Origin of the sequence: Wolbachia endosymbiont (group B) of Melanargia galathea, from assembly GCF_964030625.1 — a bacterium.
Taxonomy (GTDB): Bacteria; Pseudomonadota; Alphaproteobacteria; order Rickettsiales; family Anaplasmataceae; genus Wolbachia.
The window spans coordinates 461,371-922,743 of the sequence record NZ_OZ034910.1 but is presented as its reverse complement, the minus strand read 5'-3'; the positions used below and the strand labels follow the sequence as shown (position 1 = coordinate 922,743).

General features: G+C 34.0%; 382 protein-coding genes, 10 tRNA genes, 1 other RNA gene and 6 pseudogenes (2 of these 399 cut by a window edge). 201 read left to right on the top strand and 198 right to left on the bottom strand.

What is annotated here, in order from left to right; all coding sequences use genetic code 11:
* Both fabF and acpP read right to left on the bottom strand, forming a co-directional pair.
* Positions 1-533, bottom strand: the beginning of a protein-coding gene (gene fabF, locus AAHF52_RS04125) for a beta-ketoacyl-ACP synthase II (protein WP_264376644.1). 739 nt of this gene lie to the left of the window's left edge; only the first 533 of its 1,272 coding nucleotides appear in the window; the start codon lies at positions 531-533; its stop codon lies off the left edge, out of view.
* A gap of 6 nt (positions 534-539) precedes the next feature.
* On the bottom strand, positions 540-800 hold the full coding sequence (acpP, locus tag AAHF52_RS04120; RefSeq protein ID WP_007302173.1) for an acyl carrier protein: 261 nt from the start codon (positions 798-800) through the stop codon (positions 540-542).
* A 127-nt stretch (positions 801-927) separates the two neighbouring features.
* Between acpP and AAHF52_RS04115 the strand changes: the two genes are divergently transcribed.
* On the top strand, positions 928-1,710 hold the full coding sequence (locus AAHF52_RS04115; RefSeq protein ID WP_213863810.1) for a polyprenyl synthetase family protein: 783 nt from the start codon (positions 928-930) through the stop codon (positions 1,708-1,710).
* Positions 1,703-2,572, top strand: coding sequence for an FKBP-type peptidyl-prolyl cis-trans isomerase (locus tag AAHF52_RS04110; protein ID WP_264376643.1), 870 nt, complete (start codon positions 1,703-1,705; stop codon positions 2,570-2,572). Before AAHF52_RS04115 ends, AAHF52_RS04110 begins: the two co-directional genes overlap by 8 nt.
* Before the next feature lie 70 nt (positions 2,573-2,642).
* Here the strand turns inward: AAHF52_RS04110 and hslU are convergent, their stop codons facing one another.
* Positions 2,643-4,094, bottom strand: a complete 1,452-nt coding sequence (hslU, locus tag AAHF52_RS04105) for an ATP-dependent protease ATPase subunit HslU (protein WP_342068378.1) — start codon at positions 4,092-4,094, stop codon at positions 2,643-2,645.
* A gap of 1 nt (position 4,095) precedes the next feature.
* On the bottom strand, positions 4,096-4,650 hold the full coding sequence (hslV, locus tag AAHF52_RS04100) for an ATP-dependent protease subunit HslV (RefSeq protein WP_010406442.1): 555 nt from the start codon (positions 4,648-4,650) through the stop codon (positions 4,096-4,098).
* A gap of 82 nt (positions 4,651-4,732) precedes the next feature.
* Here hslV and gshA point away from each other — a divergent pair, with 82 nt between their 5' ends.
* Positions 4,733-5,887 carry a glutamate--cysteine ligase gene (gene gshA / locus AAHF52_RS04095; protein WP_010406439.1) on the top strand — a complete coding sequence of 385 codons (1,155 nt, stop codon included), beginning with the start codon at positions 4,733-4,735 and terminating at the stop codon, positions 5,885-5,887.
* On the opposite strand, the gene AAHF52_RS04090 is transcribed toward gshA, so the two are convergent.
* The 3 genes from AAHF52_RS04090 to AAHF52_RS04080 all read right to left on the bottom strand — a co-directional run bounded on the left by AAHF52_RS04090 (position 5,884) and on the right by AAHF52_RS04080 (position 8,454).
* On the bottom strand, positions 5,884-6,684 hold the full coding sequence (locus tag AAHF52_RS04090) for a hypothetical protein (RefSeq protein ID WP_019236750.1): 801 nt from the start codon (positions 6,682-6,684) through the stop codon (positions 5,884-5,886). The genes gshA and AAHF52_RS04090 overlap by 4 nt on opposite strands.
* 61 nt (positions 6,685-6,745) lie before the next feature.
* Positions 6,746-7,699, bottom strand: coding sequence for a ferrochelatase (gene hemH, locus AAHF52_RS04085; RefSeq protein ID WP_214303197.1), 954 nt, complete (start codon positions 7,697-7,699; stop codon positions 6,746-6,748).
* Complete coding sequence (locus AAHF52_RS04080; RefSeq protein ID WP_264376642.1) at positions 7,696-8,454, bottom strand: hypothetical protein; 759 nt, start codon at positions 8,452-8,454, stop codon at positions 7,696-7,698. Before AAHF52_RS04080 ends, hemH begins: the two co-directional genes overlap by 4 nt.
* A gap of 106 nt (positions 8,455-8,560) precedes the next feature.
* On the opposite strand from AAHF52_RS04080, the gene ndk reads away from it, so the two are divergent.
* The 6 genes from ndk (at position 8,561) to folD (ending at position 13,337) form a co-directional block, all read left to right on the top strand.
* Entirely contained in the window at positions 8,561-8,980 is a 420-nt protein-coding gene (ndk, locus tag AAHF52_RS04075) for a nucleoside-diphosphate kinase (RefSeq protein WP_264376641.1), read from the top strand.
* A 126-nt stretch (positions 8,981-9,106) separates the two neighbouring features.
* Complete coding sequence (locus AAHF52_RS04070; protein ID WP_264376640.1) at positions 9,107-10,285, top strand: aspartate aminotransferase family protein; 1,179 nt, start codon at positions 9,107-9,109, stop codon at positions 10,283-10,285.
* A gap of 68 nt (positions 10,286-10,353) precedes the next feature.
* The gene (locus AAHF52_RS04065) at positions 10,354-11,631 is read left to right on the top strand and encodes an HlyC/CorC family transporter (protein WP_342068377.1); all 1,278 of its coding nucleotides are present in this window, start codon (positions 10,354-10,356) and stop codon (positions 11,629-11,631) included.
* A 9-nt stretch (positions 11,632-11,640) separates the two neighbouring features.
* Positions 11,641-11,898 carry a DUF2312 domain-containing protein gene (locus AAHF52_RS04060; protein WP_007302162.1) on the top strand — a complete coding sequence of 86 codons (258 nt, stop codon included), beginning with the start codon at positions 11,641-11,643 and terminating at the stop codon, positions 11,896-11,898.
* Positions 11,891-12,466, top strand: coding sequence for a UbiX family flavin prenyltransferase (locus AAHF52_RS04055; RefSeq protein ID WP_007302161.1), 576 nt, complete (start codon positions 11,891-11,893; stop codon positions 12,464-12,466). Before AAHF52_RS04060 ends, AAHF52_RS04055 begins: the two co-directional genes overlap by 8 nt.
* Positions 12,450-13,337: a bifunctional methylenetetrahydrofolate dehydrogenase/methenyltetrahydrofolate cyclohydrolase FolD gene (folD, locus tag AAHF52_RS04050; protein WP_007302160.1), complete on the top strand. Its 888-nt coding sequence runs from the start codon at positions 12,450-12,452 to the stop codon at positions 13,335-13,337. The genes AAHF52_RS04055 and folD overlap by 17 nt, the downstream gene beginning before the upstream one ends.
* Before the next feature lie 99 nt (positions 13,338-13,436).
* Here folD and AAHF52_RS04045 read toward each other — a convergent pair whose 3' ends face one another.
* From AAHF52_RS04045 to AAHF52_RS03975, 15 genes are all read right to left on the bottom strand, one after another.
* On the bottom strand, positions 13,437-14,174 hold the full coding sequence (locus AAHF52_RS04045) for a hypothetical protein (protein WP_012481902.1): 738 nt from the start codon (positions 14,172-14,174) through the stop codon (positions 13,437-13,439).
* Between the two features lie 110 nt (positions 14,175-14,284).
* Complete coding sequence (locus AAHF52_RS04040) at positions 14,285-14,863, bottom strand: outer membrane beta-barrel protein (protein WP_026097243.1); 579 nt, start codon at positions 14,861-14,863, stop codon at positions 14,285-14,287.
* Between the two features lie 120 nt (positions 14,864-14,983).
* Complete coding sequence (gene leuS / locus AAHF52_RS04035) at positions 14,984-17,452, bottom strand: leucine--tRNA ligase (RefSeq protein ID WP_264376638.1); 2,469 nt, start codon at positions 17,450-17,452, stop codon at positions 14,984-14,986.
* A gap of 4 nt (positions 17,453-17,456) precedes the next feature.
* Positions 17,457-18,047, bottom strand: coding sequence for a murein hydrolase activator EnvC family protein (locus AAHF52_RS04030; protein WP_064085749.1), 591 nt, complete (start codon positions 18,045-18,047; stop codon positions 17,457-17,459).
* A gap of 52 nt (positions 18,048-18,099) precedes the next feature.
* Positions 18,100-18,426 carry a MerR family transcriptional regulator gene (locus tag AAHF52_RS04025; RefSeq protein ID WP_012481900.1) on the bottom strand — a complete coding sequence of 109 codons (327 nt, stop codon included), beginning with the start codon at positions 18,424-18,426 and terminating at the stop codon, positions 18,100-18,102.
* Positions 18,423-18,722, bottom strand: a complete 300-nt coding sequence (locus AAHF52_RS04020; protein WP_007302154.1) for an integration host factor subunit alpha — start codon at positions 18,720-18,722, stop codon at positions 18,423-18,425. The genes AAHF52_RS04025 and AAHF52_RS04020 overlap by 4 nt, the downstream gene beginning before the upstream one ends.
* A gap of 38 nt (positions 18,723-18,760) precedes the next feature.
* Positions 18,761-19,957, bottom strand: a complete 1,197-nt coding sequence (locus AAHF52_RS04015) for an MFS transporter (RefSeq protein WP_254229426.1) — start codon at positions 19,955-19,957, stop codon at positions 18,761-18,763.
* Between the two features lie 306 nt (positions 19,958-20,263).
* Positions 20,264-22,198, bottom strand: coding sequence for an excinuclease ABC subunit UvrB (gene uvrB, locus AAHF52_RS04010; RefSeq protein WP_264376637.1), 1,935 nt, complete (start codon positions 22,196-22,198; stop codon positions 20,264-20,266).
* Positions 22,199-22,283: 85 nt separating this feature from the next.
* Positions 22,284-23,045 carry a cytochrome c1 gene (locus tag AAHF52_RS04005; protein ID WP_052264708.1) on the bottom strand — a complete coding sequence of 254 codons (762 nt, stop codon included), beginning with the start codon at positions 23,043-23,045 and terminating at the stop codon, positions 22,284-22,286.
* Positions 23,045-24,271 (bottom strand): cytochrome b, encoded by a 1,227-nt coding sequence (locus tag AAHF52_RS04000; protein ID WP_264376635.1) that lies wholly within the window; start codon positions 24,269-24,271, stop codon positions 23,045-23,047. The genes AAHF52_RS04005 and AAHF52_RS04000 overlap by 1 nt, the downstream gene beginning before the upstream one ends.
* Before the next feature lie 122 nt (positions 24,272-24,393).
* A complete protein-coding gene (locus AAHF52_RS03995; RefSeq protein ID WP_264376634.1) occupies positions 24,394-25,575 on the bottom strand; it encodes an ankyrin repeat domain-containing protein in 1,182 nt (393 codons plus the stop codon).
* 257 nt (positions 25,576-25,832) lie between these two features.
* Positions 25,833-27,002, bottom strand: a complete 1,170-nt coding sequence (locus AAHF52_RS03990; protein WP_214303204.1) for an ankyrin repeat domain-containing protein — start codon at positions 27,000-27,002, stop codon at positions 25,833-25,835.
* Positions 27,003-27,259: 257 nt separating this feature from the next.
* Positions 27,260-28,315 (bottom strand): ankyrin repeat domain-containing protein, encoded by a 1,056-nt coding sequence (locus AAHF52_RS03985; protein ID WP_052264827.1) that lies wholly within the window; start codon positions 28,313-28,315, stop codon positions 27,260-27,262.
* A gap of 259 nt (positions 28,316-28,574) precedes the next feature.
* Entirely contained in the window at positions 28,575-29,732 is a 1,158-nt protein-coding gene (locus tag AAHF52_RS03980; protein WP_264376633.1) for an ankyrin repeat domain-containing protein, read from the bottom strand.
* Between the two features lie 90 nt (positions 29,733-29,822).
* A complete protein-coding gene (locus AAHF52_RS03975) occupies positions 29,823-30,074 on the bottom strand; it encodes a J domain-containing protein (RefSeq protein WP_245609393.1) in 252 nt (83 codons plus the stop codon).
* A gap of 169 nt (positions 30,075-30,243) precedes the next feature.
* Here AAHF52_RS03975 and AAHF52_RS03970 point away from each other — a divergent pair, with 169 nt between their 5' ends.
* Positions 30,244-30,816 (top strand): NifU family protein, encoded by a 573-nt coding sequence (locus tag AAHF52_RS03970; protein ID WP_006015115.1) that lies wholly within the window; start codon positions 30,244-30,246, stop codon positions 30,814-30,816.
* The gene (gene hisS / locus AAHF52_RS03965) at positions 30,813-32,036 is read left to right on the top strand and encodes a histidine--tRNA ligase (RefSeq protein WP_264376632.1); all 1,224 of its coding nucleotides are present in this window, start codon (positions 30,813-30,815) and stop codon (positions 32,034-32,036) included. Before AAHF52_RS03970 ends, hisS begins: the two co-directional genes overlap by 4 nt.
* Here hisS and surE read toward each other — a convergent pair.
* Both surE and AAHF52_RS03955 read right to left on the bottom strand, forming a co-directional pair.
* Complete coding sequence (surE, locus tag AAHF52_RS03960) at positions 32,033-32,803, bottom strand: 5'/3'-nucleotidase SurE (RefSeq protein ID WP_213863802.1); 771 nt, start codon at positions 32,801-32,803, stop codon at positions 32,033-32,035. The genes hisS and surE overlap by 4 nt on opposite strands.
* Positions 32,804-33,001: 198 nt before the next feature.
* Positions 33,002-34,441: a hypothetical protein gene (locus AAHF52_RS03955; protein WP_017532208.1), complete on the bottom strand. Its 1,440-nt coding sequence runs from the start codon at positions 34,439-34,441 to the stop codon at positions 33,002-33,004.
* Positions 34,442-34,579: 138 nt separating this feature from the next.
* Between AAHF52_RS03955 and AAHF52_RS03950 the strand changes: the two genes are divergently transcribed.
* Both AAHF52_RS03950 and AAHF52_RS03945 read left to right on the top strand, forming a co-directional pair.
* A complete protein-coding gene (locus AAHF52_RS03950) occupies positions 34,580-35,854 on the top strand; it encodes an APC family permease (protein ID WP_012481896.1) in 1,275 nt (424 codons plus the stop codon).
* A gap of 70 nt (positions 35,855-35,924) precedes the next feature.
* Positions 35,925-37,211, top strand: a complete 1,287-nt coding sequence (locus AAHF52_RS03945; RefSeq protein ID WP_007302140.1) for an APC family permease — start codon at positions 35,925-35,927, stop codon at positions 37,209-37,211.
* 28 nt (positions 37,212-37,239) lie between these two features.
* Here the strand turns inward: AAHF52_RS03945 and AAHF52_RS03940 are convergent, their stop codons facing one another.
* Positions 37,240-37,665 (bottom strand): hypothetical protein, encoded by a 426-nt coding sequence (locus AAHF52_RS03940; protein ID WP_015587974.1) that lies wholly within the window; start codon positions 37,663-37,665, stop codon positions 37,240-37,242.
* A gap of 138 nt (positions 37,666-37,803) precedes the next feature.
* Here AAHF52_RS03940 and AAHF52_RS03935 point away from each other — a divergent pair, with 138 nt between their 5' ends.
* Positions 37,804-38,826, top strand: coding sequence for an aspartate-semialdehyde dehydrogenase (locus AAHF52_RS03935; RefSeq protein ID WP_149168683.1), 1,023 nt, complete (start codon positions 37,804-37,806; stop codon positions 38,824-38,826).
* A 1-nt stretch (position 38,827) separates the two neighbouring features.
* Here AAHF52_RS03935 and AAHF52_RS03930 read toward each other — a convergent pair whose 3' ends face one another.
* Entirely contained in the window at positions 38,828-39,904 is a 1,077-nt protein-coding gene (locus AAHF52_RS03930) for a 5-(carboxyamino)imidazole ribonucleotide synthase (protein WP_342068500.1), read from the bottom strand.
* 106 nt (positions 39,905-40,010) lie between these two features.
* Between AAHF52_RS03930 and apaG the strand changes: the two genes are divergently transcribed.
* A complete protein-coding gene (gene apaG, locus AAHF52_RS03925; protein ID WP_010402892.1) occupies positions 40,011-40,415 on the top strand; it encodes a Co2+/Mg2+ efflux protein ApaG in 405 nt (134 codons plus the stop codon).
* A gap of 202 nt (positions 40,416-40,617) precedes the next feature.
* On the opposite strand, the gene AAHF52_RS03920 is transcribed toward apaG, so the two are convergent.
* Positions 40,618-42,216, bottom strand: coding sequence for an ABC transporter permease (locus AAHF52_RS03920; protein ID WP_264336374.1), 1,599 nt, complete (start codon positions 42,214-42,216; stop codon positions 40,618-40,620).
* A gap of 130 nt (positions 42,217-42,346) precedes the next feature.
* On the opposite strand from AAHF52_RS03920, the gene AAHF52_RS03915 reads away from it, so the two are divergent.
* Positions 42,347-43,192: a rhodanese-related sulfurtransferase gene (locus AAHF52_RS03915; protein WP_264376631.1), complete on the top strand. Its 846-nt coding sequence runs from the start codon at positions 42,347-42,349 to the stop codon at positions 43,190-43,192.
* Here AAHF52_RS03915 and AAHF52_RS03910 read toward each other — a convergent pair.
* Positions 43,189-43,605 carry a hypothetical protein gene (locus AAHF52_RS03910; RefSeq protein ID WP_264376630.1) on the bottom strand — a complete coding sequence of 139 codons (417 nt, stop codon included), beginning with the start codon at positions 43,603-43,605 and terminating at the stop codon, positions 43,189-43,191. The two genes, AAHF52_RS03915 and AAHF52_RS03910, sit on opposite strands and share 4 nt — an antisense overlap.
* A gap of 137 nt (positions 43,606-43,742) precedes the next feature.
* Between AAHF52_RS03910 and AAHF52_RS03905 the strand changes: the two genes are divergently transcribed.
* Positions 43,743-43,901: a type II toxin-antitoxin system RelE family toxin gene (locus tag AAHF52_RS03905; RefSeq protein WP_019236727.1), complete on the top strand. Its 159-nt coding sequence runs from the start codon at positions 43,743-43,745 to the stop codon at positions 43,899-43,901.
* A gap of 88 nt (positions 43,902-43,989) precedes the next feature.
* Here AAHF52_RS03905 and AAHF52_RS03900 read toward each other — a convergent pair whose 3' ends face one another.
* The 5 genes from AAHF52_RS03900 to AAHF52_RS03880 all read right to left on the bottom strand — a co-directional run bounded on the left by AAHF52_RS03900 (position 43,990) and on the right by AAHF52_RS03880 (position 48,116).
* On the bottom strand, positions 43,990-44,226 hold the full coding sequence (locus AAHF52_RS03900; protein ID WP_342068376.1) for a hypothetical protein: 237 nt from the start codon (positions 44,224-44,226) through the stop codon (positions 43,990-43,992).
* Positions 44,189-44,398: a DUF6290 family protein gene (locus AAHF52_RS03895; RefSeq protein ID WP_007302130.1), complete on the bottom strand. Its 210-nt coding sequence runs from the start codon at positions 44,396-44,398 to the stop codon at positions 44,189-44,191. The genes AAHF52_RS03900 and AAHF52_RS03895 overlap by 38 nt, the downstream gene beginning before the upstream one ends.
* A gap of 354 nt (positions 44,399-44,752) precedes the next feature.
* Positions 44,753-44,839 (bottom strand) — tRNA-Ser (locus tag AAHF52_RS03890).
* A 31-nt stretch (positions 44,840-44,870) separates the two neighbouring features.
* The gene (locus AAHF52_RS03885; protein ID WP_264376628.1) at positions 44,871-45,668 is read right to left on the bottom strand and encodes a DUF2163 domain-containing protein; all 798 of its coding nucleotides are present in this window, start codon (positions 45,666-45,668) and stop codon (positions 44,871-44,873) included.
* A 384-nt stretch (positions 45,669-46,052) separates the two neighbouring features.
* The gene (locus AAHF52_RS03880; RefSeq protein ID WP_264376627.1) at positions 46,053-48,116 is read right to left on the bottom strand and encodes a hypothetical protein; all 2,064 of its coding nucleotides are present in this window, start codon (positions 48,114-48,116) and stop codon (positions 46,053-46,055) included.
* Between the two features lie 331 nt (positions 48,117-48,447).
* Between AAHF52_RS03880 and AAHF52_RS03875 the strand changes: the two genes are divergently transcribed.
* The gene (locus AAHF52_RS03875) at positions 48,448-49,761 is read left to right on the top strand and encodes a lipase family protein (protein WP_007302125.1); all 1,314 of its coding nucleotides are present in this window, start codon (positions 48,448-48,450) and stop codon (positions 49,759-49,761) included.
* Positions 49,762-49,803: 42 nt separating this feature from the next.
* Here the strand turns inward: AAHF52_RS03875 and AAHF52_RS03870 are convergent, their stop codons facing one another.
* From AAHF52_RS03870 to AAHF52_RS03855, 4 genes are all read right to left on the bottom strand, one after another.
* Positions 49,804-50,631, bottom strand: coding sequence for a 3'-5' exonuclease (locus tag AAHF52_RS03870; protein WP_019236725.1), 828 nt, complete (start codon positions 50,629-50,631; stop codon positions 49,804-49,806).
* Positions 50,624-51,508, bottom strand: coding sequence for a GTPase Era (gene era / locus AAHF52_RS03865; RefSeq protein WP_213863799.1), 885 nt, complete (start codon positions 51,506-51,508; stop codon positions 50,624-50,626). Before era ends, AAHF52_RS03870 begins: the two co-directional genes overlap by 8 nt.
* A 44-nt stretch (positions 51,509-51,552) precedes the next feature.
* The gene (locus AAHF52_RS03860; RefSeq protein ID WP_264376626.1) at positions 51,553-52,032 is read right to left on the bottom strand and encodes a hypothetical protein; all 480 of its coding nucleotides are present in this window, start codon (positions 52,030-52,032) and stop codon (positions 51,553-51,555) included.
* Between the two features lie 103 nt (positions 52,033-52,135).
* Positions 52,136-52,208 (bottom strand) — tRNA-Gly (locus tag AAHF52_RS03855).
* 150 nt (positions 52,209-52,358) lie between these two features.
* On the opposite strand from AAHF52_RS03855, the gene AAHF52_RS03850 reads away from it, so the two are divergent.
* The 4 genes from AAHF52_RS03850 to AAHF52_RS03835 all read left to right on the top strand — a co-directional run bounded on the left by AAHF52_RS03850 (position 52,359) and on the right by AAHF52_RS03835 (position 54,317).
* A complete protein-coding gene (locus AAHF52_RS03850; RefSeq protein WP_264376625.1) occupies positions 52,359-52,979 on the top strand; it encodes a ribonuclease D in 621 nt (206 codons plus the stop codon).
* A 79-nt stretch (positions 52,980-53,058) separates the two neighbouring features.
* The gene (trxA, locus tag AAHF52_RS03845) at positions 53,059-53,385 is read left to right on the top strand and encodes a thioredoxin (RefSeq protein WP_007302120.1); all 327 of its coding nucleotides are present in this window, start codon (positions 53,059-53,061) and stop codon (positions 53,383-53,385) included.
* 39 nt (positions 53,386-53,424) lie between these two features.
* Positions 53,425-53,501: transfer RNA gene (locus AAHF52_RS03840), tRNA-Ile, on the top strand.
* Positions 53,502-54,062: 561 nt separating this feature from the next.
* Positions 54,063-54,317: a hypothetical protein gene (locus AAHF52_RS03835; protein ID WP_007302118.1), complete on the top strand. Its 255-nt coding sequence runs from the start codon at positions 54,063-54,065 to the stop codon at positions 54,315-54,317.
* 15 nt (positions 54,318-54,332) lie between these two features.
* Here the strand turns inward: AAHF52_RS03835 and AAHF52_RS03830 are convergent, their stop codons facing one another.
* On the bottom strand, positions 54,333-55,466 hold the full coding sequence (locus tag AAHF52_RS03830; RefSeq protein ID WP_264376624.1) for an alpha/beta hydrolase family protein: 1,134 nt from the start codon (positions 55,464-55,466) through the stop codon (positions 54,333-54,335).
* Positions 55,467-55,647: 181 nt separating this feature from the next.
* Between AAHF52_RS03830 and AAHF52_RS03825 the strand changes: the two genes are divergently transcribed.
* Genes AAHF52_RS03825 through AAHF52_RS03810 form a run of 4 tightly spaced genes read left to right on the top strand, consistent with a single transcriptional unit; the run spans position 55,648 to position 58,433 of the window.
* Positions 55,648-56,307: a CADD family putative folate metabolism protein gene (locus tag AAHF52_RS03825; RefSeq protein ID WP_149168679.1), complete on the top strand. Its 660-nt coding sequence runs from the start codon at positions 55,648-55,650 to the stop codon at positions 56,305-56,307.
* Between the two features lie 22 nt (positions 56,308-56,329).
* A complete protein-coding gene (locus AAHF52_RS03820) occupies positions 56,330-56,707 on the top strand; it encodes a dihydroneopterin aldolase (RefSeq protein WP_007302114.1) in 378 nt (125 codons plus the stop codon).
* Positions 56,704-57,957: a dihydropteroate synthase gene (folP, locus tag AAHF52_RS03815; RefSeq protein ID WP_019236720.1), complete on the top strand. Its 1,254-nt coding sequence runs from the start codon at positions 56,704-56,706 to the stop codon at positions 57,955-57,957. Before AAHF52_RS03820 ends, folP begins: the two co-directional genes overlap by 4 nt.
* On the top strand, positions 57,954-58,433 hold the full coding sequence (locus tag AAHF52_RS03810; protein ID WP_342068375.1) for a dihydrofolate reductase: 480 nt from the start codon (positions 57,954-57,956) through the stop codon (positions 58,431-58,433). The genes folP and AAHF52_RS03810 overlap by 4 nt, the downstream gene beginning before the upstream one ends.
* Before the next feature lie 279 nt (positions 58,434-58,712).
* Here the strand turns inward: AAHF52_RS03810 and AAHF52_RS03805 are convergent, their stop codons facing one another.
* The 3 genes from AAHF52_RS03805 to AAHF52_RS03795 form a co-directional block, all read right to left on the bottom strand.
* A complete protein-coding gene (locus AAHF52_RS03805) occupies positions 58,713-59,039 on the bottom strand; it encodes a hypothetical protein (protein WP_342068374.1) in 327 nt (108 codons plus the stop codon).
* A complete protein-coding gene (locus AAHF52_RS03800) occupies positions 59,036-59,614 on the bottom strand; it encodes a hypothetical protein (protein ID WP_342068373.1) in 579 nt (192 codons plus the stop codon). Before AAHF52_RS03800 ends, AAHF52_RS03805 begins: the two co-directional genes overlap by 4 nt.
* Before the next feature lie 525 nt (positions 59,615-60,139).
* Positions 60,140-61,396, bottom strand: coding sequence for an iron-containing alcohol dehydrogenase (locus AAHF52_RS03795; protein ID WP_264376623.1), 1,257 nt, complete (start codon positions 61,394-61,396; stop codon positions 60,140-60,142).
* Positions 61,397-61,438: 42 nt separating this feature from the next.
* Here AAHF52_RS03795 and dapE point away from each other — a divergent pair, with 42 nt between their 5' ends.
* The 3 genes from dapE (at position 61,439) to AAHF52_RS03780 (ending at position 64,462) form a co-directional block, all read left to right on the top strand.
* Complete coding sequence (gene dapE, locus AAHF52_RS03790) at positions 61,439-62,635, top strand: succinyl-diaminopimelate desuccinylase (RefSeq protein ID WP_019236715.1); 1,197 nt, start codon at positions 61,439-61,441, stop codon at positions 62,633-62,635.
* Positions 62,636-62,990: 355 nt separating this feature from the next.
* Positions 62,991-63,947, top strand: a complete 957-nt coding sequence (locus AAHF52_RS03785; protein WP_213863789.1) for an IS5 family transposase — start codon at positions 62,991-62,993, stop codon at positions 63,945-63,947.
* A 224-nt stretch (positions 63,948-64,171) separates the two neighbouring features.
* A complete protein-coding gene (locus tag AAHF52_RS03780) occupies positions 64,172-64,462 on the top strand; it encodes a hypothetical protein (RefSeq protein WP_264376622.1) in 291 nt (96 codons plus the stop codon).
* Here AAHF52_RS03780 and AAHF52_RS03775 read toward each other — a convergent pair.
* The 9 genes from AAHF52_RS03775 to dnaE form a co-directional block, all read right to left on the bottom strand.
* On the bottom strand, positions 64,459-64,887 hold the full coding sequence (locus AAHF52_RS03775; protein WP_264686189.1) for a hypothetical protein: 429 nt from the start codon (positions 64,885-64,887) through the stop codon (positions 64,459-64,461). The two genes, AAHF52_RS03780 and AAHF52_RS03775, sit on opposite strands and share 4 nt — an antisense overlap.
* A 138-nt stretch (positions 64,888-65,025) precedes the next feature.
* Positions 65,026-65,097 (bottom strand) — tRNA-Gln (locus tag AAHF52_RS03770).
* On the bottom strand, positions 65,088-65,423 hold the full coding sequence (cutA, locus tag AAHF52_RS03765) for a divalent-cation tolerance protein CutA (RefSeq protein WP_063630722.1): 336 nt from the start codon (positions 65,421-65,423) through the stop codon (positions 65,088-65,090). The genes AAHF52_RS03770 and cutA overlap by 10 nt, the downstream gene beginning before the upstream one ends.
* A gap of 634 nt (positions 65,424-66,057) precedes the next feature.
* Positions 66,058-66,129, bottom strand: a tRNA-Met gene (locus tag AAHF52_RS03760).
* Positions 66,120-67,421, bottom strand: a complete 1,302-nt coding sequence (gene purB, locus AAHF52_RS03755) for an adenylosuccinate lyase (RefSeq protein ID WP_007302075.1) — start codon at positions 67,419-67,421, stop codon at positions 66,120-66,122. The genes AAHF52_RS03760 and purB overlap by 10 nt, the downstream gene beginning before the upstream one ends.
* A gap of 130 nt (positions 67,422-67,551) precedes the next feature.
* Positions 67,552-68,106, bottom strand: a complete 555-nt coding sequence (gene rplI, locus AAHF52_RS03750; RefSeq protein WP_019236699.1) for a 50S ribosomal protein L9 — start codon at positions 68,104-68,106, stop codon at positions 67,552-67,554.
* Between the two features lie 3 nt (positions 68,107-68,109).
* Positions 68,110-68,388 carry a 30S ribosomal protein S18 gene (rpsR, locus tag AAHF52_RS03745; protein ID WP_015587948.1) on the bottom strand — a complete coding sequence of 93 codons (279 nt, stop codon included), beginning with the start codon at positions 68,386-68,388 and terminating at the stop codon, positions 68,110-68,112.
* Entirely contained in the window at positions 68,388-69,161 is a 774-nt protein-coding gene (rpsF, locus tag AAHF52_RS03740; protein ID WP_052264806.1) for a 30S ribosomal protein S6, read from the bottom strand. Before rpsF ends, rpsR begins: the two co-directional genes overlap by 1 nt.
* 49 nt (positions 69,162-69,210) lie before the next feature.
* Positions 69,211-72,531, bottom strand: a complete 3,321-nt coding sequence (dnaE, locus tag AAHF52_RS03735; protein ID WP_264376620.1) for a DNA polymerase III subunit alpha — start codon at positions 72,529-72,531, stop codon at positions 69,211-69,213.
* Positions 72,532-73,045: 514 nt separating this feature from the next.
* Here dnaE and AAHF52_RS03730 point away from each other — a divergent pair.
* Positions 73,046-74,002, top strand: coding sequence for an IS5 family transposase (locus AAHF52_RS03730; RefSeq protein ID WP_213863789.1), 957 nt, complete (start codon positions 73,046-73,048; stop codon positions 74,000-74,002).
* A gap of 234 nt (positions 74,003-74,236) precedes the next feature.
* On the opposite strand, the gene AAHF52_RS03725 is transcribed toward AAHF52_RS03730, so the two are convergent.
* Entirely contained in the window at positions 74,237-75,193 is a 957-nt protein-coding gene (locus AAHF52_RS03725) for an IS5 family transposase (protein WP_213863789.1), read from the bottom strand.
* A 303-nt stretch (positions 75,194-75,496) separates the two neighbouring features.
* Here AAHF52_RS03725 and AAHF52_RS03720 point away from each other — a divergent pair, with 303 nt between their 5' ends.
* On the top strand, positions 75,497-76,927 hold the full coding sequence (locus tag AAHF52_RS03720; protein ID WP_264376619.1) for an ankyrin repeat domain-containing protein: 1,431 nt from the start codon (positions 75,497-75,499) through the stop codon (positions 76,925-76,927).
* Positions 76,928-77,115: 188 nt separating this feature from the next.
* On the opposite strand, the gene AAHF52_RS03715 is transcribed toward AAHF52_RS03720, so the two are convergent.
* Together AAHF52_RS03715 and lipB are read right to left on the bottom strand one after the other, a co-directional pair.
* A complete protein-coding gene (locus tag AAHF52_RS03715; protein WP_052264793.1) occupies positions 77,116-78,075 on the bottom strand; it encodes an LD-carboxypeptidase in 960 nt (319 codons plus the stop codon).
* Positions 78,075-78,692: a lipoyl(octanoyl) transferase LipB gene (gene lipB / locus AAHF52_RS03710; RefSeq protein WP_052264792.1), complete on the bottom strand. Its 618-nt coding sequence runs from the start codon at positions 78,690-78,692 to the stop codon at positions 78,075-78,077. The genes AAHF52_RS03715 and lipB overlap by 1 nt, the downstream gene beginning before the upstream one ends.
* A gap of 311 nt (positions 78,693-79,003) precedes the next feature.
* Between lipB and AAHF52_RS03705 the strand changes: the two genes are divergently transcribed.
* Both AAHF52_RS03705 and AAHF52_RS03700 read left to right on the top strand, forming a co-directional pair.
* On the top strand, positions 79,004-80,179 hold the full coding sequence (locus AAHF52_RS03705; protein WP_007302071.1) for a phage portal protein: 1,176 nt from the start codon (positions 79,004-79,006) through the stop codon (positions 80,177-80,179).
* A gap of 53 nt (positions 80,180-80,232) precedes the next feature.
* Positions 80,233-80,778 carry an ankyrin repeat domain-containing protein gene (locus AAHF52_RS03700; protein ID WP_007302070.1) on the top strand — a complete coding sequence of 182 codons (546 nt, stop codon included), beginning with the start codon at positions 80,233-80,235 and terminating at the stop codon, positions 80,776-80,778.
* Positions 80,779-80,922: 144 nt separating this feature from the next.
* Here the strand turns inward: AAHF52_RS03700 and AAHF52_RS03695 are convergent, their stop codons facing one another.
* The 3 genes from AAHF52_RS03695 to murJ all read right to left on the bottom strand — a co-directional run bounded on the left by AAHF52_RS03695 (position 80,923) and on the right by murJ (position 86,473).
* Positions 80,923-81,879, bottom strand: a complete 957-nt coding sequence (locus AAHF52_RS03695) for an IS5 family transposase (protein WP_213863789.1) — start codon at positions 81,877-81,879, stop codon at positions 80,923-80,925.
* A 232-nt stretch (positions 81,880-82,111) separates the two neighbouring features.
* Positions 82,112-84,601, bottom strand: coding sequence for an AsmA-like C-terminal region-containing protein (locus tag AAHF52_RS03690; RefSeq protein WP_342068372.1), 2,490 nt, complete (start codon positions 84,599-84,601; stop codon positions 82,112-82,114).
* Between the two features lie 375 nt (positions 84,602-84,976).
* Positions 84,977-86,473, bottom strand: a complete 1,497-nt coding sequence (murJ, locus tag AAHF52_RS03685; protein WP_026097235.1) for a murein biosynthesis integral membrane protein MurJ — start codon at positions 86,471-86,473, stop codon at positions 84,977-84,979.
* A 131-nt stretch (positions 86,474-86,604) separates the two neighbouring features.
* Here murJ and AAHF52_RS03680 point away from each other — a divergent pair.
* The 8 genes from AAHF52_RS03680 (at position 86,605) to AAHF52_RS03645 (ending at position 94,446) form a co-directional block, all read left to right on the top strand.
* Positions 86,605-86,680, top strand: a tRNA-His gene (locus AAHF52_RS03680).
* A 147-nt stretch (positions 86,681-86,827) separates the two neighbouring features.
* Positions 86,828-87,358, top strand: coding sequence for a hypothetical protein (locus AAHF52_RS03675; RefSeq protein WP_007302066.1), 531 nt, complete (start codon positions 86,828-86,830; stop codon positions 87,356-87,358).
* Positions 87,359-87,447: 89 nt separating this feature from the next.
* Positions 87,448-89,496 carry a tRNA uridine-5-carboxymethylaminomethyl(34) synthesis enzyme MnmG gene (mnmG, locus tag AAHF52_RS03670; RefSeq protein ID WP_007302065.1) on the top strand — a complete coding sequence of 683 codons (2,049 nt, stop codon included), beginning with the start codon at positions 87,448-87,450 and terminating at the stop codon, positions 89,494-89,496.
* A 1-nt stretch (position 89,497) separates the two neighbouring features.
* Positions 89,498-91,294: an aminopeptidase P family protein gene (locus AAHF52_RS03665; RefSeq protein WP_264376616.1), complete on the top strand. Its 1,797-nt coding sequence runs from the start codon at positions 89,498-89,500 to the stop codon at positions 91,292-91,294.
* Between the two features lie 94 nt (positions 91,295-91,388).
* On the top strand, positions 91,389-91,754 hold the full coding sequence (locus tag AAHF52_RS03660) for a hypothetical protein (RefSeq protein ID WP_006014880.1): 366 nt from the start codon (positions 91,389-91,391) through the stop codon (positions 91,752-91,754).
* Positions 91,755-91,851: 97 nt separating this feature from the next.
* Complete coding sequence (locus AAHF52_RS03655; protein ID WP_052264810.1) at positions 91,852-92,496, top strand: alpha/beta hydrolase; 645 nt, start codon at positions 91,852-91,854, stop codon at positions 92,494-92,496.
* Positions 92,497-92,501: 5 nt separating this feature from the next.
* Positions 92,502-93,281, top strand: coding sequence for an SDR family oxidoreductase (locus AAHF52_RS03650; protein WP_007302062.1), 780 nt, complete (start codon positions 92,502-92,504; stop codon positions 93,279-93,281).
* A 91-nt stretch (positions 93,282-93,372) separates the two neighbouring features.
* Positions 93,373-94,446 (top strand): ankyrin repeat domain-containing protein, encoded by a 1,074-nt coding sequence (locus AAHF52_RS03645; RefSeq protein ID WP_214303222.1) that lies wholly within the window; start codon positions 93,373-93,375, stop codon positions 94,444-94,446.
* A 102-nt stretch (positions 94,447-94,548) separates the two neighbouring features.
* Here the strand turns inward: AAHF52_RS03645 and AAHF52_RS03640 are convergent, their stop codons facing one another.
* The 7 genes from AAHF52_RS03640 to AAHF52_RS03610 all read right to left on the bottom strand — a co-directional run bounded on the left by AAHF52_RS03640 (position 94,549) and on the right by AAHF52_RS03610 (position 104,532).
* Positions 94,549-95,505 carry an IS5 family transposase gene (locus AAHF52_RS03640; RefSeq protein ID WP_213863789.1) on the bottom strand — a complete coding sequence of 319 codons (957 nt, stop codon included), beginning with the start codon at positions 95,503-95,505 and terminating at the stop codon, positions 94,549-94,551.
* Positions 95,506-95,788: 283 nt separating this feature from the next.
* Positions 95,789-98,653, bottom strand: a complete 2,865-nt coding sequence (locus tag AAHF52_RS03635) for a hypothetical protein (RefSeq protein WP_264376614.1) — start codon at positions 98,651-98,653, stop codon at positions 95,789-95,791.
* On the bottom strand, positions 98,634-100,988 hold the full coding sequence (locus tag AAHF52_RS03630) for a type VI secretion protein (RefSeq protein WP_342068371.1): 2,355 nt from the start codon (positions 100,986-100,988) through the stop codon (positions 98,634-98,636). Before AAHF52_RS03630 ends, AAHF52_RS03635 begins: the two co-directional genes overlap by 20 nt.
* Positions 100,989-101,039: 51 nt before the next feature.
* Positions 101,040-101,405, bottom strand: coding sequence for a hypothetical protein (locus AAHF52_RS03625; RefSeq protein ID WP_007302058.1), 366 nt, complete (start codon positions 101,403-101,405; stop codon positions 101,040-101,042).
* Between the two features lie 104 nt (positions 101,406-101,509).
* Positions 101,510-102,877 (bottom strand): DUF350 domain-containing protein, encoded by a 1,368-nt coding sequence (locus AAHF52_RS03620; RefSeq protein WP_264376612.1) that lies wholly within the window; start codon positions 102,875-102,877, stop codon positions 101,510-101,512.
* Positions 102,878-103,000: 123 nt separating this feature from the next.
* Positions 103,001-104,005, bottom strand: a complete 1,005-nt coding sequence (locus AAHF52_RS03615; protein ID WP_264376611.1) for an NAD(P)H-dependent flavin oxidoreductase — start codon at positions 104,003-104,005, stop codon at positions 103,001-103,003.
* A 5-nt stretch (positions 104,006-104,010) separates the two neighbouring features.
* Positions 104,011-104,532 (bottom strand): cytochrome b, encoded by a 522-nt coding sequence (locus AAHF52_RS03610; RefSeq protein WP_007302055.1) that lies wholly within the window; start codon positions 104,530-104,532, stop codon positions 104,011-104,013.
* A 265-nt stretch (positions 104,533-104,797) separates the two neighbouring features.
* Between AAHF52_RS03610 and AAHF52_RS03605 the strand changes: the two genes are divergently transcribed.
* Entirely contained in the window at positions 104,798-105,970 is a 1,173-nt protein-coding gene (locus tag AAHF52_RS03605) for an NADH-quinone oxidoreductase subunit D (RefSeq protein ID WP_007302054.1), read from the top strand.
* Positions 105,971-105,988: 18 nt separating this feature from the next.
* Here AAHF52_RS03605 and recJ read toward each other — a convergent pair whose 3' ends face one another.
* A complete protein-coding gene (recJ, locus tag AAHF52_RS03600) occupies positions 105,989-107,728 on the bottom strand; it encodes a single-stranded-DNA-specific exonuclease RecJ (RefSeq protein WP_052264813.1) in 1,740 nt (579 codons plus the stop codon).
* A 665-nt stretch (positions 107,729-108,393) separates the two neighbouring features.
* On the opposite strand from recJ, the gene miaB reads away from it, so the two are divergent.
* Positions 108,394-109,716: a tRNA (N6-isopentenyl adenosine(37)-C2)-methylthiotransferase MiaB gene (gene miaB, locus AAHF52_RS03595; RefSeq protein ID WP_264376610.1), complete on the top strand. Its 1,323-nt coding sequence runs from the start codon at positions 108,394-108,396 to the stop codon at positions 109,714-109,716.
* 64 nt (positions 109,717-109,780) lie between these two features.
* Here the strand turns inward: miaB and AAHF52_RS03590 are convergent, their stop codons facing one another.
* A complete protein-coding gene (locus AAHF52_RS03590) occupies positions 109,781-110,014 on the bottom strand; it encodes a hypothetical protein (RefSeq protein WP_246485242.1) in 234 nt (77 codons plus the stop codon).
* Between the two features lie 138 nt (positions 110,015-110,152).
* Between AAHF52_RS03590 and ileS the strand changes: the two genes are divergently transcribed.
* Complete coding sequence (ileS, locus tag AAHF52_RS03585; protein WP_264376609.1) at positions 110,153-113,323, top strand: isoleucine--tRNA ligase; 3,171 nt, start codon at positions 110,153-110,155, stop codon at positions 113,321-113,323.
* Positions 113,324-113,367: 44 nt separating this feature from the next.
* The gene (locus AAHF52_RS03580; protein WP_264376608.1) at positions 113,368-116,166 is read left to right on the top strand and encodes a hypothetical protein; all 2,799 of its coding nucleotides are present in this window, start codon (positions 113,368-113,370) and stop codon (positions 116,164-116,166) included.
* Here AAHF52_RS03580 and pheT read toward each other — a convergent pair.
* Both pheT and AAHF52_RS03570 read right to left on the bottom strand, forming a co-directional pair.
* Positions 116,163-118,502 carry a phenylalanine--tRNA ligase subunit beta gene (gene pheT / locus AAHF52_RS03575; protein WP_264376607.1) on the bottom strand — a complete coding sequence of 780 codons (2,340 nt, stop codon included), beginning with the start codon at positions 118,500-118,502 and terminating at the stop codon, positions 116,163-116,165. The genes AAHF52_RS03580 and pheT overlap by 4 nt on opposite strands.
* Positions 118,503-118,668: 166 nt before the next feature.
* The gene (locus tag AAHF52_RS03570; protein WP_264376606.1) at positions 118,669-118,884 is read right to left on the bottom strand and encodes a hypothetical protein; all 216 of its coding nucleotides are present in this window, start codon (positions 118,882-118,884) and stop codon (positions 118,669-118,671) included.
* Between the two features lie 208 nt (positions 118,885-119,092).
* On the opposite strand from AAHF52_RS03570, the gene AAHF52_RS03565 reads away from it, so the two are divergent.
* From AAHF52_RS03565 to AAHF52_RS03540, 6 genes are read left to right on the top strand one after another with little or no spacing between them, the layout of a single operon-like run.
* Entirely contained in the window at positions 119,093-119,818 is a 726-nt protein-coding gene (locus tag AAHF52_RS03565; protein ID WP_007302047.1) for a F0F1 ATP synthase subunit A, read from the top strand.
* 59 nt (positions 119,819-119,877) lie between these two features.
* Positions 119,878-120,105, top strand: a complete 228-nt coding sequence (locus tag AAHF52_RS03560; RefSeq protein ID WP_006014985.1) for a F0F1 ATP synthase subunit C — start codon at positions 119,878-119,880, stop codon at positions 120,103-120,105.
* Between the two features lie 3 nt (positions 120,106-120,108).
* Complete coding sequence (locus AAHF52_RS03555) at positions 120,109-120,588, top strand: ATP synthase F0 subunit B (protein ID WP_007302046.1); 480 nt, start codon at positions 120,109-120,111, stop codon at positions 120,586-120,588.
* A gap of 7 nt (positions 120,589-120,595) precedes the next feature.
* The gene (locus AAHF52_RS03550; protein WP_052264897.1) at positions 120,596-121,072 is read left to right on the top strand and encodes an ATP synthase F0F1 subunit B; all 477 of its coding nucleotides are present in this window, start codon (positions 120,596-120,598) and stop codon (positions 121,070-121,072) included.
* Positions 121,073-121,077: 5 nt separating this feature from the next.
* On the top strand, positions 121,078-122,667 hold the full coding sequence (locus AAHF52_RS03545) for a glycosyltransferase family 2 protein (RefSeq protein ID WP_052264898.1): 1,590 nt from the start codon (positions 121,078-121,080) through the stop codon (positions 122,665-122,667).
* On the top strand, positions 122,649-123,638 hold the full coding sequence (locus tag AAHF52_RS03540) for a COX15/CtaA family protein (RefSeq protein ID WP_052264899.1): 990 nt from the start codon (positions 122,649-122,651) through the stop codon (positions 123,636-123,638). The genes AAHF52_RS03545 and AAHF52_RS03540 overlap by 19 nt, the downstream gene beginning before the upstream one ends.
* Here the strand turns inward: AAHF52_RS03540 and AAHF52_RS03535 are convergent.
* Entirely contained in the window at positions 123,621-125,591 is a 1,971-nt protein-coding gene (locus AAHF52_RS03535) for an acetyl-CoA carboxylase biotin carboxylase subunit (protein ID WP_096097194.1), read from the bottom strand. The two genes, AAHF52_RS03540 and AAHF52_RS03535, sit on opposite strands and share 18 nt — an antisense overlap.
* Positions 125,592-125,652: 61 nt before the next feature.
* Positions 125,653-126,330 (bottom strand): ankyrin repeat domain-containing protein, encoded by a 678-nt coding sequence (locus tag AAHF52_RS03530; RefSeq protein ID WP_264376605.1) that lies wholly within the window; start codon positions 126,328-126,330, stop codon positions 125,653-125,655.
* Positions 126,331-126,481: 151 nt separating this feature from the next.
* On the opposite strand from AAHF52_RS03530, the gene gltX reads away from it, so the two are divergent.
* The gene (gene gltX / locus AAHF52_RS03525) at positions 126,482-127,834 is read left to right on the top strand and encodes a glutamate--tRNA ligase (RefSeq protein ID WP_342068370.1); all 1,353 of its coding nucleotides are present in this window, start codon (positions 126,482-126,484) and stop codon (positions 127,832-127,834) included.
* Positions 127,835-128,705: 871 nt separating this feature from the next.
* Here gltX and AAHF52_RS03520 read toward each other — a convergent pair.
* Positions 128,706-129,161, bottom strand: coding sequence for an Hsp20/alpha crystallin family protein (locus AAHF52_RS03520; RefSeq protein ID WP_007302039.1), 456 nt, complete (start codon positions 129,159-129,161; stop codon positions 128,706-128,708).
* A 372-nt stretch (positions 129,162-129,533) separates the two neighbouring features.
* Here AAHF52_RS03520 and AAHF52_RS03515 point away from each other — a divergent pair, with 372 nt between their 5' ends.
* Positions 129,534-130,241 (top strand): pyridoxine 5'-phosphate synthase, encoded by a 708-nt coding sequence (locus AAHF52_RS03515; protein WP_019236674.1) that lies wholly within the window; start codon positions 129,534-129,536, stop codon positions 130,239-130,241.
* A 1-nt stretch (position 130,242) separates the two neighbouring features.
* Here the strand turns inward: AAHF52_RS03515 and AAHF52_RS03510 are convergent, their stop codons facing one another.
* The 3 genes from AAHF52_RS03510 to rplM all read right to left on the bottom strand — a co-directional run bounded on the left by AAHF52_RS03510 (position 130,243) and on the right by rplM (position 131,598).
* Entirely contained in the window at positions 130,243-130,545 is a 303-nt protein-coding gene (locus AAHF52_RS03510; protein WP_019236673.1) for an HU family DNA-binding protein, read from the bottom strand.
* Positions 130,546-130,690: 145 nt separating this feature from the next.
* Positions 130,691-131,092 carry a 30S ribosomal protein S9 gene (gene rpsI / locus AAHF52_RS03505; protein WP_052264863.1) on the bottom strand — a complete coding sequence of 134 codons (402 nt, stop codon included), beginning with the start codon at positions 131,090-131,092 and terminating at the stop codon, positions 130,691-130,693.
* A 47-nt stretch (positions 131,093-131,139) separates the two neighbouring features.
* The gene (gene rplM, locus AAHF52_RS03500) at positions 131,140-131,598 is read right to left on the bottom strand and encodes a 50S ribosomal protein L13 (RefSeq protein ID WP_006014941.1); all 459 of its coding nucleotides are present in this window, start codon (positions 131,596-131,598) and stop codon (positions 131,140-131,142) included.
* Positions 131,599-131,702: 104 nt separating this feature from the next.
* Here rplM and AAHF52_RS03495 point away from each other — a divergent pair, with 104 nt between their 5' ends.
* From AAHF52_RS03495 to AAHF52_RS03480, 4 genes are all read left to right on the top strand, one after another.
* The gene (locus tag AAHF52_RS03495; RefSeq protein WP_019236672.1) at positions 131,703-132,953 is read left to right on the top strand and encodes a TolC family protein; all 1,251 of its coding nucleotides are present in this window, start codon (positions 131,703-131,705) and stop codon (positions 132,951-132,953) included.
* A gap of 10 nt (positions 132,954-132,963) precedes the next feature.
* Positions 132,964-133,479: a PopZ family protein gene (locus AAHF52_RS03490; protein WP_007302034.1), complete on the top strand. Its 516-nt coding sequence runs from the start codon at positions 132,964-132,966 to the stop codon at positions 133,477-133,479.
* A gap of 75 nt (positions 133,480-133,554) precedes the next feature.
* Positions 133,555-134,133: an RlmE family RNA methyltransferase gene (locus AAHF52_RS03485; RefSeq protein ID WP_007302033.1), complete on the top strand. Its 579-nt coding sequence runs from the start codon at positions 133,555-133,557 to the stop codon at positions 134,131-134,133.
* 176 nt (positions 134,134-134,309) lie between these two features.
* Entirely contained in the window at positions 134,310-135,035 is a 726-nt protein-coding gene (locus AAHF52_RS03480; RefSeq protein ID WP_264376603.1) for an ankyrin repeat domain-containing protein, read from the top strand.
* Positions 135,036-135,623: 588 nt separating this feature from the next.
* On the opposite strand, the gene AAHF52_RS03475 is transcribed toward AAHF52_RS03480, so the two are convergent.
* A complete protein-coding gene (locus AAHF52_RS03475; protein WP_214303236.1) occupies positions 135,624-137,201 on the bottom strand; it encodes a lysine--tRNA ligase in 1,578 nt (525 codons plus the stop codon).
* Positions 137,202-137,265: 64 nt separating this feature from the next.
* Between AAHF52_RS03475 and AAHF52_RS03470 the strand changes: the two genes are divergently transcribed.
* The 9 genes from AAHF52_RS03470 to AAHF52_RS03430 all read left to right on the top strand — a co-directional run bounded on the left by AAHF52_RS03470 (position 137,266) and on the right by AAHF52_RS03430 (position 152,669).
* Positions 137,266-137,562: a type IV secretion system protein VirB3 gene (locus AAHF52_RS03470; RefSeq protein ID WP_006015054.1), complete on the top strand. Its 297-nt coding sequence runs from the start codon at positions 137,266-137,268 to the stop codon at positions 137,560-137,562.
* Between the two features lie 9 nt (positions 137,563-137,571).
* Positions 137,572-139,977, top strand: coding sequence for a VirB4 family type IV secretion/conjugal transfer ATPase (locus tag AAHF52_RS03465; RefSeq protein ID WP_007302030.1), 2,406 nt, complete (start codon positions 137,572-137,574; stop codon positions 139,975-139,977).
* Entirely contained in the window at positions 139,970-142,546 is a 2,577-nt protein-coding gene (locus tag AAHF52_RS03460; protein WP_007302029.1) for a type IV secretion system protein, read from the top strand. Before AAHF52_RS03465 ends, AAHF52_RS03460 begins: the two co-directional genes overlap by 8 nt.
* Positions 142,547-142,563: 17 nt before the next feature.
* Positions 142,564-144,936 (top strand): type IV secretion system protein, encoded by a 2,373-nt coding sequence (locus AAHF52_RS03455; RefSeq protein WP_342068369.1) that lies wholly within the window; start codon positions 142,564-142,566, stop codon positions 144,934-144,936.
* Positions 144,933-147,833, top strand: a complete 2,901-nt coding sequence (locus AAHF52_RS03450) for a type IV secretion system protein (protein ID WP_052264800.1) — start codon at positions 144,933-144,935, stop codon at positions 147,831-147,833. Before AAHF52_RS03455 ends, AAHF52_RS03450 begins: the two co-directional genes overlap by 4 nt.
* Positions 147,834-147,914: 81 nt before the next feature.
* Positions 147,915-151,169, top strand: coding sequence for a type IV secretion system protein (locus tag AAHF52_RS03445; RefSeq protein ID WP_214303239.1), 3,255 nt, complete (start codon positions 147,915-147,917; stop codon positions 151,167-151,169).
* A complete protein-coding gene (locus AAHF52_RS03440; RefSeq protein ID WP_012481862.1) occupies positions 151,153-151,782 on the top strand; it encodes a hypothetical protein in 630 nt (209 codons plus the stop codon). Before AAHF52_RS03445 ends, AAHF52_RS03440 begins: the two co-directional genes overlap by 17 nt.
* 104 nt (positions 151,783-151,886) lie before the next feature.
* Positions 151,887-152,435 (top strand): 16S rRNA (guanine(966)-N(2))-methyltransferase RsmD, encoded by a 549-nt coding sequence (rsmD, locus tag AAHF52_RS03435; protein WP_007302024.1) that lies wholly within the window; start codon positions 151,887-151,889, stop codon positions 152,433-152,435.
* 87 nt (positions 152,436-152,522) lie between these two features.
* Complete coding sequence (locus AAHF52_RS03430; protein WP_164819305.1) at positions 152,523-152,669, top strand: hypothetical protein; 147 nt, start codon at positions 152,523-152,525, stop codon at positions 152,667-152,669.
* A 484-nt stretch (positions 152,670-153,153) separates the two neighbouring features.
* Here the strand turns inward: AAHF52_RS03430 and AAHF52_RS03425 are convergent, their stop codons facing one another.
* Complete coding sequence (locus AAHF52_RS03425) at positions 153,154-153,684, bottom strand: hypothetical protein (protein WP_214303240.1); 531 nt, start codon at positions 153,682-153,684, stop codon at positions 153,154-153,156.
* A 134-nt stretch (positions 153,685-153,818) separates the two neighbouring features.
* Between AAHF52_RS03425 and AAHF52_RS03420 the strand changes: the two genes are divergently transcribed.
* Both AAHF52_RS03420 and AAHF52_RS03415 read left to right on the top strand, forming a co-directional pair.
* Positions 153,819-154,427 carry a superoxide dismutase gene (locus AAHF52_RS03420; protein ID WP_213863989.1) on the top strand — a complete coding sequence of 203 codons (609 nt, stop codon included), beginning with the start codon at positions 153,819-153,821 and terminating at the stop codon, positions 154,425-154,427.
* Position 154,428: 1 nt separating this feature from the next.
* Positions 154,429-155,703, top strand: coding sequence for a M16 family metallopeptidase (locus AAHF52_RS03415; RefSeq protein ID WP_264376600.1), 1,275 nt, complete (start codon positions 154,429-154,431; stop codon positions 155,701-155,703).
* Positions 155,704-155,864: 161 nt separating this feature from the next.
* On the opposite strand, the gene tgt is transcribed toward AAHF52_RS03415, so the two are convergent.
* Both tgt and nuoE read right to left on the bottom strand, forming a co-directional pair.
* Positions 155,865-157,076, bottom strand: coding sequence for a tRNA guanosine(34) transglycosylase Tgt (gene tgt / locus AAHF52_RS03410; protein WP_264376599.1), 1,212 nt, complete (start codon positions 157,074-157,076; stop codon positions 155,865-155,867).
* Complete coding sequence (nuoE, locus tag AAHF52_RS03405; RefSeq protein ID WP_007302017.1) at positions 157,077-157,577, bottom strand: NADH-quinone oxidoreductase subunit NuoE; 501 nt, start codon at positions 157,575-157,577, stop codon at positions 157,077-157,079. It abuts the gene before it with no gap.
* A gap of 255 nt (positions 157,578-157,832) precedes the next feature.
* Between nuoE and AAHF52_RS03400 the strand changes: the two genes are divergently transcribed.
* Positions 157,833-159,533 (top strand): hypothetical protein, encoded by a 1,701-nt coding sequence (locus AAHF52_RS03400; RefSeq protein WP_264376598.1) that lies wholly within the window; start codon positions 157,833-157,835, stop codon positions 159,531-159,533.
* Between the two features lie 497 nt (positions 159,534-160,030).
* Here the strand turns inward: AAHF52_RS03400 and AAHF52_RS03395 are convergent, their stop codons facing one another.
* The gene (locus AAHF52_RS03395) at positions 160,031-161,050 is read right to left on the bottom strand and encodes an IS110 family transposase (RefSeq protein ID WP_214303242.1); all 1,020 of its coding nucleotides are present in this window, start codon (positions 161,048-161,050) and stop codon (positions 160,031-160,033) included.
* Positions 161,051-161,134: 84 nt separating this feature from the next.
* Between AAHF52_RS03395 and AAHF52_RS03390 the strand changes: the two genes are divergently transcribed.
* Positions 161,135-161,713 (top strand): hypothetical protein, encoded by a 579-nt coding sequence (locus tag AAHF52_RS03390; RefSeq protein WP_262986303.1) that lies wholly within the window; start codon positions 161,135-161,137, stop codon positions 161,711-161,713.
* A gap of 157 nt (positions 161,714-161,870) precedes the next feature.
* Positions 161,871-162,219, top strand: an RNA gene (gene rnpB / locus AAHF52_RS03385) — RNase P RNA component class A.
* Between the two features lie 355 nt (positions 162,220-162,574).
* On the opposite strand, the gene AAHF52_RS03380 is transcribed toward rnpB, so the two are convergent.
* Positions 162,575-163,345, bottom strand: a complete 771-nt coding sequence (locus tag AAHF52_RS03380) for a response regulator transcription factor (protein ID WP_007302014.1) — start codon at positions 163,343-163,345, stop codon at positions 162,575-162,577.
* Positions 163,346-163,668: 323 nt separating this feature from the next.
* On the opposite strand from AAHF52_RS03380, the gene AAHF52_RS03375 reads away from it, so the two are divergent.
* Genes AAHF52_RS03375 through AAHF52_RS03360 form a run of 4 tightly spaced genes read left to right on the top strand, consistent with a single transcriptional unit; the run spans position 163,669 to position 167,101 of the window.
* Complete coding sequence (locus AAHF52_RS03375; RefSeq protein ID WP_007302013.1) at positions 163,669-164,646, top strand: NAD(P)H-dependent glycerol-3-phosphate dehydrogenase; 978 nt, start codon at positions 163,669-163,671, stop codon at positions 164,644-164,646.
* Between the two features lie 19 nt (positions 164,647-164,665).
* On the top strand, positions 164,666-165,148 hold the full coding sequence (locus tag AAHF52_RS03370) for a phosphatidylglycerophosphatase A (RefSeq protein ID WP_029237689.1): 483 nt from the start codon (positions 164,666-164,668) through the stop codon (positions 165,146-165,148).
* The gene (locus AAHF52_RS03365) at positions 165,138-165,929 is read left to right on the top strand and encodes a GNAT family N-acetyltransferase (RefSeq protein ID WP_064085647.1); all 792 of its coding nucleotides are present in this window, start codon (positions 165,138-165,140) and stop codon (positions 165,927-165,929) included. The genes AAHF52_RS03370 and AAHF52_RS03365 overlap by 11 nt, the downstream gene beginning before the upstream one ends.
* A 35-nt stretch (positions 165,930-165,964) precedes the next feature.
* A complete protein-coding gene (locus AAHF52_RS03360) occupies positions 165,965-167,101 on the top strand; it encodes a hypothetical protein (RefSeq protein WP_052264787.1) in 1,137 nt (378 codons plus the stop codon).
* A 3-nt stretch (positions 167,102-167,104) separates the two neighbouring features.
* Here AAHF52_RS03360 and AAHF52_RS03355 read toward each other — a convergent pair whose 3' ends face one another.
* The 7 genes from AAHF52_RS03355 to AAHF52_RS03325 form a co-directional block, all read right to left on the bottom strand.
* On the bottom strand, positions 167,105-167,893 hold the full coding sequence (locus tag AAHF52_RS03355) for a succinate dehydrogenase iron-sulfur subunit (RefSeq protein ID WP_019236657.1): 789 nt from the start codon (positions 167,891-167,893) through the stop codon (positions 167,105-167,107).
* Between the two features lie 54 nt (positions 167,894-167,947).
* Positions 167,948-168,406, bottom strand: coding sequence for an rRNA maturation RNase YbeY (gene ybeY / locus AAHF52_RS03350; RefSeq protein WP_007302008.1), 459 nt, complete (start codon positions 168,404-168,406; stop codon positions 167,948-167,950).
* On the bottom strand, positions 168,400-168,798 hold the full coding sequence (locus tag AAHF52_RS03345) for an EVE domain-containing protein (RefSeq protein ID WP_019236656.1): 399 nt from the start codon (positions 168,796-168,798) through the stop codon (positions 168,400-168,402). The genes ybeY and AAHF52_RS03345 overlap by 7 nt, the downstream gene beginning before the upstream one ends.
* On the bottom strand, positions 168,798-169,982 hold the full coding sequence (gene ftsZ / locus AAHF52_RS03340) for a cell division protein FtsZ (protein WP_019236655.1): 1,185 nt from the start codon (positions 169,980-169,982) through the stop codon (positions 168,798-168,800). Before ftsZ ends, AAHF52_RS03345 begins: the two co-directional genes overlap by 1 nt.
* Before the next feature lie 245 nt (positions 169,983-170,227).
* Positions 170,228-170,746: a hypothetical protein gene (locus tag AAHF52_RS03335; protein ID WP_264376912.1), complete on the bottom strand. Its 519-nt coding sequence runs from the start codon at positions 170,744-170,746 to the stop codon at positions 170,228-170,230.
* A 76-nt stretch (positions 170,747-170,822) separates the two neighbouring features.
* Positions 170,823-172,289, bottom strand: a complete 1,467-nt coding sequence (locus AAHF52_RS03330; RefSeq protein WP_342068499.1) for a YifB family Mg chelatase-like AAA ATPase — start codon at positions 172,287-172,289, stop codon at positions 170,823-170,825.
* Complete coding sequence (locus tag AAHF52_RS03325) at positions 172,219-173,850, bottom strand: recombinase family protein (protein WP_342068498.1); 1,632 nt, start codon at positions 173,848-173,850, stop codon at positions 172,219-172,221. The genes AAHF52_RS03330 and AAHF52_RS03325 overlap by 71 nt, the downstream gene beginning before the upstream one ends.
* Before the next feature lie 341 nt (positions 173,851-174,191).
* On the opposite strand from AAHF52_RS03325, the gene AAHF52_RS03320 reads away from it, so the two are divergent.
* Complete coding sequence (locus AAHF52_RS03320; RefSeq protein ID WP_264377181.1) at positions 174,192-175,388, top strand: hypothetical protein; 1,197 nt, start codon at positions 174,192-174,194, stop codon at positions 175,386-175,388.
* Positions 175,354-176,463 carry a hypothetical protein gene (locus tag AAHF52_RS03315; RefSeq protein WP_264377180.1) on the top strand — a complete coding sequence of 370 codons (1,110 nt, stop codon included), beginning with the start codon at positions 175,354-175,356 and terminating at the stop codon, positions 176,461-176,463. Before AAHF52_RS03320 ends, AAHF52_RS03315 begins: the two co-directional genes overlap by 35 nt.
* Before the next feature lie 12 nt (positions 176,464-176,475).
* Here AAHF52_RS03315 and AAHF52_RS03310 read toward each other — a convergent pair.
* Positions 176,476-176,844 (bottom strand): annotated as a pseudogene (locus tag AAHF52_RS03310) (hypothetical protein); the annotation flags it as partial.
* A 509-nt stretch (positions 176,845-177,353) separates the two neighbouring features.
* Positions 177,354-178,373: an IS110 family transposase gene (locus AAHF52_RS03305; RefSeq protein WP_214303242.1), complete on the bottom strand. Its 1,020-nt coding sequence runs from the start codon at positions 178,371-178,373 to the stop codon at positions 177,354-177,356.
* Between the two features lie 273 nt (positions 178,374-178,646).
* Between AAHF52_RS03305 and AAHF52_RS03300 the strand changes: the two genes are divergently transcribed.
* The gene (locus AAHF52_RS03300; protein WP_342068486.1) at positions 178,647-179,627 is read left to right on the top strand and encodes an IS481 family transposase; all 981 of its coding nucleotides are present in this window, start codon (positions 178,647-178,649) and stop codon (positions 179,625-179,627) included.
* Positions 179,628-179,716: 89 nt separating this feature from the next.
* Here the strand turns inward: AAHF52_RS03300 and AAHF52_RS03295 are convergent, their stop codons facing one another.
* The gene (locus AAHF52_RS03295) at positions 179,717-180,676 is read right to left on the bottom strand and encodes an IS110 family transposase (protein ID WP_264688607.1); all 960 of its coding nucleotides are present in this window, start codon (positions 180,674-180,676) and stop codon (positions 179,717-179,719) included.
* Positions 180,677-180,912: 236 nt separating this feature from the next.
* Here AAHF52_RS03295 and AAHF52_RS03290 point away from each other — a divergent pair, with 236 nt between their 5' ends.
* The 20 genes and pseudogenes from AAHF52_RS03290 (at position 180,913) to AAHF52_RS03195 (ending at position 197,555) form a co-directional block, all read left to right on the top strand.
* Positions 180,913-181,122 carry a PAAR domain-containing protein gene (locus AAHF52_RS03290; protein WP_264377170.1) on the top strand — a complete coding sequence of 70 codons (210 nt, stop codon included), beginning with the start codon at positions 180,913-180,915 and terminating at the stop codon, positions 181,120-181,122.
* A gap of 5 nt (positions 181,123-181,127) precedes the next feature.
* Positions 181,128-181,463 carry a GPW/gp25 family protein gene (locus AAHF52_RS03285; RefSeq protein ID WP_264377169.1) on the top strand — a complete coding sequence of 112 codons (336 nt, stop codon included), beginning with the start codon at positions 181,128-181,130 and terminating at the stop codon, positions 181,461-181,463.
* A 9-nt stretch (positions 181,464-181,472) separates the two neighbouring features.
* On the top strand, positions 181,473-182,270 hold the full coding sequence (locus AAHF52_RS03280) for a baseplate J/gp47 family protein (RefSeq protein WP_264377168.1): 798 nt from the start codon (positions 181,473-181,475) through the stop codon (positions 182,268-182,270).
* Positions 182,271-182,276: 6 nt separating this feature from the next.
* The gene (locus AAHF52_RS03275) at positions 182,277-183,494 is read left to right on the top strand and encodes a phage tail protein (RefSeq protein ID WP_264685156.1); all 1,218 of its coding nucleotides are present in this window, start codon (positions 182,277-182,279) and stop codon (positions 183,492-183,494) included.
* Positions 183,495-183,514: 20 nt separating this feature from the next.
* Positions 183,515-184,201, top strand: coding sequence for a hypothetical protein (locus AAHF52_RS03270; RefSeq protein ID WP_342068497.1), 687 nt, complete (start codon positions 183,515-183,517; stop codon positions 184,199-184,201).
* 6 nt (positions 184,202-184,207) lie between these two features.
* Positions 184,208-186,139, top strand: a complete 1,932-nt coding sequence (locus AAHF52_RS03265; RefSeq protein ID WP_264685154.1) for a DUF4815 domain-containing protein — start codon at positions 184,208-184,210, stop codon at positions 186,137-186,139.
* 14 nt (positions 186,140-186,153) lie between these two features.
* Complete coding sequence (locus tag AAHF52_RS03260; protein WP_264685153.1) at positions 186,154-187,341, top strand: hypothetical protein; 1,188 nt, start codon at positions 186,154-186,156, stop codon at positions 187,339-187,341.
* A 4-nt stretch (positions 187,342-187,345) separates the two neighbouring features.
* Positions 187,346-187,540 carry a hypothetical protein gene (locus AAHF52_RS03255; protein ID WP_264685152.1) on the top strand — a complete coding sequence of 65 codons (195 nt, stop codon included), beginning with the start codon at positions 187,346-187,348 and terminating at the stop codon, positions 187,538-187,540.
* A complete protein-coding gene (locus AAHF52_RS03250) occupies positions 187,537-188,958 on the top strand; it encodes a hypothetical protein (protein WP_264706857.1) in 1,422 nt (473 codons plus the stop codon). Before AAHF52_RS03255 ends, AAHF52_RS03250 begins: the two co-directional genes overlap by 4 nt.
* 15 nt (positions 188,959-188,973) lie before the next feature.
* Entirely contained in the window at positions 188,974-189,546 is a 573-nt protein-coding gene (locus AAHF52_RS03245) for a hypothetical protein (protein ID WP_264377166.1), read from the top strand.
* Positions 189,509-190,684: pseudogene (locus AAHF52_RS03240) on the top strand (phage tail sheath subtilisin-like domain-containing protein). Before AAHF52_RS03245 ends, AAHF52_RS03240 begins: the two are co-directional and overlap by 38 nt.
* 11 nt (positions 190,685-190,695) lie before the next feature.
* On the top strand, positions 190,696-191,202 hold the full coding sequence (locus AAHF52_RS03235) for a phage major tail tube protein (protein ID WP_264377165.1): 507 nt from the start codon (positions 190,696-190,698) through the stop codon (positions 191,200-191,202).
* Between the two features lie 87 nt (positions 191,203-191,289).
* Entirely contained in the window at positions 191,290-192,285 is a 996-nt protein-coding gene (locus AAHF52_RS03230) for an Rpn family recombination-promoting nuclease/putative transposase (protein ID WP_264377164.1), read from the top strand.
* 118 nt (positions 192,286-192,403) lie between these two features.
* Positions 192,404-192,655, top strand: a complete 252-nt coding sequence (locus AAHF52_RS03225) for a phage tail assembly protein (RefSeq protein WP_262986631.1) — start codon at positions 192,404-192,406, stop codon at positions 192,653-192,655.
* 112 nt (positions 192,656-192,767) lie between these two features.
* Positions 192,768-193,460, top strand: coding sequence for a phage tail tape measure protein (locus AAHF52_RS03220; RefSeq protein WP_342068496.1), 693 nt, complete (start codon positions 192,768-192,770; stop codon positions 193,458-193,460).
* 118 nt (positions 193,461-193,578) lie between these two features.
* Positions 193,579-194,559 carry an IS481 family transposase gene (locus tag AAHF52_RS03215; RefSeq protein WP_019078870.1) on the top strand — a complete coding sequence of 327 codons (981 nt, stop codon included), beginning with the start codon at positions 193,579-193,581 and terminating at the stop codon, positions 194,557-194,559.
* A 48-nt stretch (positions 194,560-194,607) separates the two neighbouring features.
* Positions 194,608-195,954, top strand: a complete 1,347-nt coding sequence (locus tag AAHF52_RS03210; RefSeq protein WP_342068495.1) for a phage tail tape measure protein — start codon at positions 194,608-194,610, stop codon at positions 195,952-195,954.
* Positions 195,955-195,957: 3 nt separating this feature from the next.
* Positions 195,958-196,374 (top strand): phage tail protein, encoded by a 417-nt coding sequence (locus tag AAHF52_RS03205; RefSeq protein WP_264377161.1) that lies wholly within the window; start codon positions 195,958-195,960, stop codon positions 196,372-196,374.
* Positions 196,352-196,558, top strand: a complete 207-nt coding sequence (locus tag AAHF52_RS03200) for a tail protein X (protein WP_405197547.1) — start codon at positions 196,352-196,354, stop codon at positions 196,556-196,558. Before AAHF52_RS03205 ends, AAHF52_RS03200 begins: the two co-directional genes overlap by 23 nt.
* Before the next feature lies 1 nt (position 196,559).
* On the top strand, positions 196,560-197,555 hold the full coding sequence (locus AAHF52_RS03195; protein ID WP_264377159.1) for a phage late control D family protein: 996 nt from the start codon (positions 196,560-196,562) through the stop codon (positions 197,553-197,555).
* Here AAHF52_RS03195 and AAHF52_RS03190 read toward each other — a convergent pair.
* Positions 197,492-197,974 (bottom strand): ankyrin repeat domain-containing protein, encoded by a 483-nt coding sequence (locus AAHF52_RS03190; RefSeq protein ID WP_341816210.1) that lies wholly within the window; start codon positions 197,972-197,974, stop codon positions 197,492-197,494. The genes AAHF52_RS03195 and AAHF52_RS03190 overlap by 64 nt on opposite strands.
* A gap of 194 nt (positions 197,975-198,168) precedes the next feature.
* Here AAHF52_RS03190 and AAHF52_RS03185 point away from each other — a divergent pair, with 194 nt between their 5' ends.
* From AAHF52_RS03185 to AAHF52_RS03150, 8 genes and pseudogenes are all read left to right on the top strand, one after another.
* Positions 198,169-198,393, top strand: coding sequence for a hypothetical protein (locus AAHF52_RS03185; RefSeq protein WP_264377157.1), 225 nt, complete (start codon positions 198,169-198,171; stop codon positions 198,391-198,393).
* Positions 198,390-199,295 carry a patatin-like phospholipase family protein gene (locus AAHF52_RS03180; protein WP_264377156.1) on the top strand — a complete coding sequence of 302 codons (906 nt, stop codon included), beginning with the start codon at positions 198,390-198,392 and terminating at the stop codon, positions 199,293-199,295. The genes AAHF52_RS03185 and AAHF52_RS03180 overlap by 4 nt, the downstream gene beginning before the upstream one ends.
* A gap of 256 nt (positions 199,296-199,551) precedes the next feature.
* Positions 199,552-200,451 (top strand): endonuclease/exonuclease/phosphatase family protein, encoded by a 900-nt coding sequence (locus tag AAHF52_RS03175; protein WP_342068494.1) that lies wholly within the window; start codon positions 199,552-199,554, stop codon positions 200,449-200,451.
* Positions 200,452-200,540: 89 nt separating this feature from the next.
* A complete protein-coding gene (locus AAHF52_RS03170) occupies positions 200,541-201,194 on the top strand; it encodes a hypothetical protein (RefSeq protein WP_264377154.1) in 654 nt (217 codons plus the stop codon).
* A 324-nt stretch (positions 201,195-201,518) separates the two neighbouring features.
* Positions 201,519-201,740: pseudogene (locus AAHF52_RS03165) on the top strand (patatin); the annotation flags it as partial.
* 155 nt (positions 201,741-201,895) lie between these two features.
* Entirely contained in the window at positions 201,896-209,134 is a 7,239-nt protein-coding gene (locus AAHF52_RS03160) for a SpvB/TcaC N-terminal domain-containing protein (RefSeq protein ID WP_342068493.1), read from the top strand.
* Positions 209,135-209,438: 304 nt separating this feature from the next.
* The gene (locus AAHF52_RS03155) at positions 209,439-209,795 is read left to right on the top strand and encodes a hypothetical protein (protein ID WP_341816208.1); all 357 of its coding nucleotides are present in this window, start codon (positions 209,439-209,441) and stop codon (positions 209,793-209,795) included.
* Between the two features lie 10 nt (positions 209,796-209,805).
* Positions 209,806-216,000, top strand: a complete 6,195-nt coding sequence (locus AAHF52_RS03150; protein WP_342068415.1) for a neuraminidase-like domain-containing protein — start codon at positions 209,806-209,808, stop codon at positions 215,998-216,000.
* Positions 216,001-216,086: 86 nt separating this feature from the next.
* Here the strand turns inward: AAHF52_RS03150 and AAHF52_RS03145 are convergent, their stop codons facing one another.
* The 4 genes from AAHF52_RS03145 to AAHF52_RS03130 form a co-directional block, all read right to left on the bottom strand.
* The gene (locus tag AAHF52_RS03145) at positions 216,087-220,010 is read right to left on the bottom strand and encodes an ankyrin repeat domain-containing protein (RefSeq protein ID WP_342068414.1); all 3,924 of its coding nucleotides are present in this window, start codon (positions 220,008-220,010) and stop codon (positions 216,087-216,089) included.
* 592 nt (positions 220,011-220,602) lie between these two features.
* Positions 220,603-220,974, bottom strand: a complete 372-nt coding sequence (locus AAHF52_RS03140; RefSeq protein WP_214303407.1) for a helix-turn-helix domain-containing protein — start codon at positions 220,972-220,974, stop codon at positions 220,603-220,605.
* A 34-nt stretch (positions 220,975-221,008) separates the two neighbouring features.
* The gene (locus tag AAHF52_RS03135; RefSeq protein WP_214303408.1) at positions 221,009-221,341 is read right to left on the bottom strand and encodes a helix-turn-helix domain-containing protein; all 333 of its coding nucleotides are present in this window, start codon (positions 221,339-221,341) and stop codon (positions 221,009-221,011) included.
* Between the two features lie 51 nt (positions 221,342-221,392).
* On the bottom strand, positions 221,393-222,316 hold the full coding sequence (locus AAHF52_RS03130) for a hypothetical protein (protein ID WP_214303463.1): 924 nt from the start codon (positions 222,314-222,316) through the stop codon (positions 221,393-221,395).
* A 191-nt stretch (positions 222,317-222,507) separates the two neighbouring features.
* On the opposite strand from AAHF52_RS03130, the gene AAHF52_RS03125 reads away from it, so the two are divergent.
* On the top strand, positions 222,508-223,581 hold the full coding sequence (locus AAHF52_RS03125; protein WP_342068413.1) for a hypothetical protein: 1,074 nt from the start codon (positions 222,508-222,510) through the stop codon (positions 223,579-223,581).
* 180 nt (positions 223,582-223,761) lie between these two features.
* On the opposite strand, the gene AAHF52_RS03120 is transcribed toward AAHF52_RS03125, so the two are convergent.
* The 4 genes from AAHF52_RS03120 to AAHF52_RS03105 all read right to left on the bottom strand — a co-directional run bounded on the left by AAHF52_RS03120 (position 223,762) and on the right by AAHF52_RS03105 (position 225,445).
* The gene (locus AAHF52_RS03120; protein ID WP_264685161.1) at positions 223,762-224,124 is read right to left on the bottom strand and encodes a helix-turn-helix domain-containing protein; all 363 of its coding nucleotides are present in this window, start codon (positions 224,122-224,124) and stop codon (positions 223,762-223,764) included.
* Positions 224,125-224,146: 22 nt separating this feature from the next.
* On the bottom strand, positions 224,147-224,476 hold the full coding sequence (locus AAHF52_RS03115; RefSeq protein WP_006012370.1) for a helix-turn-helix domain-containing protein: 330 nt from the start codon (positions 224,474-224,476) through the stop codon (positions 224,147-224,149).
* Between the two features lie 102 nt (positions 224,477-224,578).
* A complete protein-coding gene (locus AAHF52_RS03110; protein WP_262986367.1) occupies positions 224,579-225,238 on the bottom strand; it encodes a RadC family protein in 660 nt (219 codons plus the stop codon).
* A gap of 84 nt (positions 225,239-225,322) precedes the next feature.
* A complete protein-coding gene (locus AAHF52_RS03105; RefSeq protein WP_264337643.1) occupies positions 225,323-225,445 on the bottom strand; it encodes a hypothetical protein in 123 nt (40 codons plus the stop codon).
* 120 nt (positions 225,446-225,565) lie between these two features.
* On the opposite strand from AAHF52_RS03105, the gene AAHF52_RS03100 reads away from it, so the two are divergent.
* Both AAHF52_RS03100 and AAHF52_RS03095 read left to right on the top strand, forming a co-directional pair.
* Entirely contained in the window at positions 225,566-226,336 is a 771-nt protein-coding gene (locus tag AAHF52_RS03100) for a polysaccharide deacetylase family protein (RefSeq protein WP_264376914.1), read from the top strand.
* A gap of 20 nt (positions 226,337-226,356) precedes the next feature.
* The gene (locus AAHF52_RS03095) at positions 226,357-227,913 is read left to right on the top strand and encodes a penicillin-binding transpeptidase domain-containing protein (protein ID WP_264376915.1); all 1,557 of its coding nucleotides are present in this window, start codon (positions 226,357-226,359) and stop codon (positions 227,911-227,913) included.
* Between the two features lie 99 nt (positions 227,914-228,012).
* On the opposite strand, the gene lon is transcribed toward AAHF52_RS03095, so the two are convergent.
* The 6 genes from lon to AAHF52_RS03065 form a co-directional block, all read right to left on the bottom strand.
* Positions 228,013-230,469, bottom strand: a complete 2,457-nt coding sequence (lon, locus tag AAHF52_RS03090) for an endopeptidase La (RefSeq protein ID WP_264376916.1) — start codon at positions 230,467-230,469, stop codon at positions 228,013-228,015.
* A 15-nt stretch (positions 230,470-230,484) separates the two neighbouring features.
* The gene (clpX, locus tag AAHF52_RS03085; protein ID WP_007302000.1) at positions 230,485-231,762 is read right to left on the bottom strand and encodes an ATP-dependent Clp protease ATP-binding subunit ClpX; all 1,278 of its coding nucleotides are present in this window, start codon (positions 231,760-231,762) and stop codon (positions 230,485-230,487) included.
* A complete protein-coding gene (clpP, locus tag AAHF52_RS03080; RefSeq protein ID WP_007301999.1) occupies positions 231,762-232,388 on the bottom strand; it encodes an ATP-dependent Clp endopeptidase proteolytic subunit ClpP in 627 nt (208 codons plus the stop codon). Before clpP ends, clpX begins: the two co-directional genes overlap by 1 nt.
* An 11-nt stretch (positions 232,389-232,399) precedes the next feature.
* Complete coding sequence (tig, locus tag AAHF52_RS03075) at positions 232,400-233,743, bottom strand: trigger factor (protein ID WP_007301998.1); 1,344 nt, start codon at positions 233,741-233,743, stop codon at positions 232,400-232,402.
* A gap of 155 nt (positions 233,744-233,898) precedes the next feature.
* A tRNA-Leu gene (locus tag AAHF52_RS03070) sits at positions 233,899-233,980 on the bottom strand.
* 683 nt (positions 233,981-234,663) lie between these two features.
* The gene (locus AAHF52_RS03065; RefSeq protein WP_214303242.1) at positions 234,664-235,683 is read right to left on the bottom strand and encodes an IS110 family transposase; all 1,020 of its coding nucleotides are present in this window, start codon (positions 235,681-235,683) and stop codon (positions 234,664-234,666) included.
* Between the two features lie 224 nt (positions 235,684-235,907).
* Between AAHF52_RS03065 and AAHF52_RS03060 the strand changes: the two genes are divergently transcribed.
* Entirely contained in the window at positions 235,908-236,507 is a 600-nt protein-coding gene (locus AAHF52_RS03060; RefSeq protein WP_010406846.1) for a BON domain-containing protein, read from the top strand.
* 167 nt (positions 236,508-236,674) lie between these two features.
* Here AAHF52_RS03060 and AAHF52_RS03055 read toward each other — a convergent pair whose 3' ends face one another.
* The 3 genes from AAHF52_RS03055 to prmC all read right to left on the bottom strand — a co-directional run bounded on the left by AAHF52_RS03055 (position 236,675) and on the right by prmC (position 238,071).
* On the bottom strand, positions 236,675-236,860 hold the full coding sequence (locus AAHF52_RS03055; protein ID WP_342068492.1) for a transposase: 186 nt from the start codon (positions 236,858-236,860) through the stop codon (positions 236,675-236,677).
* A gap of 1 nt (position 236,861) precedes the next feature.
* The gene (locus tag AAHF52_RS03050) at positions 236,862-237,068 is read right to left on the bottom strand and encodes a hypothetical protein (protein WP_342068491.1); all 207 of its coding nucleotides are present in this window, start codon (positions 237,066-237,068) and stop codon (positions 236,862-236,864) included.
* Positions 237,069-237,219: 151 nt separating this feature from the next.
* Positions 237,220-238,071 carry a peptide chain release factor N(5)-glutamine methyltransferase gene (gene prmC / locus AAHF52_RS03045; RefSeq protein WP_264376917.1) on the bottom strand — a complete coding sequence of 284 codons (852 nt, stop codon included), beginning with the start codon at positions 238,069-238,071 and terminating at the stop codon, positions 237,220-237,222.
* Positions 238,072-238,504: 433 nt separating this feature from the next.
* On the opposite strand from prmC, the gene rpsL reads away from it, so the two are divergent.
* The 12 genes from rpsL to AAHF52_RS02985 all read left to right on the top strand — a co-directional run bounded on the left by rpsL (position 238,505) and on the right by AAHF52_RS02985 (position 254,412).
* Entirely contained in the window at positions 238,505-238,879 is a 375-nt protein-coding gene (gene rpsL, locus AAHF52_RS03040; RefSeq protein WP_010406837.1) for a 30S ribosomal protein S12, read from the top strand.
* A 5-nt stretch (positions 238,880-238,884) separates the two neighbouring features.
* Positions 238,885-239,361, top strand: coding sequence for a 30S ribosomal protein S7 (rpsG, locus tag AAHF52_RS03035; RefSeq protein WP_264376918.1), 477 nt, complete (start codon positions 238,885-238,887; stop codon positions 239,359-239,361).
* A 21-nt stretch (positions 239,362-239,382) separates the two neighbouring features.
* A complete protein-coding gene (gene fusA, locus AAHF52_RS03030) occupies positions 239,383-241,458 on the top strand; it encodes an elongation factor G (RefSeq protein ID WP_006014698.1) in 2,076 nt (691 codons plus the stop codon).
* Positions 241,459-241,470: 12 nt separating this feature from the next.
* Positions 241,471-242,643, top strand: coding sequence for an elongation factor Tu (gene tuf / locus AAHF52_RS03025; RefSeq protein WP_007301992.1), 1,173 nt, complete (start codon positions 241,471-241,473; stop codon positions 242,641-242,643).
* A gap of 12 nt (positions 242,644-242,655) precedes the next feature.
* Positions 242,656-242,728: transfer RNA gene (locus AAHF52_RS03020), tRNA-Trp, on the top strand.
* Positions 242,729-242,738: 10 nt separating this feature from the next.
* The gene (secE, locus tag AAHF52_RS03015) at positions 242,739-242,948 is read left to right on the top strand and encodes a preprotein translocase subunit SecE (protein WP_012481857.1); all 210 of its coding nucleotides are present in this window, start codon (positions 242,739-242,741) and stop codon (positions 242,946-242,948) included.
* Positions 242,938-243,774 carry a transcription termination/antitermination protein NusG gene (nusG, locus tag AAHF52_RS03010; RefSeq protein WP_010406831.1) on the top strand — a complete coding sequence of 279 codons (837 nt, stop codon included), beginning with the start codon at positions 242,938-242,940 and terminating at the stop codon, positions 243,772-243,774. The genes secE and nusG overlap by 11 nt, the downstream gene beginning before the upstream one ends.
* A 2-nt stretch (positions 243,775-243,776) precedes the next feature.
* A complete protein-coding gene (locus tag AAHF52_RS03005) occupies positions 243,777-244,217 on the top strand; it encodes a 50S ribosomal protein L11 (RefSeq protein WP_007301989.1) in 441 nt (146 codons plus the stop codon).
* A 4-nt stretch (positions 244,218-244,221) separates the two neighbouring features.
* A complete protein-coding gene (gene rplA / locus AAHF52_RS03000; RefSeq protein ID WP_007301988.1) occupies positions 244,222-244,875 on the top strand; it encodes a 50S ribosomal protein L1 in 654 nt (217 codons plus the stop codon).
* A gap of 12 nt (positions 244,876-244,887) precedes the next feature.
* Entirely contained in the window at positions 244,888-245,406 is a 519-nt protein-coding gene (rplJ, locus tag AAHF52_RS02995; RefSeq protein WP_007301987.1) for a 50S ribosomal protein L10, read from the top strand.
* 26 nt (positions 245,407-245,432) lie between these two features.
* Complete coding sequence (gene rplL / locus AAHF52_RS02990) at positions 245,433-245,834, top strand: 50S ribosomal protein L7/L12 (protein ID WP_007301986.1); 402 nt, start codon at positions 245,433-245,435, stop codon at positions 245,832-245,834.
* 58 nt (positions 245,835-245,892) lie between these two features.
* Positions 245,893-254,412 carry a DNA-directed RNA polymerase subunit beta/beta' gene (locus AAHF52_RS02985; protein WP_264376919.1) on the top strand — a complete coding sequence of 2,840 codons (8,520 nt, stop codon included), beginning with the start codon at positions 245,893-245,895 and terminating at the stop codon, positions 254,410-254,412.
* Between the two features lie 34 nt (positions 254,413-254,446).
* On the opposite strand, the gene dusB is transcribed toward AAHF52_RS02985, so the two are convergent.
* Positions 254,447-255,397, bottom strand: coding sequence for a tRNA dihydrouridine synthase DusB (gene dusB / locus AAHF52_RS02980; protein ID WP_010402373.1), 951 nt, complete (start codon positions 255,395-255,397; stop codon positions 254,447-254,449).
* A 7-nt stretch (positions 255,398-255,404) separates the two neighbouring features.
* On the bottom strand, positions 255,405-256,739 hold the full coding sequence (locus tag AAHF52_RS02975; protein ID WP_342068490.1) for a hypothetical protein: 1,335 nt from the start codon (positions 256,737-256,739) through the stop codon (positions 255,405-255,407).
* Between the two features lie 127 nt (positions 256,740-256,866).
* On the opposite strand from AAHF52_RS02975, the gene serS reads away from it, so the two are divergent.
* Positions 256,867-258,147: a serine--tRNA ligase gene (gene serS, locus AAHF52_RS02970; protein WP_264376964.1), complete on the top strand. Its 1,281-nt coding sequence runs from the start codon at positions 256,867-256,869 to the stop codon at positions 258,145-258,147.
* 31 nt (positions 258,148-258,178) lie between these two features.
* Positions 258,179-259,450 carry a phosphoribosylamine--glycine ligase gene (purD, locus tag AAHF52_RS02965; RefSeq protein ID WP_052264927.1) on the top strand — a complete coding sequence of 424 codons (1,272 nt, stop codon included), beginning with the start codon at positions 258,179-258,181 and terminating at the stop codon, positions 259,448-259,450.
* 253 nt (positions 259,451-259,703) lie between these two features.
* Here purD and AAHF52_RS02960 read toward each other — a convergent pair whose 3' ends face one another.
* Together AAHF52_RS02960 and AAHF52_RS02955 are read right to left on the bottom strand one after the other, a co-directional pair.
* Complete coding sequence (locus AAHF52_RS02960) at positions 259,704-260,660, bottom strand: IS5 family transposase (RefSeq protein ID WP_213863789.1); 957 nt, start codon at positions 260,658-260,660, stop codon at positions 259,704-259,706.
* Positions 260,661-260,871: 211 nt separating this feature from the next.
* Positions 260,872-261,363, bottom strand: coding sequence for an RDD family protein (locus tag AAHF52_RS02955; protein ID WP_026097229.1), 492 nt, complete (start codon positions 261,361-261,363; stop codon positions 260,872-260,874).
* 137 nt (positions 261,364-261,500) lie between these two features.
* Between AAHF52_RS02955 and icd the strand changes: the two genes are divergently transcribed.
* The 3 genes from icd (at position 261,501) to nth (ending at position 264,963) form a co-directional block, all read left to right on the top strand.
* Positions 261,501-262,919, top strand: a complete 1,419-nt coding sequence (icd, locus tag AAHF52_RS02950) for an isocitrate dehydrogenase (RefSeq protein WP_342068489.1) — start codon at positions 261,501-261,503, stop codon at positions 262,917-262,919.
* A gap of 82 nt (positions 262,920-263,001) precedes the next feature.
* Positions 263,002-264,303: a molecular chaperone DnaJ gene (locus AAHF52_RS02945; RefSeq protein ID WP_213864012.1), complete on the top strand. Its 1,302-nt coding sequence runs from the start codon at positions 263,002-263,004 to the stop codon at positions 264,301-264,303.
* Positions 264,304-264,324: 21 nt separating this feature from the next.
* On the top strand, positions 264,325-264,963 hold the full coding sequence (nth, locus tag AAHF52_RS02940) for an endonuclease III (protein WP_007301977.1): 639 nt from the start codon (positions 264,325-264,327) through the stop codon (positions 264,961-264,963).
* A gap of 141 nt (positions 264,964-265,104) precedes the next feature.
* Here the strand turns inward: nth and AAHF52_RS02935 are convergent, their stop codons facing one another.
* The 4 genes from AAHF52_RS02935 to purH form a co-directional block, all read right to left on the bottom strand.
* Positions 265,105-265,335 carry a hypothetical protein gene (locus AAHF52_RS02935; protein ID WP_019078687.1) on the bottom strand — a complete coding sequence of 77 codons (231 nt, stop codon included), beginning with the start codon at positions 265,333-265,335 and terminating at the stop codon, positions 265,105-265,107.
* A 75-nt stretch (positions 265,336-265,410) separates the two neighbouring features.
* Positions 265,411-265,551: a hypothetical protein gene (locus AAHF52_RS02930; RefSeq protein ID WP_019078688.1), complete on the bottom strand. Its 141-nt coding sequence runs from the start codon at positions 265,549-265,551 to the stop codon at positions 265,411-265,413.
* A gap of 181 nt (positions 265,552-265,732) precedes the next feature.
* Positions 265,733-265,990 (bottom strand): transposase, encoded by a 258-nt coding sequence (locus AAHF52_RS02925; protein ID WP_012481854.1) that lies wholly within the window; start codon positions 265,988-265,990, stop codon positions 265,733-265,735.
* A gap of 476 nt (positions 265,991-266,466) precedes the next feature.
* Positions 266,467-267,987, bottom strand: a complete 1,521-nt coding sequence (gene purH / locus AAHF52_RS02920; protein WP_007301976.1) for a bifunctional phosphoribosylaminoimidazolecarboxamide formyltransferase/IMP cyclohydrolase — start codon at positions 267,985-267,987, stop codon at positions 266,467-266,469.
* A 314-nt stretch (positions 267,988-268,301) separates the two neighbouring features.
* Between purH and AAHF52_RS02915 the strand changes: the two genes are divergently transcribed.
* The gene (locus AAHF52_RS02915; protein ID WP_213863789.1) at positions 268,302-269,258 is read left to right on the top strand and encodes an IS5 family transposase; all 957 of its coding nucleotides are present in this window, start codon (positions 268,302-268,304) and stop codon (positions 269,256-269,258) included.
* Positions 269,259-269,465: 207 nt separating this feature from the next.
* Here the strand turns inward: AAHF52_RS02915 and fmt are convergent, their stop codons facing one another.
* The 6 genes from fmt to AAHF52_RS02885 all read right to left on the bottom strand — a co-directional run bounded on the left by fmt (position 269,466) and on the right by AAHF52_RS02885 (position 273,727).
* Positions 269,466-270,365, bottom strand: a complete 900-nt coding sequence (fmt, locus tag AAHF52_RS02910) for a methionyl-tRNA formyltransferase (RefSeq protein ID WP_096097199.1) — start codon at positions 270,363-270,365, stop codon at positions 269,466-269,468.
* A gap of 19 nt (positions 270,366-270,384) precedes the next feature.
* Entirely contained in the window at positions 270,385-270,750 is a 366-nt protein-coding gene (rplT, locus tag AAHF52_RS02905; RefSeq protein WP_007302081.1) for a 50S ribosomal protein L20, read from the bottom strand.
* 21 nt (positions 270,751-270,771) lie between these two features.
* A complete protein-coding gene (gene rpmI, locus AAHF52_RS02900) occupies positions 270,772-270,978 on the bottom strand; it encodes a 50S ribosomal protein L35 (protein ID WP_006013548.1) in 207 nt (68 codons plus the stop codon).
* A 98-nt stretch (positions 270,979-271,076) separates the two neighbouring features.
* Positions 271,077-271,520: a PAS domain-containing protein gene (locus AAHF52_RS02895; protein WP_019236701.1), complete on the bottom strand. Its 444-nt coding sequence runs from the start codon at positions 271,518-271,520 to the stop codon at positions 271,077-271,079.
* 211 nt (positions 271,521-271,731) lie between these two features.
* Positions 271,732-272,481 carry a hypothetical protein gene (locus AAHF52_RS02890; RefSeq protein ID WP_007302083.1) on the bottom strand — a complete coding sequence of 250 codons (750 nt, stop codon included), beginning with the start codon at positions 272,479-272,481 and terminating at the stop codon, positions 271,732-271,734.
* A gap of 289 nt (positions 272,482-272,770) precedes the next feature.
* Positions 272,771-273,727, bottom strand: coding sequence for a hypothetical protein (locus AAHF52_RS02885; protein WP_264376922.1), 957 nt, complete (start codon positions 273,725-273,727; stop codon positions 272,771-272,773).
* A gap of 218 nt (positions 273,728-273,945) precedes the next feature.
* Between AAHF52_RS02885 and alaS the strand changes: the two genes are divergently transcribed.
* Both alaS and AAHF52_RS02875 read left to right on the top strand, forming a co-directional pair.
* Positions 273,946-276,585, top strand: a complete 2,640-nt coding sequence (gene alaS, locus AAHF52_RS02880) for an alanine--tRNA ligase (protein ID WP_264376923.1) — start codon at positions 273,946-273,948, stop codon at positions 276,583-276,585.
* Positions 276,586-276,788: 203 nt separating this feature from the next.
* Positions 276,789-276,860, top strand: a tRNA-Asn gene (locus AAHF52_RS02875).
* An 87-nt stretch (positions 276,861-276,947) separates the two neighbouring features.
* On the opposite strand, the gene AAHF52_RS02870 is transcribed toward AAHF52_RS02875, so the two are convergent.
* Positions 276,948-277,685 carry a hypothetical protein gene (locus tag AAHF52_RS02870; protein WP_213864013.1) on the bottom strand — a complete coding sequence of 246 codons (738 nt, stop codon included), beginning with the start codon at positions 277,683-277,685 and terminating at the stop codon, positions 276,948-276,950.
* Positions 277,686-277,880: 195 nt separating this feature from the next.
* On the opposite strand from AAHF52_RS02870, the gene gpmI reads away from it, so the two are divergent.
* The 4 genes from gpmI to AAHF52_RS02850 all read left to right on the top strand — a co-directional run bounded on the left by gpmI (position 277,881) and on the right by AAHF52_RS02850 (position 284,204).
* Entirely contained in the window at positions 277,881-279,377 is a 1,497-nt protein-coding gene (gene gpmI, locus AAHF52_RS02865; protein WP_264376924.1) for a 2,3-bisphosphoglycerate-independent phosphoglycerate mutase, read from the top strand.
* A 229-nt stretch (positions 279,378-279,606) separates the two neighbouring features.
* A complete protein-coding gene (locus tag AAHF52_RS02860) occupies positions 279,607-280,563 on the top strand; it encodes an IS5 family transposase (RefSeq protein ID WP_213863789.1) in 957 nt (318 codons plus the stop codon).
* A gap of 267 nt (positions 280,564-280,830) precedes the next feature.
* Entirely contained in the window at positions 280,831-282,621 is a 1,791-nt protein-coding gene (locus AAHF52_RS02855) for an AAA family ATPase (protein WP_214303213.1), read from the top strand.
* A gap of 242 nt (positions 282,622-282,863) precedes the next feature.
* A complete protein-coding gene (locus AAHF52_RS02850; protein WP_010406927.1) occupies positions 282,864-284,204 on the top strand; it encodes an ankyrin repeat domain-containing protein in 1,341 nt (446 codons plus the stop codon).
* Positions 284,205-285,118: 914 nt separating this feature from the next.
* Here AAHF52_RS02850 and AAHF52_RS02845 read toward each other — a convergent pair.
* On the bottom strand, positions 285,119-286,147 hold the full coding sequence (locus tag AAHF52_RS02845; protein WP_026097238.1) for a class I SAM-dependent methyltransferase: 1,029 nt from the start codon (positions 286,145-286,147) through the stop codon (positions 285,119-285,121).
* A gap of 82 nt (positions 286,148-286,229) precedes the next feature.
* On the opposite strand from AAHF52_RS02845, the gene AAHF52_RS02840 reads away from it, so the two are divergent.
* Positions 286,230-286,622, top strand: a complete 393-nt coding sequence (locus AAHF52_RS02840; RefSeq protein WP_007302103.1) for a hypothetical protein — start codon at positions 286,230-286,232, stop codon at positions 286,620-286,622.
* Positions 286,623-286,904 (top strand): DUF2610 domain-containing protein, encoded by a 282-nt coding sequence (locus AAHF52_RS02835; RefSeq protein WP_007302102.1) that lies wholly within the window; start codon positions 286,623-286,625, stop codon positions 286,902-286,904.
* Here AAHF52_RS02835 and dapD read toward each other — a convergent pair whose 3' ends face one another.
* Positions 286,905-287,747, bottom strand: a complete 843-nt coding sequence (gene dapD, locus AAHF52_RS02830; protein WP_007302101.1) for a 2,3,4,5-tetrahydropyridine-2,6-dicarboxylate N-succinyltransferase — start codon at positions 287,745-287,747, stop codon at positions 286,905-286,907.
* Positions 287,748-287,785: 38 nt separating this feature from the next.
* On the opposite strand from dapD, the gene AAHF52_RS02825 reads away from it, so the two are divergent.
* On the top strand, positions 287,786-288,196 hold the full coding sequence (locus AAHF52_RS02825; RefSeq protein ID WP_007302100.1) for a zinc-ribbon domain-containing protein: 411 nt from the start codon (positions 287,786-287,788) through the stop codon (positions 288,194-288,196).
* A 208-nt stretch (positions 288,197-288,404) separates the two neighbouring features.
* Entirely contained in the window at positions 288,405-290,204 is a 1,800-nt protein-coding gene (gene sdhA / locus AAHF52_RS02820) for a succinate dehydrogenase flavoprotein subunit (protein WP_019236712.1), read from the top strand.
* Here sdhA and AAHF52_RS02815 read toward each other — a convergent pair.
* From AAHF52_RS02815 to rpmE, 9 genes are all read right to left on the bottom strand, one after another.
* Positions 290,176-292,224, bottom strand: coding sequence for an ankyrin repeat domain-containing protein (locus AAHF52_RS02815; protein WP_007302098.1), 2,049 nt, complete (start codon positions 292,222-292,224; stop codon positions 290,176-290,178). The genes sdhA and AAHF52_RS02815 overlap by 29 nt on opposite strands.
* 244 nt (positions 292,225-292,468) lie before the next feature.
* Positions 292,469-293,077 carry a guanylate kinase gene (gene gmk, locus AAHF52_RS02810; RefSeq protein ID WP_007302097.1) on the bottom strand — a complete coding sequence of 203 codons (609 nt, stop codon included), beginning with the start codon at positions 293,075-293,077 and terminating at the stop codon, positions 292,469-292,471.
* Positions 293,078-293,112: 35 nt separating this feature from the next.
* The gene (locus AAHF52_RS02805) at positions 293,113-294,879 is read right to left on the bottom strand and encodes a pentapeptide repeat-containing protein (protein ID WP_213864018.1); all 1,767 of its coding nucleotides are present in this window, start codon (positions 294,877-294,879) and stop codon (positions 293,113-293,115) included.
* Positions 294,863-295,837, bottom strand: coding sequence for an ankyrin repeat domain-containing protein (locus tag AAHF52_RS02800; RefSeq protein ID WP_149168672.1), 975 nt, complete (start codon positions 295,835-295,837; stop codon positions 294,863-294,865). The genes AAHF52_RS02805 and AAHF52_RS02800 overlap by 17 nt, the downstream gene beginning before the upstream one ends.
* A 643-nt stretch (positions 295,838-296,480) precedes the next feature.
* A complete protein-coding gene (locus AAHF52_RS02795) occupies positions 296,481-297,368 on the bottom strand; it encodes an aspartate carbamoyltransferase catalytic subunit (protein WP_149168670.1) in 888 nt (295 codons plus the stop codon).
* 80 nt (positions 297,369-297,448) lie between these two features.
* A complete protein-coding gene (locus tag AAHF52_RS02790) occupies positions 297,449-298,465 on the bottom strand; it encodes an extracellular solute-binding protein (protein WP_264376925.1) in 1,017 nt (338 codons plus the stop codon).
* A 123-nt stretch (positions 298,466-298,588) separates the two neighbouring features.
* On the bottom strand, positions 298,589-299,740 hold the full coding sequence (locus AAHF52_RS02785) for a hypothetical protein (RefSeq protein WP_063630573.1): 1,152 nt from the start codon (positions 299,738-299,740) through the stop codon (positions 298,589-298,591).
* A gap of 83 nt (positions 299,741-299,823) precedes the next feature.
* The gene (locus tag AAHF52_RS02780; protein ID WP_017531835.1) at positions 299,824-300,609 is read right to left on the bottom strand and encodes an NAD kinase; all 786 of its coding nucleotides are present in this window, start codon (positions 300,607-300,609) and stop codon (positions 299,824-299,826) included.
* Positions 300,610-300,630: 21 nt separating this feature from the next.
* The gene (rpmE, locus tag AAHF52_RS02775; RefSeq protein ID WP_006013575.1) at positions 300,631-300,843 is read right to left on the bottom strand and encodes a 50S ribosomal protein L31; all 213 of its coding nucleotides are present in this window, start codon (positions 300,841-300,843) and stop codon (positions 300,631-300,633) included.
* A 125-nt stretch (positions 300,844-300,968) separates the two neighbouring features.
* On the opposite strand from rpmE, the gene fabD reads away from it, so the two are divergent.
* On the top strand, positions 300,969-301,934 hold the full coding sequence (fabD, locus tag AAHF52_RS02770) for an ACP S-malonyltransferase (protein ID WP_264376965.1): 966 nt from the start codon (positions 300,969-300,971) through the stop codon (positions 301,932-301,934).
* A gap of 374 nt (positions 301,935-302,308) precedes the next feature.
* Here the strand turns inward: fabD and AAHF52_RS02765 are convergent, their stop codons facing one another.
* Positions 302,309-303,265: an IS5 family transposase gene (locus tag AAHF52_RS02765; RefSeq protein WP_213863789.1), complete on the bottom strand. Its 957-nt coding sequence runs from the start codon at positions 303,263-303,265 to the stop codon at positions 302,309-302,311.
* Between the two features lie 204 nt (positions 303,266-303,469).
* On the opposite strand from AAHF52_RS02765, the gene AAHF52_RS02760 reads away from it, so the two are divergent.
* Complete coding sequence (locus tag AAHF52_RS02760) at positions 303,470-303,670, top strand: ankyrin repeat domain-containing protein (protein WP_230609266.1); 201 nt, start codon at positions 303,470-303,472, stop codon at positions 303,668-303,670.
* A gap of 349 nt (positions 303,671-304,019) precedes the next feature.
* Here AAHF52_RS02760 and AAHF52_RS02755 read toward each other — a convergent pair whose 3' ends face one another.
* From AAHF52_RS02755 to AAHF52_RS02740, 4 genes are all read right to left on the bottom strand, one after another.
* Positions 304,020-304,610, bottom strand: coding sequence for a COQ9 family protein (locus AAHF52_RS02755; protein WP_052264643.1), 591 nt, complete (start codon positions 304,608-304,610; stop codon positions 304,020-304,022).
* Positions 304,611-304,628: 18 nt separating this feature from the next.
* On the bottom strand, positions 304,629-306,161 hold the full coding sequence (locus AAHF52_RS02750) for a Mur ligase family protein (RefSeq protein WP_052264644.1): 1,533 nt from the start codon (positions 306,159-306,161) through the stop codon (positions 304,629-304,631).
* A 150-nt stretch (positions 306,162-306,311) separates the two neighbouring features.
* Positions 306,312-307,022 carry a triosephosphate isomerase gene (locus AAHF52_RS02745; protein WP_064085403.1) on the bottom strand — a complete coding sequence of 237 codons (711 nt, stop codon included), beginning with the start codon at positions 307,020-307,022 and terminating at the stop codon, positions 306,312-306,314.
* Positions 307,023-307,046: 24 nt separating this feature from the next.
* Positions 307,047-307,119: transfer RNA gene (locus AAHF52_RS02740), tRNA-Thr, on the bottom strand.
* 77 nt (positions 307,120-307,196) lie between these two features.
* On the opposite strand from AAHF52_RS02740, the gene rsmA reads away from it, so the two are divergent.
* Complete coding sequence (rsmA, locus tag AAHF52_RS02735) at positions 307,197-307,991, top strand: 16S rRNA (adenine(1518)-N(6)/adenine(1519)-N(6))-dimethyltransferase RsmA (protein ID WP_019236635.1); 795 nt, start codon at positions 307,197-307,199, stop codon at positions 307,989-307,991.
* Between the two features lie 123 nt (positions 307,992-308,114).
* On the top strand, positions 308,115-309,602 hold the full coding sequence (gene guaB, locus AAHF52_RS02730; protein WP_213863782.1) for an IMP dehydrogenase: 1,488 nt from the start codon (positions 308,115-308,117) through the stop codon (positions 309,600-309,602).
* A 259-nt stretch (positions 309,603-309,861) separates the two neighbouring features.
* Here the strand turns inward: guaB and rho are convergent, their stop codons facing one another.
* From rho to AAHF52_RS02715, 3 genes and pseudogenes are all read right to left on the bottom strand, one after another.
* Positions 309,862-311,268, bottom strand: coding sequence for a transcription termination factor Rho (rho, locus tag AAHF52_RS02725; RefSeq protein ID WP_214303270.1), 1,407 nt, complete (start codon positions 311,266-311,268; stop codon positions 309,862-309,864).
* A 194-nt stretch (positions 311,269-311,462) separates the two neighbouring features.
* Positions 311,463-312,068 (bottom strand): cell cycle transcriptional regulator TrcR, encoded by a 606-nt coding sequence (locus AAHF52_RS02720; protein ID WP_007301964.1) that lies wholly within the window; start codon positions 312,066-312,068, stop codon positions 311,463-311,465.
* Between the two features lie 103 nt (positions 312,069-312,171).
* A pseudogene (locus AAHF52_RS02715) lies at positions 312,172-312,953 on the bottom strand (IS5 family transposase).
* A 189-nt stretch (positions 312,954-313,142) separates the two neighbouring features.
* On the opposite strand from AAHF52_RS02715, the gene AAHF52_RS02710 reads away from it, so the two are divergent.
* From AAHF52_RS02710 to trpS, 5 genes are all read left to right on the top strand, one after another.
* Positions 313,143-314,942, top strand: a complete 1,800-nt coding sequence (locus tag AAHF52_RS02710; RefSeq protein ID WP_264376908.1) for a peptidylprolyl isomerase — start codon at positions 313,143-313,145, stop codon at positions 314,940-314,942.
* Between the two features lie 134 nt (positions 314,943-315,076).
* A complete protein-coding gene (gene rpsP, locus AAHF52_RS02705; RefSeq protein ID WP_213863779.1) occupies positions 315,077-315,391 on the top strand; it encodes a 30S ribosomal protein S16 in 315 nt (104 codons plus the stop codon).
* A 10-nt stretch (positions 315,392-315,401) separates the two neighbouring features.
* Positions 315,402-316,388 carry a polyprenyl synthetase family protein gene (locus tag AAHF52_RS02700; RefSeq protein WP_052264648.1) on the top strand — a complete coding sequence of 329 codons (987 nt, stop codon included), beginning with the start codon at positions 315,402-315,404 and terminating at the stop codon, positions 316,386-316,388.
* A 62-nt stretch (positions 316,389-316,450) separates the two neighbouring features.
* The gene (locus AAHF52_RS02695) at positions 316,451-317,011 is read left to right on the top strand and encodes a nucleotide exchange factor GrpE (RefSeq protein ID WP_007301960.1); all 561 of its coding nucleotides are present in this window, start codon (positions 316,451-316,453) and stop codon (positions 317,009-317,011) included.
* Between the two features lie 15 nt (positions 317,012-317,026).
* A complete protein-coding gene (gene trpS, locus AAHF52_RS02690; protein WP_007301959.1) occupies positions 317,027-318,025 on the top strand; it encodes a tryptophan--tRNA ligase in 999 nt (332 codons plus the stop codon).
* 7 nt (positions 318,026-318,032) lie between these two features.
* On the opposite strand, the gene AAHF52_RS02685 is transcribed toward trpS, so the two are convergent.
* Positions 318,033-319,400 (bottom strand): hypothetical protein, encoded by a 1,368-nt coding sequence (locus AAHF52_RS02685; RefSeq protein ID WP_007301958.1) that lies wholly within the window; start codon positions 319,398-319,400, stop codon positions 318,033-318,035.
* Positions 319,401-319,792: 392 nt separating this feature from the next.
* Between AAHF52_RS02685 and AAHF52_RS02680 the strand changes: the two genes are divergently transcribed.
* Both AAHF52_RS02680 and AAHF52_RS02675 read left to right on the top strand, forming a co-directional pair.
* Positions 319,793-322,462, top strand: coding sequence for a 2-oxoglutarate dehydrogenase E1 component (locus tag AAHF52_RS02680; RefSeq protein ID WP_264376907.1), 2,670 nt, complete (start codon positions 319,793-319,795; stop codon positions 322,460-322,462).
* A 194-nt stretch (positions 322,463-322,656) separates the two neighbouring features.
* Positions 322,657-323,430 (top strand): hypothetical protein, encoded by a 774-nt coding sequence (locus AAHF52_RS02675; protein ID WP_264376906.1) that lies wholly within the window; start codon positions 322,657-322,659, stop codon positions 323,428-323,430.
* Positions 323,431-323,503: 73 nt separating this feature from the next.
* On the opposite strand, the gene AAHF52_RS02670 is transcribed toward AAHF52_RS02675, so the two are convergent.
* The 4 genes from AAHF52_RS02670 to AAHF52_RS02655 form a co-directional block, all read right to left on the bottom strand.
* Positions 323,504-324,097, bottom strand: a complete 594-nt coding sequence (locus tag AAHF52_RS02670) for a TIGR02217 family protein (RefSeq protein WP_019236629.1) — start codon at positions 324,095-324,097, stop codon at positions 323,504-323,506.
* A 53-nt stretch (positions 324,098-324,150) separates the two neighbouring features.
* The gene (locus tag AAHF52_RS02665) at positions 324,151-324,720 is read right to left on the bottom strand and encodes a hypothetical protein (RefSeq protein WP_264376905.1); all 570 of its coding nucleotides are present in this window, start codon (positions 324,718-324,720) and stop codon (positions 324,151-324,153) included.
* Between the two features lie 26 nt (positions 324,721-324,746).
* Positions 324,747-325,376, bottom strand: coding sequence for a hypothetical protein (locus tag AAHF52_RS02660; protein WP_264376904.1), 630 nt, complete (start codon positions 325,374-325,376; stop codon positions 324,747-324,749).
* Between the two features lie 191 nt (positions 325,377-325,567).
* Complete coding sequence (locus AAHF52_RS02655; protein ID WP_214303272.1) at positions 325,568-326,308, bottom strand: DsbA family protein; 741 nt, start codon at positions 326,306-326,308, stop codon at positions 325,568-325,570.
* Positions 326,309-326,647: 339 nt separating this feature from the next.
* On the opposite strand from AAHF52_RS02655, the gene AAHF52_RS02650 reads away from it, so the two are divergent.
* From AAHF52_RS02650 to AAHF52_RS02635, 4 genes are all read left to right on the top strand, one after another.
* The gene (locus tag AAHF52_RS02650) at positions 326,648-328,531 is read left to right on the top strand and encodes a DUF3857 domain-containing protein (RefSeq protein ID WP_007301951.1); all 1,884 of its coding nucleotides are present in this window, start codon (positions 326,648-326,650) and stop codon (positions 328,529-328,531) included.
* A 47-nt stretch (positions 328,532-328,578) separates the two neighbouring features.
* Positions 328,579-330,066 (top strand): UbiD family decarboxylase, encoded by a 1,488-nt coding sequence (locus AAHF52_RS02645; protein ID WP_052264652.1) that lies wholly within the window; start codon positions 328,579-328,581, stop codon positions 330,064-330,066.
* Between the two features lie 40 nt (positions 330,067-330,106).
* The gene (locus tag AAHF52_RS02640) at positions 330,107-330,634 is read left to right on the top strand and encodes a phospholipase D family protein (RefSeq protein ID WP_007301949.1); all 528 of its coding nucleotides are present in this window, start codon (positions 330,107-330,109) and stop codon (positions 330,632-330,634) included.
* Positions 330,635-330,718: 84 nt separating this feature from the next.
* Entirely contained in the window at positions 330,719-331,261 is a 543-nt protein-coding gene (locus AAHF52_RS02635; RefSeq protein ID WP_007301948.1) for a hypothetical protein, read from the top strand.
* A 214-nt stretch (positions 331,262-331,475) separates the two neighbouring features.
* On the opposite strand, the gene lgt is transcribed toward AAHF52_RS02635, so the two are convergent.
* The 3 genes from lgt to AAHF52_RS02620 form a co-directional block, all read right to left on the bottom strand.
* The gene (gene lgt / locus AAHF52_RS02630) at positions 331,476-332,267 is read right to left on the bottom strand and encodes a prolipoprotein diacylglyceryl transferase (RefSeq protein WP_007301947.1); all 792 of its coding nucleotides are present in this window, start codon (positions 332,265-332,267) and stop codon (positions 331,476-331,478) included.
* A 6-nt stretch (positions 332,268-332,273) separates the two neighbouring features.
* Positions 332,274-332,723 carry an SsrA-binding protein SmpB gene (smpB, locus tag AAHF52_RS02625; protein WP_007301946.1) on the bottom strand — a complete coding sequence of 150 codons (450 nt, stop codon included), beginning with the start codon at positions 332,721-332,723 and terminating at the stop codon, positions 332,274-332,276.
* An 88-nt stretch (positions 332,724-332,811) separates the two neighbouring features.
* The gene (locus AAHF52_RS02620) at positions 332,812-333,723 is read right to left on the bottom strand and encodes an ankyrin repeat domain-containing protein (RefSeq protein WP_007301945.1); all 912 of its coding nucleotides are present in this window, start codon (positions 333,721-333,723) and stop codon (positions 332,812-332,814) included.
* A 103-nt stretch (positions 333,724-333,826) separates the two neighbouring features.
* Here AAHF52_RS02620 and AAHF52_RS02615 point away from each other — a divergent pair, with 103 nt between their 5' ends.
* The gene (locus tag AAHF52_RS02615; protein WP_006015458.1) at positions 333,827-334,348 is read left to right on the top strand and encodes a Na+/H+ antiporter subunit E; all 522 of its coding nucleotides are present in this window, start codon (positions 333,827-333,829) and stop codon (positions 334,346-334,348) included.
* Here AAHF52_RS02615 and AAHF52_RS02610 read toward each other — a convergent pair.
* Positions 334,341-334,757, bottom strand: coding sequence for a hypothetical protein (locus AAHF52_RS02610; RefSeq protein WP_007301944.1), 417 nt, complete (start codon positions 334,755-334,757; stop codon positions 334,341-334,343). The two genes, AAHF52_RS02615 and AAHF52_RS02610, sit on opposite strands and share 8 nt — an antisense overlap.
* 266 nt (positions 334,758-335,023) lie before the next feature.
* Here AAHF52_RS02610 and purN point away from each other — a divergent pair, with 266 nt between their 5' ends.
* Positions 335,024-335,590, top strand: coding sequence for a phosphoribosylglycinamide formyltransferase (gene purN, locus AAHF52_RS02605; protein WP_007301943.1), 567 nt, complete (start codon positions 335,024-335,026; stop codon positions 335,588-335,590).
* Here purN and AAHF52_RS02600 read toward each other — a convergent pair.
* The 4 genes from AAHF52_RS02600 to ribF are packed head-to-tail and all read right to left on the bottom strand — an operon-like array spanning position 335,584 to position 339,631.
* Positions 335,584-336,906, bottom strand: a complete 1,323-nt coding sequence (locus tag AAHF52_RS02600) for a M16 family metallopeptidase (protein ID WP_264376903.1) — start codon at positions 336,904-336,906, stop codon at positions 335,584-335,586. The genes purN and AAHF52_RS02600 overlap by 7 nt on opposite strands.
* A complete protein-coding gene (locus AAHF52_RS02595; RefSeq protein ID WP_012481845.1) occupies positions 336,893-338,221 on the bottom strand; it encodes a M16 family metallopeptidase in 1,329 nt (442 codons plus the stop codon). The genes AAHF52_RS02600 and AAHF52_RS02595 overlap by 14 nt, the downstream gene beginning before the upstream one ends.
* A gap of 4 nt (positions 338,222-338,225) precedes the next feature.
* Entirely contained in the window at positions 338,226-338,702 is a 477-nt protein-coding gene (gene lspA / locus AAHF52_RS02590) for a signal peptidase II (protein WP_007301940.1), read from the bottom strand.
* Entirely contained in the window at positions 338,699-339,631 is a 933-nt protein-coding gene (gene ribF, locus AAHF52_RS02585; protein ID WP_019236620.1) for a riboflavin biosynthesis protein RibF, read from the bottom strand. Before ribF ends, lspA begins: the two co-directional genes overlap by 4 nt.
* A 68-nt stretch (positions 339,632-339,699) precedes the next feature.
* On the opposite strand from ribF, the gene AAHF52_RS02580 reads away from it, so the two are divergent.
* Together AAHF52_RS02580 and AAHF52_RS02575 are read left to right on the top strand one after the other, a co-directional pair.
* Positions 339,700-340,071: a glutaredoxin gene (locus AAHF52_RS02580; protein WP_006015443.1), complete on the top strand. Its 372-nt coding sequence runs from the start codon at positions 339,700-339,702 to the stop codon at positions 340,069-340,071.
* A gap of 95 nt (positions 340,072-340,166) precedes the next feature.
* The gene (locus AAHF52_RS02575; RefSeq protein ID WP_007301937.1) at positions 340,167-341,039 is read left to right on the top strand and encodes a hypothetical protein; all 873 of its coding nucleotides are present in this window, start codon (positions 340,167-340,169) and stop codon (positions 341,037-341,039) included.
* Positions 341,040-341,278: 239 nt separating this feature from the next.
* Here the strand turns inward: AAHF52_RS02575 and lepA are convergent, their stop codons facing one another.
* The 3 genes from lepA to AAHF52_RS02560 form a co-directional block, all read right to left on the bottom strand.
* Positions 341,279-343,075 (bottom strand): translation elongation factor 4, encoded by a 1,797-nt coding sequence (gene lepA / locus AAHF52_RS02570; RefSeq protein ID WP_264376902.1) that lies wholly within the window; start codon positions 343,073-343,075, stop codon positions 341,279-341,281.
* A gap of 81 nt (positions 343,076-343,156) precedes the next feature.
* Complete coding sequence (locus tag AAHF52_RS02565) at positions 343,157-344,179, bottom strand: hypothetical protein (RefSeq protein ID WP_019236619.1); 1,023 nt, start codon at positions 344,177-344,179, stop codon at positions 343,157-343,159.
* Between the two features lie 85 nt (positions 344,180-344,264).
* The gene (locus AAHF52_RS02560; protein WP_019236618.1) at positions 344,265-345,641 is read right to left on the bottom strand and encodes a malonyl-CoA decarboxylase; all 1,377 of its coding nucleotides are present in this window, start codon (positions 345,639-345,641) and stop codon (positions 344,265-344,267) included.
* Positions 345,642-345,923: 282 nt separating this feature from the next.
* Here AAHF52_RS02560 and AAHF52_RS02555 point away from each other — a divergent pair, with 282 nt between their 5' ends.
* Positions 345,924-346,616, top strand: a complete 693-nt coding sequence (locus AAHF52_RS02555) for a TerC family protein (protein WP_026097226.1) — start codon at positions 345,924-345,926, stop codon at positions 346,614-346,616.
* Between the two features lie 164 nt (positions 346,617-346,780).
* Here the strand turns inward: AAHF52_RS02555 and AAHF52_RS02550 are convergent, their stop codons facing one another.
* From AAHF52_RS02550 to ccmC, 5 genes are all read right to left on the bottom strand, one after another.
* On the bottom strand, positions 346,781-347,737 hold the full coding sequence (locus AAHF52_RS02550) for an IS5 family transposase (RefSeq protein ID WP_213863789.1): 957 nt from the start codon (positions 347,735-347,737) through the stop codon (positions 346,781-346,783).
* Between the two features lie 197 nt (positions 347,738-347,934).
* On the bottom strand, positions 347,935-349,497 hold the full coding sequence (guaA, locus tag AAHF52_RS02545) for a glutamine-hydrolyzing GMP synthase (RefSeq protein WP_342068488.1): 1,563 nt from the start codon (positions 349,495-349,497) through the stop codon (positions 347,935-347,937).
* Between the two features lie 227 nt (positions 349,498-349,724).
* Positions 349,725-351,176 carry a type II secretion system protein GspD gene (locus tag AAHF52_RS02540; protein WP_019236615.1) on the bottom strand — a complete coding sequence of 484 codons (1,452 nt, stop codon included), beginning with the start codon at positions 351,174-351,176 and terminating at the stop codon, positions 349,725-349,727.
* A 579-nt stretch (positions 351,177-351,755) separates the two neighbouring features.
* Positions 351,756-352,796, bottom strand: a complete 1,041-nt coding sequence (locus AAHF52_RS02535) for a hypothetical protein (RefSeq protein ID WP_007301930.1) — start codon at positions 352,794-352,796, stop codon at positions 351,756-351,758.
* Between the two features lie 384 nt (positions 352,797-353,180).
* Positions 353,181-353,891, bottom strand: coding sequence for a heme ABC transporter permease CcmC (gene ccmC, locus AAHF52_RS02530; RefSeq protein ID WP_007301928.1), 711 nt, complete (start codon positions 353,889-353,891; stop codon positions 353,181-353,183).
* Positions 353,892-354,033: 142 nt separating this feature from the next.
* Between ccmC and AAHF52_RS02525 the strand changes: the two genes are divergently transcribed.
* Both AAHF52_RS02525 and ykgO read left to right on the top strand, forming a co-directional pair.
* Entirely contained in the window at positions 354,034-354,852 is an 819-nt protein-coding gene (locus AAHF52_RS02525) for a pyruvate, water dikinase regulatory protein (protein ID WP_264376900.1), read from the top strand.
* A gap of 69 nt (positions 354,853-354,921) precedes the next feature.
* The gene (ykgO, locus tag AAHF52_RS02520; protein WP_006015378.1) at positions 354,922-355,050 is read left to right on the top strand and encodes a type B 50S ribosomal protein L36; all 129 of its coding nucleotides are present in this window, start codon (positions 354,922-354,924) and stop codon (positions 355,048-355,050) included.
* A gap of 212 nt (positions 355,051-355,262) precedes the next feature.
* On the opposite strand, the gene AAHF52_RS02515 is transcribed toward ykgO, so the two are convergent.
* Complete coding sequence (locus tag AAHF52_RS02515) at positions 355,263-355,451, bottom strand: hypothetical protein (RefSeq protein ID WP_007301926.1); 189 nt, start codon at positions 355,449-355,451, stop codon at positions 355,263-355,265.
* A gap of 329 nt (positions 355,452-355,780) precedes the next feature.
* Positions 355,781-357,820 carry an ATP-dependent DNA helicase RecG gene (recG, locus tag AAHF52_RS02510; RefSeq protein WP_149168943.1) on the bottom strand — a complete coding sequence of 680 codons (2,040 nt, stop codon included), beginning with the start codon at positions 357,818-357,820 and terminating at the stop codon, positions 355,781-355,783.
* Between the two features lie 144 nt (positions 357,821-357,964).
* On the opposite strand from recG, the gene AAHF52_RS02505 reads away from it, so the two are divergent.
* Complete coding sequence (locus AAHF52_RS02505) at positions 357,965-358,981, top strand: hypothetical protein (RefSeq protein ID WP_245970139.1); 1,017 nt, start codon at positions 357,965-357,967, stop codon at positions 358,979-358,981.
* A gap of 326 nt (positions 358,982-359,307) precedes the next feature.
* On the opposite strand, the gene AAHF52_RS02500 is transcribed toward AAHF52_RS02505, so the two are convergent.
* Positions 359,308-359,556 carry a hypothetical protein gene (locus AAHF52_RS02500; RefSeq protein WP_007301923.1) on the bottom strand — a complete coding sequence of 83 codons (249 nt, stop codon included), beginning with the start codon at positions 359,554-359,556 and terminating at the stop codon, positions 359,308-359,310.
* Between the two features lie 363 nt (positions 359,557-359,919).
* Between AAHF52_RS02500 and AAHF52_RS02495 the strand changes: the two genes are divergently transcribed.
* From AAHF52_RS02495 to AAHF52_RS02485, 3 genes are all read left to right on the top strand, one after another.
* Positions 359,920-360,474 (top strand): hypothetical protein, encoded by a 555-nt coding sequence (locus AAHF52_RS02495; RefSeq protein WP_007301922.1) that lies wholly within the window; start codon positions 359,920-359,922, stop codon positions 360,472-360,474.
* A 219-nt stretch (positions 360,475-360,693) separates the two neighbouring features.
* Positions 360,694-361,920, top strand: coding sequence for a tRNA (N(6)-L-threonylcarbamoyladenosine(37)-C(2))-methylthiotransferase MtaB (mtaB, locus tag AAHF52_RS02490; protein ID WP_010402133.1), 1,227 nt, complete (start codon positions 360,694-360,696; stop codon positions 361,918-361,920).
* A gap of 59 nt (positions 361,921-361,979) precedes the next feature.
* A complete protein-coding gene (locus tag AAHF52_RS02485) occupies positions 361,980-362,921 on the top strand; it encodes a P44/Msp2 family outer membrane protein (protein WP_213863769.1) in 942 nt (313 codons plus the stop codon).
* Between the two features lie 279 nt (positions 362,922-363,200).
* On the opposite strand, the gene secD is transcribed toward AAHF52_RS02485, so the two are convergent.
* Together secD and AAHF52_RS02475 are read right to left on the bottom strand one after the other, a co-directional pair.
* Positions 363,201-364,715 carry a protein translocase subunit SecD gene (gene secD / locus AAHF52_RS02480; protein ID WP_012481842.1) on the bottom strand — a complete coding sequence of 505 codons (1,515 nt, stop codon included), beginning with the start codon at positions 364,713-364,715 and terminating at the stop codon, positions 363,201-363,203.
* Positions 364,716-364,787: 72 nt separating this feature from the next.
* Positions 364,788-365,162: a hypothetical protein gene (locus tag AAHF52_RS02475; RefSeq protein WP_007301917.1), complete on the bottom strand. Its 375-nt coding sequence runs from the start codon at positions 365,160-365,162 to the stop codon at positions 364,788-364,790.
* Positions 365,163-365,281: 119 nt separating this feature from the next.
* Here AAHF52_RS02475 and hemC point away from each other — a divergent pair, with 119 nt between their 5' ends.
* A complete protein-coding gene (hemC, locus tag AAHF52_RS02470; RefSeq protein ID WP_007301916.1) occupies positions 365,282-366,160 on the top strand; it encodes a hydroxymethylbilane synthase in 879 nt (292 codons plus the stop codon).
* Positions 366,151-367,035: a UDP-N-acetylmuramate dehydrogenase gene (murB, locus tag AAHF52_RS02465; protein WP_264376899.1), complete on the top strand. Its 885-nt coding sequence runs from the start codon at positions 366,151-366,153 to the stop codon at positions 367,033-367,035. The genes hemC and murB overlap by 10 nt, the downstream gene beginning before the upstream one ends.
* 82 nt (positions 367,036-367,117) lie before the next feature.
* Here murB and AAHF52_RS02460 read toward each other — a convergent pair whose 3' ends face one another.
* Positions 367,118-367,591, bottom strand: coding sequence for a hypothetical protein (locus AAHF52_RS02460; protein ID WP_264376898.1), 474 nt, complete (start codon positions 367,589-367,591; stop codon positions 367,118-367,120).
* 118 nt (positions 367,592-367,709) lie between these two features.
* Between AAHF52_RS02460 and AAHF52_RS02455 the strand changes: the two genes are divergently transcribed.
* Together AAHF52_RS02455 and pyrE are read left to right on the top strand one after the other, a co-directional pair.
* Positions 367,710-368,888, top strand: a complete 1,179-nt coding sequence (locus AAHF52_RS02455) for a dicarboxylate/amino acid:cation symporter (RefSeq protein ID WP_264376897.1) — start codon at positions 367,710-367,712, stop codon at positions 368,886-368,888.
* Between the two features lies 1 nt (position 368,889).
* Complete coding sequence (gene pyrE / locus AAHF52_RS02450) at positions 368,890-369,480, top strand: orotate phosphoribosyltransferase (RefSeq protein ID WP_213863764.1); 591 nt, start codon at positions 368,890-368,892, stop codon at positions 369,478-369,480.
* 202 nt (positions 369,481-369,682) lie between these two features.
* Here pyrE and AAHF52_RS02445 read toward each other — a convergent pair whose 3' ends face one another.
* From AAHF52_RS02445 to AAHF52_RS02415, 7 genes are all read right to left on the bottom strand, one after another.
* Entirely contained in the window at positions 369,683-370,663 is a 981-nt protein-coding gene (locus AAHF52_RS02445) for an IS481 family transposase (protein WP_342068487.1), read from the bottom strand.
* Between the two features lie 62 nt (positions 370,664-370,725).
* On the bottom strand, positions 370,726-371,724 hold the full coding sequence (locus AAHF52_RS02440; protein WP_230609259.1) for a phage tail protein: 999 nt from the start codon (positions 371,722-371,724) through the stop codon (positions 370,726-370,728).
* Between the two features lie 104 nt (positions 371,725-371,828).
* Positions 371,829-372,578 carry a hypothetical protein gene (locus AAHF52_RS02435; RefSeq protein WP_019236525.1) on the bottom strand — a complete coding sequence of 250 codons (750 nt, stop codon included), beginning with the start codon at positions 372,576-372,578 and terminating at the stop codon, positions 371,829-371,831.
* Between the two features lie 162 nt (positions 372,579-372,740).
* The gene (locus AAHF52_RS02430; RefSeq protein ID WP_264376896.1) at positions 372,741-373,532 is read right to left on the bottom strand and encodes a baseplate J/gp47 family protein; all 792 of its coding nucleotides are present in this window, start codon (positions 373,530-373,532) and stop codon (positions 372,741-372,743) included.
* Between the two features lie 2 nt (positions 373,533-373,534).
* On the bottom strand, positions 373,535-373,870 hold the full coding sequence (locus tag AAHF52_RS02425; RefSeq protein ID WP_096097272.1) for a GPW/gp25 family protein: 336 nt from the start codon (positions 373,868-373,870) through the stop codon (positions 373,535-373,537).
* Positions 373,871-373,877: 7 nt separating this feature from the next.
* The gene (locus AAHF52_RS02420) at positions 373,878-374,909 is read right to left on the bottom strand and encodes a YhcG family protein (protein ID WP_264376895.1); all 1,032 of its coding nucleotides are present in this window, start codon (positions 374,907-374,909) and stop codon (positions 373,878-373,880) included.
* 35 nt (positions 374,910-374,944) lie between these two features.
* Positions 374,945-375,199, bottom strand: a complete 255-nt coding sequence (locus AAHF52_RS02415; protein WP_264376894.1) for a PAAR domain-containing protein — start codon at positions 375,197-375,199, stop codon at positions 374,945-374,947.
* A gap of 134 nt (positions 375,200-375,333) precedes the next feature.
* On the opposite strand from AAHF52_RS02415, the gene AAHF52_RS02410 reads away from it, so the two are divergent.
* Positions 375,334-376,314 carry an IS481 family transposase gene (locus tag AAHF52_RS02410; protein ID WP_342068486.1) on the top strand — a complete coding sequence of 327 codons (981 nt, stop codon included), beginning with the start codon at positions 375,334-375,336 and terminating at the stop codon, positions 376,312-376,314.
* A 67-nt stretch (positions 376,315-376,381) separates the two neighbouring features.
* Here the strand turns inward: AAHF52_RS02410 and AAHF52_RS02405 are convergent, their stop codons facing one another.
* Complete coding sequence (locus tag AAHF52_RS02405; protein WP_214303354.1) at positions 376,382-381,982, bottom strand: ankyrin repeat domain-containing protein; 5,601 nt, start codon at positions 381,980-381,982, stop codon at positions 376,382-376,384.
* Positions 381,983-382,601: 619 nt separating this feature from the next.
* Positions 382,602-387,401 (bottom strand): ankyrin repeat domain-containing protein, encoded by a 4,800-nt coding sequence (locus AAHF52_RS02400; protein WP_264336167.1) that lies wholly within the window; start codon positions 387,399-387,401, stop codon positions 382,602-382,604.
* A gap of 626 nt (positions 387,402-388,027) precedes the next feature.
* Between AAHF52_RS02400 and AAHF52_RS02395 the strand changes: the two genes are divergently transcribed.
* The gene (locus AAHF52_RS02395) at positions 388,028-390,262 is read left to right on the top strand and encodes a hypothetical protein (protein ID WP_264376892.1); all 2,235 of its coding nucleotides are present in this window, start codon (positions 388,028-388,030) and stop codon (positions 390,260-390,262) included.
* Between the two features lie 192 nt (positions 390,263-390,454).
* On the opposite strand, the pseudogene AAHF52_RS02390 reads toward AAHF52_RS02395, so the two are convergent.
* Positions 390,455-391,313: pseudogene (locus tag AAHF52_RS02390) on the bottom strand (IS256 family transposase); the annotation flags it as partial.
* A gap of 80 nt (positions 391,314-391,393) precedes the next feature.
* Between AAHF52_RS02390 and AAHF52_RS02385 the strand changes: the two are divergent.
* Positions 391,394-392,518, top strand: a pseudogene (locus AAHF52_RS02385) (IS4 family transposase); the annotation flags it as partial.
* A 54-nt stretch (positions 392,519-392,572) separates the two neighbouring features.
* Here the strand turns inward: AAHF52_RS02385 and AAHF52_RS02380 are convergent.
* From AAHF52_RS02380 to AAHF52_RS02370, 3 genes are all read right to left on the bottom strand, one after another.
* On the bottom strand, positions 392,573-393,553 hold the full coding sequence (locus AAHF52_RS02380; protein WP_019078870.1) for an IS481 family transposase: 981 nt from the start codon (positions 393,551-393,553) through the stop codon (positions 392,573-392,575).
* A 536-nt stretch (positions 393,554-394,089) separates the two neighbouring features.
* Positions 394,090-396,051: an ankyrin repeat domain-containing protein gene (locus AAHF52_RS02375; RefSeq protein WP_353281038.1), complete on the bottom strand. Its 1,962-nt coding sequence runs from the start codon at positions 396,049-396,051 to the stop codon at positions 394,090-394,092.
* Positions 396,042-396,527 (bottom strand): ankyrin repeat domain-containing protein, encoded by a 486-nt coding sequence (locus AAHF52_RS02370; RefSeq protein WP_265034281.1) that lies wholly within the window; start codon positions 396,525-396,527, stop codon positions 396,042-396,044. The genes AAHF52_RS02375 and AAHF52_RS02370 overlap by 10 nt, the downstream gene beginning before the upstream one ends.
* 557 nt (positions 396,528-397,084) lie before the next feature.
* On the opposite strand from AAHF52_RS02370, the gene AAHF52_RS02365 reads away from it, so the two are divergent.
* A complete protein-coding gene (locus tag AAHF52_RS02365; RefSeq protein WP_214303242.1) occupies positions 397,085-398,104 on the top strand; it encodes an IS110 family transposase in 1,020 nt (339 codons plus the stop codon).
* Between the two features lie 593 nt (positions 398,105-398,697).
* On the opposite strand, the gene AAHF52_RS02360 is transcribed toward AAHF52_RS02365, so the two are convergent.
* Positions 398,698-399,717, bottom strand: a complete 1,020-nt coding sequence (locus tag AAHF52_RS02360) for an IS110 family transposase (RefSeq protein WP_214303242.1) — start codon at positions 399,715-399,717, stop codon at positions 398,698-398,700.
* Positions 399,718-399,819: 102 nt separating this feature from the next.
* Between AAHF52_RS02360 and AAHF52_RS02355 the strand changes: the two genes are divergently transcribed.
* From AAHF52_RS02355 to AAHF52_RS02250, 22 genes are all read left to right on the top strand, one after another.
* Positions 399,820-400,374: a phage terminase large subunit family protein gene (locus tag AAHF52_RS02355; protein ID WP_264376890.1), complete on the top strand. Its 555-nt coding sequence runs from the start codon at positions 399,820-399,822 to the stop codon at positions 400,372-400,374.
* Positions 400,367-400,591 (top strand): gpW family protein, encoded by a 225-nt coding sequence (locus tag AAHF52_RS02350; protein ID WP_230609214.1) that lies wholly within the window; start codon positions 400,367-400,369, stop codon positions 400,589-400,591. The genes AAHF52_RS02355 and AAHF52_RS02350 overlap by 8 nt, the downstream gene beginning before the upstream one ends.
* Positions 400,588-400,749 (top strand): hypothetical protein, encoded by a 162-nt coding sequence (locus AAHF52_RS02345; protein ID WP_265024364.1) that lies wholly within the window; start codon positions 400,588-400,590, stop codon positions 400,747-400,749. Before AAHF52_RS02350 ends, AAHF52_RS02345 begins: the two co-directional genes overlap by 4 nt.
* Positions 400,750-400,793: 44 nt before the next feature.
* Complete coding sequence (locus tag AAHF52_RS02340) at positions 400,794-401,750, top strand: IS5 family transposase (protein WP_213863789.1); 957 nt, start codon at positions 400,794-400,796, stop codon at positions 401,748-401,750.
* A gap of 4 nt (positions 401,751-401,754) precedes the next feature.
* Entirely contained in the window at positions 401,755-402,384 is a 630-nt protein-coding gene (locus tag AAHF52_RS02335) for a glycoside hydrolase family 25 protein (RefSeq protein WP_410541896.1), read from the top strand.
* Complete coding sequence (locus tag AAHF52_RS02330; protein WP_230609218.1) at positions 402,378-403,787, top strand: phage portal protein; 1,410 nt, start codon at positions 402,378-402,380, stop codon at positions 403,785-403,787. Before AAHF52_RS02335 ends, AAHF52_RS02330 begins: the two co-directional genes overlap by 7 nt.
* A gap of 14 nt (positions 403,788-403,801) precedes the next feature.
* Positions 403,802-404,878, top strand: a complete 1,077-nt coding sequence (locus AAHF52_RS02325) for a S49 family peptidase (RefSeq protein WP_342068485.1) — start codon at positions 403,802-403,804, stop codon at positions 404,876-404,878.
* Positions 404,879-404,923: 45 nt separating this feature from the next.
* The gene (locus AAHF52_RS02320; RefSeq protein ID WP_230609220.1) at positions 404,924-405,295 is read left to right on the top strand and encodes a head decoration protein; all 372 of its coding nucleotides are present in this window, start codon (positions 404,924-404,926) and stop codon (positions 405,293-405,295) included.
* A gap of 31 nt (positions 405,296-405,326) precedes the next feature.
* On the top strand, positions 405,327-406,331 hold the full coding sequence (locus AAHF52_RS02315; RefSeq protein ID WP_264376214.1) for a major capsid protein: 1,005 nt from the start codon (positions 405,327-405,329) through the stop codon (positions 406,329-406,331).
* Positions 406,332-406,455: 124 nt separating this feature from the next.
* Complete coding sequence (locus tag AAHF52_RS02310; RefSeq protein ID WP_230609224.1) at positions 406,456-406,761, top strand: hypothetical protein; 306 nt, start codon at positions 406,456-406,458, stop codon at positions 406,759-406,761.
* Positions 406,762-407,259: a phage tail protein gene (locus tag AAHF52_RS02305; protein WP_230609226.1), complete on the top strand. Its 498-nt coding sequence runs from the start codon at positions 406,762-406,764 to the stop codon at positions 407,257-407,259.
* On the top strand, positions 407,256-407,729 hold the full coding sequence (locus AAHF52_RS02300) for a hypothetical protein (RefSeq protein WP_264374883.1): 474 nt from the start codon (positions 407,256-407,258) through the stop codon (positions 407,727-407,729). The genes AAHF52_RS02305 and AAHF52_RS02300 overlap by 4 nt, the downstream gene beginning before the upstream one ends.
* A complete protein-coding gene (locus AAHF52_RS02295) occupies positions 407,716-408,180 on the top strand; it encodes a phage baseplate assembly protein V (RefSeq protein ID WP_230609229.1) in 465 nt (154 codons plus the stop codon). Before AAHF52_RS02300 ends, AAHF52_RS02295 begins: the two co-directional genes overlap by 14 nt.
* Positions 408,177-408,437, top strand: coding sequence for a PAAR domain-containing protein (locus AAHF52_RS02290; protein WP_172758482.1), 261 nt, complete (start codon positions 408,177-408,179; stop codon positions 408,435-408,437). The genes AAHF52_RS02295 and AAHF52_RS02290 overlap by 4 nt, the downstream gene beginning before the upstream one ends.
* A complete protein-coding gene (locus AAHF52_RS02285; RefSeq protein WP_019078516.1) occupies positions 408,434-408,769 on the top strand; it encodes a GPW/gp25 family protein in 336 nt (111 codons plus the stop codon). Before AAHF52_RS02290 ends, AAHF52_RS02285 begins: the two co-directional genes overlap by 4 nt.
* A gap of 2 nt (positions 408,770-408,771) precedes the next feature.
* Complete coding sequence (locus tag AAHF52_RS02280) at positions 408,772-409,572, top strand: baseplate J/gp47 family protein (RefSeq protein ID WP_342068484.1); 801 nt, start codon at positions 408,772-408,774, stop codon at positions 409,570-409,572.
* The gene (locus tag AAHF52_RS02275) at positions 409,572-410,732 is read left to right on the top strand and encodes a phage tail protein (RefSeq protein ID WP_230609232.1); all 1,161 of its coding nucleotides are present in this window, start codon (positions 409,572-409,574) and stop codon (positions 410,730-410,732) included. Before AAHF52_RS02280 ends, AAHF52_RS02275 begins: the two co-directional genes overlap by 1 nt.
* A gap of 168 nt (positions 410,733-410,900) precedes the next feature.
* Complete coding sequence (locus tag AAHF52_RS02270) at positions 410,901-411,602, top strand: ankyrin repeat domain-containing protein (RefSeq protein ID WP_230609234.1); 702 nt, start codon at positions 410,901-410,903, stop codon at positions 411,600-411,602.
* 31 nt (positions 411,603-411,633) lie between these two features.
* Positions 411,634-412,098 carry an ankyrin repeat domain-containing protein gene (locus AAHF52_RS02265; protein ID WP_264375263.1) on the top strand — a complete coding sequence of 155 codons (465 nt, stop codon included), beginning with the start codon at positions 411,634-411,636 and terminating at the stop codon, positions 412,096-412,098.
* Positions 412,099-412,102: 4 nt separating this feature from the next.
* Positions 412,103-412,537: a DUF2924 domain-containing protein gene (locus AAHF52_RS02260; RefSeq protein WP_230609237.1), complete on the top strand. Its 435-nt coding sequence runs from the start codon at positions 412,103-412,105 to the stop codon at positions 412,535-412,537.
* Positions 412,531-414,018, top strand: a complete 1,488-nt coding sequence (locus AAHF52_RS02255; RefSeq protein WP_264376867.1) for a recombinase family protein — start codon at positions 412,531-412,533, stop codon at positions 414,016-414,018. Before AAHF52_RS02260 ends, AAHF52_RS02255 begins: the two co-directional genes overlap by 7 nt.
* A 133-nt stretch (positions 414,019-414,151) precedes the next feature.
* Positions 414,152-414,277 (top strand): hypothetical protein, encoded by a 126-nt coding sequence (locus AAHF52_RS02250; protein ID WP_255521123.1) that lies wholly within the window; start codon positions 414,152-414,154, stop codon positions 414,275-414,277.
* A gap of 162 nt (positions 414,278-414,439) precedes the next feature.
* Here AAHF52_RS02250 and AAHF52_RS02245 read toward each other — a convergent pair whose 3' ends face one another.
* Positions 414,440-416,866, bottom strand: a complete 2,427-nt coding sequence (locus AAHF52_RS02245) for an ankyrin repeat domain-containing protein (protein WP_264376868.1) — start codon at positions 416,864-416,866, stop codon at positions 414,440-414,442.
* Positions 416,867-416,944: 78 nt separating this feature from the next.
* Entirely contained in the window at positions 416,945-418,480 is a 1,536-nt protein-coding gene (locus AAHF52_RS02240) for an ankyrin repeat domain-containing protein (protein ID WP_211908113.1), read from the bottom strand.
* Positions 418,481-419,160: 680 nt separating this feature from the next.
* On the opposite strand from AAHF52_RS02240, the gene AAHF52_RS02235 reads away from it, so the two are divergent.
* Together AAHF52_RS02235 and AAHF52_RS02230 are read left to right on the top strand one after the other, a co-directional pair.
* Positions 419,161-420,417 carry a hypothetical protein gene (locus AAHF52_RS02235; protein WP_264376371.1) on the top strand — a complete coding sequence of 419 codons (1,257 nt, stop codon included), beginning with the start codon at positions 419,161-419,163 and terminating at the stop codon, positions 420,415-420,417.
* A 188-nt stretch (positions 420,418-420,605) separates the two neighbouring features.
* Complete coding sequence (locus AAHF52_RS02230) at positions 420,606-429,638, top strand: ankyrin repeat domain-containing protein (protein ID WP_342068483.1); 9,033 nt, start codon at positions 420,606-420,608, stop codon at positions 429,636-429,638.
* 346 nt (positions 429,639-429,984) lie between these two features.
* Here AAHF52_RS02230 and AAHF52_RS02225 read toward each other — a convergent pair whose 3' ends face one another.
* On the bottom strand, positions 429,985-430,914 hold the full coding sequence (locus tag AAHF52_RS02225; RefSeq protein WP_262986565.1) for an Rpn family recombination-promoting nuclease/putative transposase: 930 nt from the start codon (positions 430,912-430,914) through the stop codon (positions 429,985-429,987).
* A gap of 129 nt (positions 430,915-431,043) precedes the next feature.
* On the opposite strand from AAHF52_RS02225, the gene AAHF52_RS02220 reads away from it, so the two are divergent.
* A complete protein-coding gene (locus AAHF52_RS02220) occupies positions 431,044-431,955 on the top strand; it encodes a helix-turn-helix domain-containing protein (RefSeq protein WP_264376373.1) in 912 nt (303 codons plus the stop codon).
* Positions 431,956-432,053: 98 nt separating this feature from the next.
* Here AAHF52_RS02220 and AAHF52_RS02215 read toward each other — a convergent pair whose 3' ends face one another.
* Positions 432,054-432,617 (bottom strand): IS110 family transposase, encoded by a 564-nt coding sequence (locus AAHF52_RS02215; RefSeq protein ID WP_342068482.1) that lies wholly within the window; start codon positions 432,615-432,617, stop codon positions 432,054-432,056.
* A 523-nt stretch (positions 432,618-433,140) separates the two neighbouring features.
* Between AAHF52_RS02215 and AAHF52_RS02210 the strand changes: the two genes are divergently transcribed.
* On the top strand, positions 433,141-434,040 hold the full coding sequence (locus AAHF52_RS02210) for a DMT family transporter (RefSeq protein ID WP_214303431.1): 900 nt from the start codon (positions 433,141-433,143) through the stop codon (positions 434,038-434,040).
* A 47-nt stretch (positions 434,041-434,087) separates the two neighbouring features.
* Positions 434,088-435,395: a UDP-glucose dehydrogenase family protein gene (locus AAHF52_RS02205; RefSeq protein ID WP_264376253.1), complete on the top strand. Its 1,308-nt coding sequence runs from the start codon at positions 434,088-434,090 to the stop codon at positions 435,393-435,395.
* Positions 435,396-435,412: 17 nt separating this feature from the next.
* On the opposite strand, the gene AAHF52_RS02200 is transcribed toward AAHF52_RS02205, so the two are convergent.
* From AAHF52_RS02200 to AAHF52_RS02145, 12 genes are all read right to left on the bottom strand, one after another.
* A complete protein-coding gene (locus AAHF52_RS02200) occupies positions 435,413-436,558 on the bottom strand; it encodes an MFS transporter (protein WP_342068481.1) in 1,146 nt (381 codons plus the stop codon).
* A gap of 140 nt (positions 436,559-436,698) precedes the next feature.
* A complete protein-coding gene (locus tag AAHF52_RS02195) occupies positions 436,699-437,742 on the bottom strand; it encodes a threonine aldolase family protein (RefSeq protein ID WP_264376874.1) in 1,044 nt (347 codons plus the stop codon).
* Positions 437,739-438,788, bottom strand: a complete 1,050-nt coding sequence (locus AAHF52_RS02190; protein ID WP_211908672.1) for a threonine aldolase family protein — start codon at positions 438,786-438,788, stop codon at positions 437,739-437,741. The genes AAHF52_RS02195 and AAHF52_RS02190 overlap by 4 nt, the downstream gene beginning before the upstream one ends.
* Before the next feature lies 1 nt (position 438,789).
* Positions 438,790-440,565, bottom strand: coding sequence for an ABC transporter ATP-binding protein (locus AAHF52_RS02185; protein ID WP_211908065.1), 1,776 nt, complete (start codon positions 440,563-440,565; stop codon positions 438,790-438,792).
* Positions 440,566-441,555 carry a phytanoyl-CoA dioxygenase family protein gene (locus AAHF52_RS02180; RefSeq protein ID WP_342068480.1) on the bottom strand — a complete coding sequence of 330 codons (990 nt, stop codon included), beginning with the start codon at positions 441,553-441,555 and terminating at the stop codon, positions 440,566-440,568.
* Positions 441,556-441,559: 4 nt separating this feature from the next.
* Entirely contained in the window at positions 441,560-443,236 is a 1,677-nt protein-coding gene (locus AAHF52_RS02175) for a WG repeat-containing protein (RefSeq protein WP_264376595.1), read from the bottom strand.
* Complete coding sequence (locus AAHF52_RS02170; protein ID WP_342068479.1) at positions 443,197-445,524, bottom strand: glycosyltransferase; 2,328 nt, start codon at positions 445,522-445,524, stop codon at positions 443,197-443,199. The genes AAHF52_RS02175 and AAHF52_RS02170 overlap by 40 nt, the downstream gene beginning before the upstream one ends.
* The gene (locus tag AAHF52_RS02165; RefSeq protein ID WP_264376250.1) at positions 445,481-446,434 is read right to left on the bottom strand and encodes an NAD-dependent epimerase/dehydratase family protein; all 954 of its coding nucleotides are present in this window, start codon (positions 446,432-446,434) and stop codon (positions 445,481-445,483) included. The genes AAHF52_RS02170 and AAHF52_RS02165 overlap by 44 nt, the downstream gene beginning before the upstream one ends.
* 125 nt (positions 446,435-446,559) lie before the next feature.
* Positions 446,560-447,297, bottom strand: a complete 738-nt coding sequence (locus AAHF52_RS02160) for an NTP transferase domain-containing protein (protein WP_342068478.1) — start codon at positions 447,295-447,297, stop codon at positions 446,560-446,562.
* Positions 447,298-447,430: 133 nt separating this feature from the next.
* On the bottom strand, positions 447,431-454,855 hold the full coding sequence (locus AAHF52_RS02155; RefSeq protein ID WP_264376941.1) for an ankyrin repeat domain-containing protein: 7,425 nt from the start codon (positions 454,853-454,855) through the stop codon (positions 447,431-447,433).
* Between the two features lie 372 nt (positions 454,856-455,227).
* Complete coding sequence (locus AAHF52_RS02150; protein ID WP_174516910.1) at positions 455,228-456,307, bottom strand: ankyrin repeat domain-containing protein; 1,080 nt, start codon at positions 456,305-456,307, stop codon at positions 455,228-455,230.
* 95 nt (positions 456,308-456,402) lie between these two features.
* Positions 456,403-459,003 carry an ankyrin repeat domain-containing protein gene (locus tag AAHF52_RS02145; RefSeq protein ID WP_253309691.1) on the bottom strand — a complete coding sequence of 867 codons (2,601 nt, stop codon included), beginning with the start codon at positions 459,001-459,003 and terminating at the stop codon, positions 456,403-456,405.
* Between the two features lie 429 nt (positions 459,004-459,432).
* Between AAHF52_RS02145 and mutL the strand changes: the two genes are divergently transcribed.
* Both mutL and AAHF52_RS02135 read left to right on the top strand, forming a co-directional pair.
* Positions 459,433-461,223 (top strand): DNA mismatch repair endonuclease MutL, encoded by a 1,791-nt coding sequence (gene mutL, locus AAHF52_RS02140; protein WP_264376940.1) that lies wholly within the window; start codon positions 459,433-459,435, stop codon positions 461,221-461,223.
* 68 nt (positions 461,224-461,291) lie between these two features.
* On the top strand, positions 461,292-461,373 hold the 5' portion of the coding sequence (locus tag AAHF52_RS02135; RefSeq protein ID WP_213863740.1) for a helix-turn-helix domain-containing protein. Its footprint extends 857 nt past the window's final position; 82 of the gene's 939 nt are visible here — the first part of the coding sequence; it begins with the start codon at positions 461,292-461,294; its stop codon lies off the right edge, out of view.

The window sequence follows — 461,373 nt, the reverse complement described above, 5'->3', positions numbered from 1 at the left end:
GCACCTGTTGCACATGCAGTTACCGCTGAGTCATTTGGACCTATAAATTCGTATTTAATAGAAATATGACCAGATATCAAATTTATTAGACTTGCAGGAACAAAAAATGGGCTAACACGTCTAGGCCCCTTCTCCTGCATGGTAATTACATTTTCCTGAATTGACGGAAGACCACCTATACCAGAACCAATAGCTACACCTATTCGCTCTTTATTAATATTTTTATTTTCCAAAATTAGTGAATCTTCTACTGCCTGAACAGCTGCTGCAATTCCGTAGTGAATAAAACGATCTGTTCTTTTTAGGTCTTTTTCAGAAATATAATCTGGTGGATTAAAATAATGCTCAATGTTATCGGATTGCATAGGCACCTGCCCTGCAACCTGACAAGCAAGATCAGAAGAGTCGAACCTATCTGTATTGATTGCTTTGATGCCAGATTTACCTTCTTTCAGCTTTGACCAGGTGTTATTAACATCTGCTGCTAGTGGAGTAATTAAGCCAACACCGGTAACTACTACTCTTCTGCTCATTCAACATCAATTGTTTGCTTTGTTTACTACATATTCAACTATCTGTTCCATAGTTTCCATTTTTTGCGCATCTTCATCAGGAATCTCTATACCAAATTCTTCTTCAGCTGCCATGATTATTTCAACTGCATCTAAACTATCTGTGCCATGGTCTGAAAGCTTTGAAGAACTACTAAATCCCTCTACATCCTTACTGATGTGCTCTAGTATAATCTTCTTTACTTTTTCTTCTATATCTTCTCTAGTGCTTTTTGCCAATTCGTTCATTTCTTACTAAAAAATAACCTATTCTCTGATGTTATAAGAAATTTTGATGTTTGCAATAGCTTTTATGATTATATAAACTATTAAAAACTTCCTATCTCTTAGCACTCGATAGTTAATAAATTTAAAAATGCTAGACGAAACAACAAAAAATTTGCTTGTTGTAGAAGTGAATAAGCTCTTACCTGAAAATAGCGAGAATAAACTTATATCAGCTATGCGTTATGTGCTTCTTGCTCCTGCAAAACATATACGTTCTTTTTTAGTTATAGCATCTTCGTCGATATTCAACATAAAGGTTGAAAAAGCAATAACAGCAGCAGCAGCAATTGAATTTATTCATGCTTACTCCCTAATTCACGATGATCTGCCATGTATGGATAACAGTGACACTCGAAGAGGCCAGCCAAGCTGCCACAAAAAATTTGGTGAAGCAACAGCAGTACTGGCCGGAGATGCATTACTTACCCTGGCTTTTGAGGTATTATCTTTGTTAAATTGTGAGATCATAAAAGTGCTCTCTCAAGCAATAGGAATGAAGGGAATGGTGGGAGGGCAGATTTTAGATATAGGTGCAGATTTTGACAAAATAAAAGAAATTCATTTGATGAAAACTGCAAAACTATTTGCAGCTTCATGTGAAATAGGGGCTATAATAGGAGGCGCTACAGACAAGGAGCGGGAAGCATTATATAACTATGGAATAAATCTAGGGCTTATTTTTCAATCCAAGGATGATATCGAAGACTATGAGCAAGATAAAACAAACAATTTAATGTCCGTGCTTGGCAAAAATGAAATGGAAAACTATATAGATAGTCTCTTTAAACAGGCCTCAGATAATTTAAGTACGCTTTCAGGGAATACTAATGACTTATATGATTTATTGAATCAAGTAAAAAAAGATGGTTAAAAAAATTATATTACAAATATTTATCTTTCTAGTAATGGTTCTCACTTTAGCTTCTGTTTTTATAATCACTATTGTTTATATAAATAAAGATAAACCGGAAAAAGAGGACAAGCTTTACGAGATAAATGCCACACATGATGGTTTAACACAGACGATAGCACGTTATCTAGTAAAGCCCATACTTGAATCAGCACTTGATCGCTATATTGAAAAGCATGGGCTAGCAGAATATTTAGAAGAAATAACACAGCAAAAGGAGGAAGAGACGATAAAATTTTATGAAATTACTGAAGGCAGCGGCAGTAAGGCTTTCTGTGGCCAAGAAGTCCTGCTACAAATGTACAAAATATCCAACAATCTGGCAGCATTACCAAGTCAAGTCTCTGATATTACTCTGAGAATAGGTGAAAAAGAAGTGAGTTTAGGGGTAATAGGTATGAAAGAAGGTGGAGAGCGTGTAGTTACTATTGCCGCTGATGACAACAAAATGAGTTTTAACTCTTATTACATCAAACTGATTGAAGTAAAAGATAAATATCCTGATTCAGTAAATAACCTAATGATTTTTAATGACTTAATTAACAAAACTGGAAAACGAGTAAAATGTGGCGATGAGATATCAGTTCAATATAGCATAAAGAGACATAATGGTGAGTATATAATCAAAGATCAAATAGTGCAGTTTAAGGTTGGTGACAAAAAAATACCACTTGCTATAGAACTTGGAGTTGTGGGAATGAGAGCTGGTAATAAAAGAACAGTTCTTTCTTCACCTGATCTTTTAACTGATGTGTTAACAAAAGGCATAGATTGTGATATTGCAATAATTGATTTAAGCTTGAATTCTACTATTGGAAAATAGCTTGAAGAATTACGAAGTAAGAAAAAATAAAACCTCTTGAATGCTCTATATTACTTAAAGTAGGCTTCCTCTAAAGTATAAATTTAGATAAATCAAGCTGCTTTGAAATTGACTCTAGTTTATCTCTTACATATTTGCTATCTATAACAAATTTTTCACTATTTTTTTCAGAAGCGATAAAACTTATTTCATCCAAAAGCTTCTCCATGACAGTATGAAGTCTTCTTGCACCTATATTTTCCACTTCTCTATTAACTGTAAATGCTATTTCAGCTATAGTCTCTATACCATCATCAGTAAACTCAAGTGTTACATTTTCCGTTTTCATTAACGCTATATACTGTTTTAACAAACTAGATTCTGGTTCCTTTAATATTTTTATTAGATCCTCTTGAGTAAGCGCCTTAAGTTCCACTCTAATTGGCAATCTACCCTGTAATTCTGGTAAAAGATCAGATGGCTTAGATAAATGAAAAGCACCAGATGCAATAAATAATATATAGTCTGTTTTTACGGGGCCATACTTAGTTGAAACAGTTGTTCCCTCAAGTAATGGTAACAGATCGCGCTGCACTCCTTCTCTGTTGACTTCACCTTTTATTTCTGTACGTGCTGCAATTTTATCTATTTCATCTAAAAACACTATGCCTTCATTGCTAACAAGATCAATCGCTTCTTTGATTATCTTGTCTTCATCCATTAACCTTTCGCTTTCTTCATTAATCAATATTTCACGTGCTTCTTTCACTTTAACTGTAATAGTTTTTGTTTTTTTGCTCCCATTAAACATCTTGCCCACGATTTCTGTTACGTTCATCACACCAATTTGCCCACCTGGCATGCCAGGTATATCAAAAGTGGGTAACATACCCTTGCTCTTCCTGACGTTAATAGAAACTTCTCCATCTTCAAATTCCTTATTTCTCAGTCTTTCTCTGAAAACTTTTTTGCTTTCCTCGGTTGCATCTTCACCAACCATGGAGTTGACTATTATCTTTTCAGCCAAACCTAAAGCTTTTTTAGTTAAGGCTTTACGTGCTTTTTCCTTAACTAAAACTATTGCTGCGTCAACTAAATCACGTATTATCGAGTCAACATCACGTCCAACATATCCTATTTCAGTAAATTTCGTTGCTTCAACTTTTATAAAAGGTGCACCAGCAAGCTTTGCTAAACGGCGAGCTATTTCAGTTTTACCAACTCCCGTATGGCCTATCATGAGTATATTCTTAGGTATAATCTCTTCACGTAGTGGAAGTGGGACTTTATTTCGACGCCAACGATTTCTGAGTGCAATAGCAACAGCGCGCTTTGCATCATTCTGCCCGATTATAAATCTGTCTAATTCTTTAACTATCTTCTGTGGTGGTAGATCATCTAATAAAGCTTGTGAGCTTTGAATGCTGCTACTTCCTGTACCTTCATTTTCATAGAGGCTATTTTTCTCATTATAGTCATCATTATTATCAAATTGACCCACTACAGATTGACTAGAAAAATTGGCACACAAAGTTCTTGACATATTACTCCTCTATTTTTTCGATAATTAGATTATGGTTTGTATAAACACATATATCAGCAGCTATCTTCATAGCCTTTTTTGCAATCTCCTCTATTGATATTCCTTCAACGTCAATCAAAGCTTTTGCTGCAGATAAAGCAAAATTTCCTCCAGAGCCAATGGCTGCAATGCCATCTTCAGGTTCAAGAACATCACCCGTTCCTGTAATGACCAATGAAATGGACTTGTCTGCCACGATCATCATAGCTTCTAATTTTCTTAGATATTTATCCATTCTCCAGTCTTTTGCAAGTTCAACACATGCCCTCATTAACTGTCCTGGGTGCTTATCAAGTTTAGATTCTAGCCTTTCGAAGAGAGTAAATGCATCAGCTGTTGCTCCAGCAAAACCGGCAATTACGGAATCACCAGAAAGACGCCTAACTTTTTTTGCTCCAGATTTTATAACGGTATGGCCTAGCGAGACTTGCCCATCACCTATTACTACTACATTTTTGTCTCTTCTAATTGACAGTATAGTAGTACCATACATTTTACTGCTGTCATGATGAATCATTTTTTTGTTATTTTAATTCGTTATATTATATTAAGATTATAACTTATAATATAGTACTTTTCTTATAACATTTAAAGTGTAGATGCAAAACATAATTCATCCAAATCTGGAAAAAGATATAAATAATTGGTTCAAAACAAAATTTAATGGTTTTACATTACCATTTTATAGCTCCATAGATCTTAGGAATTCAGGCTACAAAATTGCTCCAGTAGACGCCAATTTATTTCCTGCAGGGTTTAATAACCTAAGTGAAGTATCAAAAGCGATAGCAGCAAAATTGATAAAAAGCTACTTCGAAACAAAACAATATAAAAAGGCCCTTATAATACCGGAGAATTACACACGAAATAAAATGTATATAGAAAATGTATTTGCTATAGAAAAGGTACTGCAACTCGCAGGTTTTGAAACTAGAATTGGCCTCTTTCATAATGAAACGTACAATTTAATAGAACAGTATGAAACTGTTGTGAAAGAAAACTCTTTGCTGAAGACAACTTCAGGATTTGTGCCTGATATTATTATACTGAACCGTGATATGACGAGCCACATTCCAGACACGCTAGAAAACGTAAAACAAGAGATAGTGCCAAGTCCATTATATGGCTGGCACAGTAGGCAGAAATTTCAATATTTTGAAATCTATCAAAAATTAGTGTCCGAATTTTGTGGCGAATTTAAAATGGACCCATGGCTTATTTCTGTGCTTACAGAAAGCTGTAATGGAGTTGACTTTAATGATGATTCATCACTAGGAGCAGTAGCGACTAAAGTTGACCAAATATTATCTCTAGTGCAAAAAAAATATGAGGAATATGAAATAAAAACACAACCTTACGTTTTTATCAAAGCAAGCAATGGCACATATGGAATGGGCATTATAACAGCAACAAGTGGAAAGGAAATATTAAATCTCAATAAAAAAAAGCGTCATAAAATGAAAAAGATAAAAGAAGGAATAGCAATCAATAGTGTTATTATACAAGAAGGTGTACCAACTATTGACATATTTAAAAGTAGTTCTGCAGAACCGCTAATATACTATATAGGAGATACTCCAACATGTTACTTATACCGATGTAATAGCAGGAAAGATGTATATTCTAGCTTGAATTCCACTGACTGTGAATTTTATGACATCAGCCAAGAAAATAAAACTTTGCCACTTTGGAATATTGTTAGCAAATTAGCAGTGCTAGCATTGGCAGTAGAAATTAAGTCTTTTCATCTCTAATAATTAATTTCTACAATGCTGCCATTATGCTGAATATGGTGAGCGTCATCAAGTCCAGTAGAAGGATCAGTACCATTATTAGGTTGATTGACAAACTTATCGATGTTTGATACTAGATATGCTATACTTAGTATCAAACTAACCGTAACAGTTAAGTTGAAATTATAGATTATGCCACCACCCAAGTCTATTGGTATGGTTGGAAGTTCCATTCTTTTTAATATGAAGCTTAACAAGCCCAATGACAAAGTGAATGTGCTAAAAATAACTTCTTTGCCATATTTAGCAGACTTTTCAGAATCCTTATTATCTAGATACTTCTTCCATGTATAATAACAGTTTATGCATTCTGAAAATAGAAATAGAACTGCTGATGTTAAGCTAATATAACTTATTACATCCTTGTTGTTTCTAGCTAAGAAATGAATGATTTTTGTCTGCATCAATATTCCTATGACACAGTTTGCCAAGAAGGCTAAGCTACCCACAACCTGTATTGGTTTTTCAGGTTCATTTCCCCCTTTACCATTCTGAAGTTTTTTAGATTTATATCCAGCTAAATTGAGACCAAAATGAAGAGCAAATATTATTGATGTTGGTAGTTTTATGAACTTAGAAATATCTAATACAGTGCAAATATTGGATCTGTTGTTATCAATAAACTCGCAACAGAATTGCAATGAAATTTTACACAATATGCCTGTTAAACCTACTGCAATACAATACATCTTTCTAATATCATGATTGTGAGCATCATGTATATTTTCTATAAATGTATTTGGCTTACCTTTTGGCATAAGTAGATAATAAAATAATAACTTTTTAATATTATACTATAAAAATCTAAAAAGAAAAGTGCTATAAATCAGTACTTTGAGAGTGATCTAAACATAAATCGGCCAAGCACTTGATAAATAAGAGATCAGTACTGAGAGTTGGTACGCGAAAGTAATATCCGTCTTTGATAATTGCTTTATACTCTATATCAAGTTCAACCAGTGTTTCAGAATGCTCAGAAACAAAAGATATAGGTGATAAAACTACAGGTATATTATCGTCTTTTGCGCGTGATAGCTCACTTTCAGTGCTAGGCTCCAACCATTTTACAGGGCCAACCTTACTCTGATAACATATTCCCCAATCAAGATCTTCAATATTCAATTTTTTTACTATTAATTTTACTGTTTTTTCTATCTGTGAAGCGTAAGGGTCGCCTTTTTTAATGATACTAAGAGGTAAGCTATGAGCCGAGAATAGGACTCTTGGCTTACCGATTTTGCTAGCTAATTTATAATATTTAGACGTCAGATTAACATGAGCTTCAATAAAGTCTTCATTGTCATAATAATGGTGAATTGTTTTTGTGTTACATTCCAGTTTGGCATTTTTTTGCCAATTCTCGATGGATGATAGAGTTGTGGTGGTTGAATATTGCGGATATAGTGGTAACAGAATGATTTCGTCAGGGTCGAATTGCTTTACGCTTTTAACAACTTCATCAGCAAATGGATGCCAATAACGCATGCAGATGAATATCTTATATACATGGTTTCCATTTTCATTTAATTTTAGTTCTAAAGCATCAGCTTGTGCTTTCGTATTCTCCAAGATTGGCGATTTACCTCCAATGTGCTCGTATATTTCTTGTGCAGTGCTTTCTCGCCTTTTGGAGATAAACTTTGCTAAAAGAAAGCGGAAAGGATTGAGTAGATTGACTATTCTTCTATCATAAAATAGATTAAACAAGAAAGGACGTACTGCACTTAGTGAATCAGGTCCACCAAGGTTAAATAAGATTACTGCCTTCTTCACTGACAGCACCTTTCTTCAGGTTTGCCTATAAAATCAGCTACACACTCATCAAGTTTAGTTACAGGCACTAAATTTCTCACACTAGCATACAATAGATGACCAGATCTCTTCACGTTACTCTGTGTAGATACAAAGTTTCTATCAAAAACCACATCAACACAAAAACTTGGCACTGTTTCAAAAAGTTCAACAGCAGCCAAAGATATCATTATACAGCTTTGTAGAGCCTTCAGAAAAATCGTAAGGGGAAAAAGTAAAACCCTAACAAAGAGAGAGGGAGGACTTTTCATTAGTTGTCTTTGATTAGGAGAATTATACTCAATATGCTGTCTGTTTTTATCAAAGATAGGAAATTTTATAATGTCTTTCTTAAATTCCTGCTCTATTTGTTTCTTGGTATAATTTTCATTATTAGTCATTTTTTTCAATAACTTTTCACGTAAGTGAAAGGTTCTTACAACAAAACATGTTGCAACCATCAGTGCAGCACATGTAAGTGCACATTCGATAAGGCTTATACTGCCTATCATAGACGGTAATACAAGACAAACAAACAGCGGTATGGCAATCATTTCGCCAAATGGAACAACGTTCTTTTTCATCGCAAAAGCGGCACCTTCTTTTAATTTTGTATTATTGTGTAAGCTATACTCTAAATAACTTAAAAATGCCAAATTAAAGGTTAAAAAACCTTTTGTTCCGCAGAAAATTGATGATTTAAGATTATTCACTAGTTTCTTACGACAGTAAACCATAAACTACCCCCTTGATGTTTTATTCTTGACTATAAATAAAAAATCTCTTTGATGGAACAAAAATTCGCAATAAAGTAAATATACGATCTTAATATAAGGAAATAGTATGGCAATTGAAAGAACACTTTCGATATTAAAACCTGATGCAGTAAAAAATAATATTACAGGTAATGTAAATTCTTACATTGAAAAATCTGGACTAAAAATTATAGCACAAATAATGATGCTGCTAACAAAAAAACAAGCAGAGCTGTTTTATGAAATTCATAAGGATAGGCCTTTTTTTGAGGAGTTAGTGGGATTTATGACTTCTGGGTCTGTGATAGTTCAAGTTTTAATCGGTGAAAATGCAGTCAGTAAATACAGACAAATCATGGGTGCTACAGATCCAAAACAGGCAGACAAAGGTACAATTAGGGGTGATTTTGCTCATGATATTAGCGAAAATAGAGTTCATGGTTCTGATAGTCTAGAGAATGCTCGTAGGGAAATAGCTTTCTTTTTTGCTGAATGTGAATTGGTATAGCTTTACTTTTCTATACAGAATTAGACCTTCTAGGCTTTATGTTGAACTACGGAATATTAACTAAACTTTTAGTTATGAAGAAAAAGCTTTATGTCAATTTCATGAATAGCATAGATAATATTTAAAATGGATCATGTTGTTAATGCTTATAATAGATCTGAAGCTTCTATAGTTAGAGGAGAAGGAGTATATCTCTTTGACAAGGATGGTAAAAAATATTTAGACTTTGCTGCGGGAATTTCTACAACCTCCCTAGGCCATTGTCATCCATACATTACAGACAAACTGAAAGAGCAATTAAGCTCATTGTGGCACTGCTCTAATATTTTCACTATCCCTGAGCAGGAAAGGCTTGCTCAGCGTTTAACAGAACTTACCTTTGCCGATAAAGTTTTTTTCTGCTCAAGTGGACTTGAAGCAACAGAAGCTGCAATTAAATTTATTCGCCGCTATTTCTACTTAAATGGACAAGAAAAGCGCAGTCACATCATTACAATTGAAGGAGGTTTTCATGGCCGCAGTATTGCTGCAATTTCAGCTGGGGGAAATGAAAAATCACGCGAAGGTTTTGCTCCACTCCTTTCTGGTTTTGATAAAGTTCCAAGAAATAACATTGAAGCATTAGAAAAGAAAATCAATAGCGAAACAGCTGCCATATTTTTAGAGCCCATACAAAGTGAAGGCGGAGTACATCCATTGGACGTAGAGTATCTTAAAAAAGTAAGAGAGATAACAAAAGCTCAAGGAATAATTTTATGCTTTGATGAAGTGCAATGCGGATATGGACGAATTGGCTCTCTATTTTACTATCAAAATATAGGAGTTGAACCTGATATGCTCACTTGTGCGAAGGCTATGGGTAATGGATTTCCTCTGGCTGCATGTTTAGTAAAAGATTATATAGCAGAAGCAATCACTCCAGGAACTCATGGGTCAACTTATGGAGGTAATCCACTTGCTATGACTGTTGGTAATGCAGTACTCGATGTAATGCTAAAGGAAGGCTTTTTTGACCATGTTAAGAAGGTCAGTAAATATTTAAAAGAAAAGTTGTTGCCTTTGACTGAAGAATTTCCGAAGATCATTTCAGAAGTTCGTGGGGAGGGTTTATTGATAGGGATAGAGCTTAGAGTACCTTTGGCTGATAAAATTGTTAAACAATCTCTTGACAAAGGCTTAATAATGACTAATATTTTAAATAATAAGGTAATAAGAATAACTCCTCCACTTGTTGTTGAGAGTATGCATGTGAATGCAGTGTGTGATATATTTCATGATTTATTTTTTTATATTAAAGATATATAGACTTGCAAATGCTTCTTACAACATATAAAATCAACTCTGTTTCTATATCGCAATAACATCATACTTTAATGGATTGGTTATTGATTTCAGTATTGTCAGCAATTTTCTTCTTGTTGATCTTATCGTTTTTGTTTTCAGGAGCAGAAATAGGGTTAACCTCAATTAGCCGCTCCCGAGTTAATAAACTAAAGCTAGATGGCAATAAAAGAGCTAAGATAATAGAACGCTTGTTGAATACAAAAGAATTAACAATAGGAACAATATTACTGTGCAATACAATTATTAACATTACTTGTTCCGCTTTATTTACAGCAATATTTATACATTTCTTTGAAAGTGAAGGCATCTTTCTTTCAACATTCATGATGACGTTTTGTATTTTGCTATTTTGTGAAGTTTTACCAAAAACTTACGCCATGCAAAATCCTGAAAAATTTACATTGCTTTCTTCTTATTTTATGCTGTTTTTTGTCAAGATTCTTTCTCCATTGACATTAGGCATTCAGTTTATTGTCAATCTCATTCTGAAGTTATGTGGGCTTCATAAGAATAGGGAGGTAATATCTGCAGCAGATGCAATGCGTAACATGATTACTCTTCATCGCAGTGAAGGAACTATGTTACAACAGGATTTAGATATGCTAAGTAGTATACTTGATTTGGCTGAGACAGAAATATCACAGATTATGACTCACAGGAGAAGCTTATTTTCTCTTGATATAGATCGAAACAAAGAGGATTTAATAAGAGAGATTTTAACCAGTAGCCATAGCAGAGTACCTTTATGGCAAAAAGAACCAGATAATATTGTTGGAGTGGTTCACGTGAAAAATCTAATAAATGCCTTGCGTGAAAAGGATAATAAAATAGAGATTGCCAAAGTTATGTCAAAGCCTTGGTTTATACCAGAAAGTACGCCACTCAGTGTACAACTTCACAACTTCCGTAAAAACAGGAAACACCTTGCATTTGTTATTGATGAGTATGGAACACTACAGGGAATCGTAACTCTTGAGGATATACTGGAAGAAATAGTTGGAGAAATTTCAGATGAACATGATTTGATCACAGAGAATTTTATAAAAAAGATATCCGATAATATGTATCACATAGAAGGAAAATCTACTATTAGGGATATTAATAGACAGTTACATTGGGATCTTCCTGATGAAGAAGCTACAACTCTAGCAGGTATGATTGTAAACGAGATAGAGCGCATTCCTGAAGAAAATGAAGAGTTTTCCATGTACGGTTTTTACTTTAAGATTTTAAAAAAAGATAAAAATATTATTACTATGATTGGAGTACAAGTAAAAACTGATAATACTGTAGTAGCAATTAATTAGTTGGGTTCTATGGAAGATACATTAAAAATAACGGCTGAAGATTTGAAGAACTATATAGAGAGAATAGAAAAACTTGAACAAGAAAAGAGGGATGTGCAAGATCACATTCGTGATGTATATGCAAAAGCTGCAGATGAAGGTTGGGATATAAAAGTGATGAAACAGATTATTAGGCTAAGAAAGATGGATGATGATGACAGGGAGGAACAGGAAATATTACTTGATACCTACAAACGTGCATTGGGAATGAATTACGAAGGTGAATAGTAGGATTGTAATTGGAATAAGTGGAGCATCTGGTTCTATTTACGGTGTACGGATTCTAGAGGCACTAAAAAATACCAATCATGAAACTCATTTAGTGATCAGCAGTGCTGGAAAAATAACTATAGCTCATGAGATTAAAGAAAAACTTGAAGATATTATGTCGCTTGCAGATTTTTACTATTCTGAAGAAAAAATAGGAGAAAAAATAGCAAGCGGCTCATTTAAAACCTCAGGTATGGTTATTGCTCCATGTTCTATGAAAACAATGTCTGAAATAGCATCGGGGGTGACTTCCAATCTATTAACAAGGGCTGCAGATGTAACTCTAAAAGAAAGAAGAAAATTAGTTCTTATGGTGCGAGAATCTCCACTACATCTTGGACATCTACGAAATATCTTAAAACTAACGGAGATGGGAGCAATTATTGCTCCGCCGATGCCTGCTTTTTATATTAAACCAAAATCTTTGGATGATATTGTAAATCATTCTGTTGGTAAAGTATTGAATTTATTTGATATCGCATTACCTGACTTCGAGGAGTGGCAAGGAAATGTCAATTATTATTAACGGTAAAAAAACAGCAAATGATCTCTGTGAGGAGCTATCAAAAAAAATTGATATTTTAAAGAAAGAGTATAATGTTTTTCCTTGTCTTAAAGTAATTCTCGTGGGTAGCAATCCAGCAAGTCAGGTCTACGTTCGTAATAAACAAAGAAAAGCAGAATCAATAGGCATAAGTTCTGAAACTATTGTTTTGCCTGATAGTATCTCAGAAGATGAATTGATTGAAAAAGTTAATACATTAAATGAAGATTCATCTGTGCATGGAATTTTAGTTCAGTTACCTTTACCAAAGCACATCAGTGCAAGCAGAATAATTAATACAGTAAGTGTTGAAAAAGATGTAGATGGCTTTCATGATGAGAATGTTGGCAGGTTAGTTAAAGGTGAAAAAAATTGTCTGATACCTTGTACTCCCAAAGGTTCTTTGCATTTAATTAAGTCAGTTGAAAATAATCTGTCCGGTAAAAATGCGGTAATCATTGGCAGATCAAATATTGTGGGTAAGCCAATGTTTCACCTATTGTTGCAAGAAAATTGCACTGTTACCATCTTGCATTCACAAAGTAGGGATTTAGCTGATTATTGCTCTAAGGCGGATATAGTAGTTGCAGCAGTTGGAAAGCCAAATTTTGTTCAACCAGATTGGATAAAAAAAGGTGCAATAGTGATTGATGTTGGCATAAATAGCATTAACATAGGAAATCAAAGTAAGCTTGTGGGTGATGTTGACTTTGAGGGAGTAAAAGAAAAAGTCAAAGCTATTACTCCAGTGCCTGGTGGAGTTGGCCCGATGACAATAGCATTTCTTATGATCAACACTTTAGTTGCTGCTTGCTTACAGAAGGGAGTTGATCCTTCTGATTTTATTGCTTAAGGTTTAGCTTAATGTTAGCATAAACAGAATACCTTTGCAAATAGCACATATATAGCACCAAGCATACAACTGTGTATAGGGATTCAAAGTGTTCATAGCTTAAAAATTATAACGTATACCTACTTCTATGATTGCATCTGGTTTTTTCATCGGTGGTTTAAAGCCACTTAATTGACCGCTTGCAGCAATAGCAACTGTGCCAACTATCTGCGGAATAATTTCACAATCAACACCTAACTTTACTTTATAGGAAATAGCACCCAGTATTTTATCTAGTGTTTCATTTTGACCTGCGGCTGCAGCTACAGTTGCAGCCGAATTTGGAGTGTTAACTGCATTTGTATCCTCACCAAGACCAAAAGATGGCAATATTCGAATATATCCACCCAGTCCTATACTAGCATATAATTTAATAGGATCAATTTCAAGATCAGGATAGTAAAGGTAATTTGCCAACAAACTAGCTCCTACTTTCCTTTTTTGTTTATCAGTTATATCACTTATGTTAGCAAGAACCTCAAGTTCAAACTTAGAATTTTTGTTATGATGATAACCAAAGACAACGTTAGGGTTCAATTTAAAGCTTTCACCCCATCGAGTCCCAAAGTTTAAACCTACATAACCTACATAGTAATGATCTTCGTACTGGTCTTCATATCGATCTTCGTATTGATCTTCACAATGATCTTTGTGTTGATCTTCATACTGATCTTTGTACTGGTCTTCATACCGATCTTTGTACTGATCTTCTAACTCACTTGTACCATTACTAGCTGTACTTGCTAAAGCAATCAACACAGCGAACACTTTCATCGTTCTCATATAATTCATACACATTACTTCCTTAAAACAGACTGGAATAAGTGTTCAAACATGCTAGCAGCAAGTTTTGAGCATTGCTTATGGTTACACCTAACCATTAAACATGTACACAATGCCATCCAGCATTAAAAACTATAACGTACTCCTACTTCCAGCATCGCATCTGGTATTTGTTTTGCTTTTAAACCACTCAGTTGCCCGCCTACGGTTAAAGCAGCTGTACCAACTATCTGTGGAGCAACTTCATAATCAACACCAACCTTCAGTTTGTACGAAATAGCACCCAGTATTTTATCTAGTGTTTCAGTGCCAACAATGTCAAAAGGATATACTTGTAGATGTCCTCCTAAACCTCCACTGACATATAGTTTCACAGGATCAATGTCAACGTCAGGATAATAACGGTAATGTGCTAATAAACTAGCTCCCATTTTCTTGTTTTTGTCCTTTCCTTCTGCATCCTTACCTCCAAACATATCACTTACGTCAGTGAGAATCTCAAGTTCAAACTTAGAGCTTTTATCATAATTATAACCAAAAACTAAGCCAGGTTTTATTTTTAATCCAGTGCCCCATCCACCACCAAAGTTTAAACCTGCGTAGTACTGCTCTTTTGCACTATTACTAGCTGCTTTATTACTAGCTGCACCTGCTAGAGATGAAGTGAGCAAAACAGCTAAAACACACAATCCTTTTATTTTCATATAACTACCCATACAAAAAAATATATAATGCACAAGTATATATCCTTTATATTAAAAAAGATATAACCTCATATCAAAAAAAGTATACCTACGAAATTAGGGACATGCTACTCAAAATTTTTATATAACTATGTTTACTACCTTATTTGGTACAGCATATATAGTGCGAATTTTGCTTTGATCGATTTTGTTAGATACAGAACCTGTTGCTATTTTCTTCAATTCTTCTTGAGGTAAATCAGTTTCTACTTTGATAGTCGCACGCAACTTTCCATTAATCTGTACTGCCACAGTTACCATATTATCAATTAGTAGTGATTCATCAGCTTTTGGCCAAGGTTGCATATATAGCATGCCTTCGCCTCCTATTTTTTGCCATAAATTTTCAGCCAGGTGTGGCATGAATGGCTCAATTACTCTGATTAGTATGCATATACCTTCATCAATAAGAGATTTTCCAGTTTTTACGTCTATTTCAGCTATTAAATTTGTCATTTCACGAAACTTTGCTACCACACAGTTTAATCTGCAGTTTTCCAAGTCATCTGTAAGCACTTGCAATAGTTTATGGATTTTTTTTCTGTACTCTAGGAGTTTACCTACAATGTTTTCATTATCATAGTGTATGTTTACGGGCCTAAGTTGCACTACCATACGCCACAATTTATTTATGTAGCGAAAACAACCTTCCACGCCATCATCAGACCATTCCATATCTTTTTCTGGGGGGGTATCGGATAATACAAACAAACGAGCAGTATCAGCACCGTATTTTTCTATGATAAAGTTTGGGTCAACTGTATTCTTCTTTGACTTACTCATCTTTTCGACTTTTCCAACTTGGATCTTAGCACCCTTCGCAATCAACTCTTTTGCTTCTTCGGGAAAGAGCCATTTGCCATTCTCATCTTTATAAGTTATATGGCAGACCATTCCTTGAGTGATTAAAGTAGAGAAAGGCTCTTTAACATCAAAATAGCCACATTTAGTTAAAGCACGGCAGAAAAACCTTGAGTAAAGCAAATGTAGAATTGCATGTTCTATTCCACCTATGTAATAATCAACAGGCATAAAACGATTACAAGTATCTTTATTAATCGATTTATTTTCACTGCAAAATGCAGCAAAATACCAAGAAGATTCAAAAAAAGTGTCAAATGTATCAGTTTCACGTTCTGCTTGCTTTCCGCACTTTGGACAATCAACAAATTTCCAGGTTGGGTGCTTATACAGGGGATTACCACCACTTGTAAATTCTACATCCGTTGGTAGAACAACAGGGAGGTCTTTTTCTGGAACTGGAACAATTCCACAATCTTTACAATGTATAATAGGTATAGGACATCCCCAATAACGTTGCCTTGAAATTCCCCAATCATGCAAACGGTAGTTTACTGTTTTTTTGCTTATTCCTTTTTCTTCAAGTTTTTTTATGATTACTTTTTTTGCCTCATTAATCATTAGTCCGTTTAAGAATTCAGAATTGAACATCACTCCATCACCGAAGTACGGTTCTTTTAAGATCTCTGTGCTCTCTGTGCTCTCTTCACAAACTACAGGAATAATCGGTAAACCATACTTCTGTGCAAATTCAAAATCACGCTGATCATGTGCAGGGCAACCAAAAATCGCACCTTCTCCATACTCCATCAACACAAAATTCGCTATATAAATTGGTAATTCCTTGTCGAGAAATGGGTGCCTGACGTTCAGTCCAGTGTAAATTCCAATTTTTTCATCATTCTCCCCCTTTGCCTTCATATTACCAATAAAGTCTCTTATTTCTTTGTCCTTAAGGTCTTGTACAATAGGGTGCTCTGCTCCTACTGCAAGAAAAGAAGCTCCAAATAAAGTATGAGGAGAAGTTGTAAAAATCTTTAACTTCTTATTCAAGCCAACTATTTCAAAATCTATAGTTACACCTTCAGATTTTCCTATCCATCGTTCTTGCATAGTTTTGACTTTTTCTGGCCAATTTTTTAAACTTTGCAGACAATGAAGCAAATCTTCAGCAAAATCAGTAATCTTTAAAAACCATTGGAATAACTTACGTTTTTCAATAACTGTACCTGATCGCCATCCTTTTCCATCAACCACTTGCTCATTTGCAAGCACTGTTTGGTCCACTGGATCCCAATTAACCCACGACTCTTTTCGATAGGCAAGACCATGCTTTAAAAAATCCAGAAAAAATTTCTGTTCGTGTTTGTAATAATCAGGCTCACATGTGGAGAGCTCACGATCCCAATTGTATGAAAGACCTATAGATTTTAGCTGCGTGCGCATATTATCTATATTATCTTGTGTCCATGCTGCAGGGTTAATGTTATTGTCCCTTGCTGCATTTTCAGCTGGTAATCCAAACGCATCCCAGCCAATTGGGTGCAAAACCTCAAATCCACGAGCTCTCTTGTAACGTGCTATAACATCTCCTATTGCATAGTTACGCAGGTGCCCCATATGAATCTTACCAGATGGATATGGAAACATTTCCAACACGTAACATTTCTTCTTTTTACTATCTTTGCTTACAGAAAAATCCCACTTATTTTGGTAGAATTTTTCAACGTTTTTAAAATCATATTTCATAAATTCAATCACAGTTTATATGTACTAAAGGATCGACTGCTTGACCATTATGTCTTATTGTGAAACACATCTGCGGATCTTTATCTTGTGTGCTTGATTTACCTGCAGATCCAATTACTTGACCTTGTTTTACTTTATCACCAATTTCAACTTGTATGTTTTTTAAATAGGAGTACATAGTCATGTAATTATCTTTATGTTCCACTATAATTAAATTTCCGTACCACCTCAGGCCTTTGCCTACGTATATTACTTTGCCAGGTGCAGAAGCAATAACCTTTGTTCCACTTTGAGCAGTAATTTTTATGCCATCTTGACATATTTTATCAGAAGAGGTAACTGCACCTTTAACCGGTATTACAAATTTACACATGCTTTGTGCATTATTGTTATATACCTTATCTACAAAGGCTTTTCTACTTTCTTTTCGCAGCGAAGAATCAACATTTTCTTTAATCAAATGATACTCCCTTGTGTACTCTAGGTCTCTTTTCCCATAAAATTCTTCGCCTTTAAGTAGTACAGGTGCAGGTTTTTGCAGGCCACAGCTTATCATTATTGCTGATAATATAAAGAACAAGGCTATACGACACATACACTTATCTCTAGATATATCAACTTTCACAAAACTTTATAGTGTTTTTCGTCTATTTATTACTTTCTTCATTTATTTTATCAGTCAAATAGTCTCTTAAATCGGTAAGTTCTTTCAACAAATTTCTTGAATAATGATCAATTCTTACATCGTTACCAAATTCCTTTTGTACTCCTTTTATTGTATATCCTTTGTCATATAGCATATATTTTATTTTCTTTATTGCCTCTATACACTTATGATCATATAGTCTTCTTCCCTTCCGTTTTATGGGTTTAATTTGATGGAATTGACTTTCCCAGAATCTTAAAACATGCTGCTCCAAATGTAGTTCTTCAGCTACTTCTCCAATTGTGTAAAATAATTTTTCCTTATTCATCGGTTGTTTATTAATTTCTTCATCATTTTTGAAGGTCTAAAAGAAATTGATTTTCTCGCTTTAATTACTACCCTTTCCGATGTCTTTGGTATATTTCCTGGTCTTTCTTTCTTGTTTTTAACCAAAAATGTTCCAAATGAAGATATTTTTACTATTCCATCCTTTGCTAAGCTCGTTTTTATCTCATCCAATATGTCATCTATTATTGCAATAGAGTCTTCTTTCGATAATCCAATTTCCTGGTTTATACATTCAGCTATTGTTGCCTTAGTTACTGTTGTGTCTTTTGTTGTCATAATTTATTACAGTATGTTAATATAATATAACAATCGACTCAAGATTCAGCTACTTTATTTTTATAGTATGTTTCTTTTGTAGCATAATTAAAAATACTAGCAAATGTTAACATTGCAAATATTGTGAAAAGCGCCATTTGATGATCTGAAAAAAGTGCTAAAATTGACACTAAAATTCCACTCATAACAAACATAAATCCATTGATAATGGATGATGATGTGCTAATATACTTCTGCTCAACAATCTCACTACCAACAGTAAAATTAAGCATATGTCCTCCTGCAAAAAAACCAAACATTAACATACAAAAGTATATAATATGAACTGTTAAATTACCGCATAGTAAAATAATAGCTGAAATACTTTGCAATGTGGCAAAAGCAGAGATTACGTGCCTTCTATTTTTAAATAGATTTGAGATTAGATCTGCAATTGGAGCACCAACTGCAAGACCAAGCCACAATATTGCAGTTGCCACACCTAACTCCATTGTATTGAGTTCTAAGTTGCTTAGTAACCTTGGTGCCCACAGCATATTAAGCGCTAAAAATGTTCCAAAAGTAATAGCACCCACTATTGAGGTTATCCAGATATCTCTTAATTTTAGCACTGTTAGTACAGAACATATTACTGTTTTTATAGAGCTCTTTATTGTGTATTCCCCCAAATTTTTTTTTGAAAGTCCTTTCGGATAAAAAAACATAAGTACGAATATCGATACGCCAAATAATATTACGCATACAATAAGATTTTTCCAATCTGCACCTTCGGCAAGCAAGCTAGAGAAGCACATTTGAATCATCAAAGCAGAAAGACTTGAAATTGTCTGCACTAGTGAGAACATCAGTCCAAATTGAGTAAGGGGAAAATATGTGCTACTTACATGAGCAGCGCCAACAAAACCAAACGATGCTCCAATTGCGATCAAAAATTGAGATAAAATTAAATGGGCAAAATTGTCACTCTTGATAAGGACAAAAAAACCAAAGAGCATGATTGACAATGAGAAAAAATAAATTTTTTTGCTGGAAAAAACATTAAACATTGCCCCACTAAAAAATTGTGAGATAGCAAAAGTCCAAGTATATGCTGAATTAGCTAGTGCAACTTGCGCAATCGTGAGCCCAAGTTCTTTTTCAAGATTCACGCTTATAAAGGTGTAGATTATCTGCATATTGCTGAATACAACAATCAAGTTACTGATTAGCCAAATGAACCAAGCTTTATTTTCCATAAGATTTTTTATAAATAGTCCATTGATAATAAACCTCTTTTAGGCTCTGATTATTGTTAAAACAGTTGCAATTATAGTATGATATAAAAGCTATGAAACAACAAATTTGTTGTGAGATTTAATTTGTTAGAGTCTGTACATAATCTCAAGAAAGAAATAAGTTCAACAATCATTACCTATAAGATAAAAGGTGAAAATTTGAAATTATCATGAACTGGCTCATTTTTCTGCCACTTAGATGATGTTTTTTCAAATTGTTGATAAATCAAAGTCAGTTTAGCTATTAATTATTCATCTTTTTTCTAATTATGCAGTGGATCTATTATTAAACCTTTCAATAATACTTTTTATTTTTGCTGCCTCTTCAAACTCTAAATTTTCAGCATGCTTCAACATTTGCTTTTTCAAACTATTTAGATCATCCTTGCTAAAATTCTCAATCACCACTTTTTCCTGTAAAGTATTTGATATAGGCTTTATTATAGTTTTTGGTACAATATTATGCAGTGTATTATGCTCTGTCTGTTTCTTTCTTCTCCTTTCAGTTTCTTTCAGTGCACGATCCATAGAATTAGTAATTTTGTCTGCATATAAAATTACTCTGCCTTCAACATTTCGTGCAGCACGACCTATCGTTTGAATGAGCGAAGTCTCTGATCGTAAAAACCCTTCTTTGTCAGCATCTAAAATTGCAACCAATCCACACTCGGGAATATCAAGACCTTCCCGCAACAAGTTAACGCCAACAAGAACATCTATTTCTTTAGATCTTAATTTGCATATAATTTCAATTCTTTCCAGTGCACCAATATCTGAATGTAGGTAAGTTACTTTCATACTGAGCTCACTCATATGCTCAGCTAGCTTTTCAGCCATTTTTTTTGTCAATGTGGTAATTAGAATACAAAATCCTTTTTTTATTGTTACTTGCGCCTCGTGAATCACATCATCAACCTGACTCTCTGTTGGTTTTATGGTGCAGATGGGATCTGTCAGTCCTGTTGGGCGGATAACTTGCTCTATAAATGCGTGATTAGTCTTTTCTAATTCATATTTTCCTGGAGTAGCCGAAACGTAAATAGTCTGTGGCCGTATTGCCTCCCACTCTTCCAATTTTAATGGACGGTTATCAAAAGCAGAAGGTAGCCTAAAACCATAATCTATCAATTTCTTTTTACGTGCTTCATTACCGCTATACATTGCACCTATCTGGGGAACGGTTACATGGCTTTCATCAACAAATAAAATTACATCTTTAGGTAAATACTCAAACAATGTAGGCGGTGGATCTCCGGCTTTCATTCCGTAAAGATAACGCGAATAATTTTCAATACCTTTACACACTCCCGTTGCCATCATCATTTCAATATCAAAATTAGTACGCTGCTCAAGGCGTTTTGCTTCAACAATTTTGTTCTGTGAATAGTAATAATCCAAGCGTTCATGTAGTTCTTTTTTAATCAACTGAACTGCTTGCAAAAGAGTCTCACGTGATGTAGTGTAATAGCTGTTTGGAAAAATGGTGACTTTATCTATACGTCTGATAATATTGCCGTTCATGGCATCAATCTCAGAAATTTCCTCTATTTCATCACCAAACAATGATAAACGCCAAGCTTTATTTTCATAATAGGCAGGAAATATATCAATAATGTCGCCGCGCACTCTGAAATATCCTCGCTCAAATCTGACATCAGAACGTTTATATTGGAGATTAACTAAATTATTCAGAAAGTCATTAACATGAATCTTATCTCCGGCACTTAAAGTCAAGGTCATGCTGAGATAGCTCTCAGGCGAACCAAGACCATATATACAAGAAACACTCGCAACTACAATCGTGTCCCTACGCTCCAAAAGAGAGCATATAGCAGAATAGCGTAGCATATCAATTCTTTCATTTATTAAAGAGTCTTTTTCAATATAAGTGTCTGTTTGTGGTGAATAAGCCTCAGGCTGATAATAATCATAATAAGAAATGAAGTATCCAACAGCATTGTGAGGAAAAAATCCTCTCATCTCCTCGTAAAGCTGCGCCGCTAAAGTTTTATTATGTGCCATAATTAACGCAGGCCTGTTTGTTCTTGCAATAACATTTGCCATAGTAAAAGTTTTTCCAGAGCCAGTTACTCCAAGTAAAACCTGATCTCTTTTATTACTATTTAACCCTGCAACTAAGTTGTCTATTGCCTGTGGTTGATCTCCAGCTGGCTGAAAATGTGTAACTATTTGAAATTCCATACCTTTATATTTTCATAATGTATTTATTACTATACAATACATTTGCTAGTGTAAATAAGGTATGAAAGAATGAACATAAAAAACTCTATTTTTTCTTTTTATAGAGCCTGCTCCAAATCCTGTTGTTGGTTAATACAAAAAACACCGTCAAAATTATAAAATATGTCACTATTTTTAGCCCAAGTTTATGTCGGCGCTCCAGTTCTGGCTCTGCTGCCCATTGTAAGAAATTTACCACATCATATGCCATATTTTCAACTGTGGCTTGCCTTGTACCATCATATTCTACCATTCCTTCAGAGAGTGGTGGTGCCATAGCTAACCTGCCTGTTGAAAAATATGGATTAAAATATAAACCGTTCTCATCATGTTCACCGTTTTGATAACCAATTAGTAGTGAATAGACATAATTTGCACCATCATGTCTTGCTTTGACAATTAATGATAAGTCCGGTGGAATTGCTCCATTGTTGCTTGCTGCAGCTGCTTCTTTTGTATCAAAAGGTGCAATAAAATAATCCGAAGACACTCCCGGCCTATCAAACATTTCACCCAAATCATTCGGACCATCTTTAACTTGGTAAGAGGCTGCAATTTGTTTTACATCCTCTTCAGAAAAACCAACATCTTGCAAATTACGAAACGCTATTCTATTCATTGAATGGCAAGCAGCACAGACTTCCTTGTATACTTTATAGCCACGCTGAATTGACTCTCTATCGAAAGATCCAGTAATTCCATCAAAACTCCAGTCGATTTTCTTATTTGGTAAAGGTTTAAACTCCTCTGCAGACAAAGAATTAGCGAAAAATAATACACAAAACACAGCAACTTTAACCAATAGCATCACTTCATCTCCGGCACGGAATCGCTTATTGTTTTTGGTAATTTTTTTGGTTTCTCATACTTACTAAGTAAAGGTAAAATTATCACAAAATATGAAAAATAATAAAGAGTTGAGAGCCTACTTAAAGTAATGTAAGGCTCCTTAACTTCTTGTCCCCCAAGCCAGGCAAGAAATGCAAAATTTATTGCAAAAACCCAAAAAAATTTCTTAAATAATGGACGGTAGGAACCACTTTTAACCTTTGATTTATCAAGCCAAGGCAAAAGAAACCATACTAAAATAGATCCAAACATGGTAAGTACACCAATAAGTTTATTTGGAATTGAACGCAGCATCGCATAAAAAGGTAAGAAATACCACTCTGGCACTATATGTACTGGAGTTACCATAGGATCAGCCTCTATATAATTATCAGGATGCCCAAGATAATTAGGGGCATAAAAAACAAATGCAAATAAAATTATAAAAAATAAACCAAAAGTTATGCAGTCCTTTGCTATATAGTAAGGATAAAAAGGAATGGTATCCTTATCTGACCTGACTTCTATTCCACTTGGATTATTAGAGCCAAACCTATGCAGAGCAACAACATGCAACATAGCTAAAGCGATAATAATGAAAGGCATAAGATAATGCAGCGCAAAAAAACGATTGAGCGTTGGATTATCAACAGAGAAACTTCCCCATAGCCATATAACTATTTTATCACCAATTAAAGGTATAGCCGAGAATAAATTAGTTATAACTGTTGCACCCCAAAAACTCATTTGTCCCCATGGAAGAACATATCCCATAAAGGCAGTTGCCATCATTGCAAAAAATATAAATATGCCAATAAACCATACCATTTCTCGCGGTCTCTTATAAGATCCGTAATATAATCCACGCATGATATGAACATAGACCACCATAAAGAAGAGCGACGCCCCAACAGCATGAGTATAACGTATCAGCCATCCATAACTTACGTCACGCATTATACGCTCCACACTATTAAATGCATGATCAACATGCGGAGTGTAGTGCATGGCAAGAAATATACCTGTTATTATTTGTAAAATCAGCGCTATACCAGCTAAAGAACCAAAATTCCAAGCATAATTTAAATTTTTTGGTACTTGATAAGAAGCAGTATGTTTTAGAAAAGAAAATATAGGCAGTCTATACTCTATCCAACCTAATATACCTTTTTCTTCTATTATTTCTTTTTTGCTATCATCTTCCATAACTTAAAGCTTTGTCATCTTAACTCATTGTATTGTAACAATTTAACGCTAATAAACAATAAAAAGTTTAAGTTTAAAGAGTAGATTTCACAAAAACAAGCACTCAAATTTGAGTGCTTGTTTTAAAGGGATTTTTGATGACATACACCTTTAGATATTGTTGAATTGCTTAATAAACTTCGAGGACATTGATCAAGTTTTTCAAACTCACTAATTACCATCTTGATATCCCTTTCTATAGCACTAACCTTTCTTTCTCTAATTTGCTCCAATGTCAAAAGTGAATCATCCAATGGTCTTGAATATTTCCTCCCGATAAACTTTCTGATTACCACGTCAGCTAGCAGAGCTGTTCCATTAAAATCAACTTGCGAAAAATCAATTGGGCTTCCAGTCAAATGTGCAACAGATTGCTGTGCGGGAGGTAAAGCAGGGGCACTCTGAAATAAGCTACTGAGTGCAGCAGTTGTTGAAGTTCCCATCCAACTAAATATACTATTAATAAAAGAAGAAGGTCTTACTGCACTACTTGGTGCAAGAGTAGTATCACCTGGGTTTACATTGGCACTCTCTGCTTCTGCAACAATCTCTTTTATCGTTTTACCGGGATAAAATAACTTAACATAATCTGATGGTGTCTCGTTCCTTATATCCTTAACATTATCAATATCAGCACCACTATCGTATAACAGCTTCATTATTTTTGGACGTTTTAAACTAATAGCCAAATATATAGGTGTGTGCCCCCGTCTGTTTTGAACATTGACGTCAGCATGATATTCAATAAGAAGCTCTACTATTTTTTGGTAATCTTTCTGAATGGCAATATGTAGACACGAATCTTGTGAAGAATCATTAAAATCAAATTTGCCATCTGGACTAGCACCATGTTTAAGTAGGACCTCTACTTTTTCCGAACTATTTTTATCTATAGCCCAGCCTATAAGAGTACGTTTTTCACCAGCATATGAAAAATAACCACTAATGCTAGCCTTTTTATCGATTAGAAGCTCTATCATTTTTTTGGTGCCCTTTGTAACAGCATAGTATATAGGAGGCACACGAAAAAAGTCCTCAATATTAACATCTGCACCATTCTCAATTAAAAACCTCATCATTTCTAAATCTTGTTTACTAACAGCAATCGATAAAGGTGAGTTACCATTTCTATCTTTAGAGTTAATAACATTAGTAGTATGTGTCTTTCCTTCTCTAATATACTCCTCAGCTTTTTGAAAATCACGTTCCTTTACTGCAGAACGTAACCCATCTCTCCATTTTTCAACTTCTGTTTTTGTAACCATAACCCTCCTAAAGGATAAAATTTTTGCCCTTATACCACATAATTTGGGCATATGCTAGTGAAATTTATATGTAAAATTAAAAAAAATTTACAACGTAAGAGATTGTTATTTGATCACGTGCTACATTTAGTTTTTGTACAAAACACCATAAGCCTCCTTAGTTTGCTTAAATTGCTTAGCAGCTTATTCTCAACATATAAGAGCTTTAACTTAAAGAGGATTATACGAAAATAAGCACTCAAGCTTGAGTGCTTATTTTAACTGATTAAAAGGGACTTTTGATGTATACCTTTAGATATCGTTAAATTGCTTAATGAACTTTCAGGACATTGATAAAGTTTTTTAAACTTACTAAGTGCTGTCTCGAAGTTTTTTTCTATAGTGTTAAGCTTTCTTTCTCTAATTTCTTCTATTGTGAGAAGTGAATTGTCCAGTGTCCTTGAATATTTTTTTCCTGTGAACTTACTCATTGCTGCAGCAGTTAGTAGAATTATTCCATTACAATCAACTTGTGAAGAACTAATTGGGCTACGATCTAAGTGGTCAACAGATTGCTGTGCAGGAAGTAAAGTAGGAGCACTGCTGAATAAGCCATTGAGTGTGGCAGTGGTTACCCAACTAAATATACTATTAATAGAAGAAGAAGGTTTTACTGCACCGCTTGTGATGCTGCTAGCTTCTTTAAAATCTGCTCTGGTAGGAGTGGAGGAAGAGTTCACTGTGCTACTTGCCAAGTTTTTGGTATTACTAACTTCCAATTCTATCTTAATTGCTTTGGTAGGGGATAATTGAAGACTCGCTGCACTACTTACAAAATCTGTGCTGTCGTTAGCGTCTTTAATACCTGCTTTTATAGAAGTTAATTTTGCTTCACAGTCAGCTTCAGTAGAACTGCTCAATACAGATTCTATTTTTTGAATTTCACTACTACTACATTCATCTTTTCTAGCATTTCCAACAACATCTAATGCTGTTTTGCCATACTGACTTTGAATACTAGCATCAGCACCCTTGCAGAGTAGGAGTTTTACCATATTTAAATGACAGTGGTCAGATGCTAAGTACAGAGGTGTAAAGCCTTTATAATTTGTAGCATTGATGTTAGCATCACGATCAAGTAAAAACTTTGCTATTTCTAGTTTATCATGTCTAGCAGCAATGTGCAAGGGAGTACTCAAATATCGATTACTAATAGTAGTATTAACATCAGCACCGCTGTTACATAAAAACTCTAATATCTTTAAATTACCCAAGAGAGTAGCATGATGTATAGGTTTCATATAGTATCTTTCATAATTCAAAACTTCATTTTTTATTTGTTCATACTCTATCTCTTTAATACATTCTTTAACTTTCTGAAAATCACCTCTGCTTATAGCAGAAACTAATTTTCTTCCTAAAATCTCAATTATTTTTTGTTTTTCCATCAAATACCTCCTAAAAGAGAATCTCCCGGGTTTATATCATGCAACTTAATATGTGCAAGCAAAATTTACAGAGAAAAATTTCAATAGTTAAAAATTAGGTCTTCAGCAACCTACCACGTTAACTTTTGTACAAAATATGCTGAGCTTCATTATTCAAATTTTTTTGCTCTTAATAAGAAGCAATCTGCTTTAGAAAAGGAAATAAGGGATAAGTTTTGTAAATAAGCACTCGAATTAGAGTGCTTAGTTTAACTGATTTAGAGGTGCTTTTGATGATGCACGCCTTTAGATATTGTGAAGTTGCTCAGTGAGCTTTCAGGATACTGATGAAGCTTGTCACACTTGCTAAGTGCCATCTTGACATCTCTTTCTAGAGAATTAAGTTTTCTTTCTTTAACCTGTCTTATCGTTAAAAGTGAATCATCCAGTGGCATTGAATATCTTTTCCCTGTGAACTTACTTATTGCTACAGCAGTTAGCAGAATTATTCCATTACAATCAACTTGTGAAGAACCAATTGAGCTTCCAGTTGAATGTGCAATAGATTGCTGTGCAGGAGGTAAAGCAGGGGTACTTTGAAATAGGCTACTGAGTACAGCAGTAATTGAAGTTCTCACATAACTAAACATACTATTAATAAAAGAAGAAGGTTTTACTGCGCTGCTTAACGCATTTGTACTATTATCATGATAGCTAAAGTAATTCCTAGCTTCTATTACCTTAGGATTTGCTCTAGAAGCTAATGTCTGACAATTAACTTCTTTATCAGCACATTTTAATGTAGATATTATTTTTTGCCTTGTATTACTAGTACATATAGATTTTGGATCATCTCCAACAACATCTAGTGGTATTCTACCACCCGCATCTCTTATATAAATATTAGCATCATGCTTGATAAGAAGTTCCACCATTGCCACTTGGCAATGGAAAGACGCTAAGTGCAAAGGCACCTTACCCGTTATATCTTGCAAATTGATCTTAGCATAACGACTAAGTAGAAGCTGTCCTGCATCTTCTCTGCCATATTCAGCAGCAACGTGCAATGCAACTCTCAAGCTTTCACTACTAGCAGCATTAACATTGGCGCCGTTATTAACCAAAAACCTCAATATCTTTAAGCTATTTTCTTTCACAGCAAAACTTATAGGTTTCATACCGTATTTTTCACCAATAAAAATCTGCTTTCTTAGGTTCATGTACACTGCACTTCTGATACATATGTTAGCTTTTAGAAGACTATGCTCTTTTATGGCAATAAATAACTCATTTACAAAGTTCTCAGTTTTTATCCGTTTTTGCATCCCTTGCATCAAATATCTCCTAAAAGACAACGTTCCCGATTTTGTATCACACAATTTGATATATACAAGCAAAATTTACAGAGAAAAATTTCAATAGTTAAAAATTAGGTCTTCATCAATCTATCACTTTAACTTTCGTACAAGACATGCTGAGCTTCCTTATTCAAATTTTTTTGCTCTTAATAAGAAGCAATATGCTTTAGAAAAGGAAATAAGGGATAAGTTTTGTAAAATAAGCACTCGAATTAGAGTGCTTATTTTAACTGATTTAGAGGGACTTTTGATGCATACCTTTAGATATCGTTAAATTGCTTAATGAACTTTCAGGACATTGATAAAGTTTTTCACACTTACTAAGTGCTGTCTCGAAGTTTTTTTCTATAGTGTTAAGCTTTCTTTCTCTAATTTCTTGTATTGTGAGAAGTGAATCGTCCAGTGGCCTTGAGTATTTTTTCTCTGTGAACTTTCTGATCATTACATCAGTTAGTAGAGCTATTCCATTAAAATCAACTTGTGAAGAACCAATTGGGTTACCATCTAAGTGGTCAACAGATTGCTGTGCAGGAGGTAAAGCAGTAGCACTGCTGAATAAGCCACTGATGGTGGTAGTTATCCCACTAAATATACTGTTAGTAAAAGAGAAAGGTTTTACCGCATTGCTTGCAGTGCTGCTAACTTCTTCAAAGTTTTCTCTGATAAGAGTGAAAGAAGAGTTCACTGTGCTACTTGCCAAGTCTTTGGTATTATTAACTTCCAATTCCGTCTTAATTGCTTTGGTAGGGGATAATGAAAAACCCGCTGTACTACTTGCTGCATCTGGAGTATCACCAGCTTCTAATTCTAACTTAGAATTTGTTCTAGCAGAAAGTAATAGTTCTGTACAATTATTTTTATGAAATCTTAACACAGCTAAGAATATTTTTTTTATGTCACAGCCATCACTGCAAAGACTTTCATAACCTGGGATAACCTCAAATGCTATTTTGCCATTTGCACTTCTAATATTAAGATCAATAGCTTTATTATTGAGCAGAAAACTAGCGATATCTAATCGACAATAAAAAAAGGCTAAGTGTAAAGCTGTAAAACCTTGCATTACTTGGGAAGTGGTACTACTAGTACAATGATATATCATTTCTTTTATTTCTGTTTTGCTACTCATGTTAGTAACGTACGAGTAAGGAACAAGACATCCATCACTAACAGCATTAATATTAGCATTATTTTTAAGCAAAAACCGCACTATCTCTAAGCTACCTTTATAAACAGCAAGATGTATAGGTGCCATACCATCTTTTTTACCATTAATAATCTCTTTTTCTTTATTTATATATCTTGCCTTTTTAACATATCTTTTAACTTTCTTAATATTAAGCTCATCTATAGCCGCAAATAAATTCTTTCTCAATCTCTCAAGTTTTTTCATCAAATACCTCCTAAAGAATAATGTTTCCGGCTTTATATCATGCAACTTAATATGTACAAGCAAAATTTACAGAGAAAACAATGGTTAAAATTAGGTCTTCATCAACCTATCACGTGCTGCGTTTAACTTTTGTGCAAAATATTCCGATCCTCCCTTGTCTGGATGGACCAGTTTCATTAAATTTTGGTATGCCTTATTGATTTCATTTTGGCTTGCCTCGGAATTCAGCCCCAGTATTTTTAATGCTTCATCTTTAGACATATTATCACCAGTGTAATTTTTGGTGTAACTTTTACTGCTGTTAAATTCGTTCAAAAACTTACTTAATATAGAGTTCATCATAAAACTTATGTTATTTCTCTTTGTCAAAAAGAGAAAAAATACAACAACGCTAGGTAAAACAAACGTGATTATTGTGAATATCAAAAAAAGGAAGAAGATGAATGACATGTATATTTTTTTATCATTTTATGATTAAATAGTAACAATTATAATTGTCATGGTAAATAACATGTTTATCCAGATTGAAGAAACACCAAATCCAAACACGCTGAAATTTCTTCCTGGTTTTGAAATTCTGAGCGAAGGAGAAACAGCTGATTTTTCAAATGCAGATGAAATAAAGAACTCCAAACTAGCAGTAAATCTTTTTCAAATAGAACATGTTGTAAGAGTATTTTTTGGTCATGATTTTATTTCGGTAACAAAATCAGATAGAATGAATTGGGATATAGTAAAGGTGGAAATTTTAACTACAATTATGGATCACTTTACTTCTGGTGGAAAAGCATTTGATAAAGAAGGAGTAAGTGATAATAAAATGCTAGAGGAAGAATTCTTTAATGAAAATGATATAGAAATTGTAAATAGAATAAAAGAATTGATGGAAAGTTATATTAAACCTGCAGTTGCTCAAGATGGTGGTGATATCAAGTTCCGTGGCTATAAAGACGGAATAGTTTATGTTGAGTTACAAGGAGCTTGCTCCGGATGCCCAAGTGCTGCAATTACTTTAAAGCAAGGAGTGCAGAATATGCTAAGCTATCACATACCAGAAGTTTCAGGTATAGAGACTATGCTATGACTAATCAAACAGTTAGAGGAACAAAAGATCTCCTGTTTGATGAATGGTACAAGTTTAAACACATAGAGCAAACAGCAAGCAGAATCTCAAGTTTATACGGCTTTTTACCTGTTCAAACTCCGATATTTGAATACACAGAAGTCTTTACAAAGACTTTAGGTGATAGCTCAGATATTATCACTAAAGAGATGTATACTTTTATTGATAAAGGGGGAAAGAGCATAACTCTGCGTCCTGAGTTCACTGCAGCTATTGTTAGGTTACTCATTGAAAAAAAACTGCAAACGCCGATAAAATTATTTTCAATAGGGCCTGCATTTCGCTATGAAAGACCGCAAAAGGGAAGACAAAGGCAATTTCATCAGATAAATTTTGAGGTTTTTGGCATAGAAGATCCAAAAGCTGATATTGAATTGATATCACTCGCTCAGCACTTACTAACTGAATTTGGCATCAATAAAAATGTAAAGCTGGAAATCAACTCTCTGGGTGATAGTGAAACAACAAGTAAGTATAGAGAAGCTTTGATATCGTATTTAAAAAAGTTTCAAAATGACCTATCAGAAGATAGTCAAAATAGATTGATTAAAAACCCACTCAGAATATTAGACTCTAAGGATAAGACAGATAAAGAAATAATCTCTGACGCACCAAAAATCAGTGATTATTATACAAAAGAATCTTCATATTTCTTTGACCAGGTGTTAAATGGACTGCAAGCTCTTGGCATACCTTACACTGTAAATAGCAAATTAGTTCGAGGTCTAGACTATTATTGTCACACAGTATTTGAATTTGTCACAGAAGATTTAGGTGCACAAGGAGCAGTTTTTGCCGGTGGAAGATACGATAATCTAGTATCTTCAGTAGGTGGAAAACACACTCCAGCAATAGGATTTGCAGGGGGGATTGAGCGTATAATGGAATTAATCAACTATGCTGAAAAAAAAGAGAGGCCTATTTATATAATTCCAATCGGTGGAGAAGCTGAAGAACATGCTCTAACACTTGCAAGTGAATTACGCAGAAATGGTTTATATGTGATTTACGAATATAGTGGAACTCTAAAAACCCGAATGAAAAAAGCAAATCAAGCAAATGCAAAAGTTGTATTAATCTTTGGTGATGAAGAGCTAAGCAGTAAAACTTTAAAAATTAAAAATATGGACACGGGTGAAGAAAAAATGATTGCTCGCGATAAAACCGTAGAAAATATCTAATCAGAAGCAATAGGAGTGTTAGCTATAGAAGAAAATTCCTCTGCACAAGAATTTTTCATAGCATTTAATATATCATAATCTGTAAAATCTAATTTTATCGGTGTAATAGTAATAAAACCTCCTTTTATTTTATCTACACTACCACTGCCTGAGTGTTCCCGAGACCAATTTAAGCTCAAAGAACCATTTAAGTTTTCAGTAAAAGTTAAATCACCATCAATGTTATATTCACCTTGTTCAGCAAATTCGACCCCTTTCACTTTTTCTGTAGCAGGAAAATTTATACTCATCACTATATCTTTAGGCCAACCAACTTTCATTAGCTTGGCAATAACCTTTGGTGCAAAAATCTTTGTATTGTTCCAGTCTATTTTATCATGATAAACTTGGCTCAGCGCAATAGAAGGTATAGATCTTGCAGCACCTTCCATTGCAGCACCGATTGTGCCTGAATAACAAATATCATCGCCGACATTTGATCCAATATTTACTCCAGATAATATTAAGTCTGGTTTTTTATTCATAATTTTATTTAACGCGATAATGACACAATCTGCGGGAGTACCAGACACACTAAACTCCCTTTCACTATGTTGACTTATTTTAATAAATTGCTTTACTGGATAGTCAAGAGACCTTGCAGCTCCACTCCTATCAGTATCTGGTGCCACTATCCATACTTCCGATGCAAAATTGTGTGCAATTTCTTTAAGTAATCTTATTCCTTCACTCTCAAAACCATCATCATTTGTTATCAATATTATCATATATAATACTCACCTATCAAAGTATACTGATGAGGTTTCTTTTCATAACCATAGCAAAGAACCTGCTACGAATCAATAAGGAAAAATTAGAGGGTGACTAGGTTGCCATCGTTTAGTTTGCTGTGAGTTAATCGTAAATACCAATTTTTAGCTTCACACCTAACTCACAATCAAAGTTTAGTAAACTCTAGAGGCGTGCTAAGCAGCAGAAAACCTTGCTATATTTCCCAAAAATGCTTTCACTCTTTCAAGGCAAGTGGATGGTTCTGCAGGTATTGCTACTTCATCTATCTTACCATATATTGCTGCATCTACGACTTCACCTGTTATTAATTCCCTTAGCTTTTGTTTTATCTGTCCTCTACGAATATGTTCTCCATAGTCATTATAAAACTTCACATATAACTCTTTAAATACAAATTCTTTTATAGCACTTCTCATATGAGAAATTCCATCCTTTACTTCATCATTTGCATTGCTCAAATCCACTTCAGAACCTAGCGAATATAAGTCATCAAAATTTTCTTTTAAAATTTTTATTTTAAAGTAGTGCTTATCTACAGATCTCTCAAGAAATCTTTTAGTAGCATTACCGGCCAATTCTCCTATTATCTGAGGCTCTAGTTGAGCTGCAAAATTATTTTCTGCTTCAAGGCCACTTAATGCATAAATGATACGATTAAGCATTCCAGGACCACATTGGCGATTACTTTCCTCAAAACGAACCAGCAATATGGATTTCAACAGCTCTACATCTGCATTTTGCTTTGTTGCTGCAATTAAAACTAGATTTATGGCCTGTGTTAATGTCAGTCCGGTTTTGGAATCTACCCACCTTACCCATTCTCCTTCTCTATAATTATCTACCTTCAAATAAGGCGCTATCAGTTCTTTCTGCTGATTTGTCAAACCGCCTATATAGTTTTTAAACTCTTCATCCAGCTCATTTGACGGAGTCCCATATTCTTCCTTTAATTTTTTGGCACACTCAATAACACTTTGCTCAAAACTTCTAGTATGAACATTCTGATTACCAGTACCTACATCACTTACATTAAACAAAAAGCTCATTTGCTTTACACTTAAACCCAGAGGCGAGAAGAGCTTTATTAATGGATACTTTATTAACTCAAGAAGCGCTACAGGGATCAATAATATAGTATTGATAAGCACTAAACATATTCTAAGACCGAGCGCTCTACTCTCTGATAACATTCTACTAAGTTCTGATATCTTTGATGCACAATACAAAAATGGTAATTGAATGTAGTATATTGAGTATATAGAAAAAAATAAAATCTTATCTTTTAACCCTACTGTTGGATCATTATATACTTCAGAAAAAATGTTATCATCACTATTTTCATTTTTGAAAGACTGATAGCTGCTTGTAATTTTTTCTGTAAAAATAGAACAGAGCTTATGCAGTCCGTAGCATGAAACGCCAACAGCTAAAAAAATTGCAAGTGTTCCAAAAAATGCTAATACTTCACTTGAAGTTTTGGCAAGAAGGAATGCATAAAGCGCATTAATAAAGATATCAAATAAATATTCAAATAAAAAAATTGCTCCAATAGCGGAAACAAACAATAAAATACCCCCACAAATAATCAAAAAATCTTTTAACCTTGGATTCATACCCCGCCTCTTAATAATCTATTAATATACTTTTTATTATATGCTTAAATTAAAAAAATGCAAATTTTGTAAAGACCAATTGAAATTTCTGAGCTTCAACTATATTGTTAATTATTCAGATAAAAATTAAACATTGTCGTGTCAAATAAAATAGGCTTTTTTGCTATTTTTGCCTTGGTGATTAGTAGCCAAATTGGCTCTGGAATTTTTATGCTCCCAATCAGCCTTGCACCATACGGCGCTTATAGCCTCATAAGCTGGGTTATATCAGGATTTGGTGCTATATCTCTTGCTTTAGTTTTTGCTTCACTCTGCGCAAAATTTCCAGAAACGGGTGGTCCTCATATTTATGTGAAACATGCCTTTGGCTCTACAGCAGCTTTTTTTGTTGGCTGGACATATTGGGTAAGCTCGTGGGTAAGCTCAACAGCTGTGACAATTGCAAGTATCGGTTATTTAGCCCCGCTTTTTCATAATGATATACAAGATATACGTTTGCTTTTAGAAATAACATTAATTTTAGCTATCATGCTAATAAACTTAAGAGGGGTAACTACTGCTGGGCATGTTGAGCTTCTTCTGACCATTGTTAAAATTATCGCACTTCTTGCAATACCCATAGCAGGATTATTTTTCTTTGATAGAAATAATTTTGTTGTAAGTGAGGAAGTATCAAACTTTACGATGTCTCAAGTCCTTGCGCGCTCTACACTCCTTACTCTATGGTGTTTTATTGGACTTGAATCAGCAACGGCACCTGCAGGATCTGTCAATAATCCCTCTAAAACAATACCAAGGGCTATAGTGCTTGGAACAGTCTGTGTTGCTGTGATATATTTCATCAATAGTCTTTCAATTATGGGATTGATAAGTGGTAATGAACTAGCTAGTTCAAAAGCACCATATGTTGATGCGATAAAAATTATGCTTCCAGGTAATTGGCATTTAATTGTTTCTGTTGTTGCCTTTATCGTTTCTGTAAGTAATTTAAATGCTTGGTTTTTAGCTGATGGACAGGTCACCTTAGGCCTTGCAAAAGACAAGTTAATGCCGCAATTTTTTGGCAAAAAAAATAAGCATGATGCTCCATTATGGGGAATAATACTCAGTACTTTGGGGGTGTTAGTTTTACTTATCCTAACGTCAAACAAAAGTTTTGCTGAGCAAGTAACTTCAATAATTGATATCTCTGTGGTGTCATTTTTGTTTATCTACTTAGCATGTAGCCTTGCTTTTCTCAAAGTTAATATACAAGACAAAAGCTACTGCAAATTTTTAATTGGAGGTGTGGCTGTATCTTTTTGCTGTTGGGTAATATACGAGACTTCTATAAAAACATTGTTAATATCAAGTCTATTCCCTTTAAGCGGAACACTTATTTATCTACTTTGGTATCATAAACTAAAAACTTAACTTAAATTTTTTATTTGCTAAAATTCTTAAGCTATACTACTGGCTTACATTAATAGAATTAAGAGGTATTGTGTCAAATAAAATAGGTTTTTGGGCTGTTTTTGCTTTAGTCATTAGTAGTCAGATCGGCTCTGGGGTTTTTATGCTTCCAATTAGCCTTGCTCCATATGGCGCTTATAGCCTTATAAGTTGGATGATATCAGGAGCTGGTGCTGTGTCTCTTGCGCTAGTTTTTGCTACGCTATGTGCAAAGTTTCCAGAAACAGGAGGTCCTCACGTTTATGTGAAACATACTTTTGGTTCTACCGCAGCGTTCTTTGTTGGTTGGACATATTGGGTAATCTCATGGGTTAGTACAACAGCTTTAATAGTTGTGGGTGTTGGCTATCTTACACCATTTTTCCATGAAGATATCAAAAGTATGCGTTTATTTTTAGAGCTGTTGTTATTTACAATCATTACATTAATAAATTTAAGGGGAATAGCTACTGCAGGGCACGTTGAGTTTCTGCTCACGGTTGTGAAGGTTGCTGTATTGCTTGCAATACCTGTAGCAGCGTTGTTTTTTTTCGATAGAAATAATTTTATCATAAGTGAAGAAATATTAAGTCTTACAACATCGCAAATTCTTGCCCGCTCTACACTCCTTACTTTATGGTGTTTTATTGGACTTGAATTGGCAACAGCACCTGCAGGGTCAGTTGATAATCCAGCTAAAACTATACCAAAAGCTGTGGTGCTTGGCACAGTTTGTGTTGCTGTTATATATTTTATCAACAATTTTGCAATTATGGGATTGATCAATGGCAACAATTTAGCAAGTTCAAGAGCACCATATGTTGATGCGATAAAAATTATGTTTTCTGGTAATTGGCATTTAATTGTTTCTATAGTTGCATTCATTTTTTGTGTTGGCAGTCTAAACGCTTGGGTTTTATCTAGTGGACAAGTTGCTTTTGGTCTTGCAGAAGATAGACTAATGCCAAAATTCTTTGCTAAAAGGAACAAGCATGGCTCTCCTTTTTGGGGAATAACAGTTAGTTCAATTGGAACTGCAATTTTACTAATTCTCACTTCAAACAACAATTTTGCCCAGCAGATTACGTCGATTATTGACTTTTCTGTAATTTCATTTTTGTTCGTTTATCTTGCGTGCTGTTTTGCCTTTCTAAAGGTTATTATACAGGAGAGGAGTTGTTATAAGCTTTTAATTGGTAGCATAGCAACAACCTTTTGTTGTTGGGTGATATTAGAAACCCCTGTAGGTACTCTGCTGATTTCGAGCCTGTTCACTGCAAGTGGCATACCCATTTATTTATTTTGGTACTGCAAAACTTCTGTGCAACAAATTCAGTAGTGAGAGATACACTTTAAATGGTTAATATTTATGGGCCAAGATTTTTTTTCTCTTTATCTACTTGTTCAATATTACCATTCTCAAGTTTGCTACCTACTTCTTCTGTGCGTTTATTATCTATGTAGATCTCATTTTTTGCTTTATTAGAAAGACCTATTTGCGATTGCAGTTTTTTATACTCTTCTTTTTCAGGCGTGAAAATTTTCACTAAAAATCTTCCTATTATTGGTATTGAACTTAAAAAATCTCTTAATCCAAAAGATTCTTGCTTCTTGTTTGAAAGATGCTGGTCTATCTTAGAAATTTTCACACCATACTTTTTATCATCAAAATTTATCGCTGGCTTGCTTTTTTTCGAAAGAACATTTTGAATCTCTAATCTATTGACTTTTTCAGGCTTTTGAAATTCAGATACTGCAGGTTTGACCTTAGTGTCATCATGTTTTTTACTCATTTCATTCTACCATGCAATATTACTAGTGTCTTATAATTATAACTAAATTATGGTTAATTGCAAGGTAAAAATATTAAAGTAATTGTAAATTTTATCAGTAAAAATATAATATAGCTTTAAAATCAGAGGTTTATTTATATGGGATGTAAGATTGCAGTTATTGGAGCAACAGGAAGAGTAGGGCGTGAGGTATTAAGCGCGCTTGCCGAGTTTCAAGACGAAGGAAAAATTTCAATAGATTCTGTTGTTGCTTTTGCATCAAAAAAATCAGAGGGAAAAAAGGTAAGTTTCGGCGATGAAGAATTAACTGTCTTAGACCTTGAGAACTACGATTTTGCTGGAATTAATATAGCAATTTTCTGTGCTGGGTCTCATGTTTCCGAGAGATACGTACCGATTGCAACTGAAGCTGGATGTATTGTCGTAGATAATACCTCTCATTTTAGGATGAAAGAAGGCGTGCCACTAGTTATTCCAGAGATCAACAAAGATAAAATTACGGAGTATAAAAACCATAACATAATATCTAATCCAAATTGTACTACAATACAAATGTTGCTGGCATTACATTTATTACACCAAAAAGCAAAAATAAAGAGAATCGTTGCTTCAACTTATCAATCAACTTCTGGTGTAGGTAAAGCAGCAATGGATGAGCTTTACAATCAGACAAAAAAAATCTTTATGAATGAAGCTAAAAAACCTGAAATATTTCCTAAGCAAATAGCATTTAATTGCATTCCTCATATAGGAGAGTTCATGGAAGATGGTTCTACAAAAGAGGAGTGGAAAATGCAAGAGGAGGCAAAAAAAATTTTAGAAGAGGATATAAAAGTAACTGCAACTTGTGTCCGAGTACCTGTTCTTGTTGGTCATGCTATAGCAGTAAATGTAGAATTTGATCAGCATATAACTGAAGAAGAAGCTCGTGAAATGCTCAGTGAAGACGATGGAGTTTTAGTGCAAGATAAGCGCGAAGATGGTGGATATATGACTCAGATTGATGTTGTGCAAGAGAATGCCGTATACATATCGCGTATTAGACAAGACGATACCGTTAAACACGGATTAAATATGTGGATAGTAGCTGATAATCTACGCAAAGGTGCAGCACTAAATATAGTGCAGATCTTGGAGATCTTGATCAAAGAGCATTTATAGCTCAATAGCTTAAATCTATATTGACATGTCCCATTTTACGCTTGTCCCTAACCTCTTTTTTCCCATATATGGTTAAACTAGCTTTTTCGTTGCTCAAATATTTGTGAGAATTATATATATCATTACCTATTATATTTTTTGTCATGCAAGGAAAGCGTAATACTACTTCCTGCATAGATAGCCCGCATATTATCCTAACTAGCTGCTCGAATTGACTAACGTTGCATGTATCCAAGCTCCAGTGGCAAGAATTGTGGGGTCTTGGGGCCAGTTCATTAACTAGTAATTCATGATTTTGAGTGATGAAAAATTCAATAGCTAGAATTCCTACTACATCAAGTGCAGTTGCTATTTTCTCTGCAGTTTTTTGTACCTCTTGGGCTAATTTATTATCTATTTTAGCTGGTGCTATTGAAGTATTAAGTATTCCGTCAACGTGGTGATTCTCTGCTATAGGAAAAAAAGCTACTTTACCGTTTTTATCTCTTGCAACGACTATTGAAACCTCTTTCAGTAAATCAACACTTGCTTCAAGAATGTACTCTTTATTCCAATCGAAGGAAGCAAATTGCTTCAGTTCAGAATCATTTTCAATCATATATTGTCCTTTTCCATCATAACCCATTTCTGTTGTTTTTAGCCTCACTGGATAGCTAAAAGTTTCACTACTTTCTAGTAGCTGATTATAATTTTGTATACTTTTGTAATCAGCAGTTTTTATGCTTAAATCTCTAATAAAATCTTTCTCTCTCAGCCTATTTTGCGAAATGTGTAACGCCTTTTTACCTGGATAAAAATCTGTATGCTGCGACACAATATCAATTGCACTACATGGAATATTTTCAGACTCAATAGTGACTAAATCCACACTCTGTGCAAAAGATTCAAGTGCCCTCTTATCACAGAAGTCTGCTATTGTTAAATCATCAGCAACAGAACAAGCTGGATCGTTTTTAGCACTGGCAAAAATATGCGTTTTGTGCCCAAGTTTTATTGCAGCGATAGCAGTCATTTTACCTAATTGCCCACTTCCTATTATTCCTATCACTTTTTTATCCAGTGGATCTGTTTTGTTCATCATGTAGATTAATATTTCCTAGTTAGAGTACGATAATATGCTTGGAAAATCTATGAAAAAAGTGTATAATTGAAGTGTGTTAAATTTTTATCATGAACACTTTACGATGACCATGAAATACACACTTATTACTAATTCTGTTGAAGTTACAGTTTTGCCAATTTACATTGAAGAGCAATCCATTCCTTATGAAAATTGTTACGTATGGATGTATAATGTTAAGATAAAAAATAAAAGCTCATCAACCATTCAATTATTAAGTCGCTATTGGCGAATAATAGATCATAAGGGCAAAATAAATGAAATTGCTGGAGTTGGTGTTATTGGAGAACAACCTGTAATAAAATCTGGAGAGGTATTCAAATATACAAGTGGAACATACTTAAATACACCATCAGGAATAATGCAGGGTAAATATGAATTTCTGAACGAAGAGAGCATAAAAACCTTTGATGTTATGGTACCACCCTTTTCCTTAGATAGTCCATACGTTAACACTAGACCTCATTGATCATCAAGATAGTGTATTTGTTTAAGTGCATCTGAAACCAGTGCTTCTTGTTTTGTCATTTGAGCTTCCATAATGTCATCCGAGTAGCTGATACTGAGATCCAACTAAGTTGATAAACACGAAAGCACTGACCATTTGCTTCTATAGTTGTCTTTTTTCGTCTATCTTATTTTGTTACTCTGCTGAACAGATGCAAAATAGTTTATTTTTGATTCTTATCATCAAGTGTGAATAAGATTATTGTAGAGGTTAAACCTATAATAACTATCATTAACGAAAATGGGGCAGCTTCTCTGTAACGCTCATCGCTGACAAGTTCATATACTCTAGTTGATATAGTTTCAAAATTAAATGGTCTGATAATTAGTGTTGCCGTGAGTTCTTTTACCGTATCCATAAACACGAGCAGAAATCCCGATAGTATGCTTTTCTTGATAAGGGGAATATGAATATTCAGGCACGTGGAAATAGGCCCATGACCCATAGTATATGCAGTCCATTCAATTTCATTTGGTGTTTTTTTGAGTCCCGACTCTATCGCCTTGAAAGATATAGCAAAAAAACGAAATAAATATGAGTAAACTAATGCGCCAATAGTTCCTACCAAGCTAATTTCTACAATATATTGAGTAATGAAAGAAGATATTCTGCTTAAAAACATTATTATGCTAATTGCAATAATTGCATTTGGAATTGCATATCCAAGAGAAATGAGACGTGCTATATTGCTTATTACCTTATTTTTACGTGCTGTATATCCAATAATTATTGCAATGCTGATCGAGATTAGCGCGGTAATAAATGATAAACCAACACTATTTGCTATTATATTATAGAATCTTGCTTCGTATATGAAAAAGCCTTTCTCTATGCTCCAATATATAAGTGGAATCATTGGTAAAATAAAGCCTATTAATATCGGCAATAAACACATAAGATAAGAAAAGATCAACGATATAGAACCGTTTATACTACGTTTATTGTGATAATCTGCATTAGTATTGATTGAAGAGTAAGATATTTCTCTTTTTTGTAGTTTTTTCTCGATAACTATTAGTGTTGCAACGAAAATCAGTTCTGCAACTGCCAAAACAGTAGTTGAATATTTGTCATGCAATAAAAACCAAGTACGGTATATTCCTGTCGTGAAAGTATCGATAGCAAGAAACTGTGGTGTGCCGAAATCTGTAATTACTTCCATTAGTACCAAGGATAACCCAGCTATAATTGATGGACGTATGGAGGGTATGATGACAGAAAACAGACTCTGTAATGAGGAGAACCCAAGTGTTGATGCAATAGTGACTGAGTTACTAACGCTCTTTAGACTTGAGCGGACCAACATATAAACGTATGGATATAGACTAAATCCCATTACTAATATTCCACCACCTAGGGATTTGATCTCGGGAAACCAATAGTCACCTTTGCCCAATTGAAAAGTATCTCTTAACAAGCTCTGAATCGGACCTGAAAACTCTAGCGTATTTACATAAACAAACGATACTATATATCCAGGAATTGATATCGGAAAGAATAAGGCAATCTCAAAAATTCTACTTCCGGGAAACGAAAAAAATGTAGTAAGCCAAGCTGGAATTACTCCAAATATAAAGGATATTAACCCTACTCCTACCATCAAAATTAACGTATTGAGTATATATTCAGGAAAAAGTCTACTAATTACCCATCCAGAGTTTGCTGATTCTGTAAATAGAATCGATATTAACGATAGTATAGGGCAGACAAATAATACACTTACTAAAAACAAGAATATATTTTTAAATACTCTCAGAAACATTAACTTGAATCTATATTTGATATTAAAATGTTATATGCAAAAACTAAAGATATCCAGTAATTAACAGCCGTCCTATTGAATATCTTCATAATTTTATATATTATGTTTTAAATCGATAAACTAATTAATTATGAGTTTTGTCATTGCAACTTTCTATCATTTTGTAAAACTCTCTAATTATTATGACATGAAAGATGAAATAAAAGTTGCATGCGACAATGTCGAATTAAAGGGTACTATACTCCTTGCAGAAGAGGGAATTAATGCAACCGTATCTGGTGAAAGAAACGCGATTGATAAAATATTCGATTTTCTACGTTCTGATTATAGACTAAGGGACCTTACATGGAAAGAGAGTGCAGCAGAATATCAACCATTTAGTAAGATGAAAGTGAGATTAAAAAGAGAAATTGTGAATCTTGGTGTAAGTAATCTCGATACTTCCGTTAGAGGTCAGTACATTGATCCAGATTATTGGGATGATTTTATCTCTCAACCTGATGTTTTAGTGATAGACACACGAAATGATTACGAAGTAAAACTAGGCAAGTTTAAAAATGCAATCAATCCACATACTCAGCGTTTTCGAGATTTTCCTCAGTGGGCAGAGTCTTTCTCTGAGAGTAAAGATCTGAAAGTGGCTATGTACTGCACTGGTGGAATCAGATGTGAGAAATCTACAGCATATATGAAAAGCCTTGGATTTAAAGATGTTTACCATCTTAAAGGCGGTATTCTTTCCTATCTTGAAAAAACTGGTAATAAAAGTGGTAATTGGGAAGGCGAGTGTTTTGTTTTTGATGATAGAGTTGCTGTTGATCACTCACTCGCCCCAAGTGATAAAATAAAATGCATATTCTGCTCAAGTAAAGTTTCAACTGATGAGCTGAAATCAGTTCCACGTGGCCAGGTAGTTTGCTCTGATTGTAAATCTTTAAGTATTGAAAGAAAGCTAGAATTCAATACGAACCTCTAAGAAAATCTGCTTATTGCACACTTACTAACCTCAATTTTATCAAGACATTTACCTACTACATAGCTCGCTCCAGCTCCAAGTAACGCACCAACTATAGCAAATGCAATCAACACTACACCAGAACCGCCAATAAGAGCTAAAGTTTCTTGCCATAAACAACATGCTGCAACTAGACCAGCAACTAAACCAATTCCTACACCTATGCACCTAAGTTTCATGTTATTACTAATATTGTAACCTCTTCTATGCTTTAGGCTATGACTAGTATTGTTACTTATCCAATCAAAGATTTTGACATTTGGGTTTTTGTCCATAAAATCGATAAGCTCACCTATTGTTTTGTTACGCAAACTATCTAAAAATATAACTTTATCTTCTACATATTGTTCAAATACATTTTTTTTACGTGTCATTTATTTTTCCATACTATTAGAATATGTTTTTACTACACTGCACATCTTAACAATTGGTAAATTCCCATACAAGAATAAGTAGATAATCTTACCACTATAGGTGGGACTAAAGCGCTATAAGATTAAATTCCTGAAAAATGTTGGTAAGAAGAGCTTTTCCAAAAACAATAAAGTTAAGAGTTGAAGAGATAGTAAAAGAGCGACTTACAGTTAATCCAATTGATTTTGGTGAATCGTTTTGTTACAAACTCAAAGGATACAGAAGACTGAGAACTGGCGATTATCGTATCATGTAAATGCTGCAAAGTATGAAGTGTTTCAATAAAACGCAGAAAAGACATTTACGAGTCTGAGGCTCCATACTAATATCCTTCCAGTATTAACTTACTGTAACCTTTCCGGTTGAGCCACTGCGCGTATTCTACGATGTCCTTTGAACTCACCGAGCAAGGGATCTCCTGCCTTCTCAGGAGAAAGTGTAAGACGCTCTTTTACGATTTCTTTTACCCTTGACCATATTGTCTTTGGAAGATTTGGAATGTCTTTGTGAACTACATTTTCCTCATAGCAGATTAAATACTTATCACCAGTTGATGTCTTCATGCCTGATGAATTTTGCATTTCGAGTGTCACGTTGAATAGCAAGTTTGGCTATTGCCATATCTTCTTCATTTTCAATTGCTTCTTGTATAAACTGCTCTGCTAGCTCTTGAGCTGATTGATTCTTTACTTTAGCTAAACGAGTAAGGTTTTTTAAAACTTTTTCACTAATGTTAATACTTGAATCAGCCATAAGTTTTACCGAAATCTACTGCATAATTATACAACATTTTCCTAAAATTTTCAATAAAGAATTGTATTGACGGATTATGGTAGATTGAGTATATACTAGTATTAGATTTTAGGGAGAAATGACACAGACGTATTGCAAGACATCATTAGGAATAAGGAAGGTATGCTGGCTACTGGATGTATTTCTATGATAACAACTACTCTTCATCATCAAAAATCAAGAAGGCTCTGCAACTTGATAACTCTATTCTTTTATTGACGTAGATGACTCTGAAAAATTGCGGAGCTGAAGTGCTATGGTTATTACGGTTTAAGAACAAAACGGAAAATCCTATGTTACACTAGAAATAATGTGCGGAAAAGGGGGGATTCGAACCCCCGACATATTTTCATATGTGCACGCTTTCCAAGCGTGTGCTTTAGACCGCTCAGCCACCTTTCCATACTTATTCATAATATTAAAAATTATGCTGCTAAACAACTGGTATATATGGTTCGCCACGGAAATTCACAGTATTGTTAAACTTGTTTTTGCACGTTAAAAACGCTTTATCACAACCTGCAAGTATCGAATATTTATCTCCGGTAGAAATTTGATATGGAGGAGAAGCAAATAATGTAACTACTTTATTTTTGTATTCTTTAACTACAACTTCAAATGTTGCTGAACTAAAGAATTTTACCACTCCGTGCTTATAATATCCATCACTTTCGATTAAATTAGTGTCTTCAAATCTTCTTTCATCTATCACTTTAGTAATTGTGCTCATTCTACTAAACTTTTTAGCATCAGCTTTACATCTATCATCGCAAAATTGTGCCCTGCATACAGGAGAATATAGCTCTGTTATGCTTCTCTCAAGCTTTGTCGCAAGACCTCTAATTTCAGCGATAAACCTCCCACTATTTAATGTTACTTTACCAAAAGTTCCTGCATGCAAATTCATAATTCCCTGACTCAAATCTTTATAATTCACAAGAAATATTTCAATATTTGCAAAGTCATACCTTCCTGATAAAACATCTTTTTCTTTAATATCAGCACTATTTAATACTCCTTCAATTTCTAAATTATCAGTTCTCAAATCGCTATTTAATATTATACTGCTGGCTATAAAACCGCTTGAAGATTTATAGAATACATTATTGAGATTTAAATCTTCATCATAGTCAGTAAATCCCATTACTTCTCCACTTACAAGTGTTAATTTCCAGCAAGTAGCGATGGTAAGTAATTCTCCAGTTAAATGGTTTTTTAGTTTGGTTTGCATACTGCTTAATTGATTGAATTTGAAAACGTTCGATAGGTAAGGGATTATATCCATTATCTGAGTAGCCATAGGGTGTCATGCCAGCGCCCAGACTATTGGCATCCAGTTAAATTTACGAGTATAAAAGTAATGTTAAAATACAACGTTTCTGATGATGATGGAAAAATGGATCCCAGTGTCAAGCACTGGGATGACACCATTTACTATGCAAATTGCCACAATTTTCGTACAGCTGTGACTGGGATGACATTACTTATTGTGTGAATAAAATAAATACTCGTAGAGTTTATTACGCACTGGCTTATGTTTATTTGATCGATGAGTAAATGCTAACAGATAAGATACACACCACATTCAAGTTGTGGTGTGTATTACTAGAACAAATTAGAAAGAAAACTTCACACCAGTGAGGAGAAGAATTCCTTTGTTGGAAGGTACATCAGCATTATTTTTATCTTTCAGCGCACCTTTTTCATCAGTCATAAAATAATGTAAGGCTGCATAAGGAACAAACTTGCTCTTATTGCAAGAAGATAGATCATACTGAACACCAAGTGCAACATCATGAAGCATATCTTTGTCGCTCATTCTGCTACCAAAGTATGTCAAGCTTGTGTAGATATTATCATATTGATAACCAGCACCTGCAGTCCAATACATAGTGTTTTTACCGTCCCCATCAAACTGAGCTTTCAGCCCTTTTACTCTTTTGTCATCATCAGTAGTACCGTTACCATCAATTTCTGTATAGGTATCACCGACTAATTTTTTAATACCCTTCGGTTGACCAGATTTGCCTAAATATGCAAAAGAAGCAGCGAATTTTACACTTTGATCTTCATCAATCTTATAATCAGCGCTTGCACCCAAATTAATGCCTGCCAGATTATTGTATTCTATGAACTCATTATAAAGGTGCTTATCTTTACTCGGTTGCTTTGAAAACCCATATTCACCAACTACGGAAGTTTTAACTTTTACATTATGTTTACTAAAGTCATATTCATATGATGCACCAGCGCTTATTATATGCTGGTAATCTGGTCCAACATGTCTTAACGTTTCCTCATTCTTTACCCCTGTTACCTTATTACTTGAATCTTTGAGGAAATCTGGAGCTATTTCTTTTACAACGGATAAACCACTATCGTAGCGAGGTGAGTAGCTAATACCAAATCTTGCACCCATATAATTTGGTGAGTAGTAAGCAGCTCTAAACGGCAATGTGGTCATAACCTCTTTGTTGTATTTTCCTGCCATACGGAAGGAGAGTTTTTCGCTCTCGCTCGAGAAGCTTTCAGTGTAAAGACGTGGTGTTACGTAAAATGGGAAGTTTGCAGCACTTCCTTCTAAGTTTACTTTTCTGAACCAGTCACTATCTGCAGCTCCATCAACAGTTGCAATTCTTGTTGCATCAAGTCTCATCAGAGACTCAGGACCAAACTGATAACCAAGTTTCAGATCACCATATTTTGAATTCAAAAACACATGTGCACTTCTACCTCTTGCAGCATTCACGCCTTGTGAAGCTCCTTTACCTTCAGTAACTGGAACATGGAATTGTACATCGGCACCATAACGAAGACCAATATCCTCATTTTTATTTTCAGCTCTTAAGTGCAATATTGCATCTGAAATCATGCCCATGTTTTCACTGTAATCACCAATATTCCCTATCCCTTTAGGAAATATTGGATTTGCTCCTTTTATACTATCTGGAGTATTGTTAAAATAATCTGTAGATTTACCTGGCATAACATTATAATGGTTATAGCCACTTAGCCCATGGTTACCATAACCTTGAGAATCAACAACGCCACCGAAAGTTATTCTTAAACCATCCCCTTGATTGGTATTGATAATATCAACCCCACCAACTGAAACAACAGGACTTGCCTTACCTTTTTCCTCTGTATTGCTGTTAACAACTTTTACATCCTTTTTTATATCTTTAGCTTCAATTTTAGCATTCTTAGTTTTAGAACCCTTAATTTTTGACTTTTCTACATTAGAATTTTTAGTGCTTAGAGCTTTCGCCTTTGAATCCTCTATAAGCTTTGCTTTTTTCTCTTTTGCTAGCCTAATTTCATCTTTTTTCTTTTGTTTTGCTACTAATTTTAACTCTTCTTTTTTCTTCTTTTGTTCAGCTGCTAATTTTAACTCCTCTTTTTTCTTCTGCTCAGCTGCTAATCTTAGTTCTTCTTTTTTCTTAAGCTCCTCGGCTTTTTTTCTTGGATCAGCATTACATATCCTGTCCATTTTTTCTTTTAGTTTCTTATTTGACGTCTTCATCACTTCCATCTTTCCAGAAGTTTTGATTGACTCGTTACTCTCTTGCTTTTTTACTTCCTTCATACTCTCGTCAGAAAAGTCAGCAGCAAAGCCACTGAAAGAACATAAAGTCAATAGAGAAGCTAGAGCAGTTCTAGTATAAATAGATTTTTTCATGAAGTGCCCCCAAAAAATTTTAAAATCATAACATAAATAGTATAAAGGTGTTGAAAATCCAACTTAAAGCAACCTTATAGCGAAAATAAAGGTAAAATGCAATACTTTAAAAGCAACTTTCTTAATACGCTCAACGTGTATATTAACCAAAATTTAGTACAGAGGTTTGCTTGTTAGTGTATTATAACTCTATACTTATTCTATGGAAGTAAAATTTACTCAAAGTAAAAGCATAAAAAGATTAAATTATTAATATAAATTGTTGACAATAATATTAATTTGTATTATAGTTGGTAGATTATTGTTTTATTTTTGATAGATTGGGGTACTTATGGATTTTAGTTTTTTACGCAATTGGTTTAGCACTACAGGTGCTGCTACAGGCTCAGAGCCAGGTAATACTGAACAGCCAGACTCTATTTCAGTAGATGATGGCAAATACGAGATGAAAGAATATGACGATGAATTTGAGATCATTGAAGATTATGAATTTATAAATCGTGCTGATCCAAATGAGCCATGTTCTTTACCTTCTGACTATAAAATAGATGAAAGTATTGTAAAAATTGCAGGATTTGATAGAGAGAAATTATTAGAAATGGGTAATTTCTGCAAGATAAGCTATGGCGATGATGATGGTAAATTAAGTAAAAAAAGATGTAACAACCTAGCTCAAAGAGTATACAAAACTGAATTTGAAATTGTAGAAGATTTTGAAATTGTTCCATCTACTGAAAAAATGTATAAAACTAGAGCTGAACTCATCAGCGAAGGTTATGAAATTATTCCATTTGGTAATAGCTTTGAAAAAGATGCTGGTCACGTTTTTATAAAAGGTAAAGAAATAACAATAGCCTACCATGGTACTCGTCTGAGCCAGAGTTTTAATGATGGAATTACTGATATAAATGTACTTTTTGCTACTTCGGAATTTTTACCTGAAGGTGGAAGAATTCATTGTGGTTTCTATAATTCATTTATGGATTCATGGCCTAATCTGTATGGCATTTTGAAATCTCATGCTGAAAAACAGGGATCAGAAATCAAGGATTTTAAAATTAATCTCACAGGTCACAGTATGGGAGGAGCTATTGCTAAGATAGCTGCTTTATGCCTCAATAAAACAGAAGGAGCTGAAGATGTTCATGTTGCAACTTTTGGTGATCCACGAGTTTTTGATCTTACTGCTAGTGAATTTTATAATGATGTTCTTCAAGAAAAAACCATTAGAGTAACTCAACATAGACAAGACCCAGTACCAGCGGTATCACCTGGTATTTGTGGTTATGCTCATGTAGGTGCACAATTGAGAATATCAGTACCTGAAGGATATTTTGTTCATCAAATAGATGGTTATCATGAAGCCATTAAAATAATGGATGAAAAAGATTTCCGATCGAACAATAACGTTTCTCTCTTTTATTACCCTTCGAGAATATTAAGTCGAATTAACTGTGCAGTTTTAGGTAATGCTCAATATTATGCTGCTAATTTAGGTAATTATATTCTTGGTGGACAAAATTTTTTCGAGAAAGTAAAAAAGGAATACCAAGATAAAAACTTAGAAAATTTTTCTAAGCTTGAACAAGCAGAAGTTAAGCAAAGGGCACATCAAAATGTCTTTTCTACTACAAGGAGTTTATAACTACTATACAGAGCAATCATTAGATTGCTCTGTAGCATCTATTCATTTAAATTCAATATAAAAATTTTCACCAGAAGTTATTTTCCATTCTTCTTTAAATTTCTTTAGGTGTTCTTTTTTTTCGCATTCTAAAAGCAGTTCTTCTATGCTCTTATTATAGCTTTCTGTAGTAATTCTTCCTTGATGATGCATAAACCTCAAATAAATCAAATAAGTGTTAATCACATCTGTTTCACAATAATCGCGAATCTCTTGTATTTTGCCACTATCATATAAGTCCATAACTTGTGAACCATCAACTCCAATCTTACCGGGAAGATTAAATGCTGCGCAAACTTCGTTCATCTTCATTCTTGCAGAAGCTCCAAAATCAGAGAGAGATTCAAGCAAATCACAATGCCAATCACTACTGTACCTCTGATTGTAACTATTCCACTTATCGCCAGCTTTGTGAAAATATTCTGCTTGAATGCCATGAACCATAGCACGGTACTTCAGTACCGGTATATCAAAAGTGCGTCCATTGAACGAAACTAGTCTTGGCTTTTTCTCTGATATGTAGTTAAAAAATCCCTTTACTAGCTCTTTTTCATTGGAGTTTACTGTGCCTCCAGATCTTATTTCTTGTAGTGTGAACATTTCATAACCGCTCTGGCGTGTTATATTACAAAGTAAAAAACTAATGACTACAACAAGGTGGAAGGGCTGACGCAGAAAAGAGTTTTGCCCGTTTGTTATTTCAAGATGATATTTTGTTAATGCGTTCCTCTTTTCTTCTACACTGCTATCATCACTAATATTTAGTAAATTCTTGCAGGAATTTACATCTGGTATAGTTTCAATATCAAATACCAACAAAGAATTAAGCATTACTTATATATTCCTCAGGGCGATCAGTCCAAGGTCGCACTTTTACGAACAAAAAGAGATGAACTTTACACTCAAATAACTTTTCCAATTCTGTACGTGCCTCGATATTAATTTTTTTTATGCTACTGCCGTCTTTTCCTAGCACTATTTTCTTATGATTATCTTTCAATACAAATATGATCTGTTTTATGACTAAACTCTTATCTTTTTTTTCCTCAAATTGTTCAGTTATAACAGCTGTAGAGTATGGCAATTCTTCACGTAGGTTCAAGAATAACTTTTCTCTCGTAATTTCCGCTGATAAAAAATCAGCTGAGGAATCAGTTATTTGATCTTTTTCATAAAACCAAGGGCCTATCGGTGCAATTTCAGACAAGTAACTAGTCAGATCAGAAAGTCCATCATTCTTCAGTGCCGAGATCGTAAAAATTTTTTCAAACTTATAAAGCAAATTTAGGTGCTCATGTGCCATCTTGAGCTCTGATTTCTTTACTAAATCAGTTTTATTGATAACCAAAATGCATCTGCCTTTTGTGCGCTCCAGTCGTGCAAATATCGTTTTTATTCTTTCTATATTTTTTAGGTAATTGTTTACATCAACAAGCAACAAAGTAATGTCACTATCCTTAACTGCTCCCCATGCAGATTTGACTAAAGCTTTTTCAAGATTTGTTTCTGCTGAAAACACTCCTGGAGAGTCAGTAAAAACAATTTGCGCATTGTTGCATATAGCAACACCCCTTACCTGCGTCCTTGTTGTCTGCACTTTAGGGGTGACAATTGCAATTTTCTTGCCTACGATGCTGTTAATTAGCGTTGACTTTCCAGCATTTGGCAAACCAGCTATCGTTACAAATAAGCATTTTTGTTCTTCCACAAAGGAAATTATAAAGAAAACTAAATGCTAACGTCAATTGATTATTATATATATTGCTCTTTCTCTTCCTCTTTTGAAGAAAAACATTTTCCAACTTTTTTAACTATAGGTGATATAATATACTCATTCACTTTCTGAGCTATTGGTGCAATAATACAAGCTGTTGCAATCATCCCTGCGATTACTGATATGGGTGCTATCACCGCACCTGCTAAAGCTGCAGATCCCATTCCAAGCGTTGCACCAGGAAAAATAGCCATTGCAGCTGCAGCAAGACCAACTCCAATTGCAGCACTTGCAACAAAGAAACAAGCATGAGTGCAAGCATGAGCATAAGAGAATTGGAATTGTGGGAGTCCCTCACCTCTACAAATGGCAAAGTGTAAGAGTGCAGGAACCGCAGCAACAATCCCACCCATTACCAATGGTGATAGAGTTGTAAAACTGAGCGCTAAGCCTGTAAGTGCTCCTATTGATGTAGCTATACCTAAGGCAAATAACATTTCTTTAGTATCGTTGTCCATATAACCTCCTTAATTAATTTTCTAAAAAACTTTTCTAGTATAGCTAAATTTCTTAGATAGATCAATTAATTTTTTTATGATTAAATGTGATTAAAACTCAAAGAGCGGGAGAAGGGGTTCGAACCCTCGACCTCAACCTTGGCAAGGTTGCGCTCTACCAACTGAGCCACTCCCGCAATAAAAATTTACTTATTCTTATTATAGGTGCATATCATAATTTGTAAACCCATGCATATGAAAAATATGGGAGCCAATCTTCTATGATCTTTTCGTATACTTAAAACTCATTTTTGATTATTGTATGTGTCATAAAACATATTAAATTTATGAGAATATTTGTATATAAAGACGACCTGCCAGCCAGTGCAATACCGAATGATATAAAATCTATAGCTGTTGATACAGAGGCAATGGGGCTACTGCATAGCAGAGATAGATTATGCCTTGTTCAGCTCTCTTTCAATGATGGCAACGCTCACTTAGTTCAATTCAAAAACGATTATACAGCTCCAAATTTGAGAAAAATATTAGAGGATAAAAATATAACCAAAATATTTCACTTTGCGCGATTTGATGTGAGTATAATACATTACTACCTTCAAACTTGGGCACTGCCTTGCTATTGCACGAAAATAGCCTCACGTTTAGTTCGCACCTACACAGATAATCATAGCTTAAAAGAGTTGTGCTTAGAACTACTTGATATAAAATTAAATAAGCAACAACAATCTTCTGATTGGGGAAATGAAAATTTAACAGACAAGCAAAAAAGTTATGCTGCATCTGATGTTTTATATCTCCATAAAATAAAGGAAAAGCTAGATTTAATGCTAGAACGTGAAAATAGAAAAGAATTAGCCGAAAAGTGCTTTGAATTTCTTCCTACTCGTATTGAGCTAGATTCAATGGGTTGGGGGAGTGTAGATATCTTTAATCATCATATGTAATCACTTCACTTGAATCCAGAAAAATTTAGTTGATCAGCTGTTAATTGATACGCTATATTTATAAAAATTTAGGTATTTTATGAGTGATGATATTAAAGCGGTAAATGATCAAAATTTCGAATCTGAAGTTGCTAACCACAAAGGATTTGTGCTGGTAGATTTTTGGGCAGAATGGTGTGGACCATGCAAAAGTCTGATGCCACGTATCGAGCAATTGGCTGAGGATAGAAAAGGCAAGATCAAGATCTGCAAGTTCGACATAGATGGAGAAACTGAGGTGCCAAGTAAGTATGGAGTTCAATCTATACCTACTTTAATCATATTTCAAGATGGTAAGGAAATTGCACGCAAAATTGGCGCAATAAATGATTTACACAGTTGGGTTGATAGTGAAATAAGCGAGTAGACAAATTTCCTTTTGCGTGTATTATAGGTGTTGATAAAAGGGATTGTAGCTCAGTCGGTTAGAGCAGTTCGCTCATAACGAATTGGTCGTAGGTTCGAGTCCTACCAATCCCACCACTATTGATACAATTGCAAGGCCTACTCTCTTAGATAAGCTTTTTGCCTTATTAAAGTACTTGGTTGTTAGTGTTTGAAAACTCCATGATATTAGATTTCTTGCATAACTGGAATTCAAAAGTTCCAGCGCGGTTTTCTTATTGGATCTCAGCTGGGATGACGCCTGGTTATGAAAGAAATCTATTGTCAAAAAAAATTACTTCCGCGTATTTTGAATCTGATTATAATGACAATTAGAGATATTTTAAGAGCTCAAATTTGTCTGCAGACTTTCAATTAATCTTTCAATAAAAAGCGTGCTCTTCAGCTTATATCTGTCGTGTGTGCGCTGCATTTTTTTCTAATCTTTTTATACAGGAGGATTTTATGTCCAGAATTCCAGATATTTGACCTTTACCTTAGCTAATAACAGGCGCCTGTGGTTTTTATAAAGAAAGTGTAGGAAATAACCAAAAACTTTTTCCAGGCATAAATTTGCCATGTATACCTAAAAAGTAATTATATTAGCATAATGTTCATACTTATATGCTAATATTAATATTATTAAAATTGAAGAATATTATGGAACAACAAGCATCAAACAAAGAGAAAGGGATTGAATTTAGATATAATCAATGTAATCAGAAATGCCATTCCTACAAAACAAAACGGACAGACCAAGAATGCCTAGATAAATGCTATGAGAAGTACGTTTCTAAACTTTATCCACAAATTAGTGAGAAATTATTAGCTAGTGAAAACAATCTCTATGATGAAAGCGAAAAATTATTGCTTATAGCAAATGAAATACACAATCAAGATGCAATGTTTTTTTAATCACAAAAGAAACACTTATTTCAATATTTGAAGAGATGTTAGCTTTTTAGATATATTCTGACTTATTGAATAATTCTTTAAATTGGTAAAATACTGTTTCTTTTCCTCTATTTCTTTTTCACTATTCTTTCCACATATCGCTTCTGTTTTTATCTCTGGTTGTTTCTCTTGATTGAGAGAGCCCTTCTTTTCAAAATAATTATCTGTGAATTCTAAAAAGAGTGAAATCAGCTCAGGAAGATTGTATTTGTGTTCACTTGATGAGCACAATTCTGTAATCGAAGAAAAGTGAATATCATCTGCCTTAATAGGTAGTAACGATAGAAACTTATTCCAGCATTTTCTCATTATTCCAACTTCAGATTCAAGGTTTTTTATTTTAGCTAAATCGGTATGCTCCATGAAAAACTCTTTGTATTGCTCAAAACCTTCAAAAGTTTCTTTTTTTTGGTAGTTTTTTTTCCTATGACTTTTTTCTATGTCAGAAATTTTAGTACCTATATTTGCCTGCTTACTAATAAAGCCATCGTTCTCTAGATTAAAACAAATTGTGTATGGAGTAATATCGTTTACTATTGTATGTGGCTTAAAGTGCCAACCAAAGCATTTGAGTATGAATTTTATTATAGGAGGAAATAGCCATTTAGGTTTTGATATGTGTAGTAATTTCACTACAAGTTTTTTGAATGAGCTAAAGGATTTATTGATAACGCATCTTAAATGAACATTGTCATCTTTTTTAAACTTTTTATAAACCTCTGCAGCTATTGGTCCTCCAGCACAGCTTCCATACAGTACTATATTGTCTGGGTGAATGCCTTGCTTTAGAAGATCTGAAATGACTGCAATTCCTGCATTTACTCGATTTTGACCGTTTAAAGAATGACCTTTGCTTTTTCCAGAACCAGGAAAATTAATAAGGTGAACATCCATACCTGCTTCAGCTGCCCAATTCCATTCACTTTTGTCTTCATCTGGCTCTTTTTCAAAAGTATATGTAAGCCCTGGAAAGTAAACTATATGCTTTTTCTTTCTGCTATCTGCACTGCTCTTCGAGTTTGACATCACTATCTTTTGAATTCGCATTCCATTTTGAACTTCTACGAACTCTTCCCTAATTTTTATTGTATTTTCTTCTGTTACTTTCATTTTGCGTTTTTCACTATATTGATTTAATAATACATGAAATTTTAGAAAAAATCAATTTTTACTAAAAAATTAACTTATAGCGTATCTATCTTTATATTTATTGGAATTAAGGTAGTAATGGGAAATGTCTCTTGACATTTGATAAACCTAAACGTAGCCTAAAACAATTTAGTGTTTATTTATGACATTTGTTCAATCACTTAATAATCAATTAGATAGTTTACACTTATTAAAACACCCATTTTACGAGTCATGGAATGAAGGTAGCTTAAGCCTGCAGGCTCTTCAAACCTATGCTAAGGAATATTATCACCATGTTGCTGCTTTCCCTCGTTATATCAGCGGTATACATTCTTTATGCCCCAATCTAAAGATGCGGCAAGTTTTACTTGGTAATTTAATAGAGGAAGAACAAGGCGATGAGAATCACCCAGAATTATGGCAGCGTTTTGCTGAAGGGCTCGGAGTAGCAAGGGTTGATCTTCTTGAAGATGCACAGGTTAAGGAGACGCAAGAATTAGTTGACGGTTACTTTGACATTGTAAAATCAGATTTTGCAGCAGGTCTTGGAGCTCTGTACGCTTATGAACGTCAAACTCCAGAGGTTTCTAAATCTAAAATTGAAGGTCTAAAAAAACACTATTCAATAAATGATGAGCGTCCTCTCAAATTTTTTACTGTTCATATGGAAGCTGATGAGTGGCATTCTGAAGAATGTGCAAACCTTATTGCAGATTTAAACGAAGAAGAACAAGAGAAAGTTATGCAAGGCGCTGAAAAAGGAGCAAAACTCTTATGGGGTTTTCTTGATGGCATGATGAATGTTGATGTTTGTCATTAATTATAAGTAGATACTAAATTCAGTGGTAGCATGTAATCTTCTTATATCTGATTTACGGCTTTGGGTTCATTTGGGATGTAGTGCAGAAGAGAAGTTTTCTCCCCAATTGGTGAGTATTGACGTTGATTTCACTTTTAAATCTCCTCCTTCAGGGCTTACAACTGATCAACTTAAAGATACTATCTGCTATTTGGAAGTAGTGCAAAATATTCAATCTCTTGTTCAGGGCAAGCAATTTAATTTAATCGAGCATTTAACTCATGATATATACAGGATGATTAACGACCTTTTTATGCAAAAAGAGCATTCTGTCAGGGTGACTACTCACAAAATCGCACCACCAGTTCCTGGTGTGCATGGGGGCGTTTTTTTTACTTACTGTAATGAATTGCAAGAATGATCTATATTTCTATTGGATCAAATATAGGGAATCGCCTTTCCCATTTACAAAGAGCTACTGAGTTACTAAAGAAGCGCTATTTAAAAGACTTAAAGTCTTCGATCATTCTAGAAACTAAGGCTATTTTACCAAATGGTGCTCCACCTGATTGGAACAAGCCATTTCTCAACATGATTGTCTATGGAAGTTGTTCTTCTTCTCCTGAGGAGCTACTAAAAGGCTTAAAACAAATCGAATGTGATATTGGTCGTCCACAAGTCTACGAAAAATGGGCACCTCGTGTTATTGATTTAGATATTTTGTTATGGGATGATCTAACGCTTGATACACCTGATCTTAAAATTCCTCACCCAGAATTGGTAAACAGGCCATTTTTGATCCACTTGATGGCAATGGTTAACAAAACATTTGCTTTCAATGTTCAAGACTGTTTTTCAAAGAGTTTTACGATTTCACCAAAGCTTATGGGTATTGTCAACATTACCCCTGATTCATTTTCAGATGGTGGTCTTTATTATGATGCGAATCGAGCAACCAAGCAGGCATTGCAGCTGGTATCAGATGGTGCAAGCATAGTTGATCTTGGAGCTCAATCAACAAGGCCTGGAGCTTCAATAAAGACGCCAGAGGAAGAGTATGAACGTCTAAAACCAGTACTTGATAATCTTAGCGACTATATGAAAAATGGTGATATTGAAGTCAGCATTGATAGTTTTTGGCCAGACGTTATTTTAAACGTTTTGAAGCACTACAATATTGCCTGGGTAAATGATCAGAAGGGAGATCTGAGTAGTAATACCTTAAAAGAAGTTGCTAGCAGTGGGTGTAGTGTCGTTATTATGCATTCACTTTCGATACCACCACATAAGGACAATATTATTCCACATGATATTGACCCAATTGATATCATAAATAATTGGGCAGAGGAGAGCATTAATAGGTTACTTGCCCTTGGTTTTGATGAAAGTTCAATAATTATTGATCCTGGTATTGGTTTTGGCAAATCTATGTATCAGAATATTCAGATTTTACGCAGTATAGAAACTTTACAAAATTTTGGCTGCAAGGTTTTAGTTGGCCATTCCAGAAAGTCATTTATTTCCTCTTTTTCCATAGAATCTCCCTCTAATAGAGATTTAGAAACAATTGCTATATCTGCTATACTGCAAAATAAGGTTGATTTCCTTAGAGTGCATAATGTACGCGACCACATGAGATTTTTTGTAGCCCAAGCTGTCTTAAAGGGATGAAGATTATTGGAATTATGGCTGTTGACCCTAATGGGGTAATTGGAATAAATAATGATTTGCCCTGGCGTTATCCAAGTGAGTTTAAACATTTTTGTCAAGTAACCGACAAGCAAGATATTGTGATGGGAAGAAAGACATTTGAAACCGTGCCTCAGAGTATACTAAAGAATCGTACACCTATTGTTTTCTCCCGTAACAAGTGTTTTAATAGAGGCCCAAAATGTACTGTTGTCTCTTCCATGAAAGAATTTCTGTCAATTCAAAGTAGTTCTCAAGTCTTTGTGATTGGTGGGGCACAAATAGCACACCTTTTTTTAGAGCATAACCTAATCTCAGAATTTATTATGACTGAAATGCATAAAACTTATAAAGGTGATACGTATTTCAATTTAGCACTCCTTGATCAGTGGAATAAAACTATTCTCACTAAAACTAAAGACTATACTATATGCAATTGTGTCCGTTCAGCAGAGTAGTAAAATAAGGTAGGCGAGAAAAGACAACTATCAGTGCATGACACTGGCTCCTTTATGATGGTCAGTGCCCAGAAACTGGCATCCAGTTAAATTTATGGATCTCAGTGTTAGCTACTTAAATAACAGGGGAGAGCTACTAAATGACATCTTCAATTTCTGTACAGCTACATCGCAAGAAAGGAAGCACTGGCTTTCACATTAGCAAATTCCCTGAATAGATGCATACAATTTAATGCATAATGAAGTGTGACCTTAGCCAAAAAAAAAGCAGCAAAAAAGTTAACGCGTTCTAGACGTAACTTTACTAAGTACCATTTCTCTTAATTCTTCAGTCAGTGTGCCACTATCCAAAACACTGTTATGAGGATCATCTCCATATATACACAGATCATCACGAATCTTGATCGGATTACCATTTAATAATCGATCATCTCTCATTGCATTTGCCAACTGTGCAGGAAGTGGTATTAATTTGTCTCTTGCGTGATTAATAATTACTATTGGCGTTTTTTCATTTTGTGACTTTTGTAAATTATCTACTATATCAAAGTCTAAATCGAAGGCTTTTAGTATTCTTTTTAGTAGGAATGAGGGCAGTATACTCAAAATTTTCGTTGAGGTATTGGAAAATGCTCTATTGCTGTATGAAAAGAACTAAAAGTGCTAGTGAAGACAATTCCTCCAAGTTTAACATCTCTATTCGCAAAATGCCTTGATACTTCTGATGCAACTGCTCCTCCAAAAGAATGACCGAAAAGTATAATATTTTCGGGTTTTACACCTTGATTTATTAGTTGATTAATTTTCTCTATTGAAGACTTGAATAAGTTTTGATTCTTATTTAGAAACGGAATCATGAGTAGCAATATAGATAAAAAAACACAAGCTGAAGCTGATAAGACTGCCAATCCAGCTGTTCTAGCTGTTATTGGATTAGTGAGCAGTATGACAGTAGGTGGCAATATTGATGCTAGTAAGCATACGAAGCTGGTTAAGGCATAAGTTATATAATTTTGAAATGCAGCCGGGTATTTGTGTGCATGAGTGTGAAAATTAGGTATATCATGGTGGTGCATGAGCTCAGATTGCATATCTTTACAGAATGTAGTTGCATTTTTATAATTATCCCCTAACCCATGAAAGAATATAAGATGTATTTCTTTTTCTTTAGTGTTAGGCATTATTTTCACTATTAAATATTTTCAATTATATACTATTCTTATAATTTTGTTGAGCTTTTTCTATGTTAACTAGTGAACCGGCAATCTTAAAATGCTTGCAAGATCTACTTACATCAAGGTGCATGAGTTTTTTTTGTATCCGTTCATCAGAGTAGTAAAATAAGAAAAAGAGAAAAGAAGACTAAATGAATTTCATCCGAGTAGCTGACACTGACATCTATATAAAGACAATCTAATGCACTCATTTAAAGTGAAGTTTTCTGGATCCCAGTGTCTAGGCACTGGGATGACAAGAAAAGAGTTGACTTGAATGACACCGAATAGGTACTGGGACAGAGGCTACTTGAATAATATTTCACCATGTCATTCCAGCACTTGATGCTGGAATCCAGAAGTTTTTTGAGCACAAAAGTCATGCTAAGTTTTTGTTGTTAAGAAAGGCTGGATAGCTACTTGAATGACACCATTTGTTACTGTGTTTTTGTCTATCTTATTTTGCTACCCTACTGAACGAATACACAAAATCTAACTTTTTTCTATACAACCAGCTAGGTCAAGAAAGGTGAATCTATCTCTTGTTGCAAATGTAAGATTGACTACCTTGCAATATTGCTCTTTGTTCCAATTAAGATGCTCCGGTAAGTACGGAATTGATAGATCTTCAAATACTTTCTGCAGGTGTTTTGCAGATAGTAAATTTTGCTTAATTAAACTAGAAATATTACTCCATTCTTTGCAAATAATCTCTTGAATTTTTTGCTGCATCATTTGCTTCTGCTTTAGAATTTTTATAAATTCGGTATTACCAAAGCACTGAGTTATATGTTTTACATCTAAAGTGATCGGTTTGGTAATCGGGTTTTGTATTGACAATATCTCCTCTTGCAAGTTAGCCATAGTAATCGTCGTAACAGCAATTTTTTCGCCATGTAACGAGGAGGAATAATCTTTTGTTACCGTCTCCATTGCATGAGCTATCATATGTTCTCCTTGGCTTGCAGAGTAGCTGCCTTTTGACATCACCATTCCAAGTCCTGAAATCAATAAGGCTTCCATAAGTAATAAAACTACTCTTTTATCTTTTTTAGCAAGTGCCAAGTGTTCTCTGAGCAAAATTTCCTCCAGATTGCGAACAAGTTTAAAGGGGAGTTCATTATATTCTGTGCCAAGTAATAGATGAGATAATAGCCAATCGGCTTGTACTGTTGAACGGCAGATGAAATCTGCAAATCCACTTAATGTGAGGCGTGGTGGTGCGTTGGCAATTATATCGTTATCAATGTATATTGCCTTTGGAAGATGTGCTCCGAACGATTTTTTATATCCATCAACTAATATTGAAGCGTTTGCAGAGCTATACCCATTCATGGAAGCGGCTGTTGGGAACGATATATAATCTTTTTTCTCGAGGTAGCTTGCATATTTGCAGATATCATTAACAGTGCCACTACCAAATGCAACCATTAAGTCACTATCTTTTGCTTTATTTCTAACTAGGTTTACAGTTTGGAGGGAAGCAGCGCTGTTCAGTCTATTTGGTGTCATCCAAGTAGCGTGACACTGCGATCCATCATAGTCACGCGCTGGAATGACAGTTGTGGCTGGAATAATTAAATGAGAAACTTTATTAAGTATGTTTTTGTTTAAAAGTTTTGCTGTATTTTCATCTGCAATCAGAAAAATGTCATTTCCATATTGTCTACATATTTCATAGATATTATCAGCAACTTCCCTAATAAGAACTTGTTCTGTGTGCTGTAATATTTGTTTTAAATATCGCATAGAATGTTTACAATACGGTAATGTTAGTATTTCAAGATTGATATGAAGATTGACCCTGTAGAACTAACTAAGAAATTAATTTCTTTTAAAAGTATAACACCAAAAGACGATGGGGCAATAGAGCATATAGCAGCCATTCTCAAGAAAAGTGGTTTTGAATGTGAGATTTTAGAGTTTGGTGATAAAGTTAAAAATCTTTATGCGAAATATATAAATGGAGTACCAAACTTGTGTTTTGCTGGACATGTTGATGTTGTACCACCAGGTGAGTTAAAAGATTGGATATCTGATCCATTTAAGCCAGAAGTTAGAAATGGAATGCTATACGGAAGAGGAGCAGCTGATATGAAAGGCGGAGTAGCTGCATTTATTGCTGCTATCGTAGATTCAGTTGCAGGTAAGTTTCGATTCAGTGGTTCAATCAGTGCATTGATTACCGGTGCTGAAGAAAGCACGGAAGAACATGGAACAAAGGCCGTTTTGGAATGGATGAAAAGTAAGCAAAAAAAGATAGATTTTTGTATAGTTGGAGAACCAACGAGTAGTGAGAAATTAGGTGATACCATAAAAATAGGTAGAAGAGGTTCTGCAACATTTAAATTGATTTGCCATGGTAAACAAGGGCACGTTGCCTACCCAGATCTAGCAGATAATCCAATATATAAAATGGTATCGATACTAAGTAAGATAAAAGATACCACTTTTGATACTGGTAATAAATACTTTCAGCCTTCACATTGCGAAATTACTACTATCGACGTTGGAAATAATACTAATAATCTAATACCTAGTTCAATAGCAGCAGGTTTTAATGTTCGATATAACAATACACAAACACCGGACGTTTTATATAAGATGATTGATGCAATATGCACCAATGTGACTAACGATTATAAACTGTCTATGCAGAGCAGCAGGGACGTTTTTCTCTCTACTCCTGATAGAAATACTGATATTATGCTTGATGCGATAAATAAAATTACCGGTATTGATGCTGTGCTGAGTACAAATGGTGGCACATCTGATGCTGCGTTTATTAAAGATATTTGTCCAGTAATTGAATTTGGTATGATCAACAAAACCGCACATCAGGTAAATGAATGCGTATCAATAGACGATATACATAAATTAACAGCTATATATAAGGAGTTTATAAAAAATTATTTTTACCCCACTAATAAAATATTAAACCAAATCAATGTAATTGGTAATACGCCTGATGGTCCATTATTAGCTTGAGGTGCAGTTGCATAGAGAAGAAACTTACTAGACACATTTTACCAACCCCTTATTATAATATTAAGGGTATTTTTGACTCAAAACTTGTCTTTGATCTGTGCGAGCTTAATAACAAAAATTCAGTAGAAAGCTTATTGGCGAAAATTATCTGTTCAGCAGAGTGACAAAATAAGATAGACAAAAAGGGTGTAAGAACAAATAGTGTCATGCAACACTGGCTTTTGTACACAAAACGTTGTAAAGCGCTTTTGTCAACCTGGATCCCAGCTGGCTTTGTTGCACCACTCAAGGAAAGAACAGGCAGTTACTGATGGAATTTGTTATAAAATAGATATTTAGCCGACAAAGGAAAAATATGCCAATAAGAATGAAAGTCAGTAACTGCAATGAATATAACAAATTTCTTCAAGAAAGGGGAAATGTTTTTCATTATATCAACGATGCCATTGAAAATTGGTACGAAAATAGTCCAAAAGTAGCAGGTGGCAACAATGTCTACAGCGACAAAGTAGTGATTCTAATTCACATAATAACCTATCTATTCAGGATTGGTCTTAGGCAAACAGTGGGATTTATAGAGAAATATCTTGAGCAAATAGGGAAAATTTTGCAAATTATCAGCTATTCGCAGGCTTCAAGAAGGTTTAAAAAGCTTAATATCAAAATCAACGACTGCAGAGTTGATAAGAACGATATGGAAGATATTGAAATTGCTATAGATAGTACAGGTATCAGCATCTACAATAATATTCCAGGCCATAGTAAGGCAAATGGTACAGATAGAAAGTATCGCCGCTATGAGCAAACAAGAAAGCTACATGTAATGCTAGAGATAGGTAGTAAAAAAGTTATAGCTGCAAAATACAGTAGTGGAGTTTATTCCGACCACTATGGAGCCTGTGATCTTATTGAAAGAGTGGATACCAAGTATAACATAAGCACGATATATGCAGATAGGGCATATAATCGAAAGAAGTTATACAAACTGTGCGATGAGCTTGACATAAAGACAAGGATTCCTCCGCAAAATAATGCAGTAGAGCATCCAAAGTTGGATTATATGAATGAGAGAAATTCTACAATCAAGCTCATAAAGTCATATGATGAAGATGGTATGAAGAGGTGGAAAAAAGAGATAAATTATTGGAAGAGATCTTATATAGAAAGTTTTTTCTCGCGACTGAAGCAAATATTTGGATTTAGTTTTAGGAATAAATCTGAGATTAATCGTGAGAAGGAACTGCTACTCAAGTGTTATTTGCTTAACAAATTTACTGAAATAGGCATGGCTAAGTTTGATATAGCTTCATGAATTTATTATACATTACCCACTATCCGAAGAGCTGTGCAACAAAGCCATCCCAGCTCGGATAACAAGAAAAGAAGCACTGGTTTCACATAGATCTGAACAGATATAATTTCTTAAACATTTATAGCTCACATAAAACCCGGTCTGACTGTCATAAAGGCTACTCATTGCAGCAGACAACTTTCGCACTACTTCAAATTCTAATTTTCAACTTAAAGAGGTACGTAATGTCAAATAACTTCAATTTCAAAGAATTTTTTCACCATCACGAAGCAAATAGCACTTTAGATGATATACAAAGGTACTGCATACTGTGGCAATCAGTGATATCACAGGCAATGATTGATGCAGCAAGTAACTGTAAAAAAACAGAAAGCTTGTTAGAGAAACGTAAAGCAATTTCCTGGCTATCAGACTTCAGTCAAGATTTTGTTGAAACATGTATACTGGCTGATTGCGATCCATTATACGTAAAAAACAAAATACAGCCAATTCTAAAAAAGATAAAGCCCTTTTAATGAGGTTTACCCCTCTCACCAAGAAAAATATCATTTAATCTTTTTTCTATAGCTTCATCTATATCTTGGATTAATAGCTGCTTTATCATATTCACTTTCCGTTCTGCCTCTTGAAGATTATTGTTACCGTAACTGTTCTGATTACTATAACCATAACTACTGCCATTTGGTTTATTACTCATTTTTCTTCTTGTGCTGAGTATCTGAACTATCTTCTCCTTGAAAAAAGACTTCCAGCCTGTGCCAGAAAATAATTTGTAGAGAAAATGCGGAGTAAGAAACGCTACTAATATTCTAATAGAAACTCCATAACCCAAATCATCTCTATTTTCATAATACCATTTTAAATATTGATACAAATGGTAAAATGCATTTTTGAAAGAGCTAAACTCTACAGCATACCAAAAGCCACTGGTGAGAAACATGAGCATAATGCTCGATGTATAAAGATACAGAGTGAAAAGAAATAGCTTGACAACTATATCTTTCAAGCTGCCCAGTATATAATTAAATAACCTTAATTTATAAAAAAGTGATATCATTTCACGCACACTTTAATAAAGCTGGGGTGGAAGGATTCGAACCTTCGCGTGGCGGTATCAAAAACCGCTGCCTTACCACTTGGCTACACCCCAATATTGTTTATATCAATAACATTATTAACCCAATTAGTAAAAGATTTATTCGCTTTTCCTATGGGTATTATCACAACGGCTGGTTGATCATAAGAATGCATTGCCTCGATTTTTTCTACAATCTTATCAGTCTGATCATTCCTGCTCTTCATAATTGCCACTATTTCACAATTACTATTAATTTTACCTTCCCATAAATACAGAGAATTTACTTCGGGAAATATATTTACACATACAATTAACTTCTCGTTTAACAATTCTTCAGAAATAGTCTTAGCCTCTTTCAGGTTTGAAAAAGTTATATAGACTAAAACTAAGTTGCTCATTAATCGCTACATAAATGCATTTTTACTATACTCTACTTAGATTTATTCATCAAGAGAAAATAGGAGAGACCTCTTCAGTGCTTGACACATAGAAATTGAAGATGTCATTTAGTAGCTCTCCCCTTGTCATCCCAGTAGTTCTCCTCTTGTCATGCAAGTAGCTATCCAGCCTTTCTTAACAACAAAAACTTAGCATGACTTTTGTGCTCAAAAAACTTCTGGATTCCAGCATCAAGTGCTGGAATGACATGGTGAAATATTATTCAAGTAGCCTCTGTCCCAGTGCCTATTCGGTGTCATTCAAGTCAACTCTTTTCATCCCAGTGCCTAGACACTGGGATCCAGAAAACTTCACTTTAAATGAGTGCATTAGATTGTCTTTATATAGATGTCAGTGTCAGCTACTCGGATGAAATTCATTTAGTTGTCTTTTCTCATCTACCTTACCACTTTCTTGAACGGATACCATTAGCCATTCCCCTGAATAGATACAACAAATGTTGTATCTTTATCACTTCACATACATTATTCCATATACTATATGAACAACTGAAAAAAGACTTCAGTTAATTGACAATGAATCACGTTATTTTGTCAAATGCGCTGCTATCGCCAAACCATAGCTTAGCTTGAGTGGCTGAGGAGGGATTTGAACCCCCGACCAAGAGATTATGATCCTCCTGCTCTACCACTGAGCTACTCAGCCTCATTAAAAACCTTGCTATATATATGATCTACATGCTTCGTATAATACTTCAAATCAAACAAAGATTCAAGTTTTTTAGAGTTAATAACTTCAAGTAAGGATTTATCTTGTTTCAGTTCGGCCAGAAAATCACTATTGTTTTGTTTCACTTTCATTGCATTGCTCTGAACAATTTTATACGCCTCTTCCCTCGCCAAACCACTATTTACCAACTCGAGTAATACTCGTTGTGAAAAAACCAAGCCTTTTGAAGAATTTAAGTTCTTTTCAATATTTTCCTTATTGATCACCAATTTATCTATCAAATCTGTTAATCGTACTAAAGCAAAATCCATTGCTATACAAGCATCAGGAGCAATGCACCTTTCCACAGACGAGTGCGATATATCTCGTTCGTGCCATAATGCAACATTTTCTAATGCAGGAAAAACGTAGCTGCGTACTAAGCGTGAGAGCCCAGTCAAATTCTCACTTAAAATAGGATTACACTTATGCGGCATAGCAGAACTTCCCTTCTGTCCAGTGGAAAAATATTCAGAGATTTCGCCTACTTCAGTTCTTTGCAAATGACGAATCTCAATTGCAATATTTTCTATTGAGCTTGCAATTACTCCCAAAATTGAAAAGAACATGGCATGTCTATCACGAGGGATGACTTGAGACGATATGGTTTCAGGTATGAGTCCCATTTCTTTCGCTACATACTCTTCAACAAATGGATTAATATTTGTAAAATTACCTACTGCACCTGATATTTTACAAATTGAGATCTCTTTTTGCGCGCTAATTAATCTCTGATAATTGCGTTTAAATTCAGCATAAAATCTAGCAAATTTTAATCCAAGAGTTATTGGTTCTGCATGCATTCCATGACTGCGCCCAACACAAACAATATCTTTATAGTCCTCAGCTTTTTTTTTCAATACTATAAGTAAATTTTTTAGATTCTTGAGTAAAATATCACATGACTCTTTCAACTGCACTGCAAAGCATGTATCTAAAACATCAGAACTTGTCATTCCGTAATGGAGATAACGAACATCAACTCCCGCTTTTTCAGCAATATATGTCAAAAAGGCTATAACATCATGTTTTACAATGGATTCAATTTCGTTAATACGCTCAATATCAAATTCAATAGCACCAGAGAGCTTTTCAGCAACATCATTTGGAATAACTTTTAATTTTGCTTGAGCTTCACATGCTAATTTTTCTATTTTGAGCCATATGTTGAACTTATTTTTTTCTTCCCAAATAGAAGAGATTTCTTTGCGGCTATAGCGTGGAATCATTTTTGATTTATTCCAATAATGGTGTCATTCCAGTGTCATGCACTGGAATGACATGAGGGGAGCACTGGGATGATACCAGCTTAGCAATGGAAGACATTTCTTTACGACTATAACAAGGGATCATCTTTGATCAGCTATCATCAGCATCAGTAGCTTCTTTACTCGCATCTTGCTCTGCCTCTTGTTGCTCAGATTTCTGATTTTGCAACTTTGCTTGCCTTAATTCATGTGCATCTTTCTCAGATCTGACAACGTATATAGTAATTGGCACTATCACTTTACTATGTAATTCTATATTCACTTGATACTCGCCCAAATTTTTGATGCTTATTCCACCCAAAGATAAACTATGATGACTTATATCATATCCTTCTTGTAATAAAGTTTTTGCAATTTCACGTGTGGTTACAGAGCCAAAAATCTTTCCATCCTCTGAAGCTTGCTTTATTAATATAATAAATTTATCATGCAGTGATGATGCAAGCACTTTTGCTGCATTTAATTTTTTGGTATTTTCTTCTTCCAATAATAAACGCTGTTCCTCTAACTTTATTAAATTTTCCTTAGTGGCTTTCATCGCCTTTTTTTGTGGAAAAAGAAAATTACGTGCATAACCTGGCTTAACTTTGACAACTTCACCAAGCTTACCTAAAGTTGTTATATTTTCCTTTAAAATTATTAACATAAATTACCTAACTTTTTTAGTACAGTAAGGAGCAAGAGCTAAAAAGCGTGCTCTTATAATTGCTAAGCGCAACTTTCTTTGTTTTCTTGCGCACACACCTGTTAACCTTCTAGGTAATATTCTACCATAGTCAGAGGTGAATTTGGACAATAAATCTATATTCTTATAGTCTATGTCCTCATCTTTAGATGCAGCAAGAGGACAGACCTTAGGACGCCTAAAGCCAGTTCTGTTATTTACAGACACGTAAGAATTATTAAAACTATTTCGTCTTTTCATCATTATGCACTTTTCTCCTCAATTTGTTTATCCATCATGTAAGATTTACCTTTAAAAAACTCATTAACCCGTACAGACAAGTGGCGAATAATATTCTCATTCAGTTTTACTCTACGCTCAAATTCATCCATAATGCTTGAAGTAAAACTTATACACATCATACAGTAATGACCACTTTTCATCTTATTTATTGGGTATGCAAAATCCAATAGACCCCAATATTCATATTTTATCAATCCTGAAGCTTCAATATTTTTCAAAAGCACTTCCAGCGTTTTATTCAATTGATTTGAGTCTACTATTTTAAAACTTTTTAAAACCTCTTGAAGGGGCTTTATTAGATGTTGTGAAATATTTTCCTTAAAAGCATTTACTACATTATAGATAAATGCACTTTTAGTGTTAGCTCCTGGAAGGTCCATAAAATTTTGTTTTATTCCCGTATCACTTAGTTCATTTTTCAATTCTTTATCGATTCTTGACTTTATTTCTTTTAAATTTGAAAAATCTTCTTCCAATTCAACCCACAAAATTTTTGTCAGAGTTTCCAAAAAATCAGAGTAAACAATCAGACTTTTTTTAATGCTTTCGGTACTTGCCTCTAGCTCTTGTTTTATAACTGTGCTATGTTCTCTTTCTATGAGACCTTTAACCTCCTGAGAAATAACATCTGCTTTAATATTTTTCAACAAAATAGCCAATTCTTGGACCATTTCTTCTACTTCTTGCTGCAATAAGTTCGGTTGTGCTATAAAAGTAAATTCATAGAGATTCACTATATCTTCCTTTAATATCAATTAAACACTTTAATTATATAAAACTTTTTTATATAAGCAAGTTATTTGTATTAATTTCTACGTCTTCAATCCAACTTAAGTGAGATATTTCATAAATAGCTTTGGGGGTGATTGAATATGTACCTGGCAACAAGATGCTGACTTTATGTTTTTCGAGAAGAAACTTTAGCATTATTTTGGTTTTGCCTCCATTTTTCAACACTGCATTCAACTCCTCAGCAACTTTTTGCGAGTCTGAACATACAGCAGTTAAAACTAATCCTTTCATTAGAGAAGTAACCTTTTCTGTAAATTCAGATATGTCCTTTCCTGATAGTCTCGTTGTGTTTTCTGAAATTTCAAGATCAATTATCACAAATGCTCCAGGTGAAAATAGATTCCTTTTTTCTTCTATTATTTCATTATTGTAGAATGCTATTTCAGAAACATTGTGGGGATCAGAAAGTGTTAGTATAACAAATCTTCCACGTTCTGAGGTTCTCATACGCACATTTAATATTACACCAGCAGTTTTTATCGTTTTACTCTCTCCGATAAACCCAATATTTAATTTTTTCAAGAGAGTTCTAAACTTTTCAAGTGGATGATTAGTTAAGTAAAATCCCAATGAAAATAACTCATGCTCTAATTTTTCCTCTTCATTAAAATCTTCCACGTTCTCAAGTTTTGGCTTCAGAATATCAAGATTACCAAATAAAGCAGCTTGATTTGACTGCCTATTTTTATTTGCAAAGTAAATCAATGTGTCTATTGACTCGTATAACTGCTTTCTATTTTTGTGCACACTATCGAATGTTCCAGATTTAATTAAACTTTCTAATGCCCTTTTATTTATTATATGCCCCAAATTTTGAATGAATTCCCATATGTCCTTATAAGAACTTGAGCGTGCATTTACTATTCCTTCTGCTATAGCAAAACCAACATTACGCAAAGCAGCAATTCCGTAGCGTATGTGCTCACCCTCTATTGAAAATTCAGCCTTAGATTTGCTGATATCAGGCGAAAGAACAGCAACTCCACTGAATTTTGCAGCATGATAAAACAAATTCAGTTTGTCTCTATCATCAATGTTGAGATTCATCAAGGCCGTAAAAAATTCTAGCGGGTAGTTAGCCTTAAGGTAAGCTGTTTGGTAAGATATAATCGCATATGCTGCAGCGTGGGATTTATTAAATCCATAACCAGCAAATTTTGCAACAAGATCAAAAATATAACTTGCCCTGTCGTAATCAACACCGTTTTTTGTTGCTTCTTGAACAAAAAGTTCACGTTGTTTATCCATCTCTGCCTTAATTTTCTTACCCATGGCACGTCTGAGTAAATCCGCCTCTGCTAAGCTATATCCAGAGAGAATACGCGCTATTTCCATTACCTGTTCTTGGTAGATTATTACTCCGAATGTTTCTTTTAACACCTCCTCAAGCAATGGATGAATGTAATCTGGCTTTTCAAGTCCATGCTTTCTTGCAACATAAGTTGGAATGTTATCCATAGGCCCTGGGCGATAAAGAGAAATTAAAGCGATGATATCTTCAATGCAGTCTGGCTTTAGTTTTATTAAAGCTTCTCTCATTCCCGAACTTTCAAGCTGAAACACTCCGATTGAATCACCTCTTGAGAGCATTTCATAGGTTCTTTGATCAATCAAAGAAACTGAGGAAATATCAAATTTTTTTTTATCACGATTAATTAAACGACATACATGATCTATTAGTGTTAGCGTACCAAGTCCAAGAAAATCAAATTTTATTAACCCAGCTTTCTCTACATATTTCATGCTGTATTGAGTGATTGGCAGAGCCGAATTTGGATCATAATAGACGGGAACAAAATTTTCTAATTTTTGATCGCATATTACAATTCCAGCAGCATGAGTTGAAACGTGACGATATATTCCTTCGAGCTTTAGAGATATATCAAGAAGTTTGGCAATTACTTCATCACTATCCCTTTCTTTCTGAAGATTTTGATCAAACTCTATCGCTTGCGATAAAGTTACAGGATTTACTGGATTAAATGGAACCATTTTAGATATTTTATCCACTTGAGAGTAAGGCATTTGCAATACTCTACCAACATCACGCAATACTGCCCTTGCTTGCAATTTTCCAAAAGTGATTATTTGAGCAACATAACCGTACTTTTTCTGAACATAATCAATAACCAGGTCCCTTTTCTCTTGGCAGAAATCGATATCAAAGTCAGGCATCGATACACGATCAGGATTTAAAAATCTTTCAAAGATCAGACCAAATTTTATTGGATCAAGATCTGTAATCTGCAAGCTCCAAGCAACAATTGATCCAGCACCAGAACCTCTTCCCGGTCCAACTGGAATGCCATTTGCTTTGCTCCAACGAATGAAATCAGAAACTATCAAAAAGTAGCCAGCGTAGTTCATCGAAGTTATTACGCTTAGTTCGTAATTCAGCCGATCGTAGTATTGTTTAAGGTCTATGTCCGTTTCATTTGCAATGCGGAATTCTAATCCTGCAACTGCCTGCTCCCTCAGTTCTTCATTCTCAGTTTTATTTTCTCGACAAGGAAATTTAGGCAAGATAGGCTGCCTGCTTCTTGGCATGTAAGAGCACCGCTTAGCTATCACTAAAGTGTTATAAATTGCTTCGGGAATGTCGCTGAACAGTTCCTCCATTTCTGCCACAGATTTGAAGTAATGCTCGGTAGTTAACTTCTTTCTGTTATTCTCCAGGGCATAACTGCCCTCCGATATGCACGTTAATATATCATAAGCTTCATAATCAGATCTATTTGAAAAAAACACATCATTCGTTGCCACTAGTGGTATATTGCGCTGATAAGCAAAATCTATTAAAGCTTCTTCAAGCTCTAGCTCTTTATTCAGCCCATGACGCTGCAATTCAACATATAAATGACCATCGAATGCTGAAAGCAGTTTTTCAACCGTTTCTTTGTCTTGCTCCAATAACAGTTGAGCCAAACATCCACCAGTTAAGGCGATTAGACCTGTATTAAAACTTAATAGCTCATCAAAATCAACGTAGGGAATATCGCTGCTATTTTTGCGCTTTTTAAAAGACTCACTCACCAAAGTGACTAAATTAGTGTACCCTTGTTCATTTTTTGCAAGTAGGAGTATTGATAAATTTTGTTCTAAGTGTCGAACGATAATATTGCATCCTACTATTAGCTGTATTCCCTTATTTGCTGCATATTCTGCAAATTCAAGTGAGCCAAATAAGTTGCCTGAATCAGTAACTGCAACTGCCGGCATTTTGTTCTGCAAACAAAGACCAATCAGCTCCTCAATTTTAACCGAACTCTCAAGCAGAGAATAAACGCTATGAACACGTAAGTGTATGAACATAAAAAATTTTAGATTAGCAATAGTTAAGGATAACATTAATTTACTTATAAGGATATGCAATAGAGTCAACTTGACAAACCTCATCAGTCTTCTTATCATGACAATAAGAGTATTTATCCTTGTTTTTAATCTCTGCAGATTTAACAACAAAAATTCAGTAAAAAACTCAGGTATATATTGGCAGATTACATAAAATTATAGCGGCTGCATGTCTTTTTTATTTTTTCTACATTCAGCCAAAACGCGCTTTAAATAAGCGTTAGCACATTATTACAATGCCGATTTACATTATTATAGGGTTAAAACTCACTACTGGGGGATTCTTTTGCCTTTTTTTGCTTGGTAAATTTCTTAATATTTTTGATTGGTTAGGAGTTCTATAGAGATGTCATTTCAGTGCTTCTTATTACCTGTTCTGGATCCCAGTGGGCTTTGTTGCACCACTCAAGGAAAGAACAGGCAGTTACTGATGGAATTTGTTATAAAATAGATATTTAGCCGACAAAGGAAAAATATGCCAATAAGAATGAAAGTCAGTAACTGCAATGAATATAACAAATTTCTTCAAGAAAGGGGAAATGTTTTTCATTATATCAACGATGCCATTGAAAATTGGTACGAAAATAGTCCAAAAGTAGCAGGTGGCAACAATGTCTACAGCGACAAAGTAGTGATTCTAATTCACATAATAACCTATCTATTCAGGATTGGTCTTAGGCAAACAGTGGGATTTATAGAGAAATATCTTGAGCAAATAGGGAAAATTTTGCAAATTATCAGCTATTCGCAGGCTTCAAGAAGGTTTAAAAAGCTTAATATCAAAATCAACGACTGCAGAGTTGATAAGAACGATATGGAAGATATTGAAATTGCTATAGATAGTACAGGTATCAGCATCTACAATAATATTCCAGGCCATAGTAAGGCAAATGGTACAGATAGAAAGTATCGCCGCTATGAGCAAACAAGAAAGCTACATGTAATGCTAGAGATAGGTAGTAAAAAAGTTATAGCTGCAAAATACAGTAGTGGAGTTTATTCCGACCACTATGGAGCCTGTGATCTTATTGAAAGAGTGGATACCAAGTATAACATAAGCACGATATATGCAGATAGGGCATATAATCGAAAGAAGTTATACAAACTGTGCGATGAGCTTGACATAAAGACAAGGATTCCTCCGCAAAATAATGCAGTAGAGCATCCAAAGTTGGATTATATGAATGAGAGAAATTCTACAATCAAGCTCATAAAGTCATATGATGAAGATGGTATGAAGAGGTGGAAAAAAGAGATAAATTATTGGAAGAGATCTTATATAGAAAGTTTTTTCTCGCGACTGAAGCAAATATTTGGATTTAGTTTTAGGAATAAATCTGAGATTAATCGTGAGAAGGAACTGCTACTCAAGTGTTATTTGCTTAACAAATTTACTGAAATAGGCATGGCTAAGTTTGATATAGCTTCATGAATTTATTATACATTACCCACTATCCGAAGAGCTGTGCAACAAAGCCATCCCAGTGTCAAGCTACTCGGATGACACTGAAGGGGTTACTCGAATGACAAGAATAAGGAGTACTGGGATGACAAGAAAGCACTGGTTTCATATGCATCTGATAAAAAAGATGATGTCATGCAAGTAGCTGACACTGGCATGGCTTTGTTGCACAGCTCTTCGGATAGTGGGTAATGTATAATAAATTCATGAAGCTATATCAAACTTAGCCATGCCTATTTCAGTAAATTTGTTAAGCAAATAACACTTGAGTAGCAGTTCCTTCTCACGATTAATCTCAGATTTATTCCTAAAACTAAATCCAAATATTTGCTTCAGTCGCGAGAAAAAACTTTCTATATAAGATCTCTTCCAATAATTTATCTCTTTTTTCCACCTCTTCATACCATCTTCATCATATGACTTTATGAGCTTGATTGTAGAATTTCTCTCATTCATATAATCCAACTTTGGATGCTCTACTGCATTATTTTGCGGAGGAATCCTTGTCTTTATGTCAAGCTCATCGCACAGTTTGTATAACTTCTTTCGATTATATGCCCTATCTGCATATATCGTGCTTATGTTATACTTGGTATCCACTCTTTCAATAAGATCACAGGCTCCATAGTGGTCGGAATAAACTCCACTACTGTATTTTGCAGCTATAACTTTTTTACTACCTATCTCTAGCATTACATGTAGCTTTCTTGTTTGCTCATAGCGGCGATACTTTCTATCTGTACCATTTGCCTTACTATGGCCTGGAATATTATTGTAGATGCTGATACCTGTACTATCTATAGCAATTTCAATATCTTCCATATCGTTCTTATCAACTCTGCAGTCGTTGATTTTGATATTAAGCTTTTTAAACCTTCTTGAAGCCTGCGAATAGCTGATAATTTGCAAAATTTTCCCTATTTGCTCAAGATATTTCTCTATAAATCCCACTGTTTGCCTAAGACCAATCCTGAATAGATAGGTTATTATGTGAATTAGAATCACTACTTTGTCGCTGTAGACATTGTTGCCACCTGCTACTTTTGGACTATTTTCGTACCAATTTTCAATGGCATCGTTGATATAATGAAAAACATTTCCCCTTTCTTGAAGAAATTTGTTATATTCATTGCAGTTACTGACTTTCATTCTTATTGGCATATTTTTCCTTTGTCGGCTAAATATCTATTTTATAACAAATTCCATCAGTAACTGCCTGTTCTTTCCTTGAGTGGTGCAACAAAGCCCACTGGCATCCAGTTTTTTTGTGCAATTCCGTCAAAAAAAGCGCTTTCGTGTTTACCAACTTAGTTAGATTCCAGTGTCAAGCTACTCGGATGACACCAAAGAGGCTATTTGAATCTAATTTACTATTCACAATCCCGGTTATTAGCTTATTTGAGTTGACTTTTCATCATAATTATGTAATAATTAAACATATTGTTTAATATTGAAGGTAGAATTATGACAGGAGGATATGAGTCACTGGAAAAAGTACTAAAGACGATTGAGGCTGAGAAAGATTTAAATCTCAATAATATAATTGAGAAAATAAAAACAGAACTAGAGGAACAGGATCAAGGTCTATATAAAAATTGGGAGGAAGGTAAATTTGATGTAAATTATGTATTTTCTCTCTTCTTCTGTGAGTGTACGTTATTAACGATAGCTGCTGAGAATGGTTACACAAATATAGTAAATGTTTTACTAGAAAAAGGAGCAGATGTTAATCGGAAAAATTGGTATGATATGACTCCTTTGCATTTAGCTGCTGGGAATGGTCACGTAGATATAGTAAACCTTTTACTAGAAAAAGAAGTAGTTGTTGATGAGAGAGATCATTCGGGTAATACTGTTTTGCATTTAGCTGCTAAGAATGGTCACGTAGATGTAGTAAAGGTTTTACTCGAAAAAGGAGCAAATGTTGATGAGAAAGGTTGGCGTGATGCGACTCCTTTGCATTTCGCTGCTGGGAATGGTCACAAAAAGACAGTAGAGGTTTTACTCAAAGCAGAAGCAAATGTTAATGCAGTAGATATTGAAGGGTGGACTCCTTTACATGTCGCTGCTCTTCATGGTCGAGCAAATATAGTAGGGGTTTTACTCGAAAAAGGAGCAAATGTTAATGAGAAAGGTTGGCGTGATGCGACTCCTTTGCATTTCGCTGCTAGGAATGGTCACGCAAGTGTAGTAGAGGTTTTACTAGCAAAAGGAGCAAATGTTGATGAGAAAGGTTGGCGTGATGCGACTCCTTTGCATTTCGCTGCTGGGAATGGTCACAAAAAGACAGTAGAGGTTTTACTCAAAGCAGAAGCAAATGTTAATGCAGTAGATATTGAAGGGTGGACTCCTTTACATGTCGCTGCTCTTCATGGTCGAGCAAATATAGTAGGGGTTTTACTCGAAAAAGGAGCAAATGTTAATGAGAAAGGTTGGCGTGATGCGACTCCTTTGCATTTCGCTGCTAGGAATGGTCACAAAAAGACAGTAGAGGTTTTAATCCAAGAAGGAGCAAATGTTAACGCAGTAGATCGATATGGAAAGACTCCTTTAGATTATGCTGAAGGTTATGCTAAGAATCAAGACGTAGTAAAAGCTCTATTAGACGCAAGAGGAGGTTCTTTTGTGAAAGCACGTAATAAGGCAATGATTGCTGGTGGAGTGAATACATTATTAGGCACTGCTATAGCAGTGGCACTTTTTACAACTGGAACAATTACAGCTCAGTTGATACCTATCGTTATAGCAGTGGTTGCAGTTACAGCAGCAGCACTGGTAGTTGGTTGTGCTACATATGAATTACTAAAGCCTAGTACTAAAGTTGATGGAGCAGAAAAACCAATTGTCAACTCAATAAATGAACAGCAGGGAGTTACTAGCATTTCTTCATATTAGAGCGCGTGACGCAGGTTCCTGGATCCCAGTACTGGGATGACAATGAAGGGGCTGCTTGAATAACAACGAAGGGTTATTTGGATAATAGCCGTACTTGATCTGGATCCCAGTGTCTAGGCACTGGGATGACAAGGGGGGATACTAGGATGACAACGAAGGTGCTGGAATGAAAGGAGTGTGAGATAAAGCTACTTGTATAACTGTTGCACATCCATAAACTCTTTCTCGTCTTGCATGCTGATGATAGTGTGAGTGTTGAGAGGTAAAGGGTCATTTCTATGTCCATGTCCTACCCCTTTTATTGTAAATACTGGAAAGTTAACACTTTTTGCAAACCTTTCTTTTACAATTTCAACAAGATTATCATTATAACAGTTAACAAAGTCACCGAATATTACTGCATCTACTCCATCAAAAATATGAGCTTGTTTTAGGTGATCTAGACTTCGCTCAATTGAATATGGATAAACTTTTATGTCTTCTAAAAATAGAATTTTGTTTTTTGCGTTTATTTGCCAAGCAGTTCCTATGCTATTTTCAACCAAAGTCATATTACCACCGATGATTTTAGACTCTAATTTGCCATTTTTTAGTCTAATGCCATTGTCGATCATTTTTAGGTTATCAAATCTGATAGAGTTGCGTTGCTTAAGAATTAACTCTTTTAATTTTTCAACAGAGGTTTCAGCAACAGAGTTATTTACTATCATTTCCAACATGGTACCGTGAAGAGTTTGCCAGTCATATTTAACTTGCAGATAAATATGTAAAGCAGTGATATCACTATAGCCTATAAGAATTTTTTTGTTTTGAGCAATTCTTTCTTTTTTATCATTGGGTAACTTTTCTAGATAGGGAATTAGCCGAGAAGCCCCTTCTCCTCCTCTGATACACCAAATTATTTTGCTATCATCAGTGAGCGCATTAACCAAATCATTCGCTCTAAACTCATCAGAGTTAGAATAAAATGGGTTGTCATTACTGTATATTTTCTCCGAAATGTGAGGATTAAAACCCAAAGTTTTTACGGATTCTTTTATAGTGGGCAGATCCGATTCTTTTCCCTTCGAAGAAGGAGCAATAATATCAACTTGATTTGCAGGATTAGTGAGTAAAAGGCATAGAAAATAAAGAATAAAGGAATACATTAAAATATCTTATGAAACTCTTGCTTTAATATATCATCTAATTCGCAAAGAGAAACTTTTACTCCTAGTTTTTCCATTGATGTAACGCCGTAATCTTTTAGTCCACAAGGAATAATACCCTCATAGTGGGAAAGGTTTGGAGAGACATTAAGCGCTATGCCGTGATAAGTTACCCATTTTCTCAAGCGAATGCCAAAAGCTGCTATTTTTTCTTCTACTCCGTTGTTGTTCACCCAAATGCCTATTCTATCTTCCTTAAATTCCCCAAGTATATTAAAGTGTTTTAAAACATTTATGATCCAATTACTTAGGTCTCTGATATATAGTTTTATGTCACATTTGTTTCTTTTTTTAAGATTTAGCATTAAATATATAATGCGCTGCCCTGGTCCGTGATATGTATATTTACCACCCCTACCTGTTTTATATATAGGAAATAATTTTTCAATAATGTCATCATCTGTTGCACCGATTCCTGCTGTGTAAAGTGGAGGGTGCTGGAGCAGCCATACTAGCTCATCAGACAAATTATTGTAAATTTGTTGAATTTTTGCTTCCATGAATTTTATAGCATGGTTATAATCAGTAAATTGGTTAGAGATTAGCCATTCTGTCATGTTCTATTTCTTTAGGTCTATCAATGTCATTCCAGCGCTTGACACTGGAATCCAGAAATTTAATTGTAGATAGCACACTGAACTGGTGAGCATAGTTGCTTTACGCTAAAAGGAACGTATTTGACTAAATTGTATAAAAAGATGGATCCTAGTGTCAAGCTACTTGGATGACAAATATGGGCTACTTGAATGGCACTATCGCAAACGAACTAGTGTCAGCTACTCAGATGATATCATTCTTGTAACACCAATTGATATAATTCAACTATAATTTTAATCTTTTAACAAATTTAATTTTTCAGGAGGCACATATGAATTTTAACATTTTTCAAAGAAAGAAAAGCAGTGAATACTCTGCTTTGCAACTAATGATGGAACCAAGTTGGAGTAGGCGTGATTATGTAAGTTTTGCTGAGGAAGGTTACATAAAAAATGTTATTGCCTTTCGAGCAATTAATATGATCGCAAGTGCTGCATCTTCGGTACCTTTTATTCTCTGCCAGCTTACTGACCAGGGAAAATCACAACTAAAAGCACATCCGTTACTGAAGTTACTTTATTCTCCTAATCCAATGACATCAAAATCAGAATTTATTGAGGGGATTGTAACTTATCGGTTAGTTAACGGCAATTCTTATATATTGATGATTGAGCTGCAGAACAAACCAACAGAGCTTTATCTTCTGCGCCCTGATAGAGTTGAAATTGTTCCGGGGAGAAGTAACGTTCCTTATGCCTATCGTTATACCGTAAATAACAACAGTTATGACTTTAAAGTTGATAAATTGACTGGGCGTTCAACAGTACTGCATCTTAAAACCTTTAACCCTTTGAATGATTGGTATGGACTTTCACCAATTGAGGCAGCTGCATATAGTATAGATCAGCATAATCAGGCTGGTGCTTGGAATCAGGCAATGCTGCAAAATGGAGCAAGACCAAGTGGTGCAATAGTTGTGAAATCAGAAAAGGATGGAAGCGTTGGAAACTTAAGTCAAGAGCAGTACCAACGCTTAAAAGCGCAGATAAATGATCATTACTCAGGTCCTGTCAACGCTGGAAGACCGATATTACTTGAAGGAGGTTTAGAGTGGAAGGAAATGAGCTTATCACCGAGGGATATGGATTTTATTGAGTCAAAACATAGCTCAGCTCGTGATATTGCGCTAGCTTTTGGCGTTCCGCCGCAGTTGCTTGGCATACCGGGTGATAACACTTACAGTAATTTAGTTGAAGCACGTCTTTCCCTTTGGGAACAGACGATTTTACCAACGCTAGAAAATATTATCTGTCACCTGAATTCTTGGCTAGTGCCCAAGTTTGGCAAAGATTTATGTTTGTCATATGATAAAGACGCGATAGAAATTCTAATGGAGAAAAGACAAAAGATGTGGAAATACGTGCAAAACGCAAGCTTCATGACGCTCAATGAAAAAAGAGAAGCTTTTGGCTTGCAACCGTTACCCGGTGGTGATAAGTTGAATTGATGTTTATATAGTATAGATATTTATACTAAGCTGTAAGAAATTAGAGGTATTTTATGTATCAAGAACAAGAAAATTCAGTAAGTAATTCTCGATTGACTCTTCCTCATATGGAATTATCGTTGAGAGCCAAACAAGATACTAATCCAACAGATAATGAAGGTCTTGTCCCTTTACATTATGCTGCTTGCGGAAATCGCTTAGAGCAAGTGAAATTATTGCTTAAAAACGGAGCAAATGTTAATGCATTGGATAATTATGGTTTTACTCCTTTACATTATGCTGCTTCCATAAATTGTAAAGAGGAGGTGGAATTATTGCTTAAAAACGGAGCAGATATTGATGTAAGAAATCATTTCGGTGCTACTCCTTTATATTTAGCTGTTCAGGGAGGCCATGAGAATGTGGTAAAATTATTGCTTAAAAACGGAGCAAATATTAATATAGCAGATAATTCTAGCAAGACTGTTTTACATTTATCTGTTCTCAAAGGCCACACAGAGATAACAAAGTTATTGCTTGGAGATATGGAGACTCCAAGTACAAGCTGCATCGATATAAGCATTGAAGAGTTACAAGTAACTAGTAAGTCTTATTATTAGAGGGTAGATGAAGTTTACTATCTCCTAAATCGTATCTGTTCAGATTCATGTGAAATCAGTCCTTTTTTTCTTGTCATGAAAGTAGCTGACACTGGGATGGCTTTGTTGCACAGCTCTTCGGATAGTGGGTAATGTATAATAAATTCATGAAGCTATATCAAACTTAGCCATGCCTATTTCAGTAAATTTGTTAAGCAAATAACACTTGAGTAGCAGTTCCTTCTCACGATTAATCTCAGATTTATTCCTAAAACTAAATCCAAATATTTGCTTCAGTCGCGAGAAAAAACTTTCTATATAAGATCTCTTCCAATAATTTATCTCTTTTTTCCACCTCTTCATACCATCTTCATCATATGACTTTATGAGCTTGATTGTAGAATTTCTCTCATTCATATAATCCAACTTTGGATGCTCTACTGCATTATTTTGCGGAGGAATCCTTGTCTTTATGTCAAGCTCATCGCACAGTTTGTATAACTTCTTTCGATTATATGCCCTATCTGCATATATCGTGCTTATGTTATACTTGGTATCCACTCTTTCAATAAGATCACAGGCTCCATAGTGGTCGGAATAAACTCCACTACTGTATTTTGCAGCTATAACTTTTTTACTACCTATCTCTAGCATTACATGTAGCTTTCTTGTTTGCTCATAGCGGCGATACTTTCTATCTGTACCATTTGCCTTACTATGGCCTGGAATATTATTGTAGATGCTGATACCTGTACTATCTATAGCAATTTCAATATCTTCCATATCGTTCTTATCAACTCTGCAGTCGTTGATTTTGATATTAAGCTTTTTAAACCTTCTTGAAGCCTGCGAATAGCTGATAATTTGCAAAATTTTCCCTATTTGCTCAAGATATTTCTCTATAAATCCCACTGTTTGCCTAAGACCAATCCTGAATAGATAGGTTATTATGTGAATTAGAATCACTACTTTGTCGCTGTAGACATTGTTGCCACCTGCTACTTTTGGACTATTTTCGTACCAATTTTCAATGGCATCGTTGATATAATGAAAAACATTTCCCCTTTCTTGAAGAAATTTGTTATATTCATTGCAGTTACTGACTTTCATTCTTATTGGCATATTTTTCCTTTGTCGGCTAAATATCTATTTTATAACAAATTCCATCAGTAACTGCCTGTTCTTTCCTTGAGTGGTGCAACAAAGCCCACTGGGATCCAGTTTGACGAAAGCGCTCTACAACGTTTTTTGTGAAAAAGCCAGTGTCAGGCACTGACCATTTGTTGCTACGTTTTTGTCTATCTTATTTTGCCACCCTGCTGAACGGATACCCTAAATCATGTAGCTAAATGAGTTAACTATTTTTCTTGCTAACTAAGGTGTTGTAAATTTGGTCTACATCAAAACTCATCTTAGGGCACCAAATAGGGCCATCTAAGTGTGCCTCGATATAAAGAGGACTATTATGATTTGGTAGTATGAAAAAGAGTCTGAATATAGAAGTTAAGGAGAACTTAGATAAGATTAAATTAGAAGAGATAGAACCTGATGCTTGATCGATACTAAACTGTGAACTAGTTGAACATACACCACTGTTAATACTTACTTTTCCATTAATATTTTCAAAAAGCGTACTGCCATTATATATATCAACGTAAGCAAGCTTGGAAATTTCAGGTTTATTCTTACTGCTTAACAACTTAGTGATGAATGAATTAAAATCCACATTTGTAAACTCTATTTTCTGTGCTTGAAAGTTTACATTTCCTGATAAGTTACTAGCCCAATCATCAAAGCTTGTCCCTTGAGTTTTGATTTCACCACTTAAGCTTATCTTGCCATTTATGTTATTAACTCCTATAACTTCCTTGGTGTCCAAATTTGCAATAGAAAATTTTATGTGAATTGAGCCTGCTTTTAGATAACCCTGAAAAAACATTTGTCCATGTTCTAGTATGTAACTTATCTTTTTGATAGTGATAGTGCTGTTTCTTATCACTGTATCCAAGTTAAAATCTTTTAAGACGTTTTGCCCAATTTTAAATTCTGTAGTTTTGATTTGCACGTTTGCATCAAAATCTCCTTTCTCATCTAAAAAATTAAGCTGCTTTGTTGACCATTGAATTTGATTTATTTCATTTCTTGAGTTTCTTTTTACCTCTAATAGTTTTGGTAATTTAAAGATATTTCCATTAAATTTATTACCTGTAAGGTTTATGTCTAATAAAGGCTTAGTGTATTTTTGATCCACTAATATTTTTACACTACCGGTAATGTCGAAATTTTCTCCGAATAACTTTATTTTATCTGCAACTAGCTTGTTCTCTTGTATTTTTAATGAAAAATCCAAATCTTCAATTTTTGTACCATTGAATATAGAATCTTTAACACTAGTTCTTATATTTACATCATATTTAATATTTTTCAGCCATTGCACTTTGCTGAATAATGAATAATCATATTTATCTATATTAATGTTATGTATGCTAAATTTACTATCGATCATATTGTGTTTTTTTGTGTGATTTACCTTAATTGATCCTTGCCAAGATTCTTTGTTATTTAGCAATCTGATATCTGAAAGAGATAATATTCTAGGTGCTAAATATAGTTTAGAACTTGCTGTAAATTGACTTTTCTCTCTTTCTTGCATCTTGATAGAAGGTAAAATATGTGAAATGAACGACTCACCCTTTATCAATATATCACCATTAAATTCAGACAAGTTGCCATTGTTTGAAACTTTTCCTGATAAGCGAGATATATTATTGGTTCCAGGAAACTGAAGAAGAGTATCAACGTTTATTTCGCCATTAGCAAATTTTAGCGTAGCATGAAATTTGTCCAATATCCTGTTTTGATATTGAATATTTGAAGCTTCCATATTAAAATCCAAGCTCAGGTTCTTTGGCACAACCTCTCTAAAAGATTCTAAAAGACCCTTCATATCTGTTGTTTTGTGTGAGCCGTTTTTTAGGTCGACTTTACTAAAACTAATATTGATATTAGTATGATCACTTTTTCTATCATTTTGTATTATACCAGTGCCTTGCATGCTTTTGGACTCAATTTTTAAATCAGTTGCCGTAAACTCGCTTTCATTGAGATTGATATTGGATGATATCTCAATATTTTCGCTGGGAATCACATAAGAAAGGAAGCTAAGATTAATGATTTTTGCCAAGCCGCTCATAGAATCAGAATTATTATTAATCGTCAATACTAAATTGCCCTTGAGCTCTTCTTGATTTCTATTACCTTTAAATAGCAAATTTGCAAAATTTGAATCAACACTAATGTGTACATTATTTTTTGTGACATTAACCTTTCCAGAAAAATCGTAATTGTTGTCACCAATCTGTACTTCACCAAAAAACTGCTTATTTTTTTTTATAGCAACTTCCTTGATATTAATAGTATCGGCGTTAAAACTTATTTGGCTGTCCTTTATTAATATATCAACTATATTATCATTGGCTTTCGTATTTATAATATTAAGTAAATTTTCTTTGTTGCTTTTCATGCCCAAAAATGAGATTGACTTTGGTTGCAATGAAAATGAAAACAACGATGGCCTTATTTCAATTTTTTTTGCACTAATTAAATCTGATAATTTTTGCTCCTTGTTTTTGTTGTATTGTACATATACATTGTGAATAGTAAGTTTTGGAGTAATGAGCGAAACTTCAATTTTTCTTCCAACATGTACTTTAGCATCATACGTCTTCTCTAACTCTTTTACGATATATTCTCTGTAGCCACTCCAATCCTTAAAAGTTGCAGCAACGTGCATGAGAATTAATAGCAACGAGATTGATAATATGGCGTATAAAGAAAGTTTCATAATAGACCTCTCATTCCAGCATCCCTTCTCTTCTTGTCATCCCAGTTTGGGATCCAGGAAATTTGATTAGACATTAAGTTAATTAGCAAAAAAGTAGCTATTCTTATGTTAAAGCACAGCATTTTTACATGAGAAGCTGGTCTGATGAGCACTGGGTTCCCAGTGGAAATTGCTCTCAAACCACAACACTTATACAGTTGTGTGTGTGACACTGTGATCCAGTGTGACTTAAATAAGGTTTTCCAGATTATATAATCAACAAAATTTCTGGATCCCAGTGCTTGACACTGGGATGACAGGAATAGGTTATGGGATGAAAGAAGTGGATATTGGAATAGTAGCTGAAATGACATATAGCAATACAAAGGGTGTAATTTACACATATTTCAAATTATTCAAATTTCCTCTAAAAATCAGGTAAAGAGTGCTAGAATAAATAATAACACTCAAAGCTATTAAAGTTACTAAATAAACAATACGAGCTAGCCCTCTATCGAAAAACAACCCTGCTGATAAGTAATTAGAGAGATAAAGAACTATTGACATAACCAATGTTGCAGTGAGAATTTTTACAATATTTAGTAATAATGCTTGGCTAAGCTTATACATCTTATTTATTGTTAAATAATTAATCAATAAAATAGAATTTATCCAAGTGGAAATGGAAGTAGCAATAGCAATTCCTATATGTTGGTATTTGTTCATTAATAGGAGATTTAGTATTACGTTAATTCCAAGGCACGTTAATGAGAACATAGTTGGTATTTTTAGCTTTCCCCTAGCAAAGAATGTGGGTAGCAATACTTTATTTATAATAAATGCGGGTAAAGAAAGAGAAAATGCTACTAATGTAGGAACAGTTTGCTGCACTGCATAATAATCAAATCGGCCGTAAGAAAAAAGCGTAAGTAAAATCATGTCAGGAATAATGATAAAAGCAGCAGTTATTGGCATAATTAATATTAACCCTATATTAAGGGCCTTGTTCTGTATTTTGACTATATTCTCAGTATCATTTATTCGTTTTGAAATCATAGGAAGAAGTACTGTACCAATTGCAGTGCCAATTACTCCTTGCGGTAGTTGATTTAGTCTATCGGCATAATATATATAAGAAACTGCATTTGGTATAAAACTCGCCATGATTGTGTCAATCCATACACTTATTTGTATTACACAATTGTTGATAATTGCAGGTATTACACGCTTGAAAAACAACTTCACTTCGTTACTTAATTCTAAACTAAAAGAAAAGAAAGCCTTTAATTTGTATGCACTAAATATTATTAAAAGTAGCTGCAAAATCCCTCCAATCAGGACGGCTATAGAAAGGTTATGAGCCGGTGTTTCAATGTAAGGTAAAAACAAACTGATGATTAAACAGAGGTTCAAAATGATTGGTGAAATAGCTGTTGAAGCAAAATGCTGTTTTACTTGCAACATTCCACCAATAAGTGATGCGATTGACACGAAGATTATGTAGGGCATCATAATTTTCGACAAAGTTACAGTAAAGGTAAATTTATTTTGGTCAAATCCAGGAGTGAAGATTTTGATCATGTAAGGGAAGAAGGTTTGTGTGATAAGGCAAAAAATTACTAGAATAATAAACGTAATGGATATTACACTACTTGCGAAATTAAATGCCTTTTTATTATCATATGACTCTGCAGAGTATAATGGTATGAATGAGGTAGTAAATGCCCCCTCTGCAAAAAACGATCGAAATAAATTAGCAAAGCGAAACGAGGAAAAGAATATATCTGCAAGAGAGGTTGCACCAATAACCGTAGCAATCAATACATCTCTTATTAGCCCTGAGATTCTTGAAATAGCTGTAAAAAAACTAAATGTGAAAATACTTTTAAACATATCATGGTGTCAATACGATTGAGTATAATGATAAAAGCATGAATGAAAATATTTAAAACCCTCTGCAAAAGGAGGTAACTTAAATAATTAATTGACTATTTGTGCTCGTATGTTAAAAATTTTATATCTTGGCGGGCGTAGCTCAGTTGGTAGAGCGTCAGTTTGTGGTACTGAATGTCGCCAGTTCAATCCTGGTCGCTCGCCCCACTCAAAATTTTCACTTTACATAAATATAAACATTAGATATTTTTGCACGGCCGTTAGCATTCCTTGTTGCTCTAGTATTTAGATGGTGGAGGGGAAGTTTGCAATTTAGAGTAAAAATGATGCCTATTAATTAGTGAGAGGGATTGTATGTATATTTGTTTGTTAGCTTATAGTATAGTGTCAGCACTAGGAATATTAGCTTGGTGGTTGAGTTTTGACACTTCATCACCTTTAGCCATAGGTGCAATTGCTGGTTCTATGGCTCTAGCATTGATTGCGGTTTTGCACGTAGGATGTTTGCTATATAAGTTTTGCAAAAGAGATCCTATTGAGGAAGATCATGGAAAAATAGCAATTTTTTTGGGTATGGCTATACCTATAAGTACTATGATTGGGGCAGTGCTTAATGCAAGTGTGATTGCTGTTCTTCCTAACCCAGTAGTAACAGTGATTATCTTAGTAAGTGCAATAACAGGGCTAATAGCAACAATTATGGGGGTTTATGTAGCCACATCTTTAGTGCATTGTGCAGATGAAGCAGCAATTACATTTGCAGCAAGTGCAACTTCGATTACAGATTCTACATTTGTTAGAATATCTCAGGAAGAAGAAGTGGATGAGCGTATTACCTCTCCTACAGTTGAAAAAGTTTCTTCTGTAAAAGAGACGATAATTTGAGCTAAGTTAGTTTGTAACACTGGAATCTGTAAAATTTGACATCAATCACTGATAGTTGGAATATTATAGATTAGGAATTACTCAAGAAGATGCATAAGTACGACGTAGTGGTAGTAGGTGGCGGTCATGCCGGGTGTGAAGCAGCTACAGCTGCAGCACGTCTTGGTGCAAGCACGCTACTTATAACTCACAAAATTTCAACTATAGGAGAGATGTCTTGTAATCCAGCAATTGGAGGAGTTGCAAAGGGTGTTGTAGTTAGAGAAGTAGACGCCCTTGATGGAATAATGGGGAGAGCTATCGACCGAGCAAGCATACACTCGGTCGTTTTAAATGGCAGCAGAGGCGCAGCAGTATGGGGCCCACGTGCACAAGCAGACCGAAAATTATACAAAAAAGCAATACAGGAAATTATTCTAAATTATAACAACTTGACAGTAAAAGAAGAGTCAGTTGACGATTTTCTTATCGAAAGTGATAGCAATGGAGAATCTTATATAAAAGCTGTAATAACAGACTCAGGTGAACGTATACTGACAAGCAGAGTTGTTTTGACTACAGGGACTTTTTTACGTGGTGTGATTCATATAGGAGAGCAAACAACTCCTTCTGGAAGAATAGGAGATAAACCTGCAATAGAGCTTGCAAACACGCTAAAGAAGTATGATTTTAAACTGGGCAGGTTACGTACCGGAACTCCACCGAGGCTTGATCGTGGCACTATAAACTGGTCGGTATTACAAGAACAAGTGGGTGACAATCCACCTACACCATTTTCTTATCTTACAGAGAAAATTAACCAGCCTCAGGTTTCATGTTTTATTACTCATACTAATGAACATACACACAGAGTAATTCGAGAGAATCTTCACAGATCAGCTTCTTCATATTTAGATAACGTTATTGCACCAAGATACTGCCCATCAATTGAAACTAAAGTTAAAAAATTTGCAGAAAAAAATAATCACCAAATATTTCTAGAACCAGAAGGGATTGATGATAACACTATATATCCAAATGGAATTTCAAATTCATTGCCCATCGAAGTGCAGTATGAAATGATAAAGAGTATAAAAGGGCTTGAAAATGCAGAAATATTAAGACCTGGATATGCAGTTGAATACGATTATATCGATCCACGAGAGCTATTTCATACTCTCGAAACTAAGAAAGTTAAAGGACTATATTTTGCTGGTCAAATTAATGGTACCACTGGATATGAAGAAGCAGCTGGGCAGGGAATTATTGCCGGAATCAATGCAGCACTCTCTTTATCTCAAAAAAGTTTTGTTCTTCATCGTACAGACTCATATATCGGTGTAATGATAGACGACTTGGTCACTAAGGGAATTACCGAGCCTTACAGATTATTTACCTCGCGTGCAGAATATAGACTGGCAATCAGGTCAGATAATGCAGATAGAAGATTGACACAAAAAGGTTATGACATCTCTCTTGTGTCGCATGAGAGATACTCTGTTTTGCAGGGTAAACTTAAATCCATTAAGCAACTTGAGGAGAAATTAGAGAGCCTAACAATTACTCCTGAGCAGCTCAGGTCCTATGGCATTAAAATATCTTATGATGGAATAAGAAAAACAGCATTAGATTTGCTCGGTTATCCAAATATTGACTGGAATAAATTACGAGAAATATGGCCAGAGTTAAACATGGGTTCCAGTGTCAGCTACTTGCATAACGCCAAAGCACCTCTTCCTGTCATCCAAGTAGCTGACACTGGGATCCAGTACTTGAATGATGATGGAATGGATGCAGTTGACACTGAAAAAAATGTAGATTCCAGCGTCATGTGCTGGAATAACACTATAACTGATAGCATAGCCAAGAATGAAATATATGAAGCAGTTGCAATTGAAGCAAAATACAAGCCTTATTTAGTAAGACAAGAAGCAGATATGAAGTTTCTACAAGAGGAAGTTAATACTCAAATTCCAACTAATTTCAACTACTCACAGATTAAAGGCTTGTCAACTGAAGTGATAGAAAAGTTGCAGTCAATAAAGCCAGCAACAATTGGTATTGCGAAGCAAATACAAGGTATCACTCCAGCAGCGATAGTTAGCATATTAGTGTACCTTAGGAATAAGAAAACGAAAATAGCTGCTAATTCTGCGTAACATGTCAAAAATCGAAGAATTTCGCTCTTTTATGCACGAAATAAATGTTGATACATTTATGTTGAATACTAAAGACGAGTATTTAAATGAATATTCAAAAGAGTTAGCAGAGTTATGTGGCTTCACGGGAACAAATGGGCTACTTATCGTTACAAAGAGTAATAAGTGCCCATTTTTTACAGATGGACGCTATATCACACAAGCTCGCAGTCAGCTCGATCAGGGCAGTTTTCGAGTATATAATATACAAGAAGAGGATCCACACAAATGGGTAAAAGCAAACTTAACATTGACTACCTCACTGGGTTACTATCCGCAATATTTTACTATGAAGGACATAAGAAAATATGAAGGCATTTGTAAACTAGTACCATACTTAATTAAAAAAGATAGTAGTCATAAAGCACAAACAATAGTCTCACATGTATCTGGTGAGAGTGGTAAGGATAAATGTGAAAGAGTAGCTAAAAACATAGAGGCTGAAGCAGTGCTTCTGACTGATCCAAATTCAATTTCGTGGTTATTAAATTTAAGAAATGAAAGTTCTGAATATACTCCTTGTATATTGGGTCGTGCTATATTGTATAAAAATGCCAATGTTGATTTATTTATTCAAGATAAAGAACATTCAACTATAGAAGCAAATTTTGATAACCATATAAATGTTTTTGATATTAGTGAGCTAGAAAATTCACTACATAAGTTAAATTTGGTGGTGATAGATCCAAGCACGACTCCAATGAGCATTATGAATGCAATAGATCCCTTGTATAACCATTATTTAAATGAAAAATCAGCTTCGGTGTCATTCCAGTGCTTGACCAGAAATAAAAAAGCATGGATCCCAGTGTCAAGAACTGGGATGACAATAAGTAATGAAAGAGGTCTAATAGAAAATAAGCAGATAATTGAGAAGGAGGATCCTTGTTTGATTCACAAAGCAGTAAAAAATCAAACTGAAATAACTGGAGCTATAAGTGCGCACATCAAAGATGGAGTAGCAGTTATAAATTTTCTATATTGGCTTGAAAACAATATTGACAGTGAAATTACTGAGCTTGAAGCTGAAGAAAAAGTTTTAGAATACAGAAAAGAGCAGAATTTGTTTAAGCAACCGAGTTTTCCAACAATTTCAGCATTCAACGAGAATGGAGCAATCATTCATTACCGTGCAAGCAATAAGACAAATAAAGTCATTCAAGAAGATGGGCTGTATTTAATTGACTCTGGTGGTCAGTACCTTGATGGCACAACCGATGTTACAAGAACTATAGCAATTGGTAGTCCAACCAATGAGCAACGAGCTCACTACACAATAGTATTAAAAGCTCACATTGCGATAGCAAGTGCGGTCTTTCCTTCTGGCACTACTGGTGGAGAATTGGACATATTAGCGCGTATACATTTATGGAAATTTGGAATGGATTACATGCACGGTACAGGACATGGAGTAGGAAGTTACCTTTCGGTACACGAAGGACCGCAAACAATATCAAGAGGAAATAAAGTGGAACTCATTCCAGGCATGATACTTTCTAACGAGCCTGGTTATTATATTCCAGGAAAGTATGGAATAAGAATTGAGAATCTGATGTATATTGAAAGGCGAGAAAACGTCTTTTTAAGCTTTAAACAATTGACCTCTGTTCCTTATGATAAAAAGCTAATAGATATACAAATGCTTACTGAAGATGAAGTTAAATGGATAAATAGCTATCACCAATTTGTTTATAAAAATATAGAAAATGGCATAAAAGATAAGGAATGGTTAAAGAGAGTATGTGAACCTTTAAAATAGTTAATTTGTCATTTAATCAAGTATTAATATAGTTGTTCTTGTATTGTTTTTAATTAAAAACAATATATAATATTAGTTTCAAATAGGTGTAATTATGACAGATAAAGTGCAAGATGATGAATTTATGAAGCAGTACATGGATACTTGCAAAGAGCAAATAGAAAAATTGGCAAGCGACCCTAATTTGCTTCAACAGACCTTAAAGCCATTCATGCAAATGTCTCAGCAACTTATGGCTGGCGGTATGCTAGAAGGAAATATGCCTAGCATGATACCTGATATGGGTGGTATGGATATCAACAAGATGATTGCTCAGATGAAGGAAATGTATGATTACATAAAGAGTAATCACAAAGAGCTCATGAGAAAAGATGCTTCACAAATTCAAGAGCTTGATGATTCCAGCAGAAGATTGAGAGGCTTGGTCAAGAAATTGATAGAGAAAGTTGAAGCTAAGTAGTATTTATTCATATCAAAGAGCTATAGCAGTAGTGAGGTCTTGTTCCTCAAATTTAGTATTACCATAGAGTTAAATATAAACATAAAGGGATGAAGAGATGATTGAACTTAAAAGCCAAGAAATTTGCCCAAATGGAAATAAGAAAAATTTGATTATTTTTTTTCATGGTTGGGGCTCAAGTGGCGATAATTTCGTGCATCTTGCTAAAGTTATGAGCAAGTTTTTGCCTGATTCATGTTTTGTGGTACCGAATGCTCCGTTTGAGAGGGAAATAGGTGATGGTTATCAGTGGTTTAGTTTAGAGGATCGTAGTGAAGAAGCACTATATAATGGGGTGAAAAATGCTGCATCAATTGTAAATCATTTTATTGATACAAAATTAAAGGAGCTTAATTTAAAAGATACTCAGCTTTCTTTAGTTGGATTTTCTCAAGGGGCAATGCTTGCAATACATGTGGCTCTTACCCGGCTTCAGTCTTGTGCATCGGTTGTTGCATATTCTGGTAGGTTTCTTTCACCTTCAAAAATTGCACCGGAGATCAAATCAAAACCCAGCATATGTGTTATTCATGGTGAAGCTGATGATGTGGTACCTTTTTCTTCCCTTGATTTAGCGGTTAAAGCTCTGAAAGAAAATGGAGTAAACGCTCAAGGATACCCAATTCATGGATTAGGCCATATTATTAATGAAGAAGGAATAAGGTTAGGGGTTGAGTTTATCAAGAAAAATTTTGGAAATTAATTTCCATGCACTTGTTTTGCTTTGGTTACGGATATGTAGCTAAATTTCTATCGAAAAAATTGCTAAATTTAGGCTGGAAAGTTAACGGTACATCAAGAAATAAAGATATACAACTTTTTGATTATGAAAAGGTTGATCAAGATCTGCTTAAAAGCGTAACACATGTTTTAGTTTCTATTCCTCCAGACGGCGATGATGTTATGGAGAGATACGGTCATTGTCTGGAGAATATTAAATGGCTTGGTTATCTGTCTGCAACTAATGTTTATGGTGACCACTGTGGTAATTGGGTGAATGAGGAATCTGAAACAAAGCCTATAGAAATTAGAGGAGAAAAGCGCCTTGAGTCTGAAAAGAAGTGGCTAAGTAGCAAATTGCCTGTACATATTTTTCGTTTGGCTGGGATATATGGTCCTGGTAGAAATGCGCTAATTGACCTGCAGCTTGGCAAAGCAAGAAATGTGAAAAAAATTTTTTCTCGTGTTCATGTTGAAGATATATCGAATATTTTATTTTCTTCCATGCAAAATATAAAGCCTTATGAGATATACAATTGTGCAGATGATTTACCTGCTACGCAATCTGAAGTGGTCACGTATGCAGCCGAGCTTCTCAATATTAGCCCTCCAGAGCCAGTTGAGATTTCTTCCGTACCAAATTACGCACGGGGTTTTTATTTAGGGTCAAAAAAAGTAAGCAATACTAAAATTAAAAAAGACCTTGGTGTCTCTCTAGTTTATCCTGATTACAAGGTGGGTTTAAAGAGTTTGTATATATTAGAATAGAGAAAATAGATTGCCAGATGCAAAAAATTTTTCTTGAATGTTCCTTGTTTTGATGTAGTACCACTAGGCATACTATTATATAGAGGTAAATATGTTCAGCACTCAATCGCTCCCGGTTGAAAATATTCTATTACATCAAGCCGCTTATAATGGTAACATAAATGAAGTTAGGTTATTACTTAATGTAAAAACTGATATCAATATCAAGGATAAAAAAGGATTTACAGCCTTGCATTTTGCTGTTTATTCAGGACATTTAGACGTAGTAAAGTTACTAATCAGTAAAGAAGCTAATATTCATGCAAGAACTACTAAAGGCAGTACAGTTTTACACTTTGCTGTTGTAGCTAAAAGCAAAGCTATAGTAGAGGAGTTAATTAAAGCGGGAGCTGATCCCAATATAAAAGACTGTACTGATGGTAAGACACCTTTACATATTGCTGCTCAAAATGGACTTGTAGAAGTTGTAAAGGTGTTACTTAATACTCAAGAAATTGAGATTGATGCTAAAGACAATGAATTTGGTATAACAGCTCTGTACTTAGCCTCTCAGAACGGACATACTGAAATAGTTGAACTATTAATTAGCACAAAAAATGCTGATGTTAACATAGTAGATAAAAAAAATAATGTCACACCCTTGTATCTAGCTGCTCAGAATGGGCATGCAGCAGTAGTTAAGTTGCTTCTTGATAATGGTGCTAAAGTCAATGGCTGTGATACCAGTATGAATCCTTTGTGTGTAGCTATTGATAATGGCCATGACGAGGTAGCTCAATTATTACTTAGTGTAGAAGGGGTGGATGTCAATATTGGCAATCAGCTTGGCAATACACCTCTACATATAGCAGCTATGAAAGGTAATGAAAAAATGGCAAGATTACTGCTAGAAAAAGGTGCTGATCCTAATATTAAAAACCTTTCAGGAGATACTTCCTTACAAGCTGCTGAATACGTAAGAAAAATTAGCTGGCATGATAATCCTCCAAATGTACAAGGAGGATTCTTCGTGTTAGTTGGCTCGAATGGAATATATTCATTTCAGCAATTTTATGAGCAAAAAAAAATTATGGAGCTTTTGTCACAACATGTGAAGAACAACAAACCTAGCTCATCAGTAGATAAAATTGACGTATCTGTTCAGCAGAGTAGCAAAATAAGATAGATGAGAAAACTAGTTTGTGACATTGGCGTCCAGTTAAATTTACATGGATTCCAGTGGGCTTTGTTGCACAGCTCTTCGGATAGTGGGTAATGTATAATAAATTCATGAAGCTATATCAAACTTAGCCATGCCTATTTCAGTAAATTTGTTAAGCAAATAACACTTGAGTAGCAGTTCCTTCTCACGATTAATCTCAGATTTATTCCTAAAACTAAATCCAAATATTTGCTTCAGTCGCGAGAAAAAACTTTCTATATAAGATCTCTTCCAATAATTTATCTCTTTTTTCCACCTCTTCATACCATCTTCATCATATGACTTTATGAGCTTGATTGTAGAATTTCTCTCATTCATATAATCCAACTTTGGATGCTCTACTGCATTATTTTGCGGAGGAATCCTTGTCTTTATGTCAAGCTCATCGCACAGTTTGTATAACTTCTTTCGATTATATGCCCTATCTGCATATATCGTGCTTATGTTATACTTGGTATCCACTCTTTCAATAAGATCACAGGCTCCATAGTGGTCGGAATAAACTCCACTACTGTATTTTGCAGCTATAACTTTTTTACTACCTATCTCTAGCATTACATGTAGCTTTCTTGTTTGCTCATAGCGGCGATACTTTCTATCTGTACCATTTGCCTTACTATGGCCTGGAATATTATTGTAGATGCTGATACCTGTACTATCTATAGCAATTTCAATATCTTCCATATCGTTCTTATCAACTCTGCAGTCGTTGATTTTGATATTAAGCTTTTTAAACCTTCTTGAAGCCTGCGAATAGCTGATAATTTGCAAAATTTTCCCTATTTGCTCAAGATATTTCTCTATAAATCCCACTGTTTGCCTAAGACCAATCCTGAATAGATAGGTTATTATGTGAATTAGAATCACTACTTTGTCGCTGTAGACATTGTTGCCACCTGCTACTTTTGGACTATTTTCGTACCAATTTTCAATGGCATCGTTGATATAATGAAAAACATTTCCCCTTTCTTGAAGAAATTTGTTATATTCATTGCAGTTACTGACTTTCATTCTTATTGGCATATTTTTCCTTTGTCGGCTAAATATCTATTTTATAACAAATTCCATCAGTAACTGCCTGTTCTTTCCTTGAGTGGTGCAACAAAGCCATTCCAGTGTCAGCTACTCGAATGACATTATGGAAGCTGTGATGACAAGGAAGGAAGCACTAGAAAGAAATGGTGTCACGCACTGGGATGACATTATGGGAACTGAGATACAAGAAAAGAAACACTGGTTTGACATGCATCTGTCTCAGTGATGTAAATTCGACTTTACCCCATTTGCAACCATCAGGGTTCTTTGACTATAGACCTAACAATTCTTTTCTAATTTCTTCTTTAATTGTATCAATAATCTTTTGATCAAGTTTATTTATTAAGGAATCATCAATACCTGTGATGTCATCTGGATTTTGTATCATTTTTTCAATAGCATCATCTATTTTTTTTACTCTTTTTTCATTAATTTCCTCAAATATAGGTTTAATTTTCACATAACCAGGAGCGCCCTTGCTATAACTTTTGCTGCTTTCGTTGATACAACCACCAGCACCATATGTTTTATTCACGTAGTTTTTACTACATTTTGTTACATCTTTATACCCAATCTCACCATTTTCTATATATGCTATTTTATTATCTTTACTAGAGTTTAGCTTGTCCCCTTTCTTAATTTCTTCTTTTAATTTTAAACTTTGTTCATGAATTATTGTATCTTTGTAATTCTTTCCCCCATAGGTTCTGTATGTACCTCCGCCTGCAACAGTAATTAAATCTTTACAAATTGTTTCTGAAGAGTCTCTGCACATTTTTATTAAAGTTGGTCCCCCATCCTTGTTAGATTTATCATTTTCTTGTCCACCACCTCCTTCTGTTACTTTTACTTTAATATATGGATAACTAGGGTTGACTCTCAGTTTAGCTTTAATGTAATCACCTGGCATTCCTAGTCTACTTACAGTAGACTGAGCTTTACCATCTATATGACCAGCTTCACCACCTCCCCATGCTTCTATTTCAACGTAATCATACATTGACAGATCATCTGTAGAGCCATCTCCAAGCTCATAAAGTTTTTGATCCCTGTTTTCAATAATCTGCTTCTTATGTTTCAATTGTGCTATTATTATTTCACGTAATCTCTTTTTTAAACCCTCTAAATCGAACCTACACAATTTATCAGCATAAAAAACTTCTGTTCTATTTGCTTTAATCGGTTGATTTTTTAATTGTGTGCACTTTTGTATTTCACCTTTCTCGTTTTTTACTGTTTTACCATCCTTATCCTTGCAATCCACTTCCTCATATCTTAAGTAAAATAGTTTATCATTCTTATCTACATACTGTGTTGAGCGACTACATACTCCATCAAAGCAGAGGCAACCATCATCACCGTGATTACAGTTTTTTTCTTCATACTTTCCATCTGTTAACTCATATACTATTTTGCATTTGTCACAATTTTGTTTTGTATCTACCTCTTTATCCTCTTTTGCCATGCAGTTATCTCTAGACTTATTTTCAGCAGGAATGGAAATATATCCTTTTTTATTAAATATTATTTCATTCAGTGCATCTTGTGGCTTTGCTAAAACCTCAATTGTTTCGTTACAGGGAAAATAATAAAGCTGATCAGACTCCTTTGAATAAACAGTATTGTATTTATTGTATCTTGCCCCCATTGATTTTAGCGATATTAGCTTACTTTCTTTTTTAAGAACAAACTCCTCTGGTTCTGGTTGCCACCCAGAAAGGCAGAGCATTTTACTTTTAGAATTTTCTTTATATTTTATTTCTACTTTTGGATATCCTGAGCCATCTAGTTTGCACTTACCATTCTGAAGCTCTTTACATTCTGTTTCAATATCGGGAACATATCCATATTTTTCTAGAACTTCAAATTGCGAATTATTTTTTAATATACCTTCTATTACGCTATCGATGTCGCTTTTACTGTTACTGCTATCAGTTGTTTTTGCCACTATTGCTGGCTTTACTACTTTTAAAGGTAGATGGCCAACATATGTAGGAGAATTTTTATTAACATAAAAAGTACAGATGCCATTACTGTGAGTTCCACGTGCGTCATAAGTACAAACGTTCTCACTCATCTTCATTTTTACTTTTAGCGTATTTTCGCCTTTACCCTCATTAGGCTTTGGTATGCTCACTTCTTCAATCTTTGGAGCAGGTGGCGCTGGGAAGCAGCGAGCAGGAAATTGTAATTTTCTTTTGGACTCTTCTCTCTCAGTACCATAATATTCAGTGCAGAGCTGACCTTTTTTTCTATAAGTTTTAAAGTGATGGTGGGTATCTTTATCTGGAATAGAGTATGTAGCACTTTGAATGTTTTTATTACTTGAAATAACGCGTGGAAAAGGTAGCTCTCTTCTTTCCTTCAGCTCACCAATAATGACTCCAACTCTTGGATGGAAATAATCATTTTCTTCATTTGTTATAGGGACAATTCTAACTTGTGGTGGTGACATCGCAAGTTGTTCACAAAATGCAGGTGGGCCAGGTGCAAGTTGCACAGGGGCACACTTTACTTTTGTTTGATAGCATGTATCACAAACTTTTTCCATCTCTCCAGGACGAAAAATATTTTCCCCAGAAAATACTCTAGAGCCCCATGAAGAAATTCCTGACATACAAGCCCCTTTTTGACTACAAGCACATATCTTAGGAGAATTAGCAAATTTTACTTTTTCTTCATCAGTAACACCATCTGCCCATTCCCATCCAAGACCTTGGGCAATTTCTCCTCCAGCTTTTGTTTTATCTCCTTCCCAATCTATAAAAGCTGCTGCAGAAACTCCAGCTCCTGTACTCTGCGTTCCATATATCTGGCGGCAGAATGTTCCACTGGATAATATATAACAGTTGTCGTTCCCTTCGTAATCGCAGACCTTAATCTTTGGATCGAAGTAACCTTCTGGTTCCTGATTATTTACTGCTGTAACTTTAATAAATTGCAATAATTTTTCGTCAAAATCTAAATCGCTCCACTTGCCTTTAAAAAAATTCGCAATACCTTTTCCTGCTTTACTTCCTGTAGCTTCAATTTCAGTATTACTTTTTACAAATGTTGGACAATCAGCATATCCTTGATAAGAAAGACAAAATATCAAGGAGAATATCAATAAAAAATTAAGCTTTACATTTTTCATAGAACGCCGGTAACCACTTACTCACTTTTTCGCCTTTTTCCTTTATTGCTTCATACATATACTTTATAGTCTCTTTATTAGCTGAAAGTACATTTATTTCTTTCATATTCTTCAAATCTAGATTTAAAGTTACTAAACCTTTGTATTGCTTTATCAAAAATAAACCTTCCTGTGTTGGTGTTTGCAAAATGACATTCAGTTCCTCTTTCGACAGAGAAAATGCCTTCATGTATAATCTGTTTGCATTGATGTTCGGCATCAGGATTCTCGTATCGACATGCTTATCTAAATATTGAGTAAACTTGCTAGCAAATGCTAGGTTTAAGTTTTCAGTACTTAGAATTACTACAACATTTAACTTTGTCATTCTTTGCATCCAGTCGTCAAACTCTCCCTCTGTAGGAAAAATATTACTTATCTCCCATGCTTCATCCAAAACAAGTATTGCAGGTGAGCCATCACATTTTGCTTCGAAAGAGTATAAGAAATAGTAAAGTATCACGGACATACATTCTTTTTGCTTAGTGAGATTTGCAGTATTGAGGGATATAGTTTTTGTTCCCCAGTCAATGTCTGACTCATCACCATCTTGGAATAAGTAAGCAAATTCACCTTCACCACACCATTTACTTATTTTGCCTCCAAGAAGTAAAAGCACTTCAGAAATTTGAGAAATAGATCGCGATTCTCTTGGTATAGCAAATATAGAATCTACAATTTTTTTTGTCTTTTCTTCTACGTCTACCAAACTTGCATCTGCAACCATCCTTTTGATCAATTCAACAAGCATATTGCGATTAGAAGCACTATCTTCAATGTTCAGTGGGTTAAATTTTAGACTTTTATCTTTATATTTTGGATCAATTATGTAATATTGGCCGCTTACTGCTTTAGTAAATATTATTGATTTTCCAGTATTATCCAATATAACAATCCTAGGGTTAAATTTTCTTGATTCCGAAAGTAAGAAATTGATCAGTGAGGTTCTACCTGAATTTGGAGCTCCAAGTATTGTGGTATGACCATTATTTTTCTTTCCATGAAAGTTAAAAAAGTAAGGACTGCCTTTTTTTGAAAAAAAAACTGTTACTGCTTCTTTCCATCTTCCTCCTTTTAACGTACCTGATGTAAAATCATGCAACATAGCAAAGCTGCAAGCATATTTTTCTAATATATTTTTTGGTTGTGTAACAAAAGCAAAGTTTCCAGGAAGCTGTGCCCAAAAATGATTTTCCATGTGCAGATCAGTCCTAAACATCATCAACCCGATTAACGACATTACAGAGGATAAATCACTGATATTTTTAGCTAACCTATTCTTATCATCTGCAAAGATTGTAACAATAATTTTCTGTTGACAAAAATCCATAGCAGAAATTTTTTCAAGCTCTATTATTTCATTTATTCCTGAGTTTTGAAGTAAGGTATTGTCCTCACTGATTTGCAGTATATTAATTTGTTTTTTGAATTCTTTTACTGCTTTATTATTACTAGTAAATATTATTATTTCTGTGATGATAAGCTCAGAGTCAAGTTGCAAACACCTATCTATATTTTCTAAGGGGATTTCTCGATATTCCTTTATGCAAAAAATAGAACCAAACTTCTGTTGACCTTCAAACGATGTTTGAAATTTATTGAAACCAAAAGCTACTTTTAAATTTTTAACATGCTGCGATAGATCCCTTTCACATATTGGATAATCTTTGTGCGTTAATGTAATAATGTAATGGAGAAATTCCATCATTTGAGAATATATTTTGCCTTCACTAGACCTAAGGCCCAGTTTTTTAGCTCCAAAAGGTTCTAAATCTTTTTGAATCAGGTCAGTTATTTTTTGTAATTCTTGATGATTTTTTTGTAAAAATAACTTGTGCCTATTCTTTATCCTGCCAAAAAAAAATGCATTATTAATATGTTTGCCAAAATCACTAAGTAACACCACAATGTATAACTCATTTATATACTGTAGTTTACTATCAACTAGTTTATTAAACCACGTTGAGTGTAGCTGATCGGAAAAGTCTGAAGTTTTATTCCACTGTAAGCTCAGTTTATTGCGCTTACGGACAGTGTGAATCCAAACGGTAAAATATAAACTCTTGATATTTTTTGATATACTTTTTCTAATTTCAGTTCTAAGATCACCATAGTTATCAACTGAAGAATAGTCTTCTAATTTGATTATTTTTAATAATTCCCCCTGTTTTGTTAGTATAGTTTCTTCATCGTAGTGGCAAGCATAAGGGATAAAATCTAAATTAATACTTTCTAGTAACGCTAAATTGTTCTTTTTTTCAGAATTAGATCTAGTGGCTGGTACTTTTGGTTGCATACAATATCATGCGTATTCAATAAAAAGATAATAAAGAATCATCTATCTTACTTAATCCTTATCTTCTTTTTTGTTATTGGATTGTAACTGTATGTCCTTTGCAAAGTTGAATTTTTCTTTCAGGTAATCTGTTGCCTTTTCTGTGCTTCCAAACATCATGATCAGTACGCCAAATATTATCATGAAAAAAATTAGGCCTCTGAACACTACTGCAAGTATCACTGTAGCTATACATAACCCTATAATTGTCGAAGGATTCATATTTTCTACAGTATCTTTAACTGAAAATGAAGAAATAAGTTCTTTCAACGTTCCTGGTATATTTTTCAATTCATCACTTGCTTTGCTAGAACATGACATGAAGATAAAACTTAACAGGGCTACAATAGCAAAAACTCTACCCAATTGAATACGCATCAGCTAAATACCTTTAAGATACTCCTCAAATGTAACAATTTTTACATCAATAGGCAAGAACCGAATTCACTTGCTCACCATAAGTAACTCATATTTAACTTTTATCACCGTGTTAGCTCTTTATTATCAACAAGAGGACTCACACTAATGGATGTCAATTTACTTGACAGAAAGTTTGAACACAATTCAGCAGCAGCTGCTGTAGCAAACACCGCAGCCACCACAAACAGTCCTGCTCCTACTAATCCTGATGTCATTGCTCCTGCAACAATGCACCCTATTGCTAAGAGAGCAGAACTTGTTACAAGTGCGACGTGAAGATTTTTGTTTTTACTATTATTTTCATAATTATTGGATTGCATTGTATCTTTTACCTTACTGCCTGTCACTGAGATCACACAATGAGGCCCTTCTTCAGTCTTCTTATAATGTTTAGAAGGGGATATTCTTCCGCTTGGGCCTTTGGGCCTTGTTTTGTTCGGATGTGCTAATTTTGTTTTTCCTTCATCTTCTAGTTGCAAACTATTATCTTTCTCAGCAGGGTTTAATTTTAAGTGTACACTTTCCTCAGATGAAATGCTTGTTACTGAAGTTAAGCTGTTCCTTCTGCTACTTGATGCCAAGCTAGATGAATTTATTCCACTATCTAAGTCACTGCTACTACTGAGTTTAGAAGTATTTGCACCGCTTGGCACTTCTACAGCATTCACAGTTATATTAGGCTTTTCATTTTTTAAATCTTTACTATCAATCGAAAGATCAGATTGACTATTCAATTGTGATTGTGCGATCTCCTTTCTTGCTTGCGATTGTTTTGATGTAGGATGTGCTGAAGCACCATAATAACTTGAATTTCTCAAGATGTTGTATTTGCCAGGAGTTCCTTTTCCACTTACACCCTTAGCTAAAGAATCCTTTTCCAGAGGATTAATACCTGAATTTTTAGGAATTTCAACTTTACCAGAAAGACTTTGTTTGTTAAATGTTTCCGCATTACCTTGTCTATCTTGTTGATTTTGAATAACGCTAGAATGATTTTTGTCACTGCCCTTATTAGTAATTTCTAAAATTATTCGTAATATTTCCCCTCTTATTGTTGGTGATCTTTGTGATGATTTTTCTTCATTGTTAAGTACTGAAGGTTTCATTAATTCCTCTGACTCTATCACTTCTTTTTCCAATGCTGGAAGAAATTTCTTGGTGTAATAATTATAATATTTTTCTTGCTCTCTCAGTAATTTTTCTAATTTAATTAATATGTTCGGATCAGCTCCTTTGTTGAACAACTCTATGCATTTTGCGATAGTTCCATCTCCCTTTTTTAGATTTTCATGATTATGTCTTTTTTTTGTGACCTTTTTGTATATATTGGTGAACAGTTTACGATCTTCTTCATTACTCAAAGATTGAATAAGCTCTTCTATTTGATAAGGTAAATCATTACTTCTAGATTTTTTTAAAGTACCTAGCATAACATTCCTCTCATACAAATAAAATGTATGAATACCTCTTTAGCGTTAATTTTACATTAAAACTGGGCAGTTATGCCTTATTACGGATAATTATAGCAATTTGCTAACTATTTTCTTTGCTGATTACTGATTTTGCATTTCAACATAATTGCTTGCCTGTTGAACTAGCATATCTATTACTTCTTTTACAGGCTTTTCTCTATCAACCATGCCAACACTTTGACCGGCCATTAAAGATCCTGTTTCAACATCTCCATCAATTACTGCCCTTCTTAAAGCTCCAGCCCAGAACTTTTCTATTTCAAGCTGCCCATTTTCTTTTGAGATCTTTCCATTTTGATATTTATCGATAATGTCTCTTTGATGCTTCATAAAATCATCACTTGCTTTGTTAACTATAGCTCTTACTGGAATTACAGGGAAATCAGCACTAATCTGCACAGAAGATACAGCATTACGCGCAGCTGATTTGATGAATACTTCTTTAAAATTTTTGTGAGCGATTGACTCATTCGTGCAGACAAATAATGTACCTATTTGACAGCCACTTGCTCCCATTTCTAGGTAGTTCACTATCATTTCACCTCTTCCTATTCCACCTGCAACAAACACCGGTGTTTTCTCATTTTTAAAATGAGGTAATATCTCCTGTGCGAGAACAGAAGTGCTAACAGGACCGATATGTCCTCCTGCTTCCATACCTTCTATTATTAACGCATCTACTCCCATTTTTACTAACCTTTTCGCGAGGCTTAATGCTGGTGCAAAACACATAACTTCAATGCCCGCACTCTTGATTTTTTCTATATTAGGCTTCGTTGGTAGTCCACCTGCAAGCACTATATGGCTTACTTTCGTTTCAATGCACACATCTATCAACTCACTCAACTTTGGGTGCATAGTAATTAGATTCACACCAAATGGTTTGTTAGTTAATTTCTGTGTCTCTATGATTTCTTTTTTCAGTAAGTCTGGAAACATTGCACCGCAAGCAATCACGCCAAATCCACCAGCATTTGAGATTGCTGAAACTAAATTTCTCTCTGAAACCCAGCTCATAGCGCCACCCATTATGGCAAACTCACTACCGAGAAAATTTGTTCCTTTTTTCCAGAGGCTACTTAACATATAACCTATATCATACGTTTAAAAATGTTTTGTTTATCTATAAATGTGTGTTTTAAAGCACCAATTATATGCAAGGCTATAAAGAGTATCATAAAATATGCAAGTATCGAGTGTAACTGATTAGCTGCACTAGCTAGATCTGCATTATGGTTAATTAATAAAGGGATATGAAAAAAATATTTGATCTCTTTGCTAGAAGCAGAAGACATGACATAACCAGATAGTGGCATTAGCACCATCAAAGCATATAAACCAAAGTGTATCGTTTTGCTCGCATTGATTACAAATCGAGAAAAATTGGCTGGTAATGGCGGAACATAAGTAAAGACGCGAAAAAATATACGTACTATAATTAATCCAAGAACGGTGATACCACAAGCCTTATGAACAGCGTATATGCTGAATTTAATTTCACTGCTAATCGGCAAATTTTTCATGTATAGTCCAGAACAAAGCATGCCAATAATAAAAGCAGACATTAACCAATGAATGATCCTTAAACCTAAACTATATTTATTGTCTTTCATTAATTTTGATTACTCTAAAGTAGAATTTATATAGTAGAAAAACTATTTCTCAATCAAAATTATCTATACATAATTTCGCTGCCTTGATCAACATAAGTGCAATAATTGTATGTGACACATAAACATTGTCTATCAGATCATGAAGAAGTGGTGAAGTTTTTGAGAGTTTTTCTATTGTAACGATGAGTTATAGCTTGTACAAGAAGCCTATTGACTTTAAGCACATTTTACCCTATACAATTCCAATACCTTAAGCTACCAAAGCATGCCTGATCTAAAGACAATGATGCTAAATTTTGGTCCTCAGCACCCAGCTGCACATGGGGTGCTACGACTTGTTTTAGAGATGGATGGTGAAGTGATCGAGAGAGCAGACCCCCATATTGGGCTTTTGCACCGTGGCACTGAAAAATTGATAGAACATAAAACATATCTTCAAGCTCTGCCTTATTTTGACCGCCTTGATTATGTGTCGCCAATGTCACAAGAGCATGCATATTCGTTGTGTGTAGAGAAATTGTTGCAATGTGAAATTCCAATTAGAGCAAAATATTTGCGTGTTTTGTTTTGTGAGCTGACAAGAATACTAAATCATTTACTAAATATCTCTTCTCAAGCACTTGATGTTGGGGCGATGACTCCTCTTTTATGGCTCTTTGAAGAGAGAGAAAAAATACTCGAGTTCTATGAAAGGGCCTCAGGTGCAAGATTTCACGCAGCTTATATAAGGCCAGGTGGACTTGCAGCAGATATCCCAGAAGGTTTGATTGAAGATATTGCAAAATTTATAGAGCAATTTCCAAAGTATATAGATGATGTTGATGAACTTTTAACGGAAAATAGGATATGGAAGCAACGCACTGTAGGAATTAGTGAAATATCAATAAAACAGGCGCTTGATTGGGGCTTTAGTGGACCAATGCTCCGTGCTGCTGGACTTGCTTGGGACTTGCGAAAAAGCCAGCCATATGAGATATATGATCAGTTAGATTTTGATATACCTATCGGCCAAAATGGTGACTGTTATGATCGTTATTTAGTAAGAATGGCAGAGATTAGGCAGTCTGTTAGCTTGGTGAAGCAATGCATAGAGAAAATGCCTGAAGGGCCAATAAAAACTGAAGATAGAAAAATTTCTCCACCGCCAAGAGCAGAAATGAAAGAATCCATGGAGGCTATGATTCATCATTTTAAGCTTTATTCAGAAGGATATCATGTGCCAGAAGGTGAGGCTTATGTGGCTGTTGAAGCGCCAAAAGGCGAGTTTGGAGTATATATAGTTTCAGATGGTACCAATAGACCTTATAGATGTCGAATAAGAGCACCTGGCTTTGCGCATTTACAGGCCTTAGATTTCATGGCAAAAGGACACATGCTTGCTGACATTGCAGCAATTATCGGTTCACTCGACATAGTCTTTGGTGAGATTGATAGGTAATTATTGTAAAATAGTAACTCAACTAATGGTCAATACATCCTCTATTAAAAACTGCACAAATTCATTGCCATTCCAGTAATTCATAGAGATTTTACCCAAAATGGCTTTAACATTACCCTGCATAATAGCAGAGCCAAGCTCAGTATTTGCACAGCGAAACGCAATAGCTTTGACCATAACATTATCGTCAGCAATAAAACATTTTATATGGTCAACTCCTATAACTTCCGGCTTTCTTATCTTTGCTCCTTGAATGATGAATCTCGGTTCAGGATTGCCAGCTCCAAATGGCTCTAAGCGCTGCAGTTGATTCCAAAGGGATAAGTTTATTGCTTTAGCTGTTACTATACCATCAGCTTTTATGATTTTGTCATTTGTAGAGTTTGCAAATCTTTCAGTAAAGAAATCATGTAGATCACTTATTTTATCTTCCTTAATCGAAAATCCTGCTGCCATACTGTGACCACCACCTTCAATGATTAGGTTGGTAAATTTTGCAGAAAGAACCGCAGCACCAATATCTACCCCAGAAATTGATCTGCAGCTTGCTTTTCCTATTCCATTGTTTAAAGATATCACTATCGTTGGTAAGTGAAACTGCTCTTTTAGTCTTGATGCAATGATACCAATTATTCCCTGGTGCCAATTACCACTTACCATTATAAAATTTACACCTAAGTGGGCAAAATTTTCCGCTTGTGTTGTGGCTTCCAAAATAGCCTCATTTTCTAGCATTTTTCTTGCATTATTCAAATCTATTAGTTTTAGCGCGATTGAATGTGCATCATCATCATCATCGGTGGAAAGCAACCTTGCACCGAGCGATGCTTCTCCAATTCTTCCTCCGGCATTTATACATGGCCCAATACTAAACCCTAATCGTGAAACACTTGGTTTTTCAAGGATTCCCAAAGCGTCAAACAAAACACGTAAGCCAACATTTTTTCTTGCTGACATAACTTTTAATCCTTGTAAAACAAAAGCCCTATTTAGGCCTGTAATCTGCATAACATCGCAAACAGTTCCAAGAGCAACCAAATCCAGTAGATCAAATAAATCTGGTTCTTTTTTGTTGGTAAAAAATCCTTGCTCACGTAGGATTCTGTTAAGAGCAACAATTAGCAGAAATGACACTCCAACTGCTGCTAAGTTATTATAAGGAGAGCTCTCATCAAGGCGGTTGGGATTAACAACTGCTACAGCACTTGGTAATTTTTCTGTTCCAAGGTGATGGTCGACAACTATAATATCAAGTCCAAAGACTTTTGCATCTTCTATTGGTTGATATGCAAGCGTACCGCAATCAACAGAAATACATAAATCAATACCATTCTTTTTAAGTTGTAATAAAGCATCTGTGTTCAATCCATAGCCCTCATCAACACGATCTGGAATATAGATTATAGAGTGTGTCCCAATCGCTCTTAGGTACCTATTAATCAATGCTGATGACGTTGCACCATCAACATCGTAATCACCAAATATTGCAATATTCTCATTATTGTTTATTGCTTTTACTATGTGAGAAACAGCTTTATCCATATCAAGGAGGTGAAAGGGATCTGGTAATAGCGATCTGATTAGTGGGTGTAAGAAGTCATGTGCATTTTCTATGTTAACACCACGAGCAACTAATATTCTTGCTAATATTTCTGGCAACTCAAATCTCTGTATAAGAGTAAAAATCTCCCTTTGATCTGCTTCTTGTAACTTCCACAGTGCATTTGTTATGCTGCATTTTTCAATATCAAGTAGCATATTTTTTGTAAATAAAACTACTTTACCAGAACTTTTACGTTTGTTCTATAATTGTGTTAGACTTCTGTATAACCTAAAGAAAGATATAGGAGAGTGTCACTCGAAAGGAATCACATTTATTTTGACAAAGAGCATCTGTAAAATCTGATACTTCTTCTTGCATAACATGCTCTTTAATTAGTATTATATCTATATTAGAATATGAGTGTGAATATTATATTAGTGTAATTACTTTTTGGTATACATAACAAATTTATGCCTGGAAACAGTTTTTGGTTACTCAAACCTTTTCTACCTTTATTTCATATTCTTTAAAGTATTTTTTGCACTTTCTTTATAAAAACCATAGGTACCAATCGGTTTTTAGCTTAAGAATAAAGGTTAAGTATCTGGAATTCTGGACATAAAATCCTCCTGAAAAATTAGAAAGAAAATGCAGCGCATATACAACAGAATTTGAACACGTGCTGAAGAAGATACACTACGTTTTTTTTGAAAAATTGACTGAAAAGTCTGCAGACTGAGATAGATTTTTGAGCTCTTAAAATACCCCTACTGTCAGAGTAAGGAAAGCGAGAAGGTTTGTCAAGCAATCTTTATTGGCTGTTGTACTAGAATTCAGTTTTTCGTATAATTTGCTAGAATTTGTGTGAAGAATTTTAAATATGAAAGGCCTATATATTAAAACTTACGGCTGTCAGATGAACGTTTATGACTCCATTTTAATGGAGAATATAGTTAAGCCTTTAGGGTTCAACGTTGTTAGTGATGCAGAACAAGCTGATTTGGTGATATTAAATACTTGTCATATTAGAGAAAAGGCAGCAGAAAAGCTTTACTCAGAGCTTGGAAGAATCCATTCATCACAAAAAAATAAGGAAATGACCATAGTGGTGGCTGGATGTGTAGCGCAAGCAGAGGGAGAAGAAGTGTTCAGAAGGGCTCCTTTTGTTGATATTGTTGTTGGTCCGCAGAGTATCGCTGTTTTACCGGAGCTGATAGTCAAAGCAAGCAGAAGTAAAGGTCATGTAATAAATACTGATTTTCCAGAAGTTGCGAAGTTTGATAAATTGCCAGATGAATGCTATGGCAATAGCCAGGGGTCTTCTGCGTTTCTTGCCATACAAGAAGGTTGTGATAAATTTTGTACGTTTTGTGTGGTACCATATACACGCGGGGCTGAGTATTCACGACCAGTAAATGAAATATTCCGTGAAACATTGAAGTTAGTTGCAAATGGGGCAAGGGAAATCAATTTGCTCGGTCAAAATGTTAATGCTTATCATGGAGAGTGCGAAGGAGAGGTGTGGGATTTAGGAAAATTAATTAGTCACATTGCTAAAATTGAAAAGCTAGAAAGAATCCGCTACACAACTTCTCATCCAAGAGATATGCACGAATCTCTCTACTTGGTACATGCGGAGGAATCAAAACTCATGCCGTTTGTTCACCTACCTGTGCAGTCAGGTTCGAATAAAATATTGCATGCAATGAATAGAAAACACACGGCAGAGGAATATTTGGGAATAATAGACAGATTGCGCAAATTGAAACCTGAAATCGAATTTTCTTCTGATTTTATTGTTGGTTTTCCTGGAGAAACTGAAAAAGATTTTGAGGAAACTATGAAGTTAGTAGAAAAAGTAAAGTACGCTCAGGCTTATAGTTTTAAATATAGCCCAAGGCCAGGAACGCCAGGGGCGGAAAGAAAAGATCAAGTACCAGAAGAGGTTAAAACAGAGCGTCTTCTTCGTTTACAGGAATTAATTAGCAAGCAACAACTTGAATTTAATCAGAGTATGATAGGAAAAACTATTCCTGTTCTATTCAGTGATAAAAAAGGTAAACACCAAAATCAAATTATTGGTAAAAGCCCATACATCCAATCAGTATGCGTTGATGATCCTGACGACAAATACAAAAATAAAATAGTAAATGTAAGGATATTGGAAGCTAGGCAAAATAGTTTGTTGGGATGCGCTGCCTAATTAGAGAAAAGTGTTCCCATGGTCTCATGTAGAAGCACTTTGTGTGTTTTTATAAGTTTATAAGCTATCTAGATTTAATCCTTAAGGGACTACAACTCTCTGTTACGCAATCATATGAGACTTGATATAATAGATTTGCGGGATTTTTTTTCTTTTCCCACTTATAGTGTACCTTTTTAATCTTTCCAGAATTATTATATTCATAGGAAACTGATTCCCAAACAAAGCTGCTTTTACTATTATTTTTGTTAGCATCATGAAATTTCTGATAAGGCCAACTTCTATTGTCTTTATTCATCTTTAACTTAAGTAAATAAGTCTGATTTATTAATATGCTGTATAATAATGTCAATACCTATCTATGTTTATAGAAACAGAGTTTTTGAATTTGTAATTTTCCAGAAAGCTCTATATTCTTTGATTTTATCCAGTTAAAATGAATATGAAGTATTATCCTGATACAAGCAGCAGTCCTGATTTTTCATTGCTAGAAAAGGAAATCATAAAATTTTGGCAGGAAAATAAAATTTTTGAGCAGTCAGTCGAGAAACGTTCCAAGGATCATTGTTTTGTATTTTATGATGGGCCTCCGTTTGCAAATGGACTTCCGCATTACGGACACTTGCTTACTGGTTTTATAAAAGATGCATTTGCAAGATATCAAACTATGCTGCAAAAAAGGGTTGAACGCAGATTTGGTTGGGATTGCCATGGGCTACCGGCTGAGATGGGCGCGGAAAAGGAACTTAGAATATCTGGTAGAACTGAGATAGAGAAATTTGGCATTGAAAAATTCAATAATCATTGCCGTACTTCTGTGATGAAATTTTCATCAGAATGGGAGAAGTATGTAAATAGACAAGCAAGATGGGTAGATTTTCACAATGACTATAAGACTATGGATAAGTCATTCATGGAGTCGGTCATGTGGGCATTTAAGCAGCTTTATGATAAAGGTCTGGTGTATGAATCAATACGCGTTGTTCCCTATAGCTGGGCGTGCGAAACTCCACTCTCTAATTTTGAAACAAGGCTTGATAATGCATATAGAGAAAAAATTAGCAAAGCTGTAACTGTTGCTTTTGAACTTTTAGAAAATCCAAAGCAATTTAAACAAAAATGTAGATTACTTGCTTGGACTACAACGCCTTGGACGTTGCCGAGCAATCTTGCACTGGCAGTAGGGGAGGATATTGAGTATTGTATGGTGTTAGTAAATGGTGAAGTCTGCATCTTTGCTGAAAGTTATTTAGAGAAATTTGTCAGCCACTGTGAACAAAGCAATATTCAATATGAAAACTGTAATACAAAACTTAAAGCGAGTGATCTTGCAGGTCTTTCCTATAAACCACTGTTTGATTACTTTAAAGATACAAAGAATGCGTTCCGTGTTTTCATTGCTGATTATGTTACAGGAGAAGATGGTACTGGTGTTGTGCACACTGCTCCTGGATTTGGTGAAGAAGATTTTTACCTTTGCCAAAGCCATGATATTCGAGCTGTTTGTCCAGTTGATAACGCTGGAAAATTTACTACTGAAGTTTCAGATTTGGCAGGAGTTCATGTTTTTGATGCCAATGATACAGTAATCAAGAAATTAAAAAGGCAGGGGAGCTGGTTTAAAACTGAGCAATATATTCACAATTATCCACACTGCTGGAGAACTGACACTCCTTTAATCTACCGCACTATGCCTTCTTGGTATGTTGCTGTGACAAAGTTTAAGGGAAGAATGACAGAGCTAAATAAGAGAGTTAATTGGATGCCAAATCATATAAGAGATGGTCAATTTGGAAAATGGCTTGAAGGAGCGCATGACTGGTCTATTTCACGCAATCGATTTTGGGGTACGCCAATTCCTGTGTGGAAATCAGATGATGCAAAATATCCAAGAGTGGATGTATATGGTTCGATAGCAGAACTAGAGCGAGATTTTAATGTTAAAATAGATGACTTGCACAGACCATTTATCGATACTTTGATAAGACCAAATCCTGATGATCCAACAGGAAAATCAGTTATGCGTCGTGTGCCTGATGTGTTTGATTGTTGGTTTGAGTCTGGCTCGATGCCGTTCGCGCAAGTTCACTATCCGTTTGAAAATAAAGAATGGTTCGAGAAAAATTTCCCTGCGGATTTTATCACTGAATATATAGCACAAACAAGAGGATGGTTCTATACGCTTTTTGTGCTTTCCACTGCTTTATTTGATAGTGAGCCATTTAAGAATTGCATATGCCACGGTGTGGTTCTTGACGTGAAAGGTCAGAAATTATCCAAGCGTTTAAATAATTATGCAGATCCAATGGAGGTTTTTGACAAATGTGGTTCTGATGCGCTGCGTTTTCTTATGCTATCTGGTTCCATTGTTTGCGGTGGTAATTTACTACTCGACAAAGAAGGAAAATCGATACGAGATATTCTGAAGGACGTAATAAAACCTATTTGGAATAGTTATCACTTTTTTACCATGTATGCAAATGCAGATGGAATTAGAGCTGAGGTTTGTAAAGATTATCAGAGTACCATTGATCGCTACATGATTTCCAAATGTTTTGAAGCTGTGGAAAGTATACAAGCTTCTATGAACAACTATAATTCCCAAGAGGCTTGTAAAACCCTGATGAATTTCTTTGAAGTGTTAAATAATTGGTATATTCGTCGCAGTCGCGAGCGTTTTTGGAAAAGTGACTTAGATCAAGATAAAACCGACGCTTATAATGTTCTGTACACAGTTTTTTATTACATGCTTCGAGCTGCAGCTCCTTTGTTGCCACTCATAACAGAGACTATATGGCAAGGGCTTCAGTACAAAGAAACATCTGTTCATTTGGCTGATTTTCCACAATCAGATAGATATGACAGTGAACTCATTGCCAAGATGGATTTGGTAAGAGAGATATGTAACTCTGCATTATCCATCAGAAATACGTTTAACATGCGCATCAGGCAGCCACTTGGCAGTATGACCATTTATCATAGGTCTTCCTGCGATTTCCTTGAAAATGAATATCAAGAGATAATAAGAGATGAGGTGAATGTAAAAGAACTAGAAATAGTAAGTGAGTTGAAAGAAGTTGCGTCACTAGAGCTAAAACTAAATTTTCCGCTACTTGGTAAGAAGATTCCAGATAAAATCAAGAAACTAGTTCAATATGTCAAAGAAGAAAAGTGGAAGCAAATTGAGAATGAGCAAATATTTCTGGGGGATGAAACAGAGAACTATACTATAGAAAAAGGTGAATATGAACTATTGTTAAAAGCAAACAGTGAATATTCTTCTGTATTTGATGACAATAAAGGGGTTGTTATTCTGAGCACTGAGCTCAATGACGAACTAATTCTAGAAGGACTCGCAAGAGATGTTGTGAGGCTTATTCAAGAAACTAGAAAGCAGGCTGATTTCCATATATCAGATAGAATCAGAGTAATAATCAAAGCAGAAGATGAGAAAGTTAAAGAGGCAATAAACAGGTGGGATGAGTATATAAAAGAGCAGACCCTTGCCTTATCTTTGGACACTAATAAAGAGATCGAGGCCGATTTCTATTCTAAGGAATACCAAGGTTTGACAGTTGGTATTAAGTTAATAAAGTTGCAAAGTTAGTAATGTTTATGCTATACTTAAATTACCTTAAGTAGGGTGGTGATATGAATCAAGTTGTTGCAGATGGTCATAGAGAAGTTATTGATTTAAATAACAACAGTGATGGTTCAGGTAAAGTAGAATCTATTTCCAATGTTGCTTTGGAAGAGGAAGAAGAGTTTTTTGATGCTATGGAAGATGTTTCTAATGTAGAAGAAGGGAATGATTTAGGTCTTGCTAATTCAGAAGAGGAAGAAGAGTTTTTTGATGCTGTAAGTAAGCAGGATTGGTTAATTAAACAAATAGCTGCTTTTAATGTTCCGCTCAGTATATTCCATTATAAGGATTATGACTCTGACTTTTTTACCTCTTGGTATAATATGTCAAGCGAAATATTGAAAGAGATAAACAGAGCTTGCCCAGAGAAGAAAGTATTAAATTTAGCTCTGTCAGTTTTAATGCTTCCTTATATTGCTTTTACTGCAATGGGGTTAGTCATATATAGTAGATTTAAAGCAGACAGCAAGACACAAGCTGATGTAGGTGAAGATAAGACACAAAAGAGTGAGGCAAGTGTACCAAAAAGACTGGCATATGGCGTTCTTGCTGCAATAGCAATTTTTGTTAATGTGGCTGTGCTAACAGCCTTAGTTATTCCTGCAACAGTTGCTTTGGCTACTTTTTATCTTTTAAATAGAGAGTTAGTCCATTCTTTAGTTACTGTTCTTAAAATAAGTACGGGGCAGTATTCTAATAAGCACCACAATATTGAGGTATCTTTTCATGAAACAGAAGTTCCTGAGCCAAGCATTGAATATGATATGGAAATAAAGTTTCCACCGCAATTTAAACAATTACTTAGAGATTTATGCGATAATGAAAATAATCAGTGGTTTAGTGTAACGCGGGATTCAGAGCGCAATATCGTACTGAAATTGTCAACTAACATCAATTTAAAAAATGGTCTTAAGCCCTTACATAGTGAAATCAAGAATGTGCTTGCAACTTCGATTCAAGAATGCGCAAGAACTATGGAAAAGCTGATGAAGCTAGAAAAGAAAGATATTACACATGATAAACTGAAGGAATTGTTGAACGAATTCAGGCTGAAAGTTGTAGATAGTATAGGCCATCAATTGACAACTCATTTGATAGAAAATGCTTATCAAGTTGCCTTCATACAAGCAATTAAGTTTCAGCAAAATAGACGGGGAGAAGATTTTTCACTGGAGGATGAGCTAAAAAATACTTTAGTGAAACAGAAATTAGAAAGTCAAGGTAAGGAATTACCAAATGAGAAAGAGATGATAATAGGAGATATAAAAAAACTGAAAAATAAAGAGGCACTTGATTTAGCTGATGAAGATGATCGATTAGAAGCATTGGGAAAAGTAGGTGGGATAACAAGAGATATAAGTGATGATGCACTTCCTGTATTTAAAGCAGAGTGGGAACGACTTAAAGAAGAAGGGAAAATAGCTAAGAGTACAATCATTGATGTTTATAAGGATATATATCCTCAAGAAACGAAGAAAGCTCTAGATAACACTAAAAGAGAGATTGAGTGTTTAAAAAAAGAAGGACAGGAAAGATATATTAGGATACATGCAAAAAAGAATAGCTTAGCGGAGGATAATTTAAAAAGAAGATTAGAAGGTCTTTTTAAGTTCGAGTATGATAATCAAGAGGTTAAGCAAAGGCTAGTAAAATCAGTAATGAGAAAAGCCAAAGATAAGTTAAGCCGATTAGGTATATTAAGCCTGATAGAGGAGCAGTTTGTAAATTTAGAAAACAAGATAAAAGCTTCTTTAAGTGAAGAAGCTTTAGATGAAGTGAATGATTTTGTAGAAAAGGTGTATTTAGAAATAACGAAATGTAAAATGCTAAATTTATTTAGAGGTCAAGCAAAGGGTATAGAGAATTCATGTAAGTTATTAGAAAGGGAGGCACCAGATCTAGTAGAAAAGATTAATTCACATCGAGTGAGAATTGAAAAATACTTAAAAAGACCTGAAAAACCTATGCTATTGAGAAAAATAATAGAAGGGAGTAAGGATTTAAATAAGTACTTAAAAGATGAGCAAGAGAGAAGAGGAGAAAAGCATCCAAATACAAAGCTAGTACAGAAGCACTTAGAAAATAACAAAGAAATTCTAAAAACATTAGAACAGTTGAAATTGGAAGAAAAAGGATTATTGATAAATGAAAAAACAATAAATGATTATAGAGAAGAACTAGAATCTCGTGAAAAAATAAAATTTGCAATAATAGAAGATGATTTACTGAAGGCGTTCGAGCATGAAACTTTTAACGAAGAAGCAATTAAGAAGTTACTAGAGAGAGCAGAACTTGAGTACTATTTGGCAGAAAAGTGCATAAAAAGTCCTGTGATTAAGACAAAAGACAATATCAAACATTTTTGTCAAGATTTATTGTCTCCTTTAATAAATAGGTTGGTGGAAAATATAGTAAATAATGTACCAAAAAGTGATAAGAGTTCATGGCTGCAGCCTATAAAAGCTATTAGGACAGGCTTGGGATATATTCAAACAGGTCTTGCCGTTGCAATGCGTGGGGATAAGAGCACAGAAGGAAAAGCGTTGAGTGTGGCACATGATACTCATAAGGAAGTAGAAACATTTCTTCAACATTTTCAATCAAGTTATGAGGAAGTAGGAGTTTTTTTGGGTAATTTATTTTCTGATGATGGAACGACATTTAAAAATGATGTATGGCCTAAAGTAGAAGAGCATTTGCATGGAATGTGGGATAGGTTTTTCAAGGATATTGAATTCAAGATAGGAAATAAATTGGATGAAGTAAACGTGACACAGCAAAATCAGGAAACGGCGATTACGGCTTAATGATGAGCTCTCAAAGTTCCTTCAGTATTTTCACACACTAAGTTGACTATCATATTTGATTCTTTTTGGATTTCCTCTTCAGTTAAAGTGTGAGTTGGAGAGCAGAAAGTAACTGAAAATGCTATAGACATCTTATTCGATTCTATATTGTTTCCATGATATACATCAAATATCAAAACTTCTGTGATGAGCTCTGAGCTTTTTTTCACCATATTGATTATACTGCCTGCTGCTACATCTTTATTTACAATAAATGCAAAGTCGCGTTTTACACTTTGATATTTATAATCGATAAATTTTTTTCTACTTATAGGTAAATTTTCGATATTTTCTAATATCAACTCAAAGCCTACAATTTTTTGTTTGATGTTAAAAAAATCCAATATACTCGGATGCAATTCTCCAAAATAACCAACTATTTTACTTCTAAAAGATAAGGAGCCTGATTTTCCTGGGTGATAATATTCTTTTTCTGCTCTCTCTATTGCTAAATTATCACAATTGACATTAAAAAGTTCCAAAGCTGTTATGAGGTCAGCCTTTGCGTCAAAAATATCTATTTTTCTATCAGTGTTATAGTGGTTTTTCGGCGAATTATTTCCTGATCTAATTCCACTTAAAACGTACTTAGACTGAGCCTCACCATTATAAATTGGTCCAATTTCAAAAATTGCGAGATCAGATATCCCGTGAGCAATATTATCTGCAGTGACTTGCAACAAATTTGGTATGACACTTGGCCTCATTATATTGAAGTTATTATTAAATGGATTATCGATAATGAATAACTTATTCAAGTAACCAAACTTTTCAGCTGTTGATTCACTCATAAAAGACCAAGTTATCACTTCATGAAACCCTCTGCTTGTCATTAAAATGCGCAAATCATCTTGTGTCTCTTCTTCTACTGTAACGTCTTCTGCTAGTTGCTCTTCCTTTATTTTATCATAGCCGTATATTCTTACTACCTCTTCAACTAAGTCAGCAGGTATGGTTACGTCCGGTCTCCAGCTTGGTACTTGTATATTCCAATTACCTTCGGTTTTTTTATCGATACTAAACCCTAGCTTTGTTAAAATATCGAATACCTCATTAGGTGATGCAGATACACTTCCAAGTTTGTTTGCATTCTGATAATCAAAATTTATCTTGGTATAAGCCTTATTCAAATTGCCAGCAGACACTATGCTTGACACTTCTCCGCCACATAAATCCAAAATCATTTTGGCTGCAAGATTGAGTCCATCAAGGGTAAATTCAGGGTCAATTGAACGTGCAAATCTGTAACTTGAGTCTGTGGAGATGCCTAGCTGCCTTGAAGATTTAGTGATGGAGATGGGGTCAAACCAAGCAGACTCTAAAAAGATATCAGTAGTTTCAAGTGTACATTCGCTATACTTGCTGCCCATAATTCCAGCAATTCCATGAACATTTTTATCATCAGAAATAACTCTTATTTCTTTATTTAATGAATATTCTTTACCATTTAAACCAATAAATTTTTCTCCATCATTTGCTTTGCGTACTATGAGCTCACCTTCTATTTTCTTTGCATCATATGCGTGCATTGGGCGGCCAAAAGATATCATGATGTAATTAGTAATATCAACTATTACAGAAATGGAGCGCATTCCTATCGATTCCAATTTATCTTTTAACCATTTTGGGCTTTCTTTATTTTTTACATTGGTGATGTATATTCCACTAATAAAGCTCTCCCCGTCAGTAACTTTGACGTTTACTGGTGAATTTATAGAGCAGGCAAGTTGTGGAATGTTTGAAGCCTTTAACGTTCCAATTCCAGTTGCTGCTAAATCTCGAGCTATTCCATATACGCCTAAGCAATCTCCACGGTTTGGAGTGATGTTTATGTCAATTACAGGATCGCAATTGAAAAATTTATCTCCTGTTTTATAATCATCAGAAAGCTCGATTATTCCTTCACTTTCATCTTGAGTCAGCGAAAGCTCAGAGGCAGAGCAGAGCATCCCTTCACTTAGCACTCCTCGTATTTTTGTAGGCTTAATTGTAAAGTCGCTTTCTGGTAATGTGCTACCAAGAGATGCAAGTACAGTCTTCATGCCTTCTTTAACATTTTTTGCTCCGCAGACTATCTGCAGAACTTTACTTCCATCATTTACTTTACATAATTTTAATTTATCAGCATTTGGATGAGGTGCGACTTCTAATACTTCTGCAACAACAAACCCGGCCAATCTGGAATTGTCGATCACATTCTCTACTTCCAACCCTATGTGAGTTAATTTATCAATAATTTCCTCTAAACTAGCATTGGTTTCTAAGTACTCTAATAACCAAGATAATGTGAACTTCATTTATTTAACAGAAAATAAAAAAGTTATTGTAATGTAAAATATAATGATTTTAAAGCTTGTTGTAGTGAGTAGCTTCTCTAATTGTAAAAAACGAAGGAGAAGCCTACTTTTTCTACAAAGAAAGAATTTTCTTTATATCACCTTTGCAGTCCATTTCCATGCAGAGTTAAATGTTCATATTGTGATCATCTATATGGAAATTATAAATGTAAGCATCACCAGTGAAATTTCCTATAACATCATGGCTTTCATTTAGCATTTCACCTGCCATGTGGAAAAGACCAGTGTCTGAGTTAGAAGAATAATCTGTAAACTTGATGTACCCGTTACCACATTCCTGTTCTAAATTTAAAGGTGGATTAGTAAAATCTATTTCGTTCATAATTGCCTCATATTAAAACTAAATTATAGTTAAAATAAGATGTTAAGTCAAGAATTTAGAATAAGATTGGTAGCTGACTATAATTTGCATTTTAATTGTATATTTTGTTAATATGTTAATAATACAGAGCTCCTTATATTAATTCTTGACTTTATTCTATAAAATTTATACTTTATTTACTGCTGCAGTTTAAGTATACAGGGTCAAAATGGCGTTAAATCCGCTAGAACAATTTAAAGTATATACAATAATAGAACTACCAAAATTATTTGGGTATGACATAAACTTTACCAACTCATCTCTTTTTATGATGATCTCGGTGATATTAATGGTACTGTTTTTGCTCCTTGGAATAAGAAAAGGTGCAGTAATACCAGGATATTTGCAAGCTGCAGTTGAATATGTATATGATTTTGTTGTTTCAATAATAGAAAGTAACACTGGAAGCAAAGGTTTGGAGCACATTCCTTTGATATTTACAGTATTTATTTTCATTTTATCGTGTAATTTAGTTGGTGTTCTTCCTTATAGTTTCACAGTTACAAGTCATGTGATAGTTACCTTCGCTTTATCAATGGTGGTTTTTACTTATATAACGATTGTTGGGTTTAAAGAAAGAGGAGTAGAATTTTTACGCATATTGCTACCAAAAGGAACTCCTTCGTGGCTTGCACCTATAATCATCATTATTAAATTATTTGCTTATTTAGTAAGACCGATTAGTTTATCAATAAGGCTTGCAGCAAATATGATTGCGGGTCATACAATCATCAAAGTGATAGCAGGATTCGTCATAAATATGAACATATTTTTTACACCTGCACCTTTTTTGTTTATAATTGCACTAATAGGATTTGAAGTATTTGTTGCAGTTTTGCAAGCTTATATATTTACTATATTAACATGTGTATATTTGTCAGATGCAGTAAAGTAATTGACTTCCTTGCAGAATATTTTACAATTATATTATAAAGAAATAGTTAAAGGTAATATATGGATTTAGTGGCTTTAAAATTTATAGCAATTGGTTTGGCTGTATTTGGAATGCTCGGTGCTGGTTTAGGTATAGCTAATATCTTCTCTGCTATGTTAAATGGGATTGCGAGAAATCCTGAGTCAGAAGGTAAAATGAAAAGTTACGTTTATATTGGTGCTGCCATGGTTGAAATCATGGGGTTGCTTGCGTTTGTACTTGCAATGTTATTAATATTTGCTGCTTAACAGATGCCACAGCTTGATGTTTCAACTTTCTCTTCTCAAATTTTTTGGTTTTTAATTTTTTTCTCTTCACTTTTTTTTGTAGTGAGTTGTTTGTTTTTACCGAAGTTAGATGAAATAATAAGCACTAGAAGTAAAGAAGTGTTAGATTCATTTAATAGTTCTATTCACCTTTTAAGACTTACAGAAGAGCAAATTGCCAAGTATAATGCAGCTTTAAATCAAGCTAGAGTACGGGCAAAAAAAATCATAGATGATGCATTTGCTCAAGTAGAAGAAATGAGAGCGAATGTTAAGGATATATTGGAAGAGGAAGACAAGAAGATGATTAAACTTGTTGAAGAAAAGGTAGTACAATTTAAATCTAAGTATATTAGTGAATTAAAACAAATGGCTACTAGTATTGCTTTGATTTACTATACTAAGTTAACTAATTCTGAGATTGAAGAGGAATTTGTTGCTGACTTGGTGTCAAAAGAATTTTAGGGTTTTTATGTCTACATTACTAGTTATAAGCCTTGCTTTTTTAGTAGGTTTTATCCTCTCATATAAATTGCTAAGGAAGGTAATAAAAAACGCGCTTAACAATAAACGTAACAAAAGCAAGTTTTCAAGTGAAGAAACTGAAAAATTCAGAAAAGATATGTTGGAGTATTACAAAAAATCTTCTGAAAAATACAAAAAATTAGATGCAGAAGTTAACAAAATGATGAATGAAGCACTTGATAAGGCTAATAGTATTATTAAGCATAATAGACAGCAACTCGATCAAACGTTAGATGAAAATGCCCATTCTAATTTGAAGAAAGTTACTGACCAAGTTGAAAAAGCTCTTGGGGATTTACAAGCTAACACAGCGAGTATAGCTGCTGATGCTGTAAAAAAAATAATGCATGAACGTAAAGATGATAAGCGTAGTAGTGAGGTTATATCTTCGTTTTCACGTGACTTGAGCAAAAAGTTGCATTAAGTTTAATGCCTGTACTTCAAACTGATAATGTAGAAAAAATTAAATTTGATTCTAGTTTATGCAAAGAACAAGAGAAACTTTTCTACTATAGGTTTAATATAATTCCTTGGCAAAAATTAAATGATACTACTTTTTTTATGGTTGAAGACATAAGCCAAGATATCAACCTTTGGGTCGAATCTCATTACGGTATTGAATATGTATTGATAAAAGTAGATAGCAAACAGATTTTAAATCTTCTTAACTCACACTTTGGTATTTCAGAATTCGCAAGTAACTACTTATATTATAAGAATCCTAATTTTTCAGCTAAAAGCATTAGGCTCAGTTCAATCTTTTTTTCCTCTTTCTTTGTTATGATTTCGACTTTAACACTGACAAAAAAATATGCATATTTTGCTTTGGTGTTGATATTTATAATCGGATGTTCTAGTTCTTTATTCAAATTTGTAACTAAAATTTTTGGCTTGCGTAAAATTTCTAACCAAAAAGCAGATTATGATAAGATGAATGAACCTATATATACTATTTTATTGCCTGCTTTTAAAGAGAATGCGGTTATAAAGCAATTGATTAAGAGCATTGAAAGTTTGGATTATCCAAAATCAAAATTAGATGTAAAGCTTGTGATAGAGAGCGATGATCAAGAAATGTTGGCAGCTATAGAAAAATGCACTTTACCACAGTATTTTGAAGTAATAAAAGTGCCTCATTCTCTGCCTAGAACAAAAGCTAAGTCATGCAATTATGCTATGAGCTTTGCTAGAGGAAAGTATGTGGTAATATATGATGCAGATGACAAGCCAGATCCGTTGCAGTTAAAAAAAGCACTAATTGAATTTAATAAGGGCGACGAAAAGTTGGCTTGTGTACAGGCGAAATTAAATTACTATAACTTTGGTTGCAATTTTCTTACAAAATTCTTTTCTCTCGAGTATATGAACTGGTTTCAATATTTTTTGCCTGGATTTCAAAAAATGAACATGCCAATACCTTTGGGTGGTAGCAGTAACCATTTTTCAGTGGAAATTTTAAAGAAAGTGCTTTTTTGGGATGCTTACAATGTCACTGAAGACGCTGACCTTGGTTTGAGACTTGCGCAAATGGGATATAAAACCAGGATTATTGATTCAGAAACATTGGAAGAATCACCAACTACTGTGTTTGCTTGGATCAAACAAAGAGCACGCTGGATTAAAGGTTATATGCAAACTTATATCGTTCATTTAAAAAATATAAAATTACTTTTTAAGCACACTGGGCTTAAGGGAGTTTTGCTATTAAACCTTTTTGTTGGTTCCTCAGCTTTTATATTTTTCACGACTCCTTTTTTGTTACTTTCATTGGTGCTGACTCAAATTTTGAATGAATTATTCTTATATTATTTTATAATAGTATACGGTATTAACTTGATTTTTTTGATAATAGCTATCAGACAACAAAAAATGCCTTTTTATTTTTATATAGTATCAATATTTTTTCCCGTCTATAGTCTACTACATAGCGTTGCAGCTTTTCTCGCTTTGTGGGAATTTGTTATTCACCCTCAGCAATGGAATAAAACTCAGCATGGATTATGGAAGCAAAACCTGTAGCTATTTGGCTTTTTCTCTGCTCTCTCATGGTGATTTGCATGGTGGGAATTGGTGGATTTACCAGACTTTCAAAAGCAGGATTGTCAATCACGGAATGGAAACCAATTACCGGAACATTGCCACCGCTGAGTGAACAAGACTGGCTAAAAGAAAAATCAAAATATGAAGCTACACCTGAATATAAAGCATTTAATTATGGTATGAGTATGGAAGAGTTTCGCACCATATACTTAATAGAATATGTGCACAGGTTAATTGCAAGGCTGACAGGTTTAGTTTTTATTTTACCGTTTATATACTTTACACTAAAAAAAAGAATACCTAAAAATGCAGTAATAAGGTTATCTACAGCACTATTATTTGGAATTTTACAAGCTTTTGCTGGTTGGTATATGGTAAAAAGCGGTTTGGTAGTCAATCCTCATGTTAGTCACTATAAGCTCGCACTTCACTTACTGCTTGCGTTGGTTATCTTTGCATTATTGTCATATCAATTTTTTGATTACCAAATCAAACCAAGGCAAACTAAACTTAAGGTTAGTACATGTTACATATGGATAATTTTAATCCTAGTGACAGTACAAATAATCTTCGGTGCATTTGTTGCAGGGCTAAATGCTGGTTTAATTTACAATACCTTTCCACTGATGGATGGACAAATTGTTCCGGAAGATTTATTTTACTTACAGCCTGCTTGGCTAAATATCTTTGAAAATAGAGTAACAGTGCAATTCATACACCGGGCATTGGCATTGCTGATATTAGTTCTGACAGCAATACTCACAATAAAAAATGCCAGTGTAAAACCAGTATATATTATGCTACTCTCCGTCATCATTCAGGTAATTTTAGGAGTAGTAACTTTGTTGCTGCATATACCAATGGCCATTGCTATAGCCCATCAAATGTTTTCGTTTATCTTATTCGGGTCAAGTTTATACTGCTTATGTTATTTAAGAAACCAGATCTAATACCAAATCACCAGCATGTATATTTTTTCCTTCTTTAACAGGGATATTTTTTATCACCATTTCTGATTCAGCACATATTATATTTTCCATTTTCATTGCCTCTACAACAAATAGAGGTTGTCCTACCTCTACCTGATCTCCAGCATTGACGTGTAATTTAACCAATAAACCGGATATTGGAGATTTTACAGCGTCTACTGAAATCCCTTCTGTTTTGTTGTTTAGCATTAATTTGCTTAGTTCAGCTACATGAGGTTTCAATACACAACATTTAGCTTTCATACCTGCGTGTCTTATAAAGTATTTGCTGCCTTGCCTTTCTATTTTAAGTGCTATATTGGTATCATCATTAATTGTGATATATAGTAATCTGTAACTTGATTTCCACTTACCCACCACGGAGTATTTATTGTGGTTATATACTGTTGTTAATGTGTTATCTTGATACTTTGCATTTACGGAGTACTCATTGTCATCTATTTTCACTATGAATGCTTCGTCTGTTGACTTACTGTAATACTTTCCCTCATTTTCTAAGTGAACATACAGTGCAGTAAAGATAAATATTTTAATATATTCTTCTGTAATAAGATCGCCTTGAAACCCACCAGGATAATGATTTGGAATGAATCTTGTGTGGAGCTTTGCTGCAATAAAATTTGGATTATGGAAGATGGATTCTAGAAATTCTATATTATTTGTTACTCCTTCTATATAACATTTAGACAATGCTTTTTGCATTCTGCTGATTGCTTCTATTCTATCTTTTCCATAGGTTATAATTTTTGCAATCATTGAGTCGTAGAACATGCTGATTTCTGAACCGCTAGCTACTCCATCATCTATTCTTACATCATCTGGTTTGTCGTAATATTTGATTCTTCCGCTGGAAGGAAAAAATCTCTTTGATGGATCTTCAGCGCAAATTCTGCTTTCTATTGCAGAGCCAATAAGTTTAATATCATTCTGACCAAATCTTAATTTTTCTCCGCAAGAAATTCTGATCATCTCTTCCACTATATCTATTCCAGTGACAAATTCTGTTACTGGATGCTCAACTTGTAATCTCGTATTTACCTCAAGAAAATAGAAGTTTTGGTTCTTATCTACAACAAACTCGACAGTACCTGCTGAAAAATAATCAACTTGCTTTGCCAAAGAAACACATTGAGCATACATTTTTTGTCTTACTTCTTCACTAATAAATGGGCTTGGTGTTTCTTCTATTATTTTCTGGTTATTCCTCTGTACCGAGCACTCTCTCTCCCCAAGACACACTATATTGCCGTATTTATCTGCTATGATTTGTATTTCAATGTGTCTTGGCAGCTCTATATATTTCTCTATAAAAATACTGCCATCTTTAAAACTTTTCTCTGCTTCATTTGTTGCTGATGTAAATGCTAGTTCAATTTCTTTTTTGGAATATACAATTCGCATTCCTTTGCCACCACCACCTGATGCAGCTTTGAGCATAACGGGAAAACCAATCTCTTCAGCAACGATGGCTGCGTGGGCAGCATCTTCGATCTTACCCATATATCCTGGCACTACATTTACTCCAGCTTTTCTTGCCTCTTCTTTTGCCGTTATTTTATTGGCTGTAACTTCTATTGTTTCTGCACTTGGACCAATGAAATCTATGTTATGTTTTTCCAGAGCACGGGGAAAATCTGGATTTTCTGCTAAAAACCCATAGCCAGGATGAACCGCCTCGGCACCTGTTTCAACTGCTACTTCGCATATTTTTTCGATATTTAAGTAACTAAGATAAGCAGGCGAAGGGCCAATGTGCCTTGACTCATCTGCTTGCTTTACATGCACAGAATTTGCATCTGCATCTGAGTACACAGACACACAAGATATGCCCATCTTGTGCGCAGTTTTGATTATTCTGCAGGCAATCTCCCCTCTGTTCGCTACTAAAATCTTACTATACTTCTTTCTTATCATCTTATAAGTATACTTTCTTAAGTTAAGAAAGTAAATTTCTATATTACTACCTGCAAATACTTCACACTGGGGCTAAACCACTATCTAAAAGTTGCATAACATCAGGATCTGTCACTATAGTACTTTCGTTATAGAGGCCATATACTTCATTACATGCCTTAAATAACAGATATGAAGATCCTCCAGAAGCTATTGTTGCTATTGAAGCCAATGCAAGAGATTGAGAAGCCGAAAATAGAAGATACAAAGATACACACATAGCGGTAGCACACACTATAGCTCCTACTATATATAAGCATATATGAAACTTCTTATTACATATAAAGCCACATTTTATATCTGCAATTTGCTTAACTTCTTTCCGCTCTGCAGGGTCCAAGAAATAAAGGGGTGATACTGCCTTCTTCCCTTCATCCTTAATATAGCTTTTATCGAGGAGTGCTTCCTTAATATATTTCTTGTTATTCTTAAATTCCTTTTCTAATCTTTTTACTTTTTCCCAATCTTTAGCTTCTTTTGCTTTCTTGACTTTGCTCTCAGTATCTTTTTCTAAATACTTTATGATCCCCTGTAACGCAGATAATAGAAACCCTTTACTTGCTGCTATATGAAATGGGTTTCCATTTTCATCAATTCTATGCTTAGCTACACAAGCAACTCTTTTCCTGCAAGCTTCAATAAATTTATTTTCATCCTCTTCTGTTACAACTCCTCTTGCAATTTCAAATAAATTATCCATATATACACCTCACTGCATTCACTAATATTAAATTATACAATGCAGTTTGTTAAAAATAAATGTAAATTGATCTTTCAAATTTACTATAGTTCCACGTTGTTGCAAGTACAAATTTTAGTTATCATCGGTTACGTTATCACAATAGACAAATATGCCAGGTATAGTCACTAGATTCGCTCCATCACCAACAGGATTTTTACATATTGGAGGAGCTCGTACTGCGTTATTTAATTGGCTCTATGCAAAGCGTCATGGTGGGGAGTTTTTGCTAAGGATTGAAGACACTGACAGAAAACGTTCAACACAGGAAGCAGTTGATGCAATAATAGATGGGTTAAAATGGCTTGGAATAAACTATGATGGAGAAATAATATACCAATCGAGAAGAATAGCTAGACATATTGAAGTTGCAAATCTTTTAGTTGAAAAGGGTAGGGCGTATCACTGTTACTGCCCTGAAGATGAAGTTGCAGAAAAGAAGGCAAGAGCAAGAGAAGAAGGAAAAATATATAAGCATAAGTGTACTCATTCGACATCAAGCGCAAACCCTGTTGTCCGTTTCAAAGTGCCAGACTCAGAAGATATTGTTGTTGACGATAAAATATACGGCCAAGTTACAATAAGTAGCGATCAGCTTGATGACATAGTAATCTTGCGCTCTGACAATACTCCAACATATATTTTTGCTGTAGTGGTTGATGACCATGATGCTGGAATAACCGATATTATACGTGGCTCTGATCATCTCACTAATACCTTCAAGCAATTACTAATATACCAAGCTCTTGATTTTGATGTTCCACGCTTTGCACACGTACCGCTTATTCATGGAGAAGACGGGAATAAGTTATCTAAAAGGCATGGTGCAACAAGTGTTTGCGATTATGAAAAGATGGGAATATTGCCACAGGCAATGCGTAATTACTTGCTAAGACTTGGCTGGAGTCATGGCAACGATGAGATTATTAGCGATGAGCAAGCAATAGAGTGGTTTAATTTAGAAAGCATCGGTCGCTCACCTGCACGGCTCGATTTCAAAAAACTGGAGCATTTGAATAACCACTATATTAGTAATATGAGCAATGAAGATATTCTGACTCTAATGCTTAGAGAAAATACTCTAACTGACAAAAAAAAGAGCTATTTACTGCAGGGACTGACAGAGCTGAAAAAAAGAGCAAACTATTTGACCGAATTATTGGACTTAGCAAAATTTTATATTCAAGTTGATTTTAGTGAAGAAGCTCAGCAAATTGTCAAATCTAACTTCAATGTAATTAAGTTACTTGCATCATTTCTTTCGAGTGTAGGTAGTGAAGATTGGAATAAGAATTTTTTATCTTCTCAGATTAAGGAATTTTCAAAATTACATAATATAAAAATGAGCGATATATACCACTCATTACGCGCCCCAATAACTGGAATAATGGATGCGCCTGGAATCATCGATATCATGGTAATTCTTGGTAAAGATGAGTGTATAAAAAGATTGCAAGCAATTTAAATAAAAAATTACTTGACAGACTCTGGTGGCTTCATTATAGTGGAGGATGAAGATTTTTTAGGATCCAAAATCTATCTTCACCTGCAGGTTTTTTCACCAAATAATCAAATTTCAGCAAAAAATATATAAGTTTATTTTTGCTAGCTCTTTATTCATATAGGAGGGTTTATGTCTAGAATTCCTGATACTTGACTTTTATTTTTAAGTTAAAAAAACAATTGGCGCCTATGGTTTTCACATTAAATCATTTTAAATTGTTAAAGTTAATACGGGCTTTTTTTGCCTTTTTTTATTGGTATTTTTTTCATATTTTATTATATCATTATACTGTGGTACCATATAGACTTCAGTTTCATGATAAGGGGAGCAGGCTCCGTCTCAGCTATGGAATTAAAAAATGACTATGCATAAGATCTAATGGTGTGTCTAATCTATAGATAATTTTTTGTATTGCTAAGTTAATATTTTACATATCTGTTCAGCAAAGTGGTAAAATAAGGTAGACGAGAAAAGACAACTAAATGAGTGTCATGAAAGTAGCTTACACGTAGCTGTAGGAATTTCATTTTTTAAGGTAAATTACACAGCAAATATTGTCATTCAAGTAGCTGACACTGTAATTCCAGCTTCTATAATGTCATGCCAGTGCTCGACACTGGCATCGAGCAAAATTTATCACAAACAAGACAACATTTTCAATTAAAAAATCAGTGTCTGGGTGCTAAGATGACACCTTCATAAGGGAGCCAGCATCAGCTACTTTCATGACACTCATTTAGTTGTCTTTTCTCGTTTACCTTATTTTGCCACTCTGCTGAACAGATATTAAAATAGCAAGCCTCAAGGTCAGAAGCCTGCTATTACTTACTGATTACTTTACATCAATTTTCTTGATGTGTTTCTCTGATTTAGGTATGGTTACATGCAATACCCCATCTAAAAAGTTGGCAGATACCTTATCTTGCTCTACATTTGTTGGAAGTTGAATAGATCTATAGAAAGAACCATAGTACCTTTCTTTGTGGTAAAACTGCTTATCTTTTGATTCATTATCACATGTTTTTTCACCCTTCACTATTAAGTTATCGCCAGATATACTAATGTCTATGCTTTCTTTAGGAATACCTGGTAACTCTAATGATAGGCAATAGCTTTCCTTTGTTTCATAAAGGTCACAAACTGGTAGTAGGCTACTGCCTCTTTTAGAAAGCTCTGGGTTCCATCCTGTAAAGAAGCTATCAAATATGTCATCAACGGCTCTTTGTAACCCTCTTACACTAAAATTATCACGATTATTGTTTTTATTTAAATGAACTATATTACTCATGTTGTACCTCCTTTTACTAATACATGCATTACATAATCACTCCACTTATTAATTTCAATCCTAAATCTAAAATTTTTTAGATGCGAAAAATTTTCCCCGTTTACTATAACTTGATTATGAGAAAAAATCTTATTTGGATTACCATGAGTAGTTGTATAAACTAGATTAACTGTAAAAAAGGGCAAGTGTATGCAAATTTATTACTTCTCTTTCCACTTCCACAATCAAACAATTTTGAATGTTTCTTATTTGACTTGCCAACAATGAGAATTGGTATAACTGCTAGCTCCGTCTTTCAGCTATGGCATTAAACAATGACATGCATAAGATCTAATAATATGTATAATTTATAAATAATTTTTGAGGTAAATTGTGAAATTGGGCGTTAATATTGATCACGTTGCAACCCTTCGCAACGCACGTGGAGCTTCTTATCCAGATCCATTAAAAGCAGCAAAAATAGCTATTGATGCTGGAGCAGATTTTATCACCGTACACTTACGAGAAGACAGAAGGCATATCAGAGATGAGGATGTATTCAATCTAAAACAAAACATTAGCACTGAGTTAAATCTTGAAATCGCAGCTACGGAAGAAATGCTCAAAATAGCAAAAGAAGTAAAACCCTATTCGATTTGTATAGTACCAGAAAAAAGAGAAGAATTAACAACCGAAGGTGGCCTGAATATCGTGAATATGCACAGTAAACTTTCTGGTATAATAGAGGAAATGCATAGCTTTGACATAAAAGTCTCACTGTTTATCGATCCAAATATTAATCAACTAAAATATCTTGAGAAGCTAGAAAGAAAGCCTGACATAATAGAAATTCACACAGGGGATTACTGTGATAATCCATCAGAAGAAAAATTAAAACTTATTACTAACTCTGCAGAATACATTAATAAGCTAGGAGTAGAATGCCACGCAGGGCATGGCATAAATTATAAACATGCTAAAAGAATAAAAGAAATACCTCACATCTCAGCTCTTAATATAGGCCATTCTTTAATCAGCGAGGCTATATTTCATGGCTTACATAGTGTAACTAAAAAGATGAAAATGACAATATCTAAGTAGCTTATACTTTCTCTTTGGTATTTAAAGTACTTGAAAGAGCTTGACTTGCTTTAAACCTTACTCTTTTCTTTTCAGGAACGGTCATAATCTCACCATTTTGAGGATTACGGCATTGTCTTTCCTTACTTATAGCAGTAGAGAATGTCCCTATTCCATGCAAACGTATTTCACCTTTACGATTTAGATCGTTCTTGATTGTTTCCATAAAAATATCATGAAGCTTACCCAAACTAGCTTTTGTTATATCTATACCTTGACTAGAGCACTCTTGACTCAGTTGGTTTACTATATCTTCTTTACTCATAAATTACCTTAATATTGAAAAATTACATAAACAGCATATTATGCTAATACCAATAGTCAACTAAATTCGTCATAAAAAGAGAAAATGTCATAAAACCTTGTAAGAACTTGTATAATATTTACAAAAAAATACCATTATGAAACAATTATCTCTTAGAAAACTGACATTTTTTCCGAGCTTTATGTTGACCATATTTCTTACGCTCAACAACACGTGAATCTCTAGTTAGGAATCCACCCTTACGTAATATAGAGTGTAGATCTTGACTTATACTACTTAAAGCTCTGCTTATTCCATGAGCTAAGGCACCTGCTTGGCCAGATAGTCCTCCACCTTTTACAGTTGCAAACACATCATACCTATCTAACATAGAAGTTACTATGAATGGCGCTTTAATCATTTGACACACTGATTCTCTTTTAAAATAAGAAATTAAATCATCTTTTTTATTAACACTAAATTTTCCACTTCCTGGCTTTATCCATACTCTTGCTACAGATTCTTTCCTTCGACCTGTGGCATATGAACGACCAAGTGAGTCAATCATTGCCTTTTTTGGCTGATCATTATTATTTATTTTCACTTTTTACTCCATTATTTCTTATTTTTACGATTTAAAGAGGCAAAATCTATTTTTTCAGGTTGCTGTCCTTGATGCTTATGTTCTGAACCAGAATAAACATACAAATTTTCAAACCGTCTACGTGCCATAGGACCATCATCAAGCATTCTTTTTACTGCCATTTTTATCACACGCTCAGGGAATTTGCCATTTAAAATATTATCTGGAGTAGTTTTCTTTAAACCACCAGAATAACCTGTATGCCTATAGTAGATTTTATCTTTAAGTTTCTTTCCGGTAAAATGTACCTTTTCTGCATTAACAATAATTACATTATCTCCACAATCCATATGAGGTGTGTATTCAGGCTTATGCTTTCCACGCAATAGCGCTGCTACAAACGCTGCAAGCCTTCCTACTACTAATCCTTCTGCATCTATAACAAGCCATTTTTTATCGACTTGTTTCTCTTTTAAGAAAAAAGTTTTCATATATCAATACATAACAGTAGATTATGATACACTGAGTTGCTTGATAGTGTCAACAACATTAGTTATTGATTATTAAAGTAATTTATGCTAATAACTTAAACAACATGCTAGAAAGCAAAATGTTTCGATTGATTATTATACTTATAATTGCTTTTGGTACTATAGGTTGCTATGCAATCGATTTGGAAGAAGCCATAAGCAAAGCTATCAAAAACAGCTCAAAAATAAAGTCTCAGTTTTACCAATATAAGAGTGCTGAAAAACAGCTGAAATCTTCTGGATTGGCTGGATTTTTACCTGACATTAATTTACAATATAATTTCGATAGTAATTTTAATATTATTAACGATCGACAAAACTCTGGAAAGCGTCTAACATTAAGCCAAAGAATAATAGACGGTGGGGGCACTTTTGCTACATTTAGCCGATCAAGTCATCTTCTTAAAGCAGCAAAAATTAGATTTCAGCAGTCAAAGCAAGAAGTTGCACTCAGCGCTGTGAAAGCATATGTTAATGTTTTACAAAAGGCAGAAATATTAAAACTGAGAGAACATAAAGAACGTGTTTCTTTAGAACATTTGTCAGCTATGAAAAAACGCTTTTCTCTTGGAGAAGTTACTAATGCTGAGGTTTTATTCGCAAAAGCAAAATTTTCATCTTCTATATCCAAAAGAGTTGATGCTGAAGGTGAATTAAAGCTCGCTAATATTGCTTACTATCATTTAATTGGTGAAGATGCTGATAATCTTCACGAGACTAATGGTAAACTACCTTCTATACCAGAATTAAATGAATGTTTACAATTAGCAAAAACTAATAACTTGTCCCTAAAAGCAGCAGTTTATCAAAAAAGAGCAGCCGGAATGGAAGTGATCGCTGAAACTTCCAAGTGGCTTCCTTCTTTGAATCTAAGCGCAAGTAAAAATTTTGGAAAGGACAATATAAAATTGGACACGTTACTAGAAAATGTGAATGTTGTCTTTACTCTTGATATTCCGATCTTTAAAAGAGGAGTTAATGTTTTTGGTGTTAGTAGAGCTAAAATGGATGCAAAACAATCCACTTACGATTATTACGAAGCAGTAAAAAATATAGAACAAGCAGTTATAAATGCTTGGAATAACGTGCTGACAGCAAAAGCTATTATTAAAGCAAGTCAAGAAGCAGAAAAAGCAGCAGCTTTAGCATTGGAAGGAGTTGCGCAAGAAGTAAACTTAAATTTAAAGAGCACAATTGATCTTTTGGATACTGAAGATGAACTATTTAAAGCACGTTCCGATCTAATTCAGGCAAAAAGCAATTATGTAATTAGTGTTTACAACTTGCTTTTTATGATAAATAGTATAAACCTTTAAATTTAATGGTATGAGCGATAATCAATCTGTAAAAGATATACTAGAAGATATAAAAAAAGCTATATCGGGTAAAAATCCAAGTGGTGATAGAGCAGAAATAATAGATGAAGATGATGACGTATTATGCCTTGAAGAGGAGTATCCAGAAGACATCGAAGAAAAAGAAAATAGTGAAGAAGAGAATAATTGCCAAAGTGAGAAAATGAATAACCAATTTAATAGTTACAACTCAGAAGAGAAAAATTTGTATGATAATATCCAAATGAGTAATAACAAAGTGAGCTATCAAGAACAAAGTAACGAGCATTTAGTTTTAAAAGAAAATATGGAGGAAATTAAAACATTGCTTGAAAAGATGCAAAGCGAACTACGGCATAAACAACAAAAAAGAGCGGATCTTACTGTTGAAGAATTAGTTGTATCTCTTTTAAAACCTCAGCTTTCAGAGTGGCTGAATAAGTATCTACATGCATTGGTAAAAGAAGTAGTTGAAAAAGAGCTCAAAGATATAATCAATAATAAGTAGGTTATTAGTATAAAGACCAGAGTAAAAACAGCTAGAGGTAGAAAGTTATCTTCAACAAGATGGCTACATCGCCATTTGAATGATCAGTATGTGCAAAAAACCAATAAGGACGGTTATAGATCGCGCTCGGCATATAAGTTAATAGAAATAGACGATAAATTTAAACTACTCCAACAAGGGCAAAAAATTATTGATCTTGGCGCTTTTCCTGGTGGATGGTCACAAGTTGCATCTAAGAAAGGAGCGAGTGTGATTGCTGTTGACATAAAACCAATAAACGCAATTAGTGGAGTAGAGTGTATACAGTGTGATATTATCAGCGAACTTGAAATTTTAAGAGAAAAATTCAAGGATCACAAATTTGATGTAATTTTATCTGATATGGCACCAGAATCTTGCGGTTTAAAATCGTTAGATCATATCAGAATTATGCTTTTATGCGAAGCAGCGCTCAATTTTGCAAAGCATTTTTTGAATCATGATGGCAAATTTGTAGTAAAAATTTTTCAAGGAGAGTCTGATAAAGATTTCTGCAATGAGCTAAAAAAAATGTTTAAAACAGTAAGATACTTCAAACCAAAGTCAAGTAGATCTGAATCTACAGAAATGTATTTAGTAAGTTTAGGCTTTATTGGTGGCAACTATTCTGTATAGCAGGTACTTACAGAAATGTTGACGAATCTTATCCTATTAAACTGAAGATTAATAACGCTCGCACAAAAGCCCCTTTTTCTTGTTTAAATATTTATGATAATTAATTAAACTCTTGACTTTATTGCTTAAGTATATGATAATTAAAGTATATTATTATTATTATAGGAGAATTTTATATGTATTTAGCATTGTTGAAAAAGATATTAAGTATAGTAAATCGTGAAAATGATTTGAATGGTAATAACATAGTTGAAAAAATAAAAGAGCGAATAGAAAAAAGAGACCCATCTACTTATGAAGAATGGAAGAACGAAAGTTTTGATATAAATTATAAATTTAGTGTTTATGATTATTATGACAAAAAAGGATTAACATTATTAAATGTAGCATGTCTATATAATCAAGAAAATGTAGTAAAAGCTCTATTAGAAGTAAAAGGTATAAATGTGAATTTTCAAGATGGATCTGGAAAAACTCCTTTGTATATAGCTGTTGATAAAGGTCATCACAAGATAGTAAGAGCTCTATTAGAAGCCGGTGCTAATCCTTTAGTAAAAAGTCGTTGTAACAAAAATTTGGCAGAAATATTTACTAAAAAAGCAATTGGGAAAGCAGTAGACTTGGGTGCTCATATATTTATTATTGCATCTTGTATAGCTGCTATAGTAGTTACTTATGCATATTTTTTTGGTGTGTCATTATCAGTAGGTGCTATGGCTGGGATAGCTGTGGCTGCTGCTGTACTCACAGGACTTGTTGCTGGTGGTATTACGTATGAAGTGTATAAGCCTTGTGATGAGTTAAAGGACGCTATTGCAAAAGCAAAGTCAAGTCCTGGTCATAAGCTAAATGAAGTTGATTTACAATCAGAAATTTCTTCAAAGTCAAGTGTAACAGTGTAGTTAAGTAGAAGGAAGAAGTCTCTTCTTCCTTTTCAAGTAGCTGACACTGATTTTCATCCAAAATAGTTTCATTCAAGTAGCTGACACTGGTTTCTTACCAAGAAAAACTTAGCATAACTTTTGTGCTCAAAAAAACTTCTGGATTCCAGCATCAAGTGCTGGAATGACATGGTGAAATATTATTCAAGTAGCCTCTGTCTCAGTGTCCATTTGGTGTCATTCAAGTCAGCTCTCTTCTTGTCATCCCAGTACTGGGATTCAGAAAACTGACCAGGTTGGTCACGCGCTGGCTCTCTAAAATTACTTTAGCTACAAATATTAAGAAATTTACTAAATAAAAAAAGACAAAAGAATCCCCGTATAGCGAGTTTTAATAATGTAAATTGATAATGTGCTAACAAGCGCGATTTGGCTGAATGTAGAAAAAATAAAAAAAGCTGCTATAATTTTATGTAATTTGCCAATAAACACCTGAATTTTGTCGTTGAGCCCAAAAACAAGGATAAATACCTTTATTAGTATAATAAGGAAAGTGGGAAGGTTTGTCAAGTAATAAAACTAGAGGGCTCAAATGAAAGAAGGTAAACTCTAAAGTGTACGTTCAGTAGCACTTTCTATAAGAGAGATTGTATTATCTATCCCATAAAGCTTTATAAAAGATCCCATTCTTGGACCAGTTTTTTGGCCAAGCAGCGTTTCATACAGCAACTGAAACCAATCACGTAAGTTGCTGTAATTGTGCTTTTTTCCAATGGAAAAGACCTGAGATTGAATCTCTTCAGCAGTGGCGGTAATAGGCAAGGAATGTAGGTTATTCTTTAAATCTAGCAACGCTTCTTTCTCTTTTTCGTTTGAGGTTTTATATGCTTTTATTGGCTTGATAAAGTCATAATAATACCTAACTGCAAAATCTGAAAGCCTATCTAGCATTTTGTTGCTTTCTGGTGTAACGTTTGGTGCATAAGTTGATATAAAACCCCAAAGAATCTCTTTATTTTCAGCATTACAAGCTGCTGCCAGGTTTAAAAGTAAAGAAAAATTTATGCCTGAAGTTTCTACGTTTGGAACTTTACCCTGGTGGATGTGCCATACAGGGCTATTTACATCCTTTTCTTTACTTTCATTATAACGCTTAGCAAACTCTAAATATTCATCAGTTGATTTTGGTATCACATCAAAATATAAACGTTTAGCTTTTTTAGGGCTCTGAAAAATATATAACGCTAAACTCTCTGTTGGCGCGTAAGTTAGCCACTCCTCGATCGAAATACCATTTCCTTTTGATTTTGATATCTTCTTTCCTTCTTTATCAAGAAATAACTCATAGCAAAACAGAAGCGGTGGCTTTTCTCCAAGTATTTTACATATTTGACTTGAAAGCACAGCAGATGGTGTTAAATCTTTTCCATGAGCTTCATAATTGACTCCAAATGCAGCCCACCTCATCCCCCAATCAGGTTTCCATTGCAGTTTACATTTTCCTTTTGTCACTGGAACTTCTATTTTTTCCCCGTTTGGGTCTTCATACGTGATTGTTCCTTTATCTGTATTTGTTTCAATTACTGGAACTTGTAAAACTTGGGAAGTTTTTGGGCATATCGGCAAGAATGGACTATAGGTTTGCTGCCTTTCTTCCCGAAATGATGGAAGCATTACGTCCATCACTTTATCATAATTTTTCAGCAGGAGTAAAAGTTTTTCATCGTAAACGCCAGATTTATAACACTCTGTTGCACTCCTAAATTCGTATTCAAATCCAAACAAATCAAGAAATTTACACAACAACGAATTCATGTGATGACCATAACTCTCATGAGTGCCAAATGGGTCAGGTATCATGGTTAATGGCTTGTTCAGATTCTCTCTTAGCATTTCCTGATTTGGTACATTATCTGGTATTTTTCGCAAACCATCCATATCGTCGGAAACTGCAATGATTTTGGTTTTTATACTAGGAGCTATTTTTTTTAGAGCGTTTGCAATAACTGTGGTACGAAAAACTTCCCCAAAAGTACCAATATGTGGTAAACCCGAGGGACCATAACCAGTCTCAAATATTATCTCTTTTTTATTAGGGAATTCTTGTAGTATTTTTTCTGCTTCTTGAAATGGCCAGCTTATAATCATTGAATTTAAATTAATTATCTTACCTAAAGTGCTATTCATTTCAATAGATTTTTAATTAATGATGTAGTATTAGTGTTAGAGCTCTTATTAGAAGGTTAAAGATATGTCTACTGGCAGCATACAAACGAATCAATTATTTAAAGGTCTTACAAGACCTGCAATGCTCTTTGGTGTGAGTTATATGTTTGCAATATTAAACGTTCTAATTTGCATGCTAATTTTCATTAATACAAATGATCTTAGAGTAATTCTCCTGATGTTACCAGGTATACATGGACTTGGCTATATAGCTTCTGCAAAGGAACCGTTGTTTATTGAGTTATTTATGGTAAAGTTGGGAAAATGTTCCAAATGTTTAAATCGGTTTTATCATGGAGCCAATTCTTATGACATTACTTGATGTTATGCAATGTTGAGATTTAGAGCTATTCAATCAAAGAATAAATCTATTCTAAGTAGAGAGGTTCACGCTGCCGAATTTATACCTTATTCTTGCTATTGGAATAGTACAACCTTGATAACAAAGCAGAATTGGTTAGTTAAATTTATAAAATTAAATGGCTTTGCGTTTGAAACGGCCGATGATGAAGACTTGGTGATACAAAATAATATCAGAAATCAGATGCTAAGAAGCATTTCATCTCCAGCATTTAGTTTGTACTTTCATACCATCAGACGTAAGAAAAATATTTTTTCTGATGAATTTGCAAATCAGAGTTTACCAAATTTTTTTGCTAACCATGTAAATCTAAAATGGAGAGAAAAACACGCAACTAGGCAATCTTTTATTAATGATTTATACATTACGATTATTCGTAGGGCAGATACAAAGGGAGTAGAATTTTTATCACATCTACTGAAAAAATTTGGGCATGTAACTTCAAAACATGCTTGGGAAAGTGATATGCGTGATACCTATGAAGATTTAGAGGAAACGACAAATCGTATAGTAACAAGCCTTAGGAATTATTCGCCTAAAGTCCTTGGAGTAAAAGAAACTCCAAACGGACTGTTTTGTGAAATAATGGAGTTTCTGTCTAGAGTTGTAAATTGTGGCTTTGTTACAAATACGCTTTTTCCACTAAAAACTGAAATATCAAGATACTTACCAGTTCATAGGTTATTTTTTGGCCATAAGATGATACAGGTTGTGACTCATAATGAAAGTAAATATGCTGGAATAGTTAGTATCAAAGAATATGGAAATAATACTTCCGCAGGAATGCTTGATTCTTTTTTACAACTTCCTTATGAATTTATTATCACGCAGTCTTTTCAATTTACAAATAGGCAAATGGCAATTGCGAAAATGCAGATACAGCAAAATCGTATGATACAATCTGCAGATAAAGCTATTTCTCAAATAGCAGAAATTTCTCATGCGCTTGATGATGCAATGAGTGGTAAAATTGCGTTTGGTGAACACCATTTAACTATCTTATGTATAGAAAAAAGCCCTAAATCATTGGACAATGCTTTATCATTGGTTGAATCGGAGCTTTCTAATTGTGGTGTTTATCCTGTTCGTGAGAGGGTTAATTTAGAACCAGCATTTTGGGCGCAAATTCCTGGTAATTTTGATTATATAGTAAGAAAAGGTACAATAAGTAGTCTTAATTTGGCCGGTTTTGCATCTCAACATAATTATCCTACTGGTAAAAAATTCAATAACCACTGGGGAGATGCTGTTACAGTTTTTGATACAACATCTGGCACTCCATTTTTCTTCAACTTTCATATAAGGGATGTTGGACATACTATGATAATTGGGCCAACAGGTGCTGGCAAAACTGTTTTAATGAATTTTTTATGTGCTCAAGCAATGAAATTTTCTCCAAGAATATTCTTTTTTGATAAAGATCGCGGTGCAGAAATTTTTTTAAGAGCACTTGGTGGTATCTATACTATAATAGAACCAAGAACTAAGACAAATTTTAATCCTCTGCAACTTGACGATACTCCTGATAATAAAACATTTTTGATGGAATGGATAAAATCTTTAATTTTAGTGTACAACGATAAATTCACTTCAGAAGATATTGCTAGAATTAATGATGCAATTGAGGGAAATTTTAAATTAAAAAAAGAAGACAGATTTTTGAGAAATCTTGTACCATTTTTAGGACTTGCGGGCCCTGATACTCTAGCTGGAGCAATATCTATGTGGCATGATGATGGCTCTCATTCTGCAATATTTGACAATAAAGAAGATTTGCTAGATTTTTCAAAAGCAAGAGTGTTTGGCTTTGAAATGGCTAGCTTGCTAAAAGATCCTGTTGCTCTTGGGCCGGTCTTGATTTATTTGTTTCATAGGATTAGTATATCGCTTGATGGCACTCCATCCATTATTGTTCTTGATGAAGCATGGGCGTTAATAGATAATCCAGTTTTTGCACCTAAGATAAAAGACTGGTTGAAAGTGCTGAGAAAGTTAAATGCTTTTGTGGTTTTTGCTACTCAGAGTGTTGAAGATGCAAGTAAAAGTGCTATTAGTGATACGCTTGTACAGCAGACAGCAACACAAATTTTTTTGCCAAATCTGAAAGCTACTAGTGTCTATCGAGATGTTTTTATGTTAACTGAACGTGAGTACATACTGATCAAACACACAGATCCAAGTACTAGATTCTTTTTAGTAAAGCAGGGAGTTAATGCTGTAGTAGCTAGAATAGATCTGAAAGATTTGGATGATGTGGTCAACGTGTTATCTGGACGTGCGGAAAGTGTTCTATTGTTATATGATATACTGAAAGAAGTCGGAGATGATCCAAAGATGTGGTTGCCTGTGTTTTATCAAAAGGTGAAAAATGTTTAAAACTAAACTGTCATTACTGTTAGTTGCGATATTTTTGTTAAATATAGATTTTTTGCTCTCGTATCCAGTGTTTGCAGATACAGTAAGTGGTACTGACAAAACGGAATTTGTTAGCAGATTTAATTCTACTGGCAGCTTTAGTCGTGCTTCTAATCCTGACTGTAAGGCGTTTGAAACAGCTGCAGCAGTTGCTGGGATAGCAATTGCTATTGGTGCAATATTTACTGGTATTGTTTTGATTGTCTCTTCTGCTGGTTTATTTACTGCTCTTGTTATCGTTGGAATGATAGCTGCAATTGTTGGGGTTTGGAAGGCGATAGGAGGACTTGTTGTTTGTGAGCATAGTTTTGTTAAACACCCAGTTGCACGTGATCATGATGGAAAGTATAAAGATTTTGAATTCTCAAAATCAGAATACTCAAAATATTCAGATTGCACAAATAAGAATTATCAAAAGGAAGATGAATATTTTAAATGTTTTGATGGGGCAAATGGATCAATAGAAGTAGGTAGAAAAATAGAGAAGGGCATTTTAAACTCCATACCTGACCAAAATACTGGTGGTTATTACTGGCCAAAAAACGGTGTGCAATACAGTGAATATATAGAAGTATGCCATAGAAATCCTTTAACATTTAGCAGATTGTTTTGGTTAGATACATCAATAAAAGCAGACTTTGATGTTAGAGAGAAGGACACTGGATATGAAGGTGGGTCATGGTCTCCAAAAGTTGATGGTGATCTGGAATGTAAAGTTCTTAAAGCAGGACAAAGCGAAACCATACATGGGTCAACATTCAAGGCAGTAAAAAAAATGGACAGATTGTGTGTGGAGCTGGCAAGTGTGAGAATGCTTGGTATCAAAATGACTCCTTGGCCGCAAGGGGTTGATATGGGATGCACAGAATTGCCACCTGACCCACTTGCTCCTATGTGTGAAAAATCTGTGATGATATTCAAAAATAAAGATGGTACAGGTGAATATGAGGAAGATCTTAATGATTCTAAAAATAAGGACAAAGATTACAAAACTATTATAAGGGAAAAGAAAGGAGAGGGAAAAATTTTTGTAGGTTATAATAATGCCAGTTGTTTTAGCCAGTATGTCTCTGAAGCTTGCTACAATCAAGCGGGAAGTAAGTCATTATCTCCTATTCCTATAACTTCTATGATAGTGCAATGTATTAAGGAGTCGTTAGATAATTTAGTGGCAGGTATTGATTCAAGTGGTAACTTACTTACAGACAAAAATGGACATGCTAAGGGTAGTTTTTTGTCTGTAGCACAAAAAAGACTGAAGAACACTGTTACTGCTATCTTAATTTTAGCTTTGATATTGTTCTCTATAAAAGTTATGTCTGGTGGAGTGCGTAGTCCGCAAGAAATGTACATGTTGATCATTAAATTCGCTTTAGTGATTTACTTTACGACAGGTAGCACTATGTCTCATTATTACGGGGAATTAACAAAACTTTCGAACGGCTTATCAGAAATAGTGCTTAAAGCTTCATCTGAGAGTAAAAATATATGTAATTATGAGGCAGGTAAAGATTATGAATACGATCGTGCAGGGCAGAAGGTATCCTACAGTTATCTTGCACCTTGGGATAGGCTTGATTGCAGAATTTTATTCTATTTAGGTGCCCCTTTAGATGGAATTGGTGGCAAAATTGGTACTGGAGGTGTTGCAACGTTAGCGGTCTTGCTTGGCGCTGCTCCTGTCTTGTTAGTTGCAGGTTCGGTGATTGGTATTATTTTCGCTGGTGGACAAATTTTAGTAGCTCTTGTCTGTATATTTATGGCCATTTTGATGATGATGGTTATTTTATGGATGTGCTATGTATTTATCTTATCTTTAGTTGCGCTTAGTGTAATTATCATCTTATCGCCTTTATTCATTCCTATGGTTTTGTTTCAACATACTAAAGGATATTTTGATGGTTGGCTAAAAGAGTTAATTACCTACAGTTTATACCCAGTTATCCTCTTTGCATTTCTATCTTTTATGTTCATAGCATGTGATAAAATCTATTTTAAAAATTTAAATTTTAAACTGGACGAGTCATATAAAAATGAACAACCAGACAAGTCATATGAAAAGAAACAAGCAGAAATCTCATATAGTAAGAAAAAACAGTGGTTTAAATTGAAAGATGGGGAATGTGATAAAAATGAAACTACTCTCGCATGTATGATGCAAAATTATAGCTTTAAAAAGAGCAGCATACTTGGTCTATTCGACTTTAGATACATGGAGTTTGGCAGCTCTCTAATCGGAGAATTATTAAAATTGTGTTTAGTATTATTCCTCTTTTACCACTTTTTAAACGTTCTTCCCGGCATGGCTGCTGAGCTTGCTGGTAATCACAGAGCAGCACTTGGTTCAGGTAGCACTCCTGCACAAATGGTGAATAAAGCTTTATCTGCTGCCAAAGCTGCTGCTGGAGGTGCTGGTCAAGTTGCTGCTGCGGCTGTAAATAAGGCAAGAGGGGCTATTGGAGGAGGTGGAGATGATAATAAGGGATCGGGATCTTCCTCTAGTGAATCTATAAAATCAGGTGGAGAGTGAGCGCAGGTGAGTAACAGATGTTTGAACATTTGAGCAACCAAAATTTGGTTAAGCTATGCATAAGTTTTGTGATACTCTTTTTATTATCTGGGTGCGGGTGTATTAAGCCAGAAGATTCATCAGGCTTGCGTGAGAAATTGGATATAGTGTCAACAGAGCAGAAATGGGTTGATTCTGGAGTCTATATTTCGGATAAAATAAAAGTAACAGAGATTAATATAGTACCTAATAAGGTTAATTTTTGTTCGCAATATAAAGATTTTGCAATTGAACCTGGAGTAAGAAACGTTACATTACCGTTTGCGCTTAAAGCTGGCGATGCGATAAGCTTTAGTGTTGTTGGAAGTAAAATGTGTAAAAACAATAATGGCATGGTCACCTGCAAAAAAATTGACGAAAATTGCAGTGAAGGGGAAAAGGAGTATTTTTCACATGTTTTAAATCAAGAGAAGTGTCAAGGTGAAATATGTCCTAATAAATATGAAATAGGCAATGCACAATGGTTAAATGGAAAAGAGTACTGGTCTTCAGAATTAGATCAAAGTGAAAGAGAGGAAATTAGAAATGTCATCGACTCTATAAAACAGCAAGGGGAAAATGTAGACTGTAGCAAGCTTTCAGAGAGCAGTGCAAGTAAGATAGATACGCGCATTTTAAATTTACTCTGTGGACGTATATGTAAATTTTCTTTCGGCAGCGGAGAAAAAGGTTGCGTATATATTGAATACAATAGTATAGAAGGTGAGATATTCAATACTTTAAATTCTAGAGGTGAATCTGTTATTGCTGAAATTATTGATAACGTATTAAAGGAAAAACGGGTAAAAACTGACATTACACTATTACGTGTTCACATGGATAATGAGGAATTTGAACACATTCCAGGAGGCGGTATATGTATTAACTGTGATCATAAGATAGATCGTAACCATCCAAAATCAGAGTTAACTTTTAGTTTAGGTGATGGTAAGGGCAAGGGTGGTTTCAATATAAGAGTAACGAAGAACCATAGTCTAAAAAACAACTTATATATACATGTTTCTGATAAGTTTCCTGAGCACAATCCTGGTGAAATTCTGGGGGATATACCTGTGGATATCAGTGAAGTTCATAATACTGAGTATATGGAAAGATTAAAAGAAAAGCTAAAAGACAAGAGTGGCACTATATATTACGGAATAAGAGATCATGGCTGTGATTATAAGAAAAATGAGGGTCAGTTTAGTATTAACCTTACAACTAAAGAGCCACCTGTAAGAACTTTTAGTGCGATATATAATTTTTTTGATGAAAAAGTAAAAACTGCATTTTTCGGTTCTAGCTACAAAGACACTAACGCGATTCACTCTGATACTAGCCCTGTGAAGTCTCTTTATCAAAGTTTTGTAGCATCAAATAGAACAAATACCATCAGATCTACAATAGTGTCGTTATTAGTATTATATATAGTTTTATACACCCTTTATTACTTTTTTGGATTGTCTCATGCTTCTATATATGAATTTTTAATTATATGTGTAAAGATAGGAGTTATTACCCAATTGCTGAACGATAACAGTTGGAGTTTTTTTTATAACAATGCATTTTCTATTTTTGTTAATGCTCCAAAACAGTTAATAGAAATAGCAAATTTCAGAGGTACAACATCAAATGTTTTTGAATTTCTTGATTTACCGCTCAATAGGTTTTTATCAGCACACTCAGTGTTACTAATAGTATCTCTTATATTCTCCGGTCCTTTGGGTATTGTATCGTTTTGCTTGGTGATTTGGGGTTTGATAACAGTGAGCTTATCGATGTTTAACGCCTTATTTTCTTTTATCACATCTATAGCAATAGTTGCATTATTGCTTTCCTTGGCGCCTCTTTTTATTATTTGCCTTCTATTTGGATATACTAGACAGATGTTTCACAATTGGGTCAAAAATTTAGCAAGATTTGCAATTCATCCGGTAGTGCTTTTAATTTTTATATCATTAATAAGCCAGGTTATGGATTATATTGTGTATTCGGTCTTTAATTTTGAGGTCTGTCCTACATGTATACTTAATCTTAACTTAAAGATTTTTAATCCTTGTATTATTTATGGTTATGCTTCCAAACATGCACCTAATATCACCGCTATGATGGCTTTTGTGATTTTGGGACATGCTATGAAAGCTTTAGTTGAGGCATCTTCAACAATATCTGATTCGTTGTTTGGTGTTTATGTGGCAAGCGAACCAGGAAGGCAATATCAGCAAAGCTTAATGGGAACAGTAGGTTTAGATGAACAAAGTATCCAAAGAAGAGCAGGTCAGCAATCTGGTACACCAAGTCGAAGACCTCAAATACCACAATCAGCTCAAAGATCAGCACCTAAAATACCGACAAACACAGGAAATCAATGATGAGCAGAAAATCATTATTATTGATACTATGTCTTGTAATTACTGGCTGCACAATGGATTGTGTTGAACCTGGGCTGCAGAGCAGAAATACTAGTGTCAGTATAGATGTTCCAGTTCGTGAAGCTGGCGAAGGAGTTAAAATTCATTGGGTTGATTCTGGTCAAGTAATTAGCAAGGATGAGAAAATCAAATTTACTCTTGGTGGGTCAGTAAATTTTTGTCCTCTTAAAGAAGGGAAAAATCCAAAGAGAGTACTTGTGCCCGCTGTATTTTGTGCTAATGATTTAATACCAAATTACAGTAATAAGTTAACTGATAATGCTAGTCTTGATGAACGAGAAATATGTGGGGATATAGGCTTTGGAAATAATGAATTCTATAGCAATAGACGTTATGTAGATACTGGAATTAAAGCAAATCCTGGTGATAAGTTAAGCTTTAGCTTAGTTCCCAGAGAGATAACGATTGATTATGACAATCCACAAGGAAAAGGTATCAGTTTTGATGATAATTGCTATAGAACTGAAAAAGGGGATGAAAAAGATAGAGCTACAATAAGAGACATGCTAAACGGAGGAAAGTTCTTTTGTGGAGAAAGTGGTAAAAGAACTGTAGTAGAATTTCCGCCGCTGAATAAAGAAGAAATGAATAAAAGAAGAGTGCTAGTTGGCAATGGCTACACTCCATATGATAATAAGGTACATTTTAATAAGGATTATATTCAAAATTCATGGATAAATGGTGCGTTGTTAGATCTACGACGAACTAAAATAGGACTGAATGAATTATGTAATGGGAAAAGGTGTGATTTTAATGAGCTGAACAAATACAGTTCTTATGAACTTAATTGTTACTATCAGAATATATGTTACAACGCAAAAGGTATAGGGGAGAATTGCGTCTCTTCTATAAGGTATGAGAAGTATGATAAAGGAAATACATGTGACATGTATTCTCACCTTAAACGTATTGAGGATGAACTAAAAAAGATTGAAGAAAATAAGAGGGATTCTAAGCAGATTGACATTAATTTAATATCAAATTCTAAATTAAACTTCAAAGAGGACAGAGGAGATATTTCTTGGGCCGAAGCTCTTGTTGCAAAAATTGGCGATTTTGATGATCAGGATACTGCTAAAGGTATTCAATGTTTTCCAAATGAGAAAGGTGCGAAAGGAGATAATGTATGTTCACAGATTAATTATAAATTTGAAGATTACTCTCTGAGATTAAATCATGATTATAAAATAAAAGGTATAACACCTGGTAGTAGTGTGATGCTTGCTATAGCAAGTAATGGCAACTACCAACTTCATAGAGGTGGATATCATGTTGAAGTAACTAGATCATGTAACTTTGATGGTGGTAAAAAATTGTATGTGTACTTAGGTGATAATCCGCCAAGGGATCCATCTGCTCGAAAGACTAATGATTTCAAAAAAGTAAAGAGGTTGGATAAAATAACAGAGGATAATGTAGACTATTACATAATAGATGGAAGTCATTTGGTAAATGAAGAGTCTAAGAAAATATATTTTGGTATTAATGTAGAAAACGTAGAGAAAGATGATATTACGGACAAAGATAGCAAATATTATGAAGATAACAAATACACAGTAAATTTATTTTTAAAAAGAAAAATAAACGATTTTATTTCATCAACTGTAAACAAGATTTTTGATTTCATAACAGACGGGAGTGAAGACGGAATTAAAATTCCATATGAAGGATATAGAAAGGGGCTTCTACAAGGAATAAGAGCTTTGCTTATTCTATACGTTATATTTACTGTTGTTGGCTATATGCTTGGAACAATACAATTAAGTAAATTCGATTTTATTATAAGAATATTCAAAATAGCATTTATAGCTTTTGCTTTTAGTGATAGAAGTTGGGAATTCTTTGGTACAACTTTGTCTGGGCTTTTTGTTGAGGGTAGCATTTATTTAGTTGATAGTTTTTCTGGCTATATAGGAGAAGGAGGTAAAAAATTTGCATTCTTAGATTTAACAGCCGGAGTATTATTTACAGGAGAAACATGGCTGAAATTTTTATCTTTAATGCTATCAGGACCTTTTGGCTTTATTGCATTTTTGGCAATACTTTATGCTACTTTTGTGTTTTTAAGATGCATTATTAGTGCTACGTTTAAGTATGTAATATCTACTGTTTTAGTGGCATTTTTATTGTCATTGGCACCTTTATTTATCGTATTTATTCTATTTCAACAAACTAAAACATTATTTGATAATTGGATAAAAACGCTGGCTCATGTTTCATTGCAACCAGTCATTTTATTTTCATCCTTGTCTCTTTTAAACCAGTTAATGTATTCAGTTCTATACAACCTCACAAATTTTTCTGCATGCTATCAATGCTTAATTAGTGTAAATTTTTTATCGTATGATCTGTGTCTTATGAAATCAATATTACCTCTTGGGTATAGTCCTGGTACTAGTGTTGATGTTGCGCTCAGTACTGGAGAAAGGGCTGGTGGGCACTTTGCAGCATTACCTATAGATCTAATCCAGGCATTTATATATCTCATCATTGCTAGTGCAATGGAAGCTTTTGTTTCTATATCAGAAACTATGGCGCAGGCGTTGTTCAGCTCTGGTTATGGAGTTGCTCAAAGTGTTAGTCATATTTCTAGGAGCGCATCACAAGCTATGCTGTCAACTGTTGGCCTTGATGATAGAACCCAAAATATGATACATAACATCAAGCAGGGAATGAGTAAAGATCGTAGCAAAATTGAAGCTAAATTGCCTGATACACCAAAGCAAGCAGATGGGAAAGGGAGTGCTGGCAGAGAAATGAGCAAATCTGAAACACTAAGCCAGCCAGATAAGCAAAAGGATTCTGATAAAACAAAAGGACAAGTCAAGGAAGATTGATGAGATATATGGAGTAACTAATTAAAAAGATATTTGAAGTAAGGTTTTAGAAATTTATTCTGTATTGGAAAAAGTTTAGGTATGCAATCACGCTTAGGCAAATGTTGGTTTAGGTTATTAATTTTGGTAATCTGTGTTCTGGTTACAGGTTGTAGTAAGAATGATATGCCTTTTCCAAGATGTATATCTGCTGATTATTTTGGTCCTGAACCCATTGCAATTGGTGCTCATTTTCCAATCGGTCATGATGCGTTTTTTCCAGAAGGTGAAAGTGGAGAACCTATTGATCCTGAAACCGGAGAAATCAATTATGGTTTTCACCCTAATCAAGTAGTGAAGTGGAAGGATACCGGCCTTGAAACCAATGGAGATAGTTTAGTAGTACGAGTAAATGGTGCATGGACATCTTGGAGCAATAGTAATAAGAAGAAATCTCAAAGTAGTTATAGTTTGGAAAGTTTGGAGCAGTTAAAATATGCAACCAAATTTGAAAGAGGGAAAGGTGACAACAGTCTGCCTGACTTTCACTTAGTTTGTAATGATTATAAACCTAGCATACAAAAATTTTCAAGTAAGCCTAAAGAAAGTTGCACTGTAAAGTGCAAGTGCATTAATGAAGATGATAGCGCAAATACAGTATCACGTGGTGCTCCATGTTGGTTTACTAACGGCCATGGTGCTTATCTTTTATTTAAAAGGCCTAGCGATTCTAGTCCTAACGAAAATTTAAAATCCATGCGTAACCCTGAGTCTCCTACTGTACATCTAGGTTACAATTCCGTAGCGGAAGATGGAAGTGGGCTTTTTACTTTAGACAGAGATAACACCACATTACAGGACAGGAGTTGTAATACGGTGAGGTTAGAAAAAGGATGGAAAATATATGTAAAGATATTAGATAGATATTATCTAGATAATGCAGGTGGCTACTCTTTTGAATTTTTGAGCGGAGTGCAGAAACCAAGTAACTTTGGATTTTTTGATTACATTTATAACTATCTAAAATGTGTATTATTGATTAACGAAAATTGTAAAAAGCATTTTGATAGCAATGATCCTGCAGCTGCACAGGCGATGTTCGAAAATATAGCTGAAAAAAGTACGAGCTTTCACAATTTTGTTCTTTCCTTGCTTGTTCTATTTATAGTGATTTCATCGCTTCTTTATCTTTTTGGAATGATAAGAGAAACTAAGCATGATATGCTCATCAGAATGATGAAAATCACTCTAGTAATAGTGCTTATATCTCCTGGAAGTTTTAGATTTTTCTATGATCATTTTCTTGTTTTATTTGTTAAAGGTCTTGAACAATTGATAAGCATAATTACTAATTTTGCTCCCAACATGAACACCGGAGGTAATTCAAACGTTGCTCAAGGAAATGAAGCTAAATTGTTTAGCTTCATGGAGGATATGTTTAATAAGTTTTTTGCTTACTCTGTTTGGAAAAAGTTTGCAGCATTTTTACATTATCAAATGTGGGCAAGTCTCCTTATGATACCGGCAATTTTTATAGGGATTGTCTTATATTTCCTGCTGTGTATGTATGCTTACATAATATTCCTTTCTGGTTTTATGGGTATAGCTTTTCTTGTAGCTATAATGCCGCTATTCCTAATCTCTATTTTATTTTCACCACTGAAAAGTCTATTTGAGGGTTGGATAAAATTCTGTATTAGTTTCTGTTTGCAATCAATTATGATATTTACCCTGCTGTCATTACTTGCTGCGATGATAATGAATACCTTTTATAAACAGTTAGGCTTTACTGTGTGCTATAATAAATGGCTTGAAATAAAGTTATGTGCTCCAAAATGGGTATTTGGTGGTTTTTGTATAATTGATAAAGAATACTTTAGCTGGACTCCAGGGCAAATTTTTGTACCTTATGCTATTGGAGAGGCTTCTACATTGAACGTAGATAAGAATATAGAAGGTATAGAAAAACTAAGCAGAATAGGTGGTACAGTAAAGTTTACTGGTGGCGCTGGATATATCCCTCTTCCACCAGATTACATTAATAAAGGTTTTCGTTATATAGATTATCCTTTCTTTAATCCAATTCCTGGAACTAAAGATAATCCAGCAGACCACTATATTGCGGAAAGTGATATGATAGTTAGTAATGGCTGTAGTGCAAAAGATCTAGTACGCTTAACAAATAGTTTATCTCATGCATCAGAGAGGGCTGACATTATATTACTGATCAACAATATAGAGAAAAGGATAGGTGATGTTAGTGAAATAATAAAACGCTACTGTCAAGATATAAATAAATGCAATAGTTATAGGGAAATAATTAATGAAATAAGATCTTTAGTGCGGAGTGCGATAAAAAAACAAGGTTGTAGAATACTGAAACTTCATGATTTATATAAGGATCCCAACAGTGAATACTGTCAGAAATGTAAAGATTGTGAGGATTGCAAAAATTATAAAGAAAATAGTGATTACCAAAGGGTGCAAGACATACAGAGAGGTTATTTAATCAACGCAGGAGAGATCTTTGTATTGTTCTTGCTTTCGTTTTTGATGTTTTCTTTGAAGGAGTTTGTACAACAGATGGGCTCAAGCATTGCCGGTGGTGGGTTTGGTGTTTACAATATATCTAGTATGTATCAAGCATCACCTGTGACTGGTTTAATGCAGGGATTAAAACAACAGATGCAAGATAAAATTGGTGGAGGGCTAGAGTCTTTAGGTAATTGGGCTACTCATGTACCGGACAGATTAGCTGGAGGTACAGCTAATTTGCTAGGTAGAATACCAGGAGTTGGGGGTGTGCTGAAATATGCTATTAATGTGCCACGTAAGCTTGTAGGTGCTACTATTGAAGCAACAAAATTTGCAACATCACCTAAAAATGATGTTGATAAGCTTGAGGAAAAAATCTACAGGGCGTTTGGAATTGATAAAGAAGATATTGCACATAGAAGAATTGATAAATATTTAGAATATTATAAAGGATATGTAGGATCACATTTGGGCTATACAATAGAAGATGCTATGAAGTTTACTTGGGAACATGGTCTCGACTCTATAGGAATTAACCCTGCTACAGGAGAAAAGGATGGTTACCAGCATAATCTACTCTATAGAGCAAAAACATATAGACGGGAATTTCTTGAGAAGCTTCATGACTACACTATTGGCCGCAAGAGAGAACCAGAAGAAGATGAATCATCAAAAGAAAATAAGCCTAATCAATCAAATCGAAAATTAGGTACGGAACCAGAAACCCTAAAAAACACTACAGAAGCTATACGTGCCGGAGAAGATAGAGAGCGTCAAGATAATGAAAGGAATGAGAACATAGAGAATGATGAAGAATCGTAATTTCAAAGGGCTAAGTTATTATGGTCTTCAGCAAGACGAAGATGGTAATATCAAGTTAAACGATTACAATGATGTTTTAAATGCGCGCAGAGCGAGGGTAGATTTGTTACTAGATAGCACTAAGCAAGGTGATGTTAGTCTTTCAAAGCTAAATAAAGCTCTGAATGAGAGACTTATAGATGATAAAGGGCTATCGTCAGAATTTGACAAAGAAGACAAAGAAATTGCACAGAAGGAGCTTAAGATGTTCTCTATTTTAGACGATCTTGATAATCTTGCAAACATTGAAAGTGAAGATCTATTAGAGGTTAGTTTGTTACTATCAGATCTTAGTTTTATAGAGAGAAATATTGTGTTGAATGCCGATCAGAGTTCTGATCTAATAGGGTTCAAAAATCTATTTATAGAAAAAAAAGCATCTGGTGAGGAATATAGTGATGAAGAGTATCACAATTTCCTCGATAGTATAGAGAAAATCAATACTTTAATTAAGTTAGAGTTAGAAAGTAGAATTGAAGGGATGGGTCATGATGAAAAAAACAACCATGATGATTTACAAGACGAGATTGGTCGTGCAATCAGTATAGAAAATAAATCAAAGAAAAGCGATTGATCTTGCGTTCCTCCACAAGCAAACTTCTTTCTATTAGACTGCTGAAGCTATGTTGACATTAAATGTGTATTATAAATAATTAGTTAACTTCGAACTTGTTTTATATGTTACGTGTTATTGCGGGTAAATATCGTGGAAGAAAAATAACTACAGGCAAGAATTTAGCTGCACGGCCCACTATGAGTAGTGTCCGAGAAGCAATATTTAGTATACTTTCTTCAAGAAAACCTATTTATAACCTAAATGTACTTGATTTATTCTGCGGAAGTGGCTCTTTTTCATTTGAAGCACTTTCTCGAGGTGCTAAACATGCATTCATGGTAGATTCAGATTATTACAATTTGCAACTGCCTAAAAAAACAGCAGAAGATTTTGGAATTACGAACGATATCACGTTAATTTGTTGCAATGCTAACGGATTACCAAGACCTATTTCAAAGTGCGATATAGTTTTTATGGACCCACCTTATAATATCAATCTGGTTAACTCAACTTTAGACGAGTTAGCTCACTCAGGCTGGTTAAATGATAATGCGTTAATAATTCTAGAAATGAGGAAAAATGAAGGTTTTGAGTGCAATAAAAACTTCAATATAATTGTGGAGCGTACCTACGGTATTGCAAAAATAATTTTTCTTTCTTCACTCACTTGAATTTCTTTTGTAAACATCTATAGCTAAGCTAAGTAAGATTTTTCCGAGGACTGAAAGAAAAAATCAATTCGTTTTGGTGGGAATACGGTGTGTAACAGCAAATCAATACGAGTTGATATACTAGAAGAAGCAGTATGGAAAGAAATGAAGATGGTACTCAAAGAACCAGAGGCAATGACTAAGGAATATCAGCTCAGACTCGTAAAACATGAAAGTACGCAAGCAAAGGATTAACTTGAAAAGCGTGCAAGTAAAATAGAACAAGGTATAGAAAAATTAGCTTATGTATATGCAAGGGGTCATATAACGAAGGAAAAGTATGACTTAGAAGTTGAGAGCATGGAAAAGGAGTTAAAGGAATCAGAGATCAAAGGGAAGAAGCTATCGATGAAAAGAGTCTACAGAGAGAATTAGATTTTATCACAAACAGTGTAGAAAGTTTTTCCTCTGAGAGAGCTTAATCAAGCAGACTATGAAACTAAACTTGATATAATAAGAAAGTTAGTTCAACGCATTGAAATTGACGATGATAACGTACATATAGTGTTTCGATTGAAAGAACTTACTCTCGAAAGGCAAAAAAAAGTGTTCAACATTGTATCGGGATGCCAGTGTCAGCTACTTGCATGACATCCTCTTGCTTCTATAGGTGTCTTTATCTCGTCTACTTTATTTTGCCACACAGATACAATGGTTTCACATGCACTTGGTAGGCTATCTATTTTGACAAAGAAGGACTACCAACACCTTCAGCGTTTGCATCACTAAACTTACTTGCTACTTTATCAATAGTCCAAACGAGTGGCGTAACAACGAGCGCAGCAGCCCAAATAACAGCACTAACAACATAACTCAAAACTGTGTTAACAAACTGAGCTAATGCACTACTATGGACACGTGCCTTACCTGACAACATGGATGAATAATCTATCAACGATTTTGTACTGTACTTAAGATCACAACCATCTGTTACTTTCGCTAACCCTTTTGCCGGCCAATATGATAGATACGCCAATGCTAGATATAAAGGTTGTAGGGCTATATTAGCTAATGTATAAGTAGTAAGATAAGTCAGAGAATGACACCTCAAACTACCAAAAGCTACATTTTTCACTGGCTCAATAACACTATTAATATAATAAACGGACTTATAGAAACTATTTTGTGGAACTTCGTTACCTTCAACGCTTTTTCTAGGAATATCTCCGAACTTAGCATATCTACTAAAATTCTTGAATAAACTTGACATATTACCCCTCTAAAAATAAAAAATAATTACCTTGTCAGTATAGTTCATTTTAGAATAACTGCAATAAACATCTTACAAATTATGTGTTGCGCAAAAGCACATATTAACATACCATCGAAAATAAAGAGGTCAGCATGAGTTTTACTTTACCTGAGTTGCCATATGATAAAGCAGCTTTAGAACCTTACATATCTGCAAATACATTGAATTTTCATTATGATAAGCACCATAAGGGATATTTAAATAAACTCAACGAACTGGTTGAAAACACAGATTATCAACATATGGAAATTGAGGAATTAGTAACGAAAGTTCATGGAAATAATAATACAGTTCCTATTTTTAACAATGCAGCACAAGTTTGGAATCACACTTTTTATTGGAATTCAATGAAAAAAAATGGTGGTGGTAAACCTAAAGATGATGGTCTTCTAGCAAAAAAAATTCAAGATGATATTGGTGGCTTTGACAAATTTTGTGAAGAATTTTCAAATTATGGAGTAAGCCAATTTGGTAGTGGATGGGTGTGGTTAGTGCTTGAAAAAGGAAAACTCAAAATCACTAAAACTCCAAATGCGGATCTACCGCTAATTTATGGCCAAGTGCCACTACTTACTATGGATGTATGGGAGCATGCATACTATTTGGATTGCCAAAATCGCAGAATTGACTACATAAAAGTTTTTCTTGATCATTTGATCAATTGGGATTTTGTAGAAGAGAATTTAAAGAAGAATATATAAGATGAATATACCACAAGTAACAAAACTAGATAATGGTCTGCGCATAATAACTGAGCGAGTGCATGAAGTTGATTCCGTAGCTTTAAATATACGAGTTGGTGTTGGCAGTAGAGCTGAAAGTGCAAGTCAAAATGGAATATCTCATTTCCTAGAGCACATGGCTTTCAAAGGAACAAAGACAAGAACTGCTTTTGAAATTGCAAAAGCTTTTGACGATATAGGTGGAGCCTTCAATGCCTGCACCGGTAGAGAAAGCACCAGTTATTATGCAAAGGTTCTTAAAAAAGATATAAAAACTGGCATTGATATATTAATAGATATATTAATGAATTCTACATTTCCAGAGGATGAATTGGAACGCGAAAAGGGTGTTGTAATACAAGAGATTTTTCAAACCAATGATTCACCAAGTGATATCATTTTTGATAAGTATTTTGAAGCAGCTTATAAAGATCAACCATTTGGTAGATCAATCCTGGGCACGCAAGATACTGTCAAATCTTTTACTCGAGAAGATCTGAATAACTACATAAAGGAGCATTACTTTGGCGGAAATATGATATTTGCTGCTGCAGGAAATGTTGAGCATGAGGAAGTTGTTCAATTAATCAAAGACTTTCTCTCAAAGATTCATTCAAAAGAGCTGAAAAAAAGCCAGAATGCAGGTTATACCAGTGGTGAGTATCGAGAGCATCGTAAATTAGATCAGGTGCACTTGTTAATTGGGCTACCTAGTGTTTCTCGTGATGATAATAAATATCACACATTTAAAGTGCTTGATTCTATACTGGGAAGTGGCATGTCATCACGCCTGTTTCAGGAAGTAAGAGAAAAGCAGGGTCTTGCTTACTCCATTTACTCATTCAACTCTAGCTATGCTGATACGGGAATGCTTTCGATTTTTGCTGGTACAGATAGTAGTAATCTAGATAAGCTTTTAAAATCCATAACGACAGAGCTAAAGAAATTGTCTACAGATGATTTAAAGGAAGAAGAAGTAAATAGAGTAAAAGAACGAGTAAAATCTCAAATTTTAATGTCACGCGAAAGTGTTAGCTCACGTGCTGAAACATTAGGACACTACTACGGTAACTATAATAAATACATCAGTAAAAATGAATTAATAGAAAAAATTAGTGCTGTTACTATTTACGATATAAAAAAAGCAGCAGAAGAATTGCTATCTCAGCATGAAAGAATTACTTTAGCTGCGATTGGAGAAATTAATTCATTGCCAAGTTACGATAAAGTGGTTTCTATGCTTAGTGTACTTTAATTATGTTGCTTATGCTCACTAAAAAGTTCAATGAATGGTTGCAAAATCCTTTCTATAAAAAGTTTGCTTTCTGGTTCATCGCATATACCACTAAATATATAATGTACTGTCAAGTTTTTAAAGAAGATTAAAAAATGCAACGCACATGTGCAAAATATGAACTAGGTATATAATTCACAATGCAGCGGTATTTCACTAATCCAATTATTTTTTTCCTGATCTAGCCTATCATTCAATATTGCTTGTCTTATTGATTCCATCAACTTATTCATGAAGAAAACATTGTGAATGGTAACGAGTGTATAAGCCAGCAACTCTTTAGCTTTCAGTAGATGGTGTATATAGGCTCTTGAATGTTTTCTGCAAGTAAAGCACAAACAGTCATTTTCAATTGGGTTATCATCTAGTTCGAATCGTTGATTTCGCAAATTAATATGCTCTTTACGCTTTGAAGAAATAGAATCTCTGTTTTTTACTTTAACAAGCGCGCCACCATGTCTTGCGAGGCGAGTTGGATGCACGCAATCAAATGTATCAACTCCAAGCTCTACTCCACGAAAAATGTCTACAATTCCACCAATACCAAGCAAATGAGTAGGCCTATCTTTTTTTAAATGTTCCATAGTAAAGGAAACTACATCATACATCTGCTCTTTACTTTGACCAAGTGATCCACCTATTGCTTGACCAAAAAATGGCAAATCGTTGATAAAATCACAACTTTCTCTACGCAAATCTTGATACACTCCGCCTTGACTAATTCCATAAAGCACCTGTTTGCCATTATTATTTTTTTCAAATTCATTTAAAGAACGTTCAGCCCATCTATGGCTCATGAGCATCGATTTCCTTGTGTACTCCTTGCTGACGTGAAATGGAGTACATTCATCTAAAACTAAGATTAAATCTGCACCTAATTTTTGTTGAATTTGTATCGACTTTTCAGGAGTTAGACAATAAGTTTTACCATTTATGTAAGAACGAAAAATTGCTCCATCCTCGTTAATTTTGATCAGAGTTTTTTGTTTCTGTCTTACTCCCTTTATCTCTTCTGAAACTGATCCGTGTCCTAAACTAAATATCTGGTATCCACCAGAATCAGTGAGCATTGGCCCACTCCATCCCATCATCTTGTGCAAGCCACCAAGCTTTGCCACAGTATCCTCTCCCGGTTGGAGCATTAGGTGATAGGTGTTGGAAAGTATTATCTGAGTACCTGCTTCTCTGATTCTCTCGATATCTGCAGCTTTAATAGCAGCTTTGGTTGCACAAAATATAAATGCTGGTGTTTCTATACTTCCATTTGGAGTTTTGATCGTTCCAACTCTTGCAGAACCTGATTGCTTAGTTATCCTAAACGAGAACTTTTCCATCTATTTACTTGAAAGTTCTGCTATGATATTTTCCACTTTTTCAGGAGTGAGGTTTTCATAAAAGTCATTATTGATCTGCACCACAGGGGCATTAACGCATGCACCAAGACATTCAACTTCCTTTAAAGTAAATAGATTATCTTTAGTAGTTTCACCGATATTGATTCCTAGTTTCTTTTTAAAGGTATTTAACACTTCTTCGCTATTGCACAACCAGCAAGGAGTTGTTCTACAAATTTGTATGAGATATTTACCTACTGGTTTTAAATTATACATGGTATAAAAATTTGCCACTTCATACACGCGAATATGTGGAATATGAAGCATGTCAGCAACGTAGCGCATGGCAGATTCAGGAACCCATCCGCATTGTTCTTGAACCAGGTATAGTAAAGGCATGACGGCACTACCTTCTCTACCTTTAGGATACATCTCTATAGACTTTTTCGCTTTTCTGAGGTTGTCTGATGTAAAACTAAACTGCTCTTCTTTCTCTTTCATCTAATAAAGTTCGTGTAAATCTCAACAAATTATACTTGAAGAGTTAACAATTGCAATTGTTGGTTTTTTGAGCTCTACAATATTATATCTGTAGAGTGGGCGCATTCAATTTGTGAATTCTTTACTGCTACTCATTTTCCATATTTCGCTTTGCAGATTATAAAGGTATTAATTTCTTAATTTTAGTTAAAATTTTATTGACGTTACATATAGAAATAATCATAATAGCGTTTTATTAAAATTTTAAATATAATTATGTCTATATTAAGTAGATTATTTAGAGTTAATACAACTACACTGAAAGTTAAAGAAGCGATAGGTTTTAACCCAGTAAACGTAGGGTTGATTGAAGGAAATGGAGTTACTTATGGACTCAGCTATCAAGATAACGGCAATGGAAGCAGTAGAGTAAAGTTACTTATTAGTCCATTATATCAATCGAAAACATACGAGTGTGATACATGTGTCAACGTAGCAAATGAATTCAAGGGCCAATTATCTCCCACACTAATAGAAAATTCAGCTGAAGTAGATAAAGTTGGAGTTATTTTTCCTACAGAAGAAACTAACAAAGAAAGAAAGTGCATCAAAGGCTTAACATTCAACACTTACGAAATCAAGCATTCAACTAATGCTCCCTTAGTTGAATACGTAGGAAAAGTAAAATTATACAAGAACATTGATATAAATAATCTTGCAAATGAAGACAATAGTTACTTTCAACCAAAAGCAGTAAAAGTTGATCATGGTAATATTGTTGTAATTGCTCATAACTTAAAGGATCAAGCTTTAGTTTCTTGGTATTTACAATCAGACACGAATGGAAAATTTAAGATTCTGCGTGAAAAAAACGGTCTTACAGAAAGAAAATTATTCAAATTTGATAATCCAGGGCAATTAGTACTAGATGAAAATACGATGCTTTATGCACAGATGAGCAAAGAGATTATTGGGAAGCCAGAAGTAAGAACAAATATCTTTAAATTCGACTTGATTGACGTGGCTCAGAAGCTGAAAGATAGAAAAGAAGATGAATGTTTGCTTAAGAAAAATTGTCAAATAGATAAAGCATCATCTACTATCTATAATCCAGGAAAAATAAACTTTTTACAGTATGTAAGACGAACTGAAGGTGATGATTTAGTTGCTTTTCTTGCGAAAAAACAATCTTCTAATACGCAAGAATTGCATTTAGCAAGGCTTGCTAAGAGAGGACCAAAATCAAATTTTACTGTTTGTGAATGTGAAGATCCTATAGAACAATTGTATGTTAAAGACAATGGTCAAGGAGGTTTTATCGTCACTGCGGTAAGTGGAGAGAGTATTATAACTTTTAATAGAGAGAGCTCTGGAAAATCTTCTGAAGCAACGATAATACCGACAAGCAGTATCAAAGCTCTCAGTGATTTTGTTAATATCATTAACGGCCAATTGATGCCTAGTATTATTTCCAGCAGTACTGTGGCTCCTATAACTGTTACAGAGACGGTTGTGACTTCTAAGAAAACGACGACTGCTGCAATTACTAGCACAACAGAAACCGACACTGTAAAGACTACCAAATTAACAACAGAAGCATCAACTATCATTGTACCAACTTCCACAATGAGTAAATCTTCAACAGAGTCAACAACTCAGGCAAGTACAGTAACAGTGGAGTCAACAACAGTAGCATCAACTACCACTGCACCTACTTCTACAACGAGTAGGCCTTCAACAGAGTCAACAATTCAAACAAGTACAGTAACAGTGGGGCCAACAACAGTAGCAAAAACAACTACTACTCCACAAGCGACCACAGTTGCTACAACGTCAACTAGTGTGCCTTCGGAAACTGAGACAAGTACTGTAAAATCTACAGCAGCGACTGTTGAGTCAACTTTTACAGCAAGCAGTACTACGATGAGTAAGCCTTTAACAGAATTAACAACTAAGATGAGTTCTCTAATTGCATAAAAGTCAACAATAATTTTTTGTATCATGAAAAATATTTTTTGATGTAAAATTCAGCTCTAATACAACCTTTTATTTATTATTGTATTATCTTATTCAATCAAAAGAGGTTTTATTGGCAATAAAAACATCAACACTAATTTCCAATTAATCTCTTTTAAACTATGTAGCCAATGAATATGTGGATAAATACGTCCACACAAACTTAAAGTATTTATCCACATATTCATTAAGCTTATAAAAACTAAGGTATCATTCTTTTCCTCTATAGTCTTAATGATTTTACATAAGTTAAAAGTAGCATGCTTCCATTGTTCTCTCCGCGGTCTAATATGGCTAATTCATATTGTAGCCAAGCCGCACTATACTTGTTAGGCGGAAGTGGACGGCAACATGTACGCCACGAAGTCTATGCTTCAACTTATCCTCTTGCTTATCCCTTCCATCGGCATTGCTATCTTTACTTTCAGTAAAATTATTGTTTTATACTTCTTTAGTGTTTATTGATAGCAAAACTCTTTTCTATCGATTAGCATCTTATGCATAATCACGGCTAATTTTCTTGCTACTGCAACAATTGCTTTTTTCATGCCCTTTTTCTTTTTAAGCTTCAATCCCCAGCTTCTTAATTTAAATGTCCTTTTACATTTTACCAGTAAGACCTGCGCGGCTTCATATAACATATTCCTACAGTCCACTGGTCCCATTTTTGATATACTTCCGTGTCGATCAATCTCACCAGAAGCGTACTGTCTTGGACTTAATCCCATATAGGCTCCAACTGTATAAGATGTTTCAAACCTATGCAGATCATCTATTGCAGCTTTATATGTCATTGCTACTATAATACCAACTCCTGGAACAGTAGTTAATAATTTACAATCCTCATCTTTTTTGCTTTGTTCTGAGAGCATTTTATCAAGTTTTCTTATTGATTCTTCTATTATTTCTAAACTATGTACTAATGATTCAATTGAGGTTTGGCTAATTTCATCTAGATTATTAACCATTTCTTGCACTTTTAAAGCAAAGTTTGCAGAACTAAGACGTTGATTAACTTTTATCCCGTATATTTTCAGTAATCCCCTTATTGTTCCCGCAATTTGCTCTCTGCAACGTATTAATTGTCTTCTGCTTCCAAGTATTATTTTAACCTGACAAGCTTCGTCTGATTTTACTAATACCTCCTTAAATAGCCCAACTCTCATCATTTGTGCTATGCCTCTTGCATCATTTTTATCATTCTTATTGATTCTCGCAGATAATGCTGCTGCCATATGCCTTGCATCTACACAAGTTACTGGTAATCCAAGATTCCTCAACTCTTTGCACATCGATATTGATAATTGCCCGCTTTCTATTCCTATGGACTCGTATTTTTTGTTTTGACCAAGCAGAAACTCAGCTATTGCACTGCTTTCACTTGCAACAACCCCTTCTTTAACAATTTTTCCTTTCTCATCAATGATACTAATAAAAGTTTCTTTGAGTGAGACATCTAACCCGCTATAATGTTTCATGAGACTACTCCTACTGTAAAAGTTTAAATTATTCTTGAAGAACTAATTCATTGAATTTGTTACTTCGTGCTAAAATAATGGAGTATGTCTCTCCATCATTCAATAGCAATTACAGTATGTACGTCATCAGAACCAACAACAGTAGCTGAAACTATTGCGACCTCACAAGCGACTATGATTACTACAATGCCAACTAATGTGACAACAACAAACTCAGAGGCAACTATACAAACAGTGTCCACTATATCAAATACTGGAACAAAGGTAACAACTCCTTTGTTCACTACAACTTTACTTCCTCAAACTACTCCTTCACCACAGCCCGCTCAGCTTGCTATAGAGTCTAATAGGGCAGGAATGATAGGTGGGTCTTTAGTTGGAGCGATAATAAGTATTGCTGGAATTATAGGATTCATAACATACAAATATGTTAAGGGTCGTAATTCTGCCCCTGTGTTAGAACTAACTAATTTCAATGATAGAAGGCGATCATCTTCAAGTGGCAATAGCGATGAAGAAATTTTTATCGCTAATAACAGAATGAGACATATATCTATGCGAACTATGGATCAATCTGAAACAGTGCTAAACAGTATATCGGTGGAGAGTAGTAGTCGGTCAAGAAGTAGCTCATCGTCTTCAAGCGGTGGACCAGGATCTTGACTGACTGAGCTAGAGTCTAAAAGTGAAAAAAGCTTATCTTGGGATAGCGATGATGTACCGGAATATCACCTTTAGCTATTTGTCTGAATGTTTTTAGTATGTAGACTGTTAGGAAATTTTCTTTTGCTTTTATGATTTTAATGTTAAAGTATAATTCCTAGGTGCAATAAGTAGCTGCTGTTGTGTGATAAACACAGCAGAGGAAAGTCCGAGCTCCAAGAAAAGGTAGTGACGGGTAACGCCCGCCGGAGGTAACTCCAGTTATAGGGCTACAGAAAATTACCGCCTAAATATTATTAGGTAAGGGTGAAAAGGTGTGGTAAGAGCACACCATAACAATGGCAACATTGGTAGTCAAGTAACCAACACTAGGAGCAAGATTAAATAGAAGTAGATTTTATGTTTTTCTCATATCTACTCGGGTAAATCGCACGAAGTAAATGGTAACATTTACTCCAGATAAATAGCTACATAAACAGAACTCGGCTTATATTTCACCTAGGCAATGCATGAATGTCAGCCATACTATGTAAATGTATCAAACATTTCACATACCCTGTACGCTCAATTTGACCACCTATATTCCTTTTACTTCTTGGCTTATCTCTTTATTTTATTTCCTTTTGAACTTAACAAAGCTTGAATTTTAACCGAGCTTTTCCTTTAACTAGTCATTCTCTATCTCTAAAGCCTTACTTTCTTACCTATAACTTTTTAGCTCCGCTTCCAACTTTTCTATCTTTTGTTGCAAATCTTTGTAAAGTTCTAAAAGACTGACCACGTTACCTCACTTTTAGGATTAGTTTTTATCTTACTAAATCTACCTTTTCGCTTCTTCAATCAACAAGTAAATAAAGCATTTCATGCGCTGTCCTTGACTTGTTCTGCTTGATAGTCACTACTGCTTTCGCTTATATTAACACTAGAGTATTCTTCATCGTCAACATACTCTTTTAGAACATATCCTCTACCCCAAACGGTTTCTATGTGGCTTATTCCGTCATTTGCACTTTCAAGTTTTTTACGTAATTTACACATAAAAACATCAACTATTTTGTTGTCTGAAGGTTCGTCCAAGCCATTGTAAAGATGGTTTAAAAACATTTCTTTTGTCAACACTGCTCCTTTACGCAATGCCAGCAATTCTATCATGGAATACTCTTTGTTAGTAAGGTGAACTGTTTTGCCTTTTACCTCAACAATCCTGTGATCAAAATTGATATTCATATTACCAATCTTTATCACTGATTCGGGATGGCCTTTAGTACGTCGTACTATGGCCTTAATTCGAGCTAATAATTCGCTCTTGTGAAATGGCTTGGTTAAGTAATCGTCGGCACCATACCCAAGTCCTTTAGCTTTATGGTTGGCAGCGGAGATACACGAAAGTATTAAAACAGGAACTTTGATTTTTGCACTTCTTAATCTTAACAGTATATCATATCCATCAATATCACCAGGCAGGTGTATATCTAGAATAACTAGATCGTAACAGTCTCCACCCGAGGAAACCATATTATTGTTATAATCTTGTGCAGAAGTAACAACGTCGCAAAAATGTCCATCAGAAGTTAAGGCATTAACTACAGTCCTTGCACTTACTTGATCATCTTCAATTAATAATATACGCATATTTTACACCCCATAAATAATTTATAATTTTAGTAATATATATAACCAAGGAAAGTAACAAATCAAATTTTTATTAATGAATAATAGAAATTACACTTATTAATTAATAGTTAATGTGTCGTTCCAAAATTATACAAATAGATCTAAAATACAATAGATATACTATAATAATACTATTTTTAGTAAATATTGAATAGAAGCTATTTTTATTAAAAGAATACTTAGGTTAATAGATATTTAAACTATTTTATACTTTTATGTTATATTTTTAATTTACTTATTCTACAGTTTTAAATTATAAGTAATACTTTCAGGAATATTGAGTGGTAATATCAGTTTTAGGTGCTGGCGCATGGGGTACAGCAATTGCGATTTCATTAAGTGGTAAGAAAAATGTAATTTTGTGGACTCGCAATAAGGCCATATTTGAATCAATTAAAGAGAAAAGAGAAAGTGACAAGCTACCTGATTGTCCAATTTCTGATAATGTATCAGTAAAATTAGCTATTGAAGATGCAGTGAATGCTTCAGTAATAATTCTAGCTGTTCCCACTCAGTCTCTAAGGGAGATATGTCATCAATTGAATGATTGTAACCTAAAAAAAAATGTAGCAATAATTTTGGCTTGTAAGGGAATAGAAAAATCTACATTAAAATTACCTAGTGAAGTAGTCAATGAAGTTTTACCTAATAATCCTCTTGCTGTTTTTTCTGGTCCTAGCTTTGCTATAGAAGTTGCAAGAAAATTACCATATTCGATGGTTCTTGCATGTCAAAATGAAGTATTAGGTTTAAAATTAGTATCAGAGCTACAGCAAGAAAATATTAAATTGTACCTTAGTAGCGATGTTATAGGAATACAGGTTTGTGCAGCGTTAAAGAATGTTTTTGCTATAGCATGTGGGGTTGTTCTAGGTAGGTTTGGGTTTAATGCTCATGCAGCATTAATTACGAAAAGTATGAGTGAAATTAAGGCTTTATACTCAGCAAAAGTTGGTGACGGCAATGTAGATATAAATACACTACTTGGACCAGCATGCTTAGGCGATTTGGTTGTGACATGCACATCATTAAATTCAAGAAATCTATCTTTTGGATCTAAAGTAGCTAATAGTAATGGTTCTAGTGCTCAGCAGATTTTATCAGAAGGTAAGTCGGTAATTGAAGGTTTTAACACTGCTAAGTCTGCATTTGATTTAGCAGAAAAGCTAAAGATAAAAATGCCCATATGTGAAGCGATCTATAGATTGCTATATGAAAATACTTCTATAGAAGATACTATTTCTGTTCTTGTAAATTAGTTTTATATTTCGGTATATTGTGAAATTTTTATATAAATTAATATCAACATGGTGGCTATCTGGCACGGTAAAACACATGCCAGGTACTATAGGCAGCTTGGCTGCTTACCCAATTGTTCCTATATTACTCAATGACAGAATTTTAGGTACAGCAATTATTTTTTTTTTATTCTTAGTTGGATTATGGTCTACAGGCAATTATATACAACATTACAAAGCTCCGCATGATCCAAAAGAGGTAGTAATTGATGAAGTAGTTGGTCAATTGCTGACAGTACTTCTAGTTTCAATATTATTAGAACAAGAAATGAATAGCTCTGTATTGTTGGTGTGCTTTTTCTCCTTTAGGTTTTTTGATATAATAAAAGTGTGGCCTATAAATTTGATTGATAAAAATACAAAAGGTCCTTTAGGTATTATGCTAGATGATGTTGTAGCTGCAATTTTAGCCTTTGTTTTTATAGGAGCCTTTTATTGTTTATTGTTGGTTTATGCAGAATAAAAAAATTTGTTATTCAAGCTTAATTATTCAGAACCTAAAGGATTATATACTTTATGCAACGAATTTGTCCAAGTGGGAAATACATGACGAATTTGATAATGTTATATTTACAGTAAATGGTACCAGAGAATCGTTATTTAATTTTGTGTTTTGTGAAGATCAATGTACTGAGCTTTCCATATGCAGAACTCTAGATTATCTCAAAGCACGAAATATAGAAGCAACATGGATAATAAGTCCACGTATAAAAATAGGGGGTATTTTAGAAAAATGCGAAATAAAACACGTTAGCACACCAAAAAAAGTTTTACTCAATATAAAAGATTATTTTTTGCCTGATGATGCTGTTCCAAATTTGAAGTTCAATGTTGTAAATAGTAGTGAGCTCTTAGAGCAATTAGATTTACACACTTCTAAAATTTTTTATCATAGAATTAGTATTGTTAGCACATTTTTTCGCCAATTATCGAATTATGATGATAAGAGCTCAAGGTTAAGATTTTTTCTTGTAATGCTAAATAACGAAATTGTTGGAACATGCGGTCTTTATATTCAAGACAGCATAGCTGGTTTTTATAGCGATGGAGTTTTACCAATTTACAGGGGTCGTGGAATAGGAACTCAAATGGTTCTAGAAAGAATAAAGATAGCTAGGCAATTTGAGTGCAAATACATAGTAGCACATTGCATGAAACCTTCTGTAAACCTTTATAAGAGATTAGGCTTTAGGGTATTGGGCAATCTTCACTTATATACCTCTTCAGTACAATCTCTTTGCTGAGAGGTTACAAATTTTTATATTTGTTTTAGAATACTATGTTTTTTTTGTATGAAATAGTTTTACTACTAATTCTAGTATTCTTCTTTTTCTCATATTCTAAATTAAAAATTAGTAATAAAATTAAGGACTTACAACATCAAAATGTTATCATAAATAATTTAATAGATACTGTGAATGATGGATTTTATATTTGGGACGCAAAAAAACGTATAGAAAAATTTTCTCCCAATTTACTAATTTTGCTTAATACTGTTTTTTATTCATTTAATGAGTTTGTAAATTTTTTTGAGCAATCAGAAAGCTTAATTAAAAGTTTTGCTGAGGCAAAGGAAATAAATAAATCTTTTACTCTAGATTTAAAGTCAAAAGACAGTGAGGTTTATTGCACATGTTATGGTAAAAGCATAATAGATTATTCTAATAATGTGATTGGTGTGTTGTTATGGATAAGGAATATCTCCGATTATAAGATAAAAGCTAATGAACTTGAGTTAGAAAATAGTAAGCTTATGCGAGAATTGGAGAACTATAAAAAAATTTTTGACTCTTTACCATTTCCAATACTGAAGTACAATAAGAATAAAAAAGTAAGGTTTTATAACTTATTTTATGATAAATATATAGGGAGCTCTAAAAAATTTACTGTTGCAAGTGGCTCCTATAACGTAAAACCAGGAGAGTGTGTAATAACTTACAAGAACGAACCTAAGGTTTTTAATTTTGTTGAAGTTCCAATGCAAAATTCTAATAGCATAGTAATGTATGGAAAAGATATTAGTGATGAAAAAAAATTACATACTGAGCTAAGCAATTGTTTAGCTGCACAAGAAAGTTTGCTTGAGAAGCTATCGATTGCTGTAGCGATATATAGTAAGAATCAAAAGCTAAAATTTTATAATAATGCTTTTATAAAAACTTTTCAGTTTGATCCAAAATTTTTGGAGTCTTATCCAACTTATCACGAGATTATGCTTCACCTATTTGAATCTAAAAAGCTTTTAGGAAAAAAGGATTTTCAAACTATTAATAATCAAAGACATGAGTTGTTTAAAAGATTACTGGAATCATATGGTGAAACAATACATTTCATGAATGGAAGAACGTTTAGAGTATTAACAATACCCTATGCTTCAGAGGGTCTACTATTTTCTTACGAAGAGTGCCAGAAATAACACTCAAATTCCTTCTCTCTCTACCATAAGCTGTTTTACTTTCGCTATCGCTTTTGCTGGGTTAAGCCCTTTCGGGCAGGTTTTTGTACAATTCATTATTGTATGACAACGATACAACTTAAATGGGTCGTTTAAAGAAGCAAGTCTTTCTTCTTTCTTATTATCACGACTGTCAGCAATCCATCTATAAGCTTGCAGTAATACCGCTGGCCCTAAAAATTTATCACCATTCCACCAATAGCTTGGGCAACCAGTCGAACAGCAAGCACATAGTATACAATCAGACAGACCATCCAATTTTTTTCTATCTTCAGGAGATTGAAAGTATTCTTTATTTTGTAAGGCAGATTTATCTGTTTGTAACCAAGGTTTAATCGATTTGTATTGCTCATAAAATTGGCTTAGATCTGGAACTAGATCCTTTACTATATACATATGAGGTAGTGGATATATTTTTACTTCACCTTTTATATCATGTATAGATTTAGTGCATGCAAGAGTGTTGGTACCATCAATATTCATTGCACAAGATCCGCATATTCCTTCTCTGCAAGAGCGTCTAAAAGTTAAGGTTGAATCTATTTCATCCTTTATTTTTATTAATGCATCAAGTACCATAGGGCCACAATTATCCATATCGATAAAAAATGTGTCTATTCTTGGATTTTTATCATCATCAGCAGACCAACGATAAATTTGAAATCTTCTAATATTTTTTGCTCCAGTAGGAGTAGGATAAACCTTGCCCTTTTTATTAACTTTAGAATTTTTTGGTAAAGAAAACTGAACCATATTGCTTACCTTTTACAGCTAAAACCCCTTTTTTGTAAATAACATATTTTGGTATTATCTACCATACTTTTCCTTTTCAAATTCAAGCAAAGCTAAAATCTTGCTCTCTAAACTTTTCATTATAATTTCTTCATCTTCTTTTTGATGATCATAGCCAAGTAAATGCAGCAATCCATGAACTAACATGTGTGCAGTGTGAGTGAGGATAGATATACAGTACTCATGAGACTCTCTTTCTATTGTATCTACTGCAATTGCTATGTCTCCTAGATCACATTCACTAGATAACTGTTCGCATGGAAATGATAGTACATTAGTTGGCTTATCTATTTCTCTAAACTTAAGATTAAGTTGATGTAGCAAGTTATCATCAGCGAGAGCTATTGATATATTTGGTTTATAATGATCTATTTTTAATTCTTTTAGAGAAGCATTAATAATATTTAATACAAAACTCTGTGGGTCCTTCGTAATACTATGCCACCTCTTATCAAGAATGCTCACTTCTAACATTCGCTCATCCTTATTATTTCATTCCACTCAGTCTCTAAAACTGGAGAAACTGATAAACGTGATTGTTTTAATATAACCATATTTTTCAAAAGTGGGTTTTGTTTTATACTGTTTAACGTCACTTGGTTACTTAAAGGTTTCAAAAATTTTACATTCACTAGTCCAAATTTGGAATTATAAACATGATAATACTCCTTTAATACTTCAACTATTCCAAGTATAACTCTCTCTTTACCTGTATGATAAAAAAATGCAAGATCGCCTAATTTCATAGCTCTCATGTAATTTTGAGCTTGATAATTGCATACACCATTCCACTGCGTCACCTGCTCCTTTCCCATTTTTTGCCACGAGTATTCACTTGGTTCTGACTTTAGTAGCCAAAATTGCATTATTTTTTTCTTCTTAAATAAGCTGGTATATCATAAACATTGCTGCCCCACTTAACTCTTTCATTTGTTTGCTCAGTTGAAGCATATTCTTTTGTTTCTAATATTGGAATTTGATTATAAGGCCATTTAAAATTTTTTTCCTCTGCTGGGATCTTGTTTTGATTAACAGATGAATTGTCGTTACAGCTATCAATGCCAGTTGCAAGAACAGAAACTCTAACTCTTCCTTCCATCGCCTGATCAAAAGTAGCACCAAATATTATATTTGCATTTTCATCCACTTCTTCACGCACTCTATTTGCTGCAGAATCAACTTCAAATAGAGTCATATCTCCACCACCAGTAATATTAATCAATATTCCTTGTGCACCTTTCATTGATACATTATCAAGTAATGGATTAGATATCGCAGCCTCTGCAGCACTAATTGCCCTATCTTCTCCTTCTGCCTCTCCAGTACCAATCATTGCTTTACCCATCTCACTCATTACTGTTTCTATATCAGCAAAATCAAGATTAATCAGTCCTGGCATGATCATCAAATCAGTTACTCCTCTTATGCCAATATGTAGAACATTATCGGCGAGTTGAAATGCGTCAGCAAATGTAGTTTTCTCGTTAGCAATTCTAAATAAATTTTGATTGGGAATGACAATAAGTGTATCTACGTATTTTTGCAACTCTTCAAGTCCAAGCTCTGCAATGCGCATACGTCGCACACCTTCAAAACCGAACGGCTTAGTTACAACTCCAACAGTCAGTATCTTTTTTTCTTTTGCTCCTTTATCTTTAACTACCGCTCTTGCTTCTCTGGCTGCTTTTGCAATTACCGGTGCAGCACCTGTTCCAGTACCACCACCCATCCCTGCTGTGATAAAGAGCATATGGCTATCTTTTATATGCTCCATAATTTCATCAATTGATTCTTCTGCTGCACCTTTACCAACATCAGGCAAAGCACCAGCACCAAGGCCCTTAGTTAAGTTAATACCAAGTTGAATTTTTTTATCACATAATGACTTCTCTAACGCTTGAGCATCGGTATTTGCTACAACAAAATTTACTCCTTGTAAATTGGATTGAATCATGTTGTTCACAGCATTTCCACCAGCACCACCCACTCCCACAACGGTAATCCTTGGGTGCAATATGGGTAATTCTGGTAAACTAAGGTCAATTGACATTTAAATTTTACTCAAATATTAGTGAATTCACTTGATAACAAGTTACTGCTTTTTTAACAATATGCAAACATTTTTCATTTTGACATACGCAAACAGTAAACAAGATTTACTTATTCTTAACATTATTAATCAGTAGATGTAATAATTATAGACTTTCAAATAACACTACTTAAGATGCAAAAAAAACAGAAAGTACTTGTAAGTAAAAAAGGACAGAAGCCTGTCCTTTTTGTTGAAAGCATAATTTATACAGAGCGAGTTTGCGCCACGCAAGAGATTACTTTAAGTTCACCAATCTTAGTTTCTGGTTTTTTAACATCGTCTTTTACTATTGCTGATATTTTGTCGATGTCGCCATTGAGGGCTTTAATTTCCTCTGATTTACCACTGTTTTTATATGCAAGCACAGGTGCAGTTATTAAAGCTGCTACTGCAGCAAGAACTACCAAACTAGCAATGAGTGGATGAGCAACTGCAAATGCAGACATTGCAGTAATAGCAGGACTAACGAGTGTTGCAGCTTTTGTTCCAACTGTACCAACAAAAGTTGCATAAGCTGGACTTAAAAAATAAGCAGCTGTAAGTGAAGTTACTAGTGCAATTGCTGCAAAAGTAGCAGCTGTTTTATACGGGTGATGACATACATATTGCCAATTTGCGTTAGCAACTCCTTTAGTTACATTCAAAAACCCATTGCCATTATTCTTCCACCCTTTTTCATTAGCGACCCAGAAGGAATCATTTTCTAAAACCTGTAATGTCATAACTCTACTCCTAAAATATTAAAATTTCACTAATGGCAGTATATGGCAAAAAAAGTTTTCTGTCAAGCAGATTAATTTATTTATACATTCTTATTCTGTAATTCAGCGCTTCTGAGATGTGTGCTCTTTTTATTTCCTCACTTTTCGCAAGATCTGCAATGGTTCTTGCGACTCTTAATACACGTGTATAGCCTCGATTGGAAATGTAATTTTCTTTCAGTACGTATTTTAGCAATTCTAACCCTTCCTGATCTGGTTCAGTGAATTTATTTAATGCTTCACCACTGACTTCTGCATTGCAACGAATATTAAATTTACTATAACGCTCAGTTTGAATTTTTCTCGCTGCTATCACCCTTCCTCTTATAACCTCGGTACTTTCTCCCTCCACAGAGATTTCAGGAGAAAGTATGCTAACGTTTGGCATTTCAATGCATATGTCTATTCTATCAAGCAAAGGTCCTGATATTTTGTTTTTGTAATCTGTGCCGCATTTTGGAGCTTTGTTGCACGATCTACTTGCATCACCTAAGTAACCGCACCTGCAGGGATTCATTGCAGCTATAAGTTGAAAATTAGCTGGATAAGTAATGTGAGCATTTGCACGTGCAATAGTTACCTTTCTATCTTCAAGTGGTTGGCGTAGAGAATCAAGCACAAGCCTTGGAAATTCAGGTAGCTCATCAAGAAATAACACACCATTGTGAGCCATGGTGATTTCCCCAGGCTTTGCATTTTTTCCTCCTCCTATCATCGCTGGCATGGAGCATGAATGATGAGGTTCACGAAAGGGACGAGTTACTTTAAATGTTTCGTTACCGGCTTTTGTTATGCTAGAGATAATATTAACATCAATCATCTCCTGCTCAGTCAAATCAGGTAATAGCCCTATAAATCGCTTAGCAAGCATTGACTTTCCAGTACCAGGAGGTCCAACAAGAAGCATATTGTGTCCACCTGCTGCTGCAATTTCAGCTGCTCTTTTTGCAACAACTTGACCTTTAATATCCTTTATATCTGGAACTGAATTTTTTTCTTTGGGCGCAGCGCTATAGTTAAAAGTTACCGGCTGAATTAACTGCTCACCCTTAAAATGTCTGATAATATCGGTTAATTTCTCTATAGCCAGAATAGAAACATTCTTTACCCATGAAGCTTCTACTCCATTTCCCCTTGGGCAAATTACTCCTTTATTTACCTGTTTTGCATTGATTGCTGTTGGAAGTACTCCTGAGATTGGTATGACTCTGCTGTCTAGTGCAAGCTCGCCCATGATTATATAAGACTGAACTTTTTCAACTGGTATCACATTCATTACAACAAGTAATCCAACAGCAATAGCTAAGTCATAATGACTACCTTCTTTAAGCAAATCCGCAGGGGAAAGATTAACCGTAATCCTTTTTGGAGGTAACAGAAGATTGATTGAATTTAACGCTGCTCTGATACGCTCTCTGGATTCTGCAACAGTTTTATCCGGCAGTCCAACAATATTGACTGCTAGTACAACATTGCATAATTCTATTATGGCTACTTTGATCAAAATTTGCAAGATTTTTTATGCGAAATACTATGTATAAGTGGTTGTGGTTGATTTCAATTTGATGAATCAACATTCTAATAATATTTTGTTTAGTCTGCCAATCCACTTGATCAAGCTTTGACTCAACGCTTGAGGAAAAGTTTTTCAAGCTATCTGTAACAAGGCTCAATTCTTGTTGTAGTTTTTTTTGATCAATCGTTCTTTCTTTCTCTTCTTCAATTTCTTTCAAATGCTGTTTCATTGTTGTGATTCTTGGTTCAAATTCTTCTTGGCTTATAAACCCTTTGGCATAGCTATCAATAAATTTTTTGATACTTAATCTTAGCTTACTTTCTTGCTTTTCACGTGTTTGATTATGTAAAGGTTTTTTGTTCTCTGATAATCTACGTTGATATTCATTTGCAATCCTATCTGGCTCTTTCAAGATACTCTTGACTTCTTCCCATATAACTCCATCTAATATATCAGTGCGTATTGATTTATTATCGCAGATTTTATTGCCATTGAATTTGCTAGAGTTTGTACCAGAGCAACGATAGTAATAATATGTCGACTTTTTATGAACGTGGTTTGTACCACAATAAGTATATTGACAACGTTGGCATACCATTAAACCTTGTAATAAATATGTTTCTCTTCTTTGCCTTACTCTTGCTCTTTGTCTATTTTCAGCTAATTGTGTTTGCACTGAATCAAATAAATTTTCATTGATTATTTTTGGTACTGGAATATAAGTCCAGTTCTTTTTATCACTGTTAAAGCGACCACTTTTAAGTTTACCACAAGTTCCTTTTTTTGACTTTTTTACTTGTGGTTTTGAGCATGTCCTAGTTTTACCATAAGCTGCTTGTCCTATATAAGCAGGATTTTTTAACATGTTCCAAATAGTGCTCCTTTTCCAATACCTTTTTCCTGTTCGTGTTATTACCGGTATCTTATTCAGTTCATGTACAACTTCTCCTATACTTGCTCTTTCTTGGCCAACCCAACTAAATATTTTACGCACTATATTTGCCTCTTCTTCATCAACCTCAAATTGAGCACTTCCTTCACCTACGTGTTTTGCTATGTAGCGATAACCGTAAGGCGCCCTACCCATCACACTTATACACCCAGCTTTGGCCGCATGAAGTTTACCTCTACGGTTTCGTTCCATAATCTTTGCACGTTCATACTCTGCTATTGCTCCTTGAATCTGTAGAAATAAATGGGAATCAGGATTATCATCAAACTTATGATTCAAAAATACTATTTCAGATCCAGCCTTTTTAAACTCTTCGAGTAAGATCATTTGATATGAAAATTTCCGTGATAGCCGATCAGGTGAATGAATGTATATCTTATCAATCTTACCTTCTGCTACTCTATCACGTAAACTCTCTAAGCCAGGACGTTCTAAGTTTGATCCACTGTAGCCATTATCGATGAACCTATGCTCATCTAATAACTCATGTCCATCGCTACTAATGCGACGCTCCAATTCTACAATCTGACTCTCTATCGTATTCTCTTGTGCTTGTTGTCTTGATGAAACTCTTGCATACAAGCTTACCGTTGTCATTTTCTTTCACCTCCTTAGTTCTATATTTCAATAATTGTTCATAAGCATCTGCCAAATATGTACCCGCTAACCTATGAGGTTCATAACGGCAATAAATAGTTAAATCCCCTTTTTGCATGTTTTTCTTCCTGTGAATTTTCTAATAGGTTGGGAGAATTCTTATCAACAGCTAAAAGAAAACTTTTACCATTTTAGACTAAACCAATGGATACCTTATTCAAGGTAGCTGTCTAGTTCACACAAATTCTCCCTAATAAATATACAAGATTTGAAAAAATTATGTCCAAAAAATCTTTGCTTAAATTATCATATTATATATGATATAGCTTATTTAAAGTATCATGAATGTTTATCCAAGTAATGAATTCTGGGAGAGTGATTTAGAAGTTCCTGTTAACCTCTTACTAGAACGTTTTCAGGATTCTAATGTACGTCAATCTTGGTTAGATTCCCTTTCTGGTAAACAACTTAGCATCATTTTTCAGCATTGCTTTAAAAATCATTTAAATGGGCAACTTTTTCAGGACGGAAATTATGACGATAGATCCACTCAACAAAAACGTAAGATACTTACCAGTTACTCTGACTCTCTTTTTGACTATTATCTCATTAGCTACTTTGATCGTACAAAACTTGAGGCTACAGTTAGTGAAGTAGCAAGATTTGCTCTGACTGAGAAGTTAATGAGATCGTACCTGGTAAAAAACAATACCAAGTATGATAAAAGATCCTTATTGTTTTTACTATTTCACATAAATTGTGAACTTCTAAAATCTGTCTATCACTTTGATAAAGTACAAAAGAAAGGTTTCGTATCATTTGCTTTACAGAAATCACCAAGACAAATACATACTTCATTTAAGGAATTTATGTCACGAGAAGCCGTAGAGCAGATACTTAAGGATGATGACCAGTTGCAGGGTTTTTTCCATCATCAAGATCGAATATATATGTTTGTACGTCGAGGAAGTGACATGGATTTACTGCTTAATTCAAACAAAGTTGTTCATGGTCATAAACCTGAGTGGATGATTTTAGACTTTTCTCTTGATGGCACTCAGGTTAATCTCTGTGCTAAAAATACTAACAAGGCTGTGGAAATAGCAAATAGCATTGTAAGTGGGTATTTTGACTGCGAATGTACTTTTGTAAGTATACAAGATAAGAACTTTCCATTACAAGTGAACAAATTTCTTCAAGCATGTATAGATGGTTCTGACTCTGACATTTGTATATTTGAGTTAAATTTTAAGTCAGATTATTTTAAAAATAGTAATACATATCTTACTTTGAGTGTAAAGCCATATGATCCTATTGCACCAGAGTTACATATTTTAAAGCCAGCTATTGGCAACATACTACAATCTATTCAATCAGCTAAAGTAATGTTCCAAAACAAAAAGGTAACATTTTCTTTCAAAATAAGTGGGGAAGTTTATTATTCAGAGCATCCACTCAATAAAAAAGAAAGAGAGGACCTGAAGAAACATATGGAACAATCTTATGGTCTTAAAATTCTTTCACGAGCAAATTGCTGATCTTTTAAGTTCAAATAGTTCTTGGGTAAATCCAAGCCAAAATCATATTAAAGCAGCAAGATACTTATTTGATCTTGGATGGATAAAAATGCAAGAAAGGTATTATATTGTTTGTTCTCGTGAGGAAGATCGTCTTGATTGGCCAAATGTAGTTGATCCAAGTTGTAGTAATGAGATTTTTATTGATTCAGACTTTGATGAAGCATGTGATGACGCTATTTGTGAAAACTGTTCTCGTCATATTTTACCTAACACTTATCAAAAACAGAGATTTCATCTCTTATCCATATACTTAAATACAGAAAAGGTCATAGACTGGTTTGAAACAAAGTTGAATGATTCAAGACTTATGTGGGAAAAAGTGGAACAAGGAGTTTATTATATTTGTAATCAAGGTCGTATTGTAAATCTAATAATCCTTGATTTTTGTACTGATGCGATATTTTTAACTATAGATAAACTTAGAGTCCACCCTACAGTTCTCATCACTCTAAAAAAAGATATACCAAATCTATTACTGAATCTATATGTAGTGCCAATGGTGAAACTGTTTTGTCAGCTTAAGACTGTAACTGAGATATTCCAAGAAGCAGCTAAAAAAGGAGTACCAGAGGTAGTAGAAAATACTTCTTTGCAAGTTTTACCAGCTTCATATATTTCGCTTAAACGTGTTGAACCAATTGTGCCAACAAAGCTTCTGGAGTTACAGGTAGTTAAAGGTATGGTATATGTTAATAGTGTTGAAGTTATAAATAAAAAAGCTGTATCATGTCTTAATATTTTTCGAATATTGTTCAAGCAATTTTTACATGACTGTGAGAAAGAATTACCACCTGAAAAACATAAACTTCTCAATATTAACCAGTTAGAAAAACTCTTGGGACTTAGTTTAGAAGCAGATTTAGAACAACAGATCAGAAAGCCATTAAATAAAATGCAAAGAACAATCAAATCTACACTTGCTGAGAAATTAGGATTAAGTATTGAACGTGATGATGTAATACAAACCCTTGGTTGGCAAAGATCATCATATGGTTATCGTATTAACCCTTTTACTTTGACTATAAAAAAATAGAATTTCCTGATTTTAAAAATTTTCAGCTCCATGAGTAAATTTTCCAACTCCACGTGCAAATGGTCCTGTTTTTACATCAAGCCATTTATCTTCTTTTGAACCATTAGCCATTCCTTTAACTATTTGCTTTGCTTGTAAAAGCTCTTGAACTATACGCTCTAGTCTATCCCTTCCCATACTATGAAAAACTTCAAGCAATCTATGTCGTTGTTTATGTATGCCTGCACTTCCTGTATGAGTAAATGGATGTCCTGAACTAGCAGCTCGCGCAATTGAGTCAATAAGATATATTTTTAGATCTTTATCGCTAATATTTTGAGCTTTTAATTGTTCAGTAATGTCTTCCAATAGCCCTGTTTCTTCATTTCTCAGATAAGTTCTCTAATTGCATAAAAGTCAACAATAATTTTTTGTATCATGAAAAATATTTTTTGATGTAAAATTCAGCTCTAATACAACCTTTTATTTATTATTGTATTATCTTATTCAATCAAAAGAGGTTTTATTGGCAATAAAAACATCAACACTAATTTCCAATTAATCTCTTTTAAACTATGTAGCCAATGAATATGTGGATAAATACGTCCACACAAACTTAAAGTATTTATCCACATATTCATTAAGCTTATAAAAACTAAGGTATCATTCTTTTCCTCTATAGTCTTAATGATTTTACATAAGTTAAAAGTAGCATGCTTCCATTGTTCTCTCCGCGGTCTAATATGGCTAATTCATATTGTAGCCAAGCCGCACTATACTTGTTAGGCGGAAGTGGACGGCAACATGTACGCCACGAAGTCTATGCTTCAACTTATCCTCTTGCTTATCCCTTCCATCGGCATTGCTATCTTTACTTTCAGTAAAATTATTGTTTTATACTTCTTTAGTGTTTATTGATAGCAAAACTCTTTTCTATCGATTAGCATCTTATGCATAATCACGGCTAATTTTCTTGCTACTGCAACAATTGCTTTTTTCATGCCCTTTTTCTTTTTAAGCTTCAATCCCCAGCTTCTTAATTTAAATGTCCTTTTACATTTTACCAGTAAGACCTGCGCGGCTTCATATAACATATTCCTACAGTCCACTGGTCCCATTTTTGATATACTTCCGTGTCGATCAATCTCACCAGAAGCGTACTGTCTTGGACTTAATCCCATATAGGCTCCAACTGTATAAGATGTTTCAAACCTATGCAGATCATCTATTGCAGCTTTATATGTCATTGCTACTATAATACCAACTCCTGGAACAGTAGTTAATAATTTACAATCCTCATCTTTTTTGCTTTGTTCTGAGAGCATTTTATCAAGTTTTCTTATTGATTCTTCTATTATTTCTAAACTATGTACTAATGATTCAATTGAGGTTTGGCTAATTTCATCTAGATTATTAACCATTTCTTGCACTTTTAAAGCAAAGTTTGCAGAACTAAGACGTTGATTAACTTTTATCCCGTATATTTTCAGTAATCCCCTTATTGTTCCCGCAATTTGCTCTCTGCAACGTATTAATTGTCTTCTGCTTCCAAGTATTATTTTAACCTGACAAGCTTCGTCTGATTTTACTAATACCTCCTTAAATAGCCCAACTCTCATCATTTGTGCTATGCCTCTTGCATCATTTTTATCATTCTTATTGATTCTCGCAGATAATGCTGCTGCCATATGCCTTGCATCTACACAAGTTACTGGTAATCCAAGATTCCTCAACTCTTTGCACATCGATATTGATAATTGCCCGCTTTCTATTCCTATGGACTCGTATTTTTTGTTTTGACCAAGCAGAAACTCAGCTATTGCACTGCTTTCACTTGCAACAACCCCTTCTTTAACAATTTTTCCTTTCTCATCAATGATACTAATAAAAGTTTCTTTGAGTGAGACATCTAACCCGCTATAATGTTTCATGAGACTACTCCTACTGTAAAAGTTTAAATTATTCTTGAAGAACTAATTCATTGAATTTGTTACTTCGTGCTAAAATAATGGAGTATGTCTCTCCATCATTCAATAGCAATTACAGTATGTGCTTTCAGTCTGTGTAAGCGCACTTATCTGTGTGATTCATATAGGTTATTACAATAAAAATGTAAGATCAAATAGAAATTTGTACTTGTGATAGTTTATATACCTTATTACAATTATGGTGGGAAGTATATCAACAATAAAAGCCGCAAGTAAATGGACTCTAAAGTTAAGCTACGCCTGAATTGGGTAAACCTATATAAAAAATTAGGTCATGCAGGAAGAGTATGTCAGCACTATAATATTTCACGCTTTACCTTACGCAAATGGTGTAAACGTTACAAGGAGTTTGGTGAAAAAGGATTAGAAAATCTTAGTAGCAGGCCTAAAACCTCACCTTTACAAAAAACCAATATATCTAGTGATCAACTTATTCTCCACTTAAGAAAAACTAGAAAATTAGGAGCAAGACGTATTCAAACTGAATTGAAACGTTTACATGATCTCTCTTTTTCATTGGCTACTATACACAAAGTTTTCAAAAAATATGATGTAAGTCTTTTACGTATTAAACGTCATTACCGCAAACAAATAAAGCGTTACAACTGTAAAGTACCAGGAGAACGTATACAGATGGATGTATGCAAAATAGCTTCTGGACTTTATCAGTATACCGCTATAGATGATTGTACACGTTATAAAGTTGTTACATTGTACCCAAGACGTACTGCAGAAAACACTCTAGATTTTCTTGAACAACTAAGAGAAAAAATGCCATTTCATTGTCAAAGAATTCAAACCGATAGAGGACAGGAATTTTTTGCTTATAGGGTGCAAGAATATTTGAAAAAATGGAAAATCAAATTTCGTCCTATCAAGCCATTTTCCCCGCATTTAAACGGTAAAGTGGAAAGAGCTCAGCGTACAGATTTAGATGAATTTTACAGTAGTGTTAACATCAAGGATCCTGACCTACAAATTAAACTCAGAGATTGGGAAAACCATTATAATAGACAACGTCCTCATAGCTCTCTTCAAGGGAAAACTCCATGGGAAAAATATAAAGAGCTAGAAAGTACAATTCCTTGTTTAAGTGAAGTGCAAAAAAATTACATTCCGTCAAAGGAGCCTTTTGTCATGCAAAATTACAAGCATGATCAAAGATTAAAGTCAATTCAAAAACACAACGTTACTTAACTATTTAAAATTCAGACTTAATCTGACAAATCAGTTGTTATGACCTATATGAATCACACAACTTATCCACAACTACACTAATTTTCAATCTAAGCAGCTTTAGGGCTATATTCCTCAGTAAAAACCCTGCCATCTCTGATTAAAGAGTTAGCAAGGATAAGTAATTTTCTCATGGCAGCAGTAGAAGCAACTTTATATGGTTTTTTGTATTGATCGTATAGCCTATCAAAGAAGATTCTTATATAAGAATTGTACTTTTGTGCACTAAGAACACACATATGTAAAACTGTTCTAATCTGTGATCTACCACCTTGAATACATCTTTTTCCTTTACTAAAACCACTATCTCGATTAAAAGGTGCAACTCCAGAAAGGCTAGATATTTCTTTATGTCGGAGAGTTCCTAATTCTGGTAGATAACAGATCATAGTAATAGCTAAGATTCTACCTGCTCCTGGCATACTAGTTATTGATATGTATTTTTCTTTAAGCTCTTGACTTTGCTCAATCAATGTTATCATCTCGTCTTCTAAAACTTGAATTTGACTTTGCAAAATGGCAAGTAGTTCTTCCATTTGTTTGATTATGGATATATCAGTTACTTGATGAGCTTGAGTTTTTTGTATTTTTGCCATTTCCACTAATTGATTTCTGCGAGATAACTTTTGCTTCAAACTGTCAATATTACTAACCTTTAAAGGAGTAACACGCATATCTGTATTATTGATATAACGTGAGATGATGCTGCAGTCTATTTTATCAGTTTTAGTAGCGATACCAAGGCTTTTTGCATAATCTCTAACCCATCTAGGTTGAATAACATATACTTCGAAACCATGGCTTAGTAAAGTATAAGCACATAATTTTTCGTACCCACCAGTTGCTTCAAGTCCAACTTTGGTTACATTATGCAAACGTAAAAAGTCGAGTATTTGATCAATAGCTTGAACGTCATTTTCAAATACTTTATAATGTCCAAGTGGATGAATGTGGATATCTAGCTTATTTTTGCTAACATCAATGCCAGCAATGATATTTGATGAATTCATAATTCCTCCGTAAGAATAATATAATACTGCATTTTCCACCCTTATATACGAGCCTAAAAACTCAATCAGTTGTTCGGAACTATTCAGTATATAAACAGAGAAGAGAACCTTGCTCCAATACGGTCCCTTATGACCAAGATCTATGACGGTTCCTCTTCTCTATACATCTTTATATTACTACTTCTTAATACTTATAAAGACTTGTTTTTAACATATAAGATCACTGTGAAGAAGCATTGCCGCATTTTTGTATAAGTGGAAGCAGAGATGTATTTATAAACGGAAGACCTGTCTGTAGGCAAGGAGATAGTTTGAGTGAAGGAAAAGTAATGACTCAAGGGTCGAAAGCAGTGTTTGCAAATGGCAAAGCGATTGCTCGTACTGGTGACCTAATTTCCTGTGGAGCAATAGCAGAACAAGGAAGTAACAATGTCTTTGCAGGGTAAATAATATGCGTGGTATGAGTTCTGAAACTGGCAAAAGAATCAGTGGTATAGAGCATTTAAAACAATCAATAGTTGATATTTTAACTACACCAATTGGTACTCGTGTTATGCGCCGAGATTACGGATCAAGATTATTTGAGCTGATTGATCATCCAATTGTACCTGGTTTTGCACAAGAACTTTATGCAGCAGTTGCAGAAGCACTGGAAAAGTGGGAGCGTCGATTTAAGCTTAAACGTGTACAAGTAACAGAAATTAAAGAAGGCAAAGTAACTCTCATTTTAGAAGGAACCTATCTACCAAATGGAGAGCCGATCCGCCTTGATGGTATTATAGTATAAGGCAGTAGAATGAAAACACCAAATATTGTCGAAACATTAAAATTTGAGGAAATCCTTTCGCGAATGAAAGAAGAGTTAATGCGTCGAGATGCAAGTTTTTCTGCGCTAACTGAGAGTGATCCAGCAATAAAAATCCTGGAAGTGGCAGCCTGGCGTGAACTACTTCTTAGGCAAAGGATTAATGATGCAGCACAGGCAAATTTACTTGCTTTTGCAAGAGGTAATGACCTTGATCACTTGGCTGAATTTTATGGTGTGCTGAGAAAGGAGTCAGAGAATGATGAATCCTTAAGAAAGCGGGTAAAAGCCAAAATTGTTGGTTGGTCAACAGCAGGAAGCAAAGAGCATTATCGTTATCATGCATTATCTGCTGACACAAGAGTAAAAGATGCGCAAGTGGTATCAACTATACCAGGAAGTGTACAGATTTCAATATTTTCCACAGAAAATGATGGAGTACCTTCAGAAGAATTGCTAGAGATCGTCAGAAATCACGTTATTCGCGATGATATTCGTGTATTAACAGATACGCTTACAGTTATTGGCTGTGGTATTATTCCCATTACTATTCATGCTAAAGTGCATATTTACCCTACTGCATCCAAAGATGTTATCGAAGCTGCAAAGGAACAATTTATCAAAGATCTTGAATCTGCTAAAGGTTTAGGGTGGAATGTTACCAGATCATGGATTATTGCCCACCTCTTTATAGAAGGTATGCAGAATATAGAGCTTACAGAGCCGATAGAAGACATCGTCGTGCGAGATAATGAATGCGTTACTTTAAATAATTTAAGTGTTAGGTAAAAATTGGTGATACTTCCTCCAAATGCTTCAAAGCAAGAGCAAATACTTACAGACATAATTAATTATTCTTTTGATGCAAATTCTCTACGGGGATTTAAAATTAACCCACAGACTGAAATGTTGCCGTGGCTAGTAGCGGAATACGGCTTGGGAGAAATTTTATCCTGGGGTAAGAAAGCTACTAAGAGTGCATTAAAAGAATGGGTCTCAGCTAAGCAAAACGGAATAAGATTTCAACGTTTGCGCGGTACACCACAGTCACTGAAGATGGCGCTGAAGTGGGCAAACATTGATAATATTACCATTCAAGAAGAACCACCAGGAGAGCATTTTGCTGAATTTCAAATTGGCATCTCTGATGTTCCTAATGACTTTTTTGTCGATAGTGTAATTGCTCTGGCAAAACTTTCTGCACCGGCAAGATCTCGATTAATGCGAATATTCAATGACTATTATAATGCTCAGCGATTTATGTTAGATGAAAGTATTTTTGGAGATCTTCTTTCAGACTACTCAGGTGTAAAAATAGCAAAAGAAGGACCAGTATTATCGTTTGGAAGAAAAAACTCATTTGAGCTGAAAATAGGAAATCCAAGATTTAAATTTGGCACTTTTAGATCACATTATGATAGAAGTTACAGTAATGATTTATATAGGTTAGATGTTGCAACATTAGGAGAGAAAGAGCCTCACACGAAGAATTACAACGGTACATATGAAAGAAATCATGAGTGGTACAACTTAGAAGCACTATATCCTCTACCACAGAGTTTATTGCCAGAAATTAAGTGTGCTAAAGCATTAATAGTATTGTCAGATAGTTGGAATTTAGGGGATATCAATGCTTGTTTTGCATCAACTACTTATGAAGAAATAGAGCATACACTTCACTTAAGTGAAGATAAACTTTCTGAGCAGATTTGGAATTTTCAACGTACACCAATTTTAGAGCGATTTAGTATAACTTATTACTATGAAGCGAAGAATTTTACTGATCAAAAAATAATAGAGTCTAATTTAGTGGAATATCATGTTGATTGTCAAAATGATTCAGATTCAAAACAGAAAGATCCCATTCATGAGCTAGAAAATTACGTAGCAGCATTCTATTCAGGTATGGTTACTTGGCATGAACATCGCCACTTAAATCGCCCTTGGAAAGATTTTGATCCTATTATTGCAAAAAAATTGGACGTTTTTTCTACGGATCTTGTATATACATAATATCAACTGCACAATCAACTATGTCAGTACTCACACAATCAGGCAGAGCAGCTATTGCTGCGAGCATAAAAGAGCAACCGATACATCTTGCTTGGGGATCTGGAGATTCTACCTGGGAAAGCAGCTACAAAGTTGAAAAAACTTTTGCAGCAGGCGGCAAGATAAGTTTAGATCACCACACTATTAAAGATGTAAAAGTTTATACAGGGCAAACAATTTATCAGTCAAGCATAGATTATATAGTTGATAGTAGCTCAGGCACTATTGAGCGTGTAGAAAATGGTGCAATTATAGCAGATAGCGTAATCACTATAGAGTACACTCAAGACACACCACCGGAACTAATTACTTCTGCAACATTAATTAAGGAAGTTGGACGTCGTGTTGTTGATGAGATACTCTTTTGTACTGATGATGATGATGGAGAGCTTCTAACTCCCACAGGTAGGTTTAAACCCTCTAATGTACCAACTAATAATCTCTATCTTAAATTTACTTTCGATTTCACGGACGCAGCAAATCAAGTAATAAGGGAGCTCGGAGTTATGGTTGGTACAAAGGTAAAGGAAAAAGTGTCATCTGGGCAGAGATATTTTGAGCCAAAAGACGTGGAAAATCCGGGAATTTTGTTAGTTTTAGAACACACTGTGCCACTTATCAGAACATCTGCAACTCGGGAAACTTTTTCATTTGTTGTAACTTTTTGAAACAAAATGACCTTAAATAGTTATTATAACCGCTTTAATCCTGACAAAGAATACGAAAAAAGTTTGTTCCTGGCAGGAAGAGGTCTACAATCTGCAGAATTAAACGAGACTCAGGAGTATGCTCTTTCTAAGCTTAAAGGCATAGGTGATGCAATATTTCGTGATGGTGATGTTATAACAGGAAGCAATTGTATTATAGATAGAGAAACTGGTAAAGTTACACTTGAAGGAGGAAAAATCTATCTTCGTGGAGCGGTGAGAAAGGTAGAGGCAAAAGAGTTTGTTATTCCACTGAGTACCACAGTTCGTATAGGTGTTTATTATCTAGAATCTACGATTACAGAACTTGAGGACGAAAATCTTCGTGATCCTGCTGTTGGTACACGTAATTATCAAGAAGTAGGAGCTGCAAGGCTTAAAGTTTCCACCATTTGGGGTTATCAAGCAGAAGGTCTTTCTCCACGTTTTTCTGCAGGAGAGTTTTATCCAATCTATAACATTGAAAATGGAGTATTAATAGAACATTCACCACCACCACAAGCAAACATAGTAACTACTGCTCTTGCTCGTTATGACAAAGAAGCTAATGGTTCCTACGTTGTAAATGGCCTTGAAGTAATGTTTTTGCAAAAGGAAGAAGAGGGCAAAAAACAAGTATTCGTGATTAATGAGGGAAAAGCTCATGTTGATGGCTATGAGATTGAGTTACCTCATAGTATTCGTGTTTCTTTTGATCAAGATCCGAATATAAAATCAGTTGAATCAGAACCACATACTTTTCAGCCGAATAGCCAAAGAGTAATGGAACTTAAAGTTAATGATTTTCCAATAAGTGAAATCAAAAAAGTAGATATAACTGTTCAGAAAACCACTACTGTTACTCATGGTTCATACTCAGGAGCTGTTGATCCGATACCTGACTCTGCAGTACTTGAGATTATTCAAGTTAAACAAGGCAATGTTATTTATGAAAATAGTACAGACTATAAGTTAAATGCAGGAAACGTTGATTGGTCATTACCTGGCAAAGAACCAGCTCCTGGGAGTAGTTACCTGATAACCTATCGCTGTCGTACTCATGTAAGTCCTGAAGATATAAGTGAAGAGGGATGCAAAGTAAAAGGAGCAGTTGATAACAGCTTGGTTCTGATTGATTACACCTGGAAAATGCCCCGCTTTGATTTAATTACTATCGATAGCAAAGGGGTGGTAAGGAGAATAAAAGGAATTTCCCATTCTTGGCGACCATCGATGCCTAAAGCGCCCTCTGGACAACTTTTGCTCTGCTACATTCATCAGACGTGGAAAAACGGAGAAAAAGAAGGGGTGAAAATAGTGAATAATGCTGTTCATGCTGTACCGATGAATGAGCTTGAAGCAATGAAAAAAGGAATAAATGATCTTTATGCGCTGGTTGCAGAGGAACGTCTACGCAATGATGCAAATTCAAGAGAACCTACAACGAAAAAAGGAGTGTTTGTAGATTCGTTCTTTGACGATGATATGCGTGATCAAGGAGTTTCGCAGTCTGCAGCGATAGTAAATAAGGAACTAATTTTACCGATAGACGTAGAAATTATTGATGTTGAAAAGAGCACAAAACCTTATCTTTTACCGTATGAACTTGAGCCGGTATTAGAACAGCTTTTACAGACTAAAAGTGAAAAAATTAATCCGTATCAAGCTTTTGATAAAATAACCGCAAAAGTTACCATAAATAAAAACATTGATCACTGGACGGAGGTAAAAACAAATTGGAAAAGTCCAGTAACTAGAGAATTTAATACTAGAGAGACCACAGAGCTATTATCAAGTAATTCTTATGAAACTGAATTTATGAGAGAAGCAATACAGAATTTTGAAATTGAAGGTTTTGAGCCAAATGAGAAGCTTAAAGAGATAAAATTTGACGGAATAAACATTCAACCTATAACTTAAAACTGGAAAACCAAATGTTAACAGCTAACAATCAGGGAAAATTAAAGGGAAAAATAAAAATCCCAGCAAACATTCCAGCAGGTACTAAATTGGTGCAATTTTATGGGAATAAAGGAAGCTATGGAGAAGCAACTTATACTGGTAAAAAAACAATTACCATAGAAGAAAGAAGAAGAGTGATCGCAGCAAGACGAGTTGATCCTTTAGCACAAACATTTACTTTAAATGAGAGCAGACACATAGGGGGTCTAGATTTATGGTTCACAAATAGCGGCAAAAAACGTGTTGTTGTGCAGATTAGAGAAACAGCAGTGGGAATGCCCTCGCAGACTGTCATTGCTGAAAGTTATATTGAGCCAAAAGATATAAAGATAGATGGCACAGCAACACGTATAGAGTGGTCACCAGTGTTTTGCCATGCAGGAGAGGAGTATTCAATAGTACTGCTTACTGATGATCCTGGTACTGCAGTAAAGATAGCAGAACTTGGCAAATATGATGCAGTAAATAGCCGTTGGGTAACAAGTCAGCCATATCAAGTAGGAGTATTACTTTCATCTAGCAACGCAAGTACTTGGACACCACATCAAAATTTAGATCTAACTTTTAGGCTTTTAGCAGCGAAGTTCACTGAAAATTCTCACGTTATTGATCTTGGTAAAGTTACTGCAAACAATACTTCAGATTTAATTGTTTTGACGAACGTCGAAAAAGTAGCATTTGATACCAATGTAGAATTTATTCTGATAGATGAAGAGGGAAAAGAAAATTTTCTATCTGATAACTTGTCGCTCGCGCTGCGTGAAAGACTATCTGGAGAGTTAACAGTAAAGGCAAATTTAAAAGGGTCAAAAGAAAAAAGTCCAGTGCTATATCCTGGGTTACAGCTAGTTATGGGTAATATAGGGGAAAAAGGAGATTATGTTACAAGAAGCATTACAGCAGGAGCTAACACTAAAATTACCATAACATATGATGCGCTAATACCTGGCACTGCAGACATTAAAACTTATGTAGAGAAAAACGTGGGAGAATGGCAATTAGTAAATTTAACATCAGGAAAACCAATTGGAGAAAATTGGGTAGAGAGAACTCATGTGCTGACAAACTTTAATGGCAATGAGACAAGGATAAAATTAGTTTTAAGTGGAACAGTTATCTATCGTCCTAAAGTCAAAAATCTACGAATCATTGTTACATAGAAGAATGTCAAATGATAAAACGAGTAGAGGGTATCCACTACCTCATCCAGAAAACATTGCAGTGGAAGATGTAGTACGTATTCGTACCACAATTGAGAAAATAGATGAAGATATGAGTGAGAGAGAAAATAAACATAATCAACTGAAAAGTAATTTTGAACGATTTAGATTTGAAACTTTTTTGAATTTTTGGGAATGAAAGAAGCAATATACCAAAGGATAAAGGATTTAGCAGTAAGTAGCACAGCTGATCAACTGGCATATCTTGCAAAATCGCTGGAATTGATAGCAGATAAAAAAGCTATTTCCAACGTTGTGCAGATGACTGAAGTAAAAGGAATAATTGATGCACTACAAAAAAGACTTAAGGATTTAGCAGAAAACAGTACTCCAGATCAATTAGCATATCTTGCTAAAGCATTGGAATCAATAGTCGACAAAAGTGCGGTTTCTGAAATTGTGCAGATGACAGATGGTAAGCTAAAAGAACTTCTTGATAGTGCAAAAAAACACTTAACTGATCTGGATAATAAAAAAGCTAGTTCTTTAGCAGTGATCTCTGAATCAGAGAAGCAGTTATTAAAGAGAATTGATGAAAAAGGGACAACAAATTTATCGCTACTTGATACGAGAAAGAATGCCAATATTGCAGCAATAAATAGCATTAGTAACAGTCATAAAGATGGTCTTAAAGGTTTAGTAGAAGATTTTCGTGCTGTTAATAATGTACCACCTGGCTCATCAATTATAGGAGAAATAGAAACTCGAATTGAAAACATCTCTAATGAGGTAAAAACTCGGGATGAACAGTTAAAAGCGTCTCTTATAAATGAAATAAGAAAGCGCAACATGGTTGAACCAGGGTCATTACCTTTCCTATTTGGTGTACTTGGCAGAAAAAATAATTATTTTGGCCACGGAACTTTTACGACAGAGCTTGGAAAGTGGAGTAGTGATATAACAAAAACTGACTATATGTTACAACTACTAGCAGGTAGCCATACGTACAATACAGATTACGTTAGTTTTTATCGGCCAAGACAACTAAGTTTTATAGAGGGAAGCAAGGGAACATTTATTTACGGAGAGTTATGCACAAAAAGCTTTTCGGGTAGTTATGATGAGATATACTATTACCCATATGCTGCACTTGGAGTAGTATTTGTAAAAAATACAACCAATGTGAACATAAATAAAACAATAGAATTTGTTGGATCATCATATTCTAGTACGGAGTATGGGGGTGCAGGACTATTTGTGGGAACACCAGATAATACCAATTCTAATAAATCAAGTATTTCAAGAATAATATGGAAAAATGTTTACCAATACACGAGTTCTGATAGCAAGTTAGTTGGATCTGGTAATGTGGAAATTCCAGCAGGAAAAACAGTTGCAACATTACTTTACACATCATCTTACCTATGTTCCAGAACACAAGTCAGTCAAGGTATGCTTGCATCAAATTATGTATACAACTATGGTCAATTTATTCAGTGGGGGATTTATAACATACGTAGCAACTTTTTGACTGTAGGACTTGAGGTGGACGTAGAGAGAACGCTAAGAGCTTGGCAATGCCCAGGATTAGATGCCACTCATAAAATTTGGAATTAAAAACGGAGAAAACCAATGTCAATTTATATTCATTTTGAAAACCACAAGCAGATTGAAACAACAACACTTGAAAACAAGCCAACTGGAAATGATTGGTATGAAGCACCAAAGAATTTTGACTGGCAAAAAAGTTATTGTTTAACAGAAGGAGAGAAAATTGTTGAAAGGAATAAGGAAGATATTGAGCTGGAGTTATTGGAAAATGCGAAACTTTCTGCACTTCGTTTTTATTTTAATAACTATACTAACGAATACGCTGGAAATTCTCACCAAAAAGCTAAATCGTATCAAATACAAGAAAAAGCCGCAAAAAGCATTCTAGCAGCACCAGAGTCTATAAGTAAAAAGGATACAGAAATTATAGAACCATTAGCAAAAGTCCGTGGTATTACAGTTATTGAAATGGCAAGAATAATTGAAGAAAAAGCAAAAAAAGCAGTAAAAGAAATAATTAAATGTGAAGAGTTGGAAGACATTACCAAGAAGAAAATTGCAGAAGCCAAAAGTGTAGAGAACTTACTAAACGATTTTAAACAAAAGATACAAAGAAATGGCCGAAGAATTTTTACATGGCGTAAATGTTATTGAGGTAACCTCAGGAGCAAAGACAGTACGTACAGCTAAATCATCAGTGATAGGTGTAATTGGTACTGCACCTGAAGCAGATGAGCAAAAATTTCCACTGAATAAGCCAGTACTGATAGCAGGAAGCTTAAAAGAAGCGGTAAAACTTGGCAAAAAGGGGACTCTTTTTTCAGCAGTAAATGGAGTATTTTCCCAAATTGGTGCAACAGTAGTAGTTATTCGAGTTAAAGAAAGTGAAAACAGCGATTCAAAGCTCAAAGAAAGTGAAACTATCCAAAATATAATTGGCGGTGTTGATAAAGAGACTGGAGAGTATTAAGGGATAGAGGCATTCCTCAGTAGTGAAAGCATAGTTCATGTTGCTCCAAGAATATTAATTGCACCTCAATTTACTCACCAACTACCAGAAGATGGCAAAAATCCAGTGGTTGCAGCATTAATTCCTATAGCAGAAAAGCTGAGAAGCATAATAGTAGCAGATGGACCAAATACTAATGATGAAGAAGCAATAAAATGGCGAAAGAGCATCGGCAGCTCAAGAGTTTACGTCGTTGATCCATGGATTAAGTTATTTATTGAAGGAAAAGAAGAAATCTTGCCATCGAGTCCATTTGTAGCTGGTTTAATAGCTAAGATAGACAGCGAGCAAGGCTTCTGGTACTCACCTTCAAATAAAGAGATAAACGGTATTGTTGGCACAAGCAGGCCTATTGATTTTACGCTCGGTAATACAAATTGTAGAGCAAACCATTTAAATGAAAATGAAGTAACAACGATAATTCATCAAAATGGCTATAGGCTTTGGGGAAATAGAACATGTTCAAATGATTCGAAATGGGCTTTTCTGTCAGTGAGAAGAACTGCAGATTTAATCAACGATAGTTTACTTCGAGCTCATCTATGGGCAGTTGATCGCAATATCACCAAAACTTATATAGACGATGTAATTGAGGGGGTGAATTCTTATTTGGCCAATTTAAAAGCACAAGGAGCTATTATCAGCGGAAAATGTTATGCAACTCCAGAGCTCAATACACCAGCAAATATTGCAAGTGGAAAAGTATACTTTGACTTTGAGTTTACACCACCATATCCGGCAGAACAAATAATATTCAGATCTCATCTCGTAAATATAAGTTAGGAGAAAGCAAAGTGTTACCGAAAATACTGAGAAATTTTAACGTATTTGTTGATGGTCGTGGTTATGCTGGTCGTATCGATGAGATCACTCTGCCAAAACTCACCATTAAAACAGAGGAATATAGAGCTGGTGGTATGGATATTCCAATAAATATTGATATGGGCATGGAGAAACTGGAAGCAGATTTCACTCTTTCTGAATATGATACAGAGCTCTTTCGGCTATTTGGGTTGATAAATGGAAACTCTGTATCTTTAACTCTTCGTGGTGGAATGCAAGGAAGTGGAAGTAATGAAGTTGAAGGAGTTATTATCAACCTTAGGGGCATATTTAAAGAATTTGATTTTGGTAGTTGGAAACCTGCTGAAAAAGCAACGCTGAAGTGTACTGTAGCTGCCCATTACTATAAACTTACTATAGGTGGTAATGAATTAATAGAAATCGATGCTGAAAATATGATCCGTAAGATTAACGGTGTTGATCAAATGGCTTTGTTGCAAACGATTCTAGGGATTTAATGGAATGGACGAATGCCTTTTCACTTTTTTATTGAAAAATTACTGATAATACTGTATAATTACTAACGTTTTTTAGGCATTTTTGCTATGGCTTTATCTAAATTTCTCGACCCCAAGAACGATATTGCATTTCGCCGTATCTTTGGTACTGAAAAGAATAAAGACATCCTCATTCACTTCCTCAATGATATTTTGAGCTTTACTGGCAAAAATGCAATACAGGATATAGAGTTTTTAAGTACTATTCAAGATCCTGAAATTGCCGCTAAAAAGCAAAGTATTGTTGATGTGCTATGTAAAGATTCAACAGGAGTGCAATGGATAATTGAGATGCAGGTCGCTAAAACCAAAGGCTTTGAAAAACGTGCCCAATATTACGCTGCTAAAGCCTATTCAAGACAAGCAGATAAAGGTGATCAATACCATGACCTTAAGGAAATTATCTTTATTGCTATAGCAGATTGTATACTGTTTCCTGATAAGTCCGAGTATAAATCAAAGCACACTATTCGCGATGAAGATACTAATGAACATGATCTAAAAGATTTTTATTTTGTATTTATTGAATTGCCTAAATTTTCCAAAACTAAAGAAGATCAGCTTTCAAATATAGTTGAGAAGTGGGTGTATTTTTTTAAGTACGCTGATGAAACAAGTGAAGAAGAATTGGAAAGAATAATAGGAAGTGACGTAATAATCAAAAAAGCGTATGAAGAGCTAAACAGGTTTAACTGGTCAGAAAAAGAGTTTATAGCATATGAACAGGAGAGCAAGCGTATTCGTGATGAACAGGCTGTCCTTGCTCAAAAACTTGATGATGCTAAAGAGGAAGGAATCAAAATTGGTGAAGAGAAAGGAAAGATTGAAGGAAAGATTGAAGGAAAGATTGAAGGAAAGATTGAAGGAAAGATTGAAGGAAAGATTGAAGGAAAGATTGAAGGAAAGATTGAAGGAAAGATTGAAGGAAAGATTGAAGTTGCAAAAGCGATGTTGACTAATAATGTTGATATTAACACTATTGTCAAGTGTACAGGTCTTTCTGTCGATGAAGTTCAAGAATTAATTCAAGTTGAAGAGAAATAACCCCTACTATAACTTTTATATTAGGTTGCCTCTTCAATCAAACACAAAAACTGTAATAAAAAAAATTAGTTATGTAAAAGCTATGAAGTTTTTATTTAATTAACTTTTAGGGGAAAACATGACAACAGTAGAACTTAATAACCCAATAACAGTAGAAGGAATTTTACTCTCAGAGCTAACTCTGCGCCGTCCAAAAGTGCGAGATCGTTTAGCTGTTGAACGTATGAGTAATAACGATGCAGAGAAAGAAGTAGCACTAATTGCAAATCTTGCAAGTATTTCAAGAGAAGCAGTAGAAGAACTTGATCTTGCAGACTACAGTAAGATTCAAGAAGCGTTACAAGGTTTTTTGTCTCAGCAGAAGACTTGAGGCTGAGCATATTGTCGCTTAGCTCAATGGTTGGTGGTGGAATCAATCAGTGGCTTGATATGGATATTAAAGAATTTATTACGTGGTTTGAAAGTAGCAAAAAGTTATACAAATGAAAGCAATTTCTATAGTAATTGGAGCAACACTGCAAAGCAGTTTTAATAGTACGATAGCAGGTAGCACGAAGCAACTTTCTCGTATTGGTAGTACGATAAAACAACTTGAATCATCAAGTAAATCAGTATCCAAGTTTAAACAATTAAGCCACGATGCTCTGCTTGCTCGGCGTTCTTGGAATGAACTCGAAATAAAAACAAAATCTCTTGCTCAGCAGATAAAAAACGCAGAAGAACCAAGTAAGAATCTGCAAAATGAATTTACAAGATCTAAAGCTGCAGCACTGAAAGCTAAAACGGCTTATTTACAAAAAAGAAGTGCTCTTCACCATTTACGCACGGAGTTCAGTAAAAGTGGTAGAGACATAAAATCTCTTATTGGAGATCAAGCTAAACTTGGCTCTTCTATTGAAAAGCTTAAAAATAACTATACGGCTTTAAATTCCGTAATGCAAAAACGTAAAGGAGTTCTAGCGCAAAGAGTAAATTTCAAAGCTCAAATGATAGATGCTGTAACACTTGGACTCACCCTTGCAGCACCACTTAAAGCTGCAATTAGTTTTGAGAGTGCTATGGCTGATGTAAAAAAAGTTGTAAAATTTGAAGATAAAGATGTAAATGGGTTAACAAAGCTTGGGGAAACATTAAAGGCAATGTCACGAACAATTCCGCTATCTGCAGCTGTGTGATTCATATAGGTTATTACAATAAAAATGTAAGATCAAATAGAAATTTGTACTTGTGATAGTTTATATACCTTATTACAATTATGGTGGGAAGTATATCAACAATAAAAGCCGCAAGTAAATGGACTCTAAAGTTAAGCTACGCCTGAATTGGGTAAACCTATATAAAAAATTAGGTCATGCAGGAAGAGTATGTCAGCACTATAATATTTCACGCTTTACCTTACGCAAATGGTGTAAACGTTACAAGGAGTTTGGTGAAAAAGGATTAGAAAATCTTAGTAGCAGGCCTAAAACCTCACCTTTACAAAAAACCAATATATCTAGTGATCAACTTATTCTCCACTTAAGAAAAACTAGAAAATTAGGAGCAAGACGTATTCAAACTGAATTGAAACGTTTACATGATCTCTCTTTTTCATTGGCTACTATACACAAAGTTTTCAAAAAATATGATGTAAGTCTTTTACGTATTAAACGTCATTACCGCAAACAAATAAAGCGTTACAACTGTAAAGTACCAGGAGAACGTATACAGATGGATGTATGCAAAATAGCTTCTGGACTTTATCAGTATACCGCTATAGATGATTGTACACGTTATAAAGTTGTTACATTGTACCCAAGACGTACTGCAGAAAACACTCTAGATTTTCTTGAACAACTAAGAGAAAAAATGCCATTTCATTGTCAAAGAATTCAAACCGATAGAGGACAGGAATTTTTTGCTTATGGGGTGCAAGAATATTTGAAAAAATGGAAAATCAAATTTCGTCCTATCAAGCCATTTTCCCCGCATTTAAACGGTAAAGTGGAAAGAGCTCAGCGTACAGATTTAGATGAATTTTACAGTAGTGTTAACATCAAGGATCCTGACCTACAAATTAAACTCAGAGATTGGGAAAACCATTATAATAGACAACGTCCTCATAGCTCTCTTCAAGGGAAAACTCCATGGGAAAAATATAAAGAGCTAGAAAGTACAATTCCTTGTTTAAGTGAAGTGCAAAAAAATTACATTCCGTCAAAGGAGCCTTTTGTCATGCAAAATTACAAGCATGATCAAAGATTAAAGTCAATTCAAAAACACAACGTTACTTAACTATTTAAAATTCAGACTTAATCTGACAAATCAGTTGTTATGACCTATATGAATCACACATCTAATATTTACCAAATTGAAATTGGTGAAATGAAAAGCGTTGGTGATGCGATAAACCATATCTCTGATAACACTGCAGCAAAGGCCAAGGAAATTGTTCCGACGCTAAACAGAATTGGTGGTACAGCAAGGCAATTTGGCTTAACTGCAGTGGAGGCAGGAGCTTTAGCAAGCAGCTTTATTAGTCTTGGTAAAGCTCCTGAAAAGGCAGGAACAGCAATCAATGCCATGCTTAGCAAACTACAAACAGCAAGTAAACAAGGTGGCAATTTTCAAAAAGCGTTTCAAGTGCTAAAAATAAACGCTCAGGAGTTTGAGAAAGCAATCGGTAAGAATGCACAAGGTACATTAGTTAAATTTTTAGAAACAGTTGCAAAATTAGATAAGCAAGAACGTTCTAGCGTTCTCTTTGACCTCTTTGGTCTTGAATATCAGGATGATATAGCGCTACTTACTGGTAGTCTAGATGAATATAGAAAATCTTTGCGATTAATAAACGAAGAATATCATGGCTCAATGCAAAGAGAGTTTGAAAATAGAGCAAATACTAAAGCAAATAATCTTCAGCTACTTAAGAATTCAATAGCAGAAGTAGGAATGAATCTTGGTTATGTATTATTACCACCTTTAAATTTTACTGTTAATCTTCTGAGGTCAGCAACTACACAAGTAGCACTTTATGCCAAGGAGTATAGAGTACTGACTACAGTAATCATGAGTACTACTACAGCGTTGATTAGCATTAAAATAGCAGCTATATCTCTTGGCTATGCTTGGACTTTTGTAAAAGGTTCCTTATTCGCTCTTTTGTTTACTTGGAAAGTGTTTGGATCTGTTATTACTTTGGTAAAAATAGGTCTTTCTGCAGTTTTTCCAGCAATAATTGCTGGATTTAAAGCATTGACAATTGCCTTAATGAGCAACCCTATGGGACTGGTTATTGGTGGTTTTGCTGTTGCTGCAACTTTGATAATTACCAAATGGCAAGCAGTAAAGAACTTTTTTGTTACTATCTGGGAATCAGTGAAAATTGTATGGAAGTCTTTTTCTGATTGGGTAGGAAAATTTTGGAATAATATTACTCAGCCTTTTAAAACAATCAATAATCTGTGGAGCAAAAAAAATGAGGCCAGATTAGAAGTTAGCTCTGTAAATAACGTTGTCAGCGATTCTCTTAAGCACCCCATTACAGCACAAAATAAGACTATAGAGAACAAAATGCAATTTAGTATTAATATTCATTCAAGACCTGAGCAGAATGCACGCAGCATTGCTGATGAAGTAATGGAGAGAATTAGAGAACAATTTAGTGGCGCACTTTACGATATAAATTAAATTATGTTATCTCTTGGTCCATATAGATTTGCATTAACTGAGCAAGGTTTTACACGTAGAAGTGAATATCGCTGGCCTGCACTTGAGCGTATTGGGGAAAAGCCATTGCTTCAAAGTATTGGTCCTGGAGAGGACATTGTTGAGCTTGCAGGAGTAATCTATTCAGGAGGGATGAAGCAAATAAATAATATGCGAAATTCATCGAAACCTCTTTTACTTATTGATGGCCAGGGTAACATTTTAGGCCATTTTGTTATCGTAAAAATAGAAGAAACACAGAAATATTTTTTTCCAAATGGAGAACCAAGGAAGATTGAGTTTCATTTAAGCCTGAAACACTACGATAACGTGTTGTTAGATGGATCACTAAATAATCCCGTTGACGATATACAATTTGATGATGATGTACTACAAAACTAAAGAAAATGACATGTTAGATTTTATTTGCTGGAGACACTATGGATTCAGCTCTGGCACAGTTGAGGTTGTATTGGAAGCTAATCCTGGTCTTGCAGAGTACGAGCTTCTTCCTGCAGGGTTAACCGTTAAACTGCCTGTAATTCAAAAAGCAATACAAAAGCAAGTAGTAAAACTATGGGATTGAAGTGACACCAGATTTTAGTATTTCAGTAGAAGGAATTTCCATCACTGAGTTGATAAAGAGTCGGTTAGTATCAATTCATATTACTGATGAAGCTGGAGTAATAAGCGATACTGCTATAATTCACCTTGATGACCGTGATTCGTTATTTGAGATTCCTAGAACTGGAGCAAAGCTGAATATTTTACTTGGATATAAAGAAACTGGTATTGTGCCAATGGGAGATTACATAGTGAATGAAATTACGCTACAAGGTCCACCACAGGTGCTAAAGATTAAGAGTTATGCAGCAGATTTAAAACAGTCTTTAAAGGAACAAGTGTTTAATGAGTGGCATCAAATTACTTTAAATGATTTAGTGGAAAAAATTGCAAACAAACATGGCTATCAAGCTAAAGTTGCTGCAGAGTTTGCAAATATCATGATATCGCATATTGATCAGACTGCAGAGAGCGATATGCATTTTTTAACCAGGCTTGCTCAAATTTATGGAGCAATAGCAAAACCTGCAGGAGGATATTTACTTTTTGTTTCAAAAGGGAAAGCAAAATCAGTTACCGGAAAAACTTTAAGCACTATTACTTTAACACCTAGAGATATTACAAGTTGGCAAGTAAGATTTAATGAGCGTAATCAATATGGCTCGGTTATTGCCTATTGGTATGATTATGAAAAAGCAGAGACTATAACAGAAAAAATAGGTGATCAAGAACCAAGCTATATTCTGCGAGATGTTTATGCAAGCAGTGATTTGGCGCAAAGTGCAGCATCTGCAAAATTAAATCAGCTGATGAGCAGTACAGCAACACTCAACATTACAATGGCAGGAAATCCTGAATTATTTACCGAAGCAAAGATCAACCTTTTGGGATTTCGCAAAGGAGTTTATGGTGGTTGGATAATAAATAAAGCTGAGCATGTAATTGATAACCTGGGCTATCGTAGTATGATAACAGCTGTTACGGAGGCACGGGAAAGTAAATTGATAATTTCCTCATAGATATCTTTTTTTTCTTTATTATTATTTAATTCCTCTACAGCAAGATCTAAAGGAGTTTTTTTATCTTTGTTTTTAGCAAGAGGATTTGCTCCGTTTTCCAGTAGAAATTTAGTGATTTCTAGATGTCCTTTTCGTGCAGCATAATGCAAAGCTGTCCAGCCAAAAGCATCAGTAGTATTTATATCAATGCCTTCTTCAACCAGAAATTTTATAACTTCTAAACAGCCTCCACTTGTAGCATAGTGTAATGATGTTGCACCAAAATGATGAGTAGCATTGATATCTATTGTATTTTTTATTAAGGATCTTACAGCATCGAAGTTACACTTTTGAGCTGCAGTAGACAATGTTTCAAGATCATTGCCATTTACCTTACTTTTTATTGGTATAATTTTTGATGGTTTACAATGCTGAAACAAAAAGATAACACATATTATTGGTATTATCGAATTTACTAACAGTTTTCGAAAAAGGCTGAATTTCATATCTATGATATTATTTACATTACTTGCTTAATGCAATGAGTTAGCTTTAAGAAAAATTCTTAAGATTTTTTTGGACGTATTTTTGACAAATCTTGTATATATTAGTATACAGCTTTTTGTACAAAAACATGAAAAACCAAAGTACAGGAAAGATCCCTGTAGCAGTAATTGCTACTATGGTAATACAAACAATAGCATTTATCTGGTGGCTGGCCAAACTTGACTTAAGAGTGCAGATACATGACAGGTTTATAGAGCAAAATCAAAGGACTACAGAAATCATCTATCGTCTTGAAGAAAGAGTCAAAAACCTTGCTGAAGAAGTTAACGAGCTTGAGCAGAGACAAAAATGACAAAGTACATTTTATCGGTTGATGGAGGAGGAATTAGAGGAATAATTCCTGCAATTATTCTAGCAGAAATTGAATCTAGGATAAAAAAGCCAATTTCTCAGATCTTTGATTTAATGGCAGGTACCTCAACCGGTGGAATTATTGTTGCTGGACTTTGTAAAAGCAATAAACTTCAATACTCTGCCAATGATTTGGTTGAACTTTACCAAGAGTATGGAGCATATATCTTTCAAGCATCACTTTGGAGAAAATCAATCGCTTCTTGGCTGAGTGGTTCTCAGTACTCATATAAAAATATGGAATTTATTCTCAACAAATACTTCGGCGAAAGCACTATGGCCGATGTTGCGAGTAATCTACTGCTCACTAGTTATGACATTCACAACAATTGTGAATTTTTCTTCAAAAGTTGGAAAGAAGAAAACATTAAGTTGAAAGATGCACTCAGAGCTACAACAGCTGCCCCAACGTACTTTGCGCCAAAACGTCTAAAAGTTAGCCAAACAGAGAGAGTATTGATAGATGGCGGAGTGTTTGCCAATAATCCAGCTGCTTGTGCATATGCAAGTGCTAAGAGGTTATTTCCAAATGATGATATTGTATTGTTATCGATAGGTACTGGCAGAACAGATAGAAGCATAGAGTATGTTAATTCAAGAAGATTGGGGAAAATAGGATGGGTCAAGCCACTACTGAATGTGATGTTTGCCTCTGGATTGGATTGTGTTGATTATCAACTAGAACAAGTAATAGATGATAAATATATGCGAATACAATCACAATTGAAAGTTGCATCAGCTGAGATGGATGATATAACACCTCAAAATATTAAATGTTTGCAGCAAGAAGCAAAGGCAATGATAGAAAGTCATCAAAGAGTGATTGATGTGCTATCAAAATGATATAAGTTTATGAAAAAACTTTTTTTCTGATGAGAGAGTTATAAAATTCAAAGCTTTTTTGATAAAAATAAACTTTTAAAAAATAATTTGGACGTTTTTTGTACCAATCTTGTATATATATAACATAAACTTGAAGCGCAGGAACTACAAAAGAAAATTCAGCTTTAAGAGAAAAAAGATAGTAAAAAAAATCTTCTAATCAAAAAAGGGATGTAATATGTTAAAAGGCATGAAATCTTTATTATACAAAAGTAAAATGTCGAAATGTTTTTTCACAATGTTACTTGCATGCTTTATTATGCCAATATGTAACGCTCAGCCACCTCAAAAAAATAACGTACATGAGTTCACATCAGCCACATGGAATACCAACGGCCCGCGCTGGAATGTTGTGCAAGCGTTGATGAATTATGGATTAGACATTTTAGCCATTCAAGAAGCTGGAAATATTGGAGATATTTCTAGTCAATTGTCTAGTCCGGCCGGCAATCGATTACAGATTTGCTTTGGGGGGTTTGATCTTGAGCCTAACTCAGATGTAGGCGTTCAGGAATATATTTGGAATACTGGATCAGGAACTTTTTATATGTATTATTACAACAATCGTTTAGATATCCCGTCAGCTCCGGGAACGAGTCAAGGGACTACTAAGCAAAATATGGTAATAATTTCCAGGCAAAGGGCAGGTGAAATTGTACTCATTCCATCTGAAGTTAGACATACACCAATAGATGCTGCGTCAGAGAACTATCAATCCCGCACTTTTATAAATCGACCAGTTTTAGGAATACGTATTGCCAATAGTGTTTTCTTTAATATTCATCCAGAACCAAATAGAACGCGTAATGAAGCTCCTGAAATGATAAACGTTATACAAAATTATATGGAGACATATTATCCTGATCAAACCTGGATGGTGATGGGAGACTTCAACAGAACTCCAGCACAACTTAGGTCAGATCTCCCTAGTGCTAATAATGGTAGGTTTATCGATATAATGAATTCAGGGCAGAACACACGATCATCAGGTGAGTTAGATTATAGCATTGTGGGTGGTCCAGCAATCCATCGAACTGATATCATTGCAATAGTAGCACAATTACTACAGATGCAGGTGCCAAACCCCTCAGATCATAAACCTGTTAGATTTAATTAATCTCTAAATATAATACAATGGTTGAGATTGTTCATCAACTTAGTGAGTCATCGATTTATTTATATAAAATTTATAGGATTTAGGCCATCATGAAAAAATATTTGAAGTATATAAAAACGTTACAACTGGCAAAGGGTATTTTGGCAGGTTCGATTTTTCTTATATATTCGTCATATGCATTAGCTTCAGATAATAAGCTTTATTTTTTGACTGGTAAGGTTGATACGATAGAAAGTGATAGTAGTGATTGCTCGGTATCAGTAGTCAGTCAAGGACTAAAGTCATGGATGTATACTGATAAAAAAAATATTTGCGATTTTTTACAGAATGCTAAAGATTTTGATCAAAAGGTTAACTTCGAATACACTCTAGGAAATGGCTACGCAAGCATAAAAGTTAGAAATAAGCTCAAAGGGGTGAGCTTTGCGGGTAAGCAATCAATTTGGTTTACCAATGAAACTTTGCCTAGTACTGGAAGAATATACGGTCTGAGTGGAATGGTTGAAAATGTTTATATTAACAATAATGATTCTTGTTACATTGCAATAGCCGAAACCAGTAAAGGAAAACGCCAAAAAAGCCCTGTTGATAGGAGGTTTAATTTAACTGAAGATGAAAAAATATGTAGGCTTGCAGAAGATGCTTTTTATCTAGGCCTAGATGTTGAGCTAGGTTCTTATGTGGAGAAAGGTTACTCTAGGGTCTACAATTTAAAATTAACAAATGTATGTAGGGGCGGTTAATCTTCATAACAAGGTCTAATTCCATTACTGTAAAAACAAAATGTGGCCTCAAGGAATGCTGCCACCTACCCACTCTGAGAAGTTATTATCTTCTCATGCTCTCAACCAAGCAATAACAATTTATATTATCTCTATAGAATAATATTTAATACTGCATTTTCCACCCTTATATATACGAACCTAAAAGCTCAATCAGTTGTTCGGAACTTTCAGTATATAAAATAGAGAAGAGAACCTTGCTTAAAAACGGTTCCTCTTCTCTATATGTTCTTGCATTGCCATTCTATAACATTTATAAAGACTTGTTTTAACATATAAGGATAGGTCAAACCAATATTGAATATGATGTTTGCCTCTGGATTGGATTGTGTTGATTATCAACTAGAGCAAGTAATAGATGATAAATATATGTGAATACAATCACAATTGAAAGTTGTATCAGCTGAGATGGATGATATAACACCTCAAAATATTAAATGTTTGCAGCAAGAAGCAAAGGCAATGATAGAAAGTCATCAAAGAGTGATTGATGTGCTATCAAAATAATATAAGTTTATGAAAAAGCTTTTTTTCTGATGAGAGAGTTATAAAATTCAAAGCTTTTTTGAAAAAGATAGAATTTTAAAAAATAATTTGGACGTTTTTTTTACCAATCTTGTATATATATAACATAAAAGCGCGTTTTCACGCAAATAAATCATATGGAATCCACTTCACAAAAGTCTACTATTGAGGCCACAAAGCTTGAGCTGCCAAAAGGCGGAGGAGCGATAAAAGGAATCAGTGAAGCTTTTGAGGCTAACTCATTCACTGGTACTGGATCTTTCTCAATACCAATTGCGCTACCAACTTGTCGTAATTTCTCACCTTCTTTAAGCGTTAATTACAGCTCTGGAAGTGGTAACGGAGTATTTGGTATAGGGTTTAATGTTTCAGTAGCAAGTATTATCAGAAAAACATCCAAAAAAATTCCAACTTATGATGATGAAGATATTTTTGTCCTAAGTGGAGCAGATGACTTGGTTGCGATTAATCAAACAAGTAATAGCAAATATGATATTACTTATTATCAGCCACGTGTTGAAGGATTATTTGCTAAAATAGAGCGTTTAATAAGTAAAAGTGATAGCACTATTCATTGGCAAGTTACTAGTAAAGATGGCAGCATTGCTATTTATGGTAAGAATGAACAAGCGCAAATCTACGATACGAATAACAAACAGCATATAGCAGAATGGTTACTTGAGGAATTAAGCGATGTATATGGAAATAAAATATTTTATCATTATCGCTCAAGTACAGAAAAACAAGGTAGTGGCAGAGTAATTGATCGGATTACTTATGGCCATAATGAAGAATTAAACTATAATCACTTTGAAGTTTTATTTGATTATGGCGAAAATGACTTTGCCAGTCCTATAGATAAAAAATATAGCGAAGAAAGAAATGCAGTTCTCCGTCAAGATTCGTTTACCTCACACATTACAGGGTTTGCAGTTAGAACTGAACTCTTATGCCGAGCGATAAGAATTTATCGCCGTTTTGACGAACTGGGTAAAGAGCCAAAGCTAGTAAATGGAACGTACTTTGATTATGACGAAAAACCAACAATTACCTATTTAAGAGCAGTAAAACAGGTTGGCTATTATGAGAGAGGAGAAAAAAGATTTAGCAAATCAACACCAACTTTAGTTTTTTCTCATACCAGTGATGATTCTACCTACGTTTCAACAGTTTCGTCTGTCGGACTTAAAGATGGCAACAAACCGTCTAAAGAGCTTCTACAGATTCTAAAAGAACAAGACTATATATTTAAAAAAGATAGTGCAGAGATTGTAGCAGAAAACTCAAATTGGAAAATCAAAGACAGTGAAAAAACTCTTGTCATAAAAGAAAAAGGTAATTTTTTAGATCTTCACAATAGAAATAATAAAAACTCTTTTAAACCAGTAAAAATAGAAGGAATAAACAAAAACTTTCCTGGGTATTTAAATGATCAAAGATTTCAATCGGTTGATTTATATCAAGAAGGTATTGAAGGGATATTATATAACGATGGCAACACAATCCTTTATTTTAGACCAAATGGCAATGGAGAGTTTGCTCAAGCTAAACTGCTAGAGCGTTTTCCATCGCTGTTTCGTAAAACTACTTATTCACTGACGAGTTTAGAAGGTAACGGTGAGTTACAGCTTTATGTGAATGAAAGTGGTTTTCAAGGTTATCATGATTTTGATGGTAAGTGGAGTGAATTTAAGCCTCTTGAATCGCAAATAATCAATTTGAGCAGTGAACTTCAAGAGATGATAGATGTCACCGGAGATGGAAGAACGGATATCGTAATATTTGAAGGAGAAAGTGTAAGAGTATATCCATCTATAGGTAAAAAAGGATACAAAGAAGCTATTTACAGTAGAGCGCCAAAAGATTTGCCAAATCAACGTGTCAGTTCAGAGAGTACTTTAGTACGCTTTGCTGACATGTTTGGTGATGGCAAAAGCCATTTAGTAAAAATAGAAAATGGTAAAGTAGAATGTTGGCCAAATCTTGGCTACGGTAAATTTGGTGAAAAAGTTGTATTTGAAAACGCTCCATATTTTAGGAACGGATTAAATGCAAAAAGACTTTACTTTGCTGACATTGATGGCTCTGGTACTACTGATTTAGTTTATGCTAACCATAATAGTTTAGATATCTATTATAACAATAGTGGTAATTCATTTAGTAAGCCAGTTAATTTGAAATTACCGGTAGATTACAATCAAATTGGTCGTATTGAGTTTGCTGATATTCTAGGAAATGGAACTAACTGTTTGCTTATTAGCTATCTGGATCAAAACTTAAAATTACAGCATCTGTACTACGATTTTTACAACGGAGTAAAGCCGCACTTACTGAAGCAAATAGATAATAACATGGGTAACCTTACCCGTCTTCATTATGCAGCTTCTACTCAGTTTTATTTGAAAGATAGAAAGGCATGGGTAACAAGTCTGCCGTTTCCAGTACAAGTAATTGAAAAAATAGAAACTCTAGACAATATAGTAGGAAGTAAACTTACAAGTAAATATAGCTATCATCATGGATTTTATGATTACACTGAAAAAGAATTTCGCGGATTTGGTTTTGTAGAAACCTGGGACACGGAAGATTTTGCCACTATTGAGAAAAAAGAACATTATGTAGCACCAATTTACACCAAGACTTGGTATCACACTGGAGCTTATAAAAAAGCAGGAGATTTAGTTGAGAGCTATAGAAAGGAATTTTACCAAGGAGATGGTAAAGCGTTAAAAATAACGCCACAAGTATTAGATAAAAATATCATCTCAATAGAGGATAAAAGACAAGCATACCGCGGGATTCAAGGGCAAGTGCTAAGACAAGAAGTATATGGTTTAGATAAAGGAGAAAATCCAACCCTCTACTTGCATCCATATTCAGTCACTGAATCCAGCGCTGCAGTAAAACTACTAAGATCGAGTAAAGATAATACTAATAAAGACTCTAGATTTAAATACGGAATATTCTTTGTTAATTTACAGGAAACTATTAGCTATCATTATGAAAGAAACTGCTGTGATCCACGTATTCAGCACGACTTTGTTTTAGAGGTTGATGAGTATGGTAATGTCACTAAATCAGCAGGTATTACTTACCCTCGCCGAAATCAGCCAAACAATTACTCAGAGCAGCAAAAGTTACATGCTACTTTAGAACATAACTTTTACATTAATAACACTAAAGAATTTTACTTACTTGGAGCTCTCTATAAATTACAAGCTTTTGAGATAGGTGGATTAAGAGTTGCAACAGATAGCTATGTTAACATTAGTGACTTAAGGACACACGTAGAGAAATCTCTACAAAATACGATAAAATTTGAAGAAAACTTAAACTATACAAATCCGCAAGCAAGGATCTTAAGTGAAAATCACAATTATTTTTGGAATAAAGAACAAAATTCTACTTTATCACTTGGCTCTGTAACCCAGCAAGCACTGCTTTCCCATACTGAAGCTATGGCATTTTCTGATAGTCAAATCAAAGAAGTATTTTCGGGCAAAATAACCTCTGATCAGATGTTAAAAGACCTTGGCTACAAAAAAACGTCGAATAATCTTTGGTGGGTACCAAGTCCAACACAGTACTATTATGGTAGCGATAAATACTATTTACCGGAAAAAGTAATTGACGTTTTTGGCGCTGAGACTGCAATTGTTTATGATAAATATAATTTACTGCCAATAAAAACAATAGTTAAAGCCACTGCAACCTCAAATTATGAAACAACAGCAGAATATGATTATCAACTTTTAAGTCCAGTAAAACTTACTGATCATAACGATAATGTTTCAGAAGTTATATTAAATCCACTGGGAGTTGTAATTGCCGCTTCAATTTACGGCAGAGAAAACGGAGAAGAAAAAGGTGATAAGCCACTACTCGAATATCAAGTAAGAAAAAATCCAAATTTTGAAGATGTTTTAGGGACAGCAGAAGGAGCAAATGGTCCAGGGCACTACTTACAGAATGCAACAAGTTTCTTTTATTATGACCTAGAAGCATGGAGAAAGAATGGTCAACCTGTGCATGTGATTAATCTGCAGAGAGAGACTCATGTTTCAGAAGGAGCATCGACAAGAATCAGGAGAGTTGTAACTCACATTGATGGGTTTGGCAGAAATCTTGAAACTAAAATGCTCGTAGATTCAGATAGTAAACAATGGCTAGCATCAGGGAGAGTTGTTTATAACAATAAAGGTACGGAGGTGAAAAAGTATGAACCTTTTTATAGTAATTCACCTTTTTATGACGCCGAAGAGAGTGTACGTAATCAGGGAGTATCTGACACTCTTTATTATGATCCTCTGCTGAGAAACATTCGTATTGATACGGCAAAAGGTTTTTTCAGCAAAGTAGAATTTGATTCATGGACTACCAAGAATTTTGATCTTAACGATACGGTGAAAGATTCAACATACTACCAAGAATTTACCGAGAAATGGAATAAAGCAAGTGCAGAAGAAAAAATAGCTTTAAAGGATGAAAAAGACGCACTGAGTAAAGCAGAACAGCATTATAATACACCAACGATAGAGCATTTAGATAGCTTAGGAAGAAAGTTTTTGCAAATAGACATATTAAGCAAGAATGGGCAAAGTAATATAGAGTTAAAATCGCACATCAAACTTGATATTCAAGGAAATGAACGAGAAAGTGTTGATTCAAGGTTTTATGAGCAAAACCAGGGTAAGGAAGAAAAGATAAAGAATTTTTGCCACATTTATTCGATGGCCGGGCTTTTAAAGAGCACCAGTATTGATGCTGGAGAAACTTGGAGTTTAGCAAATGTTTCTGGAAGTGCAGTATACAATTGGGATGGCAAAGGATCACTTACTTACACAGAATATGATAAATTACAACGGCCAGTAAAAGTAAAAGTTATTGATCAGGATCTAAATTTAAATGGCAATATCGTCGAAAAATTCTTTTACTCTGAAAATACTCAAGATAAGGTAACAAATCGTTATGGAACGCTTATTGCTCATTACGATCAAGCAGGATTGACTGAAGCCAAAGAAAATGATTTTAAAGGTCAAACGTTAAAAAGTAGTTTTCTTTTAAGAAAAAACTATAAGCAAGAAGCAGATTGGAGAGGTGTTGAAAGTATTACTACAACTCATTCAGACCTTGAACAAGAAATATTTTCTTCCACTGCTCAGTACAATGCACTAGGCGAAATAATTAAAAAGACTGATCCACAAAATAATGCTCATATTCCAATTTACGATATAGCTGGCAGAGTGAAGCAAATTAAGCTTAAAAAAGGAGGAGAAACAATTAACAAAGAGTACGTTTCAGACATAAGTTATAATCCCAAAGGCCAGCGTACATCGATTACCTATGGCAATGGTGTTGTTACCAGCTATAGTTATGACCCTAAAACTTTTCAGCTTACTAAACTAGAAAGTAAAAAGGGACAAAAGAAATTACAAAGTATTCATTATATCTATGACCCTGTAGGTAACATTACTAAAATGGAAGATGAGTCTTATAAGACCATCTTTCCAAATAACAAAAGCATAGATACTAAGTCTGATTATCACTATGATTCGCTTTATCGACTGATTCAAGCAACTGGCAAAGAACATCCAGCACTTAGTGGAAAGGAAGAAATTATTACGCCAATTCCGCATCTAAATAACCAAGATGCGATTAGTAATTACACTGAGTATTATGACTTTGATTATGGCAGTAACATTACGAAAATTAGGCATAACGGAAAAAATAGTTCCACTAAAGAATTTTACATATCGAATAAATCTAATCGCAGTGTGCCGATAATGGATAAAAGACCTGTGAATGAGAATGATATAGATAAAAATTATGATGAGAGCGGTAATCTACTGAAACTGAATGGTTCGCAGGATTTGCACTGGAATTACCGAGATAACATTGCCTATGTTGATATTATAAATAGGCCTAGTGGTAAAAATGATAGTGAATATTATGTTTATGATAGTAGTGGACAAAGAGTCAGAAAAGTTACTGAAACCTATCAGAATGATGAAGCTCATTCTACTAAAGTAGACAAAATCTACTTTGGTGATATCGAGGTTACGAGAACTTATCAAGAGAGTGATTTAAAGAAAGAGAAATACACTGTTCATATAATGGACGATAAAAGTAGAGTAGCTCTACATCACTATTATACCAAAGGAAGCTCCGAAGAAACTAAAAATAGTCAAAGTCGTTATCAGCTGAGTAATCATTTAGATTCAGTAGCATTAGAGTTAAACGATAATGCTGAAATCATGACTTACGAAGAGTATTTGCCGTTTGGTGGTACAGCGCTGATTGCTGGTAAAACTACTCGTGAAATAACGGAAAAAGAGTATAGGTATTCAGGAAAAGAAAGGGATAACAGCACAGGTCTCTATTACTACGGTGCACGTTATTATGCGCCTTGTCTCTCTAGGTGGATAAATCCTGATCCCGCTGGGACTGTTGATGGTCCTAATCTTTATCTGTTTGTGACGGGAAATCCAGTGAATAGCGTCGATATTGGAGGGATGGGTAAGAAAGGTAAAGAATACAATTGGTCTTCTTACTCAGATTTTTTGAAGAACAAAAGTACTAGGGCAATGTATGGACGTAAACCATTAGGAGAGGAGGATTTAAAAAAAGCCTTGCCAGCTAGAGTAAAGTTTAAATACAGTGCTGCAATTAACGCATATTCAGATAATCCTTATAAGGAAATAAATGCATCGTTAAGAAAAGAGACAGTTTCAGGAACAACATATCTTTCGGACACATTTCGAAAGAGTGTTATAGAAGACATTAAGCAGGGTATAAAGGAGCTAGCAGGTAATCAAAAGAATGATCTTAAACAATCACAAGTATCTCCAATATGGAATATAGGAAAAGGTATAAGAACATATAGAGGAACTTCATTAAAAAATATACCAGAAAATGCAATAAAACGTAAAATAGTAGGAGAAGATGAAAGAATAGGATCTGTCTTCAGAGATAAAGGAGGACAAGGATTTGTCTTACAAGATAAAGGATTTTTCTCTGCCAGTCATAACGAAAAAACTGCAGCAGGATTCGCAAGTCGTACAAAGGACCCATTACCTACTCTATTGCAGATACATGATACAGGACAAGGAGCTAATATTAGAGAGATGTCAGATTATAAAAATCAAGAAGAAAGATTATTTTCATCCGAAACTGAATTTTTCATTATAGAGGGTGCAAAAGGCACAACCACAACAGCAAATAAAAAAATTGTTCCTATCACCAAAGCTTTTGTTCTTCTTAAAGAGGGTGCAAAAAACTATGTTCCACTAGTTAAGGTTGAACAAGATAGGAAGAGGTTACTAAAAAAAGAGGGACCTAAACGTCTCCAGAATTTACAAAGACAATTAGGCATATAAAGCTCAAGAATGCAATAATTAGTAGCAGAAAGTGTGTCAAACTGAAAGAATATATTATAATGAACATAAAGAATGGAGATTTAACAATAAGTCAGAAAGTAGTAGACAGAACTACTGATCATACCAGAAAAAGTGGAGAAAGGAGTTCTTCTTGGTAAGGTCAAAGAAGTAATGCAGGTAAAAAGGTGCAATCACAGAACACAAGGCTAGAGATGTTTATCAAAAAGCCTTAAGCAGGAGAGAATACTCTTCTTTACCAATGAATTTTATTTAAAAAACCTAAATAACTATGGAGAGGAAAAACATGACAAATGAAAATACAACTAATGATTCTCAAATCCGCTTAGAGAAGATGGGAATCAAAGGAGAAATAGCTAATAAACTACTGAGCTTTAAAAATGAAGGTGGTGAGTTAGAATACGACTCAGCATTTAAAATCACGGATTTGTCTGAGAATACCTTTATTGATAAGGTAAAAAACACAATTTCAGTGGAAGAAGCAAAAGATATCTATCAAAGGGCCTTAAACAGAAGAGAATTTGTTTCCCATTATATTAAAAATGCAAGAGATATAAACGAACCACACTACCGAGCATTACGTGTCTACAATATTGACCATGATACAGCAGCTCAGTGTAAAAAAATTATACAAAATTTGTAAGGAGAACAATATGACAAAAATAGTTGAAAATACATTTGGAACAGAAAATGTTTATTCTGAATGCGATGACTGCCAGTCAGTTTTAAGCCCAGCAGCTTATTTCGTTAAGCTTATGGAAACTGTTGAAAAATACATTAAACCCAACACACTGAATTCACGACGTCCTGATTTGGAGAATATTAAATTAGACTGTGATAATACTAATAAGGAAAAACTATATCTGGAAGTTGCTAATCAGATAATGGAGGAGAAGCTCAAAAAAGAATCAAAAGGAAACATACTACAAAAATTAGCAACAGCTAAGTATCCATTTAATTTACCAGCTAACTTTCCCTTAATTGGTATACGTGCTTATCTTAAGGAGCATGACATAAGTTTAGCAGAGATGTACAAAATACTAATAAAAGATGCTGACACAACTGCAGAATCCTTACATCTTTCACCAGAAACTTATCAAATAATCATTTCTACAGAGAAAACAGAATCTCATTTAAAAGAAGTATATGGAGTTGATAATTTAGAAGGACTAGCAAAAGTTGATTTATTTATTGCTAAAGCTAATATAAGTTATGATGAATTAGAGTTATTGCTTGATAGTTATAACAAAATTAAAAAACTTGCTGATTCGGCAAAACTAACAATTAAAGATAAAACTATCAATAATATTGATAATAATGCGTTGGGATTTTTACACCGTTTTATTCGTCTGGCAGTACAACTTGATTGGTCATTTACTGAGTTAGGCCAAATTTTATTAATTATCGATAAAAATGAAATTAATGCTGATACTATAAAGTTAATAGCGGCAGTTAAGAATCTGCAAAATAAATTAAAACAACCTTTGAACAAAATATCCGAACTTTGTTATTCCTCAGTTGATTTTTTTGTTACTAATAAAGTTCCCGAAGAATTTCGAGAGCTGTTAAAAAAAGACTATCAACAGTTTCAGGACATAATAGATGCTAATGTCAAAATCAGCAGCACATTACAAGATATTTTAAAAGTTGATGGTAATGAGTTATCCTATTTAGTTAATTATAATGATACTAAAGATAAGTCTAAATCTTCCGGAAACTTGAGGTTTTTAAGAATATATAAGCAAGTTTCATTAGCAAAAGTAGTAGGCATACCAATATTGGAGCTTATTAAATTTTTATCACAATTACAAATTACTGAACTAAATTTTACAAATATAGAACACGTAATTGAATTAAACGACTGGTTGAAAAAGTACTCAATCACTATTGCACAACTAAATGATCTGCTCAATCCTCCTATTTCTTTTCAAGAACAAGTAAGTAAAATAGAGGAAGAAATAGAAAGGCAATCTCAATCATCAGAGCTTTCAAGAGAAGAACTTCTTTATAACATAATATCTCAATATGTAGAAGTACAAACAGATCTATTCAATGCTATTTATGAATTTACTAAAAAGTATAAAGGATCTAAGGTACCAGTAAAACCACTCCTACAAAATATTGCTATATTTAAAGCCTTAAAATTATCAGCAGAAGACGTCAATAATATTACAAAACATGGTGACTTTTATGGGATAGTTTCAAATTGGTCATTAGAACAGATTAAAACTATCGTAAGCTATAAGGTTCTAACAGATCAATTTTCTAATAACGATATTACCTTTTCAAAGTATACAGATTGGTTACGTGGAACAGACTATAAAGAAAGTGAAGTTATAGAGAAGATAGAATCACTCACTAACTGGAACAGGAATACGCTGAAAAAGATAAAGGAGATAGAAATATTTAAAGAAAATTTCACTAAAGAAAAAAACTCTATAGAATCTTTAACAAAAATTAAGCTTGTTATGGATGTAGTAACCGAATCTGGAATTAATGACGTAGCTTTATTAGAATTAAGAGATTTATATAATTTAAAAGTAAAGGATGAAAGTGATTGGAGAAAATATAATGATACTCTAGGTAACTTAGAATTATCAGGAAATGACGAAGTTAAAGAAAGAGTGAAAAAATATTTAGCCGAGCAAAAACGTGATATTCTAGCAAGATATTTAGTACACATACTCAAGATTAAAGATATGCGAGAATTATATTCGCATTTATTGATAGATGTTGAAATGAGTGATTGCTCAAAGATATCACCTTTAAAAGCAGCACTAAACAGTGTGCAACTATATATTCACCGCTCTATAATGGGCTTAGAAAAAGATGTCACTATTGATAAAGAGCTAAATGAGGAGAAATGGAAATGGCTATCGAGTTATCGAGAATGGGAAGCAATCAGTAAGATAAACTTATATCCTGAAAATTATTTAAATCCTACTTTACAGAAGATAATAAGCCCAGAATATAAAACACTACAAAACACCTTAATGCAAGGAAATATTACAGATGAAGCAGTAAGCAATGGATACCTCAAGTATTTTGAAGATTTCGAAGGAGTTTCAACTTTAAAAATAGTAGATAGTTATTTTGAAGAAGTAGAGGATAAAATTTTTGGAGCAAAAAAAGATACTCTGTATATTATAGGACGGACAATTGCCCAGCCATACAACTATTACTACCGCACAGCAGTCTTCGATAAAGATAACGAAAAATTTGTCTATTGGACTGCCTGGGAAAAAATTGAGTCAGCAATTCCAGCAGAAACTGTAACGCCAATTTATGCATTCAATAGACTATTTATTTTTTGGTTACAACAAGTTACGAAGAAAGAAAGTGAAAAGGGCAAGCAAGATGATTTATCTGATAAAATTTATGCAACAATCAATTATATCTTTCAGAAACCAAGTGGCAGTTGGTCAGCACCACATGAGTTAGCAAGTAGTATTAAGATAGATATAGATAAAGCTGAGGAAAAAAATAAATTACACTGGAAAAAAGTGGCAGCTTTTTATCTAAGAGAGAAAGAACGAGAAGAGGGACGTATTATAATTTTAATGGGTGAAATGAGAGAGGGTAAAACTTTCAATTTATTTACCCTAGATGAGGATCTAACTGTCGAAAATAGGAATGGGAAATTTGCTGATTTTTCTTTAGAAGGAGAGCGCTACTCCTGTGCTATAGATAAGGATAAAAAAGATCAACTTTTTCTGAGATTGACCAAAAATATTTTTAAAAGTAATGCTACCAATCAAATTGATAGTGATAATGAAAATAATTTTATTCCAGGTGAAACAAAACTGCTTGGGGATTTTAAAATCTCTCTAGCTCAGCAAGTAATGAACAAACCAGGATGGTTCATTATTGAAGGAAATCTTAAAGGTGAAAACGTCCATGAGTCATTTCTATTGTTTACCAATAAGGCATATGACTTGAGTAGAATTAGTGAAAAATCAACCTATGAAATTATTGATCAAAAGAAATTAGAATGTAAATATAACAGTCCGGCTCCAAAGATGCCAATAGAAGATGTCTCATTTACATTTGTGAGATTAAATATTACTGGTAATGTCCGTGAATTACGTAAAAAAGCTTATTTAGGTAATCCTAAGAGGGTTTTAACTTTAGATTCACAAAAGTTTGAACAACTTAAATTTAACAGATTTGAGCCAACCGCAAAAGTGAGTCATCCACCAGGCAATACTCTAGATTTTAATGGTGCTTATGGTATTTACCTGTGGGAAATATTCTATCACATACCAACACTGATTGCTTGGCATTTAAATCAAGAACAAGATTTTTCTATAGCACAGAAGTGGTATCAATATATTCTAGATCCTAATAACACCGAACAGCCGTGGCAGTTTTTACCTTTTATTCAAGGGAAAAACATTATAGATTATTTAAAAGACTCTCAGACAAAAACGGAGTTAGAAATAGATCCATATGATCCATATATTATTGCAAAGCAAAATATAGAATCATTTAAAAAGTACATCATAATTTCTTATGTAGACAATCTAATTGACTGGGGGAATATGCTCTTTGCTAAAGGATCATGGGAAGGATTAAATCAAGCTACTATGATATATATTAGAGCTTGGGATTTACTTGGACCTAAACCCATTAAAAATGGTAAACATGAAACTATTGCTAAAAGCTTTAAAGAATTAAAAGGCTTAAGTATAGCTCAAATGGAAGCAAAATTACCAGCTAGTGCTCAAAATATACAAATACCTTATAAAAGACGATCCATTAATGAAATTATTAATATTACAAAATATGATGATTATTTCTGCACGCCTCCAAATAAAGAGTTTATCGACTTATGGAATAGAATTGAAGACGAGCTTTATAAAATAAGACATTGTTTAGATAGGACTGGAAAAAGTTCAGTATTACCTTTGTTTGACTCACCAATAGATCCCAATCAAAGAGTTGCTGAAACTAGTAGTGGTAATAATATCAAAATACCTGATCAGTCTATACCACATTACCGATTTAGTTACATGATTTCTTATGCTAAATCAATAGTGGAAACTGTAATTCAATTTGGTAACGAGTTATTAAGTGCACTTGAGAAAAAAGATACTGAGACACTAGCTGTCCTTTACAACAAACAAGAAGGAATAATGGCTAATCTCATTACATCAATTAAAGAAAAAATTATAGAAGCTTTAAAAAAGGAGAAAGATGGACTGAATGAAAGTCTACTAAATGCTAAGAATCGTCAATCACACTATGAAAGACTAATTATCAATGATTTGTCAGCTGGCGAAAAAGAAGCAATAGCACTCTCTAGCACAGCGATTGATGTAAGAACAGGGGTTGCGGTTACCAGAGGAGTTGCTGCTGTTGCACACTTGATACCTACAGTCTACGGTCTTGCCGTAGGAGCTTTTCAACCAGGTAATGCTATCGAAGTAGGAGCAAATATAGCTGAATCAGCAGCAATGATTTTAAATGAAAAAGCACAAATAGCTTATACTACGGAGAACTACAGAAGACGTGCTGAAGATTGGGAGTTGCAAAAGGCTATGGCTTCTTACGATACAGAGCAGATTAACTATCAAATAGAAGCAAATAAAATTTATCAAGATAATGCTATACAAGATCTTAAAGCCCATAAAAAATCAATAGAACAAATTAAGGAAAAAGAAGAGTTCTTTAGAAGTAAGTTTACTAATCGGGAGTTGTATAATTGGATGAGGGGACAGATAGCACGTGTGTACTTTCAAGCTTATAAAATGGCATTGGAAGTTGCTGTGCAAGCAGAAAAAGCTTATCAATATGAACTTAACAATAATAAGTCATATATCACAGCTAACTCTTGGAATAGTATGAAAGAAGGACTGCTTGCTGGAAACAACTTAAAGTTTCAACTTGAAGAAATGATAAAGAACTATAACAATGATAATAAAAGAGCTCTTGAAATCACTAAAGTAATTTCTTTAAAACAAATGGATCCTTTGGCACTTCATGAACTCAAAAATAAAGGCAGTTGTAAGTTTAGTTTTACAGAAAAATTGTTTGATCTAGACTTTCCTGGTCATTATTGTCGTAAGATAAAGAACATAAGAATTACTGTTCCTGCAGTAGTTGGTCCTTATGAAAATATTCATGCCAGCTTGCAGCAAACAAGTAATAAGGTAGTACTTAAAGATGATATTGATGCAATAAAGTTCTTGTTAGGGGAAAAAGGTATTAATCAACCAGACAGTAATGTCCTAAGAACAGATTTTAAACCGAACCAGCAAATAGCGATATCAAAAGGAGATCAAGATAGTGGATTATTTGAACTTAACTTTAACGATGAACGTTATTTGCCTTTTGAAGGTACAGGAGCGGTTTCTGATTGGGAATTAAATCTTCCTCAAGGAACTAATAGGTTTAATGTTAGTACTATCTCTGATGTGATAATACATGTTGATTATACAGCATTTGATGGAGGAAAAGGATTCAGACAAGATGTACAGAACCTTTCTACACTCAAATGCATATCTGAAATGTTGCTTTTAAATCTCAGTGTAGCTTATCCTGATGCCTGGGAGAAATTTAAGCAAAAATACGATGAATTAACATTTAAACCATCTGCTGAGATCTTTCCTACTTATGTTAAGAACCCAGAAATTGGAGATAGCATTTATGTTTTTCCTACACCACAGGCTCCTAATATGAAAATAACAGTAAATAGCTGTAATTGGGATCCAAAGTCGTACAAGATCAATATAGACAAATCTTCTATTAAGCTTGATAGCGATTGGAAGCTCAAAGCAGCTGGTACTAGCTCAATTGACGAAATAACAATTATTATTCCTTACACAGGAGAAATCAATTGGAGTTAGAAAAAATAGCCTACTGATTATTCCGCATAAGAAGTCAGTAGGCTTCAAAATAAAGCTAGCTTAAATTTTTTATATTGCTGCCTGCCTTACATAAGTTTCCTAACTTGAGTTGAATTAACAGAAACATCTTCCAGATAGTTGTTAGGCTTATTACTCTGCAAGTTAAAACTTCTTTGCTGTTCTGTATGACTAGAACTTGGCAATGTATCATCTGCATCCTTATAATAATCTATGTTTAACCTGTTATTAAAGACAACCATAAATTGATTACATTTTTTTGAATTTAATTTAGCTACTTGCTCACCAGTGCAAGCTTTCTCTATATACAAACTTAAAAACTCAGGTACCTCATTAAGTTTATTGCTAGCAACCTTAGTATAAATTCCTTTGTACACCTCTAAAAAATCAATATCCAACAAGCGTATTGGTATACGACTCTCTCTTGCCGCGTATTTCACCGCTTTCTCAAATGCATGATTAATACTTAATGTATAACCTAATATTTGCTGTTCAGAAGGACCTTCAACTTTAGTAGAAATATATTTTTGCCCAGTAAATTTTCTTACAATCACATCCAGTAGTGATATTGTACTATTAAGGTCAACCTGTGATGGATGAAGAGCTAATGCATTATTTTGACTATTATAGCCATAAGCCAATTGCGGGGTTTTTTCAATCTTAACGTTATAAGAGTTGCCAACAAGTAGGGCATCTCTTGAACTTAGAGAATTAGATAAATGGCTTGTTGGGCTTTTAACTTTAGTAGGGTAACTAAGTGAATGCTGAACATCACGACGTCTACGACTAGCGCTCTTTGCTTGTAGAAAGTCTATAACACTTTTACAATCCTCACTTTCTTGTCTCTTAGCAAGATCCAAGGGCGTTCTACCTTTGTCATTTTTAGCATTAACATTAGCTCCTTTCTCATCTACGAGGTACTTTACTACGTTCAAGTGACAGTTATTAGCAGCTACATGTAAGACTGTATTGCCATAATTATTTTTAGCATTAGCAATATCAGGCTTTTTATCCACAAAGATTTTCACTATCTCTAACTTGCCATTTTCAGCAGCAACATGTATTGGCATGTTGCCGTCATTATTAGATTTAGCATAGATATCGATATCTGGAGTATCTACAAGAACTTTAGCCACAGCTGAACTACCCTCTCGAGCAGCTATATGCAAAGGTGTAAAACCCTGGTTGTTTTTAGAATTAACATTAGCGCTCTTCTCTATGAGTAATCTAGATACGCTCAATCTATCATTCTTAGCGGAATAGTGTAGAGGTGTCCACTCACTATTATCCTTAACGTCAACCGAGACGCCCTTGCTCAGAAGGAATTCAACTACTTTTGAATCAAGATTATTTTCAGCAGCGTAATGTAATGGTACTTTGCGATAATTATCTTGAGCATTAACATCAAATTGTTTTTTTTCTATAAGGTACTGTACTAAATCTAGTACATCACTATGAGCAGCACCGTGTAAGAGAGTATGTCCATCATTATCTTTAATACTAACATCAGCTCCTTTTTCTATGAGATACTTTACTACATCTAGGGTGCCGCGATAGGCAGCACTATACAAGGGAGTACATCCATTATTATCTTTAGCATTAACATTAGCGTTTTTTTGTATAAGAAACTTTATTATATCCAAGCTAGCCCGGTTAACAGCATCGTGCAGAGGGGTAGATTCATTATTATCTTTAGCATTAACATTGGCCCCTTTTTCTATGAGATACTCTACCATACCCAAAGTAATTGACATATTCCAAGGAAACGAATAAACAGCTACATGTAAGGGAGTAGATCCATTATTATCTTTAGCATTAACGTTAGCACCTTTCTCTATTAAACGTTTTACTTCATCTAAGTCACCAAGTATAATAGCTGTGTGCAAATTATCATGTTCATCATCATACGTAGGACTAATATCAGCTTTTTTTTCTATAAGGTATTCCACCATATATAAATCGCCCCGAAAAGCAGCGTAATTCAAGGCAGTGTACCCACCATCATTGCTAGCATTAACATCAGCCCCTTTTTCTACAAGATACTTTACTATATCCAAATTACTACGAAAAGCAGCATAGTGTAAAGGAGCGCTACTACCATCACGCTTAGCATTAACGTCAGCGCCTTTAGCTATAAGAGACTTTACTCTATCTAAGCTATCTTCAAGAGCAGCATTACATAGAGGGGTATATTCATCATTATTCCCGACACTAATATTAGCGCCTTTTTCTACAAGATACTTTACTATGTCTAATTTGCCCTTACTAGCAGCTCTATGCAAGGGGGTATACCTATCATTATCTTCGGCATTGATATCAGCCCTTCTCTCTATAAGATACTTTACTATATCCAATTTCCCCTTATCAGCAGCCCTATGCAAGGGGCTATATCCATTTTTGTCTTTGGCACTAACATCAGCCCCTTTTTCTGTGAGATGCTTTACTATATCTAGGCTGCCCCCTAGAATAGCACTATGTAAAGAAGGTCCAAGATAACATTCACTATTAACAATAGCCCCTTTCTCGATGAGATACTTTACTACATCTATATTGCTTGCCTGAGAAGCATAGTCCAAAGAACTGCATTTACCATAAGCACATTGACCATTAACATCAGCCCCTTTTTCTATGAGATATTTTACTACATCTAGGCTCCCTTTAAAAGCAGCATAATGGAGAGGCGTGTTACCCAGGTCATTAATATTAGCATTAACATTGGCTCCTTTTTCTACTAGATGTTTTACTGCATTTAAATCTCCTTTAAGAGCAGAATCGTGTAAAGGAGTATATTCAGGACAATCAGTTTTTAGATTAGCACCCCCTTCTTCCACTAAACATTTCACTACACCTAATTCACTCAAAAAAAGAAAATATTTAAAAGTAGAGTTACCAAGCTCATCTTTAGCATTGATATCAACTCCTTTTCTTATGAGATATCTCATTACAGACAATTTTCCCATTAGAGCAGCCACAAACAAAGTAGTAACTCCATCATCAGCTTTAGCGTCAATGTTAGCCCCTTTCTCTACGAGATACGTTACTATATTTAATCTACCTGAGCAAACAGCAGTATGCAGAGGAGTCAATCCCTTAAGACCTTTAGCGTTAATGTTAGCTCCTTCTTCTATGAGACGTTTTACTATACGTATCTTACCTGAGTAAGCAGCAGCGTGTAAAGGAGTTCCACCATTACATATATCATCAATATCAGAACTTCTTTCTTCTATAAAACTTTTTACTATACTTGTCATGTTTAAAGAAACAAAAGGGGAAGAACTCTTTCCCTCATTGTCCTTCGCGTTAACATCAACACCTTTTTTAATGAAATGCTTTATTAAACCTCGTGTGATGCTGTTTTCAACTTTATTGATATTGTTTGCTAACACAGCATTCAACAACCCCTTATTTAAATCTAATTGTACTTGCTTTAGATGTTCCACAACATCATTACGTTTGCCATCAATAGCAATATCTAGCGGTTTCTTGCCATTCTTCGCTTTAGCATTAACATCAGCCCCATTCTCTATAAGATTTTTTACTATATCTAAGTAACCTTCTTTAGCAGCTTCGTACAGAGGAGTATTCCCAATACTACTTTGAGCATTAACATCAGCCCCATTCTCTATAAGAGTTTTTACTATATCTAAGCAACCTTTTCTAGCAGCTTCGTGCAGAGGAGTACGTCTAATATTACTTTTAGCATTAACATCAGCTCCCTTCTTTATTAGCTTTTCTATTAAATTTAATTTGTCCTTGTAATAGTTAATAGCATAAAAGAGAGGAGTCAAATTCAAAGCATCCTTAACATTAACATCAGCTCCCTCCTCTATCAGCTTTTCTACTGCATTTAATTGGCCATATGTAGCAGCAAAATGCAGAGGGGCAAGACCTCTATCTTTAGCATTAACATCAGCTCCCTGATTTATAAGCTCTATAATTTTACTAAGATTGCCTTCAGCTGCAGCAACCATTAAATCATTATTCTTACTCATAAGAACTTCCCTTTTGAAATTTTACAAAAACTAAACTTAATTTTAGTATAAATATTACTTAAGGTATAATAATATTTTTAATTTGTCATGACTTTTTTTTCAAAATTAAAAATATTTTTCCCATATAGCAATTTAGATCAGACCATAGACATATTTTACAGCACTAGTTGCTTCTGCTGTTGTCACATAAATTGCATGTCTTCTGTATCTACTGCAATATAAATCTGAGATTTTTTACCAGCATAATAGAGCTTTTCTTCAGCATTATCTGCATTTTTAACACTTTGAACATTTGAAACTTGTTTCTGACTATTGCTCTCGCCAACTAATTTTTTTGAAGACTTGTTTCAGCAAACTTGGTTTTTCTTCATTCTTTTTATCCCATATTTAAAAATAGTAATGTATACCCTGAAAAATCCTTGGGTTCAATAATATCGACTTTGGAGATACCCCACAAAATACTTCATAAATTTTCCTGGTCTTATTTTTTCTATTACTCTCAAGAATTGTTTTCTACTTATATTTCTTGAGTACACATTTCTCATATTTATATACATCATCTACTAGTTTCTAATGCATATGTCAGTCCATATTATTTATTCACAAGAGCTTTAATCACTAAATGAACAATGTCACGCAAAGTTTCATCTTGAATTTTTCTATATTCTCTTACTAATCGTGATATTTCTTCGCTACCTACATTGCTACGAAAGGCCTTATCATGTAAGTCTTCAGAGGCTTTGGTAAAAAAATATGACATATCAACAGACAAAACTTCTGCCAAATTATACAATCTATCAACTACAAGCCTAATCTCTCCGCTTTCATATCCTTGTACATGCTGAAATGAAATTTCAAGCTTTTTTCCTAAGTCTCTTTGACTAAAACCACACATTAGCCTTCTTTTCCTTATTCTTTCACCTATTTGTTTATCGATAGGATGTTGTTCAGCTTGCACAATCATTTGTTAATATCTTAACTTATATATCAAAGCAATACTAACTCTCATTGTAACCTTGAGAAAAAGATTTGACTAACGTATAAACTACACTACGCAACCTTTTGCTCTTAATTTCGTTATATCCTTTGACTAGCTTTAACACCTCTTCATCGTAAGCTTCATGTGAGCTGGCATGCACATCAGTAAAAAAGTCAGCAATATCAATCGATAGAGCTTTTGCTAAGTCGTATAATCTACTAGCTAAAATGCAATTTGAACTATTTTCGTACCTTTGTATCTGTCTATATGAAACACCTATTCTTTTTCCTAACTCAGTTTGTGTTAAACCACAGTATAACCTAAGTTCCTTTATTTTTTTGCCTAATTCCATTACTAATTTTAACTACTCAATTTACAACAAATTTTATGAAGTGGAAAAAAATTAGCAAAGTAATTGCTTTAACAATTTCTGTCTCTCGTTAATTAAATTGCTTGGCCTTATATGTTTTTTCTCAATTTCCCTCATCTCTTTTTCTCGTTCTGCAATGCTATTTCGTATTACTTCAGCCGAATATCTGCTTTTACCACTTGCAAACTCTGATCTTAACCTTCTAACCTTATATTCAAGCTCAGCAAATCTTTCATGCTGCTCAAGAAGTTCTATCATGTGACTGATTTTAGAACTTAGCTTTTCTTCCTCTACATCTCTCACAATAAAAGAAAGTAGAAGCTTATCTATTTGGTAATCAACATTTGGTTGAGCAGCAAATAGATCAATCATGGCTTTTACATCAGTGGGATTTGCAACTAATAAGCTAAAATTACTACATAAAAAACTATAGAACTTTATCGTCTTCTCAAGATAATTTTTCATATCTTGTGATAATTGTAATTCTTTGTGAATTCCTGACAGCAATATTTTTAATTCTTCCAAGTATTCTACATCAAAATTACCTACTTCTTGAGGTAGAAGGATCATTAGCAGCTTTTTTACAAGCTCAACATCATTTGATTTTACAGCATTATAAAGAGCTTTTCCTTTATCTTCTTTTAAATCATAAAGCTCTGATGAGTTATCTATACTGAATAGATATTCAGTATTTCCTTGAGGAGAGTAGATTAAAATATCCACTTCTCTTAGCGGGTGATCATCATTAAACTTTTCTAACAACTCTTTATCGGTAGTTTCCTCTATTGCCACAGCAGCTTTACTGATCTTTTTCAGTTCAGAAACATTATCTCTTGAATTTTCAAGTATATCTTTAGCCTTATCTAGAAGCTGCTCATATAGAATTATTTTTTCTTCATTATCAAGTAGCTGACAATGCTTCTTCAACTTTTCAGTGGAGTAAGACAGGAGATCCATTTCTTTCAACTTTACAATCACAATAGCCCATTTTTGTTGAAACTGAAATAATTTTTACAAGATGTGTTTTTCTAGTGTAAGTACCCGTAAAACTTGTTATTATAATATAGAATAAATCAATAAGTCGTATAATATTAACAATTAAATAATACTTATCACGATATAGTTAATAAGATTAAGTGAGGGTTACAATGAAAAAAATAAATGGTAAAAAATTGTCTAGTAAAATGTTAAAAGCAGTAGAGCGAATAGCAAAAGAAGGGTTATTACCTAATTTTATAAAAGCTGCTCCAACAGCAAATAAAAAGATCAGTAAATTGCCTATCTTAACATATCCTGAGGAGCTCAATCCATTTCGATCAGCTTTATGCAAGATAAGGCTAAGTGAATATGAAAATATGAAACTAAATGAATTATTGGAAAAAGCTATTGCAGCTGAAAATATAGACAAATTAAGTAAAATTGTCGATGAAGTTTTGGATTTAGGAATAAGAATAAATGCTGCCAATGAGGATGGCTTTAGCTTTGCTAACGTTACAATGTTTAAGATGTATCGTGATGAATTCAAAGGAAATAAACAAGAGGATATAATCAGAAAGTTAGCCTTAAATGGAGCAGATTTTAATGTACAAGTTGATAAGAACATAACTGAAAAAGTGCAAAAAGAAATTGAGCCACAAATATATAGTAGGCTCAAAAAACTCAGGGAAGTTGGAGAGAACGCTACTATAGAAGGAACTGTTGAAAATGTAGAAATCGATAATAAGACCTTCTATATGGAATTTTCGCATAGCTGCATAGTTGATGTTGCAAAAGTTGTAGAAGGTGCAAAAAATTTGGGTCTAAGCAAAGGAGATTTAAATCTCGGTGGCAATATTATAAAAATAGGTGACGGTGAAGTTGAAGTAAAAACTGGGAAGGACGGCAAAAGAAATTACATGGATATATCCGATAACAGCGCTTTTACAGTAACACTTTGCACTAGCCTAGGAGAACTAAATTTAATGGTATATCATGACACAGAAGACTATCATCAAGTACAAATTGAGGTAGAAGATGAAGAAATGTGGAATGAGTTGCAAAAAATAGGAGAAATCATAGGACAGGGGTGTTTATTTGGTGGAATGTCTATTAAAGAAGCAGTAGAAAGAGGCAGTTTTACTAGGTGTGGAAGGTGGGGTGACCAAAATTCTAAAAGTAGTGAGACCTTTTCTTGGGTGAATAAATTAAAAGACAACAAAACGACATCCGTAGGACGTTCTTGATTGGAGACAAGTGGCTATGTTTCACATAGCTACTTGTATATCAGAAATAAATGGTTAACTATTACAAAGTAAAGTGGTTTTTAAAACTTAATCCAATTTACCATAAATAATTTACTTTAATTAGTATTGCTTGTAGAAGTGTTTTATATTATAAAAAATACCTGAACTTTAAAATTTGTACTATTTGTTAGCAATAGCCTTTATCACTAAATGCACAATATCACGCAATGTTTCATCTTTAATTTTTCTATATTCTCTTACTAATCTTGATATTTCTTCGCTGCCCACATCGCTACGGAAGGCCTTATCATGCAAGTCTTCAGAGGCTTTGGTAAAAAAATATGACATATCAACGTACAAAGCTTCTGCCAAATTGTACAATCTATCAACTACAAGCCTTATCTCTCCAGTTTCATATCCTTGTATATGCTGAAATGAAATTCCAAGCTTTTTTCCTAAGTCCCTTTGGCTAAAACCACATATTAGCCTTCTTTTTCTTATTCTTTCAGCTATTTGCTTATCGATAGGATGTTGTATGGTCATTTTACATATCAGGTAATATTAGCTATGTATTATCACTTTGAGAAAAAGATTTTACCAATATATAAACTACACTACGTAACCTTTTGCTCTTAATTTCGTTATATCCTTTGACTAGTTTTAGTATTTCTTCATCGTAACTTTCATGTGAGTCGGCGTGCATATCAGTAAAAAAATCAGCAACATTAATCGATAGGGCTTTTGCTAAGTCATACAGTCTACTGGCTAAAATACAATTTGAACCATTTTCGTACCTTTGTATCTGTCTATATGAAACACCTATTCTTTTTCCTAATTCAGTTTGTGTCAAGCCACAGTATAACCTAAGTTCCTTTATTTTTTTGCCTAATTCCACCTTTCATTACTAATTTTAGCTGTTCAAGCTTATATTGAATTTTTTAATTTATGAAGTGAAAAAAAGAAGGAAAGTTGGAGAACTTTCCTTCCGGTCTACAGATTACAATAAACCACTATCATAAAAACTAAAGTGGCTCTTCTGTGTTACGATTATATGGTCTATCAATTTCATTCCTACATTTTCGCAGGTTGCAGCTAATGTAAGTGTGTTATCCTCATCCTCTTTTGATGGTTCTATATCTCCACTTGGATGATTATGTGAAATTGCAACAGATGCTGCATCAATCAGTAATCCCTGTTTTATTATTTCCCTCACATATAGAGGTACTCTGTCTATAGTTCCACAATCTTGAATATACTCATATATTAAATGACCACTTCGATCTAAGTATACCACTCGTAAGCTTTCCTTTCGTGACTGCCCTATTGCTGCTTTAAAGTATTTTAATAGCTCTTCTCTATTATCAAGAATCGACAGCTTTTTTAACTTACCTTTCAATATCCTATCAAAAATCTCTTTCAGACAAAAGATATTTGCTATTGCTCCATCATTCATTCCTGTAACGTTTTTTAGCTCATGAAAATCAGCATTAATTACCCTTCCTAAACTACTAAAGAGCTCAATTAGCCTTTTTGCCACTTCTCTTCCTTCTGCATATCCAGACAGAGTACGTTCTAGTAGCTCGTGATCCAATAAAGACCTGCCTCTGCTTGATAGAATACGAGTTTCCAATTTTTCTTTTCTCTCACTATTATTCATAAAAACCTCCAAGGTCAACATTATATACAAATTCAACGCCAGCTTTCTGACGCAGTAGTTCTCGAGGAATAACCCTTTTGAACTCTAAATTTGCAATGTTGTCCTTGTTGCTTTAAAAGCTGGAATACCATTTGCCATGTGAATTTGTGCATTAACATTTACTGTGCTGGTTCCCTGAAGAGCAACGGTATTTATATTTGCAATCATACTATATTATATAAAGTTATTAATATAATATATTGACAAAGTAACGAAGTAAACAGTAGCTGTTAAAAGTGGTTTAATTTAGCAAAAAAGTGTAGTACTCTATCACTTTGCTGATTATATATGTTTATAAGAATAATCGCTTTTCTTTTGCTATATTCAAGCGCAGTTTTCTGTAGTGATTGTAACTTTAACTTACCATATCGTGGGCTCAGTTGTGATTTGGATCTATCATATAGAAATTTAAGTAATATAAAGAAATTATTGAATAACAAAGATAAGTTTGTTGCACTTACGTTTGATGATGGACCGTCTTATAATAGAGCGGGAGATATTATTAATATTCTGGAGAGCAATAAAACAAAAGCGACATTTTTTGTGCTTGGTGGACGTATAAATAAAAAAACATATGAGATAGTAAAGAAAATCCATGAAGCAGGTCATGAGTTAGGCAATCACTCTTGGTCGCATAGGAAGTTGACATCACTTTCAAGTGAGGAGCAATTGCAAGAACTGGAAAAGACAAATATAGCAATTAAAAATGTAACAGAACAGAGTGTAAAATGGTTTCGTCCACCATATGGATGTCACAATGATAATTTGATCGAAAATACTAATCGATTAAATATGTGTTCCATACTATGGACAGTTGATTCTCTGGATTGGCAAGGTGATAAATCAGAGATTTTGGTTGAAAGAGTTTTAAGCAATGTACATAATGGAGCGATTATATTGTTCCATGATCACGATAACAAATCAAATACAGTTGAAGCTTTACCTCAGATTATTGAAATACTAAAAAAATCGGGTTACAAACTTGTTACCTTAAGTGAGTGGGAAGAAAGGGTTTGTGATGTAGTGAAAGCTAGAAATGTGCCAATAAAAGGAGGATGAGTGCGTTCTAAAGGAATTCTATGTGGACAAAAAACAAGGTCTTCAACCGTAGGTTATTCATATTAGGTGGTATTCAGCTTACTATTTCTGCTATTTTTAGTTGTAGGTTGTATACTTTACAAGTACGAGATAGACAAAAATATGAAGTGCTATCCAATAATAATAGGATAAAAGTTGTTACTATTGTGCCTAAACGAGGCAGGATTTTGGATAGGAATAGCGTTGAACTTGCAGTAAACAAAATTTCGTATATTGTTTTGTTTGATGGGCAAAAAACCTTTACTAGGGAAGTTGATTTCCAGATGTTATCAGAAATTAAACCTGATGCAACAAAATCATCAGATACAAAAGTAACTGCTCTTTATAAACGTTATTACCCGTTTGGTTCGATATGTTCTCATATAATCGGATATACAAAAAGACAGCAAGACATAAATGAAGCAGGGGTTAGTGGAATTGAATATACATATGATCATGTATTAAAAGGCAAGACCGGAAAATCTGAGCAGGAAATAAATTCTAAGAAGCGTATCATGAGAGAGTTATCTAGCATACCGCAGCAAGACGGACAAGATATACAGCTGACAATTGATGTTGATTTACAGAAGAAAATTGCAGAGATATTTAAAGACCACCAAGGTTCCACAGTGGTAATTGATGTAAATAACGGAGAAATTTTAGCATTATATAATTCACCTTCTTACGATAATAATCTTTTCACTAGCAGATTATCAAATGAAACTTGGAAAAATTTAAACAATCCTTCATTACCGCTTGTAAACCGTGCATTATCATATCAAATTCCACCTGGTTCAATATTTAAAATAATAGATGCGCTTGCGGGTTTAAAAGATGGAATAATAACACCAGAAGAAAAGTTCTCGTGTAGGGGCTATATGAAAATAGGTGAACGAAAATTTCGTTGCCTAAAAAGCAAAGTCCATGGATATGTATCTTTAAACGAGGCAATGGCCTTCTCATGCAACACTTACTTTTATAATATAGGAAAAAAAATAAATGTAGATTCTCTACTAGAAATGGCTAGCAAATTTGGTATAGGAAGTGGACCATTAATTGGAATGTTTAAGGAAGAAGCTCCGGGATTGTTGCCTGATGTGGATTGGCGTGCACGCAAGCTATATTCAGAGTGGTATTTAGGTGATACCATTAACTTAGTTATAGGACAAGGGTATTTACTTACAACGCCATTACAGCTTGCGGTTCTTGCAGCGAGGGTTGCAACAGGAAAGGAGGTAATTCCCCACATTGAGATGAGTAAATCAGGGCAAGACTTTCTTGATATTGATGTGAATCATGAGCATCTTAGTGTGGTTCGAAAAGCTATGTTTGACGTGGTGAATTCTAACTATAGAAAAGGACTAGGCAGTATACAAATTGCTGGCAAAACCGGAACACCAGAGATAAACTCTAAAGGTGAAAGTCATAAATTGTTTATCGCTTATGGCCCCTACCATGATCCGCGCTATGCAATCTCAGTGTTTATAGAACACGGCAAAACTCCACGCCAAGATGTTGCAATTGCTAGTGAGATATTGCAATATATGCTTGAAAAATGAACTTATGAAATTGCCATATATGTTACTTGTAATTTATATATTCAAATCAGAGCTTTGAGGTTAAAAAAAAGAAACGAAAATTGCATAAACCTTTTCAATTTAGTGCTTTAATGTTTCTGATGAAGGGAAGGTATTATCCTTATTTTCTATGGAGCTAGACACACTAATTTCGTTATTATCATCAATTGAAGTAATAGGGTGCATCAAAGCAACTTTTATAACTTCATCAATATTCTCAGCAAAAATTACATTGATTTCTTCTTTTATATTTGCAGGAATCTCTTGCATATCTTTCTCATTTTCACTTGGTATAATCACAGTTTTGATTGATCCTCTTAGCGCAGCAAGCAATTTTTCTCTCAAACCCCCAATAGCCAACACTCTACCACGCAATGTTACTTCACCTGTCATAGCAACACTTTTGTTAACTGGTATATTTGTCATAAGAGAAACAATAGATGTACATACTGCACTGCCAGCAGAGGGACCATCTTTTGGCACAGCACCCTCAGGTACATGCAAATGTATATCATTATTTTGAAATTTTTCGGGTTTTATACCGAAAAATAAACAATTTGATCGCACATAACTATACGCAGCTTTTATAGACTCTTGCATAACCTCTCCAAGCTTTCCTGTGTATTTTATTTCCCCCTTGCCCGGAATTAGGACTGACTCTATCATTAAAATATCACCACCTGTTTCAGTATAGGCAAGACCAGTTACTATCCCTACCAAACTCTCATTTTCTGCAATGCCAAAGGTATACTTACGTACCCCTAGATAATCTTGTAAATTACCAGTCTCTACGGATATTTTCTTATTTTTATCAGTTAATATTGCTTTAACTGCCTTTCTCATGAGTTTTGCAAGTTCCCTTTCCATGCTTCGCACGCCGCTTTCACGTGTATATAAACGTATCAACTCGTATAATGCTTCATTGGTTATTTCCCACTCCTTCTGATGCAAACCATGCTCTTTTTTTAATTTTGGAATAAGGTGATGTGTAGCAATACTGATCTTCTCGTCTTCGGTATACCCAGATAATTGTATAATTTCCATCCTATCACGCAAAGGATGCGGTAAATTTAAGCTATTTGCTGTGGCTACAAACATTACACTTGAAAGATCAAACTCAACTTCCAAGTAATGATCTGTAAAATGTTTATTGTGCTCAGTATCCAAAACCTCAAGTAATGCAGATGCAGGATCACCACGCGAATCAGAACCCATCTTATCTATTTCATCAAGCAGGAAAAGCGGGTTGCATGAATTAGCTTTTTTCATGTGTTGAATGATTTTACCAGGCATTGAGCCAATATAAGTTTTCCTGTGTCCTCGTATTTCAGACTCATCACGTATACCACCAAGAGATATGCGAACAAAATCTCTTCCTACTGCTTTTGCCATAGACTTAGCTAAAGAAGTTTTACCAACACCAGGTGGTCCAACTAAGCAAAGTATAGGACCCTTTATCTCTTTTACTCTCTTTAATACTGCTAAAAATTCTATTATTCTATCTTTTACTTTCTCTATGCCATAATGATTTTCATCTAAGATTTTTTTAGCCGCATTTAAGTTAATTTTTGCATCTTTGTACTTTCCCCATGGCAAATCAAGCAACCAATGCAAGTAACTAGATATAACTGTTGCTTCAGGAGAAATGGGATTCATTTTCTTATATCTCTTTAAGTCAGTTATGGCTTTCTCTTTTGCTTCCTCAGAAAGCTTTGTTTCATTTATCTTTTTTTCAAATTCATTGAGTATATTCCCTTCATCTCCATTTTCAAACTCACCTAATTCTTTCTGTATAGCTTTTAATTGCTCATTAAGGTAGTAAACTTTTTGAGTACTTTCAACCTGTGATTTAATTGTCTTATACAAGCGGTTTTGTGCACTCAAAATACTTATTTCTCTCTCAATAAGAGCAAAAACTTTTTTTAAACGCTCTTTTGGGTTATAAACTTCAAGTATGTTTTGCTTGTCTGATACCTTTATATTTAAGTACGAAGCTATCATATCTACAATTTGATTAACCTCTTTAACTTGATCAATGGGGTCAATAATAATCTCGGGCCGACTTTTCTTGCTTAGTTTACACCAATTGTCAAATGCATCTATAACAGAACGCCTTAAAGCTTCTAAATCAATATTATCTTCATTTTCTCCATACTCATAATGACCATCTAACGCTACTCTGGCCTCTAACAAAGTGTGAGAGCTAATATATTCTATAACTCTTCCCCTTCTTACCCCATGAATCATGACTTTTACTGCATTGTCAGGCAGTTTTATTAATGGTTGTATAATGTTTGCTAACACACCTACTTCATAAAGATTCTCTGGCTCTGGATTATCAATAGAACCATCTTTTTGTGCTATGAGAAAAATCTCGTTTTGGTGACTACTGCTACTTATTGCATACTCTAGTGCATGAACAGATTTTTCTCTACCTACGAATAAAGGCAACATTATATTTGGAAAAATTACTACATCTCTTAGAGGTAATACTGGTAATACAGTAGAATTAAAGTTTACAGCACGTCCAATACTCATAATATATGCCTCAAATTAATCATTAACCGTTATAACACTACCCTTATTATTATGATTAATCGTCACTTTGCCTAATTCTACCATTTTCTTAGTAACCGTTATAGTGCTACCTTCAAAACCTCCGTTGCCGGATATATACATAACATCAAGCAAAAGTGACTCTAAGATAGCACGTAACATCCTTGCACCTGTTTTATAGCTTATAGCTTTTTTAGCAATAGCTGATATTGCTTCATCTGAAAACTCAAGGTTTACTTTACTAAATGCAAGCAATGCTTTATATTGTTTTACTAGCGCATTTCTTGGCTCTGTCAACACATGTATTAAATCTTCGTGATCCAGCTCATCTAGAACAGCAGTTATTGGAACTCGTCCTACAAATTCGGGTATCAAACCGAATTTGATTAAGTCCTCAGGTTGAGCATCGCGTAAAGCATTTTTTTTCTTTTGTGCTTTAGACTGACTTATATCTGCTCCAAAGCCAACTGATGTTCCCTTTTTTCTTGCCTCAATAATTTTATTTAGGCCTTCAAAAGCTCCTCCACAAATAAATAGTATATTACTAGTATCTACTTGTATAAACTCTTGTTGCGGGTGTTTTCGCCCTCCTTGTGGCGGAACATAAGCAACTGTACCCTCCATAATCTTAAGCAGAGCTTGCTGGACCCCTTCACCTGAAACGTCACGGGTTATTGAAGTGCTTTCAGATTTTCTTGTAATCTTGTCTATTTCATCGATAAACACTATACCATGCTGTGCCTTTGCAACATCATAATTTGCAGCTTGTAATAGACGTGACAACACGCTTTCTACATCATCACCTACATAACCTGCCTCAGTCAAAGTTGTCGCATCGGCCATAGCAAATGGCACATCTGAAACTTTAGCAAGTGTTTTTGCTAGCAAAGTCTTACCAGAACCAGTAGGGCCAATAAGCATTATATTTGACTTCTCAATTTCAATATCACTTATAGAATGAAGTTGCACCATGGATTGACAATGGTTATACATAGCCACAGATAAAACGTGTTGCGCATGTTCCTGACCTACAACATGCTTACTAAGAAAAATTTTTATATCTTCAGGTTTCTTTAGTAATAGCTTCATATCAGATATATGATCTGAATTAAAAGCTCTCTCTTTCTTTTGACTTATTGCTTTATGGGATAACTCTATGCATTCATTACAAATGAACACCTTTAAACCATCTGAAGAGTTAGTAATCAATTTATCTACTTCGTTTTGTGCCTTGTTACAAAAAGAACAGTAGTGTAAATCATTATTGTTATCCATTAAACTACCTTTTGTTTAACTTTAATATTTTCAATCTTCATATCTTTACGCTCAGCTATTACTCTGTCAATTAAGCCAGTTTTCATTGCTTCTTCAGGATCCATGAATTTATCTCTTTCCATCATTTCTTCAATTTTTTTTAGTGAATTTCCAGTATGTTTTTCATAAATTTGATTTAATTTTTTCTTAACTCGCAAAATTTCATTAGCATGTATTTCTATATCAGTTGCTTGCCCATGATAACCACCAGATGGCTGATGTATCATAATTCTTGAATGAGGTAGCGAGTAACGTTTACCCTCCGCACCAGCTGTAAGCAACAAAGAACCCATAGATGCAGCTTGACCTATACACAAAGTTGAAACGTCTGGATTTATATACTGCATTGTATCGTAGATCGACAAACCAGCAGTTACAACACCACCTGGTGAGTTAATATACATACAAATGTCTTTATCGGGATTTTCCGATTCTAAAAATAAAAGCTGTGCTACTATTACGCTGGCCATGTTGTCTTCAATAGGGCCAGTTACGAAAATTATTCTTTCTTTTACTAGCCTTGAATATATGTCATAAGCCCGCTCACCGCGACTAGTTTGTTCAACTACAATTGGTATAAGAGTCATACCTTTTCCTATCAAATATTATCAAATAATTCCTTTAATTCTTTCACAGAAACAATCTGTTCTTCTTTACTAGCTTTTTCTATCATATAATCCGTCACTTTATACTCAAGCGCTTGCCCTCTAACTAATTCCTGAAATTGTCCATCTGATTTAAAATGTTTAAATACCCTGTCAAATGATACATCTTTACTGACATATTGATTTACAATAACATTCATAATATCACTTTGAGTTAATGATATTTCATGTTCTTTACTGAACTCCATGAATAGCATTGCAAGCTTTACGCGTCTTTCAGCTTCTTTACACGAATCATCTTTAGCATTCAACTCTCTTTCCACTCTCTGCTGTTCCTGTTTTACTACTTCTATAGGCAAATCAAAACTATAACTAGCATCCAAACAATCAAATAGCTCTTTCTTAATTAAGAGATCTTCCATTTCTTTACACTGATTATCAATTACTTCTTTTACATGATCTATTAGCGAAGAATGATCTTCAAAACCAATTCTCCTAGCTATTTCATTATCACTTTGCAAATCTTTGGCAATCTGAATGTCATTAACTCGAACAGAAAAAGCAGCCTCCTGTCCCGCAAGGGAAATTACCTGGTAATCTTCAGGAAATCTCAACTTAAAGCTTTTTGTTTCCCCTTTTTTCATGCCAATTAATTGATCTTCAAAACCATTTATAAATGTTCCAGATCCTAAATTAACAGTAAAATTTTTGCCACTTCCACCTTGAAAGAGCTTATTTCTAATTCGCCCTTCAAAGTCAATTATCAGTTTATCCTCGTTTTTTGCTTGATAAGAAGCATCATCAACAGAGACAAAGTTAGGAAATTTTGTTTTTATAGAATCAATAAATTCTTTTATGTCTCCCTCTTTGATTTTTGCCTTAACTTTCTTCAAATTTATTTTATCAAGATCTATTACTGGCACTTTTGGCATCGATTCAAAAGATAATTTGTACAGAAAGTCACCTTTTTTATCCTTTTTATCAAGGTTTGGTAATGACATAATATCAACCTTAGGATGGATGTGAGACTTAACTTCGATTTTTTTCATTAAATCACTTGAGCAATAGTCAATCGTATCGTTTATCACATATTCCAAAGCTTCGTTTTTATAATTTGTAATAACAAGATCGTAAGGCATCTTTCCTGATCTAAATCCAGGAAATTTTGCATTCTTCGCTATTTCTTGTAATCTAGAGTTTATCTTTTGTTCTATATAATCACTACTAACTGTGATTTCATACTCATACTTTAGTTTATCTACACTAAGTTCCTTATAGGTATATATATTACTTAATGTATCTGCTTCGACTGCATTTTGAGGTATATTACTAGACATTACAACCTGTTATCAATATTTTATTTATGTTTTAATAAAGCCATTTTACCAGAATTTAAGTTAAATACAATCCTTAAGAACAGGTTCTTATACAAACAAAAGTGTACTTAGTGATTATAAATTTTCTCTTAAAACCTGAGTTACATGACTTTAAGTGCGGATAGAGGGACTTGAACCCCCACGAGCAAGCTCACCAGGACCTAAACCTGGCACGTCTACCAATTTCGCCATATCCGCAAGAGCCCTTCATTAACTTATAGATAACCACTTCTGTCATCTTATGCAATTTAAAGATTAGATTTTAGTACCACAGACTGAACTTATAATACTGGTTAACTCCACTATGAGTCTAAGCCTAAATTACTTTAACTAACACTATTAAGATAAGTTCTCTAATTGCATAAAAGTTCTCTAATTGCATAAAAGTCAACAATAATTTTTTGTATCATGAAAAATATTTTTTGATGTAAAATTCAGCTCTAATACAACCTTTTATTTATTATTGTATTATCTTATTCAATCAAAAGAGGTTTTATTGGCAATAAAAACATCAACACTAATTTCCAATTAATCTCTTTTAAACTATGTAGCCAATGAATATGTGGATAAATACGTCCACACAAACTTAAAGTATTTATCCACATATTCATTAAGCTTATAAAAACTAAGGTATCATTCTTTTCCTCTATAGTCTTAATGATTTTACATAAGTTAAAAGTAGCATGCTTCCATTGTTCTCTCCGCGGTCTAATATGGCTAATTCATATTGTAGCCAAGCCGCACTATACTTGTTAGGCGGAAGTGGACGGCAACATGTACGCCACGAAGTCTATGCTTCAACTTATCCTCTTGCTTATCCCTTCCATCGGCATTGCTATCTTTACTTTCAGTAAAATTATTGTTTTATACTTCTTTAGTGTTTATTGATAGCAAAACTCTTTTCTATCGATTAGCATCTTATGCATAATCACGGCTAATTTTCTTGCTACTGCAACAATTGCTTTTTTCATGCCCTTTTTCTTTTTAAGCTTCAATCCCCAGCTTCTTAATTTAAATGTCCTTTTACATTTTACCAGTAAGACCTGCGCGGCTTCATATAACATATTCCTACAGTCCACTGGTCCCATTTTTGATATACTTCCGTGTCGATCAATCTCACCAGAAGCGTACTGTCTTGGACTTAATCCCATATAGGCTCCAACTGTATAAGATGTTTCAAACCTATGCAGATCATCTATTGCAGCTTTATATGTCATTGCTACTATAATACCAACTCCTGGAACAGTAGTTAATAATTTACAATCCTCATCTTTTTTGCTTTGTTCTGAGAGCATTTTATCAAGTTTTCTTATTGATTCTTCTATTATTTCTAAACTATGTACTAATGATTCAATTGAGGTTTGGCTAATTTCATCTAGATTATTAACCATTTCTTGCACTTTTAAAGCAAAGTTTGCAGAACTAAGACGTTGATTAACTTTTATCCCGTATATTTTCAGTAATCCCCTTATTGTTCCCGCAATTTGCTCTCTGCAACGTATTAATTGTCTTCTGCTTCCAAGTATTATTTTAACCTGACAAGCTTCGTCTGATTTTACTAATACCTCCTTAAATAGCCCAACTCTCATCATTTGTGCTATGCCTCTTGCATCATTTTTATCATTCTTATTGATTCTCGCAGATAATGCTGCTGCCATATGCCTTGCATCTACACAAGTTACTGGTAATCCAAGATTCCTCAACTCTTTGCACATCGATATTGATAATTGCCCGCTTTCTATTCCTATGGACTCGTATTTTTTGTTTTGACCAAGCAGAAACTCAGCTATTGCACTGCTTTCACTTGCAACAACCCCTTCTTTAACAATTTTTCCTTTCTCATCAATGATACTAATAAAAGTTTCTTTGAGTGAGACATCTAACCCGCTATAATGTTTCATGAGACTACTCCTACTGTAAAAGTTTAAATTATTCTTGAAGAACTAATTCATTGAATTTGTTACTTCGTGCTAAAATAATGGAGTATGTCTCTCCATCATTCAATAGCAATTACAGTATGTACTGTCTTAGAAATATTCAAGGCTTATTCAATTTATAGTATTTACACAATAAAAAAAGCTTATTAATATTCTTTAATTAAGGCTCTAAACTCTGGAAATTAATAATGAGATTAATAGCAAGCTTCTTACTCGCAATTTTTCTGATTACACAGAGTGGCTGTACGACTCTTGTAAGTGGTATAGTGGTAACAGCAACTGCAGCGGCTACAGCAATAACAATGCAAGATAAATCCTTGGGAAACATTATTGATGATACAACTATAGTAATAAGAATCAATAAGGGACTCTTAAAACACGGACTGTTCTCATCTATAAAAGTTAAAGTGAGTGAAGGAAGAGTATTACTCATTGGAAATGTTGATAATCATGAAAAGCAACTCACAGCAGAGAAAATAGCTTGGCAGCAAAAAGAGATTAAAGAAGTGATAAATGAAATAAGAGTCACACCAATTAAAATGGCTTCTATGCTAGATGTTACTGTAGATGGTATGATAACAGCAGAGATAAGCACAAGGCTTTTGGGAAAAAGAAATATTAAATCAATTAATTATAGCGTTAATACAGTTGATAGAGTCGTTTATTTGATGGGCATAGCTCAAAATAAGGCAGAATTAAAAGCTGTAATAGCAATTGCAAGAAAAGTAAAAGGAGTAAAGCAAGTTGTAAGTTATGTGAGATATAGACATAGCAAATTGCGCCATTGATGAAAATTTACTTGAGTGTTAGTATCATGTAGCTAAGCCATAAAGCTACTTTACAAATTTCGTCAGTTCACTCTTATGGTATGTATAACAATGCTACAGAAAATAATATCATAGAATTCAATAGAATAATTTCTAGAAAATCTCTACATACTAAAAAAAGTAAAATGCTATTTAAATAAGCTTAAGAATAAATAGCAAACATCTATATCTTGTGCGATATGGCGTTTTATTCCTGAGATTTTTTTACCAGCGTCATAGCCTTTTTCTTCATCAGTGTCTGCGTTCTTTACACTCTGAGCGTCAATTATGCAAAAGCTGGTTTTTTCTTTCCAAACATTGTTTTGTCGGACCACACTAACTATTTTTTTTAACATGCACTCCAAAATACTTTTTTTTATTTCCTTTTACTTTTTCACTCCATTTTGAAATAATCATAACAATTGCGCCGTTTTGGGAAACTCTTTTGGTAGCATCCTCCACTGATAACCACTTTTTGGGGCGTACAACACTCCGCAAAATATATTCATACAAATCAAGTTTTCTTGGTTTTGTTTTTTCCACAAGACTCCAGATCTGGTGAAATAATCTCAAACTTCTCTCGACTTATGTCACTTGGGTATACACTCCTCATATATCCTAATTTATACACTCTATTTCTTACTTTATGCCTTTCTTGAGATTATGAACAGGTTCTTAGAAAGCTAGCGTTCTACTAGTCATGTTCTTTATCTTGCTTTACAACAATGCATCTTTTCATTCCAGCCAAGTCGTATACGTATTCCTGAAAAGCCAGTCCATATAAGGGTATTATTTTGTCAATATTGCTCTGATCTTCGCCTATTTCCAGTATCGCAAACCCATCTTTTTTAAGGCACTTTTTCAATATTGGAAAAATACTCAGGTAACAGCTCAATCCATCGATACCACCATCAAGAGCAATTCTTGGCTCTTTTTGCACTTCAGCTTGCAGATTTTTTAACTTACTTCTTTTAATATATGGAGGATTGCTTATTATAAGATCAAATAAATCTCTACATTCTGTCCACGAATTTGGAAATATTTTAGCTCTGTTGAGAAGATTATGTTTCTTTGTGTTCTGGCAGGTAATTTTGTATGCTTCCAGGCTTTTTTCAAAACCAACTCCAATAGCATATTCATACTCACTAAGTATGGAGATCAACAAACAGCCTGTGCCTGTGCCAAAATCTGCAATTTTTATTTTTTGCTTCTTATTTTGGTAATATTTTAACACTGTTGAAATTACTGTCTCACTATCTGGTCTTGGATCTAGAACATGTTGGTTAACTATAAAATTTTTACTCCAGAATTCACGATTACCTATTATTTGCGATATTGGATATCTTTCTGCTCTTTTTTTTGTTAATTTCCAGAATAGAAGCTCTTTGTTTCTTGGTACCTGATTGGTGTGATTCATGATTGTGAATGATCTTTCTACTCCAAGTACGTACTGCATGATGATTTCACAATCCACATGTGGTGATTCAATTCTATGTGATGATAGTAGCTTTGACCCTTCTTTAATTAAAGCGCTGATTGTTTTCATTATTCTAAAAACGTGTTCCTTGTATGCAAGAACAGCAAAATTGAGTATAGAATTTTGAACTTAGGGTAGCTGCATTAAATCTAAGTGTCAAGAGTAGGATTGTAAAAATCATCTGGCTTTACTGGTAATTCGGTTAGTATTTTTGCATTAATGTTAGAAACTCTTGGCTCTATTATAAGGATTATTTTCTGCATATTCTTTGATAGCCATCACAGTATATTACTTGTTCCATATCTATATTAATTCGACCACAGCAAGTGATAATTTCTTAATATTAAAACCAATATGCGCTTTAGCATATAATTATCAGTAGCTTTCAAAGCAATTGGGTTGAGATTATTAGAGTAGTAATGTTTATTTTTATATTGACTATTGAGGTTTATTATTTTATAACTAAGACTTAGTTATTTTCAGAGTTTTAAATTTACAGTATATGCCTACGATAAATCAATTAATATGTAAGGGTAGATCAGGGTTAACTCGCAAGAAGAAGGTGCCAGCTTTGGGAAAATGCAATCCTCAAAGAAGGGGTGTTTGCACTAAGGTATATACTACAACTCCTAGAAAGCCTAACTCAGCACTACGTAAGGTAGCTAGAGTAAAGATTAGTGGATACGGTGAAGTGACGGCTTATATACCTGGCGAAGGTCATAATTTACAAGAGCATTCCGTTGTTTTAATACGTGGTGGGCGAGTTAAGGATTTGCCGGGTGTACGTTATCACATAATAAGAGGTGCTCTTGATCTACGTGGTGTGCAAAATCGAAAGAAAGCCCGTTCGAAATATGGTGTAAAGAAATCTGGTTAAAATTTATGGCACGTCGTAATAAAGCAAAAAAAAGAACAAGCCCTGACTCTCGTTATGGTAGTGTCTTGCTTATGCGTTTTATTAATATAATTATGAAATGTGGTAAAAAGTCTATTGCAGAAAAGATTGCTTATAGTGCTTTGTCCTTAGCTGAAAAGAAAATAGACAAAGATGCCTTATCAATTTTTGAAACAGCAGTAGAAAATGTTACCCCTTCTATAGAAGTACGCTCTCGGCGTATTGGTGGTGCAACTTATCAAGTCCCTGTTGAAATTCGTCAAGATAGAGCAATTTCTTTGGCATTAAGGTGGATTGCTAGAGCAACTTCTGCTGCTCGCAAAAAGAGTGGTAGAACTACTGTTTATTGTTTGCAGTCTGAAATATTAGATGCTTATAATAAATGTGGTGGTGCATTTAAGATGTGTGAAGAAAAGTATAAAATGGCTGAAGCTAATAAGGCATTTTCTCATCTTCGTTTTTAATATTAGCTGATTGATTGTGGTATGGAAGTTTTAATATCTAGGTATAGAAATATAGGAATAATGGCTCATATAGATGCTGGCAAGACCACCACAACAGAGCGTATTTTATTTTATACTGGTAAACAAAATAGGATTGGTGAAGTGCACGATGGTGCGGCTTCTATGGATTGGATGGAGCAAGAGAAGGAGCGTGGCATTACAATTACCTCTGCTGCAACAACATGTTTTTGGAATGATCATAGGATTAATATAATAGATACTCCTGGTCATGTTGATTTCACTATTGAGGTTGAGAGATCTTTGAGGGTTTTGGATGGTGCAGTTGCTGTATTTGATGGAGTTGCTGGAGTTGAGCCTCAGTCTGAAACGGTTTGGCGTCAAGCTGATAAATATACCGTTCCTCGTATCTGCTTTGTTAATAAAATGGATAGAATAGGGGCAAATTTTTATCGATGTATCGATATGATAAAAACGAAGCTTGGCGCATCACCTTTAGTTATTCAGTTGCCAATAGGAAGTGAGAAAGATTTTAAAGGCATAATCGATCTTATTTCTATGAAAGCTATTATATGGCAAGAAGAAACATTGGGCGCTAAATTTTCTTATGAAGATATTCCTTCTGATTTGCTTGATAAGGCTCAAGAGTATCGAAATCTTTTATTAGATGCTGCAGCTGAAATGGATGATGAGGCGATAAATACTTACTTTGAATCTAACGATCTGCCAATTGATTTGTTGAAAAAGTGTGTGAGAAGCGGGACCATTAAAGGAAAATTTGTCCCTGTATTATGTGGGTCAGCTTTTAAAAACAAAGGCGTGCAATCACTTTTAGATGGTGTGGTTGATTTTTTACCCTCTCCTATTGATGTTGATGTAATTATTGGAACTGATCCTAAAGATTCAGAAAAGAAAATTGAGATCAAACCTTCAGAAAAAGAGAAATTCGTTGCTCTTGCGTTTAAAGTGATGACGGATAAATTTGTAGGTAGCTTGACGTTTATTCGTATTTATTCCGGTAAGTTAAAATCTAAATCTGCTGTGTTAAATGCTGGAAAGAATGAGACTGAAGGAATTGGTAGAATGTTGCTTATGCATGCAAATAACAGAGAAGATATAAACGAAGCTAAAGTTGGTGATATAGTTGCCTTAGTTGGATTAAAGAAAACAATTACTGGTGATACTTTATGTTCATCTGATTTTCCTATACTATTAGAGCGTATGGAATTTCCTGATCCTGTTATTGAAATTGCTATAGAACCGAAAACCACCTCAGATCAGGAAAAATTAGGTGTTGCTTTGAATAGATTGGTTGCAGAAGATCCTTCTTTAAGGATGTCAGTAAATGCAGAGAGTGGGCAGACTATATTGAAAGGTATGGGTGAGCTGCATCTTGAGATTATTATTGATAGAATGAAGCGCGAGTTTAATGTTGAAGCTAACGTTGGTGCGCCTCAAGTTGCATATCGTGAAACTATCACTAAATCTGTTGAAATTGATTACACTCATAAAAAACAATCAGGTGGTGCTGGTCAGTTTGCTAAAGTTAAAATAAAATTCGAACCTCTTGAGCCTGGTTTTGGCTTTCAGTTTGAAAGTAAAATTGTAGGCGGTGCTATTCCAAAAGAGTATATACCTGGAGTGCAAAATGGCTTAGAGTTGATAAAAGAAGGTGGTATAATTTCCGGCTTTCCATTGATTGATTTTAAGGCTACTCTTCTTGATGGTGCTTTTCATGATGTTGATTCTAGTCCTTTGGCTTTTGAACTTGCTGCTAAGGGTGCTTTTAAGGAAATGGCAAATAAAGCTGGTCCAAAAATGCTAGAACCTATAATGAAAGTGGAAATCATTACTCCTGAAGAATATATGGGTGATGTTATGGGTGATATAAATAGTAGAAGAGGCAGTGTTGTTGATATGCTGGATTTAGGTAATAATAGCAAAATAATTACTGCTTCGGTTCCTCTTGCAAATATGTTTGGTTATATAAATGTTTTGCGTTCTATATCTCAGGGAAGAGCTCAGTATAGTATGCATTTTTCTTGTTATGAACAAGTGCCACAATATGTGGTTGATGAGTTAAAGTTAAAGTATAATTAAAGGTTAGTAATTATGACAGCGATAGTAGAAGCATTTGGAAAGCCGCATGTAAACGTGGGAACGATAGGACATGTGGATCATGGGAAGACAACGTTAACAGCGGCGATAACAAAGCATTATGGTAATTTTGTAGCATATGATCAAATAGATAAAGCGCCAGAAGAAAGAAAGAGAGGGATAACAATAGCAACAGCGCATGTTGAATATCAAACAGAAAAGAGACACTATGCACACGTTGATTGCCCTGGACATGCTGATTATGTAAAGAATATGATAGTAGGTGCAGCACAGATGGATGCAGCGATATTGGTAGTGTCAGGGGTTGATGGGCCGATGCCACAAACGAGAGAGCATATATTGCTGGCAAAACAGGTGGGTGTTGGATATATCGTGGTATATATAAATAAAGCTGATGTTGCTGATGCTGATATGATAGATTTGGTAGAGATGGAAGTGAGAGAGTTGCTGAGTAAGTATGGATTTCCAGGTGATGAAGTGCCTATGATAGTTGGGTCTGCGTTAAAAGCATTAGAGGATGATAGTAGTGAGTATGGAAAGAAATCAATAGATAAATTGATGGAGAAGTTAGATGAGTATGTGGCAGTACCTCCAAGGCCTATAGATTTGCCGTTTTTGTTGCCAATAGAAGATGTATTTTCAATATCGGGCCGAGGGACGGTAGTAACAGGAAGAATAGAGAAGGGGGAGATAAAGACAGGGGATGAGATAGAGATAATAGGTCTGAAAGCGACGCAAAAGACGATATGTACTGGTGTTGAGATGTTTAAGAAGTTGCTAGATAAGGGAAGTGCAGGACTCAATGTAGGAATACTACTAAGAGGAACAAAGAGAGAAGAAGTGGAGAGAGGGCAAGTATTGGCAAAACCAGGGACAATAACCCCGCATAAGAAATTTAATGCGGAGGTGTATATATTGAAGAAAGAAGAAGGAGGAAGGCATACACCATTTTTTGGAAATTATCAGCCACAGTTTTATTTAAGGACAACGGATGTAACTGGGAGCATAAAATTGCTAGATGGAAAGGAGATGGTAATGCCAGGGGACAATGTAAGTATAGAAGTGGAGTTGCAAGTACCAATAGCAATGGATAAAGGATTACGTTTTGCGATAAGAGAAGGTGGTAGAACTGTTGGTTCTGGCGTTGTTTCGGAAATTTTAGAGTAAACTTTGAATTATAGGAGTGTAGCTCAATTGGTAGAGCGCTGGTCTCCAAAACCAGAGGTTGTAGGTTCAATTCCTATCGCTCCTGCATTAATATTATGGTAGAAATGTTAAAAAACCTGTATGTTTTTTTTTGCGATATAAAGCAAGAAATAAGGAGAATTGCTTGGATAAAAAAACAGCAGGTATTGTCATCTTTGTTTATTGTAATAACTGTTATATTATGCTTTTCGATTTTCTTTTGCTTCGTAGATTTTATGTCTCTTTACGTAATTAAGACTTTATTTGGAATTATTTATGGAATATAAGTATAAATGGTATATCATTAAAGTCGATTACGGGTATGAGAAGGATATATGCGAGTTGGCAACCAATACTGTTTACTTTAAGGAGGTGTTTATTCCTTATCAGACAGTATGTGATGTAAAATCTGATATAAAAGAGTTATGTGAAGTATATATATGTATGCATCTGTGTGATGAAAGCAAAAATATTTTGAATCAAATGACTGGGTTTTGTGGTGATGAGTCTGGTCATTTTGAGATGATTTCAGATGATGAGGTAATTTTAAAACGTAAGGAATTTAATAGATATAAGTGGTACATTTTAAGAGTTGCCTCTAATTATGAAGAGAAAGTGCGCCAATATATATTAGAAAATTCTATGAGATTGAATATTAATAATTATTTTAATAGGGTTTTTATTCCTTGTGAAGAATTAAGTGAGATGGATTTAAAATCTAAAAAAAATGCTAAACGAAGGAAGTCCTTTCCTGGTTATGTCTTTTTATACATGAATTTATGCGATGAGGTATTAAATTTTATTAATAATATACCAAAATCTCTTAAGGTTTATGGATTTTTGAAAAATGGTAATGTTCCAAAGGTGATTGAGGATAATGAGATTCGCTCAATGTGTAGTGCGCTTTACAATGCTCAAGAAACGAAAAAGTTGAGTTATGGTTATGAGAAAGGTGAAAAAGTAAAAATTAATGATGGTCTTTTTCAAAATTTTACTGGTAAGGTAGATATGGTAAATGATGAGAAAAAAATTATTAATATTGAAGTATCAATCTTAGGTAAGCCAACAATAATAGAGCTTGATTTGGCTCAAGTAGAGAAAATAGAGGATTAATTATGAGTAATGTAGTTGCTAAGATTAACTTGCTTATGGAAGCTGGAAAAGCAGTTCCAGGACCGAAAATTGCTTCAGTACTTGGCCCGCGTGGTATACCTGTTCCTAAATTTTGTGAAGCTTTTAATAAAGCTACTAGCGCTGCTAACGCTAGTTATAAAGTAGGTGATTTAGTAACAGTGAGAATTTCCATAAAGGATGATCGCTCTCATGATTTTACTGTCAGCGGTCCGCCTGTGGCTTATTTGCTTAAGCAGGAAGCTAAATTAAGTAAAGCTTCTGGTAATTCTGGTAAAGAATTAGTGGCTAAATTATCTATGTCTGCTATCATTAAAGTGGCAAAGTGTAAGATGGTTGATATGAAAGTGGATAATGAAGATTCAGCAGTGAAGATGGTTATAGGCACTGCAAAATCTATGGGTATAGAAGTTGTGGAAGGTTAGGTAAATGAGTACATATAATGATAATTCTAAGCAATGTTTGGAGAAGGTTGTTGAGTCTGCTTCAGCAAAATTTAATGAATCAGTTGATATCGCAGTCAATTTAGGTGTAGATTCACGTAAATCTGAAGAGCAGGTGCGTGGTACAGTAGTTTTGCCTAAAGGTATCGGGAAGAATATTAAAGTAGCTGTTTTTGCTCAAGATAAACATTTATTAGAAGCTGAAAAAGCTGGTGCTGATATTACAGGAGGAGAAGATTTAATTGAAGAGATAAAAAAAGGTAGAAAGTTGAATGTTGATTGGTGCATCACTACTCCTGATTTCATGGCAAAAATCACTCCTATTGCAAAAGTATTGGGTGCTAAAGGGCTGATGCCTAACCCTAAATTTGGTACTGTGACTTCTAACATTGCGGAAGCTACTAAAACCATTAAGTCTGGTCAAATAAAATTCAGGACGGATAAAAATGGGGTTATTCATGGTAAATTAGGAAGTATTAAATTTGATATTGATGATTTGCTGGAAAATTTAAAAGCCTTTCTTAAAGTAATTAGAGACAATAAACCTGCTTCTGTGAAAGGAGTTTACTTTAAAAGCGTTTTTTTAAATTCAACTATGGGTAAAGCTCATAAAATAAACAAAGTAGAAGATATAATTTAAGGGAGCGAAATTGTGAAGCGTAAAGATAAGGATGAATTTATACAAAACATAATGAATGTGTTTGTAAATAATGATTTCTTAATATTGGTAAATTTCAAGTCTATGAATGTTAGCAATTCATTAATTCTTAGGAATAGTCTAAAATCTGTAATGGGTGGGATGTTAGTAGTTAAAAATACTCTAGCTTGCTTGGCTTTGGAAAGGACTGGTAAATTTTCTTATTTATCAGGTAAATTTTCTGGTTCTGTTGCTATTATATATTCTAGTGCTATAGTAGAAGCTGCAAAGTTAATAGTTGATTTTATTAATGCTAACAAAGAAAAAATGTCTGTGATTTGTGCGGCTCATATAAATGAATTGTTAACAGTGGAAGATGTTAACAAATTGGCTAAGCTTCCCTCTCTGGATGAATTGCGTGTTAAAATTATGCGTTTAATATCTTATGATATTCCTGCTCGGTTAGCATTGTCTATTAATTCATCTTCTATGAGGCTTATGAGAGTTTTGGATTACTATAGTTCTAAAAAATAAATTTGTTGTTAAATAAGGTGGTCAGTATGAATAATGTAACAAGTGATTTGGTTGATAAAATATTATCTTTAAATCTATTAGAAGCTTCTGAACTTGTAAAAGTTCTAGAAGAAAAAATAGGGTTGCCTAGTGGTTCTTTTCTTGGTGGAGCTGTTGGTGCTGGGGTGCCTATTAGTGATAATGCTAATGCTCCTGTTGCTCAAGAAAAAGCTGAATATAAAGTTGTAATCAAAGAGATTGATGCAAGCAAAAAAATAGGAGTGATTAAAGCTATTAGAGAAGTTAATTCTACATTGAATTTAAAAGAAGCGAAAGAATTAGTTGAGTCTTTACCCAAAGATTTGACTGCTAATGTTTCTAAAGACGAAGCAGAAAAAATAAAGCAAAAACTTATTGAAGCAGGAGCAACTAAAGTTGAGCTTGAATAAAATGTTAGTATATTAATTTTATGTTGATATAGCTCTTTTAATTAGTGAAGGTATTTTAATGGTTGATTCTTCTTATATGTGTGCTTCTAGTGCTTTTGTTCCTAGAGTTTCTTATTCCAGGTCGATTGATTTAAAAGATTCTTTGTTGGATTTGGTTAAAGTCCAAAAGGGGTCATATAATTCCTTTACTCCTAATAATGAGAGTAATGAAAGACTTGAAGCTATCTTTCATACAATTTTTCCAATATCTGATCCTTTGCATAGGGCTACTATCGAATTTTTGAATTGTAGGGTAGATGATCTTAAGTATAGTGAATCTGAATGTATAAAACGTGGTATAACTTTTTCTGCTCAGGTTATTGCTTCTATACGTCTTGTTATTATGCAGGATGGTGTTTCTCTTGAAAAATATCAAGAGATTAAAGAAGATGATGATCATTCTAAGCTTGCAACTGTTATAAAATCTGCTGAAGAGCAGGAGGTTCGCTTTTGTGAACTGCCTATGATGACTGATAAAGGTACTTTCATCATCAATGGCGTAGAGAAAGTTATCGTTTCACAAATGCATAGATCTCCTGGAGTGTTTTTTGATAGTGATAAGGGAAAAACTTACAATTCTGGCAAATTGATCTATTCTGCTAGAGTTATTCCTTATAGAGGTTCTTGGCTTGATATTGAGTTTGATGTTAAAGATCATTTGTATTTTCGTATTGATAGAAAGAGAAAGTTGCCAATATCAGTTTTATTAAAGGCTTTGGGCTTATCAAATAATGACATACTTAATAAATTTTATGAAAAAATAGAGTATATAAAACATAAAAGTGGCTGGAGAGTACCTTTTTCCCCTGATAAATTCAAGGGAGTGAGGCTTCCTTTTGATTTAAAGAATGTTGAAGGCAATGTGTTACTTAAAGCCAATGTTCGTATTACTTCAAAATTAGCTAAAAATCTATATGATAACGGATTGAAAGAGTATCTAATTCCTTATGATTCTATATGTGGTTTATTTCTTGCAGAAGATTTAATAGATAGTGCTAGTTCTACAAAAGTCTTATCTGCTGGTGAATCTATAAAATTAGAGGATATAAAAAAGCTTGAATTATTATCTATAGATAAAATATCAGTGTTGAACATAGATAATGTTTCTGTTGGACCTTACATATTAAACACACTTTTCTTAGATGAAAACATGTCTTATGAGAACGCTCTATATGAAATATATAAGGTTTTGCGTCCTGGTGAAGTTCCTGTTTTAAAGATAGTAGAGGAGTTTTTTCGTAATCTTTTCTTCAGTTCGGAATATTATGATTTGTCTAACATTGGTAGATTAAAACTTAACTCTTGCCTTGGGTTAAATTATGAGGAAAATTTAACTACTTTAACACATGAAGACATTATTGAAATTATAAGAAAAATAGTATTGTTACGTGATGGTCAAGGATCTGTAGATGATATTGATCATTTAGCAAATAGAAGAGTCCGTTCAGTTGGAGAGTTTATAGAAAATCAATTTAGAACTGGATTATTAAAATTGGGACGGGCAGTAGTTGATTCTATGTCTACTTCTAGTTTAGATAAAGTCTCTCCATCTGATTTTATAAATCCAAAAGTGTTAACCAATGTCTTAAGAGATTTTTTCAACTCTTCCCAATTATCTCAATTTATGGATCAGACTAATCCATTATCTGAAATAACACATAAAAGAAGGTTGTCAGCGTTAGGTCCTGGTGGTTTAACAAGAGAGAGGGCGGGATTTGAAGTGCGTGATGTTCATCCAACTCATTACGGAAGAATTTGCCCTATTGAAACTCCTGAGGGGCAGAATATAGGCTTAATTAATAGCTTAGCTATATACGCTCGTATTAATAAATATGGGTTCATTGAAAGTCCTTATAGGAAAGTAGTTAATAAGGTTGTTACTGATCAAATTGAGTATCTGTCTGCTATAGATGAAGGTTTATATTATATAGCCGATACCAGCGCAAAGCTTGATGAGAACAACTGCTTTGTTGATGATATGTTATACTGTAGGTATGCTGGTACCTTTGTAATGGTAAATAGTAATCAAGTAAGTTACATTGATTTATCTCCTAAGCAGGTAATATCGGTTGCTGCTTCTTTAATTCCATTTTTAGAAAATGATGATGCTAATAGAGCGTTAATGGGTTCAAATATGCAGCGTCAAGCTGTACCTTTATTGAAGCCTACTGCTCCTTTGGTTGCTACTGGCATGGAATCTTTCGTAGCTTCTGGCTCTGGTGCTGTAGTTTTAGCAAAACGTGGTGGCATAGTTGACAGCTCAGATAGTAACTCTATAGTTATACGTGCTTTTGACAAAGGAGGAATTAACTACTTGGATGTAGATATTTATCATCTAAGAAAATTTCAGCGTTCTAACCATAATACTTGTATTAACCAGAAACCACTGGTGCATGTAGGTGATTGTGTTAAGGAAGGTGATGTGATAGCTGATGGTCCTGCTATTAATAACGGTGAATTGGCACTTGGCCAAAACTTGCTAGTCGCTTTTATGTCTTGGCAAGGTTATAATTTTGAAGACTCAATCATTATTTCTAGTGAAGTTGTTAAAAAAGATCTATTTACTTCTATTCATATAGAAGAATTTGAATGTGTTGTACATGACACTCCTTTAGGGTCGGAAAAAATAACTCGTGCCATACCCGGTGTTAATGAAGAAAATCTTTATCACTTGGATGATAGTGGTATAGTAAAAGTTGGTACAAGAGTTGGTCCAGGTTATATTTTGGTGGGGAAAGTTACACCTAAGCATTCTCTTTCATTGCCTCCTGAGACAAAATTGTTAATGACAATTTTTGGTGAAAAGTCATTTGATTGTGTGGATTCCTCTTTATATACATCTCCAGATATTGAAGGGATAGTGATTGATGTGCAGGTCTTTACACGCAGAGGGGAAGAAGAAAACGAAAGGGCGTTTCTTATTAAACAAAAAGAGGCAAACGACTTTGAGAAAGAACGAGACCATATAATCAATGTTATTAATCAATATTTCTATGATGAATTAAGAAAAATTCTTATTAATTCTGGCTCTCAAGATCGAGAAAGTATTAATTTTATTGAACGTGAGGGATGGTGGGATATAGGATTGAAAAACCAATCTATTTCTAAGCAAGTTGAGAGCTTAAAAAAAGATTTTGATGAAAAAGTATCACATGCGATAGCAAACTTTAAGCGAAAAGTAGAAAAATTGCATGAAGGCTATGATCTGCCTCAAGGTGTGTCGATGTCAGTAAAAGTTTTTATTGCTGTAAAACATAGTTTGCAGCCAGGGGATAAAATGGCTGGTAGACATGGAAATAAAGGTGTGATTTCTCGAGTTGTTCCAGTAGAAGATATGCCTTATTTAGAAGATGGTACTCCTATTGATATTATTCTTAACCCTCTTGGCGTTCCTTCGCGAATGAATGTAGGTCAAATATTGGAAACGCATGTAGGTTGGGCTTGTAAAAAATTAGGAGAAAAAGTAGGCAATATTCTTGATGAGATCAATAAAATCAAACGTGCTTTTTGTGAGGCAATTAGATCTCTCAGTGATGATGATTTTGAAAAATTTGCAGCATTATATCTTGATAATAAAAAATTTGAGGATATTAATGATGATGAAATAACGGCTTCTATTTTAGATACGCCTAATAAGGATGAATTAAATAATGAATTGACTACATTAGTAGAGAATTATTTCAACTCTTGTAAAGATGCACACAGTAGTTTACGTCACTTCCTGATTGAGGTTTATAGTTGTGGCAGTAATTTATCTATTTGTAATAACATTCGCGATATTAATGATAATCACCTCATTGAATTTGCGTATAAGTTGCGTGATGGCATTCCTGTTACTGCACCTGTATTTGAAGGTCCAAAAGATGAACAAATAGTAAAGCTATTTGAACTTGCTGGATTGGATAACTCTGGGCAAGTTGTATTATATGATGGTTGCTCGGGTGAGAAGTTTGATCGCAAAGTTACAGTTGGTTACATGTACATGCTTAAGTTGCATCACTTAGTAGATGGTAAAATTCATGCGCGTTCAGTAGGACCTTATAGCTTAGTTACTCAACAACCTCTTGGAGGAAAGTCTCATTTTGGTGGTCAGCGTTTTGGTGAAATGGAATGTTGGGCATTGCAAGCCTATGGTGCTGCTTACACTTTGCAGGAAATGTTAACTGTGAAGTCTGATGATATTAATGGCAGGGTTAAGATTTATGAATCGGTAATAAAAGGTGACAGTAACTTTGAATGTGGAATTCCTGAATCCTTTAATGTCATGATAAAAGAGTTGCGTTCCTTGTGTTTTAATGTGGATTTGAAGCAAAATGACATAGTAATTGAAGATATATCTCATACTAACATCGCGCAATCTTTTAATGAGGTTAGCATTTCCATTGCTAGCCCTGAAAGTATTAAACGTATGTCTTATGGAGAGATAACAGATGTTTCAACTGCAAACTACCGTACATTCAAAGTTGAGAAAGGTGGATTATTTTGTCCTAAAATTTTTGGTCCTGTCAATGATGATGAATGTTTATGTGGAAAGTACAAAAAAAGAAGACATAGGGGCCGTATATGCGAAAAATGTGGAGTAGAAGTTACATCTTCTAAAGTAAGAAGAGAAAGAATGGGTCATATAGAGCTTGCATCTCCTGTTGCTCATATATGGTTTTTGAAGTCACTTCCTTCAAGAATTGGAGCATTATTAGATATGTCTCTTAGAGATATCGAAAGTATTTTGTATAGTGATAATTATGTTGTAATAGATCCTCTTGTTTCCTCTTTTGAAAAAGGTGAAATTATTAGTGAGAAAGCTTATAATGAAGCTAAAGATAGCTATGGGGTCGATAGCTTTATAGCTATGCAAGGTGTTGAAGCTATAAGAGAATTGCTAATACGCCTTGATTTACATGAAATTAGGAAGAATTTAAGACAGGAGTTAGAGTCTGTTGCTTCTGAAATGAGAAGAAAGAAAATTATAAAGAGATTACGTATTGTTGAAAATTTTATCAAGTCTGGAAACAGACCTGAGTGGATGATACTTACAGCTATACCTATTTTACCACCTGACTTGCGTCCCTTGGTATCGCTTGAAAGTGGTCGACCTGCAGTTTCTGATTTAAATCATCATTATAGAACTATTATTAATCGAAATAATAGATTGAGAAAATTGTTAAGTTTAAATCCTCCTGAGATTATGATTCGTAATGAGAAAAGAATGTTACAAGAGGCAGTTGATTCTCTTTTTGATAATAGTCGTCGTAATGCTCTGGTAAATAAAGCTGGCGCTACTGGATATAAAAAGTCTATTAGCGATATGCTGAAAGGAAAGCAAGGTCGTTTCCGTCAGAATCTTTTAGGAAAAAGGGTAGATTATTCTGGACGTTCTGTAATAGTTGTTGGTCCAACTTTGAAACTAAATCAGTGTGGATTACCGAAAAGAATGGCTCTTGAGCTATTCAAGCCTTTTGTTTACTCAAGGCTTAAAATATATGGAATGGCTCCAACTATTAAATTTGCTAGTAAGTTAATAAGAGCAGAAAAGCCAGAAGTTTGGGATATGCTTGAAGAAGTAATAAAAGAGCATCCTGTTTTGCTAAATAGAGCGCCTACGCTACATAGGCTTGGTATTCAGGCTTTTGAGCCAGTCCTTATTGAAGGTAAAGCAATACAGCTTCATCCACTTGTTTGTACAGCATTTAACGCTGACTTTGATGGTGATCAAATGGCAGTACATGTGCCAATTTCATTGGAAGCTCAACTTGAAGCTAGAGTGTTGATGATGTCAATTAATAACGTTTTAAGTCCTTCTAATGGAAGACCGATTATAGTTCCTAGTAAAGATATAGTGCTTGGTATATACTACCTAACTTTACAGCAACTTAAGAAGGATGATTTACCACTTTTTTGTGCTTTTTGTGAAGTTGAGCATTCCTTAAACAACGGTACTCTGCATATTCATTCTCATATAAAGTACAAAATGGAACACATCAATAGCGATGGAAACATTCAGTATAAAACTATTTGTACAACTCCTGGACGTTTAATATTATGGCAGATTTTTCCTAAACATGAGAATCTAAGCTTCGATTTAATAAATCAGGTATTAACAGTTAAGGAAATAACTAGTATTGTTGATTTAGTATATCGTAGCTGCGGTCAAAGTGCTACAGTGGTATTTTCTGATAAATTGATGACACTTGGCTTTGAGTATGCTACATTTTCTGGTACTTCTTTTAGTCGTTGCGATATGGTCATACCTGAAACTAAAGCTACACACGTTGATTATACAAGGGGTGAAATTAAGAAATTTTCTGCACAGTATCAAGACGGACTAATCACTAAAAGTGAGAGGTATAATAAAGTTATAGATGAGTGGTCTAAGTGCACAGATATAATAGCGAATGATATGTTAAAAGCGATATCTCTGTATGATGAAAATAGTAAGTACAATTCAATATATATGATGGTTAGCTCCGGTGCAAGAGGTTCTACTTCCCAGATGAAGCAGTTAGCAGGAATGCGAGGGTTAATGACCAAACCTTCTGGTGAAATTATAGAAACACCTATAATTTCTAATTTTCGCGAAGGATTAAATGTATTTGAATACTTTAATTCTACTCACGGTGCGCGTAAAGGTTTAGCTGATACTGCACTTAAAACTGCAAACTCTGGATACTTAACTCGTCGCTTGGTTGATGTATCTCAAAATTGCATAGTTACAAAACATGACTGTAAAACGAAAAATGGCCTTATTGTAAGAGCTATAGTTGAAGGTAGTACTATAGTTGCATCTCTAGAGAGTGTTGTACTGGGTAGAACAGCTGCAAATGATATATATAACCCAGTAACCAAAGAGTTATTATTAAAAGCAGGGGAACTAATTGATGAAGGTAAAGTAAAGCAAATCAACATTGCAGGTCTTGATGTTATAAAAATTAGATCGCCTTTAACTTGTGAAATAAGTCCTGGTGTGTGTTCTTTGTGTTATGGAAGAGACCTTGCAACTGGTAAAATTGTTTCAATAGGTGAAGCAGTTGGTGTTATCGCTGCTCAATCTGTTGGAGAGCCAGGTACTCAGTTAACGATGCGTACTTTCCATATAGGTGGGGTAATGACTAGAGGTGTTGAATCCTCAAATATTATAGCTTCTATTAATGCTAGAATAAAATTAAACAATAGTAATATAATTATAGATAAAAACGGAAATAAAATTGTGATAAGCCGTTCCTGTGAAGTCGTTTTAATTGATAGCCTTGGTAGTGAAAAATTGAAGCACAGTGTGCCTTATGGTGCTAAACTTTATGTAAATGAGGGTGAGTTAGTAAAAATTGGTGATAAAGTTGCAGAATGGGATCCGTATACACTACCTATTATTACGGAAAAGAGTGGTACAATATCTTACCAGGATTTAAAAGATGGAATTTCAATCACTGAAGTGATGGATGAATCTACAGGGATATCAAATAGAGTAGTAAAAGATTGGAAATTGTACTCTGGTGTAGCTAATTTACGTCCTCGTATTGCACTGCTTGATGATAATGAAAAAGTAATAACACTTTCAAGTGGTGTGGAAGCATGTTACTTTATACCAGTTGGTGCAGTGCTTAATGTACAGGATGGCCAAAAGGTTCATGCAGGTGATGTTATCACAAGAACGCCGAGAGAGTCAGTTAGAACTCGTGATATTACTGGTGGCTTGCCTAAGGTTATAGAATTATTTGAAGCACGTCGTCCTAAAGAGCATGCTATCGTTAGTGAAATAGATGGCTATGTAATGTTCTCTGAAAAAGACCGTAGAGGAAAACGCAGTATAGTAATTAAACCTGTAGATAAGCAAGCTTCTCCAGTTGAGTATTTAGTATCAAGAAGTAAGCATGTAATAGTTAATGAAGGTGATTTTGTGCGTAAAGGTGATTTATTGATGGATGGCGATCCTGATCTTCATGATATTCTACGTGTGCTTGGGTTAGAAGCGTTAGCACACTATATGATTTCTGAAATACAGCAAGTTTATAGATTGCAAGGTGTGCGCATAGATAACAAGCATTTAGAAGTGATCTTAAAGCAAATGCTACAAAAAGTAGAAATTACCGATCCTGGTGATACTATGTACTTAATTGGAGAAAATATTGACAGGCTGGAAATTGATAGAGAAAATGATGCTATGAATAACTCTGGAAAACGACCTGCTCATTATCTTCCTATTCTGCAGGGAATTACTAGAGCAAGCCTTGAAACTAATTCCTTTATTTCTGCTGCCTCTTTCCAAGAAACAACAAAAGTACTTACGGAAGCAGCATTTTGCGGAAAGAGTGATCCTTTGAGTGGGTTAAAAGAAAATGTTATAGTAGGAAGGTTAATTCCTGCTGGTACGGGTCTGATTATGAATAAGGTGAAAGCACTTTCGCTTTGTGAAAATATAGATAAATATGAAAAATATTTTGATATTGAGACTTATGACGAAAAATTGCTGAGTGATAATAGTTATCAATTACATTCTGATGAAGAAGAGAGTGTGGTGGCATCGCACTATGATCAGTCAAATTGAATATATCTAATGAGGTAGTATGTTTAATCTGTTTTTAACTAAAAAAATCGATTATATTTTCTTTCACCTCTGTGCTGTCTATTATGTTATTTACTCTTACACGAAATTCAGATGAGTTTTGAAGCCCGCTACTGTACCATCCTATATGTTTGCGGGCCATCTTTATTCCTGTATCGCTTCCATAGTACTCAAGAATACTGTCATAATGCTTGAGTATTATGCTTAATCTCTCTGAGGCTGTTGGCTCAGAAACTTTATTTCCACTCAAAAAGTTTATTGCTTGATTAATCAGCCAAGGTTTGCCGTAAGCACCACGACCTATCATTACTCCATCTGCCCCAGATTCTTTAAGTGCACTTTGAACATCATTCAAACTCTTAATATCTCCATTTACTATAACTGGAATTTTTACCTGCTCTTTAACATTTCTAACGAATTTCCAATCTGCTTGACCATTATAAAGCTGTGCCCTTGTCCTTCCATGTACAGTAATCATCTTTGCTCCCAAATCTTCTGCAATTTTTGCCAAGCGCGGAGCATTACGATTTTCGTCATTCCATCCAGTACGCATTTTTACTGTAACTGGCACACTCACTGCCTTGACTACAGCTTCTATTATCTCAGCAGCCTTTTTTTCATCACGCATAAGTGCTGACCCTGCGTAACCGTTTACAACTTTTTTAACTGGACAACCAAAATTTATATCTATGATTTTTGCACCCATGCCCTCATTTAACTTTGCAGCTTCCGCCATAACATCAGGCTCACAACCAGCAAGTTGTACAGCGGTTAGTTCATCGACTTTTGCTTTTTGCATGCTCTGGCGAGTTTGCATGATCATAGCTCTGCTTGCAATCATTTCTGAGACTAGCAAACTTGCACCAAGTTTCTTTACAATACTCCTAAATGGATAGTCAGTCACTCCAGACATTGGCGCTAAAATAACTGGAGAATCAATCGTCAAACTTCCTATTTGTAGGGACATAGGCTTTCTAGTCGCTAGAAAATGCATTTTTAACACTATTACAAGCTGCTATTATAACATCTTGCACAAATGAATTTGCTTTCTCTATAAGAGAAGGCTCTACCTCTACCACCTCGCACCTCTCATAATGACCAGGCGTTAAGTATATCGTTTCTTGTTTTTTATCACCCCACAACTCGTCATTTAATTTATAACTCTCACGATTAAATATCTGATTTAGTTGATCATCATTTATCATTTGTAGATTTGGCTCAAACTTTTTTTGCTCCTCGCTGTTGTTATCTTTATAGTAAACATTAATTTCAATATTAGCTAAAGAAGCTAATATACTAATTTCTTCAATAAAAATAAAATAACTTTGACTTTTTATTGCTTCAAGATAAGCTTGATAGAGTTCAGGTTTGTTAAGGAATGATTGTGTAATAAATTCACTATTATACTGGGTATTGTATTCATTTTCACCAAGGCCATAAAGAGTTTCTGCATATTCTTTTAAATTATGTATAGCTTGATCGCGTGATATATTAAGTTTACTAACAGCTTTACTCACTAACTTTTCTACATTATCTTCAGCATTTTTAATTTCCTTATTCATTTGTTCAACCAACTTCCTTATTTTATCAGACTTACCAGTTAAATCGCCTGGCTTATTTAAAAACATATTAAAAACCTTTTCTAGCTGCTCCTTTAAAGGAGTTGGCATACTTGAATCACCTAAAGATTTAAATTGACTTAAAAATTTGTTCCATTCCATTCTCATATCTTGTGCTCTTTCAGCCTTATATTGACCGGAGCTGCTATCACCAAACACTGCATGAAAAAAGCAGTTTCCATCACCTGTAGTATTATATCGAACAATTTTTGTTTGTTTAGGTTGCTCACTTTCTATTGAGCCCATACTCACACCACTATCTGTAGATGGAGAATAGGAATTTCTACGTACCCTCTTATCCGAATCATTTGTTTGTCTTGATATAGTATCTAGTCCACTATCCAGTGATTTACTTCTTGTGAATTTTTGCTCTTTTGGACTCTTTTCTTCCTTTACAGTTCCTTTTTCATCAACATAACCTTTTACCAAGTAAAATAAAGGTTCAATAACCATCTTGTATGTCGCTGCAAGCACTATTCCCATTAAGATCCAAGCTATAGGGTTGGAGATGAGCATAGCAAGTGGTAAGGTTAAGAGGAAAGATCCCATTATTAATCCCAAACAGCCAATGGTAAATGTAGTCGCCAAATATATACAAAAAGCGTAGACAGCAAATCTTCCACTAGCCTTAAGTTTAGTGAAGTGAGTACTCTCTTTAGATTTATTGTATCTTTCTATGATGGCTAACATATTATATTTCACGTTTATCAATTCTAGCAAATTATGAAGGTAAAATCAATATTAGCATTTATATGTAAAAATATTGAGCATTCAAAGCTTTTGAAGTAGAGTAATGATGTTAGTAATAGCACAACATATGCATGATATAGAACATATACGCAAAAACCCTAAAGGATTTGAAAAAGCAATAAAAAGCAGAGGGGTGAAAGAATTTACTACAGAAGAAATATTAGAGATTGACCATAAAAAAAGATCACTGACTACTAAATTGCAAGCTTTAAATAAGCAACGAAACGAGGTCACGGAAGAAATAAAGAGGCTTAAAATGAACAAAAGCCCATGTGAAGAACAAGTAAAGTTATCAAAAAGCATCACAAGTGAGATAGAGACAATCAGCCTCAAGGAGCAAACAGAAAAAAATAAGTTAGTGGATATTTTATCTAACTTACCAAATATTTCTGCACAAAATGTACCAACAGGTGAAGATGAGAGCTCCAACGTAGAAATCAGAAAATATGGAAAGAGAAGAAAATTTGATTTTACACCAAAATTTCATTATGAACTCGGAGAAAGGTTAGGCTTGATGGATTTTGAACAAGCAGCAAAAATTTCTGGATCAAGGTTTACAATACTAAAAGGACAGTTAGCTAAGCTTGGACGAGCATTAATAAATTTTATGCTGGAAACACATGTTAATGAATTTGGTTATACTGAAGTGCATCATCCAGTTTTAGTAAAGGATAGGGCGATGTATAATGTTGGTCAACTACCAAAATTTTTTGATGATTCATATTTAACTACCGATAAATTAAGATTAATTCCCACAAGTGAAGTAGTTTTAACAAATTTAGTTGCTGACAAAATAATAGAAGAAAAAGAACTGCCTATTCGTTTTACTGCATATTCAGAATGTTTTCGTAAAGAAGCTGGTAGCGCAGGACGAGATACAAGAGGTATGATAAGGCAACACCAATTTGGTAAAGTGGAGTTGGTAAGCATCACAACTGAAGACCAGTCAAATGATGAGCTTGAACGCATGACAAATGCTGCTGAGGAAATATTAAAAAAATTAGAACTACCGTATAGAATAATGCTGCTTTGTAGTGGTGATATGGGCTTTGCTGCACAAAAGACTTATGATATAGAGGTATGGTTACCTGAGCAAAATAAGTACAGAGAAATATCAAGCTGCTCAAATTGCGGTACGTTCCAGGCAAGAAGAATGAACACTAAATACTTCTTAGAAACTGACAGAAAAACAAAAAAATACGTTCACACTTTAAACGGCTCAGCTTTAGCCATAGGAAGAACAATTGTTGCCATAATGGAGAACTATCAAAATTCCGATGGGTCAGTTACAATACCAAACGTGTTGCAAAGATACATGAGTAATGATACTGTTATAAGCAAACAATAATTTTGACATATAGAAAAGCGAGGAAATAAAGATGAAGGTTCTGGTTATAGGTTCTGGTGGGCGTGAGCATGCTTTACTTTGGGCTTTAAAGAAGTCTCCTACCTTGACTAAGTTATATGTTACTCCTGGTCGCCCGGCCATGGAAAATTTTGGAGTTCTTGTGAATATAAATATTCAAGATTCAGTGGATGTTATACAATTTTGCAAGAAAGAAAATATAGAGCTAGTAATTATTGGTCCAGAGCAACCGATAATTAATGGACTTGCTGATGATTTAGCTGCAGAGGGAATAAATGTTTTTGCTCCAAGTCAAGCAGCTGCAAAACTTGAGGCATCAAAGTCTTTTACGAAGGAACTATGTAAACAGTATGGTATACCAACTGCAAAGTATGAGCGTTTTATTGATGAAAGGTTAGCTAAAAATTTTGTCCGTAGTAATAAAATAAAATTTCCGCTTGTAATTAAAGCAAATGGAATTGCAGCAGGGAAAGGCGTCATAATATGCCACACAGAAAATGAAGCTTTTTCAGCAATAGATTCAATGCTAGTGGAGAAAAATCTTGGTGAGTCAGGTGAAGAAATAATCATAGAAGAGTTTTTAATTGGAGAGGAAGTAAGTTTTTTTGCTCTTATTGATGGGTTGAAGGTAGTAACCCTTGGGTGTGCAAAAGATTACAAGAGAGTTGGTGAAAATAACGAGGGACAAAATACTGGAGGCATGGGGTCATACTCATCACCTTCGATTATAAGTAAGGAGATGGAGCAAAAAATTATCCAAAAAATAATATATCCTACAATTCAAGCACTGACTAACATGGGAACATCCTATAAAGGCGTACTCTTTGCTGGTTTAATGATTTGCAAAGATAGTCCAAAGCTTCTTGAGTATAATGTTAGGTTTGGGGATCCGGAAATACAATCTATGTTACCTAGACTTGATCCAAATTGTGATTTGCTAAAGTTGATGTTATCAGTTGCAGAAGGCAAGTTAAATACAAAAATGGTGGAGTTTAATCACAAAACTACAGTTTGTGTAGTCGTTGCAAGTAAAGGCTATCCTGGTGATTATCAAAAAGGAGAGGTAATTAAAGGATTGGATAAAATTGAAAACATTCCTGGAGTGCTAGTATTTCATGCTGGTACTAAGCTAGATGAAAATGGTAATTGGATTTCCGATGGCGGAAGGGTACTAAATATAGTAGGAGAAGGAAACACTGTGGAAGAAGCTAAAAGTAAAGTGTACTCAGCATTAAATTTTCTAGAATGGTCAGGTGGGTTCTTCAGGTATGATATTGGTAGTTAATTTAGCTCATGCAGAAACGAAAAAAGTCACTTTGCAAGCAGTAAACTAAAGAAAAACATGATATCTGTTCAGATTCATGTGAAACCAGTGCTTCTTTTCTTGTCATGAAAGTAGCTGACACTGGGATCCAGGTTGATGAAAGCACACTAGCATAGAAAGTGGTTACAACGTTTTCGATGAGATTATATGGAAAACTGGATTCCAGTGGGCTTTGTTGCACAGCTCTTCGGATAGTGGGTAATGTATAATAAATTCATGAAGCTATATCAAACTTAGCCATGCCTATTTCAGTAAATTTGTTAAGCAAATAACACTTGAGTAGCAGTTCCTTCTCACGATTAATCTCAGATTTATTCCTAAAACTAAATCCAAATATTTGCTTCAGTCGCGAGAAAAAACTTTCTATATAAGATCTCTTCCAATAATTTATCTCTTTTTTCCACCTCTTCATACCATCTTCATCATATGACTTTATGAGCTTGATTGTAGAATTTCTCTCATTCATATAATCCAACTTTGGATGCTCTACTGCATTATTTTGCGGAGGAATCCTTGTCTTTATGTCAAGCTCATCGCACAGTTTGTATAACTTCTTTCGATTATATGCCCTATCTGCATATATCGTGCTTATGTTATACTTGGTATCCACTCTTTCAATAAGATCACAGGCTCCATAGTGGTCGGAATAAACTCCACTACTGTATTTTGCAGCTATAACTTTTTTACTACCTATCTCTAGCATTACATGTAGCTTTCTTGTTTGCTCATAGCGGCGATACTTTCTATCTGTACCATTTGCCTTACTATGGCCTGGAATATTATTGTAGATGCTGATACCTGTACTATCTATAGCAATTTCAATATCTTCCATATCGTTCTTATCAACTCTGCAGTCGTTGATTTTGATATTAAGCTTTTTAAACCTTCTTGAAGCCTGCGAATAGCTGATAATTTGCAAAATTTTCCCTATTTGCTCAAGATATTTCTCTATAAATCCCACTGTTTGCCTAAGACCAATCCTGAATAGATAGGTTATTATGTGAATTAGAATCACTACTTTGTCGCTGTAGACATTGTTGCCACCTGCTACTTTTGGACTATTTTCGTACCAATTTTCAATGGCATCGTTGATATAATGAAAAACATTTCCCCTTTCTTGAAGAAATTTGTTATATTCATTGCAGTTACTGACTTTCATTCTTATTGGCATATTTTTCCTTTGTCGGCTAAATATCTATTTTATAACAAATTCCATCAGTAACTGCCTGTTCTTTCCTTGAGTGGTGCAACAAAGCCATTCCAGTGTCAAGCACTGGAATGACACCGTCTATTATGCAAATTACCTGCTAATTGCAATGTTCGTACAGATGTGGGTCACGCGCTGGAATAACACCCTTGGTGATAACAACTAAAGAAAAACATCAACTAGGTTTATAGTCTATCACTACTGTTTTTGCAATTTTGTCATTAAGGAACTGTTTATGTTTATCAAATGTTGCAAACAATATGATAATAATTGGTAAAATTATAAATAGACTAGAAATACTCAATATTGTATAAAAAATTATAAAATATAACACTCCAAAAGTTCCTGTTCTGATTATTGTTTGTGTTATAGTGATTTTTTCAAGTGTATTTTTGTCTTTTATATGCATACGAAGCAATAATTGTCCCGGAGTTCCGCCGAATTCTATTATCGTAAATGCATAAAATGCTAATGCCAATATTAGCGCTGTTACATTAAGAATTGTTGCGTTGTCTGAAATTATTTTAACCGCATTGGGTGTTAAAGAACCTAAGGTACATCCAACGTTAAATCCAATAAAATACTTTATCGCCGTTAATAAAATATGATCAAACGCAAATGCAAAAATGCGTCTCGTAACTCTTGCATAGCTTATTTTAGTATCCATACAACCCCACCCGCATTACTAACTGACATAAGAACATGTTATTAAATAACTGTAAATATGTCAACTTGTACAGTACTAGCTGCTTGTGCCACTATATTATTTGAATTAACATTAAATCATTTACAGTTAAGGAAGTTATGTCAACATCAGTCACAGTTGCGTATGGTGATGGTATCGGACCAGAAATTATGGAAGCGGTGCTATCGATATTGCGTGAAGCGAAAGCAAAGATTTCAGTAGATATTATTGAAATAGGAGAGTGTGTTTATAGTAAAGAATGGTCTCATGGAATTTCTCCGAGTGGTTGGGAATCTATCGAAAGGACAAAGATATTACTCAAATCTCCAACAACAACCCCTCAAGGTAAAGGGCACAAAAGCTTAAACGTTGCACTCAGAAAGAACTTAGGGCTGTATGCAAACATTAGACCATGCATTTCGTATCACCCTGTTATAGAAAATAAATTCGATAAATTTGATGTTGTTGTAATACGCGAAAATGAAGAGGACGTTTACACCGGAATAGAGCATAGGCTCACTGGTGACTCGTACCAATGCACTAAAATTATTACTAGATCTGGCTCAGAAAAAATATGCAGGTATGCTTTTGAATATGCGAAAAAACATAACAGAAAGAAAGTAACTTGCCTGACTAAAGACAACATAATGAAAATGACTGACGGCGCTTTTCATGCAGCGTTTGATCGTATTGCAAAAGAATATTCGGATATAAAGGCGGAACATTATATAGTTGATATTGGAATGGCACGTGTTGCCACAGAACCCGAGAATTTCGATGTTATAGTAACTGAAAATCTATATGGCGACATATTATCAGACATAGTAGCACAAACCTCAGGTTCTGTAGGGCTTGCAGGAAGTAGCAATATAGGTAATGAATATGCAATGTTTGAAGCGGTTCACGGCTCTGCTCCTGATATTGCAGGAAAAAATATAGCTAATCCTTCTGGTCTTTTAAATGCCGCAGTACATATGTTGGTCTATATTGGTCAAGTGAGTACTGCAAAACTAATCTACGATGCATGGCTCAAGACTTTGGAAGATGGAGTACATACCGCTGATTTATATAAGGAGAAAAAGAGTAAACAAAAGGTTGGAACAAAAGAATTTGCAAAAGCTGTTATAGATAATCTAGGGAAAAAACCCACAACGTTATCTGAGCTTATAATTAGCAGTGATTCGGATAGTAAAATAAATAAAGTACAAGACAATTACGAACAAGATTACAAAGTTAAAAAGCTAGTGGGTAGTGATATAACGCTTGCTTGGGACAAATCCAACAATTTTGATCAAATAGTTAGGTTATTTGAATCGAGTAATCTGAAAATGATAGCAATATACTCAAAAGGACTTGCAATTTGGCCAGGAGGCTCAAAGTCTTCAAGTGACCAAATAATCTGCAGGTTTATTGCAAATAATGAAATTACAAATAGTGATGTGAATAACTTGCTAATCAAATTTGAGGAACACAATTTTGATGTGGTGAGAATGGATAAGTTGTATTTGTATGATGGGAAAGAGGGTTTCTTCTCTTAGTGGTTGCTTGATATTTTTATGCTTGTGTGAAACATTAAATATATTATACTAATAGCATCGTGTATTTATGTGAGGTGTAGTAATGAGTCAACATTTTAAGTTAACTGGTCAGGAGTTTTATGATAGTAATGGTCTGTTTAACGTACTAGAGATAAAAGCTGAACAAATTGTAGGTAAAGATTATCAAGCTCTTAGCAAGTTTCTGAAAAAACAATATAATAAATTGATACTTGTAAACCATCCTGACAAAGGTGGAAACAAAAATAGATTTGATCAGATTTATAAAGCTTATCAAGAGCTAAAAAAGTACATTAAACCTTTGGAGTCAGGAAATCCTTGTGTTAAAGTCAGCGTTGATGCTGAAAGTAATGGACGTTTAACGGCAAGAGAGTTTCACTATAGGAGAAAGTTGTTTAACGAGCTAAAAATCAGTGAGGAAGAAGCTGTAGGTAAAGATTTTGATGGGTTGATTGCTATACTAAAAAGAAATGATTGTTCGTTTGGAGAAGACCTAAAAAGCTATAATGAACTTCAGGCTCAAATAGAGAGGATTTTGCTAAATCCAAATTTAGATAATTTTCAGAGGAGTGTACAAAGTGCAAAGTTAATGCAAGAGTTATATCAATATATAGCAAAGCCAAGCATACAATTATTCAATTATATTTCTCCTCTAAAGGAAAAAAAGAACCTAGTAGATGAGGATAAAAAAGAATTAGCGTTAAGATTTATAGAACGTAAAAATGCCTTACTATTTATTCGGACTCTTAGTGTTCTACCCTTAGGCCTGTTAACTACAGTTACTATAGGTTGCTATTTTTCATGGTGGATCATAGCATTTAACATCGCTATTAGTAGAGCCTCTGGTTTATTAGTGAATTATTATATGGAAAAGTATAAAAATTCAGAAATTTCTACTGATGAATTCATGAGTAAAATGAGCTATATCGAGCTAAGTAGTAAGCTTCTTATCAACTATCCTTTAGCTGCTTTTTCTGTTTATTTAGTTACAATAAATTTCATTGCTAATGGATTAACTGTTGGTGGAGCTGTACTTGGTCCACTATTGTTATTGGCAGTATTAATTGAAATGTTAGCTCCTGTTTTCTCAAAAGGCTGTGAAATATATGCTGACAAGCACACAAAAGATTTACTAGAAGAGGATCCAAGAGATAGAGTGCAAAAGGAGACTGATCTGTTAGGACGGTATGATCCACGAAGGCTATTAATGCCGATAATTATGCCTCTTGTTAGAAAGTGTTTTGCAGAAGTGGCAAGCAAATTTGCTGAGAGGAATTTTGATGAGGTAAAAACTGATATGTCTGATGTTAATACTGAAGGACTATCTAATCCTCAAGCAATTGAATTTGCACAGCAAACAGTATAGTATAAGCTTTTAGCTCTATGCATGGACTCAAAAAAAGTAGAATTAATATTTGAAAAATTTCAACAGTCAAATCCTGCGCCAAAAATAGAGCTAAATTATACCAATCATTTTACGTTATTAGTTGCAATAGTTCTGTCAGCGCGGACGACCGATATAAGTGTTAATAAAATTACAAAGGAGCTATTTAGTATCGCTGATACGCCAGAAAAGATGTTGAATCTTGGGCAAAGTGAGCTGAGAAAATGCATAAGCAGTATTGGTTTATATAATTCCAAAGCAAAAAATATAATCGGGCTCAGCAAAATATTGATTGAGAGGTACAATAGCAAAGTGCCTACTAATTTCGATGATTTGGTATCTTTACCAGGGGTTGGGAGAAAGAGCGCTAATGTGTTCTTAAATTCAGGGCTTGGTATTCCAACATTGGCAGTTGATACTCACGTTTTTAGAGTGAGCAATAGAGTTGGGCTTGTGAAAGAAAAAGATGTACTTAAAACAGAGCAGTCTCTTTTGAATGTAGTGCCAAAAAAATACCTACTTTATGCTCATCATTGGCTAGTTTTACACGGTAGATACATTTGCAAGGCACAAAAACCTTTGTGTGAAGCGTGCACAATTCATGATTTATGTGAGTTTGAATGCAAGAGGTATAAAGTCTAGCACAACACTTCGATATTTCTTACTTTTATCATCCAAGTAGCTGATCTCTATGATGGTGTCAACCGAGTAGCTTACACTGGGATGGCTTTGTTGCATCGCTTATCGGATAGTGGGTAAAGCATAAAAAATTCATGAAACTACCTAAAACTTAGCCATGCCAATATCAGTAAATTTATTGAGTAAGTAACATTTTATTAGCAACTCTTTTTCTCGATTTACTTCAGATCTATTTCTAAAACTAAACCCAAATATTTGCTTTAATCTTGAAAAAAATCCTTCAATATATGACCTTTTTCCATAAACTGCTTCCTTCTTCCACTCTTTCACACCGTCTTTACCACATAATCTAATGGCAGCATTCCTTTCAGCCATATAATCCAATTTTGTATGCTCCGCTGCACGATTTTTCGGTAAAATTTTGTCTTTATATCATATTTTTTGCACAATTTATAAAGCTTGATAGGCTCTGTCTGCATATAATGCTTTTATAGCATGCTGAAAGCTGAGCAAGTCGCAAGCACCATAATGGTCGGAGTAGGCACCATTGCTATATTGTGCAGCTATAGCTTTTTTACTATTTATACTCAATATTACGTGTAGCTTTCTTACCTGTTTATAACTGCGATACTTCGCTATTTTCCTTACTGTGACCAGGTGTATTATCTGATACTTGTACTGTCTATGGCAATTTCAATATCTTCCATATTGTTTTTATCAACTCTGCAATCATTGATCTTAATATTGAAACCTTCTTGAAGCCTGCGAATAGCTAATGACTGCTAACTACTTGCTGCAAATATCCTTTTATAAACCCTACCGTTTGTCTTAAGCCAATTCTAAAGAGACTAGCGACTATATGCACTAAAATCACAACTTTATTACTATAAATATAATTTCCACCTCGCATTTTGGGGCTATTTTCGTACCAATTTTCTATTGCCTCATTAATAAAATGAAAAATATTTCCTCTTTCTTGCAGAAATCTGTTATATCCATGGCAGTTACTGACTCTCATTTTTTGTGACATATTTTTCTTTCGTAGGTTAAATGCCTGTTTTATAGTGAATTTCGTCAGTAACTTCCAGTTCTTTTTATCTGAGCTATGCAACAAAGCCCACTGGAATCCAGTCTTTCTTACCAACAAAAACTTAGAATAACTTTTGTTCTTAAAAAATTTCTAGATTCCAGACTCATGTTTCAATGTTAAACAAGGTACAATAGAATTGAGTAGGGTAATTTCTAGGGAATTATTATATTCTAGAAAAAGTAAAATGTCATCCAGATAGGCTAATGTACAAGGTAAGCTGAATGTCTATAAGGAAAAACAGCAAGGCATTTTAGGATTTGCTATAAATCGCATCAGGAGCTCAAGAGTACAGCTTACAATTACAGATAGGTATAGTTGAGTTTAAAGTAACTACATAAATTTACTACAATTTTCATACCTATAAGCTGCTATGCAACAAAGCCCTGTGTGGGTATAATTTTGACAGGATACAAAGCTTAATGGAGAAAGTTACGAACATCAGTGAAAAACATGGCAATTTTATTCTCATTTGCAGCTGCTATCACGTCTTGATCTTTCAATGAGCCACCTGGCTGAATTATAGCTGTAATTCCATGCTTTGCACTTTCTACTATACTATCTGGAAATGGAAAAAATGCATCTGAAGCAAGCGCTGCGCCTTTACATTTTTCACCTGCTTTTTTTACTGCAATATTCACACTATCTATTCTGCTTGTTTGTCCTGCACCGATGCCAATAGCACAACCGTCTTTTGCTATCACTATTGCATTGGATTTTACATGTTTACATATTTTCCAAGCAAAAATAAGATCTTCCTTCTCTTTTTTTGTTGTAGTGCATTCTGTCACTCGGTTTATTTCTTCTACTTTTACTGTATGGTTATTATTTTCTTGCACTAAGAACCCGCCAACAACATTTTTGATTTGATATTTTGCATTTTGCTGAAGAGATTGATGAATAATCACTCTTAAATTTTTCTTTTTTTGTAAAATTTTTAGTGCCTCATTGTTTACCGATGGTGCTATCATCACTTCCAAAAATATCTCGTTTAATTTCTCTGCTAGCTTTAAATCTATCTCCCGATTGAAAGCAACTATTCCACCAAAACTGCTTATTTCATCACATGATAGAGCTTTTTCATATGCTTTTAAAGCACTATCACTAACAGCAGCGCCACATGGATTATTGTGCTTTATTATCACTGCTGCAGGTTCTTGAAACTCAGAAATTATGTTAAGTGCAGACTCTATGTCGACTATATTATTATAGCTCAACTCTTTTCCATGTATTTTCTCCAGTGGATACTTGCTAAATTGATTGCTATAAAATGCAGCTTTTTGATGAGGATTTTCACCATATCTGAGTCCTTGTGCTTTACATCCATATAAAGTAAAAAACTCTGGTAACTCATTGCTTTTACCCTGTGATAAAAACCAATTGTAAATATTAGAATCATACTGTGCAGTCAGAGCAAATGCTTTAGTTGCTAGATGTTTTCTATATTCTAATGTTGTCTGATTGTTATTTTTGATCATCTCAGCTTTCAGTGTTTCGTAATCTTGAATGCTAGAAATCACTGAAGTGAAATGAAAGTTTTTTGCTGTAGCTCTAATTAATGCTACTCCACCTATATCTATTTGTTCTATGATTTGCTTCTCACTTGAGTTGCTATTAACCGTTTTCCAAAATGGATATAAGTTAGTTATAAGCAGATCTATCGGCTTAATTTCTAGATTCTGCATTTCCTTTTCGTGCCTTTTTCGATCACAGAGTATTCCTCCATGAATTTTAGGATGTAAAGTTTTCACTCTGCCATCTAGTATTTCTGGAAATTGTGTGTAATCTGAAACTTCTTGCGTTTTTATTCCCGCACCTGATAGCACTTTATAAGTATTCCCTGTTGAGAGAATTTCTATTTGTTGCTGCATCAAAAACGATGCAAGTTCAATTATATTTGTCTTATCGTATACTGATATTAAAGCTCTTTTAATTTTCATATGGAAGGTTTCTTAAGATTATATCTAAGAAAAGAAAATTTGTCTATATATAGCTACTACGTCATACCACTGCGGTATCTCGTTGTAGATTCCGCTAACAAGCACATAGCTGTACGAACATTGTGATACAAGAGATCAAGAAAGATGTCATCCCAGTCCCCAGACACTGGGATCCAGAAAACTTCACTTTAAATGAGCACACCAGGTAATAGAAACTGGATTCCAGTGGGCTTTGTTGCACCACTCAAGGAAAGAACAGGCAGTTACTGATGGAATTTGTTATAAAATAGATATTTAGCCGACAAAGGAAAAATATGCCAATAAGAATGAAAGTCAGTAACTGCAATGAATATAACAAATTTCTTCAAGAAAGGGGAAATGTTTTTCATTATATCAACGATGCCATTGAAAATTGGTACGAAAATAGTCCAAAAGTAGCAGGTGGCAACAATGTCTACAGCGACAAAGTAGTGATTCTAATTCACATAATAACCTATCTATTCAGGATTGGTCTTAGGCAAACAGTGGGATTTATAGAGAAATATCTTGAGCAAATAGGGAAAATTTTGCAAATTATCAGCTATTCGCAGGCTTCAAGAAGGTTTAAAAAGCTTAATATCAAAATCAACGACTGCAGAGTTGATAAGAACGATATGGAAGATATTGAAATTGCTATAGATAGTACAGGTATCAGCATCTACAATAATATTCCAGGCCATAGTAAGGCAAATGGTACAGATAGAAAGTATCGCCGCTATGAGCAAACAAGAAAGCTACATGTAATGCTAGAGATAGGTAGTAAAAAAGTTATAGCTGCAAAATACAGTAGTGGAGTTTATTCCGACCACTATGGAGCCTGTGATCTTATTGAAAGAGTGGATACCAAGTATAACATAAGCACGATATATGCAGATAGGGCATATAATCGAAAGAAGTTATACAAACTGTGCGATGAGCTTGACATAAAGACAAGGATTCCTCCGCAAAATAATGCAGTAGAGCATCCAAAGTTGGATTATATGAATGAGAGAAATTCTACAATCAAGCTCATAAAGTCATATGATGAAGATGGTATGAAGAGGTGGAAAAAAGAGATAAATTATTGGAAGAGATCTTATATAGAAAGTTTTTTCTCGCGACTGAAGCAAATATTTGGATTTAGTTTTAGGAATAAATCTGAGATTAATCGTGAGAAGGAACTGCTACTCAAGTGTTATTTGCTTAACAAATTTACTGAAATAGGCATGGCTAAGTTTGATATAGCTTCATGAATTTATTATACATTACCCACTATCCGAAGAGCTGTGCAACAAAGCCATTCCAGTGTCAAGCACTGACCATCTACTACTCAAATTACCTGCAAATTGCAATGTTCGTACACCAAAACGCGGTATCTTGTTGTAGATTCCGCTAACAAGCAGCGGAATACCAAATTGTAGAAGTTGCTTTAGCTCTCCTCACTCTCCTTTCAAAGTAGTCTATTCTATAAATTTTTTTGTTAAACTTGATTTTAAGCCACGAACAAAATCTTTAATATCGCAAGGATTTCTTCCTTCCATTTGTACAACTTTAGGAATTAAAGTACCACCTTTTAAACTTATATGCATATTATCATTAATGATCTCACCTTGTCCTGAAGTGAAGGCTTCAAATTCAGCATCAAGTATCTTGATACGTTTATTCTCTACCTTAATGAATGCTTTTGGATAAAATGCTTTAACCTTTCTATAAGCAATTTCACAGGTGTCACTTGCGTAAATTTTATAGTCTTTTACTTTGTCAGCATAGCACGCATCGTTATCGCTCTGTTTTAAGGGAACTTGCTTTTCAATTTCGTTTAGTACTTTCAGCAGTAAATCACTACCTAATTCAGACAATTTATCATACAACGTCTTATAATTATCGCTTTTTTCAATAAGAAATTTTTTCTGTTTTAAAATAGGGCCAGAATCTAATCCTTCATCTAGCTGCATAATGCTAACTCCGGTTTCTTGATCTCCGGCTAAAATTGTGTGCTGTATCGGAGCTGCACCGCGCCACCTAGGTAGCAATGATGGATGAATATTAATACAACCATATTTGGGAATATTTAAAATTTCTTTTGGAAGTATCAATCCATACGCAGCAACAACTGCAACGTCTGGCTTAAAATTTCCAAACTTTTCTTGCTCTATCGAAGATTTTAAAGAGGCAGGAGTACATACCTCTATGTCACTTTTTTCAGCAACGATGTGTACTGGCGATTTTGTTAACCTCTGCCTACGTCCAGAAGGCTTTGGAGCTTTGGTATATACTGCTACTACTTCACTCTGTAATTTCAATAGTAAGTTTAACGCACCAACAGCAAACCCCGGTGACCCCATGAAAATAATTCTCATGTTTTCAGGTGTGTTTGCTTTAGGAATTTTCTGCTAACTTACTACTTACAGTTTCTATTAATTTAGCAAAATCATCCTTATGATTAACAGCCATCTCAGCAAGAATTTTTCTATTCAAATCAACTCCAACAAGTTTAAGACCATGCATAAACCTACCATAAGTAAGTCCATGTTCTCTTGCCGCTGCATTAATACGTATTATCCACAAACCACGAAAATCACGCTTGCGATTTCTTCTGTCTCTATAAGCATACTGTAGTGCTTTTTCAACCCTTTGTAATGCAATTCTATAACAATTCTTTGCCCGTCCTCTATAACCCTTTGCTAATTTTAATACCTTTTTATGACGAGCATGAGTAGCGGTTCCACGCTTTATCCGAGCCATTTTTATCTTACCTCCATTTTATTAAATACCATAAGGCATATAAAGTTTAACTATACGCGAGTCAGATTTATTGAGAATCGTTGTACCGCGTTGATTACGAATATTAGATTTACTTCTTTTTACCATGCCATGTCTCTTACCTGACTGAGTAGAGATGACTTTACCCTTAGCTGTAAGGTGAAAGCGCTTTTTGACAGAAGATTTTGTTTTTAATTTTATTTTCGTCATATTCTAAACAAATTTACAAACACCACTATTTAGTTCTTTATTAGTAATTAAGTATGAGTATAGATAATTTTATTAAAGAATCAAATTAAAATTGTATTTTAAAGCAGCTTGAATGTAATCACACCCAGTATATGTGTTATACCTTCTTCATTCCCAATTGGTAGCAATACTTGCCTTATTTTAACACTTTCACTTTCTTCCTCTTCGTTAATTGAGCATTTACTCTCTATTACAGTCTCAAGTTTATCAATAACTGCATCTATTTTATATAACCGCAAAAATGGTGCATCAATTGCATACTTATCATCGATGTACATCTTTTTTTCAAAACCATAGAATTCAATAGCTTTTTCTCCTGCATTTTCACAAATATAACCTCGATCTTTAACTTCAATGATAAAACAATGCTGCCATGACTCCATGATTTCTGCAGTGTCTATTTCATGTCTTTCTGGCCATTCTCTATCTGATCCTTTTATATCACTCCAATGTTGAGTAACTATATTCACTATTCTTCTTTCTTTGCCTGCATAATTTTCCATTCGAAATTCCACATATAAAACACAGATATGAGGTAAATTTATCGTGAATGTATTGATTTTTTCTTACTAAAGGATGTAGATTATTGAAAATTCTCATCCTGTTTACACAACAGGTAATGATAAATTAAGTATAATAATTAGAGCATAAAAATTATTAAATGAGGAAACTGTAAAAAAATAATAAAAAAATTCTATTTTTGCAATATTTTGGCTAACGAATAGAATTAGTTCCACTTTCTAAAGTTATTGCACTTAATAAATAACTAGATGGAGTTTCTTCCTTAGCACTACTATGGCTTTTATTTTTTCTATTATAAAACCAACATTTAAATGGTACAGCTGCTACCAAAGCTACTGTTACTGCTAACATACCTACTGTGAACACTATATTATTTTTCTCGTTTGAAGGTGTTTCCAATAATTTAAACTCTCTCAAGTTTGTATCATGAATCATAGGATTACCCAAAATATTCGTCGTATTTTGAACACTTTCTATATTTCGCATTGTAATTCCATTGCTAGCGTTTGATTTTTTCATTTCTTCCATTACTTGTTTTAAGTTTGGTAGTTCTGCTGTTGTATTTTCAATATCACCAGCTTCCAGCTTTTGCAAGTTCTCATTACTCAAAAACTCTTTGAGATACTTTTCATAAAACTCTTTGGCATTATATCTTTTATAACTTCGTATTTTTCCACTCTTGAGATCAGAAACAATATCATCAATCATCACTTTTGGATTTTCTGCATGCACTATTTCTCCTTCAGCAACAAGAATACGATAAGATGTATCGTCAAGCATACATACATACTTAAGTTTTAAATCACCTCCTCCCAATAGAAAATATATTGTTCTGTTTTGTTCTACATCTCGCAATTCTGATTCAATACTAATCCATCTATTCCTTTTTTCCTTATTGATTGATCTTTTTTTTCCTACAGTATTTTTAAATCTTCTTGACATATATGACCCCCAAGCTGACCAATATTTCCTTATGTATAAAAGATAAATTATTTAAGTCCACATCTTTTCACTAAGATTTTTATATTTTTATTATACTAAATAATACATATATTAATATCTGAATTTCTCATTGCAATTTATTATACCTTAGTAAAAACGATATAAAATTAGAGAAAGAGTTATAAAATTTTTTGTAAGACAGGAAAATTTCTTCTCCTTTGGTTCCAGAGCATATAAGTGCTGTAAGAGCTAAGTTGATGGCACTGTTGTGCCATCAAACTCTGGAATCTTACTCGACACTAATCTGAGAAGATAGATGTGCTACCGATGTAGCATTGCTGAGCAAAGATTCTATTTCTGATGTAGATCCGGAATGCTCAAGTTGAGCTTGTTCAGGAAGGTTTTTCATCGCTTTTTCAACATCGTAGCTACCTTCCCTATTTTTTCTATGCCATACAAAGTATCCTAATCCTGCAAAAGCTACTGCTAGCACTCCACCAAATATACCACCAGCAATCCCTGCTATTCCTATATACTGTCCTCCATTTATTTCGGGTAATTTAGGCCCTTCCACATCTGTGCTATTAAATATAGAATGATCTAACACTTCTTGTGAATTACTATCAAAACGGGAAACACTACTTATATCTTCAAGAGTAATTCCATAACTAGCATTTGATTCTTCTATTTCATTTATTACGTCATTAATCTCTTTAGTAGTTACTTTGCTTGATGCAAAATCGAATTCTTGTTTTGTTAAAGAAGCTGATTCGATAGTTACATCTTCCTGCATCTGATAATCAATTTCTTCAGTAGTAGATTCTCTCAATTGGCTATTTTCATCAGTTCTTTCTTTTAGCTTTTTTGAACTATCCTTACCCAATTCATCTACAAGGTTTTTTAGATATATTTTCTTAAATTCTCTATAATTATATTCTTTACTTTTTTCTATTTCTCCACTCTTAAGACCTAAAATAATTCCATCTATTGTCGATTCACGAATTGCTTGAGGAATGTCTATTGAATTTACTATTCCTGTAACCAAGCCTATCTCAGCTGCTCTAGAAGATATAGAGAGGTCTTTTACTGTTAAATTCTCTCCTTTAATTAAAAATTCTACTCTTCTGTTTTGTTTTATACTTTCCAAGTCAGATACAATTCTAATTGTTGGACCATCCATCTCCTGCTTATTTGTTGTTTCTCTCTTTCGCATGCTATTCTTAGTGTTTTGGAATTTTTTTGGCATTTCACACTCCTTAAATTAATTAACAAAAATATTATTTGAATTAACAAATACTTCTCTATGTTAGTGGATAAAATATTTAAACCTATATCTTTTTATTAAAATTTTTATGTAAAAGTTACTTTTATTATACTAAGTAATGTATATATTAATATTTAGATTGATAAATTGATTTTACTTCTGTTACAACTTATTATGCATAGATAACCTCAGTAAAAACGATGAAGCTAAACGAAATTAGAGAAAGATTTATAAAATTTTTTGTAAATAATAATCACGAGCAAGTTCCTTCTTCTCCTTTGATTCCAGAGCATGATCCAACACTCATGTTTACAAATGCTGGTATGGTACAGTTCAAAAACATCTTTACCGGCACGCAAAAAACTGAAATGAAACGTGCCGTCTCAAGTCAAAAGTGTCTCAGAGCAGGTGGTAAACACAATGATCTTGAAAATGTTGGCTATACATCTCGGCATCACACATTTTTTGAAATGCTCGGAAATTTTAGCTTTGGTGATTACTTTAAAGAAACTGCGATAGAATTTGCGTGGAAATTTATTACTGAAGAATTGTCTCTTGATAAAAACAGACTATCCATAACTGTTTACCACACTGATGATGAAGCATATGAAATTTGGCGTAAGATAAGTGGCTTTTCAGATGATAAAATCATAAGAATTACAACAGATGATAACTTTTGGAGCATGGGCAATACTGGTCCATGTGGCCCATGTTCTGAAATCTTTTACGATCATGGAAATTCCGCTTTACATGAAGACGACAGAATTGTTGAAATTTGGAACCTGGTGTTCATGGAATTTAATAAAGATGAAGAAGGTAATTTACAAAAATTACCAAAAAAATGCATCGATACCGGAATGGGCCTTGAAAGAATAGCAGCTGTTATGCAGAACGTTCATGATAACTATGATATTGACCTATTTTCTGCTCTGGTAAGTAAATCGCAAGAGTACTGTGGAAATACGGAAAATAAAGTAGCTCATAAGATTATCGCAGATCACCTTCGTGCAGCTGCATTTCTCATCGCAGAAGGAGTGCTTCCTGGAAATGAAGGAAGAAATTATGTACTACGCAGATTGATCAGGAGAGCAGCACGTTATATCCACCTACTTGGATATAATGATTCTCTATTGAACCTTGTTTTTCCTGCACTCATAGATGGCACAAGTTTGGCTTATATGGGAGATGCTTATCCAGAGCTAATCAGAGTTAAAAGCTTAATAGAAACAACGTTAAAATCAGAGGAAGAAAACTTTAAAGACACTTTAATGAAAGGCATTAATCTCTTGGACAAATTCACTGCAGATTTAAAATCAGGTGACACTCTATCTGGAGAATCAGCATTCAAACTATATGACACTTATGGATTTCCTTTGGATATCACACTTGATATTTTGAAAGAAAGGAAAATAAATTTTGACCAAAAAGGTTTTGATAATGCAATGAAAGAGCAAAAAGAAAGAGCACGTGCTAATTGGACTGGATCTGGTGAAAAATCTGTTGAACAAGTATGGTTTAATTTAATCGATCAGTTTGGCAAAACGGAATTTGTTGGTTATGAACGTGATGAAGTAAAGGATGCAACAGTACTCGCAATAATTTCCTCTAAAAATGAAGTAATTGATTCTGCAAAAGAAGGAGAAAAGATAACTATTATACTTGATAAAACACCTTTTTATGGAGAGTCAGGTGGACAAGTGGGAGATATTGGAAAGTTCCTTCTTGTCATCCCAGTACTTGATACTGGGATCCAGATTCCAGCGTCACGCGCTGGAATGACACCAGATTTAGGCGTAATCATAGTGGAAAATACCAACAAGATTAATGACCTATATTTACACAGATGTATAGTGGAGTCTGGTTCAGTTCGTAAAGGTGATACAGTTACAGCTAGTATTAACAAAAAAAGAAGACAAGACTTAAGAAGAAATCATTCAGCTACACATCTTCTACACTTTGCACTCAGAAAAATCTTAGGTGATCACGTTACTCAAAAAGGTTCTCTAGTCGCACCAAATAGACTAAGATTTGACTTTAGTCACAATAAGCCAGTCACTCAGGATCAGCTGTCTTCAGTAGAAGATATAGTAAACTCTCTAATCAGAGAAAATCTTTCTACGTCCACAAAAGTTCAAGGTATGGATGAGGCAATAGACGAAGGAGCGATGGCCTTATTTGGTGAAAAATATGGTGATAATGTTAGGGTTGTAAAAATTGGAGATTCAAAAGAATTATGTGGTGGTACACACGTGGAGCGTACCGGAGAAATTGGTTTGTTTAAGATAGCAGCAGAATGTTCCGTTGCATCTCGAGTAAGAAGAATTGAAGCTTTAACCGGTCAAGAAGCAATTAATTATGTACGCAATAACGAAATTAGCTTAAAAAAAGTTGCAGAATGCGTAAAAGCACCAGTAAATGAAATAATAAGTCGACTCAGTATTTTAAGCCAAGAGCGCAAAGAATTTGAAACCAAAATAAAAAATCTTTATAAAAAGATTATCAGTGTAGAAAATATAAAAAGTACTGAAATAAATGGAATAAATTTCGTAATCCACACTTTTACTGACGTTCCAGGAAGTATCATAAGGGAATTTGCTCTACAGCAACAAAAACCGAAAACTGTAATAGCCTTCATGGTAACAGAAAAGGATAAAACAGTTTTGATTGTCAAAGTAAGTAAAGATTTAACTAATAAGATCAATGCAAAAGAGCTAGTATCTACTTTAACCAGAAGGGATTGCGGTGGAAATGCCGAACTTGCCCAAACAGGCTGTGATAACAATAAAATAGATGATGCCATTACAGCAATCCATAGCAAAATAACAGCTTGCAAAAACTAATACACCCTACTACCTCGATATCTTTTAACCGTAAACGAAGGTATTATGCAAATAGGGGTAGAGAAGACTTAACTGTCAAATGAGCATATCAGGTAATAAGAACTAGATTACAGCTCCATGCACTGGAATGATATCTAGGTCTAAAGTCTACATAAAAATCGTTTACAATCGGCGTTCAATGTGATAAGTTGAAAGCAGTTTATTCCTCGGTAGCTCAGTGGTAGAGCAGTTGGCTGTTAACCAATTGGTCGCTGGTTCGAATCCGGCCCGGGGAGCACTATTTTATACAATCTGTACATTTCACTTTTAGCCCAAAATTCACTACCTTTTTTTTGTCTCTTAAACAGACAAAACGTGTGAAGTTATATAGTTTTAAAGCCTTTACTGTCAAAATGCAAAGATGTCTGCGCTTCACTTAGCTTGCTATCTGGCTCCTCTCCTATTTTTCTTTTATTACATTTCCTTTTTAATTGAGGAAGGACATTTTTTGGCAATGTTTCATCAATACTGCAATAATTGTAAATGAGCGAAGTAAGACGCACCAAATTTCCACTCGCCAAAGTCTGTACATCTCTGTAATTAATGCTGTTATCATATACTTTAAGTGTAATAAGATTTTTAAGGTTTCCACTTGCTGCTAAAGCCTCTGCACCTTCATTACTGATTTCATTCCATCCTAAACTCAGTAAAATAAGCTTTTGAAGGTTTCCACTTGCTAAAGCTTTTGCCCCCCTATCGCCAATTTTATTATCATATAATTTAAGCTCAGTAAGACTTGTAAGATTTCCACTGGCTAAAGCCTCTACACCTTCATCACCAATTTCGTTTCCTCCTAAATCAAGCGAAGTAAGATTTATAAGATTCCCGCTTGCTAAAATCTTTGCACCTTCTGTACCAACATAACTGCAACTTAGATCAAGTGAAGTAAGATGAGAAAGCTGAGCTAATTCTTTTATAACCTCATAATTAATTTTTGAACATCGTAAAATAAGTCTTGTAATGTTTGTATTGCTTTTTAAAAAGTTTACTAATCTATCAACATTAATTATAGCACCTGATGTTGCTAAAGTATTATCCTTTACATATTGGCTATAACTCATTTGACCTCACTATTAAAGCTATGCAAGTGTTTTAGTAAACACTTCAGCAACTGTCAATCACTTTAATAAAATATTTTATGAAAAACTTCATATACCATTGCCTCCAAGCAGCTTTTTCTATCTCTTATTTTAACACAAAAGTTGTGAGAAGAGTTTGTTTTTGGTACCATTGAGGGTTTCGATGTTAACTTTTATATGAACTTTAAATCAGTCGTTTTATGTATACTAGATGGCTGGGGTAATGGAATAGAAAATAGTAAATACAATGCTATTAGCAATTCAAATCCACCTTGTTGGCAACATATTAGCTCTAATTATCCAAAGTGCAGTTTATCTGCCTGTGGAACTGATGTTGGATTACCAGAAGGCCAAATAGGCAATTCAGAAGTTGGTCACATGAATATTGGTAGCGGTAGAGTGGTAATGCAAAGCCTTCAGCGTATTAATCAAGCAATCGAAACGATAGAAAATAATGCAAATCTACAGAATTTTATTAATGATCTAAAAAGTAAGAATGGCATATGCCATATAATGGGATTGATATCAGATGGCGGTGTTCATTCGCATCAAAAGCACATTTCAGCTTTAGCAAACAAGATATCACAGCGCGGAATTAAAGTTGTAATACACGCATTTTTAGATGGCAGAGACACACTGCCAAATTCAGGGAAAAGATGCATTCAAGAATTTACAGAAAGCATAAAGGAAAATGATATAAGAATCTCCACTATCTCTGGGCGTTATTATGCTATGGACCGTGATAATAGGTGGGAAAGAACAATTGAAGCTTATGAAGCCATCGCATTTGCAAAGGCGCCTCGTTATGATGATGCAGTATCGCTTATTGATGAAAATTACCAAAATAATATAACCGATGAATTTATCAGGCCCGCAATAATAGGAGATTATCAAGGTATAAAACCAGAAGATGGATTGCTATTGGCTAACTTTCGTGCTGATCGAATGATACAATTGGCAAGTATTTTGCTAGGCAAAACAGATTACGCTAAGGTAGCAAAATTTTCTTCAATTTTAAGTATGATGCAATATAAAGCGGACTTAAAAATCCCTTATCTCTTTCCTCCTGAATCTTTTGCCAACACTTTGGGACAGATAATAGAAGACAATAAATTACGGCAACTGCGCATTGCTGAAACTGAGAAATACGCGCATGTGACTTTCTTTTTTAATTGTGGAAGAGAAGAACCTTTTTCTGGTGAAGAAAGAATACTCATTCCTTCACCAAAAGTTAAAACTTATGACCTGCAGCCTGAAATGTCAGCCTTTGAGCTCACAGAAGAGCTTGTAAAAAAAATTCATTCTCAAGAATTTGCGCTGATAGTTGTAAACTACGCTAACCCTGATATGGTGGGACACACAGGTAATATAAAAGCAGCCGAGCAAGCTGTGCTCGCTGTAGATGATTGCCTTGCAAAAGTACTCAGCGTTGTCAAAGAAGTGGGTAATACTGCACTCATTGTTACAGCAGACCATGGTAATGTGGAATGTATGTTCGATGAAGAAAATAACACACCTCACACAGCGCACACTCTAAATAAAGTTCCATTTATTATATCTTGTGAAAATTTAAAACTGAGAGATGGAAAATTATCTGATATTGCTCCTACTATTTTACAGCTACTTGGACTCAAAAAGCCAAATGAAATGACAGGTAGTTCGTTGATTGTATAATTTTTCGTATTACTCTCTATTCACAACTGTTGTAGTTTGAGACACCGGAAGGGTGCTATTCAAACAGCCCCTTGTCGTTTAGGTAGCCCATTCGGTGTCATCTCAGTGCTTGACACTGGCTTCTTGATTCCTGGATTCCAGCGGGCTTTGTTGCACCACTCAAGGAAAGAACAGGCAGTTACTGATGGAATTTGTTATAAAATAGATATTTAGCCGACAAAGGAAAAATATGCCAATAAGAATGAAAGTCAGTAACTGCAATGAATATAACAAATTTCTTCAAGAAAGGGGAAATGTTTTTCATTATATCAACGATGCCATTGAAAATTGGTACGAAAATAGTCCAAAAGTAGCAGGTGGCAACAATGTCTACAGCGACAAAGTAGTGATTCTAATTCACATAATAACCTATCTATTCAGGATTGGTCTTAGGCAAACAGTGGGATTTATAGAGAAATATCTTGAGCAAATAGGGAAAATTTTGCAAATTATCAGCTATTCGCAGGCTTCAAGAAGGTTTAAAAAGCTTAATATCAAAATCAACGACTGCAGAGTTGATAAGAACGATATGGAAGATATTGAAATTGCTATAGATAGTACAGGTATCAGCATCTACAATAATATTCCAGGCCATAGTAAGGCAAATGGTACAGATAGAAAGTATCGCCGCTATGAGCAAACAAGAAAGCTACATGTAATGCTAGAGATAGGTAGTAAAAAAGTTATAGCTGCAAAATACAGTAGTGGAGTTTATTCCGACCACTATGGAGCCTGTGATCTTATTGAAAGAGTGGATACCAAGTATAACATAAGCACGATATATGCAGATAGGGCATATAATCGAAAGAAGTTATACAAACTGTGCGATGAGCTTGACATAAAGACAAGGATTCCTCCGCAAAATAATGCAGTAGAGCATCCAAAGTTGGATTATATGAATGAGAGAAATTCTACAATCAAGCTCATAAAGTCATATGATGAAGATGGTATGAAGAGGTGGAAAAAAGAGATAAATTATTGGAAGAGATCTTATATAGAAAGTTTTTTCTCGCGACTGAAGCAAATATTTGGATTTAGTTTTAGGAATAAATCTGAGATTAATCGTGAGAAGGAACTGCTACTCAAGTGTTATTTGCTTAACAAATTTACTGAAATAGGCATGGCTAAGTTTGATATAGCTTCATGAATTTATTATACATTACCCACTATCCGAAGAGCTGTGCAACAAAGCCCACTGGAATCCAGAAATTTTTTGAGAACAAAAGTTATGCTAAGTTTTTGTTGGTAAGAAAGGCTGGTGTCTGGGCACTGGGATGACAGTAGTGTGAGATGGGGCTACTTGGATCTAATTTGCTATTCACAATCCAATTATTAACTTGTTTAAAACAAATATTGAATTTTTATTTTAATTATATAATAATTAAATATATCATTTAAGATTAAAGATGAGATTATGACAAGTGATCAATTACTAGCAGAAGTACTGAGTATAATTAACGATAAGACAGATTTAAATGAAGATAATATAATTCAGGAAATACAAGAAGAACTAGAGAAACAGAATCAAGATCTACATGAAGAGTGGAAGAAAGTTAAATTTGATGTAAATCATTTATTTAGTCAAGAACTTACATTGTTGCACGTAGCTGCTAGAGGTGGCTTTGAAAACGTAGCAAAAGTCCTGGTAGCAGGAGGAGCTGATGTTAATAAGAAAGATAGTAAGCGCGAGAAGATTCCTTTACATTTAGCTGCTGAAAATGGTCATGTTGAAGTAGTAGAATTTTTCTTAAATAAAGGAATAAGTGTTAATGTAATGGATAAAGAGGGCAATACCCCTTTGCATTATGCTGCAGATAATGGAAGTAGAAAAACAATATCAATTCTAATAAGAAAAAATGCAGATCCTTGGTTAAAGAATTTTCATGGTAAAACTCCAGTGAATATTTATGCATTCAAGCATCCTAATGGCTCTGGATACTTAATGCAGCTGAAAAAAGCGAAAATTCAAGGTTATATCGTTTTTGGCTCAATGTTGTTGTTAGGTGCTGCTATGGCAACATCAATTGTTGCGGTTAATTTAATTGTACCTGATGTGCCTGTATTAAAGGTGTTATTGTGTGTAAGTATTTTGTATGCATTTGCATCTATAGCTAAATATATTACGTACAAAGCGGCTGAATTGGATGCTAAAAATGAGATTAAAAACGAGCAAGATTCAAACATAATAAATATTGAAGAAGTGAGTGATGAAAAAAAATCGGTTAATAAAGCAACGCGCTCAAAAAAATTAAATGATCTTGTTTGTGCAATAAAAGGCTCTTCTAGAATAGAGATAGTTGATCCAGACAAGCAGAAAAAAGTAACACTTGATGATGTTATTGTTTCAGAGGAAGTAAGAAAAGAGTTAAAAATGATTTGTGGTCATATATCAGAGAAGAAGAAGAAAGCTCTTGAAATGCTAAGTTGCAAAATGCCAACAGGCTATATTTTATACGGTCCACCTGGAAATGGTAAAACTCTTATTGCTCGTGCAATTGCATGTGAAGCTAGTGCTAAATTTATTAGCGTTTCTGGATCTGAATGTATGCAAAAATATGCTGGACACAGCGCGCATTACATAAAAGATCTTTTTGCAAAAGCGAGAGAAAATGCTCCTTGCATAGTCTTTATAGATGAAATAGATGCTGTTTGTACAAAACGTAGTAATAGTGGACGAAGTGATGAAGAACACAACCGAATTGTAAATCAGTTTTTATGCGAGCTTGATGGTTTTAATCCTATAGAAGGCGTGACAATCATTGCTGCAACTAATCGTCTAGAAAGTTTAGATGAAGCAGTAATTAGATCAGGTCGCCTCTCTAAACATATTGAAATTCTTTTACCAGATAAAAGCCTACGTGAAAAAATATTGGGTCTTTATACGGAAAAAGTGCCAATGGCACCAGATGTAAATCTAGCAAAACTTGCAGAAGAAACTAATGGTTTTTCAGGAGCTGATCTAGAAAATTTGGTAAATGAAGCAAAACTTCATGCTGTAGATCAGATTTGCGAAGAAGAGTCAGAAGATGAAGAGCTAAAAGTGACAGTGAACATGGATGATTTCAATAATGTACTTAAAGATCTTAAATCTAAAAAGGTTGAGGTTAAGAATGAGAACGAGGCAGTGAATGATTTTATAGAGTTTTGTAAAAATATTTCAAAATGTACAAGTTCGAGCAAAGATTCTTCTTACTTAGCTACATAGAAAACATATGGATCTCCTTATTGTAAAGCAGGAAAGTGATTCAGCAAATGTAAATGCAAAAGTAGAGATAGAGTACAAAAAAAGCAGGTAAAATTTAGTTGTGTTAGATAGATTTTGACTTTCTGCCCTTTTTCTTACCGTTTATCGCAAATCTCCCTAACGTTTATATCTCTCTTACAGATTCATTCAAACTTAATTAAGTGGGAGTATTGTTAATGCGAAAAGGGTTTAATTAAAATGGTATGGCGTGTGAGGAAGACATACATCAATTGGTAGAAAGTGGATTTGATATTAACTCAAAAGATGTAAGCGGAGTCACTCTCTTGCATAAGTTTACAAAAGAAGGCGATTTAGTTGGAGTAAAATCATTATTAGAGCACGAAGCTGACTTTAATGTTGTGGACAATGAAAATAGAAATCCACTGCATTATGCTATTATGCATGGACACAAAAAAATTGCTAAACTTCTTGTTAATCAATTGACAATTAATTCTAGAGATAAAAATGGATTTACTCCACTTCACCTTGCTACACTACAAGATGACACAGAATTAATGGATTTTTTAATAACAAAAGGCGCAAAAATTAATGAAAAAGATGCTGAGGAAGGCTATACTCCTCTTCACATAGCTTCATTATACGGTTCTAAAAAGAGCGTCCAGATTTTAATTGATAGCGGAGCAAATCTTGAATGTGAAGATAACAACTTTCGTACTCCTTTATTTTTGACCATTTATCAATGTACTACACATTATGAAAGTAGAGCAGAGATTATAGAATATCTGATAAAGAAAGGTGCAAACATAGAAGCAAAAGATGCAGAAAATAATACTACGCTTTTTCTAGCAGCATATAACAACAAAATGCAACTGGTAAAGCTTATTGTAAAGCAAGCAAAAGCTAAGTTAAAAGAGTTTATTTGCACAAAAAATAAACATGGTTTTGATGCACTGGATTGCGCTATTAAGCATAATAATAGGCAAATGGTAACATTTCTTGTTTCAAAGGGAATAGAAGCAGATGACCAAGATTGTAGCGGTAACACCAGGTTACATAAAGCTAGCTATAATGGTGATACTAAAGCAGTTAAGTTCTTATTGGAGCTTAAGGTAAACGTTAATGCCGTCACTAGATGCAACAGAACTCCTCTGCTACTTGCAGCTAAAAAAGGCCATGTAGAAATTGTAAGAATGTTGTTAGCAGTAAAAGCCAATATGAATATTTGTGATCAACAAGGTTTTACACCTCTGCATCTTACTATTCAAAAGGATTATTTTGATATAGCTCAGCTATTAATAGAAAAAGGGGCAATTAATTGTAGTAATGATTATACTGCAATAGATATGTTTATTGACAAGGCTCATAGCAAAAAAAATATTGAAGAAAATTACAAAAAATTTTGTAGGTTTTTGATGCTTTACTTGAAAGAGCTACATAGTAAACACAAAGCCTTTTGTGTACTTTCAATCCTAGCTCTAAGCTTAACAATTATAGGTTTACCATTTATTTTCAAGCCTATTATTAAATATAGAGAAAGAAGTAAAATATATAAAAAAATTAGGGCTATGCTGATTTATATTTAAGTATAACAGGAGAACTAAGCTAATATATGACAATTATCTGCTCGATAAAAATGGAATTAAATGTATCCGTTTAGCAGAGTGGCAAAATAAAATAGACAAAACCATAAAAATAAATGGTGTCATGCAATTTGAGCTTCGGCATAGATCCCACATAAATTTTTTGGTACATATTTTTTCAACATTAATTTCGTATTCCATTCAAAGAATATTAATATTGGCATATAAGTATGAATATTATGCTAATATAATTACTTTTTAGGTATACATGGCAAATTTATGCCTGGAAACAGTTTTTCCTACACTTTCTTTATAAAAATCACAGGCGCCTGTTATTAGCTAAAGTAAAGGTCAAGTATCTGGAATTCTGGACATAAAATCCTCCTGTATAAAAAGATTAGAAAAAAATGCAGCGCACATATGACAGACCGCTGAAAAAGATACGCTACGTTTTTTATTGAAAAGTTAACTGAAAGTCTGCAGACAAAGATAGATTTTGAGCTCTTAAAATATCTCTAATTGTCATTATAATCAGATTCAAAATATGCGGAAGTAATTTTTTTTGACAATAGATTTCTTGCATAACCAAGTGTCATTCCAGCTGGGATCCAACTAAACACTTTACAACGTTTTTTGCGCGAAAAGGCTGGATGCCAGTGTCAGCTACTTGCATGACATCGTCTTGGATGAAAATCAGTACGTGATGCACCAAAAATTGTGCATCAAAAGGGTGTCATTTGAGTAACTTTTTTGTTGTCGTGCCAGTGTCAGCTACTTTCATGACACCTATTTGTTCCTATGATAGTCTTATCTGTCTATCTTATTTTGCTACTCTGCTGAACAGATACGTTTTTTTTACCTTTTTTATTCTGTAAATTTTTTAGTATTTGTATGTTTAACATAAGAACTACACAAGACTACAAATGGTGAATCAGCATTACCTTAAAGAGAGTACCCATATTTTCAGTTAACCTTAAAAATTCACTGAAGATCTTATTCTTCTGTTCATTACTTGCATTTTCCATTAAAGCTTGCGCTCTTTCCTTTATACCAAACAAATATAAAAATTCTCTTTGAGTTAAAATCTCACAATTTAAGTATTTTAATGAATCTTTTAACGCTTGAAAGTTTACAAGTGCAGTAATATCACTGTTACCAATATTTTCAAGAAAATTAGCATACTGATGCTGCCTTATCGATTGCAAAGTGCTCTTATATTCAGGATATACATAACCATAATCTATAATCAGGGCAGCTCCTCCGTTATTGACTATCTTATTCTCAAGTTTCTTTAATATTTCGATTCCGGCTAGGCATACTTCCACTACTGCACCATTGAAACCCCCTGTCATTCCAGTCTGGAATCCAGTTTTTGGTCTGGTTAAGCACTGGAGTGACAATGAAAGACTGCCATCATCTTGTTTTATTACTCTATTTTCATACCACTGCCCATCACGATAAATAAATTGGTCAATTGGAAGGGCGTCAAATAACTCATTTGCAAAAAAAATAGTTGGCTGATTTGGTAAGTTGTCGACATCTGTGTGCCAATTAATATCTAATCCCTTTAATTTTTCCTTTTGTATTTTCTGTAAAATAGGGCTTATCTCAACTAGATGAATGTCCATTGAGCTAAAAAAACAGCTATATTTTTTGGTGACTCTTATTACATCATGAATGAGTGTTCCTTTACCTGGTCCAAGTTCAACTAGAGAAAATTTTGATGGCTTTCCTAATTTTTCCCATGTATTCATTATCCACACTGCAATTGTTTCACCAAATAGCTGACTAATTTCAGGTGCAGTAATGAAGTCACCATCTTTGCCAAGTGGTAATTTATTCATGTAATAGCCGTACTCTTTATGATATAGAGCAGCGTTCATAAAATCACTGATAGATATTGATCCTTGGCTTTTATCAATTAATTCGTGTATATAAGTGAGCATATTATTAATAAACATTTAACTATAGCGTGCTATACTATAAAATAGTGGAGTATTTATATATATAATATAAGTTTAAAAACATATGAGTAGTATTCCTTTGGTTATGGACAATCAAGATACGGATTATGTTACCCTTATACCTCAAGATGATGGTATTGAATATAAATTTAAAGAAGCTATCAATTTTGTAGAAAATAAGGTTGTAAGTGCTGATGGATTAACTTTAGCGGAGGTATTTCAAGCATTGGTTCAAATGTTGAATGGTGATCTAGAGTTAGTAAAAAAAGTGTTAGCATATACTAATATTATGGTAAAGCATGGAATGAGGGTAGCAAAAGAGTCACAGCTAAGCAGAGCCGATGTTCGTCGAGCTTTAGAAGGCAAAGAAAGTGTGTTTAATAGGCAAGATTTTATCAAAAAACCACCTCTTGTATCTTCTATAAAATCGGTTAAAAAGAAAAGTAGAGGTCTTTAAATGGCTGAGTCTATAAAAAAATTTACTGTACAGTGTGATTTCAAAGGACAGAATGCACCTTTTGCAGTATATATAGGAAATCCAAAGGGTGATACTCATCCAATTCACCATCAAGATTCATGGCTTGCAAAGGAGCGTGGAGGAAACATTCCTAATAAAGTTAAAGAAAGTTTGCAAAAATTATACAAGCTGTCTCAAGAAAACGGGATCTCTTTTCCAGAATTATGCGCATATGCCATTACTATAGTTAGTAATAATGATAAAAAAAGTGACGGTAAGTAGTTAGATTCTCAATATTTCATTTATAGAAGTTTTTGATCTCGTCTTCTCGTCCACTTTTTTTACTATAACTGCACAATAGGTTGAGACATTATTTCTAGATCGAGTAGATCCTGGCACGACTACAGAATAAGGTGGCACTTCACCGTAAAATACTTTGTTCGTTTCCCTATCAATGATTTTTGTTGATGCTCCAATAAACACCCCCATACTAAGGACTGATCCTTCTCTTATTATAACACCTTCGGCTACCTCACTGCGCGCTCCAATAAAGCAATTATCCTCTATAATGACTGGAGAAGCTTGAATAGGCTCGAGAACTCCGCCTATTCCCACTCCACCGGAAATATGACAGTTTTTTCCTATTTGTGCACAACTACCAACTGTTGACCAAGTGTCTATCATTGTGCCAGAATCAATGTATGCACCAACGTTGATAAAGCTTGGCATTAGAACAACATTTTTACCTATGTAAGCAGATTGGCGGACAAAACATCCAGGAACTGCTCTAATTTTTGAATGGTAAAATTTTTCTTCATTCCATTCACTAAACTTACTACCGATTTTGTCAAACCAGCAATTGGTGTTGTCTATTATTTTGCTTTCCTCAGTGAGGAAATGTAATAATATTGACTGCTTTATCCACTTATGTACTATCCATTCTCCACTTGATAGCTTTTCTGCTACTCTAATTTTACCACTGTCAAGTAACTCAATTACCTCTTTGATTATTAATCTTGCTTCGTGTTTTAGATTATAGTCGTTAAGTTTTTCTTTATCTTTCCAAATATTTTCTATCTCATCTTGTAATTTTTTAGTTGCAAATTTTTCATTTATTATATACATATTGATATCAAATTTATATTATTTTATACGTAAGCACTATGAAAATACAATGTCATAATTGTACTAAAACTTACTTAGTATCTCGTGGGCAAATAGGTGAATCTGGAAGAAAAGTGAAATGTACAAACTGCAATCACATGTGGCATGAGTATCTAAAAGAAATGTCAAGTGAATTGTGCCCTGCTGGTATACAAGAAAAAAAAGCTAACTGGAGGCAAAGTTTAACTCTAGCTTTTGCAACAGTTGCAGGGTTATGCGTTATAATTGTTGGTGGTATCTTTCCAGGAGAGGTAAGTAAGATATATAAAGCAGTTAGTTCATATAAAGATTCAATAAGCCATAAATTAGGATACAAAAAAGTGCAAACGGAAAATTCAAGTGCGAGAGAACTTGTTGTAAATGAGTTTTATCAAGATTACCTTTTTCTATCTAATTTTAGATCTAATTAAATAGGCATAAGTCATCAATGTTATGCAAATAACTACACTTATTCCTTTATGATAGTGTCATTCCAATTTCAGCTACTTTCATGACGCCCTATGGTTGTTATTACATCGTTTACTATAGATTTGTTTCAGAAGCTTACATCCAGAAAACTTGTATAGATTTTTTCTACTTCTGTGATATTATAAGCCTGTGATGATAAAATAAGTGGATATGGATAAGTCAGCGTATGAAATCATAGAGCATGAGTATGATGTGGTGATAGTGGGTGCAGGTGGAGCAGGGCTTAGAGCAACACTTGGAATGGCTGCAACTAATTTTTCAGTTGCCTGTATTTCTAAGATTTTCCCTACACGGAGTCATACAGTTGCAGCACAAGGCGGAATTAGTGCAGCCTTGAGCAACATTGCTGAAGATGATTGGCGCTGGCATGCGTATGACACAATAAAAGGTTCAGACTGGCTTGGCGATCAAGATGCAATAGAGTATATGTGTAAAAATGCTGCCAAAGCTGTGATTGAACTTGAAAATTTTGGTGTACCCTTTTCTCGTACGGAAGATGGAAAAATATATCAGCGTGCCTTTGGTGGAATGACAACTCACTTTGGTAAAGGAAAATCGGCTCAGCGTACTTGTGCAGCAGCAGATAAAACTGGGCATGCAATTCTTCATACTCTATATCAGCAATGTCTTAAATTTAACGCTGAATTTTTTGTCGAATATTTTGTAATCGATTTGATTATGGACAAAGGGACATGCTGTGGGGTGATAGCTTGGTCGCTGTGTGATGGTACGTTGCATAGATTTCGTGCACATTCTGTGGTAATAGCAACAGGTGGTTATGGACGTGTTTATTTTTCTGCAACAAGTGCACACACCTGCACAGGTGATGGTAATGGCATGGTGGTAAGAGCTGGGTTGCCACTTGAAGATATGGAGTTTGTGCAATTTCATCCAACAGGAATATATGGCTCAGGGTGCTTGATGACGGAAGGATGCCGCGGTGAAGGTGGGTACCTCGTTAATTCTCAGGGTGAGAAGTTTATGGAACGTTATGCGCCAAAGGCAAAAGATTTGGCTTCTCGTGATGTAGTAAGTCGAGCAATGACAATTGAAATTAGAGAGGGAAGGGGAGTTGGGCCAAAGAAAGATCACATGTACTTGAATATATCGCATCTTGATCCGGAAGTGATCAAACTCAGATTGCCAGGTATTAGTGAAACAGCAAAAACCTTTGCAGGAGTTGATGTTACTAAAGATCCGATACCTGTTATTCCAACTGTTCACTACAACATGGGCGGTATTCCGACCAACTATCATGGGGAAGTGATCACGTTGCAAAAAGGTAAAGAAGAAGTGGTAGAAGGATTATTTGCAATAGGAGAGGCAGCATGTGTTTCTGTACATGGTGCAAATCGACTTGGCTCTAACTCGCTTCTTGATCTTGTGGTTTTTGGTAGAGCTGCCGCGCTTAGGGCAAAAGAAAAATTGAAACCTGATACACCACATAAAAAATTGCATTCAGACTGCACAGACTGGATAGTAGATAGATTTAATAAAATGAGATTTGCTTCCGGAGAGTTCAAAGTAGCAAAAATACGAAGTGAAATGCAGCACACTATGCAGAAATATGCATCGGTATTCCGTGTTGCTGAAGTTTTAGAGGAAGGTAAAAAAGCTATAAAAGAAGTAGCAAAAATGATGCCTAACATTGCAGTTGAAGATCGTAGTATGATATGGAATAGTGATTTGGTTGAAGCTCTGGAGCTTGCCAATATGATTCCACAAGCAGTTATTACCATGGAATGCGCAGCTAATCGCGAGGAAAGCAGGGGTGCTCATGCTCGTGAAGATTTCCCTGAACGTGATGATAAAAACTGGATGAAGCATACTATAGCATGGCTTAAAGAAGAGAAAAGCCAAGTTAGTGTAGAAATTGACTATAAAAAAGTTGCTGAAAAAACTCTGAGCGATGAGATTGATTTCATCGCCCCGGAAAAGAGAATTTATTAGTTAACCCATCTGGTTTATTTATAAATTGACGTAGTATTGATACATAGCTCATTTGAGTAGCTGGGCTTTCTGTATGCTCCGATTGATTTGACGATCTTTGTACTTCTTGCTCTGCTGAGTTGTTAGCTAAATTTTGTTGTTCAGTAATATTTTCAGGTTGTTTTGCAGCTAGGTGATCATCTTTACGGCTTTGCTTATCGTTGGTTAATTCCTTAACAGACTTCCTAATGCCGCTAAGTCCCAAAGTGAATATCAGACAGACCACTCCTGTTATAGCTATGATGGGTAACGCTGCTCCAATTGCAATTTGTCCTTGAAAGCAAGAAAGTGTTACCATTGTAATAATAGTAGTTGCTACTGTGATTGCTAACAATACACTAGCTCTCCTGCCCGGATCAATGCATTTCCATACAACAGATGCTCCTTTTTTTACACCAGAACCTAGCTTTTTAATGCCTGATTGACATTTTTTCGAAGCAGTTCCACAGTGGTATTTTTCCTCAAGCTTCTCTTTTAGTTCTTTAGCTTTCTCCTGTGCTTTCTGTGGAGTGCTTGAACAATCTTTTAGATCTCGTAAAGTTAAATAGTACTTTTTAGTATGGAGTTCTGGATCTTCTAACCATAAAGAATCAGGGTTAGCACCGTTTTGTAATAATGCTGCACAAAACTTTGTTGTATTATCATAATTAGTTGCTAAATCAAAAATTGTTTCTTGCGATAGGTATTCGATACTTTTTTTTTCTGCTTTTTTCTTTAGTGCTAATTCTAGAGGTGTATTTCCTTGCCTGTTAGTTGCTTTTATAGCTTCATCTAATTTATCTTCAGATATTTTTCTTTCTTTTACTAAGGCTGATATTAATTTCAAGCATGTAACTTTTTGCTTCCCTCTCAGCAAGGCAATATGGTGTAAAGCATTATTGCCATTTGCATCTTTAAGGTTAATATCTGCTCCTTTTTTCAATAATTCCTTAAAAGATTTTTCATCTTTATCTTTAATTGCTAAATGTAGTTGATAATTATCATTACTATCTGGAGTATTTATGGTATGGGCTATAACTTCTTCAACTTTTGTTTTTATTTCTGGTTTTCGCTCAGCCAATTTCTCTAAAAATTTAAGATAGTATTCATTTTGCTTTTTAGATAATTTTTCTAAATCCTCTGTAGGTAAGCTTAGCTTGGCTCCATACTTTAACAATTTTGCAAGAAACTTAAGTGTGTTATCGTTATCTTGGATTGTGTGAGAATCATGTTTCCCTTTTATTATCTTGTTAATTAGTGCTACCTGAAAAGGAGTCTTTCCTTCTTGATTTTCACTATCAACAAGTTGTACTAAATTTTTCTCGTTAGCTATTTTTATCAAGGTATCTAGAAACTTAAGCTTTTGTTTCTTTTTGAGCGATGCAATAAGGTGTAAAATATTATTTCCTTTTTCATCTGTTATGCCACTGATATTTGTGCAATCTTTTAGGTATTTTCTAAATTTCCTGTTGTTTCCATTTTGGATTGCATTTAGTAATTGAACGTCATTATCAGAATCCGATATTCCGTTTATTCCATCTTCAAAATCGCTATCAGAATCTGATATTCCGTTTATTTCATCTTCAAAATCGCTACCGTAGCCACTGTCTTGTTCGCTGTACCTACTAAAACAACTTTTAGTGACTTCAGAAATTACTTGTTTTTTTGTTTCATTTGATATTCTTTTCGATCGTTCTATTACTTCACCTAGCACTGGAAGGAAACATTGGACATAATATCTGTGATATTTTTCCTGTTCTCTAAGCGATTCTTCTAATTTAGTTAATACTTCAGGACTAGCGCCTTCCTTAAATAACCTTTTACATTCCTTGAGTGTTCCATCTCGACTTCTTGGTTTTTCATGCTTATGTTTTTCTTTTTTTACCTTTCTCTCTATAATATTATACAATTGCTTGTCTTTTTTATCTTGTTTTTCATTTTTGTTTATACATTTGTCTAGTTTATTTGCATTACTAACTAATACACTTGAATCTATACTCATATTAAAACCTCAATATTAAAAGCTATTTGGCGTTAACGAATTGTATTAAACTTTTAAATTGAGCTAGATGTTATCGAAATATAGGTGAAAAGGCAGAAAACTAGTTTCTATTAGAAAATCTATTGTCATAGTCAAATCCCCACTTTAGCACTTGTCTACTATTTTAACTATTTTATCTTAAAAAATAATAAATGTGGCTAAACTGTGAAGCGTGAATGCTGCTAAAAGAGATAAACAAATATTTTTATAGATCTTTCAAACTTGATTTTTCTTCTAATTTTTTAAGCATTCCTTTACTTAGTATTGATTTTATCTCTTCTACGCTTTTATCAAGATTATCATTAATTATTACGTAATCATATTTATTACTTTTACTTATCTCTTTTTGCGCTTCGGCTAATCTACGCTCTATTTCAATTTCATCATCACTATTACGCCTTTGTAGACGCAGTCTAAGCTCTTCCATTGAGGGAGGTAGTATAAAAACACTTACAACTTTTTCTCTTAAGATTTCAAACAAATGAAATGCTCCTTGCCAATCTATATTCAGTAAAACACTTATTCCACTGCTCAGGTTTTGTTCTATAAAATCTTTTGGTATACCGTAAAAATTCTCAAAAACTTTGGCATATTCAAGCATTTGACCAGCCTTACATAGTTCGTGAAACTTTTCTTCAGTAACGAAAAAATAGTCTTTTCCGTTTACTTCACCGGGACGAGGTTTGCGTGTAGTCATAGAAACAGACATAACTAAATCAGTTGATTGCTCAAGTAATTTTTCTGATATAGTAGTTTTTCCAGCTCCAGAAGGAGAGGATAGAATCAGTAGTATGCCCTCATTTTTTACGGTCATTTTTCTTTATTTAACAAGTACATTATAGAGCTTTTTTAAGACTTTGTATTTTTTAAATCAAAGTTTAAAAGACTAGAGCCCTCTAAATTAGAATTTGATAAATTGGCATCAATAAGAGAGGAATTATCAAAGACAGTATAACGTAAATCGGCTTTTTCAAGATTTGCCTTATTCAAATTAACGTTTACAAACTTTGCTCTGCTTAATATTGAATTAGAAAAAATAGCATTTTCTAAATTCATATCTTTAAACTCAAAGTAAGAATAATTTACATCAAATTTTTCACCCTGCGATATTTTCTCTTGCAGATCTTTAATTGAAGTTATAGCACTCTCTAGACCTGTAATTTTGCTCTGTCCCTGATTGTCAATCATAATTGAATTATCAAATTTGCAATCTGTTAAATGAATATCAGCAATTGAACTTTTATATATGCTTGAAGAGAGGAAAGAGACATCACTCACTGTTGAATTATTCAAATTGCTAAGAAAAAAACTAGTCTTTCTAAAGGCATTATCATAAAACACGGAGGATTTGAAATCACTTTCAATAAAGTTTGAATTAGTGACTTTTGACTTAGACCAGCTCGAATTATCAGCTAATAATTTGAAGAATATTGAATTTTCTATCTCACTCGAATCCATATTATGGTGGGAAAGAGTACTATTATAAATTTGAGAGTCTTTAATTTTTGTCTTATAAATTGAAGTTCTAGAAAGATCTGAATCTTCTATTTTTGCAGAGGTAAACAATGAATGATCAAAGAACGAACCACTCATGTCAGAATTCACAACTTTAGTATTATGAAACTTTCCATGACAAATGTTAGCGTTATAGGTATTAACTTTATACAATTCACTAAAACTAAAATCAATATTAGATAAATCAGCATCCTGAAGGTCTGCTTCGAAAACATATGCATGTTTTATCTTGGAACCATTTAGTATAGATTTAATGAAGTTTGAATTATCCCCTTTCACATAGGAAATTTGTGAATTGCTTAAATTGGCTTTTTCGAAATTACTGTTGACTATAATGGAAGAATTAAAATAGGCGTTTGAAAGATTGCTACCTGTAAAATCCGATTTTTTTATTTCTGCACCATATATGTTAGCATTTTTTAATGAAGAAAATTGTACCTTGAGCTTATGTGCATCCACTCCAAAGAAACTTGCGTTGTCGAAATTATTTTTCTGCATAACAGTGTCGTTTATTTCACTATCACTAAAATTGATGTAGCTTGCACTTGAGTTTGATAAATTGGAGAAATTCATTTTTACATTCAAAAACTTGGTATGCAAACCAATTATATTACGCATACTTACTTTGTTGAGATTAGAATTGATAAAATCAGCATAACTGATATTAGACTGATCAAATATGATATCTGTTAAATTTGTAGAAGCAAATTTTGAAAAACTTAAATTTGTGCCTTTTATTTTAACGCCATGTAAATTAGCATTGGAAAAATTGGCACCACGCAAATCAACATCGATAAAAGACACATCTGATAAATCGGTGTTAGAAAAATCGGCACCAATTAAACTTACTCCATCAAAAATAGATTTGCTTAAATACAATTGACTAAAATTAGCACCATTTAAATTAGGACCAAAACCTTTCTTAAAATCTTGTGGTATGCTGGCTTTATTACACTGTACTAAAAATTTAGCAAAATCTTTTGTATTGTAAGATATGTATTTTACATCGTGCAGAGCACTTAAAAAATCATTGATTGCATCATCTCCATAGCATAAATGACCAACTAAAATTAATATCAAAAGTCTAATTATCTTTTTCATCGCAGGTACTTTCTTTTGTTTTTATAGCAAAGTTATACATCTCTGAGTCTTCTTCATTGTTTATTTCTTTATCCTCTAAAAGGTATGGCATCATTTCAGCAATTGCATTTATTATATCGATCTTCTTTTTCTCAATTGCTATGTCGATAGGGGACTTAAAATTATTATCAACTACTCTAGGATCAGCACCTTGTAATAAGAGAAAGCGAACTGTGTCTATTTGACCTTGTTTCACTGCATAAATTAGAGGAGTATCACCCAATTTATTTCTAAATCTTAGTATTTCTTGAATTGTTAATCCAATTTTTTCTAGCTTATTTATTACTCCTCTTAGACAAATTAAGTTGCCCTTCTTGATGCAGTAAAAAAATTGCTTACTGTAATCATCAGTAAATATAGTTTTAGGAAGGTGCTCATTTAGGCTATCATATTGTCTTTTATATATAGACTTGCTTTTATGTTTTTTTATTTCTTTGTTTAGCTTTGTCCATTTTTCGCTTTTTTCATTTTTTTTGTTCACAGGTGTTATATTGTCAGGCTGTTCTTCTTTCTTTTTCTCTGTTAATTGGCTTGTTGAAAGTTCGGTGTCTTTTTTGCTAATCTCCTCTTCAGGCTGTAGGTTTGTTTGATTATTGTGACTGATTTTCTTCTCTTCAGGTTCTTCTTTTTTTTCTTCTGATAAAGGACTTGTTAGAGCTTTGGTATCTTTTATATTAGTCTCCTCTTCAGACTGTAGGTTTGTTTGATTACTTGAAGGTACTTCTTCATTGATTACATTTGTTGGGTCTGTGATTTCTTTGAGTTCGCTCAGAAGCGGAGAAGTTTTTTCAGCATCAGTGTTGCTTTTCGATACGTCTTCTTGATTTATACTGCTTTCATTTTTATTTTCTTCAGGCTGTTCTGCAGCAAGCAGGTTAGATATAACAATTAATAGTATGAAGAATGCTTTATATTTCATAAACATTGCAAATATAGGCTTAATTAAAATGATACTATAATCAAATGATTAATCTACAGTAAAAAGTGCTTTAGTTATTGTACAAGTATGATTATGTAAAAATTTATTTTTCTCTTTTATCTAGGTTTTATTTGAAATTGTCATTTGAGTAGCTGACATACAACTGTACGGACATTAAAGAAATCAGTATACAGCTGTATGAACATTGTGGTAATTTGCGTACTAAACAATGTCATCTAAGTAGCTGACACTGGGATCCATTTTCCATCATCATTAGAAACGTTATATTTTAGCATAACTTTTAACTCACAAATTTAACTGGATGCCAGTACTGGCTACTTTTATGACATCTATCATTTTATGTTTATAGTATTTTTTGCAAATAAATATTTGCTAAATTAAGTGCAAAAATTACTTGACACATTTTGTAGTTTGATTATTATTAGTGAAAATGAGGGTATTTTAGAGCTCGAAATTCACCTTATTCAAGTCTGCAGACTTTTCAACTAATCTCTCAATAAAAAAATATAGCACAGTCTACTTCAGTGCATACTTAATTTCTGTCATGAGGTGTGTTATATTTTTCTAAATCGTTTTTTATAGGAGGATCATTATGTCTAAAATTCCTTAAAATTAATTAAAGTTAAACATTTATTAAATAGTGCAGTACTGCCTTACGCGTTGCTAATCCAAACTTTACTTGCTGTAAAATAACACAATCTGCTATATCATTGCTAATCTCAATGCCTCTATTTATTGGTCCTGGGTGCATAACAATTGCATCGGGTTTTGCATGCGATAGTTTTTGTGCATCAAGTCCATACAAATGAAAATATTCTTTTTCTGAAGAATTATTATTCATGCGCTCTTTCTGCAACCTCAAGAGCATAATTACATCAGCATCCTTTATACCTTCAGTTAATGAATAATGAAGTGAATCTACTTCAGGAAGATGCTTACAAATCAAAGCTGGTGGTGCAACTAAGCTTATTTTTGCTCCAAACATTTTTAGCAATCTTATATTTGATCTTGCAACTCTACTGTGCAAAATATCTCCACATATCACAATTTTGAGGTTTTTTATTTGCTTTTTATGACTGATAATTACGAGATAATCTGCAAGAGCTTGAGTTGGGTGTTCACTGCTTCCATCGCCTGCGTTGATTAGCGAGCAGTTGACATGCTTTGCCAATGTATTAATAATACCACTACTTTTATGCCTGATTATCATATAGTCAGGATTCATTGCATTTAGTGTTTTTATCATATCTTTTAGATCTTCCCCTTTGTTAATAGAAGAAGATTTTATTGGTAAAGTTATAACATTTGCTCCAAGGCTCTTTGCTGCTATTTCAAAAGATGCGAGCGTACGTGTTGAATCTTCAAAGAATAGGTTTATGACTATTTTATTTTTCAGAACATGACTATTTTCAACTTTTTCTTCAAGGTATTGGTTGGCTAATTTAGTTATATTTTCTACATCACCGATTGTGAGGTCTGAGATATTTAATAAATTCCTTCTCTTGTCCATAGCTCCTTTTTTGAGCTTATTCTACTTTCTTAATTTCAATTACACAACTGTAAAGTAAAGTAGAAGGAAGCTATAAAATTTTATTTCCACTTACATTCATCTGCTATCATAACAGCCTCAAAGAGATGCTTCTCAAGCTCACTTATAGGCAGAGTACTTTGTAGGTAATTTCCCCAAGATTTTAACACATCAGAAGTTTCAATACCTTCAACAATAGGATATTCTTGATTTTTTTTAGCATATAGCTCTTGAGCCTGTTTGCTTACAAAAAACTCCAATAAAGCTATGGCATTTTCTCTGTGTTTTGCTTTTTTTGTTACTGCTGCACCACTAATATTCACCATTACACCATCACTCGGAAAGAAAGCTCCTAACTTTTCTGTGATATTCTTTTTATTTTCTGATGAAAGGATTCTTGCAAAGTAGTAGCTGTTTACTATTGCAACATTGCCTTCACCAGCGGCTACAGCATAAATTTGATCTGTATCACCACCGCTTGGTTTTCTTGCCATGTTCCTTACAATTCCACTCACCCATTCTTTTGTTTTTTCAAAACCATTTTTTGCAATCATAAAAGCGATCAATGATCGGTTATATGGACTTGTGGAAGAGCGTACTAATATTTTCCCTTTCCATTTTTCATTCGCTAAATCTTCATAGGTACTTAATTCCTTAGGATCTACTGATTCTTTATTGTAAACCAATATTCTAGCTCTTTTTGTGAGACCAAACCAATAATCTTCATTATCTCTAAATTTTGCAGGTATGGCATTTTTTAGAGTCTCTGAATCCACTTGAGATAAGAGCCCTCTTTTTTTGGCTAAAATCAAATTCACTGCATCTGCAGTTAAAAACAAATCAGCTTCACCACCATTTTCCATGCGTGAAAGCAATTGGGAATAATCGTCAATGATATAACGTACCTTGATGCCAGTGGTTTTTGTAAAATCATCAAACAAACTATGTACTAATTCTTCTTTACGAGATGAATAAACGTTTACTACTTGTGAATCATCAATTCCGCTATTTTTATATAAAAAATTAACGACTATCAATAAAGCCGCTACTAAAGATATAAATATTAAACCTTTTTTCATAAACAAACCCCTTCCTTGTCATCATCTCAAGCTATCAAAATAGCAAGGTCTTAGCAAGTGTAAATCTTCAAAACGTTGCAGTTACAGTACTGGAATAGCGATAAAAAGAAGTACGAGCCAGATTTAATTAATAATATAAGTAATATCTGGATGGCCACATCGTTCAGCAACTACTTGTAACAATTTTGAACTAATCTTTTCTTCACTCTTTTTGATAGTTCTAATAGCTGTTTCATTGGGCTTTCCACTACTAGCATCTTTTGTATCTAATAACAAGTAATCTTTAAAATCAGTTTTGCTCCAATGATGAATTGTGCAAGCTAAAGTGAAAAGCAGTAGAGTGCCTGAAATTGCAACGATTGGCCAGTAAATAGTAGGATTTGTGTATGAACTTACTATGTTGCTCAAACCACCTGTTGAATAAAGTGCTAAAGGGAAGGTTATGTTTCCAGTAATAAGAACTGTTCCTAAGATAGGAAGCCATATTCTATCATTGATTAATGAATTTACTTTACTCTTGTAATAGATTGGCTGGCCTGTAAGTTCTACGATGTTCGGATTACTTTTTGCTTTTTCTGGAAGAGAGTGAAACGTAAAGTAAACACGATTACCGTTGCTATATTTTAATACCAAAGATTTGATGCATTCCTCGTCTTTTGAAAGTGTATTTGATATCTCATCTAAAACTTCTTGAGTATCTCTTTTTGTGATCTTGTGCTCCTTAGTACGTACTGCTTGCATAAATTCCCACATAATTCCCAAGGCTAAACAAGACGCTAATACTCCGACAAATATAGTAACAGGATTTATGCTGCCGATGAATCCAATGAATTCTCTTTGCTTCACAGCTAAAACGATTGACGTAATACAACATGCCGTAATAAGACCTACGAAAGGCATTGTAACTTTCTTCTTTTGCATCGTATATTTTACTTTCTGTAAAAATCTGTTTGTCTTTTTATTATCTCCAAGCAAAGATTTTTCAGAGCCATCTGTTTGATATGATGGTGGAGGAGAAGGTGATCTGCTAACTGATACACTACCTGAACTCTTTTTTGGAGATTTTGTATTTGGATCTATGGATGCATAAATAGGTTCTGTATTTGCACCATTCGATTCTTCTTGCCTTTCTTCATCAGAACTTGATTCGCTAGCCGAATTTGTTTGTAACGCTGTGTTTCTAGGTGCTGGTGTTGGTTGAGTTGCTGCACTATTTTCACTCACCGTTGTATGAGAAACCAGTGTGACGTTATCTTTATTTCCTGATTCAGGCATATTCGCTCCAAAATTAATTACAATGTTATGTTGATTACGCTATAGTTATTAAGATATAGTGAATACTAATTTAAGAATAAATATTAGTATAAGAACTGCTGATCAAAGATCCTTTCATTCAAAGGGCAATCTTTGTCAAAAAGTAGAGTGACTGTATTTTCGTGATCTTTCTGTATTTTTACCTGCGATATGTCGTGAAATTCCTTGTAATCTGATACTACAAGTGCTGGACGATTTTTCACATCATTGATATCAATTTGCACTATTGTATCATTTGAGATTAGCGCTCCATTCCAACGCCTTGGGTAGTAGCTATTAATGGAAGTCAGTGCAAGTAAATTTGAATTAAGTGGTAAGATTGGCCCACCGGCAGAGAAGTTATATGCAGTGCTACCTGTTGGGGTAGACAATATAATTCCATCTCCTCTGAATTTTTCTACTTTTAGCTTATCATTAATGGTAATATTCATCTCCACTATTTGATTTGCATTTCTAAAGACATACACTTCATTTACTGCGATGTAATGGTGTTTTTTGCCATTTATGTCTTTGGCTTCCATTTTTAGTAAAGTTAGCTGAGTAGGAACTGCATGTTCTATATGATCAATTAGATCTTCAAAGCATTTATTCATCAAAAATCCGACGTTACCGGTATTTATTCCATACACATGTATATCTTTATTTCCTATGACGTAGTTGTGCAGAGTGCGTAGCATAAAACCATCACCGCCAACAACTATCAGCAAATCAACTTCAGGCTTACTTGCTTCTGCTATATTGATAAAATTAAGCTCCTGTAGTAGTTTAGATACTTCCTGAGACTTGGGTAGCGAAGAAGCAATATAGCCTACATTTTTATATTTATACATGTTAAATAAAGAGGGGAGGAACTAAAAAAGACTCCCGTATTTATCATTAAACTTAGCTATTTTACTATCCTTCTCCCCTGAACCGCTTGTCAAACTTCCAGTCCATGCAGGATGAGTAAGAGGATCTCTATCAAGCTTTATTCTTTGACCTTCTTTTCCATAAGTGGAATAAGTTTCAAACTCTTGACCATCTGTCATAACTATAGTAACTTTGTGATAGTCGATTTCTGCCATTGTTCTTACAAATTTCTTACCAGCTAAGATTTTAGTGAATCTGGTTCATTTGGTCAATCATTATTGTGAAATATTGACAAAAAATAAATAAAGTAGTATTATCAATGAAGAATGAAAAACTTTTTATGATTTTTGCTTTTCCTGGTCAGGGCTCCCAATTTGTAGGAATGGGAAAGAGCTTATATGATGAATTTTCAGTTGCAAGGAACGTATTTGATGAAGTAGATGACATATTGGGTAGAAAGCTGTCTCATTTGATTTTCAATGGCCCTATTGAGAAATTAACCATCACGGAAAACGCTCAGCCAGCTATAATGGCAGTGTCAATTGCAACGCTACGTGTTATGAAGCACGTATTTGGTGAATCTCTTTACAGCGTTCAGTATGTTTGTGGGCATTCAGTTGGCGAGTATACAGCGCTGTGTGCTGCAGGGGCATTGACGCTTGAGTCTGCAGTCAAGTTGCTAAAAGTTCGTAGCGAAGCAATGCATGAAGCTTCACTAAAATGCAAAGGTGGAATGTTTGCTCTACTTGGAGCAGAAATAAGTGAAGTAGAAGGTATATTAAAATCAGCTCAAATTGATTGTGAAATTGCAAACGATAATGGTGGTGGGCAGGTAGTGGTGAGTGGTACTGCAGAGGCTCTTGAGGTCTTACCTGATTTATTCAAAAACTCAAGTGTCAAGAAAATGATAAAATTACAAGTTAGTGGGCCTTTTCACTCATCTTTTATGAAACCTGCTGATGAAAAACTTCTGGAATTTTTAAAAAGCATCAACATAACTCGCCCTTCGATTCCTTTTGTATCAAACGTTACAGCTAAGGAAGAAAGTGATCCAGAGATCATAAGAGCTTTGCTCGCTAAGCAAGTTGTAAGTAGAGTAAGATGGAGAGAGATGGTTTTATATATGACAAGCCATGGCACTAATAAGTTTGTTGAAGTTGGCCCTAACAAAGTTTTATCTAATCTAGTTAAAAGAATTGACCAATCTATCAGTGTGAAAAATATAGATAGTATTGGTGATATTAATAGCTTCTTTGATGAATCATTAATGTTGACAGCAAAAAATTTAAAAATTGGGTTAAGTTAGCATATCTGATTGGTGTCATTCAAGTAGCTGACACTGGCTCCTTTATGATGGTGTTATTCCAGTTACAACTGTACGAACATTATCTGTAGGAAGATGTCATTCCAGTGCTTGACACTGGTTTTTCATAATCATCAAAACGTTGTATTTAACATAAAGCAGCTACTTTTATACTCGTAAATTTAACTGGATCCCAGTGTCAAGAACTGGGATGACACCGAATAGGCTACTTGAATAATACCGAAAGAGCTACTGGAACGACAAGGTGCTACTGAATGACACCTCTGGGCACTGCCGTCATAAATCTGCTACTTTCTCGTGACGCTGGAATGGCTTTGTTGCACAGCTCTTCGGATAGTGGGTAATGTATAATAAATTCATGAAGCTATATCAAACTTAGCCATGCCTATTTCAGTAAATTTGTTAAGCAAATAACACTTGAGTAGCAGTTCCTTCTCACGATTAATCTCAGATTTATTCCTAAAACTAAATCCAAATATTTGCTTCAGTCGCGAGAAAAAACTTTCTATATAAGATCTCTTCCAATAATTTATCTCTTTTTTCCACCTCTTCATACCATCTTCATCATATGACTTTATGAGCTTGATTGTAGAATTTCTCTCATTCATATAATCCAACTTTGGATGCTCTACTGCATTATTTTGCGGAGGAATCCTTGTCTTTATGTCAAGCTCATCGCACAGTTTGTATAACTTCTTTCGATTATATGCCCTATCTGCATATATCGTGCTTATGTTATACTTGGTATCCACTCTTTCAATAAGATCACAGGCTCCATAGTGGTCGGAATAAACTCCACTACTGTATTTTGCAGCTATAACTTTTTTACTACCTATCTCTAGCATTACATGTAGCTTTCTTGTTTGCTCATAGCGGCGATACTTTCTATCTGTACCATTTGCCTTACTATGGCCTGGAATATTATTGTAGATGCTGATACCTGTACTATCTATAGCAATTTCAATATCTTCCATATCGTTCTTATCAACTCTGCAGTCGTTGATTTTGATATTAAGCTTTTTAAACCTTCTTGAAGCCTGCGAATAGCTGATAATTTGCAAAATTTTCCCTATTTGCTCAAGATATTTCTCTATAAATCCCACTGTTTGCCTAAGACCAATCCTGAATAGATAGGTTATTATGTGAATTAGAATCACTACTTTGTCGCTGTAGACATTGTTGCCACCTGCTACTTTTGGACTATTTTCGTACCAATTTTCAATGGCATCGTTGATATAATGAAAAACATTTCCCCTTTCTTGAAGAAATTTGTTATATTCATTGCAGTTACTGACTTTCATTCTTATTGGCATATTTTTCCTTTGTCGGCTAAATATCTATTTTATAACAAATTCCATCAGTAACTGCCTGTTCTTTCCTTGAGTGGTGCAACAAAGCCATTCCAGTGTCAAGCACTGATCTTCAATCTCCCTACATCTCTGCGTCACGCACTGAAATGACACCCTGAAGCTTTAGCTATAAATATTAAGCAAGCAAAAAAAGGCAAAAGAAGCCTCATGGAGATAGTTGCTCCACTCTTTTTACTTGATGCTGCTCAAGCAGGTCACTTGGATGTAGTAAAATACTTAGTAGAAATAGCAAACGCAGGTGTTAATTATGTAGTTAGTACTCTTAGTCTACCTCATTTTGACTATGAAAAAACTTCTCTTGGAAAAACTGCTCTAATGTTTGCTGCTAAAAGTAGTCATTTTGTATAGTTTTATCCAACTCAGACGTAGTTTAACCCTAGAATTTATCCTTTGCAATTGTAATAAGGTCTATAAACTACTGCAAATCCAAATTTCTATTTGATCTTACATTCTTATTGTAATAACCTCTATGGATCACACAGCATTAGTCGTGTATCTGAACAGATACTTTTGTACATGGATCAGCTTTATGTGTATCAATTCTGTCTACTTCAAGTTTCCAGCAAAACTACTTTCTAATGTATTGCTTTCAATCAAGTTCTTTGTTAAGCTCACTGTTAGTGGATGTCAATTATCTTAACATAAAAATCAAGGCAGCTTTAGGTATAAATACGAGTAACTCGTATAAGTAAAGAGGCTATAAGAAGTTTCTTACCATTCTATTCAAACGGGTTTTAAACTTTTGAAATGTCATGACATTGTTGATACGTTTGTCAAGAAACGACAGGGTATCTGCAAAATCTTCTGAATAATCATTGATAAAAAAAAGTATCGTACTTAAGTACACTCCAGCTAATATTGCTCTTTTTGTATAGTAGTTAAAATCTGTTGATTGATCATGAATGCCATACCAAATCGCGCTAACAGTTCTGTACAAGAGTTTACTAGAAAAATATGTATTTTGGGGTAATATAGAGAATGATAAAACATTTTTTAAAAACTCTCTGTAATTTTGTAACTTAGCATAGTTTGAAAGGCGTATTTGGACAGCTAACTTTATCCGCTCTCTTACCTTCATATCTTCTAAATTGGAATTCCAAAGTTCAGTTTCCATTGAGCTATTTAAGTCCTCTGCTATGTACTCCAAAGCACTATATATTCCATTTTGAAATTTACAAAAACTATTGGCTAGGTTAAGGTTCGTGCACACTTTCAATAAGGTTGCATCACTTATTCCTTCAAATGGAACAACCTTAATCAGCTCATCTACTATTAACTTTTGTTCCATACAATATTATACTAAACATCACATATAATTATACCTGAGATTTTCAAACATTCTGCAAAATGCTTCACCGCGCTCTTCAAAATTTTTCCACTGATCAAAAGAAGAACATGCAGGAGAAAGTAATATCGCTACTTCTTCTTTGCTATTTATGGCCTCTTCAAAAGCCAGTTTAAATGCGTTTTCTAGATTATAGCACTTCATATAATCTATTTTGTTCTCCATAATGTTTGCAAAAACTTCAGTTGATTCTCCAATAAGAAAAGCTTTTCTAATCTTGGTGAAATGCTTGCTTAATGATTCTATTCCGCCTTTTTTGCTTTTTCCGCCAACAATCCAGTATATGTTTTTATAAGATAAAATTGCCTTTTCGGTCGATTCTGCATTGGTTGCTTTGCTATCGTTGATAAAAAGTACATTATGTATTTTGCCAAGAAATTCATTTCTGTGTCTTAGCCCTGGAAAGGATTTGATTTCATTGACAATAGTGCTGCTATCTACTCCAAGTAACTTGCACACAGCGTGTGCAGCTACTATATTTTCTACATTGGATACTAGGTTTACTTTCATATCACTCATTGATAAGTTGTGATTCTCTAGTTTTAGCGAGATCTCCTGAATCTCAGCACTCCTTTTGTCATCCAAGTAGCTGACACTGGGATCCAGATAATTTCGATCTATACCAGTAATCTGTTCACTATAATCAAGCAAATTGTTATCTGCCAATGATATTAGATCTCTTGCACTACCCTCTGTCATCTGGGTAGTTGGCAATGGTTTTTCTTTTCTGGTCACGCGCTGGAATGACACCAGGGAATATGTTACTGAAATTGGAATTTTGTTCCCAGTGAATTTATTGAATACATCAGCGGTAATTTTGTTATCACATCCTATCACGGCAATCTTGCTACTGTTTATCAGTTTTAATTTAGTTGCTATGTAGTTATTCATACTTCCATGTCTATCTATGTGGTCTGGTGTGATGTTTAGCAATACAGAAATGTCTACATTAATTTTATTTATTAGCTCCAATTGAAAAGAGGAGAATTCAATTACATAAATTTCTGCATCTCTTTCTAAATCCAAAATAGGCACACCTAAATTCCCGCCAATAGCTACTTTTTTCCCTGTGGATTTTAATATGTGCCCTATTAGTGACGTGGTGGTTGATTTGCCATTTGTTCCTGTAATGCCTATAACCTTCTGATTTGTAGTTTTAGTTTCAAGAAATAGCTCAATGTCTGATTTTATTTTGCAGTCAAAGCTTCTTGCAAGTTTTACTACCCAATGCGTTGGTATTGGCACTCCAGGGCTCAAAATTAGTGTGCTTATCTCATGCCAATTATACTCATTGGGATGAGTAAAGTTACACTCTTTATATATCTTTTTTGCATTTGCTATTTGCTCTTTATTATCATCCCATGCATATATTTTTGCACTGCTTTTTGTTAGAGCATTAATAACGGACAAACCAGTTTTACCAAGGCCGAAAACCGCAACACTTTGATTTTTGTATTTGTTTAGTTGCACTTCTAGATAACTTATGCGAACCATTTTATAAAGATATAATACAAATTATAATGACTTCTTCCATAGTTTTTGGCAGTGCTTAACTTTATTGTCACAACCTTAGCCAATAGAAAACTCCTTGACACATTTTGCCAGCTCCCTTGCCATGACAATAAGAGTATTTATCCTTTAGAATTAATTAAGAGAAAGTTTTTTCTCGACTTGTTGTATAATTTGATAAAAGTGATCAAAATCTAAGCTTGCACTACCAATTAAAACTCCCAATAGATTTGGAATACTGAGCAAGTTTCCTATATTTTCTGAGCTGACTGAGCCACCATATATAATGTGTTTTTTACCAGTACACAATTTTATTATCTCTATCACCTCAGCAATTGCGTCATTATTTGGCACATTTCCTGTTCCTATTGCCCATATCGGTTCGTATGCTATGGTATATTCACCTTGTGTTGGCAAACGGTTTTTGCATTGATATTCTATTACTTCTTTTGTTTTTTTATTTTTATAATCTTCTGAGTTTTCACCTACACAGATGATTGGGTGTAATCCTGATTCTATTGCTGTTTTCGATTTAAGTTTTATTTCACTATCTTTTTCATGAGCCCTTTCAGAATGTCCAAGTATTACGTAACTACATCCTAGTTCCTTCAACATTCCTGCACTAATTTCACCTGTGTAAGAACCGAACTCTTTATGATGGCAATTCTGTCCTCCTATTTTAATATTGTTGTTCAACTCTATATTGCTTGGAAATGATGTAAAAGGAGGGCAAATTACTAATTTAGAGGTAATTTCGTTGCTCTTGTTGTTAAGTTTGCCTATAAAGTCAACAAATGAAGAACGTGTTCCATTCATTTTCCAATTTGCTACTATTAAAAAAGACATCAATTTTTCTTATATGAATGAGAGTGCCGGCTGTCGGACTTGAACTGACAACCTACTGATTACAAGTCAGTTGCTCTACCAATTGAGCTAAGCCGGCATTAAATACACTGACAATATACAATTATTGATGAATTTTCGTCAACTAATTTTTAAAATACTGCATACTAAGATCATATGAAAAAATTTTTACTGAAGCCAAAAAAGAGTCTAGGGCAAAATTTTATTTTATCGAATGAGATAATAAAAAGAATAGTTGCCTTAGCTGGTAGCCTGAAAGATTTTAATGTTATTGAAATTGGTCCTGGGTATGGTGCGTTAACAAGAGAAATATTGGCATATAATCCAAAGTTTCTACTTTCTATAGAAAAAGATAGTAGTTTAGTGAAACATCACGAACAATTGCTAAATGAGCATCAGGGAAAATATAGAATTATAGAAGCAGATGCACTTAATGTTGTAGAAAAAGAGCTGGTAGAATGTCCAGTCAAAGTCATTGCTAACTTGCCTTACAATATCTCAGTAGCGTTATTTTTAAAGTGGTTAAATAATATAAAATTTTTTACGAATTTGACGTTAATGTTCCAAAAGGAGGTAGCAGAGCGTATTACAGCAGAACCTAATTCTAAAGATTATGGTTCCCTATCAGTGCTAAGCCAGTTACTATGCGACATAAAAAAGGAATTTGATATTGAACCTAAGGAATTTTTTCCAAGACCAAAAGTATATTCTTCAGTAATTACAGTAAAACCTTTACCCACTCCAAGATTTGCAGTAAATTTAGAAACCTTAACAAAGCTAACACGTGCTGTGTTCGCTCAAAGAAGAAAGATGCTGAGAAATAGCTTGCAAAGTATAACTAGTGATGTCTCAACTACTCTTGAGAATGCTAAACTGAGTGGAGACGAACGTCCAGAAAGCTTAACTATTGAGCAGTTCTGTTTGCTAGCAAATAATATAATTATGCGATAAATATATTAGGAGCTACATACCTCTTCTATCCTATTTTGATCTAAAAATAGCTGGAGCCAGGCTAATTTTGCAAAAGCTCTATTGCAATTTCATTAATTGGCGTATAAGCTTTAAATAAAGCATATGAAAAAAATGGAAGCTTGTTATTCGTTTGACGATGTACTTCTCTTACCGGCCTATTCTGATGTATTGCCTCGTGATGCAGACACAAGAACTTATCTAACAAATAATATAGAACTAAATATCCCTCTCATATCCTCTGCAATGGACACTGTCACTGAATCAGGCTTTGCAATAGCTATTGCCCAACATGGTGGAATAGGTTGCATACATAAGAATTTATCAATAGATGAACAAGTGTTAGAAGTAAGAAGGGTGAAAAAATATGAAAGCTGGATCGTGTATAACCCAATTACAATTTCCCCAGATAAAACAGTTGCAGAAGCAGTTTCATTAATGAGAGAGTATAATTATTCCGGCATTCCTGTAGTTGATCAACGCAAGTTAGTGGGAATTTTAACTAATCGAGATGTGAGGTTTATTGAAGACCAGAACATGAATATAAAAGTTTCCGAGGTAATGACAAAAGATAAGTTAGTAACAGTTCGAGAGCAGGCAGTAAATAGCGCCTCAGCAATGAAATTGTTGCATGCAAATAGAATAGAGAAGCTTTTGGTTGTTGATGAAAATTCTTGTTGCATAGGTCTAATCACAGTTAAAGACATCGAAAAATACAATAGATATCCAAATTCATGTAAAGACAGTAAAGGTCGACTCAGAGTTGCCGCTGCAATTGGTACTGGTAAAAAAGACGGTATAGAAAGATGTGAAGCTTTGGTCGAAGAAGAAGTTGATGTGGTTATTGTAGATACCGCTCACGGTCATTCCGAGAACGTTGTCAGCACTATTAAGGAAATAAAAAAGATGTATCCGAATACGCAATTAATCGGCGGAAATATTACAACAAAGGAGGCTGCTGAAGCGTTGATTGATGCTGGTGTTGATGCAGTGAAAGTTGGAATAGGGCCAGGATCAATTTGTACTACCAGAATAGTTACAGGCGTTGGTATGCCACAATTCTCTGCGATCAAGAATATTGCAGAGGTTTGTAAAACAAAAAACGTCAGACTAATTGCTGATGGTGGAATAAAATATTCGGGAGATGTTGCAAAAGCTATTGCAGCTGGTGCTGATACTGTGATGATAGGTTCAATCTTTGCTGGTACTGAGGAAAGCCCAGGTGAGATTATCATGTATAAGGGTAGAGCATATAAGGAATATCGAGGAATGGGATCTATTAGTGCAATGAAACGAGGGTCAGCTAGCCGTTATTTTCAAGATTCAAAACTTGATTTAGTCCCACAAGGAGTAGAAGCAAGAGTTCCTTTTAAAGGTCCAGCTTCAGGAGTGATCTGTCAGTTAATTGGTGGGTTGCAAGCTGCAATGGGTTACACTGGCAACCGTAATATAGAAGAGATGAAAAAAAACTGCAAATTTGTCACTATTACTTCATCAGGGTTAAGAGAAAGTCATGCTCATGATATAATCATTACACAGGAAGCTCCAAATTACGCTTACCAAGCATCTAATTTATCATCTGATTCAGAGTAAATACAATCCCCTTTTGAGTGGGTCATTTCAACACTGGTACACAATTGATATTAAGAGTCAAAAAGATGTCATCTAAGTGGCTGACACTGGAAAATCGATTGTAAATAAACTGACTACATAAAATTTTTGATCAAAATCAGTGCTATAAGTTGGAATAGCAACTTAAGGTAGATTGCCAGCTTAATATATTTTGATAAATCCAAATTATTTTAGCTATAAGAGAGCTTTGCTTTTTTGCTCCATCAGAATTGGCTTACTTTTAGTGATTCATGGAGTTAAAAAAGTCAGCATTGCTCTTTGTTAAAAGTAATTTGTCACGTAAAAACTCCATTGCTTCAACAGATCCCATAGGGTTAAGTATCCTACGCAATACCCATATTTTATTTAGTATGGCCTTATCAACTAATAGCTCTTCCTTCCTTGTTCCGGATTTTGTAATATCAATAGCAGGGAATATACGTTTATCAGCAAGTTTTCTATCTAGTATAATTTCAGCATTACCTGTGCCTTTAAACTCTTCAAAAATAACATCATCCATTTTTGAACCAGTTTCTATAAGGGCTGTAGCGATGATTGTCAAAGAACCACCATTTTCAATATTACGAGCTGCTCCAAAAAAGCGTTTTGGTCTTTGCAGCGCATTTGAATCTACACCGCCGGTTAGAACCTTTCCAGACGAAGGAATGACTGCATTATAAGCACGTGCAAGACGAGTTATAGAATCAAGCAAAATCACTACATCTTTTTTGTGTTCAACCATTCTTTTAGCTTTTTCTATTACTATTTCAGCAAGTTGGACATGACGGTAGGCAGGTTCATCAAATGTAGAGCTTACCACTTCACCCTTTACAGAGCGTATCATATCTGTCACCTCTTCGGGTCTTTCATCTATAAGTAATACTATTAGTTCTATTTCAGGATGATTTGTAGCTATAGAGTGAGCCATTTGCTGAAGCAATATCGTTTTTCCTGTACGAGGTGGAGCAACTATCAATGCTCTTTGTCCTTTTCCAAGAGGTGTAACTATATCTACAGCACGCATGTTTATATCTTTTTTATTATCTCCGCTACTGTTGTTTTCAAGGATGAGGCTTTTTTCAGGATAAAGCGGAAGCAAATTATCAAAATGGACGTACTTTCTTAATTCACTGATTTCAGTAGAGTTTATACTTTGAACCTTAGTTAAAGTAAAATATCTTTCTTTATCACCAGGTGGCCTTATTTCTCCACATGCCATATCTCCTGTACGTAAATTAAACTTCTTTATTTGGCCATTGGAAATATAAACATCATCGGTACTTGGAGCATAATTTGCACTTGATGAACGTAAGAAACCAAAACCATCAGGCAATATTTCCACTACTCCACTTCCTGTGGTTATGCCTCCTTCTTCACTCATTTTCTTCATTAAACTGAATATCATTTCCTGTTTTAGCATCCTGCCATTGCCTTTACCACTAGTTGAAATTTTTCTTTCTTCAGCTAGCTCTAACAATTCTTCTGCTGTTTTCTCTTTCAATTCGCTCAGGTCCAATGTTTTCTTGTTTTTTTCATCACCTTCACTGGTCATTTGTTTTACTGCGTCAGCATTATGAATTTGTTCGCTTTTTTCAGGTTGACCTACAACCCCTCCTTTTGCTAAGACATCTTCATTGATTGTTGTCATAATCCTCCAAAAATTTTAATTGATGCTTACTAACCTAAAATGTGAATATAAAACAATAAATTAGGCTGAGCTAGTTTTCAGTGCGTATTTAGACTTAATTATTATTAAACTAGATACTTTACTTGCATTATACTGATAAAAACTAACAAGTCAAGTTAATTTAATATTAACAAAGTACAAGAATTTGAGAATCATCAATAGCTATTATTTATATTTTTTAATCTTTGTTTCTTCTCTTCTTCTACTTTCGCTTTTTCTACTTCCGCTTCTAAATTTTCCTGGCTACATAAACCAAGTAGTACAGGATCTTGAGGTTTGATATTGAGTATGTTATGATGAGATCTATCTCTTACCTGCTCAACTGTGTAATTTGTTGTACCAACTAGCTTAGCTATTACATTATTGTTCAAGATAGGAAATTTTTTTACCAAATAATAAATCGCATTAGGTTTATCTCTACGCCTTGCTGTGGAAGCAAAGGCAAGAAAGCTAATCGTCTTTGCCCTTTTTTTCATATTTTTTATAATCAAATTTGGTACACGATTTGGATTTTTTTTGCAATTATCGATTTCTTTTTCAGTAATTATTTCAGAAATAATAGGGTCATACTTTTCAACTTCTATTTCCTCATCAGCTATGTCTTGTACTTTTTCAAGGGATAACTTGCAACATTGTGCTATTTGATCAAAAGTTAAGCTAGTGTTATCAACCAACCAAGCAGCTACTTGCATGAGAAATTGTTCATTTCTATCTTTATTGTCTTTAGAAGATTCCATTGACATCGAAAAAACATCTCCCATTTTAATATTCCTTTGCTGTTATAGAAATAAAATATAAACCATTAAAACTAAAAAAGCATTAACTTTGTCATCCAATGGCTTTTTGGTTTATATTTCTTATCTCTTAGAACCTGTTCATAATCTTTTGAAGAGGAAAGAAGCAAAAGCAAATTTGTAGGCTAGTATTAAATTTACGCTCGCAATTTTTCCAAAGTTGCCTACATTTTTCCAACCAGGCAAAAGAAGATCTCTCAACAACCCATCTTTTTGGCAATACAGCAAAGGTGTGTAATTCGCTTCACCTCAACAGTTGCACCAATAGTTACTTTCATCTGTGTTGCAAAATTTTCTCCAGTGTAGCCTGCATCAACCAGTATGTTTTTAACTTCAGAGAGACTTTCTTTAGCATTTTTAACCATTGTCAAAGCACTGCTACGATCAGTTATTTCTGCCGTTGTTATATGAATTGCTTGTGTCAAACCTTGTGTATCAACTGCGATATGACGCTTTATTACTGAAATTTTCTTGCCAGCATCATAACCTTTTTCTTCAGCAGTATCGGTATTTTTTACACTTTGGGCATCAATGATGCAGAAGCTTGTTTTGGTATTTCGACCACTGTTCTCTCCAACCAATTTTTTTAAAGACAATTTCTAGAACATTTTCTCTATCTTCATTCGTTTTTTTACTCCATTTCTTGAAGTAATCGTAAAAATTTCGCCATCTTGGAAACTCTTTTGGAAGCATTCGCCATTGACAGCCACTTTTTAGTACATAAAGCACACCACAAAATAACTCATATAAACCTAATCTTCTTGGCTTTGTTTTCTTTCGCACGCTTTCTAAAATTAGTCTAATCTTTTCGAATTTTTCACAACTTATGTCACTTGGATATGTATTCCTCATACTTTACCTCATGTCAACTATACCTCATCTTACCATATTCAGAGATCACTTACAGGCTCTTAGGTTAATATAAGCTTCCATTCAATTTAATACACTACAATATTACATATATTAGCTAATTTGTTAATAGATTTACAAATATTAAATTATTGCTATTCTAAATTTAAGTGTTAGTTAACTAAGTTTACAATGAGTATTAGAAATTTTTTTACCAAGGCAATCGTTCTCCTTTTAGTTTGCTTATTAATCTTTATGGGGATTGGCAATCTTTTATCAAATGATGATGAAAGGAAAGAATTAGCTAAAGTAGGAAAGGAAGTTATAACATCAGATGAATATAAATTACTATATCAAAATTATAAAAAGCAAATTTCTGGATCTGATGTAAGTAAAGAACAAGTAAAAAAGCTGAAATATGATTTACTTAACGCACTTATAGAGCAAAAACTATTGTTTAACCTAATTAGCGAACTTGGATTAAAAGTTGGAGAAGAATCTATCAAAAGCCACATAAAAAATACCAAGTACTTTCAGGACGATAAAGGAGAATTTGACCATAATAAATTCCATCAAACTCTAAATAGCCTGCATATAACAGAAAAGGAATATATAGAAAAACTAGAGAAAATCCTGCCTGCAATGATGTTCATGACTTCGTTATTTAAAGATAATTATCCGGTAACTTTTGGTGAGGGTGTTGATGAGCAGATATACAAAAATCGCTACCAAACTAGAGTAGTTGATATTGTTAAAATAACTGAGGATGCAATTACAGACGTTCCTGAACCAGATGATCAAGCCTTACTTGATTTGTATGAAAGAAATAAGTCCAATTTTTATTACCCTGAGTATCGAACTGCGCAATACATTTCTCTGGATCAAAAATATTTTGAAGATCAAATCAGAATTTCAGATGAAGAGGTTGATAGTATAATAGAACATCAGGAACTTAAAAATCAAAGAGACATATTCAATGTGATATTTCCTACCAAAGAAAAAGCTGAAATAGCAAGAAGAGCACTTGAAGAAAGTAAAGCAAGCTTTGAACAAATAATAGAAGAGTTTAATAAAGTGAAACTCGATGAAACCAGAGTAAATAATATAACTAAGGATTTCTTACCTGAAAATATGAGAGAAAAGGTATTTGCTCTCAAAACAGGTGAAGTAAGTGAAGTTTTAACAAGCAATTTTGGATGGCACGTAATAAAGGTAGAAAGCATACATCAAATCTCTGATGAAGACTTGGTTGATTTAAAAAAAGACATAAGGTCAGTTTTAACCAATCAAAAGTCTTTTGAAAAAGTCAATGATTTCATAAATCAAGTGAATTATAAGATATACAATGGTGCAACGATTGAAGAAATCTCCAATAATTACAATTTACCTATACAAACCATTGGTCCAGTAGATGCTAGTGGAAAAGACCAAAGTGGTAATGAAGTAGGAAATTCCAGTGATTTCATTTCTTTCATTTTTTCACGCGAGAAAGATCAGAAGAATTATTTTAAGGGTGTTGGAGATACTGTTGTTGGTGTAAAAATCAGTGATATCGTTCCTCCTAAATTACAAAATTTTGAAGAAAGTAGGGAATCAGCCATAAAGCTTTGGCGTAGTGAATTTATAAAAGAAAGAATGTTTAAAATGGGACAAGAAGTAGCAGTTCAACTAAGAGAAAAGACAGATTTGGAAGAAATGCAAGGTATAAAATTGGTTAAAGGCCAGCAAATACAACGCAATGAACAAAACTACCCTTTTTCTTTCATAGAAGAGATTTTCAATATGAAAACAACTAATTCGGTAACAGATCCTATTCAATACAATAATGAAATTATAATAGGCGTTCTAAAACAAATGCATTCATCAAATGGTAAATTAAACATGCTTGACACCGGAAAACGTGTGATGATATCGCTAAAGGAACAGTTAATTAGCTATCTAAAATCAAAGTATAGAGTAGAAGTTAATCATGCTATGATTGATGATATATAAAAAAGTTTATTATCTTCCTTTTATGAGTGATTAGAGGGGGCTATATTGTATTTTTAGGTAAAAGAGGTACAATTAGTTTGACTTGAGCTGTTTATTGTATTTAAATTGTAATTAATATATGAATAAAGGTTGACATGGCAGTTAAAATAAGGTTAGCAAGGTTTGGGGCAAAGAAACGTCCTTTTTATAGGATAGTTGTAGCCGACTCACGAGCACCAAGAGATGGGCGCTTTATTGAGAGAATAGGACAATATGATCCAATGTTGCCAAAAGACAATAAAAATCGTGTTGTGGTAAAAGCTGATAGATTAAAACATTGGCTAAGTGTAGGAGCGCAAGCAACTGAAAGGGTAATGTGGTTCATTAAAAAAGGCATAGTAGATTTAGAAACAGAATCGAAAAAAACAGAAAAGAAAAAAGTTGAGAAAGTACAAGGGCAAGAAGCATAAGTCCTCTTGAATGCTAAACACTGATTTAACAAAAAGTAGTAAATTAGATGATATTGTATCTTCTGATTTATTGGCTATGAATGACTTTATCTTCAAAAATGTCAATGATGAAGGTACTAAGCTTGCTACCGATATTACATCTCATCTTATTAATTCAGGAGGAAAAAAGATAAGGCCTAAGCTCATTTTTATTATATGTAAAATGCTGAATTACTCTGGAGAGAGTAGGGTCAACATTGCTGCATCGGTAGAATTTATACACAACGCTACTTTACTTCATGATGATGTGCTTGATGAAAGTAAGGCACGCCATGGAGTTGCAACAGCAAATAAAATTTGGGGGAATAAATCAAGCATTTTAGTTGGTGATCTATTATTGACCTTAGCATTTAGATGGCTTATAGAATGTGGGAATTTAAGTGTTCTCTCTATTTTATCTAAGGCATCTAATTTGCTTGTCAAGGGTGAGATAAAGCAGATGACAACGCGTTTTGACCCTAACACAATTAGGAAAAATTATTTTAATATCATTGGAGAAAAGACAGCATCTTTATTTTCTGCATGCTCCGAGGCTGCATCAGTAGTATCTGGAGCCACAAGTGACGAAACAGAGAGGCTAAGGAATTTCGGGTTTAATTTTGGCATGGCATTCCAAATAATTGATGACGTGCTAGATTATACTGCTAATCAATGCACTTTAGGAAAGCAACTTGGAAAAGATTTCTTTGAAGGTAAAGTCACTTTACCTTCTATTATAGCATATGAAAAAGGCAGCTCATCAGAACAAAAATTCTGGGAGAAATCTTTTTCTTCAGCTAGACACAATTTTGACCAAGCATTACAATATATTAATCATCATAATGCCATTCATGTTTCTATGGAAGAAGCTAAACACTATATTAATATGGCGCAAAGTAATATTGATACTTTTTCTGATTCTCTTTATAAAACTGCTTTGATTGACTTTTTAAATGCAAGCATAGAAAGACAAGGATAGCTAACGCTTGATATTTTTAGATTGATTGTTATATATTTATTAAGTTTGTAAGGGTGAATGATATGTCAGATAGTAATAAAGAGAAAAAAAAGAAATTTGCAGATATGGTCAGTAAACGAAAAGGGGATGATCAAGAAGATCAGCAAACAGGTGATTTAAGTGAAGAGCTTAATATATTAAAAGAACGTGCAGTTCAGCTTGAAGATCATTTACGTCGCGCTGTTGCGGATAATGAAAACGTTAAACGTATAATGCAAAAGCAAATTAGCGATGCAAGTGATTATGCAGTCACAAAATTTGCACGTGATATGATCGACTCTTGTGACAATTTAAAAAAAGCAATGGAAAACTTGAAAGATGGTGATCCTATTCATGAAGGAATAAAAGTGGCGCACCAAAAGATTGTGAGTGATCTAAAAAAACATGGAATAGAAGAAATAGATCCAATAGGTAACTCTTTTGACAGCAATTTACATCAAGCTGTTGTGGAAAGAGAAGATAATGAAAAAGAGCCTGGCACTATTGTAGAAGTACTACAAACTGGTTATACCATTAAAAATAGGTTGCTTCGTCCTGCAATGGTTATTCTTTCTAAAAAATCTGCTGATTGCGAAAGTAACTAATAAAACACTCAAGGTATGGAAGAAGTTGTCTTCTCAGGTATTCAGCCAAGTGGAGTATTACACTTGGGCAATTATCTTGGTGCAATTAAGCAGTGGATAGGCTTGCAGGATAAATATAAATCTCTTTTTTGTGTTGTTGATCTGCATGCAATCACAGCAAATAAGCTTCCCGCAAATGAATTAAAAAATAATATTTTTAAAGCAGCAGCAACTTATATTGCATGTGGAATAGATCCGGAAAAGTCGATTATTTTCAATCAATCCGCAGTTAGTGGTCATGCAGAATTGGGCTGGCTGCTAGGGTGCTATACACCAATTGGTTGGCTTAATCGTATGACTCAATTTAAAGATAAGGCTGGAAGCGATAGACAAAAAGCTTCTCTTGGGTTATATAGCTACCCAGTACTTATGGCTGCGGATATATTGCTTTATCAAACTAAATATGTTCCTGTTGGCGATGATCAAAAACAGCATTTAGAACTTGCACGTGATATTGCATCAGCTTTTAACAATCATTATAAATGTAGTCATTTCATCATACCTGAAATCTTAACTTTGGATTGTACATCAAGGATAATGAGCTTAAGAGATGGAGCAAGCAAGATGAGCAAATCTGATTCTTCAGAATACTCATGCATTAACCTTGACGATACAGATGACTTGATTGTCAAGAAAATAGAAAAAGCAAAAACAGATTCAATTCTAGGCTTTGATTTTGCTACTTTAAAGTGCCGTCCAGAAGTAAACAATTTGGTAAACGTTTATTCAGTGCTTAGTGATTTAAATGTGGAAAAAGTGTGTGAAGAAGTGAATAAACATGATATGAAACACTTTAAAAAAGAGTTAGCTGACTTAATCATCAGTGTTATATCACCCATACGTGAGAAGTTGAACGGTCTTTTGAGGGATCAGCTCCATTTACATAAAATATTAAAAGAAGGTACAGAAAAAGCAGCAGAGATTGCAAATAACAATATAAAAAAGATCAAGGATATTATAGGGTTTGTTCAATAGGTTACAACTATTTCTTCCCATGGCTTTCAAATCGTGCAGCTATTTTCTTTACACTAACATGAGTGAGAAGAGGTTTTTTACTAACCGGAAGTTTAGAATCGGACTTTGCTGTTATGGGGTTCATTTTAGATCTTTTATTTCCTACCGGAAATGAGTGAGATTGGGAGGCAGTTTCTTGCGATGGTGCAGGATCTTTCTTCATACCGATATCTGCTTGTGTTGCAGGGGTGGCTTTGCTCTTAGCAACTTGATTTTGCTCAAACTTTCCTACTATTGACTTTACTCTACCGTCCTTCTTGCTATTTACTTTTTCTTTTATAATAACCGCTTTTACTTCTGATGATGCTTTATCAGCAGATTTTTTCAGGATTGGTTTACTTTCAGCTGATTTTTGCGAAGTCACTTCTACTATTATTGGTTTCGTGCTCACTTGTTGATCAACAATATCTAGCCTTTTAGGATTTGACAGTATTTCAGATTTATCTTCTTTAGTTTCTTGCTTAATTTCTTGATTGGTAGCGTTTAGCGCTGGTGGCTCTGGAGCCTGTCTCTTTTTATATCCTCTTCTTGTTCCTGCATTTTTCTTAGGTTTCGTTTTGTGAGTTGGCTCCTTTTTAGCTAACTTTGAGTCTTCCGAATCTTTTGTTGAAGATTTACTACTTTTCTCTTGATAATTTGATATTTCCTCATTTCCAGACTCTTCACTTAATGAACTTTCATAGCCTGAATCTTCAGGAGATACATTCTCTATTTCTGGTTTAAAGTGTACCTTTTTTGAGGCAGTAGGAGGTGGCGGAGGTGCCGTTGTTGGCCGTTTTATTTTCTTCATACCTGATTTTCCTGCCGGCTGTTTTCCTTTTTGCAGCTTAGGAGTATCTTCCTTCTGCTTTGATGTCGTTTTATTTTCCGTGCTTACTTCGTATGATTTATGTTCTTTATTGCCTTTTCCACTCTGTTTCGAATCTAAAATTTCTTTAAGTCCTTTCTTGAATAGATTAATTGTACTTAAAATATTTGTGTATTCGGCTGCTTTTTCTATAGTGAAACCTGATAATTCATCACCAACAAAATTTTTTATGTCATTATCATTAGTTGGAATATCTTTTCCCAAGACTCTATCTAATATCCCTTTTAATGTTCCAATAAAACCGAGTGGCTTTGTGCTCAAAGGTTCTACATAATTATTCAAGTCGCTATATATAACAAATTTGGCTACATCTTTTGCGTTGTTTGTAAAATTCTTCAGAGCTTGAGATAAATCTTTCAGTGTTTCATCATATTGTTCATTAATTTTTTTTGTATCCTTCAGCTTTATGACTCTTATCAAAGAATTGAGATTTTTATCATAATTGTCACTTTTAAATAGATCACTCATACCAATTACTGTTTATCGTTTACTTAAATATAAATTCAAAGTATTAAGACCGAGTAAATGTTATATGACTTATCCTCTGACTCATAAACGCTTGCGTTCCTTAATGTGCAAAAAATTTCAATAATCTTCAATCAGCAATAGTATAGAAATCCAAAAAACAAGTAGCTAACACTGGAATCTAGGAATTATGATTGGGCACAAGTTGATGAGTATAGTTGTTTTATGTTGAAATACAGCATTTATGGAAAGATTAGATGTCAGTCTAGAATGACACTCTTTCTGGAAAACTCGGATTACAGTGTTTGTATAACTTAATAATTAGAAACTAAAGGAGTTCTTTTTTAAAAAACTTAAGTTATGCTTATAAGTATTTGATATCTTTTGTAGTGATTATGTCGAATTTAAGCTGCCTTTATGGCGATAATGTCGAATTTGTGGAAGAAATTTATAGCCGTTACTTGCAAGGCGATAAATCAATTGGAGAAGATTGGCACAGAATTTTTTCGAGCAATTTAGAAGTTAATAAAGCAGAACCCTGCAGGGCACAGAATGAAGCTAAGGTAGATGTTGATGATTTAGCAAATTTTTTCAGATTTTATGGTCACTTTTTTGCAGACTTAAATCCATTATCACCGCATGTAAATAAGGAAATAGATTATCAAAAATACTTGAATCTTTCTCCTACAAGTGACACTAGAATCTACAGAGATATTTACTGCAAGAATATCGGTTTTGAATTTATGCATATTTCCTCTTATGAGGAAAGAGTTTGGCTGCAGGAGAAAATTGAAAATCAGGTCTATACGCTAAGCCCTCAGGATAAAAAAGAAATACTAAGGCACTTGATTGAATCTGAGATGTTCGAGCAATTTCTCCATATGAAATTTCCTGGATATAAGCGTTTTTCTATCGAAGGTGGGGAGTCAGCCATTGTTGCAATTGAAAGAGTTATTAGTGATTCTGCAGCTTTTGGTATTGAAGAAATAGTTCTTGGTATGGCCCACCGAGGACGGCTCAATGTTCTAACCAAAGTGATGGGAAAAGATTATGCGGCAATGCTGTCTGAATTTCAAGGCAACCTTGCATATCCAAGTGGTCTTGAGGTGTCTGGTGATGTCAAATATCACCTTGGTTACTCTTCTGATCGAGCACTTGCTGGTGGTAAAAAAATACACTTAAGTTTATGTCCTAACCCATCTCACCTTGAGGCGGTAAATCCGGTTCTAGCTGGAAGAGTAAGAGCAAAACAAAATACGAGATCTGTGCTTGGCATATCAATTCATGGTGATGCAGCTTTTATCGGGCAGGGAGTGGTTGCTGAAACCCTGACTTTGAGCAACATTGAAGGTTATAAAGTTGGTGGTATCGTGCATATTGTCATTAATAACCAAGTTGGTTTTACTGCAAATCCTAATTGTGCACGCTCATCTTTTTATTGCACTGATGTAGCAAAATCAATAGAAGCTCCAATATTTCATGTTAATGGAGATAATCCAGAAGCTGTGAGTTTTGTTGCGAATTTGGCAATGGAGTATGTGCAGAAATTTAAAAAGGATGTGGTGATTGACATAATATGCTACCGCAAATATGGCCATAATGAAGGCGATGAGCCAAATTTTACTCAGCCACTTATGTATAAAGCAATATCAAAGCATAAAACTCCAGGCACGCTGTACGAAGAGAAGCTGACTGCAGAGAAAGTGCTAGGTAGCGATGAAGTAAGTAAATTACGCAGCGAATTTAGAACAAGATTGGATAAAAGCCTTACTGAGTCAACGACTTATACTCCGAAGAAAGCTGATTGGTTTGATGGAGTGTGGTTAAAACTCAGGAGAGCAAAGTTGAACGATTTGAGTGAATATTATACGGACTCTGGTGTTTCACCAGATGAGCTAAAAAAATTAGGTGTACACATAAATAGCAATATTCCAAGTAGTTTTAATCTCAATAATAAAGTCAGAAGAATACTTGATGGCAGAATAGAAAGTATAAATTCCGGTAGCAACATAGACTGGGCAACTGCTGAAAGTCTTGCATTCGCGTCATTGCTTAAAGAAGGAATAGGAGTGCGCTTGTCAGGACAAGATTCTGGTCGCGGTACCTTCTCGCACCGTCATTCAAGACTTGTTGATCAAGTAACAGAAGAAACGTTTATTCCACTGAACAACATAAGTGAGAAGCAAGCTCGCTTTGAAGTTATAGATAGCGCACTATCTGAGTATGCTGTGATGGGTTTTGAATATGGATATAGCCTTGATTCTCCTTATTCACTTGTGCTCTGGGAAGGGCAGTTCGGTGATTTTGCAAATGGCGCGCAAATTATGATCGACCAATTTATCTCATCTGCAGAAACAAAGTGGTTGCGGTCAAGTGGTCTAGTTCTACTTTTGCCTCATGGTTATGAAGGGCAGGGGCCTGAGCATAGTTCTGCTCGTATAGAGAGGTTTTTGCAGCTCTGTGCAGAGGATAATATGCAGGTGGTTAATTGCTCTACTCCTGCGAATTATTTTCATGCTTTACGCCGACAAATTAATCGAGATTTTCGTAAGCCTTTAGTGGTGTTTACACCTAAATCACTATTGCGTCATAAAAGCGCAGTTTCTAACCTTTCTGACTTTGAAGGAAAATTTCTTACGGTAATTCCAGAGTGTAGAACAGGTTTAGTTGCAAGTGATAAAATACGTAAAGTTGTAATATGTAGTGGTAAAGTTTATTACGACATAATTGAAATGCTTGAAGCACAAAAAATAAACGATATAGCAGTAGTGCGTTTAGAACAATTTTATCCATTCCCGGCCGATAAACTAAACAATGAACTCGAAAAATATAAGAACGCTGAAATTATATGGTGTCAAGAGGAACCAAAAAATATGGGAGGATGGTTCTTTGTCAACCCATTGATAGAAGAGGTATTGTCTGGCCTCAATGCTCAAGCAAAAAGACCTAAGTGCATTGCAAGACCTGCTGCTGCATCTCCTGCATGTGGTTATGCTAATATCCATGCTCAGCAACAAGCAGAAATTTTGAAGCAAGTTGCGCAGGTACAACTGTACAAACACTGAGCGGCTTCAAGCAGACTTATTAATTAGACTCTAGCACTTAGATAACTTACAACAATCAAACCTTTTATATACTCATACAAATATAAAAAGACTTTTATTTTTTTATAAAAGTATAATATTTATTAAGATTTTCATTTATTTTTCTCAAAGTAGTTAATATAGTAAATATTAATATTAATTAATATAAGATATATATGAGGACAAAAACATTTGAGAGGCTAATAGGGCAAACTAGACTACGCAGCGATAGCAAGGCTAAAATCATACGGTTAAATAGAGACAAAAAGGCTTTTATAGATGAGGATAAAAAGTCTATCGAATTAGCTGAGGCTATTTTTGCAGAAAATAATATGTTTCGTTTTCGTAAACCAGGTCCTGCTACGGATTACATTTTGCACAAACTAATAAATGATAGAAAGCTTCTCGAGGAAATGAAAGATAGAGGTACAAGTATAATACGTCTTTTTTCTTTGCTATCAATGTATCGTGGTCTTCCTAAGTGCTATGTTGTGAGAAAAGAAGGGTGTATTACTGAGTTTGGAATACTTACTTATATTGACGAATGTTTAGAATCAGTACCTTTAGAAGATTTTATACTTATTGAGTCTTCCTCGTACCTAGAGTACATTTTGTTTGATAATGATAATATCAGAAATAGGTTAGCTGAAGATTTGACTGAAGATAAAACAAAATTAGATATTTTCGTAAATGGAATTTTAGCAATAAATAGCTCGGATTTAGTATTATCTTGTATCAACACAATCGAGGCTTTTAATGAGGAAGCTAGAAATTTTGTCAATCACATACAGAAAACCAATAGGATGGACTACCTCTTTAAGGAAAATGGTACAACACTTGTAAAGTTAGTTCTAAAAGAATTATTAAAACTTTCTATTTTACAAGAAAGAGAAAACACTACATTAGAATTTCCTCAAATTTCGAGTGTGGAACATTGTAATGGGCGATAGACTTTAAAATGTGCAAGGCTCATTTAAATATGAGCCTCAGTATCGCTTAACTTTTATGGAGCATACTTTAACTTTATTTCACTTCCACCAAGGGAATATTGTTCCAGCTATTGCTGCCATAGTTATCAATAGAAGCGTTTAGGTAATCTGTATCAAATCGTACTGGTACATCAAATTCGAAGCTTGCGGTGATTATTGTGCCTTTTGCTGGTGGTTTCATAAATGCTATTTCTCCAGTTGAATAATTCACTGAATATTTTTCTGTCTTTTCACCATCTAGGTAAATTTTTATTGTATCATGCACTGGCTTTTTAATAGTTCGTATATGCTTGTCTTTTCCACTTATGTAAGTTTTCATCAGTTGAAAGATCGTTTTTTTATCGTCTCCTATGCCAATTTCTTGATTGATAACTGTAAAGTCTGACCAATCCTTAAAACGAAATCCTATTGCTTTACCTTTTCGTGCCTGAAAAAATGTTATGAGTTCTGTTAGCTGCTCGTTTGACCTGACTCCATAAGCTATGTTATACCTGGCACGTGCACGAGACCAATTGATATTGCGCTGCTCACAACCATTATGAGTTGTTACAACGTCAGTCGAAAATTCCGGTCCTCCAGTAGAGCCATAAGATATATTTTCTGGAAATCTAATTTCTGTAAATGACATATGTCCTCCTGTAAAAATAAAATTGAGTTGATATAGATGAAGTAGGAAAGATCTTAAATTTTTGAAGCTGCTTTATCAATCAGGCTATAAATTTTAAATCCCGTTTCTTCTAAAAAAGTAAAGGTGTTGTTTTCTCCTACCTTACCTTTCAGTTCGTTAATGTCTTGATGACTCTGCGTTAACTGATATGCACAAATACATGCAACAACTAAAGCCACTCCAGCAAAACATGCTAAAGGCATTGGTTGAGTAAAAACAGCAGCTATAGCAGATGCTGTGAATGCTATAGCTGTTATTACAGCAGCTATGCTATAAATAGCTTCTCTTCTGTAACTATTGATTAATTTCTTTTCTATTTCCTCTTGTTGTGTTTCTTGCCCTTGTTGATGAGAAATAGTAATTACTGTATCTGTATGAATTGGCTCACTAGCGCTGGTATTAATTCTCTCTTTTTGTGTTTCATGATCTTGCACAATTGCTGATTTGCTAGTTCTGATATTATATTGTTCTTCTTGCTCTGATTGATCAGAAGCAGAAGCTTCTGTAACCTCACCAAAGATTTCTTCATTAGAAACTGATTGATTTTCTGTTATATCAGAAGGGATTTTGCTAAGAAGTGGCACAAAATGCCTCATGTAATTCACTACTCCTACAGTTTTTTGCTACTATCTATCTCTAGTTGATTGAGATTTATATCTTGTATAAAAACTTCTGGATCATCATCATGTGCTGTAATTTTAGTTACCGTAACTTTTTGACTATCTTCCTCTATTGAATAAATATAAAGTTCCACTTTGTACTTGTCGCATATCATTCTACCTTCAATGTTTGGACGACCCCATATAGGTGCGTCAGCTGTATGTGTATTAGTAATATACTCTAAATATTTGAAAAAAGACTTCGCCTTGTCTTGCTTATTAAGTCCATTTTCGCTTATTACTTCTCCATCCGGATCTTTTTGAGGTACGAAATACTCTCCGGCATCTCTTATTACCGCTTTATAAACCCACTGATCTGGCTTTTTGTTTGCTCTAGCATAATCTGCGCAGTCTTTTCTTAATGATTTTGCAGTAAAACGATAATCAGGTTTTATGTTTAATTCATTCAATCCTTGAGCCACAGAGTCAAAAAAGCAATCCCCTGTCTTTATAGCAGCTCCTATTTTTAGCTTTTCAGGATGAGCGCTCTTTAGATTATGCAATAAATCACTTGATTTTTTATTTTCTTTGATTTGTTGAAAAAGAGCAATTGGCTCTCTTACATAGTTAGAATCTCTCATGTTATAACTCCAAAATAATGATTGTATTTTAATAGATTAATCAGCCTAGGAAGGCTAATTACTTAAGGTCGTGCTGTGTTGCAAGCAAACATCACCTACTTTTCTTGAACTAATATGTAGCCTATACATATTGTTACTTACTATATCTTAACTATACTTAAACTCTCTTATGCTGTCAAGCAGGGAATTTATTAATCTTTTAACTCATCCACTTTTTTGCGTAATATATTCAAATCAGTTTTTCCTACAAAAAGACTATCTCCTATTATCAAAAAAGGTGTACCGCCTACTCCTAGATCCCTTACTAAAAGTTTGCTGTTGTTTATCATTTGCTCAATTTTGTCTGCATTATTTTTCATAGAGTTATTAAAATCGTTCTCGTTGATCCCTATATTTTTTACTATATCTAATATAGTTTCGTCTGAAAATTCTCCTCTGTGATCTAGTGCAGCATAGTGAAAATCTAAGTACTTTTCTTTATCGATAAAATAAGTTGCTAAAGCACCTTTTGCTGCCTTTAAAGAATTGTTACCAAGTATTGGAGCATCCCTAAAGATATACTTAACTTTGCCATCATTGATCAATTGTTTTACATCGTTCTTTATAGCTTTGCAATATCCACAAGAATAGTCAAAAAAACCTACAGCTATGATATTGCTATTTTCATTTCCTGAGTAAGGATAAGTAGAGTCGAATATTTCATTTTTATGCTGAGAAATTTTATTTTTGGTTGCATTAGCATAACTATTTTTAGCTGACTCTTCCTGGAGAGCTTTTAGAACTCTATCAAAATTTTTACTGATGTAATTATCCAATCTCTCACCTATATAATCATCATTTAAGTTCTGACTGCGGTGTGAAAGCCAATTGTTTATTACTGGTAAACTTGCTACTGCAAGTATAAAAATCAATAAAAATGGTATCTTAGACATATACTTACTTAAAGAATACAAATATTAAAGAAATGCTTAATGTTAAAACATTTTTATCAAGAAATGCAAACTTTATAAAATGAAATTTAAGATATTTTTGTAAAGTTCATCATAAGATTTGGTGATGAAAAATTTTGCAAAGTAAGGCATTTATAAAGATTTAGATAGTCTTTACCGCTATTTCTAGCAAATTGTAAGCAAAAAAGTTGATTATCTTGTAATCGCTGCATATAATATCGGTAAGCGCGTCGCTAAGTAATATGAACACACTAAGTCTTACATTTCCGATAGTGTTGTTCGGATATAATAGAATGATTTTTCAATAAATGTAAGTAAAAAATGAGGTTTTTAAAAGCTGTCTTTAACTTAGCAATGTTAGCATTTTTTGTAGCTTCGACAGCTGAAGCAAGGTGGAGTAAGTACGAAGATGCTTCTGTCGAGGTTAAGTTTTCTAATGTTAACATTAATGTTAATAGAGATGGTACCTACGAAACGGAAGTAGAACTACAAGCAAAAATACTCAAGGAGTCTGGGCGTGATAGATTTTCTCTGTATAGTTTAATCTACAATGATGATAGTGCAGATTTGACTGTTTTAGAAGCTAAAACAGCTTATAACGGAGAGGAATATATAGTCACTGAAGACATGATAGAGGATAAACCGCTAGCTAGTCCTAGTAAAGGCTTCGATCAGCTAAGGCAAGTAACTATATCGTTTCCTAAAATAGAAATTGGTACAGAAGTATATTTAAGGTATAAACAAGTTAACAAAAAGGTTCCTGTTGATAACTTTTATGGCTTGAGCTTTTCTTATCATGGGGATTATTTACAAGCAGAAAATACTAAAATCAATTCTGAATTACCCCTGGAGATTAAAGTTAATGATCCAAGAGAAGTATTAGAAATCGCTGAGGAAAAAAATGATGATATACACTCTATAAGCATTGCTTTAAAGAAAGCAGTTTATGAAAACACAACAAATGAACCACATAATGGAATATTGAACATAAAACACAACACTTGGGTATCACTTTCAAGCTTATCTGAATGGGAGGATTTAGCTAAAAAATTAGCTCCTGGATATCATAGCGTTATCAATCAGCCGCTTCCTGCAACTTTTGAAGCTATAGCAGAATTTGCTGACAATGAGAGTACCGATGAGGAGAAAATTAATGCAGTCACTTCTTTATTGAATGAAAAAGTTCAGTACATGGGAGACTGGCGTACAGTGTCAGGAAAATTTTTTCCGAGAGATTTGGAGAAAATTGCTGATTCTCAAGTCGGGGATTGCAAAGACTTTTCTGCTAGCACGGCTGCTATTCTGCAAAAACTTGGTTATAAAGTTCAACCTATTTTAGTTATGAGAGGAACTACTAGCACTTCTAATCCTGAAGCATTACCTAATATGGGTAATTTTAATCATGTGATGCTCAAAGTAACAAATAGAGATGGAAAAATATATTGGATCGATCCAACTAATACCGTCAGTATGGCACAGGGTATTTTTCCAGACATTGCTGATAGGAACGCTCTAGTACTCGATTCTGAGGAAGCAGATTACATAAAGATTCCTGCTGTACAAGGTGAAAATTCAAAAGTGATATCCCATAGTGAATTAACTATAGAAGATAATGTTGTAAATGAATATGGCCAGCTTACCGTGCAAGGGGAAGCAGCCTTAGGCTTAACAGGGGTTGGATTGTATTATTCAAATGAGCAATTAAGGGATTCTGTTTTTCGTATGATTAGTGGAGTATATCTTGATGAAGAAGAAAAGAAGTTCTTAGAATTGCCTGACCTTACTTTACGTAATGTAGAAGATCTTACAATCAAATATGAGTTTCAGCAAAAAAATAAGATTTTTAAGACAAATCTAGGACCTGCTTTGAATTTAGGAGATAATTGGCTTAATGATGTTGTCAATACAGCTTCTGACCAAGTGTCAGATCTTTTTATTGGTGTTCCTAAAACTAAGGAAAGCCATATGATAATAAAAGATATCAAAATTAAAAATTGTGAAAATTTGAATTTTGAAATAAATTCTCCTTGGTTATATGTAAATAGGTTCTGTAAATATCAAAATGATGGAACCGAATTTAGCAATTTAATAACCATAAAGAAAAGCTTTATTACCAATGAAGAATTAAAGACTGCTGAATATAAAAACTTAAAAAGCGAATTGGAGAATAATTTTTCTAGAGCCTCTATAATAATAAGTGAATGAGTTGTGCTGGGAAAAGCACTTCTTAAAAGGCTTAAAATTTTTAAAATATGTACAATAACTTACGCGACTTCATCAGAGCATTAGAAGAAAAAAAAGATCTAATTAGAATTAAAAAAGAAGTTTCAACTATTCTTGAAATGACAGAAATTCATCGTAGGGTTTTGTCAAACAAGGGACCAGCTATCATCTTTGAAAATGTTGTCACAGAAAATGGCAAAAATTCAATTCCCGTTTTAGTGAATTTATTTGGTACTATTGAGAGAATTGCATTCGGACTTGGTATAAATTCTGATGAATTAAGGGATCTGGGTAAACTTCTAGCATTTTTGCGATCACCTGAGCCACCAAAAACCTTCAAAGATGCTGTGAAAATGTTTCCTCTACTAAAAGTTGTATTGTCGATGCGGAGCAAAGTTGTGAGCAAAGCCCCATGTCAAGAGGTGGTGCTAACTGGGGATGAGGTGGATCTTAGTTTGCTACCTATTCAGACATGCTGGCCAAACGAGCCTGCACCGCTTATCACTTGGCCACTTGTGGTAACAAAAGGACCAACAGCAGACAAGCAAGATAATTTCAATCTTGGAATATATCGTATGCAGGTTGTGAATAAAAAAACGACTCTCATGCGCTGGCTTGCACATCGTGGTGGTGCAGGTCACCATAAACGGTGGAAGGAGAGGGGACAAAATATGAAGTTTCCTGCGGCTGCTGTGATTGGTAGCGATCCTGCAACAATTATTGCTGCGGTAACTCCGGTGCCGGAGACTTTATCAGAATACCAATTTGCCGGGCTGCTGCGAAAAAAACCACTTGAGCTTGTAAATTGTAAAACTATTCCTCTTCAGGTTCCAGCTCATGCAGAAATTGTTTTGGAAGGATATGTAAGTTTGGATAATTACCAAGATGAAGGGCCATATGGAGACCATACCGGTTACTATAATGCTGTTGAACAGTTTCCTGAGTTTAACATCACTGCAATTACAATGCGCAAAGATCCAATTTATCTCAGCACTTTTACTGGCAAACCACCTGATGAACCATCAATTCTTGGTGAAGCACTCAACGAAATCTTTGTGCCGATTCTTATCAATCAGTTTCCGGAAATAGTAGATTTTTATCTGCCCCCAGAAGGTTGTTCATATAGAATAGCGGTAGTGTCGATAAAAAAGGCTTATCCAGGGCATGCAAAAAGAATTGTTATGGGCACACTATCTTTTCTCAAACAGTTCTTATACACGAAATTTATTATAGTTGTTGATTATGATATAAATATACGTGATTGGAAAGAGGTGATGTGGGCAATGTCAACAAGAATGGACCCTGTGCGTGATACAATTACGATAGAGAATGCCCCAATTGATTATTTAGATTTTGCTTCCCCTGAAAGTGGTCTCGGAGGTAAAATAGGGTTTGATGCAACAAACAAACTTCCACCTGAAACCAAACGAGAATGGGGAAGAAAAATTGAAATGAGCGAGGAAATAATAAAGAAAGTTACAGAGAAGTGGAAGGAATATGGGTTGACAGATGATTAAACTATGATGTAGACTACCGCCGTGTATTTAGGTGTGGTTTGTGAGGCTTTTATATCTTTTATTTTTGTCGGCATGTTTTTCTCTGTATTACTATGTGGGTCCTACATTCTCGCCTTGCCCAAAAGCAACAGTTTGCTTCTCACCTGAAGAAGACTGTGCTGTACCGATAATCAGCGAGATAGACCAATCTAAAGAATCTATCTTAGTTCAAGAATATACATTTACTCTTGGAACAGTTGCAAAATCTTTGATTAACGCCAAAGAGCGTGGTGTTGATGTTAAAGTCGTCTTAGATAAATCACAACTCCATTCAAAATATAGTGTCATAAGCGAATTGTTTTCAAATGGAATACCGATTTGGATCGATAATAAGCCAAAAATTGCTCATAATAAGGTAATAATTGTTGATAATCAAAAAGTCATCACAGGATCGTTTAACCTCAGTAAGACAGCTGAAAAGGGAAACGCTGAAAATTTATTAATTATTGAAAATTATCCTGAATTAGTCCAGCAGTATGTGAAGAACTGGGAAATACGAATGTCACAATCCTATCAATATGCTCCCTAGATACTTGATATCAAAAAAAGTCTTTTTATTGATAGATTTAATTTCTTGTGATATAATAAATTAAAAGGTTTTAAGGGGTAGGTAATGGATTACATAAATGATGCTGCCGATAGTTACGCTGCCATTCATGATTTTTTTCAAAATAATGGTGTTGGAGATTACAAAGTTCAATGCAATTATGGTGGTGTACCGTATGCTACTGACAAATATGTACATTCTGGAGACAAATTTTGGAGCAATAATTTTATAGACTCACATTTTGGAAGGGAAATAAAAATGTATCCTCAAAGTGAGCTTTTAGCTAAAGAGTATGCTGGTAATACACTACCGGTTTCAATATCACTAGACAAGGATCTAATAAAAATAAAAGAATGTCAGAAAAAAACTAAATTTGTAGAACTAGAAGGGGAATCAGGTGATATAGTATATGATAAGCAAAAGCATATAAAGTGCTACACGACAAAGTTATCATATGACGATGTTTCTGTTCATAATAAAAACGAAGTTTCAATACTGAATATTAGATATGATGTGCCAAACGATCCAAGATACAGTTTAAACATAGCCTTCACAAAGGTTAATGATAATAAACCAGGGTTTTGGCAAAAGTTTAAAAATATGTTTTAATAGAGTAGCTTCTAAATCAAGGGGATTTTGTTGAAAAATGAATATCTACTTAATAATGAATTTGGTCAGTAGCTACTAAGTTTGTTTCATAGCTATGCAACAAAAGGTTTGTGCCCTCACGTTTATTCTCTGCAACACGAAAAGTTCGTACAGTTGTACATGCTATGTAGTAGATAAACTTCTACTATATTTTTTTATTCAACTTACCTCTTGTCTATTGAATAGATTTTGTATTAAACCTAAAATTCAACGCACCTAAATATATAAGCATTCCCAACAAAATCATAGGTATAGAAAGCAACTGTCCCATAGTTAAATTGAACCATAAATAGCCAATTTGATAGTCTGGCTCGCGGAAAAATTCAACCATAAAACGTGCTACTCCATACAACATAACTGCAACTCCAGTTGTTGCACCATAATACAATCTCATTTTGTTCAAGTAAAATAGTGAATTTACAACTACGAAAAGTAGCGCTCCTTCAAAAAATGCCTCATAAAGTTGGCTTGGATGGCGCAATAAATTATCACCACTTTCTGGAAATACCATACCCCACGGCATAGTTGTAACCCTGCCAAATAACTCTCCATTTATAAAATTACCTATGCGGCCTAGAAGTAAACCTATCGGAACTCCACAAGAAATTAGATCCAGTGTGTAAAATATAGGAATGTTATGTCTTCTACAGGAGATTATTACTGCAAGCAAAACTCCTATAGCACCGCCATGAAATGACATACCTCCTTCCCAGGTCTTTAGTATTTCGATAGGATTGCTTATATAGAGAACTGGATCATATATCAATACGTACCCAAGCCTACCTCCAAGGATAATGCCTATAATAACGGCTGTTAATAACGAATCGTAAAAATTCTTAGTAAATATTTTTTGATTGTCTAGCTTATGTAAATACCAATATGCAAAAACTATACCCAAAACATATGCTAAAGAGTACCAATATATAGAAACAGGACCGATGCTAAAAATAACTGGACTTAAAGACATATTTTACTACAAATTATTCTTAGACAATCTACTTTTCTCACGTTCCCACTCTCTCTGCTTTATGGTTGCTCTCTTATCATAGAGTTTTTTTCCTTTCACAATGGCAATTTTAGTTTTTGCCAACCCTTTATCATTAAAATAGATAGAAAGTGGCACAACAGTTATTCCAGAGGTTTTGATTTGACCAATTAGCTTATTTATCTCTTTTTTATGCAAAAGCAATTTTCGTTCTCTTTTTGGCTTGTGATTCTTTTGGTTTGCAGCTTTATACTCTGCGATATGCATATTGTTTAGCCATATTTCACCTTTTTTTTCAGTAACGTAAGCATCAGAAATGTTTGCTTTTCTTTCCCTTAGTGATTTCACTTCACTACTTAAGAGGATCATACCTGCTTCAAATTCTTCTAAGATAAAGTATTCAAACCTTGCTTTTCTATTTTCTGCAATAACTTCCATATCTAAAGATATCTTTAAGCTTCAATATATTACAGAACTTTTGGTTTAATTCATAACAAAACAATTATCTCAGTAAATGCAAGTTTGGTTAAAAAAGCTCCAATCTTCCTGCAAGTGTAATTTGTTCCACTCTTCCTACTGCCATTTCAGCCCTAGGACTAGCATTACCTGACAAAGAACTTATCACATCTTTGCAGCCCCATTCAATAGCAAAGTGTAAAGGAGCATATCTATTATTGTTCTGTTTACTAACATATGCCCCACTTTCAATTAAAATATCTCTTATACTTTCATGATCGCTAGCAAAATGTAAAGGAGTGCGTCCACAACTATCCCACACATTAACACATGCTCCATGTTCAATCAGAGTTCTTACTATGTTTTCATTATCACTTTCAGCAGCAAAATGCAAGGGAGTGCTTCTATAATTATCCCACGCATCGACGTATGCTCCGTGTTCAATTAGAGCTATTACTATGTTCTCATAGCCACTCTTAGTAGCAAAATGTAGAGGAGTGTGTCCATCATTGTTCTGCGCGTTAACATCTGCTCCACATGCAATTAGAGCTCTTACTACACTTTCATTCCCACCTTCGGCAGCAAGATGTAAAGGTGTACATACATCATTGTCCCACGCATTAACATTTGCTCCACTTTCAATTAAAATATCTAATATGCCTTTGTGGTTCCATTCAGCAGCAAAATGTAAAGGAGTGCATCCATCGCTGTCCCATGCATCAACATATGCTCCATATTCAATTAGAGCTATTACTATGTTCTCATAGCCACTCTTAGCAGCAAAATGCAACAATGTAGTTTCTACAGGATCTAGATCACTATGTGTAGTGAATATATGATTGATATTAAATCCACTATCTTCCCACCTCCGTAAATCAATTCTTTCTAATTTTATTTTTATTCGTTCAACTATGTTGTTCTTGCTTAAACCTGAAGTATCATTTATTTCTTCAAGCATTTTTAGAAAATCATCAAGCGTCATAATCTCCACTACTTATTAAAATAACTTGGTTATTATGTTCTTTGACACAAAAATCAAGAACTTTTTATTTTTCTAAAAAATCATTTAAGTTATACTCCAAATCATGAAAGTCAGGCAAAATATTAAGTTTTTTTCTCTATCATTTGTGATTTTGTCTTCTCTATGGATTACATTGTCTGGTTATTTTGAGCCTTTTTTTATTCTCTGTGGAGTATTTTCTTCTGTGTTCACATTGATTATCTTTAAAAGGTTAATTGATGCTGAAAGTGCCCTTAGTCAAATTCTAAATGATAGTGGTAGGCTGTCACTTTATCAGCTTATAAGTTATATACCTTGGCTAATTTACCAAATTATTTTTTCAAGTATTTATGTAACAAAAAAGGTGCTACGATTCAAATCTACAGTTGAGCCAATTGTTATTGTAAGAGAATGCATAGGACATAATGATAAGACCATTGCATTATTTGCTAACTCGGTTACGATTACTCCTGGAACTTTAACTATCAATGTTGAAAAGAAGCAGAAAACATATTTATCTACCATATGTTTGATAGATAAAGATCTTGAAAGTGGCATTTCTGAAATAGAAGGTAAAGTCTTAAAAATGTTACACCTAGTTAAGTAATTGCTTTAAATAAGTTAACAGCGTCTCTGTATTCTCTTCTTAGGCTTTCAAGCATTTCTTTTGGAAGGCTATCAATAACAGTAGAACATAAATAATTGTACAAATCTTCTAGCCTTGATATGTTATTTTTCTTCTTGCTGTTGAATTTGTACGGAAAAATGCCCTCCATAATTTCAATATCAACAACCTTATTTAAAAATGCATTTTCACTTGTTATGCTTATTCTTGTAAGTATAGTATTAATTTCAGGTTCATTACTCGTATAAATATCTGATAATTCTGCCATTTTAATGACGTATAAAGTTACTACTTTTGATAAACAATTATCAGAATATTCACAATTTTTTATTACCTCCCACTGAGTAACCTGAGACTTGCTTGTTTTTGCATTGCTTGGTAATTTATTCATTGAATTTTCTCCATTTAATTCAGTGTAGTAAATTATACTAATACTTTGTTAAATAAATAATAACGCAGCCATAAAAATATGCATTTATTTACCATAAATTGTATAATATTCCTAAAATGAAATGTTAAAGTTACTTCAAACTGAATGATTTCTTTAATTCCATGTTATTCAGCAGTGTAAAATATTGCTACACAATAGTATTTATTCTAAAATAAACTTTCCTTTTGAGCTATTTTATTAATATCCATTCTTACGGCTGCACTAAAATGAAAAAGATAAAACTCGGAATACTAATTTCAGGTAGAGGATCAAACATGCAGGCTTTAATAGAAGCATGTCAAGATCAGAATTTCCCTGCTGAAACTGTGTGTGTTATCACAAATAATAGTGAAGCTGGAGGCCTTAAAATAGCAAAGCAAGCAGGAGTTTCAGCGTTTGTTGTTGAAGATAAGCCACTTGATACTGATAAAATTCATGAAATACTTGTTCAACATAAGGTTGATTTAATTTGCCTTGCAGGGTTTATGAGAATTATAAAGGCCAATTTCCTGAATAAATGGCATAACAAAGTTATAAATATTCATCCCTCTTTACTTCCGTCATTTAAGGGCCTAAATGCTCAGGAGCAAGCTCTGAAAGCGGGTGTAAAAATTACAGGATGTACTGTGCATTATGTTACTCCTGAAATTGATGCTGGAGCCATAATCGCTCAAGCTACTGTTCCAGTGTTACCAAATGATGATGTTCACAGTCTCTCAGAGCGCATTCTAGCTGAAGAGCATAAGTGTTATGTAAAAGCAGTAAGATCAATAGTAGAAGGTATTAACTATTGACCTTGAGCGTTTCTTCCAACTTCAACAAAAAATAAATTTTCAGGATTCAGTAAAGAACTTGCCAGCTTGTTTACTTTTTCCAATTGAACATCATTAATGATATTTGCATAATTATTTATATGGTTAATATCACGATCATCTATCTGCATACTATCCAGTAACGTTGCTGTATTCGCATTATTGGATAGAAAAGAGAAGATAAGGTTATTTACTAAACTGGTTTTTGCATCCTTGAATAATTGTTCGTCAATTCCTTCCTCTTTTATTCTGCTAAATGTATCTTTTACTGCTGATATAGCTTTGCTAGCAGTGGAACTATCAGTACTCATAAATCCAGATATAATATTTCCATGCTTATTAGGAACATTACGTGCACTAACACCATAAGTAATACCTAGATTTTGTCTCAACTCTTTCATCAGTATTGAGTTTAGACTCATACCACCAAGCGCATTAATCAAAACACTAGCATTATAGTAATTAGGGTCTTCATATGCTATGCCTTTTTGAGCAAAAAGTATTACACTCTGTGGTATATCCATAAAAACGCTCTTACTTTCTGCAGGCCCAAATTCATTTTTTACAGATACCTTCCTAACTTTCGATCTTTTTGATGGTAACTTAGATAAATATTTATCGAGCAGCGTACTAACTTCTTCTTTTGTTGCACAACCAACAATACTAATAACGATATTATCCTTAGTAAAACTACGCTTTATGTATGTTAAAACATCGTCTCTAGTAATGTTCATTATAGTGTCTAGAGTTCCATATGGATCTCTTGAGTAAGGATGTTTTTTGAACAACAATGTATCTAACTCTTTTGCAGCAATAAAATAAGGGTCTTTTTCAAAATTATTAAAGTTTACTTTGGCTTTTTCGAATACTCTATTTAACCCCTCAGGATCAACTTTAGGGCGCATTATAGCATCACTCAGTAGTGAAATTGCATCCTCTAGATTCTCAGATAAAGTGTTTAATGAAACCCTAAATGCTTCTAAATTAGCAATAAAATTTAAACTAATTCCTTTATCCTCAAGCTTTTTCGCAAAATCTTTGGCATCATTTTTTCCTGCTCCTTCTTGAATTACAAGAGAAGTAAACCAAGCAAGCCCCTGCTTTTCTGCACTTTCATACACACAACCTGCATCTTTGAATGATATATTAAGTGAAACTTTTGGTAGATCATGGTTTTCAACAAATAAAAACTTAAATCCTTTATTAGTAGTAACCTCCTCTATATTTAAGTGACTGCTTGCTTGCAAATTAAAGCCTAGACAGAAAAAAAATAGAAATACATATTTACTTATCTTCATTATTACCTCCTTTTGGTAGCAAACGACCAACTAATTTATTAGTAGAAAAGATAGCGTGAACTTTATTATTTACATCCTCTAGATTGACATCATTAATTTTGCTATATGAAATGTCTATTTCATCAAGTGGAATACCTAGTGCTAGACGTGGTATATAAAACATTGCTATATTAGTTAAATCAGATAGATTATCAAGCTGTGCTGCTTTGTATTTAGACTTTGTACTTTGCAACTCTTCACTTGTTATTCCTTCAGAGTTAAAGTGATTAATAGAATTTTCTAACTCTCTTGCAACAGCATCCAAATTCACCCCGCTTTTTGGAGTTACCCGAATCTCAATGTAACCATTACTAAAAGCTAAGCTATTATAATAAGCAAACACTTCTACTGCTACATTCTTATCTAGAACTAAATCTTTATATAGCTTACTAGACTTGCCATTCCCCAAAACATCAACTGCCAAATCAACAGGAAAAGTTTCACTTATTTGCTCAAATAAAGGAACACTATAGCGAAAGTATAAAACTGGCTCTTTTACTTCAGTGCTTTCTAAAATTACCGATATATCTGCATTATGTATTGAATCTTGGTTCGGATAATGCTTCACTACAGGCTCAGCTTTAATTGCACCATATTTTTCCTTTGCTAATCCCACTACTTCTTCAAATTCTACATCACCAACAACGAGCAGTATAGCATTACCTGGATGATAATAGTTATCATGAAACCTTGTTATGTCATCTTGATTGTAAGTTTTAATATCGCTCTCCCAACCAATAACAGACCTACCATAACCATTACGATAAAATGCACTGTTCATTTCCTCCCATAGTAAAGCTTCAGGATTATTATCAAATCTCATCTTTCTTTCTTCTAATACGATATTTTTTTCTCTATCTATTTTGTCTTGAGTAACATCAAAATTGCCCATTCTATCTGCTTCAATTTCCATTGCTAGTGGTAAATCTTTTTTGAGAACTAATTCGTAGTAGCAGGTGTATTCTTTAGTGGTAAAAGCATTAAATTGGGCCCCAATGCTGCCCAAAGTGGATTCTATGTCTTTAAATTTTCCTGTAGTTTCAAACATTAAGTGTTCAAAGTAGTGAGCCAAGCCTGCTTTGCCAATTGGGTCATCCATTCCCCCAACTTTATATATTATTGCATGAAAAACAGCTGGAATTCGGTGATTAGGTACTACATAAACATCCAATCCGTTACTGAGCTTAGCATGCTTTATGATTTCAGCTTCCAAAGAAATCGGACAAATGAAAAAAAATACAGATAGTATAAAAAAACTAAAGAATTTGCGAAGCATTATTTCATTCCTCATTTTGCTTAGAGATAGACCTATCATATATATACCACTTATATAACAATGTACACATTCCACAAACTATAGATAGATCTGCTAAATTAAAGGCTGGCCAATACCAATCATTGATATGAAAATATATGAAGTCATATACAGCTCCCCAATAGATTCTATCAATTACATTTCCGATCGCTCCACCAATCATCAGAGAAAAACTAAGGTAAATTGACTTATCATTAGATTTATATATCAAGTATGCAAGTATACCAATTATTAATATTGAACATGCTGAAAAAAAGAAGCTGCCATGCGGCAGAGTACTACACATTCCAAAGCTAATTCCTGAATTCCAAACTTCAACTAATTTCATAAAACTAGTAATCTCGATTGACTCCCCCTCATCAATCAAAGAGTTTATATACAATTTACTTGTTTGATCGAATGATACTATAATCAATATAATAACTAAACATATCCTTTTCATAAATTTATCTTTAACTGGTAAGCCTTCATTATATCACGATCTATCTGTTTTGTTAACTCGTTAATACTATGGAATTTTTTTTCTGCCCTAATAAATTTTAAAAGTTGTATATCAACCTTAAAATTGTATACATTTTCGTTGAAGTCAAATATATGCATTTCTACTATAGGTTTTTTTAAGTCCTTAAATGTAGGTCTCATACCAATGTTGACTACTCCATATAGCCAACTTGAACTATTTTCAGAAAATGCAACTTTGGCGTAATATGTACCAAGCTTAGGTTTTATCATGTAATCTTCTATCGGAATGTTTATGGTTGGAAACCCTATTTCTCTACCTCTACATGCACCTTTTGTTACAATACCAGAAACTTGATAAGACCTACCAAGCAATTTATTAGCAATTTCTATTTCGCCTTTTTGTAAACACTCTCTGATTGAGGAAGAAGAGCAAATTTTTCTATCGATTATCAATGGCTCTAATTTAGTTAAAGAATATTCATACATCTGAGAATATTTTTCTAGAGTTAATATGTTACCCAATCGTTTGTGACCAAAAGTACAACTTTCTCCAACAGTTATATGTTTAGCACCATACTTCTTTACCAAAATCTTACCAATGAAGTCATCGCAGCTAACCTCAGAAAAACCTCTATTAAAATTAATAATATACAAGTAATCTATACCATAGCTGCTGATTAGTTCCTTTTTTTGTTCTTGGTCTATTAACCTAAAATTGTTCCTACTAAATAAAACAGTTGATGGGTGAGGCTCAAAAGTTAAAACTGCAGAGGGTAATCCTCTTTCTTGTGCTACCTTCTTTAGATTGGAAATTGCAAACTTATGTCCTAAATGAACGCCATCGAAATTTCCGAAAGTTAGTGCCACATTATCTTTTATCCCTTGCTCACAGTTGTAAATAATTTTCATACAATTTGATATTTTATATATATTTTTTATATATAATAGTTGTATTTTATGAACTATGGAGATAAATCGTGAAAAACACTAAAGGAAAAGTTGTAATATATGTGAAGAAGTATTGCCCATTCTGCAAGAAAGCAAAAGAGTTATTGGATGAAAAAGGTGTGAAATACGAAGAAATTGATGTACTTAGAAACTCGGATTTGTTTGACGGTATAAAATCAAAATATAACGTCAGGACAGTTCCACAAATTTTTATTACTGATGAAAATGGTGATTATGTACATCATATTGCTGGATGTGACAAATTGATGGACCTTGAAAAAGAAGGAAAGTTGGATAATATGTTAAATAACAATGAAGATAGCATTAATGCAACAGCTTACACAAGCGGCAGTGATGAACACGAGGGATGTAATATAATACATAATGAAGATTTTATGTGATTTTTTTGTCTTACTGTTGCTGGCATACCCACTTTAAACAATTTTTAATGAATTAAAAATACAATTCATCTAGTGAGTTTTTTTAGTGGGAAAAAATGATAAAAAATATTATAATTGTTAGCAAAAACTTAATTAGTATTGAATTAATTAACAAACAAGATTTAGAGAGTTTCATCAAGATTTTCACAGTGCTTGATAAGCATATAGCAGCTAAAACTCTTTTTACAGAAGAAGTGACAATAGAGTATAAACAACACAATTGCATAGAAGTTGTTGAATTGATAAAAGATACAGGTTTTACATATCATGATGTTGAGAATGTGTTAAATCACCTAAGTAATCATGGAATGAAAGTACCAAGTAGCGTTATAGCAAGCACCCTTTCTTCTTCATACAATCACGCACTTGAGTCTAAGGATGTAGCATTTGCCTGTTCTAAAGGGTTGCCACAATTTTACATCAGGGTAAATAAGAATACCTTTATAATGACTCCTATAAGTGAAGAGAATCTGGAATTGAATTCGCAAAATAGCAAAATGCTTATAGAGTCATTAAAGAGCGAAAAAAGCACTTATGATTGCATAGTGGAAGAAAATATCATCAAAGTTATAGTGCATTCTGAAATACATCAGGCTATAAACTCGATTATAAAATCACTGATAAAGTCTTGCCTTTTAGCAAGAGATGAAGAAGAAAAATTCAAAGAGAAATTGAGACAACTTGCTTTTAAAGATCAAGCTTTCGTTGAGTATTCTAGCATCAAAACCATTCATAGATATCCGAATAACCATCCTCTGAGAAAGCATGAAAGTGTTATTAAAGATATAGAAAATATTTTATGTGATTTCATAATAAATGAGAACAGCGGGTTTGCTATAGAGCGGTTAAATAGACTGGGCTCAGAAGTCTCTCCAAATACTCCAAGAATCATCACTAAAACTATAGATAAGCTTGTTAAGTTTCACTAAAATGTTGTTGGAATGGTTTTAGCCAATGTCTACATATATCTGATTTTTACTGATTGAGTGGAGCAATTGAGCTGCTCTCTGTCATCCCAGCGTTTAACACTGGGATGATTTCGTTGTATGGTATCTTATATAGTGTTTTACAAATTCACATAGCTATTTCAAATTTACCCATATCAATGTCAGTAAATTTATTGAGAAAATATCACTTAGTTCTTTAAATTTATGTTTTTGAATATATATTAATCATTTATTTTCAAAGCCTCAATAAAAGCATTTTGTGGAATGTTTATGTTTCCTACAGAATGCAATCTTTTCTTACCTTTCTTCTGCTTTTCAAGCAGCTTCATCCTTCGTGTAACGTCTCCACCATAGAGCTTGGCTGTTACATCTTTTCTATACGGGTTAATCGTTTCTCTAGCAATAATTTTTCCGCCTACTGCCGCTTGAATCGCGATTTTATATTGCTGGCGTGGTATCAAGTCTTTCAAACGTGCACATATTTCACGGCCTCTTTTTTCTGCCCTGCTTTTATGAACAATGCAGGCTAACGCATCCACAGGTTCTCCATTAACTAAAAAACTTAATTTATCTATCTGACTTTCCTGATAATCGGATATTTCCCAATCTAAACTTGCATATCCCTTGGAAATTGATTTTAGTCTATCGTAAAAATCAAAAACAACCTCAGACAGCGGTAATTTATACTTCAGTAGTGCTGTTGTCGTATTACCAACATAAGATAAATCCTGCTGTTCTCCTCTCCTCTCTTCACACAGAGATAGAATCTCTCCTAAATATTGATCAGGTACCATTATAGTTGCAGTGATCCATGGTTCTTCCACTATTTCAATTTTTGTAGGGTCTGGCATATCGCTTGGGTTATGGATATTTAAAACTTTACCATTTTGTGTTGCAACTTTATATATAACACTCGGTGCAGTTGCTGTTAGATCTAAATCAAATTCTCTTTCGAGTCTTTCTTGAATGACTTCAAGATGTAGCATTCCTAAAAAACCACAACGAAATCCATAACCTAGCGCATTTGACGTTTCAGCATCAAATGTAAAACTAGCATCATTTAAATGTAATTTTTCTAGTGCTTCCCTTAAATATTTAAAATCATCTGTGTTATTGGGAAAAATACTGCAAAATACTACAGGATGTACTTCTTTAAAGCCAGGTAATGCCTTGCTGCACGGCCTTTTCTCTTCAGTAATAGTGTCTCCTACTTTGCAGTCTGCTACTTCTTTCATTGAAGCAGTTATAAAACCAACTTCACCTGCTGAAAGTTCACCAGTCATAACTTTTTTAGGAGTGAAAATACCGATATTATCGACCTGATATGTAGCATTATTAGACATCATAACGATTCTCATGCCTTTTTTTAGTACTCCATTTTTAACTCGCACTAAAATTACTACTCCTAGGTAAGGATCATACCAACTATCAACTAAAATTGCTTGCAGTGGAGCATTTGTATCACCTTGAGGAGCGGGAAGTTTTGTCACTATAGCTTCAAGTACATCCTTTATCCCAAGACCAGTTTTTGCCGATATCAAAATTGACTCAGTTGCATCAATTCCGATTACCTCTTCAATCTGAAGCTTTATCCTTTCTGGATCTGCAGCAGGAAGATCGACTTTATTAAGCACAACTATTATCTCATGATTATTGTCAATTGCCTTGTAGACATTTGCCAGAGTCTGAGCTTCAACTCCTTGGCTGCTATCTACTACCAAAAGTGAGCCTTCACATGCGGCTAAGCTTCGGCTGACTTCATATGAAAAGTCAACATGACCTGGTGTGTCCATGAGGTTGAGGCAATATTTATTACCATTATTTGCAGTGTAATTGAGTTTTACCGTTTGTGCTTTGATTGTAATTCCACGTTCACGCTCTATATCCATTGAGTCAAGTACCTGATTGGTCATTTCCCTTGTCTCAAGACCGTTACATTCTTCTATCAAACGATCAGCAAGAGTTGACTTCCCATGATCTATATGTGCTATTATTGCAAAATTTCTTATATTGTTCATAGATCTACTTATTTAAGTAGATCTATTTTACATTTTAAGTATTACAAGAGCAATTACTTATATCTCTCTTTGCTAAAAACATTAAGCTGTCCTTGCCAATGGACGGCAATGCTCATTAGCTGATGCTTGCTTCACTGTGCTACTTGGATCTTCTTGCTGTCTACACGTTTTTACTGCATCAGCAAGGCTTAGGTAAGCATCACCAACTTTAATCTTTACATCTTTATTTTTTTCTAAATCCGCATCAGTTGGTCTATCACTTATTATTCTAATACTATCATCACTGTTAGCACCTAATGTAATGCTACATTCCTTTCCGTCTACATACCAGTTAAACTTTATTCCATATTGAACTGTGGTACCTATATGATAATATCTAATCCCCTCATGTATTTTACCACTGATAAATTCTTTTTGATCTCCACTTGAAAGAAGAAAACCGGCAATATTGTTTTCTTTACAAAAATCACTATTTAAAAATTCGCTTACTTTAATATCTGTGCTTTTATTGTCTTCTTTTAGCTTAATTATTGTATAAAGAAGATCTGAATTACTATCCCTTTTGATTGACATCGCATCAATAGTGCCGTTTTCTATATACTTGCTAAACTCTGCTTTAGCTTTCTCTTCTAACTCTTTTTTCCTTGCTGCACTTTGTTCTTGTTGTTGCATGTTTTCTAGCACTTCTTTCATTTTTTTTTGGAGTGATTCGATATCCTGGATTAACCCGGATTCATCAAAGTCGAAGATCACGAATGCTTGGCCCAATCTTGTCTTCAATTCTTTAATTATGTTTACTATCTTTAAGATAGACTCTAAGTTTTGATAATGTACAATAATTTTTTGAGCATTTAGGCTACCCTTATTGCCATCCCAGTCAGAACTAATGTTATCAAATATTGAATTAAGTCCTTTATAAATGGTTATCAATTCATTTGATTCCTCTTTGCCTATTCCATTACTTTTAATACTGCTAATACAATTATTGAATAACTCTATCTCTTTAGAATCTGCAAATAATACACCATACAATTTTTTATGTGCTACTGCATCTTGTATCTTTTGTTTTAGTTTCTTTAATTCTTCTAATTCATCACTATTCATACATTTTACCTCATAAAACTATTTAATATTATATACATAAACATTAGGGAATGTTAGCACTTTCTATATGCTTGCGCACTTCCTATTATTCCTTTAACATAGCTGACACTTTTTTTGAATGAGAAATCACTTTATTAATCATATAATTCTCATGATTGTTATCTATTTTAGGCAGCTCATACAGATAATTCACCATTATTCCGGCTGACTGACTAATGCCTTTTTCAGAAGTATCAGCCATCCAGTTGATTTGTTTGATTGATGCACCATTGCTTAAATGAAAGTGTGCTACTGGATCATAAGCACCTCCACCACTGCTTTTAACCTTTAGCAAATAATGTGCACAAAGTTTCAGTAGGGACTGTTTTTCGCATTCAATGTTAGTTTTTATGCTTTCTAAAATTTCTGTACCTGATTGTTTTATATTAAGCTTACCTAATAAAGCTACGTCTTGATTTTTTAGCCATTTTGTAAATCCAGGAACTGGAGAAAGAGTTGCATACACTTTTACGCTTTTAAATTCTTGCGATAGTTTTTCTACGACTCTCTTTATTAAAAAGTTACCGAGGCTAATTCCAGATAAACCAGTTTGAGTGTTTGATATTGAATAGAATATAGCAGTACTTGCACTGCTTGGGTCACTTGAAGGAACTGACTCGTCCAAAACGTGTTGAATACTATCTGCAATCTCATTCATCAGTGCAACCTCTACAAAAATTAAAGGTTCATTTGGTATTTTGTAATGAAAGAAAGCAAAACAGAGATGATCAGAATCTAGTCTGTTTTTTAAGTCACCCCAAGAGGAAATTTTATGTACAGCTTCATATTTTATAAGTTTTTCCAACAATGATGCAGGTGAATCCCAGGTGATTTGATGAAGATCAAGTAGATCAACATCAACCAAAGTACAAAGTATACTTTTTAATTCGTTTTCTAGTGGACTTAGACTTTTATATTGATTCTTCAGCTTGAGTACATCAGAACGCATATCAACAATAAACTTAAGGCCCTCCGGTAAGGAGATAAACTGCTTCAATATTTTAGAGCGTGGTGATTCAAGGACTTTTATTAAGTCTTGTTCAAACTTATAGCTCGACTCAGAATCTTGATTTTTCTTATATACTTTCATTTCTTCATCTATTTTCGTTTTATCCGGATTGAACTTTTCTGCCAGGGTTTGTAAAAATTTTATTTGACCTGCCTCTGATAAACTCAAGTACAAATTACCAAGAGATACGGTGTTCTTACGTGCTGAGACTTCACCCCCCTTTGGGTTTAAGCATTCGTTCATCTTCAAGACTAAACTATCGACATCGCGACTACTACTTAAATCAGGGCCAATATTGCCAACCCATGACCTTACAGCATCTGCTACTTCACCTAATATTTTAAAAAATCCCTTTGTTGCTTTCTTATCTTCAACTTTTACTATATCAGTTTTTGCTAATGATTCTTTTGTCATATGTTCCTTTTATCGTGTATCTATCTTAATTTAAAGAAAAATCTTAGTCTATAAAGAAGGCATATATTTTCATGGTACAACTATTTTACAATCTATTTAAAATTTTCGTAAAGAGAGTTAGATTTTTAATTTCATTATTTCTCTTACAAAAGTACTTTTATTATAAAAATGCCCTTTTGCCTCTTTCTTTTCCGGGTAAGGCTGATTTTTTAATTACCTAGTCGAAGTTACTTAATTTTTACACATCTATTGTAAAGTACAAAATCTGACTTTGGAATGAAAATGCTAGCTGATGCTTGGACTTTATTGATAATTACGCTACTTGAAACTATACTTGGTATAGACAATTTAATCTTTATTTCTCTAGCAATAGATAAGGTGCCAAATCTGCTGAGAGAAAGAGCCCGCCTTATAGGTTTTGGCTTAGCGCTATTGATGCGTTTTGTAATACTATTTTTTACATCATATATACTATCAATGCAAAAGCCTATATTTCACGCTGTATCGCTAGATATCTCAGTAAAGGATTTACTTATGATTGCAGGAGGGTTATTCCTTATTGTTAAAAGTTCTATAGAGTTATGGAGCGAAATTTTTGTACATAAGGAGAACAAAACAAAGGCAAATGTTAAATCACAATTTTTTTTAGTTGTGCTACAAATTATATTAATAGACTTAGTTTTTTCGGTTGATTCAATATTAACTGCCATAGCATTAACTCACAATATGATAATCATTGCCATAGCATTTACATTTTCCATATTAGCGATGCTATTTTCATCAAATTATACCGCTCAGGTAATAAAATCCAACCCAAGCTTAAAAGTAATTGCCATTCTATTTATTTTACTCGTCGGTGTATATCTAACACTTGAAGGGCTTCACATAGAACTACCAAAAGCATATTTGTATTCTTCATTTATGTTTGCAGTGCTTGTGGAAGCTATAAGCAAAATAAAGACAATGCGGCCTTGAAATTATTTTGCACAAGGCAAAAGTCTAATTTTTATTCCGGTGTGTGACGAATATCTGTACGAACATTTCGATGTCATCCGAGTAGCTGACACTGGTTCTTTTTTTCTGGATTCCAGCGGGCTTTGTTGCACAGCTCTTCGGATAGTGGGTAATGTATAATAAATTCATGAAGCTATATCAAACTTAGCCATGCCTATTTCAGTAAATTTGTTAAGCAAATAACACTTGAGTAGCAGTTCCTTCTCACGATTAATCTCAGATTTATTCCTAAAACTAAATCCAAATATTTGCTTCAGTCGCGAGAAAAAACTTTCTATATAAGATCTCTTCCAATAATTTATCTCTTTTTTCCACCTCTTCATACCATCTTCATCATATGACTTTATGAGCTTGATTGTAGAATTTCTCTCATTCATATAATCCAACTTTGGATGCTCTACTGCATTATTTTGCGGAGGAATCCTTGTCTTTATGTCAAGCTCATCGCACAGTTTGTATAACTTCTTTCGATTATATGCCCTATCTGCATATATCGTGCTTATGTTATACTTGGTATCCACTCTTTCAATAAGATCACAGGCTCCATAGTGGTCGGAATAAACTCCACTACTGTATTTTGCAGCTATAACTTTTTTACTACCTATCTCTAGCATTACATGTAGCTTTCTTGTTTGCTCATAGCGGCGATACTTTCTATCTGTACCATTTGCCTTACTATGGCCTGGAATATTATTGTAGATGCTGATACCTGTACTATCTATAGCAATTTCAATATCTTCCATATCGTTCTTATCAACTCTGCAGTCGTTGATTTTGATATTAAGCTTTTTAAACCTTCTTGAAGCCTGCGAATAGCTGATAATTTGCAAAATTTTCCCTATTTGCTCAAGATATTTCTCTATAAATCCCACTGTTTGCCTAAGACCAATCCTGAATAGATAGGTTATTATGTGAATTAGAATCACTACTTTGTCGCTGTAGACATTGTTGCCACCTGCTACTTTTGGACTATTTTCGTACCAATTTTCAATGGCATCGTTGATATAATGAAAAACATTTCCCCTTTCTTGAAGAAATTTGTTATATTCATTGCAGTTACTGACTTTCATTCTTATTGGCATATTTTTCCTTTGTCGGCTAAATATCTATTTTATAACAAATTCCATCAGTAACTGCCTGTTCTTTCCTTGAGTGGTGCAACAAAGCCATTCCAGCGTTACGCGCTGGAATGACATTAAATAGTTTTCCTTAAAATTTGAGTTATGCAACCAGCCTCTTTGGTGTGATTCGAGTAGCTGAAACTGGAATGAAATTATTGCTACTCCCACTCAATAGTTGCTGGTGGCTTGGAAGTTAAATCATACACAACTCGATTTACTCCGGAAACTTTGTTAACAATTATACTACTGACGTCTTGCAAAAACCTCCAAAATACTAACGAATGTTGATCTTTATTTTCAAATGGAAATGCATCAGCTGTCATGCCATCAGATGAAGTCACAGCCCTTAAAGCGCAAACATATCCGTATGTACGATTATCTCCCATAACTCCCACAGTTTTTACTGGTAACAGTACAGCAAAAGCCTGCCATATTTTATCATACAGATCATAATTTTTCATTGTGTTGATATATATTTCATCTACTTCTTGCAATATTCGTACCTTTTCTTCATCAACCTCACCTATGATCCTCACTGCAAGTCCAGGCCCAGGAAATGGATGTTGAAATATTATCTCATCTGAAAGCCCAATTTCTTTGCCAAGCAGCCTTACTTCATCTTTAAAGAGATAGCGTAAAGGTTCTACTAATTTCAGATTCATTTTTTCTGGCAACCCACCAACATTGTGATGAGATTTAATTGTACTAGTGTTTCCTGAAGCGTGCCCTGATTCAACTACATCAGAGTAAATGGTGCCTTGCATTAAAAAATCCACATCACCTATTTTTTTTGCCTCTTCTTCAAATACTTCGATAAAAGTATTGCCGATAATTTTTCGCTTTTCTTCCGGATCAGTTATTCCCTTTAACCTACTTAAAAACAAGTTTGATTTATCAACGTAATTTATTGGAATTTCTTTTAACATAGCAGTGGTCTGGCTCTTACGCAATAACCCAGTATCGATAAAAATACAGTTTAATTGTTTTCCTATAGCTTCGTGTGTAAGAACTGCTGCAACACTTGAATCAACCCCCCCACTTACTGCAGCAATTACTTTTTTCTCCCCTACTAAGTTTTGAATTTTTTCCTTCTGTTTTTCAATGAATGACTTCATTGTCCAATCTCTCTCACAATTTGCAATATCTAAGAAATTAGAGAGAAGTTTACTACCATTTGTCGTAGGCTTAACTTCAGGATGGAACTGAGTACAGTAAATCTTCCGCTCTTCGTTGGCAATTATTGCGATTGTTTGATTTATTATACCTGAGGCAATAGCAGTAAATCCTTGCGGTATAGTTTCGACACTGTCTGCATGGTTCATTAGCACATCGACTTCGGAATTAACGTCCCAAGTATCCTTTATAATTGGGGATTCTTTTAGTATCTTGATTTTAGTTTTGCCAAATTCCTGATTGAATTCTTTTCTTACCTTTGCCCCGAAATAATGACAAATGAGTTGCTGTCCATAACATATTCCAAGTATAGGAGTGTTTATTGTTTCGTTAAGTTTTATAATTTTATGTGCTACTTCACTTACTTCAGAGCAATTGTCATTTACAGATTGCGGTCCTCCAGAAAAAATAAATCCATTGAATTTTGATACTGTTTCGAAATCGATATTGCTTGGAAATATTTCACAGTAAACGCCCATTTCCCTGATTTGTCTTGCAATAAGCTGTGTAAACTGTGAACCAAAATCAATAACGGCAATTGCTGACAATGTGCTCCTCCATATTATTTAAAGCAATATTTGATAATAAAGAAAACAATAAAGTAAGTAAACTAAGACCTGTTTAAAAACTTTAATATATGACTAAAGTAACTTAAATTTACTGCAACAGATTTATGATTAAGCTGTCTTAATTATCATTCTGATACTCTCTTCTTATCATAATAGCAACCCCAACATCTTTCCTTAAGTTGATGCCATTGCCTGAACGGATACGTTTAATATATATATAAATTCCTATCTTTTATATCTAATAAACCAAGTGTTGGTACGATTGTTGCTTTCAGGAAGATGACGGTTTCTACTGTCTTAGCCAGTTTTTTTGACTTTTGATGCAATAAGTTTTGGTTATCTTTTCTATGCTCTATAAGCCCACCAATTACCATAACTTCGCCGCTCTTAATTTTTAACGTAGAGTGCATTTCTCTGGTTTCAATAATTGGAATGTCACTATTTAATTTCATTTTATTCTGTTGTGCGACATATTCTATATTTGGGTCTTTAGTGTAATTGTTAATTCTTGATAAGGTTGGGTGTATATCCATAAATATTTCGTTAGTATCAATGTTAATGCTTGGGTGGATTATTAACACCACACCTATTGGAGTGCTATTCATCTTGGTAATTAAGGCATGATTGGAGTTTCCGGTATCTTTCTGTATATCGGAAGTAAAATAGATATGGTTTTTAGTAAATGAAATCATTGCTTGCTGATTATTTATAGCATGTACTCTAGGGCTTGAAATTACGGTTGAAGTGCCAAACTTGTCTAAAGTTTTTACTAAATTTTCTAAATCAGAGTTCATTACCAGGCTAGTAATGGAACTATCTTGATTTGTTATAGATTTTGTTTCATTATGCAAATCATTTAAGTTGATACCAGAAAGGTATTTATCGTCTAATACAACTTCAACTATTTTGGCCTCGATCATTACTTGAGAAGACGCCAATTTCTTAACTTTATTAATATATTCTTCAACAGCTTTGTGAATATCTTTTCTAGCATTTAGAATAATGACACCAGCTTCTCTGTTGGATGAAAGAAATTCACCATCATCCACTCCATTAACATCCATTATTGCATTTAAGCCTTTTTCTAATGAACTCCATAAGTCACTGCTATATTGAGACTTTCTAACATTCCTGTCAGCATCGCTGCTTGTAACATTGCCACTAACGACAAAATTGCTTTGAGCAGAGTGTTGAATATTGATGAAGTCTACGTAATAATTTTGTGCATATGGCAAATCTTGTTCAATTCTAATTACACCATTATTCATTGAGTAACGCAATTTGGCGCTGTTGGCTATATTCTGAATTACTTCGTTTATGTTCTTATCTTTTAGCTTTAAAGTAATATTACCTGATATTTTGGGATCTATGTCTAAGTTAATGTCAGAAAGTTTTCCTATTTCAATCAGTAAATCCTTTACTGGTACTTTTTCATCAACATTAATCGAAAGAAACTGATTACTGGTTGTAAGATCGGGAAACTCTACCGGTAAAGGTATCATTTCTGGTATTGCTGGTTCGTTATTCTTCAAAGGAGTATTATATTGTTGCAACGAATAATCGTGCTTATAATTGTCTATATTAACAGAATGTTGCTTGTTAGGTAAATGTGTGCAAGAAATAATGAAAAGGAGTATTAAACATTTTAAAATAGCCATGAGGGCAGCATACAAATCTATACTAATAGTTTTCTATAAAAATGTTAAAAATGTATTTAATTGTATCCGTTCAGGGGAGTGGTTTAAGAAATGATAGATAGGAAATTATGAAAAGGGTTTAGCCGCATGGAAGTGGGATGAAAAGAAGCACTGGTTTCACATGCGTCTGAACAGACACCATTTTACAGCATTTTAAATTTGTCCTGTGCAATGTTTGTACAGTTGCGATAAAAATTACTTGACAAATTTTGACAGCTTTGTTATTTTGATAGTGAAGATATTCTAGAGCTCGAAATCTATCTTCGTCTGCAGACTTTTCAACTTCATTAATTTATAATCTCTAGTTAAAGTATATTGTACTTATGTATAGATAACTTCTATCATAGCTATATACATTTTTCTGAGTTTTTTTGTATTACTTAGGAGGATCATCATGTTTAAAATCATGGATTACGCATATCATTGACATAAATGCCTTAAAAGGACAGATGGTACCTACGTCCTCTTTATATAGATTATGTATTTGTTCAGATACGACTAAATTGTGTCTAGTGTAGAAAAAATTAGACAAATTCAGCCTTATATAGAACCAAATTCAACGGAAGTAGAATTATCCTCATTTCCATAATAGTAAGGATTTGCTTCTTGCGTATTATTAACAGCAGTTTTTAATAGTACTTCCTTATCACTATTCCATGCAACTTTCTCCATAATTGGAATATAATCCTTACACTTTTGATTATCTCCACAATCCTTGATTTTACCATCATCATTTAGATAACGCTTCAATGCATCATAGTATACTTTAGTGTTATTACCCTCTTTATCTATCATTTGTCCTAAGGTATTAACAAGTATCAATGGTGCAACTTGTTTTGCTTTTACAACACTTGTTTCACTGGGCTCTCTAAAGAGATTAGGACATGCTCCTCTGGAAAAAAAGCTTTTGTTGAATTCTGGATTACTATGGTAAACGTTCGGGTAACAGAAACTCTTAATCTCTTCTTCTTGACACGCTAACTCTATTTGATCATCCACACATTTTTCACATTCTATATTACCAAGCCAGGATATTGAATTAAGATCCTCTGTAAAGGCAAATTTAAAATTTACTGCACCATAATTACCATTTGCTCCCTCTTCTATATATTTTGCAATCTTAGGATTACTGTACATCTCAGGATATAATTCCTTTAGTAAATCAGATGAACTAAAACCTTGACAACCTATCTTATTATCAACTTTATAAAAATGAGAATACGGCCCACAATTTTCATACTTGGAACAATCTGAGGTTACTTTTCGAGATGTAATTTCTCCATTTTCATTCTCTCCTTCATCGGTAACAGGTTCGCCCGTACCACTTCCTTTTTTACATTCTTCAGCTATTTTTTTATACCACTCAGTCTCTGCTTTTGCTCGCTTAACTTCCTCTTCACATTTCGTAAGCTTCTTTTCTACTAGTTCAAAATCCTCTTTTACTACGGAACTATTTGTAAATTCCTTCTCAGTCGTAGTTTCACCTTCAGTGATCTCATCTATATCCTCTTCACCATAAAAAAGTTTGTTGTTATATAAATAACTATTATTAATTTGGTCACTATAGGTGTTTTTTGACATCGGAACCTCCTCTACAGTCAAAATTGAAATTGTATTAAAATAAAAAAACTACAAATTTAATGTGAGTAAAAGAAACCACATTTCAAGAAACTTCATGGTAACTTAGGAGCTATTATAAGCTAAAGTAATTAAAAATTTAATAACTTGAATTATAAATATAGCATATCTATCAATAGAAATTTTCTTTCAATTTCTAACGTATCTTTGCTAATTTTGCATACAGTTCACCTTAGAGAGTCATGATTCTTCTACTTTCATGTGATTAATCACTATAATCTTGAAGTGTGGTTTGTACGTAATTAGTTCTGGAACTTGCTAATGGATGATTGCTCTACATTTTAATCTCTGTCGCTGTTCACAACATTACACTCTGGAACTGCATACCTAATACCGCATACTGATTTCTCTCTTTATCTTCTGCAAATTAATTAAATGAAGGGCATTAAGTATCCACACTACTAAAAAAAGTGTGGTACAAAATATAAACATTGCAATGAGTGGCAGCAGTAAAGAACCTTCTATTGCTACTCCACCTTTTCTAAAAATACTTGCTGGCTGATGAAGAGTAGACCATAAATTCACAGAAAATTTTACTATGGGAATATTTATAGCACTAAAAATGGCAAATACTGCTGATGATTTCTCTGCTCTTGCTTGATTATCAAAAGCGCTCCACAATGAAAGATAACCAACATACAGAAAAAACAAAATCAGCATTGAAGTAAGCCTTGCATCCCATACCCACCAAGTACCCCATGTTCCTTTTCCCCAGACGCTACCTGTGATTAAGCATATTGCCGAAAAGACTGTCCCTGCAGGAGCAGCAGCATGTGCCAAAACACTAGCAACGCTATTGTTCCACACCAATGAAATGAAACTGAGTGATGCAATGAGTCCGTATATTCCAAGAGCAAGCCATGCAGAAGGCACATGAAGATACATAATTCGTACGATTTCTCCTTGTTTATAATCTCCTGGGGAGAAGAATAATGCTAAGAACATTCCAATTAAAAAACATGCGAAACAAATAACCCCAAGCCAAGGTAGAGCTTTTTTAGTAAAAGAAGTGAAATTTGTAGGCTTTAATAAAAACATTTGTTTTGAGAATAATTGTGTTAAGAATTTATCAATTAGTTTGAGTTTTATCAACAAGATAGTTTTTCTATATTTACGTAGTATAATAAATTAGCACAATTTCAGTAGCAGATTGCTTGCTATTATTTTTAGTATAACGTTGATGACCCTTAAAAAGCTTAACCTACACTTAGTGTCAGATTCAAGTGGTGAAACTGTTATATCAGTTGCAAAATCAGCCCTGAAACATTTTCGTTCTGTAGAAACTATCGAATATGTTTGGTCTTTTGTAAAAGGAGAAGAGCAGATCGATAAAATTCTGGAGGAAATTGAGAGAAAAAGTGATGAGCATAACTTTGTTATATGCACTATTACTGATGATGGGCTCAGAAAATATCTAAAAGATAATTGTATCAAGTTAAAAATTCCATATCGAGCAATATTATCACATATTATTAGAGAAATCTCATCCTATCTTGAAATTGAAAAGGATGAAAAACTTGACCTGTATACTGAAATAAATAACGAGTATTTTCAGCGCATTGAGGCAATAAACTATACCATTAATCATGATGATGGACAAAATATTCAAGATATTGATAAAGCCGATATAATTTTGGTTGGAGTTTCACGCACATCAAAATCTCCCACCAGTATGTATTTAGCTTACCGAGGCTATAAAGTTGCAAATGTTCCTTTTGTTAGCGAGATACCCTTTTACGTCGACTTAGCAAAATTAAAAAATAAACTGACTATAGGAGTAACAATAGACGTAAGAAGGCTAATAGAAATACGCAAAAATAGACTGACTTCAATTAATAATGAAGGTAATAATATATATGCTGACCCTAGAAAAGTAGAAAAGGAAATTAAAGAAGCAGAGGAGTTCTTTAAGCAAAATAACTGGCCAATTATTGATGTCACGCAAAGGTCAATCGAAGAAGTATCAGCAACAATTATACAGTATTTTAATAAAATGTGAAAAATTTATCAATTGACTAACTCTCTGTCAGTGATCATAATGTAAGGTAATTCTATTCTTACTGTAGATATGAAAGTTAAAGGGTCACTAAAATCTCATCGTAACAGAGATAAAAATTGTAAAGTTGTGAAAAGGGGTGGTAAGGTTTATATTATAAATAAGGTAAAGCCAAGATGTAAAGCGCGTCAAGGTTCTTAGCTTTTTGTTTTCCTTTTTATGTCATATGTTTTTCATATGGAAGCATGGTTAGAAAGAAACAAAAACTGTTGCATAGCACTGCCCATTTCTTCTCTTACATTATATTTTGGTATTAACATGATTACAGGCAGACGTGGCTTGTTAACATTAATTAACTTAAAAAAAAGAAATTAATTACGTGCGTCAACAAGTCCATGAATTTTAGTTCCACCCTAAGCCCTCTTGAGCTTGAGAATTTTTTCTATATATAGGCTGAGCATGAATGACATCTGATCATCAATTATGCAAATCTTGTTGTGCATACTTAAGTCATTTTGCCAAAATTCCCTTTTTGCATCACCTTTTAAACCTCTTGTGTATACTTCTGTAATTGTGGTAAATTTTTGATCATTGGCAGCCACTTCTCCACACTGCTTCCATACATATTCTCAACTTCTTCTCGCTTTTACTGTGTATTCCTTTTGTGCTCTTTAAAACGGTACCTTCTATATATATATTTATTGTCATTAGGCTAAGTTACCGCTTTTTTTCCATTTTTATACTTCCTGCCCTTGATTAATTTGACCTGCTAACATTTTGTTTACAGGGCCTGCTATTAACTCTGCACAATTTATTCTTATGGTAAAAACTTCTTCTTCACTCTTATTTTTCCTTAACTTGACGCATATGGTTTGTTAAATACTCCCGTCTGTCAAGGAATTTCTACTCATGAAGGTTATGGCTTGGAAGATTACTGAAATTTTGAAAAATGTAGTCTACTTCTATATTCAAATATATCAAGCAGTAATTCAAAATTAGCTATTGTACCTTTTGCACTATTATATGCAAGGTTGAGCAATTCTCTGTCCTCATATAAATCAGCAAATTTAAACTCCATGCACCCTGATTGTTTTGTGCCTAGAATATCTCCGCTACCCCTCAGCATCATATCCTTTTCAGCAATATAAAATCCATCTTGTGACTCACACATAATCTTTAACTTTGAATACGAACTTTTACTGAGATTGTCATATAACAGTACACAAAAAGACGGTTTATTTCCTCGTCCTACTCTACCTCTTAACTGATGTAATTGCGATAACCCGAACTGCTCTGCATTCTCTATAATCATAATAGTTGCATCTGGTACATCTATGCCAACTTCTATCACAGTGGTTGCAACAAGCAGAGAAAATTCATTTCTCTTGAAGGAAAACATCACTTGATCTTTCTGCTCTTGAGTTAGTTTTCCGTGTATTATTCCGACTCTATCAAAAAATGTCTTTTGTAGTTCCTGAAAGCGCATTTCTGCTGCGGCAATATTGAGTTCTTCGTTTTCTTCTATGTATGGACAAATCCAATATGCTTTTTCGCCTCTATTTATAGCATTTTTCAGTCTTTGAATAATATCTGATACTTTTTTAACGTTCATAATAACGGTTTTTATTGGCAATCTAGATTTTGGTTTTTCCCTTAAAATAGAACATTCAACATCACCATACATAGCTTGCTGCAAGGTTCTTGGAATGGGAGTTGCAGTAACAAAAAGTATATCGGTATTTTCTCCTTTTCCTACCAACCGATTCCTCTGTATCACTCCAAATCGCTGTTGTTCGTCTATGACTGCGAGTCCTAAATTTTTAAATGTAACGTTAGCTTGAAATAATGCATGAGTACCAATTACTATATTTAAAATACCACTTGCAAGTTCGTTCATAATAATCTTTCTTTCCTTGCTCGCAGTTTTACCGGTAAGCAAAGCAACTTTTATATCAGTACAAGATAGAGCTTCTTCGATCCAATTATAATGTTGCTCAGCCAAGATAGTAGTTGGTGCCATTAGAGCTGCTTGCATGTTATTTTCTACCACATTCAGCATCGCAAAGAGTGCAACTACAGTTTTGCCACTCCCAACGTCACCTTGCAGCAGACTTACCATGCGGTATCTGGATTTTTGTCTTTCTGAGATTTCATCTATCGCTCGAATTTGATCATTTGTTAATTGGAACGGTAATTCATTTAAGACCTGCTCTTTGTATTTACTCAATATTATAAATTCTTTTCCCTCTTTTTTTACATGATTTTCCCTTGCAAGCTTTAGTGCCAACTGGTACGCAAATAGCTCATCATAAGCAAGTCTTTCTCTGCAAACTTCTGCTTCTGCGAGTGAGCTCGGTCTGTGCAATCTTATGATGCTTTCTTTCCAATTCAGCCATTTCTTTTGCTTGATTAATGTTTCATCTATCCACTCTGGCAAATCAGGCAAATCTTTTAGATTAGAACTTATTATGTTTCTAATGCTCTTGTTAGTAATACCGCGACATAATTGGTAAACTGGCTCTATGCAGGCTATTTCTTTAAATTGATTGATATCAGATAACATATAATCTGGGTGAGTAATTTGCCAATGTTCGGCAAACTTTTCAAGTTTACCACTGATTACTATATCTGTTCCAACTGGAAATAATTTATACAAATATTTAACTGAGTAATTAAAAAAAACTATAAATAAATACTGACTTTCACTTTCAACGATTATTTTATATGGCCTACCTCTAACAGTGGGGCGCTGGTGCTCATACACTTTTGCCATAAAAGTTGTAAATTCTCCTACTTGAGCATCAGGTAGTGATTTACTTCTATCCACATAACTGAGCGGCCTATAAAACAGCAAGTCCATTACTCTGTCTCCACCGCAAAGTTTAGGCAATATTGCGGAATGAAACTTTGGTATATTCTCAATTTTACTATTTAGAAAAGTCAGCACACTTGACTGCTCATCAACATTCATACTGTGTAAAACCGTTTATTCATAATAGAGCCTTACTAAAATCCTGTCACCCTATTATGACTGTCTATGTTAAGTATATTATTGACATATTAACTATTTTTATGTATTATTATACTATCAGCAATTCATATCAAAGTATTAACAATGAACAACTCTACACAGGAAAAAAATGAAAATCCAGTCGTTACACTAAAAGCTCAGGCAGAAAAGTTTGATTTCAGTAAGTTAAGAGCTTCAAGAGATAATAAAGCAGCAAATTCTGGTGAAGCTATATATAAAGATTTTGACAGAATGGACTTTGTTATTAAAGACAGAAATATAGACAAAATCTTAATTAAAGCGCTGGTAAACAGAAATAAGGAAGGATTTGATAAGATTTGGGAAGAATATTGTGAAGATCCGGAAATCCCTAGTGATAAAAAAACTGATCAATATAAAGAAGAGATTAAAAGATTTTACGATTTAGGTAAAGAACACACGCATCTATTACCGAAAGAAGGAGATAAAAACAAGAGTTATCGTGCATTTGCAAAAGAAGTTTTTAAGGAAATATTTGAATATGCCAACGCTCAGGTTCCAAGTGACTCTATCTTAGAGGAATTGGTTACCAATTGTAATCAGGCAGGGTATGAAGCTGGTGTATTTATAGAATCTCAATTTGCACTTAGCCAACATTCATTGAAAATACTCTCACCTAAAAAAGTTATAAATATCTATTATGTTGACCAAAATAATGTGAGTGTTAGATCTGATATGACATTACCAATACTCTCCCAAGAGAGTGATGTTCAATTAGGTGACAAGGTATGCGATCTATCCAGCTCACTAGAATTTACACTTGAATCTCAAGATGGGAAAGATGATGTGATATATAAAGATGGCAAATTGTCACTTACTGTGCCTAGAAAATTGAGAGATTACAAAATTGATGGCAGAAGTTTATTTGATACCATTAAAGAATATTTCTACAAATTCTGCGAGAAGTTAGGATTCAAGTTTGAAGTAGAAATAGAACACAATTTTGAAGAAGAAGATTCTTTATATGAAGGTGAGGAGTATAACTTTGAGGGAGCACGTCTTGTGTTTCAAGAACAACCTCAAAACTATATAGAAGATCCAGATGTGGATCCTCTTAATAAAAAACGTGAAATTTCACCTTGATAATATGTACTAGACGCAACTTAATCTGACAGAAAAACTAATGTCAATCTCTATGTTTGATGCTACTAATATTTTTCTAAAAAGCAATATGCTTGCTATCAAGAAAAGTCTGCATAGCAATATTTACCTAAATGAGGCCTTGTCTCAATTCCTAAATATAGCTGTGATTTTCTGGTTTATCATAGCCCATATCAGTCAAAATGCGCGATAATAGCACCATCAAAGAAAGATATATTAAAAAGATTAGCGGCAGTAATTGCAGTTTTCTCTGTTTGCCATAGCAACTCTTGAGTAGGTATCAGTAATAATGATAATCTATATATCTGCTATAAAACCTCGAGATCCGTAGAATAGGGCTGACTAAGGTTCTCATACATTCCTGTATGCTGAGAACATAAAAGCTCTTTTGATTCTATTCCTAAATCCTCAAGTATTTGCTCCTGTTCAGCTATAAGTTCTAATAGCCCTGTTCCACTTTCACTTACTTCACTTCGTTCAAGACACATAAGTTCTGTTAACTCTGCTATGTCTTCTCTAGAAAGCTGATTTTTTTCAGAAAAAGTTGCTTCACTCATATGGTCCTCTTTTTGATATAAAGAGTATCTTATACAAGAGAATAACTAAAATAATCTAAACTCTTGTGTCATATTTGTAGCTTGGTGTAGTTATATGGTACATTTCAGATAAGAGTACTGATTATCTAATTGTAGGAGAAGACCTAGTCAAAATATAAAAAAGCAGTGGAATTTGGGGTGGTAAATTCAGAAGTGTCTGAATAACTGTGTGAACTAAGTTCGGAGGAGAATAGTATCAAGAAAGGAGAAAATTATATGGTCTTACCTTTATTGATGTATTAATTGAGAAGAGTTCTTAAAAGTTAATGTTTTGTTAGTTGTTTCATACTAAAATAGGCATATATAAATAATTAGGAGAATGTTATGCGGTCTAATTCCAATTCACTTAATAAATACGGATATGTATCTGATGCAAATGGATTGTCTCACCAACAAATGGGAATGTATGATGATTTAGGAAGATATGAAGTTGCTGATGAAGATATGATGTACCAAAAAAACTATGGTATTATTGGTGATAGTTTAAAAAAAGTAACAAATCTGACTGGAGATACAGCAAAGAGTATAGCAGATTACCTTATTAAACCTGTTAGTGATCAGGTTGCAAAGCAAATCGTTGTTCCATTAGGAACGGAGATTATAAGTAAAATTGTCGTACCTATTACAAAGAAAGTTGCAGAACAAAATCAAGACATGATAAAAGAGCTAACAGATAAACTCATGGTTCGCGTGGAAGATTTTGCTCGGTTACAAATAGAAAAATTAAAAGAAGACGTAAAGCAAGAGATAACATCAATACCAGGTAAAGTTTTAGAGAAGATAAAACCTTCTTCATGGCTTCCATGGAAAGCAGAAAGTTTGGATGAAGCTTATTCTGACACTTATGTACCAAATGATATAGATGAATTTGCATGGTAGAGCTTCAAGGTTTAGCAAAATGTTTTTTGGTTTATATTCGCTTGAGGTTAACATCATTGGCCTTAAGCTTTTTTTAATGCTAAATGATCTTACTGTATATCTACAAATTCTTCCTGTGATTTTCAACTCTAGAGGTTATGCTTAAATTATAATATCTACCAAAAAAATAGTCATTTTGCTTGGATATTTGATATAATTTAGATCTATTAAAGCAAAAGCATGAATGAAGTAATAACATTTGGTTGTCGTCTAAATTTCTACGAGAGTGAGTTAATCAAAGAAGCATTAAAAAAAGCAAAGAGAGAAAATGTTGTTGTAGTGCATAGCTGTGCAGTGACAAACGAAGCAGAACGCCAAGTGAAGCAAAAAATACGTAAGATCTATAAAAACGACCCAAGTAAAGAAATTATCGTAGTTGGCTGTGCCGTTCAATTAGATCCTAAATCATATAGTGATATTCCTGGTGTAAGTAAAGTGCTAGGTAATCAAGACAAGCTAAGAGCTGAAAATTATCTACTAAATAATGATGAAATCTTAGTCAGTGATAACCAAGTAGAACCTATTCTCATTAATGGATTTGAAGATAAATCAAGGGCATTTATTGAAATTCAAAATGGTTGTAATCATAGTTGTACATTTTGCTCAATTACTGAGGCAAGAGGAAATAATCGATCTGTGCCAGTAAACAATATTATAGAGCAAATTAAGATTTTTATAGAAAATGGGTATCAAGAAGTGGTGTTTACAGGTGTTGATATTACTGATTTTGGTACAGATTTGTTTGGTAAGCAATCACTCAGTTCAATGATTAGAAGAGTTTTAAAGGATATACCACAGTTAAAGAGACTAAGACTTTCCTCTATTGATGTTGCTGAAGTTGATGATGAACTAATGGATTTAATAGCTAATGAGTCAAGACTTATGCCTCACTTACACTTGAGTCTACAGTCTGGTAATAATTTAATACTAAAGAGAATGAAACGTCGTCACAATAGAGAACAAGTGATAGAATTTTATCATAAAATGAAGAGCTTAAGACCTAATATAGCATTTGGCGCTGATATTATTGCTGGATTTCCAACAGAAACTGATGAAATGTTTCAGGATACAGTTGATTTACTGAAAAAAATAAATGTAGTTTATCTACATGCTTTTCCATATTCAGAGCGGAAAAACACACCTGCTGCACGGATGCCACAAATACCAGAGAATGTACGTAAAGAACGAGTAAAGCATCTAAGAGAAATAAATAAAGAAATGATGAGCAGTTTTTATCAATCTTTGCTCGGCACTGAGCAAAGCGTTTTGGTTGAGCAGAATAATATTGGTAGAACAGAAAATTTTGCATTAATAAAACTTACATCAAGAGTTCAAGCTAAAAGTATTGTGAAAGCTCATGTTAAAGGAATAGAAAATAATTGTTTAATTGGAAATATTATTTCTTAATTTTTGTACATTAAAGGAATATATGATATAGTAGTTATACTATAAGTGATAATTCATTTATGATAATTAGAATATCTATTGCTTTATTTTTCATCTTCATTCCGTGTGTCTATTTTTTTATTACTTATATCAGTAACAATACACACATTGAGCAAGTACAACCGTTAAAATTAGAAACAGATAATAATGAAAGTGTAATACGTTCTGAAGAGGTTGCTGAAAGAGAAATACCAATAAAATATCAAGAACTTAAAAGTAGTTCACCTTCTATTTTCCAAGCAGCTGGTCAGAAAAATATGTTGCCACGTATTACAGATCAAGCTGAACCTACAAAGGCAAAATCAAAAAAACTTGATTTCTATGTTAGTGCTAACGGTGGTAAGATATACAATGATAATTCAGAAACATTTGTAAAGGGTATAAAGGCAATAGGAGAAAGGTTTATTAATTTAATCAATACAGCTAATCCTAATCTTTCTTTGCAAGAAAAAGTAGTATCATTGTTTATCAAAGCGGGATTAGTGGATGAAATTCAGAGTATAGAGAAATTTAACGGCAAAATTGATTTCCAGTGGCTTAGGAGCGTATCTTTAGGTTACTATGCTGGGGAAAATGGCCGAGTTGATTTTGAAGCTATGTATTCTACAGCCAATATTAAAGATAGTAATTCTCCTCCGGTATTTGAGAAATCAGCAAGCGTGTTTGCATTTTTATTAAACTTCTATTATAACTCCAGCATTCAAGATACACAATTTGCTCCGTATATTGGTCTTGGTATAGGGCCAACAGTTTTTAGATTAAAAAAGATTAATGGGTCACCAGAAAATTCAATGCCACTGAATGTTCCTTGGTTTGCTTATCAAATAAAGCTTGGTGTTGACTACTCAATAATCCCAGAAGTTAAAACCTTTTTCGGCTATCGTTACTTTAGTATCCCAATACCTATTGCAGATGATATATCCACTCATAATATTGAAGTTGGTTTGATGTTTAATTTTTAGTAATAATATCTTTTCAATTCTAATATCCTGATTTCCATTCAGAAATTTGATAAATCTATCCATATCTTTAATCTTATGGCCATATCCTTTGTGATAGCCTGAAGATGGTTTCTGTTTCTTTTTTCCTTTTCTTCCACAAATATATTGGTTTTATGCTCACTAAATTGGTGAGCATGTTACAACGTTTTTGACGACGAAAAGACTGGATAGCTACTTTCATGACAACCATTTAGTTGTCTTTTCTCGTCTATCTTATTTTGTCACTCTGCTGAACAGATACTAAAGTACTAGCTTTTGTGGGTTGATGCACAATTCTATCAGAAGTTTTGTGACTATAATTGCAGAAAACATCGAGCATAAAACTCCTATCGATAAAGTGATAGAAAATCCTCTAATTGCTCCGCTACCAATAATGAACATTATTCCTGAAGCAATTAGTGTAGTGAGGTTTGAATCAAGAATTGTTTTTATTGCGTTTTTAAATCCTTCTTCAATGGCACGAGCTGTTCTTTTTCCTGCTCTTATTTCTTCGCGGATGCGTTCAAATATTAAAACATTTGCATCCACTGACATGCCAACAGTTAGCGCAATTCCAGCAATTCCAGGGAGAGTAAGAGTTGCTTCAAGTAAGGTAAGAATGAGTAGTATAGAGATTACATTAAAAACGAGTGCAACAGACGCTAATAAGCCTAATTTGCCGTAAGTAATGATTATAGATAAACCAACGGCTATGATAGAGATTATTGCTGCAATTTCTCCTGCTTTTATTGACTCTTCTCCAAGGCTTGGACCAATGTTTTTTTCTTCAATTATTTTAAGTGGTGCAGGTAGTGCACCTGATTTTAAAAGTATTGCAAGTTCACTCGCTTGTTTTTCAGTGAAATTACCGCTAATTTCTCCCTCTCCATTTAGAATAGGTTCACGTATTGTTGGTACAGTTAAGACTGTGTTATCTAAAACAATTGCAAAAGGCTTTCCTACATTTTCTTTAGTAATTTTTGCAAATTTTTTACTTGCTATGCTGTCGAATTTGAAATGTACTGTTGGTTTACCTAAATTGCCAAATCTAACTGATGCGTTAACTAATGAATCACCGCCTATTTCAGTTTTGCGGAATATCGGGTAGGAATTACCCAAAGAATCCTTGAGCATAATCGTAGTGTCATGATCGATATCTTGCATTTTAGCTACATTGGTGTTTGCCAAATGGAAGGCCAGCTTGGCTGTTTTGCCAAGCAGAGATTTTATCTGCTGAGTGTCTTCTACTCCAGGAACTTGGACTAATATCTTATTTTGTCCTTGTTTTTGCACACTTACTTCCTTAGTACCAAGCTTATCTAAGCGTCTTTGAACATTAACTATTGACTCTGAAACTACTTCATTGATTAATGAATTCTTATAATGCGGTTTATATGAAATGAAAATTGCAGTATTTTTTCTACTCAATTCTAAATTTGGGTTTATTTTATGTATTAACGTTGAAACTTTTTTGTAATCATCAATATTATTTAAAGTTACAACCACTTGTTTATCGTTTTTTGCGCTAAATTCAATCTTTTGTGTTAACAGACCTTCTTTTATTTCATCGGTTAGCATGCTTAGTTTCTCTTTGAAGTAAAAATCTAAGTCTACATTTAGAAGCAGAGATGATCCACCTTTCAGGTCAAGCCCTAAATTTATTCTCTTTTTTGAGGTAAAGAACTTATTATCAATAAAATTTGGCAGTATTATATATAAGGACAGCAAAAAAATTAGTAACACTGAAAGAGATTTAACTATTATCTTGTTTGGCATAAATTTAAACTATATTAGTGCATTGTAGACCGAATAGTTGCTAATCACAAGCACCTAAAAGATTAGGACCGCCTAAAGCCCTGATCTATAATTGATGGTCTGCGTTTGTTTTTCTAAAATATCATTATAAATCCATGAATGAGGTTCAGAGGTAGCTTTAAGATTCTCTATTTGTTTATTTTTTCTAATGCTATCAATCGGAAGGTAAATGCATAAACCAAGTATTGAGAAAGTAACTATGGTAGCTGGTATGTGAATAGCAAGAAATTCACTATAACTTGGATCTTTCCAACCGAGAGGACTAGATAGAGAAGGATGAGAGGAAAATCTGGGAATTGCTACTACTGCACTTAATGCTGTTAGAATAATAGCGACAGTAGTACATACAAGAGGTAAAATATTCTTTTTATTAAATCTGCCATTAGAATCTTTTAAAATATCAAACATACATACTCCTAGATTACTAAATGTTCGTGATACTAAGGGCTAATTGTAAAATGTTCAATAACTAAATTGGAGATAATAAAAAATGGGCATAGAATATAGACATATAATATGAAGGATATATGCTAGTTAAAATAGGTACGAGAGGAAGCGACCTTGCGCTCATCCAAGCTTTGGAAGCAAAACAAAGATTATTAGAGTCTTTTCCTAATCTATCCGTTGAGATCATTAAAATCAAAACTTCTGGTGATAAATATGCTAATGTAACCCTTGCTGAAATAGGAGGTAAAGGACTGTTCCTCAGGGAGATTGAGGCTGAATTACTCAAAAATAATATAGATATGGCGGTTCATTCGCTAAAAGATGTACCTGCGTTTTTCTCGAAGGACTTAACAATTCCTTGTGTTTTAGAGAGGCTAAGTCCATGTGATGTATTTATTTCTCATAAATATAAGAGCCTAAAAACTTTGCCACAGCAGGCTACAATTGCAACTTCTTCAATAAGAAGAAAAGTTCAGCTGTTAAATCTCAGGCCAGACTTAAATGTAGTGCCACTGCGTGGAAATGTGACAACTAGACTGCAAAATCAGAATTTTGATGGAATGATTTTAGCTGAAGCAGGGCTGATAAGATTAAAAAAATATCACTTAATTACAGAGGTATTGCCACCAAAAGTCATGTTAAGCGCAGTAGGGCAGGGGACAATTTGCATTCAATGCCGAAAGAATGATATAAAAGTTATCGATCTTTTAGAGAAAATTAATAATAATATGTCTTTTATAAGGGCAAAATCAGAGCGCAGTTTCATGAAGACAGTAAATGGTTCATGCTTTACACCGCTTGCAGCTTTAGCAGAATATGTGAGTGAAAACATGCTACATCTTTATTGTATGTTAGCGGGCGAGAGAGTTATATACTTTACTGAACGCACTTCGTTTGTAGAAGATGCAGAAAAAATGGGTATGGATGCAGGATTAGAGTTAAAATCAAAATGCTTATAAGCTTACCTAAAGTATGTGGAATCTACCGTTATAATGTTTCAATGTCTAAAATGACTTGGTTAAATGTTGGTGGCCAAGCTGATGTACTATTTAAGCCACGTGACATTGAAGATCTAATGTGCTTGATAAAAGATGCGGAGTTACCAATTAGCGTTATCGGTGCAACATCCAACATAATAATTCGAGATAGTGGCATTCGAGGAATAACGGTGAAATTAGGTAAGGAATTTGCGTATATTAAATGTAAAGATAATAGCTCCATAGTTGCAGGTGGTGCTGCACTGCTTAGTAACCTTGCCTACTTTGCAGGGGAACAGCAAATTAGTGGGCTTGAGTTTCTTGCTGGAATTCCAGGAACAGTTGGCGGTGGAATAGAAATGAATGCAGGTGCATATGGTAGTGATATTGCGAGTGTTGTAAAATTTATAAGGGCAGTGAATCTAGAAGATGGAAATTTATATGAATTCTCCAGCGAAGAAATGGGATATTTTTATCGTGGACATAGTCTAAAAGGCAGGTGGATTTTTATTGAAGCTGAATTTAAAGGAGTAAGTTCAGAGTATGAGCTTATATTGCAAAGATTGAAAGAAGTTATTGATAAAAAAAATAAAAGTCAACCAGTAAGAGGAAAAACTGCTGGTTGTATATTCAAAAATCCAATAGGCTGCAAGGCATGGAAACTGATTGATGAATCTGGCTGCCGAGGATTAGATAATGGTGTAGCTAAAATTTCTAAGAAACATTGTAATTTTCTACTCAATTACAATAATGCAACTGCACTTGACTTAGAAAACCTTGGCAACAGAGTACAAGATGCAGTAAAAGATAAATTTAACATTGAACTTGAGTGGGAGATAAGGGTTTTGGGTAGGTAACTTCTAACCTTCTCTAATATGACCTATTTCAATTGAGTACACTTCAATTTAAGTCCAAGGTACACTATTTTGCGAGGATAATTTATGCTTCCTTTGAAGAAAAGCATTCTTTTATTTTTTCAATTACCGGCTCTATAATGTAGTGATTTATTTTCTTAATCATAGGTTCTACAATCATATTTCCAACAATAAGGCCTGTAATTGGGGCAATAATTCCTATTGTCGCACCCATCAAAACTGCTGATCCTGTATTTAACATTACACCAGGAAAAATAGCACCTATAGCTGCACCAAGACCAATCCCGATTGCAGTGCTAGTAACGCCCATACAAAATATAGGGAAAATGCATTCTCGATTTACTTTATCTTCCTTATAATCACAATATGTAAGGTATGCGATAGATAATATTGTAGAAACAGCAGCAATAATTCCACCTATAATGGAAGGTGATAAAATTGCGAAACTTGGACCAAGACCTACAAGCAATCCTATTGAAATATTCATTCCCATTAATATTCCAACAAGGATTAACTCTTCTTTAGTTTTTTTATCCATACCCCTCCTTAACACTTAATTAATAATAAAATGTTACTCATCTTTACTTAACCTGTAAAGTTATCTTAACCTAATTTCAAAAATTATTGTATAATATCATTTTGAGGTTTTATTTTCAATGCGCAAACTTGCAATACTCTTTTCTATACTGTTTGCGGTAATTGCTTACTATTTAAACAATGAAGTAATATTTGAAATAGCAAAGCTATTTAGCGATATATTCATCAGTCTGTTGAAATTGATTAGCTTACCTTTAGTTTTTCTATCTATAGTGTCCACAATTTCAGGGCTTAAAGACTCAATTGAAATTAAAGTATTACTTAAGAAGACGCTGTTTTACACGCTGTTTACAACAATTGTAGCTGCATTTGTTGCGTTATCTTTCTATTTATTCATAGACCCAGTAAGAAAAAATTTCATAAGCAACACAATAGAAAGTGTGAGTGACAGCAATCACAATTACTTTTCATACTTAAAATCACTCATTCCATCAAATTTTGTGCAAGTTTTTCTTGAAAATAACGTTATTGGCAGCATATTGATTGCTTTTTTGATGGGTGGAGCTATTATTTCGCTCTCAAAAGAAAAACAGGATATATTACACCAAATATTCTCTGCACTGTTTGATACACTTCTTAAAATTGCTCAAGGGTTGTTAAAGTTTATTCCTCTTGCTGTATGGTCTTTTATCACATGTTTTTTATACGAGTTAAAAGGTGGCAGCGAATTCCATAGTCTTTTTTGGTATTTTGCTTGCATAATGTCTGCAAATTTCGTGCAAGCATTTGTGATTTTACCACTACTCATGTGGTATAAAGGTATATCACCAATTCAGACGCTAAGGGGAGTTATGCCGGCACTCATACTGGCATTTTTTTCTAAATCATCCAGTGCGACACTACCGACAACCATAGACTGTGTGCAAAATCAGCTAAAAGTGCCAAAGAAATTGTCATCTTTTATTCTACCAATATGTACAACTATCAATATGAATGCGTGTGCTGCATTTATTTTAATCACAGTGATGTTTGTTGCGGAGATGAATGGGCACACATTTTCCTTAAGTGAGATGTTCATATGGATTTTCTTAGCTACAGGAGCTGCAATTGGCAACGCTGGAGTGCCGATGGGGTGCTATTTTATGGCAACTAGTTATTTGGTATCAATGAACGTTCCTTTGTACATTATGGGGCTGATTTTACCTATTTATACAATCATTGATATGTTTGAAACTGCAATAAATGTTTGGTCTGATGTCTGTGTAACGCAGATAATTAATAAAGAATGTAAAACTTAGAATGATACTAGACAATCCGATAATAAAAGAGTTTGAAGAGGCTGGTGCGATTTTGCACGGACATTTTGTACTCTCGTCAGGGCTGCACAGCAACACTTACATACAATGCGCTAAAATTTTTGAAAATCCAAGCAGAGCAATGAAGGTTTGTGAGCTATTGGCAAATAAAATAAGAAAAGAGCTTGTTGAACCCATAGACTTAATACTATCTCCTGCAATTGGTGGAATAATTGTGGGTTATGAGATTGGTAGACAGCTTGGAATCCGAACAATATTTTGCGAACGTGTTAATGGTAAATTTGAATTACGCCGTGGATTTGAGATTAAACAAGGTGAGAAGATATTACTAATTGAAGATGTGATTACCACAGGTAAATCTTCACTTGAAGCAGTAAAATGTGCAGAAGAGAAGGGAGGTAAAGTTGTTGTTGAAGCTTCTTTGATAAAGAGAAGTAGTGAAACAAAACTACCTTTTTCTATTATATCTTTGATTGAACTGAACATTCAAAACTATAGCGAGAAAGAACTGCCAAGTGAGTTAAAACAATTACCCATAACGAAACCTGGGAGTAGAGAATATTTAACAAAGTAATTCTATATAGTATATTTTCTCTTGGTTTAGCTAAGGGTTTTATGGGTTTTTTAAATTTTGCCCATAAAACCCCTTTCATGATTAAAAATACACTAAATCTTGGTTTTCACATGTTTCATCTCGTGCAGCAGAAAACAATAAGTGTGTGATTCATATAGGTCATAACAACTGATTTGTCAGATTAAGTCTGAATTTTAAATAGTTAAGTAACGTTGTGTTTTTGAATTGACTTTAATCTTTGATCATGCTTGTAATTTTGCATGACAAAAGGCTCCTTTGACGGAATGTAATTTTTTTGCACTTCACTTAAACAAGGAATTGTACTTTCTAGCTCTTTATATTTTTCCCATGGAGTTTTCCCTTGAAGAGAGCTATGAGGACGTTGTCTATTATAATGGTTTTCCCAATCTCTGAGTTTAATTTGTAGGTCAGGATCCTTGATGTTAACACTACTGTAAAATTCATCTAAATCTGTACGCTGAGCTCTTTCCACTTTACCGTTTAAATGCGGGGAAAATGGCTTGATAGGACGAAATTTGATTTTCCATTTTTTCAAATATTCTTGCACCCCATAAGCAAAAAATTCCTGTCCTCTATCGGTTTGAATTCTTTGACAATGAAATGGCATTTTTTCTCTTAGTTGTTCAAGAAAATCTAGAGTGTTTTCTGCAGTACGTCTTGGGTACAATGTAACAACTTTATAACGTGTACAATCATCTATAGCGGTATACTGATAAAGTTCAGAAGCTATTTTGCATACATCCATCTGTATACGTTCTCCTGGTACTTTACAGTTGTAACGCTTTATTTGTTTGCGGTAATGACGTTTAATACGTAAAAGACTTACATCATATTTTTTGAAAACTTTGTGTATAGTAGCCAATGAAAAAGAGAGATCATGTAAACGTTTCAATTCAGTTTGAATACGTCTTGCTCCTAATTTTCTAGTTTTTCTTAAGTGGAGAATAAGTTGATCACTAGATATATTGGTTTTTTGTAAAGGTGAGGTTTTAGGCCTGCTACTAAGATTTTCTAATCCTTTTTCACCAAACTCCTTGTAACGTTTACACCATTTGCGTAAGGTAAAGCGTGAAATATTATAGTGCTGACATACTCTTCCTGCATGACCTAATTTTTTATATAGGTTTACCCAATTCAGGCGTAGCTTAACTTTAGAGTCCATTTACTTGCGGCTTTTATTGTTGATATACTTCCCACCATAATTGTAATAAGGTATATAAACTATCACAAGTACAAATTTCTATTTGATCTTACATTTTTATTGTAATAACCTATATGAATCACACAGCTAAACCTTTCTAAAATTGGCTTGTGTTTTAAATTCCAACGTTGCCCTGAAAGTTTATCGTTTCCCAATACAAATTTATTTCCTTCTTCTTCTATGCTATCAACCGGAAAGCACGCATTTGTTTCTCCTAAGTTCCAACTGTCCGATAATATAACTTGCGCTTTCGCAAACTTTATTTCTGGTAATAAGCTCTGTGGTAGTGGATATAGTGCTTTTAAATTGTACCACTGATGATTTCTTTCATAAATGCCTTTATAATCCCTTGTGTGAGGTTCTGTTTCCCCAAGTACTGCTACATCTAAGCGATATATGTCATTACTAAATGCTTGCTCATAATGGTTACGTAGATAACTCTCTATAACCTTAATTGATGTACCACTAAACCAAAAAAAATTTACTCTTCCAAACGATAATACTGGTCCATCTTTTTCAATTTTTATCCCTGAGTAATCCGATAACAAATTTCCAAAAAAGCTTTCATCTAATATAAACCTATCAACGTTATAGTGATCATTGAAAATCCTCATTAGCCGCGATCTTGCTGGTAACGATAGTTTTGCAAGTTCTACTACTGCATCTACAAAAAAGTCATTTGGAACATCTTTTATTCCTATCTGTAATTCAAAAAAGTGCTTGCCAGATGGCTCCTCAATAATTGTAATATCTTCTATATTCGCCCACTTTAGTGCTATTTTGAGTGATGCTGGAGTTCCTCTCAGTCTTTGAAATTTTACTCCTTCTACTACGGCTTTTCTTTTATCCTTTATCCAACGTAGAATTTCCCCCAATTCATATTCCTCAATCAACCACGGCAGTATTTCATCTTTGAGACTAAATTTAAATTCCCTGATGCAACTTGGATTAACTTTGTAGTCGATTGCTTCTACTAGCACTTTTTCTTGCTTTGTTGCGTTTGGCGGTAATAAACTTTTCATTTGCTTTTTCTTGCTCTAACTCTTTTGCTTATATGATACATAAGTAAACAAGAGATAGTTCTGACCTTGGTACGGAAATTTCCTCATTAAAAGTGTATCTGTTACTAAATTTGCTTAACGTAAAAACTGCTTGCCGTTACATTAGACATACTACTTCCAGGCTCATTGAGAGATACTCTGTTTTTTTTATTATCTTCTATTCTATGATTTCTACCACCGAGAGATACAATACCTTTGTTGGCAATGCAAATTATCATATCACCATCAGATTTTGTGAATATCTCTTTCTCCTCGCTTCTAGTATAGTTATGGCTATCATGCAACGCTTTTGCAATACTGTAAATGAGCTTCATATCACCATATGATACTTTTTCAATGCCAGCTCGTGTCAATGCTTTTAGGTCTGAACATATCCTGCTTGCAATTTGGTTAATAATAGCTTTTCTGCCATGCAACCCTCTTTGAATTTCCACAATATCAATCTCAATAATAGCTGTTCTGTCTTCCTTACTAAGCTTGATGTTGGGATGTTCTCTTTGCAGATCGTCAATTTCTTTCTGCTTCAGTTTACTTGAAAAGCACCTGGGTATTGAAAACGCAACAAATCCAGATCCAACTTTCAAGATCTTCATGCCCAACTCTGCACTGCTTCTTAACATTTCTGCGTGTAAACAAACCCTTGGATGGCCATCCACCACTTCTTTTAATGCAACTCTTGCATCTCTTTTAACCTTATCTGATGAATTACACCAATTACATGGATTAAACACATAAACTATTGCATGTAATGGCAAAAGTAGTGCTCTGCCTACAGCCCCGCAAAAGTTTGCATTTGATTGTTGTTCCTGTGCCATTAAAATACCCCCTAATGTTACCTATTTAAGTTTTGTATCCTCCACACATACAATATAATCTGAGGTAATATCGTGTCAATTGATTTACTGCTAATGTAATATATTCAAAAATATTATGAACTTCTTAAAAGTGCTTGCTAGTAAAAGAATACGTTTCAAATCCTATATTTCCTCTAATTTAACATGACTAAGAACTGCACACTCATTACCTAGCACCACAACATCCTCTCTTGGCTCGATTAATTCTACGTTTTCTACTCCTTCCACAAACAAATTCGCTATTATCCAAGATTTTGTAACATTCCATCCCAATCTTTTGCTTGCTTCAAACTTCTTGATGAACTGCTTCTTGATTTCCTCCTTTGATATCACAGGACTTATGCTCATTCTGCTGTGAATATCTATTTCCGTAATATTGCAACCAACTACTGTTACTGTATCTGTTAAAACCCTTATATCATCTCTAGTAACCTGCTTTTTTACAATTTCTAGTAGCTCTTCTGACAATATGCCAGTTTGTGTTGATAAGATTGAAATTTGTACTTTTCCTGGTATAGGTGATTCTACTAGTGCATCTTTTACTCTACTATCTGCTGACAGTGCATGATATTTATAATATTCCTTACTTCCTCCTGTTGACCAACCTGCTATTTTTGCTTTTACCCTCTTTCTAAATCTTTCATCCTCTTCTTCTTTTTCTCTCTCTACTCCATAAAATTCAGCCAAATTATCAAGATCTTCTCCCTTTGCAAATTTCAGTAAATTACTCTTTACTGCTTCGTTCATCCTTTGTCTGAGCAAAAGTTCTCGCCATGCTGCTACCTCCAGAATCTTTATCGCTGGATCACTTTCCACCAATCCTGTAAAGCTTGCATCCCGACTCACTAACTCTTCTTTCATTCTGAAAAATATTTCCTCAAAGTTCAGTGGTTCGATAATATTTGGCTGCTGCATTTTTAAACAACTACTCCATTAATATTTATGAACTTACCTTCTGAAAGATAGACACCTTCTAAATTCAATGTTACTCTCCCTTCTTTTACTTCTGTTATCTTCACTTTCTCTAATTTAAACCTTCTCTCCCATTTTTCCAAAGCTTCTGCAGTTGCTGCATATATCTCAAGTGTTAAATCTCTATTTATTGGCTTATCCACCAATTCAAATAATCTTGACCCATAATCTCTCCTCATTATTCTACTGTTAATAGGAGTGGTCAGTATATCAATTATCGATTGCTTTAAGTGCTCTATTCCCTCTAATTCTTTCCCTGTTTTAGCATCCATTCCTTTCATATATTTTTCATGGATTTGACTTAATACTTGCATGTTTTTCACGTGCTATAGAAATAGCCTTTCTCAACTTCTTTTCAAGAATTTCTTTAGAAGGAAGCTGTGTTAAATACTGTGCAACATGAATATTAGAGCCTTCGAGTTCAAGATATTCTATATCCTCTTGATCCTTATCAGCACATAAAATAATCCCTAACGGTTTTTCTTCACCTGCTTTTCGTTCATTTTTATCTAACCAATTTAAATACCATTCCATCTGTCCTTTATAAGCTGGTTCAAAGCGACCTATTTTTAGTTCTATTGCTATAAGGCGTTTTAATCCTCTGTGAAAAAATAGCAGGTCCAAATACCTGTCAGTTGTTTTAGTACTCATCCTTTTTTGACGTGTTACAAAACAAAAATCATTTCCAAACTCTTGTAAAAATTTTGTCAATTCATCCAAGATTGTATTTTCTAGATCAGTCTCACTATAACTTGATGGCAATTCCATGAAGCTAAGGAAGTATGGGTCATGAAAAATGAATTCTGGTGCTAACATATTTTCTTCACGTAAATTTTTTATACTCCTTCTTATAAACTCTTCAGGTTTTTTTGCTAGCGCTGTACGTTCATACAACATAGTATCGATTTTACTACGTAGTGCCCTAACACTCCACCTTTCAATACGACACATTTCTATATAATAATTACGCTTCAGCTCATCAGAAATTGCAATAATTTCTACAAAATGTGACCAACTCAATTGTTGTGACAGTGTCGCGACAATTTCTTGATCAGAAAAGAATTTAGAAAATTGCACCATACGAAATAATGACGCTCTATCAAACCCACGTCCATATTTAATCTGAAGTTCTTTTGCAAGTTGGGAGATGATTTGCTTCCCATAATCTGCACGTTTGTGCTTTAGAATATCTTGATCAATTCTAGAGCCAATTTCCCAGTTTAACAATACTAGAGTAGAATTGAATTGAACAGAAAGATGATTTTTTGCTCTATCTATTAAATTACTAATGTCTCCTAATAGGCTAGTAGTTATATCCATATTCATAACTTTATTTTTGATAAGTATAGCATATTTTATCCTGAAAAAATGTTACTGCTACCACTGATCACCTTGGAACCACAAGAAACCATATCACCAACTCTTCCCACTCCAAACCCATTTGCAAACACTGTTTTTGATCCTTCAGTTAATACTCTACCTTCTGTAAAATTATCTCCTTTCCGGCAAACTGGCTTACCATTTACAAAAACATTGTTACTGCCACTAACGCAAAAATGTAGTGTTGCTTCTGCACAATAATCTCCTACTCGCACAACCGATTTATTCATCAATTAAGCTGTGTGATTCATATAGGTTATTACAATAAAAATGTAAGATCAAATAGAAATTTGTACTTGTGATAGTTTATATACCTTATTACAATTATGGTGGGAAGTATATCAACAATAAAAGCCGCAAGTAAATGGACTCTAAAGTTAAGCTACGCCTGAATTGGGTAAACCTATATAAAAAATTAGGTCATGCAGGAAGAGTATGTCAGCACTATAATATTTCACGCTTTACCTTACGCAAATGGTGTAAACGTTACAAGGAGTTTGGTGAAAAAGGATTAGAAAATCTTAGTAGCAGGCCTAAAACCTCACCTTTACAAAAAACCAATATATCTAGTGATCAACTTATTCTCCACTTAAGAAAAACTAGAAAATTAGGAGCAAGACGTATTCAAACTGAATTGAAACGTTTACATGATCTCTCTTTTTCATTGGCTACTATACACAAAGTTTTCAAAAAATATGATGTAAGTCTTTTACGTATTAAACGTCATTACCGCAAACAAATAAAGCGTTACAACTGTAAAGTACCAGGAGAACGTATACAGATGGATGTATGCAAAATAGCTTCTGGACTTTATCAGTATACCGCTATAGATGATTGTACACGTTATAAAGTTGTTACATTGTACCCAAGACGTACTGCAGAAAACACTCTAGATTTTCTTGAACAACTAAGAGAAAAAATGCCATTTCATTGTCAAAGAATTCAAACCGATAGAGGACAGGAATTTTTTGCTTATAGGGTGCAAGAATATTTGAAAAAATGGAAAATCAAATTTCGTCCTATCAAGCCATTTTCCCCGCATTTAAACGGTAAAGTGGAAAGAGCTCAGCGTACAGATTTAGATGAATTTTACAGTAGTGTTAACATCAAGGATCCTGACCTACAAATTAAACTCAGAGATTGGGAAAACCATTATAATAGACAACGTCCTCATAGCTCTCTTCAAGGGAAAACTCCATGGGAAAAATATAAAGAGCTAGAAAGTACAATTCCTTGTTTAAGTGAAGTGCAAAAAAATTACATTCCGTCAAAGGAGCCTTTTGTCATGCAAAATTACAAGCATGATCAAAGATTAAAGTCAATTCAAAAACACAACGTTACTTAACTATTTAAAATTCAGACTTAATCTGACAAATCAGTTGTTATGACCTATATGAATCACACAGATAAAATTAAGCAACTTGGCCAGCAGAAGTAACTCCTCTCAGGCTCTTATTATCCGTAGGTTCTATAGTAATGCTGTTAAGTGAAGATATTGGCCGCTGTGACTTTTTCAAATTGCTATTTTCCCATTGTATAAATCTTTGTATTTGATCGTCATAATGATTCAGTTTATATTTCAGCTCAATGAGTGACCCTTCTCTGTCTAGTGATAGATTTACAGTCTTCTGAACACCTAGAGATGTCACTCTCATATTTTCCAAATTTCTTCTTTTAGGTGATATACACTGACCCTTCACTGAGCCTGATAAAGTACAATCTTGCAACTCTGAGACTTGCTGCTGATTATCCATTTTTCTCCTTTTAGTTTTTGTACTCTCTGTGTCTAGAAAACTTTTGTTTTCTAGCAGTAATTCTTCACTTGATACTGAAGAAGAACTTTCGCTATTTTTTTCTACATAAAGCTCTTTTAAAATTGAGACACCCTTAGCATTCAAATCAGATTTTTCAAATTGTAAGAGCGATTCTCTTTTTTCTATCTCATTTCTTAAATATGTTAACTTGTCTTCACCTTCAGTAAATAATTCTTGTATAGCATTTACAGTTCCTAAAGTGTCAGGATGATTTACTCCTATCACTTTCTCCTGTAATTCTTGCAATTGTTGGAGTTCTTGTAATGCTTTTTCCTTATCCCCTAAGCAGCTATGTAAAACAGCTATATAAAACTTCACAGATAGTACGTTAGGATGATTATCTAAAAATCCATAATTTTTTTGTAGCTTCAGTACTTCCTCAAAATATCGCAATGTTTTTTCTCTTAATTCCCTCTGAATGACTTTTTCTACTTCTATTTCAACAAAATAAGGAGCAGGTTGTAAGTACTGACTACCTTCTTGATTTATTAGAACATCTTGTAGATTCCTAAATAAAGCTTGTATACTCAATTCACGAGGTAAATCCTCTTTATGTGATAACTCTCCTTCATTTATAGTTACTTTTTTTCTTTCTTGAACCATAAAGAAATATGCTAGGGCATAGATATATTTTGTATCTAAATTATAAAGTTCATATATCTCGGAAGGATAAAGATAAGGATCATCATCGGAGTAAAAATCACCTAGTTTAAGGAAAATTTCATCTCTCAGTCGTCTTACATAGTACAAAGTTGTAAATGCATCAGTATATCTTTTTTGCATCACAAATACTTCAGCTATAATAACTGCTATATCTAGATGTTCTTCCATAAGTTCCATGATGTCTTCTCCATATAAACTATTGACTATAAAGTTATTGTATTTAACGTATGACAATGCTTCTTTATAATTTTTTTGTTTGAGATAAGTAGAAAGTATTTTTTTATCCAAAGTAAGAGAAGGAAATGTATCATTTACCTTCTCGAGTTTTTTTAAATCCAGAAAGATTTTTAACGCTCTATCATATAGTCCCAAACCAGCTTGCGCGCAGGCAAACTCATATTTAATTAATCTTGAATATCTATCATCTACAGCAAGTAATTGATATAATTGTGACGTGAGATTGATAACTTTTTTATACTCATGTAACTCATTTAAGCTACTCAAAACTAAACAAGGAAAATTCTTATTTTCTTCTATTAGATAGTCATATTTTTGACTATGATCAAACAAGGATAAGAGATGAACTACATCTAAAAATCCTCCTTCAGCTTCAGATACCAGTTCTATGACACAACTTAATATGTGTTTTTCCTCATCTATGCTAAGCCATGAACGCACTACTTTTTTGACCGATTCATGCATAATGTAAACCTTGTATTTATCTGATCCTTCTACATAAATTATGGAATACTGCTCTAGCAATTCGAAAATGGAGTATAGTCCATCCTCATATCTAATCCAGGTAAGAAATAAACTGGGATCAATTGCACTATGATCAAAATAAGCCATAATACTTAAAATTTTTAGAATTTTCTCTCCAGAACTCATCTTTTCTATTGTTTCCATCGAGATTAGTAATGTTATTTGCAATATTCTATCGTATTCATTTTGTCCAGTGTTTCGTGGAAATTTCTGATTAAACCTTTCGTATTCTATTAAATATTCAAAAATTCCAAATGCTTCGCTCAAAGAGCTTGATCCTTTGTTTTTAATACATGCTGCTGCTAGATTTATAGCCAATGGAAAACATTTTAGTTTTCTTATGAGCGCTTTTATTTGTTCATCTTGCGATCTATCTGCCATCTCTAAAATTATTTTGACAAGTTGTACAGCTTCTTTTTCTTCAAGACTATCTAAAGATACTTCTGCTATATCTTGATAATCTTGATCAGAAGAAGTAAACAGGCAATCAAAACCACCTCTTTGACCTCTGATCTTTAAAATCCTCTCTAGATCTTCTTTTTTAACTCCCTGAAAAAGGAATAGGCATTTTTTCTTTTCTTTATTTCCTACTCCTCCTTCCATAAACATGGCTAACCTATCTCGGGTAAAGGAAGCAAAAGAACTTTCTATGGATAATATATCTTGAGTACTCACCTCATAGGCATGAAGATAAGCTCCTTTGTTTTCTTCAACAAACTTTCTAGCTAATTGAGTTTTACCAATACCAGATGGACCTACTATTACTACCGCTCCCCCCTGCAATTTTGTATATATCTCATCTATTTGTTCTTGCCTTCCAGTGAATTCTTCTACTGGATCACATACATCCTGAAAATTCATTTTACCAAATAGAAATCCTAATTTTTTTACATTTGATAATCTTTTTATACTAGACCGAAAACTCCTAGATCTTGCTGCATTATCATGCTCTGATTCAAGTAGGTTGCTATAGTCTTGAGCGACTGTTTCAGCATGCTTTACAAATGCTTCTTTTACTTTTAGATAATAAGATAAATTTGGAATTGTTTTTAAATTGTTTTCCATCGAATATATAACATCACTATTTTTTCCAGCCCTTTCTATTATCTTTTTGCCTTTCCTTATTCCTTCTCCTTCAACTAAGTATCTCATATTCATATCTAAACTTTGTTTGCATCCTTGACAGAAAAGTAAGATATACTCGCTTAAAACGCTTACCTCTTGTTCAATATGAGATTTAATTTTTACTATAAGATCCTCAATTACCTTTTTGCTTGGCATTTGGATTTCTTTATTGACAATATAAAATACCTGCTCCACTTTAGCCTTAAACTCTTGTATATTTAAGGCATCTAAAGTATACACATAATTTTCAAGTTCTACGTTTGTAGTTTCTACTCTAATATATCTTGTCTCATATGTTCTTTTCGACTTTTCACCCATAAGGGAACGGCGATAACCATACTGACTAGATTTATCTTCACTTCTTTTTCTATAATATATAAAAGAGCCTTCACTTCCTTCTGCAATTCCGATATTTTCATATAAATCTTTAAGGTTATAACTTATTTCTCCATACTGCGCAGACACCTCTTGCAAATATGTATTGAGAACAAGGGTTTCAGCTATCCCTAGCTTGCTCAAATCTCCCTTGTATTCTTTCTGAATATAATATTCGATGATCTTATCTACAATGTCATCTGCTATCTTTGAAACATGATCAAAGCCTATTTTCTCAAACTGCATTTCAAAACTTTGAAAAATATTGCATCCAGCATCTACTAATATTTTTCTAAAGCCCAGTTTATATTCATTAAATGTTTCTATTAAGTCTGATAGATTAATAAAATTTTTTGTCGCTTTTATTACATTACCTGTTCTCAAAGATGCCCTCATACCAAACATTGCCAAGTCATCTGTATGTATTGAACATCCAAAAATACTCCGCACAGATCTATTAGTGTTCATTCCATCAAAAAATATTCTGTTCCCCTCTCTCAGCATACTCGCAAGCACATCATATATAATGATCCTCGTTTCAAATGATTGAATGAAACTCAGAACAAACTTCATCAAATTTGAATACTCTACTTGATAAAATTGATAATGATTACCTCCTTTGTAGGATAAGTGTATTTTATTACAGTATTTTTTCTCTTCATTGTATATAAGATCTTTTGAATCTTTCTGAGACACTATTATCGCTGTATTTAGTAGATCAGACATTGAATTTATTTCATGCTTTCCACCCCAAACTCCAGTAAGTTCCATGCACTTTAAGTATGTGTCAAATACAAATTCTTGAACTTGATTACGTTTTTTTATCTTATTAAGTTCAGTACAAATTTCCTTTACTGCATTTTCGTCAAAAAAATTGGGTTGGAGTTTACTAATATCAATATTATACTGCTTAATTTTTTCAGCACCGAATTCATGTTCAAACTCTTTTTTAAAGGTACCTCCTGTAAAATAACTTCCACTGTGACTCTCAAAAAGATCCATAATTTCAACCTTATTTTCAAATCTTCTTTGGCTGAAACATACTGCATCAGCAACCTCACAACGAAATGTCTTCGTTACTAATTGCTTCATTACACTATCTTCATAAATATTTGCATTACTTTGCATTAGCCTTTGAATTGAATGTACATCATGGTCGCTCGCAAATAATTCTTTAAACCTTTCATGGAAGGCATAATCATCAAATTTTACGGGAGCTAAGTAAGCTAAAGCAACAGACCAAAATAAGCAGCTGCCATCTCCCGGTACATCAACTTCTTCATATGAAATAAGTGGTTGCAGTATCTTAGCGATATCTTTTCTGTTATTATCTTTAGCAATATCTATAGGAGTCTTTCCCTCTCCATCTAAAACATCAACTTGCGCTCCTATCTTTAGCAAAAATCTGACAATTGTTAACTCTCCCAGGCAAACAGCAATATGCAGCGGTGTATCACTGCATTGATTCACTCGAAAATTAACGTTTAGACTCGGATATACCTTAAAAAAACTTTTCAGCTTTTCAAGCTTTCTATCTTCTAGAATACTAGAATCCTCTATAATATTAGTAAACTCTCTTATTAATAGTGTCTCGCTCAAGATTGGCTCAAAATGGAAACCTCCTTTATTTATTATATGTATAGTATTTTTTTCATTATAATCTGTACTTACAGGTTTGGATGTTAACTCATCAATAAGATACCCTGACCATCCACATATATGAAGATCTTCAATAACATGCAGCTTAATATTATATTCATTACAAATCATACTTCCCTCAATTTCAGGCCTACCCCATATAGGAATCTGCAACGTACTTCCATACTTTAAATCAGTTAACAATAAAAACACGTCTTTATTGTCCCTCTGCATTTTTTCTATATCTTCAATACTGTATTCTATACCAATCAAATAAGTCTTCCATAATTCATCATCATTAATACCAGGCTCTGGGAGTATTACTGTAGAATCTTCACGGTTTCTAGCATCTGCTATAATCTTTTCTTTCATTTCTTGACTAATTAAAGCTTGCTTCCTACAAACTTCTCTCAAAGATTTCACAGTAAAGTTTGTTCCAGGATTTAATTGCTTAAGTCCCTGTGCAACTGCATCAAAGAAACAATCTCCTCCTCCAATTGCTTTTCCTATTGTAAAACCTTCTGGCAGCTTTAATATTTGCTGACTGCTAGATAGTAGTGTGTCTTCTTTTTGCATTCTTATTAACCTAGATTGATTATCTATTACTTGTTCCTTTGTATTTTCTTTACCTAACATAAAGCCCCCTATATTTTAATATTCATATTTTGATGATTTTGTCGTAAACCTCTTTTCTAAAGATTGGTTTCAACATTTGATTCTTATACAGCTGTACCAAAACAATTTGCTGTAGAAACCTTAAGTTAATTTCAAGTAACTTTGATTGCTGAGTAACAGTGTGCTTTTCTTTTGATTTCTTACTAAACTAGATATATTCTTAAAAAAGCCAGGATTGCTTTCTGAATGATGTACATAATACAATGCATCTGACTCAATACCCCATGTATTTATTATGTTAAACTCGACTATAGCTAAAGAAATCTAGCAGAACAAGAACTTTTTTCATGTTTTAATATTTTTTTAAAACTAAAGCCAGTGCTTGTAAAAACACGTCTATTCTTTTACTACAATGTACTTTTTCTATTTCTAAATACTAATTTAACAAAAACTAAAACAATTTCACATATCACTACAACCATTTCCAGCAACCAATACTGCTACCCGTGAGAAGACTTTTCTTTGGGATGGATTGGTTTACCAAGCGATACATACGAACTTTTCTTTATATCAATTTATTACTTTATTTCTCTGTTTTTTTTTAAATTCCCCTAATGAAATTAAATAGCTTACTGTAAAATTAGCTTCCTTTTAAGTTCTTGTTATTCACAGATTCTACAGCAACACTATTAAATGAATATGCGGGCATCTCACTATTTATATTAACAATGCTTTCCGTTCTATCAGCAAGACCTTCAAATTGCATTGACATGTCAGATGGTGGATTCTGACTACCTTGAAGCAATTGTATATTTGATGCATTTTCTTCAAATGTTGCACTTATATTTTCTAATTTTCTTTTTTTAGGCTCGTTTAAATGCGCAGATCTCCTCTGTTTTCTTTCATGCAAAAAATTCTTGAGTTTAAGTTTCACATTAACTTCTTCTTGCACTAAAGAACAATATTCAATAAGGTGGCAAGCAATATCTGGGCGGCCAATGACAATGGTAAGAGCATAAAATAAAGGACTCATACCACCTTCGTCCTGTATATTTATATCAGCCCCTTTTTCTACAATGTATTCAACAATACCTGAGTGACCATATATGACAGCATAGTGCAAAGGACTCACATCTTTTTTATCCTGTTCATTTACATTAGCCCCCTTTCCTACAATGTATTCAACAATACCTGAGTGACCATATATGACAGCATAGTGCAAAGGACTCATACCATCTTTGTCCTTTTCATTTACATTAGCTCCCTCTTCTACAAGATAGTTAATAACATTTGAATAACCACGTATAGCAGCAAAGTGCAAAAGACTCACACTACCTTTGTTCCATGGATCTACCCTAGTTCTTTGCGTTATAAGGTACTTAATATTATCTAAGTGATCACACACGGTAACATAACATTCAAACCTCATATTATTTTTATCATGTAGATTTACATTCATACTCATCACCTTTTTCTTTATAAGGTATTTAGCAATATTTAATCTAACACTTTCAGCAGCATGGCAAAAAGGACTTATATAATCTTTATTCTGTAGATTTACATTGGCACCTTTTTCTACAAGGTGGATAACAATATCTAAACGACCATTTTGAGTAGCAAAGTACAAAGGAGTTATACCATTTCTATCACATGAACTTACATTGGCACCTTTTTCTACAAGACATTTAACAATATCTATATTACCACTGATAACAGCATAGTGCAAAGGACTCATATCATTTTTATCATGTAGATTTATATCAGCTCCCCCTTCCTCTACAAGGTATTTAACAATATCTAACCGATTCTCCTCAATAGCAAAATGTAAAGGCCCTGCACTTTCATCCTGTAGATTTACATTGGCCCCTTTTTCTACAAGATATTTAACAATATCTATATTACCACTGATAACAGCATAGTGTAAAGGAGCACCACCCTCTCCACTCAACTTATCAACCTCCCAATATTTATTGTCAATAAAATGCTTAACTACTTCTAATTGACCAGATAGAGTAGCCCAGTGTAAAGGGCTAAGGTCGCGATTACCTCCATCCAAATCACTTCCTTTCTCTATAAAGCATTTAACTATCTTTAAGTGACCATGCATGGCAGCACAGTCTAAAGGAGTAAATTTCATTTTATCAACAGCATTAACAATTTTACTTAATTTATTTGAATCTACTTTCTTTAATATACGTTTAATAACTTTCTCATTACCATCTTTGGCTAGTAAATGTAAGATAGTACTTCCATCATAAAGAGAATCAATAAATTCATTAACTAACCTGTAATATTTACTTGCATGACTCCAAACAGATATAGCGTGATTTGCATTTGTAAGGCAAAATGATGTCATAATCTCTCTTAAAATTTCTTCTTCTGTTCCTGCTTGTTCTTTCTCTAATCTTATTGTTTTTTGTACTCCCATATGAACTCTTGCTATTGATTCCTCTAACTCAATCACTGAGAACTTATCAAGTAGATTAAGTGCATCCAAAACCTTTTGCTGATCGTTTTCTGATTTCTTATGAAGAAAAATTTCTGCTGTATCAATTTTATCAGGACTCAAGTAAGCCATAGAGGCTAAAATATCATGCGATTGTTGTCCAACATCTTTTTCTTCTTTTATTTTACCAAAGTTGATTTGCAAAGTCGTAAATAATTCTGGAGAGATATCTTGTTTCTTCAGACGATCAAGATTTGATTCTTTCATTACTTTACTATAGCATTCTAGGTATTGACTAATACTAATATTTTCTTCTTTAATGTATTTTGTTGCTTCTTTCAAAGCTAATGGAAAATAATTTAACACCTTTACTAAGTTTACCATCTCGTCAATCTGTAAGTGTGAGTTATCATCTATTCCTAAGGTTTTTTCAATAAACATCAAGGCTTCTGCTGAAGAAAATCCTTTATCCAAATTTATCTTTTCTATCTCTTCTTTCCAATCCTTATTGCGAGAAGTAATTAAGATGTAAGGCTGTTTTCCACCAAAAATGAAACCATAAGGCGGTAAAAATTTTTTAATCTCCTCATATTGATTGGCGTTGTCAAAAATAAAATAACTTTCCACATCTTGAAGTTTCTCATATACATTATCAACAATAGATTCAATTCTTTTCTTTTGAACATCATTGTAATCTACTTGCTCTCTACCTTCCATACCAGAATTTATTTTTTGTATACCTTGATAACCTTCTGTAGGAATTCCTAATTTTTTAGCTAAACTATAAAATGAATTTGAAAGAGTGCTACATGATTTGGCATTTATCCATATAACGTTACCTTTACTCTTTATATTATGTGCATAACTTTTAGCTAGTTCACTTTTTCCTACTCCATAGCCTCCATGAATTAAGACCATTCGTGGTATTTCTTCTTGTTTTTCAATGTCTAACTTCTCGTTTAACATCTTTAACATATTTCCTCTTTCTACAAAGAATTGTGGTAAATGGTCCAAATTAAAGAAAAACGGACGTACACTTTCCTCTTTTTTTGTTTGGAAATTCTTGATCTTTTCATACAGTTCTTCTATATCTTTTCTTTTCGTTGGATCGTTTCCATTAATCTCTTTTAATATATTATCAGCCAATTCTTTCTTTTTTTTCTCATTTAAAATATGCACATACTCTTCTTCTTTAGGTAAGTTAACAAGCCTATACTTTTTGTCTACCTCCCACCACTTTTCTAATTCCCATGTAAAAGGAAGTCTATATCCATATTTTTCAGCATTATCATGTTTCCTCAACTGATAATATTCAGTAGTATCATAATTTACTTTTTTTATTCCTACTCCTGTATATAATTCTGGGGTTATCCAAATTTTACCACTTTGCTTATCTTTCACTTTATATCCAGACTGAAATGCTTCTGACTTAAAAAGTTTCGCTGGTTTTTTTAAAACTTGCTTAGCAAATGTTCTCGCTTTTGATTCACCTAAAACAACACCTTTTGTTATAAGATCAACGGAAAGTTCTTCTTTATTATCTGAAATATAATTTATTACTCTAGATACAGCATCTATTGCTAATTTCTCAATCCCTCTCTCCCAAGAAAGGCTACTAACATCCATAATCCCAGTAAACTGCCCCTCAAATTTTTGAAAAATTTCCAAACTAGCATCTACTAAAATCTCTCTTGTGCTATCTCCTAAAGGCATAACTGTTGAAGAAACACTTTTTGCTCCTTTCTTATGCTCTTTTGCAGAAAGACAACCTATCATTTCAATTGCTTTATCAGGAATTATTCGCATACCTGGTGTAATAGCACTCTTTATAGTTGAATCAGCCAGACCTAATATTTTACCTGTTTTTTTTATTTTTGAACCTGGTTTTACTTCTTCAGAGTATTGAAATAGTTTTTTTTCGAATTCTTTAACAAAAGTCTTAACAAAAAAAGTTGCTCTTTTCACTATTTCATCATCTGTAAGACCTATATCCTCTACCGTTAACCTACAATCAACCAATGCACTATACCATGTACTACTGCTGCTTATAGATGAAGCTCTTGTTACTCTAGGACTATCTTGACTTCGTTCATGCTGAAGTTCTTCATCAGATAATCTGTCTTCATAATCAACTGTTGCTTCCATTATTGACTCATCAGGCAACACCTCTACACCAGGGCTAGATTCTTTATAATCTTCACAGTCCATTTGATTGTCTGTGACATCTTTCATTTCTGCTTCGAAATTTTGTCGAAAATAAACAGACTCACTGTCCAATTTTTTTTCACTAGCCATGGTTTTATAATAATAAAGTGACGTTTGCTGTACTGTCCCTCTTAAGATTGGTTGAAAATGAAGATCTCCTTGATTTACTATATGTATAGTGTCTTTTGTATAGTAAACTTTCTTACTAAGAATCTCGCTATTTAATATATCCTTTTGGTAACCTTCCCTATCAATAATGTGATGCATTATTACATTTTCTCCATCAGAATTAATAGCTGCTTCAATAAAATGCAACCTTACCTTATATACTATACAAATTATTCTTCCCTCAATCTCTGGTAGACCCCATATAGGTACATTTAATTTTAATCTATCTATTACTTTAGATCCTTTCTCAATATCATTTGCGGTAAACTCAATTCGTGAAATATAATAAGAAATACTTCTATATTCATTTTTTAAAGCTTTTTTAAGCCACGACGAGTCAATATCAAGTTGACTCTCTGCAAACAGCCTACAAATAAGTCTTAAAGATTTTACAGTAAAGCCCTTATGAGGTTTAAGCTGTTCAAGTCCCTGTGCAACTGCGTGAAAGAAACAATCTCCTCCTCCAATTGCTTCCCCTATTGTAAAACCTTCTGGCAAATCTAAATCAATCGTTACTTGTTGACTACTAGATGGTAGTGTATCTTTTTTTTGCTCTCTTATTAACTTAGATCGATTAACTGCTTGTTTAAAATAATTTACAGAATTCAATGTCTTTAACACAATACTCCCACATATTTATTACGTAAAATGCAACTTTATTATGAATAATAAAGATCTAACAAGGCAAGATTTTTTGCATGTTTTAGCATTTTATTATAGTTTGTATTTTTAAAACTAAACCAATACAGCCATTTCCAGAACCCAAAACCACTATTGTGAGAAGAGTTTGTTTTGGGATGGCATGGTCTACCGCTAGATCCGTGCGAACTTTTCTTTATATCAATTTATTATATAGTAAAAGCAGCTATATTAGCCTACTTCAGCCATATTTACATGCGAACCAATTTACTTGGCTTTGTTGCAAAAATTTCAAGCTTCTATTTTCATAACGCAGCTTTTGCTTAAATTGTTCTCACAAATATACGATCTTTTTATGTTTTTTGGAGAAAGTAAATAATTCAATTCCTTATAACACTAATTAGTATGGTCTTTTCATTAAATTTATCCTCTCAAAAAGACTGTGCTTTATTCACCTGCTTTAATGGTATTATAATATTTTACACCTAAACCTACTCTATAAAAATTCACAATACGAATTAGTAAATAGATTATATTCAAATTGATTGTATTTATGATATATAGCGCATACAATATATTACTTGTTTATTTTAGTAGGGGGTATAGGTATGTTTAGTTTAAAGCAGGTAGTACAATATAATTTATTTGGTAGTAACGACCTTGAAGGCAATTCATCTTGTGAATTTGAAGATTTTCCTGAAGAGGTATTTGAGATTAGCAATGAAGAAAATCAAGCAATAGATAGTTTGAAAAGTAAAATAGAAAATCTACAACAAGAAAATTTTGATCTTAAAAAAAATGTAGAGTTACAAAAACACTATAAGAAAAGAGTAGAAGAGTATTACGAAGAAGTAAGTGAACTTACCAGAGAAATGCAAACCCTAGAAGGGAAAATTAAAAGGCTTGAAGTTGAATTACAAAGAAGGACGAGAAATTTAACTGAAAATGATCAAGACATCGAACAGCTAAAACAGAAAGTAGAAATATTATTATTAGAAACTCAGAACAAAAGTGATATAATTAAGAACTTAAATAATCAATTAAAAGAGGCAAAGAATGAAATTCAGTTAACAGACAAAATAAATGAAGAATTACAGCAAAAACTGGTTTTGACTGAAGATGAGTTAAATAGAGTAAGAAAAGAAAGTACAGTGCTGATAAACAGTATAGAGGATTTGAAAGGTGATTATGAAAATCAGATATTAGAAAAAGAGAAGGAGCTTAATGATGTAAGAGATCAATTTTGTATTTATTTATCAGAGTATAAAGAACTATTTGCAGAATTCAATAGACTGCAGAAGGAAAACGAAAGTTTAAAACAGAAAAATTTCTATATTAGTAATGAAGTGTCTCTTGCAGATGAAATAAACAAAGAAAACGTAAGAGAAGAAATAGCAAAGCTTCAGTTTGTACCTGAAGTGAAAATTAAACATATTATTGATAATAATGACCAAGAATCAACCTTACCAGATAGAGAAGCAGAAAATTATCGAACAAGTGAAGATAAAAACCTTGAAAATACTGATTTCGAGATTGGAGTATGGAATGAAGCTGACGATGAAAGTAGCGATGACCAGAAATCAACCTGGCTATATGGAAAAACAGAAAATTGCCGAACAAGTGAAGATGAAAACCTTGAAAATAATGATTTCCCAATTGAAGTATGGAACGAAACGGATAGTGAAAGTGACAATGTTAGCCCTTGCCCTGATTATGATGAAAGTTTTGGTAGGCGTTACAGTCAACTATTCTATGATGAAGCCATAATTCATAAAGAAAAAGATACTTTTGTTTTAATTCGTCAAAAAGATTCTTTTTCTTTAGCGAAAGTAAAACCGAATACAAGAGAAGAAGAAAAGTATGAAAGTATTTGGCAAAAAATAAATAAGATCCATGATTATCTGGACACTTTAGGTTACTCTGGTAGCGAAGAAGATTATGAGGAGTGCGAAAAAGAACTTGATAAAGTTATAAACGAAGCACTGAAACAAGGAATAATGTTCACTTTTCCATATAAATCTGATATGTCCTTGATAGATCGTATAGCTGACACATTCCCAAAGCTATATTTATCTGCTGACACTACTCGAATTTATGAGTTTTTACACAAGAAAAAAATATTTCAGATAATATCAGAAGGTGCATCTTTAAACAGATTTAGCGATGAAGAGCATGGAGATGTAGTAAACGTAATTTGTTCAGATAAAGATACCTTAGGTCAGCGAAAAGCAAACCTTTCAAAGCTGAAGGAGTTAGCACTTGAAAGTATTATAAGTAAAAATGAGCAAATTGATAAACATGACTTTGAACTAGAAATAGATAATGGATATTTTTGTATAGATTACCCACAAAATAGTACTATTGAAGTTGCAAAGATATTCAATAATCAAAAAGCTAAAGATTTAAATCTAAACATTGGTGTACTTCAAGTTGGAAAAAGTATAATTAGAGTTGAAAATATAGGAGGAAGTAGAAATTACACAGACGTATCAGGAGATAGCATTAGAATGTCTTTTACTACCGAAGTAGGAGAAATCAGTATTCATCTATGTCCTAGTGAGAAAGATAGTAATAAAATAGAGGTGAGGCTTGTCGATGAAGTAAGATTTAACAAGTTAGAGAATAAATCAAGTTTAGGGCAGAGTTGTCTGTTAGGGGGAAAAAGTGTTTTGACAGCTATAGAAAATGGATATTTCGAAAGAAATAGTAGTGTTTTTAAAGAGTCAGGTAAGACTATTAAACAGTCAGAGTGTACAATGGAAAATCCATCTAGCTTTCTAGAGGGGGTGAATAAAAATCAATTACTCAGAGTAAATGCAAGAGCTTATGGTCGGGGATTATGATAGTTGCTGTACATTGTAGATATAAAAATAAGGGGGATGAAGATGCGTTTTAATTTAGAGCCGGGAGGTGCTTTTTGTGATGGTAAAAATAAGCTTGTAACTGTTAAAATAAATGATGAAGAAAAGATTAATTTATCTGTAATAGTTTAGACTTAATCGGGAATGTTCAAAAAAGCGTGTCAAGCCGCATTTTTAGTTCAACTCAATTTTCAATCTGTTGGGAAAGAAGATGTCAAGTTGAGACATAGTTAAAGCCCAATTAGGGAGAGCCATAATCCACTTTTGCTCCACTTTTTTTATAGCACAATATACCAACTTATACAAGGCATTTGTACTGGTAAATGAGCCCTTGGTTTTAATGAATTTCCTGATTCATCTATGCAACCCCTCAATTGGATTGGTGGTATAAATTAGCCTTCTAACAGGGCCAGAATACTTAAAATAACCAGACAAATTTTCCCAATTGTTTTGCCACGATTTTATGACCAAAGGATATTTTTCACCCCATTTTTCTTCCAGCTCAAGCAAATAATTTTCAGCGATTTCTTTACTTGAAGCACGATATATTTTTTTCAAATCATTCATGAAAATTTTCACATCTTTGCTGGATACATATTTCAATGAATTTCTTATCTGATGCACTATACATATTTGTACTTCTGCTTTGGGAAATACACTATTTATAGCCGCAGGAAAACTTTTTAGACCATCAACACATGCAATCAGAATATCCTCTACCCCTCTCTCTTTTAGGTCATTTAACACTCCTAACCAGAACTTCACTTTCGGCTAAATAAAAGCCTAGTACTTCTTTTCTGCCATTTTGATCTATGCCTAATATATTATACATGCATTTACTTACGCAATGCCCGTCCTCCTTGACTTTGAAAAACATGCCATCCATGAATACTATTGGATATACAGATTGCAGTGGACGACTGCGCCATTCATTGATTAACGGCAGTAATTTGTCGGTGATATTGGATATTTCTGCTGCAGATATTTTGTGGTCATACATCTCCTCTACATGCGATGCTATGTCCCTATACCCTTACTATTACCCACAAATGTAAATGGACTTATAAATAAAGGATTAGAATATTAAAGTTTGTGAATATTGAGGGTATAAAAATGGCAAACAAGGGTAATGAATGGGCTAGAAATGAATTGGGGGATGCTGCACTTGGAGATAAAAGACTGACAGATCGATTAGTAAATATTGCTGATAGTTTAATAAGTTTACCTGAAAGTTCAATCAATCAAGCATGTGGAAGTTGGTCAGAAGCAAAAGCAGCTTATCGTTTTTTTCAAAATGAGAATGTAAAAGGAAGTGATATCTTAACATCGCATATTGCAAAAACTGTTGAAAGAACAAAAACTCATAAAAGGATTCTTGTGATTCAGGATACAAGTTGCATTTCATATATGGGACATGAAAAAATAAGAGGATTGGCAGTTGTTTCAAAAAAACAAAGTAAAGGTATTATGATGCACACAGCTTTTGCGATTAGTACAGAAGGCTTGACATTAGGAATACTAGACCAAAAGCTTTACTCGAGACCATCTATATCTAAAGAAGACCAAGAGCTAGAAAAAAGAAGACGTTGTAGAAACGTTAGTATTGAAGATAAAGAAAGCATAAAGTGGCTAGAAAGTTTAAAGAAAACAAATGAAATTATAGATTCAACTCAAACAGAAACTATAACGGTATGTGATAGAGAAGCAGATATTTATGATTTTTTTGAGCTTGCTTACCGTCTTAATTCAGCGGTTTTGATAAGAGCTTGTAGAAACCGAAACGTAAATAAAACATCTAGGTATTCTCGAGAAGAAAAATTATGGCAATTTATAGAAAGGGTTCCTTGTACTGGAAAAGTAGAAGTTGAAATTCCGGCTAGAGATAACAAGCCAAAAAGGATAGCATCTTTAGAAGTTAGATTTGGAAAATTTACTATGAACCCAGATAGAGGCAATATAAGATTAAGACATAAAGAAGAGCTACCTGACCTACCGCTCTATGTAGTTCAAGTTATTGAGAAAAATCCTCCTCCTGAATCAACACCACTAGAGTGGATGCTTTTAACGAATCTTTCAGTTAATACTTTTGATGAAGCTATTGAAAAAGTTAATTGGTATTGTCTTAGGTGGAAAATAGAAGTCTTACATAAAATTTTAAAATCTGGCCTTAAAGTTGAAGAATGTAGACTGGTAACAGCAGAAAGATTAATGCGATATCTAACAGTCATGAGTTGTGTGATTCATATAGGTCATAACAACTGATTTGTCAGATTAAGTCTGAATTTTAAATAGTTAAGTAACGTTGTGTTTTTGAATTGACTTTAATCTTTGATCATGCTTGTAATTTTGCATGACAAAAGGCTCCTTTGACGGAATGTAATTTTTTTGCACTTCACTTAAACAAGGAATTGTACTTTCTAGCTCTTTATATTTTTCCCATGGAGTTTTTCCTTGAAGAGAGCTATGAGGACGTTGTCTATTATAATGGTTTTCCCAATCTCTGAGTTTAATTTGTAGGTCAGGATCCTTGATGTTAACACTACTGTAAAATTCATCTAAATCTGTACGCTGAGCTCTTTCCACTTTACCGTTTAAATGCGGGGAAAATGGCTTGATAGGACGAAATTTGATTTTCCATTTTTTCAAATATTCTTGCACCCCATAAGCAAAAAATTCCTGTCCTCTATCGGTTTGAATTCTTTGACAATGAAATGGCATTTTTTCTCTTAGTTGTTCAAGAAAATCTAGAGTGTTTTCTGCAGTACGTCTTGGGTACAATGTAACAACTTTATAACGTGTACAATCATCTATAGCGGTATACTGATAAAGTCCAGAAGCTATTTTGCATACATCCATCTGTATACGTTCTCCTGGTACTTTACAGTTGTAACGCTTTATTTGTTTGCGGTAATGACGTTTAATACGTAAAAGACTTACATCATATTTTTTGAAAACTTTGTGTATAGTAGCCAATGAAAAAGAGAGATCATGTAAACGTTTCAATTCAGTTTGAATACGTCTTGCTCCTAATTTTCTAGTTTTTCTTAAGTGGAGAATAAGTTGATCACTAGATATATTGGTTTTTTGTAAAGGTGAGGTTTTAGGCCTGCTACTAAGATTTTCTAATCCTTTTTCACCAAACTCCTTGTAACGTTTACACCATTTGCGTAAGGTAAAGCGTGAAATATTATAGTGCTGACATACTCTTCCTGCATGACCTAATTTTTTATATAGGTTTACCCAATTCAGGCGTAGCTTAACTTTAGAGTCCATTTACTTGCGGCTTTTATTGTTGATATACTTCCCACCATAATTGTAATAAGGTATATAAACTATCACAAGTACAAATTTCTATTTGATCTTACATTTTTATTGTAATAACCTATATGAATCACACATATCCCCATTGATGTTATTTCCCAGACAACTGGCCTCTCTCATTCTGAAATTTCACAACTCAAAGAAAAAACATAATATTCCTACTTATTCACTCCAACATTTATGAAAACCTTTCCTAAGTCGAACATACCCCCAATTAAGAGTCTAATGAACTGTCTAAAATAGCTATAAAGATTGCACATAGAATTATATAAATTAATATCATAACGTTACCCAAACTTCTATATCAAAGCTACGTGCTGTAAGTTCAATATGGAAAACACATTAACCACTTAGCATTTTATGTCTACTTCATCCATTTTAGTATTAGGACCATCAAACTTGGTCTGGTATCCCTAATTATTTTGGCTACCTTCACTTTAAATTTTCCACTACTTGGCATATTATAGCTGCACCTCTTATATTATAACCTACCTATTGATATTACCTCCAAGTTTGGTTACTCCTATCTCAGAAAGACAAGTTGATACTTTTGAATGGCTGTGAACTGAAGCATTACTTAAATAACTTTGAGGCTCTAAACTCATTTGCTTTGTATCATCAACTTCTAATCTACCATCTCTGTTGTGTAATATCTGCTCTATTGATTGATTTAGCAGGCCCTTATCAAATTGCGCTATAAGTTTGTCAAATTTCTTCGGACTTAATTTACCAGCTTCTCCGCCAGGACATGCTTTCTCTATATGTGAGTTTAAAATTCCTGAAATCTCATTATATTTACCTCTTATGATTTTTCTTTTAACTTCTTGCTGTATTTCCACAAAATCAATATTTAATCGATGCATTGATATGCCACTTCTTAATGCAGCTTGATTTACTACTTTCTCAAATCCCTCTGTAATATTTAATGCATAGCCCTGTGCTTCTAATGGTGGTATAGACTGACCTACCGTGGAAATATACTTTTGACCCGTGACCTTTCTAACCAGCACATCAAGTAATAGTATTGTACCATCTACATCCATCGGTTGTGATATTGAACTTTTAGTATTTAATTTTTCCTCAGACAGAGTAGCTCTCGAACCTAATAACCCACTCATAGAGCTTTTCACCCAACTAAATAAACAGTTTATCCACGAAGATGGCTTACTTGCCCCACTTGCAGCTTGATTATTATTTTCCCTGTTATAGTCTATCTTATTACTCTGTAATGAATTATCTGATACAAGCTCATTATAATAGTAGTGCAAATCTTCAATCTCTTTTGGTAATTCTTTAGATTCGATACTACGACGGCTACGAAGAGCACCTTCTGACTTAAAGTATTTTATTATATCTAAACGATTAAGCTTAGTAGCTATGTTCAGAGGAGTGTCGCCATCACTGTTTTTAACATTAACATCAGCTCCTTCTTTTATGAGATATTTTACTATATTCAAGTGATCAAATTTAGCAGCAAAATGCAAAGAAGTATAACTATCATTATTCTTAGCATCAACATTGGCTCCTCTGTCTAAAAGCTCTTTTACTACTTTTAACTGACCATAGCTCGCAGCCAAGTGTAGAGGAGTACAATCATCATTGTTTTTAGCATTGATCCTAGCTCCTTTGTCTAAGAGTTTTTTTACTGCGCTCAAATGACCATTCAGAGCAGCCAGATGTAGAGGAGTGGAGTCATCATTGTTTTGGGCATCAATCCTAGCTCCTTTTTCTAATAAAAAGCCTATCAGACCTGAGTTATTATCCTGAGCAGCATAATGTAGTAACATATAACCACTCTTATCTTTGTAACCTAAAAGAAAATTTACTACTTCTGACTTATTTTCGTTGTTTGCCAATTCTAAGGGCGTTAAACCATCATTGTTTTTAGCATAAATTTTAGCTCGTTCATCTAAAAGCTTTTCTACTACTTCTAAATGACCATGCTCTGCAGCCATATGCAGAGGAGTAGAGCCTCTGTTATTTTTAGCATTAATATCAGCTCCCATATCTAAAAGCTTTTCTAATACCTGTAATTCACCATTTAGAGTAGCCATAAAAGTAGCCAAGTGCAGAGGGGTATTTCCACTATTATCTTTAGCATTAATATCAGCTCCTTTCTCTAGAAGCTTTTTTACTACCTGTAATTTACCATTTAAAGTAGCCAAGTGCAGAGGAGTATTTCCACTATTATCTTTAGCATTAATATCAGCCCCTTTTGTCAATAAAAGATCTACTAAATCTGAGTTATTATTCTTAGCAGCATAATGCAGCAACGTATAACCGTACTCATTTTTGTAGCTTATAAGAAAAACTACTATCTCTGATCTACCTTCATTGTTTGCTAATTCCAAAGGTGTTAAACCATCATTGTCTTTAGCATTAATATCAGTCCCTCTATCTAAAAGCTTCTCTACTACATTTAGATGATCTTTGAAAGAAGCTACATGCAGAGGAGTATAGCCATAATTGTCTTTAGCATTAATACAGCCCCTCTATCTAAAAGTTCCTCTGCTACATTTAGATGATCTTTGAAAGAAGCTACATGCAGAGGAGTACAGCCATAATTGTCTTTAGCATTAACATCAATCTCTTTTTCTAATAAAAAGCCTATGAGACTTGGGTCATTATCTAAAGCAGTATAATGCAACAACGTATAACCGTACTTATCTTTGTAACCTAAAAGAAAATTTACTACTTCTGACTTATTTTCGTTGTTTGCCAATTCTAAGGGCGTTAAACCATCATTGTTTTTAGCATCAACCTTAGCTTCTCTATCTAAAAGCTTTTCTACTACTTCTAAATGACCATGCTCTGCAGCCATATGAAGAGGAGCAGAGCCTCTGTTATTTTTAGCATCAACCTCGGCTCCCCTATCTAAAAGCTTTTCTAATATTCCTAAACGACCATATCTTGCAGATAAATGCAGATAAGTTCTCTAATTGCATAAAAGTCAACAATAATTTTTTGTATCATGAAAAATATTTTTTGATGTAAAATTCAGCTCTAATACAACCTTTTATTTATTATTGTATTATCTTATTCAATCAAAAGAGGTTTTATTGGCAATAAAAACATCAACACTAATTTCCAATTAATCTCTTTTAAACTATGTAGCCAATGAATATGTGGATAAATACGTCCACACAAACTTAAAGTATTTATCCACATATTCATTAAGCTTATAAAAACTAAGGTATCATTCTTTTCCTCTATAGTCTTAATGATTTTACATAAGTTAAAAGTAGCATGCTTCCATTGTTCTCTCCGCGGTCTAATATGGCTAATTCATATTGTAGCCAAGCCGCACTATACTTGTTAGGCGGAAGTGGACGGCAACATGTACGCCACGAAGTCTATGCTTCAACATACTGTAATTGCTATTGAATGATGGAGAGACATACTCCATTATTTTAGCACGAAGTAACAAATTCAATGAATTAGTTCTTCAAGAATAATTTAAACTTTTACAGTAGGAGTAGTCTCATGAAACATTATAGCGGGTTAGATGTCTCACTCAAAGAAACTTTTATTAGTATCATTGATGAGAAAGGAAAAATTGTTAAAGAAGGGGTTGTTGCAAGTGAAAGCAGTGCAATAGCTGAGTTTCTGCTTGGTCAAAACAAAAAATACGAGTCCATAGGAATAGAAAGCGGGCAATTATCAATATCGATGTGCAAAGAGTTGAGGAATCTTGGATTACCAGTAACTTGTGTAGATGCAAGGCATATGGCAGCAGCATTATCTGCGAGAATCAATAAGAATGATAAAAATGATGCAAGAGGCATAGCACAAATGATGAGAGTTGGGCTATTTAAGGAGGTATTAGTAAAATCAGACGAAGCTTGTCAGGTTAAAATAATACTTGGAAGCAGAAGACAATTAATACGTTGCAGAGAGCAAATTGCGGGAACAATAAGGGGATTACTGAAAATATACGGGATAAAAGTTAATCAACGTCTTAGTTCTGCAAACTTTGCTTTAAAAGTGCAAGAAATGGTTAATAATCTAGATGAAATTAGCCAAACCTCAATTGAATCATTAGTACATAGTTTAGAAATAATAGAAGAATCAATAAGAAAACTTGATAAAATGCTCTCAGAACAAAGCAAAAAAGATGAGGATTGTAAATTATTAACTACTGTTCCAGGAGTTGGTATTATAGTAGCAATGACATATAAAGCTGCAATAGATGATCTGCATAGGTTTGAAACATCTTATACAGTTGGAGCCTATATGGGATTAAGTCCAAGACAGTACGCTTCTGGTGAGATTGATCGACACGGAAGTATATCAAAAATGGGACCAGTGGACTGTAGGAATATGTTATATGAAGCCGCGCAGGTCTTACTGGTAAAATGTAAAAGGACATTTAAATTAAGAAGCTGGGGATTGAAGCTTAAAAAGAAAAAGGGCATGAAAAAAGCAATTGTTGCAGTAGCAAGAAAATTAGCCGTGATTATGCATAAGATGCTAATCGATAGAAAAGAGTTTTGCTATCAATAAACACTAAAGAAGTATAAAACAATAATTTTACTGAAAGTAAAGATAGCAATGCCGATGGAAGGGATAAGCAAGAGGATAAGTTGAAGCATAGACTTCGTGGCGTACATGTTGCCGTCCACTTCCGCCTAACAAGTATAGTGCGGCTTGGCTACAATATGAATTAGCCATATTAGACCGCGGAGAGAACAATGGAAGCATGCTACTTTTAACTTATGTAAAATCATTAAGACTATAGAGGAAAAGAATGATACCTTAGTTTTTATAAGCTTAATGAATATGTGGATAAATACTTTAAGTTTGTGTGGACGTATTTATCCACATATTCATTGGCTACATAGTTTAAAAGAGATTAATTGGAAATTAGTGTTGATGTTTTTATTGCCAATAAAACCTCTTTTGATTGAATAAGATAATACAATAATAAATAAAAGGTTGTATTAGAGCTGAATTTTACATCAAAAAATATTTTTCATGATACAAAAAATTATTGTTGACTTTTATGCAATTAGAGAACTTATCCTCTTGCTTATCCCTTCCATCGGCATTGCTATCTTTACTTTCAGTAAAATTATTGTTTTATACTTCTTTAGTGTTTATTGATAGCAAAACTCTTTTCTATCGATTAGCATCTTATGCATAATCACGGCTAATTTTCTTGCTACTGCAACAATTGCTTTTTTCATGCCCTTTTTCTTTTTAAGCTTCAATCCCCAGCTTCTTAATTTAAATGTCCTTTTACATTTTACCAGTAAGACCTGCGCGGCTTCATATAACATATTCCTACAGTCCACTGGTCCCATTTTTGATATACTTCCGTGTCGATCAATCTCACCAGAAGCGTACTGTCTTGGACTTAATCCCATATAGGCTCCAACTGTATAAGATGTTTCAAACCTATGCAGATCATCTATTGCAGCTTTATATGTCATTGCTACTATAATACCAACTCCTGGAACAGTAGTTAATAATTTACAATCCTCATCTTTTTTGCTTTGTTCTGAGAGCATTTTATCAAGTTTTCTTATTGATTCTTCTATTATTTCTAAACTATGTACTAATGATTCAATTGAGGTTTGGCTAATTTCATCTAGATTATTAACCATTTCTTGCACTTTTAAAGCAAAGTTTGCAGAACTAAGACGTTGATTAACTTTTATCCCGTATATTTTCAGTAATCCCCTTATTGTTCCCGCAATTTGCTCTCTGCAACGTATTAATTGTCTTCTGCTTCCAAGTATTATTTTAACCTGACAAGCTTCGTCTGATTTTACTAATACCTCCTTAAATAGCCCAACTCTCATCATTTGTGCTATGCCTCTTGCATCATTTTTATCATTCTTATTGATTCTCGCAGATAATGCTGCTGCCATATGCCTTGCATCTACACAAGTTACTGGTAATCCAAGATTCCTCAACTCTTTGCACATCGATATTGATAATTGCCCGCTTTCTATTCCTATGGACTCGTATTTTTTGTTTTGACCAAGCAGAAACTCAGCTATTGCACTGCTTTCACTTGCAACAACCCCTTCTTTAACAATTTTTCCTTTCTCATCAATGATACTAATAAAAGTTTCTTTGAGTGAGACATCTAACCCGCTATAATGTTTCATGAGACTACTCCTACTGTAAAAGTTTAAATTATTCTTGAAGAACTAATTCATTGAATTTGTTACTTCGTGCTAAAATAATGGAGTATGTCTCTCCATCATTCAATAGCAATTACAGTATGTATGATGGCAGTAGATGCTGGATATGCAACACAAGAAGTATACAATTGGGTAAGAGGCCATCAAGGCTCTGGAAGAGTAATGGCAGTCAAAGGTGTAAATAAAGCACTAGTACCACTTAGCAGCCCAAGTAGAGTAGATATAACAGTTGGAGGGCAAAAGCTGAAAAGAGGAATAAAGCTCTGGCCAGCAGGAGTATCGATATTAAAGTCAGAGCTTTTTCAATTACTTAATGTTTTAAAAGAAGGTGAAGAAGCTCCAGCAGGATACTGTCATTTTCCTGAGTATGCACCTGAATATTTTAAGCAGCTAACAGCAGAGCAATTAGTCAGCAAAGTGGTAAAAGGATATACCAAACAAGAGTGGCAAAAGGTAAGAGAAAGAAATGAAGTACTAGATTGCCGAATTTATGCGAGAGCTGCATCTATTGCGCTTGGAATCGATCGATGGCCAGAGAGTAAATGGAATAGTTTGAGTGGGAAAATGGAAAGTAAAAAACCTAAAAAAGTAAGACAGAGTAAGTGGTTGAAAAATGTATAACGAAGAGTATTTGTTTCAAGTTGAACAAGCAATAAAGAAGCTGCAAAGCGGAGAGCGAGTAGTATCAATTGCATATGGTGACCATGTTGTGAGATATGCTGAAGTGCAAATAAACGATCTTTTAAACTTAAGACAAAGAATCAAGGCTGAGCTCAAGGTTGAAGGTCAAAAACCAAAAAGAAAGATTGTTATTTCAACGAATAAAGGAGTGGTATGAGAAGTTGCATGATAGAAAATGGATACCCAGATTTTCTAGAGCATTTGAGGTATATGATAGCTACCGCTACACCAGGTATGCTTATAAATGCAGTAATAGATTTGTCGCACTGGAATGGCTTTGTTGCACCACTCAAGGAAAGAACAGGCAGTTACTGATGGAATTTGTTATAAAATAGATATTTAGCCGACAAAGGAAAAATATGCCAATAAGAATGAAAGTCAGTAACTGCAATGAATATAACAAATTTCTTCAAGAAAGGGGAAATGTTTTTCATTATATCAACGATGCCATTGAAAATTGGTACGAAAATAGTCCAAAAGTAGCAGGTGGCAACAATGTCTACAGCGACAAAGTAGTGATTCTAATTCACATAATAACCTATCTATTCAGGATTGGTCTTAGGCAAACAGTGGGATTTATAGAGAAATATCTTGAGCAAATAGGGAAAATTTTGCAAATTATCAGCTATTCGCAGGCTTCAAGAAGGTTTAAAAAGCTTAATATCAAAATCAACGACTGCAGAGTTGATAAGAACGATATGGAAGATATTGAAATTGCTATAGATAGTACAGGTATCAGCATCTACAATAATATTCCAGGCCATAGTAAGGCAAATGGTACAGATAGAAAGTATCGCCGCTATGAGCAAACAAGAAAGCTACATGTAATGCTAGAGATAGGTAGTAAAAAAGTTATAGCTGCAAAATACAGTAGTGGAGTTTATTCCGACCACTATGGAGCCTGTGATCTTATTGAAAGAGTGGATACCAAGTATAACATAAGCACGATATATGCAGATAGGGCATATAATCGAAAGAAGTTATACAAACTGTGCGATGAGCTTGACATAAAGACAAGGATTCCTCCGCAAAATAATGCAGTAGAGCATCCAAAGTTGGATTATATGAATGAGAGAAATTCTACAATCAAGCTCATAAAGTCATATGATGAAGATGGTATGAAGAGGTGGAAAAAAGAGATAAATTATTGGAAGAGATCTTATATAGAAAGTTTTTTCTCGCGACTGAAGCAAATATTTGGATTTAGTTTTAGGAATAAATCTGAGATTAATCGTGAGAAGGAACTGCTACTCAAGTGTTATTTGCTTAACAAATTTACTGAAATAGGCATGGCTAAGTTTGATATAGCTTCATGAATTTATTATACATTACCCACTATCCGAAGAGCTGTGCAACAAAGCCCACTGGAATCAGGAGATAGATTTTAGATTAACAAAAGAAGATGGCATAGTAGGCATAATTCACAAAGCCACCCAGGGGGTAAAGTACGTAGATCCTGAATATACAAAAAGGAAAAAAGCCGCTGAAAAAGAGGAATTGCTTTGGGGTGCATACCATTTTGGTGTCGGGGAAAAAAGCGGCAAAGACCAAGCTGAGCATTTTCTCGAAACAATTGGTGATAGTTCAAATATATTGTTAGCCCTTGACATTGAGGAAAACAAAGATGGAAAAAGCATAATGCCAAAACAAGCAGAGGACTTTGTAAATAGGGTCTATTTAGTAACCGGACGTTTGCCGTTAATTTATGGAAGCCCTAGTTTTCTCAAGGATTTTGCCACCCCAACTTTAACAGAATGTCCACTATGGTTAGCAAAATGGGGAACAAAACTGACATTACCAATAGGATGGAGGAACTGGACTCTATGGCAATATACCGACGGTCAAACAGGAGCAAAGCCGCATGAAGTAGAAGGAATCGGAAAATGTGACAGAAACAAATTTAACGGAACTTTGAAAGAATTAAGAGAATTTTGGTTATCAGGATGTTAAAAACCTTCAAACAATTATTTGGCAAGCCAAAAATCAAAAGTTCTGCATGGGATGCAGCAGGCTCAGGAAGAAGGGTAATGTATTGGCAAGGAGAAGCAGGAAGCATAAATAATTTGCTTTCTCAAAGCCTTGAGCACTTGCGTAGCCGCTCTCGTGATATGGTAAGAAAAAATCCATATGCAGCAAATATTATTGATACAATAGTAAGTAACTCTATTGGAACAGGAATAAAACCACAATCAAAAGCAAGGAATGCAGAATTTCGAAAGAAAGTACAAGAATTATGGCTACGTTGGACAGACGAAGCAGATAGCTGTGGAATAAGTGATTTTTATGGATTACAAGCTCTAGTATGCAGAAGTATGATAGAGGGAGGAGAATGTTTTGTACGTTTAAGAACGAGAAGGCTGGAAGATAGATTTTCTGTGCCATTACAACTGCAAGTGCTTGAGTCTGAACATTTAGATAATAAAACAAATCAAACTTTAGGAAATGGTAATGTAATAAGAAGCGGGATTGAGTTTAATAGGCTTGGGCAAAGAGAAGCATATTATTTATTTAGAGAGCACCCAGGAGAAGGCTCATTTGGAGAGTCAGTTAGAGTACCGGCAAATGATGTTTTACATATTTATAGACCATTAAGACCTGGACAAATTAGAGGGGAGCCTTGGCTTTCTAACGTGCTTTTGAAGCTTTACGAACTTGACCAGTACGATGATGCAGAATTAGTACGAAAAAAGACTGCAGCAATGTTTGCAGGGTTTATTACGAGACTTGATCCAGAAGCAAATATTTTAGGAGAAGGTGAAAGTAATGAGCAAGGAGTAGCACTATCAGGTTTAGAGCCAGGAACTATGCAGCTTTTAGACCCAGGAGAAGACATAAAATTTTCAGAGCCGTCTGATGTTGGAGGAAGTTATGAAGCATTCATGAGACAGCAACTGAGGGCAATAGCAATAGGCACAGGGATAACATATGAGCAACTAACAGGAGATTTAACGGGTGTTAATTATTCATCAATCAGAGCAGGACTGATAGAGTTTCGTCGTAGATGCGCTATGCTGCAACACAACATTATGGTATTTCAATTTTGCAGACCAGTATGGAATAGATGGCTAGAGTTAGCAGTACTGTGTGGAGAACTCTGTATAGATGAAAAAGTGGCAAAAGCAGCGAAAGAAGAAGTAAAATGGATACCACAGGGATTTGATTGGGTGGATCCACTGAAAGACCAGCAAGCACAGCAAATGGCAGTAAGGAATGGATTTAAGAGTCGATCGGAAGTAGTATCAGAAATGGGTTACGATGTAGAAGAAATTGACCAAGAAATAGCAGAAGATCAAAAGCGTTCTGATTCTTTCAACCTTTTCTTTGATTCTGATGTCAGGACACAAACAAAATAAATCTCGTTTACTTTATGGAAATTTTACAAACCAACTGGCTATGTAGGCCGATGATGATAGAGCAAAAAAGCTTTGACCTGTTGTCGCTATATAACGGAAAACAACCTATCTTTAAAAACGTAAAACACTATGTAAAGAACAATATAGAAAAGACAGCAATAATACCAATACATGGAATTTTAACCAAAAAACCAGGAGCTTTTGATGATTTTCTAGACATGACATCGTATGAGAAAATTCAAGAAGAAGTAGAAGAAGCATTATCAAACAAAGATATAGAAACTATTCTGCTTGATATAGATAGTTCAGGCGGAGAAGTAAACGGTTTATTCGACTTGGCTGATTTTATTTACGAATCAAGAGCAAAAAAGAGAATTGTGGCAATAGCAAATGATGATGCGTACTCTGCTGCATATGCTATAGCTTCAAGCGCTGAAAAGGTATTTGTGAGCAGAACTTCTGGTGTTGGCAGTATAGGAGTAATAGCAAGTCATATAGATCAAAGTAGGTTTGATGAAAAGCAAGGTATTAAGTACACCACAATCTTTGCTGGTAGTCGAAAGAATGATTTAAACCCACATGAGCCAATAACGTCTGAAAGTCTGGAAAGCTTACAAAAAGAAGTAGACCGACTATATGAAATGTTTGTGCAGCTAATAGCAAGAAATAGAGGTCTTTCAATTGAAAAGATTCGATCAACAGAAGCAGGTCTATATTTTGGTGAGAAAGCAGTGGAAATAGGTCTTGCAGATGGAGTTACAACATTTTTTGAATTTATTAACAAAGGAGAAAATACTATGAATAAACAAATTACAACTGACCTAGAAATTGATGACCTAGAAACTGATAATTTAACTAAGTATCGTACTGAAATTGTTGAATTAATACGTTTATGTAACTTATCACGAATGCCAGAGAAAATAGGAGAATTTATTGAGCAGGGTGTAAGTATTGAGCAAGCAAGGGAAGTTTTAATGGAATTACTTGCAGAGAGAACGAAGAAGACAGAGATACTGAGTGCAATACCACAGAATTTAGGAGAAGATTTGATGATGCAAGTAGCAAGAAGTCGTGCGCAATCAGGTATTTAAAATATTCGCAGTATAATAAAAGTAGAAAGTAAAGGAGAAAATTTTATGAATTGTATAACTGAAACAAATAATTTAGGAGATCTTCTAAAATATGAAGCATCAAATTTATATTCACGAGATCAAATAATTGTTGCCAAAGGACAGAATCTCAAGCTTGGTGCAGTAGTTGCTAAAAAGACTGAAGATGGTTTTATTAGGGTCTTGAATCCAACAGCAACCGATGGCACACAAACCGCAATAGGTGTTATTGCAAGTGATGTAAACGCAAAGGAAAATGCTAAAGGAGTAATTATTGCTCGCGGTGCAATGCTAGCAGATCATGCAGTTGTATGGCCAGCAAATATAACTGAAGAGCAGAAAACTGCAGCAATAAAGCAACTTGAAGGACGAGGGATCATTATCCGCAAGGGAGCTTAAAAAAACTATTAAAAACACAAAAGGGGGAAAAATGCAAAATCCATTTACAAATACAGCATTTAGCATGACGGCACTAACAAATGCGATAAATATATTGCCGATAAATTATGGACGAGTTGAAAATTTAAATTTATTTCCAAGTAGGTCAGTAAGATTTAGACATATTACCATAGAAGAGCGAAACGGAGTATTAAGTTTACTACCAACACAAGTTCCAGGAGCACCAGCAACAGTAGGAAAACGCGGCAAAAGAAAGGTAAGAACATTTACGGTTCCGCATATTCCACATGATGATGTAGTGTTACCAGAGGAAGTACAGGGAATAAGGGCATTTGGATCAGAAAGTGAACTGAAAGCGCTGGCAGACGTAATAACTGACCATTTACAGCTAATGAGAAACAAACACGCAATAACATTAGAGCATTTACGAATGGGAGCGCTGAAGGGAATTATTCTTGATGCTGACGGGTCAGAATTACTAAATCTGTACAACGAATTTGAAATAACACCAAAAATAGTAAATTTTGCCCTTGGAACAGCAACAACAGATGTCAAGCGTAAGTGTCTGGAAGTACTCCGGCATATAGAAGATAATCTAAGTGGTGAATATATGACCGGAATTCATGCCTTGGTAAGTCCTGAGTTTTTTGATGCACTAACTTCTCATGCTAAAGTAAAAGAAGCATATGAGAGATGGCAAGAAGGAGCAGCGCTAAGGAACGATATGAGGTCAGGATTTACGTTTTGTGGAATTACATTTGAGGAATATAGAGGGCAAGCAACTGATCCTGAAGGAACCGTAAGAAGATTTATAGAAAGAGATACGGGACACTGTTTTCCACTAGGAACAGCAAGCACATTTACAACATATTTTGCACCAGCAGATTTTAATGAAACAGTAAATACTCTTGGACAGCCACTATATGCAAAACAAGAACCAAGGAGATTTGATAGAGGAACTGATTTACATACGCAGTCGAATCCATTGCCAATGTGCCACCGTCCGTCCGTTTTGGTAAAAATAGTAACAACATAGTAGAGCCCTCACGTAGAAAACTCTACTTATGGTTTTAATATGTGTTGAGTATGCTAAAAAAATATAAGGATGCAATATATTTTTAGAAGCCTTTAGAAGTGAATTTGAATGAATAGAAAATGGTATGCAGGAAAATGTAAAGAGGTTATTGAAAGATTGTCTTATCCATTTAGGGGAGCTAGCTTTATATGAGTCAAAGGATAAGTCCTATATGGTACAAGTATTAAAGCAACAGCCAGATAAATTATACGAGATTGGTGAAGGACAATTTGTGGAAGAAACTTTAGCGTTAGAAGTAAGTGCGTTTGATGTGTTAAGGCCAATAGTAGGAGATGTTTTTGTTATAGGTGACCGTAAATATAAAGTATATTCTCCACCGCTGCAAGATAATTCAGGAATGATATGGAAAATTCGAGCGTCAGGAGTATAAATGCGTACCGGTAGTATTATACAAAGTATAGATGCTGAAAGGAAAAAAGTGGAAAAAGCAATGGTGAGTGCATTAAACAAAACAGCAATATGGCTAAAATCAAAAGCAGCTAAGGAAATCAGTGAGGAAAAGAGAATAAACTTAGGTTTGATAAGAAAGAGATTAAGAATTTTTAAGGCGAAAACTAGCAGATTAGAAGTGTTAATTAGAGCAAATCTCTATGACATTAGAGCATCGACAATTGGCAAAATACAAAAAACAAGAAGAGGATCGAAAGTAGGAAAGCATGAGTTTATAGGAGGATTTGCAGCAGTTATGCCAAAAGGAAATAGCGGTATTTTTAAACGTGAAGGAAGAACAGCCCTGCCAATAAAGGAAATTAAGTTGCTACTAGAACCTGAGGCTTCAAGGATAATAGAGAATCTTGTTAATTATGAAGTTGAAAAGGTATTTGAAAAATTCTTCCACCGCGAATTAAGTTACATTACACCTATATGAATTGGCAAGATTTACATCAAGCAATCTGCACTAAGTTAAAAGAAGAAATATCAGCAATACAGACGTGTGAAATTTATCCAGCAATAAGAAAAGAATTAGTAGCGCCAGCGGTGTTTGTGGAACTAGCAAGTTTAGAACCAGGTAAAGATCCAGGTACTGAACAATTAGCTCTAAAAGCAAGATTTGAAGCTAGAATAGTAGTTGATAGCACAATAGAAAATGCTCCTCTCATTGTCAGATCATTAGCTGCTGAGGTTGCAAGAGTAGTGAACAAGAATACCTGGGAAAAGAATGTATCTCCGGCTGAATTTCTTTCTGCAGAGCCTGATGGATTTAGACCCGAATTAGATGCATATTTGGTGTGGATGGTTGATTGGAGTCATCAGCTTCATTTAGGTAAATCAGTATGGGAAGAAGGAAAAATTAAGCCACATACCATAAACGTAGGAAATATAAATGTTGGATCATAGTTTTGCGATTTCAGAGCTGAATAGGAAGCTAGCAAACATTGTACGAATAGGGCTTGTAAAAGAGGTAGATTATGACAAAGCAAAAGTAAGAGTAAAAATAGGAGAACTTTTAACAGATTATTTACCTTGGATAACGAGCAAAGCAGGAAAAGATAGAGATTGGTCTCCGCCAGATATCGATGAACAAGTAATGGTATTTTCTCCTCTTGGTGAACTATCATTAGGAGTAGTGTTAGCAGGAATATATCAGGAAAAATACCCTGCACCAGAGAATAAAAAAGAAATAAATAGTGTAAAATTTCAAGATGGGACAAGATTATTATATGATAAAGAGAAGCATAATTTAGAGATTGAAGTAGTAGACAAAATAACACTTAAGGCTGGGGGATCAAGTATAGAAATGACAAAAAGTGGAATAAAACTGAAAGCAGAAAGGATCGACTTAAATTGAACAAAGGAATAGTGAGGTTAGGAGACTACTGTGGAGAAGCTATACCACATTTCTGCATTAGCGGCAGTAACAATGTTTTTGTAAATGGTAAGCAAATTTGCAGGCAAGGAGATAGTTTTAGTGAAGGAAAAATATTAATAGAAGGATCTAAAACAGTATTTGCCAATGGGTTTGGTATAGGAAGAGTAGGAGATATAGTTTCATGTGGGTTTAAAGTAATTAGAGGGAGTTCTGATGTTTTTACAGAGCCAGTATGAAGGGAATGAGCAAAGAAACAGGTAAAGAACTAGAGGGTTTAGAACACTTAAAGCAATCAATAATTGATATACTGACCACTCCTATTAAGAGTAGAATAATGAGAAGAGATTATGGATCAAGATTATTTGAGTTAGTAGATAAGCCAATAAATAGGGATTTAACTTTGGAAATTTACGCAGCAACTGCAGAAGCTTTGGAAAAATGGGAAAAAAGATTTAAGTTAGAAAAAGTAAAAATAACAGAAGTGAAAGAAGGAAAAGTAACGCTTGACCTAGAAGGATTGTACTTACCAAGTGGAAAAAATATTCGCTTTGATGGAGTTGTGGTATAAAGATGGAGCAGCCTAACATTATTGAGCCACTGAACTTCGAAGAAATTCTGTCTCGGATGAGGGAAGAGTTGGTGAAGCGTGACGCAAGTTTTACAGCATTAGTTGAAAGTGATCCAGCGATAAAGATTCTGGAGGTAGCAGCATGGAGAGAACTTTTGCTCAGACAAAGGATAAACGAAGCTGTAAAGGGTAATTTACTTAAATTTGCGATAGGAGAAGATCTTGATAATTTGGCTGAATTTTATGGAGTAGAGAGAGAAAAAGAAGAAGATGACGAACGATTTAGAAAGAGGGTAAAAGCAAAAGTAAAAGGCTGGAGCACATGTGGGAGCAAGGAGTATTATAGGTATTATGTACTGTCAGCAGATAGTAGAGTAAAAGATGCACTAGTGGAATCACCTATACCAGGGAAAGTACAAATTTCAATCTTATCAACAAAATTATCCATAACTGGCATAGTGTCAGAAGAGCTACTAGAAATTGTAAAAAAGCAGGTTACTAGAGATGATATAAGGGTTTTAACCGATACAGTAACAGTGATAGGTTGCAATATTACGGAAGTAGATATCCACAGCAGAATGAGCATAAGTCCTTTAATATCAGAGGAAGAAATCAAGAAGCAGTTTATTGAGAAGTTTGAATTAGCAAAAAGATTAGGATGGAATGTAACAAGATCTTGGATAATAGCAAACCTATTTGTAGAGGGTGTAGAGAATGTAGAATTAATCGAGCCAAAAGAAGATGTTGTGGTGCTAGGTAATGAGTGTGCTGCTTTAAGAAACTTAGAGATTGAGTTGAATTAATGTTATTGCCACCAAATGCAACAAAACAGGAAAAAGCGCTAGTAGATGCAACGGATTATAAAGTTGATCCAAGTTGCATCAGAGGGTTTAAGTTTAGTCTTAAAGAAGAAACATTGCCGTGGTTGATTGAGGAATATGAATTGGGGGAGATACTACGCTGGGTAAAAGATAAAAGAAGAGCGATAGTAGAAGGAGTAAAGTTTCAAAGACTGAGAGGAACCCCAGAATCACTCAAAATAGCACTAAAATGGGCAAATATAGAAGATATTACAATTATCGAAGAACCACCTGGAAAACATTTTTTTGAGCTGCAAATTGGAATAAAGGATGTGCCAAATGACTTTTTTGTAGATGCAGTTGTAGAATTGGCAAAGCTGTCATTACCAGCAAGATCAAGGCTAATGAGGATTTTCAATGACCACTACAACATTGATAGGTTTATTTTAGATGAAAGCTTTTTTGGAAGTTTGTTATCGGATTACTCGGGGATAAAAATTGAAAAAGATGGACCAGTACTGTCATTCGGTAGAAAGAACACATTTGAGCTAAAAAGCTTAAATCCAAATTTTAAGTTTAGCACTTTTCGGATTCATTATGAGCAAGCATTTAGTAATGACATATATCGGTTGAATGTAGCAGTGCTTGGGGAAACAGAGCCTCACACAAAGGATTACAAAGGCATTTATGAAAGAAGTCATCAGTGGTATAACTTAAAAGCCCTGTATCCTCTAACTCAAAGCTTATTACCGTCGATTAAATTTGCAAAAGCGCAGATTGTACTGTCAGATAGCTGGAAATTAGGAGAAATAAATAGCTGTTTTCCGGTTGGTAGAATAGAAGAAGAAGGAAATAAATTTGTATTGGGAAACGATAAACTTTCAGGGCAACGTTGGAATTTAAAACACAAGCCAATTTTAGAAAGGTTTAGCGTTACTCACCACTACAAAATAGAAAATTATACAGATCAGAAGGTCAGAAAATATGTTTTAGCAGAACACAACATTTACTATAAAAACGACTTATATTCAGAGCAAAAAGACTCAATACACGAATTAGAAAAGCACATTTTAGTGTTTTACCCGGGAGTACTGAAATGGCACGAACATCGACATTTGCACAGAAGTTGGAAAAATAGTCAAGCAATATGTGTAATAAGTTAAATACTTATATTTAGATCCTCATATATTATATTAATAATAGTTTAAAGTGTATGAAATAAAAAGAAAAGGACTTGCTTTCTCATGCTAAAACGGACATGACTTGAATAGCAGCAGGTAAATATAAGAAATTTATCTAACGCTAGAAAAGCTAATTTTGTGAGGTATGAAATGAGTTTTAGCAAGAGTAAGTTTTTTAAAGAAGTATCAAGTAACGATATTAATAAAAGAAATGAAGAAGGAGAGACGATATTACACCAAGCAGTAGAAATCTCTGATTACAAAACAGTGAGGTTATTAATAAAAAAAGGGGCAGAGGTAAATGCAAGAGATAAGAATGGTTATACACCACTACACTGTGCAGTATTCGCAAAAAGTTTAGAAAATGTAAAAGTGCTGCTAAGAGAAGGAGCAGAAGTAAATGCTACTCAATATGTTACTGGATGTACGCCACTGCACTCTGCGTGCAAAATAGGAGGAGCAGGAGTTGAAATAATAAAAGAGCTGGTAAAGGCTGGAGCTGAAGTTAATCAACTGAATAAGTACGGTGCAACACCAATGTATTACATCTGGGAAAGTGAAAAGTATCGTCTATGTGATAGCAAAGAGAGTGAAAAGGCAAGTAAATTTTTGAGAGAAAAAGGAGGAGTAACAAAAAGTAGAGAACTGACGTGCTATGGAATAGAGGGGCTAGTGGGAGAAATAGCAGACATGTTGAATGGAAGCTACATGCCGGAGCTAAAAATAATAGAGATAGAAGAAATAAGAAAGAGAGACAAATCACTAATAAAGGAAGAATGTGAAAATTTAGCAAGCAAAATAATAAGCCAGATAAATGAAATGATAGATGAGGTGGTGAGAAGGAAAGCTTAAAAAAAAGGTCAAAGAAAAGGTGAGGTAAATTATGTTAAAGTTTGGCAAATTTAATAAGTCAGCAGAAGAATTATTAGAGAACTCACATGAAAATATTTATGCAAGAGACGAGAAGGAACTGCATTATGCGGTAGACGCAAAAACAGTGAAGTTATTAGTCGAAAAAGGAGCGAATGTGAATGCTAAAGATATAGAAGGACACACAGCACTGCACCTAGCGGTAACGGAGAAACGTCTAGAAATCGTGAGGGAATTGATAAAATCAGGAGCAGACGTAAATGCTGAGGAATATGGAAATAAATGCATACCTCTACACCTTGCGTGCATGGTAGGAGAAAAAGAAATAGTGGAGGAGCTAGTGAAAGCTGGAGGAGAAATAGAGCAAGCGGATAAATTTGGAATGACAGCGATGGATTATGCGAAAAATAGCAAAAAGATAACCGAGGTATTAAAGAAAGAAACAGACAGAATTGAGAAGCTATTTATGAAGGGCTAAAAATATGGAGAAAGAAATAGAAAAGAAAGTAATGAATTTAGAGAAAAAACCTTTGAATGAGCTGAGAAAAATATGGAAGAAGGTATTTGTGGAAGAAGCACCTAGATACTCAAAGAAATATCTGATACCAAGATTAGCTTATAGAATGCAGGAAAAAGCGTATGGAGAAATGTCAAGAAAGGGGACAAAAAGACTAGAGTATCTGGCAGATCGGCTAGAGAAGGGAAAAAGAATAAGTAGCGATAAATTACCAGTAGAAGGAACAGAATTAATACTAGAGAGAGGAGAAGAGACGCATGCGGTAATGGTGACAGATAAGGGTTTAATCTACCGAGAAGAATTTTTCACGTCATTGTCAGCAGTAGCAGGAAAAATAATGGGAATGAGCTACAATGGGCCGCTTCTATTTGGAATGAGAGATAAGGAGAAAGAATGCTGAAAGAGGTAAGATGTGCGATATATACAAGAAAATCAAATGAGGATGGTCTCGAGCAGAAGTTTAATAGCCTTGATGCCCAGCGAGTAGCATGTGAAAAGTACATAAAGAGCAGAGAAGGCTGGGCAGCATTGGCCAAAAGGTATGATGATGGAGGCTATTCAGGAAAAAATTTAGAAAGACCAGCGATAAAGGAATTATTTGAAGATGTTAAAGGAGGAGAAGTAGATTGTGTAGTAGTATATACACTAGATAGGTTATCAAGGGAAACAAAAGACAGCATTGAAGTAACATCATTTTTTAGAAGGCATCGAGTAAATTTTGTAGCAGTAACGCAGATATTTGACAATAATACGCCAATGGGAAAGTTTGTACAAACGGTATTGTCAGGAGCAGCACAACTAGAAAGAGAGATGATAGTAGAGAGAGTAAAAAATAAAATAGCAACATCAAAGGAGCAGGGATTGTGGATGGGGGGAACTTTGCCGCTTGGATATGATGTAAAGGATAAAGAATTAATAATAAATGAGAAAGAAGCAAAGACAGTAAAGCATATATTTGAAAGGTATGTAGAGCTGAAGTCAATGGCAGAATTGGCAAGGGAGCTAAATAGTCAAGGTTACAGAACAAAATCAGATATCTTTAAAAAAGCGACGGTAAGGAGAATAATAACAAATCCAATATATATGGGAAAAATACGGCATTATGAGAAAGAGTATGAAGGAAAACATGAAGCAATAATAGAGGAAGAAAAATGGCAAAAAGCGCAGGAATTGATAAGGAATCAACCATATAGAAAAGCAAGATATGAAGAGGCGCTACTAAAGGGAATAATTAAGTGCAAAAGCTGTGATGTAAATATGACTTTGACGTACTCAAAAAAAGAGAATAAAAGGTACCGATATTATGTGTGCAATAACCATTTAAGGGGAAAAGGTTGTGAATCAGAAAAACGAAATGTAATAGCTGGAGAAGTCGAAAAAGAAGTGATGAAGAAAGCTGAACAGCTATATGAAAATTGGAGAGAAAAGACCGAAGAAAAATGGAAAAATTTAAGTTTTGGAAAGCAGAAAGAAGTAGTGAAAAAGTTAATAAAGGGAGTAATGGTAAAAGAAGATGGAATAGAGGTGAGTTTAGAGGATAAGGTGGAATTTATACCAATAAAAAAGAAAGGAAAGAAATGCACAGTAACTGAGCCAGAAGGCAAAACAAACAATGCACTACTGAAAGCAGTGGTAAGAGCCCATCTGTGGAAACGGCAACTAGAAGAGGGAAAATACGAAAGTGTGAAGGAGCTGAGTGCCAAAATTAATATAGGTACAAGACGTATACAGCAAATTTTAAGGTTAAATTATTTAGCTCCGAAGATTAAAGAAGACATAGTAAATGGGAGGCAGCCAAGAGATTTGAGGTTAGCTGAATTAAGGGAAATACCGATGCTTTGGGGTGAGCAATTGAAGAAATTTTACGGCTCAGCATCGTAACGTTTATAAAAACAACAATATGAAAAAACATCGAAAAAAGTATGTGCCAGAAAATTAAAAAAGGTTATTGCAAAAGGAGCTACTACAAAGAGCCACACAAAAGATGCTGAAATTGATATAGAAAAGTAAGTCAATGTTACAGAATCAATTATGTGAAAATATCAATATAAATAATGAAGATTTTAGTATGTTAGATGCAATAATGGTAGAAAATGATCCAATTTTAGCTGCATATTTTAATAGTAGACCTGGAGTGTAAAAGGCAGCCCAGCCAATTGTATGTTCCATATCCTCATTTTGTAGCCAGCTTAAAAACAACATAAAAGAGTATTCTTAGAAGACATTGGTACGAACTCCTTAACCTATAAATTATAGTAGTTTATATTTAAATAATAATCTTCAACTTTTTTAGCAAATCAATCTACCTAGAAACTTCTCTCCTAGGATCAGAAGTCCTTCTTAACTCTTCACGTTCTGCCCATGAAACCTTTTTGTTTTTAGACTCGCTTATTACTTCAGGATGCATTAATTTTCCAGACCTTTCAAAATATCCCTGTTCAATAGCATAGTAGACATAATAATCACCAAGTGCACAATCCTCGCCTAATTCTTCTTCATAACCTTTGAATTTTTCCAATACTTCCTCTTTATTACTCGCTTCTACTATAATTTTGCTTTTATCTTGTACGTCAGGATACAGTTTAACGTCTATCTTTCCCAAACTAGTATAGAAAGTCAGTACTATATTGCCCGTAAGGTTAGTATAATTTCTTATCCCATCTTCCGTTATAATTTCTACCTCACTTTCACCGATTGCTATTACATCTCTTCTAGATTCTATACTTCCATGAGTTAAATTTGCTTCATTTATGATTTTCGCAACCTCAACTACACTATTTTCTGAATATTCCAAATAGAGAATAGAGTTATCCACTTTTACATTTTTCACCTTGCCAGTAGTTGCACTTTTAACAATTTCCATAAATTTCAAACTACGCTTTGCATAACTTTCATAGGCTTTTACCATATTAGCTTTGTGGCTTTTAAACTCTTCTAGTTCATCAATGACAAGGATGCTGCTTATAGTATGTAGTACTACTCCTTTTGATACTAAGTTACATACTATACGACTAGCAACTTCTACATCACTTGCAATTTTGGAGTTCTTTTTTAATTCACTAATTTTTCTTATTACACAATCTGCAAAGCCATATTTACTCTCATATTTCTTGTCATATAAACTTCCTGACACAGCAAAGTTCAGCATTACTCCTGCTTCTATAGCTCTTTTTACAACTTGCTCTAACTCGTTCATGTTTTCGGCTGCATTGGCCATATCTAAAAAAGTTTTCAATTCCTCCCGTTGGTTTAATATTAAAATGTCCCATAAAGTGGAAGCTTTAGGTAAATGTTCTTTGTCCTTCCATCCTTTGTAATCAATTGCTCCTGCTTCTAACAGTAACCTTTCTGCTTCTTTAAAACGAATTTTATCACCATAACAAGCATCTCTAATCTTTTGAAAAATACGAGACTTTCCTTTGCAATCACGAAGATTTAAAATCTCTTTAAGACCTTCATTTCCTCTGTGCTGATTTAAAAACTCTCTTAGTTGATTAGTGTCAAGGCTATGACCGCAAATATCTTCTAAATGGCTTTTTGCTCTCATTTGCTCCTGAGTTAAAAAGATTTGTTCTAAAATATTCACTTCAAAAGGTTTTTTGTTAATAATTACAATATCTAGAGGAGTTTTTCCTTGTTTATCAGGTTGATTACGTGCTCCTTTGTTCAGAAGTAAAGGTATATTTAAAGTATTATAATAAGCAGCATAGTGCAAAGGTGTTTGTCCTTCACTGTCAACTATGTTAGGATCAGCTCCAGCCTTTAAAAGTAAAGTTATAAATGCTCCAACTGCCCAGGCCATATCTTTTTCTACTGCCAAACGCTCCATACTTTGTATTACATGCAGTATTGTCAACTTGGACTTTCCTCTTTGAAGATTGAGAACAATCTTTAGATCATCATTACTTTTGTTGTCTTGTAAAAAATTCTCAAACCTTGTAATGTTACAAAATGGAAAGTCTTTTAGGAGACTTAACAACGCCTTATTCAAATTTTTTTGGCCCTCTTTTAATAAGTCAGGTGCACCTGAAGACCACTCAGATATTAAATTATTGAATTCTTTCCTTTTTATAATAGAGATCAAAGAGCTGTTATCACTAAGCAGCAATGAGTATTTAAGTGATTCATATTCATCATCTACTTGCTCTTCTTTCTGTTTCGCTTCTCTCTTCTCCAAATTATCTATATCACCATCTTTAATGAGTGCAATTAAATACTTCAAAAATTCAACATTTCTATTTTCCAGTAAGGGACATGCTCCATTCTTCATAAGAATCGAGATCATTTTTGTATTTCGGCCAGCCAAGTATAATGGAGTCCTACCTTTTTCATCTACTGCATTAACATCAGCCCCATTATTTATTAGGTGCTCTACTATTTTTGTTTTGTTACCCAAGATAGCATAATGCAAAGGAGTACTTCCATCATTATATTTCTTCCTAACACTTGCCCCATTCTTTATCAGGACCTCTACCATTCGTGTATTTCTATGCAAGATAGCATAATATAATGGATCACGATCGTATATATCCATTCCATTAACATCAGCCTCTTTTTGTATAAGAGTCTCTACCATTCGTTTATTATTTTTCAAAACAGCAAGCTGTAATAGGCCAGATGTATCTATTTGTTTTAGCTTCTCTTCTACTTTTCTGAACACATTACTCTCACTTAAACCAACGTCAGTATCAATAGAAGCTAGTATTTCTTCCAACTTATCAAAACTCATAACTCTCCTCATTTTAAAACTCCATATTTTATTATTATATACTTGACATAAAAAACAAGAGCTATGTAACACTTACTCTTAAGGTGTAACTGGTTCTGGTAAATTTTGTCTCCCTATTTCATATTCATTTAGCTTAGTACTAGGCTTTAATATTGCATATGTAATGCCACTAGCAATGGCTCCAACTATCAATGCAGCAATAACTAATATTGATAAACTTATATGAGTAACAATACATCCAATGGTTACTGTCAACGTGGCTATTACACCTACAGAGAAACCGGTCTTTATTGCTCTTGAAGTTTCAGAATGCTTCTTTTTTTGAAAATTAAGATACTCAACAATATTTTTGTGGCCGCTTCTATCAGCTAAATCCAGGGGAGTATTACAATCAACGTCCTTTACATCAATAGTAGCCTTTTTTTCCTCTACAAGATATTGAACTATGTCTGAGCGACCCATTCTAGCAGCTTCATGCAACGCAGTACTGCCATTTTTGCTTTTTGCTTCAACGTTAGCCCCTTTGTCTAACAGAGCTTGAACTACTTCTAAGTGACCAGTTTCAGCAGCAATATGCAAAGCAGTACAGCCTTCGTTGTTTCGTGTTTCAAAACTAGCACCCTTTTCTAACAGACATTGAACTACTTGCAAATGACCACGTCCAGCAGCTTCATTCAAAGCAGTATCGCCATCCTTGTTTTGTGCATCAATATCAGCACCTTTGTCTAGTAGAGCTTGTACTATTTTTAAGTAACCCTCTCGAGCAGCAATATGCAAGACATATTTGAAACTCTTCTTTAGTATGTCAGCATTATCCATTTTATCTAATAGAGCTTGAACTACTTCTAAGTGACTATTTGTAGCAGCATAATGCAAAGCAGTTAAGTCATCATTTTCTTTTGCCTCAAAAACGGCTCCTTTTTCCAACAGAAATTTAACTACTTCTAAGCGTCCCTCGCTAGCAGCAATATGCAAAGGAGTTTCATTATCATCGTTCTCTTGGTTAATATTAATTCCTTTTTCGTCTACAAAGTATTTAACTATTGCTAAGCAACCGTTTTCAGCAGCAAGATGCAAAGCAGTATCGCCATTGTTGTTTTGTGCATCAATATCAGCATCTTTATCTAATAGAGCTTGAACTATTCCTAAGTGACCTCCTCTAGCAGCATAATGCAAAGCAGTACATCCTTCGCTGCCTGGTTCCTCAACACTAGCCCCTTTTTCTAACAGAAATTGAACTACTTCTAAGTGGCCATCTTCAGCAGCTATATGTAAAGGAGTGTCATTATCATCGTTCTTTTGGTTAATATTGATTCTTTTTTCATTTATAAAGTACTTAACTACTGCTAAGCAACCATTTTCAGTAGCACAATGAAGAGCAGTGCAGCCTTCGCTATTTTGTTCTCCAACACTAGCCCCTTTTTCTAACAGAAATTGAACTACTTCTAAGTGGCCTTCTTGAGCAGCTATATGTAAAGCAGTATCGCCATTGTCGTTTTGTACCTCAACATCAGCACCTTTGTTTAGTAAAGCTTGAACTGCTTCTAAGTTGTCATCTTTAGCAGCACAATGTAACTCAGTATTACCATTACTTTCGTGTACATTAGGATACATAATTTACCTCACTCTAAAAATCCATGTTTTGATTATTATACACTTGATATAATTAGCAAGAGTTTATTTTTTAGAACAGCAAATTTGTTGTATATAGGTGTAGAAAAATATCTTTTATTTCAAATTGGATAGAAAAACACTCAACTTAGTGTCATAAGGATTTCAATTATTTATTCCTTCAAAAAAGGTCATACATTTGCGAGAACAAGCCACGTAAAATAGGGTTATAAAAATAGAAAATTTAAATTATTTCCATAATCTTAGGCAAAACAGTTCGTATGTAGATATGGATGAAATGTGCTAATGTGGCTAGTTTTAGCGTATAATGAAATCACTATATTAAAAAGTTCGTATGGTACACTTGGTAGACCAACTGATTCCAAGAAAAATTGTTCTCACCGTCCCTGGTTTTGAGCACTGAAAATGGCTATATTATTTAAGCTATTAGTAAAATACGTTGTTAGATTAATACTAATTTTCTTAAGGAGGAATTTAAGGCAAACTCATAATGAAAACAGAATTTGAAGGTAAAGAAAAATCCCGTACCGACCTTCTTAAGAGACTTTTGCCTAAAACTACTTTGGGTTAGAAAATTTTCTACAATAATGATTGACAAGTTTTAAAGATAGAATACTATACTTAAAATGTAATTGATAATCTAATTAATTAAGGTAGTGGCTATGTTGCGTTCAGATATTCCAAAAGTTTTGTTTTCGTCTATTAAAGAGGATGATCCCCATAGAGCATCTAAGCTTTTTCAAATTGAACGCTGGTGCTATGCAAATTGGCGTCTGCACCAAAAAAGTGGCAAGAAAGGACGTAATTTTCTTGCACAGGTATTGTCTAGCGAGGATTGTTGGAAAAAAGTAGACAATTTACACGGAGTTAAGCTTGATAGGCAAATGGTAGGTAAAAAATTGATTGTGCAAAATTCAAATAGTCCTTTTAGTACTGATAAAAGATATGAGATTGCCTGTCGTTATTGCCTGGAAGAAGATATTATTGCTCTATTTGAAGAGAGAAAAAATAAACTATCAGCTCAAGGTAAGAGCAGTCTGTTGGAGTATGGTCACTTAGTTAAGACTCTAGGAGGCAACCTTTTAATAGTTTTTTGGTCACATTTTGTTAGTGGTTACATCTCTAAACTAAATTTAGATGGCTGTCATCCATATGAGTACGGGCTTAAATGTGCTGTGAGTCTTAAGCAAGAGCAGGCAGTGGAATTCTTCTGGAATAAAATAAAATCATTACCTGAAAGTGAGATGAGCGAACAGAAAAAGGATGAAATCTTGATGAAGACAGCAGTATATGTAGCAGGGAACCGTTGTAATAGTTATCCTGAAATATTCGAGTTTTATTTTAGTCAAATAAGTCCTGATAAATATCCAGAACTTCTAAAAAGAGACTTAGCTGAAAATGGTTATTATGGTAGTCTAAACACGCTACAGGGTGCACTTCGCTTTGATCAATTTCAAGCATTGTTTGACTATTTGAAACCAAGTAATGTTTCAGAAGATAAATATCTTGTCTGGCTACACTATATAAAAACAGAAAACAGCTCATATTATGCTGGTGAAGGTGCAAAGCTTTTCATGCATATGTGGAGAAAGGAGGGATTTGATAGCCATCGTACTTATGTGCTGAAGGAAGAAGTTTGTAATAGATCTTGCTTTCTTGTTACAAGTTTATTAGTACCTTGGGTAAATCAAAATTACATGGAACCGGTATGGGCAATATTAGATAAGGCTAATTCTGATCAAATTAAAGAATTTATGGATTCTAGGCAAGCGGAGTATATACGATCTGTGTTAGAGCAAAGAGATATTGATTCATTAAATAAATTTTTATCATACGGTAAGTCTACAGCTGAAGGGTTTACTAGCTTGACTGAGGTTAAATTAAGCAAAGCATGTGAGCAATTAGGGTTGGGCAATTAAGGTATTATAAGGCAATTCTATAAAACAGGTGATGGTTTCTTGTTACTACTTTAGCTTCTGTCAAAAAGGCGTTGCATTATAATATAAATGTTATATATCCAAGTTAGTATGCAGGTAAAAATAGCTTATATTGTTGATATCTCTGATAATAAATAGTGGATTTGGTATAATGTAATGAAGGGGGCTTTATGTTTAAGACACAATATCTAACAGATCACCTAAAAAAAGAAGGCGTTAATTCAAAGATTACCGAATTATCGGATCAAATACAATATATAGAGCAAGCTAAAGAATTTTATCAACTTAAGCGTTATCGTAGATCTGATGTTGATTCCGAAAGTGGAAGTCAGGTTAAGAGAATCGATGTTCCAGGAGACGGTAGTTGCTTATTTTGGTCTGTTACTATGGCTTACTTAATACCCGTCAGAAACGACGATGCTTTATTTCGACAAAGGTATGAAGTACTATTTGGAAATGATGGAACTGTAACCCAAAATTTAGATCATATTAGAGGTTTGGTTCGGAATTTAGGTGCTGCGAATTATGATGATACATTTGCAAATTTAGTAAGAAACGTATTTCGTAATCGAGTAGTTGATCACATAAGTTCTTATAGAAATGAGTTCAGAGATTTTGTTGAAGGTGATTTTGAGCGTTACTTGGAAAACATGAGGAACCCTGATACTTGGGGAGGTGAACCTGAAATAAGAGCAATGAGTGGAATGCTTAGCGCAACGATTAGTGTTTCTGGTGAGGTTGAAACTCAATATGGTAATGGAAATACTCAAATACAGTTATTTCATGTTGGTGCACCAGGTAAACGAAACCATTATAATTTTGGTCTTGAAAGGAATATTATTGATAATGATAAAGAGCTTGCAAAAGGTTTAAAAAGAGTCATGGGTAAAGTAAGACCACAAGACTTTGAGTTAATACAGTTATTGATAGAGGAAGCAAGTAAAGAAGTTGGTATAAGCCAGCAAGATGAGGATTTTAAATCTTTTGAACCGAGATTTCAGTCATTTGTGGATCAGATTCCATCTTATTTACACTCTGTAGAAAAAGCAGGATTTTTTACACACTTCTTCCTAGGGAGCTTTTCTACTTTGCCAGATATAAAAATTGCAGAAAAGTTAAATATTAAAAAGATTTATTTTAGTTTTGATACTTCAAAAACTTTAAAAGTAGCTATTGTTAAAAATGGTCAAATTGGAAATGCTGAAGATGCTATTAATAATATAGATTTATTTTCCATTTCAGAAAGTAAGCGTGGCCATCAGTTTACTGTTAATGAGTTGGAGAACATATTAAGAAAGAATATAGATAGGAGTAAGATTAGAGATCGGGATGTTGAGAATGAGATCCTAAATATTAAGAATGAAATTCAAGATAGAATAAAATCTAGATTAGTACAGATCTATAAAGGAAAGGGTGATATTTTTGTTAATATGGAAGCTAAAGAGATACTTGATTCTGCTACTAGCAAGGAATTTTATGAAATAGAAAAAGGAATATGGAATAATCCGGAAGGTGATATAGCGAAGCTATCTGATTCTGATGCGCAAACAGTTAGCAGGTCTTTAAAAAAAGTTCTTGAAAAAATTAATAACGTTCATTCTGAGTATGTAGGATCAGTAGTCTATGATAATAGTGCACGTGAAGCAGCACATCATGGATTTATGGTAGGCGTTTTCATGAATTTCCACTATAGGTATAATCTTAGAGTTTACCCAGAGCAATTTGCAGGAAGGGGTTATGCAGATATTATCTTGCTGGCTCGTGGTCCTGATCGTGCATTGGATTCTATTCCCATTATTATTGAATTAAAAGCGGGAGCAGGTTCTAATGCTACTCCAGATAAGGCTTTGCAGCAAGCAGAAAGGTATGCACAAGGTTTCCAACCAAATGTTCAGCGAGTTTTAACTACTGCAGATAACATTTTATATGTTGGTGTCAACCTTGATAATCCGTCTCCTATCTCTGATATTAAAGTATCAAATCGTGGAGAAGAAATAATTCCTCTTTTTCAAGATATGTTAAAATCCTCTGATGATTGGGATACGCAAGAGATTGGTAAAAGAGAATTAAAAGAACAGATAAAAGATAATATGGAACGTATTTATCATACGTTTCCTGGTACATCAGAGAAGGGAGATAATCATTATTTTAGTAGGTTTTTACTAGGGCAATCATTATTATTAAGTGAAGATTCAGGAACAAGTTTAAAAAAGTATATTTTTATCTATGGAGACAATATACCTACTGAAGTGCATCCTAATCTTCGTAGGCTTGGACGTCCGGCAGCTCAAAGAGCCAGAGAAAGACTGTCAGCTAACCTTGATGCAAGCCATGCAGTTGTAACAATGGTGCTCATCCCAGAAAATACAGAGAAGTTGGTTTATGTGATGAATATTGTTGAAGCTAACAGAAAAGATGTTTTGAACGGGCTGAATGAAGTTCTTCCTCTTGATAGATTAAATAGAGAAATAGGGAATAGGGAAATAATCGAATTAAGTCTTAATTTTGATACTAGATACAAGTCAGATTTTAAAAGATATCTTACTATTTGGGCTGAAAAATACAATTCTTTACAAGAGTACAACAACGGAGATAATAGATTTCAAGGTACTTTTAAAGAAGTTACTTATCCTAATGAGTTAAAAGAAACATTTGATAAAGCACTAGATATCCAATCCTTATCAATAAGAGGATATAGTAGATTATTAGAAAAAATTGGAGAAGGAATCTTTCCTTTTAAGAGTCTCGTTAATAAAGAAGCTCATTTCCAGGGAATATTGAATGGAGTGTTTAGTTATTATAGTGACTTAAAATTACAGGAATCACCAGAAACTAGAGCATTAGTTTTAACTGAGTTTCAAACTGGTAGAGGGGAACGTATTGACATGCTAGTTCATGGTATTAAGTTTGTGGCTCAAGGTGGAAATGCTGAGGAGTACACTCCAATAGGGTTAGAACTTAAGGCATCAAGGCAGGGTAAAGGGGCTCAAGCTTTATTGAGGGAAGCAAATGATCAAATAAATGAAGAGTACAAAGAAGGTGTTACCTATAAAACACTTACAGATGGTGATGAGGTAAAATTTATCGGTGTTGTTTTCGATAAAGGATCTAATAATCCGAATAAACTTATTTTAACAAGTAGGACAACCAAGGAAGGATTTATTCCTGTTGAAGTAGTTCATAGTTCAGTTCATATGCTGCCTACTGGTGAAGCAACACAATCTTTGAATAAGTTAAATCTTAATGGCTGTGCAAAGCAAAGCAATAGAAAGAAGAGAAGTATTAAATGTTTATTTTCAAAGGATGATGTGGAAAAGTTTAGTAAAGGAAGGGTAGATAAAAATAATGTAGGTAAGGTTATAATTGATAGTGAAAAGTTCCTAACTTATGTTAAAAGCAGTCAAGATGAAGGGAAAAATGCTCAGCTAATAGAGTTTATTGGAAACAAAAATATTGAGGGTGACTATAAATATTTAGTTGATAAGGTGATTGGAGACCAAGGGTATGAGCGCTATATTCAGAATGAGCGTATCAAGGATTTATATGGTGACGTTTTACAGCAAAACAGTGATTTAACAAAAAACCCGAAATTAAAAAGCAGATTAATGAATGCTGCAGGTGGAATACAATTAATAAGAGGAATTCATGGTGCTATTGTATCTTGCAAGGATGGAACAGCAACGGATTGTGGATTAAATCTAGGTGGAATAGGATGGTCTTTTGCGTCTCAACCAATTGAGAATGTAATGGTTAAAATTGCTCCAAAAGTTGTAACATCAGCTGAAAAAGTTGTAGGAAGGATTATACCGGGTACTTTAGGTAAGCAGACAAAATTTGTTGTTCAAGTTGCAGGAGTAAAATTTGGAAGTAAAATAGCGAAAGGCACGGCAGGAGCTATAGCTGGTATATTTGATATTATTGATATAGGCATATCAGCAAATAACCTTGTAGACTGTAAAAATAGAGAAGATAGTAATAATCCATGTGGAGAAAAGGAGATAAGAGATAATATAGCTTCTATAGCCTTTTCTGGTGTGTCATTTGTTTCTGGTGTTGCTCTTACAGCAGCTAGTCTGCCTGGAGTTGGTATTGGAGTTGGATTTGGACTCATGGTAACTCATGGAGTTTATAGTGGTATTAGCAATATTATAGAGTATGAAAAGAAGTATGATACAACTCATGGTGAGAATTTCGATATCTTTTTGCATACGCTTTTACTTTCATCTATGCCATATGATCTGGAACACCTTGCAGCCAGAAATAATATGGTTAATAGTCAAGCTAAAAGAGCCTGGAAAGCTTTAAGTGATAGCCCTAATGATGTAGTTGCCTATGGAGTTGGTTTTGGGGTGGATAGCGACACGCCATCTCTTCATGCAGGGTATGGAAAGATTCTAATGAATAGAACAGATGCTGATACAACAAACCTTTCACGTGTTATACCTGACCCAATTCAAAATGCTACGATAATTTGCTTACCACAAGTCACTAGCGAAATTTATGAAAAAGGTATTAAAAAATCAGTTCCAACAGCTGTGCATCACTGTGAAAATACAATGGTTATTGCTGATAGAAGAAGAATGCAAAATGGTACAATAATTCTTTATAATTTAGAAAGCATAGATGAAGGTACCATTGTTGGAAGTAATACATTAAATAACTACTTCTTGATTTTTAGAGGAAACACAGGAATAACTGGTGGTAATAATACTGTTAACAAATTTATTCTTGTGAAACCTGGAGGTTTTTCGGGTAAAATTATTGGTGGAAGTAATGCTACTAATATACTTGACCTAAGTCAATCAACAGAATACGACTTTGTACAAGCAAAAATTGACTATCGTTTTAGACCTAACGCTCCCGGTCTTTTAAGGTTAACAACAAATCTTCATCGATTGATCAATGATTATGTTGATAGCAATGTCGATGCTTTCAGGTATAGCTATATTGGAAGGCAAAATAAGACAGATAATGTTTTATGTACATATAATTCTAGGCGCCTTACTAGAAACGATAATCGTGACGTCTTTATAAATAGTGGTGGAGGTTTGAGCAAAAATGAGAAGGATACAGTTGATAATTGTAAAAAAGTAGCTATTGCGCCATACACTAAAGTTACAGGTGCAGAAAATGATTATACCTTTTATATAAAAACCACAGATTACGAGGCTAAAGATTTATATTCAGAAATTGATGTAAAAGGAACGGGAACTGTAATCTTTCCGGAAACTAATCTGCTAGATGATTGTGATGAAATATCTTATTTCTCGACTAATAATACTTTATCTTTAAAAATAGGGCTGGGTCAAGGTAATCAATATACCCTTGATATTAAAAATTATATTAAGCAAGGCAGTAATCAACCTAATTTTATGCTGATAGATAAAAATGGTAGTAATATTATTCCTAAAATTGAGAAACTAGAATCATCCATTACAAAAATTAACTCGTTCGAGTTACATACAGAACATTCTCTTGATAGCTTTGATGCTGCAGAAAATCATTACAAGGAAATACTCATTAATAATAAGGACTATAAAGTCTTTGGTGTTGTTAGAGCAAAACTACAAAGCAATAGCGCATTCCAACATATGGTATTTGGTTCTTCAGGAGAAGATATAATAAATTTTGACCAAAGGAGTATGTTTGCTAGAGGTGGAAATGGAAGTGATATGTATGTTATTGATAGCAACACAGAGAAAAGAGAGATTATTATTGATAATAACTCAGGTGATAAAAAATTAGATATGTTGGTTATGCCAGAAGTTCCTGAGGAGTTTTCAATTCAACAGTGTAACTTGCATTTAAACTATAGTAATACTCATGTTCAAGTAAGAAATTATCTTAAGGGTAACAGCTATAGGCACCTTATGGTTATGAACAGTAAAGGAGAAACCTTTATTCCTTATGTACAATCAATGTCATGTGCTGGCTCTTCCGTAGAAAGTGGCAAATTATCTCCCTTTTTCCATGCCACACAGACTCAGAATATGTTTTTGTTGCCTAAGGATTTTGAAGGTGATCATTTAGTGATTGATTCTAATCTTGAAGATATCGAGAAATATAAAGATGAAGATGATCTCTTATTAACAAGAGAAGGTGAGATTCCTTTTATTATTAGAGTAGAAGATTTTTATAATGACCAAAGTAAATGGAGAGATGTTAATTTTCTTCTGTGGAACAATGGTAATTTTTTTCCATATTTAGGTTTACAGCAAGAGGTTGATGGAATAATGGACTATCAAGATAAACTTAAGAATGATTATGAAAAAATTATAAAAGAATATGTTATAGATTTCACTAAGTCTATCAGTATCACACATAATCAAGATGGCACTTTAACTTCGGTGGGGCAAGATGAAGAACGCATAGGAGTAGTGATATTAAAAGATATTACTCCAGATCAGATTAGGGTTTCCAGTAGTAATACAGATTTGGTGTTTTCCGACGAAGTATCTAACCATGTAATCAATGTAAAAAATTGGAATAATTCTGAGTCTTATAGGATTTCTACATTGGAATTCGATTTAGGGTTAGAACCAATAATAATCCGGAGATTAGACAGGTTTAGTTTGTCTGATATAGCAGAAATACAAGGTCTGATTAATAAAGCTTCAGAGATTTGCCAAAAGAAGGCTGGGTGCGAAGCTAACATTGAAGCTAAAAATAACGATGGCCAAACACTTTTTCATGTTGCTGCTCAAGAAGGCAAATTGCGTTCTATTAGGTTTCTTATAGGTAAAATTGAAAGTATGAATTTTGAAGATAATTTGTATTCAGAACCTGATGAACTAGTAAAAGCAGTTCGCCAAAGAGAAAGATTAAAGTCTCTCATAAATGAAAAAGATAAGTTCGGTTATACACCGCTACAATATGCTGCTAAAAATGGCAAGTGGGATATAGTTAATCTTTTCCTTGATAAAACTGCTGAAAGAAATCAAGATGACGTTGCAGATAAAGATAAATTCTCAACAAGCTGGACTACCGTGCACTATGCCGTTTACAATGGTAATATGAGTCTATTTAATGATATATTTCAATTTCTTTCAGATAAAGAAACTATGATTAATACTAAAGACAGTAGTGATTGGACACCTCTACACTATGCTGTATATTACAATGCTTTAGATGTGGTAAAATTTCTTGTGAACAAAGGAGCTGATATCAGTGTTAAAGATAAGGATAGTAAAACACCTTTAGACTTAGCTGCTCAAGAGAATGACACAAATGTAGCAGAGTTTCTAAAGCAAACGGAATTAGATAAAAAATTGTTAGCTGCAGTGCAAGATGCAGGTCTTAATGAAGTTAAAGATCTTATTAATCAGAAGGCTAATATTAATGCTAAAGACATGTACGGTTGGACGCTTTTACACTTTGCTGCTTCTCGTGATAAACTTAGTGTAGTTGAGTTTCTCTTCAATAACAATGCTAATATTAATGCTAAAGATGTGTATGGTAATACACCATTACATGTAGCTGCCCAGTACAGTAGTAGTCTTGAAATAGTTAAGTTTCTTTTAGACAAGGATATTAGCGGTATTAATAATATAACCAATAATGGTTGGACACCATTGCATGTAGCTATACAAGGAAACAAATTAAATACAGTCGAACTCCTTCTTGGCAGAGGTGCTGATATTGAAGTTAGAGATATTTATAACCAAACATCTTTAGATTTGGCTACTCGAAAAGGTTACCTAGATATAGCAGGAATTTTGAAGCAAGTACAATTAGATAGAAAATTGTTGACTATTGTGGAAAGCGGTGGTTTTAATGAAGCTAAAGGTCTTATTGCTCAGGGTGCTAACATTGATACCAATGACAAGAACGGTAATACACTACTGTATTCAGCTGCTGAAATCGGTGATTTAAACCTAGTTAAACTCCTTCTTGATAACGGTGCTAATATTGAAGCTAAAAACGGAGAATATCAAGCAACTCCATTGCATGGAGCGGTTGAAAACTACAGGATAGATGTAGTCAAATTACTTCTTAATCGTGGTGCAAATGTTAACGCTGAAGACAAAGACAATTGGACACCTTTACATTATGGTGCTGATACCAACAGTCCTGATATAGTAAAAGTTCTTGTCGATGCTCATGCTAATCTTGGTGCTAAAGGTAATTACGGTAAAACACCGCTAGATATTGCGAAAGACAAGGGGCACAATAATATTGTGGAATGCTTAGAAAAAAAGCTCAGGGGAGGAAGAGGAGAACGCAAACGCCGTCATCACCATGGAGATCACAATTCTCATAACTTATCACGCAAACCCCTTGCTATAGACCAACCTCAGATAGCAACAAGCAGTGGCGCAAAACCATCTTCATGGATAAATGATTTATTTAGTCGGGTGAAAAGCTCTGTAGGTAGATTATTGAGTTCTAAATCTGAGGGGACTGCAAGTTCATTATCACAAGTTGATGGGCAATTTGCCAAAGCGTCGATAAGTAATAGTAGTTTCACAGGTACCACACTACCATCTGATGGTACAGATAAAAGACAAGAAAATGGAGGTTTCTTTCGAGACAACGTCGATTATGTAAATGCAAATCTAAAACGAATGTGTGAAAGGCAAGCACCTGTTAAATTTAAGCCTAAGGATAGAAATACAATATTAGAAATGGGAGATCACTATCTATCACAGGTTGACTTTAATGGTACAATAACTTTATTTGACTTATTGATTAGAAGGGTTACAGGTCAAAAGTATATTTCTACAATAGATCAGTCTATATCTCCACTAGAGGCACAGGAATATACACTCAATATTACAAAGGGATTTGAGAAAGTAGTAGAGCAAGCTGGATTAAAAAGTGGTGTGTCAATGCATCGATTAAATATTGATTTTGTGGAAATACAGAAAGAAGTTACAGGAAAAATCATGAGTGGTAAATTTGATGAGATTTCGGGGATTTTCAACTCATATGTAGAGAAAGCATGTTCTGGTAAAGAAGCTGGTAAATTAAGTCCGAAGAAATTTGAAAAGTTTATAGCTCAATTTAATAAGGGTCTGCTAAATCAATCAATAGAGCAGATATTACACAACAGAGATGGTAGATTAGAAGTTGATGATACAAAGCAAATGAGTTTAGAGCCTCAAAGTTATTTAAGTAATGCTTCAGTTCACAGCCATTCAAAAGTATCAACTTGTCTTTCTGAGATAGGAGTAACCAAGCTTGGAGGTAATATCAATAGGTAGGTTATAATATAAGAGGTGCAGCTATAAAATGCCAAGTAGTGAAAATTTTAAAGTGAAGGTAGCAAAATTAGCCAAAATAATTAGGGAAACCAGTAGCAAGTTTGATGGTCCTAATACTAAAATGGATGAAGTAGACATTAAATACTAAGTGGTTAATGTGTTTTCCATATTGAACTTACAGCACGTAGCTTTGATATAGAAGTTTGAGTAACGTTATGATAGTAATTTATATAATTCTATGTGCAATCCTTATAGCTATTTTGACAGTTCATTAGATTCTTAATTAGGGAATATATCTAACTTAAAGAAGATTTTCATAAATGTTGAAGTGAATAAGTTGTAGTATTTATGTTTTTTCCCTGAGTTGTAAAATTTCAGAATGAGAGAGACCGGTAATTTGAGCTATAACATCTATAGGGACATCGGCCTTGAGTGAATTTTTTGCAACTTCAATTTTACCTTCAATTTTACCTTTTTCATGGCCGATTTGGATGCCTTCTTTCCTGCCTTTCTCTTCTCCAATTTGGATTCCTTCATGTTTAGCATCATCGAGTTTTTGAGCAAGGATAGCGTTTTCTTTCTGCACGCTCAATATTCTTTCTTCATATGCGATCAAATCCTTTTCATTCCAGCGAAACCTGTCTAATTCATCATATGCTAGCTTTATTATCGGAGCTTCTGCTGCTATCTTTTTTAGATCTTCTTCAGTTGTATCTTCTGCGTATTTAAAAAAGAAACACCATCTCTCTGTAGTATTCTCTAATTGCTCTACCTTATTTTTTGTAAATTTAGGCAACTCAATAAAGACAAATTGTAAATCTTTCAAGTAATGCCCATTGGTTTTGATATCGCGTATATTATGAGTAGAAATATAGTCAACTTCTTCAGGCAGAAGGTTACAATTGGAAATAGCAATAAAGAAGACTTTCTGAAGATGAATGTAATTACCAGATTTATCTAATTGCCGAGAGTAAGCTTTAGCAGCATAAAGTTGAGCACGTTTCTCAAAGCCTTTATCACGAGCGAGTTGCATTTCGATAACAAATCTATTACCAATAGAGTCTTTGCAAAGAACATCAACAATGCTTTGTTTGTCAGAGGCAATTTCAGGATCCATAATGGTACTAAGGAATTCAATTTCCATTATTTGATCAGAAGTAGAAAAACCTAAGATATCGTTGAGGAAGTGAATTAAGATATTTTTATTCTTTTCAGAGCCAAAGATCTTTTTAAAGCTCAAGTCATTTTTGGGATCAAGAAATTTCGAAAGAGCCATGACGAATTAACCTAAAAAGCATTAGTAATTATACACAATTGTGAAGAAATATTCAACTAAAATTCAAACATAGAAAGAAGCATCCCTTTTGTATATCTTTATTTGGTAGTATTAAACTGTATAATATTTATGGCAAATATCTCTATAAGGTATCAGATAGCACAAAAAGTAAGGAGCTGGAGGTTAAAGCGAGGCTATACTCAAAAAGATTTAGCGGGAAAAATCGGCGTAACATATCAAATAGTACTACAATATGAAAAAGGAACACGAAAAATTTCGATTGAAAAGTTGTGCGCTATAGCAAAGGTGTTATCAATTAATATTACGGATCTTATTCCTGTATCAAATGAAAAAATCTGTTTTGAAGATAAGGGAGAGGAAATATTAAATCTAGTAAGAAAATATAAAACGATTAATGATCAAGAGTTGCGCAAGGTGTTTTACTTGCTAACAAAATTTACCCGAGTTGGTGAGAAAAGTAGTAAAAAAGCAGAGAAAGTAAAAATTGCAAAGGGCCTGGTTAAAGCAGGGATTTCTGTTGATATTGTTTCACAAGCAATTGGCCTCTCTGCTGATGAATGTGTTGAAGAAAAAATAGGTTCTATATACTGCAAAATAGGAAAGAAGATAAAAGAATGGAGACTAGTGCGGGAATATACTCAGAAGGATTTAGCAAAGAAAATGAGTACAACACGTGATGAAATAAGCAACTATGAACAAGGAAGAACTGCTGTTCCACTGGGAAGATTATATGAGATAGCAAAGGCGTTATCGATTAATATCATGGACCTACTTGAACTAACAGAGGATGCAGATGATAAAGTGGTACCTAATTTAATTGAAGAATACAAAAAAATTGAAAGCCAAGAACTACGTCATGCACTAATGAAATCTCTGTTTGAAAGCATACAAATTTGCGAAGAGAAAGTGAAAAGAGCAGAAAAGATGAAAATTGCAAAGGATTTAGTTAAGGAAGGAATTTCTATCAATATTATTTTAAAAACAGTAGGCATCTCTTTAGACGAAATTCAACAAATTTAAAATAAAAAATCAGTATCTATTAATATCTTTACTTTTTGATGAAAAAATAAGTAAAAAAGATTGAAAAATTGATTTGACTTCACTCGGAAGCTATGGCTCTATGCCAATGCTGATAAAGCAGTAAATATTAAAAAAAAGTTTGTTGTTAGTGAAGGGTAAATTATATGAATAATAATAAGAATAAAGAAGAAATAGAATTCAGATATCCCGTATATTTTCAGTAATCCCCTTATTGTTCCCGCAATTTGCTCTCTGCAACGTATTAATTGTCTTCTGCTTCCAAGTATTATTTTAACCTGACAAGCTTCGTCTGATTTTACTAATACCTCCTTAAATAGCCCAACTCTCATCATTTGTGCTATGCCTCTTGCATCATTTTTATCATTCTTATTGATTCTCGCAGATAATGCTGCTGCCATATGCCTTGCATCTACACAAGTTACTGGTAATCCAAGATTCCTCAACTCTTTGCACATCGATATTGATAATTGCCCGCTTTCTATTCCTATGGACTCGTATTTTTTGTTTTGACCAAGCAGAAACTCAGCTATTGCACTGCTTTCACTTGCAACAACCCCTTCTTTAACAATTTTTCCTTTCTCATCAATGATACTAATAAAAGTTTCTTTGAGTGAGACATCTAACCCGCTATAATGTTTCATGAGACTACTCCTACTGTAAAAGTTTAAATTATTCTTGAAGAACTAATTCATTGAATTTGTTACTTCGTGCTAAAATAATGGAGTATGTCTCTCCATCATTCAATAGCAATTACAGTATGTGCGCCCAGAGTGGGAAAAAGTTCAAGAACAGAAGAAATGCCATGGAAGAACGTCAAGATTGCCTGTATTGGAAGATAAAATACTCTGTATAATTCTATAGACCTGCTGCAAAAGAGGAGATATTTAAAGAGAGATGTAGCAAGAGGGAATGAGCTTAAATTATCAAATCAACGTTATTCTACTTTACCTCACTAGCATTTTCCTTACTTGAGCCTTACTATTACTCACAAATATAAACGTTCGTTACATAGCTCTTAATATGTCTAAAGAGACGAAATTTCCCGAATTATTTATAATGAACCCTTACGATCACATTCTGGGGACGTACATCAGAAAACTTTTATATTATTAGTTTTGTAGTAAAATTATATGAGTACATCGTATCTATTAAATCAGAAGCTTTATGGATTACAGATTGAGAGCTTATTTGTTTGGGGTTATCTGGTTTATACTTAGCTTACTTAGTAGTGTAGCTAATGATACTATATCAAAATATCTAAGTTTACATCTTCAGAGTTTTGAAATAATTTTTTTCCGCTTTCTGTTTACCACTATTACCCTTGTACCTTTTATGTTTTACTATGGAATAGAAACTTTTAAAACAAGTCAAATATCTACTCAAATAACCAGGGGTGGGTTGTTGTTTTGTGGAATGACCTTATGGACTTACGGGTTGACTGTTTTCCCCATAGTAACTGCAACGATTATAAGTTTTTCTATACCATTATTTGTTATACTTCTTGCAATCCCTTTGCTAAACGAAAATATAATTTGGCAAAGATGGATAGTAACTGTTATTGGCTTTGTTGGTATTGCTATTACTACCAAAGCTCATAGTGAAGATTTTAATCCTAAAATTCTTATTTTTATTGTATCTGCATTAATCTTTGCTATATTAGACATACTTAATAAGAAACTTGTAATAAAAGAGTCAGTAATAAGTATGTTATTTTATTCAGCTCTAACGACAACTATTTTTTCTACTCCACCTTTGTTATTTTATTGGCATATGCCTTCCTTGTTGGAGTTAGTATTACTGCTGATTTTAGGAATAAGTTCAAACCTAATTCTGTTCTTCATGTTAAAAGCTTTTGCTCTTACTGATGCTACTGCACTTGCACCGTATAGATACATAGAGCTAATAATTTCTGCAATAGTAACATACGTTATATTTAATGAATTACCTGATAAAAGTGCTTTATATGGTACTTTGATATTAATACCATCAACCTTATTTATAGCTTATTCGGAAGGTAAGGCAATTAAGAAAAATAATGTAACAACAAAAGTTTATAATTGTTAATGGTATTTATTTTAGATGCTAAGCTATATTTTTAAGGTGATAATAAAATGCACATAACTATTATAGGAGTAGGGTATGTAGGCTTAGTATCTGGTACAATGTTATCGGAGCAGGGCCATAAAGTTGATTGCATTGACATAAATACTGAGAAGATTGAACTTTTGAAATCAGGGAAAATTCCCTTATATGAACCTGGATTAGCAGATTATTTAGAGAATAATATAAAGTCACAAAGGATAAGATTTTTTGATTCGTATTCTCAAATAAATCCCAATACAGAAGTAGTATTTGTAACTGTAGATACTCCATCAGACTCCCTAGGAAATGCAAATTTAAAGAATGTATATAATGCAGTAAGTGAAGTTTCTGAGAGAGTTAATCAAGATTGCTTAATAGTGATAAAGTCAACTGTTCCTCCTGGTACTGCAGAAAATATACATAATTATTTATCTAATAAGGGCTATAACTTTGATTTAGGAGTTAATCCAGAGTTTCTCAAGCAAGGCTCTGCAGTATCAGATTTTTTATACCCAGATAGGATAATAATAGGAGTAAAAACTAAGCTAGCTAGGGCAAAACTAGAAGTTATATATAGATCATTTATAGATAAGAATATTCCGTTAATAGTCACTGATACAGTTACTGCTGAAATGATTAAATATGCTTCTAATGCCTTTCTAGCAACAAAGGTTGCTTTTATCAATGAGATGGCAGGTTTATGTGAGCTATTAGGAGCAGACATTGACCTTTTAGCTAACAGTATGGGAATGGACCATAGAATAGGTAAGGAATTTCTCAAAGCTGGTCCAGGATTTGGAGGATCATGTTTTCCTAAGGATTTGTCAGCTTTATTAAGGCTTGCTGAAGACTACAATGTTAAGCTACAAATTTTAAATTCAGTTAAAGAATCTAACTATAATCATATAACAAACATTGCTAAAAAGGTAGAATATGTATTAAATGGAGTCCAAAATAAAAAAATAGCAATATGGGGGCTAACTTTTAAGTCTGGTACTGATGATGTAAGAAATAGCCCAGCTATAGATATTGCAAAATTGTTAGTGAATAACAAGGCTAAAATTACTGCATATGATCCAATGGGGATGGATAATGCTAGGCAAGTTCTAAAGGATATAGAGTACGCAGACAATGCTATAGGGGCTGCAAGAGACGCGGAAGCCTTATTATTATTAACGGAGTGGAAAGAATTTAAAAATCAAGATTTTGCAAGTTTAAAGAGTATTATGGCTGCACCTAATGTTTTTGATTTCCGTAATTTATTAGATAGCGAGCTATTACTAAGATATGGTTACCATGTTTATTCCTTGGGTAAAAAATCTATCTACAAAGTTTAACTGTTGAGAAATTTTTTTTACACCGCTTTACTTAGTTTTTTTAGATCTTTGCTTGATAGTATGGAAAAGCAAACGAGTGCAACAACAGAGCAAATGGAAAAAAATGAAAACATAATACTGTTACCACAGTGCTTAACAAGTACTCCTAAGAGCACGCATGAAAATATTGAACTTGCAATATACCCAAATAATCCTGTTAAGCTTACAATTGCACACACATTATTTTGTGGAGCAATTTCTACAGCTATAACACCTGTCAGTACTTGCACTCCAAATATAAAGAATCCTGATAAGATTGCACCAAGGTTCATAAGAATTATGTTTTGACCAAAGTTCATTGCAATAAAAGTGAGTGCTATACCCAACATGTAAAGTAATGCCAGCAAGCTTCTATTTTGAAAGAAGTACATATCACTAATTCTTCCTGTGATTAAAGTTCCAAGGATTCCACCTAAATCATATACGCCTGTTATTAGTGAGGATTGTACAAGAGAAATTTGTAATTTATCCATTAAAATTATAGGAAACCAAAAAAAGATTCCCATTTTTATAATATAAGCACAAAAAGTAGCACAACATAGAAACCATATGGAACTTGTTACCTTGATACCTATTTGAGATTTCTGCACCTTATAATAGGTAGTAAAGTTGGCACTTTCTTTGTAATATGCTTTTAATATTGTATAAATTCCAAAAAGTAAGCATAAGAGACCAGAGTACAAAAATGCACTTTTTGCATCATATATTTTAATTATACTTGGTAATACAATTAAAGTAATACAAGAACCAAGTTGCTGAGATGCGCTCATAACTCCCCATGATGATGCAATTGAAGAGATGCTAGAGTTTGTAACCATAAACTTGGTAATAGCTGGCCAACCTAACCCTTGTGTCCAAGCTAATAATATTAATGTTAACAGTAATAAAGTTAGATTATTATATGATAAAGTTATACCAATGGTTAATAATCCAGTTGCAATATTGCATAGCCCAAACATAAATAATGGATTATTTTTGGAGTCCATGATTATTCCATTAACAAATTTTGATACTCCATAAAAAAAAGAAAAGCAGGCAAAAAAATAGCTTAATTTTACATGGTCAGTATCTATTAACAGTGGTAGAGCAATTGGTATACTTTGTCTTGATAAATAAAGCAGCATATATCCACAGAAGAATAGTAAATATTGAAAGAAGACAAAGTTCACACCTATTCCCAAATAGCTCTATGCAGATGCTAGCATAATACTATATTGGTATAATATTGTTTGACAAGAAGTTTGCAAACAATTAGTGCAGAAAATTACTTACTTAGTATCTTTCTTATAGCAGATACAGTAGTATTAATATCTTCATAGCTTATATCTCTATGTGTTATAGCTCTGATTTTACCTTTGATGTTAGCCATTCTAATTCCATAATTTGTCATTAGTACGTTTATTAATTCTTGAGTAGATATACAATTAGTACGTAATGAAAAATACGCTATATTAGTTTTATACAGGTCGATATCAATTATAACTTGATCTATAGAGCCTAGGCCTTCTATAAGGTGCTGCATTTTTTTATGATCTTCTTCTAAAGAATTTACATTATTATGTAGAGCATATAAACATGCAGCTGAAATAATGCCAGCTTGGTGCATACCTCCGCCAATTTGAAACTTATAGTACCAAGCTTTTTCAATAAAATCTTCACTTCCAAGCAATATTGCGCCCATTGGAGCACCTAATCCTTTACTAAAATCAATAAATATCGAATCAAAATAACTTGCATACTCTTTTGGAGATATTTTAGTATGAGCACAAGCGTTGAACAGTCTTGCTCCATCTAAATGAGTGAATACGTCATTCTCTTTGCAGAGACTTGAGATCTCTTGAATATATTCTAAAGGCCACACAGCTCCACCACCAAAATTTGTCGTTTGTTCGATAGAAACAAGCCCAACTCTCGGAATATTTCTTAAACTAGGACGAGTAATAAACTCAACAATTTGTTCTCCAGTAAATATTCCTCTCGTACCTTTGATGGGCAAAGGAGTGGCATGTGCCTGGGCTGCGATCAAGCCAGATTGTACTATGAGCGGATGTGAAGTTTCATCAAGCAGCAAGTAATCACCAGGTCTTTGAATGTGTACTTTATAAGCAATTACATTGGACATCGTTCCTGAAATCAAAAAGATTCCTGCAGGTTTACCTAATATTTTACATGCGGTTGCCACTAATTCGTTTACAGTTGGATCTTCACATGCAGCTTCGTTTCCAACTTTTGCTTTAGCCATCGCTTCCCTCATTTTAGCTGAAGGGTCAGTGTTTGAATCGCTAAAGAAATCTATTTTTATTCTCATATTAAATTTAACACAACCTCCTTTATAATTTCAGCAGCTTTCATGATTTCTGTTTCCTTTGTGCCAAGATGGGTAACTGCTCTTATATGAGACTCGAGCCAAGGAAAAAGCAATAAACCATAAGCTTGGCACTTACTCAAGAAAACCTCATTAGTTACATTTAGTGCTTTTATACTGAAGCTTACTATATTAGTTTCTGGATAAGGTAGTACCAGTTTTATGTGTGGAATTTCTTTAATCTTATCTGCAAACAATTTAGCGAGCTTATTATCTTCTTTAAGCCTAGAGATATTATTCTGTAGTACGTATTTTGCTGCATTAGCACAATACCCTATCTGATGATAACCACTACCTAGCCAAACCTGTAGCTTTTTAGCCCTTTCAATTATCTCTCTTTTACCCATAAGCATTGAACCAAAAGGAGCGCCAAGTCCTTTAGTAAAAGAAAAGCTCATTGTATCCACATATTTAGCATAATCTGCTAAAGCAATATTTGTTTCGATATGAGCATTAAATATTCTTGCACCGTCTAAATGAAGATTTACATTGTGAGCTTTTAAAAAGTGATATAACTCGACTTGTTTTTCAAAAGGATAAATTTTACCATTAAACCCATTTATACTATTTTCTATAGAAACAAGACTCACCTGAGCAAAAATTTTATACCTCGGCTTAGAATTAATAGCATATTCTACTTCATCAACATCTAAGATTCCGCTATTATTTCTAATACAATTAAATACGATATTATTTACTTTTGCATTGCCTGCGCTATCGAAAAAATTAACGTGGTAATTATAATGAGTTATTAGTTCATCACCAGGACTTGTTTGACTGGCAATGGCTAATCTATTTGCAAGCATACCGCTGGTTACAAATAATGCTTCTTCTACTTTGAATAATTGTTTGCAATATTCTGATAAGTCATTACAGCTTTTGTCTTCACCATAAGCAAAATCTCCAACAGTTGCATTACTTATTGCATGTATAACGTTGGAGCCCTGCAGAGTTGTAGTGTCACTTCTCAGATCAATAATTTTTTCCATCTTATTTTTTGCCATTCAAACAACCAATTTGAGCATTCCAAAGTTCCTTGTAAAGACCTTGCTTAGAAACTAATTCAGCATGTTTACCATCTTGGACAATTTTTCCTTTGTTAAATACTAGAATTCGGTCCATGTGTAAAAGTGTAGAAATACGGTGTGCTATAGTAATCGTAGTTTTATTTTTCATCAATTTGAATAAACTCATTTGAATTGTTTTTTCTGTTATAGAATCTAACTGACTAGTTGGTTCATCGAGAAATAATATTGGAGCGTTTTTTAAAAATGCCCTGGCTATTATTATTCTTTGTCTTTCTCCTCCAGATAGCTTGATGCCTTTTTCTCCGACTGTAGTTCCATATTGATCTGGTAGAGTCATAATGAAATCGTGAATACCAGCCAGCTTTGCAGCTCTCATTATTTCTTCGATAGTAGATTGAAGTCTACCATATATGATGTTTGCTAAAATAGTATCATGAAATAACAATGGGTCTTGAGGTATTACAGATATTTGTTGCCTCAAAGAACTCTGTGTAACTTCTGATACTATTTGATTATCAATCTGTATATTACCTTTTTTAACATCAAATAGCCTTAGAATTAAGTTTATAAAAGTAGATTTACCACCTCCAGAATAACCAACTAGACCTACCTTTTCGCAAGGATTAATGGTAACTGAGAAATCTTGAAATAATGGCTCCTGACCTTCATAAGAAAAAGAAACATTGTTAAACGTTATTCTTCCACTTAATAAATTTAATTCTTTAGCATTTTCCTTATCTTGAATTTCTGGTACAGTAGTCAAGATTGGCAATGCATCTGAAACTTTGCCGAAATGAGTAGAAAATTGGGTAAGATTCCTAGTTAGATGGTTAAGAAACTCTATAATCGATATATTAATTCCAAGTACAAGAGCAATATCTCCTATTGCAATTTTGTTCAATTGATAGTCATAAATTAAAAAGTACAAGTTTACTGCTTGGAGTATATCAAATGAATAGCCATATATAAACCAAAGACAAAAGTATGCCCATTGTAATTTTCTCTCTGCAATAGTTCTTTTCTTGCATATTTGAAAAAATTTGTGTCTCTCATGTGCTTGCTGAGAAAATAGCCTTACTGATATAACATTTAAAATACTATCTGCTATACTAGCTATTACTTGTGAATTTTGTTTAGAGTAATTATCAGCTAGTTCAGTAAGTACACGAAAGCTGAAAATCGATACTAAAATAAAAATGCTTACCCAAGTGAATGTGGCGATTGCAAATTTTATGTTTACTAATGATAAGGTATAAATAGCTAAGACTAATGCTATGCTGTAACCGAAAAAACAATCTATAAGCAATCTTATTAACTCTATCACACTATCCATTAAGTTACTGGCCTTATGTACTAAACTTCCGGATAAATTGTTCTGATAATAGGAATGGTCTTGTTGGAGTAGCCTACAAAAAGACATATCAGCTATTTTTTGACGCATTAAGGTAAACATTCGAATGTCAACAAAATAGCCATAGAATCTAAAAGCAGTAGTGATAAGTAATGCCATACCAAGATAAGCGCTTACAGGTAATAAAAGATTTTCAATTACATTACCTTCCTGATATTTTACAGCTGTATCTAGAATATTTTTTACTAAATACTTTCTAAAAGACAAATCAACAGCTACCACCAGAGCAACTAAAGACATTATAAGTACATTAAGCTTGAATTTAGATACTATATTCAAGATGAACATCAATACACATTTGAAGCTATCAACTCTACTTCTGTTCATTTACAATGCTAGCTCCACTACGTTGACTTTTTTATTAAGAAATACAAGTAGTGAAAACCATAAATTTTTGTATATTTTTCCTGAGATGTCTCCAGCATCATGTAGTGCTGATGCTTGATTTAGAATAAGCAGCTTATATAAATCTCGCTTAGCCTCAGTAGTGTCGATCTCAGAAATATTTGTAGTTGTATCTGTAATAAAGGCTAACCAGCTCTTGATAAGTTCTTCCATGTTTTTTGCTTTTATACTTTCCTGGTAGCCAAACAATGACAAGCATTCTCTCAGTATAGATTCTGTTAACTCACCACAATTGAGTATACCAAAAACTGAAGGCTGAGGTTTTGGCACATAGGGAAGGTCTTGATCTTTTATAATCCACCTTGTTACATAAGCAAATCTATCTTTAGCATCTGTATTCTTATCACTACCATGCCATAACCGTGAATCAAAAACTATCGCATCTCCTGCTGAAATAGGTAGTGACTTAATTTTGTAATTTTCTCGGTTGTTTGAGTACTGATCAAAAAAATATGGGTACCAAAAATCAACTAAAGGCTGTATTTCCCATTTATGACTGTTTTCTATAATTTGTAGTGCACCTGAAGTTTCACTTACATTATTCAAAGCTAACCAAACGGAAAAGTGGTAAGGATCATTGAAACTATAGGAGATGTCTTGGTGAAAGGGAACTGCATCTATTAAATCAGCAGTTTTACATATAACATTTGATTTTTTCTGCAGTATCTGACACTGAAGTGACTTTTCAAGGTAATTTTTAATAATTTTATCTAATGCTTGAGATATAATTCTAGTTACTTGAGATAACATGCCCCATCTGCCGGTACAGTTTAAGTAGTCAGAAGTTGAAACACTTATTTCTTGGGATAGCTTTGATATCTTATTTGTTATATCACTTAAAGACTGAATTATTAGCTCTAAAGGAACCAGATTTTTGATAATAAAAAAAACATTTTTTTGTAATGTTTCCATGTGATTAACATCTGACATCAATAACTGATAAGTAATCTGTTAAAGGTAAAACAGCAAAAATTTTGAATCCTTTTACTTGTTTGAGTATTTTTTCCCAATCGTTTAATGTTCTTAGTTTACCTCCTGTTTCAACCATGACATTAATATCTACAGAGCCTCCAGTTGGAGAGCGGTAATCTAAAATAGTTTCTATCAATAAAATACGAGATATTCCTTTGACCAATTTTAAATAAGACAATACTTTATCATCATCATAGTGCTGTAGAAAGCGGCAAAAGACACCTAATTCATAATTTGTAACTGATAGTTCTTCCTGAGTTATAAGTTTGACTTTTAAATTTTCTACTAACTGTCTTGGTACTTTATGTTCGTTATATAGGCCTATAGAACCTTTATTGTGTATATCAGAATAAGCAAGAAATAAAGAGTGTACACCAAATAGCAATATATTCTTAGCACCATCTATATTAATCCTAGAATTAAACTCTTTAGTATCAAATCTAGAATATCCTAGCAATGCTTGGTAAAACGCTATTTTCTTATCTTCTGATGCTTCTCTTTCCTTAAAAGATTCAAATGAAGAGATTGACTCCTGTTTTAGTATATCAGCAATCTTTAACCAATTCTTTTCAGCGGCAACTCTTGCCCACATTGTTGCTGCTTTTGGCAAAAATGGTATTTCCTTAAGACACTTACCTTTTGATGATAGTTTCCATAAGTCCTCGTCCTTATCGTAATCAACAAACCCTATTTCCCACAACGCCCTTAACAGCCTTTCTAGATTTGGTACGATAATGTTTAACTTTTTAGATAAAACTGGCATAGTTGCAGGTAAAATATTTAACAAATCAAGTTCAATAGCAATGCTTGTTAGGTAAGTTTTCCAAAAGGCTGAAAGTTCTGCAGAAATCCTATGCACTTGAGATTCTTTACCTAAATCAAAAATACTAAACTTTACATTTCCGGTAATATCGATTTGTCCTAACAGACCTTCAAAAGTTTCAACTTTTGCCATCCCATTATAGAATGCTTCTACCATTTTAAATCTCTGCTGGTAAACAGGATCACCATTAATATCTATATGAAACCAACCATGTTGATCTTCTGCAATAGAATACCCTTTATGAAAAACATTAAGTTTTTTATACCATTTATTATGTACTAACTTTCCATGATGATTAATATGTGTAGCTTTACCATCCTTATAGACTACAGCGATACCATCCTTAAAATCTCCAACATAATCATATTCCTCCTGATAAATCCTGTTGCCATTTAAATTAATATGAAAACATTTATCATGTCTTCTAACTACACAAGCATCTTCCTGATAATTTCCAATCCATTGATAAGACTGTTTGTATACTCTACATCCAAATGAATCAATATGGTAACACCCTGTATCATCTTCTACGGCTGCTCTATTAAAGTAGAATCCAAAAGTTTTTAGAAATCTATTATGATAAACTGCTTCTCCTCTTACATTGATATGATAAGCACCTGTCTGATCATAAACCGGTGCAAGACCAGGCTCATGAAATTTACCAACCTTTATAAACCTATTTTCATACAAAGGATTTCCTAGTAATTCGTGAAAGCTCTCACACGGTGAAATTTTAATAGATCTAAGATTATCTTTGATTAATTGATCAAAGGTTTTCTCATGTTGCATGTTTTGCATAATTTGTAATTTAAATAATTCTTTTGTAAGCTTAGGTACTCACTACTCTGCCATATTTCCTCGAGTTTAACCTCATTAACATTACCAAAATTTCCTAATGTCTTACGGAGTTCATCTGGAGCACAGCAAGGACTAAACTTTCCTTCATTGTTTATCCATGCTTCTTTACCTAAAAATGGGCATTGACCACCTGGAGCCAAATCCTTAATACCTTCTTGAGAAAGAATTGTAAAATTTTCTAATTTTATCTTTTTACCATTTGGTAATAGCATATTATCTCTAAGCTCATATAACCTTCTCACCTCTGTATTCCATCTACTAATTGCTAACTCATCTCTTCTCATAGATAGATCCTTAATTTCCTCAAAATGTGCCCAAAGATGATGTCCTTTAACTCTATCTATGCCGTTTTTTATGGCCATCTTAACTATGTCATAGAGTTCATGTAAATTACTTTCCAAAAATGTTAATTGTAAAGTAACGGTACACCTTTCACCTGTATCGCTAAAGTATTTATCTCTAACTTCAAGGAAAGTTTTTAAATTTTCTGTCACTACTTCCCATTTTGAACCTTTCATGATTCTTTCATGAGTTTCTTTAGTTGCCCCATTCCAGGAAATCTTAACATCAGATAAAATTGGTACCAATAGTTCAGCCCATTTTCTAGCTCTTTTAATGGGAAAAGAACCATTGGTTGTGAGGTTAAGCTTAAGGCCGAACTCATGGCACAAATTGATTATTTCATCAAAGCTTTTATACATTAAAGGCTCACCCATAGTAGAAGGAATGATTTCCCTTAAAGGTGTGTCAGCTGCTTCCTTAATTACTTTTCTGATAGTTTCTATCGACAGTATCTTAGGTTTTATTCCTTTAGCTTTCTTTTCTTCTTTAACTTTGCTGTATGGTGAAAAACATTCGCACATTATACAAGCAAAATTACAGTAATCTGGATTAGTATCAAAAGTAATTCTCCAAGGACCGGGTTTAACAGCTACTGATTTGCCTTTCTTTTCAATAGCATTACGGTAAATCTTGTTAAGTTTCTCAATATGCTCACTCATAGAAGGTATATTTCCATTTTTAGTATAAGGATAGCCTTTTTGGGTAAGTTTATTGTATAACTCCTGATTTGTAGATAGGACTTGCATTTTTTCTGACAAACTACTTGCATCTCTGTGCTTAAATAATAGTCCATCTCTTACATATTCTGCCATACCACCATAATCGGCTGTTATAACTGGTATTCTAAGTTGCTGTGCTTCATGTATTACTAACGGTGAATTTTCACCCCAAATTGAAGGAACGACTATTGCATCAACTTTATTAAATACGTCAGTAACTATATTCTTATTATCATAACTTCCCATCCACTCTATTCTTTCTTTAACAACAGGTGAAAACTGATCGGCAATCGCTTTTAAAGCTTTAGTTTCTTCTCTTGCTGCTCCCCAAATTCTAAGTTTTGCTTTAGATGATAAGTGAGAAAAAGCTTTCAATAATAGATCAACACCTTTTTCGGGAGTATGAGTACCAATATAACCGAAAATAAACTCTTTTTCTTGTACTCTATTTCTATTCTTAAGACGATTGAGATCAAAACCATAATCAAGATAAGAAATTTTGTTTATCGGAACATTAAAATCCTGAGTAAATTTATCCATCAAGAATTTCGATGGGGAAATAAAGTAATCTATATAGTCTATTATTTTCCTTGTGTGCTTCATTCTAGTTGCAACCCATTGTTCCCAATAATTTAGGTCTGAATTCAGGAATTCTTCATCTCCTGTAAAATATCCCTTGTAACATTGGGTTGCACATTTTTGATCCTTTTGTCCATCACAAAGCTGTAATAAATCTTCAGAATTGCGTTGAATAAACCTTCCTCTTGGACACATTAACCAAAAGTCATGTAGCGTAAAAATTGTAGGTATATTTTCTTTAAAAGCAATTTCTGGTAAAGTAATTGATAGATGATTAAGATGACCAAAATGTATAAGATCTGGCTGAAAGTTATCTATTACTCTTTTAAATTTTATATCTACTTCTTCATTAATAAATTTATAACGATATTTAGCTATGGGTATATTAATTAAATGCAGTAAGATTCGAGAATCACTACGATCTAGGACTGTAGTGTAATAAAAATCAGGTAAAAAGCTATTTTCATACCTAGTAAATACTTGTACCTCATTGTTATTTGCTAGTTCATGAGCAAGAGTTTGGCTGTAAACCTCTGAACCAGCGCTATAATAAGGAGGGTAACCATGAATAACTTTTAATATTTTCATATATTACCATATCTATATTGTTAGGATACTCTTGTATATTGTTTTGTAGACTTTTTATAAAATTGCTTAATCCTACTTCTAATGAATGCTTTGGAGACCAACCAAGTAGCTCTTTAGCTCTAGTAAAATCACCATGGAACTTAGTTACGTCAAAATTTCTTGGAGGATAAAAATCAATTCTAGAATCACTTTTCGTGACTTTTAATATTGTTTTTGCTAAGTTTTCTAAAGTACATGGGCTATTAGTAGTAAGATGAATAGCAGGAAGAGAAGATTTTTCACTTTGTAAATATTTAACAGTTAAGCATATACCCTCTATAACATCATCCAAGTAGGTAAAATCAAAAACACATTCTTTACCTTCTATTTTAATTGGATCACCTCTTAATGCATTAATACAGAGTGCGGGAATTACTCTACTGTTATGATCTAGTAAACCACCGTATACATTTGAAAAGCGTAATATTGCTACATTAAAATCTTTTAAACTTGTTATTTGCTTCTCAATAAATGCTTTACCTTTGGCATAATTATTTATTGGATCGATACTAGCAGATTCTGTAACCGGCAGTTCCTTCTGCTCTCCATAGACTTCCCTACTACTTGCATATATAAACCATGGTTTATTTGGAAGTGACTTACATAACCCTAAAAACTGCATTGTACCATCAACATTAATTTTTTTACACAGTTCAGGATAAAGTTCACCATGTATAACTCGAGAAATTGCAGCCAGATGAATAATTCCTGTACACTTAGCAAGTAGTGGTACTATATCTTCTGAAAAAAAACTGAGTGGATTGTTGCGAAACCTAATATCACAGCTTATTACTTCATGGCCCTGGTTTTCTAACTTTTTCACCAAGGTTGACCCTATCAAACCTGCAGCACCTGTTATTAATATCCCCATGTATACCCTCTCACTACAACTAGGAAAATTTGTCGTACCAATTATCTTACAAGTAAGAATCAAAAGGTATTATAAAACCAGTATAAAACAAATGTCAACTTAAATTAATGAATAAAAAAATGTAGTTATGAAAGAAAAGTTGGCTGCCTTCTTTCTTGAAAATAGTGTTCGGCTTTAATCAAATCCTCTTTATTATTTACTCCCATTGCTTCTCTTTCATCAGAAACTACATAACCTACACTCAAGTTATTGTTTGCTGCAATGGGCACTATATCATTAAGACAATATTCATTGGTCGAATTATTGAATTTTATTTCTTTTACTAAGGTAAAGAGATCTTTAGCATATAAAGCCATTATTCCAGAGTTTGCAAGAAGCATTTTATCTCCATTTTTTAGGATTTTTTGAACATTTCCGTAATTATCAATTACTAATCTTCCATATTGTTCATCTTGACTATTGAATCCAAGAAGAACTAAATTATTATACTTTAAACAATCAGTCATTTTCATAACTGTATCGCTAGATATAAAAGGAGTGTCTCCATACTGTATTAAAACTATGTCTTGATCAGATAACTCCTCCAGATTTTCTAGAGCAATTTTAACTGCAGTGCCAGTGCCTGTAATATCTTCTTGAATTATTAGTTTTATATTGTATTGATCGATTATACTTTTTAGAGTATCAAAGTTTTCTAAATCTTTTAGAAGGGAGTTGTTAACAACAATTGATAAGCTTTTTAGACTCAGCGATTTTGCATTAGAAATTATATGTTCTAAAAGAGTAAGATTTCCCACTTGGTGCAACGCTTTTGAATATTCAGAATTCATTCTACTGCTCTTTCCTGCTGCTAATATTATCAAAATTTTACTCATACATAATTCAGGAATTGATTAGGTAGTAAGTTAATTTATAATTAGTAAGATGTAAAGTCCACTGTAATTTTTATATATTTTCTAGATCTTGGCACCCTCATTAGAGTTTCATTTAAGAGAGCTATAACTTTAAACTCTTTACTCGATTTTCTACGCTGACATCTTGTAAACTCTGATCTGGACTTTTTAATATTTCTAATAATCTACTTGCAAGGTTTGAGTGTTTATTGATTACTGCAACCTGGACTAATGACTTGTCTTGATCATTACGAGCATTTGTTACAGCTACGCGCTCATCAGGTTTTATTGCTTTCAGCTTACTGATAATTTCAACATTACCATTTTTTGCATTCTCAAACAGCTCTTCTACTAATTTCAATAGGTTAGTAATATTTTGGTCTCGAGAAAGATCAAGTGGTGCTTTACCTTCTTTATTCTTGATGTTATAAATTGCACCATGTTTTAATAAAGATTTTACAACTTCCAAGGAGCCACCTTTAGCTGCAACATGAAGTGATGTAGTACCACTAGAAGTAGTTTTAGCATTAACAAAGTCATTTAATTTATCACGACTGATATGTTGTAACAGAACCTCAACAATTTCTTTGTAACATTTGGAAGTAGCAGTGTGTAATGGTGTATTACCTTTATTAGTAACTTGACTAACATTAGCTCCATTTGTTAGTAAGATGTTTACTATATCTATGTGTCCATTGCTAACAGCGTAATGCAACGGTGTTCTTCCATCAATATCTTTATCGTTGGCATCAGCTCCATCTTTTAACAGACGCTGAACAGTTCGTATATCACCTTTACTAGCAGCAATGTTGATATCTTTCTGCAGATGCTGGAGAACCTCTGATGCTTCGCTACCCTCAAGCTTAAATCTAAAATTAATCATCTCTATCTTTTTTAAAATATCTAAAACACTCGGATGACTTGGTCCAAAAACAGCTTTTCTTTGATCTAAACTTTCTCTGTAGACTTTAAGTGCGCTGATCCATTTCCCTTGAGCAAAAAGTACATTTGCTATGTTGTATTGAGTATTCAAGGTTTCTGGGTGATTTTGTTGTAAAGCTTTTTTCTGGATATTTAAAACCTCTTGAAAAGCTTTCAAGGCTTCATGATATTTATTTTGATTGAAGAGTACCCCAGCAATGTTATGTAACGTTCTCAAGGTATCAGCATGATTAATACCTAAAATTATTTTCTTCTTTTCAAAAACCTCTTTATAGATTTTTAAGGACTCTTCGTATTTACCTTGGTTAGCTAGTACCATTGCTATATTATTTTTGGCACTCACAGTGGCTAGATCATGTGTACCTAGTGTTTCTTTCCTCTTTTCAAAAACTGCCCTATTGATATTTAACGCTTCTTCATATTTTCCCTGTTTATCTAATACTAATGCCATGTGAAACTGAGTATTTAAGGTATCTGAATGATTTGACCCTAGTATTTCCTTTTGTCTCTGATAGACTTCTTGATAAATATTAAAAGCTTCTTCATCTTTCCCCTGTCTATGCAGCACTAAAGCGATTGTACTTCTTGTACTTAAAGTATCCTTATCGTTTAAACCCAGCATTTCTTTTTGTTTCTGAAAAATCTCTTTAAGCATATTTAAAGCTTCTTGGTAAATTCCTTGCTTATATAGCACTTTGGCTATATATGTCTGAATATCTAAAGTACCAGGATTGTCTGGTCCTAGTATTTCTTTTCTTCTTTCAAATGCGCTTCTGAAAATACTTAAGGCTTTTTGGTAATTGCCTTGATTCAAGAGCACTAAAGCTGTATCAATCTGAGCGGATACGTCACTTTGCGATATCTGCTTCAACTGCTCGACTTTTGAAAAGTTACTATGTACTGCAGCAACTACTAACGTTTTGTTCTCTCTATTACGAGCACTCATCACTGCTTTTACTGTATCAATATCCTTTATCTTATTTAGGTCATTAATAACTTGAGCATTACCATCTTTAACCTTTTTAAATGATTCACTGACTAGTTTAAATAAGCTAGTTATACTTTTATCCACAGTAAAATCTGATGGTGTTTTCCCACTGTCAGAGACAGCATTGTATACTGCACCATTAGATAATAGGGCCTTTACAACTTTTAAGTGAGAGAACTTAGCAGCATAATGCAGAGGAGTAAACCCCTTGTTACCAACCACATTAGGATTAGCTTTATTTTGTAATAGAATATTGACAACTCCATCATAGCCCTTCCATGCAGCATAATATAATGGTGTTACACTATCAGCATTTTTGGCATTAACAAACGCTCCTGCTTTAATGTAATTCTCAACCTCTGAAGAGCTATTACGTTTTACAGCCTCAAATAATTTCTCAGTTGATGCTAATAGATTGATAACGTCTTTATCGTTAGTCATTTCTAATGGTCTTCTACAAAGCTTGTCAACAGCGTTATAAACTGCACCATTTTTTAATAAAACTTCAATAACGTCTTTATAACCAAAATTAGCAGCAATATGCATAGGGGTTAAGCCATTAATATCTTTAGCATTAACGTCAGCACCTTGTGCTATCAAATACTTTACAACTTCTAACCGACCTTTCATTGCAGCATAGTGTAGTAATGTCTGGTTAGCTGTACCAAGCTCATTAATACTCAACCCCTTGCTAAGGAAAAACTCTACGGTATCTTTATAACCTTCTCTAGCTGCAATGTGTATAGGCTTTGATCCAGAGGCATTTTTAGCATTAATATTAGACCCTTCATCTACTAGACATTTTACCATTTCCAAGTTACTTTCCTGTGAAGCAATGTGCAGTATAGTCCAATCATCATTGCCTTTAGCATTCATATCTACTTTTTTATACTGCAGTAACATTTTAACCACTTGCAAATGACCATGTGCAACTGCTAATTCTAAAGGTGTTCTGCTCTTATTGTCCTTAACATTAACTTTTGCTCCATTACTTAATAGGACTTCAATAACATTAACATGGCCGTGTCCTGCAGCTATATGTAGTGGAGCACCTTCAACATTTACAAAGTTAACGTTAGCCTTGTTTGCTATCAAAATTTCAGCAACTTCTTCATGGCCTTCTTGTGCCGCAAGATATAATGGTGTTGTACTATTAATAGTCATAGCATCAACATTGGCTCCCCTTGCTATCAGAGCATTTACTATTTCCTTGTGGCCTCTTTTAGCAGCCAAATGTAATAGTGTAGCATCTTCAGGACCTTTCATATTAGTACGGGCCTTGTTTTTTAGCAAAATCTCTACAATATCCCTATAACCAGCGAGCACTGCTAATGATAAAGGTTCACCACCTTCTGCATTAACACTAGCTCCATTTTCTACAAGAACTTCAACGATTTCCTTATGATTATGCTTAATAGCAGAAAGCAATGGTGTTAGGTTGTTACTCTTAACATTAACATTGGCTCTATTTGCTACCAAAATTCCAACGATTTCTTTATAACCTTCCTCCACAGCTACATGTAATGGTGTACTACCTGCAATACCTTCCATATTAACTTTGGCTTCATTTTTTATTAAAAGGTTCACAATATCTTTGTGACCCCCTACAATAGCTGCATGTAAAGGTGTAAGACCATAATTAGCACTAGTATTGACTTCAGCTTTACTTTTGATTAGAAAAGCAATAGCGTCTTTATGTCCACTTAGAGCAGCTACATGCAATGGCGTCATGCCATCATTAGTTCTAGCATCAACTTCAGCTTTATTTTTTATTAGAAGATCAATAATATCTTTGCTACCATTCATCGCAGCTGCATGTAATGGTGTACTACCCTTAATGTCTTGAGCTCTAACTTCAGCTTTATTTCTTATTAGGAGTTCAATAATATCTTTGTGACCTTTCAGAGCAGCTACATGTAATGGTGTTAGATTATTATTGGCTTTATCATTGATTTCTACTCCATTTTTTATTAAAAGCTCAGCAACTGCCTTATGACCACTCTCTGCTGCATAGTGTAATGGCGTAGCATTATTTTTATCTTTAGCGCGAATGTTAACCCCATGCTCGAGAAGAGCAACAACTATCTTCAAGTGGCCACTCTGCACTGCAAAATGTAGTGGGGTTATACCTTCCACAGTGGCAATACTAGCATTTGCATTATTTGTCAGTAAAGCCTTAACAATTTTCTCATGTCCATCTTTTGCTGCGTAGTGCAAAGGTGTGTTATTATAGGTTTTGTCAACAACATTAACATTAGCTCCATGCTTCAATAAAATATTAGCTATCTTTTCATGACCGTTTTCTATTGCATAGTGTAATGGTGTACAACCATCTATAACTCTGGAGTTAACATCGGCTCCTTTGAGAATTAAAGCATTCACTACTTCTAGGTGGCCATTTAGTGCTGCTGTATGTAATGGTATTCCCTCCTTATCGTTTCTTGCATTAACATTTGCCTCATTTTTCAGTAAAAAATTAACTAGCCCTAGATAACCACTTTCTGCAGCTATATGTAGTGAAGTAAAGCCACCCATAGTTTCGTTGATGTCAACATTCGCTTCTTTTTCCAGCATAATCTTAGCAACATCAATATGATTGTTTTTTATTGCATAGTGTAAAGGTGAAAAACCAGCTATATCTTTGGTATTAGTATTAGCATTATTTTTTAGTAGAATTTCAACAGCATCTTTGTGACCATTTTTAGCTGCAATATGTAGTGATGTTTTGCCACTATTATCTAGATCATCAACATATACACCTGTTTTTCCTATAAAAAATTCCACAATATTTTTCCTTCCATATGCAGCAGCAATATGTAGTGGGCTTTGACCATTAATATCTTTAACATTAACGTCTAAATTTTGATTAAGAACAAATTTTATAATTTCAAGACTAGGTCCCTTAGCAGCAAAATGTAATGTAGTCCATGAGTTAATACTTCTAGCATTGATGTCTGCTCCTTTTTTGAGATAACTCTTTAAGTCTTCAAGATTTCCTTCTTCCAACGCAGCAAACATTTTTTCCTGATTAGTAATAGTGATAAGGTTTTGATCGTATTTATCTTTCAGCTTGGAAGGATCATCTCTTACCGACTTGCCAATTTTCTTCTTACTTTTTATTACATTTTCTGAAATAAGTTTTTTAGCGTTCAAGATAACTGCTATTGAGGGATCAGATAACAATACATCAACTAAGGTATTATCGTGTGCTAAATGATTACGCAAACATTTTCCAGTTAATAAAGGAGTGTTATCATCTAAAAAAAGTAGATTGTTTTCTAGATGCTTCTCTGATCTACCTAAAATTGACATTATATCCAGAACAAGCATTTCTACTACTGCTTGCAACTTTTTATTCCTCTTGTAGGAAGGAAGCTTTTCAGTTAACTTGCCACTTAATGCGTTATTCCTCAAAATACTTTTCAGTTCAGATAACTTCAGTTCAAGCTGGTTATTGTATTTTTCTTCTGTTATGTTGTAAGCCTTCCTTTGTTTATGTATAGGAATAAACGAACCTTTCTCATTCAACTTGTTTCTTAATTCCTCAATCCATTTAAGGTCACCTGTTCCAAGTTCAGCAATGTAAAAAATCTCACAAGTTAATCTATTTACTTTATCAAGGTTGTCATCCTGTATTCTTGACCTAACACTATGAGAAATTTTCATTGATAGTTCGGCTATTTCTTTAAGATTGTGAGACTCTATTTGGGAAGGAATATTCTCTAGTGTTTTATTAGCAAAGAATTTTATTCCTCTAATAACATTATGGTCAATCTTATTGTCATTCAAACCAACATCTAAGCTCTTTAATGATATAAACGCCGTAACATAATCAGTTCTGATATTTTTTGATTTAGTTTTTGCAAAATTGATTATGTTATCAATTTTATTAAACAGCTCCTTTTCATAATTCGTCTTTTCAGTTATATTATTGCTTAATTCTTTTATGAGTTTTTCAAGCTTATCATGTTCCATCACTTTAAAACTCTCTGTAATCATTTCATCTAATTCAACGTTACTAAATATTCCAGCAACTTCTTTTATCTCGTCTAAGTTTTCACTACTGGTAATTTTCTTTAGCAATATTATGACTATTTTAATCTTGTTATTGTAAAGAATATCAGTAATTACATTATCGATTCTTTTAGTATCATTTTGAACACCAATAAAAAAGTTAACATCTGTATTTTCCTCAATCTCTGTTCTTTTAGAGAGCGAGTAAGCATGTGACAGTGAATTACGTAAATCTATAATGACTTCTCTTGTGTTCTTTGGTAATGATAGTAGAAGAAGCTCGCTTGTAGTGCTAGATAACTTGGGAGATTCTAGAGTGTTTTTTAAATATTCACCAATAACCTGTAAAACCCTTGTAATAATTAACTGTCCTTCCCTTTCTTTAGGATTAGCTGATAATGCCAACTTTATATAATCACTTATTTTCTCTAAAGAATGAATATCCCTAATTTGTTGATAATCGCTATACAACTCTCCAAATTGAGGATAATTGCTAACGATCTCTGCAACAACCCTCTCACGTTTTAACTTCGGGAGATCAGCAAATTTACCAATGTCCACACCTTCTATAATATCTTTTTCTTCTTTAAGTTTCTTTGCAAAATTTTCCAAGTGGTCTAGTATTTTACTTTTATTCAATGTGGCATTATAGAATAGATTCATTTCCTGTCGTTTTATGTGAGAAGAAACAAAACTGATCAAACAAAATTCCATTTCTTCCCAAGGTAGTCTATCGTAGGTTGATTTCAACTGCCGCTTTAATATATGAATATTTTGTGCAATAAATTTTGCTATGAATAAAAACTTTTCATCTACTTTTTCTGTGTTTGAATACTCTGCCTTTAACAGGCTAATATTTTGAAGTACTAACTCAATCCGCTCTCTTATGTTATTAAGATAACTCTTCACATTCTGATCTTGTCCAGAAGCACTAGAGAAAAAACGGAGGTTTATCAATTTATTTTCAACAAAAATTTCTATCTCTTCTGATAATAATACGTTCTTTAGCTTTAATTCCTCATAAGCTCGTGAAAGAATTTCATCTAATTCCCTGAAATGAACAGCAAAATAATTACCTGGCCATTTATTAATGAGTGTATCAAGAAGTTCAACATTACCTGAACGTATAGCATAATAAAACGCATTATGGCATGTTTCATCCTCATCATCTGGTAATATAGTAGTTTCTCTGATGCCAACAGATAAATTACTGAGAATTTTACTATTATTGCCAAGTAGGTATTCTAAAATCTTTACCTTATTGTGTTTACAAGCTAAGATAACTAAGTTAGTACTCTTAACAGGATTGTTAGCATTATCATAATAGTCTCTCAAAGTTACTTGATCTTCTGCATCAGTTATGTAATCAATAAAATTGCTTAATTTTTTTAAGCTGTCGACATTACCATCTGATATTGCCTCTTCGAGTTCAGTTAAAACCAGGAGATAAAGTTCTTCAGCTTTTGCTTTTCTGCGGTAGAGCTTTTTATATTCTCTAATAAACTCCTCTTTTGATGTGTAAGAACGTGATAAAAACTGTTTATCTTCTTGATAAAAACTGGTTTGTTGTTTAGGTACATGCATAAACCCTCTCTGAGATATATTTACACCAGTATTAGAATAGCAAAGTTTACTTAATATGGCAAAAATTAAAATAGCATCTTTTGTTAATAAAATATTTTTGAGAGAATATCTACTAATCCTTCAATTTCAGGACGAAAAGCCTTCACAACATTTGATTTTGGGTGTGGGAAATGTGTTGGTTGTTTAAATTTTTAGTAACACCTACTAATAATAACCCGTTTGAAAACAACAAAGAGAAATGATGATCAACTTACATAAAAAAGCACTAAGTTTAGTGTTTTGGCATTATAGCAATCTCTTATGTATCACCTCTCTGGAACCATACGACTAATTGTTGTTCATAAAAAACTCTAGTACTGACAAAAAATGTATTTATTCTAATCTTGCACGTTTGGTATCATTACTTATAGAAGTTTCATAAAGTCTTGTACCAGGCTCTACGAGATTATTTAAGGAACTTAAAGATTGAAAAGTACGTTTATTGGAATCATCAAACGCTACTATAAAGTTTAACAAGTTATCATTAGATAGATATTCAGTTATATTATATGTAGAATCATGATCCAGAATAATTTTCTTTTCTTTGGCATCTTGATCTGCCACATCTAATTTAGTATAAAATTGTATCTTACTTAACTTATTTAACAAATCTGCTCTTTCTAAAAAAGGTTTTACCTTATCTAATATGATATCATTATATATAGGATAGCGTATGGAATAATCAATTTTTGCTAGTCTTACAGATAATTGATTATTATATAGTACATGTATGTTGAAGTTATTTGTAACAAATTCATATAGTGGAAGGCTATCTTTTATTTCATCTGTTTTCATTTGAAGAATTTCACAAACACAGTCATCTAGATAACTTGATAATTTACTGTAATTACTGCATCCTTTATAAGGAGATAAGTCAATAATTTTTCCGTAATCCTTATTGAAGTTCCTTACTAAAGTAAATTTAATCAACAATTTAGCGCATGCTAGATCACTTACAGCGTTATCTAAAGATGTGGAACAATTATCATAAAGCCGTCGTTCACGATTTCTTATATTAATATCAGCTCCATATTCTAATAGTTCTTTAACTACTTCCAGATTTTTACCACTTTTTTTTACAGCATGGTTCAGTGCAGTATTGCCTTTACGGTTTGTTGCATTTACATCAGCACCATGTTTCAGAAGTTCTCTAACTAATTCTAATTCCTTCCCCAGTGTTATAGCAGAATGTAGTGGAGTTTCACTATACATGTTTCTTGAATTGACTTCGGCACCACCTAACAAAAGCTCTTTAGTAATTTCTACACTACTAGTAGTATGAAGTAACGTATCTCTATTCCTTTCTACTCTAAGGTTAGCATTAGCACCTGCAGACAAAAGAGCTTTAACTTTTTCTAAGTTTCGTTCATAGACTGCTTTTTCTAATTCTTTGTTAATATTATTATTTAGCATATTTTTAAAATCCTCCTAAATTTCACTATTTTGTAACAAAATTTTTGTATATTTTCTAGATCTTGGCACCCTCATTAGAGTTTCATTTAAGAGAGCTATAACTTTAAACTCTTTACTCTATTTTCTACGCTGACATCTTGTAAACTCTGATCTGGACTTTTTAATATTTCTAATAATCTACTTGCAAGGTTTGAGTGTTTATTGATTACTGCAACCTGGACTAATGACTTGCCTTGATCATCACGAGCATTTGTTACAGCTACGCGCTCATCGGGTTTTATTGCTCTCAGCTTACTGATAATTTCAACATTACCATTTTTTGCATTTTCAAATAGCTCTTCTACTAATTTCAATAGGTTAGTAATATTCTGGTCTCGAGAAAGATCAAGTGGTGCTTTACCTTCTTTATTCTTGATGTTATAAATTGCACCATGTTTTAATAAAGATTTTACAACTTCCAAGGAGCCACCTTTAGCTGCAACATGAAGTGATGTAGTACCACTAGAAGTAGTTTTAGCATTAATAAAATCACTCAATTTATTGTGGCTTACACGTTGTAACAAAGCTTCAATAATTTCTTTATGACCTTTGGAAGCAGCAGTGTGTAATGGTGTATTACCCTTGTTAGTAACTTTAGTAGCATCAGCTCCATTTGCTAGCAAGATATTTACAACTTTTATGTGCCCATTATTAACAGCATAATGTAATGGCGTTCTTCCATCCACGTTCTTCGAATCAATGATTGCTCCATCTCTAATGGAACTCTCAATTCCTAAATAATTATTATCTTCTATAGCCTTAAATAACTTCTCAACCAATTTTAGTAATTTTATTACTTCTGGGTTTCCTCTTCTTTCCGCAAAGTGTAATGGTAAAACATATCTACCTCCTTCAGCTCTAGCATTAAAGTATGCTCCGCTCATAAGTAGAGACCTAACTATATCTAAATTACCAATTTGTGCCCCTAAGTGTAAAGGCGTAGCATTTTTATCCATTTTTGCATTAACATCCGCTCCATTTATAATAAGAGTTTTAACTACCTTAGGATGACCATATTGAGCTGCAAGATGTAGGGCTGTGCCTTTATTTTGATTTTCTTTTACATTTACATCAGCACCATGTTTCAATAGAACGGTTGCTATCTGATCATAACCTTTTTCTGCTGCAAAATGTAAAGGAGTCCAATTTGTGTGATCTAAAGCATTAATATCTGCTTCCTTTTCTAAGAGCAATTCAACCACCTCTAAATGATCATGGTCTACTGCAAAGTGTAGAGGTGTAGTACTTTTAACTGTTTTAGCATTAATGTCTGCTCCTTTATCAAGCAAAGATTTAGCAACTTCTAAATTACCATCATATGCTGCACAATGTAGAGGAGTCCAACTTCTGTTATCTAGAGCATTAATATCTGCTCCATTTTCAATCAAGAAATTCATTATTTCCAAGTGATTATGTTCTGCTGCCAAATGTAGAGCTCTTCTACCATCATCCATCTTTGCATTTATATTTGCTCCTTTTGCAATTAAGCTCTCTACTATTTTTAAAGAAAAACCATTATATGCTGCATTATGTAAAGGAGTCCAATTCTGATCATCCACGGTGTTAATGTTTGCTCCATTTTTAATTAAAAAATCACTCACCTCGAAATGACTTTGCTGAATTGCTAGATGCAAAGGTGTAAAACCTTCGTTTTTTTTAGCATTAACATTGGCTTTTTTCTCTATTAGTAGCTTCACTACTTCTAAGTGACCATTCTGAGATCCTATATGTAAAGCTGTGGAATTATCGTGGTCCTTAGCATTAACATCAATTCCCCTTACGAGAAGAAGAGACTTAACTACTCCAAAGTGATTACGTTCTGCTGCTAAATGTAGAGGTGTAAGATTCTCATAATCCTTAGCATTAACATTAGATTTTGCTTTTAGTAAAATGTCTACTAACTCTAAAAAGCCATTTTGAGACGCTAAATGTAGAGGTGTAATCTTATCATCTGTTTTTGCATTAACGTTTGCTCCCGCTTCAAGCAGAACTTTAACTATATCTAACCTACCAGTTTGTGTTCCCAGATGTAAGGGTGTAATGTTTGCATCAACTTTATGATTACCTATGCCTGAAGATCCAGCGTTAATATTAGACCCTTGTGAAATAAGAGCTTTAACTACTTCGAGGTTACCATTTTGTACTGCAGAATGCAAAGGTCTTGCTCGATCATTATTTACAGCATTAACATCTAATCCCTTTTCAATAAAAACATTTACTATATCTAGATGACCATTCTCTGCTGCTAGGTGTAAAGGTGTATTAAGTTTATCTGTTTTAGTACTAAGATCTGCTCCATTTGCAATCAAGGTGTTGACTATATCTAAATATCCTTGCTGGGATGCAAAACTTAAAGGTGTAAAGCCTAGAATGGTCTTATGGTTTACATCTGCTCCATGAGCAATAAGAAAGTTAACCATCTCTAAGCGATTTTTTGCAATTGAAAAATACAGTGGCGTAAAGCCATCGTACTTAATCTCTGAATTAATATCTAAACCTTCTCCTAATAAAGTGTTGACTAAATCCAACTGACCATTTCCTGCTGCTAAATGTAGTGGTGTAAGACTAAGATGTTTCTGAATTTCATAATTTTCATTTAAAAACTCTACAAAAAATTGCAGCTGATCCAGATTATTAGATATTCTATTAGTAAACATAAAGGCCTCGCATGAAGAATTTATGTAAAATATAGTATCTACAAGTTTTTAAGCAAGATAAATCTTCTTCTTAAAAAAGATACTGTAATCCAATCTGTATGCTTATAACTTCTTCATTTGATCATGAGTAGATCAGTTGTCTCAGCTGCAATAGAGACACCTGCCTTAAGTAGCTACGTCAATTTTCTCTGTTTTTGCCCCTTTTTTTTCTGATGAAGATGTCTTCATTCTTCTCAGTAGCCAATATTCTTTTTAAAGAATAATCGTTACGTGCACCAAGGAACTTAGAAAGAACAATAGGAAATCCACTTAAAAAGCATTAATAATTATACATAATTCTAATGATCTTCATGAAAGGGCTTAGAATAGAATTTAATAGACAATCTGATTTTAATTGATATTAAACTGATCAGACTGAGAGTTGAAAATATGGCAATAATTCTTTTAGACACAAAAACTATAAATCGTATAGCAGCGGGAGAGGTAATAGAAAGGCCAGCGAGTGTAGTAAAGGAATTAGTAGAAAATGCAATAGATGCTGGAAGTTCAGAGATAGAGATCAAAATAGAAAGTGGTGGACGTAACCTTATAACTGTGACAGATGATGGAAATGGAATAGAAAAGGACGACTTAGAACTAGCATTTATGAGGCATGCCACTTCAAAATTAAGCGATAGTGAGTTAATAGAAATCAAGCACCTTGGGTTTAGGGGAGAAGCTTTACCTTCAATTGCAGCAGTAAGCAGAATGAAATTATCGTCTAAGGCAAGTGGAGCAAAGGAAGCATGGTCTATAAGGTATGAGGGAGGAGAAAAAATAAGAGAGATTACCCCTTGTTCTTTGTTGCAAGGTACATATATTGAAGTTCGTGACTTATTTTTTGCTACACCAAATAGACTAAAGTTTCTAAAAACCGAAAGGGCAGAAACACAAAGTATTGTTGATATTGTGAATAACTTAGCGATGATTAATTATAGTATTGGGTTTACTCTCACTTCTGGTAATAAAAAGCTCTTAAAATATGTTAAGCAAACTTCGCTGTTCAACAGATTATGTGAAATAGAAGAAGAATTTCAAAGCAATTCACTGGAAGTTAAAGAGGAAGAAGAAGGCATCAAACTTAAGGGACACATCTGTAAACCTAATGTCAATCGTGGCAACTCAACTCAGATTTATACGTTTGTTAATGGAAGGCCAATAAAAGACAATCTACTTGTTGGTGCAATTAGATATGCGTATCACGATTTTATTCCAAACAATAGGTATCCTTTTGCAGTGTTGCATTTAGAAGTACCATATGACCAAGTAGATGTAAATGTGCATCCAAATAAATCGGAAGTAAGATTTCAGAATAAAAGGCTAATATATGAAATAGTGAGAAGAGGGATAATAAAAACACTATCAACGAGATTTGCAGCGGGTGATCAAGGTATTGAAGAGGAGCTAATTTTTAATGATAGTAAAAGCCAAGAGCAGGTTGATAGTCAAGAGAAAAAAGATCAAAAAGAGTTTTATGAAAAGAGACCAAGTCTTTTAGAAAATCGTCTAATGAAAGAATTCAATGCACCAGATGAAAGAAGGCAAAGCTTACCAGAAACTTTTAAGTATGGAGAATCCCCAGCCCAAAAGGGAACGATGGTTTTAGAAAGGAAGCAAATTGATTTGGTAGAGGATCATCCCCTAGGATATGCACGTTGTCAGGTCCACAATACTTACATTATTGCTGAGGCTGGAGATAGGCTGATTATAGTAGATCAACATGCAGCCTATGAGAGGTTGATATACGAGTGCTTAACAAGCATAAAAAGACAAAAACTTCTCATTCCTGAAATAGTTGAAATTAAAAACCAAGCTGGAATGGAGATGGTTAAAACTTATAAAGATAAGCTTTTTGAAATGGGTTTTGGTATTGAAATAGAATCAGAAGATAAAATAATGGTGAAAGAAATACCTTCAATCTTGGGAACAATAGATATAAAAGAGATGCTAGTTGATATAGTAGATAAGTTAACGGAAATGGAAGATACGTTGTCAATAGAGGATAAGGTGAATAAAATATCAGCCACAATCGCTTGCCATGGAGCAGGAAGAAAAATGAAATTGGAAGAGATGAATGAGATACTAAGACAAATTGAGAAAACTCCATATTCTGGTCATGAAAGACCAACGTATATAGAAATGAAACTAAGTGATATAGAAAAATTGTTTGAAAGGAGATGAGTTCAGTTTGTCAAAAAGGTTCCCAATTAAGTATACGTAACAGCTCTTCTGGTTATGGAGTATAAAATGTGAAAAAAGAGAATAAATGCTCTAATTTTTTAGATTACAAAGTAATAGGACAGGAAGTAAGAAATCATAGATTAGCAAAGG

Excerpts from the sequence above, each read along its gene's own strand:
- AAHF52_RS03445 (WP_214303239.1), top strand. The coding sequence starts at position 147,915 with ATGCAATCACGCTTAGGCAAATGTTGGTTTAGGTTATTAATTTTGGTA.
- AAHF52_RS02655 (WP_214303272.1), bottom strand. The coding sequence starts at position 326,308 with ATGTCTAAGATACCATTTTTATTGATTTTTATACTTGCAGTAGCAAGT.
- AAHF52_RS03690 (WP_342068372.1), bottom strand. The coding sequence starts at position 84,601 with ATGAAACTTTCTTTATACGCCATATTATCAATCTCGTTGCTATTAATT.
- AAHF52_RS03230 (WP_264377164.1), top strand. The coding sequence starts at position 191,290 with ATGGCTTTATCTAAATTTCTCGACCCCAAGAACGATATTGCATTTCGC.
- AAHF52_RS02870 (WP_213864013.1), bottom strand. The coding sequence starts at position 277,685 with ATGAGTTATAGCCAATATGTAAAGGATAATACTTTAGCAACATCAGGT.
- AAHF52_RS03380 (WP_007302014.1), bottom strand. The coding sequence starts at position 163,345 with ATGCGTATATTATTAATTGAAGATGATCAAGTAAGTGCAAGGACTGTA.
- hemC (WP_007301916.1), top strand. The coding sequence starts at position 365,282 with ATGCTAGTTAAAATAGGTACGAGAGGAAGCGACCTTGCGCTCATCCAA.
- ftsZ (WP_019236655.1), bottom strand. The coding sequence starts at position 169,982 with ATGTCAATTGACCTTAGTTTACCAGAATTACCCATATTGCACCCAAGG.
- AAHF52_RS03480 (WP_264376603.1), top strand. The coding sequence starts at position 134,310 with ATGTATTTAGCATTGTTGAAAAAGATATTAAGTATAGTAAATCGTGAA.
- clpX (WP_007302000.1), bottom strand. The coding sequence starts at position 231,762 with ATGGATAACAATAATGATTTACACTACTGTTCTTTTTGTAACAAGGCA.
- AAHF52_RS02500 (WP_007301923.1), bottom strand. The coding sequence starts at position 359,556 with ATGAGTGAAGCAACTTTTTCTGAAAAAAATCAGCTTTCTAGAGAAGAC.
- AAHF52_RS02180 (WP_342068480.1), bottom strand. The coding sequence starts at position 441,555 with ATGGAAACATTACAAAAAAATGTTTTTTTTATTATCAAAAATCTGGTT.
- AAHF52_RS03450 (WP_052264800.1), top strand. The coding sequence starts at position 144,933 with ATGATGAGCAGAAAATCATTATTATTGATACTATGTCTTGTAATTACT.
- AAHF52_RS02710 (WP_264376908.1), top strand. The coding sequence starts at position 313,143 with ATGAGTATTAGAAATTTTTTTACCAAGGCAATCGTTCTCCTTTTAGTT.
- rpsI (WP_052264863.1), bottom strand. The coding sequence starts at position 131,092 with ATGATTGACTCACTTGGTCGTTCATATGCCACAGGTCGAAGGAAAGAA.
- AAHF52_RS02475 (WP_007301917.1), bottom strand. The coding sequence starts at position 365,162 with ATGTTTGATATTTTAAAAGATTCTAATGGCAGATTTAATAAAAAGAAT.
- AAHF52_RS02955 (WP_026097229.1), bottom strand. The coding sequence starts at position 261,363 with ATGGATACTAAAATAAGCTATGCAAGAGTTACGAGACGCATTTTTGCA.
- AAHF52_RS03440 (WP_012481862.1), top strand. The coding sequence starts at position 151,153 with ATGATGAAGAATCGTAATTTCAAAGGGCTAAGTTATTATGGTCTTCAG.
- AAHF52_RS02855 (WP_214303213.1), top strand. The coding sequence starts at position 280,831 with ATGACAAGTGATCAATTACTAGCAGAAGTACTGAGTATAATTAACGAT.
- AAHF52_RS02295 (WP_230609229.1), top strand. The coding sequence starts at position 407,716 with ATGTTGGATCATAGTTTTGCGATTTCAGAGCTGAATAGGAAGCTAGCA.
- AAHF52_RS02205 (WP_264376253.1), top strand. The coding sequence starts at position 434,088 with ATGCACATAACTATTATAGGAGTAGGGTATGTAGGCTTAGTATCTGGT.
- AAHF52_RS02835 (WP_007302102.1), top strand. The coding sequence starts at position 286,623 with ATGGCTGAGTCTATAAAAAAATTTACTGTACAGTGTGATTTCAAAGGA.
- AAHF52_RS02315 (WP_264376214.1), top strand. The coding sequence starts at position 405,327 with ATGCAAAATCCATTTACAAATACAGCATTTAGCATGACGGCACTAACA.
- tuf (WP_007301992.1), top strand. The coding sequence starts at position 241,471 with ATGACAGCGATAGTAGAAGCATTTGGAAAGCCGCATGTAAACGTGGGA.
- AAHF52_RS03205 (WP_264377161.1), top strand. The coding sequence starts at position 195,958 with ATGTTATCTCTTGGTCCATATAGATTTGCATTAACTGAGCAAGGTTTT.
- AAHF52_RS02255 (WP_264376867.1), top strand. The coding sequence starts at position 412,531 with ATGCTGAAAGAGGTAAGATGTGCGATATATACAAGAAAATCAAATGAG.
- AAHF52_RS03170 (WP_264377154.1), top strand. The coding sequence starts at position 200,541 with ATGAAAAAATATTTGAAGTATATAAAAACGTTACAACTGGCAAAGGGT.
- lipB (WP_052264792.1), bottom strand. The coding sequence starts at position 78,692 with ATGACAGAATGGCTAATCTCTAACCAATTTACTGATTATAACCATGCT.
- AAHF52_RS02840 (WP_007302103.1), top strand. The coding sequence starts at position 286,230 with ATGAGTAGTATTCCTTTGGTTATGGACAATCAAGATACGGATTATGTT.
- rpsP (WP_213863779.1), top strand. The coding sequence starts at position 315,077 with ATGGCAGTTAAAATAAGGTTAGCAAGGTTTGGGGCAAAGAAACGTCCT.
- AAHF52_RS02285 (WP_019078516.1), top strand. The coding sequence starts at position 408,434 with ATGAAGGGAATGAGCAAAGAAACAGGTAAAGAACTAGAGGGTTTAGAA.
- AAHF52_RS02275 (WP_230609232.1), top strand. The coding sequence starts at position 409,572 with ATGTTATTGCCACCAAATGCAACAAAACAGGAAAAAGCGCTAGTAGAT.
- AAHF52_RS02440 (WP_230609259.1), bottom strand. The coding sequence starts at position 371,724 with ATGAAAAGTTTATTACCGCCAAACGCAACAAAGCAAGAAAAAGTGCTA.
- AAHF52_RS02720 (WP_007301964.1), bottom strand. The coding sequence starts at position 312,068 with ATGGGAGATGTTTTTTCGATGTCAATGGAATCTTCTAAAGACAATAAA.
- AAHF52_RS02765 (WP_213863789.1), bottom strand. The coding sequence starts at position 303,265 with ATGCCAATAAGAATGAAAGTCAGTAACTGCAATGAATATAACAAATTT.
- gmk (WP_007302097.1), bottom strand. The coding sequence starts at position 293,077 with ATGACCGTAAAAAATGAGGGCATACTACTGATTCTATCCTCTCCTTCT.
- AAHF52_RS02250 (WP_255521123.1), top strand. The coding sequence starts at position 414,152 with ATGTTACAGAATCAATTATGTGAAAATATCAATATAAATAATGAAGAT.
- AAHF52_RS02975 (WP_342068490.1), bottom strand. The coding sequence starts at position 256,739 with ATGTTAGCCATCATAGAAAGATACAATAAATCTAAAGAGAGTACTCAC.
- nusG (WP_010406831.1), top strand. The coding sequence starts at position 242,938 with ATGGAATATAAGTATAAATGGTATATCATTAAAGTCGATTACGGGTAT.
- AAHF52_RS03465 (WP_007302030.1), top strand. The coding sequence starts at position 137,572 with ATGTTGAGATTTAGAGCTATTCAATCAAAGAATAAATCTATTCTAAGT.
- sdhA (WP_019236712.1), top strand. The coding sequence starts at position 288,405 with ATGGATAAGTCAGCGTATGAAATCATAGAGCATGAGTATGATGTGGTG.
- AAHF52_RS02280 (WP_342068484.1), top strand. The coding sequence starts at position 408,772 with ATGGAGCAGCCTAACATTATTGAGCCACTGAACTTCGAAGAAATTCTG.
- AAHF52_RS02430 (WP_264376896.1), bottom strand. The coding sequence starts at position 373,532 with ATGCAGCAGCCAAATATTATCGAACCACTGAACTTTGAGGAAATATTT.
- AAHF52_RS04025 (WP_012481900.1), bottom strand. The coding sequence starts at position 18,426 with ATGAATAAGGAAAAATTATTTTACACAATTGGAGAAGTAGCTGAAGAA.
- AAHF52_RS04020 (WP_007302154.1), bottom strand. The coding sequence starts at position 18,722 with ATGACAACAAAAGACACAACAGTAACTAAGGCAACAATAGCTGAATGT.
- AAHF52_RS03145 (WP_342068414.1), bottom strand. The coding sequence starts at position 220,010 with ATGAGTAAGAATAATGATTTAATGGTTGCTGCAGCTGAAGGCAATCTT.
- AAHF52_RS03605 (WP_007302054.1), top strand. The coding sequence starts at position 104,798 with ATGCCTGATCTAAAGACAATGATGCTAAATTTTGGTCCTCAGCACCCA.
- rho (WP_214303270.1), bottom strand. The coding sequence starts at position 311,268 with ATGACAACAATCAATGAAGATGTCTTAGCAAAAGGAGGGGTTGTAGGT.
- AAHF52_RS03835 (WP_007302118.1), top strand. The coding sequence starts at position 54,063 with ATGGAACAACAAGCATCAAACAAAGAGAAAGGGATTGAATTTAGATAT.
- AAHF52_RS03640 (WP_213863789.1), bottom strand. The coding sequence starts at position 95,505 with ATGCCAATAAGAATGAAAGTCAGTAACTGCAATGAATATAACAAATTT.
- AAHF52_RS02230 (WP_342068483.1), top strand. The coding sequence starts at position 420,606 with ATGTTTAAGACACAATATCTAACAGATCACCTAAAAAAAGAAGGCGTT.
- AAHF52_RS02845 (WP_026097238.1), bottom strand. The coding sequence starts at position 286,147 with ATGCTCACTTATATACACGAATTAATTGATAAAAGCCAAGGATCAATA.
- AAHF52_RS02645 (WP_052264652.1), top strand. The coding sequence starts at position 328,579 with ATGTACAATAACTTACGCGACTTCATCAGAGCATTAGAAGAAAAAAAA.
- icd (WP_342068489.1), top strand. The coding sequence starts at position 261,501 with ATGTCAACATCAGTCACAGTTGCGTATGGTGATGGTATCGGACCAGAA.
- AAHF52_RS02460 (WP_264376898.1), bottom strand. The coding sequence starts at position 367,591 with ATGGATAAAAAAACTAAAGAAGAGTTAATCCTTGTTGGAATATTAATG.
- AAHF52_RS03905 (WP_019236727.1), top strand. The coding sequence starts at position 43,743 with ATGTTGGTAAGAAGAGCTTTTCCAAAAACAATAAAGTTAAGAGTTGAA.
- AAHF52_RS03215 (WP_019078870.1), top strand. The coding sequence starts at position 193,579 with ATGGACTCTAAAGTTAAGCTACGCCTGAATTGGGTAAACCTATATAAA.
- uvrB (WP_264376637.1), bottom strand. The coding sequence starts at position 22,198 with ATGGAATTTCAAATAGTTACACATTTTCAGCCAGCTGGAGATCAACCA.
- AAHF52_RS04040 (WP_026097243.1), bottom strand. The coding sequence starts at position 14,863 with ATGAAAATAAAAGGATTGTGTGTTTTAGCTGTTTTGCTCACTTCATCT.
- AAHF52_RS03935 (WP_149168683.1), top strand. The coding sequence starts at position 37,804 with ATGGGATGTAAGATTGCAGTTATTGGAGCAACAGGAAGAGTAGGGCGT.
- AAHF52_RS03100 (WP_264376914.1), top strand. The coding sequence starts at position 225,566 with ATGTTTATAAGAATAATCGCTTTTCTTTTGCTATATTCAAGCGCAGTT.
- clpP (WP_007301999.1), bottom strand. The coding sequence starts at position 232,388 with ATGACTCTTATACCAATTGTAGTTGAACAAACTAGTCGCGGTGAGCGG.
- AAHF52_RS03175 (WP_342068494.1), top strand. The coding sequence starts at position 199,552 with ATGTCGAAATGTTTTTTCACAATGTTACTTGCATGCTTTATTATGCCA.
- AAHF52_RS03225 (WP_262986631.1), top strand. The coding sequence starts at position 192,404 with ATGACAACAGTAGAACTTAATAACCCAATAACAGTAGAAGGAATTTTA.
- AAHF52_RS02565 (WP_019236619.1), bottom strand. The coding sequence starts at position 344,179 with ATGAATAGTGATGAATTAGAAGAATTAAAGAAACTAAAACAAAAGATA.
- AAHF52_RS03930 (WP_342068500.1), bottom strand. The coding sequence starts at position 39,904 with ATGAACAAAACAGATCCACTGGATAAAAAAGTGATAGGAATAATAGGA.
- secE (WP_012481857.1), top strand. The coding sequence starts at position 242,739 with ATGGTAGAAATGTTAAAAAACCTGTATGTTTTTTTTTGCGATATAAAG.
- AAHF52_RS02435 (WP_019236525.1), bottom strand. The coding sequence starts at position 372,578 with ATGGCACAGGAACAACAATCAAATGCAAACTTTTGCGGGGCTGTAGGC.
- AAHF52_RS03615 (WP_264376611.1), bottom strand. The coding sequence starts at position 104,005 with ATGTTAAGTAGCCTCTGGAAAAAAGGAACAAATTTTCTCGGTAGTGAG.
- ileS (WP_264376609.1), top strand. The coding sequence starts at position 110,153 with ATGAATATGAAGTATTATCCTGATACAAGCAGCAGTCCTGATTTTTCA.
- AAHF52_RS02365 (WP_214303242.1), top strand. The coding sequence starts at position 397,085 with ATGAAACATTATAGCGGGTTAGATGTCTCACTCAAAGAAACTTTTATT.
- AAHF52_RS03400 (WP_264376598.1), top strand. The coding sequence starts at position 157,833 with ATGTCTATATTAAGTAGATTATTTAGAGTTAATACAACTACACTGAAA.
- rsmA (WP_019236635.1), top strand. The coding sequence starts at position 307,197 with ATGAAAAAATTTTTACTGAAGCCAAAAAAGAGTCTAGGGCAAAATTTT.
- AAHF52_RS03910 (WP_264376630.1), bottom strand. The coding sequence starts at position 43,605 with ATGACACGTAAAAAAAATGTATTTGAACAATATGTAGAAGATAAAGTT.
- trpS (WP_007301959.1), top strand. The coding sequence starts at position 317,027 with ATGGAAGAAGTTGTCTTCTCAGGTATTCAGCCAAGTGGAGTATTACAC.
- AAHF52_RS03360 (WP_052264787.1), top strand. The coding sequence starts at position 165,965 with ATGTTTTTTTTGTATGAAATAGTTTTACTACTAATTCTAGTATTCTTC.
- AAHF52_RS03300 (WP_342068486.1), top strand. The coding sequence starts at position 178,647 with ATGGACTCTAAAGTTAAGCTACGCCTGAATTGGGTAAACCTATATAAA.
- AAHF52_RS03650 (WP_007302062.1), top strand. The coding sequence starts at position 92,502 with ATGCACTTGTTTTGCTTTGGTTACGGATATGTAGCTAAATTTCTATCG.
- AAHF52_RS04110 (WP_264376643.1), top strand. The coding sequence starts at position 1,703 with ATGGTTAAAAAAATTATATTACAAATATTTATCTTTCTAGTAATGGTT.
- rpsR (WP_015587948.1), bottom strand. The coding sequence starts at position 68,388 with ATGATGAAAAGACGAAATAGTTTTAATAATTCTTACGTGTCTGTAAAT.
- AAHF52_RS03060 (WP_010406846.1), top strand. The coding sequence starts at position 235,908 with ATGAGATTAATAGCAAGCTTCTTACTCGCAATTTTTCTGATTACACAG.
- AAHF52_RS03335 (WP_264376912.1), bottom strand. The coding sequence starts at position 170,746 with ATGACATTACAGGTTTTAGAAAATGATTCCTTCTGGGTCGCTAATGAA.
- AAHF52_RS03140 (WP_214303407.1), bottom strand. The coding sequence starts at position 220,974 with ATGATTGTGCAAGCTGAACAACATCCTATCGATAAACAAATAGGTGAA.
- AAHF52_RS02960 (WP_213863789.1), bottom strand. The coding sequence starts at position 260,660 with ATGCCAATAAGAATGAAAGTCAGTAACTGCAATGAATATAACAAATTT.
- AAHF52_RS03520 (WP_007302039.1), bottom strand. The coding sequence starts at position 129,161 with ATGAGTAATATAGTTCATTTAAATAAAAACAATAATCGTGATAATTTT.
- AAHF52_RS02600 (WP_264376903.1), bottom strand. The coding sequence starts at position 336,906 with ATGAAGATAAGTAAATATGTATTTCTATTTTTTTTCTGTCTAGGCTTT.
- fabD (WP_264376965.1), top strand. The coding sequence starts at position 300,969 with ATGATTTTTGCTTTTCCTGGTCAGGGCTCCCAATTTGTAGGAATGGGA.
- hslV (WP_010406442.1), bottom strand. The coding sequence starts at position 4,650 with ATGATTCATCATGACAGCAGTAAAATGTATGGTACTACTATACTGTCA.
- AAHF52_RS03875 (WP_007302125.1), top strand. The coding sequence starts at position 48,448 with ATGGATTTTAGTTTTTTACGCAATTGGTTTAGCACTACAGGTGCTGCT.
- purH (WP_007301976.1), bottom strand. The coding sequence starts at position 267,987 with ATGAAAATTAAAAGAGCTTTAATATCAGTATACGATAAGACAAATATA.
- rplL (WP_007301986.1), top strand. The coding sequence starts at position 245,433 with ATGAATAATGTAACAAGTGATTTGGTTGATAAAATATTATCTTTAAAT.
- AAHF52_RS03365 (WP_064085647.1), top strand. The coding sequence starts at position 165,138 with ATGCAGAATAAAAAAATTTGTTATTCAAGCTTAATTATTCAGAACCTA.
- AAHF52_RS03095 (WP_264376915.1), top strand. The coding sequence starts at position 226,357 with ATGTGGACAAAAAACAAGGTCTTCAACCGTAGGTTATTCATATTAGGT.
- AAHF52_RS03065 (WP_214303242.1), bottom strand. The coding sequence starts at position 235,683 with ATGAAACATTATAGCGGGTTAGATGTCTCACTCAAAGAAACTTTTATT.
- AAHF52_RS02170 (WP_342068479.1), bottom strand. The coding sequence starts at position 445,524 with ATGAAAATATTAAAAGTTATTCATGGTTACCCTCCTTATTATAGCGCT.
- AAHF52_RS03005 (WP_007301989.1), top strand. The coding sequence starts at position 243,777 with ATGAGTAATGTAGTTGCTAAGATTAACTTGCTTATGGAAGCTGGAAAA.
- AAHF52_RS02175 (WP_264376595.1), bottom strand. The coding sequence starts at position 443,236 with ATGCAAAACATGCAACATGAGAAAACCTTTGATCAATTAATCAAAGAT.
- AAHF52_RS04015 (WP_254229426.1), bottom strand. The coding sequence starts at position 19,957 with ATGGAAAATAAAGCTTGGTTCATTTGGCTAATCAGTAACTTGATTGTT.
- AAHF52_RS03880 (WP_264376627.1), bottom strand. The coding sequence starts at position 48,116 with ATGAAAAAATCTATTTATACTAGAACTGCTCTAGCTTCTCTATTGACT.
- AAHF52_RS02320 (WP_230609220.1), top strand. The coding sequence starts at position 404,924 with ATGAATTGTATAACTGAAACAAATAATTTAGGAGATCTTCTAAAATAT.
- AAHF52_RS03700 (WP_007302070.1), top strand. The coding sequence starts at position 80,233 with ATGTATCAAGAACAAGAAAATTCAGTAAGTAATTCTCGATTGACTCTT.
- rpmE (WP_006013575.1), bottom strand. The coding sequence starts at position 300,843 with ATGGCAGAAATCGACTATCACAAAGTTACTATAGTTATGACAGATGGT.
- ccmC (WP_007301928.1), bottom strand. The coding sequence starts at position 353,891 with ATGTTTTTATTAAAGCCTACAAATTTCACTTCTTTTACTAAAAAAGCT.
- AAHF52_RS03160 (WP_342068493.1), top strand. The coding sequence starts at position 201,896 with ATGGAATCCACTTCACAAAAGTCTACTATTGAGGCCACAAAGCTTGAG.
- AAHF52_RS03885 (WP_264376628.1), bottom strand. The coding sequence starts at position 45,668 with ATGCAAACCAAACTAAAAAACCATTTAACTGGAGAATTACTTACCATC.
- mtaB (WP_010402133.1), top strand. The coding sequence starts at position 360,694 with ATGAATGAAGTAATAACATTTGGTTGTCGTCTAAATTTCTACGAGAGT.
- recJ (WP_052264813.1), bottom strand. The coding sequence starts at position 107,728 with ATGCTACTTGATATTGAAAAATGCAGCATAACAAATGCACTGTGGAAG.
- AAHF52_RS03720 (WP_264376619.1), top strand. The coding sequence starts at position 75,497 with ATGACAGGAGGATATGAGTCACTGGAAAAAGTACTAAAGACGATTGAG.
- AAHF52_RS03940 (WP_015587974.1), bottom strand. The coding sequence starts at position 37,665 with ATGAGTAAAAAACATGATGACACTAAGGTCAAACCTGCAGTATCTGAA.
- AAHF52_RS03800 (WP_342068373.1), bottom strand. The coding sequence starts at position 59,614 with ATGCCTAACACTAAAGAAAAAGAAATACATCTTATATTCTTTCATGGG.
- serS (WP_264376964.1), top strand. The coding sequence starts at position 256,867 with ATGCATGATATAGAACATATACGCAAAAACCCTAAAGGATTTGAAAAA.
- AAHF52_RS03255 (WP_264685152.1), top strand. The coding sequence starts at position 187,346 with ATGTCAAATGATAAAACGAGTAGAGGGTATCCACTACCTCATCCAGAA.
- AAHF52_RS03810 (WP_342068375.1), top strand. The coding sequence starts at position 57,954 with ATGAAGATTATTGGAATTATGGCTGTTGACCCTAATGGGGTAATTGGA.
- AAHF52_RS02445 (WP_342068487.1), bottom strand. The coding sequence starts at position 370,663 with ATGGACTCTAAAGTTAAGCTACGCCTGAATTGGGTAAACCTATATAAA.
- AAHF52_RS02415 (WP_264376894.1), bottom strand. The coding sequence starts at position 375,199 with ATGAATAAATCGGTTGTGCGAGTAGGAGATTATTGTGCAGAAGCAACA.
- AAHF52_RS03655 (WP_052264810.1), top strand. The coding sequence starts at position 91,852 with ATGATTGAACTTAAAAGCCAAGAAATTTGCCCAAATGGAAATAAGAAA.
- AAHF52_RS02260 (WP_230609237.1), top strand. The coding sequence starts at position 412,103 with ATGGAGAAAGAAATAGAAAAGAAAGTAATGAATTTAGAGAAAAAACCT.
- AAHF52_RS03475 (WP_214303236.1), bottom strand. The coding sequence starts at position 137,201 with ATGAATAGCACTTTAGGTAAGATAATTAATTTAAATTCAATGATTATA.
- AAHF52_RS02410 (WP_342068486.1), top strand. The coding sequence starts at position 375,334 with ATGGACTCTAAAGTTAAGCTACGCCTGAATTGGGTAAACCTATATAAA.
- AAHF52_RS02620 (WP_007301945.1), bottom strand. The coding sequence starts at position 333,723 with ATGACGCTTGATGATTTTCTAAAAATGCTTGAAGAAATAAATGATACT.
- AAHF52_RS03970 (WP_006015115.1), top strand. The coding sequence starts at position 30,244 with ATGTTTATCCAGATTGAAGAAACACCAAATCCAAACACGCTGAAATTT.
- AAHF52_RS03420 (WP_213863989.1), top strand. The coding sequence starts at position 153,819 with ATGAGTTTTACTTTACCTGAGTTGCCATATGATAAAGCAGCTTTAGAA.
- AAHF52_RS02265 (WP_264375263.1), top strand. The coding sequence starts at position 411,634 with ATGTTAAAGTTTGGCAAATTTAATAAGTCAGCAGAAGAATTATTAGAG.
- purD (WP_052264927.1), top strand. The coding sequence starts at position 258,179 with ATGAAGGTTCTGGTTATAGGTTCTGGTGGGCGTGAGCATGCTTTACTT.
- AAHF52_RS04080 (WP_264376642.1), bottom strand. The coding sequence starts at position 8,454 with ATGGTTTACTGTCGTAAGAAACTAGTGAATAATCTTAAATCATCAATT.
- AAHF52_RS02300 (WP_264374883.1), top strand. The coding sequence starts at position 407,256 with ATGAATTGGCAAGATTTACATCAAGCAATCTGCACTAAGTTAAAAGAA.
- AAHF52_RS02210 (WP_214303431.1), top strand. The coding sequence starts at position 433,141 with ATGGATTACAGATTGAGAGCTTATTTGTTTGGGGTTATCTGGTTTATA.
- AAHF52_RS02800 (WP_149168672.1), bottom strand. The coding sequence starts at position 295,837 with ATGAAATATAAAGCATTCTTCATACTATTAATTGTTATATCTAACCTG.
- AAHF52_RS02495 (WP_007301922.1), top strand. The coding sequence starts at position 359,920 with ATGCGGTCTAATTCCAATTCACTTAATAAATACGGATATGTATCTGAT.
- AAHF52_RS03545 (WP_052264898.1), top strand. The coding sequence starts at position 121,078 with ATGCCTGTACTTCAAACTGATAATGTAGAAAAAATTAAATTTGATTCT.
- AAHF52_RS03895 (WP_007302130.1), bottom strand. The coding sequence starts at position 44,398 with ATGGCTGATTCAAGTATTAACATTAGTGAAAAAGTTTTAAAAAACCTT.
- fmt (WP_096097199.1), bottom strand. The coding sequence starts at position 270,365 with ATGAGAATTATTTTCATGGGGTCACCGGGGTTTGCTGTTGGTGCGTTA.
- recG (WP_149168943.1), bottom strand. The coding sequence starts at position 357,820 with ATGAATGTTGATGAGCAGTCAAGTGTGCTGACTTTTCTAAATAGTAAA.
- lon (WP_264376916.1), bottom strand. The coding sequence starts at position 230,469 with ATGAGTATTGGACGTGCTGTAAACTTTAATTCTACTGTATTACCAGTA.
- AAHF52_RS03730 (WP_213863789.1), top strand. The coding sequence starts at position 73,046 with ATGCCAATAAGAATGAAAGTCAGTAACTGCAATGAATATAACAAATTT.
- AAHF52_RS02395 (WP_264376892.1), top strand. The coding sequence starts at position 388,028 with ATGTTTAGTTTAAAGCAGGTAGTACAATATAATTTATTTGGTAGTAAC.
- AAHF52_RS02225 (WP_262986565.1), bottom strand. The coding sequence starts at position 430,914 with ATGGCTCTTTCGAAATTTCTTGATCCCAAAAATGACTTGAGCTTTAAA.
- AAHF52_RS03325 (WP_342068498.1), bottom strand. The coding sequence starts at position 173,850 with ATGACAACGGTAAGCTTGTATGCAAGAGTTTCATCAAGACAACAAGCA.
- AAHF52_RS03110 (WP_262986367.1), bottom strand. The coding sequence starts at position 225,238 with ATGAATAATAGTGAGAGAAAAGAAAAATTGGAAACTCGTATTCTATCA.
- AAHF52_RS03130 (WP_214303463.1), bottom strand. The coding sequence starts at position 222,316 with ATGGATCTCCTGTCTTACTCCACTGAAAAGTTGAAGAAGCATTGTCAG.
- AAHF52_RS03795 (WP_264376623.1), bottom strand. The coding sequence starts at position 61,396 with ATGCGATATTTAAAACAAATATTACAGCACACAGAACAAGTTCTTATT.
- AAHF52_RS02220 (WP_264376373.1), top strand. The coding sequence starts at position 431,044 with ATGGCAAATATCTCTATAAGGTATCAGATAGCACAAAAAGTAAGGAGC.
- AAHF52_RS02535 (WP_007301930.1), bottom strand. The coding sequence starts at position 352,796 with ATGTCAAAAAACACCTATAGTGACCAAATTAATAATAGTTATTTATAT.
- AAHF52_RS02660 (WP_264376904.1), bottom strand. The coding sequence starts at position 325,376 with ATGAGAGATTCTAACTATGTAAGAGAGCCAATTGCTCTTTTTCAACAA.
- AAHF52_RS03990 (WP_214303204.1), bottom strand. The coding sequence starts at position 27,002 with ATGGAAAAACAAAAAATAATTGAGATTTTAGGAAGAAAATTAGTTTCT.
- AAHF52_RS03460 (WP_007302029.1), top strand. The coding sequence starts at position 139,970 with ATGTTTAAAACTAAACTGTCATTACTGTTAGTTGCGATATTTTTGTTA.
- trxA (WP_007302120.1), top strand. The coding sequence starts at position 53,059 with ATGAGTGATGATATTAAAGCGGTAAATGATCAAAATTTCGAATCTGAA.
- AAHF52_RS03535 (WP_096097194.1), bottom strand. The coding sequence starts at position 125,591 with ATGATAAGAAAGAAGTATAGTAAGATTTTAGTAGCGAACAGAGGGGAG.
- AAHF52_RS02310 (WP_230609224.1), top strand. The coding sequence starts at position 406,456 with ATGCAGGAAAATGTAAAGAGGTTATTGAAAGATTGTCTTATCCATTTA.
- AAHF52_RS03610 (WP_007302055.1), bottom strand. The coding sequence starts at position 104,532 with ATGAAAGACAATAAATATAGTTTAGGTTTAAGGATCATTCATTGGTTA.
- leuS (WP_264376638.1), bottom strand. The coding sequence starts at position 17,452 with ATGAAATATGATTTTAAAAACGTTGAAAAATTCTACCAAAATAAGTGG.
- AAHF52_RS03395 (WP_214303242.1), bottom strand. The coding sequence starts at position 161,050 with ATGAAACATTATAGCGGGTTAGATGTCTCACTCAAAGAAACTTTTATT.
- dapD (WP_007302101.1), bottom strand. The coding sequence starts at position 287,747 with ATGTATATAATAAATGAAAAATTTGCAACTAAAAAATTACAAGATGAG.
- AAHF52_RS02615 (WP_006015458.1), top strand. The coding sequence starts at position 333,827 with ATGAAAGTCAGGCAAAATATTAAGTTTTTTTCTCTATCATTTGTGATT.
- AAHF52_RS02325 (WP_342068485.1), top strand. The coding sequence starts at position 403,802 with ATGGAAATTTTACAAACCAACTGGCTATGTAGGCCGATGATGATAGAG.
- AAHF52_RS03570 (WP_264376606.1), bottom strand. The coding sequence starts at position 118,884 with ATGAACGAAATAGATTTTACTAATCCACCTTTAAATTTAGAACAGGAA.
- AAHF52_RS03555 (WP_007302046.1), top strand. The coding sequence starts at position 120,109 with ATGCCACAGCTTGATGTTTCAACTTTCTCTTCTCAAATTTTTTGGTTT.
- AAHF52_RS02350 (WP_230609214.1), top strand. The coding sequence starts at position 400,367 with ATGTATAACGAAGAGTATTTGTTTCAAGTTGAACAAGCAATAAAGAAG.
- AAHF52_RS03220 (WP_342068496.1), top strand. The coding sequence starts at position 192,768 with ATGAAAGCAATTTCTATAGTAATTGGAGCAACACTGCAAAGCAGTTTT.
- AAHF52_RS02215 (WP_342068482.1), bottom strand. The coding sequence starts at position 432,617 with ATGAAACATTATAGCGGGTTAGATGTCTCACTCAAAGAAACTTTTATT.
- AAHF52_RS03390 (WP_262986303.1), top strand. The coding sequence starts at position 161,135 with ATGTCTCTCCATCATTCAATAGCAATTACAGTATGTACGTCATCAGAA.
- AAHF52_RS03620 (WP_264376612.1), bottom strand. The coding sequence starts at position 102,877 with ATGCTAGGTACTTTAAAAAAATCTAGAAGTAATGATTTACCTTATCAA.
- purB (WP_007302075.1), bottom strand. The coding sequence starts at position 67,421 with ATGATTCCACGCTATAGCCGCAAAGAAATCTCTTCTATTTGGGAAGAA.
- AAHF52_RS03315 (WP_264377180.1), top strand. The coding sequence starts at position 175,354 with ATGGTCTTAAAATTCTTTCACGAGCAAATTGCTGATCTTTTAAGTTCA.
- AAHF52_RS02760 (WP_230609266.1), top strand. The coding sequence starts at position 303,470 with ATGGAGATAGTTGCTCCACTCTTTTTACTTGATGCTGCTCAAGCAGGT.
- gpmI (WP_264376924.1), top strand. The coding sequence starts at position 277,881 with ATGAACTTTAAATCAGTCGTTTTATGTATACTAGATGGCTGGGGTAAT.
- AAHF52_RS03645 (WP_214303222.1), top strand. The coding sequence starts at position 93,373 with ATGTTCAGCACTCAATCGCTCCCGGTTGAAAATATTCTATTACATCAA.
- AAHF52_RS03980 (WP_264376633.1), bottom strand. The coding sequence starts at position 29,732 with ATGAAAAAACTTGAGAGATTGAGAAAGAATTTATTTGCGGCTATAGAT.
- AAHF52_RS04060 (WP_007302162.1), top strand. The coding sequence starts at position 11,641 with ATGGAAGATACATTAAAAATAACGGCTGAAGATTTGAAGAACTATATA.
- rplM (WP_006014941.1), bottom strand. The coding sequence starts at position 131,598 with ATGAAAACTTTTTTCTTAAAAGAGAAACAAGTCGATAAAAAATGGCTT.
- AAHF52_RS03695 (WP_213863789.1), bottom strand. The coding sequence starts at position 81,879 with ATGCCAATAAGAATGAAAGTCAGTAACTGCAATGAATATAACAAATTT.
- AAHF52_RS02695 (WP_007301960.1), top strand. The coding sequence starts at position 316,451 with ATGTCAGATAGTAATAAAGAGAAAAAAAAGAAATTTGCAGATATGGTC.
- AAHF52_RS02915 (WP_213863789.1), top strand. The coding sequence starts at position 268,302 with ATGCCAATAAGAATGAAAGTCAGTAACTGCAATGAATATAACAAATTT.
- AAHF52_RS03305 (WP_214303242.1), bottom strand. The coding sequence starts at position 178,373 with ATGAAACATTATAGCGGGTTAGATGTCTCACTCAAAGAAACTTTTATT.
- AAHF52_RS04045 (WP_012481902.1), bottom strand. The coding sequence starts at position 14,174 with ATGTGTATGAATTATATGAGAACGATGAAAGTGTTCGCTGTGTTGATT.
- prmC (WP_264376917.1), bottom strand. The coding sequence starts at position 238,071 with ATGAAAACAATCAGCGCTTTAATTAAAGAAGGGTCAAAGCTACTATCA.
- rplA (WP_007301988.1), top strand. The coding sequence starts at position 244,222 with ATGAGTACATATAATGATAATTCTAAGCAATGTTTGGAGAAGGTTGTT.
- AAHF52_RS02815 (WP_007302098.1), bottom strand. The coding sequence starts at position 292,224 with ATGAGTATAGATTCAAGTGTATTAGTTAGTAATGCAAATAAACTAGAC.
- AAHF52_RS03155 (WP_341816208.1), top strand. The coding sequence starts at position 209,439 with ATGACAAATGAAAATACAACTAATGATTCTCAAATCCGCTTAGAGAAG.
- AAHF52_RS03120 (WP_264685161.1), bottom strand. The coding sequence starts at position 224,124 with ATGACCATACAACATCCTATCGATAAGCAAATAGCTGAAAGAATAAGA.
- AAHF52_RS03200 (WP_405197547.1), top strand. The coding sequence starts at position 196,352 with ATGATGATGTACTACAAAACTAAAGAAAATGACATGTTAGATTTTATT.
- AAHF52_RS03705 (WP_007302071.1), top strand. The coding sequence starts at position 79,004 with ATGAATTTTAACATTTTTCAAAGAAAGAAAAGCAGTGAATACTCTGCT.
- secD (WP_012481842.1), bottom strand. The coding sequence starts at position 364,715 with ATGCCAAACAAGATAATAGTTAAATCTCTTTCAGTGTTACTAATTTTT.
- AAHF52_RS03665 (WP_264376616.1), top strand. The coding sequence starts at position 89,498 with ATGTCAAAAATCGAAGAATTTCGCTCTTTTATGCACGAAATAAATGTT.
- AAHF52_RS02790 (WP_264376925.1), bottom strand. The coding sequence starts at position 298,465 with ATGAAAAAAGGTTTAATATTTATATCTTTAGTAGCGGCTTTATTGATA.
- AAHF52_RS03540 (WP_052264899.1), top strand. The coding sequence starts at position 122,649 with ATGGAAGCAAAACCTGTAGCTATTTGGCTTTTTCTCTGCTCTCTCATG.
- AAHF52_RS02650 (WP_007301951.1), top strand. The coding sequence starts at position 326,648 with ATGAGGTTTTTAAAAGCTGTCTTTAACTTAGCAATGTTAGCATTTTTT.
- AAHF52_RS02345 (WP_265024364.1), top strand. The coding sequence starts at position 400,588 with ATGAGAAGTTGCATGATAGAAAATGGATACCCAGATTTTCTAGAGCAT.
- AAHF52_RS02860 (WP_213863789.1), top strand. The coding sequence starts at position 279,607 with ATGCCAATAAGAATGAAAGTCAGTAACTGCAATGAATATAACAAATTT.
- cutA (WP_063630722.1), bottom strand. The coding sequence starts at position 65,423 with ATGAGCAACTTAGTTTTAGTCTATATAACTTTTTCAAACCTGAAAGAG.
- AAHF52_RS02195 (WP_264376874.1), bottom strand. The coding sequence starts at position 437,742 with ATGAGAATAAAAATAGATTTCTTTAGCGATTCAAACACTGACCCTTCA.
- AAHF52_RS03590 (WP_246485242.1), bottom strand. The coding sequence starts at position 110,014 with ATGAATAAAGACAATAGAAGTTGGCCTTATCAGAAATTTCATGATGCT.
- rpsG (WP_264376918.1), top strand. The coding sequence starts at position 238,885 with ATGGCACGTCGTAATAAAGCAAAAAAAAGAACAAGCCCTGACTCTCGT.
- AAHF52_RS03210 (WP_342068495.1), top strand. The coding sequence starts at position 194,608 with ATGAATCACACATCTAATATTTACCAAATTGAAATTGGTGAAATGAAA.
- AAHF52_RS03565 (WP_007302047.1), top strand. The coding sequence starts at position 119,093 with ATGGCGTTAAATCCGCTAGAACAATTTAAAGTATATACAATAATAGAA.
- folD (WP_007302160.1), top strand. The coding sequence starts at position 12,450 with ATGTCAATTATTATTAACGGTAAAAAAACAGCAAATGATCTCTGTGAG.
- apaG (WP_010402892.1), top strand. The coding sequence starts at position 40,011 with ATGACCATGAAATACACACTTATTACTAATTCTGTTGAAGTTACAGTT.
- AAHF52_RS02330 (WP_230609218.1), top strand. The coding sequence starts at position 402,378 with ATGTTAAAAACCTTCAAACAATTATTTGGCAAGCCAAAAATCAAAAGT.
- AAHF52_RS02150 (WP_174516910.1), bottom strand. The coding sequence starts at position 456,307 with ATGCTAAATAATAATATTAACAAAGAATTAGAAAAAGCAGTCTATGAA.
- AAHF52_RS03150 (WP_342068415.1), top strand. The coding sequence starts at position 209,806 with ATGACAAAAATAGTTGAAAATACATTTGGAACAGAAAATGTTTATTCT.
- AAHF52_RS03985 (WP_052264827.1), bottom strand. The coding sequence starts at position 28,315 with ATGCAAGGGATGCAAAAACGGATAAAAACTGAGAACTTTGTAAATGAG.
- AAHF52_RS03850 (WP_264376625.1), top strand. The coding sequence starts at position 52,359 with ATGAGAATATTTGTATATAAAGACGACCTGCCAGCCAGTGCAATACCG.
- AAHF52_RS02200 (WP_342068481.1), bottom strand. The coding sequence starts at position 436,558 with ATGCTGCTTTATTTATCAAGACAAAGTATACCAATTGCTCTACCACTG.
- AAHF52_RS02485 (WP_213863769.1), top strand. The coding sequence starts at position 361,980 with ATGATAATTAGAATATCTATTGCTTTATTTTTCATCTTCATTCCGTGT.
- AAHF52_RS03975 (WP_245609393.1), bottom strand. The coding sequence starts at position 30,074 with ATGATGAACTCTATATTAAGTAAGTTTTTGAACGAATTTAACAGCAGT.
- tgt (WP_264376599.1), bottom strand. The coding sequence starts at position 157,076 with ATGGAAAAGTTCTCGTTTAGGATAACTAAGCAATCAGGTTCTGCAAGA.
- AAHF52_RS02245 (WP_264376868.1), bottom strand. The coding sequence starts at position 416,866 with ATGAGTTTTGATAAGTTGGAAGAAATACTAGCTTCTATTGATACTGAC.
- hslU (WP_342068378.1), bottom strand. The coding sequence starts at position 4,094 with ATGTCAAGAACTTTGTGTGCCAATTTTTCTAGTCAATCTGTAGTGGGT.
- AAHF52_RS02525 (WP_264376900.1), top strand. The coding sequence starts at position 354,034 with ATGACCCTTAAAAAGCTTAACCTACACTTAGTGTCAGATTCAAGTGGT.
- AAHF52_RS03920 (WP_264336374.1), bottom strand. The coding sequence starts at position 42,216 with ATGTTTCTGAGAGTATTTAAAAATATATTCTTGTTTTTAGTAAGTGTA.
- AAHF52_RS03280 (WP_264377168.1), top strand. The coding sequence starts at position 181,473 with ATGAAAACACCAAATATTGTCGAAACATTAAAATTTGAGGAAATCCTT.
- AAHF52_RS02985 (WP_264376919.1), top strand. The coding sequence starts at position 245,893 with ATGGTTGATTCTTCTTATATGTGTGCTTCTAGTGCTTTTGTTCCTAGA.
- dapE (WP_019236715.1), top strand. The coding sequence starts at position 61,439 with ATGAAGATTGACCCTGTAGAACTAACTAAGAAATTAATTTCTTTTAAA.
- AAHF52_RS03510 (WP_019236673.1), bottom strand. The coding sequence starts at position 130,545 with ATGAGTAAAGAAGATATAGTAAACCAACTGAGTCAAGAGTGCTCTAGT.
- AAHF52_RS04090 (WP_019236750.1), bottom strand. The coding sequence starts at position 6,684 with ATGCCAAAAGGTAAGCCAAATACATTTATAGAAAATATACATGATGCT.
- AAHF52_RS02610 (WP_007301944.1), bottom strand. The coding sequence starts at position 334,757 with ATGAATAAATTACCAAGCAATGCAAAAACAAGCAAGTCTCAGGTTACT.
- gltX (WP_342068370.1), top strand. The coding sequence starts at position 126,482 with ATGCCAGGTATAGTCACTAGATTCGCTCCATCACCAACAGGATTTTTA.
- rplI (WP_019236699.1), bottom strand. The coding sequence starts at position 68,106 with ATGTTAATAATTTTAAAGGAAAATATAACAACTTTAGGTAAGCTTGGT.
- AAHF52_RS02425 (WP_096097272.1), bottom strand. The coding sequence starts at position 373,870 with ATGAAAGGAATGGATGCTAAAACAGGGAAAGAATTAGAGGGAATAGAG.
- dusB (WP_010402373.1), bottom strand. The coding sequence starts at position 255,397 with ATGTCCCTACAAATAGGAAGTTTGACGATTGATTCTCCAGTTATTTTA.
- rsmD (WP_007302024.1), top strand. The coding sequence starts at position 151,887 with ATGTTACGTGTTATTGCGGGTAAATATCGTGGAAGAAAAATAACTACA.
- AAHF52_RS04030 (WP_064085749.1), bottom strand. The coding sequence starts at position 18,047 with ATGTGTCGTATAGCCTTGTTCTTTATATTATCAGCAATAATGATAAGC.
- ykgO (WP_006015378.1), top strand. The coding sequence starts at position 354,922 with ATGAAAGTTAAAGGGTCACTAAAATCTCATCGTAACAGAGATAAAAAT.
- pyrE (WP_213863764.1), top strand. The coding sequence starts at position 368,890 with ATGATACTAGACAATCCGATAATAAAAGAGTTTGAAGAGGCTGGTGCG.
- AAHF52_RS02700 (WP_052264648.1), top strand. The coding sequence starts at position 315,402 with ATGCTAAACACTGATTTAACAAAAAGTAGTAAATTAGATGATATTGTA.
- AAHF52_RS03625 (WP_007302058.1), bottom strand. The coding sequence starts at position 101,405 with ATGCGTATTCAATTGGGTAGAGTTTTTGCTATTGTAGCCCTGTTAAGT.
- alaS (WP_264376923.1), top strand. The coding sequence starts at position 273,946 with ATGAAGCTAAACGAAATTAGAGAAAGATTTATAAAATTTTTTGTAAAT.
- AAHF52_RS02670 (WP_019236629.1), bottom strand. The coding sequence starts at position 324,097 with ATGTCATTTACAGAAATTAGATTTCCAGAAAATATATCTTATGGCTCT.
- AAHF52_RS02895 (WP_019236701.1), bottom strand. The coding sequence starts at position 271,520 with ATGGAAAATTATGCAGGCAAAGAAAGAAGAATAGTGAATATAGTTACT.
- AAHF52_RS02750 (WP_052264644.1), bottom strand. The coding sequence starts at position 306,161 with ATGGTTCGCATAAGTTATCTAGAAGTGCAACTAAACAAATACAAAAAT.
- lgt (WP_007301947.1), bottom strand. The coding sequence starts at position 332,267 with ATGTCTTTAAGTCCAGTTATTTTTAGCATCGGTCCTGTTTCTATATAT.
- AAHF52_RS02405 (WP_214303354.1), bottom strand. The coding sequence starts at position 381,982 with ATGTTAGGTAAAGAAAATACAAAGGAACAAGTAATAGATAATCAATCT.
- AAHF52_RS03955 (WP_017532208.1), bottom strand. The coding sequence starts at position 34,441 with ATGAATCCAAGGTTAAAAGATTTTTTGATTATTTGTGGGGGTATTTTA.
- AAHF52_RS03490 (WP_007302034.1), top strand. The coding sequence starts at position 132,964 with ATGAGCGATAATCAATCTGTAAAAGATATACTAGAAGATATAAAAAAA.
- AAHF52_RS02785 (WP_063630573.1), bottom strand. The coding sequence starts at position 299,740 with ATGCCTGAATCAGGAAATAAAGATAACGTCACACTGGTTTCTCATACA.
- AAHF52_RS03260 (WP_264685153.1), top strand. The coding sequence starts at position 186,154 with ATGTTAACAGCTAACAATCAGGGAAAATTAAAGGGAAAAATAAAAATC.
- AAHF52_RS02885 (WP_264376922.1), bottom strand. The coding sequence starts at position 273,727 with ATGCCAAAAAAATTCCAAAACACTAAGAATAGCATGCGAAAGAGAGAA.
- AAHF52_RS03245 (WP_264377166.1), top strand. The coding sequence starts at position 188,974 with ATGTCAATTTATATTCATTTTGAAAACCACAAGCAGATTGAAACAACA.
- AAHF52_RS02165 (WP_264376250.1), bottom strand. The coding sequence starts at position 446,434 with ATGGGGATATTAATAACAGGTGCTGCAGGTTTGATAGGGTCAACCTTG.
- AAHF52_RS02540 (WP_019236615.1), bottom strand. The coding sequence starts at position 351,176 with ATGGCTATTTTAAAATGTTTAATACTCCTTTTCATTATTTCTTGCACA.
- AAHF52_RS03630 (WP_342068371.1), bottom strand. The coding sequence starts at position 100,988 with ATGCAACCAAAAGTACCAGCCACTAGATCTAATTCTGAAAAAAAGAAC.
- AAHF52_RS03780 (WP_264376622.1), top strand. The coding sequence starts at position 64,172 with ATGTCAAATAACTTCAATTTCAAAGAATTTTTTCACCATCACGAAGCA.
- AAHF52_RS02505 (WP_245970139.1), top strand. The coding sequence starts at position 357,965 with ATGAACAACTCTACACAGGAAAAAAATGAAAATCCAGTCGTTACACTA.
- AAHF52_RS02890 (WP_007302083.1), bottom strand. The coding sequence starts at position 272,481 with ATGTCAAGAAGATTTAAAAATACTGTAGGAAAAAAAAGATCAATCAAT.
- AAHF52_RS03785 (WP_213863789.1), top strand. The coding sequence starts at position 62,991 with ATGCCAATAAGAATGAAAGTCAGTAACTGCAATGAATATAACAAATTT.
- AAHF52_RS03180 (WP_264377156.1), top strand. The coding sequence starts at position 198,390 with ATGACAAAGTACATTTTATCGGTTGATGGAGGAGGAATTAGAGGAATA.
- pheT (WP_264376607.1), bottom strand. The coding sequence starts at position 118,502 with ATGAAGTTCACATTATCTTGGTTATTAGAGTACTTAGAAACCAATGCT.
- miaB (WP_264376610.1), top strand. The coding sequence starts at position 108,394 with ATGAAAGGCCTATATATTAAAACTTACGGCTGTCAGATGAACGTTTAT.
- AAHF52_RS03470 (WP_006015054.1), top strand. The coding sequence starts at position 137,266 with ATGTCTACTGGCAGCATACAAACGAATCAATTATTTAAAGGTCTTACA.
- lepA (WP_264376902.1), bottom strand. The coding sequence starts at position 343,075 with ATGAACAATATAAGAAATTTTGCAATAATAGCACATATAGATCATGGG.
- folP (WP_019236720.1), top strand. The coding sequence starts at position 56,704 with ATGATCTATATTTCTATTGGATCAAATATAGGGAATCGCCTTTCCCAT.
- AAHF52_RS02185 (WP_211908065.1), bottom strand. The coding sequence starts at position 440,565 with ATGAACAGAAGTAGAGTTGATAGCTTCAAATGTGTATTGATGTTCATC.
- AAHF52_RS02595 (WP_012481845.1), bottom strand. The coding sequence starts at position 338,221 with ATGCTTCGCAAATTCTTTAGTTTTTTTATACTATCTGTATTTTTTTTC.
- nuoE (WP_007302017.1), bottom strand. The coding sequence starts at position 157,577 with ATGAAAGAGAAAGAAGAGCAGTTTAGTTTTACATCAGACAACCTCAGA.
- AAHF52_RS03715 (WP_052264793.1), bottom strand. The coding sequence starts at position 78,075 with ATGTATTCCTTTATTCTTTATTTTCTATGCCTTTTACTCACTAATCCT.
- mnmG (WP_007302065.1), top strand. The coding sequence starts at position 87,448 with ATGCATAAGTACGACGTAGTGGTAGTAGGTGGCGGTCATGCCGGGTGT.
- AAHF52_RS03675 (WP_007302066.1), top strand. The coding sequence starts at position 86,828 with ATGTATATTTGTTTGTTAGCTTATAGTATAGTGTCAGCACTAGGAATA.
- AAHF52_RS03415 (WP_264376600.1), top strand. The coding sequence starts at position 154,429 with ATGAATATACCACAAGTAACAAAACTAGATAATGGTCTGCGCATAATA.
- nth (WP_007301977.1), top strand. The coding sequence starts at position 264,325 with ATGGACTCAAAAAAAGTAGAATTAATATTTGAAAAATTTCAACAGTCA.
- AAHF52_RS02945 (WP_213864012.1), top strand. The coding sequence starts at position 263,002 with ATGAGTCAACATTTTAAGTTAACTGGTCAGGAGTTTTATGATAGTAAT.
- AAHF52_RS03635 (WP_264376614.1), bottom strand. The coding sequence starts at position 98,653 with ATGAAAAATGTAAAGCTTAATTTTTTATTGATATTCTCCTTGATATTT.
- hisS (WP_264376632.1), top strand. The coding sequence starts at position 30,813 with ATGACTAATCAAACAGTTAGAGGAACAAAAGATCTCCTGTTTGATGAA.
- purN (WP_007301943.1), top strand. The coding sequence starts at position 335,024 with ATGAAAAAGATAAAACTCGGAATACTAATTTCAGGTAGAGGATCAAAC.
- AAHF52_RS03265 (WP_264685154.1), top strand. The coding sequence starts at position 184,208 with ATGACCTTAAATAGTTATTATAACCGCTTTAATCCTGACAAAGAATAC.
- AAHF52_RS02825 (WP_007302100.1), top strand. The coding sequence starts at position 287,786 with ATGAAAATACAATGTCATAATTGTACTAAAACTTACTTAGTATCTCGT.
- AAHF52_RS03285 (WP_264377169.1), top strand. The coding sequence starts at position 181,128 with ATGCGTGGTATGAGTTCTGAAACTGGCAAAAGAATCAGTGGTATAGAG.
- AAHF52_RS03915 (WP_264376631.1), top strand. The coding sequence starts at position 42,347 with ATGAGTTTTGTCATTGCAACTTTCTATCATTTTGTAAAACTCTCTAAT.
- rplT (WP_007302081.1), bottom strand. The coding sequence starts at position 270,750 with ATGGCTCGGATAAAGCGTGGAACCGCTACTCATGCTCGTCATAAAAAG.
- AAHF52_RS03775 (WP_264686189.1), bottom strand. The coding sequence starts at position 64,887 with ATGTTTCTCACCAGTGGCTTTTGGTATGCTGTAGAGTTTAGCTCTTTC.
- AAHF52_RS02550 (WP_213863789.1), bottom strand. The coding sequence starts at position 347,737 with ATGCCAATAAGAATGAAAGTCAGTAACTGCAATGAATATAACAAATTT.
- AAHF52_RS03320 (WP_264377181.1), top strand. The coding sequence starts at position 174,192 with ATGAATGTTTATCCAAGTAATGAATTCTGGGAGAGTGATTTAGAAGTT.
- AAHF52_RS02925 (WP_012481854.1), bottom strand. The coding sequence starts at position 265,990 with ATGTCACAAAAAATGAGAGTCAGTAACTGCCATGGATATAACAGATTT.
- AAHF52_RS03870 (WP_019236725.1), bottom strand. The coding sequence starts at position 50,631 with ATGCTTAATTCTTTGTTGGTATTTGATATTGAAACTATACCAGATGTA.
- AAHF52_RS02675 (WP_264376906.1), top strand. The coding sequence starts at position 322,657 with ATGAGGACAAAAACATTTGAGAGGCTAATAGGGCAAACTAGACTACGC.
- AAHF52_RS02155 (WP_264376941.1), bottom strand. The coding sequence starts at position 454,855 with ATGCATGTACCTAAACAACAAACCAGTTTTTATCAAGAAGATAAACAG.
- murB (WP_264376899.1), top strand. The coding sequence starts at position 366,151 with ATGCTTATAAGCTTACCTAAAGTATGTGGAATCTACCGTTATAATGTT.
- AAHF52_RS02755 (WP_052264643.1), bottom strand. The coding sequence starts at position 304,610 with ATGGAACAAAAGTTAATAGTAGATGAGCTGATTAAGGTTGTTCCATTT.
- AAHF52_RS03125 (WP_342068413.1), top strand. The coding sequence starts at position 222,508 with ATGAAAAAAATAAATGGTAAAAAATTGTCTAGTAAAATGTTAAAAGCA.
- AAHF52_RS02380 (WP_019078870.1), bottom strand. The coding sequence starts at position 393,553 with ATGGACTCTAAAGTTAAGCTACGCCTGAATTGGGTAAACCTATATAAA.
- AAHF52_RS03725 (WP_213863789.1), bottom strand. The coding sequence starts at position 75,193 with ATGCCAATAAGAATGAAAGTCAGTAACTGCAATGAATATAACAAATTT.
- AAHF52_RS03495 (WP_019236672.1), top strand. The coding sequence starts at position 131,703 with ATGCTAGAAAGCAAAATGTTTCGATTGATTATTATACTTATAATTGCT.
- AAHF52_RS02360 (WP_214303242.1), bottom strand. The coding sequence starts at position 399,717 with ATGAAACATTATAGCGGGTTAGATGTCTCACTCAAAGAAACTTTTATT.
- AAHF52_RS03660 (WP_006014880.1), top strand. The coding sequence starts at position 91,389 with ATGACAGATAAAGTGCAAGATGATGAATTTATGAAGCAGTACATGGAT.
- ybeY (WP_007302008.1), bottom strand. The coding sequence starts at position 168,406 with ATGTTAGAAGTGAGCATTCTTGATAAGAGGTGGCATAGTATTACGAAG.
- AAHF52_RS02575 (WP_007301937.1), top strand. The coding sequence starts at position 340,167 with ATGATAAAAAATATTATAATTGTTAGCAAAAACTTAATTAGTATTGAA.
- AAHF52_RS04000 (WP_264376635.1), bottom strand. The coding sequence starts at position 24,271 with ATGGAAGATGATAGCAAAAAAGAAATAATAGAAGAAAAAGGTATATTA.
- acpP (WP_007302173.1), bottom strand. The coding sequence starts at position 800 with ATGAACGAATTGGCAAAAAGCACTAGAGAAGATATAGAAGAAAAAGTA.
- mutL (WP_264376940.1), top strand. The coding sequence starts at position 459,433 with ATGGCAATAATTCTTTTAGACACAAAAACTATAAATCGTATAGCAGCG.
- AAHF52_RS03295 (WP_264688607.1), bottom strand. The coding sequence starts at position 180,676 with ATGAATTCATCAAATATCATTGCTGGCATTGATGTTAGCAAAAATAAG.
- AAHF52_RS04065 (WP_342068377.1), top strand. The coding sequence starts at position 10,354 with ATGGATTGGTTATTGATTTCAGTATTGTCAGCAATTTTCTTCTTGTTG.
- AAHF52_RS02340 (WP_213863789.1), top strand. The coding sequence starts at position 400,794 with ATGCCAATAAGAATGAAAGTCAGTAACTGCAATGAATATAACAAATTT.
- AAHF52_RS03455 (WP_342068369.1), top strand. The coding sequence starts at position 142,564 with ATGTTTGAACATTTGAGCAACCAAAATTTGGTTAAGCTATGCATAAGT.
- AAHF52_RS02455 (WP_264376897.1), top strand. The coding sequence starts at position 367,710 with ATGCGCAAACTTGCAATACTCTTTTCTATACTGTTTGCGGTAATTGCT.
- ndk (WP_264376641.1), top strand. The coding sequence starts at position 8,561 with ATGGCAATTGAAAGAACACTTTCGATATTAAAACCTGATGCAGTAAAA.
- AAHF52_RS03560 (WP_006014985.1), top strand. The coding sequence starts at position 119,878 with ATGGATTTAGTGGCTTTAAAATTTATAGCAATTGGTTTGGCTGTATTT.
- AAHF52_RS02805 (WP_213864018.1), bottom strand. The coding sequence starts at position 294,879 with ATGAAAAAGATAATTAGACTTTTGATATTAATTTTAGTTGGTCATTTA.
- AAHF52_RS04070 (WP_264376640.1), top strand. The coding sequence starts at position 9,107 with ATGGATCATGTTGTTAATGCTTATAATAGATCTGAAGCTTCTATAGTT.
- AAHF52_RS03425 (WP_214303240.1), bottom strand. The coding sequence starts at position 153,684 with ATGTCAAGTTTATTCAAGAATTTTAGTAGATATGCTAAGTTCGGAGAT.
- AAHF52_RS03900 (WP_342068376.1), bottom strand. The coding sequence starts at position 44,226 with ATGCAAAATTCATCAGGCATGAAGACATCAACTGGTGATAAGTATTTA.
- AAHF52_RS03830 (WP_264376624.1), bottom strand. The coding sequence starts at position 55,466 with ATGAAAGTAACAGAAGAAAATACAATAAAAATTAGGGAAGAGTTCGTA.
- dnaE (WP_264376620.1), bottom strand. The coding sequence starts at position 72,531 with ATGTTCATACACTTACGTGTTCATAGCGTTTATTCTCTGCTTGAGAGT.
- surE (WP_213863802.1), bottom strand. The coding sequence starts at position 32,803 with ATGATAATATTGATAACAAATGATGATGGTTTTGAGAGTGAAGGAATA.
- AAHF52_RS02780 (WP_017531835.1), bottom strand. The coding sequence starts at position 300,609 with ATGTATAAATATAAAAATGTAGGCTATATTGCTTCTTCGCTACCCAAG.
- AAHF52_RS02850 (WP_010406927.1), top strand. The coding sequence starts at position 282,864 with ATGGCGTGTGAGGAAGACATACATCAATTGGTAGAAAGTGGATTTGAT.
- AAHF52_RS03860 (WP_264376626.1), bottom strand. The coding sequence starts at position 52,032 with ATGGACAACGATACTAAAGAAATGTTATTTGCCTTAGGTATAGCTACA.
- AAHF52_RS03995 (WP_264376634.1), bottom strand. The coding sequence starts at position 25,575 with ATGGTTACAAAAACAGAAGTTGAAAAATGGAGAGATGGGTTACGTTCT.
- AAHF52_RS02560 (WP_019236618.1), bottom strand. The coding sequence starts at position 345,641 with ATGACAAAAGAATCATTAGCAAAAACTGATATAGTAAAAGTTGAAGAT.
- AAHF52_RS03550 (WP_052264897.1), top strand. The coding sequence starts at position 120,596 with ATGTCTACATTACTAGTTATAAGCCTTGCTTTTTTAGTAGGTTTTATC.
- rpmI (WP_006013548.1), bottom strand. The coding sequence starts at position 270,978 with ATGACGAAAATAAAATTAAAAACAAAATCTTCTGTCAAAAAGCGCTTT.
- AAHF52_RS04115 (WP_213863810.1), top strand. The coding sequence starts at position 928 with ATGCTAGACGAAACAACAAAAAATTTGCTTGTTGTAGAAGTGAATAAG.
- AAHF52_RS02235 (WP_264376371.1), top strand. The coding sequence starts at position 419,161 with ATGTTGCGTTCAGATATTCCAAAAGTTTTGTTTTCGTCTATTAAAGAG.
- murJ (WP_026097235.1), bottom strand. The coding sequence starts at position 86,473 with ATGTTTAAAAGTATTTTCACATTTAGTTTTTTTACAGCTATTTCAAGA.
- AAHF52_RS02795 (WP_149168670.1), bottom strand. The coding sequence starts at position 297,368 with ATGGACAAGAGAAGGAATTTATTAAATATCTCAGACCTCACAATCGGT.
- AAHF52_RS03355 (WP_019236657.1), bottom strand. The coding sequence starts at position 167,893 with ATGGTTCAGTTTTCTTTACCAAAAAATTCTAAAGTTAATAAAAAGGGC.
- ribF (WP_019236620.1), bottom strand. The coding sequence starts at position 339,631 with ATGAAAATTATTTACAACTGTGAGCAAGGGATAAAAGATAATGTGGCA.
- rpsL (WP_010406837.1), top strand. The coding sequence starts at position 238,505 with ATGCCTACGATAAATCAATTAATATGTAAGGGTAGATCAGGGTTAACT.
- smpB (WP_007301946.1), bottom strand. The coding sequence starts at position 332,723 with ATGGAAGTTATTGCAGAAAATAGAAAAGCAAGGTTTGAATACTTTATC.
- AAHF52_RS03530 (WP_264376605.1), bottom strand. The coding sequence starts at position 126,330 with ATGGATAATTTATTTGAAATTGCAAGAGGAGTTGTAACAGAAGAGGAT.
- AAHF52_RS04005 (WP_052264708.1), bottom strand. The coding sequence starts at position 23,045 with ATGCTATTGGTTAAAGTTGCTGTGTTTTGTGTATTATTTTTCGCTAAT.
- AAHF52_RS03825 (WP_149168679.1), top strand. The coding sequence starts at position 55,648 with ATGACATTTGTTCAATCACTTAATAATCAATTAGATAGTTTACACTTA.
- AAHF52_RS02745 (WP_064085403.1), bottom strand. The coding sequence starts at position 307,022 with ATGTCTTTTTTAATAGTAGCAAATTGGAAAATGAATGGAACACGTTCT.
- gshA (WP_010406439.1), top strand. The coding sequence starts at position 4,733 with ATGCAAAACATAATTCATCCAAATCTGGAAAAAGATATAAATAATTGG.
- lspA (WP_007301940.1), bottom strand. The coding sequence starts at position 338,702 with ATGAAAAGGATATGTTTAGTTATTATATTGATTATAGTATCATTCGAT.
- AAHF52_RS03580 (WP_264376608.1), top strand. The coding sequence starts at position 113,368 with ATGAATCAAGTTGTTGCAGATGGTCATAGAGAAGTTATTGATTTAAAT.
- AAHF52_RS03135 (WP_214303408.1), bottom strand. The coding sequence starts at position 221,341 with ATGGAATTAGGCAAAAAAATAAAGGAACTTAGGTTATACTGTGGTTTA.
- AAHF52_RS03345 (WP_019236656.1), bottom strand. The coding sequence starts at position 168,798 with ATGCAATTTTGGCTACTAAAGTCAGAACCAAGTGAATACTCGTGGCAA.
- AAHF52_RS02680 (WP_264376907.1), top strand. The coding sequence starts at position 319,793 with ATGTCGAATTTAAGCTGCCTTTATGGCGATAATGTCGAATTTGTGGAA.
- AAHF52_RS03185 (WP_264377157.1), top strand. The coding sequence starts at position 198,169 with ATGAAAAACCAAAGTACAGGAAAGATCCCTGTAGCAGTAATTGCTACT.
- AAHF52_RS02420 (WP_264376895.1), bottom strand. The coding sequence starts at position 374,909 with ATGGATATAACTACTAGCCTATTAGGAGACATTAGTAATTTAATAGAT.
- AAHF52_RS02635 (WP_007301948.1), top strand. The coding sequence starts at position 330,719 with ATGGATTACATAAATGATGCTGCCGATAGTTACGCTGCCATTCATGAT.
- AAHF52_RS03250 (WP_264706857.1), top strand. The coding sequence starts at position 187,537 with ATGAAAGAAGCAATATACCAAAGGATAAAGGATTTAGCAGTAAGTAGC.
- guaB (WP_213863782.1), top strand. The coding sequence starts at position 308,115 with ATGAAAAAAATGGAAGCTTGTTATTCGTTTGACGATGTACTTCTCTTA.
- AAHF52_RS02240 (WP_211908113.1), bottom strand. The coding sequence starts at position 418,480 with ATGTATCCTAATGTACACGAAAGTAATGGTAATACTGAGTTACATTGT.
- AAHF52_RS02685 (WP_007301958.1), bottom strand. The coding sequence starts at position 319,400 with ATGAGTGATCTATTTAAAAGTGACAATTATGATAAAAATCTCAATTCT.
- AAHF52_RS02270 (WP_230609234.1), top strand. The coding sequence starts at position 410,901 with ATGAGTTTTAGCAAGAGTAAGTTTTTTAAAGAAGTATCAAGTAACGAT.
- AAHF52_RS02190 (WP_211908672.1), bottom strand. The coding sequence starts at position 438,788 with ATGGAAAAAATTATTGATCTGAGAAGTGACACTACAACTCTGCAGGGC.
- AAHF52_RS02555 (WP_026097226.1), top strand. The coding sequence starts at position 345,924 with ATGCTAGCTGATGCTTGGACTTTATTGATAATTACGCTACTTGAAACT.
- AAHF52_RS03270 (WP_342068497.1), top strand. The coding sequence starts at position 183,515 with ATGTCAGTACTCACACAATCAGGCAGAGCAGCTATTGCTGCGAGCATA.
- AAHF52_RS03105 (WP_264337643.1), bottom strand. The coding sequence starts at position 225,445 with ATGATTGCAAATATAAATACCGTTGCTCTTCAGGGAACCAGCACAGTA.
- tig (WP_007301998.1), bottom strand. The coding sequence starts at position 233,743 with ATGTCTAGTAATATACCTCAAAATGCAGTCGAAGCAGATACATTAAGT.
- AAHF52_RS02935 (WP_019078687.1), bottom strand. The coding sequence starts at position 265,335 with ATGGCTGAAAGGAATGCTGCCATTAGATTATGTGGTAAAGACGGTGTG.
- AAHF52_RS02305 (WP_230609226.1), top strand. The coding sequence starts at position 406,762 with ATGCGTACCGGTAGTATTATACAAAGTATAGATGCTGAAAGGAAAAAA.
- fusA (WP_006014698.1), top strand. The coding sequence starts at position 239,383 with ATGGAAGTTTTAATATCTAGGTATAGAAATATAGGAATAATGGCTCAT.
- AAHF52_RS02145 (WP_253309691.1), bottom strand. The coding sequence starts at position 459,003 with ATGTTTACTAATAGAATATCTAATAATCTGGATCAGCTGCAATTTTTT.